At 58.1% G+C, this 453,503-nt stretch carries 374 protein-coding genes, 1 tRNA gene, 1 rRNA gene and 1 pseudogene (1 of these 377 cut by a window edge); 137 read left to right on the forward strand and 240 right to left on the reverse strand.

Translation table 11 applies throughout. The annotated features are described in order from the left end of the window. The 9 genes and pseudogenes from CDO73_RS04585 to tatA form a co-directional block, all read right to left on the reverse strand. Window positions 1-944, reverse strand: partial view of a F390 synthetase-related protein gene (locus CDO73_RS04585; RefSeq protein ID WP_088487327.1) — the 5' portion only. The gene continues 400 nt to the left of window position 1, outside the view; only the first 944 of its 1,344 coding nucleotides appear in the window; its start codon is at window positions 942-944; the stop codon falls past the left edge of the window. Window positions 945-1,110: 166 nt separating this feature from the next. Beyond that, the gene (locus CDO73_RS04590) at window positions 1,111-2,001 is read right to left on the reverse strand and encodes an MBL fold metallo-hydrolase (RefSeq protein ID WP_256972563.1); all 891 of its coding nucleotides are present in this window, start codon (window positions 1,999-2,001) and stop codon (window positions 1,111-1,113) included. A 254-nt stretch (window positions 2,002-2,255) separates the two neighbouring features. Beyond that, window positions 2,256-3,272, reverse strand: coding sequence for an NAD-dependent epimerase/dehydratase family protein (locus tag CDO73_RS04595; protein ID WP_179218571.1), 1,017 nt, complete (start codon window positions 3,270-3,272; stop codon window positions 2,256-2,258). A 1,010-nt stretch (window positions 3,273-4,282) separates the two neighbouring features. After that, the gene (locus CDO73_RS04605) at window positions 4,283-5,575 is read right to left on the reverse strand and encodes an ATP-grasp domain-containing protein (RefSeq protein ID WP_088487331.1); all 1,293 of its coding nucleotides are present in this window, start codon (window positions 5,573-5,575) and stop codon (window positions 4,283-4,285) included. Window positions 5,576-5,688: 113 nt separating this feature from the next. Continuing rightward, window positions 5,689-6,687 carry a beta-ketoacyl-ACP synthase III gene (locus CDO73_RS04610; RefSeq protein ID WP_088487332.1) on the reverse strand — a complete coding sequence of 333 codons (999 nt, stop codon included), beginning with the start codon at window positions 6,685-6,687 and terminating at the stop codon, window positions 5,689-5,691. A gap of 442 nt (window positions 6,688-7,129) precedes the next feature. Continuing rightward, entirely contained in the window at window positions 7,130-7,345 is a 216-nt protein-coding gene (locus tag CDO73_RS04615) for a cold-shock protein (RefSeq protein ID WP_087798224.1), read from the reverse strand. Window positions 7,346-7,517: 172 nt separating this feature from the next. Further along, entirely contained in the window at window positions 7,518-7,718 is a 201-nt protein-coding gene (locus CDO73_RS04620) for a cold-shock protein (RefSeq protein WP_088487333.1), read from the reverse strand. A gap of 256 nt (window positions 7,719-7,974) precedes the next feature. Continuing rightward, on the reverse strand, window positions 7,975-8,685 hold the full coding sequence (gene tatC, locus CDO73_RS04625) for a twin-arginine translocase subunit TatC (protein WP_088487334.1): 711 nt from the start codon (window positions 8,683-8,685) through the stop codon (window positions 7,975-7,977). A gap of 124 nt (window positions 8,686-8,809) precedes the next feature. Beyond that, window positions 8,810-8,953 (reverse strand): annotated as a pseudogene (gene tatA, locus CDO73_RS27335) (twin-arginine translocase TatA/TatE family subunit); the annotation flags it as partial. 362 nt (window positions 8,954-9,315) lie between these two features. Between tatA and CDO73_RS04635 the strand changes: the two are divergent. The 3 genes from CDO73_RS04635 to efeB all read left to right on the forward strand — a co-directional run bounded on the left by CDO73_RS04635 (window position 9,316) and on the right by efeB (window position 13,538). After that, on the forward strand, window positions 9,316-10,791 hold the full coding sequence (locus tag CDO73_RS04635; RefSeq protein WP_088487335.1) for an FTR1 family iron permease: 1,476 nt from the start codon (window positions 9,316-9,318) through the stop codon (window positions 10,789-10,791). A gap of 106 nt (window positions 10,792-10,897) precedes the next feature. Further along, window positions 10,898-12,193 carry an iron uptake system protein EfeO gene (efeO, locus tag CDO73_RS04640; RefSeq protein ID WP_256972564.1) on the forward strand — a complete coding sequence of 432 codons (1,296 nt, stop codon included), beginning with the start codon at window positions 10,898-10,900 and terminating at the stop codon, window positions 12,191-12,193. Window positions 12,194-12,224: 31 nt separating this feature from the next. Then, window positions 12,225-13,538 (forward strand): iron uptake transporter deferrochelatase/peroxidase subunit, encoded by a 1,314-nt coding sequence (efeB, locus tag CDO73_RS04645; RefSeq protein WP_088487336.1) that lies wholly within the window; start codon window positions 12,225-12,227, stop codon window positions 13,536-13,538. 1,073 nt (window positions 13,539-14,611) lie between these two features. Here efeB and CDO73_RS04650 read toward each other — a convergent pair. Next, window positions 14,612-15,163 (reverse strand): guanylate kinase, encoded by a 552-nt coding sequence (locus CDO73_RS04650; protein ID WP_088487337.1) that lies wholly within the window; start codon window positions 15,161-15,163, stop codon window positions 14,612-14,614. 373 nt (window positions 15,164-15,536) lie between these two features. Between CDO73_RS04650 and pepT the strand changes: the two genes are divergently transcribed. From pepT to CDO73_RS04685, 7 genes are all read left to right on the forward strand, one after another. Then, the gene (pepT, locus tag CDO73_RS04655; protein WP_088487338.1) at window positions 15,537-16,772 is read left to right on the forward strand and encodes a peptidase T; all 1,236 of its coding nucleotides are present in this window, start codon (window positions 15,537-15,539) and stop codon (window positions 16,770-16,772) included. A gap of 33 nt (window positions 16,773-16,805) precedes the next feature. After that, window positions 16,806-17,411: a pentapeptide repeat-containing protein gene (locus tag CDO73_RS04660; protein ID WP_088487339.1), complete on the forward strand. Its 606-nt coding sequence runs from the start codon at window positions 16,806-16,808 to the stop codon at window positions 17,409-17,411. A gap of 275 nt (window positions 17,412-17,686) precedes the next feature. Beyond that, window positions 17,687-18,634, forward strand: coding sequence for an aldo/keto reductase (locus CDO73_RS04665; protein ID WP_088487340.1), 948 nt, complete (start codon window positions 17,687-17,689; stop codon window positions 18,632-18,634). Between the two features lie 183 nt (window positions 18,635-18,817). After that, on the forward strand, window positions 18,818-19,591 hold the full coding sequence (locus tag CDO73_RS04670; RefSeq protein ID WP_088487341.1) for a hypothetical protein: 774 nt from the start codon (window positions 18,818-18,820) through the stop codon (window positions 19,589-19,591). A gap of 449 nt (window positions 19,592-20,040) precedes the next feature. Further along, window positions 20,041-21,162, forward strand: a complete 1,122-nt coding sequence (locus CDO73_RS04675) for a 5-methyltetrahydropteroyltriglutamate--homocysteine S-methyltransferase (RefSeq protein ID WP_088487342.1) — start codon at window positions 20,041-20,043, stop codon at window positions 21,160-21,162. A 230-nt stretch (window positions 21,163-21,392) separates the two neighbouring features. Then, complete coding sequence (locus CDO73_RS04680) at window positions 21,393-22,013, forward strand: acetate uptake transporter (protein ID WP_088487343.1); 621 nt, start codon at window positions 21,393-21,395, stop codon at window positions 22,011-22,013. Window positions 22,014-22,248: 235 nt separating this feature from the next. Next, window positions 22,249-22,971 carry a DsbA family oxidoreductase gene (locus tag CDO73_RS04685; RefSeq protein ID WP_088487344.1) on the forward strand — a complete coding sequence of 241 codons (723 nt, stop codon included), beginning with the start codon at window positions 22,249-22,251 and terminating at the stop codon, window positions 22,969-22,971. A gap of 123 nt (window positions 22,972-23,094) precedes the next feature. Here the strand turns inward: CDO73_RS04685 and CDO73_RS04690 are convergent, their stop codons facing one another. The 3 genes from CDO73_RS04690 to CDO73_RS04700 form a co-directional block, all read right to left on the reverse strand. Next, the gene (locus tag CDO73_RS04690; protein WP_088487345.1) at window positions 23,095-24,273 is read right to left on the reverse strand and encodes a response regulator; all 1,179 of its coding nucleotides are present in this window, start codon (window positions 24,271-24,273) and stop codon (window positions 23,095-23,097) included. A gap of 36 nt (window positions 24,274-24,309) precedes the next feature. After that, on the reverse strand, window positions 24,310-24,684 hold the full coding sequence (locus CDO73_RS04695) for a LytR/AlgR family response regulator transcription factor (protein ID WP_179218574.1): 375 nt from the start codon (window positions 24,682-24,684) through the stop codon (window positions 24,310-24,312). Between the two features lie 166 nt (window positions 24,685-24,850). Further along, the gene (locus CDO73_RS04700; RefSeq protein ID WP_088487347.1) at window positions 24,851-27,919 is read right to left on the reverse strand and encodes an ATP-binding protein; all 3,069 of its coding nucleotides are present in this window, start codon (window positions 27,917-27,919) and stop codon (window positions 24,851-24,853) included. 100 nt (window positions 27,920-28,019) lie between these two features. On the opposite strand from CDO73_RS04700, the gene CDO73_RS04705 reads away from it, so the two are divergent. After that, window positions 28,020-28,604, forward strand: coding sequence for a TetR/AcrR family transcriptional regulator (locus tag CDO73_RS04705; RefSeq protein ID WP_088487348.1), 585 nt, complete (start codon window positions 28,020-28,022; stop codon window positions 28,602-28,604). A 14-nt stretch (window positions 28,605-28,618) separates the two neighbouring features. Here CDO73_RS04705 and CDO73_RS26675 read toward each other — a convergent pair whose 3' ends face one another. The 5 genes from CDO73_RS26675 to dcuS all read right to left on the reverse strand — a co-directional run bounded on the left by CDO73_RS26675 (window position 28,619) and on the right by dcuS (window position 32,895). Continuing rightward, window positions 28,619-28,765 (reverse strand): GNAT family N-acetyltransferase, encoded by a 147-nt coding sequence (locus tag CDO73_RS26675; protein ID WP_179218576.1) that lies wholly within the window; start codon window positions 28,763-28,765, stop codon window positions 28,619-28,621. Between the two features lie 85 nt (window positions 28,766-28,850). Then, window positions 28,851-29,555 carry a hypothetical protein gene (locus CDO73_RS04710; protein ID WP_088487349.1) on the reverse strand — a complete coding sequence of 235 codons (705 nt, stop codon included), beginning with the start codon at window positions 29,553-29,555 and terminating at the stop codon, window positions 28,851-28,853. A gap of 211 nt (window positions 29,556-29,766) precedes the next feature. Further along, entirely contained in the window at window positions 29,767-30,381 is a 615-nt protein-coding gene (locus CDO73_RS04715; RefSeq protein WP_088487350.1) for a DinB family protein, read from the reverse strand. Between the two features lie 149 nt (window positions 30,382-30,530). Continuing rightward, window positions 30,531-31,247, reverse strand: coding sequence for a response regulator (locus CDO73_RS04720; protein WP_088487351.1), 717 nt, complete (start codon window positions 31,245-31,247; stop codon window positions 30,531-30,533). A gap of 4 nt (window positions 31,248-31,251) precedes the next feature. Continuing rightward, window positions 31,252-32,895 carry a DcuS/MalK family sensor histidine kinase gene (gene dcuS, locus CDO73_RS04725; RefSeq protein WP_088487352.1) on the reverse strand — a complete coding sequence of 548 codons (1,644 nt, stop codon included), beginning with the start codon at window positions 32,893-32,895 and terminating at the stop codon, window positions 31,252-31,254. Window positions 32,896-33,208: 313 nt separating this feature from the next. On the opposite strand from dcuS, the gene CDO73_RS04730 reads away from it, so the two are divergent. Both CDO73_RS04730 and CDO73_RS04735 read left to right on the forward strand, forming a co-directional pair. Beyond that, window positions 33,209-35,272 (forward strand): YheC/YheD family protein, encoded by a 2,064-nt coding sequence (locus CDO73_RS04730; protein WP_088487353.1) that lies wholly within the window; start codon window positions 33,209-33,211, stop codon window positions 35,270-35,272. Between the two features lie 12 nt (window positions 35,273-35,284). Then, window positions 35,285-36,823 carry an S-layer homology domain-containing protein gene (locus tag CDO73_RS04735; protein ID WP_088487354.1) on the forward strand — a complete coding sequence of 513 codons (1,539 nt, stop codon included), beginning with the start codon at window positions 35,285-35,287 and terminating at the stop codon, window positions 36,821-36,823. Between the two features lie 109 nt (window positions 36,824-36,932). Here CDO73_RS04735 and CDO73_RS04740 read toward each other — a convergent pair whose 3' ends face one another. The 9 genes from CDO73_RS04740 to CDO73_RS04780 form a co-directional block, all read right to left on the reverse strand. Then, a complete protein-coding gene (locus CDO73_RS04740; RefSeq protein ID WP_179218578.1) occupies window positions 36,933-40,826 on the reverse strand; it encodes an S-layer homology domain-containing protein in 3,894 nt (1,297 codons plus the stop codon). A gap of 311 nt (window positions 40,827-41,137) precedes the next feature. Beyond that, window positions 41,138-45,043, reverse strand: coding sequence for a DUF8202 domain-containing protein (locus tag CDO73_RS04745; RefSeq protein ID WP_088487356.1), 3,906 nt, complete (start codon window positions 45,041-45,043; stop codon window positions 41,138-41,140). Window positions 45,044-45,269: 226 nt separating this feature from the next. Next, entirely contained in the window at window positions 45,270-46,052 is a 783-nt protein-coding gene (locus CDO73_RS04750; RefSeq protein WP_256972565.1) for an MBL fold metallo-hydrolase, read from the reverse strand. Between the two features lie 85 nt (window positions 46,053-46,137). Further along, the gene (locus tag CDO73_RS04755) at window positions 46,138-47,142 is read right to left on the reverse strand and encodes a M23 family metallopeptidase (RefSeq protein WP_088487673.1); all 1,005 of its coding nucleotides are present in this window, start codon (window positions 47,140-47,142) and stop codon (window positions 46,138-46,140) included. Between the two features lie 124 nt (window positions 47,143-47,266). Next, window positions 47,267-48,412 (reverse strand): HAMP domain-containing sensor histidine kinase, encoded by a 1,146-nt coding sequence (locus tag CDO73_RS04760; protein ID WP_179218580.1) that lies wholly within the window; start codon window positions 48,410-48,412, stop codon window positions 47,267-47,269. Further along, complete coding sequence (locus tag CDO73_RS04765) at window positions 48,396-49,127, reverse strand: response regulator transcription factor (protein WP_088487359.1); 732 nt, start codon at window positions 49,125-49,127, stop codon at window positions 48,396-48,398. Before CDO73_RS04765 ends, CDO73_RS04760 begins: the two co-directional genes overlap by 17 nt. Before the next feature lie 386 nt (window positions 49,128-49,513). Next, window positions 49,514-50,359 carry an ABC transporter permease gene (locus tag CDO73_RS04770; RefSeq protein ID WP_088487360.1) on the reverse strand — a complete coding sequence of 282 codons (846 nt, stop codon included), beginning with the start codon at window positions 50,357-50,359 and terminating at the stop codon, window positions 49,514-49,516. Between the two features lie 6 nt (window positions 50,360-50,365). After that, complete coding sequence (locus CDO73_RS04775; RefSeq protein WP_256972567.1) at window positions 50,366-51,472, reverse strand: ABC transporter ATP-binding protein; 1,107 nt, start codon at window positions 51,470-51,472, stop codon at window positions 50,366-50,368. Beyond that, entirely contained in the window at window positions 51,456-52,466 is a 1,011-nt protein-coding gene (locus CDO73_RS04780) for an ABC transporter substrate-binding protein (RefSeq protein ID WP_088487362.1), read from the reverse strand. The genes CDO73_RS04775 and CDO73_RS04780 overlap by 17 nt, the downstream gene beginning before the upstream one ends. A 264-nt stretch (window positions 52,467-52,730) precedes the next feature. Between CDO73_RS04780 and desA the strand changes: the two genes are divergently transcribed. From desA to CDO73_RS04830, 10 genes are all read left to right on the forward strand, one after another. Continuing rightward, on the forward strand, window positions 52,731-53,819 hold the full coding sequence (desA, locus tag CDO73_RS04785; protein ID WP_088487363.1) for a Delta(5) desaturase DesA: 1,089 nt from the start codon (window positions 52,731-52,733) through the stop codon (window positions 53,817-53,819). Between the two features lie 310 nt (window positions 53,820-54,129). Continuing rightward, complete coding sequence (locus CDO73_RS04790) at window positions 54,130-55,305, forward strand: sensor histidine kinase (protein ID WP_088487674.1); 1,176 nt, start codon at window positions 54,130-54,132, stop codon at window positions 55,303-55,305. A gap of 3 nt (window positions 55,306-55,308) precedes the next feature. Next, on the forward strand, window positions 55,309-55,911 hold the full coding sequence (locus tag CDO73_RS04795; protein ID WP_088487364.1) for a response regulator transcription factor: 603 nt from the start codon (window positions 55,309-55,311) through the stop codon (window positions 55,909-55,911). Window positions 55,912-56,050: 139 nt separating this feature from the next. After that, window positions 56,051-56,764, forward strand: a complete 714-nt coding sequence (gene rluF, locus CDO73_RS04800) for a 23S rRNA pseudouridine(2604) synthase RluF (RefSeq protein ID WP_088487365.1) — start codon at window positions 56,051-56,053, stop codon at window positions 56,762-56,764. Between the two features lie 274 nt (window positions 56,765-57,038). Continuing rightward, window positions 57,039-57,737 (forward strand): DoxX family protein, encoded by a 699-nt coding sequence (locus CDO73_RS04805; RefSeq protein WP_088487366.1) that lies wholly within the window; start codon window positions 57,039-57,041, stop codon window positions 57,735-57,737. A 222-nt stretch (window positions 57,738-57,959) separates the two neighbouring features. Beyond that, complete coding sequence (nikA, locus tag CDO73_RS04810) at window positions 57,960-59,534, forward strand: nickel ABC transporter substrate-binding protein (RefSeq protein WP_088487367.1); 1,575 nt, start codon at window positions 57,960-57,962, stop codon at window positions 59,532-59,534. Continuing rightward, window positions 59,534-60,481 carry a nickel ABC transporter permease gene (nikB, locus tag CDO73_RS04815; RefSeq protein WP_088487368.1) on the forward strand — a complete coding sequence of 316 codons (948 nt, stop codon included), beginning with the start codon at window positions 59,534-59,536 and terminating at the stop codon, window positions 60,479-60,481. The genes nikA and nikB overlap by 1 nt, the downstream gene beginning before the upstream one ends. Further along, window positions 60,478-61,350 carry a nickel transporter permease gene (nikC, locus tag CDO73_RS04820; RefSeq protein ID WP_088487369.1) on the forward strand — a complete coding sequence of 291 codons (873 nt, stop codon included), beginning with the start codon at window positions 60,478-60,480 and terminating at the stop codon, window positions 61,348-61,350. The genes nikB and nikC overlap by 4 nt, the downstream gene beginning before the upstream one ends. Continuing rightward, window positions 61,347-62,147, forward strand: coding sequence for an ABC transporter ATP-binding protein (locus tag CDO73_RS04825; RefSeq protein WP_088487370.1), 801 nt, complete (start codon window positions 61,347-61,349; stop codon window positions 62,145-62,147). Before nikC ends, CDO73_RS04825 begins: the two co-directional genes overlap by 4 nt. Then, on the forward strand, window positions 62,144-62,989 hold the full coding sequence (locus tag CDO73_RS04830; protein ID WP_088487371.1) for an ABC transporter ATP-binding protein: 846 nt from the start codon (window positions 62,144-62,146) through the stop codon (window positions 62,987-62,989). Before CDO73_RS04825 ends, CDO73_RS04830 begins: the two co-directional genes overlap by 4 nt. A gap of 93 nt (window positions 62,990-63,082) precedes the next feature. Here CDO73_RS04830 and CDO73_RS04835 read toward each other — a convergent pair whose 3' ends face one another. The 12 genes from CDO73_RS04835 to CDO73_RS04890 all read right to left on the reverse strand — a co-directional run bounded on the left by CDO73_RS04835 (window position 63,083) and on the right by CDO73_RS04890 (window position 78,281). Further along, window positions 63,083-63,958: an SDR family oxidoreductase gene (locus tag CDO73_RS04835; RefSeq protein WP_088487372.1), complete on the reverse strand. Its 876-nt coding sequence runs from the start codon at window positions 63,956-63,958 to the stop codon at window positions 63,083-63,085. A 128-nt stretch (window positions 63,959-64,086) separates the two neighbouring features. After that, entirely contained in the window at window positions 64,087-65,166 is a 1,080-nt protein-coding gene (locus tag CDO73_RS04840) for an alpha/beta fold hydrolase (RefSeq protein ID WP_088487373.1), read from the reverse strand. 121 nt (window positions 65,167-65,287) lie between these two features. Then, window positions 65,288-66,430 (reverse strand): alpha/beta fold hydrolase, encoded by a 1,143-nt coding sequence (locus CDO73_RS04845; RefSeq protein ID WP_088487374.1) that lies wholly within the window; start codon window positions 66,428-66,430, stop codon window positions 65,288-65,290. A 214-nt stretch (window positions 66,431-66,644) separates the two neighbouring features. Further along, the gene (locus tag CDO73_RS04850; protein WP_088487375.1) at window positions 66,645-66,926 is read right to left on the reverse strand and encodes a hypothetical protein; all 282 of its coding nucleotides are present in this window, start codon (window positions 66,924-66,926) and stop codon (window positions 66,645-66,647) included. A gap of 206 nt (window positions 66,927-67,132) precedes the next feature. Beyond that, window positions 67,133-67,318, reverse strand: a complete 186-nt coding sequence (locus tag CDO73_RS04855) for a hypothetical protein (protein ID WP_088487376.1) — start codon at window positions 67,316-67,318, stop codon at window positions 67,133-67,135. 275 nt (window positions 67,319-67,593) lie between these two features. Beyond that, on the reverse strand, window positions 67,594-69,405 hold the full coding sequence (locus CDO73_RS04860; protein ID WP_088487377.1) for a glycoside hydrolase family 2 protein: 1,812 nt from the start codon (window positions 69,403-69,405) through the stop codon (window positions 67,594-67,596). Between the two features lie 32 nt (window positions 69,406-69,437). Beyond that, window positions 69,438-70,250 carry a carbohydrate ABC transporter permease gene (locus CDO73_RS04865; protein ID WP_088487378.1) on the reverse strand — a complete coding sequence of 271 codons (813 nt, stop codon included), beginning with the start codon at window positions 70,248-70,250 and terminating at the stop codon, window positions 69,438-69,440. 19 nt (window positions 70,251-70,269) lie between these two features. After that, window positions 70,270-71,214 (reverse strand): carbohydrate ABC transporter permease, encoded by a 945-nt coding sequence (locus CDO73_RS04870; RefSeq protein WP_088487379.1) that lies wholly within the window; start codon window positions 71,212-71,214, stop codon window positions 70,270-70,272. A gap of 93 nt (window positions 71,215-71,307) precedes the next feature. Further along, complete coding sequence (locus CDO73_RS04875) at window positions 71,308-72,639, reverse strand: ABC transporter substrate-binding protein (protein ID WP_088487380.1); 1,332 nt, start codon at window positions 72,637-72,639, stop codon at window positions 71,308-71,310. A gap of 877 nt (window positions 72,640-73,516) precedes the next feature. Continuing rightward, window positions 73,517-75,148 (reverse strand): response regulator transcription factor, encoded by a 1,632-nt coding sequence (locus tag CDO73_RS04880; RefSeq protein ID WP_088487381.1) that lies wholly within the window; start codon window positions 75,146-75,148, stop codon window positions 73,517-73,519. Then, window positions 75,141-76,955 (reverse strand): cache domain-containing sensor histidine kinase, encoded by a 1,815-nt coding sequence (locus CDO73_RS04885; protein WP_088487382.1) that lies wholly within the window; start codon window positions 76,953-76,955, stop codon window positions 75,141-75,143. The genes CDO73_RS04880 and CDO73_RS04885 overlap by 8 nt, the downstream gene beginning before the upstream one ends. Before the next feature lie 3 nt (window positions 76,956-76,958). Then, window positions 76,959-78,281, reverse strand: coding sequence for an extracellular solute-binding protein (locus tag CDO73_RS04890; RefSeq protein ID WP_088487383.1), 1,323 nt, complete (start codon window positions 78,279-78,281; stop codon window positions 76,959-76,961). Window positions 78,282-78,581: 300 nt separating this feature from the next. On the opposite strand from CDO73_RS04890, the gene CDO73_RS04895 reads away from it, so the two are divergent. The 4 genes from CDO73_RS04895 (at window position 78,582) to CDO73_RS04915 (ending at window position 85,191) form a co-directional block, all read left to right on the forward strand. Next, window positions 78,582-79,997 carry a family 43 glycosylhydrolase gene (locus CDO73_RS04895; RefSeq protein ID WP_088487384.1) on the forward strand — a complete coding sequence of 472 codons (1,416 nt, stop codon included), beginning with the start codon at window positions 78,582-78,584 and terminating at the stop codon, window positions 79,995-79,997. 134 nt (window positions 79,998-80,131) lie between these two features. Next, entirely contained in the window at window positions 80,132-80,683 is a 552-nt protein-coding gene (locus CDO73_RS04900; protein ID WP_143536070.1) for an immunoglobulin-like domain-containing protein, read from the forward strand. A 168-nt stretch (window positions 80,684-80,851) separates the two neighbouring features. Further along, window positions 80,852-82,483, forward strand: a complete 1,632-nt coding sequence (locus tag CDO73_RS04905) for a formate--tetrahydrofolate ligase (RefSeq protein WP_088487386.1) — start codon at window positions 80,852-80,854, stop codon at window positions 82,481-82,483. Between the two features lie 197 nt (window positions 82,484-82,680). Beyond that, window positions 82,681-85,191 carry a WD40/YVTN/BNR-like repeat-containing protein gene (locus CDO73_RS04915; protein WP_143536071.1) on the forward strand — a complete coding sequence of 837 codons (2,511 nt, stop codon included), beginning with the start codon at window positions 82,681-82,683 and terminating at the stop codon, window positions 85,189-85,191. Between the two features lie 104 nt (window positions 85,192-85,295). Here CDO73_RS04915 and CDO73_RS04920 read toward each other — a convergent pair whose 3' ends face one another. From CDO73_RS04920 to CDO73_RS04930, 3 genes are all read right to left on the reverse strand, one after another. Continuing rightward, on the reverse strand, window positions 85,296-85,997 hold the full coding sequence (locus CDO73_RS04920; RefSeq protein ID WP_088487389.1) for an NAD(P)H-dependent oxidoreductase: 702 nt from the start codon (window positions 85,995-85,997) through the stop codon (window positions 85,296-85,298). 105 nt (window positions 85,998-86,102) lie between these two features. Continuing rightward, window positions 86,103-87,578 (reverse strand): DUF3999 family protein, encoded by a 1,476-nt coding sequence (locus CDO73_RS04925; RefSeq protein ID WP_088487390.1) that lies wholly within the window; start codon window positions 87,576-87,578, stop codon window positions 86,103-86,105. Next, window positions 87,559-90,144 carry a DUF2339 domain-containing protein gene (locus CDO73_RS04930; protein WP_088487391.1) on the reverse strand — a complete coding sequence of 862 codons (2,586 nt, stop codon included), beginning with the start codon at window positions 90,142-90,144 and terminating at the stop codon, window positions 87,559-87,561. Before CDO73_RS04930 ends, CDO73_RS04925 begins: the two co-directional genes overlap by 20 nt. Window positions 90,145-90,384: 240 nt before the next feature. Here CDO73_RS04930 and CDO73_RS04935 point away from each other — a divergent pair, with 240 nt between their 5' ends. The 4 genes from CDO73_RS04935 (at window position 90,385) to CDO73_RS04950 (ending at window position 93,745) form a co-directional block, all read left to right on the forward strand. Continuing rightward, the gene (locus CDO73_RS04935) at window positions 90,385-91,617 is read left to right on the forward strand and encodes an MFS transporter (protein ID WP_088487392.1); all 1,233 of its coding nucleotides are present in this window, start codon (window positions 90,385-90,387) and stop codon (window positions 91,615-91,617) included. Further along, a complete protein-coding gene (locus CDO73_RS04940; RefSeq protein WP_088487393.1) occupies window positions 91,610-92,377 on the forward strand; it encodes a TetR/AcrR family transcriptional regulator in 768 nt (255 codons plus the stop codon). Before CDO73_RS04935 ends, CDO73_RS04940 begins: the two co-directional genes overlap by 8 nt. A gap of 228 nt (window positions 92,378-92,605) precedes the next feature. Continuing rightward, window positions 92,606-93,139 (forward strand): DoxX family protein, encoded by a 534-nt coding sequence (locus CDO73_RS04945; protein WP_088487394.1) that lies wholly within the window; start codon window positions 92,606-92,608, stop codon window positions 93,137-93,139. Between the two features lie 192 nt (window positions 93,140-93,331). After that, window positions 93,332-93,745 (forward strand): hypothetical protein, encoded by a 414-nt coding sequence (locus tag CDO73_RS04950; RefSeq protein ID WP_088487395.1) that lies wholly within the window; start codon window positions 93,332-93,334, stop codon window positions 93,743-93,745. 90 nt (window positions 93,746-93,835) lie between these two features. Here CDO73_RS04950 and CDO73_RS04955 read toward each other — a convergent pair whose 3' ends face one another. From CDO73_RS04955 to CDO73_RS04965, 3 genes are all read right to left on the reverse strand, one after another. Further along, complete coding sequence (locus tag CDO73_RS04955) at window positions 93,836-94,381, reverse strand: hypothetical protein (protein WP_088487396.1); 546 nt, start codon at window positions 94,379-94,381, stop codon at window positions 93,836-93,838. Window positions 94,382-94,492: 111 nt separating this feature from the next. After that, a complete protein-coding gene (locus CDO73_RS04960; protein ID WP_256972568.1) occupies window positions 94,493-95,569 on the reverse strand; it encodes a glycosyl hydrolase family 18 protein in 1,077 nt (358 codons plus the stop codon). Between the two features lie 158 nt (window positions 95,570-95,727). After that, window positions 95,728-96,099: an IDEAL domain-containing protein gene (locus CDO73_RS04965; RefSeq protein WP_179218583.1), complete on the reverse strand. Its 372-nt coding sequence runs from the start codon at window positions 96,097-96,099 to the stop codon at window positions 95,728-95,730. A 192-nt stretch (window positions 96,100-96,291) separates the two neighbouring features. On the opposite strand from CDO73_RS04965, the gene CDO73_RS04970 reads away from it, so the two are divergent. Next, complete coding sequence (locus tag CDO73_RS04970) at window positions 96,292-96,735, forward strand: Rrf2 family transcriptional regulator (protein WP_088487399.1); 444 nt, start codon at window positions 96,292-96,294, stop codon at window positions 96,733-96,735. A 63-nt stretch (window positions 96,736-96,798) separates the two neighbouring features. Here the strand turns inward: CDO73_RS04970 and CDO73_RS04975 are convergent, their stop codons facing one another. From CDO73_RS04975 to CDO73_RS04985, 3 genes are all read right to left on the reverse strand, one after another. Beyond that, entirely contained in the window at window positions 96,799-97,812 is a 1,014-nt protein-coding gene (locus tag CDO73_RS04975) for an ABC transporter substrate-binding protein (RefSeq protein ID WP_088487400.1), read from the reverse strand. A gap of 191 nt (window positions 97,813-98,003) precedes the next feature. After that, window positions 98,004-100,646, reverse strand: coding sequence for a cation-translocating P-type ATPase (locus CDO73_RS04980; RefSeq protein ID WP_088487401.1), 2,643 nt, complete (start codon window positions 100,644-100,646; stop codon window positions 98,004-98,006). 311 nt (window positions 100,647-100,957) lie between these two features. Beyond that, the gene (locus CDO73_RS04985) at window positions 100,958-102,448 is read right to left on the reverse strand and encodes a DUF4153 domain-containing protein (RefSeq protein ID WP_088487402.1); all 1,491 of its coding nucleotides are present in this window, start codon (window positions 102,446-102,448) and stop codon (window positions 100,958-100,960) included. Between the two features lie 115 nt (window positions 102,449-102,563). On the opposite strand from CDO73_RS04985, the gene CDO73_RS04990 reads away from it, so the two are divergent. Next, the gene (locus CDO73_RS04990; RefSeq protein WP_088487403.1) at window positions 102,564-104,570 is read left to right on the forward strand and encodes an ABC transporter substrate-binding protein; all 2,007 of its coding nucleotides are present in this window, start codon (window positions 102,564-102,566) and stop codon (window positions 104,568-104,570) included. A 573-nt stretch (window positions 104,571-105,143) separates the two neighbouring features. Here the strand turns inward: CDO73_RS04990 and CDO73_RS05000 are convergent. After that, window positions 105,144-105,572 (reverse strand): winged helix-turn-helix transcriptional regulator, encoded by a 429-nt coding sequence (locus CDO73_RS05000; protein ID WP_088487405.1) that lies wholly within the window; start codon window positions 105,570-105,572, stop codon window positions 105,144-105,146. Window positions 105,573-105,829: 257 nt separating this feature from the next. Here CDO73_RS05000 and CDO73_RS05005 point away from each other — a divergent pair, with 257 nt between their 5' ends. Both CDO73_RS05005 and CDO73_RS05010 read left to right on the forward strand, forming a co-directional pair. Further along, on the forward strand, window positions 105,830-106,237 hold the full coding sequence (locus CDO73_RS05005; RefSeq protein WP_088487406.1) for a RidA family protein: 408 nt from the start codon (window positions 105,830-105,832) through the stop codon (window positions 106,235-106,237). A gap of 257 nt (window positions 106,238-106,494) precedes the next feature. Further along, window positions 106,495-107,535 (forward strand): zinc-binding alcohol dehydrogenase family protein, encoded by a 1,041-nt coding sequence (locus tag CDO73_RS05010; RefSeq protein ID WP_088487407.1) that lies wholly within the window; start codon window positions 106,495-106,497, stop codon window positions 107,533-107,535. Window positions 107,536-107,639: 104 nt separating this feature from the next. Here the strand turns inward: CDO73_RS05010 and CDO73_RS05015 are convergent, their stop codons facing one another. Continuing rightward, complete coding sequence (locus CDO73_RS05015; RefSeq protein ID WP_088487675.1) at window positions 107,640-108,293, reverse strand: CatB-related O-acetyltransferase; 654 nt, start codon at window positions 108,291-108,293, stop codon at window positions 107,640-107,642. Window positions 108,294-108,654: 361 nt separating this feature from the next. Then, complete coding sequence (locus tag CDO73_RS05020) at window positions 108,655-109,683, reverse strand: potassium channel family protein (protein WP_088487408.1); 1,029 nt, start codon at window positions 109,681-109,683, stop codon at window positions 108,655-108,657. Window positions 109,684-109,940: 257 nt separating this feature from the next. On the opposite strand from CDO73_RS05020, the gene CDO73_RS05025 reads away from it, so the two are divergent. After that, complete coding sequence (locus CDO73_RS05025; protein ID WP_088487409.1) at window positions 109,941-110,453, forward strand: DUF4178 domain-containing protein; 513 nt, start codon at window positions 109,941-109,943, stop codon at window positions 110,451-110,453. A 139-nt stretch (window positions 110,454-110,592) separates the two neighbouring features. Here CDO73_RS05025 and CDO73_RS05030 read toward each other — a convergent pair whose 3' ends face one another. The 6 genes from CDO73_RS05030 to putP all read right to left on the reverse strand — a co-directional run bounded on the left by CDO73_RS05030 (window position 110,593) and on the right by putP (window position 115,730). Further along, complete coding sequence (locus tag CDO73_RS05030; RefSeq protein WP_373446966.1) at window positions 110,593-111,009, reverse strand: DUF350 domain-containing protein; 417 nt, start codon at window positions 111,007-111,009, stop codon at window positions 110,593-110,595. After that, window positions 111,006-111,653 carry a hypothetical protein gene (locus tag CDO73_RS05035; protein WP_088487410.1) on the reverse strand — a complete coding sequence of 216 codons (648 nt, stop codon included), beginning with the start codon at window positions 111,651-111,653 and terminating at the stop codon, window positions 111,006-111,008. The genes CDO73_RS05030 and CDO73_RS05035 overlap by 4 nt, the downstream gene beginning before the upstream one ends. A gap of 2 nt (window positions 111,654-111,655) precedes the next feature. Beyond that, on the reverse strand, window positions 111,656-112,867 hold the full coding sequence (locus tag CDO73_RS05040) for a glutathionylspermidine synthase family protein (RefSeq protein WP_088487411.1): 1,212 nt from the start codon (window positions 112,865-112,867) through the stop codon (window positions 111,656-111,658). Further along, the gene (locus tag CDO73_RS05045) at window positions 112,864-113,475 is read right to left on the reverse strand and encodes a hypothetical protein (protein WP_088487677.1); all 612 of its coding nucleotides are present in this window, start codon (window positions 113,473-113,475) and stop codon (window positions 112,864-112,866) included. Before CDO73_RS05045 ends, CDO73_RS05040 begins: the two co-directional genes overlap by 4 nt. A gap of 242 nt (window positions 113,476-113,717) precedes the next feature. After that, window positions 113,718-113,930, reverse strand: a complete 213-nt coding sequence (locus CDO73_RS05050) for a hypothetical protein (protein ID WP_088487412.1) — start codon at window positions 113,928-113,930, stop codon at window positions 113,718-113,720. A 348-nt stretch (window positions 113,931-114,278) separates the two neighbouring features. Further along, window positions 114,279-115,730, reverse strand: a complete 1,452-nt coding sequence (putP, locus tag CDO73_RS05055; protein ID WP_088487413.1) for a sodium/proline symporter PutP — start codon at window positions 115,728-115,730, stop codon at window positions 114,279-114,281. A gap of 266 nt (window positions 115,731-115,996) precedes the next feature. Here putP and CDO73_RS05060 point away from each other — a divergent pair, with 266 nt between their 5' ends. Further along, entirely contained in the window at window positions 115,997-117,508 is a 1,512-nt protein-coding gene (locus tag CDO73_RS05060; protein WP_088487414.1) for a peptide MFS transporter, read from the forward strand. Between the two features lie 79 nt (window positions 117,509-117,587). On the opposite strand, the gene rhaM is transcribed toward CDO73_RS05060, so the two are convergent. The 3 genes from rhaM to CDO73_RS05075 all read right to left on the reverse strand — a co-directional run bounded on the left by rhaM (window position 117,588) and on the right by CDO73_RS05075 (window position 120,899). Further along, complete coding sequence (gene rhaM / locus CDO73_RS05065; protein ID WP_088487415.1) at window positions 117,588-117,902, reverse strand: L-rhamnose mutarotase; 315 nt, start codon at window positions 117,900-117,902, stop codon at window positions 117,588-117,590. Between the two features lie 103 nt (window positions 117,903-118,005). Continuing rightward, the gene (rlmN, locus tag CDO73_RS05070) at window positions 118,006-119,076 is read right to left on the reverse strand and encodes a dual-specificity RNA methyltransferase RlmN (protein WP_088487416.1); all 1,071 of its coding nucleotides are present in this window, start codon (window positions 119,074-119,076) and stop codon (window positions 118,006-118,008) included. Window positions 119,077-119,381: 305 nt separating this feature from the next. Beyond that, window positions 119,382-120,899, reverse strand: a complete 1,518-nt coding sequence (locus CDO73_RS05075; RefSeq protein ID WP_088487417.1) for an HD domain-containing phosphohydrolase — start codon at window positions 120,897-120,899, stop codon at window positions 119,382-119,384. Window positions 120,900-121,101: 202 nt separating this feature from the next. Between CDO73_RS05075 and CDO73_RS05080 the strand changes: the two genes are divergently transcribed. Beyond that, entirely contained in the window at window positions 121,102-122,025 is a 924-nt protein-coding gene (locus tag CDO73_RS05080) for a TIGR01777 family oxidoreductase (RefSeq protein ID WP_088487418.1), read from the forward strand. Between the two features lie 116 nt (window positions 122,026-122,141). Here CDO73_RS05080 and CDO73_RS26680 read toward each other — a convergent pair whose 3' ends face one another. Then, the gene (locus CDO73_RS26680) at window positions 122,142-122,942 is read right to left on the reverse strand and encodes a MerR family transcriptional regulator (protein WP_179218585.1); all 801 of its coding nucleotides are present in this window, start codon (window positions 122,940-122,942) and stop codon (window positions 122,142-122,144) included. 107 nt (window positions 122,943-123,049) lie between these two features. After that, a complete protein-coding gene (locus tag CDO73_RS05090; protein WP_088487420.1) occupies window positions 123,050-123,976 on the reverse strand; it encodes a CPBP family intramembrane glutamic endopeptidase in 927 nt (308 codons plus the stop codon). 158 nt (window positions 123,977-124,134) lie between these two features. Between CDO73_RS05090 and CDO73_RS05095 the strand changes: the two genes are divergently transcribed. Next, window positions 124,135-125,490, forward strand: coding sequence for a hydroxysqualene dehydroxylase (locus CDO73_RS05095; RefSeq protein ID WP_088487421.1), 1,356 nt, complete (start codon window positions 124,135-124,137; stop codon window positions 125,488-125,490). Between the two features lie 92 nt (window positions 125,491-125,582). Next, the gene (locus CDO73_RS05100) at window positions 125,583-126,359 is read left to right on the forward strand and encodes a sporulation protein (protein ID WP_088487422.1); all 777 of its coding nucleotides are present in this window, start codon (window positions 125,583-125,585) and stop codon (window positions 126,357-126,359) included. A gap of 199 nt (window positions 126,360-126,558) precedes the next feature. Here the strand turns inward: CDO73_RS05100 and CDO73_RS05105 are convergent, their stop codons facing one another. The 5 genes from CDO73_RS05105 to CDO73_RS05125 form a co-directional block, all read right to left on the reverse strand. After that, entirely contained in the window at window positions 126,559-127,566 is a 1,008-nt protein-coding gene (locus tag CDO73_RS05105; protein WP_088487423.1) for an LLM class flavin-dependent oxidoreductase, read from the reverse strand. A 203-nt stretch (window positions 127,567-127,769) separates the two neighbouring features. Continuing rightward, the gene (locus CDO73_RS27340; RefSeq protein ID WP_088487424.1) at window positions 127,770-128,672 is read right to left on the reverse strand and encodes a methyl-accepting chemotaxis protein; all 903 of its coding nucleotides are present in this window, start codon (window positions 128,670-128,672) and stop codon (window positions 127,770-127,772) included. 170 nt (window positions 128,673-128,842) lie between these two features. After that, the gene (locus CDO73_RS05115) at window positions 128,843-129,766 is read right to left on the reverse strand and encodes a methyl-accepting chemotaxis protein (RefSeq protein ID WP_088487425.1); all 924 of its coding nucleotides are present in this window, start codon (window positions 129,764-129,766) and stop codon (window positions 128,843-128,845) included. A 234-nt stretch (window positions 129,767-130,000) separates the two neighbouring features. Further along, window positions 130,001-130,909, reverse strand: coding sequence for a methyl-accepting chemotaxis protein (locus CDO73_RS05120; RefSeq protein ID WP_088487426.1), 909 nt, complete (start codon window positions 130,907-130,909; stop codon window positions 130,001-130,003). Between the two features lie 163 nt (window positions 130,910-131,072). Next, a complete protein-coding gene (locus CDO73_RS05125) occupies window positions 131,073-132,467 on the reverse strand; it encodes a GGDEF domain-containing protein (protein ID WP_088487427.1) in 1,395 nt (464 codons plus the stop codon). Between the two features lie 320 nt (window positions 132,468-132,787). On the opposite strand from CDO73_RS05125, the gene udk reads away from it, so the two are divergent. Next, window positions 132,788-133,426, forward strand: coding sequence for a uridine kinase (gene udk, locus CDO73_RS05130; RefSeq protein ID WP_088487428.1), 639 nt, complete (start codon window positions 132,788-132,790; stop codon window positions 133,424-133,426). A 129-nt stretch (window positions 133,427-133,555) separates the two neighbouring features. Here the strand turns inward: udk and CDO73_RS05135 are convergent, their stop codons facing one another. Continuing rightward, window positions 133,556-133,912 (reverse strand): nucleotide excision repair endonuclease, encoded by a 357-nt coding sequence (locus CDO73_RS05135; protein WP_088487678.1) that lies wholly within the window; start codon window positions 133,910-133,912, stop codon window positions 133,556-133,558. A 202-nt stretch (window positions 133,913-134,114) separates the two neighbouring features. Here CDO73_RS05135 and CDO73_RS05140 point away from each other — a divergent pair, with 202 nt between their 5' ends. Continuing rightward, window positions 134,115-135,626, forward strand: a complete 1,512-nt coding sequence (locus CDO73_RS05140) for a DUF2252 domain-containing protein (RefSeq protein ID WP_088487429.1) — start codon at window positions 134,115-134,117, stop codon at window positions 135,624-135,626. A gap of 122 nt (window positions 135,627-135,748) precedes the next feature. Here the strand turns inward: CDO73_RS05140 and ypfJ are convergent, their stop codons facing one another. From ypfJ to CDO73_RS05155, 3 genes are all read right to left on the reverse strand, one after another. Beyond that, entirely contained in the window at window positions 135,749-136,615 is an 867-nt protein-coding gene (gene ypfJ, locus CDO73_RS05145) for a KPN_02809 family neutral zinc metallopeptidase (protein WP_088487430.1), read from the reverse strand. A 187-nt stretch (window positions 136,616-136,802) separates the two neighbouring features. Continuing rightward, window positions 136,803-137,621 (reverse strand): EcsC family protein, encoded by an 819-nt coding sequence (locus CDO73_RS05150; protein WP_088487679.1) that lies wholly within the window; start codon window positions 137,619-137,621, stop codon window positions 136,803-136,805. Window positions 137,622-137,919: 298 nt separating this feature from the next. Continuing rightward, window positions 137,920-139,461 (reverse strand): sigma-70 family RNA polymerase sigma factor, encoded by a 1,542-nt coding sequence (locus CDO73_RS05155; protein WP_088487431.1) that lies wholly within the window; start codon window positions 139,459-139,461, stop codon window positions 137,920-137,922. A 188-nt stretch (window positions 139,462-139,649) separates the two neighbouring features. On the opposite strand from CDO73_RS05155, the gene CDO73_RS05160 reads away from it, so the two are divergent. Beyond that, a complete protein-coding gene (locus CDO73_RS05160) occupies window positions 139,650-142,319 on the forward strand; it encodes a DUF4084 domain-containing protein (RefSeq protein WP_088487432.1) in 2,670 nt (889 codons plus the stop codon). A gap of 269 nt (window positions 142,320-142,588) precedes the next feature. On the opposite strand, the gene CDO73_RS05165 is transcribed toward CDO73_RS05160, so the two are convergent. Then, window positions 142,589-143,134 carry a GyrI-like domain-containing protein gene (locus CDO73_RS05165; RefSeq protein WP_088487433.1) on the reverse strand — a complete coding sequence of 182 codons (546 nt, stop codon included), beginning with the start codon at window positions 143,132-143,134 and terminating at the stop codon, window positions 142,589-142,591. A 92-nt stretch (window positions 143,135-143,226) separates the two neighbouring features. Further along, a complete protein-coding gene (locus CDO73_RS05170; RefSeq protein WP_088487434.1) occupies window positions 143,227-144,198 on the reverse strand; it encodes a helix-turn-helix transcriptional regulator in 972 nt (323 codons plus the stop codon). 415 nt (window positions 144,199-144,613) lie between these two features. Between CDO73_RS05170 and CDO73_RS05175 the strand changes: the two genes are divergently transcribed. The 3 genes from CDO73_RS05175 to CDO73_RS05185 all read left to right on the forward strand — a co-directional run bounded on the left by CDO73_RS05175 (window position 144,614) and on the right by CDO73_RS05185 (window position 146,877). After that, a complete protein-coding gene (locus tag CDO73_RS05175; RefSeq protein WP_088487435.1) occupies window positions 144,614-145,237 on the forward strand; it encodes a DedA family protein in 624 nt (207 codons plus the stop codon). Between the two features lie 99 nt (window positions 145,238-145,336). Continuing rightward, on the forward strand, window positions 145,337-145,630 hold the full coding sequence (locus tag CDO73_RS05180) for a putative quinol monooxygenase (protein ID WP_088487436.1): 294 nt from the start codon (window positions 145,337-145,339) through the stop codon (window positions 145,628-145,630). Window positions 145,631-145,884: 254 nt separating this feature from the next. Further along, entirely contained in the window at window positions 145,885-146,877 is a 993-nt protein-coding gene (locus CDO73_RS05185; protein WP_088487437.1) for a catalase, read from the forward strand. Window positions 146,878-147,048: 171 nt separating this feature from the next. Here the strand turns inward: CDO73_RS05185 and CDO73_RS05190 are convergent, their stop codons facing one another. Genes CDO73_RS05190 through CDO73_RS05200 form a run of 3 tightly spaced genes read right to left on the reverse strand, consistent with a single transcriptional unit; the run spans window position 147,049 to window position 149,433 of the window. Further along, window positions 147,049-147,969: a TIGR02452 family protein gene (locus tag CDO73_RS05190; RefSeq protein ID WP_088487438.1), complete on the reverse strand. Its 921-nt coding sequence runs from the start codon at window positions 147,967-147,969 to the stop codon at window positions 147,049-147,051. Between the two features lie 4 nt (window positions 147,970-147,973). Then, window positions 147,974-148,531 (reverse strand): riboflavin biosynthesis intermediates N-glycosidase, encoded by a 558-nt coding sequence (locus tag CDO73_RS05195; protein ID WP_088487439.1) that lies wholly within the window; start codon window positions 148,529-148,531, stop codon window positions 147,974-147,976. Further along, entirely contained in the window at window positions 148,528-149,433 is a 906-nt protein-coding gene (locus CDO73_RS05200) for an NUDIX hydrolase (protein WP_088487440.1), read from the reverse strand. Before CDO73_RS05200 ends, CDO73_RS05195 begins: the two co-directional genes overlap by 4 nt. A gap of 304 nt (window positions 149,434-149,737) precedes the next feature. On the opposite strand from CDO73_RS05200, the gene CDO73_RS05205 reads away from it, so the two are divergent. Next, on the forward strand, window positions 149,738-150,583 hold the full coding sequence (locus CDO73_RS05205; protein ID WP_256972571.1) for a YkgJ family cysteine cluster protein: 846 nt from the start codon (window positions 149,738-149,740) through the stop codon (window positions 150,581-150,583). Window positions 150,584-150,680: 97 nt separating this feature from the next. Here CDO73_RS05205 and CDO73_RS05210 read toward each other — a convergent pair whose 3' ends face one another. Together CDO73_RS05210 and CDO73_RS05215 are read right to left on the reverse strand one after the other, a co-directional pair. After that, the gene (locus tag CDO73_RS05210) at window positions 150,681-150,854 is read right to left on the reverse strand and encodes a DUF3934 family protein (RefSeq protein ID WP_088487441.1); all 174 of its coding nucleotides are present in this window, start codon (window positions 150,852-150,854) and stop codon (window positions 150,681-150,683) included. Between the two features lie 155 nt (window positions 150,855-151,009). Next, the gene (locus CDO73_RS05215) at window positions 151,010-151,978 is read right to left on the reverse strand and encodes a radical SAM protein (protein WP_088487442.1); all 969 of its coding nucleotides are present in this window, start codon (window positions 151,976-151,978) and stop codon (window positions 151,010-151,012) included. A gap of 330 nt (window positions 151,979-152,308) precedes the next feature. On the opposite strand from CDO73_RS05215, the gene CDO73_RS05220 reads away from it, so the two are divergent. From CDO73_RS05220 to CDO73_RS05240, 5 genes are all read left to right on the forward strand, one after another. Further along, on the forward strand, window positions 152,309-153,529 hold the full coding sequence (locus tag CDO73_RS05220) for a branched-chain amino acid ABC transporter substrate-binding protein (protein WP_088487443.1): 1,221 nt from the start codon (window positions 152,309-152,311) through the stop codon (window positions 153,527-153,529). Window positions 153,530-153,628: 99 nt separating this feature from the next. Continuing rightward, complete coding sequence (locus CDO73_RS05225) at window positions 153,629-154,615, forward strand: branched-chain amino acid ABC transporter permease (protein ID WP_088487444.1); 987 nt, start codon at window positions 153,629-153,631, stop codon at window positions 154,613-154,615. Between the two features lie 67 nt (window positions 154,616-154,682). Further along, the gene (locus CDO73_RS05230) at window positions 154,683-155,978 is read left to right on the forward strand and encodes a branched-chain amino acid ABC transporter permease (protein ID WP_088487445.1); all 1,296 of its coding nucleotides are present in this window, start codon (window positions 154,683-154,685) and stop codon (window positions 155,976-155,978) included. After that, window positions 155,920-156,711 (forward strand): ABC transporter ATP-binding protein, encoded by a 792-nt coding sequence (locus CDO73_RS05235; protein WP_088487446.1) that lies wholly within the window; start codon window positions 155,920-155,922, stop codon window positions 156,709-156,711. Before CDO73_RS05230 ends, CDO73_RS05235 begins: the two co-directional genes overlap by 59 nt. Further along, the gene (locus tag CDO73_RS05240; protein WP_088487447.1) at window positions 156,708-157,412 is read left to right on the forward strand and encodes an ABC transporter ATP-binding protein; all 705 of its coding nucleotides are present in this window, start codon (window positions 156,708-156,710) and stop codon (window positions 157,410-157,412) included. Before CDO73_RS05235 ends, CDO73_RS05240 begins: the two co-directional genes overlap by 4 nt. 177 nt (window positions 157,413-157,589) lie before the next feature. Here the strand turns inward: CDO73_RS05240 and CDO73_RS05245 are convergent, their stop codons facing one another. Both CDO73_RS05245 and CDO73_RS05250 read right to left on the reverse strand, forming a co-directional pair. Continuing rightward, the gene (locus CDO73_RS05245) at window positions 157,590-159,173 is read right to left on the reverse strand and encodes a histidine kinase N-terminal 7TM domain-containing diguanylate cyclase (RefSeq protein WP_088487448.1); all 1,584 of its coding nucleotides are present in this window, start codon (window positions 159,171-159,173) and stop codon (window positions 157,590-157,592) included. A gap of 223 nt (window positions 159,174-159,396) precedes the next feature. Then, window positions 159,397-160,413, reverse strand: a complete 1,017-nt coding sequence (locus tag CDO73_RS05250; protein WP_088487449.1) for an SDR family oxidoreductase — start codon at window positions 160,411-160,413, stop codon at window positions 159,397-159,399. Between the two features lie 237 nt (window positions 160,414-160,650). On the opposite strand from CDO73_RS05250, the gene CDO73_RS05255 reads away from it, so the two are divergent. Next, the gene (locus CDO73_RS05255; protein WP_088487450.1) at window positions 160,651-161,832 is read left to right on the forward strand and encodes a hypothetical protein; all 1,182 of its coding nucleotides are present in this window, start codon (window positions 160,651-160,653) and stop codon (window positions 161,830-161,832) included. A gap of 236 nt (window positions 161,833-162,068) precedes the next feature. On the opposite strand, the gene CDO73_RS05260 is transcribed toward CDO73_RS05255, so the two are convergent. Further along, window positions 162,069-162,656 carry an NAD(P)H-dependent oxidoreductase gene (locus CDO73_RS05260; RefSeq protein WP_088487451.1) on the reverse strand — a complete coding sequence of 196 codons (588 nt, stop codon included), beginning with the start codon at window positions 162,654-162,656 and terminating at the stop codon, window positions 162,069-162,071. 121 nt (window positions 162,657-162,777) lie between these two features. Between CDO73_RS05260 and CDO73_RS05265 the strand changes: the two genes are divergently transcribed. Then, window positions 162,778-163,206, forward strand: coding sequence for a MarR family winged helix-turn-helix transcriptional regulator (locus CDO73_RS05265; protein ID WP_088487452.1), 429 nt, complete (start codon window positions 162,778-162,780; stop codon window positions 163,204-163,206). Window positions 163,207-163,270: 64 nt separating this feature from the next. Here CDO73_RS05265 and CDO73_RS05270 read toward each other — a convergent pair whose 3' ends face one another. The 5 genes from CDO73_RS05270 to CDO73_RS05290 all read right to left on the reverse strand — a co-directional run bounded on the left by CDO73_RS05270 (window position 163,271) and on the right by CDO73_RS05290 (window position 166,556). Further along, the gene (locus CDO73_RS05270; RefSeq protein WP_088487453.1) at window positions 163,271-163,837 is read right to left on the reverse strand and encodes an NADPH-dependent FMN reductase; all 567 of its coding nucleotides are present in this window, start codon (window positions 163,835-163,837) and stop codon (window positions 163,271-163,273) included. A 162-nt stretch (window positions 163,838-163,999) separates the two neighbouring features. Continuing rightward, window positions 164,000-164,497 (reverse strand): SRPBCC domain-containing protein, encoded by a 498-nt coding sequence (locus CDO73_RS05275; RefSeq protein ID WP_088487454.1) that lies wholly within the window; start codon window positions 164,495-164,497, stop codon window positions 164,000-164,002. A gap of 39 nt (window positions 164,498-164,536) precedes the next feature. Continuing rightward, complete coding sequence (locus CDO73_RS05280) at window positions 164,537-164,857, reverse strand: ArsR/SmtB family transcription factor (protein ID WP_088487681.1); 321 nt, start codon at window positions 164,855-164,857, stop codon at window positions 164,537-164,539. Between the two features lie 244 nt (window positions 164,858-165,101). Beyond that, entirely contained in the window at window positions 165,102-166,166 is a 1,065-nt protein-coding gene (locus CDO73_RS05285) for an LLM class flavin-dependent oxidoreductase (RefSeq protein ID WP_088487455.1), read from the reverse strand. Window positions 166,167-166,316: 150 nt separating this feature from the next. After that, window positions 166,317-166,556, reverse strand: coding sequence for a hypothetical protein (locus tag CDO73_RS05290; protein WP_143536073.1), 240 nt, complete (start codon window positions 166,554-166,556; stop codon window positions 166,317-166,319). 132 nt (window positions 166,557-166,688) lie between these two features. Between CDO73_RS05290 and CDO73_RS05295 the strand changes: the two genes are divergently transcribed. Next, window positions 166,689-167,429, forward strand: coding sequence for a glucose 1-dehydrogenase (locus CDO73_RS05295; protein ID WP_088487457.1), 741 nt, complete (start codon window positions 166,689-166,691; stop codon window positions 167,427-167,429). Window positions 167,430-167,623: 194 nt separating this feature from the next. On the opposite strand, the gene CDO73_RS05300 is transcribed toward CDO73_RS05295, so the two are convergent. After that, window positions 167,624-167,905, reverse strand: a complete 282-nt coding sequence (locus tag CDO73_RS05300; RefSeq protein ID WP_088487458.1) for a WGxxGxxG family protein — start codon at window positions 167,903-167,905, stop codon at window positions 167,624-167,626. Between the two features lie 190 nt (window positions 167,906-168,095). On the opposite strand from CDO73_RS05300, the gene CDO73_RS05305 reads away from it, so the two are divergent. Further along, on the forward strand, window positions 168,096-169,034 hold the full coding sequence (locus CDO73_RS05305; protein ID WP_088487459.1) for a prenyltransferase: 939 nt from the start codon (window positions 168,096-168,098) through the stop codon (window positions 169,032-169,034). 156 nt (window positions 169,035-169,190) lie between these two features. Next, window positions 169,191-170,108 carry an aldo/keto reductase gene (locus tag CDO73_RS05310; protein ID WP_088487460.1) on the forward strand — a complete coding sequence of 306 codons (918 nt, stop codon included), beginning with the start codon at window positions 169,191-169,193 and terminating at the stop codon, window positions 170,106-170,108. 650 nt (window positions 170,109-170,758) lie between these two features. On the opposite strand, the gene CDO73_RS05315 is transcribed toward CDO73_RS05310, so the two are convergent. The 3 genes from CDO73_RS05315 to CDO73_RS05325 all read right to left on the reverse strand — a co-directional run bounded on the left by CDO73_RS05315 (window position 170,759) and on the right by CDO73_RS05325 (window position 173,724). Then, complete coding sequence (locus CDO73_RS05315; RefSeq protein ID WP_088487461.1) at window positions 170,759-171,802, reverse strand: LTA glycolipid anchor biosynthesis glycosyltransferase, IagA/BgsA family; 1,044 nt, start codon at window positions 171,800-171,802, stop codon at window positions 170,759-170,761. Between the two features lie 42 nt (window positions 171,803-171,844). Next, the gene (locus CDO73_RS05320; protein ID WP_088487462.1) at window positions 171,845-172,444 is read right to left on the reverse strand and encodes a TVP38/TMEM64 family protein; all 600 of its coding nucleotides are present in this window, start codon (window positions 172,442-172,444) and stop codon (window positions 171,845-171,847) included. An 89-nt stretch (window positions 172,445-172,533) separates the two neighbouring features. Beyond that, window positions 172,534-173,724 carry a glycosyltransferase family 4 protein gene (locus CDO73_RS05325; protein ID WP_088487463.1) on the reverse strand — a complete coding sequence of 397 codons (1,191 nt, stop codon included), beginning with the start codon at window positions 173,722-173,724 and terminating at the stop codon, window positions 172,534-172,536. Window positions 173,725-174,040: 316 nt separating this feature from the next. Here CDO73_RS05325 and CDO73_RS05330 point away from each other — a divergent pair, with 316 nt between their 5' ends. Beyond that, on the forward strand, window positions 174,041-175,069 hold the full coding sequence (locus CDO73_RS05330) for a CdaR family transcriptional regulator (protein ID WP_088487464.1): 1,029 nt from the start codon (window positions 174,041-174,043) through the stop codon (window positions 175,067-175,069). Between the two features lie 85 nt (window positions 175,070-175,154). On the opposite strand, the gene CDO73_RS05335 is transcribed toward CDO73_RS05330, so the two are convergent. From CDO73_RS05335 to CDO73_RS05370, 8 genes are all read right to left on the reverse strand, one after another. Next, window positions 175,155-176,324: a glycerate kinase family protein gene (locus tag CDO73_RS05335; RefSeq protein WP_088487465.1), complete on the reverse strand. Its 1,170-nt coding sequence runs from the start codon at window positions 176,322-176,324 to the stop codon at window positions 175,155-175,157. Between the two features lie 78 nt (window positions 176,325-176,402). Continuing rightward, the gene (locus tag CDO73_RS05340; protein ID WP_088487466.1) at window positions 176,403-177,698 is read right to left on the reverse strand and encodes a GntP family permease; all 1,296 of its coding nucleotides are present in this window, start codon (window positions 177,696-177,698) and stop codon (window positions 176,403-176,405) included. Window positions 177,699-178,533: 835 nt separating this feature from the next. Next, entirely contained in the window at window positions 178,534-179,505 is a 972-nt protein-coding gene (locus CDO73_RS05345) for an aldo/keto reductase (RefSeq protein ID WP_088487467.1), read from the reverse strand. A gap of 15 nt (window positions 179,506-179,520) precedes the next feature. After that, complete coding sequence (locus CDO73_RS05350) at window positions 179,521-180,024, reverse strand: GNAT family N-acetyltransferase (RefSeq protein WP_256972572.1); 504 nt, start codon at window positions 180,022-180,024, stop codon at window positions 179,521-179,523. Further along, entirely contained in the window at window positions 180,024-180,947 is a 924-nt protein-coding gene (locus CDO73_RS05355; RefSeq protein WP_088487468.1) for a pentapeptide repeat-containing protein, read from the reverse strand. Before CDO73_RS05355 ends, CDO73_RS05350 begins: the two co-directional genes overlap by 1 nt. Before the next feature lie 218 nt (window positions 180,948-181,165). Beyond that, window positions 181,166-185,737 (reverse strand): S-layer homology domain-containing protein, encoded by a 4,572-nt coding sequence (locus CDO73_RS05360; RefSeq protein WP_179218588.1) that lies wholly within the window; start codon window positions 185,735-185,737, stop codon window positions 181,166-181,168. Between the two features lie 245 nt (window positions 185,738-185,982). Further along, window positions 185,983-186,327, reverse strand: coding sequence for a zinc ribbon domain-containing protein YjdM (locus CDO73_RS05365; RefSeq protein ID WP_088487470.1), 345 nt, complete (start codon window positions 186,325-186,327; stop codon window positions 185,983-185,985). Between the two features lie 156 nt (window positions 186,328-186,483). Next, complete coding sequence (locus CDO73_RS05370; RefSeq protein WP_373446967.1) at window positions 186,484-187,728, reverse strand: Zn-dependent hydrolase; 1,245 nt, start codon at window positions 187,726-187,728, stop codon at window positions 186,484-186,486. A gap of 139 nt (window positions 187,729-187,867) precedes the next feature. Here CDO73_RS05370 and CDO73_RS05375 point away from each other — a divergent pair, with 139 nt between their 5' ends. Then, window positions 187,868-188,767 carry a diacylglycerol/lipid kinase family protein gene (locus tag CDO73_RS05375; RefSeq protein ID WP_088487471.1) on the forward strand — a complete coding sequence of 300 codons (900 nt, stop codon included), beginning with the start codon at window positions 187,868-187,870 and terminating at the stop codon, window positions 188,765-188,767. Between the two features lie 77 nt (window positions 188,768-188,844). Here the strand turns inward: CDO73_RS05375 and CDO73_RS05380 are convergent, their stop codons facing one another. The 8 genes from CDO73_RS05380 to CDO73_RS05415 all read right to left on the reverse strand — a co-directional run bounded on the left by CDO73_RS05380 (window position 188,845) and on the right by CDO73_RS05415 (window position 200,778). After that, entirely contained in the window at window positions 188,845-189,459 is a 615-nt protein-coding gene (locus CDO73_RS05380) for a GNAT family N-acetyltransferase (RefSeq protein ID WP_088487684.1), read from the reverse strand. Window positions 189,460-189,521: 62 nt separating this feature from the next. Beyond that, window positions 189,522-190,688 carry a leucine-rich repeat domain-containing protein gene (locus CDO73_RS05385; RefSeq protein WP_088487472.1) on the reverse strand — a complete coding sequence of 389 codons (1,167 nt, stop codon included), beginning with the start codon at window positions 190,686-190,688 and terminating at the stop codon, window positions 189,522-189,524. Between the two features lie 44 nt (window positions 190,689-190,732). Further along, window positions 190,733-192,004 carry a VWA domain-containing protein gene (locus tag CDO73_RS05390; RefSeq protein WP_088487473.1) on the reverse strand — a complete coding sequence of 424 codons (1,272 nt, stop codon included), beginning with the start codon at window positions 192,002-192,004 and terminating at the stop codon, window positions 190,733-190,735. A gap of 1 nt (window position 192,005) precedes the next feature. Next, the gene (locus CDO73_RS05395) at window positions 192,006-194,450 is read right to left on the reverse strand and encodes a DUF5682 family protein (protein ID WP_088487474.1); all 2,445 of its coding nucleotides are present in this window, start codon (window positions 194,448-194,450) and stop codon (window positions 192,006-192,008) included. Beyond that, the gene (locus tag CDO73_RS05400; protein WP_088487475.1) at window positions 194,447-195,550 is read right to left on the reverse strand and encodes an AAA family ATPase; all 1,104 of its coding nucleotides are present in this window, start codon (window positions 195,548-195,550) and stop codon (window positions 194,447-194,449) included. The genes CDO73_RS05395 and CDO73_RS05400 overlap by 4 nt, the downstream gene beginning before the upstream one ends. 49 nt (window positions 195,551-195,599) lie before the next feature. Continuing rightward, window positions 195,600-197,444, reverse strand: a complete 1,845-nt coding sequence (locus tag CDO73_RS05405) for a HEAT repeat domain-containing protein (RefSeq protein ID WP_088487476.1) — start codon at window positions 197,442-197,444, stop codon at window positions 195,600-195,602. A gap of 42 nt (window positions 197,445-197,486) precedes the next feature. Beyond that, window positions 197,487-199,325 (reverse strand): hypothetical protein, encoded by a 1,839-nt coding sequence (locus CDO73_RS05410; RefSeq protein WP_088487477.1) that lies wholly within the window; start codon window positions 199,323-199,325, stop codon window positions 197,487-197,489. Window positions 199,326-199,338: 13 nt separating this feature from the next. Beyond that, window positions 199,339-200,778 (reverse strand): SWIM zinc finger family protein, encoded by a 1,440-nt coding sequence (locus CDO73_RS05415; RefSeq protein WP_088487478.1) that lies wholly within the window; start codon window positions 200,776-200,778, stop codon window positions 199,339-199,341. Window positions 200,779-201,266: 488 nt separating this feature from the next. Here CDO73_RS05415 and CDO73_RS05425 point away from each other — a divergent pair, with 488 nt between their 5' ends. After that, window positions 201,267-202,640 carry a DNA-binding protein gene (locus CDO73_RS05425; RefSeq protein ID WP_088487480.1) on the forward strand — a complete coding sequence of 458 codons (1,374 nt, stop codon included), beginning with the start codon at window positions 201,267-201,269 and terminating at the stop codon, window positions 202,638-202,640. Between the two features lie 292 nt (window positions 202,641-202,932). After that, on the forward strand, window positions 202,933-204,270 hold the full coding sequence (locus CDO73_RS05430) for a DNA-binding protein (protein ID WP_088487481.1): 1,338 nt from the start codon (window positions 202,933-202,935) through the stop codon (window positions 204,268-204,270). Between the two features lie 63 nt (window positions 204,271-204,333). On the opposite strand, the gene CDO73_RS05435 is transcribed toward CDO73_RS05430, so the two are convergent. Then, entirely contained in the window at window positions 204,334-206,670 is a 2,337-nt protein-coding gene (locus CDO73_RS05435; RefSeq protein ID WP_088487482.1) for a carbohydrate-binding domain-containing protein, read from the reverse strand. Between the two features lie 360 nt (window positions 206,671-207,030). On the opposite strand from CDO73_RS05435, the gene CDO73_RS05440 reads away from it, so the two are divergent. Continuing rightward, window positions 207,031-212,139 (forward strand): S-layer homology domain-containing protein, encoded by a 5,109-nt coding sequence (locus CDO73_RS05440; protein ID WP_088487483.1) that lies wholly within the window; start codon window positions 207,031-207,033, stop codon window positions 212,137-212,139. Between the two features lie 165 nt (window positions 212,140-212,304). Here CDO73_RS05440 and CDO73_RS05445 read toward each other — a convergent pair whose 3' ends face one another. Continuing rightward, entirely contained in the window at window positions 212,305-212,682 is a 378-nt protein-coding gene (locus CDO73_RS05445; RefSeq protein WP_256972573.1) for a nuclear transport factor 2 family protein, read from the reverse strand. 152 nt (window positions 212,683-212,834) lie between these two features. Between CDO73_RS05445 and CDO73_RS05450 the strand changes: the two genes are divergently transcribed. The 7 genes from CDO73_RS05450 to CDO73_RS05475 all read left to right on the forward strand — a co-directional run bounded on the left by CDO73_RS05450 (window position 212,835) and on the right by CDO73_RS05475 (window position 219,214). Then, entirely contained in the window at window positions 212,835-213,140 is a 306-nt protein-coding gene (locus CDO73_RS05450) for an ArsR/SmtB family transcription factor (protein ID WP_088487484.1), read from the forward strand. Further along, the gene (locus CDO73_RS05455; protein WP_256972589.1) at window positions 213,091-214,014 is read left to right on the forward strand and encodes an AraC family transcriptional regulator; all 924 of its coding nucleotides are present in this window, start codon (window positions 213,091-213,093) and stop codon (window positions 214,012-214,014) included. Before CDO73_RS05450 ends, CDO73_RS05455 begins: the two co-directional genes overlap by 50 nt. Next, window positions 213,984-214,271 (forward strand): hypothetical protein, encoded by a 288-nt coding sequence (locus CDO73_RS26420; RefSeq protein WP_143536074.1) that lies wholly within the window; start codon window positions 213,984-213,986, stop codon window positions 214,269-214,271. The genes CDO73_RS05455 and CDO73_RS26420 overlap by 31 nt, the downstream gene beginning before the upstream one ends. An 82-nt stretch (window positions 214,272-214,353) precedes the next feature. Then, on the forward strand, window positions 214,354-215,310 hold the full coding sequence (locus CDO73_RS05460; RefSeq protein ID WP_088487486.1) for a glycoside hydrolase family 43 protein: 957 nt from the start codon (window positions 214,354-214,356) through the stop codon (window positions 215,308-215,310). 132 nt (window positions 215,311-215,442) lie between these two features. After that, entirely contained in the window at window positions 215,443-217,191 is a 1,749-nt protein-coding gene (locus CDO73_RS05465; RefSeq protein WP_179218590.1) for a type 2 periplasmic-binding domain-containing protein, read from the forward strand. A 133-nt stretch (window positions 217,192-217,324) separates the two neighbouring features. Continuing rightward, window positions 217,325-218,293 carry an ABC transporter permease gene (locus CDO73_RS05470; RefSeq protein WP_088487487.1) on the forward strand — a complete coding sequence of 323 codons (969 nt, stop codon included), beginning with the start codon at window positions 217,325-217,327 and terminating at the stop codon, window positions 218,291-218,293. 18 nt (window positions 218,294-218,311) lie between these two features. Next, entirely contained in the window at window positions 218,312-219,214 is a 903-nt protein-coding gene (locus CDO73_RS05475; RefSeq protein WP_088487488.1) for a carbohydrate ABC transporter permease, read from the forward strand. A gap of 121 nt (window positions 219,215-219,335) precedes the next feature. Here CDO73_RS05475 and CDO73_RS05480 read toward each other — a convergent pair whose 3' ends face one another. The 9 genes from CDO73_RS05480 to CDO73_RS05520 form a co-directional block, all read right to left on the reverse strand. Next, window positions 219,336-219,851 (reverse strand): DUF1453 family protein, encoded by a 516-nt coding sequence (locus CDO73_RS05480; protein WP_088487489.1) that lies wholly within the window; start codon window positions 219,849-219,851, stop codon window positions 219,336-219,338. Window positions 219,852-220,208: 357 nt separating this feature from the next. Next, window positions 220,209-220,982: a response regulator gene (locus CDO73_RS05485; protein WP_088487490.1), complete on the reverse strand. Its 774-nt coding sequence runs from the start codon at window positions 220,980-220,982 to the stop codon at window positions 220,209-220,211. After that, window positions 220,969-222,186: a sensor histidine kinase gene (locus CDO73_RS05490; RefSeq protein ID WP_088487491.1), complete on the reverse strand. Its 1,218-nt coding sequence runs from the start codon at window positions 222,184-222,186 to the stop codon at window positions 220,969-220,971. The genes CDO73_RS05485 and CDO73_RS05490 overlap by 14 nt, the downstream gene beginning before the upstream one ends. 5 nt (window positions 222,187-222,191) lie before the next feature. Next, window positions 222,192-222,773: a GNAT family N-acetyltransferase gene (locus tag CDO73_RS05495; protein ID WP_088487492.1), complete on the reverse strand. Its 582-nt coding sequence runs from the start codon at window positions 222,771-222,773 to the stop codon at window positions 222,192-222,194. Further along, complete coding sequence (locus CDO73_RS05500) at window positions 222,773-223,234, reverse strand: MarR family winged helix-turn-helix transcriptional regulator (RefSeq protein WP_088487493.1); 462 nt, start codon at window positions 223,232-223,234, stop codon at window positions 222,773-222,775. The genes CDO73_RS05495 and CDO73_RS05500 overlap by 1 nt, the downstream gene beginning before the upstream one ends. 625 nt (window positions 223,235-223,859) lie before the next feature. Continuing rightward, complete coding sequence (locus CDO73_RS05505) at window positions 223,860-226,340, reverse strand: carbohydrate-binding domain-containing protein (RefSeq protein ID WP_088487494.1); 2,481 nt, start codon at window positions 226,338-226,340, stop codon at window positions 223,860-223,862. A gap of 56 nt (window positions 226,341-226,396) precedes the next feature. Further along, window positions 226,397-227,086, reverse strand: a complete 690-nt coding sequence (locus tag CDO73_RS05510; RefSeq protein ID WP_088487495.1) for a DUF4956 domain-containing protein — start codon at window positions 227,084-227,086, stop codon at window positions 226,397-226,399. Then, complete coding sequence (locus tag CDO73_RS05515) at window positions 227,079-227,906, reverse strand: polyphosphate polymerase domain-containing protein (protein ID WP_256972574.1); 828 nt, start codon at window positions 227,904-227,906, stop codon at window positions 227,079-227,081. Before CDO73_RS05515 ends, CDO73_RS05510 begins: the two co-directional genes overlap by 8 nt. 303 nt (window positions 227,907-228,209) lie before the next feature. Next, on the reverse strand, window positions 228,210-228,926 hold the full coding sequence (locus CDO73_RS05520) for a hypothetical protein (protein ID WP_088487496.1): 717 nt from the start codon (window positions 228,924-228,926) through the stop codon (window positions 228,210-228,212). Between the two features lie 153 nt (window positions 228,927-229,079). Here CDO73_RS05520 and CDO73_RS05525 point away from each other — a divergent pair, with 153 nt between their 5' ends. Both CDO73_RS05525 and CDO73_RS05530 read left to right on the forward strand, forming a co-directional pair. Then, the gene (locus tag CDO73_RS05525; protein WP_088487497.1) at window positions 229,080-229,760 is read left to right on the forward strand and encodes a response regulator transcription factor; all 681 of its coding nucleotides are present in this window, start codon (window positions 229,080-229,082) and stop codon (window positions 229,758-229,760) included. After that, on the forward strand, window positions 229,760-231,292 hold the full coding sequence (locus CDO73_RS05530) for a sensor histidine kinase (RefSeq protein ID WP_088487498.1): 1,533 nt from the start codon (window positions 229,760-229,762) through the stop codon (window positions 231,290-231,292). Before CDO73_RS05525 ends, CDO73_RS05530 begins: the two co-directional genes overlap by 1 nt. Window positions 231,293-231,813: 521 nt before the next feature. On the opposite strand, the gene CDO73_RS27130 is transcribed toward CDO73_RS05530, so the two are convergent. Both CDO73_RS27130 and CDO73_RS05540 read right to left on the reverse strand, forming a co-directional pair. Then, a complete protein-coding gene (locus CDO73_RS27130) occupies window positions 231,814-232,422 on the reverse strand; it encodes an SEC-C metal-binding domain-containing protein (protein ID WP_088487499.1) in 609 nt (202 codons plus the stop codon). A gap of 63 nt (window positions 232,423-232,485) precedes the next feature. Continuing rightward, on the reverse strand, window positions 232,486-233,079 hold the full coding sequence (locus CDO73_RS05540; protein ID WP_088487500.1) for a hypothetical protein: 594 nt from the start codon (window positions 233,077-233,079) through the stop codon (window positions 232,486-232,488). Between the two features lie 209 nt (window positions 233,080-233,288). Here CDO73_RS05540 and CDO73_RS05545 point away from each other — a divergent pair, with 209 nt between their 5' ends. From CDO73_RS05545 to CDO73_RS05570, 6 genes are all read left to right on the forward strand, one after another. Next, a complete protein-coding gene (locus CDO73_RS05545) occupies window positions 233,289-234,206 on the forward strand; it encodes a phosphatidate cytidylyltransferase (RefSeq protein ID WP_088487501.1) in 918 nt (305 codons plus the stop codon). A 218-nt stretch (window positions 234,207-234,424) separates the two neighbouring features. Next, window positions 234,425-234,892, forward strand: coding sequence for a hypothetical protein (locus CDO73_RS05550; RefSeq protein WP_088487502.1), 468 nt, complete (start codon window positions 234,425-234,427; stop codon window positions 234,890-234,892). Between the two features lie 628 nt (window positions 234,893-235,520). Next, on the forward strand, window positions 235,521-237,122 hold the full coding sequence (locus CDO73_RS05555) for an acyl CoA:acetate/3-ketoacid CoA transferase (protein WP_088487503.1): 1,602 nt from the start codon (window positions 235,521-235,523) through the stop codon (window positions 237,120-237,122). A 27-nt stretch (window positions 237,123-237,149) separates the two neighbouring features. Further along, window positions 237,150-238,406 (forward strand): L-lactate MFS transporter, encoded by a 1,257-nt coding sequence (locus CDO73_RS05560; RefSeq protein WP_088487504.1) that lies wholly within the window; start codon window positions 237,150-237,152, stop codon window positions 238,404-238,406. 52 nt (window positions 238,407-238,458) lie between these two features. After that, window positions 238,459-239,418 (forward strand): DUF561 domain-containing protein, encoded by a 960-nt coding sequence (locus tag CDO73_RS05565; RefSeq protein WP_088487505.1) that lies wholly within the window; start codon window positions 238,459-238,461, stop codon window positions 239,416-239,418. Window positions 239,419-239,804: 386 nt separating this feature from the next. Beyond that, a complete protein-coding gene (locus tag CDO73_RS05570) occupies window positions 239,805-241,202 on the forward strand; it encodes a sigma-54 interaction domain-containing protein (protein WP_088487506.1) in 1,398 nt (465 codons plus the stop codon). A 158-nt stretch (window positions 241,203-241,360) separates the two neighbouring features. On the opposite strand, the gene CDO73_RS05575 is transcribed toward CDO73_RS05570, so the two are convergent. Continuing rightward, window positions 241,361-242,041: a hypothetical protein gene (locus CDO73_RS05575; RefSeq protein ID WP_088487507.1), complete on the reverse strand. Its 681-nt coding sequence runs from the start codon at window positions 242,039-242,041 to the stop codon at window positions 241,361-241,363. Further along, window positions 242,028-242,927 carry an AraC family transcriptional regulator gene (locus CDO73_RS05580; protein ID WP_088487508.1) on the reverse strand — a complete coding sequence of 300 codons (900 nt, stop codon included), beginning with the start codon at window positions 242,925-242,927 and terminating at the stop codon, window positions 242,028-242,030. The genes CDO73_RS05575 and CDO73_RS05580 overlap by 14 nt, the downstream gene beginning before the upstream one ends. 179 nt (window positions 242,928-243,106) lie before the next feature. Between CDO73_RS05580 and CDO73_RS05585 the strand changes: the two genes are divergently transcribed. Further along, window positions 243,107-244,126, forward strand: coding sequence for a DMT family transporter (locus CDO73_RS05585; protein ID WP_088487509.1), 1,020 nt, complete (start codon window positions 243,107-243,109; stop codon window positions 244,124-244,126). Window positions 244,127-244,273: 147 nt separating this feature from the next. On the opposite strand, the gene CDO73_RS05590 is transcribed toward CDO73_RS05585, so the two are convergent. Continuing rightward, entirely contained in the window at window positions 244,274-245,047 is a 774-nt protein-coding gene (locus CDO73_RS05590) for a class I SAM-dependent methyltransferase (protein WP_088487510.1), read from the reverse strand. A 169-nt stretch (window positions 245,048-245,216) separates the two neighbouring features. Next, window positions 245,217-245,807, reverse strand: coding sequence for a LysE family transporter (locus CDO73_RS05595; protein WP_088487511.1), 591 nt, complete (start codon window positions 245,805-245,807; stop codon window positions 245,217-245,219). A 137-nt stretch (window positions 245,808-245,944) separates the two neighbouring features. Here CDO73_RS05595 and CDO73_RS05600 point away from each other — a divergent pair, with 137 nt between their 5' ends. Together CDO73_RS05600 and CDO73_RS05605 are read left to right on the forward strand one after the other, a co-directional pair. After that, window positions 245,945-246,499 (forward strand): helix-turn-helix domain-containing protein, encoded by a 555-nt coding sequence (locus tag CDO73_RS05600; RefSeq protein ID WP_088487512.1) that lies wholly within the window; start codon window positions 245,945-245,947, stop codon window positions 246,497-246,499. Between the two features lie 146 nt (window positions 246,500-246,645). After that, window positions 246,646-247,107, forward strand: a complete 462-nt coding sequence (locus CDO73_RS05605) for a hypothetical protein (protein WP_088487513.1) — start codon at window positions 246,646-246,648, stop codon at window positions 247,105-247,107. 97 nt (window positions 247,108-247,204) lie between these two features. On the opposite strand, the gene CDO73_RS05610 is transcribed toward CDO73_RS05605, so the two are convergent. Beyond that, the gene (locus CDO73_RS05610; RefSeq protein WP_088487514.1) at window positions 247,205-248,212 is read right to left on the reverse strand and encodes a DMT family transporter; all 1,008 of its coding nucleotides are present in this window, start codon (window positions 248,210-248,212) and stop codon (window positions 247,205-247,207) included. Between the two features lie 150 nt (window positions 248,213-248,362). On the opposite strand from CDO73_RS05610, the gene CDO73_RS05615 reads away from it, so the two are divergent. Both CDO73_RS05615 and CDO73_RS05620 read left to right on the forward strand, forming a co-directional pair. After that, window positions 248,363-249,205 (forward strand): TrmB family transcriptional regulator, encoded by an 843-nt coding sequence (locus CDO73_RS05615; RefSeq protein ID WP_088487515.1) that lies wholly within the window; start codon window positions 248,363-248,365, stop codon window positions 249,203-249,205. Between the two features lie 58 nt (window positions 249,206-249,263). Beyond that, window positions 249,264-250,391 carry a low temperature requirement protein A gene (locus CDO73_RS05620; RefSeq protein WP_088487516.1) on the forward strand — a complete coding sequence of 376 codons (1,128 nt, stop codon included), beginning with the start codon at window positions 249,264-249,266 and terminating at the stop codon, window positions 250,389-250,391. Between the two features lie 985 nt (window positions 250,392-251,376). Here the strand turns inward: CDO73_RS05620 and CDO73_RS05630 are convergent. Beyond that, window positions 251,377-253,914, reverse strand: a complete 2,538-nt coding sequence (locus tag CDO73_RS05630) for a GH36-type glycosyl hydrolase domain-containing protein (RefSeq protein WP_088487687.1) — start codon at window positions 253,912-253,914, stop codon at window positions 251,377-251,379. Window positions 253,915-254,812: 898 nt separating this feature from the next. Beyond that, window positions 254,813-256,726: a protein adenylyltransferase SelO gene (locus tag CDO73_RS05635; protein WP_088487518.1), complete on the reverse strand. Its 1,914-nt coding sequence runs from the start codon at window positions 256,724-256,726 to the stop codon at window positions 254,813-254,815. Window positions 256,727-256,830: 104 nt separating this feature from the next. Here CDO73_RS05635 and CDO73_RS05640 point away from each other — a divergent pair, with 104 nt between their 5' ends. The 4 genes from CDO73_RS05640 (at window position 256,831) to CDO73_RS05655 (ending at window position 260,267) form a co-directional block, all read left to right on the forward strand. Next, on the forward strand, window positions 256,831-257,544 hold the full coding sequence (locus CDO73_RS05640; protein WP_088487519.1) for a response regulator transcription factor: 714 nt from the start codon (window positions 256,831-256,833) through the stop codon (window positions 257,542-257,544). Next, a complete protein-coding gene (locus tag CDO73_RS05645; protein ID WP_088487520.1) occupies window positions 257,545-258,519 on the forward strand; it encodes a sensor histidine kinase in 975 nt (324 codons plus the stop codon). A 136-nt stretch (window positions 258,520-258,655) separates the two neighbouring features. After that, window positions 258,656-259,600 (forward strand): ATP-binding cassette domain-containing protein, encoded by a 945-nt coding sequence (locus tag CDO73_RS05650; RefSeq protein ID WP_088487521.1) that lies wholly within the window; start codon window positions 258,656-258,658, stop codon window positions 259,598-259,600. Continuing rightward, window positions 259,572-260,267 carry an ABC transporter permease gene (locus tag CDO73_RS05655; RefSeq protein ID WP_088487522.1) on the forward strand — a complete coding sequence of 232 codons (696 nt, stop codon included), beginning with the start codon at window positions 259,572-259,574 and terminating at the stop codon, window positions 260,265-260,267. The genes CDO73_RS05650 and CDO73_RS05655 overlap by 29 nt, the downstream gene beginning before the upstream one ends. Window positions 260,268-260,400: 133 nt before the next feature. On the opposite strand, the gene CDO73_RS05660 is transcribed toward CDO73_RS05655, so the two are convergent. The 3 genes from CDO73_RS05660 to CDO73_RS05670 are packed head-to-tail and all read right to left on the reverse strand — an operon-like array spanning window position 260,401 to window position 262,106. After that, window positions 260,401-260,991, reverse strand: coding sequence for a TetR/AcrR family transcriptional regulator (locus CDO73_RS05660; RefSeq protein ID WP_088487523.1), 591 nt, complete (start codon window positions 260,989-260,991; stop codon window positions 260,401-260,403). Window positions 260,992-261,038: 47 nt separating this feature from the next. Then, window positions 261,039-261,515: a VOC family protein gene (locus tag CDO73_RS05665; protein ID WP_088487524.1), complete on the reverse strand. Its 477-nt coding sequence runs from the start codon at window positions 261,513-261,515 to the stop codon at window positions 261,039-261,041. A gap of 24 nt (window positions 261,516-261,539) precedes the next feature. Next, window positions 261,540-262,106, reverse strand: coding sequence for a GNAT family N-acetyltransferase (locus CDO73_RS05670; protein WP_088487525.1), 567 nt, complete (start codon window positions 262,104-262,106; stop codon window positions 261,540-261,542). A gap of 132 nt (window positions 262,107-262,238) precedes the next feature. On the opposite strand from CDO73_RS05670, the gene CDO73_RS05675 reads away from it, so the two are divergent. Beyond that, the gene (locus CDO73_RS05675; RefSeq protein WP_218821612.1) at window positions 262,239-262,703 is read left to right on the forward strand and encodes a hypothetical protein; all 465 of its coding nucleotides are present in this window, start codon (window positions 262,239-262,241) and stop codon (window positions 262,701-262,703) included. A gap of 215 nt (window positions 262,704-262,918) precedes the next feature. Here the strand turns inward: CDO73_RS05675 and CDO73_RS05680 are convergent, their stop codons facing one another. Further along, a complete protein-coding gene (locus CDO73_RS05680; protein WP_088487526.1) occupies window positions 262,919-265,828 on the reverse strand; it encodes a glycoside hydrolase family 3 protein in 2,910 nt (969 codons plus the stop codon). Window positions 265,829-265,999: 171 nt separating this feature from the next. Between CDO73_RS05680 and CDO73_RS05685 the strand changes: the two genes are divergently transcribed. Together CDO73_RS05685 and CDO73_RS05690 are read left to right on the forward strand one after the other, a co-directional pair. Beyond that, window positions 266,000-266,419 carry a hypothetical protein gene (locus CDO73_RS05685; protein ID WP_088487527.1) on the forward strand — a complete coding sequence of 140 codons (420 nt, stop codon included), beginning with the start codon at window positions 266,000-266,002 and terminating at the stop codon, window positions 266,417-266,419. A gap of 154 nt (window positions 266,420-266,573) precedes the next feature. After that, complete coding sequence (locus tag CDO73_RS05690; RefSeq protein WP_088487689.1) at window positions 266,574-267,185, forward strand: GNAT family N-acetyltransferase; 612 nt, start codon at window positions 266,574-266,576, stop codon at window positions 267,183-267,185. Window positions 267,186-267,282: 97 nt separating this feature from the next. Here the strand turns inward: CDO73_RS05690 and CDO73_RS05695 are convergent, their stop codons facing one another. From CDO73_RS05695 to CDO73_RS27515, 7 genes are all read right to left on the reverse strand, one after another. Next, window positions 267,283-268,620: an MFS transporter gene (locus CDO73_RS05695; RefSeq protein WP_088487528.1), complete on the reverse strand. Its 1,338-nt coding sequence runs from the start codon at window positions 268,618-268,620 to the stop codon at window positions 267,283-267,285. A 125-nt stretch (window positions 268,621-268,745) separates the two neighbouring features. Further along, window positions 268,746-269,321 (reverse strand): TetR/AcrR family transcriptional regulator, encoded by a 576-nt coding sequence (locus CDO73_RS05700; protein WP_088487529.1) that lies wholly within the window; start codon window positions 269,319-269,321, stop codon window positions 268,746-268,748. 179 nt (window positions 269,322-269,500) lie between these two features. Next, window positions 269,501-271,900, reverse strand: coding sequence for a phosphoketolase family protein (locus tag CDO73_RS05705; RefSeq protein ID WP_088487530.1), 2,400 nt, complete (start codon window positions 271,898-271,900; stop codon window positions 269,501-269,503). A gap of 254 nt (window positions 271,901-272,154) precedes the next feature. Continuing rightward, window positions 272,155-274,545: a phosphoketolase family protein gene (locus CDO73_RS05710; protein WP_179218593.1), complete on the reverse strand. Its 2,391-nt coding sequence runs from the start codon at window positions 274,543-274,545 to the stop codon at window positions 272,155-272,157. A gap of 252 nt (window positions 274,546-274,797) precedes the next feature. Beyond that, window positions 274,798-275,520: a GntR family transcriptional regulator gene (locus CDO73_RS05715; protein ID WP_088487531.1), complete on the reverse strand. Its 723-nt coding sequence runs from the start codon at window positions 275,518-275,520 to the stop codon at window positions 274,798-274,800. Between the two features lie 100 nt (window positions 275,521-275,620). Then, the gene (locus CDO73_RS05720; protein WP_088487532.1) at window positions 275,621-276,658 is read right to left on the reverse strand and encodes a threonine aldolase family protein; all 1,038 of its coding nucleotides are present in this window, start codon (window positions 276,656-276,658) and stop codon (window positions 275,621-275,623) included. A gap of 108 nt (window positions 276,659-276,766) precedes the next feature. After that, window positions 276,767-277,846, reverse strand: a complete 1,080-nt coding sequence (locus CDO73_RS27515; RefSeq protein ID WP_088487533.1) for a TDT family transporter — start codon at window positions 277,844-277,846, stop codon at window positions 276,767-276,769. A gap of 190 nt (window positions 277,847-278,036) precedes the next feature. Between CDO73_RS27515 and CDO73_RS05730 the strand changes: the two genes are divergently transcribed. Continuing rightward, the gene (locus CDO73_RS05730; protein WP_088487534.1) at window positions 278,037-278,765 is read left to right on the forward strand and encodes a DUF4386 domain-containing protein; all 729 of its coding nucleotides are present in this window, start codon (window positions 278,037-278,039) and stop codon (window positions 278,763-278,765) included. A 22-nt stretch (window positions 278,766-278,787) separates the two neighbouring features. On the opposite strand, the gene CDO73_RS05735 is transcribed toward CDO73_RS05730, so the two are convergent. The 4 genes from CDO73_RS05735 to CDO73_RS05750 all read right to left on the reverse strand — a co-directional run bounded on the left by CDO73_RS05735 (window position 278,788) and on the right by CDO73_RS05750 (window position 281,781). Further along, the gene (locus tag CDO73_RS05735) at window positions 278,788-279,366 is read right to left on the reverse strand and encodes a Crp/Fnr family transcriptional regulator (RefSeq protein WP_088487535.1); all 579 of its coding nucleotides are present in this window, start codon (window positions 279,364-279,366) and stop codon (window positions 278,788-278,790) included. A 33-nt stretch (window positions 279,367-279,399) separates the two neighbouring features. Continuing rightward, complete coding sequence (locus CDO73_RS05740) at window positions 279,400-280,077, reverse strand: GDSL-type esterase/lipase family protein (protein WP_088487536.1); 678 nt, start codon at window positions 280,075-280,077, stop codon at window positions 279,400-279,402. 113 nt (window positions 280,078-280,190) lie between these two features. Next, window positions 280,191-281,252, reverse strand: coding sequence for a hypothetical protein (locus CDO73_RS05745; protein ID WP_088487537.1), 1,062 nt, complete (start codon window positions 281,250-281,252; stop codon window positions 280,191-280,193). Then, on the reverse strand, window positions 281,233-281,781 hold the full coding sequence (locus tag CDO73_RS05750) for an RNA polymerase sigma factor (RefSeq protein WP_179218595.1): 549 nt from the start codon (window positions 281,779-281,781) through the stop codon (window positions 281,233-281,235). The genes CDO73_RS05745 and CDO73_RS05750 overlap by 20 nt, the downstream gene beginning before the upstream one ends. 265 nt (window positions 281,782-282,046) lie before the next feature. Here CDO73_RS05750 and CDO73_RS05755 point away from each other — a divergent pair, with 265 nt between their 5' ends. The 3 genes from CDO73_RS05755 (at window position 282,047) to CDO73_RS05765 (ending at window position 284,933) form a co-directional block, all read left to right on the forward strand. After that, window positions 282,047-282,760, forward strand: coding sequence for an S-layer homology domain-containing protein (locus CDO73_RS05755; protein ID WP_179218597.1), 714 nt, complete (start codon window positions 282,047-282,049; stop codon window positions 282,758-282,760). Window positions 282,761-282,993: 233 nt separating this feature from the next. Then, window positions 282,994-283,842 (forward strand): helix-turn-helix domain-containing protein, encoded by an 849-nt coding sequence (locus tag CDO73_RS05760; protein ID WP_088487540.1) that lies wholly within the window; start codon window positions 282,994-282,996, stop codon window positions 283,840-283,842. Window positions 283,843-284,060: 218 nt separating this feature from the next. Next, a complete protein-coding gene (locus CDO73_RS05765) occupies window positions 284,061-284,933 on the forward strand; it encodes an SDR family oxidoreductase (protein WP_088487541.1) in 873 nt (290 codons plus the stop codon). A 463-nt stretch (window positions 284,934-285,396) separates the two neighbouring features. Here the strand turns inward: CDO73_RS05765 and CDO73_RS05770 are convergent, their stop codons facing one another. Then, a complete protein-coding gene (locus tag CDO73_RS05770) occupies window positions 285,397-288,660 on the reverse strand; it encodes a glycosyl hydrolase 53 family protein (protein ID WP_088487542.1) in 3,264 nt (1,087 codons plus the stop codon). 396 nt (window positions 288,661-289,056) lie between these two features. On the opposite strand from CDO73_RS05770, the gene CDO73_RS05775 reads away from it, so the two are divergent. Next, window positions 289,057-290,361: a histidine--tRNA ligase gene (locus CDO73_RS05775; protein WP_088487543.1), complete on the forward strand. Its 1,305-nt coding sequence runs from the start codon at window positions 289,057-289,059 to the stop codon at window positions 290,359-290,361. A 447-nt stretch (window positions 290,362-290,808) separates the two neighbouring features. Here CDO73_RS05775 and CDO73_RS05780 read toward each other — a convergent pair whose 3' ends face one another. Next, window positions 290,809-292,308 carry a malate:quinone oxidoreductase gene (locus tag CDO73_RS05780; RefSeq protein WP_088487544.1) on the reverse strand — a complete coding sequence of 500 codons (1,500 nt, stop codon included), beginning with the start codon at window positions 292,306-292,308 and terminating at the stop codon, window positions 290,809-290,811. A 244-nt stretch (window positions 292,309-292,552) separates the two neighbouring features. Between CDO73_RS05780 and CDO73_RS05785 the strand changes: the two genes are divergently transcribed. Then, complete coding sequence (locus CDO73_RS05785; RefSeq protein ID WP_088487545.1) at window positions 292,553-292,753, forward strand: hypothetical protein; 201 nt, start codon at window positions 292,553-292,555, stop codon at window positions 292,751-292,753. 456 nt (window positions 292,754-293,209) lie between these two features. Here the strand turns inward: CDO73_RS05785 and CDO73_RS05790 are convergent, their stop codons facing one another. Continuing rightward, a complete protein-coding gene (locus tag CDO73_RS05790; protein WP_256972576.1) occupies window positions 293,210-294,199 on the reverse strand; it encodes a glycoside hydrolase family 43 protein in 990 nt (329 codons plus the stop codon). Window positions 294,200-294,386: 187 nt separating this feature from the next. Here CDO73_RS05790 and CDO73_RS05795 point away from each other — a divergent pair, with 187 nt between their 5' ends. Then, window positions 294,387-295,289 carry a hypothetical protein gene (locus CDO73_RS05795; protein WP_088487546.1) on the forward strand — a complete coding sequence of 301 codons (903 nt, stop codon included), beginning with the start codon at window positions 294,387-294,389 and terminating at the stop codon, window positions 295,287-295,289. Between the two features lie 197 nt (window positions 295,290-295,486). Here CDO73_RS05795 and CDO73_RS05800 read toward each other — a convergent pair whose 3' ends face one another. The 4 genes from CDO73_RS05800 to CDO73_RS05815 all read right to left on the reverse strand — a co-directional run bounded on the left by CDO73_RS05800 (window position 295,487) and on the right by CDO73_RS05815 (window position 303,914). Then, window positions 295,487-300,799 carry an S-layer homology domain-containing protein gene (locus CDO73_RS05800; protein ID WP_088487547.1) on the reverse strand — a complete coding sequence of 1,771 codons (5,313 nt, stop codon included), beginning with the start codon at window positions 300,797-300,799 and terminating at the stop codon, window positions 295,487-295,489. Between the two features lie 297 nt (window positions 300,800-301,096). Next, window positions 301,097-302,119 (reverse strand): Gfo/Idh/MocA family protein, encoded by a 1,023-nt coding sequence (locus CDO73_RS05805; protein ID WP_088487548.1) that lies wholly within the window; start codon window positions 302,117-302,119, stop codon window positions 301,097-301,099. A 73-nt stretch (window positions 302,120-302,192) separates the two neighbouring features. Then, window positions 302,193-302,723, reverse strand: a complete 531-nt coding sequence (locus CDO73_RS05810) for a transcription repressor NadR (protein ID WP_088487549.1) — start codon at window positions 302,721-302,723, stop codon at window positions 302,193-302,195. A gap of 48 nt (window positions 302,724-302,771) precedes the next feature. Further along, window positions 302,772-303,914 (reverse strand): IscS subfamily cysteine desulfurase, encoded by a 1,143-nt coding sequence (locus CDO73_RS05815; RefSeq protein WP_088487550.1) that lies wholly within the window; start codon window positions 303,912-303,914, stop codon window positions 302,772-302,774. Between the two features lie 147 nt (window positions 303,915-304,061). Here CDO73_RS05815 and nadB point away from each other — a divergent pair, with 147 nt between their 5' ends. The 3 genes from nadB to nadA are packed head-to-tail and all read left to right on the forward strand — an operon-like array spanning window position 304,062 to window position 307,638. Further along, the gene (gene nadB / locus CDO73_RS05820) at window positions 304,062-305,678 is read left to right on the forward strand and encodes an L-aspartate oxidase (RefSeq protein WP_088487551.1); all 1,617 of its coding nucleotides are present in this window, start codon (window positions 304,062-304,064) and stop codon (window positions 305,676-305,678) included. Next, on the forward strand, window positions 305,660-306,529 hold the full coding sequence (gene nadC / locus CDO73_RS05825) for a carboxylating nicotinate-nucleotide diphosphorylase (RefSeq protein WP_088487552.1): 870 nt from the start codon (window positions 305,660-305,662) through the stop codon (window positions 306,527-306,529). Before nadB ends, nadC begins: the two co-directional genes overlap by 19 nt. A 2-nt stretch (window positions 306,530-306,531) precedes the next feature. Continuing rightward, a complete protein-coding gene (gene nadA / locus CDO73_RS05830; RefSeq protein WP_088487553.1) occupies window positions 306,532-307,638 on the forward strand; it encodes a quinolinate synthase NadA in 1,107 nt (368 codons plus the stop codon). Between the two features lie 13 nt (window positions 307,639-307,651). On the opposite strand, the gene CDO73_RS05835 is transcribed toward nadA, so the two are convergent. The 8 genes from CDO73_RS05835 to CDO73_RS05870 form a co-directional block, all read right to left on the reverse strand. Further along, a complete protein-coding gene (locus tag CDO73_RS05835) occupies window positions 307,652-308,530 on the reverse strand; it encodes a M15 family metallopeptidase (RefSeq protein ID WP_088487554.1) in 879 nt (292 codons plus the stop codon). Window positions 308,531-308,643: 113 nt separating this feature from the next. Beyond that, window positions 308,644-309,732, reverse strand: coding sequence for a sensor histidine kinase (locus tag CDO73_RS05840; protein ID WP_088487555.1), 1,089 nt, complete (start codon window positions 309,730-309,732; stop codon window positions 308,644-308,646). Then, entirely contained in the window at window positions 309,725-310,423 is a 699-nt protein-coding gene (locus tag CDO73_RS05845; RefSeq protein ID WP_088487556.1) for a response regulator transcription factor, read from the reverse strand. The genes CDO73_RS05840 and CDO73_RS05845 overlap by 8 nt, the downstream gene beginning before the upstream one ends. 159 nt (window positions 310,424-310,582) lie before the next feature. Beyond that, window positions 310,583-311,587 (reverse strand): alpha/beta hydrolase, encoded by a 1,005-nt coding sequence (locus CDO73_RS05850; RefSeq protein WP_256972577.1) that lies wholly within the window; start codon window positions 311,585-311,587, stop codon window positions 310,583-310,585. Between the two features lie 148 nt (window positions 311,588-311,735). Further along, window positions 311,736-313,121 carry a sensor histidine kinase gene (locus tag CDO73_RS05855; protein WP_088487557.1) on the reverse strand — a complete coding sequence of 462 codons (1,386 nt, stop codon included), beginning with the start codon at window positions 313,119-313,121 and terminating at the stop codon, window positions 311,736-311,738. After that, complete coding sequence (locus CDO73_RS05860) at window positions 313,118-313,792, reverse strand: response regulator transcription factor (protein WP_088487558.1); 675 nt, start codon at window positions 313,790-313,792, stop codon at window positions 313,118-313,120. The genes CDO73_RS05855 and CDO73_RS05860 overlap by 4 nt, the downstream gene beginning before the upstream one ends. A 108-nt stretch (window positions 313,793-313,900) precedes the next feature. Beyond that, on the reverse strand, window positions 313,901-316,300 hold the full coding sequence (gene helD, locus CDO73_RS05865) for an RNA polymerase recycling motor HelD (RefSeq protein WP_088487559.1): 2,400 nt from the start codon (window positions 316,298-316,300) through the stop codon (window positions 313,901-313,903). A gap of 1,229 nt (window positions 316,301-317,529) precedes the next feature. Continuing rightward, entirely contained in the window at window positions 317,530-319,344 is a 1,815-nt protein-coding gene (locus CDO73_RS05870) for an acid phosphatase (protein ID WP_256972580.1), read from the reverse strand. 222 nt (window positions 319,345-319,566) lie between these two features. Here CDO73_RS05870 and CDO73_RS05875 point away from each other — a divergent pair, with 222 nt between their 5' ends. Next, window positions 319,567-321,954: an AraC family transcriptional regulator gene (locus CDO73_RS05875; RefSeq protein ID WP_088487560.1), complete on the forward strand. Its 2,388-nt coding sequence runs from the start codon at window positions 319,567-319,569 to the stop codon at window positions 321,952-321,954. An 83-nt stretch (window positions 321,955-322,037) separates the two neighbouring features. Further along, window positions 322,038-323,693, forward strand: coding sequence for an extracellular solute-binding protein (locus CDO73_RS05880; protein WP_088487561.1), 1,656 nt, complete (start codon window positions 322,038-322,040; stop codon window positions 323,691-323,693). Here CDO73_RS05880 and CDO73_RS05885 read toward each other — a convergent pair. The 11 genes from CDO73_RS05885 to CDO73_RS05935 all read right to left on the reverse strand — a co-directional run bounded on the left by CDO73_RS05885 (window position 323,665) and on the right by CDO73_RS05935 (window position 337,906). Next, window positions 323,665-324,012: a DUF4260 domain-containing protein gene (locus CDO73_RS05885; protein ID WP_088487562.1), complete on the reverse strand. Its 348-nt coding sequence runs from the start codon at window positions 324,010-324,012 to the stop codon at window positions 323,665-323,667. The genes CDO73_RS05880 and CDO73_RS05885 overlap by 29 nt on opposite strands. A gap of 4 nt (window positions 324,013-324,016) precedes the next feature. Beyond that, window positions 324,017-324,679 (reverse strand): TetR/AcrR family transcriptional regulator, encoded by a 663-nt coding sequence (locus CDO73_RS05890; RefSeq protein WP_088487563.1) that lies wholly within the window; start codon window positions 324,677-324,679, stop codon window positions 324,017-324,019. A 178-nt stretch (window positions 324,680-324,857) separates the two neighbouring features. Beyond that, the gene (locus CDO73_RS05895) at window positions 324,858-325,352 is read right to left on the reverse strand and encodes a VOC family protein (RefSeq protein ID WP_088487564.1); all 495 of its coding nucleotides are present in this window, start codon (window positions 325,350-325,352) and stop codon (window positions 324,858-324,860) included. Between the two features lie 34 nt (window positions 325,353-325,386). Beyond that, window positions 325,387-327,105: a putative glycoside hydrolase gene (locus CDO73_RS05900; protein ID WP_088487565.1), complete on the reverse strand. Its 1,719-nt coding sequence runs from the start codon at window positions 327,103-327,105 to the stop codon at window positions 325,387-325,389. A gap of 46 nt (window positions 327,106-327,151) precedes the next feature. Next, entirely contained in the window at window positions 327,152-327,571 is a 420-nt protein-coding gene (locus CDO73_RS05905) for a DUF3237 family protein (protein WP_088487566.1), read from the reverse strand. 44 nt (window positions 327,572-327,615) lie between these two features. Next, window positions 327,616-328,548, reverse strand: coding sequence for an alpha/beta hydrolase (locus CDO73_RS05910; RefSeq protein ID WP_088487567.1), 933 nt, complete (start codon window positions 328,546-328,548; stop codon window positions 327,616-327,618). Window positions 328,549-328,674: 126 nt separating this feature from the next. After that, entirely contained in the window at window positions 328,675-329,622 is a 948-nt protein-coding gene (locus CDO73_RS05915; protein ID WP_088487568.1) for a DNA-3-methyladenine glycosylase family protein, read from the reverse strand. A 199-nt stretch (window positions 329,623-329,821) separates the two neighbouring features. After that, on the reverse strand, window positions 329,822-330,610 hold the full coding sequence (locus CDO73_RS05920; protein WP_088487569.1) for a nitroreductase family protein: 789 nt from the start codon (window positions 330,608-330,610) through the stop codon (window positions 329,822-329,824). A gap of 108 nt (window positions 330,611-330,718) precedes the next feature. Then, complete coding sequence (locus CDO73_RS05925; RefSeq protein WP_088487570.1) at window positions 330,719-331,096, reverse strand: VOC family protein; 378 nt, start codon at window positions 331,094-331,096, stop codon at window positions 330,719-330,721. Window positions 331,097-331,305: 209 nt separating this feature from the next. Continuing rightward, on the reverse strand, window positions 331,306-337,086 hold the full coding sequence (locus CDO73_RS05930) for an InlB B-repeat-containing protein (RefSeq protein ID WP_088487571.1): 5,781 nt from the start codon (window positions 337,084-337,086) through the stop codon (window positions 331,306-331,308). Between the two features lie 253 nt (window positions 337,087-337,339). Beyond that, the gene (locus CDO73_RS05935; protein ID WP_218821613.1) at window positions 337,340-337,906 is read right to left on the reverse strand and encodes a TetR/AcrR family transcriptional regulator; all 567 of its coding nucleotides are present in this window, start codon (window positions 337,904-337,906) and stop codon (window positions 337,340-337,342) included. A gap of 121 nt (window positions 337,907-338,027) precedes the next feature. Here CDO73_RS05935 and CDO73_RS05940 point away from each other — a divergent pair, with 121 nt between their 5' ends. Beyond that, on the forward strand, window positions 338,028-339,299 hold the full coding sequence (locus CDO73_RS05940; RefSeq protein WP_088487573.1) for a glycosyltransferase: 1,272 nt from the start codon (window positions 338,028-338,030) through the stop codon (window positions 339,297-339,299). On the opposite strand, the gene cysC is transcribed toward CDO73_RS05940, so the two are convergent. Continuing rightward, window positions 339,283-339,840 carry an adenylyl-sulfate kinase gene (cysC, locus tag CDO73_RS05945; protein ID WP_088487574.1) on the reverse strand — a complete coding sequence of 186 codons (558 nt, stop codon included), beginning with the start codon at window positions 339,838-339,840 and terminating at the stop codon, window positions 339,283-339,285. The two genes, CDO73_RS05940 and cysC, sit on opposite strands and share 17 nt — an antisense overlap. A gap of 228 nt (window positions 339,841-340,068) precedes the next feature. Here cysC and licT point away from each other — a divergent pair, with 228 nt between their 5' ends. The 3 genes from licT to CDO73_RS05960 all read left to right on the forward strand — a co-directional run bounded on the left by licT (window position 340,069) and on the right by CDO73_RS05960 (window position 344,384). Continuing rightward, complete coding sequence (gene licT / locus CDO73_RS05950; protein WP_088487575.1) at window positions 340,069-340,908, forward strand: BglG family transcription antiterminator LicT; 840 nt, start codon at window positions 340,069-340,071, stop codon at window positions 340,906-340,908. Window positions 340,909-341,057: 149 nt separating this feature from the next. Further along, window positions 341,058-342,920 (forward strand): beta-glucoside-specific PTS transporter subunit IIABC, encoded by a 1,863-nt coding sequence (locus CDO73_RS05955; protein WP_088487576.1) that lies wholly within the window; start codon window positions 341,058-341,060, stop codon window positions 342,918-342,920. 6 nt (window positions 342,921-342,926) lie between these two features. Next, a complete protein-coding gene (locus tag CDO73_RS05960; protein WP_088487577.1) occupies window positions 342,927-344,384 on the forward strand; it encodes a glycoside hydrolase family 1 protein in 1,458 nt (485 codons plus the stop codon). Window positions 344,385-344,509: 125 nt separating this feature from the next. On the opposite strand, the gene araA is transcribed toward CDO73_RS05960, so the two are convergent. The 3 genes from araA to CDO73_RS05975 are packed head-to-tail and all read right to left on the reverse strand — an operon-like array spanning window position 344,510 to window position 348,284. Next, window positions 344,510-345,928 carry an L-arabinose isomerase gene (gene araA, locus CDO73_RS05965; protein WP_179218600.1) on the reverse strand — a complete coding sequence of 473 codons (1,419 nt, stop codon included), beginning with the start codon at window positions 345,926-345,928 and terminating at the stop codon, window positions 344,510-344,512. Window positions 345,929-345,969: 41 nt separating this feature from the next. Continuing rightward, window positions 345,970-346,665, reverse strand: coding sequence for an L-ribulose-5-phosphate 4-epimerase (locus CDO73_RS05970; RefSeq protein WP_088487578.1), 696 nt, complete (start codon window positions 346,663-346,665; stop codon window positions 345,970-345,972). A gap of 17 nt (window positions 346,666-346,682) precedes the next feature. Further along, window positions 346,683-348,284 carry a xylulokinase gene (locus tag CDO73_RS05975; protein ID WP_088487579.1) on the reverse strand — a complete coding sequence of 534 codons (1,602 nt, stop codon included), beginning with the start codon at window positions 348,282-348,284 and terminating at the stop codon, window positions 346,683-346,685. A gap of 274 nt (window positions 348,285-348,558) precedes the next feature. Between CDO73_RS05975 and CDO73_RS05980 the strand changes: the two genes are divergently transcribed. The 3 genes from CDO73_RS05980 (at window position 348,559) to CDO73_RS05990 (ending at window position 351,371) form a co-directional block, all read left to right on the forward strand. Beyond that, window positions 348,559-349,650 carry a GntR family transcriptional regulator gene (locus CDO73_RS05980; RefSeq protein ID WP_088487580.1) on the forward strand — a complete coding sequence of 364 codons (1,092 nt, stop codon included), beginning with the start codon at window positions 348,559-348,561 and terminating at the stop codon, window positions 349,648-349,650. Between the two features lie 134 nt (window positions 349,651-349,784). Continuing rightward, window positions 349,785-350,492 (forward strand): Crp/Fnr family transcriptional regulator, encoded by a 708-nt coding sequence (locus CDO73_RS05985; RefSeq protein ID WP_088487581.1) that lies wholly within the window; start codon window positions 349,785-349,787, stop codon window positions 350,490-350,492. Between the two features lie 132 nt (window positions 350,493-350,624). Continuing rightward, window positions 350,625-351,371, forward strand: coding sequence for an SDR family NAD(P)-dependent oxidoreductase (locus tag CDO73_RS05990; RefSeq protein ID WP_088487582.1), 747 nt, complete (start codon window positions 350,625-350,627; stop codon window positions 351,369-351,371). An 80-nt stretch (window positions 351,372-351,451) separates the two neighbouring features. Here the strand turns inward: CDO73_RS05990 and CDO73_RS05995 are convergent, their stop codons facing one another. Beyond that, window positions 351,452-352,147: a response regulator transcription factor gene (locus tag CDO73_RS05995; protein ID WP_088487583.1), complete on the reverse strand. Its 696-nt coding sequence runs from the start codon at window positions 352,145-352,147 to the stop codon at window positions 351,452-351,454. Between the two features lie 45 nt (window positions 352,148-352,192). Continuing rightward, a complete protein-coding gene (locus tag CDO73_RS06000) occupies window positions 352,193-353,509 on the reverse strand; it encodes a HAMP domain-containing sensor histidine kinase (protein ID WP_256972581.1) in 1,317 nt (438 codons plus the stop codon). A 110-nt stretch (window positions 353,510-353,619) separates the two neighbouring features. Here CDO73_RS06000 and CDO73_RS06005 point away from each other — a divergent pair, with 110 nt between their 5' ends. Continuing rightward, entirely contained in the window at window positions 353,620-354,834 is a 1,215-nt protein-coding gene (locus tag CDO73_RS06005; protein WP_088487585.1) for a DUF418 domain-containing protein, read from the forward strand. A gap of 28 nt (window positions 354,835-354,862) precedes the next feature. Beyond that, a complete protein-coding gene (locus tag CDO73_RS06010) occupies window positions 354,863-355,414 on the forward strand; it encodes a GNAT family N-acetyltransferase (protein WP_088487586.1) in 552 nt (183 codons plus the stop codon). Between the two features lie 152 nt (window positions 355,415-355,566). Here CDO73_RS06010 and CDO73_RS06015 read toward each other — a convergent pair whose 3' ends face one another. Both CDO73_RS06015 and CDO73_RS06020 read right to left on the reverse strand, forming a co-directional pair. Further along, window positions 355,567-356,484, reverse strand: coding sequence for an AraC family transcriptional regulator (locus CDO73_RS06015; protein WP_088487587.1), 918 nt, complete (start codon window positions 356,482-356,484; stop codon window positions 355,567-355,569). 145 nt (window positions 356,485-356,629) lie between these two features. Then, a complete protein-coding gene (locus tag CDO73_RS06020) occupies window positions 356,630-357,541 on the reverse strand; it encodes an NAD-dependent epimerase/dehydratase family protein (RefSeq protein ID WP_088487588.1) in 912 nt (303 codons plus the stop codon). 482 nt (window positions 357,542-358,023) lie between these two features. Between CDO73_RS06020 and rsgA the strand changes: the two genes are divergently transcribed. Beyond that, window positions 358,024-359,094: a ribosome small subunit-dependent GTPase A gene (rsgA, locus tag CDO73_RS06025; RefSeq protein WP_088487589.1), complete on the forward strand. Its 1,071-nt coding sequence runs from the start codon at window positions 358,024-358,026 to the stop codon at window positions 359,092-359,094. Beyond that, window positions 359,091-360,128, forward strand: a complete 1,038-nt coding sequence (locus tag CDO73_RS06030) for a phosphotransferase family protein (RefSeq protein WP_256972582.1) — start codon at window positions 359,091-359,093, stop codon at window positions 360,126-360,128. Before rsgA ends, CDO73_RS06030 begins: the two co-directional genes overlap by 4 nt. A gap of 93 nt (window positions 360,129-360,221) precedes the next feature. Here CDO73_RS06030 and CDO73_RS06035 read toward each other — a convergent pair whose 3' ends face one another. Both CDO73_RS06035 and CDO73_RS06040 read right to left on the reverse strand, forming a co-directional pair. Beyond that, window positions 360,222-363,239, reverse strand: a complete 3,018-nt coding sequence (locus tag CDO73_RS06035; RefSeq protein ID WP_088487590.1) for an Ig-like domain-containing protein — start codon at window positions 363,237-363,239, stop codon at window positions 360,222-360,224. 174 nt (window positions 363,240-363,413) lie between these two features. Beyond that, window positions 363,414-363,749, reverse strand: a complete 336-nt coding sequence (locus CDO73_RS06040; RefSeq protein WP_088487591.1) for a winged helix-turn-helix transcriptional regulator — start codon at window positions 363,747-363,749, stop codon at window positions 363,414-363,416. Window positions 363,750-363,854: 105 nt separating this feature from the next. Here CDO73_RS06040 and CDO73_RS06045 point away from each other — a divergent pair, with 105 nt between their 5' ends. Beyond that, complete coding sequence (locus CDO73_RS06045; protein WP_088487592.1) at window positions 363,855-364,238, forward strand: RidA family protein; 384 nt, start codon at window positions 363,855-363,857, stop codon at window positions 364,236-364,238. Window positions 364,239-364,373: 135 nt separating this feature from the next. Here CDO73_RS06045 and CDO73_RS06050 read toward each other — a convergent pair whose 3' ends face one another. Further along, window positions 364,374-365,051 carry a TetR/AcrR family transcriptional regulator gene (locus CDO73_RS06050; protein ID WP_088487593.1) on the reverse strand — a complete coding sequence of 226 codons (678 nt, stop codon included), beginning with the start codon at window positions 365,049-365,051 and terminating at the stop codon, window positions 364,374-364,376. 149 nt (window positions 365,052-365,200) lie between these two features. On the opposite strand from CDO73_RS06050, the gene CDO73_RS06055 reads away from it, so the two are divergent. Both CDO73_RS06055 and CDO73_RS06060 read left to right on the forward strand, forming a co-directional pair. Further along, window positions 365,201-365,953 (forward strand): SDR family NAD(P)-dependent oxidoreductase, encoded by a 753-nt coding sequence (locus CDO73_RS06055; protein ID WP_088487594.1) that lies wholly within the window; start codon window positions 365,201-365,203, stop codon window positions 365,951-365,953. 43 nt (window positions 365,954-365,996) lie between these two features. Next, window positions 365,997-366,827, forward strand: a complete 831-nt coding sequence (locus CDO73_RS06060; RefSeq protein WP_088487595.1) for an SDR family oxidoreductase — start codon at window positions 365,997-365,999, stop codon at window positions 366,825-366,827. Between the two features lie 162 nt (window positions 366,828-366,989). Here CDO73_RS06060 and CDO73_RS06065 read toward each other — a convergent pair whose 3' ends face one another. The 3 genes from CDO73_RS06065 to CDO73_RS06075 form a co-directional block, all read right to left on the reverse strand. Then, window positions 366,990-368,729, reverse strand: a complete 1,740-nt coding sequence (locus CDO73_RS06065) for an ABC-F family ATP-binding cassette domain-containing protein (RefSeq protein WP_088487596.1) — start codon at window positions 368,727-368,729, stop codon at window positions 366,990-366,992. 136 nt (window positions 368,730-368,865) lie between these two features. Continuing rightward, window positions 368,866-369,834 (reverse strand): VanZ family protein, encoded by a 969-nt coding sequence (locus CDO73_RS06070; RefSeq protein WP_179218601.1) that lies wholly within the window; start codon window positions 369,832-369,834, stop codon window positions 368,866-368,868. 88 nt (window positions 369,835-369,922) lie between these two features. Then, window positions 369,923-370,555 (reverse strand): FMN-dependent NADH-azoreductase, encoded by a 633-nt coding sequence (locus CDO73_RS06075; protein ID WP_088487598.1) that lies wholly within the window; start codon window positions 370,553-370,555, stop codon window positions 369,923-369,925. A gap of 133 nt (window positions 370,556-370,688) precedes the next feature. On the opposite strand from CDO73_RS06075, the gene CDO73_RS06080 reads away from it, so the two are divergent. Then, window positions 370,689-371,060, forward strand: coding sequence for a winged helix-turn-helix transcriptional regulator (locus CDO73_RS06080; protein ID WP_088487599.1), 372 nt, complete (start codon window positions 370,689-370,691; stop codon window positions 371,058-371,060). A gap of 106 nt (window positions 371,061-371,166) precedes the next feature. On the opposite strand, the gene CDO73_RS06085 is transcribed toward CDO73_RS06080, so the two are convergent. Continuing rightward, window positions 371,167-373,977 carry an S-layer homology domain-containing protein gene (locus CDO73_RS06085; protein WP_088487600.1) on the reverse strand — a complete coding sequence of 937 codons (2,811 nt, stop codon included), beginning with the start codon at window positions 373,975-373,977 and terminating at the stop codon, window positions 371,167-371,169. A gap of 220 nt (window positions 373,978-374,197) precedes the next feature. On the opposite strand from CDO73_RS06085, the gene CDO73_RS06090 reads away from it, so the two are divergent. From CDO73_RS06090 to CDO73_RS06100, 3 genes are all read left to right on the forward strand, one after another. After that, complete coding sequence (locus CDO73_RS06090) at window positions 374,198-374,620, forward strand: tetratricopeptide repeat protein (RefSeq protein ID WP_088487696.1); 423 nt, start codon at window positions 374,198-374,200, stop codon at window positions 374,618-374,620. Between the two features lie 108 nt (window positions 374,621-374,728). Next, a complete protein-coding gene (locus CDO73_RS06095) occupies window positions 374,729-375,397 on the forward strand; it encodes a YczE/YyaS/YitT family protein (protein WP_088487601.1) in 669 nt (222 codons plus the stop codon). Window positions 375,398-375,401: 4 nt separating this feature from the next. Further along, window positions 375,402-377,426, forward strand: coding sequence for a right-handed parallel beta-helix repeat-containing protein (locus tag CDO73_RS06100; protein WP_088487602.1), 2,025 nt, complete (start codon window positions 375,402-375,404; stop codon window positions 377,424-377,426). 388 nt (window positions 377,427-377,814) lie between these two features. Here CDO73_RS06100 and CDO73_RS06105 read toward each other — a convergent pair whose 3' ends face one another. Then, a complete protein-coding gene (locus CDO73_RS06105) occupies window positions 377,815-378,297 on the reverse strand; it encodes an MmyB family transcriptional regulator (protein ID WP_088487603.1) in 483 nt (160 codons plus the stop codon). Further along, window positions 378,294-378,686: a helix-turn-helix domain-containing protein gene (locus CDO73_RS26685; protein ID WP_179218602.1), complete on the reverse strand. Its 393-nt coding sequence runs from the start codon at window positions 378,684-378,686 to the stop codon at window positions 378,294-378,296. Before CDO73_RS26685 ends, CDO73_RS06105 begins: the two co-directional genes overlap by 4 nt. A gap of 223 nt (window positions 378,687-378,909) precedes the next feature. Between CDO73_RS26685 and CDO73_RS06115 the strand changes: the two genes are divergently transcribed. Next, window positions 378,910-379,218 carry a Dabb family protein gene (locus CDO73_RS06115; protein WP_088487604.1) on the forward strand — a complete coding sequence of 103 codons (309 nt, stop codon included), beginning with the start codon at window positions 378,910-378,912 and terminating at the stop codon, window positions 379,216-379,218. Here the strand turns inward: CDO73_RS06115 and CDO73_RS06120 are convergent. Beyond that, a complete protein-coding gene (locus tag CDO73_RS06120) occupies window positions 379,205-379,606 on the reverse strand; it encodes a VOC family protein (protein ID WP_088487605.1) in 402 nt (133 codons plus the stop codon). The genes CDO73_RS06115 and CDO73_RS06120 overlap by 14 nt on opposite strands. Window positions 379,607-379,790: 184 nt before the next feature. Here CDO73_RS06120 and CDO73_RS06125 point away from each other — a divergent pair, with 184 nt between their 5' ends. After that, window positions 379,791-380,690, forward strand: a complete 900-nt coding sequence (locus CDO73_RS06125) for a phosphotransferase (RefSeq protein ID WP_088487606.1) — start codon at window positions 379,791-379,793, stop codon at window positions 380,688-380,690. Window positions 380,691-380,804: 114 nt separating this feature from the next. Here CDO73_RS06125 and CDO73_RS06130 read toward each other — a convergent pair whose 3' ends face one another. The 4 genes from CDO73_RS06130 to CDO73_RS06145 form a co-directional block, all read right to left on the reverse strand. Beyond that, window positions 380,805-382,295, reverse strand: coding sequence for an aldehyde dehydrogenase family protein (locus CDO73_RS06130; RefSeq protein ID WP_088487607.1), 1,491 nt, complete (start codon window positions 382,293-382,295; stop codon window positions 380,805-380,807). A gap of 29 nt (window positions 382,296-382,324) precedes the next feature. Then, a complete protein-coding gene (locus CDO73_RS06135) occupies window positions 382,325-383,413 on the reverse strand; it encodes a 5-methyltetrahydropteroyltriglutamate--homocysteine S-methyltransferase (RefSeq protein WP_088487608.1) in 1,089 nt (362 codons plus the stop codon). A gap of 88 nt (window positions 383,414-383,501) precedes the next feature. Further along, complete coding sequence (locus tag CDO73_RS06140) at window positions 383,502-384,683, reverse strand: MFS transporter (RefSeq protein WP_088487609.1); 1,182 nt, start codon at window positions 384,681-384,683, stop codon at window positions 383,502-383,504. Between the two features lie 65 nt (window positions 384,684-384,748). After that, a complete protein-coding gene (locus CDO73_RS06145; RefSeq protein WP_088487610.1) occupies window positions 384,749-385,213 on the reverse strand; it encodes a VOC family protein in 465 nt (154 codons plus the stop codon). Between the two features lie 99 nt (window positions 385,214-385,312). On the opposite strand from CDO73_RS06145, the gene CDO73_RS06150 reads away from it, so the two are divergent. Continuing rightward, window positions 385,313-386,224, forward strand: a complete 912-nt coding sequence (locus CDO73_RS06150) for a helix-turn-helix transcriptional regulator (RefSeq protein ID WP_088487611.1) — start codon at window positions 385,313-385,315, stop codon at window positions 386,222-386,224. Between the two features lie 12 nt (window positions 386,225-386,236). On the opposite strand, the gene CDO73_RS06155 is transcribed toward CDO73_RS06150, so the two are convergent. The 7 genes from CDO73_RS06155 to CDO73_RS06185 all read right to left on the reverse strand — a co-directional run bounded on the left by CDO73_RS06155 (window position 386,237) and on the right by CDO73_RS06185 (window position 391,076). After that, on the reverse strand, window positions 386,237-387,058 hold the full coding sequence (locus CDO73_RS06155; protein ID WP_088487612.1) for an NAD(P)-dependent oxidoreductase: 822 nt from the start codon (window positions 387,056-387,058) through the stop codon (window positions 386,237-386,239). A gap of 59 nt (window positions 387,059-387,117) precedes the next feature. Continuing rightward, window positions 387,118-387,504, reverse strand: coding sequence for a MerR family transcriptional regulator (locus CDO73_RS06160; RefSeq protein ID WP_088487613.1), 387 nt, complete (start codon window positions 387,502-387,504; stop codon window positions 387,118-387,120). A 178-nt stretch (window positions 387,505-387,682) separates the two neighbouring features. Beyond that, window positions 387,683-388,273 (reverse strand): TetR/AcrR family transcriptional regulator, encoded by a 591-nt coding sequence (locus tag CDO73_RS06165; protein ID WP_088487614.1) that lies wholly within the window; start codon window positions 388,271-388,273, stop codon window positions 387,683-387,685. 65 nt (window positions 388,274-388,338) lie between these two features. Beyond that, on the reverse strand, window positions 388,339-389,091 hold the full coding sequence (locus CDO73_RS06170) for an SDR family NAD(P)-dependent oxidoreductase (protein WP_179218603.1): 753 nt from the start codon (window positions 389,089-389,091) through the stop codon (window positions 388,339-388,341). A 170-nt stretch (window positions 389,092-389,261) separates the two neighbouring features. After that, entirely contained in the window at window positions 389,262-389,885 is a 624-nt protein-coding gene (locus CDO73_RS06175) for a DUF2306 domain-containing protein (RefSeq protein WP_088487615.1), read from the reverse strand. Window positions 389,886-389,921: 36 nt separating this feature from the next. Continuing rightward, the gene (locus CDO73_RS06180) at window positions 389,922-390,170 is read right to left on the reverse strand and encodes a DUF3291 domain-containing protein (protein WP_256972585.1); all 249 of its coding nucleotides are present in this window, start codon (window positions 390,168-390,170) and stop codon (window positions 389,922-389,924) included. Window positions 390,171-390,533: 363 nt separating this feature from the next. Continuing rightward, window positions 390,534-391,076 (reverse strand): TetR/AcrR family transcriptional regulator, encoded by a 543-nt coding sequence (locus CDO73_RS06185; protein ID WP_179218604.1) that lies wholly within the window; start codon window positions 391,074-391,076, stop codon window positions 390,534-390,536. Window positions 391,077-391,200: 124 nt separating this feature from the next. Between CDO73_RS06185 and CDO73_RS06190 the strand changes: the two genes are divergently transcribed. After that, window positions 391,201-391,953, forward strand: coding sequence for an SDR family oxidoreductase (locus CDO73_RS06190; protein WP_088487618.1), 753 nt, complete (start codon window positions 391,201-391,203; stop codon window positions 391,951-391,953). A 306-nt stretch (window positions 391,954-392,259) separates the two neighbouring features. Here CDO73_RS06190 and CDO73_RS06195 read toward each other — a convergent pair whose 3' ends face one another. After that, window positions 392,260-393,219 (reverse strand): quinone oxidoreductase family protein, encoded by a 960-nt coding sequence (locus CDO73_RS06195; RefSeq protein ID WP_088487619.1) that lies wholly within the window; start codon window positions 393,217-393,219, stop codon window positions 392,260-392,262. A 238-nt stretch (window positions 393,220-393,457) separates the two neighbouring features. Here CDO73_RS06195 and CDO73_RS06200 point away from each other — a divergent pair, with 238 nt between their 5' ends. Then, window positions 393,458-393,919 (forward strand): MarR family winged helix-turn-helix transcriptional regulator, encoded by a 462-nt coding sequence (locus tag CDO73_RS06200; protein ID WP_088487620.1) that lies wholly within the window; start codon window positions 393,458-393,460, stop codon window positions 393,917-393,919. Between the two features lie 314 nt (window positions 393,920-394,233). Here CDO73_RS06200 and rlmH read toward each other — a convergent pair whose 3' ends face one another. Next, complete coding sequence (gene rlmH, locus CDO73_RS06205; protein WP_088487699.1) at window positions 394,234-394,713, reverse strand: 23S rRNA (pseudouridine(1915)-N(3))-methyltransferase RlmH; 480 nt, start codon at window positions 394,711-394,713, stop codon at window positions 394,234-394,236. Window positions 394,714-394,851: 138 nt separating this feature from the next. Here rlmH and CDO73_RS06210 point away from each other — a divergent pair, with 138 nt between their 5' ends. Together CDO73_RS06210 and CDO73_RS06215 are read left to right on the forward strand one after the other, a co-directional pair. Then, window positions 394,852-396,015, forward strand: a complete 1,164-nt coding sequence (locus tag CDO73_RS06210) for a hypothetical protein (protein WP_088487621.1) — start codon at window positions 394,852-394,854, stop codon at window positions 396,013-396,015. A gap of 71 nt (window positions 396,016-396,086) precedes the next feature. Next, window positions 396,087-397,517 (forward strand): alpha/beta hydrolase family protein, encoded by a 1,431-nt coding sequence (locus CDO73_RS06215; RefSeq protein WP_088487622.1) that lies wholly within the window; start codon window positions 396,087-396,089, stop codon window positions 397,515-397,517. Window positions 397,518-397,637: 120 nt separating this feature from the next. On the opposite strand, the gene greA is transcribed toward CDO73_RS06215, so the two are convergent. The 11 genes from greA to CDO73_RS06270 form a co-directional block, all read right to left on the reverse strand. Then, a complete protein-coding gene (gene greA / locus CDO73_RS06220) occupies window positions 397,638-398,117 on the reverse strand; it encodes a transcription elongation factor GreA (RefSeq protein ID WP_088487700.1) in 480 nt (159 codons plus the stop codon). A gap of 77 nt (window positions 398,118-398,194) precedes the next feature. Beyond that, window positions 398,195-399,262, reverse strand: coding sequence for a YdcF family protein (locus CDO73_RS06225; RefSeq protein ID WP_088487623.1), 1,068 nt, complete (start codon window positions 399,260-399,262; stop codon window positions 398,195-398,197). Between the two features lie 153 nt (window positions 399,263-399,415). Continuing rightward, window positions 399,416-399,583, reverse strand: coding sequence for a CxxH/CxxC protein (locus CDO73_RS06230; protein ID WP_087797986.1), 168 nt, complete (start codon window positions 399,581-399,583; stop codon window positions 399,416-399,418). A 32-nt stretch (window positions 399,584-399,615) separates the two neighbouring features. After that, complete coding sequence (locus tag CDO73_RS06235) at window positions 399,616-400,893, reverse strand: S1C family serine protease (RefSeq protein WP_088487624.1); 1,278 nt, start codon at window positions 400,891-400,893, stop codon at window positions 399,616-399,618. A gap of 125 nt (window positions 400,894-401,018) precedes the next feature. Continuing rightward, window positions 401,019-401,834, reverse strand: a complete 816-nt coding sequence (locus CDO73_RS06240; protein WP_088487701.1) for an MBL fold metallo-hydrolase — start codon at window positions 401,832-401,834, stop codon at window positions 401,019-401,021. Between the two features lie 33 nt (window positions 401,835-401,867). Further along, a complete protein-coding gene (yycI, locus tag CDO73_RS06245; protein ID WP_088487625.1) occupies window positions 401,868-402,608 on the reverse strand; it encodes a two-component system regulatory protein YycI in 741 nt (246 codons plus the stop codon). Between the two features lie 51 nt (window positions 402,609-402,659). Further along, on the reverse strand, window positions 402,660-403,961 hold the full coding sequence (locus CDO73_RS06250; RefSeq protein WP_088487626.1) for a YycH family regulatory protein: 1,302 nt from the start codon (window positions 403,959-403,961) through the stop codon (window positions 402,660-402,662). After that, window positions 403,958-405,823: a cell wall metabolism sensor histidine kinase WalK gene (gene walK / locus CDO73_RS06255; RefSeq protein ID WP_373446968.1), complete on the reverse strand. Its 1,866-nt coding sequence runs from the start codon at window positions 405,821-405,823 to the stop codon at window positions 403,958-403,960. The genes CDO73_RS06250 and walK overlap by 4 nt, the downstream gene beginning before the upstream one ends. Before the next feature lie 3 nt (window positions 405,824-405,826). Continuing rightward, the gene (yycF, locus tag CDO73_RS06260; RefSeq protein ID WP_088487627.1) at window positions 405,827-406,567 is read right to left on the reverse strand and encodes a response regulator YycF; all 741 of its coding nucleotides are present in this window, start codon (window positions 406,565-406,567) and stop codon (window positions 405,827-405,829) included. A gap of 468 nt (window positions 406,568-407,035) precedes the next feature. Further along, window positions 407,036-408,694, reverse strand: a complete 1,659-nt coding sequence (locus tag CDO73_RS06265; protein ID WP_088487628.1) for a peptidoglycan DD-metalloendopeptidase family protein — start codon at window positions 408,692-408,694, stop codon at window positions 407,036-407,038. A 233-nt stretch (window positions 408,695-408,927) separates the two neighbouring features. After that, on the reverse strand, window positions 408,928-410,214 hold the full coding sequence (locus CDO73_RS06270; protein WP_087797980.1) for an adenylosuccinate synthase: 1,287 nt from the start codon (window positions 410,212-410,214) through the stop codon (window positions 408,928-408,930). A 527-nt stretch (window positions 410,215-410,741) separates the two neighbouring features. Here CDO73_RS06270 and CDO73_RS06275 point away from each other — a divergent pair. Further along, window positions 410,742-411,119, forward strand: a complete 378-nt coding sequence (locus CDO73_RS06275) for a DUF2512 family protein (protein WP_088487629.1) — start codon at window positions 410,742-410,744, stop codon at window positions 411,117-411,119. 394 nt (window positions 411,120-411,513) lie between these two features. Here the strand turns inward: CDO73_RS06275 and dnaB are convergent, their stop codons facing one another. From dnaB to rpmH, 31 genes are all read right to left on the reverse strand, one after another. Then, entirely contained in the window at window positions 411,514-412,878 is a 1,365-nt protein-coding gene (gene dnaB / locus CDO73_RS06280; RefSeq protein ID WP_088487630.1) for a replicative DNA helicase, read from the reverse strand. Between the two features lies 1 nt (window position 412,879). Beyond that, window positions 412,880-413,323, reverse strand: coding sequence for a 50S ribosomal protein L9 (gene rplI, locus CDO73_RS06285; protein ID WP_088487631.1), 444 nt, complete (start codon window positions 413,321-413,323; stop codon window positions 412,880-412,882). After that, window positions 413,320-415,311, reverse strand: coding sequence for a DHH family phosphoesterase (locus CDO73_RS06290; protein ID WP_088487632.1), 1,992 nt, complete (start codon window positions 415,309-415,311; stop codon window positions 413,320-413,322). The genes rplI and CDO73_RS06290 overlap by 4 nt, the downstream gene beginning before the upstream one ends. A 12-nt stretch (window positions 415,312-415,323) precedes the next feature. Beyond that, window positions 415,324-416,262 carry a DUF2232 domain-containing protein gene (locus CDO73_RS06295; protein WP_143536076.1) on the reverse strand — a complete coding sequence of 313 codons (939 nt, stop codon included), beginning with the start codon at window positions 416,260-416,262 and terminating at the stop codon, window positions 415,324-415,326. Window positions 416,263-416,348: 86 nt separating this feature from the next. Beyond that, the gene (locus CDO73_RS06300) at window positions 416,349-416,780 is read right to left on the reverse strand and encodes a CBS domain-containing protein (protein ID WP_088487634.1); all 432 of its coding nucleotides are present in this window, start codon (window positions 416,778-416,780) and stop codon (window positions 416,349-416,351) included. A 198-nt stretch (window positions 416,781-416,978) separates the two neighbouring features. Beyond that, entirely contained in the window at window positions 416,979-417,938 is a 960-nt protein-coding gene (locus CDO73_RS06305) for a D-alanyl-D-alanine carboxypeptidase family protein (RefSeq protein ID WP_088487635.1), read from the reverse strand. Between the two features lie 255 nt (window positions 417,939-418,193). Then, window positions 418,194-419,204: an ABC transporter ATP-binding protein gene (locus CDO73_RS06310; RefSeq protein ID WP_088487636.1), complete on the reverse strand. Its 1,011-nt coding sequence runs from the start codon at window positions 419,202-419,204 to the stop codon at window positions 418,194-418,196. After that, a complete protein-coding gene (locus CDO73_RS06315; RefSeq protein ID WP_088487637.1) occupies window positions 419,201-420,187 on the reverse strand; it encodes an ABC transporter ATP-binding protein in 987 nt (328 codons plus the stop codon). Before CDO73_RS06315 ends, CDO73_RS06310 begins: the two co-directional genes overlap by 4 nt. A gap of 43 nt (window positions 420,188-420,230) precedes the next feature. Further along, window positions 420,231-421,160 (reverse strand): oligopeptide ABC transporter permease, encoded by a 930-nt coding sequence (gene opp4C, locus CDO73_RS06320; protein WP_088487638.1) that lies wholly within the window; start codon window positions 421,158-421,160, stop codon window positions 420,231-420,233. Window positions 421,161-421,173: 13 nt separating this feature from the next. Then, entirely contained in the window at window positions 421,174-422,136 is a 963-nt protein-coding gene (locus tag CDO73_RS06325; protein ID WP_088487639.1) for an ABC transporter permease, read from the reverse strand. Between the two features lie 90 nt (window positions 422,137-422,226). After that, complete coding sequence (locus CDO73_RS06330; RefSeq protein ID WP_088487640.1) at window positions 422,227-423,999, reverse strand: ABC transporter substrate-binding protein; 1,773 nt, start codon at window positions 423,997-423,999, stop codon at window positions 422,227-422,229. Window positions 424,000-424,697: 698 nt separating this feature from the next. Then, on the reverse strand, window positions 424,698-424,970 hold the full coding sequence (gene rpsR, locus CDO73_RS06335; RefSeq protein WP_088487641.1) for a 30S ribosomal protein S18: 273 nt from the start codon (window positions 424,968-424,970) through the stop codon (window positions 424,698-424,700). 21 nt (window positions 424,971-424,991) lie between these two features. Continuing rightward, window positions 424,992-425,540, reverse strand: a complete 549-nt coding sequence (gene ssb, locus CDO73_RS06340; RefSeq protein WP_088487642.1) for a single-stranded DNA-binding protein — start codon at window positions 425,538-425,540, stop codon at window positions 424,992-424,994. A 44-nt stretch (window positions 425,541-425,584) separates the two neighbouring features. Next, a complete protein-coding gene (rpsF, locus tag CDO73_RS06345) occupies window positions 425,585-425,875 on the reverse strand; it encodes a 30S ribosomal protein S6 (protein ID WP_087797965.1) in 291 nt (96 codons plus the stop codon). Between the two features lie 168 nt (window positions 425,876-426,043). Continuing rightward, window positions 426,044-426,134, reverse strand: a tRNA-Ser gene (locus CDO73_RS06350). A 210-nt stretch (window positions 426,135-426,344) separates the two neighbouring features. Then, entirely contained in the window at window positions 426,345-426,704 is a 360-nt protein-coding gene (locus CDO73_RS06355) for a hypothetical protein (protein WP_143536077.1), read from the reverse strand. A 149-nt stretch (window positions 426,705-426,853) separates the two neighbouring features. Further along, complete coding sequence (locus tag CDO73_RS06360) at window positions 426,854-427,060, reverse strand: DUF951 domain-containing protein (protein WP_088487644.1); 207 nt, start codon at window positions 427,058-427,060, stop codon at window positions 426,854-426,856. Window positions 427,061-427,077: 17 nt separating this feature from the next. Further along, the gene (locus CDO73_RS06365) at window positions 427,078-428,166 is read right to left on the reverse strand and encodes a mechanosensitive ion channel family protein (protein ID WP_088487645.1); all 1,089 of its coding nucleotides are present in this window, start codon (window positions 428,164-428,166) and stop codon (window positions 427,078-427,080) included. A gap of 33 nt (window positions 428,167-428,199) precedes the next feature. Further along, window positions 428,200-428,451, reverse strand: coding sequence for a putative Se/S carrier protein (locus tag CDO73_RS06370; RefSeq protein WP_256972586.1), 252 nt, complete (start codon window positions 428,449-428,451; stop codon window positions 428,200-428,202). Further along, window positions 428,448-428,954 (reverse strand): DUF4446 family protein, encoded by a 507-nt coding sequence (locus CDO73_RS06375; RefSeq protein ID WP_088487646.1) that lies wholly within the window; start codon window positions 428,952-428,954, stop codon window positions 428,448-428,450. The genes CDO73_RS06370 and CDO73_RS06375 overlap by 4 nt, the downstream gene beginning before the upstream one ends. Window positions 428,955-429,267: 313 nt before the next feature. Beyond that, window positions 429,268-430,443, reverse strand: a complete 1,176-nt coding sequence (locus tag CDO73_RS06380) for an aminotransferase class V-fold PLP-dependent enzyme (RefSeq protein WP_088487647.1) — start codon at window positions 430,441-430,443, stop codon at window positions 429,268-429,270. Between the two features lie 151 nt (window positions 430,444-430,594). Then, window positions 430,595-431,449, reverse strand: coding sequence for a ParB/RepB/Spo0J family partition protein (locus tag CDO73_RS06385; RefSeq protein WP_088487648.1), 855 nt, complete (start codon window positions 431,447-431,449; stop codon window positions 430,595-430,597). Further along, a complete protein-coding gene (locus CDO73_RS06390; RefSeq protein WP_088487649.1) occupies window positions 431,442-432,203 on the reverse strand; it encodes a ParA family protein in 762 nt (253 codons plus the stop codon). Before CDO73_RS06390 ends, CDO73_RS06385 begins: the two co-directional genes overlap by 8 nt. Before the next feature lie 34 nt (window positions 432,204-432,237). After that, window positions 432,238-433,056, reverse strand: a complete 819-nt coding sequence (noc, locus tag CDO73_RS06395) for a nucleoid occlusion protein (protein ID WP_088487704.1) — start codon at window positions 433,054-433,056, stop codon at window positions 432,238-432,240. A gap of 451 nt (window positions 433,057-433,507) precedes the next feature. Then, complete coding sequence (rsmG, locus tag CDO73_RS06400; protein WP_088487650.1) at window positions 433,508-434,230, reverse strand: 16S rRNA (guanine(527)-N(7))-methyltransferase RsmG; 723 nt, start codon at window positions 434,228-434,230, stop codon at window positions 433,508-433,510. Between the two features lie 2 nt (window positions 434,231-434,232). Further along, the gene (mnmG, locus tag CDO73_RS06405) at window positions 434,233-436,119 is read right to left on the reverse strand and encodes a tRNA uridine-5-carboxymethylaminomethyl(34) synthesis enzyme MnmG (protein WP_088487651.1); all 1,887 of its coding nucleotides are present in this window, start codon (window positions 436,117-436,119) and stop codon (window positions 434,233-434,235) included. Between the two features lie 286 nt (window positions 436,120-436,405). Further along, window positions 436,406-437,788, reverse strand: a complete 1,383-nt coding sequence (gene mnmE, locus CDO73_RS06410; protein ID WP_088487652.1) for a tRNA uridine-5-carboxymethylaminomethyl(34) synthesis GTPase MnmE — start codon at window positions 437,786-437,788, stop codon at window positions 436,406-436,408. A gap of 172 nt (window positions 437,789-437,960) precedes the next feature. Then, window positions 437,961-438,881 (reverse strand): RNA-binding cell elongation regulator Jag/EloR, encoded by a 921-nt coding sequence (jag, locus tag CDO73_RS06415; protein ID WP_088487653.1) that lies wholly within the window; start codon window positions 438,879-438,881, stop codon window positions 437,961-437,963. Window positions 438,882-438,965: 84 nt separating this feature from the next. Then, window positions 438,966-439,862: a YidC/Oxa1 family membrane protein insertase gene (locus tag CDO73_RS06420; protein ID WP_256972587.1), complete on the reverse strand. Its 897-nt coding sequence runs from the start codon at window positions 439,860-439,862 to the stop codon at window positions 438,966-438,968. A 155-nt stretch (window positions 439,863-440,017) separates the two neighbouring features. After that, window positions 440,018-440,368 (reverse strand): ribonuclease P protein component, encoded by a 351-nt coding sequence (rnpA, locus tag CDO73_RS06425; protein ID WP_088487654.1) that lies wholly within the window; start codon window positions 440,366-440,368, stop codon window positions 440,018-440,020. Window positions 440,369-440,439: 71 nt separating this feature from the next. Next, window positions 440,440-440,574: a 50S ribosomal protein L34 gene (gene rpmH, locus CDO73_RS06430; RefSeq protein WP_018976936.1), complete on the reverse strand. Its 135-nt coding sequence runs from the start codon at window positions 440,572-440,574 to the stop codon at window positions 440,440-440,442. A 229-nt stretch (window positions 440,575-440,803) separates the two neighbouring features. Between rpmH and CDO73_RS26440 the strand changes: the two genes are divergently transcribed. The 10 genes from CDO73_RS26440 to CDO73_RS06480 all read left to right on the forward strand — a co-directional run. Further along, on the forward strand, window positions 440,804-441,400 hold the full coding sequence (locus CDO73_RS26440) for a hypothetical protein (protein ID WP_143536078.1): 597 nt from the start codon (window positions 440,804-440,806) through the stop codon (window positions 441,398-441,400). 309 nt (window positions 441,401-441,709) lie between these two features. Further along, a complete protein-coding gene (gene dnaA / locus CDO73_RS06440) occupies window positions 441,710-443,065 on the forward strand; it encodes a chromosomal replication initiator protein DnaA (protein ID WP_088487656.1) in 1,356 nt (451 codons plus the stop codon). Window positions 443,066-443,222: 157 nt separating this feature from the next. After that, window positions 443,223-444,365: a DNA polymerase III subunit beta gene (gene dnaN, locus CDO73_RS06445; protein ID WP_088487657.1), complete on the forward strand. Its 1,143-nt coding sequence runs from the start codon at window positions 443,223-443,225 to the stop codon at window positions 444,363-444,365. Window positions 444,366-444,609: 244 nt separating this feature from the next. After that, a complete protein-coding gene (gene yaaA, locus CDO73_RS06450; RefSeq protein WP_088487658.1) occupies window positions 444,610-444,828 on the forward strand; it encodes a S4 domain-containing protein YaaA in 219 nt (72 codons plus the stop codon). A 151-nt stretch (window positions 444,829-444,979) separates the two neighbouring features. Next, window positions 444,980-446,089: a DNA replication/repair protein RecF gene (gene recF, locus CDO73_RS06455; RefSeq protein WP_088487659.1), complete on the forward strand. Its 1,110-nt coding sequence runs from the start codon at window positions 444,980-444,982 to the stop codon at window positions 446,087-446,089. Between the two features lie 27 nt (window positions 446,090-446,116). Beyond that, entirely contained in the window at window positions 446,117-446,368 is a 252-nt protein-coding gene (remB, locus tag CDO73_RS06460; protein ID WP_088487660.1) for an extracellular matrix regulator RemB, read from the forward strand. 160 nt (window positions 446,369-446,528) lie between these two features. Beyond that, window positions 446,529-448,445, forward strand: coding sequence for a DNA topoisomerase (ATP-hydrolyzing) subunit B (gene gyrB / locus CDO73_RS06465; protein ID WP_088487661.1), 1,917 nt, complete (start codon window positions 446,529-446,531; stop codon window positions 448,443-448,445). Window positions 448,446-448,785: 340 nt separating this feature from the next. Further along, window positions 448,786-451,338: a DNA gyrase subunit A gene (gene gyrA / locus CDO73_RS06470; RefSeq protein WP_088487662.1), complete on the forward strand. Its 2,553-nt coding sequence runs from the start codon at window positions 448,786-448,788 to the stop codon at window positions 451,336-451,338. A gap of 253 nt (window positions 451,339-451,591) precedes the next feature. Then, the gene (locus tag CDO73_RS06475; RefSeq protein WP_088487706.1) at window positions 451,592-452,689 is read left to right on the forward strand and encodes an HD-GYP domain-containing protein; all 1,098 of its coding nucleotides are present in this window, start codon (window positions 451,592-451,594) and stop codon (window positions 452,687-452,689) included. 497 nt (window positions 452,690-453,186) lie between these two features. Beyond that, window positions 453,187-453,503: ribosomal RNA gene (locus CDO73_RS06480) — 16S ribosomal RNA — on the forward strand; the annotation flags it as partial.

The raw sequence follows: 453,503 nt of genomic DNA on the forward strand, positions 1-453,503 counted from the left end.
CGGCTTTCGGTCAGCAGGTCGCCGAGCCGGTAGCGAACGATCGGCTGAGCGAAGCGGAAGAAATCGGTGACGATCGGAACGAAGACGCCCCGTTCGCGGTCGACGTAGTCTTTTTCGATATGGACGACGTCTTCGTTCAGATGCAGCGTGCCGTGCGAACAAGCCGCGCCCAGAAACCCTTCGGTACATTGGTACACCTGATGAATCCGGCGGCCGAACGTTTCTTCGATTACCCGCCGATCGAGCGGATCGAGCACCTCGGCCATCGCGACGAGATGCCCGGGATCGATCTTCAGCCGCCCCGCTCTAAGCTCGCCCGCCAGCATCCGCAGCATCGACGGCGGCGCGGCAAGCACGCTCGGACGCTGACCGTTCAATCGCGCGACGTGTTCGTTCAGCGGATTCAGCAGATCGTAGAATTCGAACGCGATCCGGCGGCTGCGCACCGAACCGTACAGATTGCTGTCTGCGCGCAGAAAAAAAGCGATCTGATGCCGGCCGAGCAGCGAACCCGGCAGCACGCGCTGAAGGATGGTCCCCGTCCAAGCGAGCCGTTCCCGGCGGCTGACGAGAAACAATCCCCGGCTGCCGGACGTTCCCGAAGACAAGCCGATCGTCAATCCGCCGATTTCCGGCGTGAAATCGCGCGTCTGCTCGGCTTCGAGCGCCAGCTTCATCGCGTCTTCCCGTTTGATGCCGGCCGTGTTCAGGGTATCGAAATGGTCCATCATGGCTTTCTTGTCGATCTGCGGAAAATGGCGCCAATCCTGCACGTCCCGGCCCTGCCACAATTCGCGGTAAAACGGCGACGCCGCGCGAACCTCTTCCAAATGCCGGATAATGCGCGGCTCCCGCCAACGTTCCAGACTTTCGCGGTCGCGAAACGCCGCTCGTCTTCGAGCCGCCGCGTACTGCATCGCGATGCGAAGCGGGTCGGTGTTCATTGCGGATCCCTCCTTTGAATAAAACGGCTAAGTGCAGCGTTTCGAACCGAAAGTCGAATTCGGCTTGCGGGTCGGCGATACTTTTCGGTCCGGCAGCTCCATTCCAATTGCCGATCCCGATTGCCGAAAAGTGCCTGAGCCGCAGTCCGCTCCCGCAAACGCGCGGCTACAGCGGCGCGCCTTCGGCCGCGTAAAGCCGTTCCGCTTCGGGGCAGTGCGAAGCGAGGATCGTCAGTTCCGGGAACGCTTCATGCAGTTCCCTAAGCGCGCGGAAGCTGTCCGCGTAGGCCCGGCGATCCGGCATGATGATGCCGGCCAGCGCGCTCGGCGGGCGATTCTCGCGGTAAGCCGCCGCCGACCAGGCGGCATCGGCGCAGAGCAGCGCCGGACCGCGCTCGGTGCGCAGCAGCAGCCCGATCTGCCCGTAAGCATGGCCGGGCAGATCGACGGCGAGCAGGCTGCCGTCGCCGAGCACGTCGGTCACTCGGCGGAACGGGAAGCGCGGCAGCAGCGCTTCCGGTACTTCGATGCGCGACTCCGGCGCGAACGGCCGGGCGCGGCGGTCGAAATCGCCGGGCAGCAGACCCGGCAGAAAGCCGCGCTTGACGGCGCGGATGCCGCGAAGACGGCGCATGGATTCGAGCGCCTCCCGCTCGTACAGGAATTCGGCCTGCGGGAAATCATGCAGGCCGGCCACGTGGTCGGCGTGAAAATGCGAGACGACGATCTGCCGGATGCTTTCCGGCGGAATGCCCGACGCGCGCAGCCGCTCGGCCGCGCTCTGACCCGCTTCGAACCGCACCGGCGTGACCATGCGGTAGAGCCGGTCCGGGAACGGGTCGGTCTCGCGGAAAAACCGATCCGAATAGCCCGTATCGAACAGGATCGGCCCGGCCTGCGGATGTTCGATGCAGGCGAACAACGCCGGGATGCGCACGCTGCGGAGACTGCCGCCGCGTATCGTCACCCATTCCGGATGCGTGCAGCTTCCGGCGGAGAAGACCCTCAGTTTCACGCGCGGGGCGGAGCGGCCGATCGCCTCCCATAAGCGATCCAATTCCGAGCGGTCCCGTTTCGTCGCCGTTTCCGTTTGCGGATCCTCTATCCGAACTATACGAGCATCTTCCCGTTTATTCGATCCTTTTTCGTTCACTTCCCGTTCGTTCGATTGTTGCACATTCGTTTCTCGTTCGACAGGGACGCGCCCGGCAGAAGCCGAATCCGACGACGCGGCACTCCCTGAAGCTCCGCGCACCGAAGAGGAAGCGGACGAAGCCGAAGCCGCGGTTTGCCGCTCTTTTTCGATCTTGCTCATTTCGGCATCCCGCCTCCTTCCTGCCGCTGTCGCCACTCTTCGACGAAGCGGCTCAATCCTTCTTCTACGCCGACCGAAGGTTCGTAGCCCAATTTACGCCGCGCTTCCCCGATATCCAGCGTCTGGCTGCTTCCGAGCATGCCGACCAACGCCCGCGTCAGCATCGGCTCGCCGCCGGAAGGCCGAAGCCGCGCGGCCCACTCCATCACCGAAGCCGCGGCGTAAGCGGCGGCGTAAGGCAGGCGTTTCGCGCGCAGCGGTCGGCCGAGCTTCGCGAACAGCAGCTCCGCCGCGTCCGCGAACCGGATCGGCGACCCGCCGCTGATATTATATGTACCGCCGAGCGCATCCGACGGAGCCGACGCCGCAAGCTTGAGCGCGCGCACGGCGTCATCCACGTAGGTCAGGTCGATCAGGGCGTCGCCTCCGCCGATCAACGGCACGCCCGTCTTTTCGTTCGCTTCGATCAACCGCGGCAGAATCGTTCGGTCGCCCGGCCCGTACAAAGCGCGGGGACGCAGCACGATCGTGCACAATCCCCGTTCGGCCGCGCGCCCGACTTCCTGCTCGGCCAGCAGTTTGGTTCGCGCGTAAGCGCCGGCCTGCGTACGGGGCAGCGGATCGCTCTCGCGCACGCCGGTTCGGCTGCGCGCGCCGAAATATACGCTCGGCGTCGAGACATGAACCAGGCGCGGAACTCCGTTTCGAAGGCAGGCTTCGGCCACGTTCGCCGTTCCTTCTACATTGGCGGCATGAAAGTCCTCGTCCCGCCCCCAAGAAGCGGAATAAGCGCCGCAGTGCACCGCGACTTCGAATTCGGCCGAATCGAAGATCCGCCTTACCGACTCGGCGTCGCTCAGCTCGGCCGAAGCAAATCGAACGCCGTCTTGAATCAGCATTCGTCCCGCCTGCGGACTGCGTCCCATCCCCGTCACTTCGTGCCCGTCTTCCCGCAAAGCGCGAGCCAGACGCCCGCCGAGAAAACCGGTCGCCCCGGTCACCAATATTTTCATCGATATACCTCCTGCTTCCGCGGCCTCGCGGCGCGAAACGTATTCGCTCTGCGCCGCAAAAAGGCCGCCTGCGCAAATCCGTCATAGCCTTCGCTTTTTTCTGGCCTCGACCCTCTTGCCGGGACCCGCATCCTTCGCGTATACTACGAATTCTCTGTCGATTTTGCGCATTCCTGCCCTTTATCGAAAGGCGAGAATTCGCTTAACGCCGCTGTGTATAACTTTACGTCCCCGTCGGAAACGCTCAAAGAGAGCAAGCTTATCCCTGTTATCCCCCGGATATCCCCGATTTCGGTGCCAAAAAGGCAAAAAAGAAGCCTGCGAACACTTTTCCACATGTGGATAACGTTTTTCTCCGTTTTATTCTCCTCCGCTTATCCACATCTTGCAAGAGTCTCTCTTTCTCCGTCTTCTTCTCTGCGAATCGCATGTTTCGCCGACCTTTTCTTTGCCAAAAAGCAAAAGCACCCGCTGCGGTTTCACACGTTCCGGTCCGTTCCGATCCGTCCCGATCGCGTCGAGTCGAATCCATCTCGGATTTCTAACGGAACGAGATGACGCTTAGCGGGCATTCGGAGCGGTTTTGAAAACCTAACGGATTCAGATGACGCTTAGAAGGACAAAAGACGGATTTTCGGCTTAAAAAGAGGCAAAACGGACGGCTAAGGAATCGACGATCCGTTAAAATTTCGAAAAGGATTATTTCGTGCTTCTAAGGGATCTGCGATCCGTTAACGCAGCTTTTGTAAGATTACGCGAACAAATTTCTTGCGAGGTCGGACCGCTAGCTCCGCCTCCGCGACTTTCAAGGGCAGCCAAAAGCTTTCGGAGAAACCCGCTTCGGAAGAACAAGCAAAAACTTCCGCAGAAAGCACTCGGGAAGCCTTTGCCGCCGTCTTTCGAAGAAAGCCGTTTCGAACGCATAGGCTCAAGCCTTTCGGCGAAAATCCCTTCGCAAGCGTACTCTCGGTCTCTCGCCGAAAACCGCTGCGCCGCTTCGAGATCCTACGCTAACGACTGTCTCTCGAAGCCGGCTCGCCGATCCCTCCGTTCTTCCGAGTACCGTCGATCGGCCCCGACCCGATCGGGTCCCCGTTCCAACCGATGTCGTGCACGGAAGCCTCGGACATCGATAGGCCTAACCGGGAAGCGCGGCGGCGAAGTTCCGCCATCATCCGTATCGCCTGCGGCAGCACGGCGGCGTCGCCGCTTCGAAGCAGCACGTCGCGCGAACCCCGATAATCGCGCAGCCAGCGCGCGAACTTTTTCGGCGAACGCAGTTGAGCGAGACCGCTGCCGAGCATCGGCAGCATCAGCATCGGCGTTCGGGCCGGGTCGGCGACGACCGTCGCCCGCACGCGTTCGGGATCCGCGAGCGCGTCTAGCAGATCCGGCGCGCGTTCCGCGCCGGAACCGGGCTTTGCTGCGCCCGTCTGCGGCGCGAGCAGCAGATGCACCCCGCTCGTGGCTCGCGGATTGCATTCGATCGGCAGCAGCGCCCCTTCATCCGTGCGGATGAAGTCGAATGAGAGCTGCCCGCTGAAGTTCGTCCGCTCCGCGAAGCGGGCTACCCACTCCCGAGCCGCCGGATCGGCGTCGGGCAAGAAGCAGACGGACGCTCCGCTTGCCGTCTGCGGCGCTAGGTACGCCGCGTGCGCGAGGAGCCGCCCTTCGTGCGCGACTCCGTACGTGCACAGCATCTCGCTGCCGGCGAAAGCCTGCGCCACCCAAGACCCGCCCGCGCGGCGCGCCTCCGCGCGCGCTTCGTCCAGCGTCTCGTGCCTCGACACGCCGGCCGAGAAGCGGGAAAACTCCGGCTTCAAGATGTAAGCCGCTTCTTCCGGCCGCCGCCGCCGCGGAATCTCGCCGGCGATCTTCGCTTCGCTCTCCCCGCCCAGCCGCACGGTCTCCGGCACGGCGAACCCCAACCGCGCGCACAACGCGATAAACGCCCATTTGCTGTGCAGTTCGCGCAGCGTGCCGAGCGGCGGCGCGAGCACGCGGCAGTCCGGGCCGAAGCTGCCCCGGTACTCGGAAATATAGAAGATTTCCTCGCAGGTCGGCAGCAGCAGGCCGATCCGTTCGCGGCGGACGATGTCCCGCAGCGCGGCCGCGTAGCCTGCCGGGTCCTGCGCCGGCGGCGGCACGCGGAAACTTCGCTTCACCGCGCGCGACGCCGCGCACAGCGGATGCTCCAGGCACTCGGCGGCATACACCTCCGCGCCCCTCGCCGCAAAGCCGCGCGCCAAGTCCAGCGCGCACGGAGCCCGTCCGCCCGTGATCAACACGCGCAGTCCGTTCATGGCGGACTCCCCCTTTCTCGGCTTGCTGCCGAAGCTCTGCCGGCAGCAGCGAATCCGATTCTTCAACGAACAAGACGCTCGTTTTCGGACTTGATCCGGCCCTTTTTCTTCCTTTAATAGACCAGCGCCGCGCCGCCGAGCGACAATCCCGCGGACGTCCCGACCAGAAGCACGCGGTCGCCGCGTTCCAATCGTCCTTCCCGCACCGCCATATCCAGCCCCAGCGGAATCGAAGCCGCGATCACGTTTCCGTAATGCGGCGCGATATACAGCATCTGTTCTTCCGAGATGCCGAGCTTGCGCTGAAGCAGCCTCATCGCCATCACGCTGCCTTGATGCGGCACGACCAGCTTGAATTCGCTCATCGCCAGCCCGGCTCCGCCGAGCAATCGGTCCATGAAGTCCGGCAGCAGCCGCGAAGCTTGACGGAAGATCCCTTCGCCGTCCATCGAGAACAGATAATCGGCCGCCCGATCTTCTTCGTACAGCGAAGCCGGAACCCCGCTTCCGCCGCCGCGGATCTCCGAATGGTGCGCGCCGCCGCTATGCGTCGTCATCTCGGCGTGCAGGATACGCGAAGCTTCGTTTTCCGGAGCACGTTCCACGACGGCCGCCGCCGCCCCGTCTCCGAACAAAGCCGCGCTTTCTTTGTTCGACCAATTCAAGCCTTTGGAAGCGATCTCCGTCGACACGATCAGTATCCGGCGATACCGACCGGCATCGATCAGATAGGACATGACGTCGAGCGCGGTCACGAAGCTGAGACAAGTCGAGTTCACGTCGAAGCACGGGACGCCCGACTCCTGCTCGCCGAGCGCTTCTTGAATCAGCGAAGCCGTGCACGGGATCGGCTGCTGCATGGTTCCGCTGGCGCAGACGAGGCAGTCGATATCCGCAAATTGCAGGCCGGCCGCTTGCAAAGCTTCTCGCGCGGCATTCGCGCCCATCTGCGAAGCCGTTTCTTCGCCTACGAAATGCCGATTGGCTACGCTGGTCTTGCGCAGCACCCATCCCGGTTCCGCCCCCAATCTGCGATCGATCTCTTCGGCGTCGATGCCGCTTCCCGGCAAATATTTTCCGGTTCCCGTAATTTTGACTCGGCGCATCTGCATTTCTACTCCTCCTAATGAGCTGATCGAATTCGATCAAGGGTTATGTCCGTCGGAAACACGCACGGTTCAAGCGGGTTTTCGAGGGGCATAACCTCTCCTCTTTATCGATCGGCGTACTCGTGAGCTGATCGAATCCGATCAGCGTACTCGCGAGCCGACCGGAAATAAGGTTTTACCTCACCTTATTTTCGATCAGCGTACTCGCTGGATTTTCGGCACGGTAACGCTTTCTTTTTCCGCTGCCGACCATCTTCTTGATCCGTTATCTTCTATTATACGCCGGTTCCTCCATCTCTGTTTCTTCTCTGCCGAAACCACGACAAAAAACGCTCCGGCCGCCGCTCGCTGAATGCGAAGCGCGCCGAAAGCGTTGCGTGAAACTTGCGATCCCGGTAGGATGCCGATCTCCTCGAGCGAGAAGACTTATTTAAGCGAAAGGATCTTATTTGCCCTGAGGCTTCGGATCTCCGGTCGGATTGGCCAACACCGGAAGCATTTTCGTATCTCGCTTCATCTTCGATGAACAGATCGGGCACGTAGGCTCGTCCTCGAACGAAAAGTTGTCCCTCATCCAGCCGTTGCAGTCGTCCTTGACGCAGCTCCATACCGCCGTGCTTTCTTTCACAAGTTCCTCGTCCTGCTTCTTACGAAAATACATGCTCGATGCCTCCCCATGTCGGATAGGGGCCGCAGCCGGTCCCGATTACGAATGTTGTTGGATTGATGCAGCTCGTACCTGGTCAACACCAAAGGTACCAGATATAGGTATTCGAATACGAAAAAAGACTACTCTTAACGCAACGTTAAGAGCAGTCCGTTCTTCTGTAGGCTTACAGTTTTACAACGTTCTCAGCTTGCGGTCCACGGTTGCCGTCAACAATGTTGAACTCAACGCGTTGGCCTTCGTCGAGGGTTTTGAAACCGTCGCCTTGGATTGCGGAGAAGTGTACGAAGACGTCGTTGCCGCCTTCAACTTCGATGAAGCCGTAGCCTTTTTCTGCGTTAAACCATTTAACTGTTCCTGTTTCCATTAGAGAAAACCTCCAAAAATTTATTTCCGAAATTCCGGCATGATTTCCAGCGTTTCGGCAACATGCATTTTTTATGGTCCGGGTTGGATATAAAAAAATCACACATTGGAAAAGGTTCCATAACCTACACATGACAACCCTTTCCAATATGCGAAATCAGGACGTTCACTCGTGATTAATTTTAATTTTACCATACCGCTTGTTCAAAAGCAAACGTTTCCTCATTCTTTATCCACCTTTTATTCCCAGCTGCCGTCTAACTTGCGCGCTTCTCTCTTCCCGAAACCGCGGCGCTGATCCAGATTCCGACTTCGTATAAGACGATCAGCGGCAGCGTCACGATCAGCAGCGACAGCGCGTCCGGCGGCGCGATGAATCCGGCCGACACGAGCAGCGCGAAGTACGCATACTTGCGCGTTCTGCGCAGCGACGAAGGAGAGACGATGCCCAAACGAGCGAGCAGCATCAAGAGCAGCGGCAGCTCGAACAAGACGCCGAACGGCACGATCAACCGAATCAAGAAATCGAAATACTCGCGGATGCCGATAACCGGCCGCAAACCGAGTTCCTCCGACAATCCGAACATAAAGCGCAGCACCGTCGGAAACACGACTTCGTAAGCAAAAGCCGCTCCGAGCAGAAACAATCCGAAGATCGCCGGAATGTACATCAGCGTCGCTCGGCGTTCGGCGGGATACAGCGCAGGCTTCACGAACTGCCAGAGTTGATACAGCGCCAGCGGAAACGTCAGCACCAGACCGAACCAGAACGCGGATTGCACGACGATGCTCAGCGCGTCGGCTACCCGGAAGACGTGCAGCGATACGCCCGACTCCGCCGCGGAATGCTCGATCCAGCCGACTGCGGGACGCGACGCCCAGAATCCGATCGCGAACAAAGCCAGAAAAGCCAGCGCGCAGACCATCACCCGGCGGCGAAGCTCGGCGACATGTCCCAACATGCCCATCCGCCGCTCGTCGTCTTCGTCAGGGAGAGTCGGGCTTGCCTCCCTCGCTTTCCGCCGCTGCTTTGACCAGACTCGGAGCGGCAGGAGCCGTCGCGGATTCCGAAGCCGGACGCGCGGACGCCGACTCTTCGCTGATTCCTCTTGTCGCGCTGCGGAACTCTTTCAGCGTCTCGCCGGCCGCCCGTCCCAATTCCGGCAGCTTCTTCGGTCCGAATACGAGCAGAGCGACGCCCACCACGACCGCGATGCTTCCCGGTCCAAAAGCCATATCGAATGCCTCCATCCAAGCACGGCCCCGTCCTTCGCTATGCGGATCGGCGGCTCGCGTCTATATTGATAATGATTATCATTGATTTGAAATAAAATCAGTATAGGCTTCGCGTCCGCCCTTGTCAACAGGAATTATTTACATATCAAGCACTCGTCTTTTGCAGAAAATGTTTTCGTTCAAACCGCTCTACAGAGCGGTTTGCGTTCTTCGGAGGCAAAATCGCCCCGGCGAAAAATTCCGGATTGACAACCGCCTGCCGCGCTCCTATAATCGAGTTACTTTTGACCAAATTGATAATCATTATCACCTATCGCGACTTCAATCGCTCGAACCTACTTGAATAGGAAAGGAAGAACGTCATGCGCTTCTATGCCAAACTCCGCATCCCTGCCGTCCTGCTGACGATGCTTCTGCTGCTGATCTCGATCGCCGGGACGGCCGCTGCCGCCGGGGCAGCCGATCCGACAGGCACGAAATCCGCGATCGCGGCCGTAGACGAAGCGCTGCTGCGAATCGGAAACGGCGACGCCGACGCTTCCAAGCAGTCGTTCGCGCCGGTCAAACAATGGTGGACGCGCAGCAAGCAATCGGCGAAAAACGATTCGGCTTCGCTGGCGGCCGATCTGGATCGCGGCGTCGCGGACGTCTCGTTAGCGTACATAAGCGGCAACCCGGACGAAATTGCCGAGAAGCTCGACGAGCTTCGCCTGTCGCTGGTCAGTTACGACGAAGGCTCGTATACGGATAACGAAGGCCGCAGCAAGATGACGCTCGGCCTCTATATCGGCAAGCTCAAGAGCGTGCAAGAAGCCGCGGAAGCGCAAGATTGGTCAGCCGCGCAAAGCGGAGCCCGCGAACTGCAAAACCAGTGGTTGTCCGTCGAAGGCGAAGTCGTCGGCCGCTCGGCCTCGGTCTATGCCGATACCGAACGCGATCTGGTGCTGCTTCCGGCTTATCTCGCCGATCCGGCGAAGCAGGCCCAAGCGGCTCCGCTGCTCGATCGACTGATCGCGGCCCTGACGCCGCTCGCCGACGCCGGGTACGGTTGGGTCGATGCCGCGCTGATTCCGATCCGCGAAGGACTGGAAGCCCTGCTGGTCGTCGGCTCGCTGCTGGCGTTCGTGCGCAAATCCGGCGCGCCGCGCGGGCAGCGCTGGATCGTCGGCGGTTCCGCCGCCGGACTGGTCTTCTCGGTCGCGGCGGGCGCCGCCGTCTCGCTGTGGCTCTCGACTTCGGTGTTCGGCGCGAGCAACTCGCTGCTCAACGGTTGGACCGGCGTCATCGCGGCCGGGATGCTGCTCTACGTCGGCTACTGGCTGCATCGCAGCTCCGATATGCGGCGCTGGAACGAGAAGCTCCGCAGCAGCAGCAAACAGGCTTTGTCGAGCGGACGGATGTTTTCGCTGGCGCTGCTGGCTTTTCTGGCGATCGTGCGCGAAGGGCTGGAGACGGTCATCTTCCTGATCGGCCTTGCCGGACGGATGCCGGGCCGCGAACTGCTGCTGGGCATCGCGACGGGCTTCGGCGCGCTGGCGCTGATCGCCGTCGTGATCGTCAAACTGGGCGACCGTCTGCCGCTTAAGCCCTTTTTCCTCGTGTCCAGCGTCGTCGTCTTCTATCTGGGCTTCAAATTCATGGGCTCGGGCATCCATAGTCTGCAAATGGCCGGCTTGATCCCGTCTTCGACCGAATCTTATCTGCCGTCCGCGGCGACGATCAGTCTGTATCCGTCTTGGTACAGCACGCTGCCGCAGCTTCTGCTGCTGCTCGCCGCCGCCGCTGCCTATCTCGGACCGCTGCTGCGGCGCCGAAGCGGGCAGGCCGCTCAAGCTTAAGTTTCGAACCGGATTCCGAACGCTTGATTTCCGTTTTGCCCGCACCGTCCCTGATCGCAGAAAGTCGAGCACGCCCAATTTAAACTCATCCACGGAGGTTGATCTTATGACTCGTTTTTCCGATATGCCGCAAACATCCGATAACCACACGCCGCCTCGCCGCAAACTGCCGTTCGCGATCCTGTCTTCTGCCGCGCTTGCCGCCATGCTCGCCTTGAGCGCCTGCGGAACCGCGGCGGACACGAAAACCACGGAAGCCGCCGGTGCGCAGACCGCGGTTGCGGAGACAGACACCACAGCTTCCGCCGACAACGCCGCTGCCGAAGAAACGCCGGCCGCAAGCGAGGCGTCTGCCGACGACGCGGCGGCAGCCGTGCGCGAAGGCGCGCAGAAGATGAAAGACGAGACGGCCAAGTTCCAAGAAGCGCTGACCGCCAAAGACGACGGCAAAGTCAAAGAACTCAGCCAATCGATCAACGACATCTGGCTGTCTTACGAGAACACCGTGCGCGATCAGTTCCCGCTGCTGTACACGGACGTCGAGAAATACGAAATGCCGATCTTCTCGGCTTCGGCTTACGACAAAATGGACTACGTTTCGCTGAACGAGAACGCCGCCAAGCTGCAAATTTCGCTGGACACCCTCATGAACGCCAAACCGACGACCGCCGCCGCTTCCGAGGTCCTTTCCCAAGCCGTCGAAGGTTACGAGAAATACGTGATCGAACAGACGGACAAATTCGTCGCGGCCACCCAAGTGTTCGCGGACGCGGTCAAAGCCGGAGACATCGAGAAAGCCAAAACGAACTATACCGTCGCCCGCGTCTACTACGAAAATATCGAACCGGTCGCGGAAAGCCTCGGCGACCTCGATCCGAAGATCGACGCGCGTCTGCCGGACGTGGAGAGCGAAGAGCAGTGGACCGGTTTCCACCGGATCGAACGCGCGCTGTGGGAAACCAAGTCGCTCGAAGGCCAAGACAAATACGCGGATCAGCTGATGACGGACGTCAAAGCGCTGCAAGAAAAGGTCAAGACGCTCAAGCTGGAACCGGAAGCGATGGTCGCGGGCGCGATGGAACTGCTGAACGAAGCGGCGACGTCGAAGATCACGGGCGAAGAAGAAACGTATTCGCATACCGACCTGGTCGATCTGGCGGCGAACGTGGAAGGCTCCAAAGCGGTCTATTTCGCGATCATTCCGGCGCTGAACGACGGACATAAAGACTTGGCCGACCAGCTCGACGCGCAGTTCCAGAAGATGGAGAACACGCTGTCGCAGTACAATAAAGACGGGCAGTACGCGCTGTACACCGATCTTACGACCGAACAAATCCGGGAACTGAGCGATCAGCTGTCCCAATTGTCGGAACTGATGTCGCAGACGGCGAAGATTCTGTAATCGGGAGAACGGCATGAAGAAGGGGCATGAGATGAAGAACGAAGAACAGGATCGGCAGCAGTCGGCGGAAAAAGGAGACGCGGCGACGGGTGGCGGCGGCAGCAAAGGGTACACCCGGCGCGAGATGCTGAAAATGTCCGCCGTCGCGGGCGGAGGCATCGCGCTCGGCGCAAGCGGTCTGGGCGCGATCATGAAGATGTTCCAATCTTCGACGCCTACAGAAGCGCAAGGCGGCGCGGCGGCGGCTTCCGAGTCTTCGATCTCGAACGAGCGGCTGGATTTCTATGGCGAGCATCAGGCGGGCATCATCACGCCGCAGCAGACTTATATGTATCTGGTCGGCTTCAAAGTGACGACCGAAGACCGGGCCGAGCTGATCGAACTGCTGCGGGATTGGACGCGTTTCTGCGATCTGAGCACGAGCGGCGCGTCGGCGGTGGAAGCGAGCGGCCGCCTGCTCCCGCCGAGCGACAGCGGCGAAAGCGTCGATCTGCCCGCCGCCAAGCTTAGCGTCACGTTCGGATTCGGTCCCTCCTTCTTCTCGCAGGGCGGTTCGGACCGCTTCGGCGCGGCCGCCCGCGCTCCGAAATACTTGAGCGATATTCCGCGAATGCCCAAAGACCGGCTCGAGGAATCGCTGCCTAGCGCCGATATCTGCGTGCAGATCTGCGCGGACGATCAGCAGGTCGCGTTCCATGCAGCGCGCAACCTGATCCGGATCGGCGCTTTTACGGCGTCGGTGCTGTGGATGGAAGAAGGATTTATCAGCTCGCCTCCGGGCAACACGCCGCGCAATCTGTTCGGCTTCAAAGACGGCACGGCGAACTCGCTGCACGACTCCGCATCCGGCTACGACGATATCGTCTGGGCGGGCCGAGAAGAACCGGGGTGGATGCAGGGCGGCAGCTATTTGGCTTACCGCAAGATCCGCATGCTGCTGGAAGTCTGGGATCGTTCCTCGCTGAAAGATCAAGAAGATACGTTCGGCCGATACAAAGCTTCTGGAGCGGCATACGGCAAAACGGGCGAATTCGATACGGTCGATCCCGCGCAGCTTCCGGCGGACTCGCATGTCGGCTTGGCGAAAAAAAGCGGGATGCAGATTCATCGCCGCGCGTATTCCTACACCGGCGGCATCGACGCCCGCACGGGCAACGTCGACGCCGGCCTGCTGTTCCTCAGCTACCAGCGCAATCCGCAGGAGCAGTTTATCCCCATGCTGCGCATAATGAGCCAGATGGACAAGCTCAACGAATACACGTCGCATATCGCCAGCGGCTTGTTCGCTTGTCCGGGCGGCTGGAAGCCGGGCGAGTATGTGGGGCAGCGGCTGCTGGAGGGGTAGGGCGGCGGGTTAAGGCGGCGGTTGCCGAGGGATAGCGTGGAACGTTAAGGCCGGTGCTGCCGAGAGGCAGCGCGGCGGGTGGAAAGCTTCGGTTTCCGAAAAAATAGGAAGGCGCACCGAGACTGCGGCTGCCGGCGGATCGGACAGGTGCCGATCACGATCTTCGAAGAAACGTCATGGCGATCTTCGGCGGCTGGCTTGCGCAAACCGCTGCAATCGATTAACGCCGAATATCCGCTTATTTCTGACGAAAACAGACCTTTTCGCGAATAAGTGCGAATATCCGCTTAAATAAACCCGATTCTTCCGAGAATCGGGTTTTTCGGCGGAATAAGCGGATAAATGGACTTATCGGCGAAATCGGTCGGAATCGGAGAAAAATAAGCGGAGGATTGCGCTTATTCAGACTGCCGAGAAAGTGACTTAGACGTAAGTCGGCTCGGCTCGGCTCGGCTCGGCTCGGCTAAAGGATCGTAGATTCGTTAGAAGCGCGAAACAAGCCTTTTTGAGATTCTAACGGATCGTAGATTCCTTAGCCGTCCGATTCGCCTCTTTTTCGGCCGAAAATCGGCCTTTTTTCATTCTAAGCGTCATCTGAATCCGTTAGAATTTTAAAACGGCTCAAAACGCGCGCTAAGCGTCATCTCGTTCCGTTAGAATCCGAACCTCCATCCGAATCGCCGCGGGCGGACTCGCTGCGGTGTTTGGATTGGCAGCGAATAGCGCAACCGGTTCGATTCGGTTTGCTTTTTGCCTATGCTTTTCCGGCTCGACGATCCTAAGCGCTGGATCGCGATTCTTGGCTCGGCCAGGCTGCAAGCGAAAGGCGGCCGCCGTAGATACGCGAACAGATGGGCAGTATGCGCAGCGAGTGGCATGCTCTGCGGGCGGCAGGTCCCGAGGGCAGCAGGCGCAGACGGCGGCATGCCCGGAGGGCGGCGCGAAGCCCTTCTCGCGCAGTCCGCCGCGGCCGGCTGCGCGTGGCGGCCCTTGCTCCGCGCCGCGCAAAGCAAAACCGAGAGGGCGGGCCGCGATGCATAAGCGGCCCGCCCTCTCGGCGGCAGTTCCCGGCGTCAGTCCAAGACGCCGAGCAGCGGGCGAAGCGCCCGCACGATCTGGCCGGCCCGTTCCAGGCCGCCCTCGCCGCTGCGCACGATCAGATCGCAGCGGTCCAGCGCGGCGATCTCTTCGTCGTAACCGGCGAGGCGCGCCGAGATCGTCGCGGCGTCGGAGCCGCGCGCCAGCAGGCGCGCTTCGCATTCGGCGCGCGAAGCCGACACGCCGAGCCGCAGGGCGCGCTCGCCGAGCAGTTCGGCGGCGACATCGGCGCCGCTCGGATCGAGGACGATCGAACGAAGACCGCCGCCGCGGGCGGTCTCTTCGATCGAAGCCAGCGAGGTCCCGTACAAGTGGCCGCGGTATTCGCTGGTCTCGAGCATTTGCCCTTCGCGCATCATCCGCTCCAGCGTCTCGCGCCGCGTAAAATGATAATCCACCCCGTCGATCTCGCCGTCGCGCGGCGCTCTCGACGTCCAAGTCACGATGCGGGGCAGCCCCAGCACCGCTTGCAGAGTCGTTTTGCCCGAAGCGCTCGGGCCTTGAAAGATCACTAACGAAATATTCATCCTGATCAACCTCCGATTGCCGGACATGGCGGCGAGCATGTAACGCTCGGCTTCCCCGGCCGTTTTTGACGTATTTCGTATTGTCGCACGTTTGCCGCCGATTCGCCATGCTTTTGCCGCACGCACCTGTTTATCCTTTCAACCGTCCGCTTTGTGTTTTCTCCTGTTCGCGCTTCCCGCCTCGCTTTTTTCGAAACCCTTTTTCATGCTAAAATGACGTCATGCGCCCGTCTTCGAGACGGCCCAAATCGAAACGCCGCCCGGTGCCGGAATCGGCGCGAGAATCGTGCGAAACGTCCTTCCCGAACGGACATCCGCCGATCCCGCCCTTTTCTCCCTCCGGAGCGGCTTCACGGAAAGAAGGAATCCATCCATGAAAAAAGAGCTGATCGAACGTCTCGACCGCTACGCCCGTTTCGATACGCAGTCTAATGAAGAAAGCGAGACCTGCCCGTCCACGCCCGGACAAATGAAGCTGGCCGAACAGCTCGTGCGCGAGCTGACGGAGATGGGCATGCAGGAAATCACGCTCGACGGCAACGGCTACGTCATGGCGACGCTGCCGGCGAACACCGACAAAACGGACGTTCCGGTGATCGGATTCCTCGCCCACCTCGACACGGCGACGGAACTCACCGGCGCGAACGTGAATCCGCAGATCGTGGACAGCTATGACGGCAGCGATCTGGTATTGAACAAAGAGCTGAACATCGTGCTATCCCCGCGCGAGTTTCCGGAACTGACCGGCTACGTCGGCCACACGCTGATTACCACCGACGGCACGACGCTGCTCGGCGCCGACGACAAAGCGGGCATGGCCGAGATCATGACCGCCATGAATTACCTGCTGGCGCATCCGGAGATCAAACACGGCAAGATCCGCGTCGCGTTTACCCCGGACGAAGAAATCGGGCGCGGCCCGCAGCGTTTCGACGTCGACGCGTTCGGCGCGAAATACGCCTACACGATGGACGGCGGCCCGCTCGGAGAGCTGGAATACGAGAGCTTTAACGCCGCGGCCGCCAAAGTCACGATCAAAGGCGTCAGCGTCCATCCGGGCACGGCCAAAGGCAAAATGATCAACGCCGCCAAGATCGCGATGGAGTTCCACCGCCGTCTGCCGGAGCAGGAGTCGCCGGAATTCACGGAAGGCTACGAAGGCTTTTTCCACCTGCTGGACATTAACGGAGGCACGGATCAGACGACGCTGTCGTACATTATCCGCGACTTCGACCGTCCGAGCTTCGAGAACCGCAAGAAACTGATGGAGACGATCGCGGCCGAATTCCGTCAGACGTACGGCGAAGAGAACGTGCTGCTCGAACTGCGCGATCAATACTACAATATGCGCGAGAAGATCGAGCCGGTGATCGAGATCGTGGATATCGCGCGCGAAGCGATGGAGAAGCTCGGCATCACCCCGGTCATCAAACCGATCCGCGGCGGTACCGACGGCTCGCAGCTCTCTTATATGGGCCTGCCGACGCCGAACATCTTCACCGGCGGCGAGAATTATCACGGCCGGTACGAATACGCGTCCGCCGACAATATGGTCAAAGCGACAGAGGTCATCCTCGAAGTCGTGCAGGCGTTCGAACGTCAAGCTTGATCGGAAAAGGGTACAAGGAAGGCGGAAGCAAGCATGTTTGAATACGAAAACCGGACCTACGAAGACGTCGATTTCGGCGGACAGGATCTGCGGGACGGCGAGCTGAATACCTGCGTTTTCGTCCGCTGCCGCTTCGCGAACGGTTCGCTGGAAGAGATCATGACGCGGGGCTGCCGGTTTACCGAATGCGATTTTCGCGGCGCTTCGATGAACGGTTCGATCCATATCCAATCGGCGTTCGAGAACTGTAAGTTCGGCGAGGCGGATCTGTTCGCGGCCAAATTCGAAGATTGCAAGATGACCGGTTCCGACTTCGCGGGTTCGCGGCTGGACGGATTTACCGTCGTGCGCGGCGATTGGTCGTACACCAATCTGCGTCATGCCCGTTTGGATCGCCAAGATCTGCGCGGAGCTCGATTCTATGAGGCCGACCTGTCCGAGACCAGCCTGCAGAAAGCCGACCTTCGCGGCGCGGACTTGACCCGCTGCCAGCTCGGCAAAGCGAAGCTGCAAGGGGCGGATCTGCGGGACGCGATACTCGACGGCGTGGATTTCAAATCGCTGGACGTCAAAAACGTGCGGATGGACCGCGAGCAGGCGGTGTTGTTCATGCGGGCCTACGGCGCGAAAGTGGACTGATCCGAAGGCCGAACGGGACCGTCGAACTTTTCGCTTCACGCAAGGATACGCTTAAGCAGTCCGACTGAACGTAACGCCGCAACGAACAGGAGAGGCCGACCGGGTCTTTCCTGTTTCGCGTACTCTTCTCGAATTTCGCTTTCCCGACTTTTTTTATCGGAAATCGAATCCAGAAGCGTTACAGCAACCGTTTTTCGGGGTACATTTTTAAGATATTGTCTCTTTTTATTCTCTATTCATTATCTATTTATCGATCCGAAAGCGAGGGTTTGACCATGACGAAAGCAGTACGCGAGAAAGTGACTTTGGGCAAAAGCGGCCTGAACATCGTTCCGGTCGGTCTCGGCACCAATGCCGTGGGCGGACATAATCTTTTCTCTAATCTGGATGAAGAAGCCGGCAAAGCCTCGGTGCGTACCGCGCTCGAGAGCGGCATCAACTTTCTGGATACGGCGTTTATCTACGGACCCGGACGTTCGGAAGAACTGATCGGGGAAGTACTGAAATCATACGGGCATCGCGACGAGATCGTGATCGCCACCAAAGGCGCACATAAGATCGTCGGCGACGGCGTCGAAATCGACAACTCCCCGGCGTTCCTGAGAGAATCGGTCGAGGCCAGCTTGAAGCGTCTCGGCACCGACTACATCGATTTGTATTACATCCATTTCCCGGACGAACATACGCCGAAAGACGAAGCCGTAGGCGAACTGGCGAAACTGAAACAGGAAGGCAAGATCCGCGCGATCGGAGTCTCCAACTTCTCGATGGAGCAGCTTCGCGAAGCGAACAAAGACGGCCATGTGGACGTGTTCCAAGGCGAATACAACTTGTTCAAACGCGGCGCGGAAGCCGAACTGCTCCCTTACGCGAAAGAGCACGGCATCTCGTTCGTGCCCTACTTCCCGCTGGCTTCCGGCCTGCTGACCGGCAAATACAAAACCGACGACAAGTTGGACGAGAGCAAGCTGAAGAACCCGATGTTCCAAGGCGAGACCTTCAAACGCAACGTGGAAAAGGTAAACCGGCTGCGCGAGATCGCGACGGCTCAAGGCGCGGACATCTCGAACGTCGTGCTCGCGTGGTACCTGACCCGAGACGCGATCGACGCGGTGATTCCGGGCGCGAAAAACGATCGTCAAGTCGCGGCCAACCTCAAGACGCTCGACGTGAATCTGACGCCGCAGCAGATCGAGCAGATCGATTTCTTGTTCCGCGATTAAACGCGGCGCCGGTATCGTTCGAATCGCGTCTACAGCGAGGACTTCGGCGATCGGCAAAATAAAATCGAGGCTTTTGTCCGCTTTCGGCGGGCAAAAGCCTTTTTGCGCGGCCTCTGTTCTTCCGATGTGTTAGAATAAACCTAAACGAAACTTCCATAAAATAACTCGGATAGGAGAATGCAGATGAAGAAGTCGATCATGCTGCTGGCTCTGCTGCTCCTTCTGCTTGCCGGATGCAGCCGCGAGGAACCTTCGAAAACGGTCAGAAACGACTTCATGGCTTGGATGGATACCTACGCCGCCGTGGAGAAAGGCGAATCGAACCGGATCGCCGTTACGCTGTTTTTCGACAAAGGCAAAGCCCCTTATGACGCGGACGATATCGTCAACGTGGCTTTTCAAGGACTGGCCGAAGAAGTCGTCGTCGATAAATTTGATGTCTCGCCAAACCAGGTATCGCCGGGCGAAAAATATGGCTCATACAGCATGATATTGGATTATACCGCTCATAAAATCGGTCAATTTCGCACGCCGGGAATTGTCGTACTGCTGGGTTCGGGCCAAAAAGTGACTTATCCGGTCGGCCAATGGACATTCGACGTGGATCAAGCGGACGCCGGCTGGGTCGATACTTGGAGTTCTCCGGCCGCTTCCTCCAACCCTGCGGAATTTCCGTACGAGTATGCGCTTAACGACCCCAAAGCCAAGATCCTGCAGATCAACTATGGACCGCACGATTACATCAAAAGCGATAAAGGCCTTCCGCTGCAAAGCAGCATCGACATGAGTTCGAAATACGACGCGCCGATCGTGTTCGTGAAATCGAAAATCCGCGGAACCATGGCCGGAAAGCCTTTCGTCGGCTACGGCAAAGGCATGTACTGCGGCGCGCTGAGCGATTCCGACGATTCCGAAGACGTCATCGAACAGTCGAAAAAGCATAACGTCGTTTACTGACAACCGCTTCTTTTCGTCTCCTTTCTATTCTCTATTCTCTATTCTCTCTCGCCTATATCTTCATCAAAGCTGCACGGCTTATGCCGTGCAGCCCGTTTGTCGAGAACGTCCTATTTGAAGCAAATCGTAAGAGCGAAGGGAGAGATTCAGTGGAGCTAAAGACTTTCGGAGAAAGTCACTTCGAAAGCATACGCTAACGAATCTCTTCCGCAGCTCTGGTTCAGATTTTGCGAATAGGATTTTCTCGACAGATTGAAGCTGCACCGCCTATGACGTGCAGCTCCCCTCCCCCACTCGATTGTCAAAACAAGATTTACAATCCCGACAAGCTCTGTTAGGATTCAAGATAACCTTGGCTTTATCGGTACACCGCGCGACAGCGTTCGGCGCGCGAAGCGGGCACGGCCGCCGTTCGGGCCGGAATTCATATCGGGATAGGAGAATGGAACATGACACAAGCTTCGAATACGGGACTTTGGCGCACGCTCGCGCCTTTTCGCGCGGATCAGGTCGGCAGTCTGCTGAGACCGGAGTCGATCAAGCAGGCGCGTCTGCAATTGGCGGCCGGGCAGATCGACGCCGCGCAGCTCAAAGCGGTCGAAGACGAAGAGATCAAACGCGCGGTCAAGCTTCAGCAGGAGACCGGCATGCAGGTCGTGACGGACGGCGAATTCCGCCGCGCTTGGTGGCATTTCGACTTCCTCGAAAATCTGGACGGCGTCGAAGGCTTCTCGCCGGAATCCGGCATCCAATTCCACGGCGTGACGACCAAAGCCCATGCGGTCAAAATCACCGGCAAGATCGACTTCACCGATCACCCGATGCTCGATCATTACCGCTATCTGCATTCCGTAGCCGGCGGCTCCGTAGCGAAGATGACCATTCCGAGCCCGAACATGCTGCAATTCCGCGGCAAGAACGAATTCCCGCTGTACGAAGATCACGAAGCGCTGCTGCATGATCTCAGCCTTGCTTACCGCAAAGCGATTCGGGCCTTCTACGATGCCGGCTGCCGCTACCTCCAGCTCGACGATACGTCGTGGGCGATCTTCTTCACGGGCAATATGCCCGAAGCGTTCCGCGCCAAAGGCTTCACGATGGAGCAGCTTCAAGAGTATTCCGTGCGTTCGATCAACGAAGCGATCAAAGACAAGCCGGAAGACATGGTCATCACGATGCATATCTGCCGCGGCAACTTCCAATCGACTTGGACGGCTTCGGGCGGTTACGACGCCGCTTCGGAAGCGATCTTCCAAGGATTGAATCTGGACGGCCTGTTCTTGGAATTCGACGACGAACGCTCCGGCTCGTTCGAACCGCTGCGCTACGTGAACCGCAGCGATCTTCAAATCGTGCTGGGTCTCGTCACTTCGAAGTTCGGCGATCTGGAGAGCAAAGACGAGATCAAACGCCGGATCGAAGAAGCGTCCCGCTACGCGAATCTCGATCAATTATGCCTCAGCCCGCAGTGCGGTTTCGCTTCGACCGAAGAAGGCAATCTGCTGACCGAACAGCAGCAGTGGGACAAACTTCGCCATGTAGTCGAAATCGCGAAAGACGTCTGGAACTAAGCAAAGATGGAGATCAAGGTGCCGACGGAAGCGCTCCGGCACCTTTTTCGCGCATATGTCTATCTTTTCAGAAACTTTTCTTCGCAAAACATGCATTTTCGTATTCATTTCGTTTTCTTTTTCGGGTACAATATGGCAGGCGAGTTCCGGATAACCGGAACGACATAGGAATATCCGGCCGGCGGATGTCCGCCATTTCACTTATACAGCTTGGAGGAATAACAAGAACCATGAACCATCCGTCCCCTACTCCCGTCAAAGTCGTGACCGCAGATCCTGGCGCGATCGGCTTGTTCGGTCTGGCCATCGTCACTCTCGTCGCTTCGTCGCAGAAGCTCGGGCTGACGGAAGGCCTCGGCTACGCCGCTTCCTGGGCCGTTTTCTTGGGCGCTTTCGCCCAACTCTTCGCCAGCATTCAGGACGCGAAACACAACAATACGTTCGGCATGACCGCTTTCGGCGCTTACGCGTTCTTCTGGTTCGCGATGGCGACCAACTGGCTGATCAAACTCGGCACGTTCGGACCCGAGCTGGCCGCGTCGATCGACGGCAAACAGCTCGGTTTCGCGTTTGCCGGATATCTCGTTTTCACGCTGTTCATGACGATCGGCGCGATGGAAACGAATAAAGTGCTGTTCTTCATCTTCTGCCTGATCGACGTGCTGTTCCTCGGTTTGTCGTTCGACGCCTTCGGCGCGCCGGAGTTCTTCCACGAACTGGCCGCTTACGCCGAGATGGGAATCGGCATCCTGTCGCTGTACGGCTGCGGCGCCAATGTGCTGAACGCGCATTTCGGCCGCGAGTTCCTGCCGATCGGCAAAGCGTTCGGCATCTTCAAGCCGCGCGCTTAAGGTAGAGCCCTTTCCCGTATGCGTCCGCCGCATCCGGTCTTCCGAATCCCGCCCGCGCCGGTCCGCGAGGCGGGATTTTCGTCGTTTCGAGACTTCGGATCGCGATACGGCAAATCATTCGGCGAAAAAGCTTGATTAACTTACTAAATGTAACTATAATAATTTTTAGTAAGTAAAATTTCAGAAGCCTATGCGTGCGAAAGTCGCGCGGCGGCGAATAAAGGAGCCTTTTCCCATGAAAATCGAAGTCTGGTCGGACTATGTCTGCCCGTTCTGTTATATCGGCAAACGCCGCTTGGAACACGCGCTCGAGCGTTTCCCGAACAAAGACCAAGTCGAAGTCGTCTACAAAAGCTTCGAGCTCGATCCCAATGCCCCGCTGCAAGCCAAAGGCGATATCCACGATCTGCTGGCCGGCAAATACGGCATGAGCCGCGAACAAGCGATGGAAGCGAACCGCAACGTGGGCGAAGCGGCCCGCGGGGTCGGCCTGAACTACGATTTCGACCGGATGCGTTACGCCAACACGTTCGACGCGCATCGTCTGGCGCATTTCGCGTCCGAAAAAGGCGTTCCGCAGGAACTGACCGAACGCTTGATGAAAGCCTACTTCACGGAAGGCGCCTTGTTGGGCGACCATGAAGAATTGGCGAAGCTGGCCGCCGAAGCGGGACTGGACCGAGAAGAAGTCCTGAACGTGCTGAAATCGGACGCTTATGCGGAGAACGTTCGCGCCGACGAAAACGAAGCGATGAATCTGGGCGTGCGCGGCGTACCGTTCTTCGTGCTGGACGGCAAATTCGCGGTATCGGGCGCGCAGCCGGATTCCGTGTTCGATCAGGCGCTGACCCGCGCTTGGGGCGAACGTTCGCCCCTTACCGTATTGGGCGACGACTCCGCGGAAGCGGACGGCTGCTCCGACGGTTCCTGCGCCGTGCCGCAGAAGCAAGCCGACTGAGCGACGTCGGTCAAATCAGAAAAAACCCCTGTTTCCGCAACGCGGGAATAGGGGTTTTTCTATACGCTTTTTCGTTTGCCGACTCTTCGGTTTCACGCAGCGCGGTTCGGGAAGCCTCGCCTTTCAGTTTTCCAACTGCTCGTATAACTCTTCCGTCTGACGCTCCGGCTCGACGCCCAAGTCTTCTTCGAGCCGTTGGCGCAGCATCTGGTAACATTCTCGCACTCCGCGCTTGTCGCCCAGTTCCGCATGGGTCCGCATCAGCAGACGGCAGATTTCTTCGTTGAACGGATCTGTCGTTTGCAGAGCCGACAAGTGCCGAATCGCTTCTTCGTGTTTGCCGTTGATTCGCTTGTCTTCGGCAAAATAGAGCGCGAGCTGCACGCACAGGCGTTTTAAGTCGGCGGCTCGCGATTTGGCCCACGCATAATCATGATGCGCCAGATAATCGCCTCTCCAGAGCGGCAGCAGTCGCTCCGCGCGGTCCGCGTCTTCGGCCGCGAGCGATGCCGCTTCGCGTTCCAGGCGCTCGGCGTCGGTCTCCGCTCCGCCTCGCAGCAGCCGGTAGCTCTCCTGCCGATACTCCAATTTCATCTGCGGCGCCCATTCGTTCAAGATCTTGCGCAGCCGGTACACGGACGTATGCAGATGCGTGGCCGCTTTCTCGGGAGAAACGTTGGGCCAGATCCATTCGATCAGCTCGTCTCGGCGTACCCATTGTTCGCGCCCGTGCAGCAGATAGGCGAACAGCTCCTGAATCTTGGCGGTCCGCCATTTGATCGGATAAGCTTGGCCGGAAGCCGAATCGGCCAGTTCCAAACGTCCGAACGTCAAGATGTCCGGACCCTTCTCGGCATCCCGAGGCGACGAATCCGCCGGCGCGGAAGGCGCATTCGTTTTTTCCGCGGCCGGCGGTTCTCGGTCTTCTTCCACGGTCTGCCCGGTTCCTTGCGGGACCAGCCGATCGATCGCCTTGCGCAAGCGCGGAGCTCCGATCGGCTTCAGCAGATAATCGATCGCTTGCAGCTCGAACGCTTCGACCGCGTATTCGGAATACGCGGTCACGAACACGATCGCAATGCGGGAATAGGCCTGCTGGATATGCTCGGCCGCTTCAAGACCGTTCATCTCCGGCATGCCGATATCCAGAAAAACGACGTCGATCGGCTCCCGCGCCAATCGTTCGAGCCCTTCGCGCGCCGACATGCAGAGCGCCGCAGGTTCGATTCTTCCGTCTGCCCGAAGCAGTCGTTCCAGATGCATCAAGGCCGGCTGTTCGTCATCGATGAGCATTGCCCGCATCCTGCTTTTCCTCCGATTCCGTATGATTTTCGTTATCTATTGCCGCAAGCTTCCGCCGAAACGCCGGAGCCGACTTACGGTCCGCTCCAGCCGTTCCCGCGACAGCGGTTTGATCAAATAATCGAACGCTTGCTGTTCAAAAGCTTCGATGGCGTATTCCCGGCTTCCCGTCACGTAAACGACACGCAGTCCGGGAAGCTCGAGACGCAGTTTATCGCAGAACGAAAGGCCCGACATCGCTCCGAATCTCGTTTCCACGAAAAGAGCATCCGGACCGAGACGCCTGATTTCCGAAAGGCCCAGAGACGGATCGGAGGAGCAGCCGACCAAGTCGAGATCCGCATAATCCGTCAACATTCCGGCCGTTACCGTACAAGCGTCTTCGTCGCCGTCCAAGATATAGATCCGCACATGTCTCATCCCTTTCCCGGGCAATACGGACGCTTCGTCCGATTCCTCCAGCATAGCGGATCAAGCTGAACAATTTCTGAACAAGCAAATCTTCGGCCTGATCGCACGACCGGTTACAGAAAAACGTCGGCCGGCGAAACGAACCGATCCCGCAGAGAAGACGACATCAGAGCGAAAGGCTCTTGGGCAGATCGAATCCGATCGTCGTGCCTTGTTCGCCGCCTTCTTCCAGCCGAAGCGCCGCGCCGTGCAGCGCCGATAGACGCCGATGAATATTGCGCAGCCCTACCCCGCCTTCGCGCCCGGCCATGATCTCGCGGAATCGCTCGGGACGAAGCCCGACCCCGTTGTCCCACACGCTCACCGACACCGAAGAACCGTTATCCCGAACCGACAGGCGCACGATGCCCCCGCTCGATCGCTGCATCACCCCGTGCCTTACGGCGTTCTCGACCAGCGGTTGGATGCACAGCGGAGGAACCCGCACGCCGACCAAGTCGTCCGCCTCGTATTCGAACGTCAACCGTTCGCCGAATCGGGCCTGTTCCAACGCGATATACGAACCGACCAGCTCCAATTCTTTGTGCAGCGGCACCAGGCGGTCCCGATTGCTGAAATCGAAGCTGCCGCGCAGATAATGGCTCAGCTCGATCAACAGTTCGGTGGCGCGATCCGGATCGACCGGACAGGTCGCGATAATGACGTTCAACGCGTTGTACAGAAAATGCGGCTTGATCTGCGCTTGCAAAAAGGCCATCTCCGCGCTGACCGCTTCTTCGGCGGCCCGGCGCATGCCGATGAGCGTGCGGACCCGCGCCCGCAGTTCGCCGGCATCCACCGGCTTGCCGAGAAAGTCGCTCGCCCCGGCATCGAACCCGGCCCGAATGTCTTCGGGCAGACTCCGGGCCGTCAAGAGCAGGATCGGCAGCTCGGCCAGCGAACGCCGTTCGCGCAGGCGTCTGCACAGTTCCAGCCCGGACATGCCCGGCATCATCCAGTCGGTGACGACCAATTCGATGCCCGGCGTCCGGTCGAGCAGGTTCAGCGCTTCTTCTCCGCCTTCCGCGGCCCAAGTCTCATAGCCTGCCGTCGCCAGCAGGTTATGCAGCACGCGGCGGTTGACCGGGTCGTCGTCGACGATCAGCACGCGGCCCGCTTCGCCGGCAGGCGGATCAAGCCCTTCCGTCGGCTCGGAACCGGCAGGTTCCGCGCGCCGGCCTTCGGGAACGCCTGCCTGCTCCATCAGACGAAGCAGACGAGCCTCGCTTTGCCCCGCTTGTTCGGAAGACACCGGCAGCGTGAAGAAGAAACTCGTGCCGGTGCCCGGCTCGGATTCCAACCAGATACGCCCGCCGCCCAATTCGACCAATTCCCGGGTGATGCTGAGTCCGAGACCGTTGCCCGCCATGCCTTCCGGCGTGTCCAACCGTTCGAAGCGCCGGAAAATGTCCGGCCAACGCTCGCGTTCGATGCCGATGCCGGTATCCGATATTTCGACCGTTACCCAATCGCCGGACGCCGTCCCCCGAACCCGAATCTCGCCTTTTTCCGTATACTTGACCGAATTGCCGAGCAGGTTGTAGAGAATTTGCCGCAGCCGGTCTTCGTCCATCGTGACGTTGGGCAGGTCTTCCGGCCATTCCCGGACGATCCGAATCGGTTTGCCGACCAGCGCATACTCGATGACCTCGACCACCGACTGCACGACCGACGAGAGCACCAGAGGGCGCACGGACAAACGAAGCCGTCCTTCTTTCAGCTTGGCGAAGTCCAAGATATCGTCGACAAGCAGCGATAAACGCTGGCCCGTCGTCATGATCATCGCCAGATTCTCCTGCTGCTTCGACGAAGCCGGTCCGGCCGCCCCTTCCAACATCGAACGGGCGATATTGATGATGCCGTGCAGCGGCGTGCGCAATTCGTGCGACGTGTTCGCCATAAACTCGTCTTTTAGCCCGTCCAGCGTCAGCAGGCGATCCGACAACCGTTCGACGTCCGCGAACGCGCGTACGAAGCGGCGAATGATCAGAACGGTCTGCGCCAGCACGAACAATACCAATTCGTAGATCACCAACCAGCGCGTATCGAATCCGACGGCCAGATCCGCCAGGCTGAGCAGAATGAACATCGTGATGCTCATCAAGCCGATGGTGACCAGATCCAAGTCTTCGGGCTTTTTGCGAATCCAACGAACCGTGACGGCCGTCGTATAGACGACGCTGATCAAACCGACGCCCAGAATGACGTATTCCATGCGGGAGAAGACTTCCATCGGCAGCGCAAGCGCCGCCAGCGCTCCGGCCGCCGCCAATACGGCGTACCCGCGCATCATATAGCGATGGATCGAACCTTTCATCAACTCGTTCATGTACGCGATCAGCATCAGATAGATCAGATTGGCCGAGACCGCTTGGAGCTTCATGACCGCATAATAAGGCAGATCCGGCAGGAAAAATCCGATCAATTTCTCGCCGTGGGTCAGAATGTACAGCGCGCCCAACATGCTGAACAGCCCGAGGTAGAGCTGCGGAAGTTCTCTTTTGTGCAGGACGTACAGCAGCAGGAACAGCAGACCCGGCAGGAAAAATCCGAAAAAGGCGGCAAAATCCCGAGCCCAATCGGTCTGCTTGTCGCGCAGGATCACGTTCTCCGGGCCGATCGAAATCGAATCGACGATTCCGCCGGACGCATAACTGTAATTCGCGACTTGAACGATCAGCTCGACCGCGGAACCGCTCAGATGCGAGATGCCGATATAAGGCAGGTTCGTTTGCGTGCCGGACTCCCGGTTCGGCGCAGGCACGCCGCTCGCGCCGATCTCTTCGCCGTTCAAATAAGCGCGGCTGGCCATGCGCGCATTGTTGATCTTCACGCCGTAATCTTCGTCCGCTTTGCGGCCCAAATCGACGATCAGCCGATACGTTCCCGCTCCGAGCGGGCCCTCGGGCATGGCGGAATTCCAAGCCCCCGGTACTTCGAGCGTTTCTCTGCCGGACGGCGCGGCCCGATCCGGCGCGAAATCTTCCGGCCCCAACAGCACGCCGGGATAGAATTCCCATTTGCCCGCCAGTTCCGCCGCTCCGCGTTCATCGTAGTCCCAACCGCTCAAGTCGATCCGCCCGTCCGCCGCCTTCGGCAGATCGCGCTGCGAGACGAGCATGTCGGCTGCGACCGCGGCGGGCACGCCCAGAATCAGGATCAGACCGAACGTCAAGATCAGCCATTTTTTTATCATGGTTCATTCCTTCTTTATCTATAAAAATTGCACAGCGGCGACCGACCTGCTACGCTGGATGCACGTTTACGGATGACGGACAGAATAAGGAGGGGCGTCATTGAAAGAAAATCCGAGAAAACAGCAAATCGTCGACGCCGCTTCGCGCGCGATCGCGCAAAAAGGGTACGCGGACGCCTCGATCAAAGACATCGCCGCCGAAGCCGGCCTGCCCGCTCCCGGTTTGATCCATTACTATTTCAAGACCAAAGAAGACATTCTGCGCGAAGTCGTGCGCCGCAGCCGTCGGCTGTACGAAGCGCATTTCGGCGCCATGTTCGCGGAAGGGACATCCGATCCGTCCGGCGAAACCGAAACGGTGGCGCCCGACCGGAGCGAACCCGAAAAGCACGAGCCCGAATGGTACAAACTGCGCTATGAGCTGTTCGCTCAAGGACTGCGGAATCCGGAACTGTCCGGCGACGTCGCCGAACTGCTCCGCATCGGGCGCGAAGGCATCTCGAACGTGCTCGGCGGCACGCTCGACGGCCTGGACGACGAAGAAAACGAAGCGCTCTCCGCCGTTCTGCTCGCCTGCTTCGACGGGTTGGCTCTTCAGAAGCTGCTTCAGCCCGAACTCGATCTCGAGAGGGCTTACGCGCTGCTGGAATCTCTGATTATCGGGCAGTTCCCGGCTTCGGAATAAGGGCAGCTTGTCCGTTACGAGAAACGCGCATCCAGAATCCGGCCCGTTTCGACGAAACCGACTTTGCGGTATACGCCGTTGGAGTCGGGGTTCTGTTTATCCGCGTACAGCATCGGCGTCAATCCTTCGCGCAGCAGCTTGGCGCAAAGCTCGGCGACCAATCACCTTTCAACTCTTGATCAGAGGTTTACGTTTTCCTGAAACGCACATGTTTCTAGTGCGTTTCAGGGGAGCGTAACCTTACCTTTAGTGTTGATAAGGTAAAAAAGCGCTGGCGTAGCCCCGCTTGCGGCACTCCGACGGCGTATACACTTCGTTCATTCGGCGATGCCGTTTCGAAGCGGAAGCGAGCTGCGCCATCGCGGACGGAACGCCGTCGACTTCCCAGAAGTAGACGTTGCCCGATACGGCCATCTCCGCCGCGCTCTCCGCGAAATGCTCGGCGGCGCGTTCTTCGCCGAACGCGTCGCGAACGAATCCCGACAGAAATTCCGCGATTCGGGGCGCGTCTTCCGAACCGGTCGGGCGCGCCCGTCCCGGTACGCCGGACGGCGCCCTAACGTTCTCGCACGCATACGCGACCAACTCCATATGTTCTCCCCACTCCGAGCCGCCGCGCTCGGCGTACGCAGCCGCGAAGACTCGCACGTCTTCCGGATCGCCGCTGATTCCTCTCAAACGGATCTGCCGCCGGTCCAACTCGTCCGACAAGGCGTCGATCCGTTCTCGGCGCTCTTCCGGTTCCAGCGCCGAATCGAACCACATCCAACCGTTCCGATCCGGCATCCAAGTCAAAGCCGCGCTTCCGTCCGCCGCTTTCAAGCGCAGCGCCTCCGGTATGTATCGATGCAGCTGCATCAGATTGCAGCGCACCTCGTCCTGCCTGAACGGACGACTGTCCAGCACTTCGTCGTCGCTGCCGAATTCCGTCCATTCGACGCGTTCTCCCATTCTCTTCTCCTCCTTGTGCCGATTCGTCATTCGTCGGGCCATAAACAAAAAGCTCCGTCCGGGTAAGGACGAAGCACCATATCGCGCCGGCCCCCGCCCTGCGGACGGATGGAAATTGCCGACATTGTATCATCAGGGGCAAAAGCCGTCAACGAAGCGGCGGAAATCGGCCGCTTCGCCGTACATAACGACCGACGGCGCGTTAAGCGGATTACCGAGCCGTCGCAGGTCCGGCTTCCAGCCAAGCGAGAAGCCGGGCTTCTTGCAGACGGTGATGCCGGTAATGCATCTCCGTCAAGCGCAGCCATTCTGCGGCGGTCAATCCGCCCAGGCGAGGATGCAAAGCCGTTCGCTGCGAAGCCGAACGCGCGGCTTCCGGTTCCAGTTCCCGCAGCGCTTCGAGCACTTCTTCGAGCGCGGCCCGGATCTGCGCTTTGCTGCCGGGTTGAAGCGGCGTGTACTGCGGCGAAGCCGGAACTTTGACCGGATCGGGCGGGAAGCTGCCGGCACGGAACGTCGCTTCGCCGGCTTCGGTCTTGCCTGTCGGCGAGTCTTCCTCCGACGGAGCGGGAGCCGGCTCGGACGCCGTATCCGCGTCCGCCAAGCTTCTGCGCGCGTTCTCGAACTGCATGCGCAGAGCGGCTTGAGCCAAGTGCAGCAGCATTTGCCCGAGCGACCATTCGTCGTCCGCAGGCTGACGCCGCAGCTGTTCCAAGCTTAGAGCCTCCATTTGCTCCAGATAATGAGCCGTCGATCGTTCGACGCTTTGCAGGATAGGGCCGCCTTGCGAATCGGAATCCAGGTGTTCGGGTCGGTTCGAAGTCATGGGGATCTCGTCTCCTTGTCGTATCGGATAATCCTATTCTAGACGAACGCTCCTGACAGCTTATTGTCAGGAGCGTTCGAAAGAAGCGTCTTTTATTTTTGTACGTCTACAGCAGCAGGCCGACGGCATCCGTCAGCGGATGCGGATCGTTACAGATACGCTTCGATCAGCGACCGTCCGTTCGGCAGAACGCGGTATCGCTGCACGGGACGGCCGATCGTGCCGTAAATCTGATCCATTTCCAGCACGTTCATGTCCGCGAGGCCGGCGAGGTATTTGCCGGCCGAGACGCGCGAGATGCCGGTCGCGGCGGAAATCTCCTCGCCGGAGAACGAATCGCCCGGAACCGATTCGATCGCCTGCCAGACGGCGCGCAGCGTATGCTTGGTGAATCCTTTGGGCAGCGGAGCGCCCGTCAGGCGAGCCGGCGCGTCCGACGCGCGGCCGGTCAGCGCGTCGAGTTCGGCCTGATCGAGGCTGGAACGATCGCGCAGCAGGCGATTGCGCTCGCGGTAAGCGCCGAGCGCGTCTTTGAACCGGCCGAATTCGAAAGGCTTGATCAGATAGTCCACGACGCCGTTTTGCAGCGCGCGCTGAATGCTGCTCTTGTCGCTGGCGGCCGAGATGACGATGACGTCGACCGGAAGATCGCGCCGGCGAATCTCGGCCAGCAGCTCCAATCCGTTGTCTTCTTTCATGTACAAATCCAGCAGGATCAAGCCGAACGGCTCTTGATCCAACCGTTCCAGCGCCTCCTGCGGCGAACGCGCCCAGCCTCCGCAGACAAAGCCTTCGACCTGTTCGAGATAGAAGCGGTTCATCTCCGCGACCATCGGATCGTCTTCGACGATCAACACCTTAATCATCCGCTCAATCCACTCCGTTCTTCGTAGGATAAGGCAGTTCTACCCGAAACCGCGTACCTTCGCCCGGCTCGCTGCGGAAAGTCACCGTGCCGCCGAGCCGATTCGCGCTGCGGCGCACCAGATACAGCCCGACTCCCCGGTTCGTCCCTTTGGTCGAACTTCCCTGATCGTACAGCGATTCCGCGACTTCCGAAGCGATGCCGATCCCGTTATCTTGCACTTCGATCTCCAACCAGCCTTCCGCGTAATCGAAACCGATCTCGATCGCTTTGGCTTGACCTTCCGCTCTCGGAGCTTCCATCGCGTTTTGCAGCAGATTGCCGACGATCGTCACCAATTCGCGCGAGACCGCCGGTTCCCGCGCTTCGGGCAGCATCCCGTCTTCGCGTACCCGCAGACTGATACGCGCTTCCCGCATCAGACTGAGTTTGCCCAGCAGGAAGCCCGCGATGACCGGGTCTTTGACCTGTGTCACGACCGCTCCCGCTTCGATCTGAAGACTCGGCACGGCTTCTTTCAGATATTCTTCCAATCGGTCGTAGCGCTTCATATGGGTCAAGCCCATGATGATATGCAGTTTGTTCATGAACTCGTGCGTCTGCGCGCGCAGCGCGTCCGCATACAAAGAAATGCCGGATAGGCGCTCCATCAACATCGCGATCTCCGTCTTGTCGCGGAAGGTGGCGAAGGCGCCTTCGACGCGCCCGTCGATAACGACGGGAACCGCATTGACCAGCAGGGCGGTTCCGCCGCGCTCCACTTCCAGATCATGCACCGGTTCGCCGCTCTCCAGTACGCGATCCATCCGCAGCAGCGACAGGAAATCTTCTTCCCGTTCGCCGGCATACGGCGCGTCCTTAGCGTCGAGATCGGACTCCGAAGAGGCGAGTTCGTCGCCGATGCCGATCAGACGGCGGGCTTCGGCGTTGATCAGCGTGACGCGCTGCTGTTTATCTACGGCCATAATCCCTTCTTTGGCCGATTGAAGCATCGCGCTCCGTTCTTCCAGCAGCCGGGCGATCTCTTCCGGTTCCATGCCGAACATCACGCGTTTGAGTTTGCGTCCCAGCAGCACCGCTCCGCAAATTCCGAGCAATCCGCCGAGCAGGATTCCCGCGTACAGCATCCACATGTTTTGTCCGACCGCCGCATGGACGCTGTCGAGCGACAAGCCGACCGCCACCGCGCCGATCTGCCGGCCGTCTTTTCCATAAATAGGCGCAAAAGCCCGTACGGAGCGTCCCAACGAACCGCTCGCTTCCGAGATCGTTTCTCGTCCGTGCAGCGCCGGTTCTTCGTCTCCGCCGGAGAAATGCTCGCCGATCCGCTCCGGATTGGGATGCGACAACCGAATGCCGTTCATATCGATCACGACCACGAACTGAATGCCGTTCGTGGTTCGTACCTGTTCCGCGTATTCTTGCACCGCTTCGCGCTTTCCGCCGGGAGACAAAGCTTCCTGCACGGTCGGCGCATGCGACACCGTGCGCGCGATTCCGACCGCCTGCTGCTCCAATCCTTCCCGCGTATGACGGGAAATCTCCAGACTGATCATCGCGTACAAAGCCGATAAAGCCAGCGCCACGACCGCCAGCACCATCAAGGTAGTCGTCGTTTGAAAGCGTACTCGATACCGACCGATTTTCATCCGTCCGCCTCCTTGCGTCCCTCCGAATCATGAGGCATTATAACCGATTCCCGAGCGGAGCGCGATGAACAAGCCCACAGTCGCGGGTCTGCCGGAACGTTCGAAGAGCCCTTCCCGATCCGCTAGAAAGAGATTCGCCTCTATATCCAAGATAGTTGCACGAATAATGTCGATAAAATGAACCTTTTTAAAATCGAAAGGTCAAAATCATTCAGATAAAACCTTCCTTCAACCGATATATACTTCAAATTTGATCGGATGCCGGTCAAAAGTCCCGCTTTTCTATTCAATCGAACAGGAGGAACGCCCGTCTATGTTACTCGGTGTGTATCATCGGACAAACCCGTTCGAAGCTATCGGCCCCGAGCGGATCGCCGCCATACAGGACGAAGCCGCGCGCCAAAACGTCTCGCTTTGCTTTTTCGGCGTCGAAGACATCAACCCCGAACGCCGAACGATCACAGCGCTCCATCCGCACGGCGATCAATTCCATTTGCGCGAAACGCCGTATCCGGACATCGTGCTGAACGAGTACCCGGAACTTGCGGCCAAACGTCCCGAAGCAGAAAAAGCGCTGCGCGCGGCGGTGCCGTTCGCGGTGCATTTGATCGGCGACAAAGCGAGCGTATACGACAGTCTGCGTTCGGAGTTCGCGGAGATTCTGCTGCCGACGGAGAGGCTGGACGAGCCTGAGCGCGTGCTGGACATGCTCGAATCGCACGACGATCTCGTGCTCAAACCGACGGACGGACGGCGAGGCGACGGGCTGATCCGTATCCGGCCCGCAACCGGCGGTTATCGGATCGAAGAAAGCAAAGGGATGACGCGGGTCATGAAGCGGCAAGAGATGCTGAAATACGTCAGAACGCGGATCGCCAAAAAAAATCATCTCGTTCAAGCGTATCGACCGACGCTGATCGGACAGGATCAACCGCTCGATTACCGCGTGCATGTGCAGCGCGACGAACACGGCGAATTCCGCGTCACCCGCCTTTATCCGCGCGTCGGACGTCCGGGATCGTTCGTCAGCAATCTGAGCGCGGAAAGCGACAGCCCCGACCTCGAAGCCACGCTGCGCGAAGTACACGGCGATCAAGCCCCCGCCATGCGCAAAAAGCTGGAACAAACCGCTCTCGCATTGGCCGAAGCGGTCAACCGGCCTTATCCGTTTCTTTGCAACGAACTGGGGATCGATCTGCTGCTCGACCGTCAAGGCCGACTGCATTTTCTGGAAGCGAACACGTCGCCGGAAACCCGCGACCACGAAATCCTTCGCGCCGTACGCTTGATCGACTTTTGCCGCCATATGCACGATGTGCGGACCGCGCGTATCCGCACGCGCCGCGCGATCGGAATGCTGGTCTCCGAACGGGACGAAGAATTCCGGCTGCACGACGCGATGGCTTTCGCCAGCGCCGCGCACGAGAGCGACTTTTTCTGTTTCCGCCCGGCCGATGCCGCGTTTCCTTCCCCGCTGCTCAAAGCCATGGTATTCAGCGCCGGCAAATGGGTCTCTCAATATCGCCGCCTGCCGGACGTCGTGTACGACCGATTGAAAGAAAGAGGGCTGCGCCGTTCGGAGAGCGCTTATCTTCGGCTCGAAGGCATTCCGACCACCCATACGCGTCCGGCAGGCAGTTTCAACAAAGTCAAAGCTTACGAAATGCTCGAAGGAGATCCCGAGGTCGCGCCGCATCTGATTCCCTACGCCGCGCTCGATTCCGCGCAAACCGCTCTGGAATTCGTCGATCGCCACGGACAAACCGTGATCAAGCCGAGCGGCGGAACCAAAGGTTCGGCGATCATCGTCGTACGCCGCGAAGGCGATCTGTACCGGGTGGACGATCCGCTGTACAACCATCTGCTGACGCTCGAACAGATGACCGCGCTGATGGACGGCCTGGCTTCGGCCAAAGACATGGTGCTCCAAAAGTTTATCGACAGCGTAAGTCCGGAAGGTCTGCCGTTTCATATCCGCGTCCATCTGATCCGCGACGATCAAGGCGAATTCCGGATCATCGGGTACATGCCGTACATCTCCACGCAGCAGCGCCACAAAGTCGTCAATCACCATACGAATCTGCGCGCGTTTACCCAATGGCATTGGTTCCTGCCTTACCAGTTCCCGGGTCAGGAAGACGAGATGCAGCGGCGAATCGACCATGTCGCCTATGCGACGGCGCACCGGATCGACGACTGTCTGGAAGATCGGCTGTGGGAGATCGGACTCGATCTGGGCATCGAACAAGACGGATCGATCTGGCTTTACGAGGCGAATATGAACAAAGTCGGCGTCGTCAGCCGGGAACTCGAAGCCGCCAAGCTGCTTGTCCCTTCATGCCTCACGTTAATGAATGCTTCGCAAACTAACCTCTAGGAGCGTGTTTCGATGAGCCCAAAAAACAAAACGCCGCGCAGTACCCGCAAAAAAAGCGTGATTTTGCGTTCCGCTATTTTAACCACCGGCATGACCGCCCAACTCTTCGGCGGAGCTCCTGCGGTAACGAACGCCGATCCGGCCGCTTACGAAGGCGATTCCTACTCGTATCTGAGTCAGTATCTGGGAATCTCTTCGGCTTACGCCGAACCGAATCCGAACAGTCAAAACGATAACAGCGAAACGCTCGGAGAAGGCGGAAGCGATCACGGCGGCACGACGCCTCCTCCCGTGAATCCGACGCCGATCCCCGATCCGACTCCGGTATACACTTATGTCCCTGCGCCGGTCGCGCCCGAAAATCCGGAAGATTCGATCCAAGTATTGGCCGTATCCGCCGGCAATCTGACTTCCCGCTCGGCCAGTCTGTCGCGATCGGTCAAACCGAGCGGCGCGGCGAGCGCGGAGCTGCGTCTCACCGCCGTCGGATTGACGCAAGCTTCGGATCAAGGCAAAAAAGGCGAAACTTTGGCTTATCGCCTGCCGCAGCTCCAAGGAACGGACCTGCAAACCGTATTGACCGGCAGCATGCTGTCTCCGTTAAGCGCTAACGCCAACAAACTTTCGATCAGCACTTCCGACTTCGGCATCACCTTCCCGACGGATCGTTTGCGTCTGGCCGAAGCCGCGCAAAAACTCGGCACGACCGCCGATCAGGTAGACATCATGATTCAAATCGAAAAAGCGCCGGTTATCGCTTCGGCAGACGCGTGGGCGAAAGTGCCGGGAGCCGCGCCTCTGGGCGACGCTTATACCTTCCGCATGCTCGCCAGCAGCGGAACCCGTACGACCGAAATCGCCGGCTACGACCAGCGTTACGGGCAGCAAACCATTCCGATTCCGCAAGGCAGCGATACGTCCAAATTGGGCGCGGTGATGCTGGTGAACGGCCAATACGTTCCGGTTCCGGTCACGTTCAAAGACGGACAAGCGGTTCTGCATACGACAGGCGGCAATCCGGTCATGCTCGTGCAGTACGACACGCCGAATCCGGCCGGCAAATGGTTCGACGGCGCTCTGACGGATTCCACGACCAAAGGCTTCCTCGGCGGTGCTTCCGCTTCGGCTCCGCTGGACCGCGAATCGTTCGCGCGCATGGCGGTGAGAGCGCTCGGTCTGGAAGACTACGGAACCGGCAAAGTCTCGGCGGTCGCGGCGCTTCGCAGCGCGGGTCTGTTGGACGGGCTGCCTGAAGGCGCTCAGACCGACGGGGCGATCTCGCGCGAAGAAATGATCGCGATTCTGGTGAACGCCAGCCGGCAGTTCGATTTGCCCCTGAACGCGATCAAGCCGGTTACCGGCACGGCGAACGATTCGTTCTCCGATTCGGCAGACGTATCGGATTGGGCGGGCGATTACGTGGAAGCCGCTTATGCGGCAGGCATTTTCCAAGGCGACCGCGGCAAGATCGAAGCGCAGCGCACCGCTACCGCCAGCGAAGCGGCCGCGATGCTGGTCAATCTGCTGCGCAGCACGGGCTTGTCGGACTGACGGAACAAAATCATGCATAACAAAAAGGCAGGGACCCGAGGCGGTCCCTGCCTTTTTATGATTTTCCGGTCAAGCCGGCCATTAGATCGAGCACCTTATGAGCTTTGGTTCAGCGGGCGGAGATCCATTCTTCCCCGCCGTCGCTGCGGTCGGCGTAGCCGTGAGTCGTCGCGGCTTCCAGAAGATCGCCGTACGCCCAATGGCCTGCGTTCAGATCCGGCCATGCCGGAACCGGCGCTCCGTGCAGCGGACCGCGCTCGAACAAGCGGTTCAAGATCGTTACGGCTTCCGCCCGCGTCAGCGGACGCGTCGGATAGAACTTGCCGTTGTCTCCGGTCATGATACCCTGCGCCTGCACCGCCGCGATGATCCCGCCGGACCAGCTTCCCGCCCGGACGTCCGGGAACAGCCCAGTCGCGTCGCCTTGGCTCAGATGCAGATAATTGAAGACGATCGACGCCATTTCTTCGCGGGTGATCTCGCCGTTCGGCTTGAACGTGCCGTCGACGTAGCCTTTCATCCATCCGGCTTCGGTGACCTGCCCGATCAGATCGCGCGCCCAGAAGCGCTGCGGCAGATCCGGGAAGTTCGCCGTACCTGAGCCGCTCCGCTGTCCCAGACGCGCCAGCATGGCGGCCATCTCGGAACGGATCACGGCGTTGTCCGGACGCAGCGTGCCGTCCGTGTAACCTTGAATATACGCTTCGTGCATGCCTTCGTTCGCGTTCAGCGACACGATCGTGAACGTGCTGAACTTGGCGATGCCGAACCGCAGGCCGAGCTTATTACCCGAGATCGCCGGGCTGTCGATCGTTTCGACCGCGCCGCGCACCACTTCTTTGGTACCGTCGCTGTGTTCGATATAAACGCCGAGGTTCTTGAGGAACGCCGCGCGCTCCTGTTCGTTCGTCGGCAGCTTCGTGCCGTCGAGCGGCAGCACCAGCGTGACCGGACGGCTCGACAGATTCGTTTCGATCGTCATCGGGCGGGACACGACTTGAGCCGTTTCGCTGCCGCTCAACTGGCGAACGACCTGCTCCGTCTGCGCGCGCTGTTCCACGCTTTGGCGTTCCTGCGGATTTTTCACCGGCACGAGGCGGAAGTAGAAGCTGCCTTCGCGGCCTTCCAGCGACGAAGCCGGAACGACCACGAGACCGTTCGGGTTATGGATCTCCAGATCGATCTTATTGCGTTTCAGCAGTTCGACCGTTTCGGACGGGATATCCACGTTGACCCGGCTGACCGCGTCGGTCGAATCCGGAATCAGGATGCGCGCCGTCGGATCGTTTTTGGCTAATGCTTTGTCGATCGCTTCCTGCGCTTTCGCCGGCGCGAACGTCACCTGATCGCTCAGCGTGCCGTCGGTCGCCGTCGTGCGTTCCAGTTCGACCTTGGTGATATCGCGCAGATCTTCCGCGCCCGACGCCACGTCGACCGTGATGATCTGCTTGGTTGGGCCGTTCGGCTGCGGCGCGCTTGTTACCGGAGGAATCGACGGAGACGGGCTGCCGCTTCCCGGATTGGACGGGATCGTCGTCAAGCCGGTACGCGCCGTGTTCAAGCGGTTCAGCGCGGCGTCGATCTGCGCCTGCGAAGCCGCCGGATCGTCCAGCACGCGGCGCGCTTCGGTCAAAGCGGTTTGCAGTTCGTTCCAAGTGGAAGACGTGTACGACGCGCCGTTCAGGTTTTCGGCCGTCACGGCTTGCTCGCGCGCTTTCAGCGCGGACTTGTCGACGACGGTGAACGTTCTTTTTTTGATCGAGACTTCTTCGCCTTTCTTGGCCGTCACCGAGAGCGTGTAAGTGCCCGGCGGCAGCGGCGACGGCGAAACGAACATCCATTCACCGGTCGTACGATCGATAGCCGGAACGCCTGCAGAACCCGGAATGATTTGGCCCTGATCGTCCAACAACTCAAGCGTGACCAAATCGACTGCCGGATCAACCTTGCCGCCGAATGCCGGTTTGTCGCCCGGCACGATTCCCGAAGTCGCGTCCGGTTTCGTGATTTGCAGCGAAGCGTCCAGCCCGCTTTGGGCGGTCTTATCGAAGCTCGAAACGGAACCGCCGTTCAGCCCTTTCAGATTGCCGACGGCCTGATCGTATTTAATGCCGACAACATCCGTTTCCGACAGATTCAGGTTTTCCGGAAGCTTGACGATCACCTTGGTCTTATCGTTAGGATCGACGGAAATATTCAACTGCTCTGCCGGCACGTCGAGATCGCCGACGCGTACGGAGAAACCTGCAGGAGTCTGGCCGTCGAACGTGACGCCGCGATCGAGCGTGACGACGATTCTTGAAGCGGACGCGCCTTTTTCGAGCGAAGCCTGATCGAACTTCACCGTTTTCGGAACCAAGGCTTGACGCGCGTTCGTAAGTTCGCTTAGCGCCCGATCGACTTCGGCTTGCGTCGCGTCCTCGTCGCCTAGAACCGTCTGCGCGTTCGACAATTTCGTCTGAAGCGTATTCCAGCTGTCCGTTTGGTAGTCGGAAGAGGAGAGGCTTTCGACGTCGATCGCGTCTTTTTTGTTTTGCAGAGCGGTCTTGTCGACGCCTTGTACCGTCAGGTCCATCGTGACGGGCGCAGCGGTTACGCCGTCTTTCTCCGCGGTAACGCGCAGCGTATAGTCGCCTTCCGCCAGACGCGTGACGGGCGTAAACGTCCATTTCCCGCTGCCGTCCACGATCGCTTCGCCTTGCACTTTGATCGTCGGATCGGTCTTGCTGACCATTTCGACCGTGACTTTGGCCCCCGGCGTAACCGTGCCGGAAGCTTTCGGCTTCGTTCCGACCGTGCTCCCGGAAGTCGGTTCGGTCACTTGAACATCGACCGGCGCGCGGTAATCGAGAATGACCTTGTTCGAACTCGCTTCGAAAGAAACGGCCGCGGTCGTGTTGATGTCGGAGAAGAAATGCTCGGCATCCTGTTCGGTCGCAACGTAACTGCCGTATCCTTTGGCGACGTCGACGACCTTATTATCCTTAGTATCCGGCATGATCCGGGCATAAACGCCGATCTTCGCGCCCGGTTCGAGTGCTCGGATCAATGTCAGATAAGCATTGTCTCGCGGAGCCGCATTTTTCAAAAACACGTTGCGCTGCTCTCCGGCCGTGTTCAGGTTATCGTACACATAAGCCGTCCCGCCGAAATCGAAACGCGCTTCGGCGGCGGTACCGCGCATATAGACGGCGACGTTACCTACCGTTTCTTCGCTTCCGTTGTCCGCCTTTTCTTTGCCCTTCAGCGTATTGGCGAAAATTCGGCCGCCCGTCATCTCGAAACGCGGACTCTGATACAGGCCTATTCCGACGATCACGCCGTTGCTGTCCGCGTTCACGGTATTGCGGGTAATCTCTCCTCCTTGTACGTTGAGAACTCCGCGGGTTCCAGCTCCGAGAACCGCAGGAGGATTGTCCTCTCTTCGGCCCGAAATGCTATTATTCGCGATAGAAGTCCCTTCTTGGATCGTGATTTTGCCGCTCGCAGCCAACAAAATACTTCCGGGGCCGCCGGAATTAAAATGGTGGCGGCTCACTTCGACATTCTGCAAACTGACGTCTCCGCCCGAATTGACTTCAAGCGCGGAACCTTTGGAAACCACTTCGGCACCGTCGATTTTCAAGTCCCGCAAAGCGACCGTTCCGCTAGCCACATTAATCAGAACGTTTGCATAAGACGCTTCCCGAATAATCGAAAACCGCTCGCCTTGCTTAGAACGGATCTCTACACTTTTGCTGCCGATGTTTATGCTCAGCAGCGAATTTAGCGTGATATCGCTCAGCAGCACGATCGTATCTCCGGTTTGTACCGAAGCGATCGCTTGGTCCAGCGTCTTGTAAGGCGCTGCCTCCGTAGTTCCCCCGTTCGTATCGTCGCCCTCAGCGGATACGTAATAGATCGTTCCGTCGGCCGCTTTGGCGACCGGAACTCCCGCGAACAAAGAAGGCAGCATCAACAGAAACGCCAATGCCAGAAGCCCGGTTTTTTTTGCTATTTTCAAAGATTTCCCCTCCATTTATCTGACTGCATTCAACTTTGCCCTGCCGTTCGTGTCCCGAACCCTCTCGTTTCCCGAACGCCCCAACGATTGCCTTGCTCCTCCTTTCTTCGAACACTGTCCAAACGCGGCATGCTAGCCCGCTGGTCATTCTGTCCAAAATTATCACGAGCAGCTATACAAAAACTCTACAAGCAGCCTGAACGGCGTTTGTTTCCCGATAATCCGCTTTCTCGCGTCGTCCGGAAACGTATGCCAAAAAAGCTCCGTCCCGGAAAATCGGGACGAAGCTTTGGATCATCATACTTCTTGAATTACCGGGCGGAGATCCATTCTTCCCCGCCGTCGCTGCGATCGGCATAGCCATGAGTCGTCGCGGCTTCGATCAGATCGCCGTACGCCCAATGGCTTGCGTTCAGATCCGGCCATGCCGGAGCCGGGGCTCCGTGCAGCGGACCGCGTTCGAACAAGCGGTTCAAGATCGTTACGGCTTCCGCGCGCGTCAATGGACGCGTCGGATAGAACTTGCCGTTGTCTCCGGTCATGATACCCTGTGCCTGCACCGCTGCGATGATCCCGCCGGACCAGCTTCCCGCCCGGACGTCCGGGAACAATCCCGTCGCGTCGCCTTGGCTCAGACGCAGGTAGTTGAACACGATGGATGCCATTTCTTCGCGGGTGATCTCGCCGTTCGGCTTGAACGTGCCGTCGACGTAGCCTTTCATCCAACCCGCTTCGGTGACCTGCCCGATCAAGTCGCGCGCCCAGAAGCGCTGCGGCAGATCCGGGAAGTTCGCCGTACCCGAACCGCTCAGTTGTCCCAGACGCGCCAGCATGGCGGCCATCTCGGAACGGATCACGGCGTTGTCCGGACGCAGCGTGCCGTCCGTGTAGCCTTGAATGTACGCTTCGTGCATGCCTTCGTTCGCGTTAAGCGACACGATCGTGAACGTGCTGAACTTGGCGATGCCGAAACGCAGGCCGAGTTTATTTCCGCTAATCGCCGGGCTGTCGATCGTTTCGACCGCGCCGCGCACCACTTCTTTGGTACCGTCGCTGTGTTCGATATAGACGCCGAGGTTCTTGAGGAACGCTGCGCGTTCCTGCTCGTTCGTCGGCAGCTTCGTGCCGTCGAGCGGCAGCACCAGCGTGACCGGACGGCTCGACAGATTCGTTTCGATCGTCATCGGACGGGAAACGACTTGAGCCGCTCCGCTGCCGCTCAATTGGCGAACGATCTGCTCCGTCTGCGCGCGCTGTTCCACGCTTTGGCGTTCCTGCGGATTTTTCACCGGCACGAGGCGGAAGTAGAAGCTGCCTTCGCGGCCTTCCAGCGACGAAGCCGGGACGACGACGAGGCCGTTCGGGTTATGGATCTCCAGATCGATCTTATTGCGTTTCAACAATTCGACCGTTTCCGCCGGGATATCCACGTTCACGCGGCTGACCGCGTCGGTCGAATCCGGGATCAGAATGCGGGCCGTCGGATCGTTTTTGGCCAGCGCTTTGTCGATCGCTTCCTTAGCTTTCGCCGGCGTGAACGTCACCTGATCGCTCAGCGTGCCGTCGGTCGCCGTCGTGCGTTCCAATTCGACTTTGGTGATATCGCGCAGGTCTTCCGCGCCCGACGCCACGTCGACCGTGATGATCTGTTTGGTCGGACCGTTCGGCTGCGGCGCGCTTGTCACTGGAGGAATCGACGGAGACGGGCTGCCGCTTCCCGGATTAGACGGGATCGCCGTCAAGCCGGTACGCGCCGTGTTCAAGCGGTTCAGCGCGGCGTCGATCTGCGCCTGCGAAGCCGCCGGATCATCCAGCACGCGGCGCGCTTCGGTCAAGGCGGTTTGCAGTTCATTCCAAGTGGAAGACGTGTACGACGCGCCGTTCAGGTTTTCGGCCGTCACGGCCTGCTCGCGCGCTTTCAGCGCGGACTTGTCGACGACGGTGAACGTTCTTTTTTTGATCGAGACTTCTTCGCCTTTCTTGGCCGTCACCGAAACGGTGTACGTGCCCGGCGGCAGTTTCGCTTCCGAAACGAACGACCATTCGCCGGTTGCCGGGTCGATGATCGCCGCCCCTCCGGCGTTCGGAATCGGTTGGCCTTGATCGTCCAACAGTTCGACCGTGACCGAATCGGCAGCCGGATCGATCTTGCCGCCGAACGCCGGTTTGTCGCCCGGCACGATTCCCGAAGTCGCGTCCGGTTTCGTGATTTGCAGCGAAGCGCTCAAGCCGCTTTGGGCGGTCTTATCGAAGCTCGAAACGGAACCGCCGTTCAGCCCTTTCAGATTGCCGACCGTTTGATCGTACTTAATGCCGACTTCATCGATATTCGAAAGATCCAAGTCGGGCATTCCCGGAAGTCCGATCAGGACCCGCTTCGTATCGGAAGGATCGACCGAAATAATAAGCTTGTCCGCCGGAACGTTATCGCTGCCTACTCGTACCGTAAATCCGTGCGGGATTTGGCCGTCGAACGTAACGCCGCGATCGAGCGTCACGACGATTCGCGAACCGGACTGGCCTTTCTCCAACACCGCGTCATCGAAGTTTACGGCTCGAGGCTTTAAGTCTTCACGAGCTTCGTTCAGGTTTTTCAGCGCCTGATCGACTTGCTCTTGGCTTGATCCCGGCGTTCCCAGCGCGTTTTGCGCTTCGGTCAATTTCGTTTGCAGCGCGCTCCAACTGTCCGGCGTATAATCTTGTTCTTTCAGCGCGCCTCCGCTCAACTCGCTCGCGACCGAAGAAACAGCAGCAGACAAAGAAGTCTTATCGACATGCGCGAAAGTAAAGAAACTGCCGTCGGAAAACTCGCCGCTGTTCAGCGTAATCGTACCGTCGGACTTGAGCGGCAGAAGCTTGGCATTTACGAACTCTTCGCTTGCGCCGATCGCCAGATAATACTGTTCCGATCCGGCCGAGGGTTGTTGCGACGTTTCCAGCTTAAGCGTGATTGTCGCATCGTCGACCCCGCCTGTCTTATCCACCTGATGAATCCGCTCCATACGTTTAAGCTTACTGTTTTGCGCGCCTTCGATTTCCTTCGTATAAGCGGTATTCCCGTCGTTATCGCCGAAAATGAAAAACGAGCGGTCTACGGCAAAAGCATTCGAATTGGCGGAGTTCGTGTTCTCGATCCGTTGTCCTAAAGCGGCGGTGAGAATCGCTCCCGGCTCCTGCGATTTCGCTTGTTTCTGATTCAGATCGCTGGAATCGTCACGACCGATTGCCGTAATTCGGTGCGTATAAGTCGCGTTCGCATCGGAATTCCAGATATTCGTTCCTTGCGAATCGAGGTAAGACGCTTGGTATCCGCTACCCGGAGTCATCGTATATCCGTATTTGATCGCTAGGTAGGTACTCACCCGCTGCCGTTCCGTATCCGTCAGGGCGCGATCGTATACGATGACATCCAGAATCGTTCCGTCCCAATAATTCGCGTTCAGCTCTTCGGGAATGACTTTGCCGATTATCGCTCCGTCCGCGCTCCCCGTATTCCATGCTTTCGAAATGCCGATCTGTCCGAATCCTCCGGGTTTATTGTCTTCGATCGGCTTCATCTTGCTGTACAATCGAGCCGTATTGCTGGTTTCGCCGTTTTCCCAACCGGTCCATGTAAGAAGTTGTTCGTAGGGAGACTTCGTGTCGACTACGCCTTCGGGCGAATACATGGTCTGCGTCTTTTCAGAGTTCATGGGCGTAAGCCCCGCCCGGCTTACGTTTCTGAGCAAGCCCGAAGCCGTATAAGCGCTCGGGTCCGATTTCCCCCATGCCAAGATGTAAGAAATCCCGTCCAACGTATCCGACTTGGCCACGCTAATGACAGTACGGGCTTTTTTGCCCAGCGGCAGCTTATTGACGTCGAGCTTCAAGTAATCCTCGTCGAAGTCCAGTACCGGATTAAAATTGACGTTATGTGTATTGTCGTTCCAATAAGTCGGTGCCGAAGAAAGCGTTCCTTGGAAAGCATCGTTCGAAAAAGCGCTTCTGTCCCCCCAGGTGCTTACCGGTTCGCCGCTGTTTTCCGAGATTCCTCGATCGGCTCTCAACCATAAATTCGGCGAACCGACGCCTCCCGGACTGCTTAAAGACGAATTCGTCGGCGAATCGGCGGAAACCTCCGATCTTCCGACACCGGCCCAACTTCCGGCGATCAACGCACCTGCAAGCGCCAACTTGAATGTTTTGCCTGCTGTTCTCCGTCTCTTACTTCTCAACATGCTTCAACCCCCCGTTGATTTTGCGGCTGTCGACCCGCATTTTTGCGCGAATCGCCGCCTTCTAAAAATCTATCAATAGGGCATTTACAAAAACTATACAGACAGCACCTTGCCGCCCGGAGACGAATTCCGGCTTCCAAGACACGCAAAAAAAGGCGCGGGAGGCCCGCACCTTGCTTTTTCATTGTACCGTATGATCGAATTCAGGCTTATCTTCGCTCTCTCTTCAGAACTGAACGCTGAATCCGTCGAACCGATGGAGGCCCGTGCCGAATTTCGCCAGTCCGTTCTGTCGCAGCCGGCCGGCGGCTTCGCCCGCGCGCAAACGGATCTCCGGTTCCAAGCCCAACTCGTTATGCGAACCGAATACGCGCGTCACGTCCGGGATCGCGGCGATTTTTTCCCACGAAGCGATCAGGTCTTCCGGGCTGGTGGACGGGTAGAACGCATAGACCGGCGTTCCGCCGTACAGCAGATCGCCGGTGAACAGATAGCCCGCGGCCGGATCGAAAAAGCACAGATGACCCGGCGAATGGCCCGGCGTATGATAAACGGTAAGCGTGCGGCCGCCGAGATCGAGCAGTTGGCCGTCTTCGAGCGTGCCGGTCGCCGGCCCGCGAAACGGCGTATAGGTCCGCGCGTCGAAGCCGGGCGGCAGCGGCAGCGTAATATCCCGGCCGACGTCCCGCCGAATCTGCTCGATCGTCAGTCCGGCGATGCCGTTCTCCAGCCAACCGCGATCGAGTTCGTGCACGTAGATCCGCTCGAAACGTCCGTGGCTTCCGATATGATCGGTATGCACGTGCGTCGTCACCACGTCGATCGGCAGGTCGGTCAGCCGATCCGTGATGCGCCGGATATTATCGATGCCGAGTCCGGTGTCGATCAGCGCCGCTGACGCCGAACCGAGCAGCAGAAACGAATGCACCCGCTCCCAATGGCCGTATTCGCTGATCGCGTACGTCCGATCGTCGATGCGCTGTACCGTAAACCAAGTGTCTTTCAGCACAAAAAAACCGCCCTTCCGCATTTAAACTACCGCTTCATTATACAATCTGCTTTTGTTCGTCTTAAGCGCTCTTAACCGAAAAGATTCAGGGAGCGGAAAACAAACCGGACTGGGGCGCAAGCTTCTCTCCGGTCGGAACGTCCCGGCCGCCCTGAACCTCTACTCCGCCGCTCGGCATGAAAGCACCGGACGTGCTTTTGAAGTACAGCGGCAGACCTTCCGACAGGAACAGGTTCGTCTCCGCCGGATTCTGCCTCTGATGGTGCAGATGCAGGTGCGGTTCGCTGGAGCTGCCCGAGTTGCCGACCCGTCCCAGCGGCTCGCCGACCTCCACATGCTGTCCCGCTTCGACGGCTGCCGATCCCCGCATCAGATGCGCGAACACGAGATAGGTGCCCGTTTCGTCGAGGCGGAGATAAATATGGTTTCCGGCCAGAGTTTCCGGTTCCGATTCGCCCGGCGCATGGTCCGCTTCCCCATCCTTCGCCTCTACGACCGTTCCCGCCGCGGGCGCGAACACTGACGCTCCGTAGATCCCGTAATCCTCGAGCCGAGCGCTTCCCATTCCGGCCGGAGCGGCCAGCAAATCGTAAGCCCAACGTTCGTTCGGAGCCGCGACGTGATAGTTCTCCCGCAGCCCGTCCCCTCCCCAGCCGACAATCGTTTCCTTCGCAAAAGGAGATACGACCGTAACGGAAGGAGACGTCTTCGCCGCATCGGCCGGATAAGCGATCTGTCCGACTCCGGCGAACCACAGCGCCGGCCAAGCTCCCGCTATCGCTCCGGCGATCAGCAGCGCGCGCAGCGGCGGTCGGAACTCCCGCTTCCTCTTCTCCCCTGCTCCGCCTTCTTCTATGCCGGCATTCCGGTCGGCTTCGCCGTTCTGTAGCGCCGGCCCGCCTCTGCCGCGCTTGCCGCTGCGCAGAATCCGCGGCAGCAACTTAACGGCTCCGATAACGAGCAAAGCCGCGGTGATCAAAACGGCGACCAGGCTGTAGGCCTGAATCAACCACCAAGCCAGTACGCTCGGAACGCCTCTCCATAGGTATACGATTGCCCATAGTACCACCGGCAGCAGCCATAACGCCATGCAGAAAGCGGCCGCGCCTTTTCTTTTATCCCTTTTCCGTGTCATCGTCGTCCTCCCGTCTTCTTCATGCTTGATTGTAGACGGGAAAGCTTACGAATTCGGCGTCGAAAAACTTACGACTTTATTAAGCTTCGGACAAATCTTCCGGCAGCAGAACGGTAAAGCAGGTTTCGCGCGCGCCGCTGCGGACTTCGGTCCGGCCGCCGTGCAGCAGGGCGATCTCCCGCACGATCGCGAGACCGAGCCCGCGGCTTCCCCCGGAAGTGCCGCGCGATCGTTCTCCGGTGTACAGGCGTTCGAAGACGCGGGGCAGATCTTCTTGCGCGATCGGTTCCCCTCGATTCGCGATTTCGATCGCGATCTCGTTCTTTTCGCGGCCGACGCGAACGGCAAGCAGTCCTCCGGCGCTTCCGTAGCGGATCGCGTTTTCGATCAGATTTCCCAGCATTCGGGCCAGCAGAGCCGGATTGCCGCGAACTTTCGCTCCGGCGGCTTCGGCAGGCGTATACCGTTCCAAACGCATGCCGGCGTTTTCCAATTCGGCCAGAAAGTCGGCCAGAACCTGACCGAGCAGCGTCTCCAGCTCGAATGCGGTAAAGTCGTGCTGTTCTTCGCCCTTTCCGAGCAGCGTATAATCCAACAGCTGCTCCGCATGCTTCTTCAGCTCGCCGGTTTTGCGCCGGGCCGATTCGATGCAGCGCAGCGCTTCGACGACCGAAGCGTCGGTTTGCACGAGAAAACCGATATCCGGGCTCTCGCCTCGGATCAGCGGCTTAAGCCGAAGTTCGGCCAGCTCCAGATATCCCGACAGCGAGGACAGCGGCGTGCGCATATCGTGCGAGAGCGCCGCGATCAGAGCGTCTTTCTCGGCTTCGGCCTGCCGTTCGCGATCGCCGGCAGCTTCCAAGCGGCTCGCCATCTCGTCGATATGCCGGGCCAGCCTGCCCAATTCGTCGCCGCTTCGCTCGCCGGTCCGGCGCGTCAGGTCGCCGCGGCCGATCGCTTCCGCCGTTTCGCCCATCTTCTCGATCCGCCGGATCAATTTGCGCGTGGACAAAGAGGCAAAAGACAGCGCCAACAACGAGAAAGCGAAAAAATAAACCCAAGCATATGTCTCTTCCCAACGGGTCACCTTTTCCCGGGAAGCGCCGGACAGCAACGGCAGCGCCGACTGCACGGCCGCGATCGACAATCCGGCCAATACCATGCCCATCGCGATCGCCGCGTAGAATTTGGCCCGAATGCCCGGAAGCTTACCTTTCTTTTTCAATCTTGTATCCCACTCCCCACACATTTTGGATCAAGCGGCTTTCCCGGTCTCCGTCGCCGATTTTCTCGCGCAGCCTCGCGATATGCACCATGATCGCAGACAAGCCTCCTTCGAGAGCTTCTTCCCCGCGTATGCGCTTATACATCTGCTCCGGCGTGAAGACTTGGCCCCGGTTCTCCGCCAGCAGCAACAGAAGATCGTATTCGGTCCGCGTTAATCGGATTTCCCGGCCTTCGGAAACGACGCCGCGCGCCGCCGTATCGATTGACAGCCGGCCGACCCGCAGCCCGCCGTTCTCGGCCGACCCGCGCTCCGATCCTCGTAAGGCACCTGCCGCGCCCAGAAGATGATACCGGCGCAGCAGCGCTTCGACCCGAGCCGACAACTCCGACAGGCTAAACGGTTTGACGACATAATCGTCCGCTCCGGTGCGCAGACCGATCACTTTATCCGCGTCGCCGGCTTTTGCGCTCAAAAACAGGATAGGCACATTGGAGCGTTCCCTGATCGTGCGGCATATGTCCAGACCGTCGCGTTCTGGCATCATGATATCCAATACTACCAGAGACACGGCGTGCTGGCCCCATATTTCCAGCGCCTGCTTTCCGTCTTCAGCCGTATGCACGGTATGGCCTTCCAGTTCCAGATACGTTCGGATTACGTCCAAAATATCGCGGTCGTCATCCACGACCAGCAGTTCTTCGTTTCGCTTCATGTTCGCTCCTTCCGTCCTGCCTGCTTCTGTCGACACCTTGCGCGGTTGGCGATAGGATCGACGCGAACGCGATTCGTCCGCGCATTGATCGGCATACTTCCCAAGCCATAAACTACTTTTCATTATACGCTTCGTTCCCGATAAAAACGCACCCCGAACCTCTTGCGCGGAACCCGGCAAAACCGTAACGCGATAGGTCGGGCAGGTCCCGGGATTTTCTGGACCGAGCAGCGCGACCAGAGCGCGCCGGATTATCGGAGCGAGATCTGGATTCCGGTATGCAAAAGAAAAACTTGAACAGGATCAACGAGCGATCGAACGTACGCGAAAAAGCCCGGGCAGCACGATCTTTCGATCCCGCCGTCCGGGCCTTTTTGCGTATATCCTCAAGCTCTCCATTTCATGAACCGGTACTCGAACAGATCGACCAGAACGAACAGCAGGAAGCCGACTCCGCCGAACAGCAGAATTCCCGCGTACATGCCCGGATAATCGATCCTCAGCCAAGCGTCCATGATGAAATAGCCCATGCCGTGTTCCGTGCCGTAGATTTCGGTGAAAAACAACACGGAGAACGCCGTGCCGAGCGAGATCCGGATCGTGCTGAGAATCGAAGACAGTGCGCCCGGCAGCGTGATCTGCGCGAATCTCGCCCCGCGTCCGGCTCCGAGACTGGTCAAGACGTCGTAGGTATCGGCCGGGATCGCTTTGACGCCGTCGCGGACCGAGATAATGACTTGAAAAATAAGGATCAACGCGATCATGACGATCTTCGACGCTTCGCCGAGGCCCAGAAACAGCATGGCGACCGGAAGCAGCGCGATCTTCGGAATCGGATAAGTCAGATAGACGACCGGATCGAGCAGCTTGTTCCAACGCGGCGAACGGCCCATGACCAACCCGAGCAGCAGCCCGACGGCCAGCGCCAGCAGAATGCCCGCGAATACGCGGAACAAACTCGTTCCGACATGAGTCAGCATCTCCGCTCCGTCCAAGCGAAACAGCGCGCGGTAGACCGCCGGCGGCGAAGGAAGAATGTCCCGTTTCAACACGGCGGCCAGCAGCGCCCAGAGCAGATGCAGCGCGGCGAATACGCCCAACAGGCGAACGACGGTCCGCGCGGCGCTTACTCTGCCGATGCGCGGCGATTCGCCCGAAGCATCGACCTGCGGGACCTTAAGGGAAGACGGCTTGCGACCGCCGCGTTCCGGGCTTTGAGAATTCGTCTTCATCCGCGCTCACCGTCCTTCCCGCAGCAAACGGCGAACGCGCCGCGTCTGCTCACGGAAGGCTTCGCTGTCGCGTTTGTCGGAATCGGCGAGCGAAAAAACGACGGCATTGTCGATCAGACGAATGCCCGAAGCCGAGGCGGGAAACTCGTCTTGGGACTCGCGCTCTCGAACGTCTTCATTCGGGAAAAACGGCGCGCCGCCGGAACGATCGGCGCGCTCCGCCTCGGCGGAGAAGCTGCCGCTCCCGCCCGTCAGCATCACGATCTGCCGGCCGAGCAGCACGGCTTCTTCGACGTCGTGCGTGACGAACAGCGTCGTCGACGGCTGCTGCCGCCAGTTGTCCAGCAGCAGGTTCTGAAGCCCTTCGCGCGTTACCGCGTCGAGCGCGGAGAACGGCTCGTCCAGCAGGAGCAGGTCCGGCCGCACCGCGAAGGCGCGGGCGATCGCCACGCGCTGCTGCTGCCCGCCGCTCAGCGCGCGCGGGTAGCGCCCTTCCAGCCCGGCGAGGCCCATGCGGGCGAGCCAGCGGCGCGCGGACTCGTCGCGCTCGGCGCGAGACTCTTCGGGACGCGCGATCTTGAGCGCGTTCTTCACGTTCGCGAGCGCCGTGTGCCACGGCAGCAGGCCGTAGTTCTGCGGCACGAAGCCGACCCGCACGCCCGCGCCCGCGGCGCCGCGGCCGCCGATCGGGCGGCCGCCGTAGGCGAGGCTGCCGCGGAAGCGCGGCGTCAGCCCCGCTGCGGTCCGCAGCAGCGTCGATTTGCCGCTGCCGGAAGGGCCGAGCACGGTGTAGATGCCGTGCTCTTGCAGATCGAGGTCGAGCGGCCCGAGCACGGGGCCGCCGCCGTAATCGACGACCAGGCCGCGGGCCGTCAGCCCTCGGCCGCTCTCGGCGGCGGATAGGCCGCCGGAACGGCCGCTTGCCGCCCTCGCCCGACATTCGGCAGCCCGATCCGGGCCGCGCGAAGCCGAATCCGCGGCATCGGCGCGCGGTTCCTCGCCCGCTCGCGCTTGCGGGGAAGCCGGATTCGAGCTTCGGAACGAGAACGCGGCATCCGCGTTCGTCTCCCGGCTTCCGCTTTCCGGCATCTTCGCCTTATTTGAATTGAACATCCGACATCACGTCCGATGCTTTGAGGTCTTTGGTCAACAGGCCTTTCTCCCGCGCCCAGTTCAGCGCGTTATCCACTTGAGCCGGGTCCGCCTGATTCGCCGGCACGTAATCCGGCACGTCGATCTGGTCTTTGAGCGTCTCCGGGTAACCGACTTCCTTGATGATCAGGTCGATATAATCCGCTTGATCGTGATTCTTCATATATTCGACGGCTTCGTCGTAAGCGGCGTACATCTTGCGGATGCCGCCCGCTTTGGCGTCGATCACGCTCTGCGGGAACGCCAGCACGAACGGATTGATCTCCGCCGTATGCGTCGAACCGAGTACCTTCAGCCCCGCTTCGCGGCCCATCGTCACGAACGGTTCCGGCAGCACGGCCGCGTCGGCTTTGTTGTTCTTGAGCAGTTCGAGACGGGTCGGGATCTGCGGCACTTCCGTGACCGTAATATCGTTCTCCGTCAATCCCGCCTGCTCGAGCATCATCGCCATCGTGTATTCGGTGGACGTATTTTTGGACAAGATCACCGTTTTGCCTTTGAGGTCCGCGACGCTTTTGACGTCCGGATTGCCGGTCAGCAGGTCGAATTCGCCGAACGTCGTACTGGTAATCTTGACGTCTTTGCCCGCTTCGTTGTAGATCGAGATCGCGACCAGATCGGCGCTTAAGCCTTCGACTTTGCCCGCTTGGAACGCCACGTCGCGGTCTTTCGCGCTTTTGAACGTCTGAATGTCCAGCTCGACGCCCTGCTCTTTGTCGAAGCCCTGTTCATGCGCGACGATAAAAGGAATGGCGTCGATCGACGGCAGCAGGCCCAGCGTGATCGTCTCGGTCTTCGCTTCGGAGGCTTCCGGACCGTTCGTGGCTCCCGACGCGCTCGGCTGCGACGCCCCGCCGCAGCCGGCCAGCGCCAGACCCAGCGCGGCGGTCGCCATCATCAAGATTGCGGGACGTTTCCCGCGCAGCGTTCCGTTCGGTTTGCGATTTTTTGTCATGTCTGTTTCCAACCCCTATTCTGGATTTCATTCGGTGCTTGCGCAAAAAAAAGATTGTTCATTCGTTCACAATCTTACTTAATCGTCCTTATTGTACTCCCATGTCCCCGTTTTGTATATTCGCAAATTAAAATAAAATCGTTCATCTTATGACATTTGTCACCTTCCGTCATTGACGTTTATGACTACGCGCCATGACCTCTTCTCTCTATACTGAAGACATAGAAACGCTTTCCCGGCGTTCGCGAGAGGAGCTAGACATCCATGAATCCGACCAGCCAGCACGCATCCGCGAATCCGATCGCGGAACTCAAGAAACATATGAAACCTTACGAGAAAACCGATTCCAAAGCCAGCGTCCGTCAACTGCTCAACACGCTGATTCCGTTGATCCTGCTGTGGGTCGGCGGTTATCTGCTGCTGTCGATTTCGTTCTGGCTCGCGCTTCCGCTGCTGATCGTCGCGGCCGGATTCGTGATCCGCACGTTCATCATTTTCCACGATTGCACGCACGGTTCTTTTTTCAACAATAAAAAAGCGAACGATATCGTCGGCACGATTACCGGCGTCATTACGCTGATGCCTTACCGCAAATGGAGATACAGCCATACCCGTCACCATGCGACCAGCAGCAATCTCGACAAACGCGGCGAAGGCGATATGTGGCTGCTGACGGTCGAAGAATACGCCGAAGCTTCGTTCTGGAAACGTCTCGCTTACCGTTTATACCGCAACCCGCTCGTCATGTTCGGTTTGGGTCCGATTCTGGTCTTCCTGATTCAGAGCCGCTTCAACCGCCGGGGCGCGAAAAAGCAGGAGCGTTACAATACGTACCTGACCAATCTGCTGATCGCGGCGCTCTACGCCGCTCTGATCTGGGCGATCGGGTGGCAGGCTTTCGTGCTCGTGCAGGGTCCGATCATGTTCGTATCCGGCCTGCTCGGCATCTGGCTGTTCTACGTGCAGCACCAGTTCGAAGACTCTTATTTCGAGCATGAAGAAGAATGGAGCTACGTGCAGGCGGCCGTCGAAGGCAGCTCGTATTACAAGCTTCCGAAGCCGCTGCAATGGGTGACCGGCAACATCGGATTCCATCACGTGCATCATTTGAGCCCGAAGATCCCGAACTACAATCTCGAGAAAGCCCACGACTCTTCGGTTCCGCTGCAAAAAGCGACCACGATCACGCTGGTTACCAGCTTGCAATCGTTGAAATTCCGGTTGTGGGACGAGCAAACGAAGACGTTCACCGGTTATCGCCGCCCGATTCCGGGCCAAGCCAGCCTGCCGCAGCGCGCCGTGTCGGCGGTCTCGAACGAACTGAACAAAAAGCCGCTGATGCCGCGCGATTAAGCCGGTCCGGCAGCGGTCATCAATTTCAAGCCGAACATCCGAACCCCGATAGCTTCGTATGCATCCCGAATCCGGCCCGTCGGCATTCCGACGCGGCAGCGGCAGCATACTTGGCGGCCTGCCTTCTGCCTTGCAGACGCAGGCTGCCGGCTTCGGGGTTTTCGCATGGCCCGATCGCGATCGGAAGCCGAACGGCAAAGCTTGGGCAAAAAGGAGGCATCGGGTTATAATGGTCACAACAAATGAGGCCGCGCGAAGCACGGGAACCCTCCCGCCGCTGCCGGCATCGGTTCGGGGAGGTCAATCTTTCGTGCAGAAATGGTATCAGATCTTCCAGCGCAGCACCGGACTTAATCCTTACGTCTGGGTCGTTTTCTATATCCTGCCGTTCTATTTCATCTTCCGTTCTTCGACCGTGTTCCATGCGGTAACCGGCATCTTCATGGTCATCGGATTTTTCGTCTGTTATCTGCTCGCGTTCGCGACCAAAGGCCGGGTATTCTATTTCTGGACGATGATGCAGCTTGTGTTCACCGTCGCGATGGCGCTGATGTTCGGCTATATTTATTTCGCGGTCTTTCTGGCGTATTTCGTCGGCAATATCCGCAGCCGCAGCGGCTTCTTCACGATGTATTCGGTTCAATTGGTCGCCGCGCTCGCTTCCGTCTATCTCGGCTACATGCGCCACGACCCGCTGATGATCGCCCAGTGGCCGTTCGTCGCGCTGACGATCATCGCCGTCATTCTGCTGCCGGTCACGACGTACAACCGCAACCGCAGCGAGAGCCTGCAAGGACAGCTCGAAGACGCCAACAAGCGAATTTCCGAGTTGGTGGTCATGGAAGAGCGGCAGCGGATCGCCCGCGATCTGCACGACACGCTCGGACAAAAATTGGCGCTGATCGGGCTCAAAAGCGATCTGGCGGCCAAACTGGTCTCCAAAGATCCGCAGCGCGCCGAAGACGAAATCCGCGACGTCCAGCAGACCGCGCGGGTCGTGCTGAAAGAACTGCGGGAATTGGTCACCCAGATGAGAGGCACGCATATCGAAGACGAAGTGCACCGGCTGCGCCAGATCCTGAAGGCGGCGGAGATCGACTTCACGCTGATCGGCGACCCTTCGGAGACGCGCGCTTCCCTGCTGAACGAGAACGTCGTCAGCATGTGCCTGAAGGAAGCCGTGAACAATATCGTCAAACACAGCGGAGCTACGGCATGCCGGATCGAGATCGAACCCGCCCCCGGCGAATTGATCGTGAGAGTGGCCGACAACGGGCACGGCCTGCCGAACGTCGCGGGAACTTCGCGCGGCAGCGGCCTGCGCGGGATGCGCGAGCGGCTCGAATTCATAAACGGGAGTCTGGAATTGTCGGACAGCGAACAGGCCGAATCGGGCGGCCGAGGCACGCGGCTGACGATGCGGATTCCGAACGTGAACGCGCACCGGCCCGAGCGCGGCGAAGAGGTTCCGAATAAGGAGGAATAGCGGATGATTCGTATCGTGATCGCGGAAGATCAGCGCATGCTGCTGGGCGCGCTGGCTTCGCTGCTGGATCTGGAAGACGACATGGAGGTCGTGGGAAGAGCGGCGGACGGCGAAGAAGCCGTGGCGCTCGTGCGGCTGCACAAGCCCGATCTCTGCGTCATGGATATCGAGATGCCGAAGAAGACGGGACTCGAAGCGGCCGAAGAACTCAAAGGCTCGGGATGCCGCGTGCTGATCCTCACCACTTTCGCGCGCTCCGGCTATTTCGAACGGGCGATCCGCGCGGGCGCGCACGGTTACCTGCTCAAAGACAGCCCGAGCGAAGAACTGGCCGACGCGATCCGCAGCATCATGTCCGGCCGGCGCGTCTACGCGCCGGAGCTGGTCGACGACGCCGCTTACGCGGAAGAGAATCCGCTGACCGACCGCGAACGCGAAGTGCTGCTGCTGATCTCCGAAGGCAAGAATACGAAGGAGATCGCCAGCGAACTGTCGCTGACCAACGGCACGGTTCGCAACTACGTCTCGGTCATCCTCGACAAACTGGGCGTCGGCAACCGGATCGAAGCCATTACGAGATTCAAAGAGAAAGGCTGGTTCAAGTGAACCGGCTTTTTATTTCGTGCTTTTCTTCTCGATTCGCGGCGTCGAAGCGCTCTTTCGCTGCGCGCAATCTGTACACCCCGCCCCTTTTGCGCTATGGTAAACAGAGAACTTTTTCCCAACCAGAAAGGTGTGCGTGCAATTGCGAATCAACAAATATATCGCCGAGTCCGGCTTCACGTCGAGACGCGGAGCGGATAAAGTCATCGCCGAAGGCAAGGTGACGATCAACGGCGTCAAAGCCGATCTGGGCAGCCAAGTCGAGCCGGGCGACGACGTGCGGGTCAGCGGCAAACGGATCAAAGAAAAAGCGGCGCAGGAGAACGTCTACATCGCGCTGAACAAGCCGGTCGGCATCACCAGCACGACGGAGAAAAACGTCAAAGGCAATATCGTCGACTTCGTCGGCCATTCGCAGCGGATCTTCCATGTGGGTCGGCTGGACAAAGACTCCGAAGGCCTGATCCTGCTCACCAACGACGGCGACATCGTCAACGAGATTCTGCGCGCGGAGAACCGCCACGAGAAAGAATACATCGTGACGGTCGATCGTCCGATCACGCCTGAATTTCTGCGCAAGATGGCGGCCGGCGTCGAGATCTTGGATACGAAGACGCTGCCGTGCGAAGTCGAGCAGCTCTCCAAATTCGTGTTCCAGATCACGCTGACGCAGGGCCTGAACCGCCAGATCCGCCGTATGTGCGAAGCGCTGGGCTACAATGTCCGCGCGCTCAAACGCATCCGGATCATGAATATTCATCTCAACAGCCTCCCGGTCGGCAAATGGCGCGATCTCACGGCCAAAGAATTGGACCGGCTGTTCAAAGACCTGGATTATACGCCGCGCAATTCGTAATCGGCGAGCAGCATGGATGAGCTGGGGAATGCAGAATATGCCAACCGCGACACAACCGTAAACGGTCCCTTCGGGGCCGTTTTTTTGCTGTGTTTCGCTGCCTCGCCGGAGAAAAGGCGAAAAGGCGCGGGACTTCGGCGCAAAACAAGTCGATGTACCCGACCCGTCTCCTACTGAAGAGATAAATTACAAAAAGTAATTGACACACTTTAAGATACCGTTTATATTATGAACAGTAAACAACTTACCTTTACATAGCGAGGGGCGGATAAAGATGACGATGAAATGGACGGCGACCGCGATGCGGCTCGTGCTGGCCGCGATCTTTCTGGGGCACGGCATCTCGAAAATAAACAGCGGCATGGATCTGATGGCGGATTGGTTCAGCAGCGTAGGATTGCCGGGATTTCTGGCTTACATGGTCGCGATGCTGGAATTGGTCTGCGGAACGTTGATGGGGCTGGGCGTGCTGACGCGAAGCGCCGCCATCGGTTTTATCGTCGTGATGATCGGCGCGATCGTCACGGTCAAACTTCCGGCCGGATTGCTCGGCAATGCCGGTTCGCCCGGCTACGAATTGGATCTGGCGCTTATGGCGTTGGCCGCTTACTTCGTCGCCTCCAAAGAAACCGGATTCGGCATCGACAGCCTGTTCGCGGAACGCGATCGGCGGGAGGAAGAACGTTTTAACGCCGCGGCTGCGGTCGAGGAACGCGCAAACGCCGACGCCGAGGCTTCCTCCCTTCTGCCTGTTGCCCCGACTACGATCGAAAGCAGCGGCTTCGAACCGAACGCAGCCGACGCAAAGCTCCCGACGAACCGGATGCTTCGCGCGTCTGCCCGTACCGCAGCGACTGCGGCGAATGACGACAGCGACCCGGCTCGGCTCGTATCGGCCGCCGCCGATAACCGGTCGGCCCGCTCGGCTCCTTCGCTTGCCGAACCGAGTAAGCGCAAACCGATTCCGGCCTGACGTCCCTCCGCTCCGCGCTTGTCTTGCTTGCTTTCGTTCTGTCCCTTTCGATCCGTCCGCTCTCCCGCGAGAGCGGATTTTTTGCGTTTTCTTCAAGCAGCGCTTCTTCTGCCGCAGTGCCTATGTCACTCCCTACACACCTCTTGTCAAAACGTAATCATTACGATAAGATAAGCCTCATTGTGTTAATCATAATGTTTACGAATAGAGAGGGGTTTGACCTTGTTTTCTAAAAAATCGTTGTCCGCATGGACCGTTATCGCCTTAACCGCCGGACTGCTCGCCGCTTGCGGCAATTCGGGAACCGATTCGGCTAAGCCCGCATCAGCAGGTTCCGCCGGTTCGTCCGCCGAAGCCGGCAAACACGTGAGTTTCTTGTATAACTTCTCCACCGATTCGCTCGATCCGCATGTCGATTCCAGCTACGTGCCGCTGCGCGCGGGCATCACGGAGACGCTCGTTCGGCTCGACGAAGACAACCTGACCGTCGCGCCGTGGCTCGCGGAGAGCTGGGACAGCGAAGACGGCCGGCATTGGACGATCGACCTGCGCGACGACGTGACGTTCCAGAACGGCAAACCGATGACCGGCGACGCCGTCAAAGCTTCGCTCGAACGCGCGCTCGAAGAAAGCCCGTCGATTCAGAACGCGCTCAAGATTCAGTCGATCGAAGCGGAAGGCGACAAGCTGGAGATCACGACGACGCAGCCGTTTCCGGAATTCGCTTCCGAACTGGTGCATCCCAACACGGCGATCATCGACGTGAGCGAATCGGATATCGTCAACAAGCCGGTGGGCACGGGGCCGTTCAAACTGAAAGCTTTTACCCCGGGCAGCAAGCTCGAACTCGACCGTTACGACGGATATTGGAACGGCGCTTCGCCGCTGGACTCCGTGACGTTCGCGTTTAACGAAGACGCCAACGCCCGCTCGCTCGCGCTCAAATCCGGACAGGTCGATATCGTCTACCGTCCGGAAGTGGAAAGCCTGGAGTCGCTCAAAGCGATCGACGGCATGACCGTCGAATCGACTTCGACGTTCCGCGTCCACCAATTGACGATGAACATGCAGCGCGCGCCGATCCAAGATCCGAACGTCCGCCGCGCGCTGGACGCGCTGATCGACAGGCAGGGCATCGTCGACACGATCCTGCTCGGTTACGGCGAACCGGCGATCGGACCGTTCCTGCCTTCGCTGCCTTTTGCGCCGAAATACGAACACGCCGCGGCCGACTCCGGTCCCGAAGCGGCGGTCAAACATCTGGAAGCGGCCGGCTATAAACCCGAGAACGGCGTAATGACCAAAGACGGCAGCCCGCTGAAGCTCACGCTGCTGACGTATTCGTCCCGCGCCGACCTTCCGCTGATCGCGCAGGTGTTCCAATCCGACGCCAAGAAGATCGGCATCGAAGTGGAAATCCGCCAGATCGACACGCCGGAAGAATATATGGCGTCCAACCGCGACTGGGATATCGCGACGTACAGCAACCTGACCGCTCCGCGCGGCGACGCCGGTTATTATCTGAACGCGACGTACCATCCGACGGGCTCGCTCAATTTCAGCGGTTCGGAAGATCCGAAACTGACGGCGATCATCGACGAACTGAATCGGACCGTCGCTCCCGAGAAGCGCGCGAAGCTTGCCGAGCAGGCCGCCAACTACGTGCACGACAACGTACTGAACGCTTTCGTGCTGCATCCGGCCACGATCGTCGCCTACAACGGCAAGAAGGTCAAGAATTGGGTGACGACGCGCAGCGAATACTACATGATCACCAATAAGCTGGACGTGATGTAATGTTTCGCATTCTGCTTCGCAAGTTCTCGGAAGTCTTTCTGTTCCTGCTGTTCATCATGTTCGTCAGCTTCCTGTTCATCCGGCTCGCGCCGGGCGATCCGGTGCTGACGATCCTGAACGTGGAAGAGCTGTCGGTCAGTCAGGAGCAGGTCGAAGCGATGCGCGAAGAGATGGGCTTCAACGATCCGCTCTTTGTGCAGTTCGGCAAATGGCTGCTCGATTTCGTGCGGCTGGATTTCGGCGTCTCTTATTCCACCGGCCAACCGGTGATGGCGACGCTGCTGCGCGCGCTTCCGGCGACGGCCGAACTGACGGCGGGGGCGCTGCTCGTCATGCTGCTCGTGTCCGTTCCGCTCGGCTCGTTATCGGCGCTCTATCGCGGTCGATGGATCGATTCGCTCAGCCGGATGCTGGCGATCGTCGGCGCGGCCGTGCCCAGTTTCTGGCTCGGCCTGATCCTGATCGATCTGCTCGGCGTGCGTTTCGCGCATCTGCCGACGATGGGACGGGACGGATTCCTGTCGCTGATTCTGCCGTCGCTGACGCTGGGGCTTGCCATCTCCAGCGTCTACGTGCGTCTGCTGCGTTCCAGCCTGCTGGATTCGCTGAGTCAGGAGTTCGTGCGTTCCGCGCGGGCGCGCGGCTTGTCCGAAGCCCGCATCTTCTGGCTGCACGCGCTGCGCCACAGCCTGCCACCGGTCATCACCGTATTCGGCGTCAGTCTGGGCAGTCTGATCGGCGGGGTGGTCGTGATCGAAGTACTGTTCGCGTATCCCGGCATCGGCAAGCTGGTCGTCGACGCGATCCGGCAGCGCGATTACCCGCTGATTCAAGGATATATCCTGATCATGGCGATTGTCGTATTCGTCGTGAACGCGCTCGTCGATCTGTCTTACCGGTATCTGAACCCCGAGATGCAGTTAAAAGAAAAGGAGGCCGCCCGATGAAAACGATGTTCCTGCGCACGCGTCGTATCCGCCCCGAGTCGAAGTCCGGAACGCGCAAATCGCGGCTGCAAGCGATCGTCGCGGCGTTGTTCGTGCTGCTCGTCGCCTCGGCCTCCGTTTACGCGTTTGGCGTGCTCAAGCATGATCCGACGCTTACGGACCTGCGCGCACGTCTGCTGGGCGCAAGCGCCTTGCATCCGTTCGGAACGGATCATCTGGGCCGCGACGTGCTGACCCGGCTGCTGCTCGGCGGCGGACAGACGCTCGGTTACAGCCTGCTGGCATTAGGGGCGGCGCTGATCATCGGGATTCCGTTCGGTTTGATCGCCGGGTACAAGCGCGGCCGGATCGATCGCCTGTTCATGCGCGTCGCCGACGGATTTCTGGCTTTTCCCGATACCATCGTCGCGATCGTGCTGAGCGGGCTGCTCGGCGCGGGCATCGGCAATCTGGTGCTGGCGATCGTGATCGTCAAATGGGTCAGCTATGCCCGGCTCGTCCGCAGCACCGTGCTGTCGGAGTCGCAGAAAGACTATGTCGCCGTCGCCCGAACGAACGGATTGTCCGACGCGCGCATCATGAGCCGCCATCTGCTGCCGCATATCGCCGGGAACGTGCTGGTGCTCGCCAGCCTCGATCTCGGCAAGATCATTCTGCTGATCTCTTCGCTGTCCTATATCGGTCTGGGCGCGCAGCCGCCGACGCCCGAGTGGGGCGCGATGCTGAACGATTCCCGCCCGTATTTCCAATCGCGGCCCGAACTGATGGTGTATCCGGGGCTGGCGATCGTCTCGACGGTGCTGCTGGCGAATATGCTGGGCGATGTTCTGAGGGACCGGTTCGACGTGAAAAAGGAGGCGCAGCCGTGATCTTGTCGATCGAGGAATTAAGTATTGGAAGCCGCGACCGCACCATCGTCGACGGTGTCTCGCTGGCCGTGCGCGAAGGCGAATTCATGGCGCTGGTCGGGCAGAGCGGCAGCGGCAAAAGCCTGCTGTCGCAGGCGATCGGGCAGCTGCTGCCGCCCAATCTTCGCGCTTCGGGGAAGGTCTTGTTCGAAGGAGCCGATCTGCTGGCCCGCAGCCCGCGCGAGATGCGCGCGCTCAGAGGCAAACGCATCTCGTACATCTTTCAGGATTATCAAGGGGCGTTCACGCCGTTTCGCAGCATCGGCGCGCATTTCGACGAATATCAGAAAGTCCACGGCGAGAAGTCGAGAACGGCGCGCCGGGACACAGCGGCCGAAGCGCTGGAATCGGTCGGCTTGGACGCGGCTCTGCTGCGCCGCTATCCGTTCCAGCTCAGCGGCGGGCAGCTTCAGCGCGCCGCGATCGCGACGGCGCTGCTGCTGTCGCCGCGCCTGCTGATCGCGGACGAAGCGACGACGGCGCTCGACAGCGTATCGGCTCATCGCGTGCTGGAACTGCTGGCGCGCAAGCAGCGCGAGACCGGCTGCGCGATCTTGTTCGTCACGCACGATTGGCGGCATGTGCGCCGCTACGCGAACCGGCTGTCCGTCATGCAAGAAGGCCGGATCGTCGAATCCGGCGGCAAACACCGGATTCTCGATCATCCGCAGCACGAATACACCCGCAAGCTGATCGAAGCGGCCCCGATCTTGGGCCGCTCGCTGCGCTCGGGACTCGGAGAGGAGGGACAAGCATGAGCAGGCAAATAGCGGAGCGCCGGGATGCGCGGAGCGCGGCGCAGCTTCCGGGCGCGCACGCAAGCATCGGCAATTCTTCGCCCGTCCTCATTGTGGACGGGCTGACCCGCACCTACGCCGGGGCTGCCCGCCCGGCGGTGCAGGATGTCGGCTTCGCCCTCGGACGCGGCGAATGCCTGGGCCTGGTCGGCGAGAGCGGCTGCGGCAAGAGCACGCTGGCGCGCTGCCTGCTGAAGATCGAAGAAGCCGACGCCGGCTCGATCGTGCTCGGCGGGCAGGACATCGCGCCGCTACGCGGCCGCAAGCTTCGGCCGCATCGCCGCAAGATCCAGATCGTGTTCCAGAACCCGGCGGCCGCGCTGAATCCCAAGCTGCGAATCCGCGATTCGCTGCTCGATCCTTATCTTCGGCTCGGCCGAGAGGCGAAGCTGTCCCGCTTCGCCTTCGCTTCCCGCGAAGCGTACGTGCGGCAGCTGCTGGAAGCCGTCGAACTGCCGGCCGAGATCGCCGGCCGTTACCCGCACGAACTCAGCGGCGGACAGCGCCAGCGCGTCACGATCGCGCGCGCGATCGGCATCGAACCGGACGTCGTCGTGCTCGACGAGCCGACGGCCAGCTTGGACGTGATCTCGCAAGGCGCCGTGCTCGATCTGCTGACGGAGCTGCGCGCGTCGCTGGGCTTGTCGTACCTGTTCATCTCGCACGATCTGGCAGCCGTGCACCGGATGAGCCAGCGCATCATGGTGATGCGAAGCGGACAGATCGTCGACCGGTTCGGTGCGGACGAATTGTTCGCGGACGAGCGGCATCCGTATACGCGGGAATTGATTTCGATCTTCTGAGAATCGGCTTTTGCATGGGCAACAAAAAAACGTCGTCGCGCATGAATCGCGTAACGACGTTTTTGTTTGTTTCCGAAGAGATAGGGATATTTCTTAATCTTTGATCACGGCTTCCAGAGCCGCTTTCAGCGGCGTATACGCGTCTCCGAGCAGATCGACCAGATCGTTCGACGGATTCGAGAACTCGCCTTTTTCGATCGCCGCATCGACGACGTGAACCAAGAAGCCCGCCGCGCCTTCCGGTACGCCTGCCGCCGCCATCGCGCTTACGGCTTCCGGAGCCGGCAGCGCTTTGTGCACGACCGGTTTGCCGGAGACTTCCGCCAGAGCGGCCGCATATTCGTCGTAAGAGAACGGCTCCGAAGCCGTCAATTCGTACGTACGGTTCTCGTGGCCTTCCTGCGTCAGGACGACCGCTGCCGCGCGGGCCAGATTGTCGCGGGTCACGTAATTCAATTTGCCTGTCGGCGCGGCCGAGATGACCGTACCGGCAGCGGCCACGGCCGACGTGCCTTCGTTCGCGAGCATGTCCAGATAGAAGCCGTTGCGCAGGAACGTATACGCGGCTCCCGTCGTGCGGATCATGTATTCCGTTGCCAGATGCACGTTCTCCAAGCCCAACGTCATTTTCTCCGGGAACGCGAAGCTCGTGTAAACGATATGCTTGATGCCCGCGTTGCGCGCCGCTTCGACCACGGTCGCGTGCTGGCGAATGCGAAGCGTGTTGTCCATCGAGGACGCCGAGACGAACAGCAGCTTCTCGCCGCCTTCGAATGCCGCCGGAAGCGAAGCCGCGTCGTCGTAATCTCCGGTGCGAAGCTCGACGCCGAGTTCGGCCAGAGCCACGCCTTTCGCCGTGTCGCGCACGATGCCTACGATGTCGCCCGCTTGTACGCCCAGATCCAACAGATGACGGATTGCCGCGGTGCCCAGATGGCCGGAAGCTCCGGTCACGATGATTTTGCCCATGTGTATTCGCTCCTCTATGATTGGCTTTCGATCGGGATAACCCGTTCATTTGTAACCATTATAGTTTCAGGATAAAACGAATGTCAACTCCCGTTTTTTCGTGCCGGTCTTTTGGACAAATCTGCCGTTCAATCGGCCGGCCGGATCAGCCCGAGCGCCGGTTCGGCGACGATCTCCGGCCGATACTGCTGAATCGAGTGGGCCGAATCTTTGACGACTTCCATCCGGGAGTCCGACGACCAAGACGAGCCGAGCTCCTGCTGGGTGTTCAGCCATTCCCGCGTCGGTTCGCCGAAATTGCCCGCGACCAGTTGAACCGTCGGGATATCCAGCCGCGTTTTGGCGTCGATCACTTTTTGCGCGTTGGCATGAACCCTGCGGATCTCGCCCGTCACGTTGTCGTTCAGCGTGACGAGCAGCGTCGCCAGCCGGTCGCGTTCTTTCATGTCCGCCGACATCAGCCGAAGGCCGTTGCGCTGTCCGTTCAGATACTGCTCGAATCCGTTGAGGTGATACAGCGCGCGCACGAGTCCCGATTTGATCGCCAAGCGCTGAAGCTGCATATTTCGCTCGGGGAAGGTCAGATAGAATTCCGGCGAGCCGGAATCGATCGTCACGATGCCGGCCACCTGCTCGGGATGCAGCTCCGCGAACCGGAACGCTTCGAGACTGCCCAACGAATGGGCGGCCAGCACGTACGGCGGCTCGACTCCGGCTCCTTGCAGCGCTTTTTCCAATTCTTCCGTGATCCGGTCGATATCCCGCTTGTCGTCGGTCGTCTCGCTGTATCCGTAACCGAAACGCTCCACGACCGCGAATTCCGCTTGTCCGCGCAGATGTTCGTACATCGGCGAGAAATCCGCGTAAGGACTCGCCGTTCCCCAACCGGAGATCAGCACGACCGCCGCTTCTCGGGGGGCGCGGTCCGTTTTTTCTTCGCGGTAGACGTGCATGCGGTGGCCGTTGACTTCGACCATCGTGCCCGGCGCTTGGAAAGCGGCCCGGTCGGCGCGCTCTCCGATCCCTTGATAGACGAAACCCGCCAGCAGCAGCGTGAGCAGCAGAATGATCAGGATGTTGAACACGCTCAAGATGCGCCGGGGCAGGCTGCGCTTTTTCTTGCGGCGCGGACGGCTTTCAAGATCGTTTGCCGGGGATGGATCGCGATCGGGAAGATCGGGATCAGGATGTGGTTTGGTGTGGTCCATGTCGGAACGCCTCCTTCGCCATAAAAAAAGACGCGCGGACGGCGAGATGTTATCGGATGCTCCGAAAATGCTCTCGTTGTCCTTGCGTCTCTTGTGTAAGATGTTTTTCATTATACGGATCTCAACGCACCTTCTCCACCAAACGGATCGCCGCGTCCGCGATTGCCTGCGGTTGGTACGCCTGCATGGAGTGACCGCTGTCTTGCACGACGATCTCTTCGGAGTCGTCCGACCACGATTCGCCGAACTGCCGCTGCGTATCCATGCGTTCTTCGCTGATCTCGCCCAGATGATCCGCGACGAGAATGACCATCGGGATCGGCAGCCGCGTCTTGTCCGCGACCACTTTGCGGGCGTTGGCATGCATCTCCCGCATCTCGTCCGTGACGTTATGATTGTTCGCCACCAGCAGCGTCGCCAGCCGATCCTGCTCTTTCATCTCCGGCGACAGCAGCTTCAAGCCGTTGCGTCCGGCGGCGATCCGTTCCGCGAAGCCGTCCACATGGTACAGCGCGCGCACGATGCCCGACTTGATCGCGATCCGCTGAAGCTGGGATTGCGGCGCTCTGGACGGGAACGTCTCGTAGAATTCCGGCGAACCGGTATCGATCATCAGCAGGCCTTTGACTTCTTCGGGATGAAGCTGCGAGAAACGGATCGCTTCCAGCACGCCGAGCGAGTGGGGCGCCAGCACGTAAGGCGGCTTGACTCCGGCCTGCTTCAGCCCTTCGCGCAGCTCGCGGGTCAGCGTGTCGATATCGCGGTCTTTGCGCGTCTCGTCGCTGTAACCGTAGCCGAACCGCTCGATCACGGCGAAGTTGACCTTGCCTCTCAACTTCTCGTAGACCGGCGAGAAGTTGGCGTACGGATTCGGCGTTCCCCAACCGGCGATCAGCACCACCGTCGGATCGTTGTCCGTTTTGCCCGGCAGTTCTTCGTGGTACACATGCATCCGATGCCCTTCCACGTCCACCAGATCGCCCGGCGCGACGAAAGCTTCCCGATCGCTTCGCTCCCCGACCCATTGATAGACGAACCCGGCCAGCAGCAGTACGAGCAGCACGATCAATATCCAGCCGATCCCGGACAACAAACGCCGGAATCCGCTTCTTTTTTTCTTCGGCGGTTTTTGTTTGTTTTTCTTGTTCTCTTTATTGTTATCCGACGCGGGCGTTTCCTCCGGCTGCGCGGGCAGACCGGCATCCGCTTCGGCGACGAGCTGCTCCATCGCGGCGCGCCGTTTCGCCCTTTCTTCCGATTCCATGACCTTCCCTCCTTGTCTGACCAAAAAGCGCGTTTTCGGCGCGGCGCTCTGCCGCTCCGTCCGCTGCACGCGTACTTTCGGCAAATTCTCCTGCGAAAACGCGCTTCTTCAAACGCTAGGTTCTCTTGCTCCGTTCCTCACTATCGACGCTGCGGTCCGTCATGCCCCTGCAAGGCGGATAGCGGCATCCGTACCGTGTCAATATGAAAGGGCATCAATCTTCGTATCCGGCCAGTCCTTTGTCGATCAGGTATGCCATCTCGGCATCGAGGACGTTCTCCACTTCCAGCTCGTTCAGCTTCACGTCTTTGCGGCTCATGACGTAGTCGACCAGTTCGTCGCTGTCCACTTCGATCGTGTCGCCCGGCTTTTTCGCTTCCGCGTCGATAAAGGCTTGTTCGTGTTTCAGCACGATCTTGATGCCTGCTTCGTCGGCTCCGGTTTTCTCTTGAATATAGGCGATCAGTTCGCTTTCGTTCACTTGTTGTTCGCTCATCTTCGTTCATCCTCCCGCATATGAATCGCGCTGCGCCAACCTGGACGTCAGCACGCGTTCTCATTGTAGCATACCGCTCCTCCGCTTCGCGCGTACAGCAAAAAGCCGCGTCTGTCGGAAATCCCGACGAACGCGGCCGCGTCGAACAATGTGCAAATTTTCACTCTCGATGCCGATCCGGCTTTATAAAAAAACGAGTTAAGGGTTTAGTGATATTTGACCATCTTCAACTGCGCCTCTTCTTGATAAGTGATCGGGCGCGGAACTTCCGGCGTGTGCAGGTGGCGTTCGACCGAAAACTCGATTTTCCGGTAATCCTCTTCCCCGGCATCCAAGCTCGGCACGAAGATTCCGTTTACCCAATTTTTCAGTTCTTTCAGTCCTGCCATCATGATACTCCATCCTCCTCGGACGATGAGAAATTTGTTTGTTAACTGGAATTGATTACGTTTTCATTATAACGCTTTATGTAAGGTTTAGATAGAGGAGTCCGCCTCCAAAACACATCATTTCCGGTGAACGTTATGTGTCAAAAGGTTTTTTGTTCGCTAAATGGAGAATAACGTCCTTCCTATGAAGACTTTTTGTTTTCCACTAAAATTTGATGCAAAAAAACGGCCTCGCCCCTTCGCCGTCAAACGCGCAAGGATCGAAGCCGTCTTTTGTTTTACCCTTCTCCTCTCACGATCTTGCGAATCTGCTCCGTCGGAATTTTCGGGATACGGTCGTACGTCACCAAGCCGTTGATCTCCTGCTCCACGTCGGTCAACTGCGTATAGCAGAAGCCCTGCACGACGCCGGAGTGCGTCAGCGGGCGAATGACCGCGCCGAGGCGGGCGAGAAAGTCTTCGTCGTTCTCCGCGCCGGAATAGCCCCAGCCTTCCCAGTCGCTTTTCTTGTAGGCGATGCCGCCGAACTCGGTGACGAGAATCGGCTGGCCCTGATGCGCGCGCCCGCCGACGAAGATGCGCCGGTTGGCCGGCATGGCGTTTACCGCTTTTTCCGCGGATGCATAACGGTCGGCCAGCACTTCTTCGCGCCATTCGTAATCGTGGATCGCCGCGATGTCGGTGTCCATCATCTCCCAACCGTCGTTGTAGACGACCGGGCGGGTATCGTCGAGCGATCGGGTCAGATGGTACAGCGTCAGCCCGTGCTCCTGTTGGCGGCGATCGATCTGCACGTTCGGGATGCCCCAGCTCTCGTTCATGGGCACCCAGACGACGATGCACGGATGGTTATAGTCGCGCTCCACCGCTTCCTGCCATTCGCGAGTGAATTTGCGGACGTATTCTTCGGAATACGCGTACGCGTTCGCCGCTTCGCCCCAAACGAGCAGCCCCAGTTTATCGCAGGCATACAGAAAACGCGGATCTTCCATCTTCTGGTGTTTGCGCACCCCGTCGAATCCCATCTCTTTGGTCAGCCGAATATCGCGCACCAGATCTTCGTCCGTCGGAGCCGTCAGCACGCCGTCCGGCCAGTAACCTTGATCCAGCACCAAGCGCATGAAATACGGGCGGTTGTTGAGGCAGATCCGGCCGTTCTCGATCGAGATCTTGCGCATGCCGAAATAGCTCTCGACCGTATCGACGATCCGTCCGCCGCGCGTCAGTTCGATCCGCACGTCGTACAGATTCGGCTGTTCCGGCGTCCACCAGCGGCCGAGGCCGTGATCGTTGAAGTCGCTTAGCCCGATCGCCCGAGCTTCTTCCGCGTGCAGTACCGGGAACGCGTCTTCGGCGATCAGATCTCCTTGGAATCGAATAACGATCTTCGCCGAACATGGTTCTCCCGCCGCCGTTTCCCAAGCTTCCCGCGAAAAGAACGTCCGCAGGCGCACTTCGTTCCGATCGATATCCGGCGCGAACTTGACCTTAATGACATGCGCTTCGTTCACCGGCTCCAACCAGACCGTCTGCCAGATCCCCGTCGTACGCGTGTAGAAGATGCTTTCCGAGCCTTCTTTCCAGAACTGTTTGCCTCGGGGCAGCGTCACGTCGCGGCTGAAATCTTCGGCGCGCACGACGATCGTATTGCCTCCTTGCGGGTTCAGCAGATCCGTAATGTCCGCTTGAAAAGGCGTATGTCCGCCTTCGTGCGAGACCGCCCAGCGTCCGTTGACCCATACGGTCGAGGCGTAATCGCAGGCTCCGATATGCAGCAGCACGCGGCGGTCGTTCCAATCCGCAGGGATCTCGAACGTGCGGCGGTACCAGACGAGATCGCGGAACGACGGATCGCCGATCCCGCTCAGCTTGCTCTGAAAAGCGAACGGAACCGTAATCCGCTCCCCGAACGTTCCGGCGTCCGGTTCGTACCAGCGCTCGCGGTCGCCGCGGCGGTCGTCGTCGAACGCGAAGTCCCATTCGCCGTTCAAGTTCGACCAGTCGGCGCGCTCGAACTGCGGACGCGGATATTCGGGGCGGGGGACGGGAGACGGATTATTTTTCGGCACAGATACAGATGGATTCGACATAAGTTCCTCCTAGAGAAAGTTGGGGCGTATTCTTACATTTCTTTGCCGCCGGTAAACGCGATGCCTTTGATAATCTGCTTCTGGAAAATCAGGAACACGATCAGCACCGGGATCGCGGCGAGCGCGTTCGCGGTCATCGGCAGCGCGTATTCTTGGTTATACGAGCTTTGGAACATCGGCAGGCCTAGCGTGATCGTCATATAGGCTTTGTCCGAAATGGAAATCAGCGGCCAGACGTAATCGTTCCACGAGCCGATGAAGGTGAAGATGCCGAGCGCGGCCAGCGCCGGACGCGACAGCGGCAGGAAGATGCGGTACCAGATCTTGAAGAAACCGGCTCCGTCGATGCGCGCCGCTTCTTCGAGGTCTTTGGGCAGGCCGTCGAAGAACTGCTTCAGGATGAAGATGCCCATAGGTCCCGCGAGCGCCGGCAGAATCAGCGAAGTACGCGTGCCGAGCAGGCCGGAATCGCGCATCAGCAGATAGAGCGGAATCAGCGTCGCTTCGCCGGGAATCATCATCGCCGACAAGAACAGGACGAACAGCACTTTGCTGCCCGGAAAACGGATGCGGGAAAACGAATACGCCGCCATCGACGCGAGCAGCAGCACCAGCGCCGTCGTCGCGATCGAGACCATCAAGCTGTTGCCCATCCAGCCGAAGATCGGCGCGCGGTTCAGCACGGTGACGTAGTTGTCGAACGAGACGTTGAAGCCGCCCGAGAACAGGCTGCCCCGTTCGGGCGTCAGCGACAGCGCCAGCATCCAGAAGATCGGAATCAGGAACATGAGCGCGAACAGGACGGCGGCGATACGGACGACATACGGATAAATGCGATCGAGCATGGAAGTTCCTCCTTATTCCTTATTCGCCGAGCTTGCGCAGCAGCATCGTCTGGAGCAGCGAGATCACCAGAATGACCAGCATCAGCACGAAGGCGATCGCCGAAGCGTAGCCCATCTGGAACGTCTGAAAGCCGTTTTCGTAGATCGAGAACACGACCGTCTTCGTCGCTCCCGCCGGCCCCCCGCCCGTGATCAGCTTGGATTGGCCGAAGATCTTGAACGACGCGATCGTTTGCAGCACGACGACCAGCACGGTCACGCGCGACAGCGAAGGGAACGTGATATAGCGGAACGTCTGCCAGCGGTTCGCGCCTTCGAGGTTGGCCGCTTCGTAGAACGATTCGGGAATGTCCTGCAGACCGGCGAGGAACAAAACGAACACGAACCCGATCGTCCACCAGACCGTCGCCATGATGATCGAGACCCAGGCCAGCGTGGAATCGGAGAGCCAGAAGATCTCGCTGTGGATCAGGCCGATCCCCCTCAGGATCCGGTTGAACAGTCCGGTATACGGCTGCAGGAAAATGACCCAGATGCTCGAGATGACGGATACGGACAGCACGTACGGCATGAAGAACGAGATGCGCAGAAACGCCTGTCCTTTGCGGATGCCGTTCACCAGCACCGCGAGCAGCAGCCCGAAACCCGCGATCAGCGGCACGCTGACGACCGTGAACAGTACGGTGTTCAGCAGGTTGGTCCGGAATTCTTCGTCCTGCAGCAGATTGGCGTAGTTCTCGAATCCGATGAACGTTTTGTCGCCGAGCAGCGACCAATCGTAGAAGCTGACGCCGAAGCCGTACAGGATCGGAATCAGCGAGAACAGCAGGAAGAAGATCGTATACGGCAGCACCATCATGACGCCGGTCACCCAGCCTTGACGGTGCAGCGCGCTTTTTCTCGGCGTGCGGGACGATGCGCTCGCGCTTCCGCTTCCGCCTTCGGTCAATGTTTTGGAAGCCATGGTTGCGGCCCCTCCTTTCGATGAAAAAGGAAGCGGACGGCGTCAGGACCGCCCTACCCGCTTCCTTCTTTTTTCCGACTTTCCAAGCCTTTGTTATTTGCCGGCCGTCTTATCGATCGCCGCGTCGGCTTTCTCGAGCGTCGTCTTGGCGTCCTGTTTGCCGGCCATCATCTTCTCGAATTCTTTGATGATATTGTCGTTGATCTGGCCTTGTTTCTCGTTGCGCGGCCAGTATTTGACGAAGTCGGCCGACTGCGCGTAATCGCTGCGGTACGGCATGTCTTTGAACGCCTGCGAATCCAGCACTTTGGTCACGCTCGGGATATGGCCCGCTTTGGCCCACATCTCGCCGTTGTCTGCCAGCCATTTGGCGAAGACGAGCGCCGCTTTCTGCTTGGCCGGATCTTCTTTGCCGTGTTTCGGCAGCGCCAGCGTATGCGAGTCGCCCCATGTCGCCGGTTGATCGTAGATCTGCGGCATCGGCACGACGCCGAAATCGAGTCCTTCGATATTCTCGAACGCTCCGGTGCTCCATACGCCGGTGATCAGCACGGCCGCGCGTTTATCTTGGAACAGCTTGACCGCGTCGTTGATCTTCGGCGGGATCAGGCCCGACTTGTACAGACTGTCGACGTATTCCAGCGCTTCGAGCGCCTGAGGGTTGTTCAACTCGCCTTTGCCTTCGGCGTCGTAGAATTTGCCTCCGTCCGTAAGCTGGTTGTAGAAGCCCCAGAACATCCAGTACGAGTCGATCCGGACGTCCGGTTGGGCCAGCGGAGCCACGTCGGCCGGAACGGCGCTTTTGATCTTGTTCAAGAACTCGGTGAAGCCTTCCGGCGACTTGTCGTAGACCGGGTTGCCGTCTTCGCCGAGCACTCCGGCTTTCTTCAAGTATTCTTTGTTGTAATACATGACGATCGCGTGGGTATCGAGCGGGATCGAATAGTGTTTGTCTTCGTAGACGGTCGAATCGAGAATCGTCGGATTGAATTCGCCCCAATCGATCTGCGCTTCCGCGGCCAGATCGTCGAGCGGCGTCACGAAGCCGGACGGAACGAACTGCGGCATCCGCGAGGAGTGCAGGACCATAAGATCCGGAGCCTGATCCGACGCGATCGCCGTTTGCAGCTTGGTATAATAATCGCTTGCGGGATTGGCGAGCTGTTCCACATGGATCTCTTGGTTCTCCGAGTTGAACTTCTCGATCATCTGAGTCATGAATTCGCCGTCGCCGCCGCTGAACGGCGTCCAGTAGGAGATGGTGGTCTTGCCTGCCGGCGCGTCGCCGCCGCTGTCGCCGCTTCCGGTCGCCCCTGTCGTACCGGTATCCGTCGACGTGCCCGGACCTCCCGCCGCGCAGGCGCTGAGCAGCAGCATGAGCGTCATGGCCATCGCGCCGAGCTTGAACGTGCGTCTTTTTCTCATCTTTTCGGCCTCCCTCGGATGTGTAAGAATCGGACGGGCCGCGGATTCAGAAACGGCGGGAATCGCATCCTGCCGATCTTTCCTTTGTCCGAAACCGCGTAGTTGGTATCGCTTACAACAACATCATACGCGGGGGAAGCCGTTTGTTGAATGACGCTTCTTTGGGCGGAATGGACATATCTTTGGAGGGTGGGGGATGCTTGAGCGAAAGCAAAAGCAGATGTCGAACTCCGCAAGGAAAAGCAATATCGGCGCGATAACGAACGGCACCAAAAAAGGCCGGATAGCCCGGCCTTCGTCTGAAGGGTTGAACGCAAACTGTGGAAGCTGCGGCCTGTACCGTCGAAACGGCCTGCCCCCGCTGCCCCGGCGAGCCTTAGATCTCCGCCGGCCCTACTCCGATCGCCGGACACCGCGACATGGCGGCGATCCGAGCGAACGCGAGCATAGCGGAGCGGAATAAGCGCAGACGCCTCCTCCGTTTTCTAACGAATCGTAGATTTCTTAGACGGCTATTTTCGCCCGTCTACAAACTCTAACGGATCGCAGCGACGCTTAGCCGCCAAGTTCCTGCCGATCGGAGCGGAAAATCGCACGATTCGACTGTCTAACGGATCTGCGATCCGTTAGACTTCGCAAAGTCGCAAAGACGCACCCCGGCACCGCGAACAAAGCTCGGAAGACGACAACGGCGCTGTTTCGGTCGAAATCAAACTGCGACGTCGCAAAGCTTCGCGGGATCGTCGAATCGCGAACATCCTTCCGCCTTCGACTGCATGCTCTCCGGCCTCGCTTGGCCTGCGCGCTTTTTTTCGTAATCACGCCGTCTCGCCTGACCCGCTCGCTTCCCGCCATACTCCCGCCCAACGACGCTTGCTCACGCATTCGTCCGGTCCGGCCGCAGGGTCTCGCGGAATTCTTTCGGGGTCCGGCCGGTCTCCGCTTTGAACACGCGGTTGAAATGCCGGATATTGGAGAAACCCGTCTCGTAAGCGATCGAAGCGATCTTGTCGTCGGTATGCAGCAGCCGCTTGGACGCTTCGCGCACGCGGACTTCGGTCAGAATCTCGACGAACGAGCGGCCCAGCCGGGCTTTGAACAAGCTGCTCAGATAAGAAGCGTTGAGATAGACCCGCTCGGCCATGCTGCCGAGCGTGATCGGCTCGGCGTAGTGCTCTTCGATATGGCGCACGACTTTGTCGACGGCATGCAGACTGCCTCCGTCGTCGCCGCTGCGGATCAGCCTTTGCAGCGACAGCAGCAGATCCGCGCAGTACGCGGCCAGTTCCGTACGCGAGCTGATCGCGAGCGCCCCTTGAAGCGCGCCGCCGATATCGCGGCCTTCCGGCCATTCTTCCTGCACGCCGCGATCCGCGGCCAATCCGTACGCTTCGAGCAGCATCCGGCAGACCTGCTCATGGATCATGCCGGGGCTGGCCCCCGAGCCGCATAACTGCTCGATATCTGCCCGCACCCGCTCGCCGAGGCCGTCGCCCTCGCCTTCGAGCAGCGCTTGTTCGAGATAGACGCGGTTCGTCAGCGGCGTCTTCGCCGAAGCCGTTTCCTGACGCGGCGGATCTTCGTAGAGCAGCACCCGATTGCCGCCGGAGGTCAGTCTGTAGAGCAGCGCGATCTTCGCTTCTCCGTAAGATTTCGACGCTTCTTCGAGGCCGTGCACGCCTCCGCCGATCCCGATCGTGATCGTCAGATCGGCTTCCCGGCGGATCTTCGCCGCCAGATGCCGCGCCAATCCGGCGATCTCTTCGCGCGACTCCGCCGAGACTTCGGCGTCCAGCAGCGCGACGACGCTGCCGCCGCGCCGGAACACGAAGCCCGGCCGGAGGCCCGACAGCGCCTCCTCCAGAAACTGGCGGATATAGAGCGAGAACAACTCCGCTTCTTGGCTCTCGTAACGGCTGCGTTCGATCGATTCCTTGTCCAATTCCGCGACGAGGCAGTAGAGGCCCCGTTCGAACTCGATGCCCGCCCGGCGCAGCTCCCCGCGCCGCGCATGCGGCAGTTCGCCCCGCACCAGACCGTCCAGCAGACGCTCCCGCTCCGCCGCCGAAGCCGACGGCGACGAAGCGGGACCGGCAAGCGCGTCGTCGGCCTGCCGCAGAAGTTCTTTCTGCCGCAGCTCGTCGTCCACCTGCCCGAGCACCCGGTACAGCTCCGCCTTGTCGATCGGCTTCAGCAGATAATCCCGCGCGCCGTAGCGCAGCGAACTCTGCGCGTAACGAAAATCGTTGTATCCGCTAAGTACGAAGCAGCGGATCTCTGGATAACGCTCGCGGATCTTCTCTTGAAGCCCGATGCCGTCCAGACGAGGCATGCGGATATCGGTAATGACGAGGTCGGGCATCGAGCGCTCGATCTCGTCCAGCGCTTCCAGACCGTCTTTCGCTTCTCCGCTGACCTCCCAATTCGTTCCGGATATGCCGATCAGATGCCGCAGCCCTCTGCGGAAGATCGCTTCGTCGTCGACGACCAATACTTTGCGTTTATCCAATGCCCTCTCCCCTTTCCCGCGCTTCTTCCGCGAGCGGATCCGGCAGGCGAATGACCGCTCTGACTCCGCCGGATTCCGCTTGTTCCAACCGGACGCCGAAGCCCGGACCGTATTTCAGCACCAATCTGCGGTGCACGTTCACCAAGCCGTGGCCTCCCGGCCCTTCCGGCAGCAGCCCTTCTTCCATCTTGGCGTTCTGAAGCCGTACGGCTTCTTCCGTCATGCCCGGCCCGTCGTCTTCGACGGAGACGATCACCCGCCCGCCGCTACGGCCGACGAAGATCGCGATCGCCACCTCGCCGCTTCCGTGTTCCAGCCCGTGAATGATCGCGTTCTCCACGACCGGCTGAAGAGTCAAACGGATGATCGGGCTGTCCATCAAGCCTGGCTCCGCTTCGATTCGGAAACGCAGCCGTTCTTCGTAGCGGATGCTCTGGATCGCCAGATAACCGCGGATATGCCGAATCTCCTCTTGAATCGTCACTTCGTCGCGTCCTCCGCCCATGCTGTAGCGCAGCAGGGCGCTCAGATGGTTGGTCATGCTGACCACCTCCCGATTGCCTTCGAGTTCGGCGTACATGCTGATCGAACCGAGCGTATTATAGAGAAAATGCGGGTTGATCTGGCTCTGAAGCGAAGCGATCTCGGCGTTTTTCTCCCGGATCTCCGTCTCGTACAGCCGATACGTCAAGCTTCCCAGCCGGGACACCATCAGATTGAACGTCCGGCTCAGGTGACCGATCTCGTCGTCGCTGCCGACCGGAATCGAGAGATCGAACTCGCCTTTCTCCACCCGTTTCATCGATCGCCGCAGCACGCTGAGCGGGCGCGTGATCCGCAGCGAATACAGTACGGAGACCAGAATCGAAGCGGCGAGACAGGCGAAGCCGACCAACAGCATCTGCCGGTTGACCGTCTCCGCGTCCCGCAGCAGCACGCTCATCGGCACCGCTTGAAGCACCGTCCAGCCGGTAATCGGCGACGTCACGTAAGTCATCAGGACCGACGAACGCCCGCTGCCCAGCGTGACCGTTCCCGAACCCCGATAAGCCGCCAGACTGCCGGTGGAATCCGGGAAAGCGCCGCTTTCGTAGATCGGAATGCCGCCGCCGTCCAATACGGCGACGGAACGTTCGCCGCCGCCCGACAGGCTCGCGATCCGTTCGCGCAGATCGGACGACGGCACGTCGATCTTCAAGACGGCCAGCCGCTGCCCGCTCTCCAAGCTGCGGATGACCCGCACCGCCGAGAAGACGTCGTAGGTCGAGCCGTTATCGGACTTTACCGGATGCGGACCTACGAATATGGCTTGGCCGGAAGCGGCCGCTTCGGCGAACGCTCCGAGGTCGGGGTCCGACTTCTCGGTAAACCGTCCGGGGCTGTCGGGAGGCTCCACGTACGAACGAACCTTTTCCGCCTGCAAAGTAATGCCGATCGTATCGACCCGCCCGTTTACCCGGATGCGCCGCATGAAATCTTCGAGCAGCATCCGCTTTTCGTAGGTCGACGTCTCCCGCTCTTTGCGGCGCTCCAGATAGTCGAGCAGATCCGGCGTCTGGTAAGGCAGCACCGAGAGCAGCGCCAGCTCGTTCATGTAGATATCGAGATTCGCGCTGAACTCGCGCACCGCGTCCGATTGATACGCGCCGACGTTGCGCTGCATCGATTTCGAATAGCCGATGCCGCTCAGCAGCGAAGACAGCAGCAGCGGAACGGCGATCAGCACCAGATTGATGCCGATCAGCTTGAACGCGAGGCTGCGGTTCTTCCACTCCCGGAATTTGAAAGATTTCGCGAATCGGCTCATGGCTCATTCCTCCAGAATCCGGTCGATCTTGGACCGGATGCCCCGCAGCATGCCTTCGACCGTCTGACCGCCCGACCACAGTTTCTCCAGTTCCGTGACCAGTTCGTCGCTGACCCGCCCCTGCTTCGGGTGGTCCGGGAAATACGCGACGTCGTCGGCCGCTTCGGCATAATCGCTGCGATAAGGCAGCGCCAGAAATTCCGGCGAACGCGCGGCTTCTTCGTAAGCCGGAATATGCCCGGCCTGCGCCCATACGTCTCCGCGGCGCGTCAGCCAATCGGCGAACCGGAGCGCCGCCCGGCGCTTCGCCGGATCGTTCTTCGCCTGCGCGGGCAGCGCCAGCGTATGCGCGTCGCCCCACGAAGCCGGACGGTCATAGATGCGCGGCAGCGGCATCACGCCGAAATCCAGGTCTTCCGCCTGCTCGAACAGCCCGATCGACCAGACGCCGAGAAACAGCGTGGCCGCTTCGCCCCGGGCGAACTGGCTGGTCGCGTCGTTGATGTCCGGCGGAATCAATTGTTCGCGGTACAGCGAATCCACGTAGGTCAGCGATTTGCGCGCGGCCGCCATGTTCAGTTCCGCATGCCGTCCGTCCGCGCTGTAGAGCCGCCCGCCTCCGTCGATCTGGCTGTACAGCGACCACCACAGCCACAGCGAATCGATACGGATATTCGGCACGGCCAGCGGCGCGACGCTGCCCGGCACCGATTCGCGGATTTTTTGCAGAAACTCCTTAAATCCTTGTTCCCCCGGTTCCAAAAGGACTTTGCCGTCCTTATATACGCCCGCTTGCTCCAGCCATTTCTTGTTGTAATACAGCACGCCGAAATGGGCATCCAGCGGTAACCCGTAATGCTGCCGGTTCAGGATCGTCCTGCCCAGAATGTTCGGATTGTAGCCTCTCCAATTCACGCCGGCCTGCTCCGCTTCGTCCGCCGAGATCGGCGTGACGAATTCGGCCGGCACGTACTGCGCGTATTTCGAAGCATGCACGATCGCCACGTCGGGCGCTTCGCCGGTCACGATGGCGGTCGACAGTTTCATGTAATAATCGTCCAGTTTGTTGTTGGTCATCCGTACCGTAACGCCGTCCGTGTTCTCTTGGTTGTACTGCGCCACCAGCCCGTTCATGAACGAGCTGTCCCCTCCGCTGAACGGCGTCCAGAATTCGATCGAGACGTTTTCTTCCGCCGCGGCCGGCGTTTCGTATCCGCTTTCAAAAGTATCCGTCAACCACAGTCCCAGCGCCAGCACTCCGCCCGCCAGCACGGGGATCAGCCAGAGCGGCGTTCGTTTTCCGTACCAAAAATCGGAGCGGCCCATCCCGCTTCTCCTCCTCGTTCCCGGTATCCGGGCACCGTTTTTCTCTATTGTAAATCCTGCCGAACGCCAAACGCGGTTTTCGTCCATTTTCCCAAAATAGCGTCCATACCTAAAAATATGTCCATAACTTCGCGACCGCAATCCTTTTCTCAAAAAATAAGACCGCTGCCTCCAAAGATCCGTCCTGTTCACTCCGCCGCGTATGCGTTACGTTGTTCGTGCACGTTCATACAAAAACCTCAATGCCGCGAGAAAAGATGTAAGCGTTATCTAAAAACACCTCGAGGGGAGACGGAAAAAATGAACAAAAGGAACTGGATCAAAGGAGGACTTGCGCTTATGCTGCTCGGCTCGACGCTGACCGGAGGAAGTTTCGATTCGGCGACGGCCGCTTCCTCGCAGAAGAAAAACGACTTCTATAACGTGATCATGCAGGACGGCGCGGACCCGTTCATGTATCGGCACGCCGACGGCTACTACTATTACACCAAAACGACCGGCGGCAACGTGACGCTGTGGAAATCGAAGTCGATGACGGGCGTCGACGCGGGCGAAACGCGGGTCATCGAGACGGGCGGGCAGAACGTCTGGGCGCCCGAGCTGCATCATATCGACGGCGCTTGGTACATCTATTACGCGAAAGACGACGGCGACAACGCCAACCATCGAATGTACGTGATGGAGAACCGTTCGCTCGATCCGATGAAAGGCACATGGACGGACAAAGGCCCGATCGCCGATTCGACCAACCGTTGGGCGATCGACGGCACGGTGCTCAAAGCGCGCGGCGAGCTGTACTTTATCTGGTCGGGCTGGGAAGGCGCGGAGAACGTGAGTCAGGTCCTCTATATCGCGCATATGAGCAACCCGTGGACGATCGATTCGCCGAGAGTCGAGATCGCGCGGCCGGAACATAGCTGGGAGACCAACCATACGCCTTACGTCAACGAAGGCCCTCAGGTGCTGACCAAAGGCAACGATATCAGCGTCGTGTATTCCGCCAGCGGCAGTTGGACCGACGATTATTCGCTCGGCCTGCTGACGTCGAAGAAGAGCGCGGATCTGCTCGATCCGGCTTCGTGGACCAAACGGCCCGATCAAGTGTTCAAAAGCGGAAACGGCGTCTACGGTCCGGGACATGCCAGCTTCACCCAATCGCCGGACGGACGCGAAGACTGGATCGTCTATCACGCGGCCAAACGTCAGGGTTCCGGCTGGGACCGCGAGATCCGGGCGCAGCGCTTCACGTGGAACGCGGACAAGACGCCGAACTTCGGCGAACCGGTCGATCCGAACAAACCGATCGAACTGCCGAGCGGCGAACCGGAACGGGACCGTTACGAAGCGGAAAACGGACGTCTGGCCGGAACCGCCAAAGTGTCGCAGCATCCGGATAGCTCGGGCGGCGCCAAAGTCGGCTATATCGACACTCCGGACAGCTACGTGGAGATCGACGTGGACGTGGACAAGAACGGCACTTACGTTCTGTACGCGCGCACCGGCAACGGCACCGCAGGCGGCGGCTGGTCGACCTTGAAGCTGTCCGTGGACGGCGGCGAGCCGAGCAACTTCTACGTGACCAACCAAGGCTGGGACAACTGGGGCACTTCCACGCAGAAAATGAGCCTGACCAAAGGCAAGCATACGATCCGTTTCTCCAAAGGCGACGGCTACGCGGAATTGGACGGGTTCGATCTATTCCGGATCGGGAAATAAGCGGGCGGTCGACCGAAGAGCGTATGCAAAATCAAGCTACGAAACAAAACTTCTCCGCTTGTCTATGCGTCTTATAGACAAACAGCAAGACCCGGCCCGCGCGGCCGGGTCTTGTTCAAGGAGGAGAGTTCATCATGTCAGACATTCGTCGTCCCTCGCCGCTTCGCGGGCCTCGCTCGCGGTTCAGACGGTTCCGCACGAGGAGCTTGTGCGCGGCCTGTATCGCTTTGGGAGTACTGCTTGCGGGCTGCGGCGGGCCTGAACTTCCGGGCGGCTTCGCCGGCCGTCACCAGCTCGAGACTTGGGATTCGGGACCGAACGAATCGGCTCCCGAAACCGATAAGCCCGATCCGGGAACGGAAGCGGCAAAGCTGGAAGCGGAGCCGAAGACGGCCGCTTCCGACGATACGGTCACTTTCGTCTTGACCAACGAAGGAACCCAAGAAATCCAATTTTCGCTCGCTTATCGGATCGACCTGAAGACGGATAAAGGCTGGGCGGAAGTTCCTCCGGAAGAAGACGTCGCGAAAGAAACCGAAGGTTTCGGCCTGCTGAACGGGGAGAGCTGGGAGCAGAAAATCGAACTTCGACGGTTCGAACCCGGCACCTATCGCTTCGCGAAAGAGATCGAGCTTCCCGGAGGCAAAGACAAGCGCGAAATCGAAACGGAGTTTACGGTCGAATGAGCGGGAAGAGACCGCGCAGGCTTGCCGTCGGCCGCGTACCGACGTCGTCTCCGTGCGGTTCGAACTTCCGGCAGGCATCCGTCCGTGACGAATCCCGTTGCATCCCCTGCCGCTTTCGACGATAATACCCCTGTTCGCATTATTCGATAGCAGGGGGAACGTTCCGGCATGAAACCGATTTACGAAGTCGCCGCGCAAGCGGGCATTCACGAAGAGCATCTCGAATTATACGGCAAGTACAAAGCGAAGCTGAATCCTTCGCTGATGGACGAACGACGGGAACGGCCGGACGGCAAATTGGTGCTGGTCACGGCCGTCAATCCGACGCCCGCGGGTGAAGGCAAGACGCTGACGACGATCGGGCTGACTCAAGCGCTGAACGCGCTGGGCGTCGGCGCCGTCGCCGCGCTGCGCGAACCTTCTCTCGGACCGTGCTTCGGCATGAAAGGCGGCGCGACCGGCGGAGGCCGCGCGCAGATCGTGCCCGCCGAAGATATCAATCTGCATTTTACCGGCGATCTGCACGCGATCTCTTCCGCGCATAATCTGCTCGCGGCCTTGATCGACAACCACGTCTATCACGGCAACTCGCTCGGTCTCGATCCCAAACGGATCGTCTGGAAACGGGCCGTCGACATGAACGACCGCGGGCTGCGCTCGATCGTGACCGGACTCGGCGCGGGCAACGGGCTGCCGCAGGAGAGCGGCTTCCTCATCACCTCCGCTTCGGAAGTGATGGCCGTGCTCTGCCTCAGCGAAAACGCCGCCGATCTTAAGGCGCGTCTGGGCCGGATCATCGTCGGCTATACGGCCGGCGGCGACGCCGTCACGGCACGCGACCTGAACGCGGTCGAAGCGATGGCCGTGCTGCTCAAAGACGCGATCAAACCGAATCTCGTCCAGACGCTGGACGGAACGCCGGTCGTCGTTCACGGCGGGCCGTTCGCCAATATCGCGCACGGATGCAGCAGCGTGATCGGCACGAAGACCGCGCTCAAGCTCGGCGACGTGGTGATCACGGAAGCGGGATTCGGCGCGGAACTCGGCGCGGAGAAGTTCTTCGATATCAAGTGCCGTCAGGCGGGACTTACGCCGGATGCGGCGGTGCTGGTCGTCACGGCCAAAGCGCTCAAGTACAACGGCGGCGTGCCGGCGAAGGAACTGGACGCGGAGAATCCCGCCGCGCTGCAAGAAGGCCTTGCCAATCTGCGCCGCCATCTGCGCAACTTGCGCGGCTTCGGCGTGCCGGTGGTGGTGGCGGTGAACCATTTTGCCGCCGACCATGAGAGCGAGCTGGCGTCGATCATGGACGCCTGCCGGGAACTCGGCGTGCCGGCCGAGCTGTCGGACGTCTGGGCCGAAGGCGCGCCGGGCGGAGCGGCGCTGGCGAAAACGCTGCTGCGCGAGATGGACGGGCAGGCGTCCGAATACGCGCCGCTGTACGAAGCGGCGCTTGACCTGAAGGGCAAGATCGGGAAGATCGTGACCGAACTGTACGGCGGAGCCGGCGTAAGTTATGCGCCGGCCGCTTCGAAAGCGCTGGCGGAGTTCGAGCGTCTGGGCTTCGGCGAACTGCCGGTGTGCATGGCGAAGACGCCGTATTCGTTCTCCGACCGCCCTTCTCTGCTCGGCGCGCCGGAAGGCTTCACGGTGAGCGTCTCGCGCGTCTCGCTGTCGGCGGGAGCCGGATTCGTGGTCGTCGAGACAGGCAATACGATGACGATGCCGGGCCTTCCGAAAGTACCGGCGGCCGATCGGATGCGAATCGACGAAGACGGACGGATCGAAGGGCTGCTGTAGCGGCCGAGGCTAGACTCGAGAAAGACGAGCGCGGACATTTCCGGCTCGTCTTTTTGTCTGTTCTGCCGGAAACCGTATAGTCGGGTTACAAAAATGGCATCTTCGGTGACAGCGCCGAGGTTGAACGCGAGACAGCTTAAGCAGAAAATGGAAAGGGAAAACAAGAATCCCGGACCTAAGGAGCTGACTTCGAGCCGATGAATAAATCCAAAACCAAACCGAGAACGACCAAGACCGTTTCCAGAACCGCCAAGACTCGGTCGAGAACATCCGGAAGCCGGGCGAAGACGGACAAGCCCCGTTCGCAAGCGGCCGAATCGCGAACGCGCGATACGGATTCGGTTGTTCGTTCTTCGCCGCCCAAAAAGCATAAGCTGCTGACGCCGCTGCTCACGGCCGGCGTGATCGCCGCGGGCGTCATAACCGGGCTTGCGCTGCCGCCGTCGGCCAAGACCGCCGATCCGGCAGGCTTGTCTTCCTCGACCGCGATGTTACGCGGCACACCGACCTCATCGGCGGACCGAGCGCTCTCCGCTTCAGGATCGACCTTCGACACCGGCGCCTCCCCGCTTGGGAACAGAGCCGTTTCGGCATCGGCATCGGCAGTCGGAGCTTCTTCGTCTCCGTCCGCGAGCGGCAGCCCCGCAAAAAGCGGAACGGCGCTCGCCGCTTCTGCGCCTTCGGCTTCTTCCGGCGCGACCTCTGCGTCCCCTTCGCCTGTCGCCCCGGCATCGTTCATCACTTCGGGCAGCGAAGCGAAGACCGACCCGGCGACGCTGTATTTGGAGATTCAGCAGATCCATTTTCTGAGCGCGACGACCGGCTGGATGATCCAGAATCAAGACGGCTCGCTGAAGACCCAACGCCCGCTTGAGCTGGTTTCCACGAGGGACGGCGGCCGAAGTTGGTCGAAGCAGGCGATGCCGGGGCAGCTTGCCACCGGTCTGGGATTTGCCGATGCCAAAAACGGCTGGGCCGTCGTCTATGACGGCAACAAAGCGAAAGATCTCGCGCAAAGCTCCGTTTACGCCCGCGCCGACATCGTACATACCGCAGACGGCGGCAGGACTTGGCAGACGCAGTGGAGCCAAGCGAGCACGTATGCCGCGTCTTTTCCGGCGGGCCGTTATCTGGTCGTCGCGGACAAAAGTCATGCCTACGCGATCGTCGAAAACAAGTTGATGATGCTGCGCGGCGATAAATGGAGTCCGGCGGCTTTCGGCCGAAAAGACTTCGTTCCGCAGCATCTTTCGTTCGCCGACGCCCGAAACGGTTGGGTCTCGGGCATCATGCCGGCCGCCAGCGGAGCGATCGATTCTTATGACGTCGTCGTCATGCATACGTCGGACGGCGGGCGCACATGGAGCAAACAGTTCGCGGCCGGAGGTACGGACGAGAACAGCGATCCCGAAATGCTGAGCAGCCGGGCGATCGATTTTGCCGACTCTCATAACGGTTATCTGCTGACGGACGATCCCAGCATGATGGCGGGCGATCTGTACCGGACAAGCGACGGCGGCGCGCACTGGACGAAAGTGCAGAGCAAGCTTCGCAGCCATCGGCCCACGCTGACGGATATGGACTTTGCCGACGGCAAAAACGGTTGGCTCTCCGCCGCGCCCGGAGCCGGACCGAACGAAGGCGGCTTGATGATCACGCGAGACGGCGGCAGGACGTTCGAATCGGCCGAAGGCGTCGGTTACGATCTGAGTTTCGTGCAGCTTGCGAAAAGCGGCAAAGGCTTTGCGGTCGGCGGCACGTCGATGAACCGGGATTATCTCGTGCGGACAGACGACGGCGGCAAAAGCTGGTCGGCCGTCTATCCGACTCCGCTTCCGACGAACGGGATGTCGTTCGTCGACGCGAAACGCGGTTACGGCATCGGGACGTTCTCCGGAGAGAACCGGCTGCTGACGACGGCAGACGGAGGCCGCACTTGGACGCCGGGTTACGAATTCGGCGGCAGCCGCCGAGCGTTCGCGGTCGATTTCCTGAACGCCGACGAAGGTTGGGTCGCCGCCTCTACGACCGACGAAACGAGCGGGCAGACCGGTCTCGATCTGCTGCATACGAAAGACGGCGGCCGCAGCTTCAAGCTGCTGAGTTGGAGGCCCGAAGAGGATCAGGATACGTTTGCTTTGGACAGCGCGGCTTTGCGTTTCTCCGACTCGCTGCACGGCACGCTCGTATACGGCGACGCGAACCAAGCGATCGTGCTGTCCACGGCAGACGGCGGCAGAAGTTGGGCGTACAACGTTCATTCGCCGAAGCCGGGCGTGTACCGCTACGCGCTGAACGGCCGCGGCGACCTGCTGAGTTTCGGCGGCAGCGTCCAAAACGAATCGGTAGAGTTCTTCCGCAAATCCGCGGATGCGCCCGCATGGAGCCCGGCCGGACGTTGGGCGCGAAGCCGGACATCGCCCATCGCTTTCTCTTTCCCCGACCGGGATCGCGGTTATCTGCTGACCGGAACGGCTGGAGAAGCTCCGGATTATAAGACGAAGCTCAGTTTGCTGGTTACGGAAGACGGAGGCGCTTCGTGGACGCTGCACCCGATTGCGGACGGCTTGGACGTCTACGATTACGGAGCGAAACTGGATTTTCTCGACGCCCGAAAAGGCTGGCTGCTCACCCCCGGACGTCTGCTGACTACCGAAGACGGCGGGTTGAGTTGGAAACTGGTCGACGGAGGCGATACGCGAAAATAAAAAAAGCCGCGCTTCCCTTACGGAAAGCGCGGCTTTTCATCGTTTGCCCGAGCCGGCTGCCCAAGCAGCGGCTCTTCAGATCGATGTCCCGAGCGGCGCCTGCTTCAGCGCCATTCCACCACTTCGTCTATCGCGCGGCGCGTCTTGACCGACGCTTCGCCCGCCCGATAACCGAACGCGGCCATGCACGCCAGTCCGAAGCGCTCGGCGTCCATCAGGCCTGCTTCGGTCAGCGCGCGCTCCAGCTCGTGCTTCACGAAGCCTTCCATCGGGCAGGAATCGATGCCGAGCATCGCGGCGGCGGTCATCATGTTGCCGAGCGCCAGATACGTCTGGCGGCAGGCCCATTCGAACATCGCGCGCTCGTTGTTTTGCAGCGCGAAACCGGTGCGCAGGAACGTGTCGTACGTCCTGCGTTTCATGTCCGCGATGTCGGACGGAAGACGCTGCACGTCGTGCAGCATGTACGAGATATAGTCGGAATCCGCGACCATTTCGCGAGGCAGGCGCGCCAACACGAGGATCACGTGGCTGGCCGAAGCCAGTTGGCGGCGCGCTCCGCCCGCATGGGGCGCGATCACGTCGCGCAGTTCCGGATTCTGCACCACCACGAACTTCCACGGTTCGAAACCGTAAGAACTGGGCGACAGCCGCCCCGCTTCCAGAATAAACTCGAAATCTTCCGCGGCCAATTTGCGCTCCGCATCGAAATCTTTGACCGCATGGCGGAATCGATACGCGTCCAGCAGCAGGCGCTTCGCTTCTTCGCGCGAACGGGCCGACGCCGCGTCGGAATAATCGTTCATTTTGTCTCCTCCTTCGTCTTGATCGATAAGACCATTCTATCGCAGATGACGCAGCAGGAAAAACCCGGCTCTCCCGAGCCGGGTTTTCTTGCTTTTCCCTTATCTTCACCCTTTGCGCAGCTTCCGCCCCACGAACGCGATCAGCAGCAGCGCCACGATCACCAGCACGATATTGAACGTGATCTGAAGCGAAGCGCTCGCGCCGACTCTCGGCTGTTCGTCCTTCGGCGCGCCGGAAGATTCGGCGCCCGGAGGGGTGAACGCTTCGGCAGTCTCCGGGCCGAGCGAAGCTTCGCCCGGCTTCGAAGTCTCGATCTGCGAACGGAACGCCGCAATATCGTATTCCGGCATCCGCGCGCCTTCCGATCCGTAGACCAGACGGTAAGGACCGGTTCCGGTGTCTTCGAACACCAGCCGATCGACCCGGTAGCCGACTTCGATCGAGCGGATATCCAGCGGCAGATTGCCGCCGTTGTCGATCACGATCTTCGGTTTGGTGCCGCGAATCGGCTGCGCGAGACGAATCTCCGTATCGTCGATCGTTTCTCCCCCAAGCTCCAGGCGGTTGAGCTGCGACGGCGACAGCACGTTCGCGGCTTGCCCTTTGACCGGCTCTACGTAGAACAAGCGGCTGAAGCCGCTCGAACCGTCCGAAGCGGTCGCGTTGACTTTGATCCGGTCGATCTTCAATTTATCCGCGTTGTAGAGCGTGACTTCGGACATTCTGGCGCTAGGCTCCACGTTAAACGGAAGCTCCTTATTGCGCACGAAAGCTTCGCCGCTTACGGACATCGCGACATCGGTCAACGTCCCTCCGGCAAAATCCAGATCGTCCGTATTGCTCGGCACCTTCAGCCGATAATAGCCGTATTTCGCCGGAGCGTCCAGCACGATCGAATTCTGAAACCGTCCTTCGCCCGCCGAATACAGCGTGCCTTCCGCGGCCGCTTCCCAGCGCTGCCCGTCGTAACTGCCTTCCAACTTCACCTTTTTGAGAAACAAGCCGCCCGGCAGATCGAACGTCAATACGCTTCCGCGCACGTCTTCGTTCTCCGCCGCGGGCACGACGGCGAAATCGAACGTGCTCGTACGCTCGGCGTCGGCCCGCGCGATCCGTTTCAGCTTGTACTCGCGATTCGCTCCGCGTTCGCCCTGCTCGGCCGAATCGAGATAATACGGCACGAACTGTCCCGACGCGTTCACGATCCGTACGTCGCCCAGATCGTCTTCGGCGCGCCCGTAGACGTCCGGATCGAGGAACAGCGATTGATACTGCGCGCCTTCGGCGATATCGATGTTTTTGGAAAACGGCCAGACGACGGAAGCTTCCGGTTGACCGTTCTGCTCGTCGGCCGGGCGCGCCTCTGCGGGAGTCCCCCACAGCGCGGCCGATAACGCAAGCAGAGGCAGCATCGCCAGACCTACGCCGAGAAGGCGCGCCGATGCGCGCCTTCTTCCTGTTCCGAACGCCGCCGCCTTTTCGTCCGACGATCGCGGTCCGTTTCCTGCCGGGCGAAGCGCCGTATTTCCGCTCGGCGCTCCGCTTCTTTTTTCCTCAAGATCAAATCTGGCCTTCGGCATCCTTATGCTCCTTCCCGGCCGCCTCTTCTTCCAGTCGGTTCGACACCCGCTGATACATGTAAGAGATGCCCAGCAGGATGAATCCGGCGGCAAAATAAGCGATGATCCGGCTGCCCGTGCTGTTCAGCCCCAGATCGAACACCAACAGTTTGGCCGTGCAAAACAGCGTCAACGCAAGTCCCATCCGCCGGATATAGACGTAGCGGCGGCGAAATCCGTACACGATGCAGGCCAGCGCGACCAACAGATACGCCAAGCTGTAAGCCATGCCCGCGTTATCCACGTGCAGCTGCACGCCCAGCAGCGCGCTCAGCATGACCAGACCGTAGACCGCCACGCCGACCGGGTACCATTCTCCGCCTTCCGGACGGACGCGCACGATCTGCTGGAGCCTGCGATTCCCGCTCCAGAAGATCAGGGCGTTGACGGCCAGCAGCACCAGCAGCGCGGCGTAATCGCCCGCTCCGTTCAAAGCGGCGTCGCGGTTCAATACCGGCGTATTCAGCATCAGGGCAATCCCGATGAAGCAGCCGATCAGATACAGAACCAACGCGTAACCGTCGGTCACTTTGTCGCGAATCAAGGAGAAGCGGGTCAAGCCGATCGACAGCAGCGCGGTGATCGCCGCGGCAAGCAGCGTTTTGTAGAAGACGTAATGGTAGCCCGAACCGCCGCGTACCCAATCGTAGAGCTGCATGCTTTCGTACAGGCCGTAGAACCAGACGTTCAGCAGCGCCGCGTACCGGAATACCAGCAGCATCCGGCGCTCGTCGAATCCGTAACGCCAGCCGTTTCGCGATTGCGGTTCGTTCCCGCGCCATTCGTAAGCATAGAACAAAGCCAAGCCCAACGTTCCGAGCGTGATGCAGGTATATTTGATCGTAAAATACTGCACGTCCAAGCCCGCCACCAGATTGACCATAACGTTTCTCGGCAGATCGACCAGCACGAAAGTGGCGACGCACAGCGCCATAACCGCCCAGCCGGCGCGTTCCAGCAGCTTCGACTTGACGCGGCTTCCGTAGACCGCCAGCAAGCAGGCTTCCGCCAACCAGCCCATGGAAGACCACTGCCAACCGAGCTGGAACGGCACGATCAGCACGGCGAAGATCAGAGCGGTGATGTCGAACAGCAGCCGCGTGCTTTTTTCTTCCGGCACGCGTTTCTCGGCCAGACGGCCCAAGCCTGCATAGAGCAAACCGAACAGCAGCGCCAGAAGTCCACGGAATTCGAACGCCCCGACCGATTGCAGCAGCCCGTACATGACGCCGCAGCCGACCCACGTATTGATGCCGAGCAGCACGACGTCCCATTCGCTTAGCTTCTGCTTGAAGCGCAGCGGATACGTCAGCGTGGAACCGAGGTACATCAGGAAAGTGACGAAAGCGTAAGCGGCCGCGATCCAGACATTGTCCGCCAGCGCCACCAAAAGCATCATCGACAGCGTGTTCAGCGCGAAGCTGACGTACGCCACCACCGTCCAGCGTTTATGCAGCGAGACGAGCAGGAGCAGCAGATTCAGCAGCAGCAGATAACCCATCGCCGCGTAGACGGCCGGACCTTCCAATCCTTCCGCGAGCCCGTACGACAGCAGCGGCAGATACCCGCCGACCAGTCCGAACGTGCAGACCGTTTTCGATTCGTAGCGCAGCGACAGCAGGACCGTCGTCAGCGTGACCAGCACCGACAGCAGCAGCGCTACGGTCATGCCGATGATGTCGAGCAGGAAATAACTATAGAAGATCGAGCCGTACAGCACCGCCGTGCCGCCTCCGAGCAGCCCGAGCGCGAACGTGCGGCGTTTGCGCCGATACAGCCATTCGCCGCCTCCGAGCAGCAGAGCGCCGAACAAGAAAAAGATGCTGCCGCGCATATAGTCGTTAAACCAGACGGCGTATGTATAACGGAACGCCGTTCCGACCGCGATCAGAATCAGCAGAATAGCCAAACGGTTGATCCAGTTCAAGCCGATCTTCATCTCGATCCGGTTCTGCCGGATCCGCCGCTGGATCGTCGCTTCGTCCACGCCTTCTTCTTCCAGACGGCCGTATTCGTCGCGCATCGGGTCGATCACCCGGCGTTTGTCTTCGGCGTTTCGCCGGCGCTGCATCTCCAAGCTGTGATCGAGCTGACGCGACAGTTCGTCCAGCCGATGCCGGAATTCCTGCTGCTCGTTGCCGGTCAGCTTGCGCGCGGCCAGCATCATCTTGCGAATCCGTTCGCGCGTCGCTTCTTCGAACAGACGCAGCCGATTCTGGCGCAGTCCTTCCTCCCCGGCAAAATACGTGTCTAGCTTCCGGTTCGACAGCCGAAGGATATTCAGCTTCTCGTCCAGAATCTGCTCGCTCAGCGCCGCGCGCAGTTCGGCGTTCTCTTTTCTTCGGCGCAGCGTCTCGGCTTGCAGTTCGTCCAGCCTTCGCCTGTCTTCTTCGGTAACGCGCCGAAGCTTTTCGTTCTCGCGAATCAAGTCGCTCGACTCGTATTCTTCCAGCAGCGCCCGCGTTTCCTTCAACAGTCCGCGCTGGTTCTCTTCGATCGCGAGCAGCCTTTCCCTGAATTCGTTCATCTCCGCTTCCTCCCGCTCTGTAATTGGTATCAGGCCCGATGCGAATTCCAGATTCTAGTGGCTTATACCTTTACTATATAAGCCTCCATCCGCCAATAGGTATACTTCCTGTTACCCTTTTTGTCATATTTCCGCCTGAAAAACGCGGTTTTGGTGACATTTACTTTGCCGGAAAAATGAGGTATGCTTATCGAACGAAAAGGTTACACCGTGTAAACCATATAAAAAGGAGCTTGATTCATGTCTTCCTCTTCTGCGGATTCTTCCCCGAATTCCTCCAAAATCGGCCTGCCGATGTTCGTTCTGATGCTGAATTTGTTTATCGCGCTGCTCGGACAGGGCATGGTCATCCCGATCCTGCCCGATTATCTGAAGCAGTTCGACGCCGCCGGCACGGCCGCGGGTTATATGGTCGCCGCGTTCGGCGCGGCGCAGTTCTTGTTCTCGCCGATCGGCGGACAGCTCTCCGACCGGTTCGGGCGCAAAAAGCTGATCATCGCCGGCCTGTTCTTTACGGTGATCTCGGACTATCTGTTCGCGATCGGCCATAATCTGCCGCTGCTCTACGCCGCGCGCTTCATCGGCGGCATCGGATTGGGCCTCATGGTTCCTTCCGTCATGGCTTACGTCGCCGACAGCACGACGCCCGCCACCCGCGCCAAAGGCATGGGCTATCTGGGCGCGGCCATGAACCTCGGCATGGTGCTCGGCCCCGGCTTGGGCGGCATGATCGCCGGGTTCGGCATCCGCGCGCCTTATTATTGGGCGGCGGGTCTGGGTCTGCTCGCGACGGTCATGTCGCTGCTGCTGCGAGAGACGCTGACGCCGGAGCGGCGCGCCGCGGCCGCCGAGCGACGCGGACAACGAACGTCCGTCGGCCGGCAGATCGCCGACTCGTTCCGCACGCCGTATTTTCATTATCTGCTGCTGGCGCTGGTCATGACGTTCGGACTGGTCAACTACGAGACGGTCTATTCGCTGTTCGTCGAACAGAAATACGGCTTCGACGCCGGGCAGATCTCGATCGTCATCACGCTGGGCGCGATCATCGGCGTGATCTGTCAGATCTGGCTGTTGGATCGGATGGTGCGCCGTTTCGGCGAAATGAAGCTGATCCGCCTCTCGCTGATCGTCACCGCGATCGCGCTGCTGCTGATGCTGATCAAGTTCAACCTGATCTATCTGCTCTTGGTGTCGGCGCTGTTCTTCGCGTTCAACTCGTTCCTTCGCCCGACCGTCGGCACCCTGATCGCCAACGCGGCCGGAGACCGGCAAGGATACGCCGCCGGGCTGAACACGACGTACACCAGCCTCGGCAGCATCATCGGACCGCTGCTGGCCGGTTGGCTGTTCGACGTTCAATTGAATCTGCCTTACCTGCTCGGCGCCGTCATTCTGGCGGCCGCGCTCGGTCTGACGATCGGACGCTTCGGGCGGGTCGTCCTGTTCGACAAGGAGGCCGCGCATGAGTGATCGCAAAAGAGAACCGGCCGAAGCGGCGGCGGAGAACGCTTCATTAGACGCGCACGAGAACGGCACTTGGCATCGGCAGCGCAAAGCGCAGAACCGCGAAGAATTGATCGAAGCGGCCCGCGCCTTGTTCACGGAACAAGATTTCCCCCGCGTCGCGATCAAAGACGTCTGCGAACGGGCCGGCATCAGCCGCGTCACGTTCTACAAACATTTCCAGTCGATCGACGAACTCGCTTTCGAAGTGCAGATGCGGGCGCTGGAGCAGATGGAGGAATGGATTTCTGCGGCGGATTCGCCGAACGAGGACGAAGGGACGCCGCGCGAAGGACGCTTGCCGGAGGAAGGAACCGTGCCGGAGCCGGTCTTGCGGAGCGGAGCCGCGCGCCTTCGCCGCATGCTGGAAGCTTGGAGCGTCTATGCCGCTTCGCACCAAGGCGATATGAGATTCATTCTGCTGTTCGATCTCCATTACGACGCTTACCCGCCGGAACCTGCGCTGACGGAACGTTACGACGCTCATATTCGGAGCAAAAAAGAACAGCATTTCCTGATCGGGGCGCTGCAAGCGGGAACGCGCGACGGTTCGCTTCAGCCGGATCTGAATCTTCGCGAGACCGGGGAGTTCGTCTTCACCGCCATGATGGGCCTGCTGCAAACGCTGAGTCTGCCCGGCGGCAAAAGACCGGAATCCTCAGAGGCGACCGAACGCATCGCCCGCCGCTTCATCGATATGATTCTTCGTTCGCTCAGGCCGGAATAAACGAACCGGAACCGCTGCGCGCCGTCCTTTCGCGGATCGCGCAGCGGTTTTTTCGCGTTCATCGCCGCTCGCAAAAAAACTTTAAATTTAATCTATAGTTTGTGATATTTATCACATTTTAAATTTTAGATTTAATTTAAGATAAGGACATGGAAGAGATGATCATCAACCAAACGAAACAGCCGCTTCAACAAGCGACTAAATAAAACCCATAGGAGAGTGGAAAGAATGAACAACTGGCTGAGAACGAACAAAGTGGCAATGTGGCTCCTGACCGTCCTGCGCGTCTATATCGGTTACAAATGGATCACCGGCGGTTGGGGCAAGTTGACCGGAGGATTCGACGCTTCGGGCTTCCTGCAAGGCGCGCTGGCTCAAGCCGGAGGCGATCACCCGGCGGTGCAACCGCTCTGGGCCAACTTCTTGGAACACTTCGCGATCCCTAACGTCGGACTCTTCAACGTTCTGGTTCCGATCGGCGAATTCGCCGTCGGCTTGGGCCTGATCCTCGGTACGTTCACCACCTTCGCCGCTCTCATGGGCATGGTCATGAACTTCGCCTTCCTCTTCTCGGGCACGGTCAGCACCAACCCTTACCTGATCCTCGCCGAGATCTTCATCGTGGTCGCCGCTCTGAACGCCGGCAAAATCGGTCTGGACCGTTGGGTGATTCCTTACCTCAGAGCTCATGTCTGGGGCCGCAAGAACCGCGAAGAAGGAACGGACGGCACGCCGAACAACCGCGCCAAAGCCGCCGCTTAACGCTTCGACAAAACCTGCGCTTCATCCTAAATAGAGAAACCGTACCGGATCGGCCTTTCGTCTTCGCAGACGGAGGGTCGATCTTTTTCGCATGAAAAAGTCGTACGCGGATCCGAATGCAGTCACTTATCATCATGAGGGGACGCAGAAGGTCAAAGCGGCGTTGCGATTACGGAATAAGGGGGAATACAGTTGGAAAAAACAAGAATCGGGATCTCGGTCAGTCTATTGGCAGCAGGCATTTATTTTCTGGCGATGATCAATACGACCGCGCTAGTGCTCGCAGCCGGTTACGTGCTTCTGTTCGAATCGAACGAGTGGTTAAAAAAAAGCGCGCTGAAAGCGGTGATCGTCACGATCGCGTTCGCGTTGATCGCGATGATCGTGCCGCTGGGCAGCAGCATTCTGGGCGTGTTCGGAGGAATCGGAGCTTTGTTCGGCGGCAGCGGATACCTGTCTTGGCCGATGGGGCTGAGCGCGATTCTGACCGGAGTTATCAGCGTGGCGCAGGTTGTCGTCTTGGGCCTGCTCGGACTGCGCGCGCTTCGTCAGAACGAACTGAAGCTGTCGAAGATCGACGCGCTGATCGACCGTCACGCCGCTTGATTTTCGATTCGCCGAATAAAAAGCAGCCTCCCTTCGCCCGCGCGGCGAACAAGGGAGGCTGCTTCTTTATGTACCGGGGAGCGCGATGCTTCAGACCCCGGAAGACCGTAGCGCCGGCCGACGCGGCCGCGAAGGGCGCTCCGGCACTTCCAGGCCGTGGCTGCGGGCCAAGTCGATCAAAGCCGACGCGCCGAAACGCACGGCCATCAGCACTTCCGCGCGTTCCGCTTCGCTCGCGTAAGCGGCCGGCTCCTCGCGATCTTTCTCGCTCGGCGTCTCGTGGCCGTAATACGGGTTCCACTCCGCCGCGAAGCCGCTGTCCGTGACCACGATCGCCTGCGGCTGCCGGGGACGCTCCGCCCCGCTCTCGGGCCGCTCTTCGCTTGCGGCTTCGCTCAGCAGCAGCGCGGGCGGGAGCGCCGCCGTCGCGTCGGCGCCTTCTTCCGCGCACAGCACGAGCAGTTCGAGCAGCTCCGCCGCGCGTTCCGGATCGCGCAGCCGAACCGGCGCGCCGTCCTCCGACACTTCTTCTCCGACCAGCTCGCTGAGCATCAGCCCCGCCCATTCCGCGACTTCCGTCGCTTCTTCCGGCAGCACGCGAATCCGGATCAAATCTTCGCTTGATTGGTTTTGCACGATGTTTCCTCCCTTTGGTTTTATCTGCTTGGATTTATCTTCGTTACTTTCCATTTTAGAAGATAAAATAAGAAGATAAAGAGAAGATATCGGGAAGGAAAATTTCGTATTTTATCGAGCGCGATCGGAAGGGCCGTAAGCAGGTCCGCTCAAGCCCGAGCGCAGCGCTTTCCAGAACGAATCGTCTTCCATGCCCATCGCGTATACGGAGATGCCGGCCAGTTTATAAGTGCCGACCAACCGGGTTTTCGTCTTGATGCCGTAGGCGTCTTCGTACCAAACTTCGTGTTTGTCGCCTCCCGGCGCGGTATAGCGCAGAACCATCGACAACGACTTCGGATCGCGCACGCCCGGCGTCTTGAACTTCTTCGCAAGCGCACGCGCGTCGGTCCACTTCAGCATTCCGCCGCTTCGATCGTCGGGATCGGACAGGTTCCAGTCATTGCCGTAAGCCGGAAGACCGGCCAGCAGTTTCGACGACGGCACCTGCGAGACCGCGAATTTCAGCGAAGCGTCCATCCAAGCGAGTCCGGCCGAAGATCCCGGTTCGCCCCAGATTCCGTGCTCGTCGTACGTCATGACTTGCAGCAGGTCGGCATGACGGCCCAGCTCCGCGTAATCGAAAGCGCCCGACCATCCGTTCTCCGGGTCGTCTTCGGTCTTGGCGGGAACGGAGACCATCGTTTTTTTGCCGAATCGGCGCATCTCCGCGGCGGCATCGCGCACGAAACGGTTCAGCGCTTCGCGATCTTGCGGCCGCACTTCTTCGAAATCGATATTGATGCCGTCATAACCGCTCGTTCGTACCGTTTCTCTCATCTGACGGATCAGATTGATCTTCGCGCGGGCATTCGTCAACACCCGATGCGCGATCTCGCCGTCCCATCCGTTCTCCCCGTAATTGGATACGAGCGCGTAAGTTTCCATGCCGAATTTGTCGGCTTCCCGCACTGTTTTCTCCGGCACGAAGCCGATCAGGTCTCCGTTTTCGTCCGCGTTGAGCGTATCGGTCGACAGCATCGTCATGTAGGGACGATATCGCTCCAACGATCCTTGCGAGTCGCCCGTGTAATAACCGAGCACGACGGGCTTGGACCGGGCGTATACGTCTTCGACGGACGAGCCTCCGCCTCCCAGCAGCAGGACCGCCGCCAACAAACCGGTCGTTATGCGTCGGATCTTCGTCATCTTCCGTTCCTCCGTTCTCCAAGGCGCTTCTTCGTTTTCAGGTTCGCCGAACGCAACAAAAAAGCGGGTTCGCCTCATACGACTCCCGCTTCATGTATGCCGAGCTGCTCTATAGTGTTCAAGCCGAATCCTTGTCGTTAACGTGCCGCCCTGCCGCCTCACCGAATATCCGAGGAGCCGAGGCGGTTCACCGGTCTGAATCCGGGTCCGTCTTCTTTGCGGCGGCCGCGTTTGGGACCGCTGCGCAGTTCGTTCGTCAATTCCGCGAACCATTCCTCGTCGCGAATCTGCAAGGACAGATCGATCAGGCTGCGAAGCTCCTGCTCGCTCTTGCGCGGATTCTCCGACAACTTCTTCATCGCTCGATCCGACACCGCAATCTCCTTGCCCATTAACTCCTTGTTGTCGCTATGGGTCACCTGCAGCAGAGCCGTCTGAATCGGCGCGCTTGCCGCGATCAGATAACCGTGTACCAGAGCGCCGTCGTCGGTATACGCTTGAACCCAGTCTCCCGTCGTCCATTTACTCATCTCGATACACCTCTCTCTTCCCCGTTCAGAAGTTTGTTGTTTGCCGGATTCGACTAAAAGAATTATACTTGATGTACAACTGTAATTATAAAACATACAGTTCAAAAGGTCAAGAAAGGTGAGGAATGACGTTCCTATGCCGAGCCTTCAGAACTTATAGTTATATTAAGTCAAGTTCGGGAGGAATAAACCATGAACAGCGAATTTCCTACGGCCGTGCATCTGCTGGTTTACTTGGCTCATAAGCCGGGACAAACAGCCAACAGCGAAGAGCTGGCGCAGAACGTAGACACCAACCCCGCGCGCGTCCGCAAAACGATGGGCTGCCTGCGGACGCAAGGCTGGATCGGCACGCGCGAAGGAAACGGCGGCGGTTATTTCTTGGAAGCCGAACCGGGCAGCATCCGTCTGTCCGACGTCTATCTGGCCTCCTGCTGCGGCGGCCTGCGTCCGAAGAAAAGCACGGGCCGTTCCGAGAGCGAATGCGAGATCTCTTCGGGAATCTCCGGCGCGATGGATCACTATTTCTCCGAAGCGGAACGCCGCTACCTCGATTACTTCGACGGCGTGACGGTGCAGGACGTCTTGGACCGGATCGTCGGCGGAAAAATCGCAGCCGAACCGCCTTCCGCGTGATCCGCGCGATCGGACGGATCGGTTAACCTTCGGCCGCCCGAAGTTTCGCCGAAACCGCCGAGATCACGGAGTCTTCGCGACGCTCTCGAGCACGTCGTCGATCATCATGCCGTTTGCCACGGCGCCGGTATACAGCCAGCTTCTGTCGTCGCCGAACTCGTAGACATGGCCTTCTTTGACGGCCGGAATGTTTTTCCATACCGGATCGGCCAAGATCTGTTCTTTCGTTTTGCCGCTGGCGTTCACGAGGAACAGGTAATCGGCATCCAGATCGGCCAGCAGTTCCAGCGACAAGCTGCTCCAGTTCGCTTCGCTCGCTTCCGAAGCCTGTTTCACGATGTCCGGAACGGCCATGCCCAGATCGTTATAGATCACGTCGCCGCTGGACAGATTCTGATTGACGACATAGACGTTGTCTTTCAGCAGCCACAGCGCGGCGGCTTTTTTGGCTCCGCCGGTCGCTTCCGCGACCTGCGCTTTGGCGGCTTCGGCTTTGGCTTCGTAGTCGTCCAATACTTTTTGGGCTTCCTCTTTCTTGCCCAGCACTTCCCCGACCGTCAGCAGTTCCTGCCGCCAATCGTTATTCTGCGCGCTGCCGACCACGTAAGTCGGAGCGATCGCCGAATACTGCTGATATTTGTCGCCCGCCGCCAGCTCCGCGCTGTCCATCAGGATCAGGTCGGGCGAATAGCTGGCTACGACTTCGAGCGGCAGTTCGGACGGGATGCCGGGGATGCCTTCGAGCGAATCCTGCAAATAGTTCTGCATCGAACCTTTGCCGGTCATCCACTGCGCGGCCGGCTTCACGCCGAGCGCCACCAGATTGTCTTCGAGATAAGAAGCGATGATCGCTTTCGGCTGTGCCGGAATTTTCACTTCGTGTCCCATCGCGTCTTTCAGCACGCGATCTCCCGCCGGAGCCGTCTCCGCTTGGGCGTCTGTTCCTTCGGCATTCTGCGTTTCGAACTGATCGGTCTTCGACGTATCCGTCGCGGCCTCGTTCGAACAAGCGCCGACGATCAAAGCCAGCCCTCCGATCGTCGCGATCGTCAAATTTTTCAAACTTCTCTTTTTCATCTCTTTCCATCCCCTCCGCTAATACCTTGTCAACATTAAAGGCAAGGTTGCTGATTCTCGTTGATAATGATTCTCACAACACTCAATATAACGGCTCCTCGTCCGCGAAGCAACTTTTCTTCCGAGCGAAGCGCGCGCCGAAAAGGAAGATCCCGTGGGAGATCTTCCTTGCCGTTTCTCTCGCTGCCGGATCATTTTCGCGACAAACGCACCCGAATCACTTTGACGATCTCCATCAGCACGACCGCTACCAGAGCGAGTCCGGCCGCGATCAGCCATTGATCGACGCCGAATTCCTGCGGGATCGAGAAGATGCCGCGCACGCCCGGAATCAGCGTTACCGCATAGAGCGCGAAGCAGAACAGAACCGCGCCGAGCACGTATTTGTTATCGAAAAATCCGGCGCCGAACGCCGTCTGCACCTGCGAGCGGGCCGCGAACGTCTGCAAAGTACGGGCCAAGATCAGCGTCGTGAACGCCATCGCCACGCTCATCTCCGGCGATTCCTGCAATCCGATATACTGCGAGACGATGACCGCCGCGCCGATCAGCACGCCGCGCAGAATAACCGTCTGAAGCGTTCCTCCGGCGAAGATGCCTTCGTCGATATTGCGCGGTTTGCGTTTCATGACGTCCGGTTCGGCTTTTTCCATCCCGAGCGCGATCGCCGGAAGCGAATCGTTCAGCAGGTTGATGAACAGCAGTTGGAGCGCCGTAAACGGATTGATCCAGTCGAACACCAGCGCGAACAAGATCGCGATGATCGCGCCGAGATTGCCCGAGAACAGATACGCGATCGACTTCTTGATATTGTCGAACACCGTGCGGCCGACTTCGACGGCGCTGACGATCGAGACGAAGTTGTCGTCCGTCAGCACCATCGCGGCGGAGTTCTTCGCCACGTCCGTGCCGCTGCCCATCGCCACGCCGATATCCGCCTGCTTGAGCGCGGGCGCGTCGTTGACGCCGTCGCCGGTCATGGCCGTGATCCGGCCTTTCTTCTGCCAAGCGCGCACGATGCGGATCTTGTTCTCCGGCGACACGCGCGCGTACACCGCGATATGCTCCAGACGGTTGTCGAGTTCCGCGTCGGAGAGCGCGTCCAGTTCGCGGCCGGTCAGCGCTTCGTCGCCTTCGGCCATCAAGCCGATATCGCGGCCGATCGCCTGCGCCGTCGTCTTATGGTCGCCCGTAATCATGACCGGACGGATGCCCGCGCTGATCGCTTCTTCGATCGCGCCGTAGACCGCGTCGCGCGGCGGATCGATCATCGCCGTCAGTCCGACGAAGACCAATTCGTTCTCGTCGTCTTCGTCCACCGATACGCCGGACGGGATTTCTTTGTAGCCGAACGCAAGCACGCGCAGCGCGCGGTCCGAGAATTCTTCGTTCCGCTTCTGAATCTTGCGCAGCCATTCGTCGGTAAATTTCTCTTCGCGATCGTCGACCCGAATCCCCGTGCAGCGGTCGAGCAGCACGTCCGGTCCGCCTTTGACGAGCAGCAGGCGGCGTCCGTCGATCGTATGCACGGTCGACATCAGTTTGCGGTCGGAATCGAACGGAATCTCGGCTTCGCGTTCGTAAGCGCCGCGTACTTCTTCATGATTGCGGTTCTTCTTCGAACTGTAAGCGAGCAGCGCCGTTTCCGTCGGATCGCCGATTTCCTGTCCGTCTTCGTTGATGCGCGAATCGTTGCAGAGCACGGCGATCCGCATCAGCCACTGTTCGGATTCCGTCCATTGATCGGGATCGTCCGGAATCTGCCCGTCGCGTCCTTCCGGCACGTAATCGTCGACGACGGTCATCTTGTTTTGCGTCAGCGTGCCCGTCTTATCGGTGCAGATGACGCTGGTCGAACCTAACGTCTCGACGGCCGGCAGACGACGGATGATGGCATGGCGTTTCGCCATCTTGTTCGTGCCGACCGCCAGCACGATCGTCACGATCGAAGACAGCGCCTCCGGAATCGCGGCTACCGCCACGGCGACCGCGAACATGAACGAGTTCAAGATCGCGCCCGTCATGTCGTCCGTATCTCCGGAGAACCATTCGCGCCCCGCTTCGACGGCGAAGATGACGATGCAGAGGATCAGGATGAAGACGCCCAGCTTCTTGCTGAAGCTCTCCAGCTTGCGCTGAAGCGGCGTCTGCTTCGCTTCGGCGCTCTCGAGCAGCCCGGCGATCTTGCCGATCTCCGAATCCGCTCCCGTTCCGGTCACGACCATCGTCGCGCGGCCGTACACGACCAACGCGCCGCTGAACGCCATGTTGCGCCGGTCGCCGATGCCGACTTCTTCGCCGATCGTGTCCGCATGTTTCTCCGCGGGTTCGGACTCGCCCGTCAGCATGCCTTCGTCCGTCTTCAGCGAGCTGCTCTCGATCAAGCGCCCGTCGGCCGGCACGTAATCGCCGGCTTCGAGCAGCACGATATCGCCGGGCACGACTTCTCTCGCCGGGATCGTCTGCACCTGCCTGCCGCGTTTGACTTTGGCCGACGGCGCGGACATCTGTTTGAGCGCGTCCAGCGAGTTCTCGGCTTTCTTGGTCTGGACGACGCCGATCACCGAGTTCATGACCAGCACCGCGAAGATGATGATCGATTCGACGATCTCTCCCAGCGCGAGCTGCACGACGGCCGCCGCCAGCAGCACGATGACCATCGGATCTTTGAACGATTCGAGGATCAGCTTCCATACCGGCTCTTTGCCTTTTTCTTTGAGTTCGTTATACCCGTGTTCTTCCAACCGCCTGCCGGCCTCGTCCGTCTCCAATCCTTCGGGCGTCGACTTTAACTCTTTGAGCGCCTCTTCCCGATCTGCACGATAAAACTCCACGTAACCCCTCCTTATCGCCTTAGGGCATGTCTTCAAACCTGCCAATGTGCATCTTTTACCGCCTTTTCGCGCTGCTCCGCGTCACTTTCCTTCGACGTGCCCCGGCACGCCTTCAGAAAAGTTCCTTGTTCAACACGAAAATTCGGCAAAATCTGCTCCCATCGAGGTTTGAAGTCACGCCCTAGCCTAATCCGGCCGTTCTTTCTTTTTTACCCACATGTGGCGAAAAGAGTTCCGGAGATTTCGCGGTTTTTCGGCAAATTCGGATCGATCGGAAAAGAAGTTCGCAAAACGTTCGAAGGTCTGCCTCTCTATTCGACGTATCTTTTCAGCAGACGGTCCGCGCGCCAATCCGAGAAATTCCACGACTGCCAAGCAGAGGAGCCTTCGTCTTGTTCCGCTTTTTCCCGCAGCATCCGGTCGAGCTGCCCGCCTTCGCTTTGCGCGTATTCGATCAGCACGGGAGCCGCGTCCGACGACAGACTGAGCAGGTAGTCCAGATCCGCGGACACCGCAGCCGTTTCGTCGCGTTCCAGATTCAGAACGGCGATGACGCGGTCCATGCAGGCGTAATTGAGAGCCAGATAAGCGCAGACGCCGAGCACGACCATCCAGCGCCCGAGCGGCAGACGGCGGAACCGGATGCAGAGCGCGAACAGAACCGACAGCAGGAACAGGAAGATCATGAACGCATGGACCAGAAAACGCATCCGCGTATATCCGTAAGCCTCTTCGTAGAGCAGCAGCCGGGAAAATGCCGAACCGAGCATGGCCGCCGAACAGAATACCAGCAGATACAGCAGCGCGTCGAGCGTTCGCCGCACCGCATGTTCGCCGCGTTCCGTCGAATACAGCCCGATCAGCAGCAGCGCGAAGTTGATCAGCGTCACGCCGATCAGTTCGCCGAATCCGCTGTGCGTATATTCCGCGTACGTCGCCGATTCCGGCAGAATCCCCTGCCAAGCGCCGAACAAATACGAGAATTGCAGCGCGACGAACAGCACGTACACCAGATCGAGCGCGATCATGAGCGTAATCGTGACCAGCGGCGGAATCTTGGACAGCGGGTCGAACGTCGCGGCCGTCGCCGGTCCTTGCACGGGCGGCGTACGGCGCGGATCGAGGAAGCCGAGCAGGTACGTGAGGCAAAACAACCCGACGACGACAGCCCATACCAGACGAGACGGCGCGCTTCCGAGCGACCATTCGCCGAACCAATCGGGAATCCGTCCCGCCATCTCGCGCAGTACGCCGTCCGCCGAAAACAGCAGCATCAAGACGACCGTCAATACCGGCACCGCGATCAGAAGGCCGTATAACACCTGTTTGGCCGCGGAGCTGCCGCTTGAAGATTCGGGGGATTTCCCGCTCCGGCGAAAAGGCGCCCAGATCGCCGGCACATGCCGCACGGTCTGGCTCAGCACGTGACCGATCGCGTCGGGAATCAGCATGGGATCATGCCAGCTTCGCTTGCGGTCGCTCCAGAGATACGCGAATTGCAAAGCGACGAGCGCGGGCAAAGCCAGCAGATTCAACGTGAAAAAGACCGGGTTGTCGAACACCGCGTACGTCAGCGCCAACAGCAGCGCCGCTCCCGTCAGCATCAGTCCCGCCGGATCGGCCGGTCGCATCGATTCGCGGCCGAACGTGTAGAAATAGGCGTATAAGAGCAGCAGAAACAACGGTACCGATATACCCGGAACCGCCCCGTAAAACAGCAGTTGATGAAGTCCGCCCAGAGCCAACGCCGCCGCAAGCGGCAGCCAGCGGCTCCTGTCTTTTTCTTTCGCCGATACGTTCATGTTTGAATCCTCCCGAAGTCCGTATTGTATTCTTTTTCCATTGTAGATGATAAAATAAGAAGATAAATAGAAAGGTTGGTTTCGGTTTTTTCGTATTTTATAAGGAGGATCGATAATGAGACTGCATAAGCAATTCCTGCGGCTGCACGAGCGTTACGGCGCGGAGGGCGAGACGCAGGTCACGCTCGCCGAAGTCGCGGATACGCTGGACTGCACGCATCGCAGCGCTTTGACGGTCATCGGGAAGATGGCGGAAGCGGAATGGATTCGCTGGGATTCCCGTCGGGGAAGAGGCAAGCGTTCGGGACTTTCTTTCCGGGTCACGCCGGAAGAGATCGCGGCGGAATCGGTCGCGGACGCGATCGGTCGCGGCGATATTCGGGGCATAGCCGGGGAGCTGGAAGGCGGCGCGCCGCCGCCGGAGATGCGGGAGCGGCTGCGGGAATCGCTGCGCGCTTATTTCGGGCACCATTCGGAGACGTCGACCGGCAGGCAGATCGACACGCTCAGGCTGCCGATCCGCCAGCAGCTTCATTCGCTGGACCCGCTGCGCACGAATCTGCTCGCCGAGTCGTTCGTCGTCGGGCATGTGTTCGACGGACTGGTCCGGCAGGAAGACGGCTCGGACGATATCCTGCCCGCGCTCGCTCATCATTGGGAATCGGTAGGCGAAGGCCGGCTGTGGACGTTCTATCTGCGCAAAGACGTCTCGTTCCACGACGGGCGCGTCTTGACGTCCGAAGACGTCGTCTACGCGTTCGAACGGATGCGCAAACTGCCCGAACGCGTCCTCTACGGATTCATGGCGCGGAATATCGAGGAGGCGACGGCGGACGGGCCTTTGGCCGTCAAGATCCGGCTGAGACGCGCGCATGCCTTGTTCCTGCCGTTCCTGTGCACGAGCCGGGCGAGCATCGTGCCGAAGGAAACGCTGCGGCGCGGCGAGCCGGAATTCGGGCTGCATCCGGTCGGCACCGGACCGTTCCGCGTCGCCGAATTCGGACGCGACCTATGCGTGCTGGAAGCGTTCAGCCCGTATTATCTGGGCCGCGCCCATATGGACCGCGTGGAGATCGTCAATATCCCGTGGCGGATGCAGGGCGGCGAATGGAGCGGCGGCGACAGCGATTCGCCGTTCCACGTATGGCCCGGCGGCGGGCCGGACCGGCGCGCGGCGGACGACGGAAGCGGCGATTCGCCGCCGGGAAGCGCGGAGCCGCTCGCGGGAGAAAGCGGCGGGCGGTTGTTGAATGGAGCGCTAGCGGAGGTTGAAGCGGAAGCGCCGACGGAAGGAGACAGACGCGAGGCAGAAGCGCTGTCGGGTGGCGCGGGACTCGCGGCGGGAGTTCCGACGGAAGACGCGGGGCGCTCGGCGGAGACGCGGGCGGAAGGCGCGAAGCCTAAGGGAGAGGCGCGGACGGGAAGCGCGGGGCGCTCGGCGGAAGCGCGGACGGAAGGCGCCGGACTCGCGGGAGAAGCGGGCGGCGAAATCTGGAGCCGCGCGCATGCGGAAGTGTTCTCCCGCAAATTCGTGACCTGCAACACGAAGAGCGGTCCGATGCGCGACCCGGCGCTGCGCGCGGCCGTGATGGCCGCTCTGGCGGGGCGGAGCGCGGCGGGCGGCGAAGCAGAAATGCCGCCGCTCAGCCTGCTCACGATTCCGCAGTACCGCAAAGACGCCGCTCTGATCAAAGAGCGGCTGGAGCGGCGCGGCTATTCGTGCCGGGTTCGCATCGTCACGGTGGGCGATTTCAAAGGTCGGACGCGGCTGGCGAACGATCTGATGCTCTTCTCGCTGATCCGCGATCGCGACGAGCAGTTGAGGCTGTTCGACCTTTATCTGACGATGTCGGAGCATTCCGACTCGAAGACGAGGTTGTTCGTCCGGCGCGCGCTGCGCCGGGCCGCGGACGAAGAGACGCCTCGCGGCCGCGCGCGCGAACTCGACGGTCTCGAAGCCCGGCTGATCGCGGAGCATCAGCTTCACGTCCTGTACGAGACGCCGCTGCAAACCACTTATCTGCCGCGCGTGCGCGGCCTTCGCTTCGGCGCGCAGGGTTGGATCGACCTGCGGACGGTCTGGTTTCCGCCGGACGAAGACCGTCCGCCGAAAACGGAATAAACGCCGAAAAGCCGCTTGATGCAAGCGGCTTTTCGGCGTTCGCGGCTCTTTCGATTTTTGCGGCGCGGCGTCAAATTCCCGAGCCGTTGTCGATTTGGTTTACCGGCTTCCTTACGCCGACTTTCATTCTCTCGTTCTTATTCTTCGGCTTTGATTAATCGATTCTCGCGCGACCGACCCCTATCGCCGATCGAAATGTTGCAAAAATCCAGCATTATTCAAGATTTCGCGGATTGAGCACCGAATTGTTGCGAATATCCATCATTTTCCCGATTTTCTCCCGCGAATCCAATCCTGGTCCGCAAAATGATGGATTTCTGCAACAAAGTAACCTTCGATGCCCCTTTTTCGACCGAAATGATGGATTTTCGCAGCATATTTCGCTTCGCCCTCGATTTCCGCGTCGACAACGGCCGGAAACCGAACAGCCCGCCCGAAAGCTTCGATTCCCCGGCCGCTGCCTGCTCGACTCTTCGGCAATCCGCCCTCTCGGCTTCCGACTTCCCGTAAACGGACACTGGCCGGACGCGAATTCGCGATCCGCCAGCTTTCCGGCCTACCGGATTCCCCGATTTATTTTGCCGCTTCGGCCGCTTCTGCCTCCACCGCTTGGCCCTTTTCCATGGTTCCGTTCGATCCGGCAGCTTCGCACGTGCCCGCTTGGCGGCCGCCGTACTTCTCGCCCCAAGCTCTCATGCTCTGGACGATCGGCTCCAGCGTGCGGCCGAACTCGGTCAGCGAATATTCGACTTTGGGCGGCACCTGCTGATAGACCTCGCGGTGCACGATGCCGTCTTTCTCCAATTCGCGCAGCTGAAGCGTCAGCATCCGCTGCGTGATCGTCGGACAGATGCGGCGGAATTCGTTGAACCGTTTCGGCCCTTCGATCATATGGTAGAGCAGCATGCCTTTCCATTTGCCTCCGATCACGTCCAACGTAAACTCGACCGGGCAGCCTTCGCCTTCCGGGCATTCTCCGTATCCGCTTTTGCGGTCTCTCATCGTTATTCCTCCTCGGTTCTTTTTTGATTTCGTTCGTTTATATCCGGTATACTGGAAGCAGCACACCGATCATTCTCGGGAAAGGAGATCCGCCTCATGAAGAAAAGAATGCTCGATTTTCTTGCGTCCGGATACGGATACTCCACGGCCGTTTTCTTCTAAAACGGCCGTGAATCGGCGAAGTCTGCCTTCACGGCCTTTTGGCGGCATTCAGCAGAAAATCCCGGCCTTTGCGCCGCAGAATGAGAGGAATCCACATGACCGAAAAAATCACGCGCCGCAACCCTGCTTCCGCGCCCGCTCCCGTAGGGCGTTACACGCACATCACCCGCATCCCGAAAGACGCCGACTTGTTCGTCACTTCGGGTCAGATCGGCACGGACGCCGGCGGCAATCTGCCCTCCGCGTTCAACGAGCAGGTCTCCAACGCGTTCGCCAATATCCGAAGCGTGCTGCAAGCCGAAAGCTTGAGCGGCTCCGATATCGTCAAAGTCAATATCTGGGCGACGCAGCCGATCGATTGGGACTTCTTGTACGCCGAATGGGACAAACTCGTCGGCGGCGAATATCCGGCGATGACGGTCGGCTATCTCAACGAATTGGGCCTGCCGGACATCAAGATCGAGATCGAAGTCTGGGCGGCGTCTCTTCCGCAAACGACCTGATCTCTACGCGATTTAAGCTTTCCGCAACCCGAGACCGCTTGAACTTCAAGCGTACGTCTCGGGTTTTTGTATGCCGCGCACGCCGATTTGCATACCGTATGCACCGATTTATATATCATACATGCCAAAACGTATCTATATCACATTCATGTGACTATCTATCACTAGTGTTTCTATAACACACGAATGTGCGTACTTACAAAAAGAACACTATTCTTCTACAATCCGAGTATACCTTGAAACGGGAGGAATGCAACATGACTCATCCGCAAACCATGAAAGCCGTAGCTCTTACCGAATACCTGCCGATCGAACGCGAAGACAGCTTGATCGACGTCGAACTGCCGACGCCTTCGCCGCAGGGACGCGACCTGCTGGTCCGCGTCAAAGCCGTCTCCGTCAACCCCGTCGACGTGAAGATCCGCGCGCCCAAAGCGCGCACGGAAGCTCAGCCGCGCGTCATCGGCTGGGATGCCGCCGGCGTCGTCGAAGCCGTCGGCGACGGCGTCACGCTGTTCGAGCCGGGCGACGAAGTCTATTACGCCGGCAGCATCAAGCGTTCCGGCAGCAATGCCGAATTCCAGCTCGTCGACGAACGCATCGTCGGCCGCAAGCCGAAGAAGCTCGATTGGGCGGAAGCCGCCGCCCTGCCGCTGACCGCGATCACCGCTTGGGAGGCGCTGCATGATCGCCTCCGAATCGCGACGGAGCCGGCAGAGAACGCCGGCAAGACCATCCTGATCATCGGCGCCGCCGGCGGCGTCGGCTCGATCGCGACCCAACTCGCCGATCTGGCCGGCCTGACCGTCATCGGCACCGCTTCGCGCCGGGAATCCGCCGACTGGGCGTTGGCGCGCGGCGCGCATCATATCGTCGATCATTACGACGATTTCGCTTCGCAGATCGAAAATCTCGGCCTGAACGCGCCGGATTATATCCTGTGCTTGAACAGCACGGACAAACACTGGGACAATATGGCGAACGCGCTCGCTCCGCAGGGTGCGATCTGTTCGATCGTCGAGACGGAAGAACCCGTCGAACTGACGAAGCTCAAAGACAAAAGCGGCACGTTCGTCTGGGAGTTCATGTTCACCCGCGCCATGTTCGAGACGCCGGACATGATCGCCCAACACGAGCTGCTGAACGCGATCGCCGATCTTGTCGAAAGCGGCAAAGTGTCGACGACGCTGGCCGAGCGGCTCTCCCCGTTCAACGCGGCGAACATGCGCGAAGCGCATCGCAAGCTCGAGAGCGGCCGCATGATCGGCAAGCTGGTCGTCGAAGGTTTCGGCGAATAAGGACGAACACGCCTGCCGCGCCTGCATCTGCCTATCGAAACGCAAAGCCCGGTCTTTCGCATTACGCGGAAGACCGGGCTTTGCTCGTTAGTCGGCAGACAAAATCATCCCCGCAGCCGCGATACTGCCTCCGCCAACTCCCGCACCCTGCCGCTCGACAGCAGAGGAATCAGCGTCTTGACGTCTTCGATCTCCAGCTCCCACCAGCGCGTTTCGAGCAGCAGCGCGATCTCTTCGTCGGCGAACCGCCGGCGGATCGGCTTGGCCGGATTGCCGCCGACGATCGCGTACGGCTCGACGTTTCTCGTCACGACGGCGCGCGACGCGATGACCGCGCCGTGACCGATCGATACGCCGGGCATGATCATCGCTTCGCTGCCGATCCAGACGTCGCTGCCTACGACCGTATCGCCTTTGGGCAGGAATCCGTCCGCCGCGCCTTCGCTCAGATCCGGCGTATAGAAGAACGGATACGTCGTCACCCAATCGCTTCGATGACCTTGATTGCCGCACATGATGAACGACGCGCCCGAACCGATCGAGCAGAATCGCCCGATGATCAGCTTGTCTCTCGCGTCGTCTTCCGGCGACAGATAGCGAACGCAGAAGTCTTCGAAATGCCGGGCGTGATAATAACCGGAATAATACGTGTATGCTCCGACTTGAATATTGGGATTGCGCACCTGATCTTGCAGCCTATATCCTCTGGACCAATGCTCGAATACGTTGGCCGGTTCCGGCCGCGAACGGTCCGGCATGATCGAGTCTTGCGTTTGCTTGGGCTGCTCGTTATTTTCTCTCATCGTTCATCTCTCCCAGACGGGCGCTCGGCCCTTATGATTCGAGGCACGGCCCGCCGGGCTTTTCCGATATTCCTGAAGCGCAAAACAAAAAGAGGACGATACGACTCGCCCTCTGCCGAATGAAAACGGAAAAGGCGCCGGCTGCGACTGTGCCTCGCTCGATACGCTTAAAAAAGGACAGACTTCTCCCGTTGTAAGCTTATCGGCTTGCGCGAACAGTCGACATTTCCAACGTCCTTTTCCCCTTTCCGTATGGATTCGTACCCAGTATAGCCGCAAAACGGCCGCTTGTTCAAGCTTCGGCCGGCGCGGCCCGTTATTTCGCGGTTCGGCCCGCAGCGATCCGCCGCTGCGTCTCCGCATCCGCGACCACGTACAGCCGGGCTTCTGCCGGAATCGGCATGTCCAGCTTGCGGTTGATGCCGAGATCTTCCCGATCGGCGATCAACGTCGCTCCTTGCGTCAGCAGCGCTTGGAACGCTTCGCCGTAAGTCTTCCACGAACGGTCGACGGCCACTTCGTAGACGTCGCTCCCGTTCGTCCGGTTGAGCAGTTGGCTGATCACGTCCGAACTGCCTTCGTGCAGCGCCGCCCGAACCGCGAGGCGCGAGATCGCGTCGTGCGACAAGATGAATTCGTTCACCTGCGCGTGACGGAAATTCTGGACGTGGTTCTCCATCGTGATCTCGACGGTCGTATGAACCTGCGGCGCGAGGCGCTCGATGCTGGAGACGACGAGCAGCGATTTGCCGTCGACGAGCGCCGATTCTTGAATCCGTTCGTCCGCGAAGACGATCGCGGCGCGACAGGTCGAGATGCTCGCTTTTCGGAGAATCGAATCCGATGCCGGATCGCCGCTGACAAAATGAACCTGTTCCAGATGTTCCAGCGGATGCCGGTTCGTCTCGTCGATCAGCACGATCGGCGTCTTCGGCGCATTTTCCAGAATCTCTTCGATCGCCGTGCGCGCTTTCTGCCCCCAATTCACGATCACGACATGGCCTTCTCCTTCAAACGTCAACATTCCCGCTCCTCTCCTGCGCTGCACTTCGGCGATCGAATCGATCACTTTGCCGATCACCAAGCTGAGCAGCCCGATTCCGAATATGTACAGAAAAATCGTAAACGCTTTGCCCGCGGGCGACGTCGCGAAATAATCGCCGTAACCGACCGTCGCCATCGTGGTCAGTACCCAATAAAAAGCATTGAACCAGTTCGCGAAAGTCGAAGGCTCGATCAGGTACGCGGTCGTCGCGCTGAGCAGCACGAAAGCCAAAATGATCAGGCCTATCGTCGTTTTTCGCAGGTGCATCAATCTGGTCGACAAGCGGATAAAAAAGTGCAAAGCTTCGCTCCCTCCGTTTCTCGCTTGGATTTGGCCGAATAATCGTCTACGATAGATCCGTGAGAACGACTGCAAGCCGAGACCGACCTTTCCCGACCAACGCGCCCGGACCGATCCGTGCGGACGATTTCGCAACGCGGCGGACCGCGATCGCGTACATCTTACTACTGCGTCATCGCGCGAAACGATGCGCAACCCGCCGATACGGCAAGAACCGAGCCGCTTCGGAATCATTCCCATTTGGAGGTCAGATCCTTATGTCCATGTTCAAACGCATCCGCAACATCTTCGCCAAGCCGGAAGCTCCGCTGCAAGAACGCGGCATTCTCGACATCGGCCCGGGCGACATCTGCGAAGTCTCGCTCGTCACCTACGAGGTAACCGGCCGCACCAAGAACGCCCGCCGTTCTACCGTCGTCTTGACGCTGCGCGACGGCGCGAACCTCTCGTATCTGGTCATCGAAGAACGCGAAGAAAACAAGTACTCGCTCTACCGCCCGATCGACGGCCGGCTCGATTCGCTTCAAGAAGTGCCGACCGTCATGGAGCTCGACGACACGGTCTACCATCTCGAAGAGCAGTACAACGGCCATATCGTAACCGTAGGCAAAACGCCGTTCATGCAGGGCGGCGACCAATCGGTCTGGCAGTACCAGTCCGACGACATGAAGCTGCTTCGTATCGAGTGGATGGACGGACGCTTTATGCTCTACGAAGGCGAAGACATCCCGCCGGCCGACGTACGGGTAATTCGCGGCGGCGGCGTCTAAAAGCTTTTGCGGCACCGTTCGCGCCCGGCAGCCTCAGCCGCGCAAGATCCGCGGCTCCGTCCCTGTTCCGTGCGATTCTCCCGAAAAGAAGGCAAGAGCCGCGTTCGCTGGTTACGGCGAACGCGGCTTTTTCACGCTTTTAGATGATCAGGCTGCTGATGGAGATCGCCGTGCCGATAAAGACCGCGCACAGCAGCAGGCCCACGGCCACATTGCCTTTTTCCAACTGCTCCGCGATCTTGAACTTCGGCGTCACGAGCTCGAATACCAGATACACGATGACCAGGCAGACCTGCCCGATCAAGAACCAGATCGCCATGAACCAGATCGACGTGTTCGTGTAAGCGGAGATGCCCAGAATGATGCCGGTCGCGATAAATTTGCCGCCGAGCGCGAGGCCGACGGCCACGTTGCCTTTTCTCAACTCTTCCATGTCGTTGAACGGCGTCTTGATGAAGAATATCAGCATGCCCACGATTTGCAGCACGATGATCGCGACCAAGCTTATCACGATGTTGAATAACGTTGTCCAATCGAATCCCAATTCCGCCATCATTTGGCCCACCCCCGAAATTTCGCATATGCCAGATCGTAATCCTCGAAATCATGCACTTCTTCCAGTACTACGGAGGTCGTCTTGGCGTCTTTCAGTTTGCCGTAACGCGCGTCGTCCACCGGCTGTTTGATCCGGTTGCCCGAAGGCAGTTCGACGACCGCGAAGTTACGCGTTTTCCCTTGATATTCCGTCTTGTAGACGCCGACCACGTCGACATCCGTCGTCACGGAGACTTTGAGATTCTCCAGATCGGTCTTCGCGGCGTTCTCGTCCGGATAAGACTTGAGCGTCGTCCAACTCGAGAGCTGCACGTCGTTGCGCCCGTTATCGTCGGTCGTCAGCGTGGCGCTCATATTTTGCAGCGTCCAGATCTTCTGGCCCGTGGCATAATTCCCGTCGTTCGGCAGCAGTTCGTTATCCGGCAGAACCGTCATGTCGCTGCCGACCAGATCGCCGACCGTTCCTTCCTGAATCCGATAATCCCACGGCACCGTATTCGTTCCCGGTCCGTCGTCCGCGTTCGTACTGAGCACGGAACTTTTCGAGCAGGCACCGAGCACGAGCGCCAACACGAGCAGGGGAAGCATCGCCAGCAGGCGGGCGCTTCCGGCTGTTCGCCGGCGCTGTTCCTTCGTTCGCCGCATGTTCATTCCACTCCCAACGCGATAAAATGGCTGGCATTGCCGGTGATCAGTCCGCCGGCGCGGCCCAGCATGCCGCACGGAACGCCGTCGATGACGAACATGCCGACAAGCAGATGCAGCTCGCCTTCGGCGGTCGTCACGCGCGTCAGATCCGCCCTTTTCTGATACACGACCGGAAACAGTCCGCTCGTGTCGTAGCCTTCTTCGTCTTCCAGCTCCAACTCTCCGCCCTGCCCGTACATGCGCACGGAACCGCCTTCGCGGCCGAACATCGACTTGGAGACGTAGTCGCCGGAGAAGATCGGTTTGTTGTATGTAGGCAGCATGTACCGGGCGATCGCGTCCCGTTCTTCTTCGTCGTACAGCATGCCCAGTTCGTGCAGTCCCCAGACGACGGCCATCATGCCTTTGGATTGCAGCAGAATGGCGTGGGGATGATTGAACAGCTTAAGCTGTCCGCTCTCGACCGCGTAGGCCAGCGCTTCGCCCCCGTCGTCGACCGACATCCATTCTTTGGGATACAAAGCGAACATGCGCCCGATCGGTTCGCCTTGTCCGTCTTTGACCAACCCGTCTTCGATCGTGAGTTCCAGGCAATCGACCAGACGCATCTCGCGTCCGCTGTGCCGAACCAACGCTTCGATGGTGCCGGAGTCCTCTTCATGCTCGCCGTACGCGATGCAGGCGGCCGTATCCGGCTTCTCCGCTTCCCAAGCCGCGCGCACCTGTCCGGGCATGGAATCGTTCATGCTTCGGATGCCGAGCCGCTTGCACATCCACGGCGTGGCGATCGAAGATTCGACGTAGCCGGTCGGCGTGTCCGCGTTCAATTCCAGCAGTTTGACGCTCGCTTCGCCGGGACGCTCGGGGTCTTCCGAGACGGCAAAGTCGAAGCGCGCATAGCGGCTGATCTTCGGTTCGTCGGCTACGGGCGCTTGATCGAGCATATTCCACAACACGGACGGGATGCCGATCAGCTCGTAGAGGTCGCGGCGGCGATGCACGTAACGCACGGCTTTGTCGAACACGTTCCACAACCGGCGCGAAGCTTCTTCCACCTCTGCGTACGCGTTCTCGTTCATGACGGCCGCCTGATCGATCCAATACTGTTCGTCTTCGTAATCCGCCCAAGCGAATCCCATTTCCCGAAGTTCTTCCGTCAGCGCTTCGCGATCCGGCGACGGCGTTCCGGCGATTCTGAACAGGCCGCTCATCCGCCGAAGAATCCGCCGGATTTCGATTTCGAGCCCGACTTGGAACCGGAAGAACCGAGTCCGCTCGATTTGCCTCCGACGCCGCCGGAACCGCTCGACGTGGAACGCCGGGTGATCTTGCCGGTCGAATTGGACGTCTTCGGACGCACCGTGGAACCGGAGACTTCGCGGTTCTGGAAGCTGCCCGAGCTGTACGTGCGCGGCGTGTACGGACGGCTGGAACCCGCATAATAGCCGCGGCGGTCGTCGTACCAACCGCGCGACGAATATACGCCGGCATTATTGAACAAGAAGTGGTAGAGCAGCATGTCGTCCCAGCCGAAGCTCGAACCGTAACCGCCGTAATAATTGTTGACGACCGTCGTTCCGCCGGATCCGTCCGTCGGCGCCGTCGTCTGTTCCTGTTCCTGAAGCTTCTGCTCGTCGATCGGCAGGCTCCAGTCGACCGAAGGGTCGTAATACTGTTTCACTTCGTCGCTCGACCATTCCACCAGCTTCGGCTCGGCGCTGCCGCTCGAAGCCGACGCCGAACCGACCGGCGCGATCGCCGCATGCGCGATCAGCGCAAGGCCCAACGAGGTGGACAACACTTTGACCGGACGGCTGATCCCTGTCTCGTTCGACGAACCGCCCGCTCCGCGGAGCGTTTCGTCGTAAGTCTTCTTGCCCCCATCGGCACGGACCGCGCCTTCGTCGGACGAACTCCCGGCCGCTTCTGCCGATGTCTCGGAAGCCAAGCTGTAACGCTCCGGCTCTTCGGGAATCGGCTTGTTATTTTCCTTGCCTGTATGATCCAACGTTCTGTCCCTCCCTTATCCAAACGAAACGTCTATCGGTCGTTCGCCGAACGTCAGCCGTGCATCGGCACGAGCAGCAGTTCCAATTTGCCGGTGTCGACGTTCAAACGTCCTTCGACCGCTTCGAACTCGCGTCCCTGCACGACCAGATAGTTGGCGTGCTCCAGCGCGGCGACCATATTCATGCTCCATGAGCGTTCTTCGAGCTGTCTCAGCTCTCCGCCGACCATTTTTTCGAACAATACGACTCCGATGCCTTGTTCCATTCGTCATTCCCCTCCCTGATTGATCGAAAAGCTTCGATTAGGTTCGACTTACGCCTTTTCTATACGCGCTTATGGGCGAATCGTTGCGCGGACCTTCTTGCTCTTCCCGATATTCCCATTCAGCATACGATTTCTCAATAATGAAGGCAATATTCCGGCAACCGTTTTCGACAAATATCCATCGATTCGGCGGATCGTTCAGATCCTATAAGCGGCTTCTTCAAGCAAAAAAGGCAGCAAAGAGGCCTCGATCGCCGACATGCGGACGATCGAGGGTTCTTTGCTGCCGAGCAGCGCGGCTCCGGACGACTGCGATCCGGAATCCGCCGCGGGCGGGTACCCCGCCTGTTATTTCTCCGTAAGGTTCGCTCCGTTCGCCCGAGGACCGCCCGTCAGCGTGCTGACGAGGAAGATCGCGATCAGGTTCGCCGCGAAGCCCGGCACGATCTCGTAGAGCGTATCCTTCAGCGCCGGAACGTTCGCCCATACGATAACCGTAACGGCGCCGACGGCCATGCCGGCAAGCGCGCCCCAACGGTTCATCTTTTTCCAATACAAGCTGAGCAGGATGACCGGTCCGAACGAAGCGCCGAACCCGGCCCAAGCGTAGGCGACCAGCGTCAGGATCGTATCGTTTTTCGTGTACGACAACGCCAACGCGGCGACCGACACGACCAATACCGCCAAACGGCTGACGAAGCTCAATTCGCGATCGGATGCGCCGCGGCGCAGCAGGATGCGGTACAAGTCTTCCGTCAAAGAACTGGCCGTGACGAGCAGCTGCGACGAGATCGTGCTCATGACGGCAGCGAGCAGCGCGGCCAGCAGGAAGCCGGTGATCAGCGGATGGAACAGGATATGCGACAGTTGAATGAAGACCGTCTCCGGATCGTCCAGCTTCAGGCCGTGGCGCGAGAAGTAAGCCGCTCCGATCAATCCGGTCAGCATGGCGCCGCAGACGGAGAAGATCATCCAACCCATGCCGATCCGGCGGGCGCTTTTGATTTCTTTGACCGAAGAGATCGCCATGAAACGCACGATGATATGCGGCTGGCCGAAATAACCGAGGCCCCACGCGAGCAGCGAGACGATGCCGAGCGTGCTGACGCCTTTGAGCGGATCGAGCATCGCCGGATCGATCGAGCGGATCTCGCTGAACGCGCCGCCGAACCCGCCGCTGTGGCTCAACGTCACGATCGGAACCATCACGAGCGCCAGAAACATGATCAAGCCCTGCACGAAGTCCGTCCAGCTTACGGCCAAGAACCCGCCGAACAGCGTATAAGCGATCGTGACGCCCGCGACGATCCAAAGGCCCGTATGATAATCCAACCCGAAGCTCGATTGGAACAGAACGCCGCCCGAGACCATGCCGGACGAGATATAGAACGTGAAAAAGACGATGATGACCAATGCCGAGACGAGACGCACGATCCGCGTCCCGTCGCCGAAACGGTTCTCCAGATAAGACGGAATCGTCATCGAGTCTCCGGCTTCCTCGGTGTACGTCCGCAGGCGCGGCGCGACATAGAGCCAGTTCGCGTAAGCGCCGATGGTCAGGCCGACGGCGATCCAGCCCGCGCTGAGCCCCTGCACGTACATCGCGCCGGGCAGGCCCATCAGCAGCCAGCCGCTCATGTCGGCCGCTCCCGCGCTGAGCGCGGTGACCGCCGGACCCAAGCTGCGTCCTCCCAATACGTAATCCGATAAGCCGGACGTCCGTTTGTAAGCGAACCAGCCGATCAGAAGCATGCCTGCCAGATAGATCGCAAGCGAAATCCAAATTTGAGTATTGCCCATATCGTTCCCCCGGTTTCTTTCGTGTTGTCTGTGTAAGGCGCGCCGCGAACGGCAGCCATTCTAAGATCGTAAACGATTTACCGCGGCAGAGCAACAGATTTGTGCTTCGAACAAACAACTGTCGAAAACGAAAACGCATTCGGCCGAATCGTTCGCAAAATGTCAAAAGGCCGAAAATTTTCCGCCGCTTTCCCGAAATCTTGGTTGGATCGTCGACGGCGGTTTATTTAAGGAATAAAGCAGGCTGAAAACGCGGAGGGATGCGAATGAAAGGCAATTCGGGAAATCACGCGGAAATCAATAAGCAAGACATTGTGGACAGCGTGCCGCAGACAGGCTTTTTCGGTCATCCGAAAGGGCTGCTGACCCTGTTCTTCACGGAATTTTGGGAACGCTTTTCTTATTACGGGATGCGGGCGCTGCTGCTGTATTATATCTACGACCAGACGGTGAACGGAGGTCTCGGCTTCTCCGAAGCGACCGCCGTCGCCATCATGTCGGTATACGGCTCGCTGGTCTACATGTCGACCATTATCGGCGGCTGGCTGGCGGACCGCGTACTGGGCAAAAGCAAATCGTTATTCTACGGCGGCGTCCTGATCATGCTCGGGCATGTCGCGTTGGCTTTTCCGGGCGGCGCGACGACCTTGTTCCTCTCGATGGGACTGATCATCATCGGGACCGGCATGCTGAAACCGAACGTCTCCAGCGTGGTCGGCGAGATGTACGCGGAAAACGATAACCGGCGCGACGCCGGCTTCAGCATCTTCTATATGGGCATCAACTCGGGCGCGTTCATCGCTCCGCTGATCGTCGGCAGCGTCGGGCAAAAAGTCGATTATCACCTCGGCTTCTCGCTGGCGGCGGTCGGAATGTTAGCCGGACTGCTGGTCTTCTTGTTCACCCGCAAAACGTATCTGGGTCTGGCCGGAGCCGCCGTGCCGAATCCGCTCACGCGCGAAGAACGCGGACGCGTGCTGACCCGGCTCGGCATCGGCGCGCTGGTTCTGGCGGCGATCGTCGTCGGTTCTTCCCTGCTCGGGTGGCTGACGATCCGCTCGTTCACGATCGCGATCGGCGTGCTCGGCGTGCTGATTCCGATCGCTTACTTCACCGTCATGTACAGAAGCGGCAAAACGACGGAGATCGAACGTTCCCGGCTGTTGGCTTATATTCCGCTGTTCGTCGCGGCGGTGATGTTCTGGTCGATTCAAGAACAAGGCGCGACCATTCTGGGCGTCTATGCCGACAAGCGCACGCAGCTCGACTTTATGGGCATTCGTATCGAACCTTCTTGGTTCCAATCCGCGAATCCGCTGTTCATCATCGTGCTTGCGCCGATCTTCGCTTGGATCTGGACGCGTCTCGGCGACCGCCAGCCCAGCGTTCCGGTCAAATTCTCGCTCGGGCTGCTGTTCGCCGGCTTGTCGTTCCTCGTCATCTTGATTCCGGGGCAGTTCGGCGGCGGCGGGCTGGTCAGTCCGCTGTGGCTGGTGCTCAGTTATTTCGTCGTCGTGCTCGGCGAACTGTGCCTCTCGCCTGTCGGACTTTCGACGACAACCAAGCTGGCTCCGGCGGCTTTTTCCGCGCAGGCCATGAGTCTCTGGTTTCTCGCTCCCGCGGCCGCTCAGGCGATCAACGCTTTGATCAGCCCGCTTTATTCGGAAGCGAACGAAACGCTGTACTTCGGCATCATCGGCGGAGCTTCTCTGGTTCTGGCCGTCGTGCTGTTCTTGCTGGCTCCGATCATCCGCCGGGCGATGCGAGGCATTCATTAAAGCCGGATGGCGACGAAAAGCTTCGACAAACAAAAAGGCCTCTGCCCGTAAGGGCAAGAGGCCTTTATCCGTTTGTTTCTCATCCCAACCGAAACACTTCCGTCAATTCATGCGCGACCGGGCTGTCGTCCGCGTTCGTCTCCATGATGTCTTTCATATACGCCCACCATCTGCGGCAGACTTCCGTATCCGCCGAACGCGCCCATAATTCTTCGTCCGTGACGACCAGATAAGCGAATAGATTGTCCGTGGCCGGGTCGAGAAAAATCGAGTATTCGATCATGCCGTGCTCGCGCAGCATCTGTTCCATCTCGGGCCAGAGTTCGTCGTGGCGTCTGCGGTATTCTTCGTGATGTTCTTTGTAGACCTTCATTACCGAAGCTTTGCGGATCATGCGTGCTGCTCCTTTCGCTTCCGAACTGAATGCACAAAAGAATTATTCGCAAGTTGCGAGTAATGCGACGTCCGATATTCACGGACTCGCCGAATCGATCGCCTTAAGCCGTGCGGTCTTTCTTCATCTGCTTGCTGCGAAGCTGGCCGCAGGCCGCGTCGATGTCGGTGCCGTGTTCCATGCGGACGGTCGCGTTGATGCCGCGTTTTTTCAGCACGTCGTAGAAACCGTTGATCGCTTCCGGCGTGCTGCGTTGGTATTGGCTGTGCTCGTCGACCGGATTGTAAGGAATCAGATTGATGCTCGCCAAATCTTTGAACTCGTCGAGCAGATCCGCCAACTCCGCCGCGGTCTCGAGGCCGTCGTTCACTTCGCTGAGGAGGATATACTCGAACATGATCCGGCGTCCGGTCGTTTCGAGGTAATACCGCACGGCGTCCATCAATTTCTCCAGCGGGAACGCCCGGTTGATCATCATGATGCGCGTGCGCAGATCGTTGTTCGGCGCATGCAGCGAGATTGCCAGATGCGTCTGCGTCCCGAGATCGGCGAAAGCGCGGATCTTGTCCGGAATGCCGCTCGTCGAAACGGTGATTCGCTTGGCGGCGATCGCCAGGCCTTTGCGGTCTTTGACCACTTCGAGGAAGTTGATCAGGTGCTCGAAATTGTCGAACGGTTCGCCGATGCCCATCACGACGATATTGGTCACTTTCTCGCCTTGTCCCGCCGCGTCGAGATAATGCTGCACGGTCATGATCTGTTCGACGATCTCGCCGGCGGTCAGATCTCGGCTTTTCTTGATCAGGCCGCTCGCGCAGAAGCTGCATCCGATATTGCAGCCGACCTGCGTGGTGACGCAGACGGACAAGCCGTACTTTTTGCGCATCAGCACCGTTTCGATCAGGCTTCCGTCATGCAGCTGCAGCAGAAATTTGACCGTGCCGTCGGAAGCTTCCTGCTTCACGAACTCGGTCATCGTCTTGAGCGAGAAACGTTCTTGGAGCAAGCTCAGACAAGCCGCGTTGACGGCCGCCATCTGCGAAAAGTCGCTGACTCTCGCTTTGTACAAAGCTTCCCAGATATGAGCGGCCCGGGATTTCTTCTCGCCGTTCTCCGTGAGCCAATCGGACAGCGCGTCTAAGGTCAGTCCGTAAATGGACGGTTTGCTATTCATGTTGCGTTACCCTCTTTTCAACCCGGAATCGCGGCGACCTTCGCCTTTTTCCGGTACGTAAAATTCGGCTCTACGGCCATAAGCCGCACAGCCGAGCATTCGTCCTTCATTGTCCCAAATTTTAGGCATGAATACAAGAGGCGGCGCCTCCCGACTCGCGAAAACGCGGATCGACGGTAAGGTAAGGTTTACGTTCATCAAAAACCAGCTTGAACCGTGCGTGTTTCCGATAAACGTAAACCTTTGATTAAAGTCGATCCGCTTTCGGGTACGCGGATCGACGATACTGCCGTCGATCCACTTAACTAAAACACTTTCTCGTCCGCGTAGTGCGAACGGATCTCCAGAAACTCGTGCAGATGTTTGAGGAACAGATCGGTGAGCACGGGATCGAAATGCCGTCCCCGTTCCCGGCGGAACAGTTCGACGATATCGCTGAGCGGCCAAGCCTTTTTGTAGACCCGATCGCTCGCCAGCGCGTCGAACACGTCCGCGATCGCCGTAATCCGACCGTACAGATGAATATCGTTGCCTTTGAGGCCGTTCGGATAACCGCCGCCGTCGTATTTCTCGTGATGCTGCAGCGCGATGATCGCCGCCGTCTTGAGAATCGGACGGCTCGAATGCTTGAGCATCTCGTACCCCGACAGCGCATGACCCTGCATGGTCGCATATTCTTCTTCCGTGAGCTTGCCGGGCTTATTCAGGATCGAATCGCTGATGCCGACCTTGCCGATATCGTGCATCGGGCTCGCCAGAGCCAGCAGATTCGCTTCTTCTTCCGGCAGCCCGTACTTGAGCGCGAGCAGTTTCGTATATTCCGCCACCCGTTTGACGTGGAAGCCCGTTTCTTGCGAACGGGTCTCCGCGATCTCGCCGAGCGTGTAGATGATTTCTTTTTGCGTGCTCTCGATCTCGTGACGCAATTCGAGGTTCTCGAACACGGCATCCGTATTCGCGCAGTACGATTCGGCCAGATAATATTCCCAATCGCTGGGCGTTCGGCTGCCGTCGATAAAGATCAGGCGTTCCGTTCCGACCGCGCTCGGCGAATGAAAATGAAAACCTTCGAACGTCAAAGACTGCCGATTGAACGTGCGCAGCAGCGACAGCAGGTTGTCGACGTCTCCCGGGAGCGCATACGTATCGAGTTCGGCGAATTTGCCCGTCGCCGCCAACTTGCGCCATCTGCGTTGGTTCTTCTGAAGAATCAATCCTCCGAAAGAATGTTTCGTATTCAGGATGGAGGCCAGATGCCGCAGCACGTCGTGCGCCAGACCTTCCAACGAACCGGAGTTCAACACCAACGAAGAAGACAAAGCGACATATTCCAGACTCTTCTTCTCGTCTTCGGTCTTCTTGAATTCCCGATAAGCGCGCAGCGCTCCAACGAAGGCCGCTTTCAAGCGACCGACTCCGGCGTCCAATTCGCCTTTGAGCCGAAACGCGTTGATGTCGTAGCGGAACATGATCTCTTCTTCGGCGTCCGCCCATACGGGATCGGCCACGACGACGATCCGAACGGAGGCGTTCAGCAGCGTCGACCGGATATATCGGATCAGTTCGAGCGGCGCGCGATCTTGCGAGGCATCCAACTCGATCATCACGGACGCGATGTCTTGTTCTTCTTCCAACAGCAAATATGCTTCTTGGGAGTCGGCGGCGTGGATCAAGTGTACGGGCCTCTCTTCGAAAACGAACCCCGCGAGCAGACGGGACAGCAGCGCGAATTCTTCGCCGCTTCCTCCGACCAATAAAATGTTCCATTCGTTGCCGATATCCGTCGCGAGGGTACCCCCTCCGTTCAGAGGATGTTCATTCATTCCGATTCTCCTTCAGCTTGTTTTCGATCCGTTTTTGCAATATCCGCTCCAAAGTGCAGCTTTCGCCCTTTTCGATTTATCGTCAACTCGGCAGGCGAATTGAAGGGAACATGGGTACAAATTTGTATGGCAGACAAGAAAAAGGCAATACGCCGGTTTATTATGCCGAAAGCTTGACGCGTATTTCCGAGGGAGGGAAATGATGGGAAATACAACCAGCCTTGCGAGCACCGCAAAAGGAAAAAGAAAAATCGTGCTGGCCGGCGCGACCGGATTTATCGGCAGCGCCCTGCAAGAACGATATACAGCCGAAGGCTGTGACGTGCGCATGATCTCGAGACGGCCCGGCCACATATCTTGGGACGACCCTACAGCCATCGTCGAAGCGCTGAACGGCGCCGAGATGCTCGTCAATCTGGCGGGCCGGTCCGTGAACTGCCGCTACAACGAACGAAACCGCCGAGAGATTCTCGCGTCGCGCACGGAGACCACCCGAATTCTCGGCGAAGCGGTCGCCGCCTGTGCGAATCCGCCCGAATTATGGATCAATTCGAGCACGGCCACCATTTACCGCGATGCCCGCGACCGTCCGATGACCGAAGCCGGCGGCGAGATCGGAAGCGGCTTCTCCGTGGAGGTGGCCCGGGCTTGGGAAGAAGCTTTTTTCGCGGCCGATACGCCGCGAACGCGAAAAGCCGCGCTGCGGATCGCGATCGCGTTGGGACGCGGAGGAGGCGTGATGGTTCCTTACGCCAACTTGGTGCGGTTCGGTCTGGGCGGGCCGCAGGGACCCGGAAGCCAGCGTTTCAGTTGGATCCATCTGGAGGATCTGCTTCGCATCGTGGACTTTCTCGCGGAGCGCCGCGATCTGTCGGGCGCGTTCAATGTTTCGGCCCCCGAGCAGGTCACGAACAAGGAACAGATGGAGATCATGCGACAGGCTTACGGACGCCGCTTCGGGCTGCCCGCTCCCGCGTGGATGCTGGAGCTCGGAGCCGTCGCGATCCGCACCGAAACGGAGCTGATTCTCAAGAGCCGCTGGGTACAGCCCGAACGCCTGCTGCAGGAAGGCTTCGAGTTCCGTTATCCGACGCTGCGAGCGGCGATGGCGGAAATCGCGAGATAAGAAACAAGAACATCGCAAGACAAAGATCGGCCCCCGGCCTGCGGAGAATCCGCCGCAGGCCGGGGGCCGAAGCTCATGCTGCGGATGTCCGCGGCTGCCTGCGAAGCGGCGATGCTTTACCTTTCCGGCGGAGGCATCTTCTCGGCCGAACGCCGCAAATATTCGTCGGTGATCGCTTCGATATAAGCGGTCGTCTCCGCATCCAACCCGTAGACTTTCGCCGATTCGCTTTCGTCTGGACGAACGAACGACCAATAGCGTTCGACCAGCTTCGCGTCGCCGCCGAAACGACCCAGCGCGTAATCCAGCAGGTCTTCCGCCAGCTTCAGCGAATCCGGAGCGTCCGCCGCGGAACCGACGCCCGCGTGCGCGCGGCGCAGCAGGGACGCCCAGACTTCCGCTTCTTCGCCCGTTTCCGCGAATTCCGGCAGCCGCTTCCGTTCTTCTTCGGAGAAAAATCGCCGTCTCGCCTCTCCGCGCTGCTCCGCGCCGTATGCGCCGACCTGCCGGATAAAATCGGTCAGCTCTTCCAGCACGATCTCGCCGCGGACTTCGATCGAAAACAAACCGGATTCGATCAGTTTCTTCATCTTATCGAGTTCGCGCCTTCGGGCGTCGATCAGCTGCGCTTGTCTTCGCAGCGCGTCTTTCCAGATCTGCGCGCGGGACCGTTCTCCTGCGTCTTCGCCGTTCGGCGGCTTCATTCGCGCGATATCCGAGAGTTTGAAGCCCATCTCTTTCAATACGGCGATCTCCTGAAGCCGAAACAGTTCTTCCGCCCCGTACAGCCGATAACCGGATTCGGGATCGCGTTCGGGCGCGATCAATCCCATTTCCTCGTAATGGTGGAGAGCCGCCGCGCTAAGGCCGGTGCGCTTGGACAGTTCGCCGATCCGATACCGTTCCCCGTTCGCCACGCTTTCCCCTCCCCGCTCTCGATGCTCCTTTTCCGCGGCCGGCCCGGAGTTTCCCGTCCGTCGGTTCCAGCTTAATCGATCCGCTTCGCGCACGCAAACGGTCTTCTTCAGGTTTCCGGAACGGCCGATTTTTTGCGGCGGATCGCCGAAACGGCGGCGAATGCCGCCGCTCCTCCCGCCACCACCGTCAGAAACAGCACCGCCACGCTGCCGGTCTCCGGCTCGATATCGGTATAAGCGACCAACCCTTCGCCCGGCGCGGCCAATACGACGAAGCGGGCCAACATCAGATAAGCCAGATGGAATCCGATGCCGGCTCCGATCCGTCCGAACGCGGAACGAGCGCTTTGCAGCGCCACCGCGAATACCGTCAGCAGCACGAGATAATCCGCGGTGATCGGTTCCGCTCCCAAGCCGGTCGCCGCCTGCAATCCGCGCACCGTTACCGGCGCAAGCACGAACGGCAGCGGCGACAAGAGGAATGCCCATGCCGCCCGCATGCGTCCTCTGAGCGCGTCGGGAATCAACGCGCGGAACACCAATTCTTCGGGCAGCGCTTCGTACAGAAGCGCCGTAAGCAGATTGATGCCCAAGCCCGCCAGCAGCGCGGGAGTCGCGTTCAATCCTTCGACGCGCAGCCAGCCCAGCGCGTGCGCGTGCGCAAAACCGGCCGCGGCGAGAAGCAGCGCGGTACCGCCCGCGCCGATCGCGGCGGCCGCTTCCTTTTTGAGCGCTCGCCCGCTTATGCCGATCGGCAGCCGCCCGAATCTGCGGCGGTATAACGCGCAGACGCCCGGCACGACCGCCGCCGCCACGATCAGCGCCTGAACCGGCAGCCGGACCGCCCGTTCGATTCCGGCCGCTTCCATGAGCGAAGCGGCCGCGCCCGCCGCGTACAACGCCGCTGCGAAAAGCAGCCAACCCCCTATCGCTTCGCGCAGCGATCCCCGTTCGCGATTCCCGTTGCTCTCCGCGCCGCTGCCGCCTTGTTCGCCCTCGCCTTTTCCGATCCTTCTCCGCGTTATCATCTTCATACCCGTTCGCCTCCTTGATCGCAACGGACGCTGCGCGCGTCCGCTCCGGAATGTCTTCACGTTAAACCCTCAGGTATACCCGAGAGTCAAGCGTCGAACGGGCCGAGCCGGGTAATGGGAAAGAAGACATTCACGATACAGAAAGCGAGGAAACCCCATTGCCGCAAATTCCTGATGCTTCGAACGAACGACCGACGATCGTGATCGGCGCCGGACTGGCCGGCCTGACGTGCGCCTTCGAATTGGCCGACCAAGGCAAGCCGGTGCTGGTGCTCGAAGCCGCTCCTTACGTCGGAGGGCGCACCGCCAACTGGAACGAGCACGGCATGGAGGTCGAATCCGGCTTCCATAAGTTCATCGGTTATTACACGCTGCTGCCCGAACTGTTGGAACGTGCCGGGATCGACCTGAACGAGATGCTGTTCTGGGAAAAGTCGATGGAGACGCGCCATCCCGAAGCCGATGAACCCGGCGTATTCGGTCTGGACGTCGTCCGCGCCCCGCTCAAAACGGCGCTCGGCGCGCTCGGCAACAACAAATACCTGACGCCGGCCGACAAAGCGTCGCTGATCCCTTTTTTCACCGCGGGGTTCAAAGACTATCTGGCGAATCCGGAAGAACTCGACGAGATTCCGCTTAAAACCTATGCCGAACGCCACCATGTGACGGAGCAGGCGCTGGAACGCATTCTGGAGCCGCTGTCCTCGGGCATCTTCTTCCTGCCGCCGGAGCAGTATTCGTCCTACGCGTTCTTCGGACTGTTCGCTCCGGGCATTCCGCGCCTGCACAAGATGCGGATCGGCGCGTTCAGCGGCGGCATGACCGACGTGATGTGCCGTCCGCTGGCGGACGCGATCGAGCGGCTGGGCGGAACGGTTCGCACCTCTGCTCCGGTTCGCGGCCTGATCGTCGAAGACGGGGCGGTCACGGGCGTCGAGCTGGAAAGCGGCGAGCGTCTCCTCGGCGCGAACGTCGTGGTCGCCGCGAATATCCGCCGGTCGCAGAAGCTGCTGGCCGAACATTTCCGGGACGTCTCTTGGTTCGCGCCGTTCTTCGAACTGGATGCCATGCCGCACGTGACCGCGCAGTTCGAACTGCCGGAGCCGCTGCTGCCGCAGGACCGGACGACGTTCGGACCGGGCACGCAGCTCGGCTCGTTCGGCGAGCAGTCGCGGACGACGTTCCGAGGCAAATCCGGCCGGACTTCGATCATCCTCGTCGATCCCGACGCCCTGATCGATCTTCCGGAAGAAGAAGTCTGGCGGCGGACCGTCGAAGGGTTAAAAGCGATCGGGCTGGACGGCGTCGATCGGGTCACCGATTACCGCATCGTTCGCGGCGACGAAAACTTCTACCGATTGGCCGTCGGCAGCGAAAAAAAACGGCCAAAACAGGTCACGCCGATTCCCGGCTTGTTCCTCGCGGGCGACTATACGAAGCAGCCTTTTCTCGCCACGATGGAAGGCGCGGTCATCTCCGGCCAGCGGGCGGCGCGCGGCATTTTGAAAGCCTGATTTTTCGCCCGCGAAATTTCTTCGGACAAAACGAAACCGCCCTCCGCGAGCCTGCGTATATCTGGCATCAATCAAACGGAGGGTGAAAATTTATGTCTTTTTTCAAAAAAATGCTCGCCAGCGTCGGAATCGGTAATGCCAAAGTGGACACGGTGCTCGACACGGCCGAAGTGCCGGTCGGCGGCGATATCTCGGGCGTCGTGTACATAGAGGGCGGCCAAGTCGAACAGCAGGTCGACCGGATCTATCTGTTCCTCAAGTCGGAATATCTCCGCGAACACGACGACCGCAAAGTCCGCGAAACGGCGACGATCACCAAGTTCCTGCTGACGGACCGCTTCACGCTGCGCGCCGGCGAACGCAAAGAAATCCCGTTCCGCTTCACGCTGCCGGAGTACACGCCGATCACGCTTCGCGGCGCGGCCGTATGGATCGAAACGGGCCTCGATATCCCGAGCGCGGTGGACGCGACCGATCGCGACGGACTGAACGTCACGCCGAGCGACGAGATTCAGATCGCGCTGGACGCGATCGAACTGCTGGGCTTCCGCCTGCGCGAAGTGACTAACGATTACGCGCCGCGCCTCGGCGGACCGCTGCCGTTCGTGCAGGAATTCGAATACGTGCCGACGACCAAGTTCCGCGGCCATCTCGACGAACTGGAAGTCTTGTTCCGCCAGCAGGGCGGCGATCTGGAACTGCTGCTCGAAGTCGACCGCCGCGCCCGCGGTCTGCGCGGCTTCTTCTCCGAAGCCGTCGGCACCGACGAGAGCTTGGTCCGTCTGCGTCTGACTCAAAGCGAACTGCGCCAAGGCCCGCATCGCGTGGCGGACATTCTGGAAGACACGATCTCGCGCTACGCGCATTGATCGGCGGAGCGGTCGGCTCGGTCAGTCGGACCCGTTGAAGCAACTTTCGAAGACAGCTCGAAGGACCGCTTTTCGCGGTCCTTTTTGCCGTGCTCGCCTATCGGCTTCGCGCTCGCTTACCCGGCTGCGCGCTCCCGTCAGCTTCGACAGCGATCGCGGCTCGGCGCGGAGCCGCAAAGTCTCGGCGCTCGGCGCGCATTCAACGGAGCTTCATCGCTTCGGCCAGCAGCTCGTACATCCGAAGCTTCGCTTCGAAATCCGGCGAGACCGTCGCCAGCATCAGTTCGTCCGCGCCGTAGAGGTCGGCGAGCGCGACCAACTGCCGACGGACGCCGGCCGGATCGCCGACGACCATCCGGGCGCGTCCTGCCCGGATTTTTTGCTGCTGTTCCTCGCCGTAGGAGCGCGCCTGTACCTCTTCGACCGTCGGCACGCGGTTCAGCCGGCCGCCTTCGCCGATATCGAGCAGGTAATCGTCGAAGACCGACGCCAGACGCTCCGCTTCGTCTTCGTCGCGGCCGCAGACCGCGAACAGCGAGACCAGCACGCGGGGCTCCGCGCCGGGAACCGCAGGCACGAAGCGGTCGCGGTACGCTTGCACCGCTTCGCGGCCGCCGCGGCCGCGAACGAAATGCCCGAACGCCAAGCCCATGCCGCTTCTTGCGGCGATATCGGCTCCGTTCTCGCCGGAGCCGAGCAGCCACAGCTCGGGGCTCGACGCCGGGCGCGGCGTCACTTCGGCTCGGCCGCCGAAGCCGATGCCTTCGGTTTGTTCGCCGCGAATATGCGCGGCCAGCCGCGATACCTGATCGGGGTAGCGGCTGAACGAGCCGCTGCGCCCGTCCAGCAGCGCGGCCGAGGTCTCGGCGCGCCCGCCGGTCGAGCGGCCGACACCCAGATCGATCCGCCCCGGATACAGGGCGGCCAATACGGAGAAGCTCTCCGCGACCTTGAACGGGCTGTGCATCGGCAGCATGACGCCGCCGGAGCCGATCCTGATCCGTCCTTGGGTCGCGCTGCCCAGCGCGGAGACGAGAATCTCCGGCGCGGAGCCGGCGAGCACCCGGTTGCCGTGATGCTCCGAGACCCAGAAGCGGCGATAGCCCCATCGTTCGGCCGCCTGCGCCAGCTTGATCGTCTCGGCGAGAGCCGTCTCGGGAGAGGCTCCTTCGCGAATTTCCGAATAATCCAATATCGACAGCTTCATAGGGAATGCCTCCTCTCGACGAATCCTGAATTCCGTCGACTTCCATTATAGGCGATTTGCCCGCATCTTTTCCCCTTCGCCGCTCCATGCCAAAAAGCCGCAGTCTGCGGACTCCGGCTTCGCGAATTCGAATCGCCTGCTTATTCGATTCGCCTGTTTGTCGAATCCGTTTCCTTGCGGCCGCCGAGAAACGCGGACAACGATCAGATGATGCTGTTGAAATCGCGCGCCCGCGCGTCAAGCTGTTCCGAAGCGGCCGAGATATCTTCGAACTCTTCCATCGCGGTACGGATCTGCGAATGGCTGCGGTTGATATTCTCCTGCGCCGCGTTGGTACCTTCCGTGATGTTCGTGACTTCTTTGGTGATCCCTTCGATATTGCGGCGGACTTCGACGATCGATTCGCTGACGCGGCCCGCGAGTTTGCGAACTTCTTTGGCGACGATATCGAACCCTTTGCCGTGCTCGCCGGCATGGGCCGCTTCGATCGCGGCATTCAGCGCCAACAGGCTGGTCTGCGAAGCGATCTCCTGAATCGTCTGCACGATGCCTCGGATCGACTCCGCTTGGTTTTGCAGGCTGCCCAGCGTCGAGATGTTCTTCTCCGAGACCGCCGAGATCTGCTCGATGCTGCTCATCAATTCGTGGCTGCGCACGATTCCCGATTCCGCGCGCACGTTCAATCCTTCGGACATCTGCTGAAGTTCGGCAACCACTTCTTCGATATTTTTCTGACGGCGGGTGATATTGGTCGCCACCTTGACGATCTCGATGACTTTACCGTTGTCGTTCAAGACCGGCATATACGTCGCTTCCAACCAGATTCGCTCGCCGCGGGAATCCATCCGCTCGATCTTGTCTTGGAAGCTTCGGCCGGACATCAGATCGCGCCAGAATTTCTCGTAATCCGAACTGTTGGCAAAAGCAGGGAAACAAAACTGGCGATGATGCATGCCGATCATGGCTTCTTCCTTGTAGCCTACTGCTTCGGCAAAGTTACGGTTGACGAATACGACGCGACGATCCAAATCGAAACGGATAATCGCCAAGTTTTTTTCCAAAGCCGACACCAACAGATCGTTATTCGCCATCGCTGCATGATTCATGCATCATCACCTGTTCCCGCATATTATTTTTGAAAAAAATCCCATTTTTCTCCTAATTACTTAACTTATATATCGACTTTTAAAGACGTTATTTTATATTTTTCGACAATTTTCTCGTGCTATATGCCTAAATATATTTGCCGAAGATGCCGAAATTCCTTCTTATTCTTTTACAACAGTTTGGAAAACTCTTTGGCCTGCGCGTCGAGTTCGCCGGAAGCCGCCGAGATTTCCGCGAATTCGTCGATCGCGAGCCGAATCTGTTCTTGGCTCTCGACCACCGTATTCTGAGCCAGATTCGTGCCGCTGGCGATGTTATCGACTTCTTTGGTGATGCCTTCGATATTCCGGCGGACTTCCACGATCGAATCGCCGGCCCGGTTCGCCAGCTTCCGGACTTCTTTGGCGACGATATCGAAGCCTTTGCCGTGTTCGCCCGCATGCGCCGCTTCGATCGCCGCGTTCAGCGCCAACAAGCTCGTCTGAGAAGCGATTTCCTGAATCGTCTGCACGATACCGCGAATGGAATCGGCTTGGCGCTGCAGACTGGCAAGCGTATTCATATTGTTTTGCGAGACCTCGGCGATATGCTCGATGCTCTGAAGCAGGGCGTGACTGCGCTGAATGCCGCCTTCGGCTCGAATGTTCAGTCCGTCGGACATCTGTTGAAGCTCTTCCATGACGGTAGAGATGGTCTCGATCCGCTCCGTGATGTTCGTCGCCACTTTGGAAACGCCGAGCACTTTGCGATTGCTGCCGAGTACCGGCATGTAAGTCGCCTGCAGCCAGATCCGGCGGCCGGAAGCCGTTACGCGCTGAATCTTGTCTTCATAGCTGCGGCCGCTCAGCAGATCGCGCCAGAACTTCTCGTAAGCGGGGCTGCCGGCGAATTCGGGCACGCAGAATTTGCGATGGTCCATCCCCTGCATTTCTTCTTTGGTATAGCCCATTACACCGGCGAAATTGTCGTTGACGTAGACGACCCGGCGGTTCAGATCGAATCGAATAATCGCCAGATTCTCTTCAAGCGCCTTCACGACCAGGGCATCGCTGACTTGCTCTTCCATAAGGTGCTGTTCATTCGATCTGTTCATAAACCCACCGTTCCTCTCGTCATTTCCATTTATAAAGATTTCGCACAACTGTATTTCCCGAAAGTTTCATGAGAAATATATCGGACGCGATACGTCGATTGCTTAGATCGATTTTTCGTTTTTCTTCCGGACGGCAAAAAAAAGCATCCGCCGACTTCCGATCGGACCCGCTATTCGGGTCGCGATCGTCGTAAGGCAGATGCTTGTTAAGCCGAAACGCTGCGCCGGCGCTTCTCAGATCAAGTCCGAGAACCGCTTCGCTTGCATATCCAATTTGCCGGACGCATCGGAGATCTCGGCAAATTCCTCGATGGCATGCCGCAGTTCCCGTTGACTCTTAAAGACCGTATTCTGGGCCCGGTTCGTGCCGCGTGTAATATTGCTCACTTCCCGAACGATGCCTTCGATGGTGCGCCGAACCTCCACGATCGATTCGCCGACCTGGTTCGACAGTTTGCCGACTTCCTTCGCCACGATATTGAACCCTTTGCCGTGCTGCCCCGCATGGGCCGCTTCGATCGCCGCGTTCATCGCCAGCAGCCCCGTCTGGGAAGCGATCTGCTGGATCGTCTGCACGATGCCGCGGATCGACTCCGCCTGCTCCTGCAAGATGTCGAGCGTGGACATGTTCTCTCCCGAGACTTCGGCGACTTCCTCGATGCTCTCGAGCAGCGTCTGACTGCGCTGGATGCCGCCTTCCGCCCTCGCGCTCAGCGCGTCCGACATCCGTTCCATCTCCCGCATCGCCGTCGAGATCGTCTCGATCCGCTCGGTAATGTCGGAAGCGACTTTGCATACGCCGAGCACCTGCCCGTTGCTGCCGAACACCGGCATATAAGTGACCTGCAGCCATAACCGCCGCCCGGTCGCCGAGAGCCGTTCGACTTTGTCTTCGAACGTGGCTCCGCTGAGCAGTTCCCGCCAGAAGCGGTCATAGTCCGAACTCATCGCGAACTCCGGCAAACAGAACCGTCGATGGTCCATGCCCAGCATCTGTTCTTTCGGGTAACCCATCACCTGAGCGAATCGATCGTTGACATAAACGACCCGACGATTGATATCGAAACGAATAATCGCCAGATTTTCTTCCAATGCTCTTACGACAAAGCTGTCACTGACTTGTTCTTCATTCGGCCCGTTCATGTAAGTGATCCTCCTAATAGGCAAGGTTCCGGATTCGTCGTCGGCGCATCAGTCGCTAGACCGCAAAACGTACTCCTTATTAGGCATTATTCGCCGCACGATTCCCAATTCCTTCACATTTTTTTCATAAAATAGAGGAAAACCCTTCCGTCGACAACTCTCCTTAACCCGGAAGCCGCATGGACGAATCGCCGAACAAAGTCACTCGGTTCTTGCCGTTTCGCTTGGACTCGTACAAGGCGACATCCGCTTGTTGATACAGCTCTTCGAACGTCTGGTAGCGGGTATCCGTATACGCGATGCCGATGCTCGCCGTCACGCTGATCGAACGCGTATCCGGCAGATCGAACGCGGACGCTTCGATAACGGCGCGGAGTTTCTCCGCGCATTGCCGGACTTCCGCTTCCGTCACGCCGGTTACGAAGATCGCGAATTCTTCGCCGCCGAAGCGGCCTACCAGAGCCTGCTCCCTTGTCGATTCCTTCAGTACGGAGGCGATGCCTTCCAGAATCACGTCCCCGCCGACATGACCGTAAGTATCGTTGACCCGCTTGAAATCGTCGATATCCATCAACAGGAGCATGACGCTCGCTTCTTGCAGTCTCGGGCCGATCATCTCCAGAAAATGACGCCGATTGATCAATCCCGTCAAGCCGTCTATGGTCGCATGGCGCATCAGCACTTCCTGCTGGGCTTCCAATTCTTCGTTCTGTTCTTGCAGACGCTTCATGTACATCTTCGTATTGTCGATGATCCGGTCCGCTTCCTCCGCGATGCCTTCGATCTCGAGATAGGAACGGTCCATGCGGACGCCTTTCTCGAACAATTCGTCCACGTCTCCGTCGGCCAGACGGCGAAACACGCCGCGCAGTTGATGCATCGAATGAAGCAGCGGACGGACCAGCCACCTGCCGAGCCAGTAATTGACGAGAAAACAGAGCAGCCCGAGCAGCAGCATCAATGCGGCGGTCACGCCGACGATCTCGACCAGCAGAGGCGGGTAGATCCGCGCCGTAATCAATCCGAGCTGTTTGCCGTCGTCGTCCAAGATAGGCGCGTAATACGGTTTGTTAAAATAATCGTACAATCCGTTCCGTTCCGCGAGCGCTTCTTCGGCCGTGCCGTCCTGCGACAGATACGCGCTGCGATACAGCTCGCGGCCGTCCAACTCCACGATGATATCGACCGTATGCAGCGCGCGCGGCATCTCGCGGCCTTCGTCGTAGACGAGCGGCTTGTCGCCGTCGATCATCGGAATCCGGTAATTGACGACTTCCTGCCGTTCCACCGTTTTCCACCAAGCCTCGAATCCGGGCGAGGCGGGCGACAGATCGGTCAGCTTCCGGATGCCGTGGTTTTCCGGAAAAGCGGGCGACGTCATCTCGCGCATCGTCGAGTGCGCGACAAGCTGCGCGCCGAGTTGAGCCAGCGGACGGATTACGACGGATAACAGGATCGTCACGATCACCGCAAAGACCAGAATCGTGAACAGAGTGGACAAATTCATTAAACGACGAATCAGCCGGCTTAAGCTTCGGCTGTCGGATTTCTTGATCAAGGGCAAAGCCTCCCATTCTTCTGCTGCCTCTGCGGCCTGCCGCTTCCGTCCGCTTGCGCGGATGTTGTCTTCTTAGTTGTTTTATCGGTTGTTCGATCATTTGTTTTACCGGTTATCCCATCAATTGTAGCGGCCGGTTGCATCGTGCGCAATCCATTTTGCGCGGCAGCAGGCAGGCAATCGCGGAAATTTCAAAAAAGCGTCGTACAAGCCTCGATAATCGGACAAAATCGGGTGAAAAAAAGGCGATGCTATGCTACAATATCGAAATTGCAAACAATCGCAATGTGCCAGCATCTTAGGGAGGTTTATCGATCGCCATGCTTACAATTGGTATCGCCGGAGGCACGGGTTCCGGCAAGACGACGGTCGCAAGGTCTGTCATCGACCGGCTCGGCGCCGGGAAAGTCACTTTCATATCACAGGACAACTACTATAAAGATCATCCTGAGTTGAGCTTCGAAGAGCGCGGCGCGATCAATTACGATCATCCTTTCGCGTTCGACAACGATCTGCTCGCGTCGCACCTGAACGATCTGAAGGAAGGACGCGTCGCCCATGCGCCGGTCTACGACTTCACGGTACACGCGCGTTCCGCGGACAAGACGGTCGAACTGAAACCGAACAATATCGTGATCATCGAAGGCCTGCACGTATTGTCGGACGAAAATCTGCGCAAACAGCTCGATATCAAGGTATTCGTGGATACCGATCCGGACGTGCGCATTCTGCGCCGCGTGCTGCGCGACATCGAAGAACGCGGCCGCAGCATCCGTTCGGTCCATGACCAGTATCTCGGAACGGTCAAGCCGATGCACGAAGCGTTCATCGAACCTTCCAAGAAATACGCCGATCTGATCATTCCGGAAGGCGGACATAACGAAGTCGGCATCCAACTGCTGTCGATCCTGACGGAGAAATACCTGTCGGGCGACCATCAATGGAACCGCCGCTCGTAATCGAAGCGCGGGGAACTTTTCCCTATGACAAAAAGCTTATCTTCGCGAGGACGCTTGACGTTCCTCGGACGAAGATAAGCTTCTTTTTTTGCGTAGGCCGAACGGATTCGGCTGAACGGACGAAGTCGCCTACTTGTAGAACACCTTGTCCACGTTGTATTTGGCGCGTCCTTCGTTGATGATGTACGTCTCGTAGATCTCGCGCTCCGTCGGATCGGTCACCAAGCAGACGTCGATGCGGCGCACTTCGTCCCGGTGATTCTTCATCGGCGATACGCTGTCTTCGAAATGCTTTTTGATGCGCGGTCTCAGTTTGCGGGCTTTGCCCACGAACAGCAGCTCGTCCTGCTCTCCGTAGAACATGAAGATGCCGCCTTCTTCGCGCGTGATCAGATGGAAATCGGTAAACCCGTAAATATGGCTGAGCTGCGGATTCTCCTGCTTCTCGATCGAGACGTCCGGCTTCGGTACGGTAATTTGAATCATGCTTGTCACTTCCTCGTTTGTCGGTTGGCCGATTCGGCCCGCCGCCCGCGCTCTCGCGCTTCCGGCGCTGACCATCCTATCACAGAATCTTCTCCGGCGCCATGAAAATCGAGCGGTACCGCAACCTGCGCCCGCGTCCGCGCGTATGCTTGTGCATACCGCAATTCGTTCCTTATCCGATCCATAGAAGGAGTGCAGGTTCATGTCCACAATCAACGCGAGCATTACGGAAGGCGTTCTTCGCACGCGCAAAAAGCTGCGCCAAGATACGCTCGTCTCGATCTTCGAAGAGTTCGACGGCGAACGGATGGCGCTTAGCGACGCCAAACGTTCGGAGAAATACCGCAAGATGGCGCTCAGCCCGTTTTCTTTCTACCGGGGCAGCGCGTATTTGTTCTATTTCGACGTGACCCGGCAGTATTTCCCTTACCACACGCCGAAAGAACGGCCGACGTGGGTGCAGGGCGATCTGCATTTCGAGAATTTCGGCGCGTTCCAGAGCGAATCGGGGCGAATCGTCTATGACGTGAACGACTTCGACGAAGGGTATGTCGGTTCGTATCTGTACGACGTCGTGCGCATGGCCGTCAGCATCATGCTGGTCGCGCGCCAGCTGGATTATTCGCCGGAAGAACAGGTCGAAGCGGCCGCGCATTATCTGCGTTCGTATTACAAACAGATCGACAAGTTCGCTTGCGGCAAAGACGATCCGGCCGACTTCGTCGTCGATTCGGACTGCGCCAAAGGCCAGATCCGCAAGCTGCTTCGCAAACTGGAGAAACGTCAGCAGGGTCATTTTCTGGAGAAAGTGACGGCTCGGATGCAGGGCGGACGGGCATTCTTGGAGAACGACGAACTGGTTCAGCCGACGGCCGAGGAGCAGGCGGGATTGGAACAGGCTTGGCCGTTCTACATGGATACGCTGCTCTGCCGCAAACCGGGCGACGAACATTACCGGATCAAAGACATCGCGGTCAAACACGGTTCCGGCACCGCCTCGATCGGTCTCGACCGCTTCTACGTGCTGATCGAAGGCGGTTCGGCCAAATCGACGGGCGATCTGGATTCCGACGATACCGTGCTCGAAGTCAAAGAAGTCCGGGTACCCGTTCCCGCCTACTTCATGCCGTATTCCGAATCGTTCTGGGAAGTCTTCTCCCATCAAGGCAAACGGGTCACCGCCACGCAGCAGGCGATGCACCACGAAGCCGATCCTTATCTGGGCTTCCTGACGATCGACGGGCGTCATTTCTACGCGCGCGAACGTTCGCCGTACAAGAAACGCCTCAAGCTCGAAGACCTCAAAACGACCGAAGATCTGGAAAAAGCGCTGACGCTGATGGCCCGCCTGACGGCCAAGATGCATGCGCGCGCCGATTTCGACGTCAGTCTAGGCATTCTGCCTTATCACAGCGAAAAAGAGATTCGGAAGGCGATGGGCGACGACCCGGAATCTTTCGCCAAACATATCGCGCAGTTCGCTTATGCCTATGCCGACGTGGTGGAACGCGATTACGCGCTGTTCACGGAATGGATCGACCGGCGTTTCCCGAATGCCCGGGCGGCGGACGCTTCGGCAGCGCAGGGATCGACCGAAACGGCGGCGGAACCGGCCATGGAAGACGGCGTGACGGTAGAACCGGCGGCGCGGGAAGAAACGGCAGCGGATCGGGCAGCTCTCGAAGAAACGTCCGCTTGCGAAAGCGAACGATAAAAGACGAGCAGCATCTGCGGGGAACCGCTTCGAAACGAAAAAGACCTTGCTCTCCGCCATGACGCGGAAAGCAAGGTCTTTTTTGCGCTGCGCTTTTGTTCGCGCGCCCTAAAGCTTCGGCTCTACCTCAAGCTGCCGCCGAACGTGTCGCCGCCTTCGATCGTGCCGCTCTCATAGCCTTTGTAGAACCAAGATTTGCGCTGTTCCGACGTCCCGTGCGTAAAGCTGTCCGGCACCACGTAACCTTGCGATTGCAGCTGGATGCTGTCGTCGCCGACCGCGCTCGCCGCCGTCAGCGCTTCGTCGAGGTCGCCCTGATCCAGCAGCTTCTTGCCCTGCTCGTAATGCGCCCAGACGCCCGCGTAGTAGTCGGCTTGAAGCTCCAGTTTCACCGAATATTTGTTGTATTCGGTCTCGCTGAGCTTGCGGCGCAGCGCGTCGACTTTGCCGCTCGTGCCCAGCAGGTTCTGCACGTGGTGGCCGACTTCGTGCGCCACCACGTAGGCCATCGCGAAATCGCCCGGCGCTTTGAAACGCTGCTTCAGCTCGTCGTAGAAATCGAGGTCGATATACAGCTTCTCGTCGCCCGGGCAGTAGAACGGACCGACGGCCGAGCTGGCCGTGCCGCAGGCCGACTGCACGCTGTCCGTGAACAGCACGAGCTTCGGATTGCGGTACGTCATGCCGTTCTCTTTAAACACCTGTCCCCAAACGTCTTCGGTATCGGCCAATACGACCGAGACGAAGTCGGCCAGCTCTTCTTCCTGCGCCGTTCCTTGATAATTGCCCGCCGACTGGGTCTGGGCCGTCTGGGTCGAAGATCCTCCGTTCAGCAGATCGGACGGATTGCCGCCGAGCAGCATCACGATGATCACGATGACGATCCCGCCTACGCCGAGACCGCCGCCGACCATCAAGCCGCCCCCTCCTCCGCGCTGTCCCCGCCGGTCCTCCACGTTGCGGCTCTGCCTTCTGCCTTTCCAATCCATGCCCGTCCCTCCTTGATGTGCGCGGTATGCCGCTCTCTTCCACAGAATTAACCCGGATCGCGCCCGTCAACGCGGAAGACGTTTTCCGCAGCCGCTCGGGCGCGTCAAAAAGAACCGCCCGGAAAAAGCTCCGAACGGTTCCCGCGCGATTCGCGCCTTGTTTTCGCGATAAGCGAGCCTTTTGCGCCTACTTCTCCTCGCGCCGCAAAGCATCGAGGCGTTCGAGCGCCCGACGTTTGCGGTACAGCATATGCGCCGCTTCGGACACGCCGTCCAACGTCTGGCGATTGGCGAAAGCGCCGAACACGATGCCGGCGACCGGCACGGCCTGAAGCAGCTTTTTCCAACCCCAACTGTCGCGGTACGTCGTCACGACTTCGCGCCAACCTTGAATCTTCGACATGGCCGTGACCGACGGAGGAAGCTTGCCGTCTTCGCCCGCTTTCAGATTCAACTCGCTGAGCACCGCCTGCTTGCCTACGATATCGGACGAAGAGAATTGGAGCACTTTGACGGCGAAGACCCGTTCCGCTTTGTCCCCCGCGTCGTAGCCGTAACATAAGCCGATCTCTTGGATGACTTTCAGCGACAAACCCAGCACGGCCGGAATATCGGCGGCCAGCGTAAATACGCCGCCCACGCCGGTGGTCGCGCCCTGCGCCGTCGCCAGATTGCGGCTCTCGGCGGCCAGACGGGCGGCGGTGCCGTCCATGACCGCGAGCGGATACGGGCCGGATTCCGGCAGTCCCCGTCTGCGGGCTTCGGCTTCCAGCATGCCGACGACCCGGCGGCGGGCGATCAGGTATTTGCCGCCGTTCTGGACATAGTTGCCCAGCTCGTCGAGCAGCGTGCCGATCTTCTGGTGGATGAATTTGGGCGTGACTTTGTCGAGCAGCTTGAACGGCAGGCTTGCGATCCGGTCCCAGATCGGCAGGTTGCGCTGCCCTTTCATCCATTTCTCCGTTTCTTTGAGCGCGGCTTGCAGCTCCGCTTCGCTGTCCGGCACCCGCGTTTCTTCGGTCTCTAAGGCATCCGGCCGAAGAGCGTGTTCTTCTTCGCTTCGGCCTGCTTCGTCTTTTTGTCGCGTCACCTTGTTCCCTCCCCAGTGTCGTCTGTACGCGGCGCATCTTCGCGATGCGGCCGGTTCATTATGAATTACCCTTAATACGCGGGAAAGGAATATCGGTTACGGATAAATTTGCCGAGCGAAACGGCGGCCGCCCGGATCCGCGGGCGATCCGCTCAAGACCGGCCGGGCGATCTCCGGCCCGGTTCGTCGACATTCGAGCGGCGGAACAGGCCGCTTAAGGGCGAAGCGGGCGGCCGGCTTCGAGCCGCAGGCCGCCGACCCGTTCGGGCGCGGCCCCCGCGTCCGCAGGCGCGGCTGCCTCTCCCGCCAGGATGCGCCGTCCCAGCTCGGACGGCGCGAACCGCCGGTTCCCGAAGTTCGGCTCGGACTTGCCGAACTTCGGGAACGCTCCCTCTCCGCTGACCGTCAGCAGCGGAGAAGGGCTTTCCGCCATCCATTCCAGATGGCGGAAGAATTCGAGGTCGCCCAGACCGAGGGCGACCAACTCGTCCGTCGCGAGCCGGAACAGCTCGGCGGGACCGGCCGCGCCGGAAGCGGCGGCTTCGAGCGCCGCCCGCTGGATGCTGCCCAGGCCGTCTTCGGCCGACGGCAATCGGGACAGATGCGCCTCGAACGCGGCGCGGGCGAACGGCAGGGCCGAACTGTCCGCTTCCAGAAAGCGGACATGCTCTTCGAGGTCCGGCGAGCTGTACGCCGACCAGAAGCGGGAAGCGGCCGCGAACTGCTCTTCGCCGACCGGCTGCCAAGTGCCGGAGAGCGTCTTGAGCTGTTCGGGCCGAAGCTGCCCGAACCCGCGGAATAATTCGATCCCCGGGAATTCGCCGATCGAAAGCAGGCTGAGGCGCGTTCTTCCGCGCCGCATCCGCTCGATACGGCCGAGCAGCACCGCCAGCATGGTCTGGTCGAACAGATCGTGTTCGAACCAGAGCACGACTTCCTCGTACTGCTCCAGCTCGCGAAGTTTCCGTTCCTGCTCCGCGCAGCCTTCCAGATAGAACGCGCGGGGAATGCCCAGCTCCCGCTCCAGATATTCGGCGCGGGCGAAGCGCGCCGAAGCTTCTTCCATGTCCGGAAAGACCGGACCGAAAGGATACAGTTCCCTCCAGACGAGAATCTCGCCTTCGATTCCCGCTTCCTGCATCAGCTTGGCCGTATGATCCCCGTTTACGATATGCAGCATATGTCTGCCTCCTTCATACAAGTCGCGGAACGCGGCGTAGAAGTCCGAGACATGCAGCGCCGGCCGCAGCCGGCTGCGCGCGTCGAACAGCCTTTTTTTCAGGGCCGATTCCGAGACGCCGAGGAACTCGGCGCTCTCGCGGACCGAATACCCTTCGAAGTAGAACAACCGGACCGGCAGGCGCAGCTTCTCCGGCAGCGCGTCGATCGAAGCGTGGATCTGCTTCTTCAGCTCGCGCCGCTCGGCAGCCGAAGCCGCATCGGTGGGTTCTTCCGCTTCCTGCGGAAAAGGCGAATGATCCGCCACCGGCAGTTCGGAAGAAGAAGCCCGGCGCCATCTGCGCCCCGCCCGGCGGCGTACGATCGTCTTGAGCCATCCCGCGAACGCCGCTTCCTGCTCCAACCGATGGAGTCCCGCGTAAGCTTCGACAAAGGCTTCCTGTACCGCGTCTTCCGCCAACTGTACGTCGCGCAGCCGCTCATAAGCGACGGCGAAGGCCATCCCTTCGTACTGGCGAACCAACGGCGTCCAAGCTTCCCGATCGCCCGCTTTGGCTTTCTTCACCCATTCCTCCATGCCCATCTCTCCTTCTATGCCCGTTCCTGAAACTATAGTGCCGCCGTCCGTCGGTTCGGTTACCTCTTTTGACCATTTTCCAAAAATAACCTTCTAATGCCGCGTTTTTTCCATACCGATAAAAGAAAAGATCGACTATGATGAAAATAGAACTAAAGAACTATGTGGAGAAAACGAGGGAACCATTTATGCGGAGTTCTGCCAAGGCAGCCGTTGCCTTTTTCTTTGTGATCGGTTTTGTCCTTTTTTATTATTTATGGATTATCTTATGGCGCAACGATCCTCTTTCTACCTTGGGCGGAGATATTCTGTCGTTTCTGGGCAGTCTGATTGCAGCCTTATGGTTGCTCCGAGCCGCCCGACGAACATCCGGCGAGCAGAAAATATTCTGGGCGCTGCTGTCTGCCGGATGCTTCAACTATTGGATTGCGGAAGTCATTTGGCTGTCTCAAGCACAGATCCGAGGATTCGATCCTCCTACTCCGGGTTGGACGGATCTTTTCTACATGCTGCAGGCGCTCTTTTATATGGTCGCGTTCATTTACCCTTTTATCCGGCTCAAAAAAAATCCAAGTACCTTTAAGTTGATTTTCGACATTTGGATTGTCATGGTCGTCGCGGCTACGTTCAGTTTGCATTATCTGATCGGTCCCATTTTGCACAGCGGACAAACCTCTTTGCTGTCCTTGATCGTTGCCCTGTCCTATCCCGTTACGGATCTTGCGCTGTTATTCGGCGCATTGAGTTTGTACGGGGGGAGCGGGGAAATGCTGACCAGATCGTCCAAACGCTTGATCTTCCTTAGTCTGGTCATACAGGCAGGAGTGGATTCGTCTTATGTCTATCTGGTCTCCAAAGGCACTTACGTGTCCGGCAGCCTCGTCGATCCGCTCTTTATGTTGAGCCTGCTGCTTATGGGTTATGCCGGCCTTCGTCAGAAGCCGGAAGCCCGCAAGCCTGTGGCGGAGACTCCCGTGGCGGAGAGCGCAGCTTCTCCGGAAGCTCCCCGCCTTGATATTCCTAGATTATTGGTTCCCTACTCGACCGTCATCATTCTCTTCTCGTTCATGATCTTCAGTTCGGACGGGATAAACGCGTTCACCGTCGGGACGGGAGTGTCCATCCTGCTGGTCATCGTTCGCCAACTGCTCATGATCTGGGAGAACCATCAGCTGATCCTTGATATTCACGGCAAGTCCAAAGCGTTGGAAATCAGCGAACAGCGATACAAGTCGCTGTTCGACTACCATCCGGATGCCGTATATTCTCTGGATCTGGACGGCCATTTCGAGAGCGCCAACGCTGCGTGTTCCGAACTGCTGGAATACGAGCATGAAGAGTTGATCGGTCAATCGCTCAAGACGTTTGTCGAAGACAACCGCCATGCCGAAAATGCGCCGATTCTTTTCCGCACGGGACGCTCGCAGCGTTACGAGACGCTTGTACGAAGCCGAAACGGTCGCAGAAGCATCGTCAGCGTCACTCACGTCCCGATCCGGGTCGGCGGGGAAATCGTGGGCACCTTCGGCATCGGCCGGGACATTACGGAAAACAAACGCAACGAAGAACGGATCCGTTATCTGGCGTATCACGATGCGCTGACCGGACTGCTCAACCGTGCCGCTTTCGACGAACAGTTGAAGCAGACGATTGCCGAAGCGGAATCTTCCGGCGAGAGCTTTGCCGTCGTATTTATCGATCTCGACCGCTTCAAGAACGTCAACGACACGCTGGGACATGACGTGGGCGATCGACTGCTCGTATCCGTTGCCGCCCGATTGAGAACAGCCGTGGAAGCAGACGATCTGGTCGCTCGTCAGGGCGGCGACGAATTCACGCTCATCTTGCGCGGCTTCGAAGACCGGGAGCAGCTTCGCGGGAAGATGCAGCACATCCTCGAAACGTTGAGTCCCACGTATTCGGTAGACGACTATGACATCCTGGCCATGCCCAGCATGGGGCTGGCGGTGTATCCCGTCGACGACGTAACGGCCGGCGGTCTGACCAAAAAGGCGGACATCGCGCTTTACAAGGTCAAGGATAGCGGTAAAGGACATTTTCGTATGTATTGCGAGACCAGTTCCGCCTTTTCCCGAAAGTTTGCTCTGGAAAGAGATCTGGATCAGGCACTTGCGCATAATCAGCTGTTCCTGCATTATCAGCCGCAAATCGACTCGGACACGCAGCGCATTAACGGAGTCGAAGCGCTGCTGCGCTGGAATCACCCGACATTCGGCCCGGTTACTCCTGCGGAATTTATTCCGATCGCGGAAGAGAGCGGACAGATTTTGGAGATTGGACGGTGGGTCCTCGAAGAAGCCTGCGTACAGGCCAAGTTCTGGCAGGACGTCGACATGCCCCTTAAGGTAGGCGTTAATTTGTCGCCCATACAGCTGCATCACCCGGACATCGTCGAACAAGTACGCGACGTTTTGCGGAAAACGGGGTTATCTCCCCAACTGCTTGATCTGGAGATCACCGAAACGGCGGCTCTGCATAAGCCCGAACAAGTGCGGGAGCGGCTGCATCAACTGAAACAATTGGGGCTCACGCTCTCGATCGACGACTTCGGCACCGGCTACTCTTCCTTATCGCAGTTGGAAAGCTTCCCGATCGATAAGCTCAAGATCGCCCGACAGTTTACCCACAAGCTGGAAGATCGTCAGGTGAATCGGAGAATCGTCTCTCATATCGTGGATCTGGCCAAGACGCTGGAGATGAGCGTGATCGCGGAAGGCGTCGAGAGCGAAGCGCAGGCCGCGATCCTGCGCGACATCGAATGCGTGGAGATGCAGGGATTCCTGTTCGGGCGGCCGGTTTCTGCGGCAGAGATCGGACAACGGCTTCGCCGAACGTAATCTCGGGCCGGATCTTTCATGAAGTCCGATAGCGGAGTCCGACGCAGCAGCAGAGTGCGCCGCGCGAGAGAGATCGCGGCCGAGTCGCGATAACGCAAAACGCAAAAAACAGCCCCGCCGATTCCGGCGGGGCTGTTTCGGTTTTCCTTCGAAAGCCGCGTAAACCGTGGGAAATAGCCGACTTCGTAAGCGGTCCGTTTCTGCGTTTCCGTAGGCTTACGAAGCGAAACGGCTGCGCCGACGAGGCGAAATCGCGGCGGCGAATCGTTCTAACGCACCGCGATATAAATCGAGACTTCGGCCGCTTCGGGATCGAAATCCCTCGTGTCGTACAATTCGAAGTCGCCGGTGTAAGCGCGCCGCTCGGACGACTGTTCGTAATAAGCCCAGATCTGTCCCCAAGCTTCCGCGACCACTTCGCCGACCGGTCCTCTGCGCGTCTTGAAGATGCGGTAACGGCTGGCCGGGACGAGCGCGCGCAAGCGTTCCTGCTCCGCCGAAACGAAAGCGCGCGGTTCTTCGGCCGCGTCTTCCGCCGACGCGGCCGCCGATTCGTGGCCGATCACGAGCGTATAAGCGCCGGACGCGTCGCTCTCGTAATCCGTATAGAGCGCATAGATCAGATGCGGATTGGCGACGGAAGAGTCGAGCGGAAGCCCGCTCTGATAATACGTTCTCCAGAGACCCGGGATCAGGCCGTCGGGGCCTTGCTCGGCTCGGTTGGTCGTCCGCGCGGCGAAACCGGTCAAAGAAAAAGACGGCCGGGCTTCTTGCGCTTTCGGCAGGTTATCGGGCAAAGAATGGGCGATGTTCATGTAATCTTCCTTTCTGCACTTGGATCTGCATGTCTTTTGCCCAAGTATACGTTCCGAACCCGGACACCTCTCTGTCCATGTTCGGGAGAAGATTATTCGAATCCTGCAGCGCCTGCCGAGGCTTGCGCGCGCTCGGCGTACGCTTCGACGATCTGCCGCGCTCGGCGCAACAATTCTTCGGCCACCTCCCGAGGAGACTCGACGCGCACTTGATCGCCGTAACTGAGCAGCATCCCGTAGAACCATTCGTCCGCGACGAACAAGCCGCCGACTCTGACGCTGCCGTCCGCCGATTCCGTCAAGCGCGAAGGCTCGAACTGATCGATGACCCTCAGGCGTACGGCCGGCCGAAAATGCAGCGACACGTCGAGCGGAGTTCTCCGATCCCAGTCGTCTTTCCAATCGTAGCTTTCGATCGGAGGCGCGGGTTTCGGCAGGAACGGCTCGCCCGTCTCCCGCAGTTCCAACATGCGAGTCAGACGAAAAATGCGGAATTCGCCGCGCAGCAGGCAGTAAGCCTGCAAATACCAAGTGCCGCCTTTGAGCAGCAGCATGGCGGGTTCGAGCGTCCGGCGGCTCTCGCCTCCGTTCATGTTCAGATAACGGACTTCCACGCGCAGCGATTCCTTCGCGGCCGAACGCAGAAGCTCGATCCGATGCCGCATCGAAGGCCCGCAGTTCCACGGATTAAAGTCGAATACGACGCCCGGTCCGGCAGCCTCGCCGCCCGTGCCGTTCCCGCCCAGCAGCGCTTGGACCTTCTCCGTCAGCTCGTCGAAAGTGCGATCGCCCATAGCCGTCGCCGCCCCTTTGACCGCCGTGCGCAGCGCTTCGATCTCGCCGGGACTCAACATCTGCCGGCCGATCGTGTACCGCTCCATCAGTTCGAATCCCCCGTTCATCCCTTGATGCGAGACGATCGGAATTCCCGCCCGGCACAACGTCTCGATATCCCGATACACGGTCTTCGTCGAGACTTCGAACCGCTCCGCCAGCTCCGCGGCGCTGATGCGCCTGCGATTCAGCAGCAGTATGGTCATCGCCAGCAGTCGATCGATCTTCATAGGTTCCCCTCCTTCGCTTTTGGCTTCTCGCCTTATCCTTCCTCCATTCTATAGCAAACACGCGTTCGAAGGCAGCCCGATCGAAGCTTTTTTCGCTTCTCGGGTCATCCGGCATCCGGAGGGGTAATTTTTGAAAAAGCCTTGTCTTTCGGGCAAACTTGCACCGCGCTTCGCCGATCCTTTAGAATCGGGGAGAGGACATCGCGGCGGGTACCGGGCCCCCTGCCCTCAAGCGGAATCTCGTATGCGAAATTGAAAATTCTTTTCCTTTTCTGAAAATATATCGATATTTACATATCACCTTACGAGACCGAGAACGACGCCGACGCCACTGCCTGCATGACTGCTCAACGCTGCTACAGCCTGCAAGCCCGGGAGCCGGAATCCCGTCAAATCTGATCTGAGGTGAAGAATCATGGAAAACTGGATCACCGACTTTATGAACGAATGGGGTTACATCGGCATCTTCCTGCTGATCGCGCTCGAAAATATTTTCCCGCCGATCCCGTCCGAGGTCATTCTGACCTTCGGCGGCTTCATGACGACGCAAACGGATATGCATATCGCGGGAGTCATCATCGCTTCGACGCTCGGTTCCGTCGCCGGAGCCGTCGCCTTGTACGCGATCGGCGCCGTCATGAAGCAGGAACGGATGGAACGGTTGATCGTCAAATACGGCAAATGGCTGCGGCTCAAAAAGGAAGACGTCGGCAAAGCTTACGGCTGGTTCGACCGCTTCGGCAAATGGGCCGTGTTCCTCTGCCGCCTCGTTCCGCTCGTACGCAGCCTAATCTCGATTCCTGCCGGCAGCGTCCGCATGAATCTGGTCTCGTTCCTGACGCTGACCACATTGGGATCGCTGCTGTGGAACACGGTATTGACCTTTATCGGCAGCGCCGTAGGCGAATCGTGGGAGAGCGTCGTCGGACAGATGGACGTCTTCTCGAACGTCGTCTACGTGATCCTCGGTCTGCTGCTCGCGGCAGGCGCGGTCATCTTCTTCCGCAAAAGAAGCCGCGGCGTCAAAAGCGGTTCGTAAGCCTCGCCGGCGTCAAAATCCGCTTTCGGCGGTATGTAGGTAAGGAACGAACCCGCCGATTGCCGCGGCGGCGCCATTTTTCCGACTGGAGGAGATTCGATGGAAGCCATTACCGTTACCGCTATCGTCAAAGCCAAACCGGGACGCGAACACGAGCTGCGCGGAGAGCTGATCAAGATGATCGGCCCCACCCGGACCGAGTCCGGCTGTCTGGAATACGTGCTGAACGAGTCGATCGAAGACGCCTTGACGTTCGTATTCTACGAACGCTGGGAAAACGCGGACGCCGTTCAAGCCCACCTGGACAGCGAGCATTACCGCGAATACCGGCAGGCCGTCGAAGAATTGGCCGAAAGCCGCACCGCTTACCGGCTGCATCCGATAACGCCCTGACGATACCGGTCGTCCGATCGACATCGGAACGGACTTCGCTCCTCGGTGCGAAGACGGACGGACCGAACATGCCTCAAGCCCCGAAGCCCTTCAAGGCGCTTCGGGGCTTTTCGGTTTCGGCGAGCACGGTTCCTTTCGATTTTCTGGGGTCTCCTGCTTCTGTTTGCGTCTGCCTAGGGTAAAAAAGGTTAATTCCTGTCATTGCGAACAAAAACGACAATCCTGATCGAGAAAGCGAGAGGTGAACGACCGCTATGTCCAGCAATTCCGACCTTCATGCAGCAGCCGGCCTGTCCGGCGGCGCGTCCGAACCTTCCGACGGACGGGAAGCGTTATACCTGACGCCCGCGGAAGAAGCCGTCGACGAACTCGAACGCGTATCCGGCCTCCATCCGGGCTACCGGCGCGCGCACGCCCGGGGATTCTGCTGCCGCGCTTCTTTCCTGCCGAGCGGCAAAGCGGCGGCTTTCACGACGGCCCCTCATCTTCAGGAACGCGAAGTCAAAACGATCGTCCGATTCTCGGGCAGCTCCACCGATCCCGCGATGGCGGATCTGCTGTCGCCGGCCAAAGGCATGGGCGTCCAGTTCCTGCTTCCGGACGGAACCCGCTCCAGCATGGTGGGCGTCACCGTTCCGGTCTTTTTCGCCCGGACGCCGGAGTCGTTCATGGAGATGCTGACCACGCTCAACCGCACGAAAGCGGGACGCATGCCGAAGACCGAAGCGCTGCGGCGTTTCGCGCGCCACTTCGGCGAGAGCCGGCAGAGCCTGCTCGCGCTCAAGCGGCTGAAGCCGCCCGCCAGCTACGCGACCAACCTGTATTACTGCATTCACGCCTACTTCCTCGTCGACGAAGAAGGACGCCGGCGGCCGGTCAAGTTCGAATGGATTCCCGATTCGGGCGTGCAGACGCTGTCGATCCACGACGCGGCGGCGATGCCCGACGACTATCTGGAAAAAGAACTGGAGCTGAGACTGCTGTCGCAGCCGCCTTCGTTCAAGCTGAACATCGTGTTCGGCGAAGAAGGCGACCCGACGGACGATCCTACCAAACGCTGGCCGAGCGATCGCCGCCGCATCGACGCCGGACGCCTCGTGCTGCTGGAACAGATTCCCGAGCCACCGGGGCTGATCATGGACCCGACGGCCGTCCCGGACGGCATCTCGCTGTCCGACGATCCGATCCTGAATTTCCGCCGCGACACGTACGCCGAGTCGCTTAAGCGGCGCAGCGGCGGGCATTGACCTTTTCGCATTCCGCCCGGACGTTCGGCCGGAACGCGAAAAACGGCTCCGAAGAGCCGCTTATTCTGTTCGTATACCCGGCCTCGCGGCCGGGTTTTTCGCCGTGCCGGAACCGTCGCTCGGACCGGGACCGCCACATACGGATTCCGCGTTTCCGTTTGGACGGTCCGCTTACAAAGCCCGGCCCCAGATCCGCTCGAACGCGCGTATCGTTCCGCCGCCTTTCGAACGGTCGAGCACCGCGAACACGACGCGATCGAAATGCGCGGCCCAACCTTCGCCGTCCAACAGACGCCGCCACCAATCGGCTACGTCGGCGGGATCGTTACCGAACACGCCGCAGCCGTAAGCTCCGAGCACCAGATTGCGGTCGCCGCGCTCCGCGAAGATCGCCAGCGCGAGGCGCATTCGTTCCAGCATGACCGCTTTGGCGCGCACCGGATCTTCGCCTTGGCGCAGCACCTCGCCGTAATTGACGGCGGGCAGCGTCAGCACGGACGCCAGAAACGGCGGCGCGACCAGTTCGAAGTTCTCGTTGCGGAAAAAGACCACGTCCGGCGAGTAGATCGCATGATGCGTGTACATCATCGTGCCGCTTTTGCGATTCGATTGATAATAGCGAGGATGTCGGAGCTGCGAAGGATATAATCCGCTCGAGGCCGCCAGCGCTTCTTCCTGCGCCATCGCTCCGTTCAGGAATCCGCCGCCGGCGTTCTTCGCGCTGGCGAAGTTCAGGACTCCGATCCGATCGAAGCCGCCTGCCGTCAAATCCCGGATCGCTTTTACCGCCGACTGGTTGACGACGCGGTAATCCGTCCGTCCCTGCGGACGAAGATCCGCTTCGCCGTCTGCCGAATCGCGGCTTCCGTCGTTCGCTCGGGAAGCGCGCAGAAGTTCCGCGGCCTGTTCGGGCGTGATCAACACGCTGTCTTCTTCGCTATGCCGCTGCGCTTCCCGAATTTCGATCTCTTCGCCGCGGCCGTAATAAACGCCGGTCTCGGCGATCTTGACCGTCTCGGCCGCGATCCGTCTCATCCGGTCGCGCGCTTCTTTGCGGCTGTCTTGTCTCTGTCCGTTCGTTCTCGTATCCATAACCTTATCGTCCCTCCTTGATCAGTCCGTCCCGCGCCTCGCTCAAAGCGAATCCGAGCAGGTTGCTTCCCCGCCATTTGGCCGGATTCTCGACCTGCGGATCGTCTTTCGCCATGCCGATGCCCCAAATCCGGTCCACCGGACTGGCTTCGACCAGAATGCGCTGCTGCGTGCCGCGCAGAAAAGCCCATAGTTCGTCGTTCTGACGGAATTTTTCCCGGCTCGCGCGCAGCACGATGCCGTAAGATTCTTTTTCCCAGACCTTACCGTCGAAGTTCCGCACTTCGCGGCCGAACGCTTTCATCTGCTTCGGATGTTTGGCCTGCAAAATCTTCGACCGCGCTTCTTCGTCCCCGAACAGCCGCGCCTTCTCCGCCATCATGTACTGCTCGGCGCAGCTGTAGCCCACTTCGTCGATCTCGAAGCGGCTCGGCCACCATTGGCTCAAGCAGCTCGCGTCGACGATTCCCGCGTGCTTGGGGGTATGCCCCCAGAAAAACAAATATTTGAGCCGCTGCCCCGCGCGATGCGCCCGACGCAGCTGGTCCAAGTTATAAATCATCGGTAATCGCCCCATTCTTCGCGGCTCCGCCGATACAATCTCGACGGCCTATGCCCCGCGTTTTCCGTATATTGATCGCTTTTTTCGACCAACGGCTCCGCTTTCCGCCGAAAAGCCGCTTTGAGCAGTTCGCGGTCCAGAATCGCTTCGTAGACCTGCTGCAGCTCCGTCAAGGTAAACAGTTCCGGCATCAGATGCAGCGCCAGATCGCTCTCCTCGACGCGTCCTCGCAGCCGTTCGATCGCCATCGCGATAATCTTCGCATGATCGAACGCCAATCCGCGGTTCTCCGCGATCCGGTATTCTTCGGCCGACGCGCGGTTCGTGCGCGTGCGCCGATGTTCGACGACCGCTTGCAGTTCGGTCTCTTCGCCTTCTTCCGTTTCCAGCGTCAGCTTCAGATCGAAACGCCGGATATGCAGCACGCCGCCTTCTTCGAGCCGTTCGCGGCTGTCTCCGCGCAGGCGGTACGTCAGCTTGAACCATGCCGCATGCTCCGCGTCGTCGCCCGCTTGAATCTTCAAGCCTCGGCTGTCCACGAGCGCCATGTACGCGCAGCTCATGACCCATGTCCGCGGATCGCGTCCTACGTCGCTGAACGTGTGCAGCTGCTCCAGATAGACGCGGTCCACGCCGGTCTCTTCGCGCAGTTCGCGCTCGGCGGCCTGCTCGATCGTCTCGGTCGGACGCACGAATCCGCCGGGCAGCGCCCAGCAGCCGAGATACGGATGGCCGCCCCGCCGGATCAACAGCACCCGAAGCGAACGCTCCGGCAGCTTGCGATAATTTTCCGTTTTTTCGTCCGACACGGTAAAAATCACCATGTCCGCCGCCATCGACGGCCGCGCGTAATCGCCCGCGTCGTAGCCGGCCAGAAACTCTTCTTCCGTCAATCCGTTCATGTCTGTCAGCGTCGGTCTGTCCGGTCTTCCGTTTGTCCGATCCGTGATCCTCGCCCCCGTTCTCGCCCGCTTCGACCTGCGGAATACGCGGGAAGCGAAGCGTCTTTGTTCGTTCTTTTCTGATATTATCTAAATGTTACTAACAAAGATAAGACTTTTCGCGCCTGCTGTCAAGCTGCCCGGAATACCGAGGCGACGAGCGGCAAAAATTTCCTTCCGGAAGGCGCGGGCGTATAATGGGAACAGACTCCGGAACTCGGCTTGCGTTCGAGAACCGGAACTCCAACTCGAGGAAGTGAAGGTTATGCCGAATATGCCCGACGGCGAAGCGGCCCCGATGCCATCGGAAGGAAACGAGCCCTGCTTCTGCGGAAGCGGACGCAAGATGCGGCTCTGTCATAAAAGCGCTTCTCCGGACAGCCGGGCGGCGCGAATCGTCCGGCTCTACCGGGAAGTCGAGCAGGAGATCGCCGACTACCGGGCAAGCAGCCCCAAGCAGCCGCCGTGCCGGGAAGGATGCAGCTCCTGCTGTTCGGATTATTTCCCCGTCTCCCAAGTCGAATTCGAGCTGCTGCTCGTCTATATGGAGCGCCATTGGAGCAAAGCCGAGATCGAAGAAGCGTTCGATCGGGCCGAAGAGAACCTGCTGGCGCTTAAGCAGGAGAATCCTCCGATGTACGATTCTTTGACCCGCCCCGTCGATCGCAAAGGCGAGCTGGAAGCGGTGCGGCATCATGCCGGCCGCAACAGTTTCCCCTGCCCGCTGCTCGACCGGGAGAACGGGCGCTGCCGGGTCTATCCGGCCCGGCCGTTCCTCTGCCGCACGCACGGCAGCTCGCATACGTTCTACGGCGGTTGGCGCGAACGGCTTCAACCGGAACGCATCTGCGAGCATATCGACGGCGGCCGCGCGCATCGCAAGATCACGCCCAATATCGCGGACTATTGGCCGCGTTACGAAGAACTGGCCGACGTGCGGGTCGGTCCGCAGCGCCGGCTGCTGCGCCAATACCCGATCTTCTACTGGCTGGTGCTGTACGGCCGCCACGGCGGAGGCAAGACGACCGCATTCGGCGGCCGCGACAATTTCGATCTGCCGATCGGCGAGCACAACGCCCGCATGGCGGCTCACGGTTCGGCGACGAACTGAAGCGCGGCGAGCCGCCGGAACGACGAAAAGACCGTTTCTTCTCCTCTTCGCGAGGAAAGGAAACGGTCTTTTGCTTGTCTTTTTTCGATCGGAACCCTTATTGACTCCGCGGACCGGCCGCGTCGGATTTGTTCTCGTCGCTCTTGCTTTCCGCTTTGCCTTTGGACTTGTACGGCTTCGGCGCGTTTTTTTTCTTGTTGTCGGCCTTCTGCCAGCGGTTCCAGCCTTTTTTGCCCGTTCCGCGGCCCGTGCCGCCTTTCTTGCTTGCCATCGGTTTGCTCGCCTCGCTTTCGCGCCCCGCGCCTTCCTTCTCGGCATTGCCGGCCGGATGCGCATGAACGTCTATCGTCTTATCCTACGTCAGGGAAAGCTCCCGCACAAGGGCGAAGAACGCAATCGGCGGCAGAAAATGTTCGAGCGCCCGCTTTACGCGCCCGCCGGGAACAGCGCGTCATAAGCCGGACAAGGCAGCCGCTCCAAGAAATCCGCCAGCGCTTTCGGCCGGTTCGCGTAGATCGTTTTGAGATCCGTCCCTTCGTAGACATTGCCGATCACTTCCGGGCGGCACAGCTCGCAGATCAGGATATCGCCGTTGCCGTGCAGATGAAGCTGCTTTTTGCCGTCCACGCAGTTGGAGAAGTAGACGCCCGGTTCTTCTTGAAATCCCAACTGGTCCATGAAACGGTCCATGCAGGTCAGATACAGCTCCGTATCGGGGCGGCGGTTCGCGATCAGGTCGCGGACCGAACGCACCAACGCTTCGCGCGAAGCCACGGCGTTCCAACCCGGACGCTCCGCATGATCCATCACGATGCTGTTCTGGATCTCGTGGATACGCACGCCCAGCTCGTGCACCTTCGCGCTAATCGCCGGCATATTGTCCTGCGTCGGGCCGAACAGCAGCGTCTCCAGTACCGTCTCCAATCCGTACTTCACGCACAGCTTGATATTCTCGATCACTTTGTCGTAGACGCGCGGGTCCATGCCGTAATAGGCGCCGAACGATTTGGCATCGGTAAAGTTGAACGACAGGTGGATATTCGACAGGCCCGCTTCCTTGAGACGGCGGACGCGTTCTTCGCTCAGCAGGCTTCCGTTGGTATTCAGTTGGGTCGCCAGGCCCCGCTTCGCGCAGTAATCCACGATCTTCACGCAGTCTTCGAAACGCAGCGTCACCTCGCCTCCGGACAGCCGAACGCGCTTGAGCGTCGGAACGTCTTCGATCAGCCGGATCACTTCTTCCGCCCCGATCTTCGATCCGTCGTCCCGGCGGTACGCGCAGCAGTAGTCGCATTTGAAGTTGCAGTTCGACGTCACCCCGACCTCCAATCCTTCCAGCTCGTAGACCCCCGGCGTTTCCAATTCGAGCGCCTTGTATTTATTTTCAGCAGGCAACGCTTTCGACCTCTTCCGCGCAGATTTGCCCCGCTGCCGAACGAGGCGCGGGGGGGATGCTTCGCCATTATATCCAAGAGGGCGCCTGATCCGGTGTGACAAAGCTAACGCTTCAGGCGTTTCGGCCTTTTTATGCCGTCTGTGATCTTTGTTATTTACAAGTTATATATGAGTAATATATATGTTACATTTATTTTCATAGAAACGTTTAAAAGGTATTCATTTCTTGTCTTTTGCAAAATTTTGCTTTACAACCTTTCTTGCGCTTTGTATATTCGGGTCACGAATCGCCTTTGAAAGTTACATAAAGTTACATTAGGAGGAAGAGAGATGAAGAGAAAAACATTGGGGTTTGTATCGATGGCTTTGTTGATGAGTCTGGTAACGGCGTGCGGAAACAGCGGCGGGAACCCGACGGCAAACGGCAGCGAAGCCGCTTCTTCTTCGGGCGGAGCGGCGGGAACGGTCATTAAGATCGCCACGCAGTCTCCGCTGTCCGGTTCCAGCTCGATTCAAGGCGAAGCGATCCGGCTCGGCGCGCAGATGGCGCTGGAAGATCGGGCGAAAGAGTTCAAAGATCTCGGTTTCTCGCTCGAACTGGTGCCTTACGACGATCAAGGCGATGCCAAAAAAGGGGTCGCCAACTCCGAAATGATCGGCGCGGATCAAGCCGTGCTCGGCGTCATCGGCCATCTCAACTCCGGCGTCTCGATCCCTTCCTCCGTCGTATACGAGAAATACAACATCCCGATGATCTCTCCCGCCAGCACCGCGACCGAATTCACCGATCGCAAGTTGAAGGTCGCGAACCGCGTGGTCGCGCGCGACGATTTTCAAGGACCGGCGGGCGCGCAATACGCCGTCAACGAACTGGGCGCGAAGAACATCTTCGTCATTCAGGACAAGACCGCTTACGGACAAGGGCTGGCCGAAGCGTTCCGCGACGAAGCGCAGAAGCTCGGAGCGACGATCGCCGGTTACGAAGCGATCACGGTCGGCGAGAAAGACTTCAACGGCGTGCTGAATATCGCGCTGAGCAAGAAGCCGGACTTCATCTTCTTCGGCGGCCTGTATGCCGAAGGCGGACTGCTGGTGAAGCAGGCGCGCGAAAAAGGCATCACGGCCCCGTTCATGGGCGGCGACGCGCTCGATTCTTCCGGCATGGTCGAGATCGCGGGCGACAGCGTGAAAGACTCTCTGTACAGCTCCGTCGCGACGGATATCACCAAGTCGGCGGAAGGCAAAAAATGGGCCGATCGCTATAAAGAAAAATTCAGCAAAAACGCCGAAGGCTATTCCGTCTACGCTTACGATTCCATGTCCGTCATGCTGAACGCGGTCAAAAGCGCCATCGACGCGAACGGCGGCAAACTTCCGGCGCGCGAAGCCGTCAGAGACGCCGTGCGGGCGACCAAAGACTTCAAAGGCGTCGCGACCGAAGTCTCGTTCGACGATATCGGCGATAACGTCTATGCCAAAGTCTTTATCTACAAATTCGAAACCGCCGCGTATCCGGGCTCTCTGGTCTCCGAAGTCAGCAAACAGAAGTAGGACGTTCTTCGCGAACGAAGCAGCGGACCGGTACCCGCCGAACAAGCGGCCGACCGGTCCTGCTCTTTTGACGGAATCGTACAGAAAGGACGTGCATCCATGCTCGCAAGCATTCTCGGTTCCCTGCCTCAGGTGCTGATCGACGGATTGGCGCTCGGCGCGATCTATGCGGTCGTCGCTCTCGGCTATACGATGGTATACGGCATTCTGGAATTGATCAATTTCGCGCACGGCGAAGTGTTTATGACCGGCGCGTTCGTCGGCACCGCGACGCTGTTCATTTTCGACGATGCGGGTTTCTTGTCTTCCGCGCCCGGTTGGATCGTCTATTTTATCGTGATTCTGATCTCCATGATCGTTACGGGGCTGCTCGGCGTGCTGATCGAACGGATCGCTTATCGGCCGCTGCGCCGCGCGCCCAAGTTGATCTCGCTGATCTCCGCGATCGGCGTCTCCTTCGTCCTGCAGGATCTGATCCGGTTTATCGCGGAGCTGATCACCGGCAACTATATCGTTAGCGGCATCTCGCTGTTCAACGGCAGCTTCCAACTCGGTACCTCGTCGCTGACCTCGAGCTTCAGCGACGCTTTCGTCAAGAACAACACGTTCATCATTCTCGGCGTCGCCATCCTGCTGATGCTCGGCCTCGACCTGTTCGTCAACCGGACGAAATGGGGCGTCGCGATGCGGGCCGTCGCGCAGGACCGGGAAACGGCTTCGCTGATGTCGATCAACGTCAACAAAGTCATCGTGCTGACCTTCTTTATCGGCTCCGCCCTCGGCGGCGCGACGGGCGTCCTGTTCGCCCAGCAGTACGGCACGATCGACCCGTATATCGGCTACATATTGGGTCTCAAAGCGTTCACCGCCGCCGTGCTCGGCGGCATCGGCAATATCCGCGGCGCCATGTTCGGCGGACTCGCGATCGGACTGCTGGAGATGTTCGCCTCGGCCAATCTCGGCTTGATCACGAACGGCAGCTTCGGCTCCGAATACAAAGACGTCTTCGCCTTCGCCATTCTGATCCTCGTCCTGATCTTCAAGCCGGAAGGCTTGTTCGGCCGGGCGGTCAAAGAGAAAGTCTAATCCGACAACGTCCGGCGCGGCGGCCGCTTCGCGAAGCCGAACGCCTCGCCGGGAAAGGAGGAAACCCATGTCCGCGTTCAAGACCGCGCTTCAACGAAACAAATGGCTTCAACTCGGCCTGTTGGCCGCCTTCGTCTTGGTGTCCGCGGCCAGCGTCTATCTGACCGACCGCTCCGTCATCGCGTTCATCCTGCTGCTCGGCTCGCTGCTGCTGCTCTACTACACGACGCTGACGAACGGCGTCAAATGGGCGATCGCCGGGCTGCTGCTGGTCCTGATCATCCCGTTCGCCACGGGCGGCGGCCCTTCGCACGAATCGTACATGGAGGTCGCGACGCAGTGCGGCATCTACGTGGCGATGGCGCTCGGATTGAACATCGTCGTCGGATTCGCGGGCCTGCTCGATCTCGGATTCGTCGCGTTCTTCGCGATCGGCGCTTACACGTACGGCATCTTCGCCACCGGCCAAGCCAACAATTTCATCCCCGGCGACCTGTTTCCGCTCTCGGGCAATTATTTCTGGCTGTTCATCGTGCTCGGAGGCTTGATGGCGGCTCTGTTCGGCGTGCTGCTCGGCCTGCCGGTGCTGCGGGTCAAAGGCGATTATCTGGCGATCGTGACGCTCGGCTTCGGCGAGATCGTCCGGATCATCTTCAACAATCTGGAGAAGCCCGTCAATATCACTAACGGCGCGATGGGCCTCTCGTCGATCAGCCCGCCGAACCTGTTCGGGCTTCAATTCACGTTCCCGCACCAGTTCTATTTCATCGTGCTCGGCATCTTGTTCGTGGTGATCTTCGGCGTGAGACGCTTCGAACATTCCCGCATCGGACGTTCTTGGAAAGCGGTCCGGGAAAACGAAATCGCCGCGCAGTCGATGGGCATCCCGCTGATCCGAACCAAATTGACCGCGTTCGCGATCGGCGCTTCGTTCTCGGGGCTGATGGGCGTGGTGTTCGCGGCCAAACAAACCTTCATCGACCCGTCGAGCTTCACGCTGCTGGAATCGACGACGATTCTCGTCATGGTGGTGCTCGGCGGCATGGGCAGCGTGCCGGGCGTCATTCTCGGCGCCGTGTTGGTGACGCTGCTGAATTTGCAGGTGCTCACCGAATTCACCGGCTGGCTGAACCAATTGTCCATGCAGGGCATCATCAGTCTGCCGAACGCCCTGTCGCCGGTCAAGATGCAGCGCTTCATCTTCGGCGCCATCCTGATCTTGATCGCGATCTTCAGGCCGCACGGCCTGATCTCCGCCAAGAACCGCAAGATTCCGTTATCTCAAGTCAAGGAGGGCGAAGCGAATGAGCATCCTGAAGGTACAAGGATTGGTCAAAAAGTTCGGCGGGTTAACGGCGGTTAACGGCGTCGATTACGCATTCGAACAAGGACGGATCTCCGCGGTGATCGGACCGAACGGAGCGGGCAAAACGACCTTTTTCAACATGATTACCGGCATCTACGTTCCCGACCGGGGCAGCATCGAACTGGACGGGCAGTCGATCGTGAAAGTCAAACCGGACAAGATTACGGATCGCGGAATCGCGCGCACGTTCCAGAACATCCGATTGTTCGGCAGCATGACGGTGCTGGAGAACGTGATGGTCGGCATGCATATCCATCTCAAAGCGGGCATTCTGAGCACGCTGCTGAATCTGCCCGTCGTACGCCGCGAAGAGAAAGAGACGATGCACGAAGCGTACAACCTGTTGGATTACGTCGGCCTCGCGCCTTTTTACAACGAAGAAGCCGCCAGTCTGCCTTACGGCGCGCAGCGTCGGCTGGAGATCGCCAGAGCGCTGGCCGCGAAGCCGAAAGTGCTGCTGCTCGACGAACCGGCCGCCGGGATGAACCCGCGCGAGACGAGCGAACTCACCGATCTGATCCGCCGCATTCAGAAAGAGCGCGGCGTCTCGATCATTCTGATCGAACACGATATGAAGCTGGTCATGGGATTGTCGGATCATATTCTGGTGCTGGACCACGGAGAGAAGATCGCCGAAGGACGGCCGGAAGATATCCGGTCCGATCCCAAAGTGATCGAAGCTTACTTAGGCAAAAGCGCTTTGCGAGACGAGGAGGTCGCGCCGGTATGAGCCTATTGGAGATGAAGCAGGTACAAGCGTATTACGGCGGGATTCACGCGCTGAAAGGCATCACGCTCTCCGTCGAACAAGGCGAGATCGTTTCGCTGATCGGGTCCAACGGAGCCGGCAAATCGACGACGCTCAAAGCGGTCTGCGGTCAGGTCAAGACCAAAGGCGCCATCACCTTCGACGGCAAAGAGATTCAGGCGCAGCCTCCGCACGTCACCGCGCAAAGCGGCATCGCGCACGTGCCGGAAGGCCGGCGCATTTTCCCCAAGCTTACGGTGAAAGAAAATCTGGAGATGGGCGCTTTCTCGGTCCGGGACAAAAAAGTGATTCAAGAGCGGATCGAGCGGGCGTTCGCCCATTTCCCGAGACTGAAAGAACGGTACCGGCAGCAGGGCGGGACGATGAGCGGAGGGGAACAGCAGATGCTCGCGATCGCCCGAGCCATGATGATGAAGCCGCGCATCCTGCTGCTCGACGAGCCGTCGATGGGCCTTGCGCCGGTCATGGTCGATCAGATCTTCGAGATCATCGAAGAATTGAACCGCGAAGGCACGACCATTCTGCTCGTGGAACAAAATGCTTATCAGGCGCTTCAGATCGCCGGGCGCGGCTACGTCATTCAGACCGGCGAGATTCTGATGCAGGGCGACGCGAAGATGCTGCTGCACAGCGAGCTGGTCAAAGAAGCTTATCTGGCTTGAACGCGGCGGCGCGGCGGCACGTTCCGACTTCGAACGCCCGGCCAAGGCCGACGAAAAAGCCGAGTCTCGAAACGGCCCCCGCGCGATGCGCGAAGGTCGAATCCCGACTCGGCTTTTTTACGTTTATTCATTCGGCGGCGATCCGCGCTCGGATCGGCTCGGTCGCCCCGGCGCGCCTCAGTTCGCTTCCAGCGCTTCTTCGCCTTCCGCGTCGCCGTACAAGACGACGCGATTGCGGCCCAACTTCTTGGCCCGGTAGAGCGCCTGATCCGCCTGACGCATCAGCGTCTGCATATCCGGCGCTTCCGGCAGGCCGGAAGCCGGAAGCACATGCGAGACGCCGAAGCTCGACGTGGCGTCGACCTCGCGTCCCTGCGTGACGATCTTCATGCGCTCCACGCCCGAGCGGATCGATTCCGCGACTCCGCGCGCCCGCTCCGGCGAGGTCTCCGGCAGGCACAAGACGAATTCGTCTCCTCCGTACCGGCCGGCGATTCCCGCCTCGCCCAGCACGCCGCGAATCACGTCCGCGACTCCGGCCAATACGAGGTCTCCGGCTTCGTGGCCGAACGTATCGTTGACCTTCTTGAAATGATCCACGTCGAACATGATCACTGCCGCTCCGGAACCGTCGACCGCCAGTTCCCGCAGCGCCCGTTCGGAACGTTCGATCAGCGCTTTTTTGTTGAACAAATCGGTCAGCCCGTCGGTATTCGCCAGCTTCTGAAGCTTCCATTCCAGCATGACCCGCTCCGTAATATCGACGAACGTCACGATGCTGCCCGAGAGGCGGCCGTCGCGATCCCGGATCGGCGAGAAACGCACATGCACGTAAAGCGACTCGCGGCCGTCCAGCCGAAGATCGCATTCGATTCCTTTTTCCAAGCAGTCCGCGATCGAAGAATAACCCGCCAACACGATCGAGGCATGCTGTCCGACGCTTTCTTTGCTCAGATCCGGTACCAGCCTCGACATCGCCCGGTTGTAATCCACCACGATTCGCTGCTCGTTCAGCACAAGCACGCCGTTGCCCATATTGTCGAATATGATCTCCCGGGCGATCGGCACCACGTTGAACATGCGAAACCGGAATACCGCCATGCTGTGAAAAATAAACGAAACGCTGATAAACACCGGTCCGAGATCGATGCCGTACGGACTTTTGCCTGCCAGATAATACAGATTGCCGGCTACCGGCACCAGCATGCCCGCGGTCATCGCCAGCATCTGCAGACGGAACCGCGAACGCGCCCTCTGCATTCGCATGAGCAGAACGCCGACGCCTAACGCGAGGCAGCCGTACAGATAAACCGTGTGCACCAAGTACCAAGGACCTTTGCCCAATTCCACGATCGGAAACGGCACATCGGCGCGAAGGCCGACGGACGTATAATACAAATGATGAAAATCGTTGGTATGCTGAAGCACGAAAGTCATCAAAGGAATCAGAAACAAACCTCTTCTTTTCCACGGTCCTAACTCGATCCCCGCATACTCGAGACACATCAACAGCGTGAACGCCGGCAGGAACGGCAGAGCGAAATATTCGATTCCGATCCAGAATTTGATCTGGGCCAGATCGGCGCTCGTGAGTTCGAACGCGTAACCGAAAGCCAAGATCGCCGCCGACAGCGCGGACAGAATATAATAACGGCCTCCCGGCGCGTTGCGGAAACGGAGCATCGCGTACACCGCGAGAAAAAGGCTCAATGCTCCCCCCATTAGAATGACCGATACGTATACGAGCAATTGCTGCGCCATGTTCACCTACTCCATCCGAGGTCTTCGAAGCTTCTACCCAAACCGTCCGAAAACAACCGACCCGTACGGGTCTTCGACGACGCTCTATGCTCGCCGTCTATGTATTATAAAGCAGTTTAGCTTGCATTAACCATGTCGTATAAGGGGAATCGGCGTCTTTTGTTCTTAACGGCATGACAAAGCCGCTTCGTCGCTCGGACGAAGCGGCCTTGACGAACCGAACTCAGCCTCTGACTTCGGCGATCGCGCGTTCCAGCGCCGCCGCCACGCGGTCGCACCACGCGTCGAATTCCGGATCTTCCTGCTGCGCCTCCGGATGATCCAGCATGTACCGGGCCGCTTCTCTCAATCCCTGATCCGCCCGCGTCGTCGCGACGAAATCGGGCACGAGCCGCTTCAGCTTCGAGTTGTCGAACACGACCGTATTGGCCTTGTCTCCGAGCAGGCTGCCCCGATAATCTTCGTCGCTGCACGCGTCCAGAAACGCCGAAGGCACATGCAGGAAGTTCGGCTTGACGCCGAGTTCCGCCGCGACGATCTCGTGAATCTGATTCCAGGTCACGGACTCGTCCGACGTGATATGCACCGATTCGCCGATCGCGTGAAGATTGCCCATCAAGCCGACGAAGCCTTTGGCAAAATCGCGGCTGTGCGTGACCGTCCACAGCGAGGTGCCGTCTCCGTGCACGATGATCGGCTTGCCTTCCTGCATTCTTCGCAGCACCTGCCACGGGCCTTTGCCGCCGTGCACGCCGACCGGAACGGAGCGTTCGCTGTACGTATGGCTCGGGCGGACGATCGTGATCGGGAAGCCCTGCTCGCGGTACTGCTTCATCAGGTAATCTTCGCAGGCGATCTTGTTGCGGGAATATTCCCAATACGGATTCGCCAGCGGCGTTCCTTCCGTAATCCGATAATCCGACAGCGGCGTCTGATAAGCCGAAGCCGAGCTGATGAACATGTACTGCCTCGTCTTATCCTTGAACAACCGGTAATCCCGCTCGACCTGTTCCGGAACGAACGCGATAAACTGCGCCACCACGTCGAAATCCAGATCCCCGATCAGTTCCGCGACCTTAGCTTCGTCATTGATATCGGCCTGCAGAATCTTCGCGCCGGCCGGCAGTCCTTCGTTGCGGTTCCCCCGATTAAGCAAATAAAGTTCGTGCCCCTGCTCCAGCAGCAGCTTGCTGATCTCCGTGCTGATCGTGCCCGTGCCTCCGATAAATAGCGCTTTCATACGTTCGCCTCCGTTTGCCGAATAAGATGAGCGTGCTGGTTCTTCCGCGCTTTACGGCATCTACGATAGCATGACGACCGTCCGAATACAAATCGCATCATGCTTTTTCCATACACATACAGATGGAATGCCGCCTTACGCTCTCTGACTAACAAAAATTTCCACAAAGTGGTTCAAGGCGTGTTTTTATCTTTAAAGTTAAGCGACAGTCATTCCACGGAAAAAGGAGACTCCTCCATGAAAAAGCCGCTTCGCCCTCTCTTTTTGCTGATGCTCTGCTTGGTTCTGACCGCTCTGCCTGCAACCGCTTTCGGCGCTTCGGCGCCCACGACCAAGACGCCCGCAGCCGATCTGCGCACCACGATGGCCAAGATTCACGGCGAACATGCTTACTACACAGTAATCGCCATGCAGAAAAGATTCGATAAAGCTCCCGACGCGTCCGAAGCGATGAACCTCGTGACCGCCAATTCCGACACGGCGACGATGATGGTCTCGGAGCTGTACGGTCAGAGCGCGGCCCAGACTTTCCGGGGCGGATGGGACAAACACGTCTCGCTGCTGATGGATTACGTCGACGCGACGATCGCCAAGAACGACGCCGCCCGCAAGCAGGCTACGGCCGCGCTCAAAGCGAACGCCGCTTCCATGTCCGCCGTCCTGAACAATCTCAATCCGTATCTGGATCGCAAGACCGTCGAGAAAAGCCTGCTGGTGCACGAGCAGGATCTGCTGCAAGCGTTCGACGGTTACGCCTCGGGCAAATACGCCGCGGCTTATACCGCCGCGCATAACGCGTACGTCCATACCGCAACGCTCGGCGCCATGATGGCGACCGCGATCACGAAGCAGTTCCCGGCCAAGTTCGACCGCACGACCACGCAGACGAGCGCGGCTTATCTGCGTCAGCAGATGGGGCAAGGACTGGGCGAGCACGCGATCTTGTCGATCCTCGTGCTTCAGAAAGCCCATGACAAAGCGCCGGATTACAACGGCGCCAAAGCGGCTCTGGACAAAAACACCGCCGCGCTGACGGCCACGCACCGCAAACTGTTCGGAGCCGGCGCGGCGACCACGTTCAATCAGCAGTGGAACCGCCATATCGCCGATTATCAAGCTTACCTCAAAGCGACGCTGGCCGGTAACGAAGCGGGCCGCAAAGCCGCGAAAGCCGATCTGGGCGATTTCGTCGCCAAGCTCACCGCGTTCCAAGTGAACCGCCTGCCGCTCGACAAAACGATGACGTATCAGGCCAACGCGATGCACGGCGCGCACGTGATCACGGCGATCGATTCGTATCATAACGCCAACTATGCCAAAACGTATCAGGCGCTTCGCATCGGCTACAACCATATGTGGATGACCGGCAACGATCTGTCGGAAGCGGTGGTGAAGAAGATGCCGGGGATGTTCAAATAAGGCTAGGGGAGCTTCGGGAAGCTTCTGTTCCGATCGCTGTTGAAACCGGGAAGCTGGATGAGGTTGAATGTGGAGGCTTCCCGGTTTCAAAGGCGAACGTTAACACTTCTCCACAGAACTTCCCTACGCTCTTCGAGCCTTATAATTAGATAATAGAGTAAAAACGAAAGAGGAACGGCTAAGGCTGTTCCTCTTTTTCGTGCAGGCTGACCGTATCCGCTGACACCAGTTCGGGATCAGGCAGTGATCGTGCGGAAATACCGGTACACTTTGTCCAACTTCTGCTCGTGTTTGCCTTTCGGGGTCTCCATATAACCGAATTCGAAGAACTTCACTTTCTTGATGCCGACGAAATTGAACAGCGCTTTGCGCAGCAGGATCTGATGAGCGTTGCCCAGCCACCAGCGAAGATAACCGGTCGGTCCTTTCATGACGGAGATGCAGACAACCGATTTGCCTTTGAGAAGACCTTCCGCAATCCATCCTTTCGTGTCCCGGTACGCGAAGTTCGAAGCGAACATCTGGTCGATAAAGCCCATCATCATGGCCGGAGGACGTCCCCACCAGATCGGATAGACGAACACGATCTTGTCGGCCCACAGGATCAGTTCGCGGTGGCGCGCAAGCTTCGGATCGATATGCATATCGCGTCTTCTTTTCTCTTCGTTAAAGACCAGCAGCGGATCGAATCCTTCTTCGTATAGATCGAGCACGCGCGTTTCTTTCACCTCGCGATTCTCTTCCCCTCCGCGCAGCACCTGCTGCATGAAAGCATAGCTCAAACTCTTATGGTTCGGGTGAACGTAGATCAGCAGCATGTTCATGTTTTTCGCTCCCTTTACTTATCTTTTGATAACTAAAAGGTAGCACGTCGATCATATAGTTGTCAAATGATAATTGTTTATAGATAAGTTTTTTGCTATGTTGAACGCAAGAGGTGAGAAGATGACTCATGATGTTTTATTCCAGAAATTCGTCGCGTTCACGGCAGCCGTTCACGAAGTTACCCACGAGCTGACCCGAGGCGTGAAGAACGAAGACGTGACGCCCGTTCAATATAAAATTCTCGAATATATGATGGTCAGCCAACCGGTGACGCCGAGCGAGATCGCGGATTGCGCCGATCTGTCGCTGCCGAACACGAGCCGCGAACTGCGCAAGCTGATCGAGAAAGGCCTCTGCGAAAAAGCGACCGACGACGCCGACCGACGGCGGCAGTTATTCCGGTTGTCCGCGGACGGTCAAGCGATGATGGGCCGGATCTTCGGGCAGGCGCAGCAGGGCTTCGAAGAACGGGTCGCGGGACTGACGGAGACGGAACTGCAAGAGTTGGAACAAGCGCTCGAACTGCTTCAGAAGAAAGTTTTCCGTTAAAAAAAGCGCAGATTCGTTTTCGAAGTCTCCTCTTCGAAACGAATCTGCGCTTTTGCGGTTCGTCTTACTTCGCTTCGCGTGATCGGACGTCTCGTACCAGCGAATCCGCGAGTTTTTGCAGATCGGACACGAGAGCTTCGTCTTTGAGCCGGCCGTCCGCCGCGAATTTGAGCGTGATTCCGGGAATCGGCAAAGTTCGTTCGTCGGGAATGTTCGCGCTCATCATTCGCAAGGTTCCCGTCAATGATTCCAGTGTGACCGCTCCGCCTTCCGGGTAAGGAGACGCGCTGATCGCCGCCGTCGGCTTGTCGACGAATTCGCCGGAAGACACGATCCAATCCAGCGCGTTTTTCAGCGAACCCGGCAGGCCGCGCGCGTATTCCGGCGTGCAGATCACGACCGCATCGACCGAACCGAGCAGCTTCCGCCAGCTCTGCACCGCTTCGCTTCGCCATTGTTCGTCGCCGTCCAGATCCGGATTGAAATGCGGCAGTTCCGCCAATCCGTCATAAGTTTCGTAAGTCGCCTCGACAGGCAGCAGCTCCGCAACAGCCGTCAGCAATCGCGAGTTGGCGGATTTCTCCCGCAGGCTTCCCGAGATGCCCAGAATTCGAATCGCCGCATGTTCCATTTCTTTTCCCGCCTTTTCGCATAAAATTTAAAGTTCGCTGCTCCGTATCCTGTCCATCATAACGCATCAAGTCCGCTATCCCGAAATGCGGATACGAAAAAGCCGCAGGCGCGATACGATCGCCGGCGGCTTGTTTTTTGTGGTATTCCGCGGTTCGGATACTCAGCCCAGATATTCGTCCAGCCGATCCCAAGTCTCGCGAATGCCCTGCTCCATGCCCATCTCGATCACGGTCTTCAGCGACTCTTCCGAATCGTACAGCGTACGCGAGATCACTTTCGTTCCGCCTTCGATTTCTTCGAAGATCAAGGTCGTGTCGGACGGCGGCAGTTCCTCGTTGAGGCTGCCTTCCGCGTCGGAGAAATAATCGGTGTAGACGAACGAATTCGGCGCGTCGATCGACCGATACACCGCTTTGCCCCACGATTCCATGCCCAAGTATTCGCCCTGATTCTCGTCTTTGCAGGTCATGCAGTAATGCCACGAACCTTCCGGGCGGAAATCGAGGCTGCACGCCGTCAGTTCCCAACCTCTCGGTCCCCACCAATGCTTCAGATGCTCGCAGGAGGTGAACGCGGCGAATACTTTTTCCTTAGGCGCTCTGAAGATCCGTTCCATCGCAAATTCCAGTCCTTCGGCCTTGATGTTCATCTCGGTCATGCGGAGTTCCTCCTCGGAATATCGAAATGGGGCCAGCCGTCAATCTTCCATCGTTTGCAAATAGTCGTCCAACCGGTCGAAACGTTCGTTCCACAATTCCCGATAACCCGCCAGCCAGCGCTCCAACTGTCGAAAAGGTTCCGGCCGAAGCCGATACGTTCGCCGGTTCGCTTCCGCCTGCACGTCCACCACGCCCGCCTGCTGCAGCACCTTCAGATGCTTCGACGCCTGCGGCTGCCGGATCTTCAAGCGTTCCGCGATCTCGCCCACGCCGAGCGGCCCGCCGCGCAGCAGCTTGACGATCCGCATGCGGCTCGGTTCCGCCAGCGCCGCGAATAAAGCCGTGTTTTCTTCGTCCATACCGTTTCTGCGCGGTTTTTCGTATCGGCGGATCGTCGAGCGTTCCCGATCGCTTTCCACCGACCCGCGCAAGATCACCTCGTCTTTCCGCTTCGGTTCGTCTTGTTACGTTCACTATAACCGAATTGAATATTCCTGTAAAGGAATATTCGAAAATCATACGCAAAAAACCCGCGCCAAGATAGCGCGGGTCTTCAGCGATACGATCATCCGGGCAGAAGCGCCGGGAGTCCCGGCCGCCCCGTTATTCCGCAGGCTGTCCGGCCGCTTCCCAAGCCGCGATTTCTTCGCGGACGATCGGGGCGACCTTCGTGCCGAGCAGTTCGATCGAACGCATGACGTCTTCATGGTTTTTCATCGTACCGACCGGCGTATGCAGCATGAAGCGGGTGATCCCGACTTTCTTGCGCAGGTCGATGATCTTCTTCGCCACGGTCTCCGGGCTGCCGACGTACAGCGCGCCTTCCGGGCCGCGCAGCGCGTCGAAGCCTTGACGGGTGTAAGGACCCCAGCCGCGTTCGCGGCCGAGCACCGTCATGGCGTACTGCATGGACGGGAAGAACTTGTCCGCCGCTTCGTCGTCGGTCTCCCCGACGAAGCCGTGCGAGTGCGACGCGACAGGAAGCAGCGAAGCGTCATGGCCGCCGTGCTCGGCGGCGCGCTTGTACAGATCGACGAGCGGCGCGAACTGCGCCGGACGTCCGCCGATGATCGCGAGGACAAGCGGCAGGTTCAGGAGTCCGGCGCGCACGACAGACTCTTGGTTGCCTCCGCTGCCGATCCAGATCGGCAGCTTCTCCTGCACCGGGCGCGGGTAGACGCCGCGGCTCTTGATCGCCGGACGGTGTCCGCCTTTCCAATCGACGATCTCCGATGCCTGAATCTTGAGCAGCAGTTCGAGTTTCTCGTCGAACAGCTCGTCGTAATCGTTCAGGTCGTAGCCGAACAGCGGGAACGATTCGATGAACGAACCGCGCCCAGCCATGATCTCCGCGCGTCCGTTCGAGATCGCGTCCACGGTCGAGAAATCTTGGAAGACCCGGACCGGGTCCGCCGAAGACAGCACGGTCACGGCGCTGGTCAGACGGATCTTCTCCGTGCGCGCGGCCGCCGCGGCCAGAATGACCGCAGGCGCCGAAGCCGCATAATCGACCCGGTGATGTTCGCCGACGCCGAAGACGTCGAGGCCGACTTGATCCGCAAGCGCGATCTCGTCGACGACTTGGCGGATGCGCTGCGCGTGACTGATCGTCGGTCCGTTTCCGTCCGCCGGGGTGGTTTCCACAAAGGTACTGATGCCGATTTCCATGATTGAATCTCCTTTTCGATAAGCCGATCTGCTGAGTATCGGTCGTATATATTTAATAAAGTAAGTAACTATAATTATTTTATATACTTATTATCGGGCTTTTCGCCGGAGATTTCAAGTGGTTTTTGCAAATGCTTCATACGGCATGCTTCAGAACAACCCGGAAGGAACCGTTACGGAAGCGACGATCAAGATGATTCCGGCGATCAGCAGCGCGACGCCCGCCGCGAAGTTGGCCGTTTTCTGACGGGAAGCCGAATGTTCCGGCCCTTCGCCTTCTTTTTGCCTATAAGGTCGGGGAGTCGGAAGAAGTCCTTTTCTCAAATACAAGATGCCTAACAAAATCAGCGCCGCTCCCGGTACCATCAGAAGAAACATTTCAGTTGTCATCCTCTTCATCCTTTCCTTTTTCATACTTATATGTAAACCAAAACACAGGTCTTTGTGTCAGGTTCCGGAAAGCGCTCTTTTTGGGTAAAAAGAAAGGAACGCATACTTCGAAAGCCGAAAGGATGAACGACATTGAACAGACTTCAAGGCAAAACGGCATTGATCACGGGCGGCGCTTCCGGCATCGGCCTGGCTTCGGGCATTCGCTTCGCGCAAGAAGGCGCAAACGTCGTGCTGACGGACATCTCCGACGCCCATAAGAACGAGGCGCTCTCGCAGATCGAAGCCGCCGGCGGCAAAGCGATCTTTCTCCGGCACGACGTCACCCTCGAAGAAGACTGGCAGCGCGTATTCCGGGAAGCGGAAGAAGCGTTCGGACAGGTCGACGTCGTGCTGAACAACGCGGGCATCGGACTGCGCGGCAACGTGGAAGAAACGAGCTACGACGATTGGAAAAAGGTGATCGACGTCAACTTGAACGGCGTCTTCCTCGGCACGAAATACGGCGTGATCCATCTGAAAAAAAGCGGCGGCTCGATCATCAACGTGTCGTCCATCGAAGGGCTGATCGGCGATCCCGGCATCGCCGCCTACAACGCCAGCAAAGGCGGCGTGAGAATCCTGACCAAATCGGCCGCGCTGCACGCCGCGCAATACAAGATTCGGGTCAACAGCATCCACCCGGGCTATATCAAGACGCCGATGATCGGCAGCGATCCCGAAGCGATGAAATACCTCACTTCGCTGCATCCGATCGGTCACCTCGGCGAACCGGAAGACGTCGCCAACATGGCGCTGTTCCTCGCTTCGGAAGAGTCGAAATTCTCGACCGGTTCGGAGTTCGTCGTGGACGGCGGATATACGGCGCAGTGACGAACACGGCCGGAGGCATGCAGACGGATCGGGCCGCTGCCGGATGCACGCGGTGTCCGGCAGCCGGCCCGCATATTCAGCCGACTCGGATACCGGTACCGTGAATACAGCAAAAAGCGTCTCCGCGGCAGACTCGCTGCGGAGACGCTTTTTCCCGATGCCGAAAATTCCCGTCCCTTTTCCATTACGCGCTTTTACCGATTGACGCGGGTCGTTCTGTCGTCATGAACTTCCACATGCTTTTGGCGGCGCAGGCCCAACAGGCCGAGCAGACCCAGCAGGCCGAGCAGGCCCCAAAGTCCGTTGTCGCCGTCGTCATCGTCGTCGTCCACTACGTTGTTGTTCGTGTCGGCGGCAGCCGTCGTGTACGTCGCGCCGGCCGAAGCCGTCTGCGTGCTTTCCGCGAAAGCGGAGGCCGTACCGAAAGCGGATACGAGCATCAAGGCGAGAAACATCGTTCTGATTTTGTTCATCATGCTGTCTTGTCTCCCTTCTCAAAGCGCGAATGGCATTTCCTTCAATATATACACTTCTCCGCCGAGATGAACCTTCATGCCTTCCTTTTTTTCGTATATCTTTCAAAAAATTTCGAAAACGACTCTTTCTGTTTCTCAGCTCTTGCGCAGGTGGTATATAAGAGAAGCTTATCCCGGAAAGGAGCCTTCCATGCGTTCTTCCGCCTCTTCCGCCGCTGCCGTGCTCAGAAACGGCCTGATCCTGATGCGCCCTGCCGCGGTCGGCGCTTCGAGCTTCGTCATCATCTTCTCGGGCATGTACCCGCTGTTTCTCGATCCCGCCGTTCCGGCCGGCCGGGCTTGGACGGCGGCCGTGCTGCTTCTGGCCGGCTGCCTGTTGATCCACGGGCTGCTGACGCATGCGCTGAACGATTATACGGATTACCGTTCCGGCACGGACGAACGCAGTCCCGCTCTGCTGTCCGGCGGCAGCCGGATCATTCAGAACGGACGGATGACGCCCGAAGCGCTCGGACGGTTCGGATACGGCCTGACCGCCGCCCTGCTGGCCTGCGCCGTGTTGCTGATTCTGCTCGGCCAGACCCGGCTCGCCGCTCTGCTGCTGATCGGCATCTGGGGCGCCGTCTCTTATTCCGCGCCTCCGCTTCGATTGGCGTATATCCCGTTGGCGGGCGAATGGCTCAGCACCTTTCCTTCGACGTTCGCGCTCGGACTCGGCGGCGTCTGGCTGCTGACGGGCAGCCTGCCGGAATGGGCGGTTCAGAACGCTTGGATCAACGCCATGTACTGCATCGCTTGGGTGATGGTGCATCATATCCCCGATCTGGAAGCGGACCGTCAGGCGTCTCCGGTCAAACGAACCAGCGTGGTATGGGCGGCGGACCGGTTCGGGATCGCCTTCGCCCGCCTGCCGGCCGCCGCGTATTTCGCGGTCATCGGACTGTCTTCGATCTGGTTCGCCGGGTCGGACCGCTGGATCGCGGCAGGCGGCATCGTCGCGGCGGCGGCTTTATCGATCTTCTGGCTGGCCAAGGCCGATATGCGCGACGCGGCGGGCGTGACGGCCTGCGAGAAGAAGATGCTGCTGACGGCGATTCTGCTGGCGGTCTGGCTCGGAATTTTCTATTGAACCGAAGCGCCGCGCAAAAAGATGAATCCGAATGCGCCCGCTCCTTGAAACCGTTTTATTTTTGTGTCAGAATTGTTATGCCTTTCTATCGTTTCGACATCAACAATCCGCCGAGCGCGGAATCCGAGATACATACGAGGAGGAATCAACCGAATCATGAGAACGATCAAGCTGGGAACAAGCAATCTCGAAGTCCCTGTAGTCGCTGTGGGCTGCATGCGCATCAACGGGTTGGAGACGAAAGAAGCCGAAACGTTCGTACGCACGGCGATGGACGCGGGAGCGAACTTCTTCGATCACGCGGACATCTACGGCGGCGGCAAATGCGAAGAGATCTTCGCCGAAGCGGTGCAGATGAGTCCTTCCGTACGCGAAAAGATGATTCTCCAGTCGAAGTGCGGCATCCGTCAGGGGCAGTTCGACTTTTCCAAAGAGCATATTCTCTCGTCCGTCGACGGGATCCTAAAGCGGCTGAACACGGAATATCTCGACGTTCTGCTGCTGCACCGTCCGGACGCGCTGGTCGAGCCGGAAGAAGTCGCGGAAGCGTTCGACCAACTGGAATCGTCCGGCAAAGTGCGCCACTTCGGCGTATCCAATCAGAAGCCGATGCAGATCGAGCTGCTCAAAAAATACGTGAAGCAGCCGATCGTGGCGAATCAGCTCCAGCTCAGCATCACGAACGCCAACATGATCTCCAACGGCGTCAACGTGAACATGCTGATCGACGAGTCCGTGGATCGCGACGGCAGCATCCTCGATTACTGCCGCCTGCACGATATCACGATCCAGCCGTGGTCGCCTTTCCAATACGGATTCTTCGAAGGCGTGTTCCTCGATAACGACAAGTTCCCGGAACTGAACGCGGAGATCGACAAAGTAGCCGAAGCGCACGGCGTCAGCAACACGACGATCGCGATCGCGTGGCTGCTGCGCCACCCGGCGAACATGCAGCCGGTGACAGGCACGACCAACGTCGAGCGCATCCAAGACTGCATCAAAGCGAGCGAAGTGAAGCTGTCCCGCGAAGAGTGGTACGGCATCTACCGCGCGGCCGGCAACAAGCTGCCTTAAGCGGCTTCAAGCGGCGCGGCGCTGGAAAGCGCGAAGCCGAATCGAAAGAAGTTCAGCAGAACGATAAACAAAGAACCCTTCTCCCGCTCGGGAAAAGGGTTCTTTGTTTATTGCGGGATTGCGGAATAGTGAGTGTTTGCAAACCTCGTGAGTTGACCGCATTCAATTTAAGGTTTGAGCCTTTCGGAAACACGCACGGTTCAAGCGGGGTTCCCGTCGGAGACTTCGTACACGGGTTAGGTACGAAATCTCGAGAGGCGAAACCTAACATTTTAAGCGGTCAGCGTACTAGTACTCGTTTCAGTCCCCTTTTCAAATCCAGCCCAGTCTAAGCCCCCGAAAGTTTGTGTCGGCTAGCAGAATCGTATGCTGACCGCAAATGAGGTTAGGCACTTTAGACTTGGTTCGGTCAACTCACTCGCAGGAAATGTTGACGTTTGGTCAGCAAATTCTCCTCTTTTTCGTTGATCTGAACCAAAATGTTGACGTTTCGTCAGCAATTTATGCAATATAGGCCGGAATGATGGATAAAACGCTAAAAATGCTGACGTTTCGTCAACATTTGCGCGCATATCGCTTTTTTAGCCTCGAAATGTTGACGTTTGGTCACGATTTGATGGATACATCGGCTTCCTTCGAAGTCTGCCGTCTCACGTTCCCGGCCGCAGGATCTGCGCGTTCAACAGGTCCGCTCTGCTATGTAACGTCGTCTCGTACAGTTCCGCCAATCTTCGGCCGACCGCGTCCAGATCCAGCCCCGCAGCAAGCGCCCGGCCGTTCTCGGTCAGGCTCGGCAGCGCGTGTTCCGTAATGCCGCGGATGCCCCGTTCGAACGTCTCCAAGCTGCGCCCTTTGTACACGGTGCCGCCGTCTTCCAGCCAATCCGCATAGATCGGCAGATCGCGCACCAGCACCGGAATGCCGGCCGCCAACGCTTCCAGCAGCACGATGCCTTCCGTTTCTTCGTGCGTCGGGAACAAGAACAGATTCGCTCCGCAGTAAGCGTCGCGCAGTTCGTCCCGGTTCACGTAGCCGGGAAAATGCAGATTCGGCAGCTTCGTCTCGACGGCTTCGCGAATCTTGCCCGGGATCATATAGAGCGGCGTAAAACCGAACCAATAAAATTCGTGATCCGGCATCCGGCGCGCCAGCTCGACGAAATCGAGAATGCCTTTTCGTTCGATATAATGGCCGACCGACAGCACGACCTTCGCGTCATCCGACAGCTTATGTTTGTCGCGGAAACGTCGTCCGGCTTCGGGATCGGGCGCGAAAAAAGCGCTGTCCACGCCGTTCGACAACGCGACGATCGGATTGGTCACGCCGTAAGCCTGAATCAAGCCTTTGGCGTATTCCGTCGGCGTGATCAGCAGATCGGCGGTGCCGTAACAGCGCATGATCCATTTCTTGAACAGCGGAGCCATCAGATTGGAACCGATGAACGAGTTGCGGAAGTCTTCCATCGTGGAGTGCGCATGGTAGACCACCTTCTTGCCCCGACGCTTCGCCTTCCGCGCCATGCGAAACGAATCGGGGAAAATAGTGTTCAGATGAACCAGATCGTAATCGTCGCGTTCGTCCATCGTATATTCGATGCCGAGCCTTTCCAACGCTTCGCGCTGGTGACGGACGGCTTCGCCGACGCCGCTGCGGCTCACCGTTTTCAGCGAACCGGCGTACAGCAGTATTTTCATAAAGGTCTTCCTTCCCTTCCGAATCGTTCCCTAAAGAAACGCTTAAGCGATGCCGAACAGCTTCGCCAAGTAAGTGATCGCCGCGCTCAAGCCGAAGCTGTAAGCGGCGATCGCCAGCGGCTTGCCCAGCAGAATGATCGTGGCGAACCGCCGAACCGTCATCTTGGTCGTTCCCGCCAGATAGCACAGGAAGTCGTCCGGAGCGACCGGCATGAAGATGGCGACGGCAAACAGATTGTTGAACCGGCGTCCTTCCGTCCAATGCAGATATTTGGCGCGCAGCTTCGGGCTGAACATGCTCTCGATGATCGGTCTGCCGTAGCGGCGCGCCAGCAGGAACGCGGCCAGCGAACCGAGGCAGATGCCGACGTAATTATAGAGGAATCCGGCGATCGGACCGAAGACCAGCACGCCCGCCACGCAGCCGATGCCGCCCGGAAGGATCGGGATGACGACCTGAACGGCTTGGAAGATCACGAAGATCAGCGGCGCCCACAGGCCGAAGCCTGCCAAGAACTGCTCCAATGCCGCTTGGGAACTGAAGATGCCGGTATAGAAGCCGTAGAACACCAGCGCCGCGCAGGCGGCAAGACCGGCGACCGTCGAGGCGTTCATCATATAACGAAGCGAAAAGGGCTTCATGCGAGGTTCCTCCGATCATGGGTTGGGGTGGCGATGCAGGAAGGAGAGGCGGACAGCATGCGGGCCGGTCGGCCGCCTCGGACAAATGATTATTTGTTGACGGCGGGGAGCATGAACACGCGGCTGCCGGCAGGTCGGTAAGCGGCGATCGCGCGCGCGTACACCTGCTCGACGCCGGCGCCGAAAGCGGACGACGAGTAGCGCGAGAGCGCCGAGGCGCGGGCGTTGTCTCCCATGCGCTTCAAGCGGTCTCCTCCGTCGAAAGCCAGATCCAGCGACTTCTCGAACTGATCGAACGCGTCGTACTGCCAGCCGTTGTATCCGCCGTCCACGACGCCTTTCAAGCAGTCGTCCCGGCGGCAGAGCACCGGCAGGCCCGAAGCCATCGCTTCGATATAGGTCAAGCCCTGCGTCTCGCTGCTCGAAGCGCTGACGAACAGATCGCCCAATCGGTAATAGTCGGCGATCTCTCCCGGCTGAACCATGCCCGCGAACACGACCCGGTCCCGAATGCCCAATTCTTCGGCGCATCGTTCCAGCGTCTGCCGGTGCGGGCCGTCGCCGACGATCAGCAGTTTGGCCGCTTGATGCCGGCTGTTCGAGACGAAACGCAAAATTTCTTCGAGATTTTTCTCTTTCGCCAGTCTGCCGACGGATACCATGACTTGATCTTCTTCGGACAATCCGTGCTTTTTCCTAAGAAGCAGGCGACGTTCGACCGGCAGCTCGCGGCGGAATTGTCCGAGATCGACGCCTGTCGGCACCACTTGAATATCATCCGGGACGCCGTAACCGGCCAGCAGGCCGCGAACTTTCTCGGTCGGCGCGATCACGCACTGGACATGGCTGAGCGTGTTTCGGGTAAACCAGGCGACCGCGGCGCGTCCCCAAGTCCGGCTCGGCGAGAAATAATGGGTGTAATCTTCATATACGGTATGATACGTGTGAACGATAGGCACTTTCAACTTCGCCGCTATGTATTTGGCCATTCGGAACGTGCTGAATTCGCACTGCGAATGGATCAGATCGGGCTTCCAGTCGAGCAGCGGACGAAGTTCTCTGCGATGTACGCGCAGCGCGGTTCGAACGCCGGGGTACAGCGCGGGAACGGAACCGATATACGTAATGCCGTTCTCCGTAAACGAATGACCGTCCGGCGACAAGGTCAGAATCCGGACTTCGTGCCCGTTCTTCTCCAGTTCGCTCTGTAAATTGACCACCGAGGTGACGACTCCGTTGATGATTGGCCGGTAACATTCGGTCGTAATCAAAATTTTCATACCTGTCCCTCGATTTCGATTGAATTTTGGCCGGTGGGGATCTCATTTATTGTACTTCATGTTCTTAAAATACATTCGAACGGCGGATTAAACAATACTAAACAATTGTTAACATTTATTCTCCGTTTTGTTTCTTCTTCATCTATAGACGTTTCAAGCGCCTTCCTCCCTGCGAACACTTGCGGTTTTTCTTTTTCGATGTCCGAAAAATCATGGGAAACCTCGATGAGAACGGTTATAATCTTTGTTCGAACGCACAACGCGCAGCCGCATCGCTCTCCAAGCGGCTTCGCGATCCGATAAGAGGTGAAGACGAATGTTTCGACTCTCGACCAAGCAGGCGCAGGAGATCGTCGACAAGATGATGCTCGACATTCCTTACAATATAAACATCATGAACGACCTTGGCGTTATCGTCGGCAGCGGAAACAAATCGCGAATCGGTACCGTTCACGAAGGAGCGGTCCGCGCGTTGGCTACCGGACGCATGGTGGAAGTCTTCGAGGACGGCCGTTTCGAGAAAAAAGGCACCAACGAACCGATCGTGATCGGCGATAAACGGGTCGGAGTGATCGGGATCAGCGGCGAACCGGAAGAAGTAAGGCCGTTCTGCAATATCGTCCGCACGACCGTGTCGCTGTTGATCGAACAGAAAACGATGCTCGAAAATCTCGCCCACGAAGAAAACCGGCGTTCCGCGTTTATCCGCATGCTGCTGGAGCATCGGGGCGCTTATACCCAGAAGATCAAAAAAGAAGCCGCCGCTTACGGTCTCGATCTGAACTTGAAAACGTGCGTGCTGTATGCGGCCGGTCTCGAATTCGCGGAAGAAGCCCCGATACTGCCGGCGAGATTTCCCGTTTTCCGTCCGGAAGACGGCGTGCATCTGATTCTGATCCAAGACGAGACCCGCCCGAAGACGCTGCTCGAACCGCTGCTTCGCGGGCAGCGGCAGGCTTCGGCCGCGGCCGGACGGCCGGAAGAAGCGGTCGCCGACAGCTTCGTTCAGGCAAGATCCGCTCTCGGCGTGCTGAACGCGCTGCGTCCCGAGACGCGAATCGTCGAATACGACGAAGTGGCCTTTCTCGCCGGGCTGGCCGGAACCGAGATCGAGCCGCGCATCCGCATTTCCGCCCGGCTCGACGAACATCCCGAGCTGATCGATACGCTGCGCGCTTTCGTCGAACAAGACGGCAGCATGTCGGCGACCGCCTCTCTGCTGAATATCCACCGCAACACGCTGCAATACCGGTTGAAACGCATCGCCGAGCTGACCGGCCGCGATCCCCGGAAGCTGCTCGACTTGTTCCAATTGGTGTACGACCTGCTGGCGGAACACCGCTAGGAACAACAAAAAAAGCCGAAGCGGCGCCGCTTCGGCTTCTTGCACATCGTGGGTCTTTTTCGCGTCAGCGCCCTTCGGAATCCGTTTAGCCGTTCGAAGCCGCACCCGGCTCACGATCCGCGAACTTCAACACTCGCGCGATATTCTCGCAGGTCCGCGCCACGTTCTCCGGGCCGGCCGCCAGCAGTTCGGGCAGTTCCGCCGCGCCCGGGACGATCCCGAAGATCGCGTCGATGCCTTCGTCATGCAGCGTCTCGACGCCTTCGCCCACGTAACCGGCGACGGCGATCACTTTTTTGCCCGCGCGCTTGGCCGCTTTCGCGACGCCGTACGGCGTCTTGCCGAATTTCGTCTGGAAATCGATCCCGCCTTCGCCGGTGAACACGATATCGGCTTCCGCCGCTTTGCGTTCGAGTTCGGTGTAATCCAGCACGATCTCCACGCCTTTTCTCAGCTCGGAACGCGTGAAGACCAGCAGTCCCGCTCCTAAGCCTCCGGCAGCGCCCGCGCCCGGCACGTCGCGCACGTCGCGGCCGAGCTGATCGGCGATCACGTCCGCATAATGCGACAGGTTGCGGTCCAGAATCGGCACCGTTTCGGGCGTCGCGCCTTTTTGCGGACCGAATACCGCCGAAGCTCCGTGCTCGCCACATAACGGGTTGGTCACGTCGCAGGCGACCACGATCTCCACGTTCGCCAATCGCGGATCGACGCCGGACATATCGATCCTGCGCAGCCGGTCCAACCCGCCGCCGCCGCGAGGAATCTCCAGACCGTCTTCGCCCAGAAAACGAACGCCCAGCGCTTCCGCCATCCCCGCTCCGCCGTCGTTGGTGGCGCTGCCGCCGATCCCGATCAGAATCTTTTTGACGCCTCGGTCCAGACATTCGCGAATCAATTCGCCCGTGCCGTAAGTGGTCGTCACGAGCGGATTCTTGGTCTCTTTGTTCACGAAGTGGATGCCGCTTGCGGAAGCCATCTCGATCGCCGCCGTCTCGCCGTCGCCGAGCAGGCCGAAGCTTGCCGTAACCGGCGCGCCAAGCGGTCCCGTCACTTCTTTATGATGCAGGCTGCCGCCCGACGCGTCGACGAGCGACTGCACCGTGCCTTCGCCGCCGTCGGCCATCGGAACGTGGATGAAGCGCGCGTCCGGATAGACCCGGCGCAATCCGGTTTCCATCGCCGTGCATACCTCTTTGGCCGTCATGCTTTCTTTGAAAGAATCCGGCGCCAACAGAAAAGTCTTGCCGCTCATACGATCACTCCGTTTCGAATCAGATAATGAGAAGACGGCAGGCGGCGGCCGAAGAACGCGACGCGCCTGCCTCGACGTTCACAAGATGAATCCGTACAAGATCGTCGCCACGATCATCATCGTGCCGCCGACGATCGCTTCGTAAGGAATAACGCCCATCCGCTGACGGATCGACATCTTCATCGCGTCCGCCGTAACGTGGAAATAGTTGCCCTGCGGCAGCGAGTCGATCACGGTCGCGCCGGTATGGACCATGACGGCGGCCGCGAGCGGAGCCGTGCCCATATTCAGGATCGCTTCGCCGAACGAGCCGGTCGCCAGAATGACGCCCGTCGACGTCGAAGCGGTCGCCGCCGCCATCAAGATCCCCGAGATCGGGGCGAGGAACGTGCCGGAGATGCCCGACGCGTCGATCAGCGCCACGACCTGCGTCGACAAGTCGGAAGCCGCGATCAGTCCCGCGATGCCGCCCGCGCCGATCAGGATCAGCACGGTCGCCGTCATCTTGTTGAGGCCGGAAGCCGTGTAAGACAAAATCTTGCCGCCCTGCCGCATCGCCAACATCCCGATGATGCCGGCCAGCGGCAGAATGTACATCGCGTCCACTTTGAAATTCGCGAGCGCTTCGATGCCGGAGATCGATCCGATCGGATTGATCATGAGCAGCACGACCGCGACCAGAGGAGCGACGATCGCCCGGCCCAGCGGCGGGTATTTCGACATGTCGACTTCGCCGCCCGGCACTTCTTCGTCCGCGACTTTGACGCCTTTGTTCTTGAGCAGCGAAGCGACCAGCACCGTGACGATCAGACCGCAGACCGCCGGAACGAATCCGGCCAGCATGACGCGGCTCAGATCCAGATCGAAGCCGCGCGCCGCCGCGATCGTATTCGGGTTCGGCGAGATGATATTGCCCGCTTTGCCGCCGCCCGACAACGCCAGAATCAGCGCCAACTTGGAGATGCCCATCTTATTGCCGACCGACAGCGCGATCGGAGCCACGATCAACACGGCGACCGGAATGAACACGCCGACCGCGGTAATGATCATCGTGGCGAGCGCCAGCGCCAGAATCGCCCGGCTGCCGCCGAATTTGCGCACGATCGCTTGAGCGATCGTCTCGGCCGCGCCGGATTCCATCATCACGCCCGCCAATACGCCGGCCGCCAATACCCGCAGCACGGTGCCCATCACGCTCTGCGTGCCGCTCACCAATACGCCGACCGTTTGTTCCAGATTCGCTCCTCCGATAAGAGCGCCTACGATAGCGCCCAGAAACAGCGCATACACCGGATTAAGCTTGCGCAAGATCAGAACGATCGCCAGAGCAAGCCCGACCAGCGCCCCGATCCAACTGATTGTGAGTCCATCCATCCTGTACATCCTCCCGCATCCGTAAACGTTTTGTGCCCGAGCGCGCGATCTTTCGTCGAACGCGTCCGCGTTACCGGCCGATTCCTTCGCTCGCGAGACCGACAAAGCGGAACCGGCAAGCGGCGAATCGGGTCGAGAACGCGAGCTTTTCGAGTCCTTGTATCCTTGAACACGCTTACAGTATAAACGCTTACATGCGGGCAAAGATATTGATAGAAAGACGAAAATTATTGGGCAAACGAACAATAAAGTTACGATAATCGGTAGAGCTGCAATATGGCCGGAAGAAGCAGGCACGGCAAAAACGGGCGCGGGATTGGCTGTAGATTTCGGCGCTAACGGAACGAGGGGATGCTTAGACTGTACAATCGGCCTTCTCAAGGTTCTAACGGAACGAGGCGACGCTTAGGCGAGAAAAACGGCCTTTTCGAGCCGTTTTCGTCGCCTTTTTTACGGCTAACGAATCGTCGTTCCGTTAGCCGTAAAAAAGAGGGCGAAACGGGGTTGTAACGGATCTGTGTTCCGTTAGAGCGGGCGATGGTGCGGAAGCTGCCGCTCGAAGCGCTCGAAGCGTTTGATCCGCTCGATCGATAAACGAGACGCGCAGGCTGCGGCCGATCTGCGAAGCGAGAGTCGGCGAGGCGCGGAGCGAAGGATGTTCCGAGATACTGCGATACGCTGCGTTATGTTTGTTCGTTATATGAGCGCTGTTTCCGGAAAGCCGCACGCACAAAAAAGCTTCGAACGAACCGACTCGTTCGAAGCTTCTTCTCCGCAAAGCGCAGAGCGACCAACGGCCGAGCCGAAGAAAATGCGCGCCCGACCGACCATTCATTTACTTCAACCGATACACCGCAAACGGATCGCCGGAGCGGAACGGCTCGCTGATCTCGTCCAGCTTGCGCAGCAGCGCTTCGTCCGGACGGAAATCGACGCTTTCCAGATTGGCCGCGACCTGCTGCGCGCTTGTCGCGCCCGCGATGACGGTCGACACGCTCGGCCGACCGAGCAGCCAAGCGATCGACAGCACGCTCGGCGTCGTGCCGGCTTCCGCGGCCAAGCGGCTCACCTGCCGGCCCAATTCCAGATAACGCTCGTTCAAGAAGCGCCGGAAGTTCGGATCGGTCTCGGCTCTCGATCCGGTCGGAGACGAATCTGCGCCGCCGTATTTGCCGCTCAGGATACCGCCCGCGAGCGGGAAATAAGGAATCAAGCCCAGCCCTTGATCCAGCAGCATCGGGATCAGCTCGTTCTCCGGGGTGCGATCGGCCAGCGAATAGCAGGTCTGGCTGGACGTATAGCGAACGAAGCCCGCGCGCTCGCTGATGCCGAGCGCCTTCATCAGTTCCCAAGCCGCGTAATTCGACGCGCCGATATAACGAACTTTGCCCGACGTCACGAAGTCGTCCAGCGTGCGCAGCGTTTCTTCGAGCGGCGTGTACGGATCGAACGTGTGGATCTGATACAGATCGACATGATCCGTCTTCAGGCGCTTAAGGCTGCTCTCCAGCTCCAATTGAAGCTGGCGGCGCGAAGAACCTTGTCCGCGCGTGCCTTCGTAAGGCAGGCCGGCTTTGGTCGCCAGCACGACTTCGCTGCGGCGTCCTTCCAGCGCTCGGCCGATGATGCGTTCGGACTCCGTTCCGGCGTAGATGTTGGCGGTATCCACGAAGTTGATCCCGCCGTCGAGCGCCGCATGAATCAGACGGATCGAATCCGCTTCGCCGGTCCTTTTGCCGAAAGCGTTCGTGCCGAGCCCCAGTTCGGACACTTGCAGCCCGCTGCTGCCCAGTCGATTGAATTTCATGGTCGGATAACCTCCTTAAGCTTGTAGAGTATGCAGCCGAGACGGGCGAAGCACCATATAGACGTCTACCTCGTCTTCGCTGTACGTCTCGAAACCGAAACGTTCGTAAAGGCTTCGCGCCGGGCTGCCTTGAAGCACGTTCAGCCGTACGGGAGCCGGGTTCTCCGCGGCGATTTCCAACAAACGCCGCAGCACTTCCGCCCCGATGCCTCGCCCTCGCATATCGCCCGTCAGATAGAAATGTTCCAGCAGCCAGCCTTGTTCTTCTTGTCCGCCTTCCCCTTGAGGCTCTCGAGACGGCTTCAGCGCCGCGCAGCCCGCGAACGCGCCGTCCGCTTCGATGATCTTCGTGTACTGCGGCTCGAACGAGCTGTAGAAGCGTTCCCGCACTCTTCGTTCGTCGTAACGCCCCAGACGGTTCAAGCTGTCGAACAACGCTTCCGCGCGCAGCTCGGCCAGCCGCTCCGCGTCTTCGAGCCGGGCGGGCAGCAAAACGATCTCTCGCATCGCTTCTCCCATCAGATCGCCCCCGTCCAATGCCCCGGGCGCTCGAAGCCCGTCGGAAGCACGGTCGCGGCGTCGCCCTGCGCGGCGTTCAACTGCACTTGGGTCAAGAACAAAGCGCCGGTCAAGTCGGCGCCCGCCAGATCGGCATCCCGCAGATCGGCGCCGATCAGATCCGCTTCGCGCAGATCCGCGCCGCGCAGGTTCGCGGCGATCAGGTACGCGCCGCGAAGATTGGCGCCGCGCAGGTCCTCGCCCCGCAGGTCCGCGCCCATAAGGTCGGCGCCGCGGCCCACGGCCGGCTTGCGGCCGCGCCGGCCGTTCTTGCGCGGGGACGGCGTCCCGCGCGAAGGCTCTCCGCCGCCCGATTTGCGGCGGCGCAGCGCCTCGGCGCGAACGAGCTCGCTGCCTTCGAGCAGCAGCTCGTTCACCCGCGCGCGCTGCGCGGAGACGCTCAGCGATTGCAGAGCGTCGGGGTCCTGCCGCGTGAGGCGCTCGACTTCGGCGAGCTGCTCGCGCAGGCGCGGATGGAGCTTCGAGGCCGCCGGGCGGCCCAGAAGCTCCTCCATGTACAGCAGCAGCTCATGAAGCTGCCAGACGATCGGCAGCACCGCGAACATGGCGCGCGCCGTCTCCGGCCGCTCGCGCCAGCTTATGCCGCCGAACGTCTCCTGCGAGACTTTTTGGCCCGCTCCGTAGCAGTCGTAGACCGTGCAGCCGCGGAAACCGCTGGTTCGCAGATTCCGATGGATGCCGCAGCGGTAATCTTCCCGCAGGTTGCGGCAGGGCTCGCCCGCCGCTTTGTCGATCGCGAAATCGACCGAGACGCTGAACGGCAGCGCCGCGCAGCAGAGTCCGAAGCAGTTCTCGCAATCGCCGCGATATTTTTGCCGGTATCCCAGAGATTCCGGATTCACGCTTTTCGAATCTTCGTTCATATCGACTCTGTCCTCCATACCTTTTATCCGTGTTCCGACTTGATTCGTTTTCTATCTTAACGCCGATCGCATGCCGACACCAACCTTTTCCGCGGAAGACCTGCCGAGCCGGACGATCCGCGCCGCCCGAACCGAACGACAAAAAACCGGTCCCCTGTAAAGGAAACCGGTTTTCGGCCGAAAAAGTCCGCTGTTTCTTTTTCCGGGCCGGCTGCTGCTTACTTGCCCGAGAATTCCGTGAAGAATTCGTCTTTGTTCGTGCCCGATATCGTCAGGCCGCTGTACGCCTTCGACAATTGCAGCTCGAAGCCCTGCCCGGAACGCACCGCCGCCGCTCCGGCGACGCCGTTGGCGGAAAGTCTGCCGTTGATATACGTGATCAGAGCGTCCAGCGAATCTTTGGGGCCCGTCCCGTCGGGATCGACGAAGTTCCGGCTCAAGGTAATGGTCGCCGAAGCGGTGCCGTTGCTGACGACGAAACTGCGCTGCCGCACTTCGGCGTCGGTTCCGCGCGCTTCGCTTTGTTCGAACCACGGCTGCCAGTTGCCCGTCAAACGAATGTAACTCGAAGACCCTGTTTTGGTGCTGTTGAGTCTTACCGTATCGCTGTTATCGATGTTCTGCATCGATTCGAGCGACTTGGACCCCAGATTCGAACCGTACGCCATCTGGATATTCGTATCGATGATGACGCCGCCGAAGATATCTTCAGGCTCGAATTCCCAACTCTGGAGGTTTCGGCTCTCTTGAATCGGAATCACGTAATTCTCGTAGTAGATCGTGAAATCGACCGGATTGGAAGAAAAGTCTTTCGACAAGATCGGTTTGCTTCGCAGCAGCGGCGCGGTCGCTTGCACGTCTACATAGTTGAAGTTCATGATGTCTTTGCTTTTCAGCACGTACGGCCCTTTCAAAGACGTGATCTTCGCGACCGAATCCGCCAATTTGGTCCGATTACCCGCGGACACGTAAGCTTGCTGCGCGGACGTGAGCGCGGCATACGCGTTCTGAGCCGCCTGAACCGCCGATTCGTCCGACAAGGTCAGCGAAGCGGTCGCCGGCAGCGCTTCGATCAGAGCCGTCACGCTCGCGGCCGCGTTTACGTCTGCTGCGATCGCCGCGATCCGCGCGACCGCGTCGTTCAACTTGGTGCGGTTCGCGGACGAGACCAGACCCTGCTGCGCGGAAGTCAGAGCCGCGAATTCCGCTTGCGCTTGATCGACCGCCGCTTTGTCGCCGAACGTCAGCGAAGCCGCTGCGGGCAGCGCCGCGATCAGCGCGGCCGCGTCGTCGGCCGCCTGCTGGTCGATCGCCAACTGCGCTTTGAGCGCGGCGATTTTGTCCGTCGCGTCGCCGAGCTTGGTCAGGTTCGCCGACGAGACCAGCGCTTTGCGGGCCGACGTCAAAGCGTCATAAGCCTGCTTGGCCGCCGTCACCGCCGCTTCGTTCGCGAGCGTCAGCGAAGCGGTCGCCGGCAGCGCCGCGATCTGGCTCTCCACGGCCGCGGCGGCTGCCGCGTCCGCTTGCAGTTCTTGAATTTTGGACACCGCATTATTCAAGCGGGTAACGTCGGACGCGGAAACGCGCGTTTTACGGGCCGGCGTCAGCGCTTCGTAAGCCTGCTGCGCGTTTTGCACGGCCGTTTGATCGGCTAAGCGAATCAAAGCCGTTTCCGGAAGTGCCGCGATCTGCTGCGTGACCGCTTCGGCCGCCGCGATATCCGCCGCAAGTTCGTCTTTCAGCGCTTGAATCTTTGCCGCCGCCGCATTCAGCTTGGTCAAACTATCCGCCGATACATGGCTTTTCTCGGCCGCGTTCAGACCGGCATACGCCGCCTGCGCCGCTTGAACGACCGTTTCGTCGGTCAAAGCGAGCTGCGTCGTCGCCGGCAGCGCCGCGATCCGCTCCATCACAGCTTGAGCGGCCGCGATGTCCGCCGCAAGCTGCGCTTGGAGTTCCGCGATCTTCGCTTCTGCCGCGTTCAGCGTCGTCAGACTTTCCGCCGATACATGGCTTTTCTCCGCTGCGGTCAGGCCGGCATAGGCCGCTCTGGCCGCGGCTACTGCCGGATCGTCCGTCAACGCCAGCTTCGCCGTCTTCGGCAGCTGCCCGATCTGCTCCATCACCGCTTCGGCGGCCGCGATATCCGCGGCAAGCTGCGCTTTCAGTTCGGCGGTCTTCGCTTCCGCCGCGCCGAGCGTCGCCAAGCTGTCCGCCGATACGTGGCTTTTCTCCGCTGCGGTCAGACCGGCATAGGCCGCTCTAGCCGCGGCTACCGCCGGATCGTCGGTCAACGTCAGCAGCGCCGTTTTCGGCAGATCCGCGATCTGCTCCATTACCGCTTCGGCGGCCGCGATATCGGCGGCAAGCTGCGCTTGCAGCGCCGCGATCTTCGTTTCCGCCGCGCCTAGCGTCGTCAGGCTGTCCGCCGATACATGGCTTTTCTCCGCTGCGGTCAAGCCGGCATAGGCCGCTCTGGCCGCGGCTACCGCCGCATCGTCGGTCAAGGCCAGAAGCGCCGTTTCCGGAAGCTGCGCGATCTGCTTCATCACCGCTTCGGCGGCCGCGATATCGGCGGCAAGCTGCGCTTGGAGCGCCGCGATCCTCGCTTCCGCCGCGCCCAGCTTCGTCAGGCTGTCCGTCGATACATGGCTTTTCTCCGCCGCGCCCAAGCCGTCATAGGCCGTGCGCGCCTCGGCCACCGCCGCTGCGTCGGTTAACGCCAGCAGCGCCGTTTCCGGAAGCGCCGCGATCTGCTGCGTTATCGCTTTCGCCGCCGCGATATCCGCCGCAAGCTGCGCTTGGAGCGCCGCGATCTTCGCGATCGAAGCTCTCAGCTTGGTCAAGTCTTCGGCCGCGACGAAGCTTTTGGCCGCCGCGTTCAACTGTTCGTAAGCCGCGTTCGCCGCCGTTACCTCCGCTTCGTCGGTCAGCGCGATTACGGATTCTTCGGGCAGCGCCGCGATCAGCGCCGCCGCGGCCCGAGCTGCCGCCGTATCCGCCGTCAGCTGGGCGGCCAGAGCATCGAGCTTCGACTTGGCGGCCGTCAGCGCCTTCACCGCGTCGATGTCGACCAACTGTTTGCGCGCCGGAGACAAAGCATCGAAAGCGGCCAGTGCCGCTTCGACCGCGGCAAGGTCCTTCAGTGTCAATCCTTCGAGCGCAGGCAGCGCCGCGATCTCGGTCTCGAGCGCTTCGGCAGCCGCCAGATCGGCAGCATGCTCGGTTTTGAGCACGGCAATCCGATCTATTGCTTCTTGGAGCTTTCGGCGATCGGCTTCGCTAACCAGCGCTTTTTGCGCGGCCGTCAAGCTGTCGTACGCGGCAAGCGCCTGCTGCACGGCAGCTTCGTCCGACATTTTTAAAACGGACAGGTTCGGCAGCGCGACGATCCGCGTGGCGACCGCCGCCGCGCGTTCTTCGTTGGTCGGCCCCGAAATCGAGCCCGAACCGCCCGTATTCGTCGTCGGAGCTGCCGGTCCTCCCGAAAGAGGCGCTTTCTCGAATCGGCTGCCTGCGCGCGCGGATTCGCTCATACGCACATTGGCGATCGTGCCTTGACCGGTCACGTTCACCGGCGCATTCAGCTCCAGCGATCGAACCGTCACGCCTTCGGCCAAGTTCAGCGTCAGACCGGTCGCCGATTCGCTGACCACGATGCTGTCGACGCCGCCCGAGCCGATGCCGAGGTTCGTTCCTTGGCTGTTGACCGCCAGTTCGTCGAACTGTCCGCTCATCGAGACGCTTGCGCCGGAAGGTATCCGCGACGCCAGTTCCACGTCATGGAAACCGTTCTCCCCGTCGCCCGCTTCTTCGAGCACGGCCGCACCGTTTACAGTCGCGGAGCCGATGTCGGTATCGCCTTCCGCTACTGTGCGGACCGTACCGCCTTGTTTGTCGACCAGCAGCCGAGGAACGCTCGAATCGACAAGATGGATACTGTGCGCGCCGCCGCCCCGAACTTCGGTTTGTCCCAGCACCGTGACGTTCTTGAGGGTCGCGTCGCCTTCGCCGATCCCCGCTCCGAACTTCAGGCTTCCGCTTACGATCGTATTTTGCAGAGTCACGCCGGGAACGTTGATCGCCGCGCCTCCCGATGCCGCCGCCAGACCGGTCGCAGGACCGTAAGTTCCGGCTTTATCGTAAGCGATGCGCCCTTTGTCGATCGCATTTTGCAGCATGGCGATCGCTTCCGCGCGCGTAGCCGTCTTCGCCGGACGATACGTACGGTCGGAATAACCGCCGATGATGCCGCTGTCGGCCGCCGCTCCGATCGCTCCTTTGCTCCACTCCGGCATCGAAGCAGCGTCGGCAAATACGTTTGCCGCCTGCGCGTCCGGCGCGAGCTTCAGCAAACGCACGATCATCAAAGCCGCTTCCTGACGGGTGATCGGCTGATCCGGACGGAACAGACCGTCCGACGTCCCGCCCGCGTAACCGGCCGCCGCCGCGGTCGAGACTTCTTTCGCCGCCCAGCTTGAAGCCTGCACGTCCTTGAACGCGGCTGGTTCCCCTGCTTTCAGGCCGAAAGCCCGATTGGCCAATGCGACGAATTCGGCACGCGTGATCGCATCGTCCGGGTGGAATTTGCCGTCCGCGTATCCTCGAATCCAGCCTAACTCTGTCCACTGAACGATTCGGCTTTCCGCCCAATGTCCTTTGACGTCTCCCGACGAAACGGAAGCGTATTGCGCGTTTGCGCTGCCCAAGCCCGATAATGCGCCGGAAGCGAGCAGCGCCGCCGCCAGCCCGGTGCTGGCGATGCGCAGCCCGATTTTTTTGTTTTTCATGGTTGTCCCCATTCCTCTTGAAAGCCGATTCGTTTGATAATCAAGAAGATCATACAATTTAAATATTCAAAAATATATATAAAATTTTAGTAGTTTAACGTTTCACTGCACTGAAATAAATGACAAAAAAGCTTGAAAGAAGACAACGCTTCCTTCAAGCTTCTCGATTCCCTGCATCAACCTGTAAATAAGGCCCAACGCAGGGCTTATAGACCTGTATGCTCATAGAAAATCCGTTCGATTCTTTAAGCTTTGCGCACGAACTCCGATTTCAGCTTCATCGCTCCGAATCCGTCGATCTTGCAGTCGATATCGTGATCGCCGTCGACCAACCGGATATTTTTGACTTTCGTGCCGATCTTCAGCACCGACGAGCTTCCTTTGACTTTCAAGTCTTTGATGACCGTTACGGAGTCGCCGTCGCGCAGTTCGTTGCCGTTCGCGTCGCGAACGACTTTCGCGCTTTCTTCGCCTTCGCTTGCGTCCGCTCCCGGCGTCCATTCGTGCGCGCATTCCGGACAAACGAGCAGATTGCCGTCCTCGTACGTATAGGCGGAGCCGCAAGCCGGGCAGTTTGGCAGTTCATTCATGGGATTCATTCCTACTTTCTGCAAAGTTCATTCTTCTCATGGTGCCACAGAGAGTACGGACGTTCAACCCGAAAAAGCGAATATTTTGCGAAATCGGGCCGAATCCGGCGAAAAAAGGTCCCAAATCGCCTTTTATGGACTTCAATGATCATTTGCCTACGCTTCTGTCAGCTTTTTAGCCGTTTCGTAGAAGATCTCGATCGCTCCGGCGATATCCGCCGCGTCCGACCATTCTTCCGGGCAGTGGCTGAGACCGCCGCGGCTCGGCACGAACAGCATCCCCACTTCCGTAAAATCCGAGAAGATCATCGCGTCGTGTCCGGCTCCGCTGTTCAGCGGCCGGGAAACGAAGCCGAGCGTCTCGCTCGCCGATTCGAGCAGACCGCGCACGCGATCGCTCATCCGTTTGGGACGGATATACAGTTGGCGTTCGACGTCCACCTCGATACCCGCTCCCGCGGCGGAAGCGGCCAACGCTTCCGTCTTCTCCAGAATGCCGAGCACGTCTTCTTCGCGGGCCGCGCGCAGATCGACGGTAAACGTTACGCGGTCGGGAATCACGTTCGCCCCGTTCGGCAGCACGTTCAATCGTCCCACGGTCGCGACCGTTCCGCCGCCCTGCCGCGCCGCCAGTTCCGGCAGCGCCGCGACGATCTTCGAAGCCGCCACCAGCGCGTCCGCCCGGCGCTCCATCGGCGTCGTGCCCGCATGGCCCGCGCTGCCGCGCACGGTCACCTGAACCTGAGTCAGGCCTACGATCGCTTCCACGATGCCGATCGGGATGCCTTCTTCTTCCAAGATCGGCCCCTGCTCGATATGCAGTTCCAGAAACGCTTTGATGCTGCCTGCTTCGCGCTTGCCCGGCAGCGTCGGATCGAGTCCGATCGCCCGCATGGCTTCGACGGTCGAGATGCCGTCCTTATCGGTCGTCGCCGCGAACTCTTCCGCGCTTACGACGCCCAGCATCGAACGCGAACCGAGCAGCCCGCCGACGAAACGTCCGCCTTCTTCTTCGATCATGGCGACCGCTTCGAGCGGATATTTCGGCTTCAACCCATTCTCGCGGAACAGTCTCGCCACCTCCAGTCCCGCGATCACGCCGGCCGGACCGTCGTAAGCGCCGCCTCTGGGCACCGAATCGAAATGCGAGCCGACCAGCACCGAAGGCGCGCCTTCGATCGTGCCTTCCATTTTGCCGAAAATATTGCCGAAGCCGTCTTCGCGCACGTCCAGACCGCAATCGTTCATGACTTGTTTGATATACGCTCTCGCCTGCCGGTCCTGCTCGCTGAACGTCAGCCGCGTCGTGCCGTTTCCCGGCGTGGACGTGAATTCGGCAATCGCTTCGATATGCCGTTCGATACGCTGCTTCAGGTCGTTGGTTCGTTCTCTCATGTTCATCCGTTTCTCCCCCGCTTCCGCTTCTTTCGTCCATTGTACCCGATTCCTCGATATTGTTCCGCTTTCCCGCGCCGAACGCCTATTTTCTGGGTAAAGGGGAGTAGCAAGCACAATTCCTATCGAACGGGGGAACTTTTACGTGAAGCAGGCGATGATTATCATGAACCCTTCCTCAGGCAAAGAAAAAGCGCTTGAATACGTACGCAAAGTCGAAGACACGCTTCGCGACGAAGCGGGTTACGACGTGGTGGTCAACGAAACGACGCAGGAGCTGGACGCGACCAAATTCTGCGTATCCGCCTGCGAAGACGAATTCGATCTGGTCGTCTCCGTCGGCGGAGACGGCACGCTGCACGAGACGATCAACGGTCTGCTCGATCAGAAGCACCGGCCCAAACTCGGCGTGATCCCGCTCGGCACGGTCAACGATTTCGCCCGAGCGCTGCATATTCCGCTCGATCCCGATCAAGCGATCGCCACTTTGACTTCTTCGCGGCTGCGAAGCGTCGATATGGCCCGCGTCAACGACCAACTGTTCGCCAACGTGGTCGCCGCCGGTTCGTTGGCCGATACGCTGTCTTCCGTTACCTCGGAAGACAAGTCGAAGCTCGGCGCGCTGGCTTATTTCAAAGAAGGCGTCAAAGAACTGCTCGGCAATTCCGCGGCTCCTCTTCGAATCGAACATGACGGCGGCGTCTGGGAAGGCCCCGCGCCGATCTTCATCGCCGCGCTGACCAACTCGGTCGGCGGCTTCGAGAATCTGGCTCCCGACGCTTCCGTCGACGACGGACTGCTGCACGGATTTATCGTCCATGACCTGAATTTCTTCAATACGATTACCGCCGGCTTCTCGCTGCTGCTCGGCAATCTCAAAGGCCATAAAGACGTCGAATACTTCACTTCCCGCCGGATTCGCGTAACTTCGACCGAAGCGGTCAAAACCAATGTCGACGGCGAGCCGGGACCGGTGCTGCCGATCGAGCTGCATATCCTGCCTTCGCACGTGCAGGTGATCGTGCCGGAAGATGCGGACAACTGAAAAAAGTTCGATCAAAAAGGACACCGAGGCTTAAATCAAGCTCGGTGTCCTTCGCGTGCTTCGTCATTGTCTTTCGCCTATTTCGCATCCTCTACGCGGCAGTACCAGATCGCATGAGGCATGCCCGGTCCCCAGTAGTTCTCCGCCCAGGCGTAAGGCTCGCCGAACTTGCGGCGCCAGCGCTTCTGCGCCCGTCCGTAGCCGCTGTCGAGGCAGAAGCTCTCGATGCCACGAGCGCGAAGCTCCTGCATCATGCCCGCGATCAGCTTCGAACCGATGCCGAGACCTTGCAGATCGGGCCGGATATACAGGCTGCCCAGCTCGCCGACGCCGTTCAGTCGACCTTCCGACAGTTCGCGAATCAAATCGCCGCACGGACCGAAAGAAATCGTTCCGACCGTTTCTCCTTCAAGATCCGCGATCAGGAAAAAAGGCTGCGCAGGCATGCCCGGAGAAAAACGTTCGCCCTCTTGGACTCCCGCCTCCGCCGCGTCGAGCGCGGCGCGCAGCTTATCCGATTTGTGCGAAATTTCGTAGGCGATATCGTCTTCGCTGTCCGCTAAGCCTTCTTGCGCGAAAGCGTCCCTGATCGCCTGCTCGAATACCTGACAAGCGGAAAGTTCGTCCGTTCGGGAAAGACGGCGTATAACGACGGTTTCCGTACGCGAGCTGTTGTTATAAGGCTCGTTCATGATCCAGGCTTCTCCTTCTTTCTTGTCGCCTGCTAGTTTCTTGCTTGCTTCCGAGCTGCCGATCACGCGTGTACCAGTTCCCCGCCGCGTTTTTGCAGCTTTTGCTCCAGAACTAACCAGTCCGCCGTGCCGCGCTCCACAAGACTGCCCGACAATCGGACCCATCGGAGCGACGGCAGATCGAGCAGCAGTTTGACGTCCGAGAACGAAGATTTGCTTAGATCCAACCGTTCCAGACCGATCAACGTAGGCAGAAAATCCCAAGATTTCGGTTTGAGCAGCGTGACGTCGAGGTGGCGCAATCGGACCATTCCCGTTAACGGGCGAAGATCTTTGACCTTGGTTCCCCAGATCCACAAACATCCCAGAGCCGGAAACTGCTCCCGAATGCCTTCGATCGAAGCCAAAGCGGACTTTTCCAAATACAAAATTTTCAGCTTGGGGCACACGCCCATCTGTTCAAGGGTACGCGCGCCGCCGCCGCGCAAACGAAGTTCTTCGAGCGCAGGATGGCCGCGCAGACCGCCGAGATTCGCGGCCGGACAGAAATTGGCGTCCAATATCCGCAGTTTGGGCAGCTCGGCGGCATGCGTAAGATCGTGCAGCTTTTTAGGCGACAGCAATCGGATCTCTTCCGCGTTCGGAAAAACCCTGAGCGAACCCAGATCTTTCAGACCGCAGGTCTGCGCGCCGAGCGACAATTTGCGCACTGACGGAGCCTGCGCGTACGGCGGGACGCGATCCAGTTCGTTGAAGTTCAGCGAAAGTTCGTGCAGCGAAGGCGGCAGCGCGGACGGGCTGTCGAAGTTGAAGCGGGACAAGCCTAATTTGCGAACGCGCGGCAGCGAAGACAGCAGATCGGGCGGAAGCTCTTGCACCAGATAACCCAGATACAATTCTTCCAACCGCTTCAAGCCGGCAATCGCTTCGATGCCCCGTTTCACGGTCGTTTTGGCGACGAAACTCAACTGTTTAAGCGTCGCTGCCGCTTCGAGACCCGTCAGATCCGGAATGGTCATCTTGGAATCGGTCGTGCCGAATTCCAACCGTTTCAACCGGGTGAATTCGCGCAGCGGTTCATACGTCGAGATCGCGCGCGGCGACATGATCTTGAGCGACTCCGATTGCTCGGGCGAATCCGGCATTCGAAAAAACGCGTATTTCCGCTGCTTGTCCGCATACGCGGACGCTTCGTTCACTAAAGCTTGTTTGGACTTCGCGTAATCCATGCGCCCCTGCTCCTCTCAACCGCAATCTTCGATTCGACGTCCGATCAGCTTTTGTCCGTCGTCAGCTTCTTCGCCAATGCGCTCATATCCTGTCCTTGCAGCGCGCCGGCTACGAGTTCCGGCAGCATGCCCGGCGTGCAGGCGAAGCAAGGCGTGCCGTCTCTCGCCAGTTGGCGCGCCAGACGTTCGTCGTAGAACGGCTTGCCGCCGTCCGACAGCGCGAGCAGGCACAGCGTCCGCACCCCGGATTCGCGCATCTCGCGCATCCGGCGCACCAGAGCCGACTGATTGCCGCCTTCGTACAGGTCGGTGATCATGATGAACAGCGTTTTCTTCGGATCTTCGATAAAATTCTCGCAGTACGCGACCGACTTGTTGATATCGGTCCCGCCTCCCAGCTGAATCCCGAACAGCATATCGACCGGATCGTTCGCGCATTTCTCGGTCAAGTCGACCACTTCCGTGTCGAATACGACGACCCGCGTATCGAGCGCGGGCATGCTCGCGAAGATCGAACCCGTTACGGATGCCCAGATTACCGAATCCGCCATCGAGCCGCTCTGGTCGATGTCCAGAATGACCGTCCATTCTTTGCTGCGACGAGCGCGGTCGAAATAGTAGAACCGCTCGGGAATCAGAATCTTCCGCTCGGTATCGTAATGCTTGAGATTGCGCTGAATGGTCCGTTTCCAATCGAGACCGCTAAGCGAAGGCAGCGGCGTATGCTGACGCCTGTTCAGCGCGCCCGTCACGGCCCGCTGCATGTCTTCTTTCATGCGCGCCATCAGTTCGTCGACCACGGCTTTGACCAACAGACGAGCGGTATCTTTGGTTTTCTCCGGAATCTTGCCTTTGAGCGCCATAAGCGTACCGACCATCTGAATATCCGGCTTCACCGAAGACAGCAGTTCCGGTTCGAACAGCAGCTGCTTCCAGCCTCGCCGTTCGATCGCGTCGTTCTGAATGATCGAGACGACGTCTTCGGCGAACAGATTGCGCACGTCGCCGAGCCAGCGGGACAGATTGACCGAACCTCGTCCGCCGCCCGCGCCCCGTCCGCCGCCGCTGCTGCCGGAACTCCGTCCCGAACCGCCGGCGGAGGCGGTTTGACCGCCGTCCGTATCGTCGTAGATCGCCGCCAGCGCCGCATCCATGATCGCTTCCTCGTCGGTCAAGCGCAGACCGTTCGGCCCGTTCATGCTTTCGAGCTGCTTTTCGGCGGCTTCGCCCAAGATCAAGCGCCAGCGGGACACGGAATGGGGCTGCCGTTTGCTGTCCGACGTCTCGTTGCTGCTATTATCGAATGTATGGTCCATATCAAAAGTCTCCAAAGTCGAAATCGTTCAATTCGTCCAGCATCTTGTCTTCTTCCTCCTTCAGATCCCCGGTCAGGATCTCCGCGGCTTGCTCCGCGTTCACGCCCCACAGTTCGCCCATCGTCTCGGCGATCATCGTTTTCTCGTGCGCGGAGAACGAGCTGAACGCGCGGCGCAGGAACACCAGCGCGCGTTTGAATTCGTCGTCGTCCAGCGAATTGATGTATTCGTTAAGCTGCGACCACAAGCTCATCCGAGACAGCAGCGCATAACGGTTGCGCATGGACAGTCCTTCGAACCAACCCGCTCCGAGATCCGACGGGATGCCGGGAGACAACCGCCGCGACACTTCGGCGGCGCATTGTTCGGCGCTCATTTCGCCGCGCTCCAGAAGCAGGGCGCAGGCGAAGCCCGACAGCTTCGGATTGCGGTCGTCGCGTTCGGACAGCTCGCTCAGTTCGCGCGACCAGAGCGCCGTGTCCACGGCATCGTCGTGTTCTTGGGCGATCTTGTTGAGATCGCTCATCGCGGCGATCATGCCGTAAGCCGCTTCGTCGTTGCAGTTCGCGGCATCGGACAGATACAGGCTGCCGCGGAAGAACAGCTGCTCGAGCAGCGGCACGAGCGGCGACGTATCGGCGCGGCGGATATCGCCGTAAGCGACGATGCCCGAGAGCTTCTCCGCGGCTCTGGCGATCTGCGCCACGTCGCGGCTGTCCGCCGCCAGACCTTGCAGGACGCGGCGGCCGTCTTCCATCTGCGTGATCAGGCCGCAGCGGACCGCGATGCCGATCAGCTCGGACGCTGCCGCGATCGACGTGCAGGCTTCGAGTTTCTCGCGCAGCTTGTACGCGCAGGCCACTTCGATCGTCTCGCCGAGCAGCGTCGATTCCACCACGCGGATCTCGGCTTCCGGGGTCCATTGAATGATCCAATCTTCCGCCCAGATCGCCCGGTCCGCGCCGGCCGGCTTGGAGCGGACGAACGGAATCTCGAGCAGTTCCAACCGATGGAACAAGAACGAGCGGTTCAGATCCAAGTAAGCGGCTTCCGGCGACGAGACGCGCCGGTTCTCCCGCAGATCGAGCGACAGATCGGCCGCGACGGCCGTTTTGTATTTCGTCAGCTTGAGCCGCTTCAACTCGCGGTTCAAGTCGTCCTGCAGCGGCGTCTGGCTCACGCCTTCGGCCAAGCTGCCGATCTCGGTTCCCACGTCCACCCTCGCCAGCGCTTCGGCCACGACCGACAGTTCGCCGCGACCGAGCAGCGTCTGCGCCGCGTCACGCAGTTCCAGCAGCGTAGGCGCGCTGCCGCCGTGCAGCGACGCCAATCCGTCGGCCAGACGCACCGCTTCGATGACTTCGGCGGTCGAACGATGCGTACCGGCGGCGCGCAGCGTCCGCGCCGCCGTCGAGAGGTACAGCCGGGGCAGATCTTCCGGACGCCCCTGCTCCATCAGCTCCCACATCATCTGGTAATAATGCGGAGCGTTATTGCCCGCGCCGTATCCCGACAAGCTGGACAGCCGGTAATAGGAATACGGCATCAGCGTCAGCTTCGAACCGCGGGAAGGCATCGCCGCATACTCCGCGTCGGTCATCGCGCCTTCCGCCGGATGTTCCAGCGCCGCCGCGTGGTAAGCGCCGCAGACGACCACGATCTTCGCCGGATCGTGCCCCGCTTCGATCGCTTTCAGAATCTGCCGCCGCATATAGGCTTCGCGCACATGGTTGTACGCGTGTTCTTCCGGCTGCTGCTCGCGTTCGCGCGCCTCGCCCAATTCACGCATCTCGGCCGAGAATGCCAGAATCGAGTCCCGGTACGCGTCCGGGTTGGCGTTATGTTCGTAATGACGTTCCCAATACGTCTCGTAATCGTGTTCGTCCGCCAATTCGGCGATCCGATCGTAGATCGAGCGGCTTGGACCGCCGCCTTCCAGCTCCTCGGCTCCTTCCGGTTCGGCCGCCGAAGGTTCCTCCGAAGGCGGCAGTCCGCCCGGCAGCGAATCCGCCGCTTCGCCGGCGAGGCCGGTATCGGCCTCCGGCGTTTCCGAGTCCGGCATCTCGCGCCGGACGCCGCGTTCTTCCAAGCCGCGCCGCCGCAGATCTTGCAGCGCCAGCGCCGCGCCCGACGGCAGGTCGATCAATTCGCAGAGCGCACCGTTCTTTTTTGCCCAGCGCATCGCCTGAAGTTCCGGCGAATAGACCGCGAACGGCCAGAGCGCCGTCCGCACCGGCATCTCGTCGGTAAAAGCCAGCACCGCGACCGGCGGCACGGTCGACGGATCGACCAGATCGCCGATGCGCGGCGTCGCGTCGGAAGGTCCTTCGATCAACACAGCCGTCGGCCGCACGCGGTTCAGATAGTCGATCAGGTGGCGGGCACCGCCGGGGGAGAGGTGCCGGACGCCGAAGACGGAGACTTTGACGTCCGCCGCCGTCTTCACTCGTTCATCTCCCTGCACGCCTGATACAGTCCGCGCCACTCCGATCCCCGTTTCTTCATGACGTTATCCAGATATTCTTTCCAGACGAGCTTGTCTTTGTCGTCGTCTTTGACGATCGCGCCTTGAAGCCCGGCGGCCAGGTCCGCATCCGTCATCTCGCCGCTGCCGAAGCTCGCGGCCAACGCCATGCTGTTGGTCAGAAGCGAGATCGCTTCGGCCGTCGAGATCACGCCGGCCGGCGATTTGAGCTTCTCTTTGCGATCCAGCGTCATGCCGCTGCGCAGCTCGCGGAAGATCGTGACCACTTTGAGCAGCGCCTCGTCCGCGGGCGGCGAAGCTTGAAGCTGATAAGACGCGGCGATCTCGCCGACCCGCTTCTTGACGATCGACAGCTCCGTCTCGAGGTCCGACGGCGCGGGCAGCACGATGATGTTGAAGCGCCGCTTGAGGGCGGCCGACATCTCGTTGACGCCGCGGTCGCGCGTGTTCGCCGTCGCGATGATCGAGAAGCCTTTGCGCGCGCTCGTCTCGCTGCCCAGTTCCGGCACGGACACCGTCTTCTCCGACAGAATGGAGATCAGCGCATCCTGGACTTCGGACGCGCAGCGCGAGATTTCTTCGAAACGGGCGACGCTGCCGCTTTCCATCGCCCGCATGATCGGGCTGCGCACCAGCGCTTCCGGCGTCGGGCCGTTCGCGAGCAGCATCGCGTAGTTCCACGAATAACGAACCTGTTCTTCGCTGGTTCCCGCCGTGCCCTGCACGACCAGCCCCGAATTGCCGCTGACCGCGGCGGACAAGTTCTCCGACAGCCAAGATTTGGCCGTGCCCGGCTCGCCGATCAGCAGCAGCGCGCGGTCGGTGACCAACGTAGCGATCGCCATCTCGACCAGACGACGGTTGCCGATGTATTTGGGCGTGATGTCCAGTTTGCCGGCTTTGCCGCCCGTGATATAGGTCAGCACCGCGCGCGGCGACATCTGCCAGCCCGGCGGAACCGCTCCTTTGTCTTCTTTCTTCAACGCTTCGATCTCCTGTTGGTACAAGTGCTCGGCGGGCAGGCGCATCGTGTCCTGCGCCGCGTTTTTCGCTGCGGCCATCGATCATTCTCCTCTCGGTTGCTATAAGATTTTCAAGTCCTGCAACGGCTTAAGACGGCATCGAAGCCGCTCGGCGGCGAAGCGTCCCGACCACTTCGTTCATCGTTTCTTTGATGCCCTCGTATTGCGCATTGGCGGCCAGCGGTTCCAGCCGGTCGGCAGCCTCGGAGGCAAAGCGGTCCGGAATCTGAAGCATGCGCTCCACTTCGTTCGGATAGAGGTTATAGATCTTATTCCATTCTTTTTGCTCCATCCAGCGCATGAGCAGTTCGTATTTGGTTTTGTCGTCGTAGCCGCCCGCGTCGAGCGCCATGAAAATATAATGTTCGTAGTATTTGTTGCTCGATTTCTCGACCCAATCCTGCAAAAATTTCAACAGTCTCGTATTGCCCGGCGCGGCCAACGCGGCGACCAACTGAATATCCCGGCGGTCGATCAGCCAATCGAGCCAACGAGGGTCCCAATCGCGTTCGATGACGTCCTGCGGCAGACGCTGACGCACATACCCTTCGTAGACGAACACTTCCTCGCGCAGCGATTCGATCAATTTATCCTGCTTCGCCTTTGTTTTTTTGGAGATCGCGTTAAGCAGGCGTCCCCGGCCGGAGCCGGCGTAACGCTCGTACAGCTCGGCAGGCGAGAGGCGAAGCTTCGCGGCATGGAACGCGTAATGCAGGAAGTTCGGATCCTGTTCTTCCAGCAGATAGAGCGCTTCGAGCGCTTCGTCCGTATCGATATTCTGCAGGTAACGGGCGGCTTGGCCCATTATGCGAGTCCGCTCCGCATAATCCAATCGGCCGAGCGACGGATAATCCGCTTCTTTGACGACGAGATCAAGGAACAAACGGCCCAATTCGGGATGCTCCGCATGACGGAAAGCGATCGTGAACGGTTCCAACTCTTTCCACAGCTTGTCCTTGCTCTTGCGGTCTTCTTCGCCGGTAAACTCGTGACGCAGCCGCTCTTCGTAGAGCGGAATCAACCGTTCCAGCATCTCGGCCGAAGGCGCGGCTCCGACCGCTTCCGCCGCCGGAACGGAATCTTTGCCGACGAACGCTTCGTATACCCGATCGCGTGCCGCTTCGGTATTGCGTACCGCAAGCGCCGCAAGCGCGCCTTCGCGCACCGGCTTCTTCTTGTCGAGCGACCATTCGATCAGCTTGTCTTCGAATTCCGGATGATTGCCGAGGCAGGCGATCGCCGCCGCGCGCACTTTGTCCGCGCCTTCTTCGGCCGCTCGGACCAACAGTTCGAGCGAACGTTCGTCATCGGCTTCGACGCCGAGCCGCCGCACGACTTCGAGCCGGCGTTCTTCTTCGCGTCCGCCTTGAATGTTCAGGCCTTCCAGCAGATAAGGCACGATGGCCGATCCGTAAGAAGGCAGGATCTCGCGCGCCGCATAATCGGCGAGTTCCGAATAAGTATCTCCCAGCGCTTTTACGGCAAAAGGGAACAATCGCAGATCTTTGAACAAACCTTCTTGATGCGCCGACGTGACGATCTCGTAACGTCCGCCGCCCGACGTCGACAGCGCGTTCTGTACCTCGGCCAGTTGACGGTAAGAACGGTAGGTCGTCAAGCCGCTCGGTCCGCCGACCGCCGCCTGCTCTTCCGACGCTTCGCTCCGCGCCGCCGTCGCGCCTTGCGTGGACAGCACCGAATTCAGCAGCAGGGACACGTCCTGAAGACGCGAGGCTCGCGCTTCGGCATCCGAAGGACCGCTTAGAGCCGCGATCCCTTCAGACAATCTCTTGAAAACGGGCGCGCGCTCGCCGAGCTGTTCCAGCTTCGGCTCCAATTTTTTCAATCGGAAATCGTCCGCCGCCAGATCGCTGCCCGCGATGTACAGCCGGCGCAGTTCGCCCTGCAATTCTTGCAGCAACATCGTACTCATCTTCGCCACTCCTCTCGTTCGTTCGCTTCTCGCCTGTTTGATCTATTCGTTCGTCCGATCGCCCTCGTCGGCCGATCGACGGGCGCGAAGCGCGTCGACGACCTCTTGAAGCGTTTTTTTCTTATAAGAAATCGAGATGCCTTCGATCAGCGCTTCCAAGCGCCGAATCGTCTCGTCCATCCGTTCTGCCGGAACTCGTTTGAGAAGATCCAACTCTCTATAGACCATGGCGGGATCGCCGTTCCAGTTCCTCGCTTCGACCAACCGCATGAACAGCTCGTAGCGGGTATCTTCGTCGAACAGACCGGCTTCGAGCATGTCCAGAAAATAACGAATCTCGTCCCGAGATCCTGCCCGTCCGATTCGGCGAACCGCCTGCTCCAGATAAGGAACCAGCCTGTCGTTGCCCGGTCTGGCAAGACCGATCACGAGCTGCGCATGATCCTGATCGATCGCCCAATCCAGCCAGCGCGGGTCCCATCCCACCTCGATCTCGGCCTGAGGAAGCCTGCGTGGAGTCACCGTTCCCGGATACAGTTCGTTGCGCAGAACAAGGATCACCACGCTCTGAAGCGCGCTGCTCAATCTGGAACTGTCGCCGTTCGTGCCCATGTAACGCTCGTACACTTCGCTCGGCGTCAGCAGCCCTCGGGCCATCGGGATCGCCTGTTGAAGCAGCAGAGGATGCGTGAAAGCCAATCGTTCGACCAACTCGAGCGCTTCGAACGTGCCGAGCTGCCTTAGATAATAAGCGGCGTTTCGCAAAAAACTGCCGCGTTCGCGTTCGTTCAACGCTTGTATCGAAGGATAGGCAGCCGGATTGAGCGCCAAATCCGTATACAAACGCTCCAGAGCCGGATGCCTGACTTTCTCCAGCGCGATCAGCAGCGGCTGCAGATCCTCGGCCGACAACGATCCGTTCTCCGTACCGTTTCGAAGCCTTTCTTCGAATAACCAAGCCAGCGTCTCCGCCATGCCCGGCGACAACAATCCGGCCAGCGCTTCGGCGGCCAGCGGCGCGTCGGGACCGGATATCGCTTCGTACAGACGCTCGCGCGAAGCTTCCGAATCGAGCACCGTCAATGCCGCATAAGCGCTTTTGCGCACCGGTTTCTTTTTGTCGCGCGACCACTCGAGCAGCTTCTCTTCCTGCGACGGATCGGCTCCCAGGCACACGATCGCCGCGACGCGGATCTTGTCCGAGCCTTTTTCCGCCGCCCGAATGATTTTTTCCAGAGAAATCCGATCTTCCGGCCCGATGCCGACGCGCTGCACGACCTGAAGCTTGCGCTCTTCTTCGCGGCCGCCTTGAATATCCAATCCGTCCAGCAGCAGCGCCGAGATGCCCGGGCCGTAATCCGGCAGAATCCGCTCCGCGGCCAGATCGGAGATCTCGCTGTACGGATCGCCCAATGCGCGAAGCGCCAGAGGCAGCGATCGCAGATCGCGGAACAATCCGTTTTTGTAAGCGGATCGTACCGTTTCGTAGCGCCCGCTTCCCGAAGCGTATAACGCTTGGCGCAGTTCTGCCAGTTCTCTCGAAGAACGGTCGGTCGCAAGTCCCGGCAGGCGGCTCTCCGCTCTCGCCGAGACCGGCGTTTCGCCGACGTTCCCGACTTCCGTATTGCCCTGCGTCGACAGCACCGAGTTCAGCAGCAGCGACACGTCTTGAAGCGCGGCCGCCCGCTCTTCCGGCCGAGCCGGTCCGGCCAACGCCGCGACGCCTTCGGCCAGACGCTTGAACACCGGCGCGCGTTCGCCGCGTTCGCGCAACTCCGGTTCCAGCCTTTCCAACCGGTAATCGTCGGCGGCCAGATCGCTGCCCGCGATATAGAGCCGTCGCAGCTCGCTCTGCAATTGTTCCAAGATCGGTAGGCTCATCGGCTTTACCCCGTCAATACAGCAGACGCGTGATTTCGTTTCCGCGAATCAGCGTCAGCGGTTGGGCGACCAGACGTCCCGTATCCATCCGATGTTCGAACATCGCCAGCACGCAGCAGTCTTCGAGCAGTTCGGGAGCGACCAGCGGCAGCAGCGGAGTGGTCCGCTGCGGCAGACGGTAGACGTCGCCCAGTTCCAGCGTAGCGCCGGAAGGATCGATCAACGCGTACGTGCCGTCTTCCGTCCGAGCGATGCGCGAAGCTTTCAGCAGGGCGACCGGCGCACGATCGGCGAGCGGGTCTTTGAGCTGGTTCTTGACCGCTTTGACCGCATCCGCGATCGAAGCCGAGGCCGCGCCGATCGCCGCTTCGCGATCCGCGTCCGTCACTTCCCGCGGCAGCATGCCTTCGAAACGCACGCGCGCGTTCAACCCGCCGGGATAACGGTACAGTTCGCCGATCTGCGCCACGCTGAAGAAACTATCTTCTTCTTTCATGTATTTGACCGCTTTGAACGGACGGTACTGCACCGTGCGGTGAACGCGGTCGCTGCCCAGTTCCAACCAGAACCCGGTATCGACGAACTCTTTGCGCGCCTCGTCCTGATAGCAGTAGAACGCGAGCTGCAGCAATTGCACGTTTTCGCTGACGCGGCCCGCTTCTTTCAGTTCGGCGAGCTGCCAGGCATGACCCAACCATTCTTCGATCGTGGACTCGGTATCCGGTTTGAGTTCCGGATCTTCTTCCTTGCTCCGCAAGTAAGAACGTCCTTTCTTGATAAAAGCGTTGAGCAGCGTAAGCTGTTCGGACGCGTATGTATAACCGGTCTCTCGATCTTCCTGCCCGAGCAGCAGCGCCAGCCTGCGCAGTTCGTTCTCCGCGCCCGTCAGATAGCTGCTGCCCAGACGCTTGGCATGTTCGTTCAGCGTCTTGACGGTTCGCGCGTCCACGGTTCCGAGTCCCCCGCGCACCAGCGACAGCACCAGTTTCTCCAGTTCGTCCAGCGCTTCGAGCTGCTGCGCGATCTTCTTTTTGAGCGCGGCTTTGTTGACTTTCTTCGGCTTCGCCGGCGGCAGTTCCCCGCTCTCGCGTTTGGATTTGTTTTCTTCGCGTTTCTCGGCTTTTTCCCGCTTCGAGGCGATGTCTTCCGGAACGGTCGCCTGCTCGAAGGTCAATCCGTCGGCGTAAGCGTACATCAGGCCCAGAGCGTGCTTGCACGGGAACTGCCGGCTCGGACAGCTGCAGCGGGCTACCGGATTCTCGGGCGTAACGAAATCGACGGAACAGACATAATTGGATTTACCGCTGCCCAGACATTCGCCGAACAGCAGGTTGCCTTCCTCGGATACGTTGAGCTTCACGAATTTGTTCTTCTTGACCAGATCGCGACCGTTCTTGGCCGCAGCCGCGTTAGGAGCGAGCGAATCGATATGGGATGCAGTCAATTGCAGCAAATCAAGCGCCTCCTCGTTATAAGTTGTTAATATTATACTGGAAGTACGGACGAATCTCACGCGAGCGGAACTTCCCTCGTCTGGAAAGCCATGGATACGAACAAATAGGAACTTATGTTCTGTTTTTCTTGTAAAAAAATATACCATGCTTTCGCGGACGTTTCAAATTCGCATGGTCCTCTTTTTTCATTAGGCTTTAGACCTACGCCTTTTCCGGTATCCATCGGTTGATTTCCATACCAAAGAATCTTATATTTGAATATTACTAACTCTTCCGATCGTTTATGCATAATCGGCTTGATTCGAAGGGATCGCCGACCGCTCGGAAAGCCGATTTCCATTTGGAAATTCCTTTACCTACGCGGTTTTCACTATCTGTATATACATCCAATCAGACTGTAAAAAATACAATTGACCATCGTTCTGTAAAGAGTTATATTGTAAATTAATTGTAACAACAGGATTAAATTATAGGACGAGGTGTGCATATGGAAACTGGGAATGCGCTGCGTTCGGAAATCGAAAAAGGCATTGCCAATTTGGGCCTTAACTTCTCCGGATTCAGCGAACTGTCCGGCATCAATCGTGGAATTTTCAGCGCCATCCTGAACAGCAATCCCCCCAAGCCGATCTCTTTGCACCAGCTTGAACTGATCGGCAAAGCGCTCGGGCAGCCGGAAGGCTGGATGTTCGAGTCGTATATCGACGAATGCTTCTTCGACGGCAAGCCGAACCGCCGCCGCGTCGAACCGTTCCTGATCCGCTGCGCGGAACTGGGCAAAAAGGACTGCATCGACCAAGTGCTGTCTCGCCTGCTCGACGACCTGAAACACGTCGCGACCATTTTCGAGATCGGCGAATCGTTGTATCTGTCGGGCAAAGTCCAAGAATCCCTGCCGTTCTACGAATGCGTCATCCAGAACGACCGTTACAATCATTCGGAGAAATTGGCGATCAGCCATTACCGCGTCTTCCGCGCTTCGATCTGCGAAGATCACGAGATCAACCTGCGCGCGGCGATCCGATTCGAGAGCTACTGCGAGAAGCTGCCGGACTATCATCGGTTGGACGGGTTGATGAATTTGATCGATGTGTATTTCTCGCTGGATAAGTGGGAAGAGGCGGAGCGATACGCGCGGGAGTTAAGAATGTTCTCGGAAGTGGTTTATCAGATGGAACAAGCCCGAATGAAGCAAGTCGGTTATGAGCCTATTCCCACGGAAAAACCTCTGGTTGTTTATTATGGGTACAGTTTTTTATCGATGGAAAACGTGATGTTTCATTATGAACAATACGATGAGGCCCGAAATTACTTATCGGGTTACGAAGATTTAAGCCATTTTAAAATTCTGGACGAGCAAGGTCTTAAACAAGTAAAGCGATTTTCTAAGTTCGCCAAGCAAAATCGCATGTATATCGACCTTCACATTGGCAATCGAGAACAAGCATTGGATCAATGTAAAGAGTTTCTTAAAGAACATCCCGAAGTATCATTTATGACCATCCTAAATTTGATCAGTGCAGCTAATAGCTATAATTTGGATATAGCAACACTTATAGAAACATACTCCGAACAAGTAGAGAACTATATAAAAGAAGAAACTCATGATCGAAAAAAAATGATAAAATCAAAATTTTATATTGATATGCATTATGAAAAAGCAATCTATTACTTAAAAAGAGGTCAACACAATAATTCCATAATTTCTGTATTGAAGGCCTTGAATATTGCAGTTAAAATAAAAAGTGCTGATCGGTTTATGCACCTAGTTCCTTTGTTTGAAATCTTACGATCGTATGCTTCAGAGAACCAAGTAAACCAATACACTGATTTGATGAAGGGAGAACTAAAGTTCTTATGAAAAAAGTCTTTGCTAAATTAATTGTTCCAATGTGTGTTGCAGTGGTAGTACTATTATCTGTGAATAGTGTCACAGTAAATACCTCCACGCCGAACGAGCCTACCGATGCTAGCCTTGCAGTTGCTGTACCTGAGATCATATTTTACATCAATGGTGGGCCGGACGGGATTGGACAATTCTAAATGTACGATTATAAAAGAGCGAAGCGGTCTTTTGATTTCAAAATCCGTTTCGCTTTTTTATTTTGATATCAGGAAATCCGCTCCTGTCAAAAGGTAAAGGAGGAGATAGCTTGGTCAGTACAAACGTACTACGTCTCAAAATTAAAGAAGAAATATTAAGATCAAACAACAATTTCGCCGAATTCAGCCGACGATCCGGTGTTAATCGGGGAGTATTCAGCTTGATCCTCAACCCTTCATCGCCTAAGCCCATCTCGTTAAATCAATTGGAGACGATCGGAAAAGCATTGAATAAAGAGAGCGGTTGGCTTTTTGAACTTTATGTCGAAGAATGTTTTTTTAACGGCAAACCTAACCGCCGACGCGTTGAGCCTTTTTTGATCCGTTGTGCGGAATTGGGAAAGCCTGATTGTATCAATCAGGTCCTTATCCGTTTAAAAGAAGATTCCAAATATGTAGATATGGTTTTTGATGTTGCTGAAAAGCTCTATTTAGACGGTAAGATTATGCAGTCTGTTTGCTTTTATGAATTCGTTGTACATAATGTTGAAAATATTCGTTCAGAAACGTTATCGATAAGTCATTATAGGCTTTTTACAGCATCAATTAGCCAAGAGCAAGAAAAGAACCTAAGTGCGATGATTCGTTTTGAACCGCATTGTGATACTTTGCCTATTCACTACCAACTGGCTGCTCTGATGAAATTAATCGATCTTTATTTCTCTTTTAACGAATATACACAGACTGAACGTTGCGCGAAAAAGCTGTTCCTGCTCTCTGATGAAGTTTATTACCATATTCTGCAGCAACGACGTCAAGGCAAAAAAGCCAATCTTCCTCCATTGGAAAAACCTTTGGTCGTCTACTATGGTTATAGCCTATTAGCTATGAGCAATTTGATGTTGACTTACCGTAAGTTTGCGGAAGGCTATGGCTACTTGGCTATCTATGAGGACTTAAGTTGGTTTGAAGAAATGGATGAGGAAGCAAAAATTCAAGTAGACCGATTTTCTAGCTTTGCTCAAATGAATCGGAACAACTTTGAGTTAATTCAAGGGAATGAAATGGCTGTCGAAGAATGCATCAACATCATAGAAGAACATCCCGGAGAAACTCTAGTAATTTTGATGAACCTTCTCGAAGCTTCTAAATTACATGGATTTGTGGTAGCGCCTTATGCAGATGCTTTTTTTAAAAGACTTGAGGATCGGAGCTTAGATGCTGTTATTTCTCATAACGAATGGATTAGAAATAGATTTTATTTAGACTTTTTTTACGAGCAATCTCTTTATTACATTCGGAATAATAACTACAACAAAGCTATAGAAGCAGTAAAAAGAGCTGTTCAAATAGCTGATGAAGTCAACAGTCTTGATAATCGGAAAGTATACCAACTGTTATACGACCTAATGGATCGACAATTAACGCTCACTTCCCCAGACAAATAAAAGACCAAACAACCGCCTTACGCGCCGTTGTTTGGTCTTTTTCTCAATAATTCAACTCCCCGCTTACCGTCTCCCGCCCATCCCGCTGTTCGCCGTCGTAATCCCCGACTCGTTTACCCAAGTCGTGATACTGCCGGAGATCGTGAAGGTCACGATGTCGCTGCCGCCGGCAGAGACGGTGTACGTGCCGCCGTCGGTTAGATCGGCCGAGCTGACGACGACCGTACGGAATTCTTTGGCAGGGGTCACGGTGGCGATCGTCTTGCCGCTGCTGTCTTTCACGTCGACCTGCGTACCGGCCGCCTGCGTATCGGTGAAGGTCATCGCGATCGAGCGCTGGGACGACGTATCGCTCGGCGCTTGAGCCATGCCCGCGCTGCCGGCCACGATCAGGCTGCCGCCGCTGATTACGAACGTTCCGTCGTAATCCAGCGAGCCGTTGCCGTCGTTCGTCGGTCCGTACACGGTCACCGTGCCGCCGGTCATCGTGATCGAACCGTTGGCATCGAGACCGTCGCCGTCGGCGTTGACTACCAGCGTTCCGCCATTGATCGTCAACTGCGCGCTGCCTGCCGTCATTCCGCCTCCGCCGAAGCCTCCTCCGCCCATACCGCGCGCGGTATCGGTCGACGTATCGCCGTTCACCGAGGTCGTAGCGCTTGCGGTCGTTACGCTTGCGCTGCTATCCGCCGAAGCGGAAGCGGTCACGACCTTCGCCGAGGAAACGGAAGCCGAAGCCGCCGTCGTATCCGAGTTTCCTTCAGCCGCTGCCGATTCCGTGCTCGTCGTACTCGCCGTCGCGGTCGAAGCTTCGGACGCGTTGACGCCGTCATCGCTGGATACGACATTGATGTCGCCGCCGTCGATCGTAATATTCTGAGCTTCCAGGCCTTCGTAGCTGGCTTGGATGTCGATCTTGCCGTCCGTGATCGTCAGCGCCGTCTCGCCGTGCAGCGCGTCGTCGCCGGTCGAGATTTGCAGATCGCCGCCCGTCACTTCGGTCGAACCGTTGCTGTGCAGCGCGTCATCCGCCGAGTCGATCGCGAAAGTGCCTCCGTTGATCGTCAGGATCGTGCCGGCTTTGATGCCTTTCATGCTGTCCGTTTCGCCGGTCGAGCTATCCGCTGCCGAGCCGGCATTCGTCGCCGAAGCGGAAGTGTTGTTCGGCATAGCCGGAGGCGTTCCTCCGTCCGTCGGCTGCTCGCCGTCAGGCAGTGCGGGAGGTCCGTCGGTCGTTCCGTCCGCATTCGTCGTGCTGGAAGCGGCTCCGCTCGAATCCACGGATGGCCCTTGTCCGGTTCCGGGATCGCCGTTTCCGCCCGGACCGCGCATTCCGCCGCTCGGACGTTGACCGCCGAAGCTGCCTCCGCCGCCGAAGCCTCCGCCGCCGAAGCCTCCGCCCATTTCCTCCGTATGTTCCGGCCCGTTCGTGTGTCCGCCGCCCGTCACGATGTTAAACGTCCCGCCGTCCGCGACCACGTTCGTTTCGCCTTGAATCCCGTCATTTCCCGCGGTGATCTCGAACGTTCCGTCTTTGATCGCTACGAATCCTTTGTCCGCATCCGTATCGTTGGTCGACTTGATCCCGTCGCCCGCCGCGTCGATCGTGATCTTGCCGTCTTCGATATACACGCGGTCTTTGCCGACGATGCCGTCGTCCGCCGCTTTGATATCGATCGTGCCGCTGACGATGTCGAGAGCGTCTTTGCTCGCGATGCCGTCTTTGTAGTTGGCCGTCACGGTCAGGCTGCCGGTTCCGTTGATGACCAGATCAGCTTTGCTGAAAATAGCCGCGCTCGGCTCTTCGTCTTCGTTCAGCGTGTAAGAAGATCCGTCGGTGACGGTGTTAGCCGTCCCTTCGGCGAGCGTCAGGATCACTTTCTCGGCGGACTTGACGTAGATCGGAGCGCTGTCGTTGTCTTTCAGATCGACTCCGTTCAAGACGAGATGCACCGAATCCGCGTCCGCCGTGTCCACGATGATCTGCCCGTCGGTCAACGATCCGCTGAGCACGTAAGTTCCGGCCGCCGTGATCGTCACCGATCCGCCGGAAGCGGTCGCGCCGGCGCCTTCTACGGAAGCGCTCGTTCCGGCTAACGTAATCGCGGTAGCGTCCTGCTCGTTCCACGCCGCATTGCGATCCTCTTCGTCCAATGTGACCAGACTTGCTGCGGTAACGCCGCTCAAGCTTGCCGAAGCGGTCTGTACCGAAGAGGAAGCGCTCGTCTGCACTCCGGCTGCTGCCGCTGTCGTCGCAGTCGCGGCTGCCGCGCTGTCGCTCTCCGTGGCGGCCGAGGAGCAGGCGGACATCGTCAGTACCGCGCCGAGGAAAAGGATCAACCCCGCACGCTTTTTCGCTTGGAACTTTTTGGCTTTTTCGATCTTCGTCGCGTTCTTCATCTATAATCGTTCCTCTCTAATCTGAAATATGATTGAATTCGGAGCATGTCCGTCTTGTCGTCTGAAGCGCTGCGTTGTTCTTGTCCTTATCTTAAAGGCGCAAGCTTTAGCGAATCTTAAAGTTTCGGACATGCAGAAAAAACCGGAGCAGACCAAGCTTCCGGCCGATTTTGATCCCTTTTCGCGCAAAGGAATCTTGATTCTCGTCCGTTCGAGAATTTAGAAACGTTTCGAGTCGAAAAACTCTTGAAATGAGGCGATTTGAAGGATTGTTCCTGCTATTTTGCGATGCTATAATGAACCAAATTTCAGAATTTAAAATTTTTTACAGTTTTATAAATAGAGATCGGGAGGGATTGGATGATTAAGAAGTTGGCAAGTCTGGTATTGGTATTCGCTTTATTGGCGGGATTGATGCCGATGCTTACGGTACCTGCTCGTGCGGCCGGACCTGATTTTACGCAAACGGGCCAATTTACGCTTCGGCCGGCCTCGACGTCGGGTGACGGATTTTACGGTGCGCAGACCCTGCCTAACGGCCATATTGCGGCAATCGTCGGACAACCCGGCACGTATACGCTCAAGATTTTCGATGCCTCGGGAACTATCCTTCAAACCATCCCCTTAAACAATCTGATGCAAACCCGCTATGACCAAACCCAGATTAAGATCACGGCGCTCGACAGCGGAAACATTCTGATTCAGTACAACAAAGCCAGTACCGGCGCGGTTTCCACAGGCCCTGCAGCGGAAGGTACGCCTAATGCCTACTTTTTGATCGTGGACGAATCCGGACAGACGATCTTGCCGCAAACTCAAATCAATTCTTTTAGCGCAAGTTCGCCCCAACTCACGCGGAACGTCTCGACGGTAGAACTGTCTAACGGAAATCTTGCGTTTTCGTGGCAGCGCAATGACAATGTCACCTTGGTTACTCGTATATTCCAAACAGACGGATCGCCGATCACCAATGAAACGGTACTGGTGTCGGATGCGGCGAGCAACTCGCTTGCTGCGGCAGGAAACGGAATTTATATGGTGTTGTACGATTCCGGAGCTGCTACCAACTCTCTTTATTTCAAAGTCTTCAATAACTACGGAACCTTCGTTACGCAGAAAAGTCTAGGAAACGGAAGAGATACGCGGTTATCGCTGATGGCTCTGACAGACGGCAACTTCCTCCTCGGAACCGCTCCTCTCTCCACCCAAAAAAGCAGCATGGCGATCTACGACGGAAGCGGAGATTTGCAGAAAACTTTTACCGTTAACGGATATTTGGGCAATGGCGGAGCGGCCGTCTACAAAAACGCCGACAATCCCGGGTTCGTCACGTTAAGTCTGGATGCGGATGCCGAAAAAGCGATCAATGACGCTTACAATGCAGGAGCGGAATTCACAGGCCCGCGAAAAGTTTATCTCGATTATTACGATAACTACGGCACCTTAGTCTCCACTTCGGCCCAGTCGGTCGATTCCGGATCGGTCATATTGAAAGACTACGATAAGGATTTGCAAGAATATAACACGATATACTCCCCCGTATTTTCTTTTTTTGAAGGTTACCAAGGCAGTATCGGGCTGATCAAGATCGACTATCAGGAAAGCGGCGCCTATTCGATCACGGGCAAAACGTTCGACAGCGCAAGTTCGACGGCTGTCACGCTGCAATCGGCTGCGGCTGACGGCGCGGCCGGAACGACGACTTCGACGAAGATCGACTTGACGTTCGACGTTTCGGTTACGGGCTTGACCGCTTCGGATATCACGTTGACGGACGGCACGGGCGCAGCGGTCAAAGGCGCATTAACCGGCTCCGGCACTTCGTGGTCGATCGCGCTCAGTTCGGTTACGGCGGAGGGGGATATTTCCGTAGCAGTGAATGCGCCGAACGGCTATACGATCAGCGGATCGCCGAAAACGGTAGCCGTATACAAAGCGCCTTCGGCTTCCCCGGAGACCACTCCGACCGCGACGATCGACTACGCGGCGGAGAAGCTGACGGGACTCATCCCGGGCGCTTCCTATACCGTTAACAGTGCCAACGCGACGGCCGATGCTTCCGGCAATTTAAGCATCGACCCGGCTTGGCTCGGCACGACGCTCTCGATCGTCAAAGTCGGCAACGGCTCGACTACGACCGATAGCAGCGCTCAATCGCTGGCGATTCCGTCCCGTCCGGCCGCTCCGACCGGCGTCGGCAAGACGGATGAAACGTCGCCGAACGGCAATAACGGCTCGATCACCGGCGTGACTTCTTCGATGGAATACAAGCTCGGCAGCGATAATTCGTGGACGGCGATCTCCGGAACCACGGTGACCGGATTGGCTCCCGGTTCATACGACGTTCGGACCCAAGCCACGAATGCCGCTTTCGCTTCCGTCGCCACCTCGGTCACGATCGGCGCGTTCGCGGCTTCGCCGGAGAGCACTCCGACCGCGACGATCGACTACGCGGCCGAGAAGCTGACGGGACTTGTCCCGGGCGCTTCCTATACCGTTAACAATGCCAACGCGACGGCCGATGCTTCCGGCAACCTGAGCATCGATTCGGCTTGGCTCGGCACGACGCTCTCGATCGTCAAAGTCGGCAACGGCTCGACCACGACCGACAGCAGCGCCCAATCGCTGGCGATTCCGTCCCGTCCGGTCGCTCCGACCGGCGTCGGCAAGACGGACGAAACGTCGCCAAACGGCAATAACGGCTCGATCACCGGCGTAACGTCTTCGATGGAATACAAGCTCGGCAGCGATAATTCGTGGACCGCGATCTCCGGAACCACGGTGACCGGATTGGCTCCCGGTTCGTACGACGTTCGGACCCAAGCCACGAATGCCGCTTTCGCTTCCGCCGCGACCTCGGTCACGATCGGCGCGTTCTCGGCTTCGCCGGAGACGACTCCGACCGCGACGATCGACTACGCGGTCGAGAAGCTGACGGGACTTGTCCCGGGCGCTTCCTATACCGTTAACAATGCCAACGCGACGGCCGATGCTTCCGGCAACCTGAGCATCGATTCGGCTTGGCTCGGCACGACGCTCTCGATCGTCAAAGTCGGCAACGGCTCGACCACGACCGATAGCAGCGCCCAATCGCTGGTCATTCCTTCCCGTCCGGCCGCTCCGAGCACGATCGGCAAGACCGACGAGACCGCAGCGGGCGCGAACGACGGCACGCTGACCGGCGTCGATTCTTCGATGGAATACAAACAAGGTGCCGACGGCGCTTGGACGGACGGAACCGGCGTCACGATCGGGAACCTTCAACCGGGCACGTATTATGTTCGCGTCAAAGCGACCGCTTCTTCGTTCGCTTCGCCGGAAACGTCGGCGACGATCGGCGCGTTCTCGGCTTCCCCGGAACTCACGCCGACGGCGGCGATCGATTACGCGGCCGAGAAGCTGACCGGGTTGACGCCGGCCGCGGCCTATAAGATCAACAACCAGAGCGTAACGGCGGACGCAAGCGGCAATATCGCCATCGAAGAAGCTTGGCTCGGCACCACGCTCTCGATCGTCAAAGTCGGCAACGGCTCGGCGACGACGGACAGCAATCCGCAATCGCTGATTCTGCCGGCTCGCCCTGCGGCGCCGACCGGCGTCGGCAAGACCGACGAGACGTCGGCAGGCGCGAACGACGGAACATTGACCGGCGTGACGGCGGCTATGGAATACCGCCAAGGACCGAGCGGATCTTGGCTCGCCGGCGACGGCGCGACGATCTCCGGATTGGCTCCGGGCACGTACAATGTCCGCGTCAGAGCGCTGCCGAATGCGTTCGCTTCCGCTCCGGCGACGCTGACCATTCAGGCGGCGAACCCCGGCACGCCGGCCGGCGGACTGACCGTCACGGCGACCGACCCTAGCGGAAGCGCCAACGACGGCAAGACGCGGCTCGCGGTAACGCCGACGCCGAGCGCGGGCCATACGCTAGTGTATATCGTGTTCGCGAACGGACAAATCTCGACGCCGAACGTCGGCGATACGCCGATCGGCTATACGGCGCTTCCGAGCGACGGTCTGGCGACGGCGCCCGACGGCAGCGTCGTCGGCGTGGTCGAACTCGACGCGCAGGGCAAAATCGTGCATTTCGGAACCGCGACCGCGATCGCGAAGAACGAACCGCCTGCATCCGGCAATAATCCGGGAACAGGCAGCAATACTCCGACGACGGGCGGAACGACTGCTCCGACAACCGGAACCCCGAGTCCTTCGACATCCGGTTCGGTCATCGTGTTGGTTAACGGCAAAGAAGAGAACGCCGGCACTTCCGTCACGACGACCAGCGGAGGCGTGACGACGACGGCGATCACGGTCGATCCGGCCAAGATTCAGGAGCGCCTGAACGCCGAAGGCCGCGGAGCGATCGTGACCATACCGGTCGCGCTCGACTCGAACGTGATCGTAGGCAAGCTGAACGGGCAGATCGTCAAGAACATGGAGAATCAAGACGCTACGCTGGTTCTTCGCACCAACAAAGCGTCCTATACGCTTCCTGCCGCGCAGATCGACGTCGATTCGTTAGCGCAGACGCTGGGCAGCGGCGCGAATCTGCAAGGCATCGAACTGCAAGTCTCGATCGGCGATCCGAGCGCGGCGATGGCGCGGACGGTCAACGATTCGGCCGCCGCGCGGAATCTGACGCCGTTGACCGCTCCGCTGGACTTTACCGTAACGGCCACGTATAACGGCAAGACCGCCGAAGTCAGCAATTTCGACGCGTATGTCAAACGTTCCGTGGCGCTGCCTGCCGGGATCGATCCTTCGCGGATCACGACGGGCATCGTCGTCGATCCGGACGGCACGGTTCGCCACGTTCCGACCCAGATTACCCTAATCGACGGCGTCTACTACGCCGAGATCCACAGCTTGACCAACAGCGCCTACTCGGTGGTCTGGCATCCGTTGACCTTCGCGGACGTCGCGAACCATTGGGCCGAAGACGCAGTCAACGACATGGGTTCGCGTCTGGTGATTAACGGAATCAGCGATACCCGGTTCGATCCGAACGCGGACATCACGCGGGCGGAATTCGCGGCGATTATCGTTCGCGGCTTGGGCCTCAAGCTGGGCAGCGGCGATACCGGATTCTCGGATATCGGCTCGGAGGCTTGGTATGCCGGCGCGGTGAAGACCGCTTCCGCTTACGGGCTCATTACCGGATTCGAAGACGGCACGTTCCGTCCGGATGCCGAGATCACCCGCGAACAGGCGACGAATATCGTCGCCAAAGCGATGAAATTGACCGGGCTGCAAGCTCGAATCGGAGCCGCCGATGCCGGCGTGCTGAACCGCTTCGCCGATGCCGATCAAGCGGGCGCTTGGGCGAAAGAAAACATGGCGCTCGCCGTCAAAGCCGGCCTGGTCACGGGCCGCGACGGCGGCAAGCTCGAAGCCAAAGCCCAAGTCACGCGCGCCGAAGTGGCCGTGCTGATTCGACGCCTGCTTCAGAATTCCGATCTGATCGACTGAAAAACTCAGCAGCTTGCGCGGCAAAAGGCAAGACCATCCTGAGCATGTATCGTTTCCTGCACGCAAAAACCGCTCGTTTCCTAAGGGAAACGAGCGGTTTTTCTGATTTTCCGTATCTTCGAAACCGGCCGATCCGCTTGAACGTTTGCCGATCCGATTCGCTTCTTATTTGTAAGCGGCGAACGCCGTTTTGTCCGTCGGCACGTTCTCCAGATACACGATCCTGCCTGCTTCGTTCAATCGCGCGATATCCACGCCGGTCTGGGCGTAGACATGCCCGGCCGAACTCTGGCCGCATACCGCCCAATTGGCTCGATAACCGCCGTCCGATTGAAGCTCCCAACGGTCCCACATATGTTTGACGTCGCGATTGTTCGCGTAGAACGCGCGCACGAAATCTTCGAATCCGGTTCGGCGGCTTCCGTTCAAAACGATCTCCGCATCCTCTGCGAACAGCGACAACAAGTCGTTCATCGCCCGCTCGTCGGTTCTCGCCTCGTCGAACAAACGGAAATACGTATTTAATGCAGTCAAATTCTCCATGTCGGTTCCTCCCGAAGCACATCGGCTTACTTATCATTTCGATTTTTTTCGAACTGTAGAGGACTATATCACGGATTTGCGGCCAGACGCAATCTTCAGTTCGATTTTTTTCGAAGTTTGATAAAAAAGCGCCGCTATGCTACCCTACAACCATGAAAAATCTAACGATTCCCGCCGCTTCGGAAATGACGTTGACTGCCGTATGCGCCGCGCTCGGCGATCCGGTCCGCATGAAGATCGCCCGATGTCTCGCTCGCTCGGGAGAAAAAAACTGCTCGGGTTTCGAAGTCGGCCATCTCTCGAAATCCACGCTGTCCCACCATATCAAGATTTTGCGCGAGTCGGGCTTGATTCAGCCTCGTATTCAAGGCAAAGAACATTTCTATTCGCTGCGCAAAGAAGAACTCGATCGGCGTTTCCCCGGACTGGTCGCGATGCTGCTGGCCGAAGAAACGTAATAAGGGAGTCTCGGAGAAGAGGTCTCGGAAGATGGAGAACAAAGAAACGCAAGTGATCGACAGCATCGAGCGCTTCAAGCCCCACACGTTCAGCTTCGAGCGGGGCGAAGGACTGTTCATGTCCCATTCGCACGATTGCGACGAGCTGACGCTGATACTCGAAGGGCAGGGTTATTACAGCTCGCCGGAACAAAATATCAAGGTCAGCGCGGGCGACGTAGTGTTGATTCCGCCGAGGCTGCATCACGGCTTCGTGTGCACGGTGCCTTGGCAGGGCATTTCGGTGCATTTTCGTCATGATCGCCTGCCGGTGCACAGCCGCTATCCGTTCGGCGCTGCCGAACGGGAACCGAACCGTATCCTGCACGCGCGGCTGGAAGGCGAGGAACTGCGCTGGGCCGAGAGCAGCCTGTCGCAGTTGGAACGCGAATGGAGAGCCGACGACGGAGGCAGCGACGGCCGGCAGCTGATGCGGCTTGCGCTGGAAACGACGCTGCTGCTGTTTCGGCGCGGCCGATCTTGCGGCGCGCCGTCCGCCGCAGGAGACCGGAGTGTCGTGCAGGAAGTGCTCAAAGAGATCCATGCCCGCTACTACGCCGGCATCACGATCGGAGAACTGGCCGCCCGGCATTTCCTGTCGGAGAGCCATCTGCGCAAAAAGTTTACGGAAGCCATGGGGCTCTCGCCCAAGCAGTACATCATCAATCTACGATTGATGGAGGCCAAACGCCTGCTTCAGCAGACCGATCAAGCGATCGAAAGCATCTCGTCGGAAGTCGGCTTCACCTCTTCGAGCCGATTCTACGAACTGTTCGTCAAATCGGCCGGCATGACGCCGCTCGAATGGCGGAACGCGCATCGGCACGGCGGCTGAAGCCCGCCTCCGACAAGCGGCCGCGCATCGGCGCTTTTCTTGCTGCGCCTGTCCGTTTCCGAGAGACCGCCTTTGCAGGCGGTCTTTTCGGCGTGCGCTTTTTATCCGGTTTTGCCGATGCCCGCTCTTTTCCTTCCCGCCGAAAACGATCGTTTGCCGAGTCTTTTCCGACCGTCGAAAACGCTCAAAGCCTCTTCTTTTTCGATCCGGAAATGAAGCGTTTCCATAATTGTTTACTCCTTTTTTCTCCCAGATAATAGAAGGACCACCCGATCGGCACGCGCAGGAACGGCCGTGTGCGAAGATGGGGCGGAAGACCGACACATAAGGAGCAAGCCCATGACGAATCGCGTAACGTTTAGCAATCCGGTGGCCGCCAAAGCCGCCGACCCGTGGGTATACCGACATACCGACGGCTTCTACTATTTCATGTGCACGCGCGGCGATCGACTGGAGCTGCTGCGTTCGCGCAGGCTGACGGACATCGCGAGCGGCGAGCGGCGCACGGTCTGGAGACCCGAACCCGGCGGACGCTACAGCCATCACCTGTGGGCGCCCGAGATTCATCATTTGGACGGCAAATGGTACATCTACTACACCGCCAACGACGGCGGAGGCGACGATACCCGGCAGGTCTGCGTGCTGGAGAACGACGGCGCCGATCCGACGGAAGGCGAATGGCGCTGGCGCGGCGCGCTGCCGACTCCTTCGCCCGGATTGGACGGCTCGGTGCTGAAGCTTGGAGAATCGCTGTATTTCTTGTACGCGGGTTACGGACATTTTCCCGATTACGGCTCGGCGATCTACATCATGAAAATGGACAACCCGTATACCTTGAGCGGCGGCGAACAGGTGCTGCTGACCGCGCCTACGCTCGACTGGGAGAAACAAGGCGGCATGGCGATCAACGAAGGACCGGTGGTGCTGCATCGGGGCGGCCGGGTCTTCCTGATCTATTCCGCCAGCACGACTTGGTCGGAAGATTATTGTTTGGGCATGCTGACGATGGACGAGCAGGCCGATCCGATGGACGCCGAGTCTTGGATCAAATCGCCGCAGCCCGTTTTCCGCAAAAATCCCGAACAAGGCGTCTACGCCACCGGCCATAACAGCTTCACCGTTTCGCCGGACGGCAGCGAAGATTGGATCGTGTTCCATGCGCTGTCCGCGCCCGGGGAAGACACCGGCAATCGGGCCACGCGCATCCAGAAATTCGGTTGGCGCGCGGACGGAACGCCCGACTTCGGCATACCGCTCGGCGACGGCGCGGCGCTCGAACCGCCTTCCGGAGAATAAGGTTTCCGCCAAGCGGTCGAACGCCAAGATCCAAAAATACGTCCTGAATACCAAAAATCCGTCTCTTGTCCCCTTCATTTGGAAGCGTTACCATTTACACGAATATCAAATAAAAAAAGCAGGGGGATCGCCATGAATCTCAAAACATTCGGCAAACGCATGGGCCTTTTGGCCGCCGTATCCGCTCTCGCCGTATCGACGGCATGCAGCGGGGGCGGCGATTCTAAAGAAGCGGACGCTAAGAAAACCGACAGCACGGACACGGAAGCCGCCGGCAAAGCGCAGCAGGTCGCGTTCAAAGACATCGGCGGAGACATCCGCGGCAACGAGAAGCCGACTCCGGAGCAGATCGAGGAAGTCAACGGCACGCTCAACGATACATATCTCGGCGATATTTTCGACCAAAAGATTCCGAACGATTATTCCGCGTATCCCGTGAAGGGCGACGTGACGCTGGATGTCTGGATGCCGGCCAACGCCGACGTACCGGACATGAACAAGCAGGCCGTGCAGGATCAGGTCGAGAAGCTGACGGGCATCAAAGTCAATTTCATCACGCCGCCGGTCGGACAGGAAGCGGACGCGTTTACCTTGATGATCTCCTCGGGCGAGCTGCCAGACATCATCATCGATCCGGGCCGTTATCCGGGCGGGCTCGAAGCGGGCGTGAACGACGGCGCTTACCTCGACCTGACCGACTTGATCGAGAAAGACGCGCCGAACTACAACGCATGGCGCAATTCCGACGAGATGCGCCGCAAGACGACCGTCACCGACGACGGCCGCCTGCTCGGCTTCTACGGCATCGCGCCTTACTCCGAATGGATGTGGTTCGGCATGCTGATCAAGCAGGAAGCGCTCGACAAGACGGGGCTGGAAGTGCCGACGACGATCGACGAATGGCATACATTCCTGACCAAAGCCAAAGAAGTCGGCTACTCCGAACCGCTCAACTACGGTTCCAGCTACGGCCAACTGTTCACCGGCATCATCAACGGCGCTTACGGCGTCTGGGACTGGACCTTTATCGACAAAGACGGCAAAGTCCAATGGGGCCCGGCGCAGCCGAAAGCCAAAGAGTATCTGACCACGATGCAGCAGTGGAACAAAGAAGGCCTGCTGAACCGCGATTGGGCGACGGCGGACTTCAATCAACGCATGGCGACCGCGATCTCGGACAAAACGGCCGTCATGATGGATTCCCCGGATACGATGTGGAGCTATTGGAAACAGCAGAACGATTTCGACTTCGTCGGCGCGCCGAACCCGGTGTTGAACGAAGGCGATCAGCCGCAGGTCAGCTACAAGAACTTCATGCGGGCCGGCACGAACGCCGCGATCACCACGCAGGCCGAGAACGTCGAAGCGGCGATGGCGTTCCTCGATTTCGGTTACAGCAAAAAAGGCTGGGAGCTGCTGAACTACGGCGAATACGGCAAAGTCCATCTGATCGACAAAGACGGCAAACCGTATTTCCCGGCGGACAGCTACATTTACAAAGACCCGGAAGGCCAGCCGGTCGCCACGACGCTGCATAAATACCGGATGCACAACTGGCCGGATATCCGCGACGAGCACAATTCCAACCCGCTGATCGTGGCGGAAGGCAGCTACTCGGGCGATATCCGCAAAACGTGGACCGAAGAAATGGACGCGAGCGTCACTATGCCGCCGATCACCTTCACGCAGGAAGAAGCGTCGAGAGAAGCCGAACTCGGCAACCAGCTCTCTACGCTGCGGAACGAATATTTCGCCAAGATCATCATGGGCGAACTGCCGGTCGACGCTTACGACAAATTTTTGCAGGAAGCCAAAGCGATGGGGCTCGACGAGTTCCTGAGCCTGCATCAGGCGGCGCTGGACCGGTACAACCAGCGGTAAGCTCCGGCGTCTTTTCGCAAGATGCCGCATCAAGCGCGCGCACGCGGAGCGGCCGGTCTTCCCTTTCCCCGGGGCAGACAGGCCGTTCCGCCCGGCGGGCGCAACCGAATCCATACAAGGAGGTGACTGGCCGGTGCTTACGCTGCGCAAGAACAAGAAGGTCGGCGGAATCGCCGCCTCCGAACGCCCGAACGCGTCGCTGCTGATCAAGAAGGACGTTCGCAAAAACTGGTTCCCTTACCTGCTCGCGGTCCCCGTCATCGTCTGGTTCGTCGTATTCTGCTACGGCCCGATGTGGGGCATCCTGATCGCGTTCAAAGATTACAAGCCGCTGCTCGGCTTCTCGGAAAGCCCGTGGGTAGGCCTGAAGCATTTCGTCGATTTCTTTCAGGGTCCCTACTTCTGGCGGGTCGTCAAAAATACGCTGCTGCTCAATCTCTGGGGCATCGCCTTCGGCTTCACCGCCCCGATCGTGCTGGCGCTGCTGCTGAACGAGATCCGCAGCAAACTGTTCAAGCGCACCGTGCAGACGATCACCTACATGCCGCACTTCATCTCGCTCGTCGTCGTAGCGGGCATGATCCATATTTTTACCGCGGACGAAGGCATCATCACGCAGGCGCTCCAGTGGATTACGGGCAAAGAATACTCTTCTCTGCTCGGCTACTCGTCGATGTTCCGGCCGCTGTACGTCTTCTCGGGCATCTGGCAGAGCATCGGTTGGGAGAGCATCATCTATCTCGCCGCCATGGGTTCCATCGACTCGTCGCTGTACGAAGCCGCGGACATGGACGGCGCCAACCGTTTGCAGAAAATGTGGCATGTGACGCTTCCGCAGATCACGCCGACGATCGTCATCTTGTTCATCTTCGCGGTGGGCGGTCTGATGGCTTCCGGTTACGAGAAGATCATCCTGCTGTACAACCCGCTCACGTACGACACGGCCGACGTCATCGCGTCTTACGTCTACCGCCGAGGGCTGCGCGAAGCGAGCCTCAGCTATTCGACGGCCGTCGGATTGTTCAGCGCGGTCATCAACTTCGGCCTGCTGTGGGTGACGAACAGCATCGCCAGACGCAAATCCGAAGTCAGCCTGTGGTAGAAAGGAGCGCTTAACCTTATGGTCCATTACAAATCTTGGGGCAACCGGCTGTTCGACGGCGCGATCTATCTGCTGCTGACCGCGCTGACCCTGATGTGTCTGTACCCGATCGTGCATATCTTGTTCGCTTCGATGAGCGATCCGGGCCGGCTCGTCGCCCACAAAGGGCTGCTGCTCGCCCCGCTCGGCTTCACGCTCGACGGTTATAAGCTGATCTTCCGCGACAACGCCCTGCTCGTGGGCTACGCCAATACGCTGATCTATGTCAGCCTCGGCACCGCGATCAACATGGTCATGACGATCATGGGCGCGTACGTGCTGTCCCGGCGGGAGCTGTATTTCAAAAAGTACATCATGATCATGATCACCGTCACGATGTTCTTCGGCGGCGGACTGATTCCGTGGTTCCTGCTCATGAAAGACATCGGCCTCTACAACAATATCTGGGCGATGGTGCTGCCGGGCGCGATCAATACGTGGAACATGATCATCCTGCGTACGGGCTTCCAAGCGCTGCCGCAGGAACTCGAAGAAGCCGCGACGATCGACGGCGCGAGTCAGGCGCGAATTCTGGTTAGCATTCTGATTCCGCTGTCCAAAGCGACGCTCGCCGTTATTTTCCTCTACTATCTCGTCGGCAACTGGAACTCTTGGTTCAACGCGATGGTCCTGCTTCAAGACCGGGCATTGTTCCCGCTGCAACTGCTGCTCAAAGAAATCCTCGTCGCCAACGATACCAGCGCGGCCACGATGGGCAGCGCCGGCGGCGTCGTGATCGACAGCGCGGGCAGCGCCACCGCTTACCGCGAACTGGTCAAATACTGCACCATCGTCGTCTCGACGCTCCCGATCCTGCTGGTGTATCCGTTCTTGCAGAAGTATTTCGTGAAAGGCGTATACGTGGGATCGATCAAAGGATAAGCGAAACGCAAAGCGCGCCCGATCAGTCAGCGCAGGCGTCGCCGAAGCCAAACGAAAGGCCGGCTAACGGGAGTTTTCCCGTCGACCGGCCTTTGTTTTTTCGCGGCTCCGTCCATGTTCATTAAGCGTTCGCTCCCGACAGCGCTTCTTCGCGGGTCTGTCTGACCCGAATCAGCAGGCCGACGATCCGGACCAGCAGCATGGAACCGGCCATGAAGATGAACGCGGGGCCGATGATATACAGATTGAAATGATGGATCTGCGAGTATTCGTAAGCCGTTTTGCCGTGGCTCGTCACCCATTCGACCAGACCGATACGAAGAATGAAGATGATCGACAGTACGCCTACGCTGGCGATGCCGTTCGTGATGTACGTCTTGCCGGATTTGCCGTCGTGTTCGATGCGGGACAGGGTCAGCAGCAGCGCGCCGATCAGAGCGCCGAAAGCGGCGGAAGCGACGAGCAGCCAGCCGTTGTTGCCGCCGCTCGGGATGTCCTTCAGATAAGTGGCGCCGAAGTAGCTCATGACGGCGATCGGCAGAAGCAGCCGGATCGGGTTGAAGGCTTTGCGGCCGAACGTGCTCCACGTCAGCAGGGCGAAAATGGCGAGCGTCGAAATCCAAGTTGCGGTTGTCATGGTTTGTTGCCTCCTCGTTTGTGTTCGTCTTGGGATGTCTATATCTTATCCCGGACCGGGAGGCGCGGCGTCCACCGACAGATCGGTTATGCCGGATACGCAGGATCAACCCATAGGTGGATGCGCGGCGGACGAAGATCGGTTATCCACAGTCGAAAAGAGATGTTTCTCACCCTTCTTAGCGGGTTCCGTACGTTATCCACACTGTGAATATCTTTCTGCCGCACGTCATCCACAGGTACGGAGCGGATCGCATACCTGCTTGCACGCACGCAAAAAGGACCGGCCCTCGGCCGATCCTCGCTCCGTACTTCGGCTGTTCTTCCCTGCTCGACGTACCTCGTCTTCGCTTATCGCTTACTCGACCATCCCGCTGCGAATCGCGTACACGACGGCCTGCGTCCGGTCCTGCACGTCAAACTTCTGCAGAATGCGATGCACATGCGTCTTCACCGTACTCTCGCTGACGAACAGCTTCGCGGCGATCTCTTCGTTGCGCAGGCCGTACGCCATCTGCTGAAGCACTTCGATTTCCCGCGCGGTAAAAGGCTGAAGCAGCGCCGGGGCTTCGTTTGTCGCGCCGCCCGTCCGTTCGCGGCCGTCGGGACCGGACCGCTCCGCTTCCGCCGAAGCCGCCGGATTGTCTGCCGCGGCCCGCGCCGCTTCTTCCGCTTGACGCTGAAGCGCCTGCCCGATCAGCTTCGCGGCCAGCGCGGTGCGGAAGATCACTTCGCCGCGCAGCGCGGCGCGAACGGCGGCCAACAGCTCTTCCGGCTCGGTGTCCTTAAGCAGATACCCGATCGCCCCCGCGCGGATGCCTTCGAAGACGTATTCTTCCGTATCGAACGTCGTCAGGATCACGATCTTGCAATCCGGCAGCTTCGCCAGAATCCGCCGCGCCGCTTCGATGCCGTTGAACTGCGGCATCTGCACGTCCATCAAGATCAGGTCCGGCCGCTTGTCCAGCGCCGCTTCCACCGCTTCCGGGCCGCTGCCCGCTTCTCCGGCCACCACCAGATCCGGCTGCGCCCCGACGATGTATTTCATGCCCTGCCGCACGAGCGGCTGGTCGTCCACGAGCAGAATTTTCGCCCGGCCGTCCGGATTTGCGTCTCTCTCATCCTTGCTCATATTCGGCCTCCTTTTTCGAATCCGTCAGCGGCAGCGTGATATCGATCGCGATGCCGTGCGGCTTCCTCGCCGCGATCTCGCAGCTTCCGCCCGCGCCCTGGCATCGCTTGCGGATGCCGCCCAGCCCGAAGCCTTCCCGAATCGGTTCGCCGGGCGTCAGCACGCCGTCGTCGCGATAGTTCAGCAGAACTTCGGAAGCGTTCTGTTTGACCCGAATCTCGACCTTCCGTGCATTCGCATGGCGAATCGTGTTGGTGAGCGCCTCCTGCAGGCAGCGATAGAGCGCGGCCGCGACGCCCGGCGGCCATTCTTCGTGGCCCGCCCTTTCTTCCATGTCGAGTTCAATCTGCGGAACGCCTGGCGTCGAAGCCGTCTGCTGCACGAGACTGCGCAGCGAGATGAGCCCCGCGCCGCTGCCGTCGGCTTCCATGTTGTGCACGACGACGCGCACTTCCTGCAAGCAGGAGCGCGCCACGTCCAACACCGTGCGCACGATCTGTTCCGATTCCGCCGGGTCGCTCTTGAGCACGTAAGGCAGCGCTTGAAGCTGCACGATCACCGAAGTTAGCCGATGCCCGATACTGTCGTGAATATCTCTGGCGATCCGGCCGCGTTCTTCCAATACCGCGTAGCGAAGCGACTGCATCGTCGCGCGTTCCAGTTCTTCGTGCGCCCGTTGAAGACTGGCATGCGTCTCGGCCAATTCCGCATGCACGATCCGAAGTTCTTCGGTATGCCGCTGCTCTTCCAGACGTTTGGTCCGATTGATGCGGAACGTCCGCAGCAGCGCGTACATGCCCGCGTACATAAACAAATCTTGACGCAGCAGGCTTTCCCATGAAGCTTCTTCATGCCCGATCCGCAGCACGAAAGTGGTCAGGAAGATGCCGATCGCCAGCAAAGCGGATGCCGGCTCGACCATCAGCAGAGCGGTATAACTGATCAAGAAGCCCTGCAGGATCATGAGCAGCGTCGTATCTTGACCGAACAGCAGCCAATACCCGGCCGAGCACGCATAGAGTCCGCCCAGCAGCAGACCCAGACGCAGATTTCCCCGAATCAGAGGCGCGGCCGCCAGACCGCCGATCACCAGCACGCCCAACAGGCCCGCGGCCCAGCGTTCCGAGGTCGTGTCGGGCATCAGGCGCACGAACAAATAGAGCAGCACGATGGCGGAGAAAATCTGACCGCGACGAAGCCGCATTACATTCACCGAAAGTCCTCCTCTTTGGCCGATCCGTCTTGTTTGCTATAGCTTTCTTCGATTCTACCACAGCGCAAACGGCGAACCATGATCCAATCGGTCTGTTCTTCGTCGCCCATGAAGAAGGAATGCTCGCCTTCGCGCAAAAAGCCCAACCGCTCGTAGAAAGCCGCCGCGTCCGCGTTTTTCTCCCAGACGCCCAGCCAAAGCTTGCTTTTGCCCTGCTCTTCGGCCGCTGCCTGCGCCAGATCGATCAGCTTCCGGCCGAATCCACGGCGTTTGAACGCGCGGCGAATATAGATCCGTTCGATCTCCAGCGCCTCGTCGCCCATCGGTTCGGACTGCGCTTCCCCGACGTTCAGCTTCAGAAAACCGGCCGGTTCGCCGCCTTCTTCAAGCAGGTAAAAAGTCGAACCAAGACGATTCAGCTCGTTCGCCAACCGCTGTTCGTCGAATGCTTTTTCCAGATAAACCTGCATATTTTCCGGCTTGTTCTGAGCGGCGAACGTGTCGCCAAACGTCTCGATGCCGATCTCCCGCAGCGTCTGCAAGTCTTCGATCGTCGCGATTCGAATCGTAGTCGTCATTATTGTCCTCCGTATTCGCGTTTGCCGCCTTTTTTGACGAACTCCCAATCGACTTCGACGTTCGCGCGAATCTTCCGCAGCAGTTCGAGCGCCGTCTTCGCTTCGCGATCCGACAGCCCCGCCAATGCCACGTTTTCGGAATGGTCGTTCTCCCGTTTGATCAGCGGATACGTTTCTTCGCCTTTGGCGGTCGGGAACAGCTTCTTGATCTTGCGGTTGAGCTCGTCGTCTTTTTTCTCGATAAAACCGTTCTGTTCGAGCTTCTGGATCGCCCTTGCCGCCGTCGTCCGGTCCACCTTGATCATCTCGGCCAGCTTCTCTTGAATGATGCCGGGATGCTCGCAGATCCGCACCAGATACAGATACTGCCCTTTCGTCAGCTCATGCGCTTTGAACTCGATATTGCTGATCGAATCGAGCGCTCTCGCGATCATGCCGATCTCCCGCAGAATTTCCGTCATGCTTCGTTCACCTCGTTTGTTCGGGACGCGTCTGCCGCGCGGTCCGTGATCTTCTTCGAAATATAATAGATTTTTGTTGTATTTGCAACATTAAAAATTCGATGCCGAACAAACTGTCGAGAGCGGTAGGCGTTCTTCGGCAGGTCGAGTTGATGGCTCGGGCCTCGCTTCACGACCGGGGTCTGTTAGTAGCGGTACGGCCGATCGACAATCCGGTCGCACGGAAGAAGAAGCCATCTTGCACTTTTTACAACCTGATGCTTATAAAACGCGTGTTGGTGCGTCGATCTTGCAGTTTCTGCAACATGTTGAGGCGAACGGTACGTTTCCGAGCGGATTGTAGGCCGGAATGTTGTAAAAAGTGCAGCTTCACTCGGTAAAAAGGGCTATTCGTGTGCTTTATGTTGTATATGGTGCAACTTCGGAGCGGCAGCTTGTAAAAAGAGACCCTTTCCCGATAAGGGAAAGGGCCTCGAAATGAAGTGTCGAGAAGGCTAGACGCGGCTAGCAGCGAGACGACGGAGAAAGCCATTTCGGAAAGAAACCTACACCAACGAATTTGTCTCATAGTCGGCGTTCCTCTTCCTCCTGTGGCCAAGCCGCTCTCGGAGCGCAGCCTCCGAAATCACTCCGCGCTTGTCGTCGTACCGGACGTGCTCGTCGACTGCGTCCCCCGCGGGCCGCGGGTCGTGCCGTCGCCGCCCATCCCGCCGCCGAATCCGCCCATGCCGCTCGGGGCGGTCGTCACGCCCGAGGCGTCGACCCACGTCGTCGCTTCGTCGGCCGAGAACGCGAAGGTCGTATAGGCCGTACCGCCGCTGTACGCGCCGCCGGTATACAGGCCGTCGAATACGCTGCCCGTCGACGCGCCGCCGGTCGAGACGGTATACGTCTCTCCCGCTTTCAGCGCGGAAGAGCTGACGACGACCGAACTGAACGACTTCGCCGGAGCGAAGGTCAGCACGTCGTTGCCCTCCGCGTCTTCGACGTGTACCAGCGTGCCCGCCGCCAACGTCTGGGCGAACGTGATGCCGAGCGAGCGCTGGCTCGACGCCGCCGAAGGCGCTTGCGCCATGCCGGAGCTGCCGGCGGCGATCAGAGAGCCGCCGCTGATCGCGAACGTGCCGTCGTAATCCAGCGGCCCGTTGCCGTTGTCGGTCGGTCCGTTCACGATGACCGTTCCGCCGGTCATCGTGACGGAACCGTTGGAATCCAGACCGTCGCCGCCCGCGTTGACGGTCAGCGTGCCGCCGCTGATGTTCAGCATGGCATTGCTGGCAGCCATCATGCCGCCGCCCATGCCGCCCGGCATCATGGTGCTGCCGGGAGCTTGGGACGCGGACGAAGTCGCGTCCGTCTGCGCCGTTGTCGTGCCGCCGGCCGACGAACTGCCTGCCGCGCTTGTCGACGCAGCGGATTGCGTCGACGCGTTCGCTGCGGCGGCGGACGAAGTCGCCGCGCTGCCGCTTGTGGAAGGCGACGGGCTTGCCGTCGTCGAAGACCCTGCGGCAGCCGAGGCGTTCGCGGCAGCATCGGCCGCGCCGTTAGTCGCAGTCACGGCGGACGGATCGTCGCCGGACGCGTTCACGCCGTCGTCGGAAGCGGTGACGTCGATGTCGCCGCCCTTGACGTTGATCACGAAGCCTTCCAGCGCTTCGTAGCTGTCGGAGACCGCGATCTTGCCGCCGGACAGTTCCAGTACGGCGTCGGCATGGAAAGCGTCGTCGCCGGTCTTCACGGCGAACGTGCCGCCCGCGATGTTGACGTTGCCGTTGCTGTGCACGGCATCGTCGGCCGAATCGATCGTGAACGTGCCTTTGTTCACGACGAGTTCGGTACCGGCCTTGAGCGCCTTCATGCTGTCGGTTGTCGTTTCTTCGGTCGTGGCGGAGTCACTTGCCGTCGTCGAAGCGGTGCTGCCGCCCGTCGCGGTTGCCGCCGAACCCGTCGGCGGCGTCATCGCCGTGCCGTCCGCGTTCGTCGGAGACGTCATCGGCGTGCCGTCCGCGTTGTTCGGCATCTCGCCCGGCGTCCAACCTTCCGGCATCTGGCCGCCGAAGCCGCCTCCGCCCATACCGCCGAATTCGTCGGTATGTTCCGGCCCGTTTTCGTAACCGCCGCCGGTCGTGATCGTGAACGTTCCGCCGTCCACGACCAGCGCCGTCTCCGCCTGGATGCCGTCGTTGGCCGCCGTGATATCGAAGCTGCCGCCGGAGATCGCGACGAAGCCTTTTGCCGTATTGCTATCGTTGTTCGACTTAATCCCATCGCCGCCTGCTGTCACCTTAAACGTGCCGCCTTCGATCACCACGCGGTCTTTACCGACGATCGCGTCGTCTGCCGCCTTAACCGTGATCTTGCCGCCGACGATATTCAGATTGTCTTTGCTGTGGATGCCGTCTTGGTAGCGGCCTGTCACGTTCAGCGCTCCGGTCCCGTTGATCGTCAGATTCGCTTTGCTGTAGATCGCCGCATCCGTCGCAGGTTCGGTGTCGCCGTCCGCTACCGCATAATCCGCAGCATCGGCAAACGTATTGGTCGTGCCCGCCGACAGCGTCACGATCACTTTATCCGCCGATTTCACATAGAAAGGCGAAGTCGAATCGTTCGATACCGTCGCGCCGCGCAGTACGATATGCACGTCGTCGGTATCGGCTGCATCCACCACGATCTGGCCGTCCGTCAGTTTGCCGCTGATCACGTACGTACCGGCTTTGGAGATCGTGACCGTGCTGCCGGAAGCTTTGGCCCCCGAACCGCTGACCGACGCCGACGCGCCGCTCAGTTTGATCGTCGTGTACGTGCCGGTGCTCCAAGCGGTGGCGTAATCTTTGGTTTTGAGCGTGACCAGATCGGAGACTTTCAGATCCGAAGCTGTCAGATTTGAAGCGGTAGAAGCGGTTCCTGTCGCAGCAGTCGAAGTCGTCGTCGAGTCGGAGGAAGCCGCGTTGATCAAATACCCGTTCGAAGCTTTCCATGTCAAGCCTTCCGCCGCGGCGGGCAGCACGGCTGCCGAAGTCAGCAGCACCGCGCCCAGCAGCCCGGCGGTCGCCATTTTGTTGTACATTTTGAATTTCGTTTTGTTTGTCGTTTTATTTTTTCTCATTAAGATCTCTTCCCTTCCGGAGTTCGAATGATCGTCGTGCAGGACCTTGTCAACGCTTAGTATTCCGCCGTTACGGGAGGAGCCATCGTCAGCGACAAATCAAGATTGCCGTTGCGGGTACGGATCGAATCGAGAAACGCTTTCTGGTTGACGTTCGGGTCCAGCGTGACGGAGTAGACGAGTTCGTACAGACTGCCGAGTTCCGTCGTGCGGATCTTTTTCAATTCATGCTGCACGCCGAACTTGGCGAATACTTCTTCGAACGCTTCTTCGTAGCCGAGATTTTCGGGAATGGTGACTTTGAGCGTCTTCTGCTGCGACTTGCGAATACCGAATTTGAAGCGGCTCAGGGCGAACATCAGGGCGCAGAGGATCACGGTGAACAATACCGCGTAGCCGAGCGAACCGACGCCGCAGGCCAGACCGGCCGCCATCGTGAACAGGACGTACGTGATGTCTTTGGGATCGCCCGCCGCGCTGCGGAAACGGATGATCGAGAACGCCCCGGCCAAGCTGAACGCGCGGGCCACGTTGCTGCCGATCATGAGGATGATGACGGCGACGACGATCGGGAGAATGACCAGCGTCAAGGTGAAACCCTGCGTGTAGGTGGTCTTGTTCGTTTTCATGTAGGTCAAGCTGATGATCGCGCCCAGAATGATCGCCAGGCCGATGGTCACCAGCGAGTTGGTCAGGGTCAGGTCGGTCGTACTCGTCGTCGCGCTGTTGAGGATAGAATCAAGCATATTGCACAATCTCCTTTTCGTTGGCTTGTTCGAAGTTCGGCAGGTCGCGAAGCGCGCCGACTTGAGGATTCGGATGAAGAGTCAGGTTCGGTTGCAGCTCGGTCAGCGCTCGGCGGCTCTTGACCAGCTTCTTGTATTCGTTGCCGTATTTGGAGAAACCGGTACGGTACAGACCGTGTTCGGACAGCATCTTGGACAGCCAAGCCGGCACGGTCTTCTCGGCTTTGACTTCCATCAGCCATTGTCCCGGTTCCATGAGCTGCTCGCCGTAATCGCCGCGTTCCAACTGCACGTCGTAACGGCGGCAGCGGATATTCGTATCGAAGGTGATCCGCAGATCGCGGCTGGTCTTGTCGAACAGCGCTTTGCGATCGTAAGACAGATACACTTTCGGCTCCAGATCGTAGAGACGGAGGAAATATTCGATCTCGTCCACGACCTGAGCGTTCATGTAAGGCTGAAGCTCCGGCGGCCGTCCGGTACGGACGAATTCGTACGCTTCGTTCAGTTTGAGCGCCGTACGGCGTTTGTTGACCAGACCGAACACTTTCTTTTTGATCTCCAGATACACTTTCGCGTCTTCGTGCGGTACGCCGTAAGCGCGAAGCCGAAGTTTCTCCTTGTATTTCGGTTTCGCGAGGCTCTGACGGATCAACGAATCGTGCGGAGTATCGAAATACAGATTGCTGATGGAATAGAATTCGTTCTTGTTGTATTCGTCTTTCTCCATATACTCCAGCAGCGCCGCGTAGATTCGTTCGTAAGCCGCATGATCCATCACATACTTGCTCTCGTACCGGTTGAAGACTTCGATCGCCATGATTCATCTTTCCTTTCGCTGTATGGTAGTACCCTTTCAACTCTTAATCAGAGGTTTACGTTTCACTGAAACGCACACGCTTCAAGTGCGATTCAGGGGAGCGTATCCCTACCTTTAGTGTTGACAAGGTACTAGTCGGTGTTCCCTTGCCATGTCTGTATCTTAGGCGGGCAACCTTTAGCGAATCTTAAAGATCGAGGGTTTTGTAAAAAGAGGGCCTTCGAATTTTACTTATCGTTTACAAATGACGGAATCCGCCCATCAAAAAAGAGAACCGGCACGCCGATCCTCTTCGCGATGCAGTTATGAAGTTGGCTCATCAAAATCGAAGTCGATGTGCGTACCGATATCTTCCAAGCCCAACTGCTTCATGACTTGTTTGAGCGTGATCGACGGATTTTTCGCTCTTTCGGCGATCAGCGTCTCCGACATCAGCATCATCTCTTCGTGCGTCGCCGCTCTTCCTTTCGCACCTTCGGACAGCACTTGTTGGATTTCTTCGTCCGTCATGAACGGGTTCCGATTCCATTCCTCGTTCTTATATCGCTCGAACTCGTCCCGTTCTACGGTGACGTTCTGTTCGTCTTTCTCTTTGAGGAAACGCTGCACGCGCATGACCCGAAGAGGGATTTCTGAGCCTCCCGCTCCCGAACGGTCGATCGCCCACGTTTCATTTTTTAACAGCAGAAGCGTAAATTCGATAAATTCGTCCCAATCTCTTCGAATACACTTTTCCAAAATGGCGATGCTGGAATGCAAAGCTTTCAATTCGTCCACACGAATATCCGGATTCCGCGCGTACTCCAGCAGCTTCGATTCGAACAAAACGCGATAGTCCGCAAACTTGCCGCCTTGCCGTAACAAGTTCACGCTGCTTCTGATAAAATCCGCGACCTCGGCAGAAACCACCGTTCGCAGCCGAGACCCGATCTCGTTGTAATCCACCCTCGTTCTGCGCAGCAAATACAGAAAGTAGCTCAGTTCGATGACGATTTCGCTTAATACGGGTTCTTTTTTCATCCTGCGCCTCCCGAATCCCTTTATTTGGAAACTTAACACATGAACCTTGATTCCGTATAGCCCGAATCCTTAAGGTTGATTAAAGGGTTTCCCGATATAATGAGGACAAAGGCAAAACGACGACGATTTCCAACAAAAACAGAGGGTGACGATATGAGAATATTGATCGTGGAAGACGAACAGCATCTGGCGGAAGCTTTGTCTCAAATTTTGAGAAAAAACAACTATTCGGTCGACGTCGTGCATGACGGCGAAGACGGCTTGGATTATGCGCTCAGCGACATCTATGATCTGCTGCTGCTCGATATCATGCTGCCGGGGCGCGACGGGATCAGCATTCTCAAGACGATCCGCGGCAAAGGCATGTCCGTGCCGGTTATCCTGCTCACCGCCAAAGGCGAGACGCCGGACAAGATCGCCGGACTCGATTACGGGGCCGACGATTACGTGGCGAAGCCTTTCTCTTCCGACGAACTGATGGCGCGAATCCGGGCGGCGCTGCGGCGTAAAGGCGAAGTGATGCCGGAAGACGCGCTCAAATACGGCGATCTGGAATTGAATGCTTCGAACCCGAAGCTGACGGTAGGCGGCAAAGAGATCAAGCTGAATCCGAAAGAGTGCGAACTGCTGGAACTGCTGATCCTGCGCAAACAGTCGGTCACGTCGAAAGAGCAGATTATCGAGAAGCTGTGGGGATTCGATTCGGAAGCGGAGCATAACAACGTGGAAGTGTACATCTCGTTTCTGCGCAAAAAGCTGAACTTCCTCGGTTCGCGGACGCGCATCACCACGATTCGGGGGATCGGCTACGTGCTGGAAGAGGACAAGTCCTGATGGGCGGCGACAGAGCGGCAAGCACGTCGGCGAATCCTTTGTTCAAAAAGCTGCGCGACCGTTTTCTGATCGTCAATCTGACGACCATCGTGGTGATCATGTCGGTGGCGTTCGCCAGCATCTACATCATTACGTACCGGCAGGTTCAGGGCGAGATCGGGATGGACCTCGATCGAACGGCCGGAACGTATCGAAGCGGCGGGAATCCGCCTTTTCATCAGGGCGGCGGAAGCGGAAATGCGGGGAATGCCGGAAGCTCGAACGCGGCGGGAACGAACGCGAACGGCGAGGGCTCGACGGACAGCTCTTCGTCCGGCAGCGGTTCGGGCAGCGCGGCGAATCCGAACGGCGGATCGGAAGCTGCGAACGAGAGCGGCTCCGGAGAGACTTCCGGATCGGCAGGATCGTCCGGTTCGGCCAGTGCCGGCGATGCGCGAGCGAACGGATCGTTCGACGGCAGCGACAAACCGCCGACCGGCGCGTTCGGCGAGAACGGCCCGCCGGACCGGTCGGTCTCGTTCATGATGCGCACCGACGCTTCGGGCGCGCTGACGGAGACCCAATCGCGCTTCAGCAGCTTGACCGAAGACTTCTACGCTTCCGCGCTCGCGCTGGCGCAAAAATCGGATCGGAACCGGGGCGACTTCACGCTGGACGGCAGCCGCTGGACGTTCATGCGGATGCCGTCCGATAACGACACCACCATGTACGTGTTTATCGACACGACTTCGCGCCAAGAGATTCTGAAGACGCTGATTTATACGTTCGCGGCCGTAGGCGTGGCGATGCTGATCGTGCTGTTCTTCTTCAGCCGTTTCTTCGCCAACCGGTCGATCCGCCCGGTGAGGGAAGCGTTCGATAAGCAGAAGCAGTTTATCGCGGACGCTTCGCACGAACTCAAGACGCCGCTCGCGGTCATCAACACCAACGCCGACGTGCTGCTGGCGAACGGCGACGAGAGCATTCGCAGCCAGGAGAAATGGCTGCGCTACATCAAGTCGGAGACCGAACGTATGGCGAAGCTGACCGGCGATCTGCTCTATCTGACCGAGATGGACGACTCGCGGCCGGGCATGGTACAGGCTCGTTTCGATCTCAGCGACGCGGTCGAGAACGTGATGCTGACGATGGAAGCCGTCGTCTTCGAGAAAGACCTGTCGCTCGATTACGAGATCGAGCCGGGGCTGTCGCTCGTCGGCAGCCGCGAGCAGATCGTGCAGGTTACGATGATCCTGCTCGACAACGCGATCAAATACGCGAATCCGCGCGGCCGCATCGACGTCTCGCTGAAGCGCGAGCACGGCGAGATTCGCCTCGCCGTCAGCAATACCGGCGAAGGCATTGCCGCCGAACATCTGCCGCGCGTGTTCGACCGGTTCTACCGGACGGACAAGTCCCGCACCCGCTCGCAGGGCGGTCACGGCTTGGGTCTGGCGATCGCGAAGTCGATCGTGGAGCAGCACAAAGGCCGCATCTCGGTCAAAAGCACGGTCGGCGAGCAGACGACGTTCAGCGTGCATTTTCCGGCTTGAAGACCGGCAGCCTGCACCGGAACACGGAATGTCGGCACGGGAACGCGAAATGCCGTTCCCGCTACCGTTGCCGTTGCCGCCGCCGTGCGGCTGTTCCTAACTTCTAACGGCGAAACCGGGAAATGCTGCATAAATCCATCATTTTCGTCGAGGACAAGCGCGTAAACCAAAAAATGTTGCATAAATCCATCATTTCGGCCGATTTTCGTTCTTTCGAACGCTAAAAAGCCGATTTTAATGGATTCTTGCAACATTTTTGCGTGTTAAGCGACTTTTCGCTTAATAATGATGGATTTTCGCAACATTCGGGACAGTGGCGCAGAGCCTTGCGTCTGCGCAAACGCGGCGCGGAGGCACGGAACGCTAGATCGGCCGCGGCCACGCAGCCCACGAGCCATTCGGGAGCGGCCCCGCTTCGAGGACCTCGCGCCTTTTTAACGCTCGCATTCCCTCTGGCTCTGAGCTATCCTCGGCTTTCACCGCCCGCGCCTCCGCCTCGCTCCAAGCTCCCCCGCAGCCTTTTACGCCCCGCTCGCCCCGGCTTCGACCAAGAACTCGAACCCGGCCTCTTCGCCGTCGCTTGCTCCGCTTTCCGAATCAGCCGCGTTCTCCGCCGCCGGCGTCAGCTTCCAATCTTTCAATCCGCCGGTTTCGTCCGTCGTCAGCACGGCTCCGGCGATCTTCGTTTCTTCGCCGATGCCTTCGGCCAGCGCGGCCGAAGCGAAAGCCAGCAGCGGACGCAGCGCGTCCTGCTCCTCGAATCCGCCGAGCACCAGTCCGCTCCAGATCCGGTTCGCCAGCGCTTCGAGCAGGCGGCGTTCCGTCGGACGGAAGCCTTCGCCGTAGCGGGTAAACGCGTGCAGCCGTCCGCTTTCCAAGTCTTCCAGCAGGTCGCCGGACAGATCCATCAGATCGGCATCCAGCGTTTCCGAACGTCCTTCCGCTTGCAGTCGGCCGTTCAGTTCCGCGAGGCGGCCCGTATAATAACGGCGAGGCGAGAAGTCCGCGTCGACCTGCTTGAATCCGGCGAACTTCGCGGAATCGACGAATTGCAGATCTTTATCGATGCAGCATTTTTTGTACTTTTTGCCCGAACCGCAGTAGCACGGGTCGTTTCTTCCGATTTTCAACGTACTCGCTCCTTTTTTGTGTAAACTTCCGAATCGCTCGGGGCCTTCATGCGGGCGTTGGCGTTACTCCGTCTCGACGCTTTCCGCCGCCGGCTCCTGCCGGTCCGCGGCCGCCGAATGTTCGTACGCCCGCAGCACGCCTTCGTACACCAGCGTCATCCGCTCGCTCTGCCGGAAATCGTCGGGCGTCACCAGCGCGGGCAGCTTGTTCCAGATCTTGATCCCCGAACGGGACAGAATCTCCGCCACGAACTGCGAACAGAAATACGAATTGCTGAACTCCACCGGTTCTTTGAACGCCACGCCGACGATGCCGAGCATATTGTAGAGATACTTTTCCCGGCTGCGGATAAACACGTTCAGCACCCGCCGCATCTTCTCCACTTCGCGCGGACTGACTTTCAGCTCGTAGATCACGCAGGTGGTGTTCGGATAACGGCTGAACGTGCCCGTGCGGATATCTTCCCGAACGAAACCGCCGTCGAGCGGATTGTACGGATTTTTCCGACCGAAGCTGTACAGCTCCGTCAATTCCCGGTCGAACGCGATCGACGCATGGTTGTACGGCGCGCGCGTATAGACCCGGATCATTCTGGTGAACAGCGTTCCCGTATTGGTAAGCAAAATATATACGGAGCGCATCTCCGCATCCGTCATCTGCAATTCTCCTCTCGGCGCGGCGCACAGGCGAATGGTTCCGGCTCGGCTGGGTTCGCACCGGCCCATGCGGGATTCGATGACGTTTCCCTTCGAAAAGGAGTGCGGGCAGCGGGCCGAGATTCGTATTGCGCCTATCGGAATGATTCCTATATGATAGCATACGTAAGCTCCCACGGATGCTATTTCAACCCTAAGTTGGTGATGATTTGTTCAGCTCATTCGTCGTTCTGCTGCTCGTGCTCACCGTGCTGATCGCCGCGAATCTGGTCTACGTCTTCGTCAGCCGCAACCAGCCGGGCAAAGATTATTCCACGATCGGTACCCGCATGAAGTCGTGGTGGGGCATGTTCTTCATCTTCGCGCTCGCCACTTTGTTCAGCAAGAACGTGTCGCTCGTCTCCCTGATGATCCTGTGTTTCTTCGCGCTTCAAGAGTATTTCTCGATGATTCGCGGCACGCGCAAAGCCGACCGGCGGCTGTTCCTCTGGGCTTACCTCGCCATTCCGGTGCAATTCTACTGGATCTACATCGGCTGGTACGGCATGTTCATCGTGTTCATTCCGCTGTACGTGTTCCTCGTGCTGCCGATTCCGAGACTGCTGGGCAAAGGCACGTTCGGCTTCCTACGCAGCGTCAGCTCGACCCAATGGGGATTGATGCTCATGGTGTTCGGTCTCAGCCATCTGGCCTACTTCCAGTTCGCGACGCCGGAATACGGAGGCGGGCTGGTGCTGTACCTCGTCGTGCTCACGCAGGTGAACGACGTGATCCATACCGTGATCTCGCTCTACGTCGGCCGCAAAAAAGTCGTGCCTACCGCCAACGCCTATCTGACGTGGGAAGGGTTCGTCGGCGCTCTCTTGGTCACGACCGGCGCTTCGCTCGCGCTCGCTCCGTACCTGACCCCGTTCGGCACGACCTCGGCGATCTGGTTCGGCGTGCTGCTGTCGTTCGCCGGATTCTTCGGCAGCCTGACCGTCTCCGTGCTGAAGCGCGATCTGTTGATCGGAGACGAAGACAAAGCCGCCACGTTGAAAAAAAGTTATTTAAGCCAGATCGACAGTCTCACCTACACGGCGCCCGTGTTTTTCCATGCGGTGCGATACTTCTTCGAGTTTATGTAAAAACAAAGCGTCAAAGCGATGGTTTTATACGCCGCTTTGACGCTTTTTGCGTTTAATCCGTAACTTCTTCGCTTTGACACACGTTTATTCAATATACGAATCGAAAAGGTTTTTTAATCTATTAATGTTTAAAATATGAATATATGTTTAAATTTATATAGTCGATTAAGACAAAACGATCTTACCTATCGAAATCGAAAAGAAAGAAGGCCAGAGTTATGAAAAAAACAATTGCCAGCATTCTCGCTACAGCTACTCTTTTGGGAACGGTTAGCGTTGCGGCGGCTGAAGAAGTCAAAGCTCCCGCGCTTCCGAATGGTCCCGTCTCCAGCTCGACTGCAGGAGGCTCCATTTCTGTTCAATCCGATCGGCAGGGTCCATTTATCGTCGGCATTACGGAAAATTCGTCAAATCGGCAGGCGACTACGCCTCAAGTCAACGGAAGAAATCGGAGCGGAAGTTATTCGATCACGATGGAATCTGGAAGCACGGGCATTTCCGCCGTCTTGCTGCAATCCAACGGAGGAGCCTGGACAGAGGTTCCCAATAGCTTTATCGAAGTCAACGTGACCAGCCCAAGCCTGAGCAAAACCAAAAGCGTCACCATGAAAAGCGGCTACTCGTACAAAGTGAAGCTGTCTGTAGGAACAGGACATTCGGGATCTGCTTCAATTAAAAATTTCTAACCCTTTAGACCGAAAGTTATATTCTAACACTGACGGACGCATACGCTCGCAATCGGGCGTATGCGTCTTTTTGCACTTTTTCGCTTGTTATCAAGCTCATATTCTGTCGTAAAAATGCCTTGCCGATACTGTTCATCGATTCGCCATATTTACGCAAACCTGCTTTTCCTGTATATGCGGCCATGTTTTGCGAATCGGACAGAAGGCAATTTTCGGCGACTGTGCGCCTGTCAGTCAATGCGGACAACTTCCGCTTGCACCTACCCGAACGTCCTTGCGCAAATCTGTTGCTTTTTTGCGACTGGAATAGACGTACTTTTCGGCCCTAAAACACTTGAAAAAGATCGTCATCCGACGTTATCGCAGGCAAAAATAAACCAGATACGCTATATGTTAGGTTTTAAGGAACGGTCAAAAACCTTACCTAGGCGTACTTCGTTGTAGAAAATCGCATTTTTGCTACACTTTTCTTCAAGTTTCCGATACATCTCCGCCCCCGTTGACGCTGCTTTTTTTCGGCGGTATTCTCCAAGTGAAAGGTTTCACATAACATATTGCAGAGTAAAGTGAACGAATTCACAAATCATGGATTCGCCAGCTTTTCATTTCGATAGAGGAGTGAGTGAATATGTCCAAAGTCATTACGGCCGCCGAAGCGGCAGCGCTCATCAAAGACGGGGATACGGTAGCGGCGAGCGGTTTCGGCCTCTCCTGCTGGGCGGAAGAGATGGGGATCGCGATCGAAGAACGTTTCTTGGAGAGCGGCGCGCCGCGCGATCTGACGGTCATCCACGCCAGCGCCGTCGGCAACCGTCGCGAGAAAGGCATGAGCCGTCTCGGTCACGAAGGATTGATCAAACGTTGGATCGGCGGGATCGCGATTGCTTCGCCGGGCATGGCGAAGCTGATCGAAGAAGATAAATGCGAAGCGTACAACCTTCCGCAGGGCGTCATCACGCAGCTGTTCCGCGAGATCGCGGCCAAACGTCCCGGCGTCATCACCAAAGTCGGTCTGGAGACGTTCGTCGATCCGCGGCTCGAAGGCGGGCGGATGTCGCCGTCTTCGAAAGAAGATCTGGTCAAGGTCATCGAGCTGGAAGGCGAAGAATGGCTCTTCTATAAGACCTTCCCGATTCAAGTCGCCTTGATCCGCGGCACGGTGGCCGACGAGAACGGCAATCTGACGTTGGAAAAAGAAGGCCTGCATATGGAAGTGCTGCCGATCGCCCAAGCGGTCCGCAACTCGGGCGGCATCGTGATCGCGCAGGTCGAGTCGGTCGCCAAGAACGGCACGCTGAGTCCGAAAGACGTCAAAGTTCCGGGCATCCTGATCGACCATCTGGTCATCGCGAAGCCGGAGAACCATTTCCAGACCGAGAACACGCAGTACAACCCGGCGTTCTCCGGTCAGATCAAAGTACCGCTCGAAGGCATCGAGACCATTCCGCTCGACGAACGCAAAGTCATCTCCCGCCGCTCCGCGGCCGAGCTTCAGCCGAACACGATCTTGAACCTCGGCGTCGGCATCCCCGTCAACGTCTCGACCGTGGCCGCCGAAGAAGGCGTGAGCGACCAGCTCATCCTGACGACGGAGGCCGGCTCGATCGGCGGCGTGCCGGCCGGACTCAAAGACTTCGGCCATGCTTACAACTCGGAAGCGATCGTCGATCACGATTCGCAGTTCGACTTCTACGACGGTGGCGGCATCGATCTCTCCGTATTGGGCCTGGCGCAGACCGACCGCTTCGGCAACGTCAACGTCAGCAAGTTCGGCACTCGCGTAGCGGGCTGCGGCGGCTTCATCAACATCTCGCAGGCGGCCAAGAAACTGGTCTTCGCCGGAACGTTCACCGCGGGCGGATTGGAGATCCGAGTCGAAGACGGCAAGCTGCATATCGTCAAAGAAGGCAAAGCCAAAAAATTCCTCAAAGACGTGCAGCAGGTGACGTTCAGCGGTTCTTACGCCGCGAAGGTCGGACAACCGGTCATCTACGTGACGGAACGCGCCGTATTCGAACTGCGCGGAGGCGTGATGACGCTGACCGAGATCGCGCCGGGCGTCGATCTTCAACGCGACATCTTGGAGCAAATGGAATTCGAGCCGGCGATCGCGCCGGATCTGAAATCGATGGACCCGGACATGTTCCGCGAATCGTGGGGCCGCTTGAAATCCATCATCGAAGGCCGCGAAGCGGCGCAAGTTCAACCCGAGCCGGTCACCGTCGGCTAACTTCCCATAACGAGGAGAGAACAAGCCATGAATCCAACCCTTCAACAACCGTCGCTTAACCGCTGGACGATCCTGATCGCCTGCGTGTTCATCAATATCTGCGTCGGCGCCATCTACGCGTTCAGCGTGTTCGCCATGCCGCTCAGCAAAGTCTTCGACGCCACCATGCCGCAGATCATGATGGCCTTCACTATCAATGGAGCCATCTCGCCGATCCCGATGATTCTCGGCGGCAAGCTCGTCGACCGGGGAGGCGCGCGAACCGCGATCTTTCTCGGCGGCGCGATGTTCGGCATCGGCTTTATCTTGTCGGGCCTTGCCACCGCGCCGTGGATGCTCTATCTGACGTACGGCGTCATCACCGGCATCGGTCAAGGGATCGTCTACTCGGCGACGATCGGCAACACCGTTAAGCTGTTCCCGGACAAAAGAGGTCTCGCCGCCGGCATCATCACGGCAGGCTACGGCGGCGGCACGATCGTCGTCGCTCCGATCGCCAATGCGCTGATCGGCGGTTCGGGCGTGCAGTCCGCCATGATGATCCTCGGCGTCGCTTTCCTGATCGTCATCATCGGCTGCGGATTGTTCGTCAAAGTCGCTCCGGTCGGATATGCGCCGCAAGGCTGGACGCCGCCGGTCACGAACGGACGTCCGGGCGGCGTCAACTATAACTGGACCGAAATGATCCGCAAACCGATCTTCTACGTCATCGCCTGCCTGTTCCTGATCGGCGCGCTCTCCGGCATGATGGTCACGGCCAACGCTTCGGTCATCGGTCAGAAAATGTTCGGTCTGACTGCGGCATCCGCCGCTCTGTTCGTCAGCTTGTACTCGCTCAGCAACTGTCTCGGACGCGTCGTCTGGGGCGCGGTATCCGACCGCATCGGACGTACCAAATGCTTGATGGCGATCTACATCGTCATCGCGGCGATGATGCTGACCATCGCGCTGTCTTCCTCGGTAGCCGGATTCGCGGTCGCGATCATCGGCATCGGCCTCTGCTTCGGCGGTACGATGGGCATCTTCCCTTCGATCGTCGGCGAGAAATTCGGCATGAAATATTACGGCGTCAACTACGGCGTCACGTTCATCGGCTACTCGGGCGCCGCGTTCTTCGGCCCCCGGATCGCCGGTTCGGTAGCCGCGGCCAACGGCGGCGCGTTCACCAACGCGTTCTATATCGCGCTCGTCATCGCGCTGGTCGGTTTCGCTTTGACTTTCGTCTACCAAGCGCTGGAGAAAAAGCCGGCGGCGGCTCCGATCGAACCGACGCGCGCCGCTTGATTCGAAACGAAGTCTTCTCACTACTTTATTTTAAAAATCGGAGGAATCAATCATGAACATTACCGAACTGCTGGGCATCCAATATCCGATCTTCCAAGGCGCTATGGCGCAAATCGCGCGCGAACCGCTCGTCAGCGCCGTCTCGAACGCCGGAGGCCTCGGCATCGTCGGCTCCGGCGGCATGAGCGCGGACGTGCTGCGCGAAGAGATCCGCAAAGTCAAAGCCGCGACGAACAAACCTTTTGCCGTCAACTTGATGCTGATGATGCCGAACATTCCCGAACTGATCCAAGTCATCATCGAAGAAGAAGTCAAGATCGTGACGACGGGCGCAGGCACGCCGGCTCCGTACATGGCGACGCTCAAAGAACGCGGTATCAAGGTCATCGCCGTCATCCCGTCCGTGAAGATCGCCAAGAAGATGGAAGCGCTCGGCGTGGACGCGATCGTCGCCGAAGGCACGGAAGCGGGCGGACACGTCGGCGAGACGACCACGATGGCGCTCGTGCCGCAGGTCGTCAGCGCCGTCTCCATTCCGGTCGTGGCCGCGGGCGGCATCGCCGACGGACGCGGCATCGCGGCGGCTTTCGCGCTCGGCGCGCAGGGCGTCCAAGTCGGTACGCGCTTCCTGACCACGTTCGAATGCCCGACGCACGAGAACTTCAAGCAGGCGGTGATCGACGCCGACGATACGAGCACGACCGTCACCGGCCGCAGCATCGGCGGTCCGGTACGCAGCATCAAGAACAGCATGATCGCCGAATTCCTTAAGCTGGAGAACGAACACGCTTCGCGCGAAGAACTGGAGAAGATCAGTCTGGGTTCGCTGCGCCGCGCCGTATTCGAAGGCGACACGGACCGCGGTTCGGTCATGGCCGGACAGATCGCGGGTCTGTGCAACGAGATGACCAGCGTCGAAGAAATGATCGTGAGCATGTTCGGCGAAGCGCAGCTTCTGCTTCAGCGTCTGGGCGGAATGACGATCGCGGCGAAGACGCCGGTAGAAGCTTAATCGGCCGCGGCTTCGATCGTTCGCATCGGCGGCCTCAAACGCGGACGCTCGATCCGTACGGGCCGAACCGACTTCCTAGGGCGTGTATTCAAATTCAGATGGAAGCAGATTTTGCAGAATTTTCGTTCCATGCAAGGAACTTTTTCGAAGGCGTGCCGGGGCACGTCGAGGAACAGTGAAGCAGCGTCGCTGAATCGGTCACGCTTTAGGAGCGATTCAGTAGGGGGCGAAAAGGCGGCAAAAGATGCACTTCTGTATTTTGAAGACACGCCCTACGCGAAGACGGTTCGGCCTTTTTTCCTTTACCGATCCGTGCTCTTTATGGTAAGTATGGTTCAAGCAAGCGGCCGCGGCCGCTCTTTATTCCGAACCCGAGGTGATCATTCATGAACCGCCGCCACGACGGCCGCTTCGACGAATACGCAGGCTTGATCGACGGACAGTCGCCCGGTACGCTGTTTGTCACGGATGCTTGGGGCAATATCCTCATCTCCAACGAATTCACGGCGCTCACGATCGGCATCCCGCTCGAAGAGCTGCTCAAATATAACGTGCAGGATCTGGTCAAAGCCGGGTATTACAGCGATTCGGTGACCATGAAAGCGATCGGCGCGAAAAAGAAAGTCTCGATGGTGATCCGCACCGTGCAGGGCTTCAACGTCATGTCCAGCGCCACGCCGATTCTGAATCAGGAAGGCGAAGTGCAGCTTGTCGTCACCAGCTCGACCAGCTATCCCGGCGAACCCGTGCGCGAACAGACTTCGCCGATGCCGCCTTCGCCTTCCGCGCGCACGCGCAAAACGCCGCGTCCGGAAGCGGAAGCGGCGGCAGGGATCGTCGCGGAAAGTCTCGCCATGAAACAGATCATGCAGGTCTGCAACCAGATCGCGTCTTACGACAGCAAGGTGCTGATTCTCGGCGAATCCGGTACCGGCAAAGAAGTCGTCGCCAAGTACATCCACCGCAAAAGCGCCAGATGGAACGGCCCGTTCATCCCGGTCAACTGCGCGGCGATTCCGGCGGAATCGTTCGAATACGAGCTGTTCGGACGCGAAGCGAGATCGGTCGAAGCCGCGGACGGCAAAAAAGGGCTGGTCGAGCTGGCCGCGGGCGGCGTGCTGTTTCTCGACGAGATCGCGGAGATGCCGCTCGATATGCAGGCGAAACTGCTGCACGTGCTCGAGAGCAGCGAACTGCGCCGGATCGGCGGCACGGAACCGATTCCCGTCTGCTGCCGCGTGATCTGCGCGACCAACCGCGATCTGTGGAGCATGGTGCAGCAGGGTCAGTTTCGCGAAGATCTCTACTATCGGATCAACGTCATCCCGATCCATATCCCGCCGCTTCGCAGCCGCAAGCCCGATCTGGTCGGCTTGGCGTCGAACTTTATCGCGCATTTCAATGCCGCTTACGGCAAACGTTACGTGCTGGGCGCGGACGAGTTCAAACGCATCCTCGATCAGCCGTGGCACGGCAACGCGCGCGAGCTGCGCAACTATATCGAACGACTGGTGCTGACGGGCAGCGGCCCGGCGCCGGAACGTTCGGACGAAGACGGGATCGCGGACGCTTTCGCGCTGGATCATTTCATCGCCCGCAATCGCGAACGGGCGGCGACGCTCAAAGACTTCTCGGCGATCGCCGAAGGACGGTTCATCCAGCGGATGCTGGCCGAGTGCGGCGGGAATGCCGCCGAAGCCGCCAAACGTCTGGGCGTCGACCGATCGGCGATCTACCGCAAACTGCGCAAGATGGAAGACGCGCTGCGCGAGGACGGCGAGTAGCGCCCGACAGCGACGCGTCGAGAAGCAAGAAACCGAGCCGTGCGGCCCAAAGCAAACGCGCGGTTCCGCGGTGAGCCGCTTCGTCTGCCGGATCGCCGACAAGCCGCTTCTCCGCAACGAAGCCAGGCAGCCATCCCTCGGATGGTCGTCCGGCTTTTTTATTGCTCCAATGTTTTCAACAGCCGAACGACTTTGCCCGAAGTCAGCGCGTTCCAGCCTCTTCCCGCTTTGTCCGCGCCCGGCACGACCGCTTCCAACAGATAGCCCCGATGACCGTTCAGCGGATACCGATCCAGCCGAACCGAACGCTCGAACGAATCGTTGACCAGACTCGGGATTTCTTCCAAAAAGTCGTCGAGCATTCTCCGCTGCGCGGCCGACAGCTTGAACCCCGGATCGACGGCGGACTCGACGATCAACTGGAAGCAGACCGTTTCCCGGCGCATCATTTCCCGAAAAGGCTCGCGATCGCGAATCGAAGACGTATCGTCTTTCATGACCCAGAACGGACCCGCGATCTTGGGCAGCGAGATATCGTCGAGACGCCGCATGGCTTCTTCGAACTCGGCCGTTTTGTGCGGATCGGGCGGTTGGTATTCGTAATAATCCGGCCGCAGTTCGTCCAACTTGCGAAGTCTCTCCGCGTGCGTCAGATCCGATTCGCCGAAAGACAGAACGAACTTCGCTTCGGGGAATTTTTCGCGCAGCCGCGACAGCGTCTCCCCGTTCACCGTTCCCGGCCGATCGTCTTCGCCGTAACGGCAGCCGACCCAGACTCCTTCCGGAAGCAGCTTCAGCAGATCTTCCCGCGCCGCTCCGTCCACCTTAACGATCCTCATCTTCCCGTGCCTCCTTTTTCTTATAGGCCAGCGGCGTCATGCCGGTCTGCAATCTGAATTTCTCGATAAAATGGCTGGCGCTCGCGAATCCTGCCCGGTAAGCGGCCTCCGTGACGTTGACGTCGCCGCGCAGCAGCTCCATCGCTTGACGGATACGATGTTCGTTCACGTAACCGAGCGGCGTGCCGCCGAGGAACCGGTTGAAGTAGCGGCAGCATTCCGAACGGCTCAAGCTGCCCGCCCGCGCGATATCGGCCAGACGGACAGGTTCGGCATAATGCTCGTGAATCCATTGAAGCATTCGTTTCATCCGTTCGCTGCGCACGTCCCGTTCCCGGTCCGGCTGCGGCTCGGGTCCGCCCGCGATCGCGCCGTGCCATAATCCGGTCAGTCGGGCGGCGACGGCAACTTCGTAGAACGGCGGCTTGGCCTCCAACAGCCGATGCGTCTCGCCGATCTTGTCCAGCAGCTCCCGACCGGGATCGGTCGTCTCGTCCAATCGCAGATACGGCAGGCCCGCCGCTCCCAGATACGGGATCAGGTAAGCATCGTGCAGCTCCGGCGGCAGCAGAAAAGCGGGCGCGGCGTTCAGCGACAGATAGACGCAGCCCGAGCGCAGCCGATCTTCCGCCCCGTGCAGGCAGCCTCCGTTAATGAACAGTCCTTCGCCCGCATGCAGCGTCAGTTCTTCGTCGTTGACCCGAAACACGCCTTGCCCGGCTTCGACGCGGACCCATTGGACTTCGTCATGCCAATGCAGCGGAATGCGGCCTTGAATATGGCGGTCGATGCGCGTCTCGTAACAAGCAGCCGGCAGCCCCGACGTGCGATGCGAAGTCAGCTCGCGCAGACTGCCGCTTTCGATCGGAAAATCGCGAATCTGCATAAGCCCACCTCAATATCCCGATAGTTTTGCCGGATATCGATGTATTTTCGCGTGTTTATTCCGGCTAGAATCATCCTATCACGATAAAAAAGGACCGGGCAACGAAACGAAACGCGAGGCGCAAAGGCCGCGTTTCGACGTACGGTCAGAGCAGCGTTGCAGAAAGGATGAATATCGAGATGGAAAAACGGATCGGAGACGCAAACGAAGACCCGTCGAATCAAAGATCGGCGGCGCGGGCCGGCAGCTCGGATACCGCCAATTCGCCGGAATATTCGGAAACCGGCCGCAAACGGCAAACGGGAAGCCGCACAACCGGATTGTTCTTCGTGATCGCGGGCGCGGTGCTGTGGGGCGTCGGCGGCACCGTCTCCCAGAAACTCATGCATCATTACCACGCCGATTCCGCTTGGCTGGTGAATATCCGCCTGTTGGTCGCCGGGCCGCTGCTGCTTCTGCTGCAAGCGGTCTTGAAAGACCGGCGGCAGATTCTCGGCATCTGGAAAGACCGTTCGACCGCGCCGATGCTGATCGTCTACGGTCTGGCCGGGATGCTGGCCGTGCAGTACACGTTCATGACTTCGATCCGCTACGGCAACGCGGCCGTCGCCACGCTGCTGCAATATCTGGCGCCGATCGTGACGCTGCTGTACTTCCTGCTGCGCAAGCGTCAAGCGCCGACCGGGCGCGAGCTGTTCGCCGCCGGCCTCGCGCTGGCGGGCTGCTTCATGCTGCTGACGAACGGTTCGCTATCTTCGCTGTCCGTGCCGGCGGCAGCCGTGGTCTGGGGGCTGCTGTCGGCGGTCGCGGCCGCTTTCTATGCGCTGGCGGCCGTGCCGCTGCTGCGCCGTTACGACTCGCTGGTCGTGGTCGGCTGGGCCATGACGATCGGCGGGATCGCGCTGAGCGCGATCCGTCCGCCGTGGCAGTCGACTTGGCCGCCGCTCGATGCGGCCGGCTGCGGCTATCTGGCATTCGTGCTGATCTTCGGCACGACGCTGGCGTTCTGGTTCTATATCGAGAGCCTGCGCGGTCTTCCGCCGCAGGAGACGATCCTGCTCGGCAGTCTGGAGCCGCTCGCCGCCGTGCTGACGACCGTCGTCTGGCTGCACGAACCGTTCGGCTTGTGGCAGTGGGCGGGCACAGCGTGCATCATCGCGGTGGTGCTGACGATGAGTCTGGGCGGGAAACGACGTTGAGAAGGGATTCAGGCGAAAATGGACAGGCAAAACGGAGGCAGATCAAAGGTCAGCCCAGCCGGTAAGCCCGAGGCAGCGGCGGCCTTTAGCGAGTCTTCATCAGGCAGGCCGCCTATGTTCGACTGCCGAATAAGCGCAATAATCCCCTTATTTCTCGGCCAGTCTTCCCCAATACACTTCCGTCTCGTAATCGAAAAAGACGTGTCCGCCCTGCTGCGTCTCGTCGAAGATCCGGCGCAGTTCGGCCATCATCGGCTCGTAATCGGGATGACCCGGCGCGGGCGCGTACGAAGCCGAATTCAAGCGTCCGCTCAACCCTTCGAAATCGAATACCTGACGGTTGGGGAACTTCGCCAGCGTCAGATTGCCTTTTCCGAAAAAGCGTTCCAGCTCTTCGCTCTCCACGTTAGACGTATTGCGGTGGTTCACCTGACGGTAATCCGTTCCGAAATTCAGCAGCAAATTTTCGTAAGCTTCGAGAAAAGGAGTGCCTTCCGTTAAGCGATTGTTCCAGATCAGCGCGACCGGGCCGCCGGGTTTCAGAATACGTTTGAATTCTCGTTTTGCGGCTTCCCGGTCGAACCAGTGAAACGCCTGCGCGCATACGATCGCTCCCACGCTTCCGTCCGCCAGTCCGGTCCGCTCGGCGGCCGCCGCGACCGAACGGTAGCCGGGACGCGCGCCCAATTCTTTTTCCGCCGCGCCTCGCATATCGTCGTTCGGTTCGACCGCGATCACCCGACTGCCCCGATCCAGCAGCAGCTTCGAGAAGATCCCGGTTCCCGCCCCGATATCCGCAACCTCTTCCGCCTGCGACAGACCGACTTCCCCATACAAGTAATCGAGCGCTTCGACCGGATATCCCGGCCGATATTTCACGTAAGCTTCTACCCGTTCGGAAAAACGCTGTTTGCTGTCCATTTCGCGATTCCTCCTATCGTCATGTTTCACTAGATGAAATTAAGTTCCGTTCTACGATCATTATACGCCAATATCGGATCGACTTCTAATTCGCAGCGGCTTATACGTGTATAAATCGGATTTTTTCTCCAAAGTCTGCGCCAGTCTTTTCCCGAACCGAGCGCTCCGATCACAGCCACACGGCCGCCGCGCTGTAGACCAGCAGAAGCGCCATGACGAGATTGAACCTTTTTTCATGTCGGACGAGCCACGGTTGGAACAAGGCGCCGAACAAAGCCCAAGAACCGGACGAAGCCAGCGCGACCGCCCCCAGCAGCAGCGAGACGCCGAACATCCGAAGCAGGGATAACGAATACGGCATCACGAAAGTCGATACGGCCGTGACGGCATACATCAGCAGTTTGGGATTGATGAATTGGAGCAAGAAACCGGCGCGCAGCGAATAGACGCGGCGGATCGGAATCTCGTCGCTTTCGCTCGGCGCTCCGGCGCTTCGGACGATTTTCCACGCCAGCCACAGCATGTATGCCGTACCGAGCAGACCCATCGCGAGCTTGATTCCGGGAATCCAGCGATACAGCGCCAGATTGAGCAGGCAGGCGAGGAGCACGATCCCGAAGCAGCCGGCCGCGACGCCGCACACGAACGGCCGCATACGGCGGAAGCCCGCTCTTCTCGCGCCGTCCAGCGCCATCAGATTATTCGGTCCGGGGGTGAAGCTGGCGGCTACGGCGTAAGATAACAAAGGCAGAAAAGGCATGGACTCACACTCCTCGTATGCTATAATTGAACAAAATGTACGTTTTATCGCACTTTCATTTCGCATTATAGCTTCGTGCGTTATGAAGGTCAATAAGATCTTTATAACGCACATCATATTTAGGAGGAATAACGCCTGTGGAACCGATCAATCTCATTCTTAGCCAGAATCTCAAACGGCTGCGTGCCGAACGCAAACTCAGTTTGGACAAGCTGGCCGATCTGACCGGAATCAGCAAAACGATGCTCGGGCAGATCGAGCGCGGAGAATCCAGCCCTTCGCTGACGACCGTATGGAAGATCGCGAACGGTCTCAAAGTTTCTTTTACCTCGCTAATCGTCGAACCGCCGGCGGATGCCGTGGTCGTACGCAAACAGGATGTTCGGACGATGGAAGAATCGGAGCGGAAGTACCGGTTGTTTCCCGTATTCCCTTACGATGCGGAGCGCGGATTCGAAATGTATACCGTGGAGATCGATCCCGGAGGCAGCCTCGGCTCGGAGCCTCACCGCGAAGGAACGGAGGAATTGATCACTTTGTTCTCGGGTACGCTGGAACTGGAGATCGACAGCGAGACGTACCGGTTGGAAAGCGGCGATTCGATTTCTTTCAAAGCGGACCGCCGGCACGAATACCGCAGCGTAGGCGCGGAGACGTTACGGCTGAGCATGACGATCCGGTATCGGGATTAAGCGTTAGAAGATTTACGATTCGTCTTAAAACGGATCGTGATAAAAAGATCGATTTCGCCGTTTATATTTTTGTCGTGAATATAGAAAGGAGGAATGATCGAAGGAGAAGCAAGCTATTCAGAATTGTAGGAACTGCTGCGTTATCCATGTCTCTGACCTTCGGTTTCTCCAGTATGGTTTCGGCTCACGAATTCTTGCATCCGGATAGCCTTACAGCCTTTATGCAGAACGATCAATATCTTTCGATCGGCATTGCTGCTTATGCGGTAGGAAAAGGAGGCGTCGAATGGGAATTTCTAAAAAATACCGAAGCGGATCCTACAAATAAAAGCTTCTCTGTGCCGGGCGGATATCCGAATATCAAAATGTCCGTTAAAAATACAGGAAGCCAACCTTTCAGAGTAGTCGTACAGCATGCTGCACGGCCTTCAGTGATTCTTTTCGATGTCACTGTCCCTGCTAACGGGTTAGAAACACCTTTCATCGACAACGACTATAACCCTAAAGTTCCTATCGGTAATTACCTCATTACCCTATATGGAGGTACTGCTGCGCCCAAAGGTACATTAGACATCAACAACTCTTGCATCCTTTGGCCATCCGACTAGGGAATAGGAACCTATGCGCCATAAAAAGAAGAACGGAAGCCTAGGGCATCCGCTCTTCTTTTTGCTTTATGAATGTCTTAAAAACAGTCTCGTCAGATCAACTCTCGCTGCGCGGTTTCGGCCGCTCCCGCACGCTCAAGATCACGCCCAGAATCACGATGATCCCGCCGATCCAATCGCTCGGGCGCAAGCTCTCGCCCAGCAGGAAGATCGACAGCGCCACGCCGAAGATCGGTACGAGGTTCATCAGCGCCATCGCCGTGCCCGCCGTCAGTCCGCGCAGCCCGTAATTGTACAGCATGAACGCCGCGACCGAGCAGAAGACGCCGAGATACAGCAGTATCCACAGCGATTCCGTCGTCGGTATCCTCCACTGATCGCGTTCGATCAGCGCCAGCGGAATAAACGCGATCGTGCCGGCCACCGTCTGATAGAACGACACGGTGACCATCGAATAACGTCCGACGACTTTGCGCGTGGCGAAGTTGTAGATCGCGAACACGAAGCCCGCCGCGATCAGCAGCAGATTGCCGATCAGTTCGTGTCCTCCGCCTTCTCCGGCCCCGCCGCCCGAGATCCGGTACACCCCGAAGATCGCCATCGCGATCCCGATTGCCCGCATCCACGAGATTCTCGTCCGGAAAAAGAAAAATTCCAGCAGCGCCGTCACCGCCGGATACGAAGCGACGATCAGCGCGGCGCTCGACGCCGTCGTGAGCTGTACCCCGATATTCTCCAGCGCGAAATAAAACGTCGTCCCGAGCAGCCCGCTCAGCGCCATCATGCCGAGATCGCGAGGAGCGGGAAGCGTAAATTCGCGGCGCGCCGTCAAAATGACGCCCAGAATGACCGTCGCGATCGCGAACCGCGCGGCGCCCAGCGTCAGCGGCGGGAAAGACGCATACGCGATCTTGGTGCCGACGAACGAGGTGCTCCAGAGTATAATCGCAATTAACGCGGCAGCCAGATAAAGCGTTCGGGTAGGCGAATTTGTTGTCCGCCCGCTTTCGGCCTCGGGTCGCCGCGTTTCCGGCCGTCGTTCATCGAGCGAGGCTTTTTCTTTTCTTCCGTTCGGCCGACCGCGCTCCTTGATCGTCAAACCCATTTTGCACCTCCGGTGTTCGTTTTTTTGCTGCGTTTCACATAGTCGCTACTCTTGTAGTCACTAGTATACAGGTATAACATCGGTACTGTACGGTGTCAAGCCGCTTGTGGGATAATGGAGCCGTGTCATAGATCGCTGGGAGGTCGAAACATGAAACCCGAGATTATCAAACTGCTTCAAGATTTGAACTTTACCGAATACGAAGCCAAGGCTTACCTTGCGCTGTTGGATAAATCGCCGCTGTCCGGTTACGCCGTCTCGCTCGGTTCGGGCGTGCCGCGTTCCAAGATCTACGAAGTGCTCGGCGGACTCGTCGAACGCGGCGAAGTATTGATCAGCCACGAAGACCCTTCGCTGTATACGCCGCTGCCTCCGCAGGAGCTGATCCGGCTGAAGAAACGGCGGACCGAAGCTTCGTTCGAAGCCGCCGAGACGGCGCTCGAGCATTATTCGTTCGTCTCGTCCAACCGGGAAAATATCTGGAACATCACGGGCGCGGACGCGATTCTCGAACGGGCCGCGGACGCGATCCGGCGGGCGGAAACGCGGGTGCTGCTGGAGATCTGGCCGGAGGAAGCCAAGCTGCTGGAGCCGGTGCTGCGGGACGCGTCCGAACGCGGGCTGGACGTGCTGCTGGTGCTGTACGGAGAGCTGGACTTTGATTTTGCGCGAGTCTACCCGCACGATTCGAGCGACGAGATCACGCGGGAATACGGAGGACGCTGGATCGTGGTGAGCGCGGACGACCGCGAAGTGGTGGCGGGCATCGTGTCGCTCGGCGCGGACAGCCGCGCGGCGTGGACGCTGCACCCCGGGCTCGTCATGCCGATCACCGAGGTCATCGTGCACGACCTGTACATCTACGAACTGATGCAGGCGCACCGCGAGACGCTCGAAGCGACGTTCGGACCCGACCTGATCGAACTCCGCAAACGCTACAACGCCGGACCGACCGGCTACAGCATGGCGGCGAGATTGGGGCTGGGCGGGTAAACGGGCGACTGCTATAATGGCTTCGAACTCGGAAATCCCCATTTGAAGGAAAGGATGCGTGACGCCCATTTCGCATATCGCCCACAAAAAGGTCACTTGGCTCGAACTGTTCTACGACCTCATCTACGTCGCGGCCATCTCGATCACCGCGCACGTGTTGGCCCATTCGCATCACGGCGCCATTCCGGCGGACATCATCGTCAAATACATATTGATCTTCGTTCCGCTCTGGTGGGCGTGGACGGGCTTCACCGTCTACGTCAACCGGTTCGGCCGAGACGATACTGCGCAGCGGATCGCGTACTTCGTGCAGATGGCGTTCGTGATCGTGATGGCGGCCAGCATCAACGTCGATTTCGACGCTTATTATCTGGCCTTCATGCTCGGTTACGTCGGGATTCGGCTGTCTACCGTCTTCATGTACATCCGGACTTGGCTGGAAAAAGAAGGCGAGCCGCGCCGAATCGCGCGTTATCTGGCGCTCAATTTCCTCGTCGGCGCGCTGATCAGCTTCAGTTCGGTCTTCGTGCCGGGCGACGGCAAATTCTTCGTGCTGTACTTAGGCATCTTCGTCGATATCCTGCTGCCGCTGCTGGCCCGCAAACGCGTGCTCAGCCATCTGCCGGTGCATCATCCGCATCTGCTGGAACGCTACGGACTCGCGACGATCATCCTGCTCGGCGAGCTGATCCTCGTCATCGTGAACGGACTGCGCGAAGGACATCCAGGCGGGGAAATGATTCTGGCGTCCGTGCTCGGCTTCGGTCTCGCCGTCTCGATCTGGTGGCATTATTTCGAAGCGTCGGAGCATATCGCGGGCGAAGACCGCAAAAGCTCCGGCCAGTCCGTCATCTACGGACACCTGCTGACGTTCATGTCGCTGGGCCTCGTCGCCAACGTCGTGCATTACGGCTTCCATCACGAGCTGAGCGCGCGCAATTTCGGTTGGCTGTCCGCAGCGAGCTTCGCGCTGTACGCCGCTTCCGCGGCGATCGTGTTCCTGCCGGGCAAAGGACCGTGGCAGATCCGGCACGGCCTGATCCGTACGGCCGTGTTCGTCGCGGCGGCCGCGATCCTGCTGCCGCTGCTGCCTTCGCAGACGGCGGTGTACGCCGCGCTGGTCGCGTTGTTCGCCGGCTTCGCGCTGGCGGAAGGCTGGGTGCGGCGGCGAGGGCGGACGGCTTGAAGCGTCTGCCTCGTAAAGGCGGACGGCCGGTGAGGGGCGGCTTAGGCCGGCTGCCTCGTGAAAGCGGGCGGCGGGTCGGTTTCGCAGAAGCGTAACCGAATCGACAGCGTATTTCCGGACCCGGAAGTCCAGCAGAGTCGGCTCCGGATTTCGGTGACGGTTTCGGATTTCAGCTACGGTTTCGGGTTTCAGTTCTGGCTCGGCTCCGACTCTAACGGAACGAGACGACGCTTAGAACGCCTTTTCGGCTTTCTTGAAATTCTAACGGAACCAGACGACGCTTAGACGAGAAAAAGGGCGAAAATGCGCGATAAACTTCCGCTTTTTCAAGGCTAACGAATCGTCGTTCCGTTAGAAACAAAATCAGGCGCAAAAAGGGGCTCTAACGGATCTACGTTCCGTTACGTCCACCGCCTACGCCCATGTCCACGCTCGCTCCAACTCTAACCGGGTACGAGGCCGCGCCCGATCGCAGCCCTTCCCGCGTAACCAAAAAAATGTTGCACGCATCCGCCCTCTGCGACGGACTTCGCTGCTTTTCGGCAGGAGGTCCGTCGCAGGGATCATGGAATGCTGCAACATTTTTTGCGTTGATTCGATCGACTCGTTTGTCTCTATTGTCTAGGCCGTGTACGCAAATTTAACGACGTGCATCTTTAGCCGCCTTTTCGCCCTCCACCGATTCGCTCCTAAAGCGTGACCGATTCGGCAACGCGGCGTCAGTGCCCCGGCACGCCTTCGGAACCCTTCCTTGTTGAGAACGAAAATTCGCCTAAATCTGCTTCCTTCGAAGTTTGCGTACACGCTCTAGCTTCTCCACAGCTGCGTTCTCAATACGGCGAGTCGATCGAATTCAATCCAAAGTTTGCGTTTACCGGAAACACGCGCGGTTTTAAAAAGGTTTCCGGAGGACGTAGCCTCGCATGATTGTCGGTCAACGTACCAGACCCTGATATCGATCGTCGCCCCGCAAGCCAAGTTTAGCTTACAGCGGTAATCTGACCTCGACTTCGTACGTCTCGCCCGCACGGACGTCGCGGATCACGCCGCCGTCGATCCGCTCGCCGCCGACATACACTTCGGTCTCGCTCGCGCCTTCCGCGCGCCGGATCGCGATACGGAATTCCGCGCCCCGGAACGTGCGCGCGACGCTCGCTTCGCTCCAATCCGCCGGAAGCTGCGGCGATACGGCCAAGCCTTCCGGCGTGCCTTTGACGCCGAACAGCCCTTCGATCAGGCAGCGATAGACCCACGGCACCGTGCCCGTGTTGAACAGTTGGCTGGACCGTCCCGCCGTGCGCGGGAACTGACGGTAAGCTCCCCGATAATAGTTCGGGATAAACACCGGAAGCTGCCCGCGCTGAATAATATCCGCTTGGTCCGGTCCCGGCAGCATTTTGCGCAGCAGCCGGTACGCGTTGTCCGACTCGCCGACCGCGTACAGCGCGTAGATGTAGAACGCCGCCGCATGGTTGTACACCGCGCCGTTTTCCGCCGAACCCGGATGCTTCTGCGTCACCCGGCCCACGTCTTCGCGCATCGCCGTGTACGAAGGCGCCAATTTCTCCACGCCGTAAGGACTCTCGAGCTGCTCGGCCACCGCGCGGATCAGCTTGGTTTTCTTGTCTTCGTCCGCCGCGCCGCTGAGCAGCGACCAGCCCTGCGGGTTGATGAAGATGCGGCCTTCTTCGTCCGCGCTGATGCCGAACGGCACGCCGTCGTCCGTAATGCCGCGCGCGTACCAATCGCCGTCCCACAGATGGCGGTTGACCGCGCCGTTGATCTCTTCGGCCTGCAGGCGGTAATCCGCCGCTTCCGGCGTACGCCCGCCGTGCTCGCAGATGTCCGCCCACACGAGACACGAGTAAGCGGTCGCGATCGTCAGCCAGCCGGAGACGCCGCGGCCTTTGTAGCCGACCATGTTCATCGGATCGCACCAGTCGCCTTGATTGATGTAATTCAACCCGCGTTCGTCGCGATCGCCGATCAGCCATTTGACGGCCAGATCGATATGCTCGAATACCGTGCCCGACTTTTCCCCGCCCGCGTACGGAACGACTTCGTCCAGCAGTCCGTAATCGTTCGTCTCGTCGAGATAAGCGATCAGGCAGACCGGCAGCCAGACGCAGTGGTCGGTATGCGGCACCTGGTTGATGTATTTCAGTTCGGCCCCTTCGTACAGCACGACGCCGTCCGGCATGGAGCCGTCGGGACGCTGCTGCGCAAGCGCGGTCAAGAACGCATGGCGCGTGCTGCGCGGGTCGATATAGCTCATCCCCATATGATCCTGCAAATAATTGCGCGTCTGCGGGTCGGTCGACAGACGGTTCGTTACGCCGTGGTAATAGACTTGGCGCGGCAGCCAATGGTTGACGAAATTGTCCAGATCCCGGTCCGGCGTCTCGATCGACAGCACGCCCCGGCCTTCGGCGACATACGCCGCATAATCGCGGGCCGCCTGCGCGAACCCGTCTTCCGGCGCGGGCGCGGAAACCGAGCCGGTCGACGCAAGATCGAGGTTCGCCGTTTCCGAATCCGCAGACGCGTTTTGGCCGCCCCCTTGGTTCCCGTCAGCCGAGCCGATCGTGTCCGTCGATCCATCCGCGTTCGCCGCCTTTTCGCCGCCGGCTTCCGCTCCTTTTCCCCCGTTCGAACCGAAATAACGCGCGCGAATCTCCGCGATCTCCGCTTCGTCTTTCGCCGGGCCGAACACGAACCGATAAACCGCCTCCTCGCCCGCTTCCGGCGTGATCCGGTACTGCATGACCGCCGCCGGCATCTCGTAACGCGCGTCGCCGCAGGATAGCAGACCGTTTTCGAGCGCCGACGGACGCATGATGCCGCCTTCGCCTTCGAACGCTTCCTGACTCGTTTCCCACGCTTCCGGCCGCTTTTCCGCGAGCAGATACGTTTTGTCTTTGAGGCGTTTGATCGCCGGGTAATCCTGCACTTTCTGATACGGGGTAATCGACGAGCAGACGATCGCGCCCAGCGAATCTTCGTACTGCGCCGATTGGTTCATCCACGACATGTAGCCGACGCTGAAATACGGATACAGGCTGATTTTCCGTTTGCGGCTGCCCGTATTCTTGACCTTGATCGTCCACAGCTCGGCCGCGTGGTCTCTCGGCAGCGTCAGCGTCATCTCGATGCGCAGATCCCAATGTTCGAGCGTCCAGACGATATCGTGTTTGCCCGCGGCGAATACGAACTTGTTCGGTACCTGACGGGCGGGTTCGTACGGCGCCGAGAAGATGTAAACGCTCTCCTCATCTTTGATAAAAAGAAAGCGGCCCGGGTGATGCGCGTAATACGGCTGCTCCGGCTGCATGAACGTTTTGGCTTCCAGGTTCGGCGCGTGCGAATATTTGGCCGGCTCGGGCTGCATGAACTGCGAGACCGCGTAACCGCGGCAGTTCATATGGATCATCATCTGATTGTTCCACAAGAATCCGGATGCCTTCGGCAGCGCGGTCGGACTGGTCAGTTCGTAATACTGCTGGTCTTCGGTCGGTCTGATCATGATCGGGTAACCCCTTTTCGAGAAAGATTCGTCGCGGCGCGAAGATTTCGCAAACGTTTTCGAAAAATCGCGCGCCGCTCCGTCCATTGCCTCCATTATAGTGCAGTTGAAGCAGCGATAGAGCAAAACCCGATAAAAAAAGCGGCAAAAAAACAAAACACTTCTTTCTATTTGTCGGACGAAAAGGAACTTGGGCGAGACCGAGACGCACGAATACGGCCTGCCGCGATCGGAGAGTAAAGACTTCGATTCGAGGCAGGCCGATCGCTTTAGCGTGTTCTGCCGGGTCAAGCGTGCGAGTTCGGCGAACAATCGCGGCTCCCGTGCGGGGTTCCGCTATGTCCGCTCGGCTGCACGCGGGAGCCGATTCGCGGCTTTCTTATGCAGGTTCGTCACGCGTCGGATTCGCCGGATCGAGGCTTCGGGGTCTATCCGACAGGAGGTCCGACCGACGGACAGCGTCCTTCCCATAGTCTGTTCAGAAGATCGCTTTCGCCCGAATAGGATCGGCTGTCGGGTTCGGCTCTCGTCTCTAACTCCCGCCCCGGCTGCTTCCGCGCTTGATCGGAAATACTGCATATATCCATCATTTTTCCGCCATGCGCGTAAATCGGCTGAATATGTTGCAGAAATCCATCATTTTCAGCAATTCCGGCCTTAAAACCGAGCCTATGAGCCGAAATGATGGATTTTCGCAATATTTACGCGCCTATTCCGGATTCGCGAACGAAAATGACGGATTCTCGCAACATTTCCGCACGCAAATCCTAACGATTTGGCGATTCGGCTGCGCCGAACGCGCAATGCCTGCCGCTGCCGGCATGCTTCGAGCCGCGTCGGCGGCCGGACGTGATTCTCTATGCCGACCGCTTTAAACGCTCGCTCGCCGCCGCAGCTCTCACGTTCCGCAGAACGTGCGGTAGCTGCCGTCCGCTTCCGGCGGAAGCTGCGCGTATTCCGCCTGCTCCGCGGAATGGGCGTACGGCTGCGCCAGCGCCGCCAGCAGCCGGCGAAGCGGACCGTAATCGCCGCTCTGCGTCGCGGCGGCCAGCGCTTCTTCCACGCGATGATTGCGCGGAATCACGGCCGGATTGTGCGCGCGCATGCGCTCGCGCACCTCTTCCGACGAATCCGTCTGGCGCTCCAGACGTTCCCGCCACCGCTCGCGCCAGACGCGGTACTCGCCGCTGGCGAGCAGCGCGTCCGCGCCCGGGAAAGACGTCGGGCGGTAGGCGGATTCTCCCGCCTCTTCGGCCGCAAGCCTGCCACCTGCTTCCCCGGCCCATTCGGCCGAAGACCCGTCGCTCGCTTCGTCGGCCCGTCCCGCCGAAGATCCGCCGCCGTCCGCTTCGCTCCCTCCGGCGATGCCGGCGAAGTCCAGCTCGGCGTTCCCAGCCTCGCCTTCCGCCGCTTCCGCCTGCCGCTCCGAAGCCCGCGCGACTTCGTCCGCGCCCGGCACCCCGAACGTCAGCCCGACGAACGTGTTGGTGTAGTCGGCCCGGAACGCTTTCATCAGATCGAGCAGATCGGCGATCAACTGCTCGTCGGCCTCCTCGCGGTTCGAGAGGCCGAGCTTCGCCCGCATGCCGTCGAACCAGTTGTCCAGATACAGGCGTTCGAAGCCGCCGAGAATCTCTTCGGCGATCGCCATGCCGCGATCGGCGTCTTCGTCGAGCAGCGGAATCATCGCTTCGGCCAGACGCGACAGATTCCACAGCGTGATATAAGGCTGGTTGCCGTAAGCGTAACGCCCTCCGGTGTCGATCGAGCTGAACACGGTCGCCGGATCGTAAGCGTCCATGAAGGCGCACGGGCCGTAGTCGATCGTCTCGCCGCTGATCGTGACGTTGTCCGTATTCATGACGCCGTGAATGAATCCGACCAGCATCCACCGGGAGACGAGCGAAGCTTGGCTCTCCATGACGCTGCGTAGCAGCAGGGCATAAGCCTCGCCGCCCGCGGCTTGTTCTGCCGCTTGAGACGCTGCGCCCTCGGCTCCATCCGCGGCTCGAAGCTGTTCGGCGCCCGCTTCGCCTGCGCCCTTCGCCCGGTCGTCGCCGTCGATCCCGCCCGGATTCGGCTCGTCGGCATGGGCCGGCGGCATTTCGGCCAGCGTCTGCCGGGCGGCTTCGGCCGATACCTGGCGGATCTCCGGATAATGCCGGGCGATCGCGTAATCCGCCAGCTCGCGCAGCGCTTCCACGCCGCCCCAGCGCAGCGCGTATTGGAACGTGCCGACGCGCAGATGGCTGGCCGCGACGCGGGTCAGCACCGCGCCGGGCAGCGGCGTCTCGCGCCGAATGTCTTCGCCGGTGGCGACGACGGCGAGGCTTCGCGTCGTCGGGATGTTCAGCGCGTGCATCGCCTCGCTGACGATATACTCGCGCAGCATCGGGCCGAGCGCGGCCCGGCCGTCGCCTCCGCGGGAGAAAGGCGTCCGTCCGGAGCCTTTGAGCTGAATGTCCGAGCGGCGGCCCGACGGCGTGAGCTGTTCGCCGAGCAGCACGGCGCGTCCGTCGCCCAGCCGCGTGAAATTGCCGAACTGGTGCCCCGCGTAAGCTTGCGCCAGCGGCTGCGCGCCTTTCGGCAGCAGATTGCCGCCGAACACGGCGGCGGCTTCTTCGCCGTGCAGCCATTCGGGATTCAAGCCGAGTTCTTCGGCCAAAGCGTCGTTCAGCAGAACCGCCTGCGGATTCGCGACGGGAACCGGCTCGATCGAGCTGTAGAACGTTTGCGACAGTGCGGCGTAACTATGATCCAGATTCCACCCGGCGGATGCGTCGGAGGAACGGTTGACGGAATTGTCGGTCATGGGACAAGCCTCCTTGTTCAAATTGGGCCTCTCCCTTAGAGTAGAGGAGAAAGCCGCATATTTCCAGTTCGGGCCGATCTCGGCTCTGCTTAGGAGGAAGAAACGTGGAAGGAAATCTGTTGATTATCGAAGACGACGCCGGCATCAGCGGCATGGTCGCCGATTATATGAAGAAAGAAGGCTACCGCTCCACGGTCGTGCACGAAGGCGACCGCGCATTGGAACAGTTTCAAGCGGAACGCTACGATCTGGTGCTGCTCGACCTCATGCTGCCGGGACGCAGCGGGATGGACGTGCTGCAGGAGATCCGAAGCGTGAGCCGGGTGCCGATCCTGATCGTGTCGGCCAAAGACAACGAAGTCGAGAAAGCGCTCGGACTGCGTTTCGGAGCCGACGATTATATCGCCAAGCCTTTTTCCCTGATCGAATTGTCGGCCCGCATCCAAGCGTCGATCCGCCGGGCGACGCAGTATTCGACGCCGGATATGCAGGCCGCGCCGCAGCCGGCCGAACCGAAACGGTTGACCGCCGGCGACTTGATCGTGGATCCCGAGAATTTCAGCGTGCGCAAGCGCGGCGAAGAAATTCGTTTGACCGCCAAAGAATTCCAGATTCTCAAGCTGATGATCCAGCACCCTTCCCGCGTTTATACGAAAGCCATGCTGTACGAACAGGTCTGGAACGAGGAATATTACAACGACGATAACGCGATCAACGTCCATATGCGCAGGCTCCGCGAGAAGATCGAAGACGATCCGTCGAACCCGCGTTATATCGTGACGCTGTGGGGCATCGGGTACCGACTGGGGGAACTGTGAATGGAAGACTTGTGGTGGGTCTTGCTGCTGCCGATCCTCGTTCTGCTCGGCTTGTATATCGGAGAGAAGCTGCGCGTCCGCAAGCTGCGGAGGGACCTCTCTTACATAAACGGCAAACTGGCGGAACTCGCCGCTCCCGATCGCGTCATCGGCCGCGAACGGCTGCTGGTCGTGACCGGGGAATCGGAGCTGCGCGAACTGCTGATAGGCCTGAATCTGCTGCTGGAACGGGCCGCGCAGTCCGCTTCGGATTACGTGCGGACCGAACAAGCGATGCGCCGCATGCTCGCGAACGTCTCCCACGATCTCAAGACGCCGCTGACCGTCGTCATGGGTTATGCCGAAGTGCTGGATCGCAGCCCGCACTTTACCGACGAAGAACGCCGCGTCATGTTGAATCAGATCTACCGCAAGACGGTCGAAGTGCACGAGCGCATCAACGCCTTTTTCGATCTGTCGAAGCTCGAATCGGGCGATTACGATCTGTCCTTGTCGCCCGTCGATGCCGCCGAGCTGTGCCGCCAACGCATCTTGGGCTACTTTGATCTGCTCGCCGACCGGGGCTTCGAAGTCGATATCCGGCTGCCCGAGCAGCCGGTATGGATCTACGCGAACGCCGAAGCGCTGGACCGTATTCTGGACAATCTGCTCTCCAACGCGATTCGCTACGGCGCGGACGGCGGCTATCTCGGCCTGCATTTGAATCGCTCGGAGACCGTCGTGACGATCGACGTGATCGACCGCGGCCGCGGCATCCCTTCTTCCGAGCAGCTTCGGGTGTTCGAGCGCATGTACACGCTGGAAGACTCCCGCAACCGCGGTTTTCAAGGCAGCGGCTTGGGCCTTGCGATCGTCAAGCGCTTGACCGAGCGGCTCGGCGGCACCGTCTCGTTGACGAGCGAACCGGGCGCGCGGACCGCGTTCAGTCTGGCTTTCCCCGCTTCGACTTATTCGCCGCCCGCAAACGCGCGTTGAAGCGCGATACGTCCTTCCTCCGGACGCCGCCGAGTCTTTCGTAAGAAATAAGTAAGAAACGCGACAGGGAAAAGACAGCCCCGCCCGATAAGATGAATACATCAGGAAAAACAAACGAGAAGGAGCGAACGAAACCATGACGGATACGATACGGACTCTTATGCTCAGCAAAAACTATCGGGCGGCCGACGTCGTCGCGAACGTGAACATGACGGTCAAACGAGGCGAAATCTACGGATTTCTGGGACCGAACGGCGCCGGCAAGTCGACGGTCATGAAAATGCTGCTGGGACTGGTACGGCCGACCGGCGGCGAGATCGAATTGTTCGGCGAAAAGCTGATCCCCGGCTCCATCGACCATCTGAAGCGGATCGGCCATTTGATCGAAACGCCGGCTTTTTACGACAAGATGACCGCTCGCGAAAATCTGGAACTGCACGCCGAATACATGGGCTACCACAACAAAGAATCGATCGACGACGCGCTGCGCATGGTGCAGTTGGTCGGCGTCGACAAAAAGCCGGTCAAGCAGTTCTCCCTAGGCATGAAGCAGCGACTGGCGATCGCCCGCGCGATCTCGACCCGTCCGGAGCTGCTGCTGCTCGACGAACCGATCAACGGGCTGGACCCGGAAGGCATTCAGTTGATGCGCGGGCTGTTCCGACGGCTGCGCGACGAATGGGGCACCTCTATTCTGATCTCCAGCCACCTGCTGTCGGAGATCGAGCAGATCGCCGATACGATCGGCGTGATCGACGGAGGCCGGCTGGTTCGCGAGGTAGCGCTGGACGAAGTTCGGTCTTCGACCACCGATTATATCGAGATCTCGACCGCGAACGCGGCGCTGGCCGCTTACGTGCTGACCGAGAAGCTCGGCATCGAACGGTTCAAACAGGTCGGCGAACGCACGCTGCGCGTCTACGACTCGCATGTGCCGCAGGAGACGCTGTCCAAGACGCTGATCTTGAACGACGTGCCGATCGAGTCGATCAACCGCCGCCATCACACGCTGGAAGAATACTTTTTCGATATGGTCAAAGGAGGAGACAACCATGCTGCATCTCGTCAAGCTGGAGCTTAAAAAGGTAAGCCTGCGCGGCTACGTCTACGGAGCGCTGATCGCCTACGCGGCTATCGCGGCCTTCCTGCTGCTGCTGTACTTCTTCGAAGGCAGCGACTCTTCGGCTCCCGCTTTCACAAGTCAGTTCGAAATGCTGACGGTCGTCAACACGATGGTCTGCGCCACGTTCATCGTCTACTCGTCCGCGCTGCTGTCGGGACTCGTCATCGGCGAATTCAAAGACAAAACGATGTCGCTGCTGTTCGCCTATCCCGTGAGCCGCAAACAGCTGATCTTCGCCAAGCTGTCCGTCGTTTTCGCGTGGTGCTTCGTCAACATCGTGCTCGGCAATCTGCTGATCGGTACGGTGATGCTGACCGTGAACGGCTATGTCGGTCAAGTAGGCGGCGAGCTTGCGGCAGTCGAGCTGCTGCGCCATGTCGGATTCATTCTGCTTCAGGGCGTCGGCGCCGCGGGCATGAGCCTGCTGCCTCTTATCGTGGGACTTCCGCGCCGCTCGGTGCCGGCTACGATCGTGTCCTCGATCTTCATCGTCTCGATCGTCAATTCCAACAACAACGGCTTCTCGCTCAGCTCGATCGTCGCGATTCCTTTGATTCTGGCCGCGATCGGAATCTTCGGCGCTTACCTGAGTTTCCGCAATATCGACAAAGCGGACGTGGCTTGAAGCCCCTTGCCTCAAGACCTTTACGGCGAAACACGAAAAAGCCGGAGAACTCCCGATGCGGGAAGTCTCCGGTTTTTTGTCGATGCTGCCTTATTCGGCGCCGCGGTGCGCGGAAGGAAATATCGCGAATCCGTCATCTTCGACGAACTCCCCCCAGAAAGATCTCGACGCCTTGGCGGAACAAAGCGCTTAACGGTTCCGGCTCCATCGAGAAAATCAGCGGGCACAGCGAACCGATCCATGTCCCGAACAAGAACGTCGCGCTCGGCAGATCCGGAATATCGAACTCGCCTTCCGCGATGCCCTGCGTCAAAATGGCTCCGTAGATGCCCATCGGCGTCTCGGCAAGTCCGTGAAGCTGCCGGATCGTATCCGGGTCGGTGTTCGGATTGCCCGCCAATTCCTGCCCCACGTGCAGCAGCGGCGTCTTGTAATTGTTCATCGCGAATTGGGCCACGGCATGCAGCTTCTCTGTCGCGGTCGGATAATTCGGTTCGATCGCCGACCATTTCTCGCCCCAAGACCGCATCGTGTCTTTCGCGAGCGCGACGAACAGCTTTTCTTTGTTATCGAAATGGTAATAGATATGCCCTTTGCTGAATCCGGATTCCCGCGAGATATCCGATACGGAAGTCGCCGAGAAGCCTTTCTGGGCAAAAAGCTGCGCCGCTTTCTCCGCGATGATCCGCCGGGTTTCTTCGCTGTCGTAATGTCTTTTGCTCATAACGATCTCCTTTAGAACGATTGGACGAATGCCGCGAGCCTTTTGCGCTATCCGTTTCTCGCCGACGATGCTCTTCCGCATACCTTTTCCCAATCCGGCCAAGACATGATTGGCAGTTCGGGTCTCGGCTCGTCCGCCAACATCGCGAGCAGCTCCACGGAATGCCCGTCGGGATCGTCGAAGTAGAGGGAAACCGCCGGCATGAACGGGAAAACGCTCAACGGTTCGCCGCTTTCTCCGAAAAAGTTGGTCGTCTGCACGCCGCGCTCCCGCAGCGTCCGGCCTGCCGCTTCCAGATCTTCCAACGCGACGCGAAACGCGAAATGCTGGCGCTGCACGAGCGGAGACGGATAATTCTCCCGGATGCCGAACATCGCTTCGCCGGGCCGGCCGATCCAATAGAACTTCGACTTGCGGGCCGGGTCTTCGTGCAGCGGAATCAATCCGAGCACCCGCTCGTAAAATTCGGCCGAAGCCCGATAATCGCCGACATTGATATGAGTCTCGAACAAGCCTTGAATCATCGTATGCCCCTTTCGCCTATCGCTTTATTCGCCGTTTTCGGCCGCAAAGATTTTGTAGAAATACAGCGTCGCCTCGATTTCCGGATTAATGGCCTGCTTCAGCGTATCGACGCCGCCGAGCTTCATCCCCTGCTTCAGATAGAACCGGCAGGCGGCGAGATTGTCGTCCTGCGCTTCGAGCGACAAACCGATCAACTCCTGCTCTTTCGCCCAAGCTTCCGCCTGTTCCATCAACCGCCCCGCGACGCCGCGTCCCCGATGCGAGCCGCGTACGGCGATATTCTCGATATAGGCATAATGCGTCCAATCCCGCACGAGCCGAATCTGACCGATGCATTCCGCGCCGTAGAACGCCAGAAAGATCGCTTTGTCCGAACTGCCGATATAACTCTCCCAATCCAAACGATCTTCGGGAAACTGAATAAACCGCGTCTCGGCGAACAACTCTTCTTCATGGCTCCATTCGCCGCCTTGCAAGCTCGGCACGAGGCGGCCGAAGATCGGAAAGGTCTCGTTGGCGTCGTTGACGTAAGGAATATGCTCGATTCCGAAACGCTCGATCCGTATTCCGATAACTTCTTCGCTTTTCATCTGTTTCCTCCTTATAACCTGCATGCTGCAAAATAAAATCTTAAATTTGATATAAAAGAATCGTGTATCTTCCGTATCCTGTTGTAAGATGAAGAAAGTTAGCACACAAACCGCAGAGGTGGATGAACGATCATGAAAAAAATCGCAAAAACGCTGGCCGTTTCGGCCTTCGCGTTCGCAGCCGTCGTATCCGCAACGGCTCCCGTTTCGGCAAGTTCGGCTGTATCGTTCAACACCGGCGCTCTCCCGGCGTTCGACCTGTCGAGCATGGACGTCGAAACGGCCCTGATGATGGTTCAGCAGCAGCGCGCGCAGTTGTTGGATCAGCAGTTGGCCGATCAGGCCAATGCCGTGCAGGAAAGAAACGCGCAGCTCGCCATCTTGAGCTCGCAGTTGAAACAAGCCGAAGCAAACGGCGACGCGGCGACCGCCGCTCAGCGCCAGAGCGAAATCGATGCCCTCTCCAACTCGCAGCAGATCGATATGCTCCGTTTGCAATCCCTGAGCAACAAACGCAACGAAGCGTTCGACGTGATGACGAACTTCGTCAAGAAAATGCAAGATTCCAGATCGTCGATCATCGGGAACATGCGTTAAGATTTTTTGACAGTATAGCATAAGAACAGCCGCTCTCCGAATCGGGAGCGGCTGTTTTTCGTCGCGTCGGCGGGCTTCGCTCGAGAACCGCATGCGGACAAAAAAAAGGACTCTCTCCGAAAAGAGAATCCTCGTAACAGCAGCGCATCGGATCAGGATCGTTCAAACGCAAAACCGAGCTCCTGACGGACTACGACCGACGCTTTCCCGTCCGTTTACGCGAATCGCAGTCCGCTAACGGCGATCTTGCCGTTCAGCGTAATTACGATATCCTGCCGGCCTTGAACGCCGTTCACGTCGATCTTCGCGTCCGTCCACTGCTGCGCGCCGCCGGCTTCGACGGAAGCGGTGCCGACGAGCTGGCCTTCGGCGCTGCCCAGACGGACGTCGATCGTGCCGCCGGCCGCGCTGGCGGCTCGGATGACGACGGATTTCGCGCCGCTGCCGAACTCCGCGTCCCGGAACGCGATCCAGCCGGACTCGTCGACGACTTCGACCGCGTTGCCGCCTTCACGGCATTCGCCGAGGATCACGCCTTCGTAAGCATCGTAATTGATCGCTCGGGTCGGCTGCGTCAGATCGCGCGGCGGGATGGTCTCGCCGGATACTTCTAGCGCAGCGCTGAGCGGCAGTTCCTCCGAAGACGAACCGGCCGACAGCGTATACTTCGCGTTTTCGATCACGAAACGCTCCTGCGTCACGTCCCAGACGGCCAGTTCGGCCAGCGGTATGCTGAACGAGACTTCTTTCGTTTCGCCTGCGGCCAGCTTCACGCGGCGGAACGCCAAGAGCTGCTTGAGCGGGCGCTTCACGCGGGATTCTTCGACGCGGCCGTAGAGCTGCACCACTTCTTCGCCGCCTCGGTCGCCCGTGTTGGTTACGGTGACGATCAGGTCGATCTTCGCGCCTTCCGCAGCCGAGATGCTCGGAGCGTCCAGTGTCAAAGCGTCGTAACGGAACGTCGTATACGAGAGACCATAGCCGAACGGATACAGCGGCTCGCCGTCGAAATAGCGGTACGTGCGGTTGCCCTGAATAATATCGTAATCCATGAAAGCCGGAAGCTGCTCGACCGACTTGTACCAAGTCATGCTGAGGCGTCCCGCCGGGTTCTCTTCGCCGAACAGAACGTCCGCGATCGCGCGGCCGACTTCTTGTCCGGCGTGCGTGGAGTACAAGACGGCCGGCACGTTGTCGTTGACCCAGTTCAGGGCGTACGGGTAGCTGCCGATCACGACCACGATCGTGTTCGGGTTGACGGACAGCACTTCTTTGATGAGCTGCTCCTGCGACTGCGGCAGCGTGATATCCGGACGGTCGACGGTTTCTTTGCCGTTGATCAGCGGATGGTTGCCGACGAACACGACGGCGACTTCCGCGTCCTGCGCCGCTTGGCGTGCCGCTTCGTATTTGTCCGTCACTTTTTCGATTTCGAAAGCGTCCGCTTGCAGCGCTTCGGCCGCCGAATTGTCGAGTGCCGACGTGCCGCCCGCGTCGATCTCGTTGGACGTTTCTTCGCCGCGTCCGTCTCCGGACAGCAGCTCGCCGCTTTCACCTACCGTTACCGGCGTGTCTTTCCAGGTCGAGAACGTCAGGGAATCTTCGTTTCCGTTCTCGCGGCGCGCCAGGAAGACTTCTTTCGTGAACCATTCCCAGATGCGGTCCGCCGAAGCTTTGACGATCCGGTCGTCGGTCGTCACGTAGAGGCCGTTGTCTTCGGCGATCATCGTCGCGTTGTCCCAGCCCCAATCGGTCAGTTCGAACACGGACGCCTGCTCCGCCGAATCGGCCGATGCCGCCAGCGGCGATTCTTCGCCGGCTTGGACCGCCACGTATTTGCCGTTCTTGCGGGATTTGAGCTTGATGCGATCCGTGCCGCCGGCGACGACGGCTTGTCCGCCCGTGCCCGCGCCGTCCAGCTTCTCTTGGATGCCGGCGCGCGGCGTGATCGCGTACGGAAGTTCGCCGCTGTACCAGTCGCGGTAGACGATGTCGCCCAGCGGTCCGATCACGGCGACTTTGCTTAGCTTGTCCGCTTGAAGCGGCAGCGTTCGGTTATCGTTTTTGAGCAGCACGATCGATTTGCGCGCCGCGGTGCGGGCCAGCTCGGCGTGTTCTTTTTTCATAATGACCGATTCGTCGATCGCCGCGTACGGGTTGCCTTCTTCCGGATCGAATTCGCCCAGACGGAAACGCACGCGGAACGTATTGCGGAGCGCGACGTCGAGATCGGCTTCCGTAATCTGTCCGTCCTTGAGCGCTTCGCGCAGCGAAGACTTCATGAGTTCGCCGTCGTCGGTGAGGCTGTCGATGCCGCCTTCTTTGACGGAGCGGGCTACGGCTTCCGTATGCGACTCCAAATAGCCGTGATCGCGCACGGTGCCGGAGACGTCGAACGCGTCGCTGACGACGAAGCCGTCCATGCCCCACTCGCCTTTGACGATTCCGTTGACGTCCGGGTTCAGGTTCGCCGGCACGCCGTTGACCGCGTTGTACGAGGTCATCATCGACTGCGCGCCGCCTTCTTTGAACGGAATCTCGAACGCTTTGAGGTAATATTCGCGCATATTGCGCGGATCGATGCTGACCGAAGCGTCGCCGCGGCCGACTTCGTTATTGTTGGCGATAAAATGCTTCAGGGTCGCAACCGCTTTCAGATACTTCGGATGATCGCCTTGAATTCCGCGCACGAGCGCCGCCGACAGTTTGCCCGCCAGAATCGGGTCTTCGCCGTACGCTTCTTCCGTCCGTCCCCAACGCGGATCGCGCTCCATATCGACGGTCGGCGCCCACAGCGTCAGCCCGTTGATCGCCGGGTTGCGTTTATAGAAACCGCGCGCCTCGTCGCCGATCGCACTGCCGATTTCCTTGAGCAGTTCTTCGTCCCAGATGCTCGAGAGGCCGATCGGCTGCGGATACCCGGTCGCTTCGCCCAGCCAAGCCATGCCGTGCGCCGCTTCGGTGCCGTGTTTATAAGGTTTGACGCCGAGCCGCTCGACTTCGGCCTGGTATTGGATCATCAGATCGACCTTTTCTTCCAGCGTGAAACGGGAAACGAGATCGTTTACGCGCTCCTCCAGCGGAAGCGATGTATTTTGAAACGGATATTGAGTCTCGGTAGACATGGAGATCCTCCTTCGAATGCGCTTTCTTATCTCCATTTTAAAATACATCGAAGGAAGCAAACTACCCGGATAATTGGAGGCGTTTTCATGCGAGATTCGGGGAAACGGAGCCGTAACCTTCCGAGGCGGAATAACGTCGAAAAGGTATATCGAACGAAAGGAGAAACGCCGATGAATCTTAATTTGCCCAAGCGGAAAGTCGCCCGGTTATCGTCTGCCGTGCTGATCGTCCTGCTGCTCGCCGGGTGCTCTTCGAAGGATCAAGTCGCGACTTCCTCCTCTTGGGCTTTCCCCTTCGTCGTCTATCAAGGGACTGCGTACGGGCTGAACGGAGGCGGCGAAGCCGCGCCCGGCGATAAGCTCGGCGAAGTAACTTTCGTCTTCTCGGACGAACAGCTCGAACCGGACGTGGAAAAATTCTTGAATTCGGCCGAACCCGAAGATCGGGAGAGGCTGCGCAGCGGAATCTATGGGCAAAGCGTTCCGGTCGGCACGGCGATCTATGCGATCGACGGCATCAGTCCCGAAGAAGCGATTGCGGTCGAGACGGAAAAAGGCGTGTATCGGCGCGCGGAAAAAGCGGGGCCTTGATGCGGGTCTTTCGGCGGCCGAAAGATGACCGACATCCATCGAATCATGCATACAATAAGCGGCGAAGTTCATTCTATGCTCCTTGATGATTTTCTATAATAAAGTGCAAACGGATAACCAGAAAATCATCCATGAAAAGAAAGCAGGGAAGCATATGAACATAGAACCGCAAACCGCTTTGACCGGCTCGATCGTCTCGCTCGTTCCGCTTGAAGAAAGCCATCGGGAAGAGCTGTGCCGAGTCTTATACGATCCGCGAATCTGGGAATATACTTGGCTGAACTTCGCTTCGATCAAGGAGTTGGAGCAGGACTTCGATCAAGCTTTGGCCGATCGGGCCGATAAGAAACGGCTTCCGTACGCGATCGTTCACCTACAGACGGGCAAGGTGATCGGTACGACTTCGATCGGTGATATCGACGTCCCCAACCGAGGAATCGAGATCGGATGGACGTCGTTATCGCCGGACTATTGGCGTACCGGAGTCAACACGGAGTGCAAATATTTGCTGCTGGGATACGGCTTCGAACAGTTAGAAATGCTGCGTGTGCAGTTCTCGGTCAGCGGTTATAATCTTCGTTCGCAGCGGGCGGTCGAACGCCTCGGCGCGGTGAAAGAAGGCGTCTTCCGCAAACATCGCGCCGAGACCGGCGGGCCGATGCACGACAATATATTTTACAGCATTCTGGATACGGAATGGCCGGCGGCGAAAGAACGGCTGGAAGAGAAGATGAGCCGGGTGTACGAGCCTTCGGTGAGCGAATGAAAAGAGCCGTCTGCCCCGATCGCGAGGCAGACGGCTTTTCGGGGCGAGCAGCGGTCCGTTAACGGTCATAGGTTTCCGTTAGCGGGCCGGTTGTTGTTCAGCGCTTCGCGCCCGAGCGCATCTCGCTCACGCGCTCCAGCCGGCGCTCCGCCCGGCCTTCCGTCGCGTAGTATACGAGCGCCAGCAGCGGCAGCGCCGCGCCGATGATCATCGCCAGCCGCCAACCGCCGGCGGCGTAAGCCCAGCCGCCGATCGCCGAACCGGCGGCTCCGCCGAAGAAGAAGATCGCCATGAACAGCCCGTTCAGGCGGCTGCGCGCTTCGGCGCCGAGCGAGAAGATGGCTCGCTGGCTGAGCACCAGGTTCGCCGAGACGCCGAGATCGAGGAAGATCGCGGCGGCCGTCATTAGAGCGACGGCGAGAACCGAGCCGGCGTGCACGAACATCGGCAGCAGCGCCGATGCCGCCACCAGCGCCAGCGCAAGGCCCGTGGCGCCGTAGCTCCGTCCGCGGTCGGCCAAGCGGCCGGCGATCGGAGCGGCCGCTGCGCCGGCCACCCCGACGAGGGCGAAGACGGCGATGCCCGTCTGGGTGAAGTCGAAGGCCGGGCTGCCCAGCAGCAGCGGGGCCGTGGTCCAGAACAGGCTGAACGAAGCGAACAGCAGCGCGTGGTATACCGCGCGGCGGCGCAGGATCGGAGTCGAGACCAGCAGACGGCGCATCGAGCCGAGCAGCTGCGGATAAGTCATGCCGGACTCCGGATGCCGTTTAGGCAGAGCGCGCAGCAGCACGAGCGCCAAGAGGAGGATCAGCACGGCCGAGACGACGAAGATCGAACGCCAGCCGAGCCAACCGGCGAGCAGGCTGGCGATCGGGCGGGCCAGCATGATGCCGAGCAGCAGACCGCTCATGACGTTGCCGACGACCTGCCCCCGCGATTCGTCCGAAGCCAGATGCGAAGCGTAAGGAACAAGAATCTGCGCGGCGACCGAACCGAGTCCGATCAGCAGCGCGGCCAGCAGGAACAGCGGCGCGCTGCCCGCCACGGCGGACAATGCCAGCGCCAATACCGTAAACAGCAGCAGCACGCCGACCAGCTTGCGGTTTTCCAAAATGTCGCCGAGCGGCACGAGCAGCAGCAGGCCGGCGGCGTAGCCGATCTGCGTCAGCGTGACGATCAGGCCGGCCGAACCGGCGGATAATCCGATCGCTTGGCGGATCGGTTCGACCAGAGGCTGCGCATAATACAGATTGGCGACGATGATGCCGCAGGCCGCCGCGAGGAAGAGCAGCAGCCCGCCGGGAATTTCGCCCTGCGGCTGCGCGTTCGAAGCGCCGTTCGCCGTCGCTCCCCTGCTTGCGCCGCCTGCGCGTTCCGGTGAGATTCCGCCTCCGTGGATTCTTGCTTGCGTTTTGCCGTTTACGTTGCTTTTCATCTTCGTTCACTCTCCTTGAACATTGATTTTTCCGATTTCGCTCTATTTCGTTCAATAAACCCGCCCGTTTCGGAACGATCGTTCCGAAATGTCCAAAAAAATGCGGCTCCGGCATCCTGTCCTTTTTACAGCATGCCGATCACCGTACGAATCATCGATTCCGCTCGCTCGCGCCCGTTGTTCAGTTTCGCCGCGACGTTGATGCCGTGATTGATCGTCAGCAGCATATATGCCAGATCGTCGATATTCCGATCCGCCGCGATTTCGCCCGATTCTTGTCCGCGCTTGAGCAGCTCGCGAAACGCTATGCCGAGTTCTTCGAAATGGGTTCGCATCAATACGTTGATCTCGTCTTCCGGCGAATCGACGTTTACGATCGTATTCGTGACCAGACAGCCCATCGGGGTATCTTCGCGGAACGATCCGTCGATATGGCGTTCGAAATACTGCCGGATGCCTTCTCTGGCCGACTCCGCTTCCAGCAGGAAGCGCCGCTTCTCTTGGCTGTTGCGCCGGTACAGCTGCGCCGCTTCGAGATAGAGCGCGTGCTTGTCGGTAAACGTCTCGTACATGCTCGACCGGCTGATGCCCATCGCTTCCAGCAGATCCGCCATGCTTGTGCCGTCGTAGCCTTTTTCCCAGAAGACCAGCATCGCTTTGTGCAGCACTTGTGCGCGATCGAACTCTTTGGTCCGTGCCATGTCCGGTTTCTCCTTTCTTCGTTCGTCGTTGAAGCAAGTATACTCTTTTCGGAACGATTATTCCAGTATTTTCGCAAAAAAGTTTTCATGCTCGACTCTCGTTTTTACCTGAGCAAACCGAAAAAAGACCGCCTTTTTACAGACGATCTTGATTTCGGCGATTTTGCCCGATCCGTTTCCTACTTCAACCCTTCCCAGCGCCATTCGGTCACTTCCGGCAGGTCGCGGCCTTCTTCCCGGATATAGCGCGTATGCTTGTCCAGCATCTCGTCCATTTCGCGCGCGATGTCGGCGTGGCGTTCCGCATGCGGCAGGCTCATGACCGCTTCTTTCGCGATGCTGAACCGGTCCATCTGATTCAGCACGCGCATGTCGAACGGAGTGGTGATATCGCCGTTCTCCCGGTAGCCGTGCACGTGCAGATCGCGGTTGGCGCGGTCGAAGAACAGATCTTTGAGCAGACCTTCGTAGCCGTGGAACGCGAAGACGATCGGCTTATTGACGGTGAAAAAGGCATCGAACTCTTCGTCCGTCAGCCCGCGCGGATCACGTTTGGCATGACGCAGACGCAGCAGATCGACCACGTTGACGCAGCGGATCTTCAATTCCGGCAGCCGTTTATGGAGAATCTGGATCGCCGCCAGCGCTTCTACCGTCGGTTCCGTACCCGAAGCCGCGATCACGATATCCGGTTCCTCTCCGCTTTTCGCCGTGCTGGCCCAATCGACGATCTTAAGCCCTTTTTCCACCAGCTCCTCTGCTTCCTCCATGCCGAACCACTGCGGACGCGGATGCTTGGACGAGATGACGACGTTGATCCGCTGGCGGTCGTTCATGATCTTCCCGAACACGGCCAGCAGCGTATTGGCGTCGGCGGGCAGATACTCGCGGATAAACTCGGCTTTCTTGTCCGCCAGATGGGTCAGAATGCCGGGGTCTTGATGCGTGTAGCCGTTATGATCCTGCTGGAACACGGTCGACGAGCTGATCAGGTTCAGCGACGGAATATCCGCGCGCCACGGCTGGTCGGACGCTTTGCGCATCCATTTGAAATGCTGGGTGATCATCGAATCGACCACGCGCAGGAACGCTTCGTAGCTGGCGAAGAAACCGTGGCGGCCGCTCAGCACGTACCCTTCCAGCATGCCTTCCGCCTGATGCTCGGACAGCTGCGAGTCGATGACCCGGCCTGCATGCGCCATGTATTCGTCGTTGACCTCGTCGATCTTCGCCACCCACTGCCGCTTCGTGACCTCGAACACCGGCGACAATCGATTGGACATCGTCTCGTCGGGACCGAAGATGCGGAAATTGCGGCTTTCTTCGTTCAGCTTCATCACGTCGCGGACGTATTCGCCGAGCACGTGCATGTCCTGATCGTCCCGCGCGCCGGGCTTGTCGATCTTGACCGCGTAATCCGACGAATTCGGCAGTTTGAGGTCGCGGACCAGCTTGCCTCCGTTCGTCACGGGGTTCATCGCCATCCGGCGCTGTGCTTGAGGCAGAATCTCCGCGATTTCTTTTCGCAGCGCGCCTTGTTCGTCAAAAAGCTCCTGAGGCCGATAGCTGTTCATCCATTCGGTCAGCGCGGGCGTGTACTGCATATGCTCGCGGTCCGCCGGAATCGGCACTTGGTGGGCGCGGAACGAACCTTCGATCGTTTGGCCGTCCCATTCCTGCGGTCCCGTCCAGCCTTTGGGCGTACGCAGCAAAACGACCGGCCAGATCGGGCGCGACGGATCTTGTTCTTCGCGGGCATACTGCTGAATATTCCGAATCCGCTCGACCGCCGTATCCAGCACGCCCGCCATCTTCGGATGCATGAGCGCCGGGTCGTCGCCTTCGACGAACAGCGGCTCCCAACCCAGTCCGCGGAAGTACTGCTCCAGCTCCTCGTCGGTCTGTCTGCCGAAGACCGTCGGGTTGCTGATCTTGAATCCGTTGATATGCACGATCGGCAGTACCGCTCCGTCGTGGATCGGATTGATAAAACGGTTGGAGAACCACGAAGCCGCCAGCGGCCCGGTCTCCGCTTCGCCGTCCCCGATCACGACCGCGGCGATCAAGTCCGGGTTGTCGAGAATCGTTCCGACGCCGTGCGACAACGAGTAGCCGAGTTCCCCGCCTTCGTGGATCGACCCGGGCGTCTCCGGCGCGGCGTGCGAAGCGACCCCTCCCGGAAACGAAAACTGTTTGAACAGCTTACGCATCCCGGCTTCGTCCTGCGTGATCTCCGGATAGATCTCGGTATAGCTGCCGTCCAGATACGCATTGGAGACCATCACCTGTCCGCCGTGACCGGGGCCTTCGATGTAGAACATGTTCAGATCGTATTTGCCGATGACGCGGTTCAGGTGCGCGTAAATGAAGTTCTGCCCCGGCACGGTTCCCCAATGGCCGATCGGATGGTATTTCACGTCTTCTTCCTCCAGCGGCCTTCTCAGCAGCGGATTGTTCTTAAGATAGATCTGTCCGACCGACAAATAGTTGGCGGCGCGCCAATACGCGTCCAGCTTGTTCAGGTAAGCGGGCGACGAATAATCATGCGTTTGTTCGGATCTTGCGGTTTGCGGTTTCACGGTTCTCTCACTCTCCTCTTTGACGAATAGGATCGATCAAGGTGACGGATCGTCGAATCGTCTTCTTTGTCTGGGGATTTGCCTTACAGGGGGTTTTTACCCAACCGTCCCGCCACTTAGCGAGTTCTCGATCGGGCACTTCGAGCCGACAGCCGCGCCGTACGACACGCAAAAAAGCCCGGAACCGGCGTATACCGATTCCGAGCTTGGTCTTTTATTCTCTGATGCGACGCGAAAACGCGATGCTTATCTCCTTATTTCTTCAATCCCGTCCATTTCCAGCTTTCCACTTCCGGCAGGTCGATGCCTTCTTCGCGGATAAAGCGGTGGTGCTTCGCGATCACGGCGTCCATCTCGGCGGCGAATGCCGCATGTTCGCCGGCGTTCGGCAGGCTCAGGGCCGCCGATTTCGCCAGATCGAAACGGTCCATCCGGTTCAGCACGCGCATATCGAACGGAGTGGTGATATCGCCGTTCTCGCGGTAGCCGTGCACGCGCAGATTATGGTTATGGCGATCGAAGAACAAGTCTTTGATCAATCCTTCGTAGCCGTGGAACGCGAAGACCACCGGTTTGTCTCGGGTGAAGAACGCGTCGAACTCGTCGTCGGACAGACCGCGCGGATCGAGCTTTTGGCTGCGCAGTTTCAGCAGATCCACGACGTTGATATAGCGGATTTTCAGTTCCGGCATGCGTTCGTTCAAGATCGAGATGGCGGCCAGCGCTTCCATCGTCGGTTCCGTACCGGACGAAGCGACGACCAGATCCGGTTCTTCGCCCGCTTGAGCCGTGCTCGCCCAATCGATGATCTTCAGGCCTTTATCGACCAGCTCGTACGCTTCGTCGGCGCTGAACCACTGCGGACGCGGGTGTTTGGACGAGACGATCAGGTTGATCTTCTGACGGTCGTTCAAGACGGTATCGAATACCGCCAGCAGCGTATTCGCGTCGGCCGGCAGATATTCGCGGATGAATTCCGGTTTCTTGTCGGCCAAGTGCCCGAGCAGCCCCGGATCTTGGTGCGTGTAGCCGTTATGGTCCTGTTGGAACACGGTCGAAGTCGCCACCACGTTCAAGGAAGGAATATCGGCTCTCCAGCCTTGATCCGTCGCTTTGCGCAGCCATTTGAAATGCTGGGTCAGCATGGAATCGACCACGCGCAGGAATGCTTCGTAGCTGGCGAAGAAGCCGTGGCGACCGGTCAGGACGTAGCCTTCCAGCATGCCTTCCGCTTGGTGCTCGGACAGCTGCGAGTCGATGACCCGGCCGTACGAAGCCAAGAATTCGTCCTGCGGCTCATGAATCGCGTCCAGCCATTGACGTTTGGTCACTTCGAATACCGGCGCCAAGCGGTTGGACATCGTTTCGTCCGGTCCGAACACGCGGAAGTTGCGATTATTTTCGTTCAGCAGCACGACGTCGCGGACGTATTTGCCGAGGACCGACATATCCTGCGCGATCACTTCGCCCGGCTTGGAATTGTCCAGCGCATATTTGCGGAAGTCCGGCAGCTTCAGGTCTTTGATCAGGTGTCCGGCGTTGGTCACCGGATTCATGCCCATGCGGCGGTCGCCTTTCGGCAGGATCTCGGCCAGTTCGGCCTTCAGGCTGCCGTCTTCTTCGAAGCATTCTTCCGGACGGTAGCTGTTCAGCCAGTTCAGAAGCGCCGGAGCATGCTGCATATGGTGTCGGTCGACCGGAATCGGCACTTGGTGAGCGCGGAACGAGCCTTCGTTCGGCACGCCGTCCCACTGAGCCGGACCTGTCCAACCTTTCGGCGTACGGAAGATCAGCATCGGCCACATCGGACGGTACGCTTCGTTATTTTCGCGGGCGCTGCGTTGGATCGACGAGATGCGTTCGATGATCGCGTCGAGTTTCTCGGCCATCAGCGGGTGCATCTTCTCCGGATCTTCGCCTTCGACGAAGAACGGTTCCCAGCCCATGCCGCGGAAATACGAAGTCAGTTCTTCGTTGCTCTGACGGGACAAGATCGTCGGATTGCTGATCTTGAAGCCGTTCAGGTGGAGGATCGGCAGGACCGCTCCGTCCGTGATCGGGTTCAGGAAACGGTTCGCGAACCACGAAGCGGCCAGCGGGCCGGTCTCGGCTTCGCCGTCGCCGACGACGACCGCGGCGATCAGGTTCGGATGGTCGAGCACGGCGCCCGCGCCATGGGAAAGGGAGTAGCCCAGTTCGCCGCCTTCATGGATCGATCCCGGCGTTTCCGGCGCGGCATGGGAAGCGACGCCGCCCGGGAAGGAGAACTGTTTGAACAGCTTTTTCATGCCGTCTTCGTCTTGCGTGATCTGCGGATAAATCTCGGTATAGCTGCCGTCTAAGTAAGAGTTCGAGACCATGACTTGGCCGCCGTGTCCCGGGCCTTCGACATAGAACATGTCCAGATCGTATTTCACGATGACGCGGTTCAGGTGGGCATAGATAAAGTTCTGACCCGGAATCGTGCCCCAGTGGCCGATCGGTTTGATCTTGACGTCATCGGCTTGCAGCGGTCTTTTGAGCAGCGGATTGTCTTTCAGGTACAACTGCCCTACCGAGATATAATTGGTCGCGCGCCAATAGGCATCGAGTTTGTTCAGATACGTTTTCGACGAATAATCCACTTCCAGCGTAGGTACTCCCATTCTCTCCACTTCCATTCTTTGTTTTTGAGCGGCTTGCGCTTCGACTACGTTCCTTTTTTCACAATTGATATTACTCTTTTGTCGAATTAATTCAACCTATTTTAGAATTGAACCGGTCCAATTTTATAAAAAGATGAACAAGCCTTGAACGGATTAAGTTTTAAATAAACGGGAACGCAAAAAAACAGGCCGGATAAGACCCTTTCAACTTGCGTTGACAAGGTACTGGACCGACCTGCTTGATCGTGGAGCTTATTGAACGGACACGAACGTGTTGAATTTGAGGTATTTGTAATGCAGCCGCATATGCGAAAATTCGAACGGCGTTCCGTTATCGAGGAAGAAAATGCCCTCCATGATCCCGACCGGCTCGTGTTCCGCGAGACGCAGAAGTTCCCGGTCTTCCGGGTTCGACGGTTCGGCGAAGATCGACAAGAACGACTTGGTCACGGCCATATTGTGCGCGTCCTGAAGATAGTTGAAGATCGATCCTTCGATAATGCTCTCGTTCAAGTTCTGCACGATCTTGATCGGAATATAGCCCGTCTCGATCATGAACGGCTCTTCGTCGAACAGCCGCAGACGCACGATTTTGTAGACGAAGTCGTGCCGCTCCAAAAACAAATCGCGCTGGAGTTCTTCCGTCGGCGGGACCACTTCGAAACTGAGCACTTTGATCCCCGGCTTTTTGCCGTGCATATGGAAGTTGTCGGTGACGCCGAGATTGGAGCCCGCGTAGTTGAAGACCGATTCGTTTTTGAGATACAGCGGGTTGATGAAGGTACCGGAACCGCGCTTCTTGAAAATGATGCCTTCGCTCTCCATCTTCGTCAGCGCGCGCTTCACCGAGCTGCGGCTGACCTCGTACGACTCGCTGAGACTGCGTTCGTCCGGAAGCCGCATATCCGCGTAACGACCGTCCAGAATCTTGCGTTTCAGGTCGTCCACGATCTGCTTGTAGACTAGTTCTGTCATGCCGTTCTCCTTCGATCACAAAAGGTATGGGATGTCAGCTCTACTATACCACAGCCCTTTATTTTACGCGGTAAATCATGTTCGCTTCCCTCGGTCTGCCTTACTTGGCGGCGGCGAGATCCGCGATCAACCCGTCGATCTCCGCCTCCGTCGTTCCCCAGCTCGTGCAGAAACGGACCGCCGTGCGTTCTTCGTCGATCTTGGCCCAAGTCGAAAACGTATGCTTCTCGCTTATGCGCTTGAGCAGATCGTTCGGCAGAATCGGGAACTGCTGGTTGGTCGGCGATTCGTGCAGGAAGCCGAAGCCCATGCCCGACAGCGCGTCGCGCAGCTTGATCGCAAGCGATACCGCGCTCCGCGACACTTCCATATACAGTCCGTCTTCGAACAGCGTCTCGAATTGGATGCCGAGCAGACGCCCTTTGGCCAGCATGCCGCCGCGCTGCTTGATCAGATAACGGAAATCGCGTTTGAGCGCTTCGTTCAAGATCACGACCGCTTCGCCCATCAGCGCGCCGACTTTCGTTCCGCCGATGTAGAACACGTCGGTCAAACGGGCGAGATCCGCCAGCGTCACGTCGCTGCCTTCGGCCGCCAGCGCATACCCGAGCCGCGCGCCGTCGACGAACAGCGGCAGCGACAACTCTCGGCAGACCGCGCTCAGCGCTTCCAGTTCGGCGAGGCTGTAGACCGTGCCGTTCTCGGTCGACTGCGAGATATAGACCATGCCCGGCTGCGCGATATGTTCGTGCGTCGCGTCGTTCCAATGGTCGTCGTACGCGCGGCGCACCTGCTCCGCCGTGATCTTGCCGTCGCCGCTCGGCAGCGTCAGCACTTTATGGCCGGTCGCTTCGATCGCGCCGGTCTCGTGGCCGGCGATATGTCCCGTCTCCGCGGACAGTACGCCTTGATGCGGGCGCAGCAGCGCCGCGATCACGGTCGTATTGGTCTGCGTGCCGCCGACCAGAAAATGCACGGCCGCTTCCGGCGCTTCGCAAGCGCTGCGGATCAGATCGCGGGCGCGTTCGCAGTATTCGTCCGTGCCGTAGCCGGACGTCTGTTCCATATTGGTCTCCATCAGGCGCTGCATGATGCGCGGGTGCGCGCCTTGGGTGTAATCACATTCGAATCGGGTCATAGGGTCATCTCTCCGTTTTCTTCTCTGGTAGGATAAAAAGCCGATGGCTTCATCATACTCTTTTTGCGGTTGAAAATGTATGTTTATGCACATTTTCATCCATAGATTTCAAGAAGAATGTGCGCGATCCGAGGACCCTTTTTTCAGAACGCGTATCATCCACAACACGACCTCCGCCGCGAGCAGCACCGCAATTACCCAAGCCCCGCCGTTCAAGATCCACTGACGCAGTTCTCGCAGAGCCGAACCGGCTTCGCCGGGGAAGATCCGCTCGCCCTGCTGAGTGAAGAAATAGAACATGCCGAGCGTGAACAGTCTCGACCATTGAGCCGGCGCGTAGACGCCGATGCCTCGGCCCCATCCGTATTTACGGATACGCTGCACGCCCCGCACGATCTCCATGCTCTCGACCAGCAGCAGAAGCAGCAGCGCGAAGATCCACATGCCGAGCAACACGCCGTCCGGAAACACGGACGACTTCAACGCGGCCGCGCCGGTGATCGCGACCGCGCCGTAGAGGATGCAGTTCGTTTCCGGCCAGTCGTCCGTCAGCGACCAATCGCGGCGGCGGTAGCGGAGAACGAGCAGCGCGAATCCGGCGACGTAGAACAGGATGCCCAGCAGAATCAATACGCGGTAGATCATGTACTCTTTGGCGCCGAACAGCTCGTGCAGCAGCAGCGCTACCGATTGCAGAGCGACCGTCGTGAGCAGAATAACGCCGTGCAGTTTGCCTTGAAGCTTCCTGCCCGCGATCTCGCCCGCCGACAATGATGCCGCGAACAGATAGAAGATCAGCAGGCCGACGTTCAAGATGCCGAGCACGACCAACGCGGGATGAAGCTGCGGAAAATTCAAATGAGCCGCCGTCAGCGCGGACGCAGTGCCGGCCACCCAAGTTCCGATCGCCAGTCTTCCGACAGGATCGTCCCAGTGGCGCTTCTTGAAGCTGCCGTCCCGTACCGAACCCAGATAAGCGGCCAGCAGAAACAGCCAGAGCAGCAGCGCAAACGCCGAGAACGCCGACGCCGCCGTCGAACCTTTGCCCGCGAAATGGACGACGACGCCCTGCGTCGCGATCGCGAACGCCATCACGCTTGCGCCCGAAGCCGTCTTGACCGCAGGCATCCGAACCGTCAGAGACAGCAAAGCGGCGAGCAGCAGAGCGGCGGAAAAAGCGATCAACATCGGAAGATTCTCCTTTCATGGTGCCGATCCCGACACGTATGTATGTAAAAGAACCTTCTGCGCGAAAATGAAACAAACGAAAAGAAAAGCTGCCCGGCATGTGCATATTCTCTTGACTTAAGTCAAGGCGAGGATCCTCCCGCCCTTCTACAATAGAACTATATTCATTCGTATAGGGAGGGAGTCACTCATGAAGATAGACATGATAACAAGCCAAACCCGCCGAGGCTCGGCGATCGCTTCGGGAGTTTCGCTGCTGGTCATGGCCGCGGCTGCGGCTTACGGTTACGGATTTGTGCACGGTCGGCTGATCGTTCCGAACGATCCTGCCGTTACGGCGGCGAATCTCGGCGCGCACGCGGCCTTGTTTCGCACGGAAATTCTAAGCTGGCTGCTGATTCTGGCATGCGACGTCATCGCCGCCTGGGGGTTGTACCGCTTCTTCGAGCCTGTGAACAACGGCTTGTCGCTGCTCGGCGCCTGGCTGCGTCTGGCCTACGCCGCGCTGCTCGGAACGGCATTGTCGTTCTTGGCTTCGGCCTTGTTCGCCGCGGAGAACGCGGCGGCAGGCGGCGGAGCGGATTCGGTCATGCTGCCGCTGCGCACGTTCGAATTCGTCTGGTCTGCGGGACTTGTGCTCTTCGGAATTCATCTGCTCGTCATCGGCTTCTTGATGGTTCGAATGGCTCGAACAGCCCGGGCGGCCCGCTGGATCGGCGTTCTGCTTCAACTCGCGGGCGTCTCCTACTTGATGATCCATCTGTGCAAAATGATCCTGCCGGGCAGCAGTTCGTTCGTGGATCTGCCGGAAACGATATTGAGCCTTCCGATGGCGGCCGGCGAGCTTGCCCTAGCCGTCTGGCTGATTGCCCGAGGCGGACGCCGACAGGGGGATCTCGCGACCAGTCAGGCGGCCTGACCGCCCAACCTAAGTCCACGATTCAAGTCAGAATCGTTCTCTTCTTGATCCGACTGAGCGATTCCGGCGTCATGCCTAGATAGCTGGCCAACTGGTGCTGCGGCACGCGTTCCGCCAAGCCGGGGCGTTCCCGGAGCAGCGTTCGATATCGCTGCTCCGGCGTCGCGCAAGCAAAAGCGGCGAATTCCCGCTGCACGCGGCCCAGATATTCTTCCACCATTCTGCGCACCATGGACTCTAACTGCGAATGCTTGTCGAACATTTCGCGTTCCGCCGCCAGATCGCCTACGACCAACGTACAATCTTCTACGCAAACCAGAGACCAAGGCGAGCCTTCATCCACGCCGTAACGTTTGAATCCGGCAGCCGCCTGATCTTCGGTATAGAATCCCGAAGTATGTTCGTGTCCTTCCTCGTCGACCGCATATTGCCGCAAGCACCCTGCCAGCACAAAATAACAGGCCGAAGTCCGCTCACCCTGCCTTACCAGCAAAGTTCCTTTTTCATATGGCCTAACGGTTAACTCTTTTAAGATTGCCGCGCGCCGATCGTCCTCCAACGTGGTAAACCGACGCAAATAAAAATCCAGCTTTTCCTTCATGGCCATTCCTCCGCCTGATCCGGCTTGTCTTCCTTACAAATGTCGCTGCAAATTGTCCCACACGACCTTATAGCCGTTCGCGAATAGATGAATGCCGTCCCAGCAGTAGTCGGCGTTCAGATTGCCGTTTTCGTCGGTCAATCCGTCGTTGACGTCGATGTACGCCACGCCGAGTCTTGTCGCCATCTCTTCGACCGCCGCGTTCGCGCGCGGAATCGTCGTATTGTTGCGTCTGGAGAAAAACTCTTTCGCTCCCGCCGGATCGACGCCGGGAAACTCCGCTTCGGCATTGACCGGATAATAGGCCATCGTAAAGATCCGGCAGTCCGGCAGACGTTCCTTGATCCGGTTCAAGATAAGCTCGTACCGCCCGATCAGCGCTTCCGGCGTATACTCCGGTTCGTTCATGTCGTTGCTGCCGATATTGATGAACAAACGCGCGGGTTCCAGCTCCAGTACGCATTCTTCGAGCGAAGCGGCCAGCTCTCGCGTAACGAACCCGGCGACGCCGCGATTGTACGCGATAAACGATCGGCCGGAAGCCTGCTGCAATTCGAGAATCGGGAAAAATTCCATCAGCGACGATCCCGCGAACACGGTCTGCCCTTTGACGGCGTAGCGGTTGAGGATGCGGTAAGCGTCGACTTTGAGCTGTTTGTCGGGCGGCAGTTCTACGGGATCGAACAGGCCGTCCGGTTGATGCGAAGTCATGAAAGATTCCTCCTTACGGATATGGAAAATCGGAATGCGGGAGCTTTTCTCTTATCTTAGAGGAAGGCGCGGCGAAAGGCCACTTCCTGCGCGGAAGCGGCCTTAAAGGATGTTTATTCGGATGGAGAAGAAAGATCGGCTGCCGGAATCGGCACGGTCATGTCGATCGTTCGGAGCCGCTTCGATTCCTTCGTGACATTGAAGCGTAAAGTGACTTCCTGATCGCCTTCTTGGGTAGGTTCGAACGCATAGGACGTCAGAAATTGTTTATTTCCCGGCAGAGGATCTCTGTACCCGCCGATTACGAAGGTTTCCACCCCGCGCTCGTCGATCACGCTGCGAAGCTCGCAACCCGACCATTCCAGAGTGAAAGGAGAATGATAAACGACTTGCGTCGTGATCGGCGTCAAGATTATTTTGTCCACGGTGATACCGCAATCCTTCAACTCAGCCGGCATTTCCGGCTTCTCGATCACGATATTTGACGTGTTTAGCTCAACCGGGAGTCCCACTTCATAAGGGATTTCGCTATTCGTAGTATAGATGTGTAACGTAAGTTCGAATTGCTCGGGCGGATCGATTTCGTCGATTCGGTCAAAGGTTACCACATTCGTATCGTCATTGACCGGCGAATAAAAGCCAGAAAGCTCTTCGCCTTTATAAGATAACGACAATCTTCTGAGGTTTCCGACATCCGAAACGCGATTGCCAGATTCCGACTTTTTGCGGTATAGATCGAAAACAACTCTCGTTCCGTCGTAAATGATACCGCGAACGCCAAACGGTACTTCGTTCGATTCGAGATCAGACGGGTACGACTGGATCAATCCTTTTCGTTCCGCAGCTTCCATTCCTTTGTCGCTATACATCGTGCCGAGTGCCGAGAACCGCTGCAGCGTCTGTGCGAAAGTCGGAGACAGAAGACTGAGTCCGGCAAGCGCGAGACCGATCAACAGAAGTACAGCGGTCCCGAATGCCGTAAATCGCACCGTCCGTTTCGGCCGCCCGGAACGAGCCGGTCCGCCGACGAGCGCAGCCGGAAGATCGCCTTTTTCCCGAGCTGCCGCTTCCAGCCGAATCTGCCGAAACGTCTCGTTCAATCGTTCTTCCACGATCTCCGGTACGGCATCCGAATTTCGAGGCTTCAGTCTTTCCTTAATATTCGGCTCGTTCATAACCCGATTCCCCTTTCCTAGGCGGTTCCAGCCATTCGCATAGCTGCGCGCGGCCTCGCTTGAGTCTCATCTTCAACGCGCCTTCGCTCACGCCCAGCACCCGCGCCGCTTCGGCAATCTTCATGTCTTCCATATCCACCAGCGCGACGGCGAGCCGGAGCGGTTCTTTGAGCCGGCCCAACGCTTCTTTCAGCTCGACCATGCGATAATCCTCGTCTTCTTTCGCCGGTTCGGGCATGACGCCCGGCAGCGAGATTCGCGCCTGTTTGCGCCGGATCGTATTGCATTCGTTAATCAGAATCCGGTAGAGCCACGTTTTGAAAAAAGCCGGATTTTTGAGCTTCCCGACCGCTCCGTACGCTTTGAGGATCGTCTCCTGCAAAGCGTCGGCGCAGTCCGCGTCGCTGCCTAATATCGTGCGGGCCGTGCGGTACATCGAACCTTTCCAAGCTTCCGCGAGCGACAAAAAAGCTTCGGCGTCTCCGTTCTTCGCCAGAGCGGCCAGCCGCTGGATCTCGATCCCGTCCATCTTCATACGGCTCGGCAGACTGCCGCCCGTACCCGGTCATGATGCGCTGCGATCATCGTCGCCTCCTTCCTGTCCCGGTAATTCGTATTCCCGGCTTGCATGCTCCGTGTTTCATCAGTTCGACATGGATTAGATGACGCGCGATAGCGAAAAGTAACGGCTTGTTGCAACCTTTTTCGAAAAGGCTTCGTCTGTGGGGGCAGAAGAGAAACAAAGCGAAATGCGAATCCCGAATCTATCCCATCCCCCTCAGGAGGTTTTATCCATGAAAAAGAAATTCGCCGCTTCCTTGATGTCCGCTTCGATCCTTGCCGCTTCGCTCGGCGGTTCGATGTTCGCCGCTGCGCCGACCGCGTTCAAAGATCTCAAAGACGTCGCCGGTCAAGAAAAGATTCAATCGCTTCAGGAAAAAGGCATCGTCAAAGGCGTGAGCGCCAATGCTTTCGCGCCGAACGCTTCGGTCACGCAGGCGCAGGCGGTACAGTTCATCTCCAACGGACTGGGCTTGTCGACGACGGAACTCGGCGACCCGAACCCGAACCGCACGGCGCATGACCTGTTCCCGGCCGTCAAGAACGACGCTTGGTACGCGCAGGCGTTCCTCGACACCGCGAACAGCGGCGCGAGCATCCCGTCGAACGTCGATCCGGCGGCCAAGATCACGCGCGAAGACTACGTCGATTATCTGATCGACGCGCTCAAAACGGCGGGCAACCTGCCGATGATCAACATCATCGCGCCGGAAATCGCCGACCAAGATTCGTTCGATATCGAGAAACTCGGTTCGACCCAGCTCGCGATCGCGCTGGAGATCGCTCCGCTCGGCGCGGACAAGAAGTTCCATCCGCAGGAAGAGATCACGCGCGCCGAAGCCGCGGTCATGCTGTATAACGCGATCGATTACATGAGCAAGCTGAAGCATCCGATCGATACCCAACCGTCCGACGGCGAAATGCACATTCTTCCGATCAAGGAGTAACGACATCGGTTGCGGATCACGGGAACTTCTCGGTCGTCGGTCGAAGCAGGTTGACGTTCTCCCCCACCCCTGAACCCCAGGCCTGCTTCTTCCGCGTCGCGAACGCATATCCCGCGCCCGCACCGATCTCCGCAAAGCCGTCTGCGCCTCCCCCGCGCAGGCGGCTTTTTGTACGGACGAGCGTTATCGCCTACAATGAGAGCAATCCTATTCCATTCGAAAGGCGGAACTTCATGAAGACCTATCGCTCTTCTTCGGCTTTGGGCGAATTCATTCGTTCGCGCCGTCAGCGTCTGCGTCCGGAAGACAGCGGCATCGAACCGCTGCCCGGCCGAAGACGCACGCCCGGGCTGCGCCGGGAAGAAGTCGCTTATCTGGCCAATATGAGCGTCACGTATTATACGTGGCTGGAACAAGGCAAAGAACTGAACCCTTCGCAGGACATTCTGAGCAGTATCGGGCGCGCGCTTCGGCTCAGCGATTCGGAACAGAACTATCTGTTCTCGCTGGCGGAGCCTCGCCCGGTCGCCGCGCCGGTCTCCGAAACGCGAAGCGACCTGCCGCTCCTGAGGGCGCTCGCCGGACAAATGCGCTACCCGTGCTTCATGACGGACGACAGCACGGACATTCTGGCTTGGAACCGCTCGGCGGAGCTGGTGCTGGCCGATTTCGGGCGCATGCCGGAGAACGAGCGGCATGTCATGCATCTCATTTTCCAAAATGAAAATTGTCGCAAACGGATCGCGAATTGGGAAGCGTTCGCCCGTTACACCGCGGCTTGGCTGCGCACCATTTTCGAGAGCAATAAGTCGAACCCCCGCTACCTGAAACGGTTCGAACATTTGAGCCGGGTCAGCGAAGATTTCCGCCGCTGCTGGGAGCTGTACGAGGTCAAAGATCACCGGGTCTTCCCGATCGGAATGAACCTTCCGGACGGACGCGAACTGCGCTTCGAGATCCATTCGGCCGGCCATGTCGACCACGATCCGAATCTGGTATGGACGATCTTCGTGCCGCAGGTCGGAACGGATACGGAGCAGATTCTGAACGAGCTGCTTAGAGCGGACGAGGAATCTTCTTAAGTGCAGACCGCGGAAAGACCGTGTATCGTTCGCCAAGAGACCAAAGACCGATTGCAGACCGTTCGCCGACAGTTAGCAGAACGCTCCGTGCCGTAGGGGCGGATTCTTGTTCGAAGTTCAGCCTGTTAATCCCGTTACCCCTATCAGCCTGCCGTGGCTGAACTTCCGGACCGCGCGTTAAGCTGAAACGGAAGTTCATTCTCGGAAGGAGATCAACGATGCAAACTTGGTTCATTACCGGAGCGACCGGCGGACTCGCTACGCCGCTGGCGCATAAGCTGTTGGAACGAGGCGACCGGGTCGCCGCTACCGTGCGCCGTCCCGGCGCGCTCGACGAATGGAAAACGCGGTACGGCGACCGCCTATGGATCGCGCAGCTGGATCTGACGGACGTGCCGCAGATCGAACAGGTCGTGCAGCAAGCTTTCGCCGAGCTGGGTACGATCGACGTCGTCGTCAATAACGCCGCTTACGGCTTGTACGGCGCGATCGAAGAAGCGAGCGACGAGCAGATACGGCATCAATTCGACACGAACGTGCTCGGTTCGTTCAAAGTGATGCGGACCGCGATGCCTTTCCTTCGCGCTCAAGGACGCGGACATCTGATCCAGCTCTCCAGCATGGCCGGCCATTATTCGATCCCGGGCATGGGATTCTACTGTTCGAGCAAATGGGCGATCGAAGGCGCGTTCGAAGCGCTGGCCAAAGAAGCCGCTCCGTTCGGTATCCGGTCCACGATGGTGGAGCCGGGCGGCATCCGTACGCCGTTCATCACCGGCAGCGCCAAATACGGCGAGCCGATGGACGCTTACCGCGAGCAGGAAGCCGGTTTGTTCACCCGCATGATGCGCGGCGAAGTGCCCGGAATGGACGATGCGGAAGCGTTCAACCGGATGGTGGTCGGCGATCCCGAGAAGATGGCGCAGGCGATCCTCGAACGCTCCGACGCGGGCGAAGGCCCGCTGCGCATGGCGCTCGGCAGCGACGCCTACCGCGAGATCCGCCAAGCGCTGACGGACCGTCTCGCCGCACTGGACGCGCAGCAGGAATTGGCGTATTCGACCGATGCGGACGACGTGAAGACGCGATAAAGACGGGGTCAGGGTCCGGGATCAGAGTCCGGAGTCGGCGTTCGAGTTCGTGCTTGCCGAGCGAATGCGGAAGAAGGCCTGAACATGGGAAAATCTGCGCTCCGATAAGTTTATGCGCGTTGGATAAAAGAACTCAGGGAAGCAGCAGCCAAGATTCGCGCGTTCTTTCCGCAAAAATGCTGCGAAAATCCATGGTTTCGGGCCGACACCGGCATCTGATCGGTAAAATGCTGCGAAAATCCATCATTTTTAGGCTTTCGAGCGATTATAGAGATGATCGGGCCGAAAATGATGGATTCCTGCAACAATTATGCCCTTTGCGTTCCGATAATCGCCAAAATGATGGATATAGGCAGCATTTTGGCATGAAAAAGCCGCTCCCGGCTGAGGGAGCGGCTTCTTTGGGACGGATAAGAGACCGACGGGAAATATCCGTCGGTCTCTTCCCGCAAGCTGCGGCGGCTTATTCGGCCGCCGCCGCGATATCCGCGAGCGCCCAGTGCCCGGCCGGCACGTCCGGCCAGCGCGAAGCGTCCGGCGCAGCCGGCAGGGTCCGGCCCAGGACCCGGTTGAAGACCGCCGCGGCTTCGGCGCGGCTCAGGGCGCGGTCCGGCTCGAAGCGGCCGTCCGGCAGGCCGAGCAGATAGCCGGCCTGACGCGCGCGGGCAATATCGCCCGCGGCCCAATGCCCGGCGGTATCGGTGAATCCCGCCGATCCGAGCGCAGCGTCGCTTCGGGTGCCGAGCGCTTTCCAACGCGCCAGCACCGCCGCCAGTTCGGCCCGGGTCACGGGCCGGTTCGCGCCGAAGGTCTCGGCGCTCGTGCCGCGCATCCAGCCCGCTTCGCTCGCGGTGCGAACGGCTTCGGCGGCCCAGCTATCGGCCGCCACGTCGGCGAAGCCGCTGCCTGCGGCGGTATCCGCGCCCGCTGCCGCGCTGCGAACATCGGCGGCGGCGCTGCCCGCCGAATCGGCGCTGCTCAGGCGCAGCAGCATCGACGCCAGCTCCGCGCGCGTCACGGCTCGGCCCGGCCGGAACGTGCCGTCCGGGTAGCCCTGCATATACGGCTGCGAAAGCGCACCGTTCTCGCCGCTGCCGCTGTTCGGAGCCGTCGTTTGCCCCGGCTCCGGCTTAACCGGCTCGGTCGGTACAGGCGATGTCGCCGGCCCCGCAGGCGCAGGAGCCGCTTCCGCCGGAACCGACGGCGCTTCGCTGCCGGAAGATCCGCCGTTCTGTCCGCCGCCCGCAGCAGGCGGCGTCACGACCGGTTCCAGCTCTTTTTCGTAAGTCAGGTAGAAATCGTCCAGCGTGCCCCAAGCTCCGGCGTTGGCCCGGATCGAAGCCGCGGCCGTCAGTGTCCCGTCTTCCACGCGGATCTCGGAGATCGAAGGCTCGTTCCACTGAACCCAGCCTTTGACGCCGGTTACGGCTTCCCGCGTTTTGCCTCCGCTCGTCGCCAGCAGCTTCATATCGCTATTCGCCGCGTCGCCGCCTTGAATCGCCATGGACAACCGGTAATAACCCGGTTTGAGTCCGGTTACCGTCTGCTCGACGCGGAAATCGACGCCTTGCGCGGAATAGAAATGCAGCGAATATTGGCCCGTTTTGGCATCTCCCGCTTTGTTCTGGTAATCGGTATGCGCATCGACGCCTTCCGGATACGCGATCTTCCACATGCCGCGGTCCGCGTCTTCGAAGCTTCCGTTGCGCAGCAGATTCGCCGGACGGATCGTAAGCGTCGCCTGCGCGGCATACCCGCCTTCGACGGATCCGGGAATCGCATGACGGCCGCTTCCGCTTGCGATCGCCTGTTGAAGTGCCGTCTGATCCCACGTGACGTTCAGAGCCGCGGTGCTTCCGTCATTGTAGACGGCCTCCACGGTCGTCGGCAGCGATACGGGATCGCCCGCATTGACGGAGAGGCTCACCGGACGGATCGTATCGACTTTGAGCGGTGCGATCGCTCCGGTATCCACGTATTTGAATACGTTCAGCGAAGGCAGCGGACGCCCGTCGAACGTGAACAGCGCCTGATTGTCCACCGCGCTGCCGCCGTACCATTTGCCCGCGTCGTCCGGATCGTATTCGTTCGCGTAGCTGGCCGCCCAGCCCGAACCGTCGCGTTCCCACAGCTTTTTGTTTTCTTCAAGGTTCGAAGCCGGCCCTACAGGGAGCCAAGCCGGTTCCCAGTAGAATACGCCGATGCCCGCGCTGCCGACTTTGGCGACCGCGTCGATCACGTTGCGCACCGAAGTCGCCTGCCCCTGCACGCTGATCGGATAATCGAGCGTCTGACCGGATTCTTTGGGCGCGGTATTGCCGTGTCCGTCGCCGTCTTCCACCGTATACGCGTAGGACGTCTCGGCCACCATCACCTTTTTGCCGGAAAAATCCGCGACCTGCTTCAATACGCTCGTCAGATTGTTCAGCGTGCCGTGCCAGAACGGATAATACGAACTGGCGAACACGTCGTAATCGACGTTACGCTGCTTCAACTGCTGCGCGTAATCGGCGTAACGGCCGGGCGTCTCGGGATTGGTAAAATGCAGCGCGACGAGGATCGAAGGATCGACGGCCCGAACCGCGGCGCTGCCCCGATTGAACAGTTTCGCGATCGAATCCCAATCTTTTTCGCCTACGAAAGCACCGTTGGTCTCGTTGCCCACCTGCACCATGCCGATATCGATCTGCTGCGCTTTCATCGCTTCGAGACTGCTTTTCGTGAAATCGTAAAGCGCGTCGCCTTTCTGATCGACCGTGTAGCCCTGCCACGCTTTCGGCGTATGCTGCTTGGCCGGATCGGCCCAGAAATCGGAATAGTGGAAATCGACCAGCAGCTTCATGCCTTGAGCCGTCGCCCGCTTCCCGATCTGAACCGCGGCAGCAAGATCGTTGTCGCCTCCGCCGTAGCCTTTGCCGTCCGCCGTAAACGGATCGTTCCAGATGCGCACCCGTACATAGTTGACGCCCGCTTCTTTCAGCGAGGTGAACAGATCTTTCGGCGCTCCCTGTTCGTCGAGGAACACCACGCCGCTTTTCTCGAGCGCGATCACGCTGGACACGTCTGCTCCTTTGATGAAGTCGCCGCTTAACCCGTCCACTTTTTGCACGAAAATATCGGCTTGAACGGGCTGAGTGGTGTCTCCGCCGATTCGCGTCAGTTTGACGTCGTCCAGATAACCCCAAGCTTTCGCCGCTCCCGATACCGTCGCTCCGATCTCCAACGAGTCGGTCGCCTCATTCAACGTAAAAGGCAACGTCAGCTTGGTCCAGTTGTTGAATCCCGTCGTTGCCGTGTTTTCCGATTTCGCCGTACCGGCATATAGCGCGACCTCCCCGGCTTCCGCCGCCGCGCCGCCCATCGATTCAGCAGTCAACTCGTACTGTCCCGCAGGAAACGTGCTCAACTTCTGAGACAGCTTGATCTGCTGCGATTCTTGCGCCGATTCTTTGATCCAATACTTGAACGCATGGTCGCCTTCCTTTTTCTGCACCCATTCATCCTGACTATAGGCAAACCACTGCGGATCGGCCTCCTCGGAGGTTTTCGTGACGTTCCATGAACTGTCGTTGCTCCAGAGATCCGTCTCAAACCCTCCGTTTATTACCTGCGGAACACTCGGCGAATCAACCGGATCGGCCTGCGCCTGAACCGGGTGGAAAGGCAGCGTTCCGAGCAGCGTCACGACGGACAACAACAGCGGCCATACTCGTTTTCGGGTCTTCATGTTTTCGATCTCCCCTCTTCATATAAAGCGTTTACATTTCGGCTGTGATCAATATAACAATCCCGGCCTGCGGGAGATACGAGATTATTGCAACATTTCGTGTGTTTCGGAAAGGGATTGCGCAATCGCGGGCGGAAGGCTATAATCGTCATCAACCGAAGCAGAAATTCGCCCGAAGGAGAGCGCGCCCATGTTCCGTTACCGTCTTGCGGCCTTTCAACTTCATCATCACAAACAGCGTTAGCACTCCTTTTTAAAACATAGAGGAGGGCTAACGCTTTTCGCGTTGGCCCTCCTGCGGCATAGCAAACGCGCAGGACCACAGGGTCCTGCGCGTTTTTTGTTTTCTGCCGGAATTTCGAAATCGCGATACCGCAATCAGAGAGGATGAACCCCATGCAAAACGTAAAAGGCACTTATGATTTTTTCGGAAACGAGCAGGCGATTCGGCGCAAAGTCGAAAACACGCTGCGGACTCTGTTCGAGCTGTACGACTTCGACGAGATGAGTTCGACGATCCTGAACGAACTCGATCTGCTGACCTCCAAGTACGCGGGCGGCGACGAGATCGTCAAAGAAATGTACCGTCTGACGGATCAAGGCGAGCGCCGGCTGGGACTGCGTTACGATCTGACGATTCCTTTTGCCAAAGTGATCGCCTTGAATCCCGGCATCGAACTGCCTTACAAACGTTACGAGATCGGCAAAGTATTCCGCGACGGTCCGGTCAAAAAAGGACGCCTGCGCGAATTCCTGCAATGCGACGCGGACGTGGTCGGCGTTGCCGGGCCCGAAGCCGAGGCGGAATTGATGCAGCTCGCCGCCGAAGCGTTCCGCCGACTGGAACTTCCGGTCGTGATCCGCTGGAACAATCGGCGTTTTCTCGGCGAACTGCTGGCCGCGATCGGCGTACCGGAAGAACGGCGAAACGCCGTGATCTTGACGCTCGACAAGATCGCGAAGATCGGACGCGAAGAGGTTCGCCGCGAGCTGTCCGATCAAGGCTTGGAAACCGAGATCGTCGGCGGCGTGCTGCGGCTGCTGGATCTCGGCGAAGCGGACCGCGGCGTCGAAGCGCTGGCCGAACGCTATGATTTGCCGGGCGGCGGCGGAGCCGGCGAAGTGCGCGCGCTCGGCAGGCTGCTGGAAGCGCTCGGGCTAAACGGGATCTGCCGCTTCGATCCTTTTCTGGCGCGGGGATTGTCGTTCTACACCGGAACCGTCTACGAGATCTTCGACGCTTCGGGAGAATTCGCTTCCAGTCTCGGCGGCGGCGGACGGTACGATTCGATCATCGGGCAGTTGGTCGGACGCGAAGACCTGCCGTATCCGACGGTCGGCTTGTCGTTCGGCATGGAGTCGATCATGGCGATGCTGGCGAAACGCGAGATCGATCTGCCGCAGCCCCAAGCGCTCGTGATTCCGATCTTCGGCGCGACCGCTCCGGCTCTGGCTGCGGCCGGCCTGCTGCGCGCCGGAGGCGTCCGCACGAGCGTGGAACTGAGCGGACGCAAACTCAAAAAGTCGCTCGCCGGAGCCGCTGCCCGAGGCATCCGTTACGTGATTCTGGTCGGCGAAGACGAAGCGGCGGCGGGACAGGTGCGTCTGAAAGACATGGACCGGCAGACGGAAGAAGCGCTGACGGCCGAAGAAGCGTTGACGCGGATCGGCGGGCGGATAGAGCAGACCGCATGCGAATGATCGAGCCGAACGCGATCGAACCGACTACGGAATAAAATATTGCGAATTCCCATCATTTTCGCCGAATCGACAAGCTCAAACCAAAAAATGCTGCGAGCATCCATCATTTTATGCGCTTTTCTGCTTTTTCCGGCAGATGATCGCGAAAATGATGGATTGCTGCAACATTTGTAGGAGATTCGGTTCAGATCGCGGAAAAATGATGGATTCATGCAGCATTTTTCCGCTTTCGGCTGGATTGGATAGATTTCGACGTTCCGCTTGTCGGCGAGCCGATGAGCGACGCGAAGGCTGCGGATACAACCTGTCGATGCTCGGCCTTTCGATATTGTCCGATCGACGCGCCCGCTGCCGCCGCATCTCTAGTCGACTCATCGCCAGTTGACGCGTCTGCCCGGACGTCTGCGCGGTTAAGCCTGTCGCTTCGTCAAAAAGTCTGAGCCGACCTCAGCTCCGCACGGCCGCGATCTTCTCCAGACCGAGCGCGTCGGCCGTCGCGTCGAAGATCTGCTGGAACAGCTCCGGATGCTCGGACAGCTTCTTGCCGTAAGACGGGATCATCTCGCGGATCTTCGGCTCCCACTGCGGCATCTGCTGCGGGAAGCAGCGCTGCATCACTTCGAGCATGACGTGGACCGCCGTCGAAGCGCCCGGCGATGCGCCGAGCAGCGCGGCGACCGAACCGTCGGCGGCGCTGACCACTTCCGTGCCGAACTGCAGCGTGCCTTTGCCCTGCGGCGTATCTTTGATGACCTGCACGCGCTGACCGGCCGTCACGACTTCCCAATCTTCGTCGCGCACTTCCGGGATAAACTCGCGCAGCTCGGCGATCCGTTGAGCGTTCGAGAGCATAAGCTGTTGGACCAAATATTTGGTCAAGCCCATCTCTTTGGCTCCGGCGGCCAGCATCGTCAGCAGATTGCTCGGCTTGACCGAACCGATCAGGTCCATGTTCGAGCCGGTCTTCAGGAACTTCGGCGTGAAGCCCGCGAACGGGCCGAACAGCAGCGCTTTTTTGCCGTCGATGTAGCGGGTGTCCAAGTGCGGCACGGACATCGGCGGCGCGCCGAGTTTGGCTTTGCCGTAGACTTTCGCATGATGTTTCTCGGCGATTTCCGGATTTTTGCAGACCATGAACAATCCGCTGACCGGGAATCCGCCGATATGCTTGGACTCCGGAATGCCCGTCTTCTGAAGCAGAGGCAGACTGCCGCCGCCCGCGCCGATAAAGACGAATTTGGCTTCGTGCGTCTCGACCCGGTTGCTGTCCAGATTTTGGACTCTGACCCGCCAGCCGCCGCCCGGAGCGCGCTTGATATCCCGGATCGCATGGCGGTAATGCACTTCGACGCCTTTCGTTTTCAGATGATCGAACATCAGCCGCGTCAGCGCTCCGAAATTCACGTCCGTACCGGAATCGATCTTGGTCGCCGCTACATGCTCGCCGCCTTCGCGGCCGTTCATCATGAGCGGAATCCATTCGCGCAGCTGCCCGTGATCTTCCGTATAATCCATGCCTTGGAACAGTGGATTCTGTGATAGCGCTTTAAATCGCTTGCTTAGAAATTCGACGTCTTTGTCGCCCGTAACCCAGCTCATATGCGGGATCGGCCGGATAAACGCCTGCGGGTCTTTCAGCAATCCATGCTGCACCAGATGCGCCCAGAACTGCCGCGACAATTGGAACTGCTCGTTGATATTGACGGCTTTGCTGATATCGATCGAGCCGTCCGGTTTCTCGGTCGTATAATTCAATTCGCACAGCGCCGCATGGCCCGTGCCCGCGTTGTTCCATTCGTTCGAACTTTCTTCGCCGGCGCTCGCCAGCTTCTCGAACGTTTTGATCTCCCAGTCCGGAGCCAGCTCTTTCAGCAAGGTTCCGAGCGTCGCGCTCATGACTCCGGCCCCGATTAAGATGACGTCTGTTTTGTTTTGTACGCTGCTCATTAGAAACCCTTCCTTGTCTCGTATATTTGCCAAAAAAAGAGCAGGTTTTCTGCCCGGGTGCTGCAAGAATCTGGCTCCACTCCGAATAATCTATGTCTATATCGTGTCTATGTCTACTATAAACCAAAACGGCATCAAATCCCATCGCTTCGAGCGGATTACGTTATTTTACCTGAAACGATTGTCCGCGAAGCTGCGTAGGAGTGGGAACATCTTAATTTTTATCGTCAAAGGAGACCGATTCATGAAATATAAACGTTCCCTGATTCGTTTCGCGCTGGCCGCCGTGATGCTCGTCACCGGCATTCTGATGTTGGATAATCTCGCCGCCGGCATCTTCGTCCTGTTCGTGGCGGCGTATTCGCTGATCAGCGGCATCCTGTGGCTGCGGGTGGACAGAAGGCAGAACGGAGAGCAGAAGCAAAGCGGAGGCATCCGAAAGTAGTTTGGTCTGAAAAGATTCGTCGACCGTCGGATTCTTTCTCGCAGTTCGGAATAAGTCCGTAAATCCCCTTAATCGGACGCCGATCCGGCTTAATGCGTCGATAAGTCCATATATCCCCTTATTTCGAACATAATCTGCCTAAGTGATGCAAAAACGAAATATTAAAAGGAATATTGGACTTATTTCTTCGAAAAAGCCGAATCTCACGAAAATAAGCGGATATTCGGACTTATCGAGCGTCGAAGATCGATTACGGAGTCGATACGAAGAACGTTAACTCTATCGGGTTCGCACCGCCGGAACGGATCGCGGAAGAAGCCGCGTCCAGAAGAATCGGACGAAGATTCGCGGGGCCGATATCGGGACAAAGAAAAACCGGACGCAAGGCGGGGCTCCCCGCTTTGCGTCCGGTTTTTCTTCATATTCGCTGCTCCTTTTTCCGAACCGAATCTCGACTCAATCCGCCAATTCGAACCGATCTCCGGCGTCCCGGATCTCGTACAGATAAGCGCGCGAATCGGGCATCTTGAACGGACGGTGCAGCACCAACATCCAGCGGCGGTCGAACGTTCGGAACAGCATGCCGTGACCGCTGTCTTCTCGGACCAACGGTTCGAGCTGCGTCCACGGCCCTTCGAGTCTTCCGCTCTCCGAACGGGCGCTCGTCTGCACGTAGCTGCCGTCTTCGTAGCTGGACCAGAGCATGATCAGGCTTCCGTCCGATGTCCGGTATAGTTGGCAGCCGTCGGTCACGTAAGTCGGCACTTCGCCCGCGGAACCCGCTTCGGACGCCGGCTTCAACCACGGCGCTTCCGAACCGCGCAGCAGCACGATCGCATCTCCGATCGTCGACGACAGATCGTCGGTCAGCCGGATCGCTTCGATCGTGCCGTCCAGCGTCTGCACCCATTCGTGGCAGTAGATCAGCCACGGCGCTTCGCCTTCGTCGAGATACAGCGTGCCGTCGAGCGTCATCTGCTCGGACGAAACGATCGGCCCGTCGGCGTTCAGCAGTTTGAACGGTCCTTCCGGCGAATCGCTGACCGCGACCGCCGTTCCCCGCCAATGCCGGGCGTAGCCTTGCACGGGATCGCCTTCGAGCGTCCGGTCTTCGTTATGCAGCGTCACGAACAAGGCGTATTGTCCTCGGTATTCGTGAACTTCCGGCGCCCAAGCGCCGTGCTGCGGATCGGCCCAGACGCCGTCGGGAATCGCGAACGCGACATACGGGCCTTCCCATTCCTCCAAATCCGCGCTTTTGTAGAACAGCACGCCGTGGCGATCGACGCCGTTCAGGCGCGGGGACGCTCCGCTGTACAGGTAATACATATCGCTTTTCCGGTCGGCAAAAATAAACGGATCATGGACGGGCATATCGGCAAGACGATGGACCTGCTGCGGATTGCGGACGTCGGAAGCGGCGTTATAAGCAGGCGGGACGGACACGGGATCAGCTCCTTCGTCAAATTGAATACGGTTTCATTTATCGTTAAATGTACGCCCTTTACGGCGCTTTTTCAACTCCGGTCGCAAAGGAATCCGCCTGCCCGTGCATGCTTCCTATGCCCCGACACGGACGTTATTTTTTCGTTATACTCAACTTATGGAGATTGCCGCAAAAGGAGGAATACCGGTGCAAAAAAGCTTATTTCAACATTTATCCGATCCGTACACCCGCGTCGCGAACGAAAATGACGTCTGCATCGGCAGCGCAGCCGATTGTCAGGTTTTCGAACAATACGGAGCCGTCGGCCGCCGCTGGAGCAAGCAGCCCGCTTTCGCTCCGGATACGCTCGCTGTCCGCTTGATGCCTACGTTCAAGCAGATGCAGGCGGCACGCTTCCGTCTGCCTCCCGCTTTGAAAGAGTGTTCGCGTCTCGACTTTCTGATGCTGCCGCTGGCAATGCTGACCGCGCTCGAGCCCGGCGATCTGCCGCGCAGCCTGCGCAAGCTGATGATCGTGAACAGCGACGAGCAGCCGCAGGGCGGAACGATCGATTGGAACGTCGTCGGCGAGACCGCGCTCGACAGCCTGACGATCCATAACGACTTCGGCTCGTCGGACTGCGCGCGCATGCTCGAAGGCATCGAAGAGGTGCTGCCCCGGCTTCGCTATCTGTGTTTCGACCGCCGCTGGAACGGCGATCTGGCCGGCCGCGCCGCGAATCTGGACGTGTTGGTCGTCGAAGACGCCGGAAGCGGAGAATGGCTGAGCGGCGTTCGGCCGGGACTGAAAGCATTGGGCTTGATCGGAGCCGACCGGACTTTCGACCTTGCCGCTCTCGGACATCTGGACAACCTCGAAGCGCTGCTGCTGAACGCCATCAAAGCCCCGATCGACGCCTTGGCTCTGACTGCTCTGCCTAGGCTTCGCGAGCTTGAAGTGTTGAATTCGAAAAAGTGGCTCCACGTCGAGAAAGTTCCCGAGCTTCCGTTGAACAGGCTGACGGTGGTAGACAGCGGCCGTCCTTTCCGAGCCTGCAAAGATCGGTTCGACGAAAGCCGCTACGAGCTTCTGGATATTCGCTTTTCTTGATCAATGTTTCTAAGCGTGCTTCTTGCTCGCCGGAAGCCGTCGCGCACGAAAAAACCGCCGTGCGCGAGGCACGGCGGTTCTTCGGACTTGCCTTTTTCATTTTGCCGACCGTTTTGCCGGCCGGCTTGCCGTCAATCGAGACCGATCGCTCGATTCGCCCCCCGACGAACCTCGCTTACGTTCACGATCAACAACGATTAACGCATCTCGCCTTGCAGCGTGCGGACCCAAACTTCGCCGTCCGCCGTGCGGGTCGATTCGTGCGACTGCGTCGCTTCCTGCACGTCCCCGAAGGCCCAATAGTTCGCCGGCACGTCCGGGAACTGCACGTCCAGACCCGTAAGAGGTCCGCGGAACAGCATGCGGTTGATCATCGTTACCGCTTCGGCGCGCGTGATCCGGTTGTTCGGACGGAACGTCGAATCGACGTAACCGTTCAGGAAATGACCGTCGTAGAGCTGCTCGATCGCCGCTGCGGCCCAATGGCCTTGAATATCCGAGAAATGTCCGTCCGCGCCGAGCGCGGAAGACAGATCGAGGAACTTCGCCATGACGGCTGCCAGTTCGGCGCGGGTTACCGGAGCTTCCGGACGGAACGTGCCGTCGCTGTATCCGCTGAAGTATCCTTGCGCCGTGGCGATCGCGATATAATCGGCCGCCCAATGCGTTTTCGGCACGTCTTTGTACGAGACGCCGCCGTTCGCGGAGACGTTCTCCGTCAGACGTGCGGTGATCGCCGCAAGTTCCGCGCGCGTCAGGTTATGGGTCGGCTTGAATTGAAGATCCGGATAACCCAGAATGTAACGCTTGTGTTCCAAGCTGCCGAAGCGGCCGGAGTACACTTGGATCTTGGCGTTGGAGCTTGCCGTCGCCGCTTGCAAGGAACCCGAAGCGAACGAAGCGGTCAGTTCCATGCCCTGCTCGGCTTGAGCGAGCTGCGGCCATTTGACTTGAAGCTTGCGGCTGCCGGATTGTCCGGAAGCCAGAGCTTCCACGGTCCAAGTCACCGTACCGTTCTCGACTTTGCCGCCGTTCGCGTCGGTTACTTCGACGCCTGCCGGCAGTTTGACCGTCAGCGTGCCGCCGGTCAGCGTCGACGAGCCGTTCTGCTTGTAATCGACGACGATCGTCGAAGTCGAACCTTCTTCGACCAGATTGCGATCCGGTTTGATGGAAACGGAAGGTTTCAGATCGACCGCAGGTGCCGGTGCCGGAGTTCCGGTCGTAACCGGCGTCGGTGCCGGGCTTGCCGATACGCGCTGCAAGCTGACGTTATGGCGCACGATATCGGTCTCGACCGGAATGGTCGGGCTGGTATACGTCTGGTACCCGTTCTTGCTCACGACCAGATAATAGTCGGTATGCGGGTAAACCATGTACGCGTAGAAGCCGGCCGCGTCGCTCATCTGTACCGGGCTCGCGTTGTCGTTCGGCGCGAATCCCGGAATAGCCGGCAGGGTCACGGTCGTGCCGCCTTTGCTGCCGTTGCGCGCGGTGTTGGCGTAATACAGCGTGACTTGCGCGCCTTCGACGGCCGCTCCGTTCGTGCCGTCCGTAATGTCGCCGTACGGATCGACGAGCGTCTCGGAGATGTTCATCTCTCCGTCGGCGGCCACGTTGACTTCGTTGCGCTGGATGACCAGTTCTTCGTTAGCGCGCACTTCGTATACGACTTCCATCGTGTACGAGCCCAGCGACAATCCTTCGGCGGAAAAGACGCCGTCGTTTTGAGCCGGGAACGCTTTGCGATGTCCGCCTTCTTGCACGTATTCGCCGGTCGCGGCGTTCTTGAGGTAAACTTTCGTTTTCGCGGCCATGTCCGCGGACAACACGCCCGTTCCGCCGTCCGGCTGTTTCTGCAGCACGATGCCGGTCGCGGTCTTGGTCGAGTTATAGTTTTCCGGGTTGGTGCCGTTCGTCTGGCCGACTTCGGCCGTCTGTTTGTACGAGATCTGTTTCGGCGTACCGCCGATCAGAATCGTCTGCATCACTTCGATCGTGTACGTTCTGCCGCCTTCCGGCACGGCGATCGAATATGCGCCGTTCTCGTCGGTGACGACCGTCTCGTCGAAATCGACGCCCGGCGTAATCACGTGATCGCCGTCGAGATCAAGGGTGATGCGTACGCTGGCACCGGCGACTTTGCGGTTATCCGCGCCTTGCGTCACGACGCCGCTGATCGTTGCCGGTTGGAACGTGACCGTGATTTTTTCTTTGGCATGAATGCCTTTGGCGACGTCGAGCGTCTCCGCCCATACGTCGACCTGCTGCTCCTGATTGGACGTGATCTTGGCGGAACGGTACGTCTTTTTCGCGACGCCGCTGCTGTCCGTACGAACGCGATCCGATCCGACGAACGTACCTTCGCCCGAAGGAACCGAGAAGATCACTTCGGAATCGACGACCGGTTGACCTTGCTCGTCGGTCAATACCGCTTTGAGCTCGGTCGTGGAGATGCCGTCGCCGATGATCTTAGCGGGATTCGCCGTCAAAGCCATCTTGTACACGGCAATCTTGAAGACGTTGTCCGTCAAGTTCTTCTCGCCCGGCAGCGGGCTGTCTTCCGCGCCTTTCGAATCAAACGAAACGGTGTGCTCGCCCTTACCGGCATCGACAGGCAGCATGTAGTTGGTCTTCTCCCACAGCTTATAACCGTCCGCCGCGTACGTATCGACGTTGGCCAGCGTCAACTGTACGACGTCTCCGTCCACTGTCGCCGTCGCGGATTGCGCGAGCAGCGAAGTCTTCGCGTTCAGCTTCAGCGCTTGACCCGGAACGGCATATACAGTCGAAGTCGAACCTTCGGTCTCGCCGACCCATCCGTTCAGCGTCTTGTTGAAACGGATCGTGAACTTGGCGGATTGGCTGACCTGTCCCGCTTCATCCGTTACGATGAAGTCGAAGCTGTCCGTACCCAAGAAGTTTCCGTTCGGCACGTACGTGTAGAGACTGCCGCTTGCATCGCCGTCCTGCGGTTGAAGCGTTCCGCGGGTCGGTTGGTTTACGATCTGATAAGTCAACAGACCTTCCGCAGTCTCTTTGTCCGTGCCTTTCAATACGATCGGCACCGATGTCGCGTCCTCTTCGACGTCGACCAACTTCGAAGCGGCCGACGGGATGCCGTTGAACGCGATCTCGACCTTGCCGTCCGTTTCCGAATTCTGCTTGCCGTCGTTGGCCGTCCACGGGAACGTTACGGTGCTTCCGTTCTGAAGCTCCGGATTCGGCGCGAAGACCAGTTCGTTCAAAGCCGAAGCCGGAACGTTGTTAAGGGTACCCGGAGTCAGCACGGTTTCCGATCCCGCAGGCCCGTAGCTCAGTTGACCTTGCGAAGCGAAGTCTGCCGGCAGGTTGACGATAATATGATGCAGCGCATCGCCTTCGGCGTCCGTATAGAACGCGTTGAAGTCGCCCAGACCGAACGGTACCTTGGCGCCGCTCAGCGCGTCGCGATGCACCGTTCCCGCCTCGGGCGGCAGGTTGACGGTCATCTTGACCGTACTGGCGACTTTGGCGTATTCATAGCCGTCCGTAGCGTTCCAAGTAAAAGACGCTTCCGTCACGCCGGGCTGCCAGACATAAGTGAGTCGGGCCAGATCGTTGCCGTCGATCGTATCTCCGACTTCGACTTCACGGCTGCCGTGCATCAGTTTTCCTGTCTCCGGCAGCGATTCGATCCGAACCGCCGACATGGATGCCATAGGGCCGTCGGCATCGGAATACGCATCGTCCTCGAATTCGCTATTCTTGAACGTAACGTCGACGTTCTTCGGCGTCTCCTTCACGATCGGCGACAGTACCGGCGCATGGTTGGCGTTCAACGTCACGTTCGACGCGGAAGCCGCGTATTTCGTGCCGTCTTTGCCGTTCCACGCGAACTGCGCGGAGCCGGAGAAACCTTCTGCCGCCGGAACGAATCGCAGCTTGCCGATATCAGCCAGCTTGATCTCTTGGCCGGCGGTTACGGCGATATCGTTCAGCGTCAGACTTCCGGCGGAAGCGTCAGGCAGGCTGTCGATCCGGATCGCGCTCAGGTTATCCCCGTTCGGCGATCCGTTCAGTTTGCCGAAGCTGCTTTGGAAATCGTAAGCCGAGAATTGAAGAGGCGCATACTGCGGCGCTGTCTCCACGACCGGTTCGGCTTTCGGATCCAGCGGCGACGTATACGTCACCGATTGTCCAGGCGTCCATTCGGAATTCAAGTACGGCGTGATGCCCGCAGCCAGCACGCTTACGGTATAGCTTCCACTATTTCCGTTCAACGTACTCACATCGAACGAAGTCGATGTTCCGTTGTTGTTCGGACCGAAGACCGTCTTACCGTCCTGATCTTTGACCTGCACGCTGTAATGATCGGCGTTCGGTACGGCCGCCCAACTTACGGTCGTACCGTTCACCGACGGCATAGGCGTATTCAGGTGCTTCAAGAGCGTCGATTGATCTTTGTACGGAACCGAAGGGTTGCCCAATTGGTTCACGACGCTCGCCGACACGCTCAACGTTCCGGCCGGGAACGAAGTGACATCGATTTCGGTCGCGTATTTCTTATCGCTCTGAACGAGCGCGGTGTAAGTATGCGTAGCTCCCGAAGAATCGGTGACGACGAGGTTGACCGTTTGGCCCGGTTCGGCGCCGGTCGTGCCGCTGATCGCGACTTTGCTCAGATCGATCGTCGCGTCTTCCGGAGACAGCTTTCCTTCATTGTCTGCGATCGATGCGCTGATCGTCGGAGATTGCGGGTTCGGCTGTACGACCGGCGTGGTGAACGTGCCTCCCGGAGCGCCGAAGTTCACGGAGAACAAACGCTGGCTCAGTGTACCTTTGATTCCCAGCGTGACCGCGATGCTGCTGACGGGAGCTTCGTAAGAAGCGATGACCGAAGCCGTATTATCGAAGCTTACGTCGTTCAGGTTAGTCGTGATCCCTTTGAACTCGGTTCTTCCCGTATCGGGAGAAGAACTGATCGTCAGACCGCTGGTCTGATCTTTCGTATATCTCGTGTAGCCGCCAAGTTGAGCAAATTCCCTTTGCGTGGAACTGCTTCCGTCGATATCGATGATCGTCGTGTAGAAGTTGTACAACGCGACCGGATCGTTCGTGCCGGATACGACGAAATCGACCTTATAATCCGCCGATCCGTCTCCGTTGGAAGTGGTAAGTTTCGGGTTGAAACGTTTGTTCAATTGAGCACTGTTCGCGTCGGGCACGTCCAGTTCATTGATCGAAAGATTATTCAGATTCGTGATGGAGACCAAAGCGTCCACGTTCACGTTGCTGGACTGAAGCACGTTCGAATACCGATAAACCGCCCCCTGCGCCTTATCGGTTCCGGATACTTTTGCAAGCGTGCTGAAGTCCATCTGGTTGTTATTCACGTTGACCAGAATAGGTGCGGCCGCATTAGCCGAAGCTTTCGAAACCGGGAGAGTACCTGCCCACAAGGAACAGGTCAGCACCGAACATAAGACAACGTTCAATGCTTTGGTCAAGTATTTCTTCTGTCTGTTCATACTTCCCTCTTTTCCGTTAATTTACTTTGATGACCGGCGAGTCTTTCGCCCTCCTTCAAAAGACCCACAAGCCCTTTATTTATCGGATAAAAAAATTAAATTTTTAATAACTTTCGGCAATTTTTTTAAAGTTTCGACGGATTTTTCGAGCACAAAATTTCAGAACGCAGATTTTTTATCCTTATTTGTTACAAAAGGAAGAAAAGTATAACTTTTCGCCAAAAAGCGACTTTGTCCCTACGCATATACGAAAAGCCGAGCATTCCTCGAAAAAGGAAAGCTCGGCTCGATTCAATCTTATTTTCGGTTCAACTGCACGAGTCCGCCTTCCGCCGCCGGATCGCGCAGCGCTTCCAAAACAATCTGCGCTTCGTAACCGTCGCGGAAGTCGTAAGCGGTGCCGGACCGGCCTTCCAACAGATTCAACACCTGACCGAAGATCGGCAGACCGCCGAGACCGTTCTCTTCGTCCTGCTCCGCGACCGCGACAGGCTGCGGTTCTTCGCCCGGGCCGCCAGCGAACAGATGGCCCCAGTTCTCCAGCGCCAACGTGCCGCCCGAACCTTGCACCACCAGCGAGACCCGCTCGTCTTCGCTTTCGCGCCGATCGGTTCCGGAGATCTGAATCTCCTGTCCGCTCTCAAGAACCATGACTGCCTGTACCGTGCTCTCGCACAGCCCGCCGTCCGCCGGGAATACGATCTCGCTGCTGACGGCGGCGATCCGGCCGAAAGTCTGCTGGATCATCTGGATCCAGTGGATGCCGACTTCCAGCAGATACCCGCCTTCGCGCCGGGTCGAGATCCAATCGTTCTGCTGCCAAGCGCGCGGCCAACGCGGGAATTCCAGATACAGGTTGATGCGCGAGATCTCTCCGACGTCGCCCTGCCGAATCCGCCGCCGGAACTCCAGCACCGGCGCTTCCAGCGGAAACGAGAAATGCACGATATTCAGACGGTCCGCCCGCTCCGCAAGCTTGACCATCTCTTCCGCTTCTTCGAGGCTGTTCGCCAGCGGTTTTTCGCAGAATACGTGGATGCCGCGTTCGAACGCCAATCGCGCCGCCTCATAGTGCATGGACGGCGGAACAGCGATATAGACGAGATCCGCGTCCGTTTCCTCCAGCAGCCTGCGGTAATCCGTATACAGCGAGAGCGAATCCGGACGGCCGAGCGATTCGCTTTCGCTTCGCAGCACGTCTTCGCGGCTGTCGCAGATCGCGACCAACTCCGTCCGGTCCGCGTACTGCGGCACCAGATGATGCACCATTCGCCGTCCCATATTGCCGAGGCCGATCACGGCCAATTTGATTTTTCCCATAAGTCCCTCCGTATGCTTGGATTGCGTATTCTTCCGACGGCCCGGCCGACCGCGCGCAGCAAAAAGCCGGCTTTTAGTCTTCGACTAAAAAACCGGCTTTTTTCAAGGCTGCGCAGGCTTTGTCGATTCGCTCGGCATCCGGTGCGGAGATCGTATGCAGATGGATGCCGCCCGTCAGCTCCGACAGGTAAGAAGCGCCCGTCGACTGAATTTTCTCGATGAATTCGAAAGCTTCGCTGCGGGTGCTGACGCGAACGAGCGCCGTCAACTGCCCGTATACCGGATGTTCGATGATCACGTCGTCGACGCTGACTCCGTGATCGACCAGCAGCAGCAGTTCTTCTTCCGTGCGCGCCCGATCGTGCTTGCAGGCGATGACCTTTTCCGCTTTCGGCTCTTCGCTGCCCGTCAGATAGATGTACCCTTGGCTGGTCGCCAGAATCGGATGGTTGCGGGCTTTGAGCAGCGTCATGTCCTGCACGATGACCTGTCTGGACACCGACGCCCTTCTCGCCAGCTCGCTTCCGGTAAGCGGACAAGATTCTTTGAGCCAGGCCAGCAATTTCTCCCGCCGCTGTTCTCCCGTCAATTTGTTCTCTTCCATAGGGACGATTCACGTACTCCCTTCTGTATGCGTCCGCGTTCTCCCGTCTTACTTGGTCTCTTCCAGTTCGCAGAGCGCTTGAACGAGCCTTTCCACATGCCGCTCCTTCGTCTCGGGACCGAACGAAACGCGGAAGAACGAATGTCCTTCCCTTTCTGGCAGTCCCAGTGCGGTCAACGTTTCCGGAACCGCATGATGCCCGGAAGAACAAGCGCTTCCCGTAGAGATGCAGAGGCCTTTTCGATTACATTCCAGCATAACATATTGCCCTTCGTAGCCCAAGCCGGCGCAGCCCGCGATATGCGGCAGCACGTTCGGCGCATCGCCGGGCAGACGGTCGACGACCAAATAAGCGGACAATCCCCGCGAGCGGAACGCTTCCCGAAGCTGCTCTCTCAAACGGATATAATGCGCCGTGCGCTGTTCGATCCGATCGCAGGTATGAACGGCCGCGGCGGCAAAAGCGGCGATCGACGGCACGTTGACCGTCCCCGGCCGGAAGCCGCTCTCGTGCAGCGCGCCGGGATAAGCCGGAACGAACGGGGCCCCCGGTCGGATATAGACGGCGCCGACGCCTTTGGGTCCTTGCACTTTGTGGCCGGAGATCGACAAGGCATCGACGCCGAGTTCTCGGGCGGAGAAACGCAGTTTCCCGAACGATTGCACCGCGTCGGTATGCAGCAGAATGCCGCGCGAATGCAGCAGAGCCGCGATCGCCGCCAGATCCTGCACGAGTCCGGTCTCCGAATTGGCGTGCTGAATCGAGACCAGACCGGTGTCCAGCCGCAGCAGCGGTTCGATCTGCTCCGGTCCGATTCGGCCCGAAGCGTCCGGGCGGACGTAATCGACTTCGCAGCCGAGCTCGATCAGACCGGCGACGGCGAGCTTGACCGAATGATGTTCGAGCACCGAAGTCAAGACATGCCGACGCTGCGGCGGCAGCGCACGCGCCAGCGAGGCGATCGCCAGCAAATTCGATTCCGTTCCCCCGCTCGTGAAAAACAGCCCCTCCGTCTGTCCGCCGAGCGCTCCGGCGATAAATTCGCGGCTGCGTTCCAGCACATGCGCGGCGCGCCCTCCTCCGTCATGCAGGCTGCTGGCATTGGCATACACGTCCCGGCTCATCGTCGTCAACGTTTCCAACGCTTCTTCGCACAGCGGAGAAGACGCGGCATAATCCAAATAAATCATATTCGACCTCTTTTCCCGCCCCGAACCGATACCTTGACTCCTATTCGAGGAATAGACTTGAGTTTAGTGTATGTTTGTGTAAATATAAGTGTCAAGACACCTGTAAACAAACTCGTAAACATTCTGAACAAAGAGGGTGGGATTCATTTGTCACAGCCATCCGTACTGATCATCGGAGCGGGAGCGGCAGCCCTCTCGTTGATCGACCATCTGCCTGCCGGCTGCTCCGTACGGCTCTTGACCAAAGAAACCGTCCGCGGCGGCAACTCCGTGCTCGCGCAGGGCGGGATTGCCGCCGTGCGTCTGGCCGAAGACTCCGTCGATTCGCATGTTCAAGATACGCTGATCGCCGGAGACGGCCATAACGACGCCGATCTTGTTCGGGAGATCGCGGCCGAAGGCAGCGCGTTGGTTAACCGTCTGGCCGAAGAAGGCTTTCCGTTCGACCGGGACGCGGCAGACCGCATCGCGCTCGGTCTCGAAGGCGCCCATTCGTTCCGCCGCATTTTTCATGCGGGCGGAGACGCTACGGGCCGGGCGCTGATCGAATATCTGCTGACCCGTACCCAAGGCCGCGCTTCCGTCGTCGAACAGGCGACCGTGCTGAAGCTGATCATGGAAAAAGGCCGCTGCGTCGGCGCGTGGGCTCTGCACGAAGGGGAGCTGCGAGCGTTCCGGGCGGACGCGGTGATCATCGCCAGCGGAGGCTGCGGAAGCTTATACGCGCCCCATACCGGAAACGAAGGCTTGACCGGAGACGGCCTGATGCTCGCTTACGAAGCGGGCGCGGAATTATGCGATCTGGAGTTTATGCAGTTTCATCCGACCTTGTTGGTGAAAAACGGCACAACCTACGGCCTGATCTCCGAAGCCGTCCGCGGCGAAGGCGGCGTGCTGCGAGACGAACAAGGACGCGCGATCATGGAAGGCCGGCATCCGCTCCGCGATCTGGCTCCGCGCGACATCGTGGCCCGGGCCATTCACGAAGAGATGCGGCAGGGACGCGAGATTCATCTGGATATCGGCGGCTGCGACCGTTTCCGCGAACGGTTCCCGACGATCACCGGCATCTTGGCGCAGGCGGGCATCGAAGTCGAAAGCGGACGGATTCCCGTAGAACCCGGCATGCATTTCATGATGGGCGGCATCAAAGCCGACGCTTCGGGCAGCACCGGGATTCCCGGCTTGTACGCGATCGGCGAAGCGGCCTGCACCGGTCTGCACGGGGCGAACCGACTCGCCAGCAATTCGCTGCTCGAAGCGCTGGTGACGGGCGCGAAAGCCGCGCAGCACAGCTTCGCTTACGCGATTCGGCAGAAGTCGATTCCGGCGGAATTCGAAGCCGCTGCCCCGACCAACGACGAATCGGCCGAGGCCGCAGCCGTAGAAGCGCCGGATCGGCTGAACGTTCCGCAAGTCACGCTAACGGAACTTCGGCGGCAGATGAGCCGTTATGCTTCGATCGTGCGCGACGCGGAAGGCTTGCGCCGATTGGAACACTGGCTGCTGCATCTGCCGACCGTGCCCACACCGCTCCCGGAACTCAACCGGGAAGCGGCCGAACTGGCGCGTCTGCGTCAGCTTGCGCTGCTGGTCGTCCGCTCCGCCCTTCTGCGAACGGAAAGCCGGGGCGCGCATTACCGAACGGACTGCCCGGATCGGCTCGATGCGGAATGGTCGGGCGTCGTTATCGCCCATCGGCAGTCATCGGACCCTATTTTACGCAAGGAAAGGACGACCGACGCATGCAGCGTATCGCTCTGAGACGAATGTTGGAACAATTCTATATGGAGGATATCGGCAGCGGAGACTTAAGCGCGCGGTTGATATCGGATGCCGGAGATCGGCAGGCGGTCATTCATGCCAAGCAGGGCGGCATCGTCGCCGGGGTCGAAGTGATCCGCGAAGCGTTCGCGCTGCTCGATCCGGAGATTCGCGTCTCTCTGCGCAAGAAAGACGGAGATCCCGTCGCCGCGGGCGAGACGATCGCCGAACTGACGGGCCGAGCCTCCACCCTGCTGACCGGCGAACGGGTGGTGCTGAACCTGCTTCAGCGGATGTCGGGCATCGCTACGGCGACCCGGAAGGCGATCGAGACGCTGAACGATCCGTCGATCCGGGTGTGCGATACGCGCAAGACGACGCCCGGCCTGCGAATGTTGGAGAAATACGCCGTCACGGCCGGAGGCGGATTCAATCACCGCTTCGGCCTGTACGACGGTATCATGATCAAAGATAACCATATCGCGGCGGAAGGGTCCATCACGGCCGCCGTCGCCAAAGCGCGCGCGCAGGTCGGGCATATGGTCAAGATCGAAGTCGAGATCGAAGACGAAGACCAGCTTCGCGAAGCGATCGCCGCGGACGCGGACATCATTATGTTCGACAACTGCGGACCGGATACCGTTAGGCGGTTCGCCGCGATCGCGCCGCCGCACATCATCACGGAAGCTTCCGGCGGCATCGATATGCGGACGCTGCCCGCTTACGCGGGAACCGGCGTGCATTATGTCTCGCTCGGCTTTTTGACGCATTCGGTGACCAGTCTGGACATCAGCATGGATATCAAGCCCGCTCGAACGAACGAGGCGGCCACGGAAAGGCAGGAGATTTAATCATGTCCATCTTCAACGAATTGGCGCCTCAGCATCGGCTGATGCCCGAAGCATACCGGGAACTTTCGACCGAAGAAATGGAGCGGCGGGTCCGCGCCATCAAGGAGAAGCACGGCGACGAACTGCTGATTCCCGGCCATCATTATCAGCGCGACGAAGTGATCCAATTCGCCGACGTCACCGGCGATTCGCTGGAACTGGCGCGTCTGGCCGCGCAGAATACGCGGGCGCGCCATATCGTGTTCTGCGGCGTGCACTTCATGGCCGAGACGTGCGATATTCTGACGCAGGAAGAGCAGACCGTCGTGCTGCCCGACATGCGCGCGGGCTGCTCGATGGCCGACATGGCGAACATGGCCCAGACCGAAATCGCGTGGCGGCTGCTGACCGAGCAGGTCGGCGATACGATCCTGCCGCTCACTTACGTCAACTCGACCGCCGAGATCAAAGCGTTCGTCGGACGCCACGGCGGAGCGACCGTCACGTCGTCCAACGCCCGGCAGGTCATCGCGTGGGCGCTCAAACAGAAGAAACGGATTCTATTCCTGCCCGATCAGCATCTGGGTCGCAACACCGCCTATCAGCTCGGCATTCCGCTGGAGCAGATGGCGGTATGGGACCCTTACGCGAAGCGGCTGGAGACGGACCGCGATCCCGAAGATCTGCGCATTCTGCTGTGGAAAGGCCACTGTTCGGTGCACGAGAAATTCACCGTCGCGCAGATCGAAGAGTTCCGCCGAAGCGATCCCGAAGTCCGCGTGATCGTGCATCCGGAATGCACCTACGACGTCGTCATGGCCGCGGACGACGCGGGTTCCACCAAATACATCATCGACCGGATCAACGAAGCGCCCACCGGCAGCAAATGGGCCGTCGGCACCGAGATGAATCTCGTCCGCCGTCTGGCCGCTCGGCATCCCGAGCAGCAGATCGTATCGCTCAATCCGGATCTCTGCCCGTGCCTGACCATGAACCGGATCGATCTGCCGCATCTGCTCTGGTCGCTGGAGTCGATCGACCGCGGCGAGACGACCGGCATCATCCGCGTGTCGCAAGATATCGCCGAAGACGCCAAAGCCGCGCTTGCCCGGATGTTCGAACATGTGTAAACGCAAATGATCCTTACGGATAGACCGTAAGGATCAGACCGCCGCGATTATCGCCCGACAAGGCATAGTCGCGGTTTTTCGGCAGGCGAATCTGCGAAATTTCTTCCGGCCCGTAGTAACGGACGTCGTATTCGCGGCCTTCCACGGTGGTCGAGATCGACCGTTTCTCTTGCAGCAGGTCCAGATATTCTTCCAGCACCAGATTGTTGCGCTGCATGATCATGCTGTGCGGCAGTCCCACGTAACGAAAATGCCACGGTTCGAACGAAATGCCTGTCACGTCCGTCTTATCCGCCGGATAACGCAGCACGAACCCGTAGCGGGCCGCGTTTTTCTCCAGCCATTTGCCTTCGTCGGCGTTGGCCATCATGCCTTGGGTCGAACCGACGTCCAGTGCCAGCCCCAGATGATGTTCGCTGTAGCCGGGCGGCAGCGCGTAATCCCCGCCTTTTTCCGCGTAGAGCTTGCTCTGCTCCGCTTCGCTGCGATAGCCGCTGCTGATCATGAAATGCGTGACGCCGTCTTGCGCCGCCGCGTCGATCATCGCCGCGAACTTCAGCGCGACCCGCCGCGACAATTCGATCTTGTGATCCAGCATCGCCGCGCGTCCGAGCAGTTCCGGCTTGCCCGCAAGTTCCGTAATATCCGGCTGCGTGCCCTGCGGACGAATCTTATAGTCTCCGTTGACCAGCAGCAGATCGCCTTTGTACAGTTGATCTTCTTCGACCTCCGGCTTGTCTCCGCTATCGCGAAGCGCGATCTCTTGAATCATGCCGTCCACCGATTTCGCTTCCGCGCCGAGACCGATCCAGCCCCGCTGCTCGGCCAATCGGAAGAGCGCCGCCGCCAGCAGCACCGCGAGCAGCGTCGTGATGATCCCCCATCTTTTCATGCCTGTTCATCCTCCCGTTCCTCTTCTGCTTTAAGCATAGAAGACGCGGTTTAAGAAAAAGCGGCGTCAAACCTAAAGTTTTCCTTAAATCCTTCATGAAAAGGAACAGGCGATCAGAGCGGGAGCCGAACTTCGAACGTCGTATGCACCGCGTCGCTTTCCGCCGAGATCCGGCCTTTGTGGCGCTCCACGATGTTTTTGGCGATAAACAAGCCCAGTCCCGTGCTTCCGCTCTGTTGGGAACGCGCGCGGTCGCCCGTGTAGAACATCTCGAACAGATGCGGCAGCTCCTCGGGCGAGATCGAATCGCCGTAGTTGGTCACGCGCACGACGGCTTCTTCCTGTTCGACGCGGCACAAAATGTCCACGTACTGTCCTTCCGCCCCGTAACGCGCCGCGTTGGTCAGCAGATTCTCGAACACGCGCGCGAGCAGCTCCCCGTCGCCCGTGATGCGGACGTCCGGCTGAATCTCCATGCGGGCGGTCAGTCGGCTTTTCTCGAATACCGGGTACAGCTCTTCCTGCATCTGGGTCAGCAGTTCGCTCAGATCGAGCGGCTGCGTGTCGAGCGTCAGCATGCCGTAATTCATCCGGGTGATCTCGAACAGCTCGTCGATCAGACGCTCCAGACGTTTGGACTTGGTGAACGCGATCGTCGTATAATGCTTGACCTGCTCCGGCGACAATTCTTCGTTCCGCAAAATGAAATCCAGATACCCGAGCACCGAAGTCAGCGGAGTGCGCAGATCGTGAGCGAGATTCAGCACCAGTTGGTCTTTGCTCGTTTCGGCGAAATCGCCGCGCTCCACCGCTTTTTTCAACTTTTCGCCCGCCGCGTTCATGTCCGCCGCGATGCTGCCGAACTCGTCGTTCGAGCGGATCTCGACCCTTCCTTCGAAATCGCCGTTCGCCAGCCGATGAATGCCGGTCGAGAGCTCGCGGAAGTAACGGGAGTACGGTTTGGTGAGCCAGAAAAAGAACAGGATCGCCAGCGGCACGAAGAAGATCAGGAAGAAATTCAAATCGCCGAAATCCCGTACCACGTCCCGAAACTGGGCCAGCGGATCGCCGAACTTGGCATTTTTGACGTAATAGAATTGCAGCACCTTATAGATCGCGTACGTCACGCCTCCGGACAGCAGCATGCTCAGACCGAGCAGCAGGATCATGCGGAAACGGAAACTGCTCGTCATTCTACGCATTGAACGCGTACCCGACGCCCCAGACCGTCTTGATCCATTTGTTCTTCTCGGCGTCTTCGCCCAGCTTGCGGCGCAGCGTGCGAATATGCACCATCACGGTATTGCCGCTCTCGAAATAATCGTCGTCCCAGACGTGACGGAAGATGTTCTCCGCGCTGAATACTTTCTTGGGATGTCCGGCGAGCAGATAGAGGATATCGAATTCTTTGGGGGTCAGCTCGACGACGCGGCCGTAGACTTTCACTTCGCGCTGCTCGGGGTCGATGCTGAGGCCTCCCGCTTCCAATACGTTCGGGCGCTTATCCTCCGGTGCTTGGTTGAGCTGCGTGGACCGGCGAATCTGCGCGTTGACCCGGGCGACCAGTTCCATCGGATTGAACGGCTTGGTCATGTAATCGTCCGCCCCGATCACGAGTCCCGTGATCTTGTCGAGATCGGACGTCTTCGCGCTGAGAAAAATGATCGGCATCCGGTGCTGTTCCCGAATCTGCCGCGTGACTTCGTAACCGTCCATGCCGGGCATCATGATATCCAGAATGACGAGATCGACCGGCTGGGAGTGGATCAGGCGCAGCGCTTCGGGGCCGCTTTGCGCCGTCAGCGTGCGGTAGCCTTCTTTCTCCAGATGCAGCGCGACGAGATCGGCAATTTCTTTCTCGTCGTCGGCGATCAGGATCGTTGAATCTTTCATGGATTGTTCGCTCCCTCGAAGGTTCGTTTGTTCTCAGGATAGCGAACGGGGGCGGGAATGGCAATTCGCGGCGTCGGCTTTCGGGCTGCTGCACGTTTAGGCTTAGGCGCGCATGAGAAAAAGCTTCTTCTCGCCCAAGGGCGAAAAGAAGCTTTTCCGTTACTCGCCGATCTCCGACATGAACGCTTTGAACGCCGCCGCGATCTCCGGCGAATTCTGATGGTGCAGGTAATGGCCGCCGTGCATCAGCAGCATCTGGCTTTTCTCGGCGTGAGCGGCTTGCTCCTTATGCAGCTCGATCCAATTCGGCTGCGCGTCGTCGTCCTCGTTGACGAACAAGATCAGCGGCAGATCGGCCGGGAATTGGGCATTCGCTTCCCGCGCATCGCGGAAGTTGCCGGCGATATGCGTCATCTCGTTGCGCAGCGTCGAGTTGTTGCTGACGCGATACGTGATCAAACGAATCTGCTCGCTCATGTGTTTGTCGTAACCCAGCGCTTCGTACGGATCGCCGTTCAGCTTCAAGGTCAGACGAAGCAGACCCGATTCTTTCAAGAAGCCGAAGAAGCCCGCGGGCAGTTCCGCGTCCATGCCGCCTTGCGTCGGCACGCTGGTGTCGATCCCGGCAAAAGCGATCACTTCGTCGCGGTACTTCTGCACGTAGTCGACCCCGTACAATCCGGCGATCGAATGGCCCATCAGCACGTAACGATCCGCGCCGACTTGATGAACCGCTTCGTGGATTTCTTCGACGATATTCGCCGTCGTACGTTCTTTGTCCGTCTCGTCGCTCAGTCCGTAGCCGAACGGCTCGACAGCGATGACCCGGTAGTCTTTCTCGAGTTCTTGCAGCAGAAACTCGAAATCGCGCGCCGGAACCGCCGTTCCGTAGCCGGGCAGCAGCACGACCGTTTCCGGTCCTTTCCCGCGAATCAGCAGATTCATGTTCTTTCCGTCTACCGAGACCTTTTGACCGTAAGGTTCGATCTTGGAAGCTTCCACGCGGGTCGCGATCCGGTCCGTCGCGAATACGATCAAGAAGAACAGCGCGACCACGCCGACCAGTATCGCGATCGTGCGCAGCAGAATACGCCGCCATCTTCTTTTTTTCTTATCGGGCTTTGCCGCTTTAGGGTTCGTGTGCATCGGGTTCGTCTGCGTCATCTTCGTCTCTCCTGTCTTCCGGCCGCTCGAAGCCGCCTTCGATCCTCAGATTAACAAAGCGTTATGGACGCCTCGTGACGGCAATATGAACGCAGGATGAACAAGCAAGAAAAAGGTTCCGAATCCGCGAAAAAGCCAAACGGAGTTCCTACTTGCTCGATTTACTCGGCAGTTCGGGCGGAATCCGCGGCAGCGTCACCGTAAAGACCGTCCCGCCGTCCGGCCCGCTGCCGGCCGTCACCCGGCCGCCGTGCAGCGACACGATCTGACGAACGATCGAGAGGCCGAGACCGCTGCCTTCGTATTTGCGGCTGCGCGAACGGTCGGCTTTGAAGAAACGTTCGAAGACCCGCTCCCGATCTTCCGGCGCGATGCCGATTCCTTGATCGGCGATCGTTACCCGTACGCCGCGTTCGTCCGGCGTCAACGCGATCGCGATCTCCCCGCCGTCCGGCGAGAACTTGATCGCGTTGCCGACGATGTTCGTCCAGACTTGGCCGAGCTGATCGGGATCGCCCGTCAGCCGCGCTTCCGGCAGATCCAATTCGACCCGGATCTGCTTCGCCGACCACTGCGGTTCGAGCGCGATCACGACCCGGCGGATCTGCTCGTCCAGCCCGAACTCCGAGCGCTTCCGGAGCTGCGGCTGCGATTCCAATTGGCTGAGCTTCAGCAGGCTGTCGCTCATTCGCGAGATCCGTTTGGCTTCGTCGGCGATGATGTCGAGGTAACGATCGCGCTGCTCCTCCGTCAGATTGCGCTGCTTGAGCGCCAGCGCGTAGCCGGAGATCGATGTCAGCGGCGACTGGACTTCGTGCGAGACGTTCGATACGAAATCGCGGCGCATCTCTTCGAGCCGGCGCAGATCCTGCGACATCTCCACGAAACTTCGCGCCAACGCGCCCAGCTCGCCTTTTTGCCGAGTATCCAGCCGCACGTCGAAGTCGCCGCCCGCGATATCTTTGGTAGCCTGCGTCATCTGCTTGATCGGACGGATCAGGAAGAAGGACGCGATCACGATCACCAGACTGCCGGACAGCAGCGCGTAGAGCGCGAAATTCAGCAACCATTTCGCCACGAACCAAACGGAAGACGAACCGACCGGCTCGATAAACATCGCCCGATCTTCTCCTCCCTGCTTAAAAGGAATCCCGATCAACTCGATCGTCACGCCTCGCGAATTGACCCGTACGGTCTCGCCCGCCAGCACCCGACGGACCTGCTCTTCCGTCGCTTCCACGACCGGACGACCGTCCGGCGTTCCGTAATTCTCGTAGCGCTCCGGCGTCTCGTAGATCCGAATCCGGTACGAATTCAATTGGTGCATGCCTCGCACGTATCGTTCCGCTTCTTCCGGCGGCAGCGTCTCGTAGACGCGCGCCACGTCTTCGCCGAACTGGATCAGCGGAATCTGAAGATTGTCGTTCAACTGCTCGCGGAACGCCCACGTCACCATGAAAAAGGAGAGCAGCGTACCGACCACGACGGATACGAGAAAAATCACCACGATCCGCGTATACAGCGAGCGGATCATTCCGCGGCCTCCAATCGGTAGCCTAGTCCCCGCACGGTCTCGATCCGGAAATCCGGCACTTCGGCGAACCGTTCGCGCAGCCGTTTGATATGCACGTCCACCGTTCGGTTATCGCCCGCGTAATCCAGCCCCCAGATCCGTTCGATCAACTGTTCGCGCGTATAGACCTGCCCCGGCGTCTCGGCCAGCGTATACAGCAGTTCGAATTCTTTGAGCGGAAGGGTCAACGTCTCGGTCCGGGTCGTGACTTTGTACGTGCTGCGGTCCAACTCGACCTCCCCGAGCCGGACGGCGCGGGCCGCTCCGATGCGGTAGCGCTTGAGCAGCGCCCGCACCCGGACGGTCAGCTCCAGTGGATCGAACGGCTTGGTGAGATAATCGTCGGCTCCCAGCTCGAAGCCTTTGACTTTCTCCCACGTCTCTCCGCGAGCCGTCAGCATGAGCAGCGGCAGATCGGGATTGAGCCGCCGAAGCTCCCGGCACAGCGCCCAGCCGTCCATCGCGGGCATCATGATATCGAGCACGGCCAGATCGATCGGCGAAGCCGCGTAAGCTTTCAGCGCTTCCCTGCCGTCGGCGGCTTCGACCGTCGCGTAACCTTCCCCTCGCAGAAATAAACAGACCAGTTCGCGAATGTTCGCGTCGTCGTCGGCAACCAATACGGTCGGCATGTCGCTCCTCCTTTTCGCACGGCTCCAATCGCCTGCTCTTTCTTCTATTGTAGCGCACGCGAAGGGTTCTCCGTAACCGCCGAAGGTTCGAAGCTTATACGTACGGGATCAGTCTCTCGACTCGTACAACGCTTCGCCGACCTCGCGCACGAACGGACTCCATGCTCCGTCCGCGAACAGCATCAGCCGGTGCATGGCCCGGGTGCAGGCGGTGTAGAACAGTTTGCGTTCGCTCTCCCGGCCGTAAACGCGCGCGGAGGCGTCGGCGATCAGCACCGCTTCGAACTCGACGCCTTTGGCCAGATAGACGGGCAGCGCCAGCGCGCCCCGCTCGAACTCCGGCGTACGTTTGGTGACTTCTTTCACCCCTTCGCAGCCCAGAGCCGACAGCCTTTCGTGCAGGTTATGCGCTTCGGCGGCCGTCTTAGTCACGAGTCCGATCGATTCGAAACCCTGCTCCCGCAGTTCGGCCAGAGCGTCGGCGATTCGCCGCGCCTGTTCTTCCGCGCCGGAAACGGCGATCAGCACCGGCTTGCCGCCGCTGCGCTCGAACGGCTCGATCTCGGCCGCTTCCGGCAGCAGCGCTTTGGCGAACTCCACGATCTCGCGGGTGGAGCGATAGCTGCGCGTCAAGCGGATCAGACGCGTGTCGTTTTCGCCGTACAGACGCAGCAGCGGGGAAGAAGCGCTCGACAGCTCCGTGGATTGCGCGAAGATCGCTTGGCCGAAATCGCCGAGCACGGTCATGCGGGCGCGCGGGAACATTTTTCTCAAAAAAGCATATTGGAACGCCGAATAATCCTGTCCTTCGTCGACGAATACGTAGCGGATATCCCCGTCGGCGCGCCCGCCTTCGATCGATTCCCGCAGATGCAGATACGGGGTCTGATCTTCGCAAAACAGCTCGCCTCGCGCGATCTTCGCCCGCGTCTGCCCGCAAATCTCGTCCCAATGCGCCGAAGCTCCCACAGGCCGATTCTCCGGCGAGAACAGCTGCATGTACAGACCGGCGGCGTCGAGGAACTCCATCCGTTTGACGAAACGCTTGAGCGGTTCGAACGCTTCGGCGACGATGCCGCGGCGCAGCAGCTCTTCTTCTTTTTCCGCAAAATCGAAATCGCCTTCGTCCGGACGCCGACGCCCGTTGATCCGATCGCGCGCCGCCGCGTACATCTCGGCGAAGTCGAACAGGTTGCGGTCTTGATGCAGCTCGCGGAAAGCTTCTTCGGACTGCTCGCCGTCGACGTAGTTCAGCTCTTCGGCCACCCAATCCGCTCCGACCTCTTCGCGTTCGAGACGCTTCAGTTCGCCGAGCAGCCATTCCTGAAGTTTCGCCGTCCGGTTCGGGATGCGCATCGACTCGTCGTACCCGTAGAACAGCTCGGCTATTCGCTCAGCGCTCACCAATTCCCGTCCGCGGAACGTCACGCCGTTAAATTTCATGCCCTCCCGTTCCAGACCGGATACGTACTGCCGCATATGCTCGAGCAGCTCTTCGGACGCTTTGTACCGGATGCCGCTCAGACGCGCATCGTAACCGGGATCTTCCGTTTGCGACAGCACGTATTCCATCTGATCGAACGGATCTTCCAGCTTGAACGTCCGGCCGAGGCGGCTGTCGAGATATTGCTGAAACGTCGTCTGCGTCATATTTTCTTCGCCCAGCTCCGGCAGGACGGTCGAGACGTAACTGTTGAACATCGGGTTCGGCGAAAACAGCACGATCTGATTCGCTCTGACCCGGTCGCGCTGGCTGTACAGCAGATACGCGACCCGCTGGAGCGCCGCCGACGTCTTGCCGCTGCCGGCCGCTCCCTGCACGATCAGCATCCGGCTGCGCTCGTCGCGGATGATCGCGTTCTGCTCGTGCTGGATCGTCGCGACGATGGTCTTCATCCGGTTATCGGCCGCTCCCCCGAGCACCTGCTGAAGCAGTTCGTCGCCGATCGTCTCGCTCGTATCGAACACGTTCAGCATCTCGCCGCCTTGAATCCGGTACTGCCGCTTCAATGCCATCGTTCCGGTAACCGTACCGCCCGGCGTCTCGTAGTCGGCGCGGCCCGGCGAATGATCGTAGTACAAGCTCGCGATCGGCGTGCGCCAATCGTAGATGAGGAATTCGAGACCGTCCGCGTCGACGAACGAAGATACTCCGATATACACGGACTCCGTGAAGGTTGTGCCGTCTTCGCGATAGTCGACCCGGCCGAAGTAAGGCGATTCCAGCAGGCGCTGAAGCTTGTGATAATACCGCACTTTGTTCCGATGGCTGCGTTCGCGTTCCGATAGCAGCGCTTCCTGCTGCTCGATGCTGTAGACGCTCTCCTCGAAGTCTTCGTTCGTGCTGGTGCTGACGCTGACTTCTTCCCAGAACCGTCTTCGGATATCCGCCGCCTGCTCGCCCAGATCGAGCACTTCCGGTTCGATTTTCGCGATGGCCGCGCGCAGCTTGCCGCTGACGTCGTCCAACCGTGCCTGCTCTTGCTTCCAATCTTTCGCTTCGATCATCTCTCCGACCACTCCCCGTTTCGATTTTGGAGAAAAACCGTTTGACAGCCCGCCCTGCCGCATGCTATGATTATAGTGTAAATAAGATGTGATACTTATGTCTTAATTCAATCGGACAATAGCGGTTCTCCCATCGTATCACACCGGGTGGGCTGCCGCAATAGGATTCTGCATGATTTGACCCCGGCGGAGACGTCGGGGTTTTTCGGTGTTTATTCGGCGGAAAAGAACGAAAAGAAGCGGCCTGTCGGACGGCCGCTTTCGGACGGTTGAGCAAGCCGATTAGGTGGGGGAGCAGAAGGATCGAGCATTTGCCGAGGTAAGAAACATATGCGAAGGAACGAAATCGGCTTCGCCAAGCGCTGCCGAGATGCGGCCTCCAACGGCCCTCGTCGATCCCCGCCTTTTCGCGCCAAATATGTAGGCAAATAGGGAATCGAATCGAACGCCGGATTCTAACGGATCCAGATGACGCTTAGCCGGCTTTTCGAGCCGTTGTAAAATTCTAACGGATTCAGATGACGCTTAGAATGAAAAAAGGCGGATTTTCGGCTCGAAAAGAAGCGAATCGGACGGCTAAGGAATCTACGATCCGTTAGAATCTCAAAAGGGCTTATTTTGGCGTTCTAACGAATCTGTGATCCGTTAGAGTCTGAAGAAGGAGCGCGGGAGTCTAACGGGCATACGATTCGTTGGCTGGAGCCGGCTGAGGTCTACTGAGGAAACGGCTTCTCGATCCTCGGCCTCAAATTTTTGTCAGGAAGACACTTCGTAAATCTAAGCTAGCGCTTTTCTCTTCGAGCAGGCTCGTTTCCTCCGCCTACGCGGCGTTCTCGGCAGCATAAATAAGCGCGATAATCCGCTTATTTCTGGCTGATCCCCGCGAATCTCGGGAATAAGTCCATTTATCCGCTTATTTCCGCGAAAAACCCGATTCTCGAAAGAATCGGGCTGATTTAAGCGGATATTCGGACTTATTTTGCGAAAAAGCCTACAACGGCGGAAATAAGCACAGATTTGGACTTATCGGATTCCGACGGTTCCCGACTATCCGCCGTCCCGCATAGGCATAAGAATACTCGCAGCGGCGAATCGGCGAGACGTTTTTTCGCAAAACCAAAGCGGCCCTTACGGGGCCGCTTTTTCGATCTTGCGGAAATCGATCGGCTGGTTGTATGCGAGACGGCTGCTTTCGTTAAAAAGGAGCTGCCCGTTCGCCGATCCGCTGCTTATTTCTTGGCGAGCGACAAGATCACTTGTCCGCCTTCGTACTTCAGCTTGGCCGCGTATCCGGCCGGCAGACCGGTCGTCTCCAACTTCGCGAACTTGCCGGTTACGCCGCCGCCCGCCGTAATCAAGGTCAAGTCTCCGGCCTTCGCTTGGTAGCCTTCGACGAAATTCACGGTCAGCTTGCCGCCGGCTTGCAGCTTGCCCTGCACCTCGATGCCGTCGTCCGATCCGGTTACGCCGATCTGCAGCGCCCCGTTTGCCGATTGGCTGAAATCGCCGCCGATCGTCAGCAGGCGCGGGCCTTCGACGTTCTCGATCACCGTTCCGGCGTTCGTCACGCTGCCGCGACCGAAGGCTGCTGCCGATAGAGCTTCGAGCGTGCCGCCCGCGATCTCGGTGCCTCCGGTGTACGTGCTTGCTCCGGACAGCTTCAGTTTGCCGCTGCCGCTCTTCGTGAACTTGCCGCTGCCGGAGATATCGTTGCGCCACAGATCTTCCGCGTTGAACCCGCCGAGCGCCGCGTCCATATTCACGGTAACCGCATGATCGAACGCGCCGTAACCGTTAGCCGCTTCGAACAGATTCAGGCGGCCCCAACCTTCCGGATCGTCCAGCAGCGGGTAGCCCGAAGGCAGGCCGGTCGTCGCCAGCACTTCGCGGCGCTGTTCGGCGCTCAGATAAGGTTGGCGCGTCTCGAGCAGCACTTCCGCGCTTTTCGGCACGACCATCGCTTTGTCCGTGGCGCCGATCGGCTGGAAGCCGTAGGTCAGACGCTTGATATAATCCGCTTTGTTCTGTTCGTAGTCGTCGAAACGGTCTTCCGAAGTGCCCTGCTCCTTGAGCAGTACGTCATGCGCTTGCTCGTAAGCCTGCTTCTTCAGCTCGGCGTTGTCCGGATCGGACAGCGCGGCCGCGGCCAAAGCCGTCGCCAGCACGCGGCCGCCGATCACGTCCAGCGGCGAGTGCATGCCCGCCACGATCCGGCTGTCGCCCATCTCGGAAGCGCGGGTCAGCAGCTCTTGATAACGCTCCGGTACGGCGTAAGCGAGCGACAGCGAAGCGAGATAAGAAGCGTTGGTGTGGCCGCTCGGGAATCCGCCGTCTTTCTCCGGCGTCTTGCTGATCGCCGGAACGAGCGTCGGGACCACGATCCGGTTGTCGTTCGTGCCTTCCTGAACGTTGACCCAACGATACGGGCGCATGTATTGGAAAAACGTCTTCGACGGGTTGCCCGACGCGGAAGCGCCGCGTACCGCTCCGATCAGATCGACCATCTTGCCGAGCGGGGAATCGGAATTGCCGCCTTTGTTATCGGAGAACTCGTCGTCGTATTTGACCTTCGTCGCGTCTTGAGGAATATCCGCGATCGAAGTCTTCGTCTCGCTGATCTTGCGATACGCGTCCGCGAACGGACCCAGTCCTTCGGTCGCGCCGTAGGTCTGGTTGCGGCGGTCCGTATAGTAAGCGGCGTCTTCGTCCGCTTGGGTACGGACAGCGGCCAGATCGGCCACGTATTGGATGTTATAGTCCAACACGGCCGGCTGAAGCTTCGTTCCGTTGTTCCACGAGCTGCCCGGTTTCCACAGCTTCAAGTATTCCGACAAGATGCCGATCGCGGCGTTGCTCTCGACGGATTGATTGTCGTTTTTGTTCGTTTTATAGTTGTCGACGAAATATCCCCAAGCCGGCGCGGCCGGCAGCTCGATCGTATACGCGTTTTCCGCGGCGATGGCGGGATGGATCGGCATGGAACCCGAAAGAATGGCGAATCCCAGCGCAACGGCGAGCATTTGTTTCATCGGTCTTTTTTTCACGGTTAATTGGCTCCTCTTCGTATGGTATTCGTCGATTCGAATCGAAGCCAATGTAGCATCGGAAGCGGAAAAACGGCAATGGAACGATTTCGCCTTTGTATCAATTTGGGAAACTTTTGGACAAATTTCGCTTTTTCCGGCGAATTTAACACACACTTAACAAAACTCTCGAATAAAGTTACAATCTTTCTTGTATAATCCCCCGCGGGAGGAGAGTAACCGATGAAAAAATGGAATTCCGTGTTGGCCCGTCTGGCCGTGTCTTACCTATCCGTCGTGCTCGTCCTGGTTCTCTCGCTCTGTTCCGTGTTCTATCTCTATTCTTCGAACCGTTATATGGAGGAATCGCAGAATCGCAATCAGATCACGCTGGCCAATGCCGCGCGGACGATCGACTCCGAAGTGCTGCAGCGGACGCAGCAGCTCGCTCTGCGGCTCGCGCTCGACAAGAACAACGATCTGCGGTCTTTCCGCGCCGACTCTTGGCGCACGCAGCCGAGCCGGCTGCTCGCATTGCAGTCGTTATTGAAATCGGAAGCGGACGCCGAGCCGGATCTGATTGAAGCGATCCATCTGTACGATCCGCAGAGCGGGGCGCTGCTGTCTTCGCAGTACGGATTCGTCGACCGCAGCGATCTGGAACGCGCTCCCGCTTCGCCGATCGGCTGGGCCGCGCGGATGCAGACGAGTTCGCGGCGCGATTTATGGATGCCGTCCCGAATCGCGGCCGAAGATCCGTTCTCCGCCCTGCCCGGCGGAAGCGGCCAGAAGCTGCTGACTTACGCGCACGGCTACCCGTTTCAATCTTCGGGCGCCGACAGCGACCTGATTCTGGCGATCGACGTGAAAGAAGACGCGATTCGGAGAATTCTACATAATATGATGCCTTTTCAAGATCAAGAAACGTGGATCTTAAGCGCGGACGGAGAAACGGCGCTCGCGGCGGAAAAGGCCGTCGCCGATCCGGCCGTAGGATCGGCAGCATCGGCAAGCGTTGGGTCCGGCGAAAGCGGCGGACGCACGGACGGCGAATCGTATACGATCTTTCGCGAGCCGCTTGCTTCGACAGGCTGGATGCTCTACAGCGCTACGCCGCACAGTGTCTTCCAAGAGCAGTCGCTGACGCTGCAGCGGTTGGTGTTGGTCGTGAGCGGGCTCGCCCTGCTGGTCGGCCTATTGTTATCGGGCGTCATGACGAAGCTCATCTACAGTCCGCTCAAAAGGCTGGTCGGAAAGATTCGGCATCTGGCAGATCCTTCCGCGGACGCAGGTCACGGAACCGGCAACGAATACGGACTGATCGATACGGCGCTGAACCGCTTGAGCGACCGGGTCTCGACGCTTCAAGAAACGATCGAAGCGACCGGCCCGATCGTCAAGCGCAGCGCCGTGCTGAAGCTGCTGCAAGGCGATTCGGCGGACGCGTCGCCGAAAGAGCGCCTGCTGCTGGCGGGTCTGTTCGGCGAAGCCGAAAGCTTCCGCTGCCTGCTGCTTCAGCTCGGCGGCAGGGTGCACGGCCCGGACGAGTCGGGCGGAATCGGCGGATCGGGGGAATCGGCCCCGACGCCGGCCGAGATCGTCCGCCTGCTGGAGCGGACGGACTTTCCCGGCGGATTCTTCGTCGCCGCGGAGCTGCCGGAACGGCGGATCGCCGCGATTCTGGCGCGGCGGCCGGGCGGCGAAGCCGCCGATGTCGGCGTAAGGCCGGGCGAATTCGGCCCGGAAGACGCGGACGCCTTTGCACGATCGGTGGCCGCGATCGTGCTGGATGCCTGCCGGACGAAGCTCGGCGCGGACGTGCAGCTCTCTTGGGGCCGGGAAGTCGACCGGCCGGAAGCGCTGCATCTGAGCTGCGGCGACGCGCAGATCGGCATGAAATACGCGTATTTCATGCCGGAGCGCGCGATGCTGAACGATCCGTGCTTGCACGAGCGCGAGAACAGCGAGGAACAGATTCCGCAGCCGCTCTTGGCCCGGTTCAAAGAAAAGCTGGCCGCGCGGCAGCCGGACGAAGTCGCGGAAGCGATCGAAGCGCTGATCGAAGCGGTACGCGTCGGGCCTTATCCGGCGGATTACGGCCATTTTATCTTGTCGAATATCGTCTTCGCGTATTCGGATCATCTCAAGAGCGTGCGCTACAGACCGGCCGGCAGCCATCCCGATCTGCACCGGCAGTACGTCGGCTTGGCGCATATCGAAGAGTTCCGGATCTGGCTGTTGGATTCCGCGCGGGCATTTTTGGCCGAGACGGAAAAGCGCAACGGCGAACGGGCGATCGATACGCTCGAAGCGGCCAAACGGCATATCGACGAACATCTGTCGGGCGATCTGTCGCTGGAATCGGTCTCTTCGGCCGTCTTTATCAGCGCGAAATATCTCAGCCGATTGTTCAAAGAAGAAACGGGCGTCACCTATACCGAATATGTGACCGCTCGCCGAATGGAAGCGGCCCGAACCCTGATCCGAAGCGGCAGTCTTAACGTCGAACAGGTCGCCGGATCGGTCGGATACGTCACGCCGGCTTATTTTATCAAAAAATTCAAAGAAGCTTACGGCTGCACGCCGGGGCAGTATATGAGAGAAAACCAGCAGCAGGCGCGGTCGTCTTGAAGCAGCGAGGAAGAACGGCGGCGCCAAGTCGGCGCAGCGCAAACCGCACCCGATCCGGTCTGAGCGGAGAAAGGAAGATCCCGATGAAGCATGCGAAGAAACGAAAATCAACATGGACGGCGTTATGGATCGCTCTGCTTCTGCCGGGCGTGGCGGGCTGCGAAGCCGGAGCAGGTTCGGCGGACGCCGTACGGGGAATGCCGAGCGGCAGCGAAACGGCCGGATCGGTTCCCGAATACGCGATCTCGTGGACGATGCATCAGAACCTGCCCGTGCCCGAAAACGCGGAGATCGTGCGGCGGATCGAACAGAAATACGACGTCGATCTCGACATCTGGAATCTGGAAAATAACCGCTACGAGTCGCTGCTGGATCTCAAGCTGGCGCAGCAAGGCGCGCCGGATCTGCTGCGGATCCGTCAGCCGCAGGATCTGCTCAAGTATCAACAGCAGGGGCTGCTGGCCGAGATTCCTGCCGGAACGCTGGAACGCTATGCGCCGAATCTCATGGCCGCGATCCGGGAATACGCGCCGGATTACGCCGATTACGGCCGGGTCGACGGACGAATCTACGGCATCCCGGTCGTGAATCCGACCAACGCTTACCGAATCCCCGTCGTGTACCGGCAGGATTGGCTCGACAAATTAGGACTTAAAGTTCCGGATACGCTGGACGAATTCGAGAAAGTGATCTACGCGTTCGCCAACGAAGATCCGGACGGCGACGGGATCAAAAATACATACGGCTTATCGCTCGAAGGCATGAATGTGGTGTTCGGCGCATTCGGCCAGATCGTGTTCGCGGATCAGCTTTATTTCGGCGAAAAAGACGGGAAACTGACGATCGGGGCATTGGAGCCGGAGATGAAAGAAGCGCTGCGTTATTTGCGAAAGTGGTACGCGGACGGCGTGATCGATCCCGAGTTTATTACGGGCGAAAACAAAGGCGGTTATAAACATCTCTCGCATGCTTGGATCAACGGGCGGATCGGCATGACTTCGATGGGCAACTATTACCATTGGATCGACGACGGCGATTATCAGGCATGGACGGCGAACGCCGCGGGCGAGATCTCGGAAACGCCGGTCGAAGCGACCTACAACGTCAAAGAGTTGAAAGCCAAAAATCCGTCGGCGCGCGTATCGTTCGGCCGACCGTTCCGCGGCCCCGAAGGCAAACGCGGCTCCAAAGCGTACGATATGCTGATGAGCTTCGCGGCGATCGGAGCGGACGCGGCCAAAGAACCGGGCAAACTGGAGAAAATCTTGCAGATTCTCGACGATGTCAGCGCCAACCCGGACTTGGACGAGCGTACGACTCTGAAAAACGGCATCCGCGGCAAACACTGGCAGTGGGCGGATTCTTCCCGTCAGGAAGCCGTCGTGCTGCCGCCTTACGAAGAATCGGCCAATTACCTGAATACGATCGGGGCCAATATCGGCATGAACGTGCCGGTTCCGCCGACCGGTCGCCGCGAACGATGGGCCGCCACGCTCGGCTTGGATCGCGACGGCATCTATAACGCGCTGGAAGTCTCGACGCCGTCGCTCGTTCGCGACAGCGCCGAATTGATCCGTTTGCGTAATCAGGCGTACATCTCGTTCATTACGGGCGAGCGGCCGCTGGAAGAGTTCGACGCCTTCGTGCAGGCGTTCATGGATGCGGGCGGCACGCAGGTGTTGGCGGAAGCGAACGCTTCTCGCGCCGGAATCACAACCGCTGCAAATGCGTATCCTTGAAGCCCGATTCGTATTTGAGGCCGTAGCCCATCATCCGGTCGAATCCGATATGCGCCGTCCAGATCAAACCGATCATCAGCAGCGTTTGCGCGGAGAACAACCAACCGGCCGACAAGAGCAGCAGCGGCACGGCGTAGGTATGGGCGGCGTTATAGACGCGGGCGCCGAGCTTGTTTCCCCGCATATAGCCGATCATGAATACGTCCGGAGCGAACAGCAGCAGCGCGAACAGCAATCCGCTGTAACCGTTGACGAAATACAGGGCAGTCGCGATCGCCAGCACGGCCAATCCTTCTAAACGAAGCAGTACGGTATTCATACGATCAGTCTCCTTTGTTAGAGGCATTATTCGGGCGCGTTTGCGAAGAGGCGTTCGAACCCTCGGCCGTCGAACGGATTCCGCCGAGCATCCAGCCGATGCCCTGCGCGACCTGCTCGTAAGAAAGCGGCTGCTCCGTCAGCGACAGCGGCGATTGCAGCGTCAGTCCGTCGAACACGGCTTGGATCAGCGCGGCGAGGTTCTGTTTCTCGTCTTGCGCCAGCGGAAGTTCGAGCCTGTCGATCACCAGCAGGATGCCGGCTCTCATTTCCTTGTAGATGTCCAGCAGTTCGGCGGCCAGCTTCTCGTTGTTGACGCTCTCCGACCATAAGCTGATCAGAAGCGTGAACCATTCGGGATTGGCTTTCCGGAATTCGGAGACATGGCGCAATCCCTGCTGAAGTATGTCCTGCGGCGAAGCTTGAAGATCCAATCCGGCGAACGCTTCTCTCATCCCCCGGTTGATCATCCATTCGCGCACGACTTCGACCAGCAGCGTTTCTTTGCTGCCGAAATGGTAGCCGATCAATCCTTGCGCGACCCCGGCCCGAGCCGCGATGTCTTTCATGGAGGCTCTCGCATACCCGACCTGTCCGAATAAAGTAAAAGCGGCCTGCAGGATGGCGTTCTTGCGTTCGTCCTGCGGTTTGTTTGATTCGGTTGCCATTTTTCTTATTGCCCCTCTCATACTGTTTGATCGAACAGTCAGTTTATATGCTTATCATAAAACTGTTTGATCGAACAGTCAACTAGTATTCAAAATTTATCTTTTCCGCTCGGAAAGACGGATTGCGCAAAAAAGCCGCTGCGAATGCAGCGGCCTCTTTTCGTTTCTAAGCGAAAATTTATCCTTCGTATGCTTGCTCCAACGTCGGAATGTCGATCTTTTTCATCTGAAGCAGAGCTTTCATGACGCGGCCCGAGCGTTCCGGATCGCCGCCGGACAGCAGTTCGTTCAACCGCTTCGGCACGATCTGCCAAGAGACGCCGAATTGGTCTTTCAGCCATCCGCACTGCTGCGCTTCGACGTCTCCGCCTGCGGAAAGTCCGTCCCAGAGGCGGTCGACTTCGGCTTGATCGTCGCAGTGAACGACGAAAGAGATCGCTTCGGTAAACCGAAACTGCGGGCCGCCGTTCAAGCCGATGAAACGCTGCCCTTCCAATTCGAAATCCACCGTCATCGCTTTGCCTTCGAACGACTTGTCGTAGCTTTCTTTGCCGTAACGGGTCACCTTGCGAATAGCGGAATTCCGAAAAAGCGATACGTAGAACTCGGCCGCTTCTTCCGCTTGAAAATCGAACCAGAGATTGGGCGTGATCTTCTGAATCGTACTCGACATGCCGACGCCTCCTTATTTTGCGTTTCCCGCTCGCTTAAGGCTTGACCTTCACGTTCCCGAATACGGCTTTCGCGGCCGAATCTTCGCCCGGATTGCTGAGCGCGAGGCCGATATACGCGCGGCCGTTCATCGGGATGCGGATCGTGCCGATCCGCGTCCAATTCTTGCCGTCGGCCGAGATCGAGCCGACGAACGCGTCGCCCGTGCGGCTGAGCTTCAGCCAGCTCGGAGCGGCGGCATCGGCCGTGCGGTCGGCCGTTTCTTCGCCCGCCGTTTCGCGGTATTGGAAAGCCGCCCCGTTCTCGGGCGTGAGCACCATATCCACATGCCGCGCGTCGGCGGCCAATGATTCGCGGATCGAGATCCCGGCTTTGGCCCATTCGTCCAAGCGGCTCAGCGACTTCGCTTGAACGATCATCTCCGCGTCGCCCGAGATCGGGCGGTACACGTAGTTCAGCGCGTCCGATTCGCCCCAGACGTCCGTGGAACTGCCGCCGAGCGTAAACTGCTTCTTGGCCGTCTGATACGACGCCGTTCCCGGCATCGATCCGATATTGCGGCCCTGCCAGCCTGCCGGCAGCTTGGCGGCGTAATCTTGTTCGTCCGAATCCGGCCAACCGGTCCGCTCGTCGATCGCGGCCAGATCGTCTCCCGTCCAAGCATCGTAAGCGAAGAACGACAACCGCTCGACCTCAGGGTAATTCCGCCGGATACCGCCGTAGATCTCCCGGTACGTCTCGTCCGTCCAGTCCTGATCCAGCGTCGGCACGATCTTGGCTTTCGTTCCGGCCAGCCGATCGCGAACGTCTTTCAAGATGCCGGACTTGTCTCCGTACACCCACTCGCTATCGTGACCCCAATCGTCGAAATAGGCCATCGGCGCGATAAAATCGACGGACGATTTGAACTTGGCGATATTCTGTCCGACTTCGGCAAATTCCGGCGGCAGCACGTATACGCCGAGCTGCACGTTCGGGCGGGTAGACGATCGGAGATCGCGGCGGACGTCGCTTACGTACTGTCCGAGCCGTTCGGTACGCCATTCGTTCCACTGTTTGCGCTTCGCGGAATCTTTGCCGAAATCGATATCGAGCGGCGAGTACCCGAACCGTGCGCGATATTCGGCGATCGTGCCGTCGCCGACGTCCATGTTGTAGTCGTCGAAACGAATCCAGTCTAGGACCACGCCGTCGACCGAATAATTTTCGGCGACTTCGCGAATGATCGAACGCTCGTACCGCTGAACGTCAAGGTTCAACGGATTCACGAAATATTCGCTGCCGTTCGAACCGGTAAACGGCACCCGTTTGCCGTTTACGAGCGCCTGCATCTGCCAGTTTTTATTTTTGAGAAAAGCTTCCTGATCGTGGAACTGCGGAATCCAAGCGTTGACCTTGATCCCGGCGGTGTGAGCCTGCGCCACGACTTCCCGCAGCGCGTCGAAGTCCTCGTACCCTTCCGCGATCGGAGCGATCTTGCTGGCGTAGAACACTTGGCCCGAAGGCACTTCGTCGTCTTCGTCCTGCTTCACGTTCATGCTGATGACGTCGACGCCGTGCCGCTCCGCCAGATCGACGAAGTTCCGTACGTCGTCTTTGTCTTTGAACTGGTTGACCGTCCGCACGATCACTTCCGTCTCGAACGGCGGATAATCGCCCGTCTCGGCCGCGGCCGGTACGGAACCGCCGATCAGCGAGACGATCAGCGCAAGAGTCAGCATCGCGGCCGGCTTCTTTTTCCGAATACGTGTCATAGCTCGCCTCCGTCTGTAGGTATCTTGTTGAAATGCGCGATTCTGCTTAGAGTGTTCGGTAAATGCGAATCTCGACGCCCGACTCGGCCGGCAGTCCTTCTCCGATCAGCGGCTCGCCGTTCAGGAAAGACAGCGCCTTGCTGTTGGTGACGATCCGAGGCGCCGTGCGGAACATGACGTCCGTAAGCGCGGGATCGAAGGTTCCGTTATTCTCGATATAGATCTCGCAGGCCTGCCCGTCGCGATCGTTCCCTCTCAGCATGTACCGAGCCGACAACGTGTGACCGCCGCCGTATCGGCCGATGATCTGGGTATCCACGCCGCCTTCCAGTACCGTTCCTTCGAAGTATGGGCCCGTCGCATGTCCGCCGAACGGAATCATGACGACGGTATCGCCTTCTTCGTTCTCCAGTACGCTCGCTTCCCGCGTCGTGACGTGTATGCGAAGCACTTCTTCCCGTTCCATGCGCGCCTCCTTTTATTGAAAAATCCGTGAATAAGCGCTCTGCGTTAGCCGATCTCGTGCTGGAACGGAGGCGGTTCCATGAACGGCCGATTCAGATGCGCGGACAAAAAGCGGGCCGTAACGTCGAGCACCTGCGGATTCCATACGCCCGTGCCGTGATCCGCGCCCGCGACTTTGTACAGCAGCACGTTCTGTCCCGCCGATCTGAGCGCTTTGTACATCTCGATGCTCTGGTTGACGTGAACGATCGAGTCGCTGTCCCCGTGCACGATCAGGAACGGAGGCAGCTCGCGGTCTAGATTCCGATGGATCGGACTCGCTTCTTTCGCCAATTCCGCGCGCTCTTCCACAGGTCCGTCGACCAGCAGGCCTTCCGGCGAATCGGCTGTCCCGTGTTCGAGGACGTCGTTGTACAAACCGAGCGTAAACAGATCCGAGATGCCGTAATAATCGACGACGGCCAGCACTTCGTCCGATTGTTCGCCGTGGAGCCCGTTATTGTATTCGCCGATCGTCAGTCCCGTCATCAGCGACAGGTGACCGCCCGACGAATCGCCCCATACGGCGGCCCGATGCGGGTCGATTCCGTATTCTTCGGCATGCGCCCGCATGAAACGGAGCGCGCATTTGACGTCTTCGAGCGCGGCCGGGAACGGCGCGATATCGGTGTCCCGAATCTGGACGCTGGCGATCACGTAGCCTCGGGACGCCATCTGCGACAAGTTCGGAATCGCGGCGTAGATGTCCTGCGGACGCCAAGCCGACCCTTGAACGAAAATGATCAGCGGGAACTTGTAATTTTCGCGGCTCGGCTTGATGATCTGAAGCTTGCGTTCGACGTCTCCGTAAGTCGCGTATACGACGTCGGGAAGATAGCTGCACGAATAATACGCGCCGCCTTCGGCAAAATCCCCGTACAAAATCTGCGTGCCTTCGGGCGTCTCGCTCGCTGCCCGGCGCGCGGCCTGCTGGTCCATGGAATCCGCTCCTTGTTCTTCGTAATATGCGGCGTCGCCTTCGATTCCGGAATCGAAATCCGCCTGCCGCCTTTCTTTTTCATTTTAGCCGCTGCGCCCGACAGATTCTATGGCATTCTGCGTCGTTCAATACAGAATCCGCCACAAATAGAACGTCGCGTAAGCTTCCCATTTCGTCCATCCGGCGGACAGTTCCAGAAGGCGCGGCTTGTCCGGTTTGGCGTCCAGTCCCAGCACGTGCCGGATCGAATGATGCAGCCCTACGTCGTCGATCGGAAAAGCATCCGGCAGCCGCAGGCAGCGCATCAGCACGTAATGGGCCGTCCACGGGCCGATCCCGCGAATCTTGACCAGCATCTTCTCCGCCTGCCGGACGTCGCCCGTCGCCAGCAGCATCTCTTTGGTCAATTCCCCGTTCGCGATCAGCTTCGCCGTATCGACCAGATATTCGCATTTCTTGACGGTCGTCATCCCGGCGGCGGACAAATCTTCGGGCGTCAGCTCGGCGATGCGCTCGGCGGTCGGAAACAGCCAATACCGCTCCCCGCCGCGTTCGATCGACCGGCCGTAAGCTTCGACGAACCGTCTTTTGAGCGTATACGCGAACGCCAGATTGATCTGCTGTCCGAGAATGCCCCAACAGATCGCTTCGTACAGATCGGGAATGCCCATATTGCGCAGTCCGTAGAACGAATCGACCGCCTGCTTGAGCAGCAGATCCTGCCTCGCCATTTCGTAAAAAGGAGCAAGGTCGGTGCCGAGATCGAACCAATCGTGCACGTACCGCGCGACGCCTTCTTGAAGTTCGGGGTCGGCGGCAGCCGATTCTTCGACGAAGCGGATACGCAAAGACTCTCCGCCTTCGCCGCGATGCGGGCCGATCTCGACGACGGTATCGCGCGCGCCGACGGCGATCGCTTTATAGATGCTGCCGCCGCGCAGCGTGTACAGCGCTTCGTCGGTGGCGGTCGAGAGATGGTCGTAATTTTGCTTGAAATCGAATTCCTCGGGAACCGGAAGCAGGATGTCGGTACCGTCGTTTTGCCAGAAACAAGCACGGGAAAAATCGGTCATGAGAAGGACGGCCTCCGTTTCTTGGGATGATCGAGCAGCTTATCTCTGTTTCATTAACCGGAATCCGATCGTTTGTTCCGCAAAAAAAGACCTCGAAGTCCGCCCGAAGTCTGCATCGGCGAAAACGAGGTCTTTTTATAAGCTTACGCGATGAAAAACCGCCGGGGCGCACCCAAGATCGGCACGCCTGCTTCCGGCTTTACTTCGCTTCGCCGTTCTGCATGAAATTTTGTTTCTCCAGATAGTTCAGCACCGTCTGCGAGAAATCGAGATGCGATTCTTTGGTGTATTTGGCGATCGTGTAGATCTGCGCCAGATTCTTGAGGCCGAGCTGCTCGGTCATTTCTTTGAGATGCGGCACGTCCATGTACCGCTTCCAGCCTTTTTCGTTGCGGTCCTTGTAGATCTCTTGAATCCGTTCGTCGGAATAGTCTTGATATTGTTCGTAATGGACCAAGCCCTGCTGCGGCAGGCGGTCGCGCAGCGCCGGTGATTCGGCAGGATAACCGAGCGAATAGCCGACGACCGGCACCACGTTCGGCGGCAGGTTCAGCAGTTCGCCGATTTGATCGCAGTTCGCCAGCGTCGAACCCATATAGCAGATCCCCAGCCCTTCGTTCTCCGCGGCCAGCGCGCAGTTCTGCGAAGCCAGCGTCGCGTCGATCGCCCCGATCATGAAACTCATGAAGTTGTCGAAATGCACCGGCGCGTCGTTCAGTTCCAGCCATTTGCGCATCCGGTTGAAGTCCGCGCAGAAAGTCAGCAGAACCGGCGCGTCGAGCACCATCGACTGATCCATATGCGGCGTATAGAGCTTCTCCCGCAGCGCTTTGTCCCGCGTCACGACGATGGAATAGGACTGCATGTTTCCGCTGGACGAAGCCCGAATCCCCGCGTCCAGAACCCGTTCCAACACTTCTTGACTCACTTCCCGATCCTCGTAAGCGCGAATGGATCGGTGTCCGTGCACCACGTCGTTAAATTCCAAGATCCTATCCCCTTCCGGCGAGTGCGACTCGCTTGGTTGCTGTTGATCTTCTTATGATATCTTAGTCTACCGGCTCGGTATAGCACCGAAAACTTTTTCGAAGCCCGTTTACGACCGATGCCGCCGATGCTGCGCGAGCTGCACGTCGAAGCCGTCCGGATCGAGGATATAGAAAAAACGCAGGTCGGGATTCGATTCGATCGGTCCGCGCGCGATCGGAATGCCTTGTCGCCGAAGTTCCTCGATCGCCCGGTCGAGATCCTCGACTTCGAAGCCGACGGAGATTCCGCTTTCCGGCTCTACCGAGATCTCGCTCCCTTCGATCAATTCGATCTTCGGCTGCCCGGCCGCTCCGAGCATGGCGATCTGCCTGCCCCGGCTCTCGAATCGGCGTTCGATCGGCAGGCCGAGAATCCCGTGGTAAAAAGCGAGCGAAGCGTCCAGATCGCGGATGCGAAGGGTGATCCAATTTAAAGTCAGGTTCATCGTATTCTTCCTTTCTGCGATTGCGTTCCAGCCGGCGCGAAGACCCGAGACGGATCGACAACAATACGCGCCTCAACGAAGTCATCGTACACAGAGCGGCACCGTCGTGTCCAGAGCCGTTCTTTTTCGACGACTGCCGAGTCCTCGCCAAAAGAAAAACCCCTTTCCGCAACGTTTCGGCGGAAAGGGGTCGATCTTTTCAGGAATGCTTATTGGGCTGTAGGTTCCGTCCAACTTTCTCCGTTCGAACCTTTGACGTAATCGTGCCGGGTGACGGCTTCCATGATGTCGTAGTACGCCCAGTACGCTTTCTTCAAGTCTTTGTACGATTCGAGCAGGCCGGCGTTTCCGTCGATGTAGCTTCTGTCCGGATTTCGCTCGGTCATCCGGTTCACCAGCGTAACGGCTTCGGCGCGGGTCACGTAATCTTCCGGTCTGAACGTGCCGTCCGGATACCCTTTGATCCACCCTTTGGCGACGCCGGAAGCGATATAATCGCCGGCCCAGTAAGAAGCTCGGACATCCTTGAAAGCGGAGGCGTCTCCCGCATCCAGCTTGTCGAAGCGGGAAGCGATCGCCGCGAATTCGGCCCGGGTAATCGGTTCTTCCGGTCCGAACGTGCCGTCGGCGTAACCCGTTACGACGCCGGACTGCTGCATGTACCCGACGGCTTTCGCGTACCAGTTCGAACCGCGAACGTCGCGGAACGTCGAAGCGTAAGTCTGATCCATGTTCATCTTCTCGGTCAACAGACGCGAGAACATGGCGATGACTTCGGCCCGCGTCATGTTGCGGTCGGCGCGGAACGTCCGGTCCGGGTAACCCTGCATATAAGCAAAGTGGTTGACTTTGTCCAAGGCCGGCGGTTGAACTTGCGATGCCGCTTTCCAGGTCGCGCTCAGCGTAAAGGCCGCATAGACGCGATCGCTGTCGAAGTTCCATACGCTTCCGTCCGCTTTATGCCAACCGGCAAAAGCGTATCCGGCGCGAACCGGCTGCTTCGGTTCGGTCAACAGGGAGCCGGAAACCGCGCTTTGCTTAACGGAAGCCGGCGTGCCTCCCGCTCCGTCGAACGTGACGTCGTAAACGGCAGCGTTCGGGGCGGCCGGGACAGGAGTCGGCGCAGGGCTGCTCGGCGTTTTCGACGGAGCTTGAGCCTGCCGATCGTAATACAGCTTGACCGTCAGCGAACCGTCGCCTTTGACGACGGCGGTCGTCGAGGTCGCGCCTGCGACCGTGCCGTAGCCGTACGCGATTCCGTTTCCGATCAATGAAGCATCTTGCAGATCGGCGACGGTCAGCACGCTGTCCGCCAGACCGGAACCGCCGGTTGTCCGCGTCGGCGAGACCGGATAACTTCCGTCGGCGTTCATGACGTAATGCTCCACGGAATAAGCGACCGGATTCAGATACGCCAGCGCGTAAACGGAGAACTTTTTGACGTACAACGTGATCGTCTGCGCTTCAGGATCTACCTTGAGATATTCTCCGGCAGCATTCGGCGTTTCTTGGATCGTATGCGTCGGCTCGTTCTCGTGATCGCGATAGACCCGATACAAATTGCTCGTCTTGCCTTGCAGGTCGGCCGGAATCGGAACGACGATTTCGATCAGGCCTTTGGTTTCTTTCAATTTGCCGGTAGAAGCTCCCCAGCTCTCCTGCTCCGTGTTGCGTTTGTATTTGTCGAGCGTGATGTCGAGATACATCCCGACATACGCGCCTTTGCTCAGAGCCTGCGTTTTGATCTTCTCGATCCCGTTCTTGACGTCGGCATCGGACGCGTTCTCGTCGGTTCTGGCTACGGACATCTCGACTTTGACGAAGCCTTGATTATTCTCGTCGGCCAAATACTGTTCCGCTTCCGGGTGCAGATTGTTGATCACGACCGGCGGCGTCTCCGGCGTCTTCAATTTCAAGACGCTGCTGGCGCTGCTGAGCGGGAAGATGATCTTGCCGAGTTCGGTGACCGGCTCGTTCGCTTTGACCGTGATCGCGATGATCTCGGTCTTCTCCCCGATCGTCATGATCAGATTGTAGGTGCCCGCAGGGACGTTATAGATCGTGAACTTGCCGTTCGCGTCCGTAACCGCGGTATCGCCGTACTGGGTATTGCCTTTGACGATACGGATCGAGGCCGTTTTGACCGGATTCGCTTCTTTATCGTCGTCGATGACCGTACCGGTCACGGCGCGTTCCGAAGACCAACGGGCATACAGCGTGACTTTCGAATCCGTCTGATCCCAAAGGCGGGCGCTGCTCATGTCGGCGGCATAATACGCCGTTCCGCCGTTGGCTTGATCGTAATAACCTTCGAACGCGTAGCGGTCGCGGACCGGAAGCTTCGCCTGCGGCATCGGCTTGCCGTAGACCGCCGTCACGCTGCCGCTTCCGCCCGTCCCTCCGTTGTCGTTCAGCGTGACCAGAGAAGTGAGGGCTTCGAAGACGGCCGTGTACGTTCCGCTGACGTAACCGCCTTCGGCTTTATGCGGAATCAAGCTCTTTTCCGTGCTTATCTGAACGCCTTGAGCATCCTGCCATTCGACGAAGCGGTAACCCGGCTTCGCCTCGGCCGTCGAACCGAGCGCTTCGCCCGTCGACGGATTCAGCGATTCTTCGGCGCGGCTGACCGTACCGTAGCTGTCGTCGTTGACGGCGTAGCGGATCTTGGTTTGTTCAAGCTCGGTCCAGCGCGCGTACAGCGTCGTTTGCGGTTCCGTCTTGTCCCAGCGGCGGGCGCTGTTCATGCCGCTGTCGTAGTACAAACTTCCCGCTTCCTGCTGATCGTAATATCCGACGAACGCGTAACCGGACCGGCTCGGGGCGGAAGCTTGAGGCATCGATTGATCGTAAGTCGCGGTCACGCTTGCCGTGCCGCCCGAGCCGCCGTTGGCGTCGAGCGTAACGGAAGCTTTGAGAGCTTCGAACACGGCCGTATAAGCGCCGTCGACGTAGCTTCCGTCGTTCTTCTGCGGGAACAACGTCGGCTCGATGCTTACCGTAAAGCCGCCCGCATCTTTCCATTCGACGAAACGGTATCCCGGCTGCGCGACTGCCGTCGAGCCTGCCGCTTCGCCCGTATCCGGGTTCAGCGATTCGCTGCCCAAACTTACCGTGCCGTAATTGGCGTTGTCCGTCGCGTAAGTGATCGTGACATTGCCGAGTTCCGACCATACCGCATAGACGGTATGGTCGACGGCGGACGTTACGGCCGTATTGCTCGTGACCGTCGAACCTTTGCCGTCAGGCTGCGTGTTCCAAGAAGCGAACGTGAAGCCTTCGCGGACCGGATTTTCGAGCGGCAGCATATATTTGGAGTCGTACGTTTGCTTGAGCGGGATTTCATTGACGTCGCCCGAATATTTCCCGCCGTTGGCATTGAAGACGGCGTTCAGTTGGACCGCTGTCCAGTGCGCATAGAGAGTCGCGGCGCTTTCTGTCCGATCCCAGTCGCGGGCGCTGCTCATCGACGGATCATAATAAGGCGTCCCGCCGTCCGGTTGATCGAAGTACCCTTCGAACGTATAGCCTTCGCGGACCGGAAGAGAAGCTGCCGGCATCGCCTGCCCGAACGTCGCATTGACGCTGCCGCTTCCGCCGCTGCCTCCGTTATCGTTCAACGTTACCGAACCGGCAGCCGCCGTCCACTTGGCGTACAGCGTCTGATCCGAAGTCACCGTGTAAGGGAAAGCGACCTTATCGGCTTCGTTCAGTGCCGAATCGCGGTACCAGCCTTCCAGCGCGTACCCGGTTTTCGAAGTCGAAGGAACGTTTTCGATCAAGTTCGTTTGCAGCGCGGATACCGAAGTGCCTCCGTTGGTTACGAACGTCACGTTGTACGTCGCGGAAGCCGTCGGAATCCATTTGGCGTAGACTCGCGCATCCGGCTGCGCGACTTCCGTCGACAGCGTGAAGGCGTCGCCGTTTCCGTCCGCTTTGGTATTCCATCCGCCGAACGTATAGTTCGCGCGTTCCGGAGCATCCGGCAGATACAGCACGCTGCCGTAAGCGGTCAGAATATCGGTCGTTGCGGCACCGCCGCCCAATTGCCCGCCGTTAGCGTCGAAAGTCACCGTATAGACCGGACTCCAGATCGCGTACAGCGTCGAATAACTGCCGACGTCTCTGAGATCGACGATCGAAGTCGCGTTCGCCGACGTTCCCCAACCTTGGAAGCTGTAATCGTCGCGCGACGGCGGCTGAGGCAGAACGTTCAGTTTCCCGTCCACGGAGCCGATGGTTTGCGTTCCGCCCGTACCTCCGTTCGGATCGAACGCGACCGTCTTGGAGGCTTTCCAGATCGCATACACGCTCGTGTTCGCCGTGATCGAAGTCGACGGATAGATCGCTTCGCCGCTTCCGTTAGCCGTCCGGTTCCATTCGATAAACTGATAACCGGTTCTCGTCGGCTCCGACGGCATCGCGCCGAAGGTTCCGTCCGTCACGTTTCTCGACGTCGGCATCCCGTTTACGGTATCGCTGCCGGCATTGGCGACAAACGTGATCGCATAGCTGGCAGGCGTCCATTTCGCGTAATAGCTGCCTTGCTGCGTGATATCCGTAACGGCCGTGCCCGAACCGGTCTTATCGTTCAGATACCAGCCCTGAAGCGTATAACCCGGCCGCGTGACCGCAGGCAGGCTGCCGTTGAAGTTGTTGCTGTTGCCGTTCGAATATACCGTCGTGATCAAGGTTCCGCCGTCGGGCGTGAAGTTGTTATAGAACAGGGCGGACTTGTTGGCCTGCGACGCCCACTGGGCATACACGGTCGTGTTCTGCGAGACCGGCGTGAACGCGTTGAACCAAGTTCCGTTTCCGTTGGACGTCGTGTTCCAACCCATGAAATACTTATTCGTTTGCGTCGGCGAAGCCGGCATCAGATCTCCGACGATTCCGTTTTTGGTCGGCGTGACGAGCGCGGTCGTCGAGCCGCCGAAGTTCCCGCCGTTCGGATTGAACGCGACCGTATAGGTTTGTTTGTCGCTCCAAGTCGCATAGACGGTCAGATCGCTGCCGACTGCCGTATTGGCGTTCACGGAAGTGCCGCTTCCGTCGGCTTTGGTGTTCCAGCCTTGGAAGTACATCCCGCGCTTGGTAGGAGCCGTCGGAAGCGTTCCTACCGGTTTGCCTCCGCTTTCCACCACTTTGAAATCGGGCGAAGCCGCCGTATCTCCGGTGTTGCTGTCGAATTTGACGGTGTAGTACGCGGCGCTGCCGTTTGCCGAAGTCACGCCCGAGAACGTACCCAGCTCGTTCCAAGTCTTGGTCGACGACCAGCCGGATTTGTCCATGCCGTTCAAGTCTTGGTTGAACGCGTTATCCTGCGCCGCCGTGCCCGTCATGAAGCGGAACGGCGTGGACGCGTTAAAATTGTTGATTCCTTTTTGCGCCAGCGCCCCCGTAATGTCCGACAACGCGAACTTGAACGACACGAAATAATCGGCGTCGCCGTTGAACGAACTGCCGTCTCCGGTCGGCGTGATCGAATAGTTGCTGCCGCTTACCGGTTTGAAGCCCAGCAGCGGTTTGCCGGAAATGCCTGTCGTGCTCGGTCCCGTGTTCGCGTAACCGCTGCTCGACGCGTAGATGCCGAGACGGCCGTTATTGCCGGTCGGATTGTAGACGCCGAGGAACAGATCGACGCTGCCGTTCAGGTCGGCATCCAGCCCGACGAACGCGAAGTTCTTGAACTCGTACGGATTCGTACCGTTCGTATTGCTGACGCGGATTCGAAAAGCCGCTTCCGCGTCCGTCAGGTGCATATACGTGGACGGATAAGAAGCATCCCCGACGATATCCTGCGAGACCGAGCCGCTGCCCGTCTGCTGATCCTGCAAATAATCGTTCTGATTATTGGCGGGATAGACCGCTTTCCAGCTCGAATCGTTGCTTCCGATCGACCAACCCGCGGCCGATACCGGAACGGACATCGCCAAAAATGCCGGAAGTACCATACTGATGCTTAACAAGATGCTTAACGCTTTTTTCCTCATGCGACCGGCTCCTTTTCTGGGTGACTGGCTTCTCTCGAATATGTCCGAGCCAGCAACAAGGGTTGTGTATAAGCTGGACCTCTACTTCTGCTCGATTATTATCGCGATTTTAATGAATGCGTTTAATAGGAAAATCAGTACAAAAACCATTCATGTCCTTCCTATAAAAAAAGCAAAAAGGACACTTCGTTGGAAGTGTCCGAGGTTGACGGCTTTGCAGAACGCGAAGCGCTTCGCCGAAAGGTTATGCCGTCTATTCTGTTCTCAACCGCTGAATGACGCCTTTCTCCGTCAGCTCGCTCAACAAGGCCATGAGGTCTTCCGAATCCATCGGCTGCTCGCGATTGAGCCAGAAACTCATCATGCCGATCATCGCCGACAGCACATATTCCAGCATGTATTCGAACTTCTCGCCTTCCGCTTTCGCCGCATCGCCGAAAGTTTGGCGAAGGATCGGCTTGACGGACGCTTTGAGCTTGCCGACGAAAGCCGGATCTCCGTTCTCGCCGAGCAGCACGGCATAATACTTGCGGTTCCGTTCGTACAGTTCCAGAAAAGCTTCCATCGGCATTCCGATCTGCCGCTCTTCGAAGCGAATCGGCGGCATCTCTTCCAGCGTCGGAATCAGAGCCTGCTCGATCTGTTCCAGCATGTCGTACACGTCGATAAAATATTCGTAGAAGGTGCTCCGGTTGTACCCGGCTTTCTGCGTGATCTCTTTGACGGTAATCTTCTCGATCCGTTTGTTCACATACAGCGACCAGAATGCGTCGATCAAGTTCTGCCGGGTCTGCACCTTGGTTTCGGACTGTTTGTTCACTCGCAGCACCTCCGGAAATCCGACATTCGCTGCCGCATTGTCGGTTGATGGCCTCGAAACGGCCGGATATGCTAGGACTATACAACGCGTCGTCGGATAAGAAAAGAGGAGCGTGATGTCCATGATTACGATTCTATGCGCAGGTTCGCGCGGCGATTTCCAACCTTATGTCGCTCTGGCTCTGGAACTGCAAAAACAAGGAAAAACCGTGCGAATCGCCGGAAGTCGGGAGTTCGAGCTTTTCGTACGGAGCTTCGACGTGGATTATTATCCGCTGCAAGCCGACATCGAGTCGCTTCAAGTCGATCCCGAACTGCTCAAGCAGGCCGGTTCGGCAGACAATCCGCTTAAGATGCTGCTTGCTTTCAATAAGATGAAGAAATACGGCATCTACATGACCCGGGAATTCTACGACGCCTGCGTCGGCAGCGAACTGATCGTCTATCATCCGGGGGTGACGCTGGGCTACTTCGCGGCGAAGCAGCTCGGCATTCCGGCCGTTCTCGCCTCCCCTTTTCCTCTGCACAAGACTCGGGCCTATCCGTCGGTCGTTCGCTACGGACGTTCCAAATCTTCGCCGCGCCGCAATCGTTCGAGCCACTCCATGCTGCAAAGCATGCTCTGGATGGCTTCGGGCAGTTCCGTCAAAAGCTTCTGGAAGCAGCAGTTCGGCGGTACTCCGGCAGGCTTCGGCAAACCTTACGAACGCCATGACCGTCCCGAACAGCCGGCCTTCGTCGCATGCAGCAGCCATGTGTTCGAGCGGCCGAACGATTGGAACCCGAACGTCCACCAACAAGGGTATTGGTTCTTGGAAGAACCGCAGGACTACGTGCCTCCGCAGGAATTGGCGGATTTCCTCGCTTCCGGCGACAAGCCGGTATACGTCGGATTCGGCAGCGTATCGCCGAAAGACCGCAAGAACGAGATCGCCGAGCTGATCGTCGACGCGCTGGAACAGAGCGGCAAGCGGGGCATCATCAGCGGCTTGGGGGCGCTCGAAGATCTGCCCGACACGGTGATCGCCGTCGACAATATCCCTCATTCTTGGCTGTTCCGCCGGACGGCGGCCGTCTGTCATCACGGCGGCGCGGGAACGACGGCGGAAGGATTCCGCGCGGGCGTTCCGAGCTTGATCGTGCCTTTCGCCAACGATCAATTCGCTTGGGCGCATCGGGCTTACGATCTGGGCGTAGGCGCTCCCGCGCTTCCGTTCAAGCAGCTGACGGCCGATCGTCTGGCCGAAGCGATCCGCTATGCGACGCAGCCCGGAGTAGAAGCGAAGGCCCGGGAATTGGGCAGCCGGATCGCTTCGGAGAACGGAGCGCGGGCCTGCGCGGCAGTGATCGCTCGGCTTGGCGGCCGCAAGGACTCTGTTACTGCGGCCCGATGATGTAATCCACGAGAAGTCCGATGCTCTCCTTTTCGGAAAACGATTCGGTGTCGATCGTAAGTTCCGCTTCCGCAGGCGGTTCGTAGACCGAGTCGATCCCGGTGAACTGCGGGATCAAGCCGGCTCTCGCTTTGCGGTACAGCCCTTTGGGGTCGCGCCGTTCGCATACGTCCACCGGGCATTTGACGTAGACTTCGGCATATTCTTCCGGCGCGAAGCGCCGTCTGACCAAGCTGCGGGCCTGCGCCGAAGGCGAGATCATCGCGACCAACACCACGAATCCGACGTTCAGAAAAAGAGCGGCGATCTCGGACGCGCGGCGAAGATTCTCCTGCCGGTCTTCGTCCGTGAACCCGAGACCGCGATTGATGCCCGAGCGGAGCTGATCCCCGTCCAGCACCACGCAGCGGATCCCGCGATCGAACAGCTCTTTTTCCGCGGTCGCGGCCAGCGTCGACTTGCCCGCGCCGGATAGACCGGTAAACCATAACACTTTTCCCCGATGCCCGTTTCGTTTTTCCCATTCTGTTCTTTCGATCATTCCGAACCTCCTCTCGTCCTTCCCTATTCTAGCATTGACAGAAAGCAACCCGTAAACTAAGATAAACGTAACTAATCGAATAATGGATACAATCAGGATTGTTACTGATCAGCAGGCAAGACCGATGATTATGCGCGCACGCATTTTTTCAGATGCGATGGGGGTGTAATTAGGGGTCTTTTTTTATTCCCATATTTCGTTAACGCTTCGTTTTTAAAGGAGATTTCTATGAAAATCACGCGAATCATCAACAATAATGTCATCTGCGCCACTAACGAAAGACGTCAAGAAATGATGCTTCTGGGCAGCGGCATTGGTTTTCAGAAGAAAAAAGGGGATGACGTCGATAAAAGCAAAGTCGAAAAAGAGTTTTTCCTGAAATCCAAAAACGTAACGGGGAAATTGTACGCTCTGCTGGCGCAAATTCCGATGGAATACATGCGCGTGTCCGACAGCATCATTCAATACGCCAAAGAAAACTTGAACAAAGAATTGAACGAAAACATCTATCTGACGCTGACCGACCATATCAACTTCGCCGTAGCGCGGTATAAACAGGGCATGGATTTCAACAACGCGCTGCTGTGGGAGATCAAGACCTTCTACGCCCCCGAGTTCCGGATCGCTTTGAAAGCGCTCGACATGATCAATCGGGAGTTCGATATTTCGCTGCCCGAAGACGAAGCCGGTTTCATCGCGCTGCATATCGTGAACGCCGAATTGGGCTCGGAAATGGAAAACACCATGAAGATCACCGAGCTGATGTACAAGGTGCTGAGCATCATCCGCTATGAATTCAAAACGGATTTCAACGAAAGTTCGCTGCATTATACGCGGTTGGTTACCCATTTGAAATTTTTCGCTTACCGATTGTTCAACAACGCCGCGCTGCAAAGCAACGACAGCAATTTCGTGAATATGATCAAAGAAAACTATCCGTCGGAATACGCGTGCAGTCTCCGAATCGCGCAGTTGATCCGGGTCGATTACGGCAAAGAACTGACGGACGAAGAACTCGTGTACCTGACCGTGCATATCCGAAGAGTGATCAGCGAGAAAAACGACTGATCCCGCGTTTCCCATAACCCATAATGAATAGACTAGGATTGTTACTGGTTAAGCAGGCAAGACCTAGAGCCCCGTCGCGCATGGAGCGTTATCCGCGCGCGACGGGACTCTAGGTCTTTTTTTGTTCAAAGCGCATAGGAGGGGAATTTATGAATTACGACAAAACAGCGGCCGACATTCTGGAACGCATAGGCGGCGCGAAGAACGTCGACGGCTTGACGCACTGCGCCACCCGGCTTCGCTTCAATCTCAAAGACGAAGGCAAAGCCGACAAAGAAGCGCTCAAAAATGTCGACGGCGTGCTCGGCGTAGCCAGCGGCGGCGGGCAGTTTCAAGTCATTATCGGCAACGAGGTCGGCAGAGTGCATAAGGCATTGACGCAGCTCGGCAGCTTCGCTTCCGCCTCGGACGGCGAATCTTCCGAGAAAAAAGGAAAAGTAGCGACGGTATTGGACACGATCTCGGGCATCTTCACGCCGATCCTTCCGGCCATGATCGGCTGCGCCATGATCAAAGCGGTTCTGCTGATCCTGAAATCGCTGCATCTGGTCGAAGCCGGCAGCCAATTCGATACGATCATGACGTTTATCGGCGACTCGGCTTATTATTTCCTGCCGATGCTGCTCGCTTGGAGCGCGGCGATCAAATTCAAGACCAACGTCGGCTTGTCGCTGGCGGTAGCGGGCGTTCTGCTGCATCCGAACTTCGCCGCGCTGATGGCCAAAGGCGAACCGATCTCCTTCTTGGCGCTGCCGGTCACTCCGGCCACCTACTCGTCTTCGGTGATCCCGATCATTCTGGCCGTCTGGATCATGTCTTACGTCGAACGATTCGCGGAGAAATACTCGCCGTCCGTCGTCAAATCGATCCTGAAGCCGCTGATCATCTTGATCGTGATGGCGCCTCTGACCTTGATCGTCCTCGGACCGCTCGGCGCGATCGTCGGCAACTATCTGGCTTCGGCCGTTACCTTCGTCAATACGCACGCGGGTTGGCTGCTGTCCGGCATTATCGGCGGAGCGTTCCCGTTCCTGATTCTGACCGGCATGCATTACAGCTTGGCTCCGGTCGTCTTGACCGCTTACGCGACCACCAAGACGGACAGCATCATCGGCCCCGGCATGATCGTGCACAATATTGCTCAAGGCGCGGCCGCGCTGGCGATCGCGGTCAAGACGCGCAACAAATCGTTCAGACAGATCGCTTCGTCCACGGGCGTGACCGCCCTGCTCGGCATCACCGAGCCGGCTCTGTTCGGCGTCAATCTGCGGTTGAAAAAGCCGCTGATCGCGGTCGTGATCGGCGGCGTGGTCGGCGGGGTCTATATGGGACTGTTCGGCGTCGTCCGTTCGGCTCTCGGCATCGCGGGGCTGGCTACGCTGCCCGCGTTCATCACCGAAAATCCGTTTAACCTGATGCATGCGGCGATCGCCTGCGTCATCAGCTTCGTCGTCACGTTCGTGCTGACGCTGATTCTCGGTTTCGAAGACGTACCGACGGAGAACCCTTCGAAACCCGTCAAGCAAGAGGTCCCTACGACGGTCGAAAGCGAGACGCTTCCCGGCGGTCTGATCCGCTCCCCGCTGCAAGGAAGCGTTCAGGCGCTGTCGAGCATCAAAGACGAAGCGTTCGCGAGCGGAGCGATGGGCAAAGGGATCGCGGTCCGTCCTTCTTCGGGCACGCTCGCTTCGCCCGTCAACGGCATCGTGACCGCCGTCTTCCCGACCCGGCACGCGATCGGCATCCATTCGAGCGACGGCGCCGAGCTGCTGATCCATATCGGCATGAACACCGTCAAGCTCAAAGGCGAACATTTCGACGTGCATGTACAGGAAGGCGATCCGGTTCGGGCCGGCGATCTGCTGATCGAATTCGATGCGGAAGCGATCGCGGAAAAAGGATACGATCTGACTACCCCGATCATCGTGACGAACTCCGATCGCTTCGTCGACGTGCTGAATACCGACAAACCGGAAGTCGCGATCGGCGACAGCCTGATCAAAATCATCTAAGGAGGCATGGATATGAACTCGACAAAAGGATTCCCGAGCACTTTCATGTGGGGAGGAGCCACGGCCGCCAACCAATACGAAGGCGCATGGAATGCGGACGGCAAAAAAGCCAGCACCGCGGACATGATGACCGGAGGCACCCATACGATTCCGAGACGCATCAGCCGTTATATCGAAGAAGGCGTTCATTATCCTTCGCACGAAGCCGTGGATTTCTACCATCGCTACCGGGAAGACATCGAATTGTTCGCGGAAATGGGCTTTACCTGCTTCAGAATGTCGATCGCGTGGTCGAGAATCTTCCCGAACGGCGACGATGCCGAGCCGAACGAAGCCGGTCTTCGATTCTACGACAACGTGTTTGCCGAATTGAACAAGCACGGCATCGAACCGATCGTGACGATCTCGCACTACGAAGCTCCGTTCGCGCTGACCGAGAAGTTCAACGGCTGGGCGTCCCGCGAGACGATCGACTGCTACGTTCGTTACTGCAAGACTTTGTTCGAACGCTACAAAGGAACGGTCAAATACTGGATCACGTTCAACGAGATCAACAGCTTGGTGGTTCCGGCAGGCGCATTCCTGGCCGGCGCGCTCTTGGTCGACGACAGCGGCTTGTTCAACAATACGGCCGTCGACAGCACGCAGTTGAGATTCCAAGCGCTGCATCATCAATTGGTCGCAAGCGCCCGGGCCGTCAAGCTTGCTCACGAGATCGATCCGGAATTCCGTGTCGGCTGCATGATCAACTACAGCTGCGGCTACGGCAGCACCTGCCGGCCGGAAGACATGCTGACCGCTCTTCAGAAAGACCAAATGAACAATATGCTGTGCGGAGACGTGCATGTCCGGGGCGAATATCCCGAGTTCGCCGAGAATTATTTCGAACGGAACGGAATTCGCATCCATATGGAAGACGGAGACAAAGAAACGTTAAAACAAGGCCGCGTCGACTTCTACAGCTTCAGTTACTACAAATCCCACGTGGTCGGCACGCGCCCGGAAGGCGACGAGACGCCGGGCAACGTATTCGGCGGATTCAAGAACCCTTATCTGAAAGCCAACGATTGGGGATGGCAGATCGACCCTGTCGGTCTGCGCTACGTATTGAACCATGTCTACGACCGCTACCGGATTCCGGTCATGGTCGTCGAGAACGGCCTCGGCGCCGTAGACACCGTCGAAGCGGACGGCTCGATTCAAGATACGTACCGGATCGACTTTTTGCGGGACCATATCGAACAGATGAGAGAAGCGGTACGCGACGGCGTCAACCTGATCGCGTATACGGCTTGGGGCTGCATCGATATCGTCAGCGCTTCGACCGGCGAGATGGCGAAGCGTTACGGGTTCGTCTACGTGGACAAAGACAACGACGGCAAAGGCACGCTGAAAAGAAGCAAAAAGAAAAGCTTCGACTGGTACAAAAAAGTGATCGCTTCGAACGGAGCCGACTTGGATTAGGATCGCTTCGCATTTCCACGAACCGTACTGCATTTTTCGCAAAAAAACCGTTTCCCGAGCCGGCATCCGCCGGTCATCGGAGAAACGGTTTTTTGAATTCGGCGCTGAGGGTAAGAGGTCGCTTCTTATTTGATCACGACGTAATCGAGGTTCACCAATTTGGCGTAAGTCACGATCTGATCGGTCGTCAGGTTCAGCGATACGACCGTGTGGTGGCCGCCGCCGTTCTCGATCCAAGCTTTCACCCCGTCTTGGAAGTTCGGCTTCACGGTCCAGAGGACGCGCGCGACCGGAAGGTTCGGAGCGGCTTCCGTCGGTTCGAACGCCGTCACTTCGTTGATCAGCAGCTTGTAGTGCGTGCCCATATCGGCCATCGAGACGACGACGCCGTCGCCCGCTTTGCCGTCGAACACCAGACGGGCCGGATCTTCTTTGCCGCCGATGCCGAGCGGAGCGACGAGAATCTTCGGCTTGCTGCTCGCCAGCGAAGGATCGACTTCCAGCATATGCGATTGCAGGATCGCTTCGCGGCCGGTCGCCATCTCGTACGTGTAGTCTTCCATGAAGCCCGTGTTCTGATGACGGCTCATCACTTTGAGCAGACGGTCGAGCGCGGCCGTTTTCCAGTCGCCTTCGCCCGCGAAGCCGTAGCCTTGCGCCATCAGGCGCTGCACGGCCAGACCCGGAAGCTGCTTCATGCCGTGCAGGTCTTCGAAGTTGGACGTGAACGCGTTGTAGCCTTTTTCGTCCATGAAACGCTTGAGCGCGATCTCGTAGCCCGCTTGAACGCGAACGCTCGCTTCCCAAGCTTCTTTGTCGTACAAACCGTAATCGAAATCGTATTGATCGGCGTATTCCGCCATCAGCGCGTCGATCTCCTGCTCGGTCACGGCGTTCACGTATTCCACCAGATCGCCGATGCCGTAGTAGTCCACGGTCCAGCCGAATTGGATCTGCGCTTCGACTTTGTCGCCTTCGGTAACGCCGACGTTGCGCATGTTGTCGCCGAAACGGGCAACCTTGATATTGAAGCTTTCGTTGAACGCGACGGCCACGTCCATCCAGTCCGCGATCTGCTGCTGCACTTCCGGGCGTTCCCAGTAGCCGACGACGATTTTGTTTTGCTTTTTGAGGCGGGCGTTGATGAAGCCGTATTCGCGGTCGCCGTGCGCGGCTTGGTTCAAGTTCATGAAGTCCATGTCGATCGTCGCCCACGGAATGCTCTCGTTATACTGCGTCGCCAAATGCAGCAGCGGCTTCTGGAGCAGCTTCGTGCCGCGAATCCACATCTTCGCCGGCGAGAACGTGTGCATCCAAGTGACGATGCCGGCGACTTCGTCGCGGTAGTTGACTTCTTTCATGATGCTGGTAATCTTGTCCGCCGTGACGGCCAGATCCTGCAGCACGAGCGGGTAAGGCAGCACGCCGCTGTTGTTCAAGCTGTCGACCATCTGCTGCGCGTGCGCTTTGACTTCGCCGAGCGCTTCTTCGCCGTAGAGATGCTGGGAGCCGACGACGAACCAAAATTGTTTTTCTGCTGTCATGGGAATCATCCTCTTTTCGCGATCGTGATTTGTTGAATCCGTTATTTCTGTCCGTAGTAAGCGTCTTTGCCGTGTTTGCGCAGATAATGTTTATCGAGAATGCCCTGCGGCAGTTCTTTGGCAAAATGGTTCAGTTGGCGCGCGTACAGGTTCATCTTGCAGACTTCTTCCAAGACGACGCTGTTCACGACCGCCGACTTGACGTCTTTGCCCCAAGTGAACGGCGCGTGGCCTTGCAGCAGCACGGCGGGAATCGCCATGATATCCACGCCGAGTTTCTCGAACGTCTCGATGATGACATGTCCCGTCTCCGCTTCGTAGCCGCGGTCGATCTCGTCTTGAGTCAGGAAACGCGCGCAAGGAACCGCTCCGTAGAACGTGTCCGCGTGCGTCGTGCCCATCACCGGAACGTCCAGACCCGCCTGCGCCCAGATGGTCGCCCACGTCGAGTGGGTATGCACGATGCCGCCGATCTGCGGATAATGCTTGTACAGCACGGCGTGCGTCGGCGTGTCGGAAGAAGGACGCATCTCGCCTTCCACCACGTTGCCGTCGAAGTCGACGACGACCATGTCGCTCGGCTTCATTTTCTCGTAGTCCACGCCGCTCGGTTTGATGACGAACAATCCGCTCTCCCGATCGACCGCGCTGGCGTTGCCCCAAGTAAACTTGACCAATCCGTGTTTCGGCAGTTCCAGATTCGCTTCATACACTTCCTGCTTAAGCTGTTCTAACAATGCGGTTCACTCCTGTTCTATTTCAGATGGTCGACGGCGGCCTGCTCGATCGCAAGTCCCGCCTTGTAGCGCTCGACGAAGACGCGGAAACCTTCGACATCCGCAGCGTCCGGCGCGATCTCCGTACCTTCGACATCTTTGAATACCTGTTCGCCGAGGAACCGGTCCAGACTCTCGCCTTCCGATTTATTGCTCATGTAAGAAGCCAGCAGAGCCATGCCCCATGCTCCGCCTTCGCCGGCGGTGGACATGACCGAGACCGGCACGTTCAGCGCGGCGGCCAACGCTTTCTGTCCGACGACCGGCGTCTTGAACAGACCGCCGTGGCCGAGCAGGCTGTCGATCGCGACCTGTTCGTTCTCGGTCAAGATATCCATGCCGATCTTGAGCGCGCCGAACGCGCTGAACAGATGCGTGCGCATGAAGTTCGCGAGGTTGAAACGGCTCTCCGGCGAACGCACGAACAGCGGCCGTCCTTCTTCGAGTCCGGTGATATTCTCGCCCGACAGATAGCCGTAGCTCATCAGGCCGCCGGCGTCCGGGTCGGCTTCGAGCGCTTTGCTCAGCAGCACGCCGAACAGTTTGCCGGAATCGGCTTCGTAGCCCATCGCCTGCGCGAATTCGCGGAACAAGCCCATCCACGCGTTCAGATCGCTGGAGCAGTTGTTGGCGTGCACCATCGCGACCGGGCTGCCGTCCGGCGTCGTCACCATGTCGATCTCCGGATACAGCTTGGACAATTCGTGTTCGAGCACGATCATCGCGAACACGGACGTGCCGACCGATACGTTGCCGGTGCGTTTCTTGACGCTGTTCGTCGCGACCATGCCCGTCCCGGCATCGCCTTCCGGCGGGCAGAGCGGAATGCCGGCGGCCAGATCGCCATCCGGGTCGAGCAGCTTCGCGCCTTCGGCGGTCAGCGTTCCGGCTTGTTCGCCGGCGACGTACACTTTAGGCAGCAGGCTTTCCAGCGTCCACGCATACCCTTTATCTGCGATCAATTCGTCGAACTGCTTCACCATCGCCGGATGATACGTACGGCTCGATTCTTCGATCGGAAAAACGCCGGACGCGTCGCCGACGCCGATTGCTTTCTCCCCGGTCAACAGCCAGTGGATATACCCGGCCAGCGTCGTCACGTGATCGAGGTTCGGCACATGCTCCTCTCCGCCGAGGATCGCCTGATAGAGATGGGCGATCGTCCAGCGTTCGGGAATATTGAATTGGAACAGATCCGTCAGCGCCTTCGCGGCTTGGCCGGTCGTCGAGTTGCGCCAAGTGCGGAACGGCACCAACAGTTCGCCCTGTTTGTCGAACGCCATATAACCGTGCATCATCGCCGAGAAACCGATCGAACCGACCGTTTGCAGCTTCACGCCGTACTGGCGGTCGACTTCCTGCTTCAACTCGCGGTAAGCGGCTTGAAGACCGTTGATGATCTCCTCGCGATCGTACGTCCAATATCCGTCTTTTAACTGGTTCTCCCATTCGTAACTGCCCGAAGCGATCGTCTCGAAGCAGCTGTCGATCAGCACTGCCTTGATGCGCGTCGATCCGAATTCGATACCGAGCGCGGCTTTGCCTTCGGTAATCGCGGCTCTGAAATCTTCATGACTCATGATCCCATCTATCCCCTTCCCAAGCTGCTTGCTATACGAACGGCTTCCGCTTCAGTCGGTCGATTGACGAGACAACTCGGAGATTCGGCACGAAAGAATGCGGTTTCAACAACTGACAGCTCCAGTATATTTTTTGTACGTACATTTGTCAACGATACAACTTAGTTATACTGTCATCGCGTATCAAAAGGTTGATTTCGTTTGCTTTACGGTATTTCCGTGCTAAGATGTGTACGTACAACTTTCTCCAGTGACAAGGAAAGAAGTGAATGCCGTGAAACCCAAATATCAGCTCATCATTGAAGATATAAGAAGCCATATTCTCTCGGGAACTTACAAACCCGGCGAGAAGATCCCGTCGGAATTGGTGCTGCAAGAAACCTACGACGTCAGCCGCCAGACGGTGCGCAAAGCGCTGTTGGAACTGTCGAACGAAGGTTTTCTGCGCAGCGAACGCGGTTCCGGCACGTACGTCAGCAGCCAATATCGTTCGAAATCCGGTTCCAAATCCGGCAATAAGACGATCGGCGTCATTACCACGTACATCTCGGACTATATTTTCCCGTCCATCATTCGGGGCATCGAAGGCCGGCTGAACGAAGACAACTATTCGCTGCTGCTCGCCAGTACGAATAACGACATCGCCCAAGAACGCAAAGCGCTGGAGATGATGCTCTCCTACGGCGTGGACGGCCTGATCGTCGAGCCGACCCGCAGCAACGTCTACAATCCGAATATCGCATATTACTTGTCGTTTAAGGAACAAGAAGTGCCTTTCACGATGATCAACGCCTACTACGAGGAACTGGAAGTGCCGTTCTTCTGTCTGGACGACGTGCAGTCGAGCTATCTCGCCACCCGCGAGCTGATCGGCAAAGGCCATACCCAGATCGGCATCATCGCCAAAATGGACGATCTGCAAGGGAAGTTCCGCATGAAAGGCTTCATCAAAGCGCTCGGCGAAAACAAACTGCGCTTCCAACATGAACATGTTCTGGCGTTCGATACGGACAGCAAACCGGACTTATCCGCGAATCTGGAAACCTATCTGACGGAAAACCGGGACGAACTGACGGCGCTGGTCTGCTACAACGACGAGGTCGGGCTGGAAGTCGTCAACGTCTGCCGCAAGCTCGGAATCGCGATCCCGGACGATCTGTCGATCGTCTGCCAAGACAACTCGTATATCGCGAAGAACGCGAATATCCAGCTCACCACGCTCACGCACCCGCAGGAACAGATGGGCCGCGACGCGGCGGACTGGGTGATCAAACGGCTGCAAGGGAAAAAGGACCTGCCTGACAAAACGTATTATCAGCCGGCGTTGGTGGAAGGCGAGACGGTGAAAGTGATCGAAGTGGAGTAAGCGGGCTGCATAAAAGAACCCTTCGCGAGAGCGAAGCGGTTTTTTTGCGTTTTCGCAGGCGGAGAACAAATGCGGAAGATGCTATATAATCGGGAATAAAGAAAAACATCGCGAACGCGCAGAAGGAGGATCTCATGGCTCATCACGTAACGCCGGAAACGATTGACGAATGGCTGCCGAAAATCAAACTGTTCGAATCCTTGCCTGCGGAAGCTCTCGACGACATTCGGCAAGCGATTGCCCCTGCCTATACGTATCAGGTCGGCGCCCATTCGATTTTCCAGACGCCCGACGACGCCAGAAAAGGCTTGTTTCTGCTGCTTGCCGGCCGGCTTCGCTTCTACAAAATCAATGCGGACGGCAAACAGCATACGGTCTGCATTCAGAACGAAGGCAGCGTGTTCGGCGAAGTCGACACGTTCGCTCTGGGGGAGGTCGGAAGTTACGCGGAAACGATGCAAGCCTCGACGATCGCGTTTATACCGGCGGAACGGTTCGAACCTTTTTTGCGCAAATATCCCGAGCTGTCGTTGGTTTTCTTATCGGAAATCAGCCGAAACCTGCGCGTGCAGGGCGAGTGGGTGGAACATCTGGTGTTCGGCGATCTGCGCGGCAAATTGCTGTACTTCTTGAACCGATTGATCGGCAAATTCGCCGCAGACGGAAACGAACACGACGAAGTCACGCTTCCTCTCACCCATCAGGAGTTGGCCGATATCGTCGGAGCCACGAGAGAAGCGGTATCGCTCGCGCTGAAAGAACTGGCCAACGAAGGCATTCTGACCACCGGTCGCAAAACGATCACGATCGATTTATCCGAAATGAGGCAAGCACTCGTTTGATCGCCCGATCGCTCGCCTCCCGACGTCTTTTCGACGCTTCGTAATCTACATTACGGTCGAACGGCTCCCCCGGAATTAAGATGAATATCGAAAGAAACATTCCACTATTCATTACGCGGGAGGCTTATCGATATGGGAAAATTCGAAGGAAAAGTAGTCGTGATCACCGGAGGAACGAGCGGAATCGGACTGACGACGGCGCAGCGTTTCGTATCGGAAGGCGCTCACGTCTTTATTACCGGACGCAGACAAAGCGAGCTGGACAAAGCCGTTGAACTCATCGGCGAACGGGTGACCGGCGTTCAAGGCGACGTCTCCAACTTGGAAGATCTGGACAGATTGTTCGACACGGTAAAACGGGAAAAAGGACATCTGGACGTCTTGTTCGCGAATGCCGGACTCGGCAGCCTGCTTCCTCTGGGGCAGATTACGGAAGAGCAGTACCGGAAGACGTTCGACGTCAATGTCAAAGGCACGCTGTTCACCGTTCAAAAAGCGCTGCCGCTGTTCCCGGATCAAAAAGGCGCGATCGTGTTGACCGGCTCGACGGCAGGCGCGATGGGCGATCCGGCTTTCAGCGTGTACGGAGCGAGCAAAGCGGCGGTTCGCCAGATGGCGCGGAACTGGATCGTCGATCTCAAAGGGACCGGCATCCGCATCAACGTCGTCAGTCCGGGCACCGTCTATACGCCGGCTTACGACGAGCTGTTTGGCGAAGCGCTTGGCGAGGTGCTGGAATCGGCGAAGACGACCGTGCCGCTGAGCCGTCTGGGTCAGACGACGGAGATTGCCGAAGCGGTGCTGTTCCTCGCTTCGGACGACAGCAGCTACGTGAACGGCGCCGAACTCTTCGTGGACGGCGGTCTGGCGCAGGTCTGAGCTTCGTAGTCGCTCAGTGCGAGAATATCGAAAAGCTGCGTCCCGAATGGGGCGCAGCTTTTTCGACGTTCGAACGAAAATCATGCTCTGCCGAACCGATATCCTCTGCCCCATTCCGTCAAAATGTACGTCGGGTTTGCCGGATCGTCTTCGATTTTTTTGCGTAATTTACGGATATGCACCATGACCGTATTATTCGAGTCGTAAAAATAAGGCTGCTCCCAGACGCTTTCGTAAATGTTTTGCGCCGGGAAAATCTTAGTGCGTCTGCCCATCAACAGTTTCAGAATCCCGTATTCCAGTTCGGACAGCTCGATTTTTCGGCCGCCTTTCCAGACTTCGTTAAAAGATTCGCTTACTTTCAGGTTGCCCGCCGTCAGAAAGGTTTCGCCGTCCGTCTTTTTGTCCGGATAGATCGTGTACCTGCGTAATAAAGCCACGATCCTGGCATGGAGTTCCCGTTCAGCAAAAGGCTTGGTAAGATAATCGTCGCCGCCGGCCAATAAGCCTTCCGCTTTGTCGAGCGTGCCGGATTTGGCGGTCAAAAACAAGATCGGCATATGAAATCGTTCCCTGATCCGTATACAGGTTCCGATTCCCGAAAGACCCGGCATCGCGATATCGAGCACGATTAAATCGATCGAATCGTCCACGACCTCAAGCGCTTGTTCTCCGTTTGCCGCCGTAATGACCTCGTATCCTTGACCGGCAAGAGACCATTTCAGCAAATCCCGAATTTCCCGATCGTCTTCCACAAGCAAAATCCGATTGTTCATCGTATCCTCCTTCGCTTCTTCATCCTTCTTTTCCACGTGGACGACTTATCTTCGGATGTTACCGAATCTTAGCAGCGTCAAGTATTCGTTATGTTCACGGGTACTTTCGAACTGCGCCTGCATCCGATTCATCATGCGCGCAATGCTTCGTTCGCCGAGCCGGCTGCTTTCGATCGTCGCGTTTGGTTCTTTGATCGCGTTTCGAATCCGGATCTCGAAGATCTCCGGACTAGAGGCGAACGCGACTCGGATCTCTTGCGCCGGATCGGCGTATTTCAGCAGATTGGACATCAGGTTGTCGAACACGCGTCCCAGCTCTTCCATATTCGCTTGAATATACGTTTCCGGCAGTGCGCCCGATATTTGAACCCGAAAATGCTCCCGACGCAAAACGGCGATCTGGTCCGACATCAGATCGTAAATCACTTCTTTTACCGCCACCGACTCCAACTCGGCTTCCACCTCTTTGTCCAGCAAAAAATACGCGAACAAATTGTCCGACATCGTTTTTAATTGCAAAGCTTTGCGGTAAGCATGCTCCACGTATCCCGCTTGCTCGCCGACGGGCGATTCGCTCCGCTGCTTTTTGGCGAACTCCAAATACATGATCAGCGAAGTCAGCGGCGTACGCATATCGTGCGAGATTTCGGTCACCAGGTCGCGACTTTCCTGCTGCAAGGTTTCGATCGCTTTCAGTTTATCCAAAAATGCTTTTCTCAGCCCTTCGATGCTCTGCCCGATCCTCGCCAGCTCGTCGTCGCCTTTTATCGTCATTTCGTAATCCAATTCGCCGCCTTCGAGAATATGAATCTCTTGATGGATTCTTTTCAAATAACTCAAGCTCCGTCGTATGCCCGCCAAAACGATAAGCAAAAAAACCGCAGTCGCGCCGAGCAGCTCGAACGCGAACGCCAGACCGAAATAGCGGGAAGAATAGAACCCGTCGATCCTCACCTGTGCTTGGCCGTCGCTGAATCGAATCGGAAGCGCATGGGTCTGATGGAATCGGGATACCTTTTCTTTGCCATAAGCCGCCTCGTCCGCCGGAGAATACGCGGAATCGAATTGAAGAATTCCGTTCCGGGATATCGTCAGCAGAATATCGTTTTCTTTTTTCGCCCACTGCTCGAACGCTCGGCGATCCGATACCGACAAGTCGTTCGAAGACACGTAGCGACGAAATTTCTCGATATACTGGGTCGATTCTTTTTCGTAATATTCGTCCGAATTCAGATACTCTTCGATCAGGCCGTTCGTGATTTTTTGCAGCGCCGCGAACAAGATGCCGCTTGCCAGCAGGGCGATCGCGATCAGCAGGATTAATTTGCGGGTGAGTCCGGATTGATTATCGTGCCGCTTCACACTCTTTCCCTCTTCTCGTCGAAATTTTCTTGCAGTCTTCATAAACGGTTAAGATTTGCTCTTTATATTATCCAGCGTAAGGATCAATGATCATTCTGAGGAGGCTTGAGATGAATAGGCAAAAAGAAAGCCTAGCGCAGCCGATGAGCCTGCAAGAACGGATACACTTTCTGGATATCGTGCGCGGATTCGCGATGCTGGGCATCATTGTCGTTAATTATTTTCTGATGGTGGATTCGGCCAAAGGGGTCGATATGGAATCGGGAGGTACCGTTCGCAATCTGGTGTCCCAATTCGCCGAAGGCAAGTTCGTAACGTTGTTTTCTTTCTTGTTCGGCGTCGGCTTTATGATTTTCATGAATCGCGCATTGACCCGGGTCCGACATCCAAACCGACTTTTTGCCCGTAGACTGACGGTGCTTTTGGGATTCGGCGTCCTGCATGTCACGTTGGTGTGGGTCGGCGATATTTTGGCTTTTTACGCGTTGACCGGATTTTTATTGCTCGCTTTTTATAAATGCCGGCCGCAAACGATTCTTCGCTGGATCATCGCGCTGATTGCTTTTCAATTGCTGCTTCCCGTGATCAACTTGTTCTATCAGTCGATCAGCGCGCAATCTTCCGGTATGACAGATTTTGCGGACTTCGTGCTGTCCAGCCACAACAGCAGCCTCACGTACTTCAGCTCGATCGGGGCGAGATGGTTGGATATGAAGGCCATGTTCGCCAGTTCTTTTTCCACCGTCTATTCGATGTTTCTCATGTATTTGCTGGGCGTATATTTTGTTAAAGTGGATTTCTTCAAAGACATGTTCGCGAAAAAACGACTCTGGACAAGGATCTGGATCATCAGCACGATCGCTTTTGCCTTCACAGAGGGCGTTTCACTGCTTACGGCGGGGATTTCGTACGATAACCGCATCGCGATGGAACTGTCGGGCGTCGTGACGCAAATGGGCGGCTTGACCGGCAGCATGTTCTATATGAGCACGCTGGCTATGCTGCTGTACGTTTCCGGAGCGCAAAAAGGATTGATGATCTTCACCAAGGTCGGGCGGATGTCGCTGACCTGTTACCTATTGCACTCGATCATCGGCACATGGGTGCTGCTGGGATACGGATTGAACCTGTCCGAGCGAATTGAGCCGATCGGAACGTTGGCGATTTCCTTTGCCGTGTACGCGGCGCTCACTCTATTCAGTACGTTCTGGTTGAAAAAGTTCAAATACGGACCGATGGAATTCGTATGGCGCAAGCTCACCTATGGCAAAGTCAAACCGAATCCCCAAACGATATCGCCATCGATCGGAGAATCGGTTCGGTAAAAATCCGGAAAAGAAGGAGTCTTTAATCATGAATACGCCAAAAGAATCGCCAATCACTCTGGTTCCGCTGGAAACGTCCGACGTGTCGGCGTTTAAAAAGAACTTGCAGGAAGCATTTGCCGTGGCCATAGTCGAGACGTTCGGCAAGGTCGACAATGAACCCATTCCGCCCGACCGGGATATTGACGAATCGTTGAACGCTTCGGGTTCGGCCGTTTATCGGATTCTTCAAAACGGCGATAACGTAGGAGGCGTCGTCGTGCGGATCGACAGCGAGACGCATCGTAACTCTCTCGAACTGTTTTATGTATCGCCGGCGCATCACGGTTCGGGGATCGGCGCTGCCGCGTGGCAGGCGATCGAAGCCCGGTATCCGGATACCAAGGTCTGGGAGACCGTCACTCCTTATTTCGAAAAACGAAATATTCATTTCTACGTGAATAAATGCGGGTTCCATATCGTCGAGTTCTACAACAAATATCATGCCGATCCGCATGAGCACGAGCGCGGCGATGACGATCAAAGTCTTTTTCCCGGCGACGAAGACTTTTTCAGATTCGAGAAGGTCATGAGTAAATAGACGCGGCGTTCAAGTTGAAAATAGACTTTCGGGAACGCATAGCAAAACCCCCTTCAAGCCCACGCTTTTCCTTCGGATCCTCTTAGGAAAAGCGTGTTTGCTTGCAGGGGATGATAACAGCCAATTGCGGCTTTTTTATGTTCATGCGAAAATCAAGACTTGGCGATGACCGGGACGTAAATATCCATCAGTGTATCGGCGCGGAAGTGACACCGTTCGTCGTAGAACTCGAAGTCGAGCTTCGATTCGTCGTACTCGTAACCACTCTCCGCGAACCATTCGCGGAAAATATACGTCCACGTCCGCCGAATCGCTTGAGGGAAATCTTCCTGATTCTCCCGCCCGTTCCGGCCTCCGGCGGTCACGTCGACGGGCGGCGTCGTGAATACGGCGTATGTGGCGGCCGGCACTTCCAGCGTCATCATGTCGAGCGTCACCCGAGTCTTGTTTTCCACGATCACTCCGAACAAGTAGATCAGGCTGTCTTGATCGCGGGAATCCGGCACGCAAATACCGACTTCTCCGTGTTTGGGCGGGTTGAGTTGGTTATACAGCTTCTCTTCCCATCCGTTCGTGTCGTAACGATTCCAAAAAGCGGCAATATCTCGGGTAAAACGGCCGTCCGAAATATGGGTCGGGATGCCGTAACCGACTGCGGTAAAAGCAGGTCGGGATACGATTTGAGGAATCATGGATAAACCTCCCGTATCGATGAAATCGGAATTGCTGGCGATATAATCGCGGACCGCGATCATTCGCTCGGCATACTGCGTCGAGCTGTACCCGAACTCTTTGCGGAACGACTTGGCAAATCCGCTCTGCGTCTCGAAGCCGTAATCCGTCGCGATGTCGATCAAGCGGCGGCCGGAAGAAAGCTTCGTCGAAGCGAGCGACAGCCTCCTTTTGCGCACATATTCCATCACCGTCAGACCCATGCAAGCCTGAAACACGCGGCAAAAATGATACAACGAATAGCCGGCATGCCGGGCGATCCGTTCGGTGGTGAGCTCTTCTCCGATATGGACTTCGACATATTCGATGCTGCGATGCATGTCTGCGCTGTAATTCAAGGGTCGGCCACGCCCTTTCCCCGTACGGTTGACTTTATTATAACGACGCCCGGGATCGATGTTTGTTCCCGGTTTGCTATTCGAGTGTATGGGCAAAAGAAAAACCTTTCGTGGGATGCGAAAGGTTTTTCTTCGTACTGCAAAATCAAGTGTTCTCAGATTGTTCAGAGGTCCGCAGGCGAGCTTGTTCTTCGAGCGCGGCCATCGTTTCTTCGAACGTGCGAACCGGGCGATAACCCAACTCGTCGACGATCTTGCTATGGCTGTAAGCCGTCAAGATCGGATCGCCGCCGGGAATGATCGGCTGTTTATTCAGCGCCCGCAGAATACGCAGGCCGAATTGACTTTCCGGATAATTGCCGTCGATAGCATTGTACGCTTGACCGACTGACGCCGGACGAGTCGCGGCCAACACGCACATCTCGGCTGCGTTCTCCGCATGCACCCACGGAGCCAGATCGTCGGGGTGGAGCCAGTCGACTTTTTCCGCTTCGGCGAGCTTGGCGACCAGTTTGTCGCCCCAATGAGAATTTTCTTCGGCGGAGATCAGGCCCGGGCGCAGGATGACGATCGGCAGCCCTTCGGCTTCCGCCTGCCGCAGAATGCGTTCGGATTCGCTTTTGGTGGAGACATAGACATCGGAATGGCCGAACGCCAACTCTCGGGATTCGTCCAGCTCGACGGCTCCGTCGAAATGGCCGTAGACCGATACGGTCGAGATCTGCACGAAACGTTCGACATCAGCGGCACGGGCCGCGTTCGCCAGCGTCTGCACGCCGCGGATATTCGTTTCTTCGGCGATCGCTTGGTCCCCGCCCAGATAAGCGGCGGCGTGGATAACGAAGTCTACATCCTGCAGCGCTTGTTCGAGCGTCTCGCGATCGTTCAGATCGCCGATGACCGGCTCGATGCCGAGCCGCGTACAGATCGAAGTCTGCTGCTCGCCGCGGATCAGTCCTTTGACCCGGGCGCCTTCCGTGACGCAAGCTTCGGCAATCTTGTCGCCCAACGTGCCGGAGACGCCGGTGACAAGCACGGTTTTATTGCGAAGTCTCATATGTATCCTCCTTCTTGTTTGTTACAGCTTACCAAGCAAACGTTATAACAGACGGCATGCCCTGTAAAGGTTGAAGAGCTCCGGGCACTTGATCAAAGATTCGATTCGATGAAAGCGTTTCGGCAAAGACGTATTGACCTGTCCCGGAAAACCGACTATGTTAGAAAAAGCTGGGTTCTAGATTAGGCCCTAGCGAGTTCCTTACACACGAAGGGAGAGGATTGTAATGGCAGCTGCTTATCAGGTGGTTCCGTCCTAAAACCGAATAATCGGCATCAGCGAAAAAGTCGCGGACCGCGTCCGTCATCTTTGCTGTGCCTTCTCCGGTAACCTTTCGTGAATATGGCTGTTTACGAAGATGCGATAACAGATCGCGTCTTTTCGGCGTTCTTATGCCGCGTGACAGCAGCTTCTTCGGAGGCTGCTTGTCCGCGGCATTTTTGCGTCCAAAAACAACTCAAAAGGAGCTAATTCCCACTCATATGACGAACTTGAAGACTTACGGATATCTCGAAACCGAACCCGTACCCGAAGGCCTGATTCCCGGCCGGGTCACCGAATCGCGCCGCGACTCGTTTACCGTCATGACCGAACGGGGCGAAACGACGGCGGTACTCAAAGGTTCTTTCTACCATCAAACCGAAACGCGCGCGGACTTCCCTTGCGTCGGCGATTTCGTACATTTGCGTCCTAACGAATACGGCTCTTCGCAGATCGTCGAAGTACGGCCTCGGCGTTCCAAATTCTCGCGCGCCGACTATTCCGGACATGCCGCGGGCTACGCCAAAACGCTGCTGGAACAAGTCGTCGCAACCAATTTCGATTACGTGTTCATTCTTTCTTCGCTGAATCTGGATTTCAACGTCGACCGCATTCTGCGCTACGTGACGCAGGCCAAGCAGAGCGGCGGACAGCCCGTGATCATTCTGACCAAAGCGGATCTGGCTGCCGATCGCGAACGCCCGCTGGCGGAAGTCGCCGACAGTATTCCCGACGTGCCCGCCCATGCGATCTCCAGCCATTCGGGACTGGGCTTAAGCGAGCTCGAACGCTATCTGCAACCGGGACGTACGGTCGTCTTTCTAGGCATGTCCGGCGTCGGCAAATCCTCTCTGCTGAATGCGCTGATGCAACAGGACGTGATGAAAGTGCAGGGTATCCGGGAAACCGACAGCCGCGGCCGGCATACGACCACGCACCGCCAACTGTTCAAGCTTCCTTCCGGCGCGATGGTCATAGACACGCCGGGGATGCGCGAACTCGGACTTTTCGACGCCGAAGAAGGGATCCGCGCCAGCTTCGCCGACGTGGAAGGCTTGTTCGCGCAGTGCCGTTTCTCGGACTGCCGCCACGAGACCGAGCCGGGCTGCGCCGTTCGCGCCGCGCTGGCCGACGGTTCGCTGACCGAAGAACGCTGGCAGCGTTACCGAGTGCAGCAGCAGGAGAGCCGATACGTGCAGAACCGAACGAGCTATCTGATCGAAAAAAACGCCTATCACAAAAAGGCCATCCTGCGCAGCAAAATAGCGAAAAAGAACGGAGTGCGAAAATGAGCGCGAAACCCGAAATCTTGAACGTAAATGCCAAAATGCTGCACGGGGCTTTGAGCCGGCAGCTTCAGACCGAGGTTGTAGATGCCGATTATCAGGAGACGACTCTGCAAGGCGGAACGATCGCGAGCGTATATCTGTTAACCGGAATCGCCGACGCGGCGGACGGACGGAAGCTGCCTTATCGCATCGTGCTCAAAATCCAGAAGAAATGGGAACGTTACGGCGACCCGAATTCTTGGCGGCGCGAGTACGATCTCTATGCTTCGGATCTGGCCGAGACGTTCTCGGGCGGCGTGCGCTGGCCGGTGTGTTACCTCGCCGAGATGAACGACGACACGGACGAATTCCGTCTATGGCTGGAATATGCCGACGGCGTATCCGGAACGAATCTGACACCGGAGACGTACGAGCAGGTCGCGCTGGAATGGGGACGTTATCAAGGCAAGCTGTATCGGGAACGGCCGACCGTACTGGATCGTCTGACCAATCTCAGCACCTCCGATTTGATGAAAAAAACGTACCTGCATTATCGCTCTTGGCCGGTCGTTCACGATTATATCCGTTCGGAAGAATGCGAGCTGCCGCGGCATCTGAGCGGAATGATGATCGAGATCGACGCGCATTCGGACGAGATTTTCGCGCGTATCGAAAGTCTGCCGCTCGTACTCTGCCATCGCGATTTCTGGTCGACCAATCTGATCTATGCGGACGGAAAAATCCGGCTGATCGATTGGGATACGGCGGGCTGGGGCTACCCCGGCGAAGACCTCGCCAGTCTGATCGCGGACGAGACCGATCCCGCTCAAATGGTCGACTATTACCGGCGCTGCGTGCCTGCTTATCATCGAGCGTTCGCCGAGCAAGCGCAGATTCCTTATATCGAAGACGACTGCGTCTACGAGATGATCTTGATCGTGTTCGGATATCGGCTGATCGAGAGTTATCTGCATAGCGAAGACGAGCGAGACAAACAGCTCGCCGTTCGCACGCTGGAGAGCATTTATGCGATGAAAAACGATTTTGCGCCGAACTGACGGATTGCGAACATTCAAAAAAAGAGACCGCCTCGGGATGCCGAGGCGGTCTTTTTTCGATGCGAGACGCGAGATTCGCGCGTCCGCGTTATTTTATTTCTGTCCGCGCAGCAGGTTGACCAGCACCGTCACGGCTTCGGCCCGCGTCGTTGCGGCAGCGGGATTGAACGTATTGGCGCCTGTTCCGCGAATTGCTCCCGCGTTCTTCAGCGCGGCAGCGGCGTCTCTGGACCAAGCCGGAATCTCGGCATCGTCCGAGAACGAAGTCCTCGCGCCGCTTCCGGCGGGAAGCTTCAGCGCGCGTGCGGCCATGACCGCCATCTCGGCGCGGGTGATGCCGGCATTGGGCCGGACCGAACCGTCGGCGTAGCCTTTCAAGACGCCGAGCTGCACGGCCTGCGACACGGGGGCTTGCGCCCAAGCGCCGATGTCCGAAGCATCCGTGAAGTTCAGAGCCGCGCCGGTTGTCTCTTCGTTCAGCGCGTTGATCAGCATCGCCGCGAATTCGGAACGCGTCACGATCGTATTCGGACGGAACGTGCCGTCCGGATAGCCGGAGACCAAGCCTTGTCCGATCGCCTGTCTAACCGCTTCTTCCGCCCAGTGTCCGGCGATGTCGCGAAGCGCGATATTCGGCGGATTGCCGCCGCCCGGCGTATCCGTCGACGGCTTCTTCGTCTCTACCGCAAGCACCGCGTATTTGGCGAGACGATCCGTCTCTACGGTAATCCGGTTTCCTTGCAGCGTGCCGCCTTCGACTTCGATCCATGCTTTTCGCGTCTCGTCATAATAGAACACGGCGGCTCGGCGATCGCTCGGCACAGCCGCAGGATCGAAAGATAACGACAGCTTAACCGGCTTGCTGAAGTTCTCCGGGAAACTTTTGAGCAGTTCGAACACCGGACTTGCGAGCGCTTCGCCGTTCTTCAGCAGAGTTCCCGTATCCGTCACCTTGCCGATCGTCAGCTTCAGTTCTTTCGCCGAAGCGCCTGCCGGAATCTCGATACGGACGGCGTCTCCCAGACTGACCGTTCCCGCGCGTCCTGCCGGAAGCGTCAGCGCACCGTCGGTCGAGACGACCGGAGCCGAAGGTTCGACCGGAACCGTATAGACCGGAGGATCAATAGGCGCGGACGGCGAGGCAGATCCGCCGCCGCCCGGCGTTACGGTCGTCACGGCATAAGCATTCGACAACGTAGTCCCGACGCCCGCATTGCCCGCCAAGCTGACGAAGCCGTCATTGCGAAGCTCGATATGATTGACCGCCGCGTTCGTATTAGCGGAAGGCGTCAGCACCGCTGTCCACGTGATTCCGCCGTCGATCGAAGCCAAACCGCTTAACGTACCGTGATCGACCGTAAAATCGTCGACCGCCAATCCGGTAACCGCCTCGGAAAACACGATCTTCACCGGAGAAGTCTCGCCCGCCGTCAATGCCGAATCCGCGACGGTCATGACCGCTGTCGGCACGACCGTCTGGACTTCGTAATTGTCGGAATTCGTCGTGCCTGCTCCCAGATTCCCCGCAAGATCGATAATGGCGGAATTTTCGAGGACGACCGCGTTGTTCCTGCTGGAGACGTTCGCTTTCGGCGTCAGCGTCGCGGTCCAAGTCCTGCCGCCGTCCGCGCTCGTGACTAGACTCAACGTGGCGTTCGGCGCGGTCAGATCTTCTTTGGTAAAAGCCGTGACGGCTTCCGAGAACGCGATCGTCACTTCGGCGGTCGCGCCGACGTTCAGCGTCTTCCGGCTGAGCGAGATCGTCGCGGTCGGCCTAAGCGTATCGACGTCATAAGCATTGGAGTCCTTCGTTCCGACGCCCGGATTTCCCGATGTATTGAAGATCCCCGTATGATCCAGCGTAATGACGCTACCTGCGGCTTGGGTATTCGCGTTCGGCGTCAGCGTTGCCTTCCATGTGATTCCGCCGTCGTTCGAACTCGGACTGTCGACCGTCCCGTTGGAAACGTTCAGATCCGCCGTCGTAAATCCGCTTACCGCTTCCGTGAATACGAACGTCACGTCCGTCGTTTCCCCGATCGTCAGCGTCGTATCGGAAACGGTGATCGATTGCGCGGCCGGATTCTTCGTATTGACCGCGTAGTTCATCGAATAGACCGTGCCCGCGCCTGAATTCCCCGCCAGATCGGTAATGCCCCCATAATCAAGCGTAAGGACATTGGTCGCATCCGAGACATCGGAATCCGGAGTCAATTTCGCCGTCCAAGTGAAGCCGCCGTCTCTTGAAGACAAGTCGCTAAGCGTGCCGTTCGGAACGTCTATGTCATCAACCGTAAAGCCGCTCACCGGTTCCGTAAACGTGAATGTTACGTTCGCGGAGCTTCCGGTGTTCAGCGTCGTATTCGAGATCTCGATATCGCTGGCCAAGACCGGTCTGATGGTATCGATCGCGTAATTCGGGGAATCGACGGCGCCTACGCCTGAATTTCCGGCCTGATCGGATACGCCCGAATAATCGAGCGTCAGAACATTGGTCATGTCCGAAACGCCGGAACTCGGAGTCAGCGTCGCCGTCCAGACGAGACCGCCGTCGCTTGAAGCCAAGCCGCTAAGCGTGCCGTTCGGAACCGTCAGATCCGCTGCCGTAAAGCCGGTTACGGCTTCTGTGAAGACGAACGTGACGGTAGCGGAATCGCCGATCTTCAGCGCCGTATCGGAGATCGCGATACTGCTGGCTAACGTCGGCCGAATCGTATCGACCGCAAAAACATCGGATACGGTCGTTCCCGTATTTGACTCGTTTGCCGAATTCATTACGCCCGTATTATCGAGCGTCACGGTTTGATCCCAGGCTTCTACGCCCGAGTACGGAGTCAGCGTCGCCGTCCACGTTTTTCCTCCGTCCGTCGAAGACGGCTCTCCGATCGCGACGTTCGCGGACGTCAGATCCGCGGCCGAAAATCCAGAGACCGCTTCCGAGAAGGTAATCGTAAGCGTAGACGTATCTCCGATCTTCAGCGCTTTGTCCGAGACGACCAACGTGGCCGTCGGAGGCGCCGCATACACTTTGTTTAACGCTGCCGAATCGGCCAATCCGAACAGAACGCCCCCGACTAACAGTACCTTGCCGATTTTCTGAATCCCGTGCATAGATGCCCCCTCATGATGATTTATCGCGATCCCGTTTCATGCTCGGTCCGAGATTCGTTCGCTTCCTGCCGTCCTTTAACGTTTTACTTATCTAAAATTCAAGACATCGGGTAGAATCCCTGCATCGCTTGAAAAAGAAAATCTTTCTTGCTCCGCTCCTCCAAACCTTCGGTCTTACCGATTCTGCACGCCCCACTCGCAAAGCTGCTCCAGTACCGGCAGCAGCGTCTGTCCTTTCGGCGTCAGCGAATACTCCACTTTGGGCGGAATCTGCGGGTACTCCGCGCGGTTCACCAGTCCGTCCGCTTCCAGTTCCTTGAGCTGCGCGCTCAGCACTTTATAAGTGACCGGTCCCAGTTGGCGCTGCATCTCGTTGAACCGAACCGGCTGCTTGGCGGCCAGTACATACAGAATCGCCATCTTCCATTTCCCTCCGATGACCGACATCGTATAGCCGAACGGCGTCTCCCCGATCACCGTCTCTTGGCCTTTCAAGTCCGAAATGCCCATATTCACGCTATCCTTTCGGATAGTACCCTTCTTATTTGTGCGTACTATCCCTTTATTTTCGCCCAGTTTATACTAGCTTTACTTTCAAGTAAAGGAGCCGATACGATGACCACGATTCAAACGTATAACCACGATCTCTGGGACCACGGCATCTCGCAGGGCTACCGGGTCGACGATACGCTGTATATCTCGGGACAGTTCTCGCATAACGCGGAAGGCGGGTTCGTCGGAGCAGGCGATATCCGGGCGCAGACGGCGCAGACATTGGAGAATCTGGACAAGGTATTGCACGAATTCGGCATCACGAAAAATAATCTGGCTTACGTGGAAATCTATCTGACGAACGCGCAGGAGCACGGAGAAATCGCGATCGAGATGTTCAAAGAATACGTCGGGCAGCACCGGCCGGCGGGGAGCCTGATCGGCGTGACGTATCTGGCTTTTCCCGAGCAGTGGGTAGAAGTTCGGGCCGTCGCGCATATCGGGTAAAAAACGGGACTCCGTATCGGGGCGAGAGTCGGCCTTCGCGGCACGACTGTCAGCGGCTTCGACGCGGAGTCCTGATTTATTAGGATTTGTAGAATTCTTCGCCCCTTTTGCCTTGGCAGAAGCTCTCGCGAATCTTCAGCTTTCCGCGATCGGCGAATCTGCCTTCGGATTTTTAAGCGCCGGCAAGACCAGCCCGTCGAGCAGATCCGCGTAGAATGTTTTCTCGAACGGCTTGCGCTCGACAAGACCGCGGAAAGCGGACGTCGAAGTGATCACCCAGCAGGCCAACTCCAGATTCGCATGCTCGGCAATCTCGCCGCGGGCGGCGGCCCGCTTCATGAGCTGCAAATTCGCGTCGGCCCAAGAATCGAAGATTCCGGCCATGCCGGTATCGGCGAATTCCGGATGCTGCAAAAAGGAGCCCAAACCCGCCAGCACGCGCAATTTCCGTTCTTCTTCCGCGATCGACTGCGGCCGGATCAACAGCAGCAGATCTTCGCGCAAGCTCCCGGAATCGGGCAAATGCTCGAGATCGAGATGGCTTCGGTTCATCCAAGCCAGCGCGTCTCGTACCAGCTGCTCTTTGGAAGACCAACGGCGGTACATGGTCGCTTTGCCGGCTTTGGCCCGGGTCGCCACCTTATCCATCGTCATGCCGTCGAAGCTCGATTCGGCCAGAATATCGATCGCCGCCTCCAATATTTTTTCGTCGCGCGTGTGATCTCTTTTGCGGCCTACTTTTTGCGGCTTTTTCTCTGCGGAATCCCCGGATTCCTGGGCTTTAACCGGTTCGTTCCCCGACATTTCGCTCATCGTGTTCGCTCCTTTTGCGTAGTTAAATACGGTGATATATAGTTTCGGAACTTTACAGTTCCGTAATTATGTGATTTACTGTCATTATCCCACATCGAACGGGAAATAGACAGACGGTATCTCAGGGTGCCGCAAAGGAGATTACGATCATGTCGAACCAACCGGTAGCGCTGGTCACGGGAGCCAACAAAGGAATCGGCACGCAAATCGCAAAAGATCTGGCGGGACACGGATTCACGGTGCTCGTCGGATCGCGCAACATCGAAAACGGAAAAACGGCTGCCGACAGCATCGGGCCGAACGCCCATGCCGTTCAGCTCGATGTCACCGACCCGGATTCGATCGCCGCAGCGGCCGAGCGTATTCGCCGCGAATTCGGACGGCTCGACGTACTCGTCAGTAACGCCGGGATCTCGCATGCGGGCAAAGCGGACAAAGCGTTTCCGAGCGAAGGCGCGGCAAGCGGTCTGCTGACGGTGGCTCCGATGGAAGAGATTCGCGCCGTTTACGAAACCAACGTGTTCGGCGTGATCGCCGTCACTCAGGCCATGCTGCCGCTTCTGCGCGAAGCGCCGGCCGCGCGCATCGTCAACCTCGGCAGCACGGGCGGTTCGCTGACTTGGAACGCCGAACCGGGTAATCCGCATCGGGCGATGTACGGCGCTTATTCGGCTTCGAAATCGGCCGTTCATGCGGTAACTTTCGCTTTTGCGGCGGCTCTGGAATCGACGCCGATCAAAGTCAACGCGGCATGCCCGGGCTTCACCTCGACGGCGCTGAACAACTTTGCCGGAACGCGATCGGTCGAACAAGGCGCGCGCGAAGCGGTCAGATTGGCCATGCTCGGCGAAGACGGACCGACCGGAACGTTCTCCGACGAAGACGGGCCGGTCGCTTGGTAATGCGGAACGTTACATCTTTGACGACAGCAAGGAGGAATCCGTCATGCGCGTATTCGTAACGGGAGCTTCGGGATATATCGGTTCCGCGGTCGTCCGCGAACTTCTGGATGCGGGGCATCAGGTCTTGGGCTTGGCCCGTTCCGATAAGAGCGCGGCCCGGCTTGAAGCGGCGGGCGCGGAAGCCTATCGCGGCGACCTGCAGGACGCGGACAGTCTAAGGCGCGCAGCGCTCGCTGCGGACGGCGTGATTCATTTGGCTTTTCATCACGACTTCTCCGACTTCGCCGGCGCGCTCGCTGCCGATCTCGAAGCCGTGACCGCGATCGGAGCGGCACTCGAAGGCTCCGGCAAGCCGTTCGTCATGACGACTCACGCCGGCGGCACGGAAGCGGAGAACGTCATGCGCTCGCTGGCCGAACGCGGCGTGCGGGCCGTGATCGTCGAACTGTGTCCTTCGGTGCACGGCGAAGGCGATACGGGCTTTATCCCGAGATTGATCGAGATTGCCCGAAGCAAGGGCTATTCGGCTTATATAGAAGACGGCGGCAACCGCTGGCCGGCGGTGCATCGGCTGGATGCCGCCGCGCTGTACCGTCTGGCGTTGGAACAAGCGCCGGCCGGTTCCAGACTGGAAGGCGCCCATGACGAAGGCGTACCGTTCCGCGATATCGCGAGCGCGATCGGCCGGCGCTTGAATCTTCCGGTCGTCGGCATTCCGCGCGCGGAAGCCGACGCGCATTTCGGCTTCCTCGGCACGCTGGCCGCGCTCGATATTCCGAGATCGAGCGCAGCCGCCCGCGAACTTGTCGGCTGGCAGCCCGTGCAGCGCTCGCTGCTGGAAGATCTGGAGCAGCCCTATTATTACGAAGGTTGAGGTTTCTTCCTTACGATGCACCGCGACAAGCACTTGAACGACAAAAATCCGGACGGAAAACGTAAGTTTTCCGTCCGGATTTTGCTGTTTTGCATTTACTTCGTTGATTTTATCTTATCGCGTTCGGCCTTATTCGCAGACGTCAACCTGTCAGCTTACCGCCTACAGCCGCTTGATCACGGCTTCCAACTCGTCGACCAACCCTTTGGCCGTCTCGAAGTCCGTCGCTTTCAATGCCGTTTCGATCTTCATCTCGACGGCTTTTTTCTGCTGCTCCGTCTCTAGGTAATCCCGGTCGAAATGGCTCGCGTAGATCATTTGTCTGAACTTGCGCATGCTCATCTTGCGGATCGTCTTGTTGTCGATGATCAGCACGTAATCCATGCCGTTCACGACGGAATAGAAATCGTGCGAGACCATCAGGATCGCGCCTTTGTAGTCGATCAGAGCCTGTTCCAGCGCGACCTGCGAATAGAGATCCAGATGGCTGGTCGGTTCGTCGAGCAGCAGCAGATTGGCCTCCGCCGCTCCGACTTTCGCCAACTGCAGCATATTTTTCTCGCCGCCGGACAACGATTCGATCTTTTGCTCCAGAATCTCGCCTTCGAATCCGTAATTCGCCAGATATGCCCGGATTTCGTCGTACGTCTCGAACCCGGCGTCGATGAACTCGTGCAGAATCGTGTTCGAATCTTTCAGCGTCTCGCCTTGAAGCTGGGACAGATACGCGATTTTCGTGCCTTCATGGATCCGGATCGAAGGATGTTCGCCGCGGAAAATATCTCTCAGCAGCGTCGTTTTGCCCGTGCCGTTCGGTCCGATGATCGCGACTTTATCCGCCGGTCCGATCTCGAAGTTCACGTTCGCAAGCAGCAGCTCGTCGAAGCCGGCGCTGTAATCCTGCACGGTAACCCGGACGCTTTCTTGCGCCTGCGGATCGGGAGCGAACCGGATCTCCGGCTGCTTGATCGCGACGAAAGGCGCTTTGATGCGGCGGGCTTCGAGTCTTTCTTGGAACTTCACGCGGGCTTTGAGCGCGCGGCCGCGGGACGGGTTATCGACGTTCGTCGCGATCTCCCGAAGATTATCGATCAGCTGATCGTAGCGCTGAATCTCTTCGGCTTCGGCGACCGCGATCTCCTGCAGCTCGATCTTGGTCTGAAGCAGCGAGAAATTGTATTCGATGTAACGGCCTTCGAATTCTTGAATCTCCGCGTCTTCGAGGTGGAGGATCTTATCGAAGCAGTGGTTCAGCAGGTAGCGGTTGTGCGTGACGACGAGCAGCATGCCTTTGTGGGAGTTGATCAGTTTCTTCAGCGCGTTCAGATTCTCGAAGTCCAAGAAGACGTCCGGTTCGTCCATGATCAAGAGATCGGGGCTGCTCAGCATTTCTTTGATGACCTGAATCAGCTTGAACTCCCCGCCGCTCAAGGAAGAGACGCCGACGTCTCTCAATTTCATGAGATCGGCCAGATTGAGCTGCTTGTTGATGCGGCTCTCGAAATCGTCTCCGCCCATCGCTTCCAGAGCGTCCAGCGCGAGCTGGTACTTCTCCATCAGGGCGTCCATATCGGACGTGGTCGCCATCTCGGCGTAAATCTCGTTCAGTTCGTCTTGAGCCTTGTTATACGCTTCGCCGACATAGTCGAACACGGTCATCTCCGTATCCGGGTCGACCTGCGAGAACTGGCTGACGTAGCCGATCCGGCAGTTGGGGTCGATCTCGAGCTTCCCTTCGAACAAATGCTTGTCGGGGTCCGTCAGAATCTCGATCAACGTGCTTTTGCCGCTGCCGCTTGTTCCGATAAACGCGCAGTGCTGGCCTTCTTCGAGCGTGAACGAGACGTTTTTATAAAGTTCTTTTTGCGGAAAAGAAAAAGAAAGATTATGTGCAGTGATCATCGTGTTACCTTTCTGAAACGCCGTAACGGCGGGTATTGTGAACGGGGCGAAACCGCGAAATATCGGGGGTTGCCGGTTCTCAGATTAACACTGTTTGCCGCTCAGCACAATTGATTTCGCTTAGTCCGCGCAAGCCCTAATGTTTCCGCTCGACCAGCCCGGCGTTCCACAGCAGCACTTTGCCTTCCGAGCCGTCGCCCGGACGCATCAATTCAAGGGTTAACCGTTTTGCGCCCTGCACGTCGAATTCGACTTTTTCCGTATCGAAGATATCGCCGTTGTCGCCCGCGTAAGCAAATTCGTACATCGGTTCCCCGTCCAGAATGAAGCGAATGCCTCCGCCTGTTCCGCCTTGCACGGTTCCGTACGCATGAAAACGGATATAGCCGCCGTCCAGTTCATACGTCAGCGTCTGCGTTCCTGCGCCCGACCACGCATACAGCTTGGACGTCTGCGCCTCGTCGGTCGTCGACGAATCGGGAAGATCCGCGGCCGGGACTTCCGTCCACCGGATCGAGGCTCCGCTCGGCTGCAAACGCTCCAATCCGATCGTCATCCCTTCCGTATATCCTTGAACCAGCCGCTCTGCCGCCGAAGGAGCCGACAGCACGACGCCGGCGAGCAGCAGACCGGAGACCGCCGTGTACGCCGCCCTTTTCAAACCGAAAGCGGGCCCGCCGAACTTGCGGCCGACGGCCCAAGCGAGATACCCCGTCAGATAACCGAGCGTGTTCAATACGACGTCGTTTACGTCGAAGCTGCCCAGACCGGTCAACATCTGCGCCGTCTCGACCAGCAGCATGCCTGCGACGAAAGCTCCGGTCAGCCGGAAGAATCCCCATCCGACGAGCATCGGAAGCAGCAGACCGCAAGGAATAAAGGCGAGAACATTGCCGAGCTGAAACAGCATGAACGGATTGTGCAGCAGACCGTCGAAGCGAAAAGGCGCGATCGGCTCCAGCGATAAATTGTAGAAATACCCGCTTCTCGCCGCTTTTCCCGAACGATCGAAGCCGACGAACAAGAAGAACAGCAGCACAGCGAAATAGAGGATCGAGATCAGATTGAAAAGGCGATGCCGGAAGGTTGAAGTCGTTGAAGTCATCGAGCAAGTCTCCTTTGGTCTGCGGCTAGAAGTGTGGAGCAGAGCTCGCAGCTTTAGGAAGACGTGTCGAACGCGGAAAATGTAGCGGTCAGAACTTTTCGGCGTACTCTCTGGCCTGCGCGAGCGCTTTTTCCCGGATGGCCGGGACGCGGTCCGCATAAGCCATGCCTTCGATCAGAATGGATTCGGTCGTTTCGATTCCGTAAAACCGCAGCAGGTTCGACAGAAAACGGTGGCCCATCTCGATCGGAGCCAACGGACCTTCCGAATACACGGAGCCGCTGGATTGAATATGCAGCGCTTTTTTGCCTTCTAGCAGACCTACGGAACCGCCCGAGACGTATTTGAACGTTTTGCCCGGAATCGAAGTGGCATCGGTGTACGCTTTTAAAATAGAAGGTACCGAGAAATTCCACATCGGCGATACGTACACATATTTGTCGGCGGCCACGTATTGATCGACGATCGCTTCGAGTCGGGCGGCTTTGGATCGTTCCGCTTCGGTCAATCGGTCTGCGGACGCGCCTGCGCGAAGTTTCTCCCAAGCTCGCAAAACGTCGGCATCCAACTGCGGGATATCTTCTTTGTACAGATCCAAACGAATCACTTCATGCGCAGGATTGGCTTCTTGGTAGGCTTTGATAAATGCTTCGCCCGTGGCGAGGCTGATCGAAGTTTCGACTTCCAGAGGGTGGGCGGTAATGTACAGCAGCTTGGTCATGATTTAAACTTCCTTTCCGCAATCGTATAAAGTATGTGGCCTGCGTTCATCATAATGGCTTACATACGAATACATAAGTACGCACAATAATGTGGTATAGTATCGAAAAAGGTACCGTAAAGGAGGTTCAAGGATGGAAAACAAATCCGCGTCCTGCCAATTCGTCGCGGCGCTCGATTCGATCGTTGGCAAATGGAAGCCGATCATTCTCTACCATCTGCTGCAAGGCGAGCCGCTGCGCTTCAATGAACTGAAAAGATTGCTTCCCAACGTGACCCAACGAATGCTCACTCTTCACCTGCGGGAGTTGGAAGAAGAAGAAATCATCACCCGAACGGTATATCCGCAGGTGCCTCCGAAAGTCGAATACTCGATTACGGAATACGGCAAAAGCTTGGCTCCCGTTCTGGAAACGCTGCATCGATGGGGAAAGCTTCACGTCGAGCGCAAGCAGCTTAAAGACGCGCAAAACGACTCGATCGAAACGGACCGGCCCGAAGCGTAAGCATACCGGTTTCGCTGAGGCTTCTTTTCTTTCTCCGCGCGAACCTTTTTACGACAAAAAGAGGACTCCCGAATAGGGAGCCCTCCGTAAAAACGATCAGCTTGTCTCAATTCAGCAAATCCAATGCGGTCTTTAACCGCGGATCGAATTCCAGCGCATTCAATATGACCTGCAAGGCTTCCGCGCGCGTGGCGCTGCTTTTCGGATAGAAATTTCCGCTTCCGTTTCCTCTGACCATCCCGGCCTGCGCTCCCGCCTTGATCTCGGCCGCCGCATAAGCATGATCCAGGTCGTTGAAACGGCCTTTTTCTTCGTCTTTCGCCAAGCGGTCAAGATTGACGATGCGCGACAGCATGACCACCATTTCTTCGCGCGTAATCGTCTGGTTCGGTTTGAAACTGTCATCCGCGTAACCCTTGATCACTCCTGTCGATACAAGGTTCCGGATATCTTCTTTCGCCCAATGGCTTTCGATATCCGTCAGCGCCGTGCTTGCGTTCCCGGCCCGGACATCGAACGAGCGATTCAGAAGCGCCGCGAATTCGGCACGGGTGATGAAGTCGTTCGGCTTGAACGTTCCGTCCGCATAGCCGTTAACGAGCTGCAATCGGATAAACGCACGGATCGGTTTCTCGGCCCAATGTCCTTGCGCGTCGACAGGGTCAAGGACAGCGTCGGTGCCTTTTGCTTCAGCTATCAGAGATTCGATTTTCTTGACTAACTCGTCCGTATTCACGATATCGGCGCGGAACAGATCCGATACGGATTGCGGCCGTTCCGGCGCTGCGGCCGTTCCTGTCGGCGGTACGATGATCGGCGGCGCGACTGCCGGCGGCGTCGGCGCCGCGATAACCGGCGTCTCTGACGGCGCGGAATAGACCGGCTGCTGCACCGGAGCGGTTTCGAGTTTGGGCGCGGGAAGCGTCACCGGCCGACTCGTCGCCCGAGTTAGCCCCGCGGCATCGAAAGCGAGCTGCACGTCCGTAACTTCCGCTTTGTTCGTTGCTCCCAGATCGGCAAAGGTTACGACGCCCGCGTTCGCGGTTGCCGTTCGGGTTCCGGTTAGCGTCCACGGGCCCGTATCGTTCTTCGATACGGTTACCGCCGTGCTGTTGTCGTTCGTGCTGGTATTGCCGTAAACGTCGCGCAGCGTAATGACGGGCTGCGTCGCGAACGCGCTGCCGCTGCTCGTCGGCGCCGCGATATCCGTCGTCAATTCCATGATCGCCGCGCTTCCCGCCGAGGGCGTGATCTTCAGCGTATTGGCTGCCGGCGTGGCTACGCCTTCCACGCTCAGCGCGATCGTTTGCTCTGCCGCTTTGTTCAGCGTCAGATTCGCCTCGGCTACGCCGTTTACGAACGTGGCGCTGACCGCGGTCGATCCCGCCGTCAGCTCGACTCCGTTGAAACGGCCGTACGATCCGTCCGGCGCGGCCGCATAACCGGAGATCGTCACAAGATACGCCCCGTTGAACGCCGTATCCGTGACGTCCGCCGAATTTTTTACCGTCAGCGTGATCTTGTTATCCGCTCCGACTCCCGCGATCGGCGAGGCGGCCGAAGCGCTCGCGGTATACTTAGGTTCCGGATCCCGATACAGATTCATCACGGTCGCTTTTTGCGAATTCGGCATATCCCGGTAAACGACGTAAGGCGTGCCTTTTCGATCCAGCGCGATCGAAGTATCGTAAGCTTCCCCTGCCGAAAAACCGGATCTGCCTACGACTTGCCAACCGTTTTCGCCATACTTCATCACGGTCGCTTTGTCGTATTTGGCGGAATCGCTGTAAACGACGTAAGGCGTGCCGCTTCCGTCCAGCGCGATCGACGCATAATCGACCGCACCTGCCGAAAAGCTGCTGCCGCCTACGATTTCCCAACTGCCGCCGCTGTATCTCGTTACGACAGCTTGACCGGAGTTCGCGTCGCGATAAACCACGTAAGGGGTGCCGTCCGCAGCCAGCGCAATCGCTTTTTTCGAAGTTCCGGCTGCCGCAAATGCCGCTCCGCCTACCACTTCCCAACCGCTCGCTCCGTATTTCATGACGGTCGCTTGATCAGCCATGTCCGAATCGCGCAAAAGAACGTAAGGCGTGCCGCCCGCGTCCAGCGCGATCGACAGATCATGAACGGCCCCTATCGAAAAACCGGCTTCGCCCACGACTTCCCAACCGGACGGGCCGTATTTCATGACCGTGGCTTTGCCGGCAGCCGACTGATCGCTATACGCGACGTAAGGCGTGCCGTCGCCGCTTAATGCAATCTCGATCCGATCGACGGCATCCGCCGAAAATCCCGCATGGCCCACGACGGCCCAGCCGCTGCCGTCGAATCGCATGACGGTAGCTTTAGAAGCGTTCGCGACATCTTTGTAGGCGACATACGGAGTATCGCTGCCGTCGAGCGCGATCGAAGTGTCGTCCGCTTCGCCTGCCGAAAAACCTTCGATGCCCAAGGGATTCCAGCTCCCTCCGCTATACTTCATGACGGTCGCTTTGTCGGCGTTCGCCTCGTCTCGGTACACTACGTAAGAGCTGCCGCTGCGGTCTACAGCCATCGACAGATCCGCTGCCGCGCCTGCGGAGAAGCCGACGCCGCCTACGCTTTGCCATCTCGGGCCGCTGTACAACACGAGATGGATGGTCGATTCTTTTTGAATATTGTAATCGGATAACGTACGACCGTCTTCCAACTCTTTGCCGGCAAATATCAACCGCATTTGTTCCGGAGGTATGCCTTCTTTGTCTTGTATTTTTGCTTTTACGTTTTCGATCGAATCGCTGGGCTCCACGTCCAACGCAATCGTTTTGCCGTCAAGCGTCTTCACGAAGAGCTGCATGGCAAACGCATACTGCGGGAGCGCAAACAGCAAAGCAATAACGAGCAAAAGGCTGGTATAAGATCTCTTTTTTCTCATCTGGTTTGTCCTTTCGCCGTAAGTTAATAGGGAATGCTTTCTTTATCCTTTATCGTCCGGCAGAGTGACCTTTATAAACGAAAAAGAGTTTTTCAATCCCGTATGCGCGGAGATCTCAGCGAAAAATTCAGCATGCAGCTCCTGTTCAATCTATGCACCTGCAGCAAAGTCGGTTAGACTTTGCATAAACCGAATCGTACAGAAGAACAGGAGGATGAACTTGCAGCTCCCTGCATCGACTTATTCCGAGATCCGGAATCTATGCCGTCAAGGCGACGAGCTGGCCGCGGCCGGCGATCTCGAAGCCGCCAAACCGCAGTATCTGGCCGCGCTGCGTTTATTGCCCGAACCCGCGTACGAATGGGAAGCCGCCACTTGGATCTATGTCGCGCTCGGCGACGTGCATTACCGGATGAACCGCTACGATAAAGCTTTTAAATGCTTTTTCAATGCCGTTCAATGTCCGAAAGGGTTAGGCAATCCGTATATCCATCTTCGATTGGGACAGTCGTATTACGAGCAGGAACAGTGGGAGAAAGCCGCCGATGAATTGACCCGTGCTTATATGGGAGGCGGGATAGATATTTTTATGGAAGACGATCCGAAATATCTGGCTTTTCTGGAGACGAGAATCGAGATCTGAACATCCGCGCTGTGCAAAAGACGGTACATTTTCCGTGCGCAAACTGTGATATAATGACGGCGTCGTTTGCGCGAAGCAGCCCGATAATTTGACTATAGGACGGTTCATATGAAGGGATTCCTCAGTACGCTGGCAGAGCCGAGACGATTGATCATCATGATGATCGGCAATATTTTTATAGGTATGGGCATCAGCATTTTCAAACTATCCGGCTTGGGGAACGACCCGTTCAGCGGCATGGTGATGGCTCTTGCGGATACCACCGGCATCCAATATGCCCGGTTTCTGATCCTGTTCAATCTGTCTTTGTTCGTGATCCAGCTGATCGCGGGACGACGGTTTATCGGGATCGGGACTATTGTAAACGCTGTATTGCTCGGTTATTTCGCTACGTTTTTCTACAACATCTGGATCGATCTGCCGGGCGAACCGCAGCTGCTGTGGCAGCGCATCGTGACGGTCGCGATCGGCGTCGTGGTTTGCAGTTTCGGGGTATCGCTGTATCAGACGTCCAACGTGGGCATCGCCCCTTACGACTGCTTGTCGCTGATTATGACGGACCGCTTCCCGCGGATCAGCTATTTCTGGCATCGCATGTTCACGGACGCTCTTTCCGCGCTGGTCTGTTTCGTTTTCGGAGGCATTATCGGGATCGGGACGCTGGTGTCCATGTTCGGGCTGGGACCGATCGTTCATTTCTTCAATGTGCATTTCGCGGAAAAGTTGTTGGGCGACACACGCAAAGACGGCAAGCCAGTGAAAATACGGACGGAGTGAGGATATGGAATATCATGTATCGATGGAGGGCAACGATCGAAATCACGGAACGGCGGAGCAGCCGCTTCGCACGATCTCTCGCGCGGCTTCTCGGGCGGTCGCCGGCGATACCGTTATCGTTCATGCGGGCGTCTACAGAGAATGGGTGAATCCGGCTAACGGAGGCACGGCGGAACATCGCATCGTGTATCGTTCCGCGGGAGACGGAGAGGTCGTGATTACGGGAGCGGAACGGATCGCGGACTGGCAGTCCGAAGGCGGCCAAGTCTGGAGCACGGAAGTGCCGAACTCCTTATTCGCGGTGCGCAATCCTTACGAAACCGCGCTGAGCGGAGACTGGCTCTTCGACGGGCCGCTGAACGTGCATCTCGGGGATGTGTATCTCGACGGCAAATCGCTGTACGAAGTCAACAGTGTTGAAAACGTTCACAGTCCCGAAGTCTGGTCCGAAGCCAAATATCCCGAAGATTCGCTGCTGACGTGGCATGCCGAGGTAAACGCCGCGACGACGAAGATTTGGGCCAATTTCGGCGGCAAAGATCCGCGTCAGGAAAACGTGGAGATCAACGTGCGACCTTACTGCTTCTGGCCGGAGAAACCGGGACTGAATTACATAACAGTGAGCGGATTCACGCTTCGCCAAGCTTCTCCCCAGTGGGCACCGCCGACGGATTACCAAGAAGGTCTGATCGGGCCGCATTGGAGCAAAGGCTGGATCATCGAAAATAACCTCATCTGCGAATCCAAATCCGTAGGCGTCAGCCTCGGAACCGAGATCGGTACCGGTCACGGCAGCGCTGAAGAGAAGCGGAGCAAAGGCGGTACGCAGCGCGAGCAGGAAGTCATTTTGCGGGCGCTGCGCTCCGGTTGGCATGAAGATCGGATCGGCGGCCATCTCGTGCGCGGCAACGTGATCCACGACTGCGAGCAGGCCGGCATCGTCGGACATATGGGCGGAGCGTTCAGCCGGATCGAGCGGAACCGGATCTACAATATCCATCACAAACGCCTCCGGCACGGAGCCGAAGTCGCGGGCATCAAGCTGCACGCGGCGCTGGATACGCAGATCAGCGAGAACGTGATCTACAATTGCTACCGCGGGCTGTGGCTCGATTGGCAGGCGCAAGGGACGCGGATCGATCGCAATGTCTTTTTCGCTAATCTGTCCGAAGATCTGTTCGTCGAAGTCTGCCACGGGCCGTATCTGGTCGATCATAACCTGTTCTTGTCGCCGATGAATTTCCGAAACATGGCGCAGGGCGGCGCGTTTGCTCATAACTTGTTCGCCGGTCGATTCGTCGTGCGTTCCGAGATCACCCGAACCACGCCTTATCATTTCCCGCACGAGACGGCGATGGCCGGATATTCCAATATCACGGGCGGCGACGATCGATATTACAACAATCTCTTCCTCGGCGACCATGACGAACGGCAGGAACCTGTTCCGATCACGTTCTTCGAACATCTGCCGCTCAAGCCGAGAGATGCAGTCAGCGAAGACGGGAAAACGGTCATGGACGGCGTGCCGGAAGATTCCGTGTGCTATCTGCATGCGGTCGGACTCGGCGGCTACGACAAGCATCCGAATTTCAAAGATAAAAGATGGTGGGAATACACCCGAGAAGAGCTTCAGGAACTGGGCGACGCCGCCAAAGACTTCTTTATCGGCAACGCCGTTCTCCCGGTCGCGATGGGCGGCAACGTCTTCCTGCGCCATGCGGTTCCGAGCCGGCACGAATCCGAAGCGAAGGTCTACGCGCAGCAGGGAATGACTTTCGAGGTCGATCCTTCGCAGGGTACGGTGCGCGTTCGGATCGAAGAGCCGGAACGGCTTCGGGAGACTTCGGCGATGACGGTGACCACGGATCTACTGGGCAAGACGTATCACGCGGATATGTCTTACGAGCAGCCGGACCGCGCGCCTTATCGACTCGATACCGACTTTTTCGGGAACCGGAGAGCAGACGGGCAAGTGACGGCGGGCCCGTTCGAGTTGGACGAGAAGGGTACGGCGGAGTTTGAGATTTGAGGATGGGCTATGGCGCATAAAGCGCAAAATCGAAGGGCACCCGGTCGGGTGCCCTTTTAACGTGTCAGAAAAATCAAAAAGCAACTCAAAGCGAGCCGACTTCGAAAGAACTTCGTGCGCTCGCGTAAGCTTACGAAAGCGAGCAGCCGATCTAAAGGATCGTAGATTCGTTAGAACCGCCAAATGCCCCTTTTCGAAATGCTAACGGAACGTAGATTCCTTAGACGTCCGATTTCCCTCTTTTCACGCTAAAAACCGGCCTTTTTTCATTCTAAGCGTCATCTGGTTCCGTTAGAAATCAAAGGCGGATCACATTCGCTACGGATGGAATCGAAACGGCGGCTTGAGCAGCAAAGTTGGCGTTGAACAGAAGATTTAGAGCCGGTGCCTACGTGATTTTCTCGAAAACTTCCCAAATCCGCCCCTGATCTTCGCTCAACATCCGCTGCATCTTCTCTCCTGTCCCGTCCGCATGAGGCACATGGATCGACACCGTCAGATTCGGATCGCTCAAGTACTGAAAAGAAATCAGATCGAAATTCAGCTCTCCGAGATTGGGGCAATGCAGCGTCTTGGGCGCGTCGATCGTATCGAGCACTTCATGCGACGCCCAGAATCCCCGAAACTCTTCGCTCGCCTTCGACAACGCTTCGAACTGCTCCGACCACCACGGATCGTCGGCGTAACGCGCATATCCCGCGCGGAAAGCAGCCGCGATCCGCCGCGCGTGTTCCTCCCATTGATCGCCTTTTATATAACGGAAACGGGCGGAAGTAAACGTCATCCAGACGAAATTCCGTTCCTGCTCCGACATCGCCGACAAGTTTCCGTTCAAAGCGCGGTACGCCTCGTTCCAGCCGATGATATTCATTCGCGCATCCATGACGCTCGCGGAGACAAATGCTGGCTGTCCAGAAAACGCTGAAGCTCCGGCGTCATCGCGGACGAAGGCTTGAAGTCGACGAGCGGATACTGCTTGCGGGCCAGATGGTACAGATGTTTGCGTTCCGTTTCGTTCAGCCGCAGAACCTCCGCGATCCGTTCCAGTACTTCGGCGGATACGTTGATCGGGCGTCCTTGTTCCAGATACGTGTACCAATCCAGTCCGACGTCGGCCAGCATAGCTACCTCGCCGCGGCGAAGCCCAGGCGTACGTCTGCGTCCGGATTCCGGCAGTCCCGCTTCTTGCGGCGTGATACGCTCGCGGCGCGAACGCAGAAAATGCGACAGTTCCGTATGACGATCCAATCCGTTTGCCATCTTCGGTGTGCCTCCTTGCTGCGAATGTAGGTCGCCGCTACTACATTCGCAAATTTCTCGATCTTGCGAATGTAGTAGCGCGACTCCTACGATAACCGGATCTCTGCCTAACCGGCGCTCATCTCTATACACTAGTCTATGTCCTCCTAGGGAGGATTCGCAACAACGGCGATTCGATAATCGGATCTCGTTAACCAGAACTTCGTGAATTGGAGGAAACATCATGTTTGAGCATATCGTATTGTTGAAGTTTAAATCGGATACGCCGATTGACGTACAGGAGAAAGCGGTCGCCCTTGCGCATGACTTCAAAGGAAAAATCCCGGGCATCTTGGATCTCAGCGCCGGGATTAACGTGACCGAGGAGACCGAACATGCGCAAGGATTTGCGCTGGGTATCCGGGTGACTTTCGAAGATCAGCAGGCCTGCCGCGATTATGTCGGGCATCCGCTGCATCAGAACTTGCTGCAAACGGTCGGGCCGTTCGTCGACGGCATCGTCGTGGTGGATTATCCGTCTATCGGTCTCTGAACCGTTCGATCGCGGCTTCGCTCGCCGGTTCGAACAAGTTGATCAGATTGCCGTCCGGATCGCGCAGCAGCATCGAACGGTTTCCCCACGGCATGGTGGTCGGCTCCTGCACCCAGGAATCGACCCACACTTTCAAACGCTCGTATTCCGCTTCGATATGGTCTACGCGAAGCTCGATGATCACCGTGCGATTGGAAGCCGCGACTACGGAATCGGCTCCGAACAGCTGCGCGGTCTGCGAATGGCCGATCGCCAGCGTGCCCGAAGGCAGGACGATTTCGGCAAACACGGGCGCGGGCCGCTTCGCCTCGGCTCCCGTCACCTTTTCGTAAAACTCGGCCAGACGATCCACATCGTCCGTGATGATGCGTACCGATGCGAAATTCATAAAGGATCATCCCTTCTCTGATTTGCGGATAAGCGATTTGCTCTCATGTTCCATCCTAATCCAACGCTGCTGACAGCATTATGTCAGCAGCGTTTTTCTTTTTTCGAGGAGATCTGTCTCTTTTGCGCGACCTATGTAAGAATGGATAAATACATAACGTGAGATCCGCGAGAGGAGCGCTAAAATGATTCCTGCATGCTTTTCGGAATATCGCTCGAAAATCCTTGTACTGAATGAAGCGGCGGAATGGTCGTTATTGAGGAAATGGACGCTTTCGGAAGTCTACCGGATCAAGCTCGCCGGCGGCGAATCGCGCATCATAAAATGGGGCAGTAGCGAGATGGCCGAAGAAGCCGGCATTTATCGGGACCTCGTTCAGCCTTTGCAGATCAAAGCCCCTCGAATCTCGGAATTCGTTCAACTGGAGAACAGCGGAGTCATGGTTATGGAAGATGTCGGCGAGCACAACGTGGAGCAGCAGCCGCATCCTGCTTATTTCCTTGAAGCGGCGAAAGAACTGGCAAGGTTAAGAACGCGAGCGGCGAGTCTTTTGGAACGAACGCTTTCTCCGGAAACCGTCGAAGCTTACTCCGTGTCCGCAGAAGATTTTCTGAAGCTGCTGAACGACTTATTGAACTCCGAACAGTTGGCAGGAAACGAAGGGCTATCCCGACTCGCGAAGACGCTGCCTAATGCTTTAGAAAAACTTTACCGCACGGTGCCGAATTCGATCGTCCATCATGATTATCACGCCAAGAATCTCGTGATCCAAGAAAACGGCATCACGCCGATCGATTGGGCTAACGCATATCTGAGTCCTCATCTCGGCGACCTCTACTGCTTGATGAAGGAAGCGCACGCTCGAAGTCAGGCGACAAGATCAGAACTACTGTCGGCCTATCTGGAAGCCTCCGATCTTCACGCGAGCGATCTGCGCTGGCAGCTGCCGATCGGCGGAATCTGTTGGCTGGTTAAGACCTTGCATTGGCTCGTCTATGGAGGCACGGACATCATTCCGGGGTCGGAGGCTTGGATACCGGATTTGGTGCAGGATGTGGAGTACCTCTATGCCGAGATCATCTGATTTTTGGTTAGAAAAACGCCCTGTCCGCCGATTCTCGAGAATCGGTAAACAGGGCGTTCTTTTAGAATCCATACCCGCGTCAACGGCAGGCTCTCCGAAACGCTTCTCTACCTTCTACTCCGGGATATAAGGCAGATCCAGCATCTTCGGCACATTGATCACATGCTGCTCGGTGTACGTGCGGATGCCTTCGGTGCCGTATTCGCGGCCGATGCCGGACTGTTTGAACCCGCCGAACGGGAAACGAACGTCCAACCCTTGCACGGCAGCGGTGTTGATCATGGTCGTTCCGGCTTCGAGCTGACGCGCGACGGCGATCGCTTCGTCTTCCGCTCCCCATACCGAACTCGTCAGTCCGTAGATGCTTTCGTTATGAAGCTCGATCGCCTGCTCCACATCGTCGAAAGGCAGAATCGGAACCGTCGGGCCGAATTGTTCTTCCACGACGATCGGATCATGCGCGTCGCAGCCGAGAACCAGCGTAGGCTGGAGATAATAGCCTTGGTCGAACTGCTGCTGATCCAGAATCCGCCCCAAAGGAACGACTTGAGCGCCTCGCTGCTTCGCGTCTTTGACCAGACCGGTCACGTAATCTTTCTGCTTCACGTTATTGACCGGGCCTACCGTCGTCTCGGGGTTGAACGGATCGCCGACGCGAATCCAGCGGTTGGCCGCTTCGATATACTTTTCTACAAACTGATCATAGATCGAACGGTGAACGTACACCCGCTTGGCGATCATGCAGATCTGACCGGTCGTGAGGAAGTTGGACACGACGATCCGGCGCATCGCGCGCTCGTCGTTCACGTCGAAGCTCTCCAAGAAAATTGCCGCGTCGTTGCCGCCCAGTTCCAACGTCATGTCTTTGATCGTGTCCGAAGCCGCTTTGATGATATGCTTGGCCGTCTCGGTGCCGCCGGTAAAAGCGATCTTCGCGACGCGAGGATTCGTCGTCAGTTCTACCCCTACGTCCGCTCCGCCGTGCACCACGTTGATCACGCCGGCCGGGAACTCGCTTGCGATGATCTCCGCTACTTTGGCTGCGGCGAGCGGCGCGTACGGACTCGGTTTCAGCACGATCGCATTGCCCGCCAACAGAGCCGGAGCGATCTTGATCGTGGACAGCGCGATCGGATAGTTCCACGGGCTGATCGCCGCAACCACCCCGATCGGATCGTACGACAGAATCGTTTTGCCGTGATCATGCTCTTGGACGTCGGCTTGAAGAGCCGCTGCCGCTTCGTTGCAGGCGAATTCCATCCACATCAACGAGACGTAGATCTCGCCGTGCGCGTCATACAGCGGTTTGCCATGCTCTCTCGACAGCAGGTTCACGATCTCGCTTTCGGCCGCGCGGATCTTCTCGATCGCTTTGCGCATTCTCGTTACGCGTTCTTCGATATCGGTTTTTTTCCACGTTTTAAAAGCTTCCGCCGCCGCTTCGATCGCTTCGACGGCTTGCTCCTTCGTCGTTACCGGGAAGTAGCCGACGATCTCGCTCGGGTTGGCCGGATTTTCTTTGGCTGTCTGGGAAAGGGACTTCGCGTTCTGGCCGTTAATCAACGCTTCGACCGTAACGGCTTCCGGGTTGGCTTGAATAGTCATCTTAATATCCCCTTCGTGATTGAGATGGTTTATGCCCACACTTCGTCGGCGATTTCTTTCACGTAACGCAGCTTGCGCCACTGCTCGTCTTCCGTCAAAATATTGCCTTCTTCCGTGGACGAGAAGCCGCACTGCGGGCTGAGGCAGAGCTGGTCCAGAGGAACGTAAGTCGCCGCTTCCGCGATCCGGGCTTTGATCTGTTCTTTGTCTTCCAACTCGCCGGTCTTGGACGTGAGCAGGCCGAGCACGATCTTCAGGTCTTTGCGATTGACGTGCTTCAACGATTCGAAGCTGCCCGAACGCTCGTCGTCGAACTCCAAGAACAATCCGTCCACGTCAAGCCCGCCGAAGATCACTTCCGAAGCGTAATCGTAGCCGCCGGTCGAGAAATAGTTCGATTTATAATTGCCGCGGCAGATATGCATCGTGACCACGAGGTCCGCCGGTTTGTTCGCCAACGATTCGTTGATCATCCGCTGCATCGTGTGCAGTTCTTCCGCCGGCTCCATGCCTTTGGCGCGCAGCTTGTCGTGGCCCGCTTCCGAGAAGAGGTCCGCCCAAGCGGTGTCGTCCAATTGCAGATAACGGCAGCCCGCGTCGTAGAACGCTTGAATCGCTTTTTGGTACGCCGCGATCGTGTCCTGAAGGAACTGCTCATGGTCCGTATAGTAGGTGTTCGCGCCTTTTTCCAGACGGTACAGCAGCATGTTCGGACTCGGAATCGTCTGTTTGGCTACAACGTCGCCTGCATGCTGCTTCACGAATTTGAAATCTTCCACGAAAGGATGCGTCGAGAAATCGACTTTGCCGATGACGCGAATGCCGCCTTTGCGCGTCTGCATATTGTGGAACTGCGGCCCGTCGATCTGCTCGTACAGCTCCACGCCGTCCAGACCGCCCAAGAAATCGAAATGCCACCAGCTCCGGCGCAGTTCGCCGTCCGTCACCGCGAGCACGCCGTTTTCTTTCTGTTTTTCGATAATGCGGATGATCTCTTGATCTTCCACCGCTCTTAATTGTTCCTGCGTAATGCTGCCTGCTTTATATTGTTCGCGCGCCTGCGTTAAGTTTGCCGGGCGTAGAAAACTGCCTACATGGTCGTGTCGGAATGGGGTCATCTCGCTTGCTCCTTCTCTCTGCCTTTTGGTTCTTCTGAGTATAGCATGGGCCAAGAGGAGTACCGTCATACGAAAAAAGCATGTCTAGTCATATGTTTGGTCGATAGCCGGGAGATTCCTTGGATTTAAAAAAGAAAAGCTTGAGCAGGATGAGCAGGAACGCCAGCGCGCAAAACAGGATACCGCTCCACATCAGCTGCTGCACGCCCAATCGAGTCATAAACGCTCCTCCGATCCCCGTCCCTACCGTAATGCCGATATTGGAAAAAGAAACGAATAAGCTATTACCGAATTCCGGCGCTTCCCGCGTATCGGTCATCAGCAAAGATTGGCTTACGATCAGTCCTCCGGCATGCACGGCGCCCCACACGAATACGATGACTGCCATCGGCCAAAAATAAGCCCCTCCGTAATAAGCGAATAAGTAAATGACCGCGTACGCGAGAGGAAACAGAATCACCGTTCGAGTCAGACTTTTGTTCAGCCAGTAACCGAACAAGAAGTTCCCTGCGATCATCGTGATCCCGAAGACCATTAACATGAGGCTGATCCACGTCCCGTTCATGTGCGTGACTTCTCTCAGATATTCGGCAAAGTAGCTATAGACCGAACTCATCGCCGTGAAGATCAGAACCACGATCAAGATCGTGATCCACAGTCGAGGATGGCGCAGTACGCCGAGCTGCCTGCCGAAAGACATTCTTTCCTTGACCGGCATCGAAGGAAACCGGATCAGTATGCCTACAAAAGCAATGAGACTTACGACAGCTCCGAACAGGAACGCCGCTTCCAGCGAAAGGTTCGTGGAGAGAAAAGACGTGATCGGAACGCCGAAAGCAAATCCGACGGTAACTCCGGCCATCACCTGAGTGATCGCTCTGCCTACCTTCTCGGGAGGCACCAGACTAGCCGCGGTCGCCAGCGCAATCGAGAAAAAGATCGGATGAAACAACGCCGGAATAATCCGAAACGCCAGCATCGCTTGGAAGCTCGACGTATACGCGTACACGATATTCGACACGGCGAACATCAGGATCGAAGCAAGCAGGAGCGTTTTGCGATTCATGCCGGAAGCGAGCAGCGTGAGGAACGGGCCCGATACCGCGACGATTAGCGCAAACGCGCTTACCAGATAGCCGGCCTGCGAAGGCGAGACGTGAAACTTCTGCGCGATTTGCGGAAGAACGCCGATCATGCCCATTTCCGTCGTGATAATGCCGAATATCCCTAAAGCCATAAAAAAGATCAACGAAGCATAGCTGTTTTTCATCCTGTTTGCCTCCTTCGGCGTATAAAAAAATGGCCTTCGGCGAGAAGACCATTTTGCGGAATCGATTACGCTTGGCTTGAGATGACGTTGTCTAAGAATTGATCCGCGTCGCTGTTGAACTTCCAATTTACGCCGAACTGATCGATCAGCGTTCCGAAGCACGAAGACCACGGATAAGCGGATAACGGCATGGTGACATGACCGCCGACGGACAAACTTTTGAAATATTGCTCCAGTTTCGACTTATCGTCCATCACGAGGCTGATCAGAATGTTGTTCCCTTTAATCACTTCGCCCGTTACGGCTTTCATCGAAGGCAAAATGTCCGACATCATGATCTTCCCGCCCGCGAACTCGATCGAAGACTCCATGATCATCTTCAATTCGTTTTCGGGCATCGGGTAGTTCGGGTCCTGCGGGATATCCCCGAATCTTACCTTCTTCGTCTCGGTAGCTTGGAAAGCCTCCGAATAAAACTCAATCGCTTGTTCTGCGTTTCCGTCAAAGTTCAAATACGCGATAGCCGCCATATGATGTAGCCTCCTTTTCGTTATAGATGTATTATAGTTGGCGAACGGTGACGACTGTCTGTCATCGTTCGATCCTTTTCGGAAAAAGAGGGAGCGTGCATGGATAAAGTAGAACGATTAATCTCAATCATTATGATCCTGCTGAAAAAAGACATCGTCTCGGCAACCGAATTCGCGCAGTTGTTCAACGTGTCCAAAAGAACGATTCTGCGCGATATGGAAACGCTGAGCGTATCGAATATCCCGATCTATTCGGTCATCGGCGTGAATGGCGGCTACGGGATCATGGAAGCATACAAAGTGGATAAACGTCTTCTGAGCAGCGCCGACTTGGAGAATATCTTGACGGCGCTCGGCGGGTTGGAACAGATTCTGGTCAGCGAAGAAGTCGAAGTGACGCTCAAAAAAATCGAAGCCATGGTGAGCCCGTCGGCTCCCAAAGCTTCGATTCATCTGTCTTTTTACGATTGGGAAGGTCGATCCGAGATTCGCCAAACGCTGCGAACCTGCCAAGAAGCCATAGGCAAGAGCCGCTTGGTAACCTTCGATTACATCGATAAAAACGACGCTGCCACTCAAAGAACCGTCGAGCCTTACCGGCTTCATTTCAGCGAAACGAGTTGGTATCTGCAAGGCTACTGTTTGGACCGTAAGGGATATCGCACGTTCAAACTGTCTCGGATGGACGATCTGGCGATGAACGATCAGACGTTTAGCCCGAGAGCGGATTTCTTGGAGCAGGAGCGGGAATCCGATTATCGAGCGGAACTGGTCGAAGTGAAAGCTTTGATCTCGCCCAGCGTAAAAGATCAGTTTATCGAAAGGTACGGGCGGAAGAGTATCGAAAACTACAGTTCGGATTATCTGATGGCTACCCTTCAGGTTCCTCAAAACAGCGCGGGGTTTCAGTTTCTGGCGAGTTTTGGGACGAATCTGGAGATTGTAGAGCCCCGCAGCTATATCGAGAGTTTTCGGGAGTTTTTGGCGAAGATGCTGGGGAAGTATGGTTGAGCGATTCTAGCTTTACGTTCGGTTCCGCTCTCCGTTCTCCAGCAGATCCAGCAGCAGCCCTGACAGCGGAGCCGGAACTTGCGTCTGCTGCGCCGCCGTCAGCAGGAGGCCGACATCTTTTTGCGGGATTTTGCTGTCGGATATGGAGGACTTCTCGGCGATCATTTTGCCGTAGCTTTGATAGATCGGGGCGGTAAACAGCGTGCTGGTCAGCATACTAACGGCGGCCGTAGGATCAACGCCGCCGCGTTCGGCTATGGCTAATGCTTCTTCCAGCGAACGTGCGGCAGAGACGATCAGGAAGTTGCCGATCAGTTTGACGAGTACGGCCGAACCGGCTTCTTCGCCGAAATCGAAGACTCCTTTCGCTCCCATCGCTTCCAGCAGCGGCCGTACCCGCTCTTTCGCTTCTTGCGGACCGGCTATCGGAATCCACAGCTGCTTGGCGGCGGCGGCTTCCGGCCGTCCGAAGATCGGCGCTTCCACATAGACAGAGCCATGCCGCGCATGCAGCTCCGCCAGCTTCCTGCCCGTATCCGGCGACACCGTACTCATCGACACATGGATACCGCCCGGCCCTAGTCGATCCAGAAAATCTTCGCTGTTCACGACGTCTTCCAGCGCCTGATCGTCCCATACCAACGTGGCGACGATGCCGCCGGTCGTCACGGCGTCGGCCGGACGAACCGCCTGCCGCGCTCCTTGGGCAACGAGCGGTTCGGCTTTTTCCGGAGTACGGTTGTATACGGTTAACGCATATCCGGCTTGCAGCAGATTGACGGCAATTGGCATACCCAGAGATCCGAGTCCGATAAATCCGATGTTTTCGCTCATGAATTTAACCTCCATCGATTAGTGAACATGACGTTAACGTCATGTTTGGAGTAAAAAATTTAATCTCTCTCATTCGCTTCGAGCCACTGCTCGAAACGTTCGATATTCGACTGCAAATCGCTGCGGAACTGCCCGAGCGCTTCGATCTTACGGTCCGTTTCGGTCAGATGCCGGCGCAAGATGTCGAGCACTTTGCGTTTCGGCGCCACCCCGCTCGTATCCGTGAAATACAGATCGATGACGTCCCGAATTTCTTCCAAACTTAAACCGATCTTCTTCAACTGATCGATCTTCTGCAGACGAGCAATCGTTTCTTCCGTGTAGTAATGGTGACCCTTGCCTTCGCGTTCGCCGGACGACAGCAATCCGATGCTCTCGTAATAGCGAACCGTTCGCTGGGTTACCCCTGCGCGTTCCGTCAAATCGCCGATACGCATACGATCCATGATGATTCACTCCTCGCCTATACAAACATGACGTTAACGTCATGTTTGTATAGTAGCACCGGGATTTTGAAATGTAAAGGCGGCTCTATTCAGGCTCACTTCGCAAAAAAGAGAACCGATCCTTCTAGGATCGATTCTCTCATGCTTTTATACCCGCACCGTTCTGTAATCACGGCTTCTATAGAGACAAAGCGCTCATCGCGATCGCTACGACCGATTCCAGATCTTCGCGGCTGGCACCGTTGACGGCTTGAATCGACATCCCTGACGACAGGGTAGCGAGATACCGGGCCAATGCGACGGGATCCGTATGCTCGGGCAAATCTCCGTTTTTCTTGGCTGTTTCTAAACGCACCCTCAGCTCTTTTTCGATCTGAATACGCCACTCGGTCAACGACAGCTTGACGGGAGAAGATTCATCGCTGCATGTGATCGCTCCGATGACGGTCATACAGCCGGGAGGATAGGAAGGACGAGTCGCCGCCTCCGCGGAGGCCTGAAGAAACTTGCGGACGACCTCTTTTGCCGTCGATTCCTGAAGCGCGACTACGAGAGCATGAGGCGGTCCTTCTTCCAAATAAAGTTCGAGCACCTTCTGGAACAATTTCTCTTTGCTGCCGAAGGTCGAGTAGAAGCTGGAGCGATTGATGTTCATGACTTCGGTGAGATCGCTCAACGAAGCGCCTTCGTATCCTTTTTGCCAAAAGACTTCCATAGCCGCTTCAAGAGCCTGCTTAATCTCGAAAGCACGAGGACGTCCGGGACCCATAATCTTCCCTCCTTTCATAAAATCAATACTCCACATTATACTACAAGCGCTCGAATGACCCAAAATTAAATGTCCGTACCGCCGTCGACGTTCAGGCTCGCTCCGGTAATATAACTCGATTCGGGCGAAGCGATATAAGCGACCAGACTCGCGACTTCGGATGCCGTGCCGTAACGTCCCAGCGGAACCGAGTCTTGGATCAATGCGGCCAAAGGACCGTCTCCCGGATTCATGTCGGTATCGATCATGCCCGGTTGAATATTATTGATCGTCACCCCTTGCGGTGCCAGATCGCGAGCCAGAGCCCGTGTCAAGCCGGCTACCGCAGCTTTCGTCGCGGTATAGAGGCTGTTGCCCGGAAACGGATTGCTGACAGCGGCGATACTCCCGATATTGATAATGCGACCGCCCTCTTTCATTCGCGGGCCGGCCGCTTGAATACCGGCAAAAACAGCCTTGAAGTTTACCGCGACCATGCGATCGAATTCTTCCGACGTAAACTCGGCATACGGCTTCATCATGGAAATTCCGGCGTTATTGACCAGAATATCGATCCCGCCGAAAGCTTCGACCGTCTGATCCACCGCGCCTTTTACAGCTTCGACGTCCGCGCTGTCCGCGCGAATCGCCAGAGCTCGGCCGCCTTCCGCCTCGATTTCCGCTACGAGATCATCCGCCGTATTCTGCGAACGCACATAGGTGAACGCGACCGATGCGCCTTCGCTTGCCAGTCTCTTCACGATTTCCGCACCGATGCTGCGAGCGCCTCCGGTGACGAGCGCCTTTTTGCCTTCCAAACGTTTAGTTACGATCTGCATGATAAAACTCCTCTCATTTTTGGACTGAAAGGTTCAAAAATAGTCGTAAAAAAACTCCCTAAAGAGTTTTTATCTCGCTTTTATTTTTGAACCAATCGTTTCATAATTATGAACCTCACTATATCCTACTTCCTTAACGAATGTCAATTCTGATTTCAAATCGCGAATTATTACCCTTGCCGCAGCCTCATTCTGGCAATCACGGCTTCGATGACGAGCAGATTCGGAATCCAGCACAGCCAAGCGACCACCCGAAACGCCGCTTCGAAATCGCCGAGCAGAATAGCCAGCGGCGCCAAAAAGATCCGAAGCGTCACCGCCGAAAAAGTCAGCGCGTAACTGCGAAGCATCCATTCTTTATGGGCTTGAACGTCTTTGCCTATAATTTTTCTAACGGCTATAAGCGTAGTTCCCACCCACAACACGTCAAGCGAGATGAACCCGAGCCCGGAGATCCAACCGCCCGTCGCAAAAAGAGATAAATACACGTTCACGATCCCGCTCACCGTAATCGAAAGAACATATCCGTACCCCAATCGGCGATGCCAACGTCTTCTGCCTTCTTTCGGCTTGATGAACAGTTGAAAAGGTCCTGCAGCCAAAGCGAACGTCGCGGTGACAATGTGAGCGTACAGCACATAGACCCAAGGTTTGAGCTCGAAATCCGGCTTTTGCAATTTGAAAGAAACAAGTCCAGCATGACCGGCTCCAATAACGCCGTACTGAACGATCACGTATCCGGCAATCGCAAAGGCGAAAATAAACACGAGTGCCCGAATTCGTTTATTGGCCATAAGAATGCTCCTCCTTCGCTGCTGTCGGGAAACCTTTCACCGCTTGCGCGTGTCCGATTTCCGGCCGTATTTTTGATGCAAACGGGTCTTCGCTTCGGTCCAGCTCGGAATCGTATCGGCCTCCCAATGGACAGCTTCGAATTCGTCTCCGATCCGGCGCGCGATCCGCATGGCCTTGGCGTGATCGCCGCGGTTGCGGTACTCCAGCATGCGGTCCTTGTTCTCCCATGCCGACATCGTCCAACCTACGATCCAACTGTCGCGCGTAAGATCGGAATGCAGCATCCCGGCCGCTCCGTTCAACTGCTGGTTTGATCGGACGATATGATAAATAAAAAACGGAAGCGCCCATCTGCCTTTCAATCGCACCCGTGTCACTGAAATCAACAACGAAATCGCCCCTTCCGCAGAATATTCATTTTCGGTTGTTCTAAGTATAGGGGATGGGATGCTGCGGTCATTGCCCTTTTCGGCGGCGTTTTTGCCTGATTCGACGGATTCGGGGGGTTGAATAAAAAAATCCGCTAGGCTGTAGGCCTGCGGAAGTTGAGGATGGGTTGAGGTGTGCGGTTCGATTCGGCAGGAGTCGCGATCCGAACGGGATGGCCTCATACTCGATTGACTATGGACCTTTTCGATAACCGGTATCTAAATTCCGCTTTCGATCAGCTGCCAAACCGCTTCAAACTGTGCTTTGAAATCCATACTCAGCCAGTTTTCTGCATAAGCGGGTGCGGAAAAATAAGAAAAAGCCATTAAAACGGCATACAATCGTCCAACGTCCTCGATGCCGCTTGCTGCTTTTAAACTGTCCAGCAAATCGCCGATGTGCCGAGCGACTACCACGGGATTTCGATCAATATAAGCGGTATACAGCTTGAACATTTCAGGCTCGCGTACATAAGCGTCATATTTCGATTTGCTTAATACCCATAACCATGCATGCACGATATCTTTTTTCGTCGAGTACTTTTCTGTATCAAACGGAAAAAGGCCAGCCAGTTCATGGTCCAGCCACGACAATGCAAGCTCGGTCCACAACTCTTCCTTGCTCGAAAAATATCTATAAATCGCGGCGTGAGTCGTACCCAATGCCGTACTGACTTTGGACAGATTAACTTTCTCCATTCCCTGTTCGACAACCATTCGATGAGAGGTTTCCAAAATAAGTTCTTTGCTTAAAGTTTTCATGGTTTTTATTATACGGATTGACTCTACAGGTTACAACTATTGACTTTTGTAACTAAGCATTATATCCTTAGGTCGTTCCTAGTTACAAAAACAAAAAAACGTAACTTAAAAAGGAGACTCCTTCATGAAGCTCTCAAATCGTACAATCGTCGTTACGGGCGGTACTTCGGGTATCGGACTTGTATTTGCCTTACATTTTTTGAATCGCGGCAATAAAGTCATCGTCATCGGACGAAATCAAACGACCCTCGATCAAGTGACGCATCAACATCCGGGGCTTATCGGGCTGCAAGGCGACGTCTCCGAGGCAAATTCCGTTCGCGGAATGGCTGCATTCCTTCGCGACCGCTACCCTGAAGTCTCCATCCTGTTCAACTCGGCAGGTATTATGCGCGCCTTCGAAGTGATGGACGGTACCTTCGATTTGGAGCAGACTACCGCAGAGATCGACACGAACTTAAACGGGACTATCTGGATGACGGAAGCGCTGCTCCCGCAATTGTCCAAACAAAGCGAAGCGATGATCGTAACCGTAAGCTCCGGTCTTTCCTACGTCTCGTCCCCTATCCATCCCGTTTATTCGGCTACCAAGGCGGGAGTGCATATGTTTACCGACGCACTGCGAATCCAACTCAAGAAATCGGCAAAAAACATACATGTTATGGAGCTTGTTCCGCCGCTCGTGGCGGGAACCAATCTGGAATCCGGCGCGCAGAGCGGCGGCATTCCCAGCATGAGCTTGGACACGCTCTTAAAGCACGGAATCCAAGGCATGGAGCATAACAAAAGGCAGGTCGTTCCGGGCTTCTCGAAACTTTTGCGCTTTGCAGGAAAATACTTTCCGGATACCCTTTCGAATGCGATGACACGGGGCTGAGAATTTATTTAGATCTCGCTTTCCTGTTTCCAGAGTTCCACACTATGATTGCTGCCTCCCTCATGGAAACGCAAAGAAATCTGCTTCAAACACTCGAGAAGCAGACTCGTGTCAAGAAAGGTCGAAAGCACCGAGTTGGAATCCGATGAAAATGCCAATGCGTATTTTTTAGGCTGAGCCGCTTTGAATAACCATGGTTCCTTTCATAAGCTGTTTAAAAAAGCTCTTACGGAACTCAATGTTCGTATAAGAACTTTTTGCTTCGCATTTCTATAGGCACTTACCTACTAGGCCGTCCAGCCATCTTCAAGGCACAAACACAACCCGCCGCGAAGCATCCGCAGGCTCCTGCCAGACAGCTTCGACCTCGGAGAGCGGTACTGTCCGAGTGTTCAAGGGTAACTTGCCGCTCGCGATCGCTTCGATCAGCGCCGGGAATTCGGCAAGATAGCCGGCGGTAGTGACGGAGCCCTGGCCGCTGCCGATCAGGTAAAAGTTGGCCGAACGCAGCGCGGCGGAAGGGATCGATGCCGAAGAGCCGGCCATTGAGCCGATCTCGATCCAGTGCAGCGATCGGCTGCGGTCGGAGCGCCGCTTCAGCAGCGGCAGCATGGCAAGCTCCGCGACGTGTCCCCACAGGTAGTCGATAACGATATCGACTTCGGACGCCGCTTCGGCTAGGCGGTCGGACACTTCCGCCGGGTCGCCGGACAGCGACACGACTTCGTCCGCTCCTATGCCGAGCAGCTCCTGCAAGCGCTGCGGATCGCGGCCCGCGCCGATTACCCGGCTTGCGCCCAGCAGCTTGGCGATGCGCACCGCCATCTGCCCCGAACTGCCGGTTGCGCCGAGCACCAGCACCTGCCCGCCGGGCGGAAAGTAGACGCGGCGGTGCAGCGCCACCCAAGCGGACATCGCCGGGTTCATCGCCGCGGCGATCAGAACCGGATCGGCGTCTTCCGGCAGCGGCACGCAGCGGCGCAGATCGACGACCGTCTGCTCGGCCATCGCGCCGTACGCCGTATCGGACGAAACAAAATACGCCGTTCTTCCGTCCGGCAAACGGCAGACCCCGTCGACGCCCGGGATCAGCGGCAGTTCGCCGGTGCTGGTATAGTGCGAACCGTCCGCCTGCCCGCGGACACGCAGATGCAGAGCCGATGCCAGAACGTCGACGCGCACTTCGTGGTCGCCCGAAGGCTGCGGTACCTCAAAGCTTTCATACTTCGGAACCGAATCAAAAAACCTTACTACGGCTGCATTCATCAATTATTCCTCCTTGAACGGTTAACGTCTATCCGGCGCTGCCGGTGAATCTTCATACTTTGCCGCCGGTTGAACTTCGCCGCGTTTTGCGGTTCGAGGCTAAGACTTGCCGGCAGCTCGAAACTTTTTAGTTTGTCTCACAAACAATATAGTTTGCCCCACGTACTAAGTCAACTCTTTTATGTTATACTTAAGCAAGAATCCGCTAGATCCATTACAAAATCCGGAGTGAACGCTTATGAATAACGAGACTTCCAATCCTGCTTCCCAACCGTCCGCTATTGCAGACACTTCTTCGATCGTAGACGGCCTCGCTCAGCTGTCGTACGTAATCCAATCGGTGCTGGGGCGCTCGGGCGCCGTGTACGATCTCTCGCCGATCCAGCTTCGTCTGCTCGGCATCCTGCGCGATCGCGAGCCGAGCATGAAGCAGCTGGCCGAACGCCTGGAGCTCGACAAGTCCAGCATCACCGGCCTGATCGATCGCGCCGAGCGCCGGCATCTGGTCGAACGCATTCCTTCGCCGGAAGACCGGCGCGGCTTCCACGTCAGGCTGACGCCGGACGGACGGCGAATCGCCCGCGAGATCGGCGGCGAGATCGAGCGCCGGATCGGCGAACTGGTCGGAGTGCTTACGGAAGCCGAGCGCGGGCAGCTTGCGTTACTGGCTCTCAAAGTCGCCGAAGTCCGGAAGGTATGACCTCCCCGTCTTTTTTCATGCAAAAAAGACGACCTCCCCGCACAAACACGCGGTCGGGCCGTCTTCTTTTTCCGATGCAATTCTTTAACCTGATTCCTACAGTTCCTTAATCTCCAGCAGTTCGTACGAGACCGTGACCATAGGCGAGTCCACGTTGATCTTGTCTCCGCAGCTGATCGCCAGCTTGATGCACTCGGCCAGCTCTTTGATTTCGCGTATTTGAGGTCATCGGGCTCCGCCTGAAGCTTGTCGAACCCTTCCTGCGTCAATAATACTTCTTCATTCCAAATATCGTTTCGTTTCAAAATTTCGCCCTACTTATGGTAAGGTTCACCCCGATTAATCTTCACCGCCCGATACACCTGCTCCACTAACACCAACCTCATCAACTGATGCGGCAGCGTCATCTTCCCGAAGCATAGCTTCTGCTGCGCACGCCGAATCACGTCATCCCCGATCCCGTGACTCCCGCCGATCACGAAGACGACATGGCTGCTGCCGTACGTACCCAGCCGATCCAGCTCGGATGCCAGATCCTCGGAGCTCCACATCTTTCCGTCCAGCGTCAGCGCGATCACATGGGCGTCCGGCTTGATATGACTTAGAATCCGCTCGCCTTCCTTGTCTTTCACGATCCTCACTTCCGCGTCGCTCAGCGTATCCGGGGCTTTCTCGTCCGGGACTTCCACGATCTGAAGCTTCACGTAAGGGGTCAGCCGCTTGCTGTACTCCGCGATGCCCTGAACCAGATATTTTTCTTTCAACTTGCCGACTCCGATGATTTGAATAAACATAATGCCTCCCATATTCCGTTCGTGATGTGATGCCTCCATTATACGATAGACTCCCCGCAGCCGCGCAAAAAAAGGCCGTATTTCCGGTTCCGCCGACCCGAGCGTTATACTGGAACCAAAAAGAAAGGAGCCTCGCTCATGAATCTCCGCCCTCTATACGCCGACCGGATTCGTCTCAAGTTCGAGCTCGAACCGCCGCTGCGCGATGCCGATGATTTCGAATATGCCGAGTGCGAAGACGGTAGCATCGAACTTTTTTACAAGAAAGAGGACAGCGCTACCTTCGCCGATTGGAATTCCGAGCTATGGCCGCCCGATCCGCGTTACGGAGATCCCGGACAGCGGCTGCCTCTGCTGCACGAATTTTTTCCGATGTTAAACGTCTATGACGAGCAGGTCCTGAACTTTCTGCTGTACGCGCTGAACGCGACGCTGTCTCTTCCGCCGCTCGCGCCTGCTCACGCCATGAACGAACGCATGAAGCAGCACTGCTTTTTTGTATTGGGAAGGTTGTCTTCGGTCACTTCTCTAAACGAAAAGCAAAAAAATGAGCTGCGAGAATTCGGTTTCTGGTTTTTCTTGTACGCGCATCCGGTGAACGGCGACACGTTGGAAGCTTTTTCGCTGATTGCGCAGCCTTCCTCGGATCCCGAGCATAACCCAACGAAGACGCGGTTGATCCATACCGAAAGCGGCGTTGTCGTGCGCGATTATTTCCGGGCTTACCACGACTATTATGCGCAGCATCATTCAGCTTATGCCGATCGCCTGCTCTTGTCGCCGCAGCAGATCCAAACCAACCTCGGACTGACGCTCGAACTGCTGGACGTCGTCGAAGGCAATATCGCTGCGGAACACGCGCCAATGCTGCCTGCTTGGCCGACGGAGACGCATCCAGAAACATCCGTCCTCCTGCGTCAAGCGCTGCGTTGGATTCATCACCCGGACGAACTGCTCAAGAGTTACACCGCCGCTCCCGGAGAGGTCTTCGAGCTGATGCGAGACTTAACGCGGTCTGCGCGTCAAAGCGCCCAAATGGACGCCTACCTCGCCTCGATCGCCGAGATGCTGCTGGACCATTACGTGCTGTACGTGCTGTTTTTCGATCCCGGCGAACTGTCGCGGCTGATCGCCCATTTCGCATCCGAACCGGAAACGTGCATGCTCCTCGTCAACCGGCTGCTGACCGATACGATCTTCATGCAGCGGATTCTGCGGATGCGCGGCATAAACCTGCTTGAACGTTGTCCGGAAGCCGAAGTTTTTCTGAACGGACAGGCGCGAAAATTAACTTGTTTTTAAACCGATCCGTACCGTATTTTTAAGCTCGCTCTCTATGCTGGAGATATTCCGATCCGGAGAGGAGCTTTCGAATGAAGAAAACGAAGATCGCCGCGCTGTCCGCTTTGGCGGCGGTGCTGCTGGCAGGAGAGCCGATGCAAACTTGGGCGGCAGACGCAGCGGACTCGGCAGGGCAGACGCGTCTTGCAAAGCCGGCACCGTTTCCCGCTTCGACCGCCGACGATGCCGCGCAGGCCAAACGATTCGTCGCGCTGATGACTCAGGGCGACGCGAAAAGCGCGCGCGGCTTGTTGAGCCATAATCTGCGCAAAGCGGTGAACGAGCAGGCGCTCGAGACGTGGATGAAGGATGTTACGGCCGCTTACGGCAAGCCGAAGCAGCTGAAGAAAATCGCTTTCGAAGACACCGCCGTTCACCGCAATGCCGAACTGACCTATACGACGGCGTCGGGCGGATCTTTCGCCGTGACCGTACGCTTCGACCGCAGCGGGCGAATCGACGATTTGCTGATCCCCGCGCTGTACCCGAACGCTTACGAGCCGCCGTCTTACGACGTGCCGGGCGCTTACCGGGAGTGGGAAATCACGGTCGGTTCGGGCACGTTCGCGCTGCCCGGAACGCTGACGGTTCCCGCGGGCAAAGGACCTTTTCCCGTCGTGGTGCTGGTGCACGGTTCCGGTCCGAACGACCGCGACGACTCGATCGGCGGCGCCAAAACGTTCCGCGATCTGGCTGTCGGGCTGGCGGGCCAAGGCGTCGCCTCGCTCCGCTACGAGAAACGGACCCGGGAGCATGCCCTCAAAACGGAACATGCGCCTTTTACCGTGCGGGAAGAAACGGTAGACGATGCGGTCAGCGCGATCGCCAAGCTGCGGCAGACGCCGGACATCGACCGCGACCGGATCTTCGTGCTCGGCCACAGCCAAGGCGGCATGCTGATTCCCCGAATCGTGAAGCAGGCGCAGACCAAACTCGGAGCGTCATCGCTTCGCGGCGCGATGGTGATGGCAGGACCTTCTGTGCCGATCGAGGATATGATGCTGCGGCAGTACGAAGACATGCTGAAGACGGCCCGTCAGAACGGCGCCTCCTCGCAGCAGATCAAGAACGTGGAGCAGCAGCTTGCCTTTTTCCGCTCGCAGTACGATCTGCTGAAATTTCCGCTCTTTTCCGAAAAAAACGGCTTGAACGGATTCGTCCTGCCGCATCCCGAATGGTGGTTCGATTTCCGGAATTACAAAAGCGGCGAGCTGGCGGCCAAGCAGACCCTGCCGATGCTGATCCTGCAGGGCGACAACGATATGCAGGTCAGCCCGGACAATCTGGACGGCTGGCAAAAAGCGCTGTTCGCGCGCGACAATATCGTCTACAAGCTGTACCCGAAGCTGAACCATCTGTTCGTGCGCTCGGAAACGCAGTCGACGGGAGCCGAATACATGCTGCCGGGCAATGTGCCGATCGAGGTCGTCGAGGATCTGGCCGAGTGGATCGCGGAGCAGTGATCGTCGTTGTCTCGCTGCCGAAAACCGGATTCGGGTTCTGATTTTGCGCGCAAAAAAACGGCTTTTCGCTCTTATGCGAAAAAGCCGTCTTTTTTATGAAATGCAGCGGACGATCCGGCTTTACAGCCCTTTGATCTCCAGCAGTTCGTATTGAATCATGCCCATCGGCGCTTCGACGTTGATCTTGTCGCCGAGCGCTTTGCCCATCAGGGCTTTGCCGAGCGGGCTCTCGTAAGAGATCTTGCCGTTCGCCACGTCCGCTTCGGCCGGGCCGACCACCTGATATTCCAGCGTGTCGCCGAACTCGATATCTTTGAGCACCACGTTCGAACCGACGTGAATCGTGCTCGAATCGGTATGCGCCGCGTCCGCGATGCGGGCGCTGTTCAGCATTTTCTCCAAGATGATGATGCGCGTCTCCATAAAGGCCTGATCGTCTTTGGCCGAATGGTATTCGCTGTTTTCTTTCAAGTCGCCGTAGCTGATCGCCAGCTTGATGCGCTCCGCCAGCTCTTTGCGTTTCACGTATTTGAGGTCGTCGAGCTCCGCCTGGAGCTTGTCGAACCCTTCCTGCGTCAATACTACTTCTTCGTCTGCCATGCTTTTGCTCACCCCACTCTAAAGTCTTCTCTATTCAGTGTACTCCTTTTTCCTTCAACAATCGACCTCTTCGGCAATCATGAGGACACGGCGCGCTCGGCCCACCAGAACGCAAGCGCGATTCCGGCGAACATCACCACGATGCATCCGACGAAAAACAGATGCCAGCGGCGGTACATCGACAAGATGGCGATATACTCGCGGATGAAGGCGTTCGGCAGATAATAAAACGCGGTCTTCGACCCGATCCCGTCGGCTTTCAGCCCGGCTTTGCGCGCATACACGCCGGCTCGGAACAGATGGAAGTTATTCGTCGCGAACACGCAGCTGTACCGGTCTTCGCCGCTTTGCTCGTCCATGATCTTTTTGGAAAAAGCCATGTTCTGGAGCGTGTTCACCGACTGGTCTTCCATCAGGATCCATTCGTCCGGAATGCCTTGTTCCAGCAGATAATTCCGCATGGCGGCGGCTTCGGAGATCAATTCGTCGGAACCTTTGCCGCCGGACACGACGAACTTGGGCGGGACGTACGGCATCGTCTCCTGCTTTTTGTAAAAGGCGATGCCGCGTTTCAGTCGTCCGGCGAGCAGCGGCGTCACGACGTTGCCTTTGAGTCCCGCGCCGAGCACGACGATATAATCGCGCGGAGGACGCGGGCGGACCAGATTGTACAGCACGCACGAGACCAAATAGCACAAGAACACGAATCCGAAGTATCCGGCGACGGCCATCATCAGCGCGACGGGCAGCGCGATCGCTTGATAAGTCGTCCACAGCGGCGAGAAGATCATGAGTCCCAAGAACAGGAAGATCAGCAGGCCGACGCCGAGCGTCAGCAGGTTTTTCGGTTTGAAGCCTTCTTTTCTCCATAAAATGCGCGCGTTGTAGATCAAACCGGCTCCCGTGCCGATCACCAGCAGCGGAAGCAGCACGACCAGCGTCATAAAACCGAACGCCGCCGCATAGAACACCGCGCGGTTGTCGTCCGCGACCTGCACGATGCTGATCATCAGCGAGAACGCGAGCAGCAGCAGCCCGAACGTCAGCAGCATGCCGACCCGGATGCGACGCTTATCTCGCAGATAGCTGATCAGAAAGGCCAGCATAAAAAGGGCGGTCAGCCCGTAACTCACAAACAGGATCATCGCTCGAAGCTTCCTTTCGTCCCGCCGCCCGAAAAAGACCGCCTCCGCTTCGGGTCATCCCGAAGCGAGAAGACGGTCCGCCCGTCGGTCGCATGGTAATCGAACCGTGTGTTCGGACCGGAGTCCGCTAAAATCTTGTCAACACTAAAGGTACTAGACCACCAGCACTTCCGCCGGCGCTTCGCAGTGCGCGCATTTGAGCGGCGGATCCCAGTCGGAGAACTCGGTTTCTTTGAGGTTCACGAGATCCGGCGCGTCTTCGTATTCGTCCAGAAATTGATCCAATGCCGTCTCGATATGTTGTTTGCATACACAGTACATGAATGACACTCCCGATGGTTTGATAGGAAAACTTATTGTTGATCGGCTTCCGGCCGTTCGCCGAGCGTGACGCTGGCCGTCTGCTTCTTGCCTTCGCGGTAATACGTGACTTTCATCTTGTCGCCGATCTGCTTGCGTTCGTACAGGTATTTCCGCAGCATCAGCGTCGAATCGATCGACTGGTTGTCGAAACCGACGATCACGTCGTTCAATCGGATACCCGCGTCTTTGGCCGGGCCGAGCGATTCCAGCACGACGACGCCTTTCTTGATCTCGCTCGGCAGTTTCAGATTGCTGACCTGTTCTTCGCCGAGCGGCGCGTACGGATTGTTCAGGTCCAGCGAATAGACGCCCAAGTAAGGCCGACTGATCTTGCCGTTCTTGAGCAGTTCGTCCGTCGTCGCCATGACTTGATTGATCGGAATGGCGAAGCCGATGCCTTCGACGCCGGTGCTGGAGATCTTCATCGTGTTGATGCCGATCAGTTTCCCGTTCAGGTCGACCAGCGCGCCGCCGCTGTTGCCTTCGTTGATCGCGGCGTCGGTCTGGATGACCTGCTGCTCCCAATCGTAGACGCCGTCTTCGTTCAGCGAGACGGGCATCACCCGTTTCGGATAGCTGACGATCCCCGAAGTGAGCGTATCGCCGAGTCCGAGCGGATTGCCGAGCGCGATGACCGTCTCGCCGAGATCCAGACGATCGGAATCGCCGATCTGCGCGACCGCTTTGACCTTCGAACCGTCGATCTTCAGCACGGCTACATCCGTGATGACGTCCGAACCGACCAACTGCGCTTTGAGGCTCGTGCCGTCGACCAGCACCGCTTCCAATTCTTGTCCGCCGGCGACCACATGATGATTCGTGATCACGTAAGCGTCTTTGCCGTCTTTCTGGAATACGACGCCCGAACCGAGCGCCGCACCTTCCAGCGCCTCTTCGTCTTCGCTATCCGCCTTCGCCGCGCGGTGATTGACGACGCTGACGACCGCGGGCCGCACGGCCGCCGCCGCCTGCACGATCCGGTCGTACGGATCGTAGGCGGATGCGGAAGCGGAAGTCGGATTCAGCGCCGCTCCGCTTAGTTTCGGCAGCAAGAACGTCGTGAACAAGCCGAACAGAAGCAGAGCGGTCAACAAAGAAGCCAATATCGCGCTGAGCGCGGCGGTGCGGATACCCGATCGGCCGCGACCTTCGCGGTAACCTGCGGAACGGGCGAATCTGCGGCGGTCGCGCCCGGATGCTCCGCGGCCTTCGCCGAAGCCTTTTCGGCGGCCGCTGCCTCCGTAATATTTATCGTCAAACAGGCCCATTCGCACCCTTCCTTCCATCCGGATGTCTTGCTTGCCTGTCCGAAACGGCTTGTCGTTCCGGCGGCACAGCCGTTCTGTTTTTCATTAAACGGTTTACCCGGCGGACGACGCCGAGTCGGAGAACCTTATCCGCCGGTCCGGCTTCCCACTTCGTCCCACGGCGTCGGCGTATTCCAACTCGTATCGCAGAGCTTGAACTCGCTGTCTTTGAAAAAGACGCCGCAGTCTTCCATCGAACATTTGACCGTCATCTTCGCGATCTCCATCATATTGTGGTCGAGGCTGAGATGCGCGAGGTACGTCCGTTTGAGCCGGCCGTTCAGCAGATCGCTTAACGCTTCGCCGGCCGCCACGTTGGACAGGTGACCGAGATCGCTCAGGATACGCCGCTTGATGTTCCACGGGTAGCGGCCCATCCGCAGCATCTCGATATCGTGATTGGCTTCCAGCACCAGCACGTCGGAATCCGAGATCGCTTCTTTGACTTTGTCGCTCATGTAGCCGAGATCGGTCGCGAGGCTCAGCTTGTGCGTGCCGTCGTCGAACGTATAGCCGACCGGTTCGGCCGCATCGTGGGAGATGCCGAACGAGACGGCGCGCAGCGAACCGAAATCCGCCGCCGCTCCGGTCTCCATGATCTTGCGCTGTTCCGGTTCGATCTTCCCGACATGCTTCTCCATCGCGTTCCACGTCTGTTCGTTCGCGTAGATCGGCAGCTTATACTTGCGCGCCATCGCGCCCAGACCTTTGATATGATCCGAGTGTTCGTGCGTAATCAGAATTCCGCTTAAATGCTCCGGCGAGACTTCCCGCTCGCGGAACAGTTCTTCCAGTCTTTTTGCGCTCAGCCCGGCATCGACCAGAATCGACGTGCCGCCGAGTTCGACCACCGTGGCGTTGCCCGTCGATCCGCTCGACAATACGGTAAAACGCATTCCCATACCCATGTTTCGATCTCCTTCTCTCTTGCTGCTTCAGGGACTGATGACGTCTCCGCTTATGCCCTGCACGTAATAGACGCTGTACGCGGACCCTTCTTCGGCGTTCTCGACGGTGAAGCGCCAGACCGGCGCCGCCACCTGCGTCTCGGAATCGAAAGTCTGGCCGTAGAAGCCCAGTTCGATCTCTTTGACCACCGTGCCTTCGGGCAGATAATTCTCGATCAGGGTGCCGAGCGCTTTCTGCGCCGGCAGCACTTCCGCCGCGCCTCCGGCATCTTGAATCTCGACCGGAGCGCCGCGATAAGCCGTGATCTTCTGATCGTTGTAGAACAGCTCCAAGCTCGCGTTAAAAAGCGGCCATTTGCGTTCGAACAGCGGATGCAGGGTGAACGAACCGTCTTCGCCGGCGCCCGCGAACGCGTCGTAGCTGTAGCTGCCGATCTCCGGGATCTCCGAACGCAGCGCGGAAGCCAGATCGTTCGGCGCGAAGATCAGCTTGCTGTCTACCGGAACCGACAATCGAACCGGCTTGCTCGTCCGCTCTTTCGTATACCGATACGAGATCTTCGGCAGACTCGGCGCTTCGGAAGGCACGGAGGTCAGCACTTGAATATTTTTCTTCTCCATCGCCCGCTGCGTACTGACGCTCAGCGAGTCGAAGCCGAGATTGGCGCCCTGCTGCTCGCGCACGTCGTTCCAGAGCTGATAGCCCAGCACCAGATTCAGCAGCAGAAACGCGTAGATCAAGACGTTTTTGGCCCTTCCCCAATCCAAGTTCCGGTCCCTCCTCTCGCCTGCCGAAGCTTCGCGGCGACGCGGCTTCGATCAGTTCGTGAATGTCGCGTTCGTGCCGTCGGACAGCTTCGCTACCCAACCCGGCACGAGGCGCAGCGTATCGCCGTTCATGCGCGGCGTGTAAGCCGGGTACAGGTCTTGGACTTTCAATCCGTGAACTTCTTCGACTTTGGCGATCCGGTCGATCAGTTCCTGTCCGCCGACCAGCTTATACTGCGGTCCCTGCTTGCCGTCGACCGGCGTCTCCAGCAGCGAACGTTCGTAGAACGAGACGGTGCCCTGCTGAAGAATCAGGTTCATGTAGCCGTAGCGGACCGTGCCGCTGCCGAGAATCGGCAGCGAACCGTAATACTGCTGGAATCGCACGCTAAGGTCCGAATCGGCCGACGAAGCGCTGCTCTCCGACAATTCCGCGCGGTACTGCCCGTTCCATCCGCCGTGCTGATTGATGAAATCGACGGCCGACAGCACGCTTTCCGTCGCGTCGGCGAGCGTCGCGGGCACGGCTGCCGGATCGGTATACGTCATCCAGCTTCCGTCGTCTTCGATCTGAAGGCTTCGTTTGCTGTCCGTATAGATCTCCGAACCGTCCTGCTCGTGGATATTGCGCGTCACCGCCGGATCGGCGAATAAATTGCGCTGCATCTGGTCGCTGGTAAACGCGTTCGTTTCCAACACCGCCTCCGACAGCACGATGGGTTTGGACGGAATGTAGAGCGTATGCTTCTTAAGCGGCGTGTACGGCGTCCATTCTTCGCCGAACGCCACATGCTGAAGCACGTCCTGCACGGTAAGATCGAGCTGTTTGGCTTCGTAGACGTCTTGACCGTTCGCGCTGAAGAAGAACGCTCTCGGTTTTTCTTCGCCTTTTCCCGTATAGATCCAGATTCGTTTGATGTCCGCCGTCTGAAAAGTCGGATCGACCGTCAGCTTCATCGTTTTTTGCAGCAGCGATACCGGCAGGCCGGCTCCGAACGACAGCTCGATGCCCGGGTTGTTCGCCGCGACCTTCTCCCAATCTTGAGCCGCGATCGGCTGCGGTTGAAACGCCGCGAAATCGCGCGCTTGAATCCGGGCATAGATCAGCTTGTAGAACGCGGAATTCGGATAAAAAATCGTATGTTTGTCTTCGCCCATATGGATGATCATGCGATCGGGATACAACGTGTCCTCGACGCTGCGCTGCTCGCCCATCTCGTCGGTCCGCACGTAGCCCGCCGAAGAGACGACGACCGAACCCGTGCCGGGCAGCCGGTAGATCAGCAGATAACTCTGCACGAGGCTGACGGCGACGAGCAGCGTAAGCGCCGCCGTCTTGAGCCGCTCTTTCACTTATCGCCGCCTCCTTCCGAATAAGCCGGCAGCGTGAAGGTCACCCGCGTGCCCTGCCCGTAATCCGATTCGATCGCGATCTCGCCGCCGTGCGCTTCCACGATCTCGCGCGCGATCGCAAGACCCAGTCCCGTGCCGCCCATGCCGCGCGAACGGGCTTTGTCGACGCGGTAGAACCGCTCGAAGATGCGGCCCAGTTCTTCTTTGGGAATGCCGATGCCGGTATCGGCGACCGCGACCGCGTAACGCCGCCCGTCTTCGAGACGGTACGCGTCCAGCGTCACCGTGCCGCCTTCGGCCGTGTATTTCATCGCGTTGGAGATGACGTTGTCGAGCACCTGATCGATCTGGTCCCGATCGACGCTGACCGCGCCGAGATTCGGCGAAGCTTTGAGCGAGACGGAGATGCCTTTGTCCCGCAGCGGGAACGTGAACCGTTCGGCCGCTTCGTCGATCATCCCGTACAGATCGGTCTTTTTGCGCCGCAGCTTGGTCTCTTTGGAATCCATGCGCGACAGTTGAAGCAGATCCGTGACGAGGCGGATCATCCGTTCCGTCTCGTTCTGAATGACGCCGACGAACCGTCCGGCGACGGCCCGGTCGTCGAGCGCGCCGTCTTCCAGCGCTTCGGTATAGCTCTTGATCGTGGTGAGCGGCGTCCGCAGCTCGTGCGAGACGTTGGCCACGAATTCGCGCCTCAGCGTATCGAGGCGTTCCTGTTCGGTAATGTCCTGCAGCACGGCGATGGTGCCGCTGACGCCGACCTCGGTTCCGCCTTCCCGGCGGTGGATCGGGCTGAGCGTCGCCTTGATCGTCAGGTCGCCGGCCGCGCCCAGTCCTCCGGGCGAATCCGGCGTGCCGCCGCTGCCGCCGAGAATGATGCTGCGCAGTCCGGCGGCGCCCAATTCCTCGTCCTCTTCCGGCAGGTCGAGCAGAGCGGTGATGCTTCGGCCGATCATGTCCGACTCCCGCATCCCGATCATGGCGCTGGCCACGCGGTTGACCAGAATGACCGAACCGGATTCGTCGGCGGCGATCACGCCGTCGCTCATGTTCGTGAGGATCGAAGCGAGTTTCTCTTTCTCTTCTTCGTTGAGCGACAGTACCCCTTGCAGGCGGCTCGTCATATGGTTGAACGCTTCGCCGAGCTGGCCGATCTCGTCGCTGCCGAACACCGGCATGCGCACGTGGAAACGCCCTTCGGCGACCGCGGTCGCCCGTTTGGTCATCTCTTTGATCGGCTGCGTGACCGTATGCGCCAGAATGACGCCCAGTACGGCCGTGAGTCCGAGCGCGATCAGCACGCCGGAGATAAAGATGCCGTTGATGCGCTGCATGGTGTCGTACAGCCCCTGCATCGAAGCGACGATATAGATCGCGCCGACGATCTTGCCTCCGCTGAACACGGGCTTGGCGACGACTTTCTTGCGCAGATTGTCTTCGTCGATAATATATTCTTCGTTATCGTCGATGCCCTGCAGCGCGCGGCTGACCACGGTCTGCGTGTTCTTGCTGTTCACGAGATCCGCATGGGTGGACAGCGAAGTGATCAAGACCCGTCCGCTGACGTCGAGCACTTGAATCTCGCCGCTGCTCATGCTGGAGAAGTTGTCGACCAGCGTGCGCAGGCTTGCCGCCTTGTCTTCGGCCGCTTCGCCGCTGCCGGACCAGTTCTGCCCGGCCAGCACGGACAGCAGCTCGGCCTGTTCCTTCAGGTCGTTCGTGAAGTTGTTGGTCAGCGACGTCTTCATCGCGCTGACGAAATACACGCCGATCAGCTGCATGGCGATCAGGATCAGCAGCATGTAGACGATGATCAGTTTCGCTTGAACCGATCGGAAGAACGACGCTTTGCGCAGCATTCGTCAGAATCCCCCCGGCTTGTTCGAACGCATCATGTAACCGAGTCCGCGCCGGGTCAAAATGTATTCGGGCTTGCTCGGATCGTCTTCGATCTTCTCGCGCAGACGCCGGATCGTCACGTCGACGGTCCGCACGTCGCCGAAATATTCGAAGCCCCATACGGCTTGAAGCAGATGCTCGCGGGTCATGACTTTGCCGGCGTTCTTCGCCATATAATAGACCAGCTCGTATTCGCGGTGCGTGAGATCGAGCGGTTCTCCGTGCTTGTACACCGTATACATATCGGTATCGATAAAAAGGGCGTCCACGGTCAGTCCCTGCCGCTGCGGCGCTTCGGCTCCGCCGAGCGCTCCCGCGCCCGCGTACAGCGACGCTCCCGGCTGATGGCGGCGCATCTGCGCTTTGACCCGGGCCAGCAGCTCGCGCGTGCTGAACGGCTTGGTGACGTAATCGTCGGCGCCGAGTTCGAGGCCGAGCACTTTGTCGATCTCGCCGTCTTTGGCGGTCAGCATGATGATCGGCACGGACAGTCTCGTCCGCACTTCGCGGCAGACGTCCATGCCGTCTTTGCCCGGCAGCATCAGATCGAGCAGGATCAGATCCGGCTGCTCGCTGAACGCCAGTTCCACGGCTTTGATACCGTCGAACGCGCAGGTGACTTCGTATCCTTCTTTTTCGAGATTGAACTTCAATATATCCGCAATCGGCTGCTCATCGTCCACAACCAGGATTTTACCCTGCATTCCTTTCAGCCCCCCTGCTTCGATTCCCCGTTCTTCTGTGATTTCGTCTCGGGTATATCTCCATTATTTTACCATAGGCGCGGGGAAAAAGCGCCGATGGGGTGAGTCGGGCGACTGATATTGTCGCGAATGGTTTATTAAGTTCGGAAGGCTGGGCGGCTCCGGGAGGAATTCGCAGCTTAGGCTTCCGATGTGCCTTTCTTCGAAAGGCTTGAGGTCGCGTGTTGTAATCGAGAAAAGATATTAAATTTTAGCGGAATTTTCTCGATTTCAAAGGCGAACACTACCGTTCCTTCACTGAATTCCTCCCTCTGCCTAATAGCCTTCAGCAATAAACCTTTCACGACAAAAAGACGCCGCCGGAAAATTCCGGCGGCGTCTTTTTTGAAAGAGTAGAAAGGCTTACCTCGGCGTTTTACTTCGCCTCGGTTTTATTAAAATCAGGCCGAAACCTCTAAACCGCTCGGCCTAAGGCAGATAAGACAAAGGATTTTTCGGATCGCCGTTTTTACGGATCTCGAAATGAAGATGAGTGCCGGTCGAACGACCGGTATTCCCCATCACGCCGATCGATTCGCCGCGGGACACGGATTCGCCTACGCTCACTTTGATGCTGCTCAAGTGGCCGTAACGGGTCTCGTAACCGTCGCCGTGGCTGATGATGATAATATTGCCGTAGCCGTTCATCTGTCCGGCGTAAGTGACGGTTCCCGGCGCGGAGGCTTTGATATTCGACGGTCCGGTCAGATCGACGCCCGCATGGAGTTTGCCCCAACGGGTACCGAACGTGCTGGAGATCGAAGCGCCGCCGACCGGCCAGCTGAAGCCGCTGCCGCCGGACGTCACTTCTTCCTGATTGTCGGAAGAAGACGAGGATTCGGAAGACTCCGAAGACGTATCGCGCTCGGAATCGGACGATTCTTCGACGGTCGAGACTTTTTTCGGCGCGATTTTTTTCGGCTCGGCTTTTTTCGGTTCGACCATGACTTTGGTGCCTTTGACGATAATGATCGGAGCGGAGCGGCGAACGACTTCCTGACCGATCCATTGTTCGTTCACGATCTCGCCGTTCTGTTTGGTCAGGCGGTAATCGACGCGTTTCGCGCCGCTTTTGCCCGGAGAAGCGACGATCCGCTTGCCTGCGGCGAGCTTCGAATTATGCCGGATGATCGTCTGCGGCGCGGTCGGGATCACTTCCGAGACTTTCTCTACGCTCACGACGTCGATCGCCGGTTCCGGAAGCGTGATCCGGATCGTCTGCCCGATCTGCAGCGTGAACTCTTCGATATCCGAGTTGTTCGCGTAGACTTCGTCTTGGGTAATGCCGAACTTGGCCGCGATCGAGCTGACGGTATCGCCTTCGACGACTTTATAGGTGACCGGTTCTTTTTCCCCGATCGTCAACAGCTTATACGCTTCTTCGTCGCTCAGGATCTTCGTCGGCGAAGTCTCGGTCGCGTTGTAGGCGATCTTGCTGCTGATCTTGATCGATTCCAGCTTGGACGTCGACTTGTCGGCCGAAGCCGCCTTGTTTGCTCCTCCGGTCGAAGCGAGTTTCGTAGTCGCCGCGGCGGTTCGGGTCCCTTTTTCGATATAGGAGTTCTTGGCTTTGTCGATCAGTTTCTTGGCCGTCGCTTCGTCTTTGACGATTCCGACGACTTTGCCGTTCACGACCAATTCGGTTCCGGTCGCATACGCTTTGATCGCGCCGTCCAGCTTGGCCAACGTCGCTTCGGTATCCGGAACGACTTTGTAGCCTTCGGCTTCTTCGGTGCGAATGTCCGAAGCGTAGAGCTTCATGTCCGCATTGGGATATTGTTCGGAAAAAGCTTTCTGTTTTTTCGCGATCAATTCGTCGACCTGCTGCTTGTCCGCGATGGTGCCGAGCACCGTATCGCCGGAATAAACGGTATAGTACGTATACGTATGCGCTTCTTTATACTTGAATCCGCCGAACGTCAATCCTCCGGCCAATAGCACGACGCTCGCGGCGCCTGCTGCCCAGCGACGGATTCGGCGCGGTTTCCATGTTCTCTGTACCCCGGCCTCGAACGAACCTTCCTGCCGCATTTCGCTCTGCTCGGAAGACGCCGTTTTGCCCCGGTCTTTGTTGTCCAAACTTTCCATGATCTTCTCCTTTGCCTTGCAAACTTGCCAGATACGTCTTGCACAAAACGGCTTAAATAGTGTCAAAATTTTAACCTTTATAAAACCTTCGTCTACTTTACCACAGCCTCCGAGAACAATTCAACTTTGCAACAAAGCAAAAAACCCGCGCCGGGCGCGGGTTTGCACGTTTCTGACTCACTTTTTTCGCGAACGATCGGTGACGATAGCCCGTTCGGTTGCGGCCTATAGTCTTAGTTGTAAATCGAGATGACCGGGTTCGTCTGCTCGCGGTTGCGGCCGACGGAGAAGATCGCGATCGGAATTCCGGTCAATTCGCTGACGCGGTTCACGTAGTTGCGCGTCGTTTCCGGAAGGTCGTCCAGCGTTTTCGCGCCTGTGATGTCTTCGCTCCAACCCGGCATTTCTTCGTAGACCGCTTCGCACAGCGCAAGCTGCTTCAAGCTGGCCGGGTAGTGCGAGATCACTTCGCCGTTCAACTTATAACCCGTGCAGATCTTGACCGTCTCGAGGCCCGTCAGGACGTCCAGCGAGTTCAAGGACAGACCCGTGATGCCGCTGACGCGTCTTGCGTGACGGACCACGACGCTGTCGAACCAGCCCACGCGGCGCGGACGGCCCGTTACGGTGCCGTACTCATGGCCGGTCTCGCGGATCGTGTCGCCGATCTCGTCGTGCAGCTCGGTCGGGAAAGGACCGTCGCCGACGCGGGTCGTGTACGCTTTGGCGACGCCGATCACCTGGTTGATGCGCGCCGGGCCGACGCCCGAACCGATGCAGACGCCGCCCGCGGACGGGTTGGAAGACGTCACGAACGGATACGTGCCTTGGTCGATATCCAGCATGACGCCCTGCGCGCCTTCGAACAGCACTTTTTTGTCTTCGTCGATATATTCGTTCAATACGACCGACGTGTCGCAGACGTAAGGACGCAGAATTTCGGCATAACCGAGATAGTTTTCCAGAATTTCTTCCACGTCTACCGTTCCGCCGCCGTATACCTGCTCGATGATATGGTTCTTTTCTTTGACCAGATGGCGCAGCTTGAGTTCGAATTCTTCGGCGTCCATCAGGTCCGCCATGCGGATACCGATCCGGGCCGCTTTGTCCATGTAGCAAGGGCCGATGCCTTTGCCGGTCGTGCCGATCTTGTTCGGGCCTTTGCGTTCTTCTTCCAGCGCGTCGAGCACCATGTGGTAAGGCATGATGATATGCGCGCGGTCGCTGATCGACAGGTTTTTCGTAGTGAAGCCGTTATCGTGAATATAATTGATTTCCTCGATCAGCGCTTTCGGGTTGATGACCATCCCGTTGCCGATCACGCAGGCTTTGTCCGTATAGAAAATGCCCGAAGGAATCATCGTCAATTTATACTTTTTGTCTTCGATCAAGATGGTGTGGCCCGCGTTGTTGCCGCCTTGATAACGAGCGACCACGTCGGCGCCTTCCGCCAAATAATCCGTAATCTTGCCTTTGCCTTCGTCTCCCCACTGCGTTCCCACTACGACTACCGTTGACATTGTACATTCCTCCGTGGGTGCCTTTGCACCTTTGTATTGGTCGTCCGTCCTCTATCCCGGCAGGAATTCGTCAATGGAAAAGCCCGGCTGAGAAGCGTGCTAACGGACGAGCGGAGACGGCTCTCTCTCGCTTTTCTTCCCGGTTAACGGGCGTGAAAAAGGCGGGACAGCGCTCCTTATGCTGCTTTAACGCAGCACTAACAGTGTACCAGCATGATTTTTTAAAGTCAAATAAATGACGAACGAAAGATGTTCCGTGTAAATTTAATGTTCGGAAAAACGCTAAGAATCTAGGTTTGCGTAAAAATAATTCTCATTTGCCGAGTCTCTTGGATTTCGTCCGGTACCTTGACCGCTTAAGAGGTTCGTTTGCGTCCCTCGAAAACTTTACATTCAATGCGTTCAAGGTGCTCGTTCAAGAAATTCCATAAAAAGGGTTTGACCATGAAGGTTCGGGGTTAAGTTAGGGCATCAAGCCTTTCCAATCTCTACAGCACGCATAACATCCTAAGAAGAGGTGAATAAGAATGGCTAAACTCGCAGTCAAGCTGCTGGCCAATGCCGTCGTCGTGATCGGATTAAGCATGTGGTTCGGAGATGCCGATTTCTTGAGCGCTTTGCTCGTCGCCGTCGTCCTCGGCGCGATCGCTTACGTACTCGGCGATATGCTGATCCTGCCATCCGCCGGCAATACCGCCGCTACGATCGGCGATGCCGCCCTGACCTATCTGGTAATCTGGGGCGCTTCCGCCATGCTGGACTGGAATATCTCGTATTTCGATATTTTCGTGATCGCTTTCGTCGTCGGCGTCTTCGAATTCTTCTTCCATATCTGGCTTCTTCAAGACGGAATCCCGGGCCGTAAAGACAATAACGGCCATGCCAAATTCCCGGCTCAACGTTAAGAGCCCGGCGACATCCCGAAAGCCGGACTTCTAGTGGAGAAGTTATTGGAATGTAGAAGTTATTAGATCGTAAAAAAAAGCGCAGCCAAGAAAGCACCGGACAATACCTGTCCGGTGCTTCCTTGGCTTGCCCTCTCCTCCCCGCCTTGAGGCCGCCGCGCAGCCCCGGCGGCCTCAAGCGGGCACCCGCTCCCGGGGAAAGGGAGCGGAGGTGGAGGGGGTCAGCGAAGGAGTTTACGTCCGCCTTTGGAATTGGGAAACCTCCCCCTTAATCTAATCCCAGTTTCCCAATTCCAACACGCGGCCGTAGCGACCTCCTCCCCCGGAGCGCCCTTTCCCCGCTTCGGTGCCGCGCACGAAAAGGCCGCCGGATCTCCCCCGGCGGCCTCCCCCTCTACCCTGCAAACGAATCATGCGCCCGTTCGTAATTGACGAACTTGTTGAAGTTCTTCAAGAACACCAGCTCCACGGTCCCTACCGGGCCGTTCCGCTGTTTGGCGATAATGATCTCGATGATATTCTTTTTCTCGGTGTCCGCGTTATAGTAATCGTCGCGGTAGAGAAACGCGACGATGTCCGCATCCTGCTCGATCGAGCCGGATTCCCGAAGGTCGGACATCATCGGGCGTTTATCCTGCCGCTGCTCGACGCCCCGGCTGAGCTGGGACAGCGCGATAACCGGAACTTCCAGCTCCCGCGCGATCTGCTTGAGCGTACGCGAGATGTCGGAGACTTCCTGCTGGCGGTTCTCGCCGGCTTTGCCGCGGCCTTGAATCAGCTGGAGATAGTCGATGACGATCATGCCCAAGCCTTTTTCCTTCTTCAGCCGGCGGCATTTGGAACGAATATCCGCTACCGTAATGCCAGGCGTATCGTCGATATAGATTTCGGCTTCGGACAGCGAAGCGATGCCCATCGTCAGCTTGGTCCAATCTTCGTCATTCTTGAATTCGCCCGTCCGCATGACGCTCGCGTCCAGATTCGCTTCGGCGCAGATCATCCGCTGAACGAGCTGCGCCGCCGACATTTCCAGACTGAAGATCGCGACGGTCTCGCCTGCGCGGACCGAGACGTTCTGCGCCACGTTCAAGGCGAACGCCGTTTTGCCGACGGAAGGACGAGCCGCCAAAATGATCAAGTCGTTGCGCTGGAAGCCGGCCGTCATGCCGTCCAGATCGACGAACCCGGACGGAATTCCGGTGGTCCCGCCCGCGCCCCGATTCTGATGCAGCGTCTCGACGCGCTCGAAGACTTCCATCAGCACGTCGCGGATCGCGATAAAGCCGCCGCTGGAACGGCGGTTGGAGATCTCGAGGATCTTGCGCTCCGCATCGCTCAGCATCAGTCCGACGTCTTCGCCGCCGGTGTAGCCTTCGCTGACGATCTGCGTCGCGGTACGAATCAGCCTGCGCAGCATCGCTTTTTCCTCGATCATCTGCGCGTAATATTCGACGTTCGCGGCGGTCGGCACGGCATGCGCCAGCTTGGACAAGTAGCTGACTCCGCCGATATCCTCAAGCTGACCTTTATCTTTGAGCAGCGAGGTCAGCGTCACGAGATCGATCGGCTGACTCTCTTCCCCGAGCTGGACCATAGCCTCGAATATCATCTGGTGCGACTTGTCGTAGAAATCGTCGGCCGTAATTTTTTCCATGACTGTAATGAGTGCCTCGGCCTGGAGCAGCACCGCACCCAGCACGGCCTGCTCCGCTTCCAGATTTTGCGGCGGAATCCGGTCGAAAAAGAGATCCTCGCTCATCTTATTCCTCCGAAACCTGAACCTTGAGCGTCGACTTGACGTCCTTATGCAGTTTGATCGTAACTTGCGTCACGCCCAGCGTACGAATCGGTTCTTCCAGTTCGATCTTGCGCTTGTCGATCTTCACGTCCTGCTTGGACAAAGCTTCCGCAATCTGCTTGCTGGTGATGGCTCCGAACAAACGGCCGCCTTCGCCGGCTTTGGTTTTGATCTGCACGGTGAGCTCTTCGAGCTTTTTGCCCAGCGCGACCGCTTCCTGCTTTTCTTCTTCTTTGCGTTTTTCTTCCGCCGCGTGCTGGTTCTCCAGCGTTTTCACGTTGCCTTGCGTCGCGGGTTTCGCCACGCCGTTCTTGAACAGGAAGTTTTGCGCGTAGCCTTCCGATACTTCTTTGATGTCGCCTTTTTTGCCTTGCCCTTTTACGTCTTTCAGAAAAATAACTTTCATTCGAATAACCCCTCTTCCTTTTCGATGTCTTCGAGTACGGCCAGCAGCTTTTTCTCCGCTTCGCGCGGGGAAATATCGAGCTGCACGGCCGCATTGGTCAGATGCCCGCCGCCGCCCAGACGTTCCATGACCACTTGGACGTTGATCTTGCCGAACGAACGGGCGCTGATGGCAGTGAGCCCGTCAGGACGACTGCCGATGACGAACGACGCGTACACGTCCGTCATGTTGAGCAGCGTATCCGCGGCCTGCGCGATCAGCAGTTGAGGAAATTGGCGGCCTTCTTCGGTTACGGCGATCGCGATGCCGCCCATGACGACGCGGGCATGCTTGATGATCTCCGCTTTCGAGATATACTCGCCCAAGTCCTCTTTGAGCACGCGTTGAACCAGCACCGTATCGGCGCCGCTCCGACGCAGGAACCCGGCCGCTTCGAACGTGCGCGAACCGGTATGCAGCGTAAAGTGTTTCGTATCCATCGTGATGCCCGCCAGCAGCGTCGTCGCTTCGAGCGGAGTCAGCGTCATGTTGTCGTGGATGTATTGAAGCAGTTCCGTTACCAGTTCGCTGGCCGAAGACGCATACGGCTCCAGATAAACGATCACGGCATCGTTGATGAACTCTTCGCTGCGGCGATGGTGGTCGATGACCACGACCTGCTTCGCCCGCTGCACTAGCTTCGGCTCGATGGTCAGCGACTGCTTATGCGTGTCGACCACCACCAGCAGCGTGCGTTCGGTCATCAGCGCCAGCGCTTCTTCCGGAGGCACGAAGCGATCGGCCAACGTGACGTCCGCGCGAATGCGTTCCATCATCTTGACGATGGACGGATTGTCGCCGTCGAGCACGATGCCGGCTTCGACGTCGAGCTTGTCGGCCGCTTTGAGCATGCCGATCGCCGCGCCGATCACGTCCAGGTCCGGATTCTGATGGCCCATGATCAATACCCGGTCGCTGCGCTTCATCAAGTCGCGCAGCGCATGGGCGATCACGCGCGCCCGCACCCGGGTCCGCTTCTCGACGGCATTGGAACGGCCGCCGTAGAACGACAGACGCTGGCCGACTTTGACCGCGGCTTGATCGCCGCCGCGGCCCAGAGCCATATCGAGGCTCGACTGCGCCAGCGCGCCGAGTTCGCTGATCTTGTCGCTGCCGCAGGCCAGCCCGATGCTGAGCGTCATCGGAACTTTGAGATCGCTCGTCGCTTCGCGCACCTCGTCGAGAATGACGAAGCGGCTGTTCTCCAGCTTATCGAGCGAAGCTTGATTCAGCAGCATCATATATCGCTCGCTGGACAAGCGGCGCAGGTAGACGTCGTACTGCCGCGCCCAGCTGTTGATCAAGCTGGTCGCGCGGGCGATCGTCAGCGTGCGCTGCTGATCGTCCATGCCTTGAAAGGCTTCGTCCAGATTGTCGAGCAGCAGAATGCCGATCGCGAGACTTTCTTTTTCGTAACGCTCGCGCAGCTCGGCCATTTCGGTCATTTTTTGCAAATAGACCAATCTTTCTTCCGGATAAACGCGAATATCGTACGTCTCCGATTCGACCTCGATCTCGGCGCGAACCAGGCTCAGCGGCTCTTTCGATCCGTCTTTCCGATCGCGGGTCAGCGGCGGAAGCCCCGGCAGCAGCTCGGCGAGCGGAAGACCGACGGCCGTCTCCAATCCGAATAATTGGCTGACCTGACGGTTATGCCATTCGATGTTCCGATCCGAATCGTAGAGAAGCAGACCGAAAGGCAGTCGGTTGGTCACTTCCCCTTCGATGCTCCCGACGCGATAAGAGAGCGTGGAGGTATATTCGGCAAGTTCGCGCCTGAATTTCAGCTCCGCCTGCAGCATGAAGAGCACCACGGCGAAGACCAGACACAACGAGAGCAGGCCGATCGGCCAGTTGTATGCCGTGACGAACGCCGTCAACACGAGCAGCAGGAGAAACGCCCAGACGGTTCGATAACCGTACCAGCGTTTCAGCAAAAAGTTTGGCATGGTTTCCTCACCCTATCGTCTAGGTCTTGTAATGAACTCGCGCAGCGGGAACGCCAGATCGATGATCCCGATAATCCGCATCGGCGGGAAGATGACCGTGACGATCGCCATCAGAATGCCGATCGCGCGATGCCACCTTTTGACATGCCCGAGAAAGAACCAGAAACCGATCGCTTGAACCACGAAACAGAATTGCAGCAGCGGGAGCAGGTTGACGGCCGCCGCTTTCCAGAATCCGTCCGTCTGGTTGTAGGTCACCATGTCCAGAATCAAGGCGATGAAATAATAGAAGATAAGCGCGCGCGGAAATCTCCATTCGCGTGCCGGACGAAGCTTAGGAGCGGCCACGCCCATCGAAGCCAATATCGGGCGCACGATCGCGTGGGTGACGATAGCCAGAACGAGCGAGCTTACGATCATGCCGAGCGGAATCATCATGACGGTCTGATTGGAGATCTCGAAGATCAGATCCGGACTCCATTGTTCTTTGAGGATCGGATTCATCTCGGCGACCGCCAAGATCGGATCGAACGTGTCATGAACGAAATCGCTCACGTAAGTGGACAGATTAAAGCCCCATACCAGTTTGGCGCCGGCCAACAACAGCAGCAGCATACCGAGCAGCGTACCCGCTCCGTACAGGATGGTCTGCAGCGCAGGCTTGCGTTTCTTGTACATATGGCCCATGACGATACCGGGCACAAGGAAATAAACAGCCAACAACAACGAGGGAAGAACTAAAGAAGGAGCTAAAGCGCCGGATATGATGCCCAAAATCGCCAGAACGGGCACGACATGCAGCCAGAAGACGTTTACGCGCAAAGAGGCGTAAAGCACGGCTGCCGGAACGATCATAACCAACAAAGTGATCGCGGACAGCGGCGTCAGCAGCGACAGCAGGACCAGCAGATACAAGATGGCCCACATTGCCGAGGATAAACGCAATTTCAAGTAGATTCACCTCTTATGCGGATACGAAAGTTTAACCCTTATTATAGCATACCCCGACCGGCCCTCGATACCAAGAAGCCGAAGCGTTACGTATTCTGCGCGGCGCCGCTCTGCCGGGACACGAACCCTGCGCAGTATTCGATGATCTGGCTGCGGCGGACGATGCCGATGAATCTTCCCCGATCGTCGACGACGGGCACGAAGTTCTGCGATTTGGACAAATTGATCAGATCCGCCATATCCGATTCGATCGAAACCGGCTTGTTGTTCATGCGAAGAGGAAGTTCTTTGAGCGTAAAACGTGAAGCGTTCTCAAAAGTGATCTTGCCTTCCGAACGTTTCATATGCCAGAGGATATCGCCTTCGGTGACGGTCCCCGCATACTGGCCTTCTTTGTCGATGATCGGAATAGCGGTGTATTGATGATGTTCCATGCGCTCGATCACTTGTCGAAGCGTGGCATCGAGCGTCACGAACGCCACTTCGTGTTTGGGCAGCAGGAAAAAAGCAATATTCATAACGGATTTCTCCTTCTCTATACGGTTGTTGAGATCACGGCAGTGCGGATTTTAGGATTGGCTGCACGAGAATCGGCCTACCTTTTTATTATAGCGTAAAGTCGGGGTCGAAAGTAAAAATCGACGCCCGGATATCCGGGCGCCGATTTAAAATTTCCGTGCGATCGCGTTCGTATGTACTTGTTTCGCTCCGAAGGCTCAGACCAATCTCAGCCACGAAGAAGCCCGTTCGGCAAAAGAACCGGAGCGCGCATAGCCGTAGTCCAACAACCGTCCGGCTGCTTGAAAACTTTTCTCCCGGCTTTCCGCGCCCATGATCACGACGATCAGACGCTGTCCGTCCCGCTGCGCGGTTCCGGCTACCGAATACCCTTCGTCGTCCGAACCGTAAGCTTTAAGACCGTCCATTCCCCGATAAGAGTAAGGTCCGGAGAACTCCGGCAGCATCGCGTTCTTGTTCATCAGATAAATGCCTCGCGAGCTGATCTCCGTCTGCGTCACCGAAGACATCCGCAGCACTTCGGGATGAGCGTCGATCAGTTCCCGGCACATGATCGCGGCGTCTTTGGCGGTCATCCGGCTGCCCGGTTTGACTTTATCGGAATCCGCTTTCGGCGCTTCCGGCACTTCTTCGGACAACTGCGGCATGAATTGGGTCGAAGCCGACAAGCCGATCCGACGCGCTTTCTCGTTCATCATCCACGCGAACGAAGCTTCCGATCCGCCGGCGTAACGAGCCAGCGCCTGCTCCGCCTGCACGGAAGAAGAGACCGTCACGCCCATAAACAGTTCGTTCAGCGGGATCTGATCATCGGCACGGAAAGGAATCCCTTCCCGTTCGCTTCGATCGCGATGTCGAGCCGCCTGAACCGCTTTCGGCTTCTCGTCTCCGCCGATGCGGACCGAATCTTCCCAATCGACCCGCCCTCCGCGTACGGCATCGAGCACCAGCCATTCCGTCATGAGCTGCGTCATGCCCGAAGCGGGCAGCACCCGGTCGCCTTCTGCCTGCCACAATACTTCTCCCGTCCGCGCATCGATCAGAACGGCGGCCGCCGCTTCGACTTTTGGACGCCCGGCCAGCAGCTGCTGAGGAATCAGCAGCAGCATGACCGCCAACGCGATCAATATTCCTTTTTTCCATAAGCCCCCGTTCATGATTCGATCCGCTCCCTTCGTTATAGATATAGACGTACGATAACGTCTTTTAGTATGCAAAAAAGTGAAATTTTTTTAACCTTTTTTTGCGAATTCCGTTTCATGCACCGAAGGGCTTACCGAAATGTAACCTTTTAAGCCGCCATGTGCACCATAAGAAGAACGATATCGTTTCGCGGCGCGCAAAAAAGCCGAGATTCGAACGCAGGGTTCGAATCTCGGCCGATGGTCTCGAAAGACAGCCGCAAAACAAAATTAAGCGAAGTGGCAGGCTACGAAATGCTCGTTGCCCATATCGCGGTATTCCGGCACCTGCTGCTTGCAAATATCCGAAGCCATCGGGCAGCGGGTATGGAACTTGCAGCCGGACGGCGGATTCGCCGGGCTCGGAATATCGCCCTGAAGCACGATGCGTTCGCGCTTGAGCGTCGGGTCCGGAACCGGAATCGCCGACATCAACGCTTTGGTATAAGGATGCAGCGGATTGCTGAACAGTTCGTCCGTCGGAGCCATCTCCATCATCGTGCCCAGATACATGACGCCTACCCGGTTGCACAAATGCTCGACTACGCTGAGGTCGTGAGAGATGAACAGATACGTGAGCTGTTTCTCGCGCTGCAAATCGCTCATGAGATTGATGATCTGCGCTTGGATCGAAACGTCGAGCGCGGATACCGGTTCGTCGGCGACGATGAACTCCGGCTGCATGATCAGCGCGCGGGCGATCCCGATCCGCTGACGCTGGCCGCCGGAAAATTCGTGCGGGAACCGATCGTAATGGTAATCGGCCAAGCCGCAAATTTTCATCGTTTCGATGACGCGGTCTTTGAGCTCTTTGCGGCTGACGAGACCGTGGTCGAGCAGCGCTTCGCCGATCGCTTCGCCGACCTTGATCCGCGGATTCAGCGAGCTGAACGGATCTTGGAACACGATCTGCATCTTGGTGCGCATCTTGCGCAGTTCGTTTTTGGACAGTTCGTGCAGGTCTTTTCCGTCAAAATGAACCGTTCCGTCCGTTTTGTCGTTCAGACGAAGCAGGGTGCGGCCGATCGTGCTTTTGCCGCAGCCCGATTCGCCGACCAGACCGAACGATTCGCCTCGGTTGATGGTGAACGAGACGCCGTCTACCGCTCGAACGTCGCCGACGCGACGTTGGAACACGCCGCCGGTAATCGGAAAATATTTTTTCAGATTTTCGACTTGAACGAGGGGTTCGCCTTTTCCGCTTCCGCGTGTTTTGTCCAATTGGACTGCCGATTCGCTCATTGCGCTTTCCCCTCCTCTTCATACAACCAGCAAGCCGTTTTGTGCCCGTTCTCGTGCGTGCGCAGAGGCGGCGTTTTGGCTTTGCAGATCTCCATGCAGAATTCGCAGCGATCGTGGAAATGACAGTTGTCGCCTAAGTTTACCGGGTTCGGCACCTGCCCCGGGATCGAATACAGACGTTCTTGACGCTGATTGATAACCGGTTTTGCTTTGAGCAGGCCTTGCGTATACGGATGCTTCGGATTGCGGAACAGTTCCAGCACCGGAGCTTCTTCGATCACTTTGCCCGCGTACATGACGACGACGAAGTCGGCCATCTCGGCCACGACGCCCAGATCGTGCGTGATCATCATGATCGCGGTATTGAGCTTGCCTTTGATATCGCGCATCAAGTCGAGAATCTGAGCTTGAATCGTCACGTCGAGCGCCGTCGTCGGTTCGTCGGCGATCAGAAGTTTGGGGTTGCAGCTCAGCGCGATCGCGATCATGATCCGCTGACGCATGCCGCCGCTCAGTTCGTGCGGATACGAATCGAAGATTTTCTCCGGACGGGGAATGCCGACCATCGTAATCAATTCGATCGCGCGCGCTTTGGCTTCCTTCTGCGACATGCCCAGATGATACAGCAGCGGTTCGGTGATCTGCTTGCCGATCGTGAACACGGGGTTCAAGGAAGACATCGGTTCTTGGAAGATCATCGCGATCTCGTTCCCGCGCAGGCGGCTCATTTCTTTTTTATTGAGTTTCAGCAGGTCTTTGCCTTCGAAAAAGATCTCCCCGCCCACGATTTTGCCCGGAGGAGATTCGATCAACTGCATCAACGACATGGCCGTTACGCTTTTGCCGCAGCCCGATTCGCCGACGACGCACAGCGTTTCGCCTTCGCGGATGGAAAAGCTGACATCGTTCACGGCTTTAACGGTACCCGCAGACGTTTTAAAATGGGTCTCGAGGTTTCGGAATTCGACTAATTCTTTTGCCATTTCGTCTCTCCTACTTCTTCAGTATTGGCTTCGCTTTGCCGTCTTATCGGTTCTTCATCTTCGGATCGAGCGCATCGCGCAATCCGTCGCCGATCAGGTTGATCGCCGTTACGGTAATGAGGATACACATGCCCGGCGGAATCCAGATCCACGGACGTTTACGGAAATCGATCAAGTTGTTGGCCGCGTTGATCATGTTGCCCCAAGACGGAGTCGGAGGTACGACGCCCAGTCCGAGGAAGCTGAGCGCCGACTCGGTCAGGATAGCCCCGGCTACGCCAAGAGTCGCGGATACGATAATGATCGGAATGGTATTCGGCATCAAGTGACGGAAAATTTTGCGGTTATCGCGCAGGCCGAGCGCTTCGGTCGCCTGCATGAATTCCTGCTCGCGCAGCGTCAGGATCTGGCTTCGCACGAGACGCGCCAATCCGACCCAACCCAAGATCCCGATAATGAGCATCAGGAAGTAAATCCGTTTGTCCGGCGTGACTTTCAAGTCGGACAAGATCGCGCCCAGCGTGATCAAGATCGGCAGGGTAGGCAGCGCCAGAAAGATATCGGCGATCCGCATGATGATCGTGTCGGCATAACGGCGATAGAAACCGGCTACCGCGCCGAGCGTCGCGCCGATCACGACGGAGATCGCGGTCGCGACCAGACCGACGGTCAGCGAGATTCGGCCAGCCAACATCACGCGCAGCATGATATCGCGTCCGAGTTTATCGGTTCCGAGCCAATGAAGCGAGCCCGGAGGAACGTTTTTATTTTTGACGTCCGTTTCGTTAAGCGTGTACGGCGAGAAATAAGGTCCTATAAAACAAATAAGAAACATGATGACCAAAATGATCAAGCCGATCAAAGCCAAACGGTTTTTGGTGAAGCGGCGAACCGCGATTTTCCACGGCGATTCGGTTTTGACGATCTTGAGCTGCTCCTGAAGCTGCTCGGTTCGGTTTTCCGACTGTTCCACGTTCAATCTCCTCCTACTTTAGGCGAATTCTCGGGTCTGCAACCCCGTACAAGATATCGGACAACAGATTGCCGAGAAGCGTCAGAACCGCCAGGAACATCGTAAATCCGAGCATCAGCGGATAATCGCGCATGTTCAGGGACGCCAGATAGATTTGACCGATACCCGGCCAAGCGAAGACGCGTTCGAGAATCATGGCGCCGCCGAACAAACCGGGAAGTTCGAAACCGAGCAGCGTGATCGCCGGAAGAAGCGCGTTACGGAAAGCGTGTTTGAAGATAACCGTACGTTCTTTGAGGCCTTTGGCGCGCGCGGTACGAATGTAATCTTGACGGATGACTTCCAGCATGCCTGTCCGGAAATAACGAGTCAGACCGCCGATCGTCAGAACCGTCATTACGCTTACGGGCAGGATCATATGGCTCGCGACGTCCTTGATATAAGCGAAGCCGCTTGCGTTTAACCCGGCCGAGGTCATCCCTCCGGTCGGGAACAATTTCAAATCGAGTGCGAAATATTTGATGGCGAGCAGCCCGATGAAGAACGAAGGCAGCGACATCAACAGGAAGACCAGCAAGGTCACGACTTTATCGAAGAACGAATACTGGAATTGCGCAGAGAATACGCCTACGAAAGCGGCGATCGTCCAGCTCAGAATCAAAGTAACGATTGCGATGGCAAACGAGTTCCAAACGTAAGTACTGATGACTTCGGTAACCGGCATCTTATGCTGGAACGAGTCGCCCAGGTTACCGGTTAACATATTTTTGGCCCAAATGAAATACTGTTGAACGGGCGGCTTGTCGAGACCGTAAATCGCTCGAAGTTGATCCGCGCGCTCTGCCGTCATGTTCGGATTCTGGGATGCGGTGATATAATCTCCCGGAACCATTTGTGAAATGGCAAAAACAATGATCGAAATACCGATCAAAGTCGGGATCATCTGCAGCAGCCGCCGGATGATATACTGACTCATTTGCACGTCTCCTCCTGACAATATAAATCGATATGCCCAGCTCTCGCGAGCTGAGCATATCGGATGACCAATTCTTATTTCCGAAAGCTGTTATTGTGCGATTTCGACTTGGTGCAGGCTGTTGTAGTACTCTTTGTACGGGGTAATATCCCAGCCGTCGAGTCTGCCGTTGATCGCCAGCATGTTCGTTCTTTGGTACATCAGAATTTCAGGAGCGTCGGCATTGATTTGTTGGTAAGCTTTCGCGTAAATTTCTTTACGTTTGTTCAGATCCAACTCTTTTTTGCCTTCCGCGTACAGTTTGTCGACATCCGGATTCGAGTAGCCCGAGTTGTTTTGCGCGCCGTCCGTGATGTACACGGTCGTATCCGGGTCAGGAGTCAGGCCCCATGCGGCGAAGAACATTTCGTAGTCGCCTTTGTCCTTTTTCTCCATGATGGCGTTGAAGTCGAGCGTTTCGGTTACGAGCTTGATGCCCAGTTCTTGATAGTTTTCGGTCATGATCGGGATCAGAGCGTCGACAACCGGGTTCTCTGCCGTAGCGGAGAAGTTGATTTCGAATTTCTTGCCGTCTTTTTCGCGAATGCCGTCGGAGCCGACTTTCCAGCCTGCTTCGTCAAGCAGCTGTTTCGCTTTTTCCGGATCGTAGTCGTACGTGTTGATCTTGTCGGCCGTGTAAGCCCACGATACGTCGGATTGCGGGATGTTGATGACTTCGGCGTAAGGACCGTAAGCCGCATCCACGACTTCGGCGCGGTTCAGGCCGTAAGTCAACGCTTGGCGAACCTTCACGTCGGTGAACAGCGGGTTCTTGTTGTTCATCGCGACATAACCGTAACCGTTGTTTTTCAGAACGTCGACGTCCAGGAAGCCCATGCTCTTCAGCTCTTCGACGTTGTCTTCGTTAACGGTGATGTTGTCGAGATCCGTTTCGCCGGATTGCAGCATCGCCATGTTCGTCGTATCGGTCGTCGTTTTGAAGATCAGGTTTTTCACTTTGGCAGCGCCGTCGTAGTAGTTTTCGTTAGCCGTGAGATCGACTTCTTGGCCGGCCGAGTATTTGGTCATCGTGTAAGGACCCGCGCCCATCGGTTTCGTGTTCAGCTCTTTTACGCTGGTCAGGTCGCCTTGCTTGTAACCTTTGCCGTAGTAAGCTTCGGAAAGCGGAGCAATGCCGCCCAGATTGACTTGAGTCATCGCGTCATAGTCGCTAACGGTTACCGATACCGTTTTGTCGTCGACGACTTTGATGCCGGAAATGTCTTTAGCCGTGCCTTTATTGTATTCGCTCGCGCCTACGACGTTCCAGCTAAGCGGGTCGGATTGACCGTCGTAGCTCGAATCCATGTAGAGTTTCATCGTGAACAGGTAATCGCTGGCTTTGACCGGCGTACCGTCGCTGAATTTCGCGTCGTCGCGGATATGGAAGGTGTAAGTTTTGTTGTCTTCCGATACGTCGATTTTGTCCGCCATATCGTTTTCGTAAGTACCGTCGCCTTTGACTTTGATCAAGGACGGGAAGATGACGCCGTCGATTGCCACGTCATACGACGTTTGGTGGAACAGCGGGTTGAATACGCCCTGCGGCGCAGTCGTACCGATGATCGCGGAGTCGGTGCGTGCCGTAGCCGCCGCCGGGTTGGCGCTCATGTCCGTTGCTTCGGTCAGGCCGATTGCATCGCCTTCCGCAGCCGGTTCTTCTTCTGTAGCTGCAGGTTCTTCGGTAGTCGTGTTATCCGTCGTAGCTGTTTCCGTAGGTGTTGTGGTATCGGTCTTTGCGGTATCGTCTCCGCCGCCGCAAGCAGCCAGGATCGAACCGAAAGCCATCAACGTCACCAACATCAAAGATAATCTCTTTTTCATTTAGATCCCCCTATCGAGTATTTAAAACTGAAAAAGCTATAAAAATAATCGGAAATCACCGAAGCGACCCTGACTATTTTAAAACAACCCTTGCCGACGGACGACAAACTTCCGACAAATGCGGCTCCGCAAAGCCTGAATGAAGATGTATAAACGCATTTGCCGACCAAGCATTTAACCTTTGGTCGATTCAAAGCCGCGCAGTGTCTTACATTAAAGCGTCGGCTTAATGAACCAGCGGTAAATTTAATGTCAATAATACGTGTAAATTATATTCACGTCAATACCTTTTTTTGAGAAAAAAACGCTTTTTATGATTCATCCGCTTAATAAACGTGTATTTTATATCTTTTTTTTGCATAAAAACACGATAATACGTTCAACGGAATACCTTTTCGAAAAAACAAAGATATGTAGATCTCATCCCATGTTAGCATAGATGACAAAAAGCTGCTATAGTTTGAGTTTTTGAAGCTTGTGCTTCCCGAAAGGGAGTTTTTTTATTCTAGCACATCATTTTCAAAAGAATAGTCTTTTTTGTCACTTCTCGCCGATCGGAGACCGGGGTTTTTGTTTTCCTTCTATTATAAGAACGTTTTCATATTTGTACAGTCTTTTTTGTTTTTGGGAGTCTTTACTGAAGTATGCAAAAAGAGACGAAGCAACCCGAAGGTCGATCGTCTCTTGAAATATCGCTCTTATTCCGTAGTGTAAGGCAGCAGGGCTACCTGACGGGAACGTTTGATGGCAACAGTCAGCATGCGTTGGTATTTCGCGCTTGTGCCTGTTACGCGACGTGGCAAGATTTTGCCGCGCTCGCTGATAAATTTACGGAGCAGGTCCGTATCTTTATAGTCGATGTAAGTGATCTTATTTACAGTGAAAAAGCACACTTTACGACGCTTGTTGCGTCCACGACGTCCGCCTTGACGTCTTTCGCCGTCTCCGCCTTCACGTTGTCTAAAGCTCATATCATTCAGTCCTTTCTGTTGTTAGAATGGCAGGTCGTCATCCGAAATATCGATCGGTCTTCCGTCATCGGAAAAAGGATCCTGATTGTTGCTGCCGCCTCCGCGAGGAGATTGGCCGCCTCCGCGATTACCGCCTCCGCCGCCACCGTAAGATGGTTCGGGACGATTTCCGCCGTTGCTGCCTCCGCCGTTGCCGCTTCCGTAAGAAGAAGACGACTCGTCGCGGCCCGATCCGCCGCCGCCATCGCGGTTCGGCGATTCCAGGAAACGGACGTTATCGGCAATAACTTCGGTCACGTATACACGCTTGCCTTCGTTATTGTCGTAGTTCCGTACTTGAATACGACCTTCTACCGCCGTCAAGCGTCCCTTACGCAAATAGTTTGCGCAGGTCTCCGCCAACTGGCGCCAGGTAACGACCGGAATGAAGTCCGCTTCGCGTTCTCCACCCTGACTCGTAAACGGACGGTCGACTGCAATCGTAAACTGGGTTACGGCAACTCCCGCAGGAGTGTACCGCAGCTCAGGGTCACGTGTCAGCCGGCCGATCAGAATGACTCGGTTCAACATCTCGATCCCCTCCTTTGCCGATTAAATCTTCCGACTTTATTCGATTACTTCGTAGGTACTGCGGTAATCAGGTAACGAATGACATCGTCAGAAATCTTCATGACGCGTTCGAGTTCGAAAACGACAGCCGGCTCAGCCGTGAAGTTTGTCAGAACGTAGAATCCGTCACGATGTTTCTTGATCTCATACGCCAGGCGACGTTTACCCATAGCATCGTGCTTGGTAATTTCGCCGTTACCGTCAGTGATGATGCCCGAGAATCTATTGATCGCGGCGTCTACCGTTTCTTGTTCAACGTCTGGACGAATGATGTACATCACTTCATAGTTACGCATATGTTTCACCTCCTCTTGGACTAAGGCCCCTACTCGAAGATAGGAGCAAGGAACGGGCTGTAAGCCCGGACCGTATTATTATATCAGACTTTGCTTATGCCAGCAACAAGAATTTCCAGCCGCCGAAAACAAAAAAACGACCTGCGGTCGTTAGTCTGAGTAACAATATGGCGGAGAGGGTGGGATTCGAACCCACGCACGCTTTGACACGCCTAACTGATTTCGAGTCAGCCCCCTTGGGCCTCTTGGGTACCTCTCCACAAACAAGTTTCACAACAAGATTTATTGTATAGCAGGCGAGCCGAAAAATCAAGCGCTTTATCCGATTTCGCAAAAAAAATTTCGATCTTTCAAAAAGGACGGTTTATCGGCGGTACGGCAAGAAAAAAGCGGACCGAAATCAAGTTCGATTCCGGTCCGCTATCGTTGTTGGTTTTGCTGCCCGACTTTTCTTCGGGTCGATCCGTTTTCAGTTCTGTTCTTCGCGGCACCCCAACGGCAAAACGGCGAGAACGCGAGGATTGCGGAAAAAATCGAGCTTCAGATAATGCAGGAGTTCTTCAAGCTGCATTTTCGCTTTCGACGGAGTCGAACTCTCGATTTCGCGAATGTCCAGTTCAAAATAAGGTTCTTCTTCGGACTCGTCAGACGCATTGGAATAAATGCCGACGCTGAACGTTTCGACGTAATTCGGCTCGTAGAGTCTGCCGCTTACTACTTCGTCGGGAAAAGTCATGCGCAGCCAGTTCGCGAACTTCCGATATGCTTCGTCGAAAATCCGGATCGCGCTCGATATGCTGGTAAAAAAAACATCGCTGTCAAAAGACATCGCATAAGATCGATCCGCAAAAAAGCTCGGCTCTCCGTAATTTTTTTGCAGGAAGTCAAACCGGATCAACTCGTTTTCATAAAGCCTTTGACTATGGATCGTGATCATGGCACATACCTTCTTCTATACGACTTGATCGGAACTTCTGTTCACTGCTGATCCGCTGCCGCGGATTTCAGTACTTTTTTCATGTTTTTCTCGAACTTGGCCCGCGGAATCAATACGCTATGCTGGCAGCCCACGCATTTGATCCGAATGTCCATGCCCATACGAATGATCTCCATCTCGTTGCTCCCGCACGGATGCGGCTTTTTCATTTGTACGATGTCCCCCAGGCCGAACACTTTGCGCTCCAACCGGGCCACCTCCTTTACTACTGGGCCGAATGCGGCTTATCTTCCGTATTCGGCGTTTTCTCCGCGTCGGTCTTCTCGGACTCGGGTTTGCCGGGTCCTTCCGCATCGGCTTTTGCCGACTCGGCTTGCGCCCGCGCGGCTTCCTGCTGCCGAAGCGAAACTTCTTCCGCCTCTTTGGCTTTGCGCTCCGCTTCTTCGGCCAGCGCCTGCTTCAAAGCGTCGTCCCGCTCCATCGCCCGCTTGATCTCGCCGCGAATCAGGCTTTCCACTTCGGCCTGCGCGTTCGGGGAACACTTGACCGCGATCCGCAGCGTATATTCTCCGGTCGTCATCGCTTGAACGCCGAGAATGCGGGGAGCGCTCAATACTTTCGCGTTTTCTTCATGCACTTTCTCCAACGAACGGGCCACCAGATGGTTCGCCTCGTCCAGAGGCCGCGTCGCCGCCATCGGAATATCGATGACCGCTTGGGCGTCGGCAAGCGAGAAATTGGTCACGTTCGTGATGGTTCCGTTCGGAATCGCGTACACTTCGCCGTTCCAATTGCGCAGGCGAGTGGTTCGCAGGCCGATGACCTCCACCGTTCCTTTGAACGTGGCGATCTGCACGACGTCCCCTACCGCGAACTGGTCTTCGAACACGATGAAGAATCCGGTGATCACGTCTTTGACCAGACTCTGCGCGCCGAAACCGATCGCCAGACCGATGACCCCCGCGCCGGCGATCAGCGGAGCCAAGTCGTAACCGAGTTCGGAGATGATCAGCATCAGCATGATAAAGTTCAACACGATATTCGTGACGTTCTTGAGCAGCTTGCCGACCGTCACGAAACGTCTCGGTTTCACGCGAAACTTGTTTTCGCCGCTCTCCTTATGCTGCCGAAGCAGCGCCCGATCGATCACTTTGTAGGTGACGCGGATCGCGACCTGCGCCAGCACGATAATCAGCACGATTCGCAGCGCCGTATCGGCCAGACCGATCCATGTGGTCGGATTCGTCAGTTTGTCCCAGACGCTCGCCGTAAAACTCAGCGCCTGATCGACGGCCTCGCTCGCATCCGGCGTCTTCGTATCGTCCGTTGTCGCGCTCAATAATCCGTAGAACATTCCAACACTCCTTTCCGTTTCCGCGATCGGCTTTTAGATCATCTTTTCATAAGCCGAATCGATTTGCCGGAAGATCCCTCGCATCTCCACGTTCTCCGTACGCAAAATATCCAATACCCTATCCGACTCGGCTTCGGCGAAAGCAAGCGAGATCGCGCAGCCTGCCGTGATTCCGGAAGGCGTCGGCACGAGCTCGAAAGAAACCGCGTGCTCGTCCAGCAGCATTTCGGCGCGAAGCGCCTGCTGCGACGAATCGAACGCCATGATCCGCTGCTGCCCGCTCAACTTTTGCCGTCCCGACGCGCCAAGTCGATCGCTTCTTTTTCTTCCGGCGACAATGCGTATTTGGATGCGCCTTGATCGAGCGGCTTCGCGTAGACATAAGAGCTTTCCCGGTTATGCAGGCCGCTGATCACGATCCCGTTATCGAGATCGTCCAGCAGCGCAAGCGAGAAGCTGAGATCGCTGCCCTGATCGGAAAACGCGTTGTAGCGTTTGATGCCGACTTTGTTTTTCGCCATGCGTTGACGCTGCTCGATCATGAGCATGGTGCGGCGCTGTTTCTCCTGCTCGTCTTCGACCGAATCGGTCTGCGTCTTCAGGTTGAGCAGCAGCGATTCGAGGTCTTCGATTCCGGCCCCCGCCATCATGCGTTCGTATCGTTTGCGCAGTCGGCCCAGCCTGATCGATTGCGCCAATACGAGAATCAGAAGGAGAAGCACCAATACCGTAAGAACGGCTACAATAACGAACAATTGTTCGCTGATCAAGTTATTTAATTCTGTCATGCTTCGACTCTGTCCCTTCTGCTGCTTGTCTATTAAGTTGACCGCATTAAATCTAAGGTGCCTAACATGATTCGCGGTCAGCGTACGAGTCGGAAGTTTGTAAAATCGGCGCTTGCTTTCGCATAGACCCTTGACCGCTTAAGATGAACGCAAACGTTACGTTCGATGCGGTCAAGATATTGGACGGGGGCATCTTCGGTATTTACCCGGTTTGCGTTCCTCCTACACGAATTTGCGGAACCCCGAGAAGAATCGGATCCGGCGAAAGGTCTTTCCGGTTCCCGAGAGCCGCCTTTACAAACTTCCAGATGGTTCATCGCGACGCGAAGCGAGCGATCTCGCGCACCGCGGTTATCAGCGATTCCGCTTCCGTCTCCGTCGTATCATGGCCGACGCTGCAACGCAGCGCGCCTTTTGCTGTCGTATCGGCCGCTCGGTGAGCGAGCGGCGTGCAATGAAATCCGGCTCTGACCGCGATTCCGTAATCGCGATCCAGCCGAAAAGCGATCTCCGACGGCTCCGCGGCCGCGAGCGTAAAAGAAACGATCCCCGTTCTCGGTTGTCCGAGTCCGGGACCGAGAATCCGGAGTCCGTCTATGGCGGACAACCGTTCCATGATCTTCTGCGTCAGCTGCCATTCCCGGCTGCCGATTGCCGAAGCTCCTTCGCGGAGCACATGCCGCACACCCGCGCCGAGCCCGGCGATGCCGACCGTGTTCGGCGTTCCCGCTTCGTAACGGTCGGGCCGAACGGAAGGTTGATCCGCTTCTTCCGATTGACTCCCCGTACCGCCGTGAATCAGCGGCACCAAGTCGATGTCCGGGCTGATATACAGCCCGCCCGTTCCCTGCGGGCCGAGCAGCCCTTTGTGTCCCGGGAACGCCAGCAGGTCGATGCCCAGCTTGCCGACGTCGAGTTCCAGAACGCCGGCGCTCTGCGCCGCATCGACCAGCAGCTTCGCGCCGCAGCCCCGCGCGATCTCCGCGATGTCCGCCAGAGGCAGAATGCTGCCCAGCAGATTCGAGCTGTGGTTGCAGACGATCAATCGGGTATCGGGCCGGCATAACCCGGCAAGTTCGTCCAGATCGATTCCGCCGGACTCGTCGACCGGTACATAATCGACTCGAACGCCGTGCTCCCGACGCATATATTCCAGCGGCCGCCGTACCGAATTGTGTTCGATCATGGTGGCGATCGCATGATCGCCCGGCTTGAGAAATCCTTTGATCGCCTGATTCAGCGCGGCGGTCGTATTGGACATATAGGCGATATCGCTCGGATTCGCGATGCCGAACAAACGGCCCAATTCCGTTCGCGTACGCATCAACACACGGCCGGCGTTCATCGCCATCCGGTGGCTGCCGCGGCCCGGATTGGCGGCCTCTTCCAGCATCGAGCGCTGCATGGCGTCCAGCACTTCTCGAGGCTTCGGCCAAGAGGTCGCCGCGTGATCCAGATAGATCACCGGTTTGTTCTCCGATCGGTTCATCAGCAGCTCCCTTTCCGTTCGCGTCCGCCGGACGCGGAACCGGCGAAAAGCTATATGCTCGACGCTTATACGCTTATTCTTATAATGAAGGAATGAATGACGACAACCTGCGCGTCCGGCGTTTCGAACGGCTCTTTGCGCTCCCGCGGATCTATTGAAGCAGATCCAACAGACGCTGCAGATCCTGCTGATTGAAATAACTCAGCTCGATTTTGCCTCTTTCTTTGCTTCCCGGCTTGATCTTGACGGTCGTCTTGAAATGTTCGCGCAGCGAATCTTCTACGTTCTCGATAAAAGGGTCCCGCTTTTTGAGTTTGTTTTTCGGCTTGCTGCTCACTTTGGCGCTCGCCTGCTGAACGGCTTCTTCCAACTCGCGGACGCTCCATTCCTCGCGGATGCTTTTTTCCGCCAGCGCGATCTGAACTTCCGGATTTTTGAGACCCACGATCGCTTTGGCATGCCCCATCGACAGCGTTCCACGTGAAACATGTTCTTTGACTTCTTCCGGCAGCGTCAGCAGACGAAGGAAATTGGCGATATGGGAGCGCGACTTGCCGACTTTCGCCGACAATTCTTCCTGCGTCATCTTGAACTCGTCCATCAGGGATTGATAAGCGACCGCGATCTCCATCGCGTTCAGGTTCTCACGCTGCACGTTCTCGATCAGCGCGATCTCCATCACCTGCTGATCGCTGAACTCGCGGACGACGGCCGGAATATCGGATAACCCCGCCAAAGCGGAAGCCCGGCTGCGGCGTTCTCCGGCGATGATCTCGTAACCTTTGAGCACGCTTCGGACGATAATCGGCTGAATCACGCCGTGCTGGCGAATCGATTCGGCCAACTCCCGCAAGCCTTCTTCGTCGAACGAATGTCTCGGCTGATACGGATTCGCGCGCAGCTGATCGAGAGGAACGTCGACGACCTTATCGTTTTCGCCTACCGTCAACGAAGGAATGAGCGCGTCCAAGCCTTTTCCCAAGCCTTTGCCCGATTTCTTATTCATCGATGATCACTTCCTTTGCCAGCTCCATATAGACCTCCGCTCCTTTGGATCTCGGATCGTACGTCATAATCGTCTGACCGTGCGAAGGCGCTTCGCTTAAGCGAATATTGCGCGGAATGATCGTGCTGTAGACTTTGTCTTGAAAATACTTTTTCACTTCTTCGATGACTTGAATGCCGAGATTCGTCCGCGCGTCGAGCATGGTCAGCAGCACGCCTTCGATCTGAAGCTCGGTGTTCAGATGCTTCTGCACGAGTCGAACGGTGTTGAGCAGTTGGCTCAGCCCTTCAAGCGCGTAATATTCGCATTGGATCGGGATAATGACCGAATCGGCGGCCGTTAACGAATTGATCGTCAGAATGCCGAGGGAAGGCGGACAATCGATCAAGATATAATCATAGTCGTTTTTCACGAGATGAATATTTTTCTTGAGCCGCATCTCTCTCGATACGACCGGAACCAATTCGATCTCCGCTCCGGCCAGTTGGATCGTGGCGGGAATGACGTCAAGCCCTTCGATATGCGTAGGCACGATGACTTCTTTGGGATGGACTTCGTTGATCAGGACATCGTAGATGCACTGCTCCACGTCGGCTTTGTTGATGCCTACGCCGCTAGTCGTGTTTCCCTGCGGGTCGATATCGATCAGCAGCACGCGTTTGCCCAGCTTGGCCAGACCCGCACTCAGGTTGACGGAAGTCGTCGTTTTGCCGACTCCGCCTTTCTGGTTGGCGATTGCAATGATTTTGGACAATCGAATTCACCTCGGTTGACGTCGGTTAAGCCCGTCAGGATTTTTTGGGAATCCGAATCACGATCTCGTAGTGATCCCCCTGGTCGGCTTCCGTCTTCTGAATCTCCATGCCCGATCCCGCGATCATATCGATCGAATGGCGGATCGTGTTAAGCGCGAGCCGAACATCCTTCGAATACGAGACGCGTTTGGACTTTTTGACCAGAACGGCTTCTTTGTAAAAAGCGACCCGGGCTTCCGTCTGCTTCACGTTCAGTTCTTTGTCGACGATCTCTTTGAGCACCTTAAGCCGAAGTTCTTCGCTGCCCAGCGACAGCAGGGCGCGCGCATGCCGTTCGGTGATCCGACGCTCCGTCAGCGCCTGCTTGACCGCTTCCGGCAGTTGGAGCAGCCGAAGTTTGTTCGCGATCGTCGATTGGCTTTTGCCCAATCGCTGCGCCAGACTCTCCTGCGTAAGCTGATGAATCTCCAGCAGCTTCTCGTAGGCGACCGCTTCTTCGATCGCCGTCAATCCTTCGCGCTGCAAATTCTCGATCAGCGCGATCGAAGCCGCCTGCGAATCGTTAAATTCCCGCACCACGGCCGGAACCGTCGTCAGGCCTAATTTGCGCACCGCCCGCCAACGCCGTTCTCCGGCGATGATCTCGTAGCGTCCGCCGCGCATACGCACGACGATCGGTTGAATGACGCCGTGCGTCTTGATCGTCTGGCACAGCTCTTCGATCTTCTCTTCATCGAAGATCGTGCGCGGTTGATAAGGGCTGCTTACCACTTCGTCAACCGGAACCTGCTTGATCTCGTCTCCGGACGAACGTTCCGTCAGCCCGAATAATTTGGAAAATTGCTCTTTCATTCCGAACATGACCACCTATTCCGGGAAGGCGGCGCAGCAGCTCCGACCTTCTCAAGAAATTTCAACTCCCGGCTCGAACCGTTTTCCGCTCCGACGGATCTCCGCCGCAATTTGCGTTCCCCCCGCAATCCTTGCGCGTTTTGCCGATCCGCAGACAGAATGCTTGCCGAGCCTTTTCTTGCAGCCGTTTGCAGCGTGTCTTCTTCATTCCATATTGCTCCAAAAAGTCTGCGGGCAGACAATTTCAGTTTATCACTTTTCACGGGTGAATCCTATCCTGAAATCGGCTGCTTCCCCCGAGCCGTACGGCTCCGCGCGCAGCAAAAAACGCCGCCCGAAGGCGGCGTTCATATCGATTCCGACGATGATTTCGATGCGTGTTCCACGTGAAACAGCGATCCGAACCGTTGCGGTCCGAAGCCGAAATATCTATGGATTTCGCGTCTGCTTTCTAGACCAGCGGTTTTTTCAACGGCAGGCCCGGCGTGCGCGGATATTTGTAAGGCGTGATGCCGCGTTTCTCCACGCGGATAATATGACGTTCCGAATCGTCGAAAGGCAAACGGAAAGCTTCCACGCCGACGATCTCGCCGCGCAGTTCGCGCAAGCTTTTCTTCGACTCTTCGATCTCTTCCGCCGGGTCGGTCCCTTTCATCGCCGCGAACATTCCTTCCGGCTTGACGAACGGCAGGCAGAATTCGTTCAGCACCGCCAGCCGCGCCACGGCGCGAGCAGTCACCAGATCGAATTCGTCGCGATATCCGCGCTTATGTCCCCACTCTTCGGCCCGGCCGTGCAGGAACTCGGCATTCTTCAATCCCAACCCTTCGGATACCGCTTTGAGGAAGGTGATCCGCTTGTTCAACGAATCGATGATGCACAGCTTCAGATGCGGAAAAGCGATCTTCAGCGGCACGCCGGGGAAACCGGCTCCCGAACCGATATCGGCCAAGCTGGTTACCTTTTTCATATCCGCGTAGAAAGCCAGCGTCAGCGAATCGTAAAAATGCTTCTCGTAAACCTGTTCGCGCTCCGTGATGCCGGTGAGGTTCATCTTTTCGTTCCATTCGATCAGTAACTCGTAATAAGTCTCGAACTGCTCAAGCTGCCGCTCGTTAAGTTCGATGCCGTTGCTTTTCAGCCGTTCCGCGAAACGCTCTTGAATAACGTCCATGCTTACCCCCGTGCAGCCGCCACCCGGTTGTACTGTTCCAGGTAAACGAGCAGAATCGAAATATCGGCGGGCGTTACGCCCGAAATGCGCGAAGCTTGTCCGATCGACAGCGGCCGGATCGAAGCCAGCTTCTGTTTGGCTTCCATCGCGAGGCCGCGCACTTCATCGTACGCGAGATCTTCCGGAAGCTTCTTCTGTTCCATCTTCTTGAGTCGTTCCACGTGCGCCAGCTGCTTTTCGATATAACCGGCATATTTCACTTGGATCTCGACTTGTTCCTTCATCTCTTCGTCGAGTTCGAGGTCGGTCGGAATGATATCTTCGATATCCGCATAAGACACTTCCGGACGGCGCAGCACGGTCAGCAGATCGGAACCGTTGTGGATCGTCGCGGATTCCACGCGTTCCAGCATCGGGTTCACTTGATCCGGATGGACTTTCGCTTTGCGCAGACGTTCGATCTCCGCTTCCACTTTGGCCTTCTTGTCGAGGAAAGCGGCATAGCGTTCTTCGGAGATCAGCCCGATCTCGTGGCCGATCGGCGTCAGCCGAAGATCCGCGTTATCGTGGCGAAGCAGCAAACGGTATTCGGCGCGCGAAGTCAGCAGGCGATACGGCTCGTTGGTGCCTTTGGTAACCAGATCGTCGATCAGCACGCCGATGTAGCCTTGCGAGCGGTCGAGCACGATGCCGTCCAATCCTTGCGCTTTGCGGGCGGCGTTGATGCCGGCCATGATGCCTTGACCCGCGGCTTCTTCGTAGCCCGAGGTTCCGTTGATCTGTCCTGCGGTAAACAGGCCCGGCATCTGCTTGGTCTCCAGCGTCGGCCAGAGCTGCGTCGGCACCATCGCGTCGTATTCGATCGCGTAGCCGTTGCGCATGATTTCGACTTTCTCCATGCCCGCGATCGTGCGCAGCATGCGCAGCTGCACGTCTTCCGGGAGGCTGGTGGACAGGCCTTGCACATAATATTCGGACGTGTTTTTGCCTTCCGGTTCGAGGAAGATCTGGTGCTTCGATTTGTCGCTGAAGCGCACTACTTTGTCCTCGATAGACGGACAGTAACGCGGACCGGTGCCTTCGATCAGACCCGAGAACATCGGCGCGCGATGCAGGTTGTCGTTGATGATCTGATGCGTTTCCGGCGACGTATACGTCAGCCAGCAAGGGAGCTGTTCGTTATTCGATCCTTTGGTTTCGTAAGAGAAGAACTTCGGCTTGTCGTCGCCCGGTTGAATCTCCGTTTTGGAAAAGTCGATCGTGTCTTTGTGTACCCGCGGCGGCGTGCCGGTCTTGAAACGAACCAGATTGAAGCCCAGCTCGCGCAGATGATGCGACAAGCGCACGGAAGGCTGTTGATTGTTCGGTCCGCTCTCGTACGTCAGCTCGCCCATGATGATCTTGCCGCGCAGATAAGTGCCGGTCGTCAATACGACGGATTTGGCCAGATAGCGCGTGCCGGTCTGCGTGACGACGCCGACGCATTTGCCGTTTTCGACGATCAGTTCTTCGACCAGTCCTTGACGCATGGTCAAGTTCGGCTCTTTCTCCATCGTTTCTTTCATCGTGTGCTGATACGAGAACTTGTCGGCCTGCGCGCGCAGCGCGTGAACCGCCGGTCCTTTGCCGGTATTCAGCATCCGCATCTGGATAAACGTCTTATCGATATTGCGTCCCATCTCGCCGCCGAGCGCGTCGATCTCGCGAACGACATGGCCTTTGGCCGGGCCGCCGATCGACGGATTGCACGGCATGAACGCAACCATATCGAGATTGATCGTCACCATCAGCGTCTTGCAGCCCATACGGGCCGCGGCAAGCGCCGATTCGACGCCGGCATGGCCGGCGCCGACGACGATGACGTCGAATTCTCCGCCTGTGTATGTCATGGATGTACCTCCCTGGGGGATATGCTCGCTTGGGTGAACTCGATGCCGCGGAATGTCCTTACGATCGCTTCCTGCATTCGGAATGCCGGATCGGAAGCGGGTCGCGGAAGCATTCCGAATACAGAGGCGAACGCTTCGCTTCTTCAGGACATTCCACTTGCTCGTTCACTTGCTTCGCATTAAATTTTTAGAAAAAAAGCTGCTCCGTTCAGGTTTAACGTCGCGGGATAGAACGTCGAAAAAATTGCTTCATCTATATAGGGCCTTATAAGAGTAAAGAAGCGGCTTATTTGCCGAGGCAGAACTGAGAGAAGATCTGATCGATCAGCGAGTCCTGAGCGGTATCGCCGACGATCTCGCCGAGCTGTTCCCAAGCCAAGCGGACATCGATCTGGATCATATCGATCGGGACCAGCATTTCCGCGGCTTCGATGGCGTCGATCAGCGAACGTTTCGTCTGATGCAGCAGCGCGATATGGCGCACGTTAGAGACGTAAGTCAGATCGGCGCTTTCGAGTTTGCCTTCGAAGAACAGGGAAGAGATCGCCGCTTCGAGGCGATCCACGCCTTCGCCTTCTTTAACGGTCATCGGCACAATCAGCTCTTCTTTGTAGAACCGGCGTACTTTTTCTTGCTCCAGCTTGGGCGGCAAGTCCATTTTATTCATAATGACGATCGATTGTCTACCTTGGATCTGCTCCATCAAGCGCAGTTCTTCGTCGTTCAATTCGTCGCCGTTGTTCAGCACGAGCAGGATCAGATCCGCTTCGTTCAGCGCGGTACGGGAACGCTCGACGCCGATTCGTTCGACCACGTCGAGCGTCTCGCGAATGCCGGCCGTATCGAGCAGCTTCAGCGGGATATTGTTGATCGTGATAAACTCTTCGATCACGTCGCGGGTCGTCCCCGGAATATCGGTCACGATCGCCCTGTTCTGTCCGGACAGTGCGTTCAGCAGCGAAGACTTGCCGACGTTCGGACGGCCGACGATCGCCGTCGTGATGCCTTCGCGCAGAATCTTGCCTTGATTCGACGTCTTGAGCAGACGTTCGACTTCTTGCAGCACGGCGCCGCATTTCTCCTGAATGAACAGGGAGGTCAGCGATTCCACGTCGTGTTCCGGATAATCGATGTTCACCTCGATATGCGCCAGCGTCTCGATCAGCGTCTGCCGAAGCTCCGCGATCCGCCGGGAGAGATCCCCTTCCACCTGCTTGAAGGCGACCGAGAAAGCCTTGTCCGACTTGGAGCGGATCAAGTCGATGACTCCTTCCGCTTGGGACAAGTCGATGCGTCCGTTCAGGAAAGCCCGCTTCGTGAATTCGCCCGGCTCGGCCAGCCGGATCCGCTGCTTGAGCAGCAGCTCCATGATGCGCCGCACGGAGACCACGCCGCCGTGCGCGCTGATCTCGACGACGTCTTCGGTCGTAAACGATCTCGGCGCGCGCATCAGCGTGACCAGCACCTCTTCGAGCTTCTCTTTCGTCTCGGGATCGACGATAAATCCGTAATGCACGGTATGGCTCTCCGCCTCGCTGAGCGGAGTCGCGCTCCGGAACAGGCGGTTCACTTCGCTTACCGCTTCCGGACCGCTGACGCGGATCACGGCGATTCCGCCTTCGCCTACGGCCGTCGAGATGGCCGCAATCGTATCGCTAACGCTAATCATGAAGTCTTTTCCTCGCTTTCTCCGGACCTTCTTGGCAGGTCCCTTATATACAAGAAGAAACGGGCAGCGCCCGTTTCTTGCGAATTCGAATGTCGTCTAACGGACTCGCAAACGGCAGAGGCCCTCTTCGCCGTAAGGGCAAAGAGGGCGCTCGCCTGCCGGAAGCTTCCGATTATTTGAGCGTGATCACGACGCGTCGATTCGGCTCTTCGCCGCGGCTTGCCGTCTCGACGTCGGGGTGGTTTTGCAGCCGGGCATGGATCACTTTGCGCTCCTGCGGAGGCATAGGTTCCAGCACGACTTCCTTGCGCGTACGAATCACCCGGTCCGCCAAACGGTCGGCCAGATCTTCCAACGTCTTGGCGCGGCGCCGCCGGAAATTCTCCGCATCCAGCGTCAGCCGGAGGAACTTGTCCGAATCGCGGTTCGCCACGACGCCGGCCAGCAGCTGAAGCGCGTCCAGCGTCTGCCCCCGCCGCCCGATCAGCATGCCGAGTTCCGGTCCCGAGATATCCAGCACGCCGCCGTCGCGATTCTTGCGCACGTCGACTTTGACGTCCAATCCCATCGCTTCGGCGACGTCATGGATAAAATCGGCGGCTTCGCGGTAACGTTCTTCCGGGCGAATCCGTTCGGATTCGTCCGTTTCCGGCTCGCTTCGCGAAGCCCCGGATTCCATCGGCGCGGGCACTGCGGAGTTCGGACGGCTGCGTCTCGGCGCATATTCCTCGTCTTCTCCGACTTGGCCGGAAACCGAAGCCGGCTCCGGCGCGGCCGGATTCGGGCGTTCCCGTCTCGGCGTCTCTTCGTCGAGATCGAGCGAAGCGGCCGGAGCCGCCTTGCTCGCCTTGACCTCAGGAACGGGCGCCTCCGTTTTCGGAACCGAATCGGGAGCCGGATCCGCAGATCGAACCGGCCGGACCAGCGTGAGTTCGACTTTGGCCTTGCGGCCGCCGAATAGGCCCAGAAACCCTTTGGCAGGATGCTCCAGCACGTCGACCTCGACACGATCTCTTGTCACGCCAAGCTGCGCCAGTCCTTGCGAGATGGCTTCGTCTACCGTTTTTCCCACAGCCGTCACTTTGCTCGTCATCGAATCCGCGCCCCCTTATGTTCACGCTTCGTCTTTTGCATATGCGTATTGCTTCAGCTATTACGATGATTGCGATTCGAAAAATTAACGTTTTTTCTTTTTCTTCTTGCGGCTCGATACCGGGCCTGCGCCTTTGGACAAGCTGACTCCGCCGCCCGAAGGAGCGTTTTTGCCTGCCGGTTTCGGCGATCCGCCCTGCTGCGCGATAACGGCAGCCGCGGCTTTCGGATCTTTTTTGCGATACAAGAAGAAGTTCTGCACGATGGTATACACGTTACTCATTGCCCAGTAGAGCGGGAGGGCGGACGGGAATTGATAACCCATGAAGAAGATCAGCACCGGATACACGAACAACATGAACTGCATCGGACCTTGCTGCTGCGCCGGATTTTGACGCATCATCAGCCAAGTTTGCAGGAATGTCGTCGCCGCCGCGAACAACGTCAGCGGGATGTCCGGCTTCCCGAGCTGCATCCACAAGAAGGAATGCTGGGCCAGGTCGCTGTTATAGATGATGGCATTGTACAGCGCGATAAAGATCGGCATCTGAATGATCAACGGCAGACAGCCTGCGGCCGGATTGACCTTGTTCTCTTGGAACAGACGCATCTGCTCCTGCTGCATGCGCTGCGGATCGTCTTTGAACTGCTCTTTGAGCTTCTGCATTTCCGGTTGGATCGCTTGCATCGCTTTCGAGCTCTTGACCGACTTGATGGTCAGCGGCAGAATCAGCGTACGCACGATCAGCACGAGCAGAAGGACCGCGAACCCGTATTGGCCGCCGAACCACTTCGCGAACGTATCAAGCGCGAGCGAGAACCAATAGACCACATTGCTGCGCCAGAAGCTTCCGCTGTTTTTCAGGTCTTCCGTCGTATGCAGGGCCGTATTCGTCGGCGTACATCCCGCAAGGACGGCGATCAGCAGGACCGCGGCGATGATAAGCAGCCACTTCCCCCTGCGTTTGAACAAATGAGACACTAGATAACCCCTCTCTTGACCTTCATGTTCCTGCACTCCCGTAAGGCTCGGTGCCGCCAGAGGCACAGCGCTTGCAGTTGTGAAAATCATACCATAATTAGCCCATCATTTGAAACGCAAAAAAGCGCTTCACTTGCTCGATCCCCGGCTGCCGCCTAACGGCTTTTGCGTTTGAGCAGCGAGGATTTGCGAAGCACGTGCAGCACGCTTTTCTCCAGCTCTTTGTAATCCAGGTCGAGCGCCCCTTTGCGGACGATGAAGACCAGATCGACATGATCGACGATTTCGTCGGCATGGTGCCGGACGATTTCTTTCATTAAACGGCGCATCCGGTTCCGAACGACCGCATTGCCCACTTTTTTGCTGACCGACACGCCCATGCGGAACCGATCGACATCCCGTTTATGAAACCAATAGAGGACCAGCTGCCGGTTCGCAAATGACTTGCCATGGCGGTATACGCGGGTAAACTCGGCTCGGTTCCGTAATCGTAGCTTTTTTTGCACCTTTTCTCGCGTCCCCTTTGTCTAAGAAAAAAAAGACCACCTTGAGGTGGTCTTCGCTCATGTGCCTAGGCTTACGCGCTCAGCACTTTTCTGCCTTTGAGACGACGAGCAGCCAGCACCTTACGGCCGTTTTTCGTGCTCATTCTTTTACGGAATCCGTGCACCTTTTTACGCTTGCGGGTGTTTGGTTTGAAAGTAGGACCCATTACAATAGCACCTCCTTTTGCGGGTAGTACAGGTTTTGCAAAATGCGAAACCGATATAATAACACACATTCGTTCTTCTTCTCGCAGAACATGCCTTTTATCATTTAATCACGCGTTTCCAGCAAAGTCAAGACATCTTCAAGCGTTTCCTCCCTCTTTTTTTGCGAAAAAAGGCAGGCGGAAAACCTTCTATATAAGGAAAGGCAAATTCAGGCCGTAGATCGCAGCTTTGTACGGCAAACATCCGGCAGGCTGGAAAACGCTCGGCTCCGCTTCTTTCGGCAGCCCGGATCGTCCGGATTTTGCGGCTCCTGCTCTTCTTTATCGGAAAAAGCGCTCCGTTTTTGCAGCCGAATCCATTTTGTCTCTTCTCCCTCTTTTTGTCGGCCGCGCTTCTTCGTCCTCTCCCTCTTTCGGCGTCCGCTCGGTTGCTCCGGTTCGAATTTCTGTATTAACGCCGTTTCGCTCTGTACCAGACAACCGAGCCGGCTGCAAACGCTCCTGCTCCCTCTTTCGGTTCGGTTTTATCGGCTCGCTGTTCGGCCCCTTCCCTTTTTCGCGTTTTTCTTGTTCGCCGCTTCCGCTCCCTCTTTTCCGATCTTCCGGATCCGCGCCTTCGATTTTCGCTCTGCGGCTTTCCCGGTTCGTTTTCGTTCGATCCGAGTTATCCACAATTTCGGCTTTCCGCGCCCTGCCCGGCTTCCAGTTCGAAACCACGTTTTTGCGTAATCCGGTTTTCCACGATATTGCCTTTTGGCCTGTGCATAGTTTCGAGACGCCGATTTATTCACAACTCGATTTTAAACACGTTATGAACAATATCTAGTGGTGTGGATATGTCTTATGCACAAGTTCTTGGATTTGTGGATAAAATAGCGCCAACCGTTGAAATGACCGGCTTCTTTTGCTATGATTAGATTACTTTTCGATGTGAATATCCGGTTTTAGCCTCCATATTATCAACAATCTGTGGATAACGTTGTGAACAATTTCAGTTTATCCTTCTTTTTTTGTTCCCATAATTCTTAGCATTGGGGATAACCCGCGCTCGGCTTACCTATACTATTTCCAGATAAATTCTCGGCGGACGCTACGGCTCAAGCCACATCGTATGATTTCAAAGGAGTGACAGTTTGTGGACAGCCATACCGCTCAATTGTGGCAGCAGATTTTATCCATCATCCAAACAAAGCTGAGCAAACCCAGCTTCGACACCTGGTTCAAAGCGACCCAGGCGATCCAGCTTACGCAAGGCTCGTTGACCGTGTCCGCACCCACGACCTTTGCCGTAGAATGGCTGGAAAGCCGGTATACCAAACTTGTGGCGCAGGTGGCTTTTGACGTGCTCGGACGCAGCGTCACGGTCAAATTCGTCATCGAAGAACCCGGACGCGAGGAAGAACTTCAGCAGAAACCGGCCGCGCCGGCGCCGACGCCGGTAACCAGCAGCGTCGAACCGAACGCCAACATGCTGAATCCCAAGTACACGTTCGACACGTTCGTCATCGGCTCGGGCAACCGTTTTGCCCATGCGGCGTCGCTCGCCGTCGCCGAGGCGCCGGCGAAAGCCTACAATCCCCTGTTCCTGTACGGAGGCGTGGGACTGGGAAAAACGCATTTGATGCACGCGATCGGACATTATATTTTGCAGCACAATCCGAGCAGCCGCGTCGTGTACATCTCTTCGGAGAAATTCACGAACGAATTCATCAACTCGATCCGCGACAACCGCGGCGAGAGTTTCCGGAACAAGTATCGGAACATCGATATTCTGCTGATCGACGATATTCAGTTCATCGCGGGCAAAGAGTCGACGCAGGAGGAATTCTTCCATACGTTCAACGCGCTGCACGAGGAGAGCAAACAGATCATCATCTCCAGCGACCGGCCGCCGAAAGAGATTCCGACCTTGGAAGAACGGCTGCGTTCGAGGTTCGAATGGGGATTGATCACGGATATCCAGCCTCCGGATCTGGAGACGCGGATCGCGATCCTGCGGAAAAAAGCGCGGGCGGAAAATTTGGACGTGCCGAACGAAGCGATGATGTACATCGCCAATCAGATCGACACCAACATTCGGGAGCTTGAAGGGGCGCTGATTCGCGTCGTCGCGTATTCTTCGCTGACGAATCAGGACGTGACCGCGCATCTGGCGGCCGAAGCGTTGAAAGACATCATTCCGTCCAGCCGGCCGCGGATCATCACCATTCAGGATATCCAGCAGCGGGTCGGCGAATACTACAATCTCCGAATGGAAGACTTCAAGGCGAGAAAACGGACCAAAGCGATCGCGTTTCCGCGCCAAGTCGCCATGTATCTGTCCCGCGAGCTGACGGACTACTCGCTTCCGAAGATCGGCGAAGCGTTCGGCGGACGCGACCATACGACCGTCATTCACGCGCACGAGAAGATCTCCCATTCGATCAAAAACGATCAAGAGCTGTCCAAAGTTGTCCACAGCCTAACGGAGAAAATCAAAAACCCTTCCTGAATAAACAAAAAGCCTATGCACAACTTATCAACATGTGGATAGGCTTAGTTTGTTATGTTTGTCGGGCATTTTGTAGAGTTATCCACATATGCAGGGCCCCTACTACTTTTACTATAAAGATCTTAAAGAATATATTATCTATTACAGGAGTGACGAGATGAAGATCAGCATTTCCAAATCGCACCTCAGCGACGCCATTCAACACGTATCCAAAGCCATTTCCAGCCGGACGACTATTCCGATCCTCGGAGGGATCAAATTCGACGTGGCTTACCACGGCGTCACTTTGACCGCCAGCGACACGGATATTTCGATCCAAGCTTTTATTCCGGCCGAAGAAGACAACAAAACCGTCGTGACGGTGGATAAAGTGGGCAGCGTCGTGCTCCCTGCTAAATTTTTCGTGGAAATTATCAAAAAACTGCCGACTTCGGAGATCGAAATGGAAGTGGGCAGCGGGTTCCAGACCTTTATCCGCGCGGGCGCGACGGACATTCAACTGGTCGGACTGGACCCGGAAGAGTTCCCGGTGCTGCCGAGCATCGAAGAGAACCGCGTTCTCTCCGTTCCCGGCGACCTGCTGCGGCATATGATCCGCCAGACCGGTTTCTCGATCTCCACGCAGGAGACGACGCCGATCTTGACGGGGGTCATGTGGAGCCTCAAAGAAGGCCAACTCAAATTCGTCGCGACGGACCGCCACCGTCTGGCGACGCGCACGGTTCGGCTCGAAGGCGCGGAAGACGTCGAGTTCAACAACATCGTCATCTCCGGCAAAACGCTGAACGAGTTGAGCAAGATCATTCCGGATCAGAATACCCTTGTGGATATCGTCGTGGCCGATAACCAAGTCTTGTTCAAAGTCGATCGCGTGCTGTTCTACTCGCGGATCCTCGACGGCTTGTACCCGGATACGTCGAAGATCATCCCTTCCAGCCACAAGACCCGCCTGCTGCTGGACACGAAGAAGCTGAGCGAAGCGATCGACCGCGCTTATCTGCTGTCGCGCGAAGAGAAGACGAACATCGTCCGCATGCAGACGATGGAACAAGGCGGACTCGAGATCTCGTCCAGCTCCACCGAGCTCGGTCGCGTCAAAGAAGAAATCGAACTTTCCGAGTTCGAAGGCGAACAACTTCGTTTGTCGTTCAACTCGAAATATATGCTCGACGTGCTGAAAGTCATCGAAAGCGATCAACTGACCATCCGCTTTACCGGCGTGATGAGTCCGATCATCATCGAACCGACCGACGACAGCCGCAGTTTGTATATCATCCTGCCTTACCGGACGACGAATTAATTCATGTAATAAATAATATAAAACAAGAAAAGACAAGAAGGCGCAGAGGGAAGTTCCAGTGTAGGAGCTGAAGCATTTCGGAGAAATGCACTTCGGAAGTATACGCTTCGTTCGCCTTTGAAATCGGGAAGATACCGCGAAAATTCAATCAAACTTCCCGATTTCAACAAGCGATCGTAACGGAACTTCCCTGGGAGCCGCCATGTCTTTTCCTTTGACACCGCACCGAAAGGAAGGCAAAATGATGAATGAAGTATCCATCCGCACGGAATATATCAAGCTCGACACGTTTCTGAAGCTGGCCAACTGCATTTCCACCGGCGGCAGCGCCAAGATGCTGATCGCCGAAGGCTTGGTCAAAGTCAACGGAGAAAGCGAAGAACGCCGCGGACGCAAACTGTATCCCGGCGATACGGTCGAAGTCGAAGGCGAAGGATCGTTCAAAGTGGCGCGGGAAGACTGATTTCCCTCCCGTTCGCCGCGGCGTCGATCGCGAAGACACGTACGACATCCGCAAACGGCGGGTGATCCACACAGACGGGGCGGCTTTGCGTAGCAGCAGGCGGGCCTCGTCTTCATTTTTGCGGCGGACGCACAGGAGGAATCGAAATCACGTGCAAGTTAGAGACATCGCACTCAAGAATTACCGCAATTACGGCGAACTGAAACTGGAAAACTTCGGCAGCGTGAACCTGATGATCGGCCGCAACGCTCAAGGGAAGACCAATATGCTGGAATCGTTGTTCGTGCTGGCGCTGACCAAATCGCATCGGACGTCCAAAGACCGCGAGCTGATCGCTTTCGGCGAAGACAGCGCTTATGCCGGCTGCAACGTGGAGAAAAAGTACGGAAACGTGCATCTCGAACTGACGTTGTCTCCCAAAGGAAAAAAAGCGAAGATCAACGGGCTGGAGCAGCGCAAACTGAGCGACTTTATCGGTACGCTGAACGCCGTCATGTTCGCGCCCGAAGATCTGGAGATCGTCAAAGGCACCCCGGGCATCCGCCGTCGTTTTCTCGATATGGAGATCGGACAGGTGCAGCCGAGCTATCTGTTCCATCTTCAGCAGTACCAGAAGGTGCTTCTTCAGCGCAACAACATGCTCAAGCAGTCGTACGGCAAAACGCCCGACCCGGTCATGATGGAGATTTGGAACGAACAGCTTGCCGAACACGGAGCGAACATCGTCCGGCGCCGCAAACGGTTTATCCGCAAGCTCCAGATCTGGGCGCAAGATATCCACAAGGGGATAACCGGCGGGAGCGAGAGTCTGATGCTGCGTTACGTGCCTTCGTTCGGCGAGCCCGAAGAGGAAGATGAAGCTGTCTTATTGGAACAATTTATGATAAAATTATCACAAGTGCGCGACCAGGAAATCCGTAGAGGAACGACGCTTGCCGGACCTCATCGGGACGACCTGAGCTTTTTCATCAACGACAAAGAAGTCCACAATTTCGGTTCTCAAGGCCAGCAGCGCACCACCGCGCTCTCGCTTAAGCTGGCGGAGATCGAACTTATTCACGAAGAAATCGGGGAATACCCGATTCTGCTGCTCGACGACGTGCTGTCGGAGCTTGACCCTTACCGGCAGACGCAGCTGATCGAAACGTTCCAGAGCCGAGTGCAAACGTTTATCACCGCGACCGGGATCGAGACGATCCATGCGGAGAAACTGCAGGGCGCGCATATTTATCAGGTCAGCGAAGGACATGTCGAATCCTAGAGCTACGGTCAGGGAGGTTGCGGGTTCATGTATATTCATCTCGGCGGCGAAAAAATCATTCGTTCTTCGGAATTGATCGCCATCTTCGACGTTTCGATCGAAAAGTCTTCCCGAATCTCCAAACAGTTCGTTACCGCCGCCAAAGAAAGCAAAAAGGTGGAAACGATCGGCGAAGAGGAAGCCAAATCCATCGTCGTCACCAAATCGGTCGTGTATTATTCGCCGATTTCGTCAGCAACGCTCAAAAAGCGTTCCAAGACATTCAGCGCGGGCATTTGACCGTCGGTTTCGTTTAGCGACGGCATTCGCCGCGCGCCGATCATGAACTTTTTCCTATACGCCGCCCTTCCCGATGCCGTCTCGTCCTAAGGCTTCGGGAGCGGGCGTTTCGTATTCTTTTCTCACAATTTCACAAAATACAGGAGTGGGTGAACGAAGCATGTCAATGGATCAACAAGCATATGATGCCAGTCAGATACAGGTCCTCGAAGGATTGGAAGCTGTACGCAAACGGCCGGGGATGTACATCGGTTCGACGAGCGAAAGAGGCCTCCACCATCTCGTATGGGAAGTCGTGGACAACAGTATCGACGAAGCGCTCGCCGGCTACTGTGACCATATTCAGGTGATCGTGCACGAGAACAACAGCGTAACCGTGATCGACAACGGCCGGGGCATCCCGGTCGGCGAACATCCCAAGCTGAAACGTCCGGCGCTCGAAGTCGTCATGACCGTCCTGCACGCGGGCGGCAAATTCGGCGGCGGCGGATACAAAGTCTCGGGCGGCCTGCACGGCGTCGGCGTCTCGGTCGTGAACGCGTTGTCCGAGAAGGTCGTGGTCAAAGTCAGACGCGACGGCAAGATCTACGAGCAGGAGTACCGCTACGGCGCGCCGCAGTACGACCTGCGCGTGATCGGCGAGACGGACGAAGAAGATACGGGAACGACGACTACTTTCCAACCGGACCCGCAGATCTTCACGGAAACGACCGTATTCGTCTACTCGACGCTGCTTACGCGGATTCGCGAGCTGGCATTCTTGAACAAAGGCATCAAGATTTCGCTGAAGGACGAACGTTCCGGCGAGAGCGCCTCGTTCCACTACGAAGGCGGGATCAGCGAATACGTCGAATTCCTGAACCAGAACAAAGAAGTCATTCAAGAGCAGCCGATCTACGTCGAAGGACAACGCGACATGATCGCGGTCGAGATCGCTTTGCAGTACAACGAAGGCTATACGGAAAATATCTATTCGTTCGCGAACAATATCCACACGCACGAAGGCGGCACGCACGAATCGGGCTTCAAGAGCGCGCTCACGCGGATCATCAACGATTACGCGCGCCGCTCCGGCCTGGTCAAAGACGCGAGCAACAACCTGACCGGCGACGACGTGCGCGAAGGTCTGACGGCGATCATTTCCGTCAAGATTCCGGAACCGCAGTTCGAAGGACAGACCAAGACCAAGCTGGGCAACAGCGAAGTCCGCGGGATCGTGGAATCGCTGTTCTCCGAGAAGCTGACCGATTTCCTGAACGAGAATCCGGCTTCGGCCAAACGCATTCTCGAAAAAGGTCTGCAAGCGGCCAGAGCCCGCGATGCCGCCAAACGCGCGCGCGAATTGACGCGCCGCAAGAGCGTGCTCGAAGTCAGCGCCCTGCCGGGCAAACTGGCGGACTGCTCGTCGAAAGACGCTTCGATCTGCGAAATGTATATCGTCGAAGGGGACTCCGCGGGCGGTTCGGCGAAACAAGGTCGCGATCGTCATTTCCAAGCGATTCTGCCGATCCGAGGCAAGATCCTGAACGTCGAGAAAGCGCGTCTGGACCGCATTCTGTCGAACGCGGAAGTACGGGCGATCATCACGGCGATCGGAACGGGCATCGGCGAAGACTTCGATATCTCCAAAGCCCGGTACCACAAAGTCGTCATCATGACCGATGCCGACGTCGACGGCGCGCATATTCGTACGCTGCTGCTGACGTTCTTCTACCGCTACATGCGTCAGATCATCGAAGCGGGCTACGTGTACATCGCGCAGCCGCCGCTGTACAAGATCGAGCGCAACAAGACCGTGCTGTACGCCGGCAGCGAAGCGGAACGCGACGAGATTATCGCGAGCTTCGGCGAAGGCGCCAAAGTCAACGTTCAGCGTTATAAAGGTCTGGGCGAGATGAACCCGGGACAGCTGTGGGAAACCACGATGGACCCGGAAGCGCGCACGATGATGCAAGTGTCGATCGGCGACGCGATGATTGCCGATTCCATCTTCGACACGCTGATGGGCGACAACGTCGAGCCGCGTCGGGACTTTATTAACGAGCATGCGCGTTACGTAAAGAACCTGGATATTTAACGCAGCCCTTGTCCGCGAAGCGGAACGGTTTTCAGAAAAGGCGGCCCGTTTCGGGTTCGCCTTTTCTTTTTGCCGCAAACGTTTCGGGTCGAAGAAAAAACCTTTTTTCAAGCGGTTTTTCCGGTACAAAATACGGACATTTGTTTGGATTGATGGTATAATAATAAGGATGTGGAAACCTCGTATTCCGAGCGTTTGCAGGACCTTTTCAAGGCTTTACTTTCAACATACACAATCAATCCACCGTATGCTTATGCAGGACTCAAGATGCGTTTCCAGTCGTTTCTCGCGGGTCGAAGCGGGAAACGCGAACAGCATCCAATGATAGAAGGAGGCAGTCATGGCGGAAGAACAAAGAACGCAGGTTATAGATCGGGATATCAGCACGGAAATGCGCGAATCCTTTATGGACTATGCAATGAGCATTATCGTCAGCCGCGCGCTGCCGGATGTGCGGGACGGCCTGAAGCCGGTTCACAGACGCGTGCTCTACGCGATGTCCGAACTCGGCATGTCGCCGGACAAACCTCACAAGAAGTCGGCGAGAATCGTCGGCGAAGTTATCGGTAAATACCACCCGCACGGCGATTCGGCCGTGTACGAAACGATGGTCCGCATGGCGCAGGATTTCTCCATGCGTTACATGCTGGTCAACGGCCACGGCAACTTCGGTTCCGTCGACGGCGACGGCGCCGCGGCGATGCGTTATACCGAAGCGCGTCTGTCCAAGCTCGCGATGGAGCTGCTGCGCGACATCAACAAAGAAACGATCGACTTCCAACCGAACTACGACGGCGAAGAACAAGAACCGGTCGTGCTGCCGGCACGTTATCCGAACCTGCTCGTCAACGGCGTATCGGGCATCGCGGTCGGCATGGCCACCAACATCCCGCCGCATAACTTGGGCGAAGTCATCGACGGCGTTCAGGCGTTGATCGAAAATCCGGATCTGACGCCGCTTGAGCTGATGGATTATATTCAAGGGCCGGACTTCCCGACCGCAGGTTACATCTTGGGCCGTTCGGGCATCCGTCAGGCTTACCAGACGGGACGCGGATCGATCACGATGCGCGCGAAAGCCGAGATCGAAGAGACCGGCAACAAGGCTCGCATTGTCGTAACGGAGATTCCTTATCAGGTCAACAAAGCGCGTCTGGTCGAGAAGATCGCCGAGCTGGTACGCGAGAAGCGTCTGGACGGCATTACCGATCTGCGCGACGAGTCCGACCGCACGGGGATGCGTATCGTTATCGAGCTGCGCCGCGACGTGAATCCTAGCGTCGTGCTGAATAATTTGTATCGCCATACCGCCATGCAGTCGACGTTCGGCGTCAATATGCTGGCGATCGTCAATAACGAACCGAAGATCCTCAATCTGCGGGACGTGCTGTATCACTATCTGGAGCACCAGAAAGTGGTCGTGCGCCGCCGGACGGAATTCGATCTCAAGAAAGCCGAAGCGCGCGCCCACATCTTGGACGGTCTGCGCAAAGCGCTCGATCATCTGGACGAAGTCATCTCGATCATCCGCGGTTCGCAGACGGCCGACGCCGCTCGCGAACAGTTGACGGAACGTTTCGAATTGAGCCAGGAGCAGACGCAGGCTATTCTCGATATGCGTTTGCAGCGTCTTACCGGTCTGGAACGCGAGAAGATCGAGAACGAGTATAACGAGCTGCTCGCCAAGATCAGCGAATACAAAGCCATTCTCGCCGACGAGAAGCTGCTGCTCGATATCATCAGCGAAGAATTGAACGATATCAAAGAACGTTATGCCGACGAGCGTCGCAGCGAGATTACGGTCGGCGAAGACAGCATTCTGGACGAAGACCTTATCCCGCAGGAAGAAGTGGTCATCACCATTTCCCATACGGGTTATATCAAGCGTCTTCCGGCAACCACGTATCGCAGCCAGAAACGCGGCGGACGCGGCGTCGTAGGAATGGGCACGAAAGACGAAGACTTTGTCGAACATCTTTTCGCGACCAATTCCCATAACCATCTGCTGTTCTTCACGGACCGCGGCAAAGTTTACCGGATCAAAGCTTACGAGATTCCGGAGCTGAGCCGGACGGCGCGCGGGACTCCGGTCATCAACCTGATCCAGATCGAACAGGGCGAATCGGTCAACGCGGTCATTTCGGTGAACGAATTCAAAGAAGATCGTTACTTGTTCTTCGCGACCTGCCAAGGCATCGTGAAGAAGACGCCGCTAACCGATTACTCGAACATTCGCAAAGGCGGACTGATCGCGATCAATCTGCGCGAAGACGACTCGCTGATCGGCGCGAAACTGACGGACGGCGAACAGGAGATCATCATGGGGACTTCCTCGGGTCTGTCGATTCGGTTCAAGGAAGGCGACGTACGTTCGATGGGCCGCGGCGCGACGGGCGTCAAAGGCATCTCGCTGGAAGAAGGCGACACGGTGATCGGCATGGACGTCGTGAAGCAGGGCCGCGAAGTCTTGATCGTCACGAGCAAAGGTTACGGCAAGAAAACGCCGGAATCCGAATACCGCATCCAAAGCCGGGGCGGCAAAGGCATCAAGACGATCAACGTGACGGATCGTAACGGTTCGGTCGCGAGCTTGAAGGTCGTCAAGGCCGAAGAGGACTTGATGATCATCACGACGAGCGGTACCCTGATCCGTACGAGCATGGACGGCATCTCCACGATGGGCCGCAATACGCAAGGCGTGAGATTGATCCAGACGCGCGAAGACGACGCGGTAGCGACGGTCTGCCGAATCGACAAGAGCGAAGAACCGATCGAAGACGAGTTGGAAGAAGGCGAATTTGCCGAAGGACAAGCGGGAACGGTTCTGCCGACATCCGACGCGGAGGCTCCGCAAGAAGAAGAATCCGACGCAGAAACAGAAACAGAAGAGTAACGGATTTTCGGCAAGTCGAATAGAAGGATCCAAAAGGGAAGTCCGACGGGACTTCCCTTTTTTCATCGAACGGCATTCGATAACGGCATTCGATAACGGCATCCGGCCGCTTATATAGAAATCCGCCGATTTTGCCGAAAGATGATTTGGTACATTTTTGGTATTGTTGCGCTTGGCATCACGACATATAATCGAAATGATCAGGAAAAATAAATATCGTGAACGTTTTATCGCAATAAAGGAGGGGTGTGCCATAGTAAGCATAGCCGTAAGCGAGCTTGAAGCAGGCAAGAAAATTGTAGCGAACGTGTTTACGAGTAGAGGGAATCTGCTTTTTCAAAAAGGCAGAGTGCTGTTTCCGAGAGATCTGGAGATCCTTCGCGCATTTATGATCGAAGAGGTCGAGATTCAAGATACCGCTGAAGAAAAAGAAAAAGCGGCTTCCAAGCCGAGCGGAAAAGAAGACGCCGCCCAATCCCAAAGCACGGAACCGGGAAGAACGCAGCCTAACCGTAAAGAGCGCAGCTTTATCGAAGAATACGAACAAACCGTAGCATTGATCAAGACCGGTTTTCCTTCCGTATTGGGCATGGAGATTCCGATCTTTCAATGGCGCGCGCAGTTGGAAAAATTGATCGAACAAATTCAGGGGTACCGGATTCTCGGATTTACGCCTCGTATGCCGGATAAACACGATTACGTCTACCATCAGGCGGTTCTTTGCGCGCTGACTTCATATATGCTGGCACGTTGGATGGACATCCCGCAGAAAAACTGGATTCAAGTCGCGCTTGCCGGACTGCTGCACGATATCGGCAAGGTCAAAGTACCGCCTGCCATTCTGCACAAACCGGAACCTCTGACTGCGGACGAGAAGATGGAGATGAACAACCATACGACTTACGGCTATCAGATCCTCAAAAACGCGACTGCCTTACAGGAAGGCGTTCTGTTGGCGGCCTTGCAGCATCACGAGCGTATCGACGGCAGCGGTTATCCGTTTAAACTGACGGGCGAAAAACTCCACGTATATTCGAAGATCGTTGCCGTGGCCGATATTTTTCATGCCATGACGCTGGATCGTCGTTATCGCGGAGCGACTTCTCCTTATTTGGTGTTGGAGCAGCTTCAACAAGATTCGTTCGGCAGGCTGGACCCTGCGATCGTCCGTCTGTTGATTCAGCATACGACGCAGTTATCGCTCGGTACGCGAGTCAAACTGAGCAATCGAAGAATGGGAGAGATCGTCTACGCCGATGCGCATCAACCTACGCGGCCGATCGTCTCGAGTAACGGCGAGATCATCAATCTGATTCAGAATCGAAATCTGTTTATCATGGAAGTGCTATAACTCTATAGTAAAGAAGCGGTTCCGATCAGAGAGACAGAGCCGACCATACAATCAAAATGCTAACTAAAAGGCTTCCCTGCTGTATAGGGCGGCCTTTTTTGAAGTTTAATCGATAAAGTCGGAAAAAATGCTTGCTTTCTTGATGCCCACATGATATATTCTAGGAACGGCCTTGAGAGAGCGCCGGTGCGGTTCGAAAAAGCGAGCGAGTCGAAAAAGGAAATCGGATGAACGGTTCGAAAGAGCCTGAAAAAAATATTTCAAAAAAGGCTTGCAAAACGAAAACGAACGTGCTAATATATAAGAGTTGCTGCTGCGAGAAACACTGAGCGGCGGAAACGAGAAATACCGAGTTTGTTCTTTGAAAACTGGATAACGAGTGAACAACGATGGCTTCGGTCATCGTGAGAATAAAAGGTTCTTGAGCAATCGAGAATCGCCACGTTTTAAACGAGCACATGGTGCTTTCTTGATAAGCCGACCTTCGGGTCGCAACTTTAATGGAGAGTTTGATCCTGGCTCAGGACGAACGCTGGCGGCATGCCTAATACATGCAAGTCGAGCGGACTTGATGAAGAAGCTTGCTTCTTCTGATAGTTAGCGGCGGACGGGTGAGTAACACGTAGGCAACCTGCCTTTCAGACTGGGATAACTTCCGGAAACGGATGCTAATACCGGATACATCGTTTCTTCGCATGAAGAGACGAGGAAAGACGGCGCAAGCTGTCACTGAGAGATGGGCCTGCGGCGCATTAGCTAGTTGGTGGGGTAATGGCTCACCAAGGCGACGATGCGTAGCCGACCTGAGAGGGTG

Source organism: Saccharibacillus sp. O23 (assembly GCF_002205895.1).
Lineage (GTDB): Bacteria > Bacillota > Bacilli > Paenibacillales > Paenibacillaceae > Saccharibacillus.

What these genes read in the sequence shown, in the direction of transcription:
- CDO73_RS04890 (WP_088487383.1), bottom strand. Translation starts at nt 78,281, where the DNA reads ATGGGCCGCTCCGATTTTTGGTACGGAAAACGAACGCCGCTCTGGCTG.
- dcuS (WP_088487352.1), bottom strand. Translation starts at nt 32,895, where the DNA reads ATGAAAATCGGTCGGTATCGAGTACGCTTTCAAACGACGACTACCTTG.
- CDO73_RS06030 (WP_256972582.1), top strand. Translation starts at nt 359,091, where the DNA reads ATGAGCGCGAAACCCGAAATCTTGAACGTAAATGCCAAAATGCTGCAC.
- CDO73_RS05670 (WP_088487525.1), bottom strand. Translation starts at nt 262,106, where the DNA reads ATGAAAAGCGAAGAAGTTATCGGAATACGGATCGAGCGTTTCGGAATC.
- CDO73_RS04765 (WP_088487359.1), bottom strand. Translation starts at nt 49,127, where the DNA reads ATGAAGCGAAACGAAGAACTGCTGGTCGTGGATGACGACCGCGATATT.
- CDO73_RS06045 (WP_088487592.1), top strand. Translation starts at nt 363,855, where the DNA reads ATGACCACGATTCAAACGTATAACCACGATCTCTGGGACCACGGCATC.
- CDO73_RS05645 (WP_088487520.1), top strand. Translation starts at nt 257,545, where the DNA reads ATGGAAGACTTGTGGTGGGTCTTGCTGCTGCCGATCCTCGTTCTGCTC.
- CDO73_RS05610 (WP_088487514.1), bottom strand. Translation starts at nt 248,212, where the DNA reads ATGGGTTTGACGATCAAGGAGCGCGGTCGGCCGAACGGAAGAAAAGAA.
- CDO73_RS05115 (WP_088487425.1), bottom strand. Translation starts at nt 129,766, where the DNA reads ATGAACAGATCGAATGAACAGCACCTTATGGAAGAGCAAGTCAGCGAT.
- tatC (WP_088487334.1), bottom strand. Translation starts at nt 8,685, where the DNA reads ATGGGCATGTTGGGACATGTCGCCGAGCTTCGCCGCCGGGTGATGGTC.
- CDO73_RS06380 (WP_088487647.1), bottom strand. Translation starts at nt 430,443, where the DNA reads ATGAACCGATCGGAGAACAAACCGGTGATCTATCTGGATCACGCGGCG.
- CDO73_RS05325 (WP_088487463.1), bottom strand. Translation starts at nt 173,724, where the DNA reads ATGAAAATTTTGATTACGACCGAATGTTACCGGCCAATCATCAACGGA.
- CDO73_RS05875 (WP_088487560.1), top strand. Translation starts at nt 319,567, where the DNA reads ATGAAAAAATGGAATTCCGTGTTGGCCCGTCTGGCCGTGTCTTACCTA.
- CDO73_RS04835 (WP_088487372.1), bottom strand. Translation starts at nt 63,958, where the DNA reads ATGGGCAAAATCATCGTGACCGGAGCTTCCGGCCATCTGGGCACCGCG.
- CDO73_RS06120 (WP_088487605.1), bottom strand. Translation starts at nt 379,606, where the DNA reads ATGAATTTCGCATCGGTACGCATCATCACGGACGATGTGGATCGTCTG.
- CDO73_RS06170 (WP_179218603.1), bottom strand. Translation starts at nt 389,091, where the DNA reads ATGCAGATCGTAACTAAACGTTTGGAAGGCAAAAAGGCGCTCGTCACC.
- desA (WP_088487363.1), top strand. Translation starts at nt 52,731, where the DNA reads ATGAATCCGACCAGCCAGCACGCATCCGCGAATCCGATCGCGGAACTC.
- CDO73_RS04605 (WP_088487331.1), bottom strand. Translation starts at nt 5,575, where the DNA reads ATGAACGGACTGCGCGTGTTGATCACGGGCGGACGGGCTCCGTGCGCG.
- remB (WP_088487660.1), top strand. Translation starts at nt 446,117, where the DNA reads ATGTATATTCATCTCGGCGGCGAAAAAATCATTCGTTCTTCGGAATTG.
- CDO73_RS05760 (WP_088487540.1), top strand. Translation starts at nt 282,994, where the DNA reads ATGAAGACCTATCGCTCTTCTTCGGCTTTGGGCGAATTCATTCGTTCG.
- CDO73_RS05665 (WP_088487524.1), bottom strand. Translation starts at nt 261,515, where the DNA reads ATGATTCAAGGCTTGTTCGAGACTCATATCAATGTCGGCGATTATCGG.
- CDO73_RS05940 (WP_088487573.1), top strand. Translation starts at nt 338,028, where the DNA reads ATGATTACGATTCTATGCGCAGGTTCGCGCGGCGATTTCCAACCTTAT.
- CDO73_RS06165 (WP_088487614.1), bottom strand. Translation starts at nt 388,273, where the DNA reads ATGGGTCCCGGACGTCCTCGTGCTTTCGAGATTAAGCAGGCTCTTGAA.
- nadC (WP_088487552.1), top strand. Translation starts at nt 305,660, where the DNA reads ATGCAGCGTATCGCTCTGAGACGAATGTTGGAACAATTCTATATGGAG.
- CDO73_RS04730 (WP_088487353.1), top strand. Translation starts at nt 33,209, where the DNA reads ATGTTACTCGGTGTGTATCATCGGACAAACCCGTTCGAAGCTATCGGC.
- CDO73_RS05350 (WP_256972572.1), bottom strand. Translation starts at nt 180,024, where the DNA reads ATGGGAGAAGCGATGCGAGAGATCGTTTTGCTGCCCGCCCGGCTCGAA.
- CDO73_RS05690 (WP_088487689.1), top strand. Translation starts at nt 266,574, where the DNA reads ATGAACATAGAACCGCAAACCGCTTTGACCGGCTCGATCGTCTCGCTC.
- putP (WP_088487413.1), bottom strand. Translation starts at nt 115,730, where the DNA reads ATGGGCAATACTCAAATTTGGATTTCGCTTGCGATCTATCTGGCAGGC.
- CDO73_RS06275 (WP_088487629.1), top strand. Translation starts at nt 410,742, where the DNA reads ATGGCTAAACTCGCAGTCAAGCTGCTGGCCAATGCCGTCGTCGTGATC.
- CDO73_RS04675 (WP_088487342.1), top strand. Translation starts at nt 20,041, where the DNA reads ATGACACAAGCTTCGAATACGGGACTTTGGCGCACGCTCGCGCCTTTT.
- CDO73_RS04970 (WP_088487399.1), top strand. Translation starts at nt 96,292, where the DNA reads ATGAACAGCGAATTTCCTACGGCCGTGCATCTGCTGGTTTACTTGGCT.
- CDO73_RS05030 (WP_373446966.1), bottom strand. Translation starts at nt 111,009, where the DNA reads ATGATGGCGGAATTGGGATTCGATTGGACAACGTTATTCAACATCGTG.
- CDO73_RS05015 (WP_088487675.1), bottom strand. Translation starts at nt 108,293, where the DNA reads ATGCCGGACCGTTCGCGGCCGGAACCGGCCAACGTATTCGAGCATTGG.
- CDO73_RS05490 (WP_088487491.1), bottom strand. Translation starts at nt 222,186, where the DNA reads ATGCGGCTTCGTCGCGGTCAGATTTTCTCCGCCATCGTGCTGCTCTAT.
- CDO73_RS05505 (WP_088487494.1), bottom strand. Translation starts at nt 226,340, where the DNA reads ATGAGAAAAAATAAAACGACAAACAAAACGAAATTCAAAATGTACAAC.
- CDO73_RS04620 (WP_088487333.1), bottom strand. Translation starts at nt 7,718, where the DNA reads ATGGAAACAGGAACAGTTAAATGGTTTAACGCAGAAAAAGGCTACGGC.
- jag (WP_088487653.1), bottom strand. Translation starts at nt 438,881, where the DNA reads ATGACGAGCAAAGTGACGGCTGTGGGAAAAACGGTAGACGAAGCCATC.
- CDO73_RS05185 (WP_088487437.1), top strand. Translation starts at nt 145,885, where the DNA reads ATGTCCAGCAATTCCGACCTTCATGCAGCAGCCGGCCTGTCCGGCGGC.
- CDO73_RS05170 (WP_088487434.1), bottom strand. Translation starts at nt 144,198, where the DNA reads ATGAAGATCGATCGACTGCTGGCGATGACCATACTGCTGCTGAATCGC.
- CDO73_RS05100 (WP_088487422.1), top strand. Translation starts at nt 125,583, where the DNA reads ATGTCTTTTTTCAAAAAAATGCTCGCCAGCGTCGGAATCGGTAATGCC.
- rpmH (WP_018976936.1), bottom strand. Translation starts at nt 440,574, where the DNA reads ATGGGTCCTACTTTCAAACCAAACACCCGCAAGCGTAAAAAGGTGCAC.
- CDO73_RS05750 (WP_179218595.1), bottom strand. Translation starts at nt 281,781, where the DNA reads ATGGACGGGATCGAGATCCAGCGGCTGGCCGCTCTGGCGAAGAACGGA.
- CDO73_RS05565 (WP_088487505.1), top strand. Translation starts at nt 238,459, where the DNA reads ATGAACATTACCGAACTGCTGGGCATCCAATATCCGATCTTCCAAGGC.
- gyrA (WP_088487662.1), top strand. Translation starts at nt 448,786, where the DNA reads ATGGCGGAAGAACAAAGAACGCAGGTTATAGATCGGGATATCAGCACG.
- CDO73_RS05290 (WP_143536073.1), bottom strand. Translation starts at nt 166,556, where the DNA reads ATGACAACTGAAATGTTTCTTCTGATGGTACCGGGAGCGGCGCTGATT.
- CDO73_RS05275 (WP_088487454.1), bottom strand. Translation starts at nt 164,497, where the DNA reads ATGACCGAGATGAACATCAAGGCCGAAGGACTGGAATTTGCGATGGAA.
- CDO73_RS05655 (WP_088487522.1), top strand. Translation starts at nt 259,572, where the DNA reads ATGCTGCATCTCGTCAAGCTGGAGCTTAAAAAGGTAAGCCTGCGCGGC.
- CDO73_RS05605 (WP_088487513.1), top strand. Translation starts at nt 246,646, where the DNA reads ATGTCTCTGACCTTCGGTTTCTCCAGTATGGTTTCGGCTCACGAATTC.
- CDO73_RS04965 (WP_179218583.1), bottom strand. Translation starts at nt 96,099, where the DNA reads ATGAGTAAATGGACGACGGGAGACTGGGTTCAAGCGTATACCGACGAC.
- CDO73_RS04925 (WP_088487390.1), bottom strand. Translation starts at nt 87,578, where the DNA reads ATGCCGAAGGCCAGATTTGATCTTGAGGAAAAAAGAAGCGGAGCGCCG.
- CDO73_RS05675 (WP_218821612.1), top strand. Translation starts at nt 262,239, where the DNA reads ATGAAAAAAATCGCAAAAACGCTGGCCGTTTCGGCCTTCGCGTTCGCA.
- CDO73_RS04860 (WP_088487377.1), bottom strand. Translation starts at nt 69,405, where the DNA reads ATGTCGAATCCATCTGTATCTGTGCCGAAAAATAATCCGTCTCCCGTC.
- CDO73_RS05265 (WP_088487452.1), top strand. Translation starts at nt 162,778, where the DNA reads ATGACTCATGATGTTTTATTCCAGAAATTCGTCGCGTTCACGGCAGCC.
- CDO73_RS05895 (WP_088487564.1), bottom strand. Translation starts at nt 325,352, where the DNA reads ATGTCGAGTACGATTCAGAAGATCACGCCCAATCTCTGGTTCGATTTT.
- CDO73_RS04715 (WP_088487350.1), bottom strand. Translation starts at nt 30,381, where the DNA reads ATGACTTCGAACCGACCCGAACACCTGGATTCCGATTCGCAAGGCGGC.
- CDO73_RS05435 (WP_088487482.1), bottom strand. Translation starts at nt 206,670, where the DNA reads ATGAAGAACGCGACGAAGATCGAAAAAGCCAAAAAGTTCCAAGCGAAA.
- CDO73_RS05960 (WP_088487577.1), top strand. Translation starts at nt 342,927, where the DNA reads ATGGATATGAACTCGACAAAAGGATTCCCGAGCACTTTCATGTGGGGA.
- CDO73_RS05580 (WP_088487508.1), bottom strand. Translation starts at nt 242,927, where the DNA reads ATGCAGATTCGCGATTTTCCGATCGAAAGCGGCAGTCTGCGCGAGCTG.
- CDO73_RS05485 (WP_088487490.1), bottom strand. Translation starts at nt 220,982, where the DNA reads ATGAGCAAGGATGAGAGAGACGCAAATCCGGACGGCCGGGCGAAAATT.
- CDO73_RS05955 (WP_088487576.1), top strand. Translation starts at nt 341,058, where the DNA reads ATGAATTACGACAAAACAGCGGCCGACATTCTGGAACGCATAGGCGGC.
- nikC (WP_088487369.1), top strand. Translation starts at nt 60,478, where the DNA reads ATGAAAACGATGTTCCTGCGCACGCGTCGTATCCGCCCCGAGTCGAAG.
- walK (WP_373446968.1), bottom strand. Translation starts at nt 405,823, where the DNA reads ATGCTGCGCAAAGCGTCGTTCTTCCGATCGGTTCAAGCGAAACTGATC.
- licT (WP_088487575.1), top strand. Translation starts at nt 340,069, where the DNA reads ATGAAAATCACGCGAATCATCAACAATAATGTCATCTGCGCCACTAAC.
- CDO73_RS04650 (WP_088487337.1), bottom strand. Translation starts at nt 15,163, where the DNA reads ATGAATATTTCGTTAGTGATCTTTCAAGGCCCGAGCGCTTCGGGCAAA.
- CDO73_RS05365 (WP_088487470.1), bottom strand. Translation starts at nt 186,327, where the DNA reads ATGAATGAACTGCCAAACTGCCCGGCTTGCGGCTCCGCCTATACGTAC.
- CDO73_RS05885 (WP_088487562.1), bottom strand. Translation starts at nt 324,012, where the DNA reads ATGAATACCGTACTGCTTCGTTTAGAAGGATTGGCCGTGCTGGCGATC.
- CDO73_RS04660 (WP_088487339.1), top strand. Translation starts at nt 16,806, where the DNA reads ATGTTTGAATACGAAAACCGGACCTACGAAGACGTCGATTTCGGCGGA.
- CDO73_RS06130 (WP_088487607.1), bottom strand. Translation starts at nt 382,295, where the DNA reads ATGACTATTCAAGCCAACCCGGAAGCCGTTACGGTCGAAGCGTTGATT.
- CDO73_RS05785 (WP_088487545.1), top strand. Translation starts at nt 292,553, where the DNA reads ATGAAATATAAACGTTCCCTGATTCGTTTCGCGCTGGCCGCCGTGATG.
- CDO73_RS04685 (WP_088487344.1), top strand. Translation starts at nt 22,249, where the DNA reads ATGAAAATCGAAGTCTGGTCGGACTATGTCTGCCCGTTCTGTTATATC.
- CDO73_RS06190 (WP_088487618.1), top strand. Translation starts at nt 391,201, where the DNA reads ATGAAGCTCTCAAATCGTACAATCGTCGTTACGGGCGGTACTTCGGGT.
- CDO73_RS05330 (WP_088487464.1), top strand. Translation starts at nt 174,041, where the DNA reads ATGTTTCGACTCTCGACCAAGCAGGCGCAGGAGATCGTCGACAAGATG.
- CDO73_RS04945 (WP_088487394.1), top strand. Translation starts at nt 92,606, where the DNA reads ATGAACAACTGGCTGAGAACGAACAAAGTGGCAATGTGGCTCCTGACC.
- CDO73_RS06230 (WP_087797986.1), bottom strand. Translation starts at nt 399,583, where the DNA reads ATGTACTGTGTATGCAAACAACATATCGAGACGGCATTGGATCAATTT.
- CDO73_RS05775 (WP_088487543.1), top strand. Translation starts at nt 289,057, where the DNA reads ATGCAAAACGTAAAAGGCACTTATGATTTTTTCGGAAACGAGCAGGCG.
- CDO73_RS05650 (WP_088487521.1), top strand. Translation starts at nt 258,656, where the DNA reads ATGACGGATACGATACGGACTCTTATGCTCAGCAAAAACTATCGGGCG.
- CDO73_RS05105 (WP_088487423.1), bottom strand. Translation starts at nt 127,566, where the DNA reads ATGAAGCTGTCGATATTGGATTATTCGGAAATTCGCGAAGGAGCCTCT.
- nikB (WP_088487368.1), top strand. Translation starts at nt 59,534, where the DNA reads ATGTTTCGCATTCTGCTTCGCAAGTTCTCGGAAGTCTTTCTGTTCCTG.
- CDO73_RS04840 (WP_088487373.1), bottom strand. Translation starts at nt 65,166, where the DNA reads ATGGACCACACCAAACCACATCCTGATCCCGATCTTCCCGATCGCGAT.
- CDO73_RS04735 (WP_088487354.1), top strand. Translation starts at nt 35,285, where the DNA reads ATGAGCCCAAAAAACAAAACGCCGCGCAGTACCCGCAAAAAAAGCGTG.
- CDO73_RS06140 (WP_088487609.1), bottom strand. Translation starts at nt 384,683, where the DNA reads ATGAAAAACAGCTATGCTTCGTTGATCTTTTTTATGGCTTTAGGGATA.
- yaaA (WP_088487658.1), top strand. Translation starts at nt 444,610, where the DNA reads ATGAATGAAGTATCCATCCGCACGGAATATATCAAGCTCGACACGTTT.
- CDO73_RS05710 (WP_179218593.1), bottom strand. Translation starts at nt 274,545, where the DNA reads ATGGGAGTACCTACGCTGGAAGTGGATTATTCGTCGAAAACGTATCTG.
- CDO73_RS05180 (WP_088487436.1), top strand. Translation starts at nt 145,337, where the DNA reads ATGGAAGCCATTACCGTTACCGCTATCGTCAAAGCCAAACCGGGACGC.
- CDO73_RS05660 (WP_088487523.1), bottom strand. Translation starts at nt 260,991, where the DNA reads ATGAGCAAAAGACATTACGACAGCGAAGAAACCCGGCGGATCATCGCG.
- dnaB (WP_088487630.1), bottom strand. Translation starts at nt 412,878, where the DNA reads ATGAGCGAGGATCTCTTTTTCGACCGGATTCCGCCGCAAAATCTGGAA.
- pepT (WP_088487338.1), top strand. Translation starts at nt 15,537, where the DNA reads ATGAAAAAAGAGCTGATCGAACGTCTCGACCGCTACGCCCGTTTCGAT.
- CDO73_RS06100 (WP_088487602.1), top strand. Translation starts at nt 375,402, where the DNA reads ATGGAATATCATGTATCGATGGAGGGCAACGATCGAAATCACGGAACG.
- CDO73_RS05930 (WP_088487571.1), bottom strand. Translation starts at nt 337,086, where the DNA reads ATGAGGAAAAAAGCGTTAAGCATCTTGTTAAGCATCAGTATGGTACTT.
- yycF (WP_088487627.1), bottom strand. Translation starts at nt 406,567, where the DNA reads ATGCAGGGTAAAATCCTGGTTGTGGACGATGAGCAGCCGATTGCGGAT.
- CDO73_RS06290 (WP_088487632.1), bottom strand. Translation starts at nt 415,311, where the DNA reads ATGCCAAACTTTTTGCTGAAACGCTGGTACGGTTATCGAACCGTCTGG.
- CDO73_RS04665 (WP_088487340.1), top strand. Translation starts at nt 17,687, where the DNA reads ATGACGAAAGCAGTACGCGAGAAAGTGACTTTGGGCAAAAGCGGCCTG.
- CDO73_RS06060 (WP_088487595.1), top strand. Translation starts at nt 365,997, where the DNA reads ATGCGCGTATTCGTAACGGGAGCTTCGGGATATATCGGTTCCGCGGTC.
- CDO73_RS05765 (WP_088487541.1), top strand. Translation starts at nt 284,061, where the DNA reads ATGCAAACTTGGTTCATTACCGGAGCGACCGGCGGACTCGCTACGCCG.
- CDO73_RS04930 (WP_088487391.1), bottom strand. Translation starts at nt 90,144, where the DNA reads ATGAACGAATTCAGGGAAAGGCTGCTCGCGATCGAAGAGAACCAGCGC.
- CDO73_RS06115 (WP_088487604.1), top strand. Translation starts at nt 378,910, where the DNA reads ATGTTTGAGCATATCGTATTGTTGAAGTTTAAATCGGATACGCCGATT.
- CDO73_RS05730 (WP_088487534.1), top strand. Translation starts at nt 278,037, where the DNA reads ATGAAGATAGACATGATAACAAGCCAAACCCGCCGAGGCTCGGCGATC.
- CDO73_RS26420 (WP_143536074.1), top strand. Translation starts at nt 213,984, where the DNA reads ATGGCGGAACGCGCATCGGCACGGCGGCTGAAGCCCGCCTCCGACAAG.
- helD (WP_088487559.1), bottom strand. Translation starts at nt 316,300, where the DNA reads ATGATCGAAGCGAAAGATTGGAAGCAAGAGCAGGCACGGTTGGACGAC.
- mnmE (WP_088487652.1), bottom strand. Translation starts at nt 437,788, where the DNA reads ATGATTAGCGTTAGCGATACGATTGCGGCCATCTCGACGGCCGTAGGC.
- CDO73_RS05245 (WP_088487448.1), bottom strand. Translation starts at nt 159,173, where the DNA reads ATGGCGCAGCAATTGCTCGTATACGTATCGGTCATTCTAATGGGGGGA.
- CDO73_RS05595 (WP_088487511.1), bottom strand. Translation starts at nt 245,807, where the DNA reads ATGCCTTTTCTGCCTTTGTTATCTTACGCCGTAGCCGCCAGCTTCACC.
- rplI (WP_088487631.1), bottom strand. Translation starts at nt 413,323, where the DNA reads ATGAAAGTTATTTTTCTGAAAGACGTAAAAGGGCAAGGCAAAAAAGGC.
- CDO73_RS05050 (WP_088487412.1), bottom strand. Translation starts at nt 113,930, where the DNA reads ATGGAACAAGGCATCGGAGTCGTATTGTTCGAAAAAATGGTCGGCGGA.
- CDO73_RS27340 (WP_088487424.1), bottom strand. Translation starts at nt 128,672, where the DNA reads ATGAATCATGCAGCGATGGCGAATAACGATCTGTTGGTGTCGGCTTTG.
- CDO73_RS05080 (WP_088487418.1), top strand. Translation starts at nt 121,102, where the DNA reads ATGGGAAATACAACCAGCCTTGCGAGCACCGCAAAAGGAAAAAGAAAA.
- CDO73_RS05090 (WP_088487420.1), bottom strand. Translation starts at nt 123,976, where the DNA reads ATGAAGATGATAACGCGGAGAAGGATCGGAAAAGGCGAGGGCGAACAA.
- CDO73_RS05040 (WP_088487411.1), bottom strand. Translation starts at nt 112,867, where the DNA reads ATGAGCGGCCTGTTCAGAATCGCCGGAACGCCGTCGCCGGATCGCGAA.
- CDO73_RS06070 (WP_179218601.1), bottom strand. Translation starts at nt 369,834, where the DNA reads ATGACTTCAACGACTTCAACCTTCCGGCATCGCCTTTTCAATCTGATC.
- CDO73_RS06185 (WP_179218604.1), bottom strand. Translation starts at nt 391,076, where the DNA reads ATGAAAACTTTAAGCAAAGAACTTATTTTGGAAACCTCTCATCGAATG.
- CDO73_RS06215 (WP_088487622.1), top strand. Translation starts at nt 396,087, where the DNA reads ATGAAGAAAACGAAGATCGCCGCGCTGTCCGCTTTGGCGGCGGTGCTG.
- CDO73_RS06355 (WP_143536077.1), bottom strand. Translation starts at nt 426,704, where the DNA reads ATGTCTTTTGACAGCGATGTTTTTTTTACCAGCATATCGAGCGCGATC.
- CDO73_RS04710 (WP_088487349.1), bottom strand. Translation starts at nt 29,555, where the DNA reads ATGGGAGAACGCGTCGAATGGACGGAATTCGGCAGCGACGACGAAGTG.
- CDO73_RS05280 (WP_088487681.1), bottom strand. Translation starts at nt 164,857, where the DNA reads ATGGACGAAGAAAACACGGCTTTATTCGCGGCGCTGGCGGAACCGAGC.
- CDO73_RS04905 (WP_088487386.1), top strand. Translation starts at nt 80,852, where the DNA reads ATGAAACCGATTTACGAAGTCGCCGCGCAAGCGGGCATTCACGAAGAG.
- CDO73_RS05000 (WP_088487405.1), bottom strand. Translation starts at nt 105,572, where the DNA reads ATGAGAGACCGCAAAAGCGGATACGGAGAATGCCCGGAAGGCGAAGGC.
- CDO73_RS04680 (WP_088487343.1), top strand. Translation starts at nt 21,393, where the DNA reads ATGAACCATCCGTCCCCTACTCCCGTCAAAGTCGTGACCGCAGATCCT.
- CDO73_RS04865 (WP_088487378.1), bottom strand. Translation starts at nt 70,250, where the DNA reads ATGCTCGATCGCATTTATCCGTATGTCGTCCGTATCGCCGCCGTCCTG.
- CDO73_RS04770 (WP_088487360.1), bottom strand. Translation starts at nt 50,359, where the DNA reads ATGAAGACGAATTCTCAAAGCCCGGAACGCGGCGGTCGCAAGCCGTCT.
- CDO73_RS06210 (WP_088487621.1), top strand. Translation starts at nt 394,852, where the DNA reads ATGAATCTCCGCCCTCTATACGCCGACCGGATTCGTCTCAAGTTCGAG.
- CDO73_RS05860 (WP_088487558.1), bottom strand. Translation starts at nt 313,792, where the DNA reads ATGCCGACCGTATTGGTTGCCGACGACGACGCGAACATTCGCGAACTG.
- CDO73_RS05270 (WP_088487453.1), bottom strand. Translation starts at nt 163,837, where the DNA reads ATGGAACATGCGGCGATTCGAATTCTGGGCATCTCGGGAAGCCTGCGG.
- CDO73_RS05540 (WP_088487500.1), bottom strand. Translation starts at nt 233,079, where the DNA reads ATGACGGATGCGGAGATGCGCTCCGTATATATTTTGCTTACCAATACG.
- CDO73_RS05205 (WP_256972571.1), top strand. Translation starts at nt 149,738, where the DNA reads ATGCCGAATATGCCCGACGGCGAAGCGGCCCCGATGCCATCGGAAGGA.
- CDO73_RS05450 (WP_088487484.1), top strand. Translation starts at nt 212,835, where the DNA reads ATGAAAAATCTAACGATTCCCGCCGCTTCGGAAATGACGTTGACTGCC.
- CDO73_RS06055 (WP_088487594.1), top strand. Translation starts at nt 365,201, where the DNA reads ATGTCGAACCAACCGGTAGCGCTGGTCACGGGAGCCAACAAAGGAATC.
- CDO73_RS04975 (WP_088487400.1), bottom strand. Translation starts at nt 97,812, where the DNA reads ATGAAAAAGAGAAGTTTGAAAAATTTGACGATCGCGACGATCGGAGGG.
- CDO73_RS05530 (WP_088487498.1), top strand. Translation starts at nt 229,760, where the DNA reads ATGGGCGGCGACAGAGCGGCAAGCACGTCGGCGAATCCTTTGTTCAAA.
- CDO73_RS05220 (WP_088487443.1), top strand. Translation starts at nt 152,309, where the DNA reads ATGAAGAGAAAAACATTGGGGTTTGTATCGATGGCTTTGTTGATGAGT.
- CDO73_RS05745 (WP_088487537.1), bottom strand. Translation starts at nt 281,252, where the DNA reads ATGAACGAGCCGAATATTAAGGAAAGACTGAAGCCTCGAAATTCGGAT.
- rsmG (WP_088487650.1), bottom strand. Translation starts at nt 434,230, where the DNA reads ATGGACGTTATTCAAGAGCGTTTCGCGGAACGGCTGAAAAGCAACGGC.
- CDO73_RS04670 (WP_088487341.1), top strand. Translation starts at nt 18,818, where the DNA reads ATGAAGAAGTCGATCATGCTGCTGGCTCTGCTGCTCCTTCTGCTTGCC.
- CDO73_RS05035 (WP_088487410.1), bottom strand. Translation starts at nt 111,653, where the DNA reads ATGCGGCGAACGAAGGAACAGCGCCGGCGAACAGCCGGAAGCGCCCGC.
- CDO73_RS05230 (WP_088487445.1), top strand. Translation starts at nt 154,683, where the DNA reads ATGTCCGCGTTCAAGACCGCGCTTCAACGAAACAAATGGCTTCAACTC.
- CDO73_RS05165 (WP_088487433.1), bottom strand. Translation starts at nt 143,134, where the DNA reads ATGAACATCGCCCATTCTTTGCCCGATAACCTGCCGAAAGCGCAAGAA.
- CDO73_RS04595 (WP_179218571.1), bottom strand. Translation starts at nt 3,272, where the DNA reads ATGAAAATATTGGTGACCGGGGCGACCGGTTTTCTCGGCGGGCGTCTG.
- CDO73_RS05400 (WP_088487475.1), bottom strand. Translation starts at nt 195,550, where the DNA reads ATGGCCGCAGCGAAAAACGCGGCGCAGGACACGATGCGCCTGCCCGCC.
- ssb (WP_088487642.1), bottom strand. Translation starts at nt 425,540, where the DNA reads ATGTTGAACCGAGTCATTCTGATCGGCCGGCTGACACGTGACCCTGAG.
- CDO73_RS05585 (WP_088487509.1), top strand. Translation starts at nt 243,107, where the DNA reads ATGGAAAAACGGATCGGAGACGCAAACGAAGACCCGTCGAATCAAAGA.
- rpsF (WP_087797965.1), bottom strand. Translation starts at nt 425,875, where the DNA reads ATGCGTAACTATGAAGTGATGTACATCATTCGTCCAGACGTTGAACAA.
- CDO73_RS05475 (WP_088487488.1), top strand. Translation starts at nt 218,312, where the DNA reads ATGGTCCATTACAAATCTTGGGGCAACCGGCTGTTCGACGGCGCGATC.
- CDO73_RS05360 (WP_179218588.1), bottom strand. Translation starts at nt 185,737, where the DNA reads ATGAAAAACAAAAAAATCGGGCTGCGCATCGCCAGCACCGGGCTGGCG.
- CDO73_RS05900 (WP_088487565.1), bottom strand. Translation starts at nt 327,105, where the DNA reads ATGACACGTATTCGGAAAAAGAAGCCGGCCGCGATGCTGACTCTTGCG.
- CDO73_RS04775 (WP_256972567.1), bottom strand. Translation starts at nt 51,472, where the DNA reads ATGTTCAATTCAAATAAGGCGAAGATGCCGGAAAGCGGAAGCCGGGAG.
- CDO73_RS05465 (WP_179218590.1), top strand. Translation starts at nt 215,443, where the DNA reads ATGAATCTCAAAACATTCGGCAAACGCATGGGCCTTTTGGCCGCCGTA.
- CDO73_RS05590 (WP_088487510.1), bottom strand. Translation starts at nt 245,047, where the DNA reads ATGGACAGCAAACAGCGTTTTTCCGAACGGGTAGAAGCTTACGTGAAA.
- CDO73_RS06065 (WP_088487596.1), bottom strand. Translation starts at nt 368,729, where the DNA reads ATGATCACTGCACATAATCTTTCTTTTTCTTTTCCGCAAAAAGAACTT.
- CDO73_RS06145 (WP_088487610.1), bottom strand. Translation starts at nt 385,213, where the DNA reads ATGGCGGCTATCGCGTATTTGAACTTTGACGGAAACGCAGAACAAGCG.
- CDO73_RS05210 (WP_088487441.1), bottom strand. Translation starts at nt 150,854, where the DNA reads ATGGCAAGCAAGAAAGGCGGCACGGGCCGCGGAACGGGCAAAAAAGGC.
- CDO73_RS04845 (WP_088487374.1), bottom strand. Translation starts at nt 66,430, where the DNA reads ATGGAATCGGAAGAAAGGGCGAAACGGCGCGCCGCGATGGAGCAGCTC.
- CDO73_RS05995 (WP_088487583.1), bottom strand. Translation starts at nt 352,147, where the DNA reads ATGAACAATCGGATTTTGCTTGTGGAAGACGATCGGGAAATTCGGGAT.
- rlmN (WP_088487416.1), bottom strand. Translation starts at nt 119,076, where the DNA reads ATGAATAGCAAACCGTCCATTTACGGACTGACCTTAGACGCGCTGTCC.
- CDO73_RS06385 (WP_088487648.1), bottom strand. Translation starts at nt 431,449, where the DNA reads ATGAATAAGAAATCGGGCAAAGGCTTGGGAAAAGGCTTGGACGCGCTC.
- CDO73_RS05370 (WP_373446967.1), bottom strand. Translation starts at nt 187,728, where the DNA reads ATGAACATGAGAGAACGAACCAACGACCTGAAGCAGCGTATCGAACGG.
- CDO73_RS05990 (WP_088487582.1), top strand. Translation starts at nt 350,625, where the DNA reads ATGGGAAAATTCGAAGGAAAAGTAGTCGTGATCACCGGAGGAACGAGC.
- CDO73_RS05225 (WP_088487444.1), top strand. Translation starts at nt 153,629, where the DNA reads ATGCTCGCAAGCATTCTCGGTTCCCTGCCTCAGGTGCTGATCGACGGA.
- CDO73_RS06365 (WP_088487645.1), bottom strand. Translation starts at nt 428,166, where the DNA reads ATGTTCTACGGATTATTGAGCGCGACAACGGACGATACGAAGACGCCG.
- ypfJ (WP_088487430.1), bottom strand. Translation starts at nt 136,615, where the DNA reads ATGGATTGGAAAGGCAGAAGGCAGAGCCGCAACGTGGAGGACCGGCGG.
- CDO73_RS05555 (WP_088487503.1), top strand. Translation starts at nt 235,521, where the DNA reads ATGTCCAAAGTCATTACGGCCGCCGAAGCGGCAGCGCTCATCAAAGAC.
- CDO73_RS05810 (WP_088487549.1), bottom strand. Translation starts at nt 302,723, where the DNA reads ATGGAAGAGAACAAATTGACGGGAGAACAGCGGCGGGAGAAATTGCTG.
- CDO73_RS06300 (WP_088487634.1), bottom strand. Translation starts at nt 416,780, where the DNA reads ATGAATATTGCTTTTTTCCTGCTGCCCAAACACGAAGTGGCGTTCGTG.
- CDO73_RS04895 (WP_088487384.1), top strand. Translation starts at nt 78,582, where the DNA reads ATGAACAAAAGGAACTGGATCAAAGGAGGACTTGCGCTTATGCTGCTC.
- CDO73_RS05805 (WP_088487548.1), bottom strand. Translation starts at nt 302,119, where the DNA reads ATGGGAAAAATCAAATTGGCCGTGATCGGCCTCGGCAATATGGGACGG.
- CDO73_RS05755 (WP_179218597.1), top strand. Translation starts at nt 282,047, where the DNA reads ATGAAAAAGAAATTCGCCGCTTCCTTGATGTCCGCTTCGATCCTTGCC.
- CDO73_RS04755 (WP_088487673.1), bottom strand. Translation starts at nt 47,142, where the DNA reads ATGGCGTTATGGCTGCTGCCGGTGGTACTATGGGCAATCGTATACCTA.
- CDO73_RS04935 (WP_088487392.1), top strand. Translation starts at nt 90,385, where the DNA reads ATGTCTTCCTCTTCTGCGGATTCTTCCCCGAATTCCTCCAAAATCGGC.
- CDO73_RS05310 (WP_088487460.1), top strand. Translation starts at nt 169,191, where the DNA reads ATGAGAACGATCAAGCTGGGAACAAGCAATCTCGAAGTCCCTGTAGTC.
- CDO73_RS05380 (WP_088487684.1), bottom strand. Translation starts at nt 189,459, where the DNA reads ATGAACGAGCCTTATAACAACAGCTCGCGTACGGAAACCGTCGTTATA.
- CDO73_RS05910 (WP_088487567.1), bottom strand. Translation starts at nt 328,548, where the DNA reads ATGGACCAGCAGGCCGCGCGCCGGGCAGCGAGCGAGACGCCCGAAGGC.
- CDO73_RS04805 (WP_088487366.1), top strand. Translation starts at nt 57,039, where the DNA reads ATGACGATGAAATGGACGGCGACCGCGATGCGGCTCGTGCTGGCCGCG.
- CDO73_RS05510 (WP_088487495.1), bottom strand. Translation starts at nt 227,086, where the DNA reads ATGCTTGATTCTATCCTCAACAGCGCGACGACGAGTACGACCGACCTG.
- mnmG (WP_088487651.1), bottom strand. Translation starts at nt 436,119, where the DNA reads ATGACATACACAGGCGGAGAATTCGACGTCATCGTCGTCGGCGCCGGC.
- CDO73_RS05315 (WP_088487461.1), bottom strand. Translation starts at nt 171,802, where the DNA reads ATGAAAATACTGCTGTACGCCGGTTCGCTGAAAACGGTGAGCCGCAGC.
- CDO73_RS05520 (WP_088487496.1), bottom strand. Translation starts at nt 228,926, where the DNA reads ATGAAAAAAGAACCCGTATTAAGCGAAATCGTCATCGAACTGAGCTAC.
- gyrB (WP_088487661.1), top strand. Translation starts at nt 446,529, where the DNA reads ATGTCAATGGATCAACAAGCATATGATGCCAGTCAGATACAGGTCCTC.
- CDO73_RS04960 (WP_256972568.1), bottom strand. Translation starts at nt 95,569, where the DNA reads ATGACGAAGATCCGACGCATAACGACCGGTTTGTTGGCGGCGGTCCTG.
- araA (WP_179218600.1), bottom strand. Translation starts at nt 345,928, where the DNA reads ATGACAGCAGAAAAACAATTTTGGTTCGTCGTCGGCTCCCAGCATCTC.
- CDO73_RS06235 (WP_088487624.1), bottom strand. Translation starts at nt 400,893, where the DNA reads ATGGGCCTGTTTGACGATAAATATTACGGAGGCAGCGGCCGCCGAAAA.
- CDO73_RS05840 (WP_088487555.1), bottom strand. Translation starts at nt 309,732, where the DNA reads ATGCGTAGAATGACGAGCAGTTTCCGTTTCCGCATGATCCTGCTGCTC.
- CDO73_RS06105 (WP_088487603.1), bottom strand. Translation starts at nt 378,297, where the DNA reads ATGAATATCATCGGCTGGAACGAGGCGTACCGCGCTTTGAACGGAAAC.
- CDO73_RS05155 (WP_088487431.1), bottom strand. Translation starts at nt 139,461, where the DNA reads ATGGAGGAATGGGTGAAGAAAGCCAAAGCGGGCGATCGGGAAGCTTGG.
- CDO73_RS04920 (WP_088487389.1), bottom strand. Translation starts at nt 85,997, where the DNA reads ATGAACGATTATTCCGACGCGGCGTCGGCCCGTTCGCGCGAAGAAGCG.
- CDO73_RS05700 (WP_088487529.1), bottom strand. Translation starts at nt 269,321, where the DNA reads ATGGCACGGACCAAAGAGTTCGATCGCGCACAAGTGCTGCACAAAGCG.
- CDO73_RS06010 (WP_088487586.1), top strand. Translation starts at nt 354,863, where the DNA reads ATGAATACGCCAAAAGAATCGCCAATCACTCTGGTTCCGCTGGAAACG.
- CDO73_RS05915 (WP_088487568.1), bottom strand. Translation starts at nt 329,622, where the DNA reads ATGACCGATTTTTCCCGTGCTTGTTTCTGGCAAAACGACGGTACCGAC.
- CDO73_RS05570 (WP_088487506.1), top strand. Translation starts at nt 239,805, where the DNA reads ATGAACCGCCGCCACGACGGCCGCTTCGACGAATACGCAGGCTTGATC.
- CDO73_RS05255 (WP_088487450.1), top strand. Translation starts at nt 160,651, where the DNA reads ATGAAAAAGCCGCTTCGCCCTCTCTTTTTGCTGATGCTCTGCTTGGTT.
- CDO73_RS05770 (WP_088487542.1), bottom strand. Translation starts at nt 288,660, where the DNA reads ATGAAGACCCGAAAACGAGTATGGCCGCTGTTGTTGTCCGTCGTGACG.
- CDO73_RS05075 (WP_088487417.1), bottom strand. Translation starts at nt 120,899, where the DNA reads ATGAATGAACATCCTCTGAACGGAGGGGGTACCCTCGCGACGGATATC.
- CDO73_RS06180 (WP_256972585.1), bottom strand. Translation starts at nt 390,170, where the DNA reads ATGCTGCATTCCGATCTTACGCGCGACAGTTGGATCGTAGGTTGGACG.
- CDO73_RS04875 (WP_088487380.1), bottom strand. Translation starts at nt 72,639, where the DNA reads ATGAGAAAAAGACGCACGTTCAAGCTCGGCGCGATGGCCATGACGCTC.
- CDO73_RS04870 (WP_088487379.1), bottom strand. Translation starts at nt 71,214, where the DNA reads ATGGCTTCCAAAACATTGACCGAAGGCGGAAGCGGAAGCGCGAGCGCA.
- CDO73_RS06160 (WP_088487613.1), bottom strand. Translation starts at nt 387,504, where the DNA reads ATGGATCGTATGCGTATCGGCGATTTGACGGAACGCGCAGGGGTAACC.
- CDO73_RS06375 (WP_088487646.1), bottom strand. Translation starts at nt 428,954, where the DNA reads ATGACAGAATTAAATAACTTGATCAGCGAACAATTGTTCGTTATTGTA.
- efeB (WP_088487336.1), top strand. Translation starts at nt 12,225, where the DNA reads ATGAAGAACGAAGAACAGGATCGGCAGCAGTCGGCGGAAAAAGGAGAC.
- CDO73_RS05195 (WP_088487439.1), bottom strand. Translation starts at nt 148,531, where the DNA reads ATGATTTATAACTTGGACCAGCTGCGTCGGGCGCATCGCGCGGGGCAG.
- CDO73_RS05135 (WP_088487678.1), bottom strand. Translation starts at nt 133,912, where the DNA reads ATGATTCAAATTACCGTACCGAAGCCGGACGTCTCGATCGAGAAGCAG.
- CDO73_RS05695 (WP_088487528.1), bottom strand. Translation starts at nt 268,620, where the DNA reads ATGAAAAGCAACGTAAACGGCAAAACGCAAGCAAGAATCCACGGAGGC.
- CDO73_RS04700 (WP_088487347.1), bottom strand. Translation starts at nt 27,919, where the DNA reads ATGATAAAAAAATGGCTGATCTTGACGTTCGGTCTGATCCTGATTCTG.
- CDO73_RS06200 (WP_088487620.1), top strand. Translation starts at nt 393,458, where the DNA reads ATGAATAACGAGACTTCCAATCCTGCTTCCCAACCGTCCGCTATTGCA.
- CDO73_RS05410 (WP_088487477.1), bottom strand. Translation starts at nt 199,325, where the DNA reads ATGAGCCTACCGATCTTGGAACAATTGCAGAGCGAGCTGCGACGGCTC.
- CDO73_RS04720 (WP_088487351.1), bottom strand. Translation starts at nt 31,247, where the DNA reads ATGATTAAGGTGTTGATCGTCGAAGACGATCCGATGGTCGCGGAGATG.
- CDO73_RS05925 (WP_088487570.1), bottom strand. Translation starts at nt 331,096, where the DNA reads ATGAACCTGACTTTAAATTGGATCACCCTTCGCATCCGCGATCTGGAC.
- CDO73_RS05680 (WP_088487526.1), bottom strand. Translation starts at nt 265,828, where the DNA reads ATGTCTACCGAGACTCAATATCCGTTTCAAAATACATCGCTTCCGCTG.
- nadA (WP_088487553.1), top strand. Translation starts at nt 306,532, where the DNA reads ATGTCCATCTTCAACGAATTGGCGCCTCAGCATCGGCTGATGCCCGAA.
- CDO73_RS05425 (WP_088487480.1), top strand. Translation starts at nt 201,267, where the DNA reads ATGGAAACTGGGAATGCGCTGCGTTCGGAAATCGAAAAAGGCATTGCC.
- CDO73_RS05320 (WP_088487462.1), bottom strand. Translation starts at nt 172,444, where the DNA reads ATGAAGCCCTTTTCGCTTCGTTATATGATGAACGCCTCGACGGTCGCC.
- CDO73_RS06135 (WP_088487608.1), bottom strand. Translation starts at nt 383,413, where the DNA reads ATGACCCCATTCCGACACGACCATGTAGGCAGTTTTCTACGCCCGGCA.
- CDO73_RS06155 (WP_088487612.1), bottom strand. Translation starts at nt 387,058, where the DNA reads ATGAGCGAAAACATCGGATTTATCGGACTCGGATCTCTGGGTATGCCA.
- CDO73_RS05480 (WP_088487489.1), bottom strand. Translation starts at nt 219,851, where the DNA reads ATGACAACCGCAACTTGGATTTCGACGCTCGCCATTTTCGCCCTGCTG.
- CDO73_RS05140 (WP_088487429.1), top strand. Translation starts at nt 134,115, where the DNA reads ATGTCCACAATCAACGCGAGCATTACGGAAGGCGTTCTTCGCACGCGC.
- CDO73_RS06050 (WP_088487593.1), bottom strand. Translation starts at nt 365,051, where the DNA reads ATGAGCGAAATGTCGGGGAACGAACCGGTTAAAGCCCAGGAATCCGGG.
- CDO73_RS05515 (WP_256972574.1), bottom strand. Translation starts at nt 227,906, where the DNA reads ATGGCGATCGAAGTCTTCAACCGGTACGAGAGCAAGTATGTGATGGAT.
- CDO73_RS06005 (WP_088487585.1), top strand. Translation starts at nt 353,620, where the DNA reads ATGAATAGGCAAAAAGAAAGCCTAGCGCAGCCGATGAGCCTGCAAGAA.
- CDO73_RS05880 (WP_088487561.1), top strand. Translation starts at nt 322,038, where the DNA reads ATGAAGCATGCGAAGAAACGAAAATCAACATGGACGGCGTTATGGATC.
- CDO73_RS04900 (WP_143536070.1), top strand. Translation starts at nt 80,132, where the DNA reads ATGTCAGACATTCGTCGTCCCTCGCCGCTTCGCGGGCCTCGCTCGCGG.
- CDO73_RS26685 (WP_179218602.1), bottom strand. Translation starts at nt 378,686, where the DNA reads ATGGCAAACGGATTGGATCGTCATACGGAACTGTCGCATTTTCTGCGT.
- CDO73_RS06315 (WP_088487637.1), bottom strand. Translation starts at nt 420,187, where the DNA reads ATGGCAAAAGAATTAGTCGAATTCCGAAACCTCGAGACCCATTTTAAA.
- CDO73_RS04850 (WP_088487375.1), bottom strand. Translation starts at nt 66,926, where the DNA reads ATGAGCGAACAACAAGTGAACGAAAGCGAACTGATCGCCTATATTCAA.
- dnaN (WP_088487657.1), top strand. Translation starts at nt 443,223, where the DNA reads ATGAAGATCAGCATTTCCAAATCGCACCTCAGCGACGCCATTCAACAC.
- CDO73_RS05560 (WP_088487504.1), top strand. Translation starts at nt 237,150, where the DNA reads ATGAATCCAACCCTTCAACAACCGTCGCTTAACCGCTGGACGATCCTG.
- CDO73_RS05835 (WP_088487554.1), bottom strand. Translation starts at nt 308,530, where the DNA reads ATGAAAAGATGGGGGATCATCACGACGCTGCTCGCGGTGCTGCTGGCG.
- CDO73_RS05735 (WP_088487535.1), bottom strand. Translation starts at nt 279,366, where the DNA reads ATGAAGGAAAAGCTGGATTTTTATTTGCGTCGGTTTACCACGTTGGAG.
- CDO73_RS05905 (WP_088487566.1), bottom strand. Translation starts at nt 327,571, where the DNA reads ATGGAACGGGAAGAAGTGCTTCGCATACACGTCACGACGCGGGAAGCG.
- CDO73_RS06125 (WP_088487606.1), top strand. Translation starts at nt 379,791, where the DNA reads ATGATTCCTGCATGCTTTTCGGAATATCGCTCGAAAATCCTTGTACTG.
- CDO73_RS05715 (WP_088487531.1), bottom strand. Translation starts at nt 275,520, where the DNA reads ATGACAGAACTAGTCTACAAGCAGATCGTGGACGACCTGAAACGCAAG.
- CDO73_RS04915 (WP_143536071.1), top strand. Translation starts at nt 82,681, where the DNA reads ATGAATAAATCCAAAACCAAACCGAGAACGACCAAGACCGTTTCCAGA.
- CDO73_RS05010 (WP_088487407.1), top strand. Translation starts at nt 106,495, where the DNA reads ATGACTCATCCGCAAACCATGAAAGCCGTAGCTCTTACCGAATACCTG.
- CDO73_RS05335 (WP_088487465.1), bottom strand. Translation starts at nt 176,324, where the DNA reads ATGAGCGGCAAGACTTTTCTGTTGGCGCCGGATTCTTTCAAAGAAAGC.
- CDO73_RS05855 (WP_088487557.1), bottom strand. Translation starts at nt 313,121, where the DNA reads ATGATCCGCTCGCTGTATACGCGGATCGTGGTGATTTTTCTCGTATCC.
- CDO73_RS05445 (WP_256972573.1), bottom strand. Translation starts at nt 212,682, where the DNA reads ATGGAGAATTTGACTGCATTAAATACGTATTTCCGTTTGTTCGACGAG.
- CDO73_RS06085 (WP_088487600.1), bottom strand. Translation starts at nt 373,977, where the DNA reads ATGAGAAAAAAGAGATCTTATACCAGCCTTTTGCTCGTTATTGCTTTG.
- CDO73_RS06020 (WP_088487588.1), bottom strand. Translation starts at nt 357,541, where the DNA reads ATGAGACTTCGCAATAAAACCGTGCTTGTCACCGGCGTCTCCGGCACG.
- CDO73_RS05685 (WP_088487527.1), top strand. Translation starts at nt 266,000, where the DNA reads ATGAATCTTAATTTGCCCAAGCGGAAAGTCGCCCGGTTATCGTCTGCC.
- CDO73_RS06270 (WP_087797980.1), bottom strand. Translation starts at nt 410,214, where the DNA reads ATGTCAACGGTAGTCGTAGTGGGAACGCAGTGGGGAGACGAAGGCAAA.
- CDO73_RS05525 (WP_088487497.1), top strand. Translation starts at nt 229,080, where the DNA reads ATGAGAATATTGATCGTGGAAGACGAACAGCATCTGGCGGAAGCTTTG.
- greA (WP_088487700.1), bottom strand. Translation starts at nt 398,117, where the DNA reads ATGGCAGACGAAGAAGTAGTATTGACGCAGGAAGGGTTCGACAAGCTC.
- CDO73_RS05815 (WP_088487550.1), bottom strand. Translation starts at nt 303,914, where the DNA reads ATGATTTATTTGGATTATGCCGCGTCTTCTCCGCTGTGCGAAGAAGCG.
- CDO73_RS06325 (WP_088487639.1), bottom strand. Translation starts at nt 422,136, where the DNA reads ATGAGTCAGTATATCATCCGGCGGCTGCTGCAGATGATCCCGACTTTG.
- CDO73_RS05800 (WP_088487547.1), bottom strand. Translation starts at nt 300,799, where the DNA reads ATGAACAGACAGAAGAAATACTTGACCAAAGCATTGAACGTTGTCTTA.
- CDO73_RS05630 (WP_088487687.1), bottom strand. Translation starts at nt 253,914, where the DNA reads ATGATCAGACCGACCGAAGACCAGCAGTATTACGAACTGACCAGTCCG.
- CDO73_RS05190 (WP_088487438.1), bottom strand. Translation starts at nt 147,969, where the DNA reads ATGGATACGAGAACGAACGGACAGAGACAAGACAGCCGCAAAGAAGCG.
- rhaM (WP_088487415.1), bottom strand. Translation starts at nt 117,902, where the DNA reads ATGATCCGCAAAGCTTCGGTAATGAAGGTCTACAAAGAACATCACGAA.
- CDO73_RS05060 (WP_088487414.1), top strand. Translation starts at nt 115,997, where the DNA reads ATGAAAGGCAATTCGGGAAATCACGCGGAAATCAATAAGCAAGACATT.
- CDO73_RS05345 (WP_088487467.1), bottom strand. Translation starts at nt 179,505, where the DNA reads ATGAAATTCAATCGACTGGGCAGCAGCGGGCTGCAAGTGTCCGAACTG.
- CDO73_RS05550 (WP_088487502.1), top strand. Translation starts at nt 234,425, where the DNA reads ATGAAAAAAACAATTGCCAGCATTCTCGCTACAGCTACTCTTTTGGGA.
- CDO73_RS06330 (WP_088487640.1), bottom strand. Translation starts at nt 423,999, where the DNA reads ATGAAAAAGAGATTATCTTTGATGTTGGTGACGTTGATGGCTTTCGGT.
- CDO73_RS06175 (WP_088487615.1), bottom strand. Translation starts at nt 389,885, where the DNA reads ATGGCCAATAAACGAATTCGGGCACTCGTGTTTATTTTCGCCTTTGCG.
- CDO73_RS06095 (WP_088487601.1), top strand. Translation starts at nt 374,729, where the DNA reads ATGAAGGGATTCCTCAGTACGCTGGCAGAGCCGAGACGATTGATCATC.
- CDO73_RS05635 (WP_088487518.1), bottom strand. Translation starts at nt 256,726, where the DNA reads ATGACCGACAATTCCGTCAACCGTTCCTCCGACGCATCCGCCGGGTGG.
- CDO73_RS05615 (WP_088487515.1), top strand. Translation starts at nt 248,363, where the DNA reads ATGAAACCCGAGATTATCAAACTGCTTCAAGATTTGAACTTTACCGAA.
- CDO73_RS05175 (WP_088487435.1), top strand. Translation starts at nt 144,614, where the DNA reads ATGGAAAACTGGATCACCGACTTTATGAACGAATGGGGTTACATCGGC.
- cysC (WP_088487574.1), bottom strand. Translation starts at nt 339,840, where the DNA reads ATGATCGAAAGAACAGAATGGGAAAAACGAAACGGGCATCGGGGAAAA.
- rsgA (WP_088487589.1), top strand. Translation starts at nt 358,024, where the DNA reads ATGACGAACTTGAAGACTTACGGATATCTCGAAACCGAACCCGTACCC.
- CDO73_RS05385 (WP_088487472.1), bottom strand. Translation starts at nt 190,688, where the DNA reads ATGGATTACGCGAAGTCCAAACAAGCTTTAGTGAACGAAGCGTCCGCG.
- CDO73_RS05235 (WP_088487446.1), top strand. Translation starts at nt 155,920, where the DNA reads ATGAGCATCCTGAAGGTACAAGGATTGGTCAAAAAGTTCGGCGGGTTA.
- CDO73_RS06265 (WP_088487628.1), bottom strand. Translation starts at nt 408,694, where the DNA reads ATGGAAAGTTTGGACAACAAAGACCGGGGCAAAACGGCGTCTTCCGAG.
- CDO73_RS06080 (WP_088487599.1), top strand. Translation starts at nt 370,689, where the DNA reads ATGGAAAACAAATCCGCGTCCTGCCAATTCGTCGCGGCGCTCGATTCG.
- CDO73_RS06040 (WP_088487591.1), bottom strand. Translation starts at nt 363,749, where the DNA reads ATGGGCATTTCGGACTTGAAAGGCCAAGAGACGGTGATCGGGGAGACG.
- CDO73_RS05305 (WP_088487459.1), top strand. Translation starts at nt 168,096, where the DNA reads ATGCGTTCTTCCGCCTCTTCCGCCGCTGCCGTGCTCAGAAACGGCCTG.
- CDO73_RS05250 (WP_088487449.1), bottom strand. Translation starts at nt 160,413, where the DNA reads ATGAAAGCGCTATTTATCGGAGGCACGGGCACGATCAGCACGGAGATC.
- CDO73_RS04635 (WP_088487335.1), top strand. Translation starts at nt 9,316, where the DNA reads ATGCGCTTCTATGCCAAACTCCGCATCCCTGCCGTCCTGCTGACGATG.
- efeO (WP_256972564.1), top strand. Translation starts at nt 10,898, where the DNA reads ATGACTCGTTTTTCCGATATGCCGCAAACATCCGATAACCACACGCCG.
- CDO73_RS06225 (WP_088487623.1), bottom strand. Translation starts at nt 399,262, where the DNA reads ATGATCCTGTTTGTGAGTTACGGGCTGACCGCCCTTTTTATGCTGGCC.
- CDO73_RS05975 (WP_088487579.1), bottom strand. Translation starts at nt 348,284, where the DNA reads ATGAGTCATGAAGATTTCAGAGCCGCGATTACCGAAGGCAAAGCCGCG.
- CDO73_RS05200 (WP_088487440.1), bottom strand. Translation starts at nt 149,433, where the DNA reads ATGAACGGATTGACGGAAGAAGAGTTTCTGGCCGGCTACGACGCGGGC.
- CDO73_RS05845 (WP_088487556.1), bottom strand. Translation starts at nt 310,423, where the DNA reads ATGAAAGATTCAACGATCCTGATCGCCGACGACGAGAAAGAAATTGCC.
- CDO73_RS04885 (WP_088487382.1), bottom strand. Translation starts at nt 76,955, where the DNA reads ATGAGCCGATTCGCGAAATCTTTCAAATTCCGGGAGTGGAAGAACCGC.
- CDO73_RS05440 (WP_088487483.1), top strand. Translation starts at nt 207,031, where the DNA reads ATGATTAAGAAGTTGGCAAGTCTGGTATTGGTATTCGCTTTATTGGCG.
- CDO73_RS05160 (WP_088487432.1), top strand. Translation starts at nt 139,650, where the DNA reads ATGCGGAGTTCTGCCAAGGCAGCCGTTGCCTTTTTCTTTGTGATCGGT.
- CDO73_RS05340 (WP_088487466.1), bottom strand. Translation starts at nt 177,698, where the DNA reads ATGGATGGACTCACAATCAGTTGGATCGGGGCGCTGGTCGGGCTTGCT.
- CDO73_RS05355 (WP_088487468.1), bottom strand. Translation starts at nt 180,947, where the DNA reads ATGAACGAAGATTCGAAAAGCGTGAATCCGGAATCTCTGGGATACCGG.
- CDO73_RS05025 (WP_088487409.1), top strand. Translation starts at nt 109,941, where the DNA reads ATGTCCATGTTCAAACGCATCCGCAACATCTTCGCCAAGCCGGAAGCT.
- CDO73_RS04940 (WP_088487393.1), top strand. Translation starts at nt 91,610, where the DNA reads ATGAGTGATCGCAAAAGAGAACCGGCCGAAGCGGCGGCGGAGAACGCT.
- CDO73_RS27515 (WP_088487533.1), bottom strand. Translation starts at nt 277,846, where the DNA reads ATGTTGATCGCTTTTTCCGCCGCTCTGCTGCTCGCCGCTTTGCTGTCT.
- CDO73_RS06150 (WP_088487611.1), top strand. Translation starts at nt 385,313, where the DNA reads ATGGATAAAGTAGAACGATTAATCTCAATCATTATGATCCTGCTGAAA.
- CDO73_RS04780 (WP_088487362.1), bottom strand. Translation starts at nt 52,466, where the DNA reads ATGACAAAAAATCGCAAACCGAACGGAACGCTGCGCGGGAAACGTCCC.
- CDO73_RS05260 (WP_088487451.1), bottom strand. Translation starts at nt 162,656, where the DNA reads ATGAACATGCTGCTGATCTACGTTCACCCGAACCATAAGAGTTTGAGC.
- CDO73_RS05720 (WP_088487532.1), bottom strand. Translation starts at nt 276,658, where the DNA reads ATGACCCGATTCGAATGTGATTACACCCAAGGCGCGCACCCGCGCATC.
- CDO73_RS05890 (WP_088487563.1), bottom strand. Translation starts at nt 324,679, where the DNA reads ATGGCAACCGAATCAAACAAACCGCAGGACGAACGCAAGAACGCCATC.
- CDO73_RS05500 (WP_088487493.1), bottom strand. Translation starts at nt 223,234, where the DNA reads ATGACGGAAATTCTGCGGGAGATCGGCATGATCGCGAGAGCGCTCGAT.
- CDO73_RS06075 (WP_088487598.1), bottom strand. Translation starts at nt 370,555, where the DNA reads ATGACCAAGCTGCTGTACATTACCGCCCACCCTCTGGAAGTCGAAACT.
- CDO73_RS05985 (WP_088487581.1), top strand. Translation starts at nt 349,785, where the DNA reads ATGGCTCATCACGTAACGCCGGAAACGATTGACGAATGGCTGCCGAAA.
- CDO73_RS05390 (WP_088487473.1), bottom strand. Translation starts at nt 192,004, where the DNA reads ATGGACCATACATTCGATAATAGCAGCAACGAGACGTCGGACAGCAAA.
- CDO73_RS05495 (WP_088487492.1), bottom strand. Translation starts at nt 222,773, where the DNA reads ATGACGACTACGATTCGAATCGCGACGATCGAAGACTTGCAGACGCTG.
- CDO73_RS06035 (WP_088487590.1), bottom strand. Translation starts at nt 363,239, where the DNA reads ATGCACGGGATTCAGAAAATCGGCAAGGTACTGTTAGTCGGGGGCGTT.
- noc (WP_088487704.1), bottom strand. Translation starts at nt 433,056, where the DNA reads ATGAAAGAGCAATTTTCCAAATTATTCGGGCTGACGGAACGTTCGTCC.
- CDO73_RS06310 (WP_088487636.1), bottom strand. Translation starts at nt 419,204, where the DNA reads ATGAGCGAATCGGCAGTCCAATTGGACAAAACACGCGGAAGCGGAAAA.
- CDO73_RS04990 (WP_088487403.1), top strand. Translation starts at nt 102,564, where the DNA reads ATGAGACTGCATAAGCAATTCCTGCGGCTGCACGAGCGTTACGGCGCG.
- CDO73_RS04615 (WP_087798224.1), bottom strand. Translation starts at nt 7,345, where the DNA reads ATGTATTTTCGTAAGAAGCAGGACGAGGAACTTGTGAAAGAAAGCACG.
- CDO73_RS05460 (WP_088487486.1), top strand. Translation starts at nt 214,354, where the DNA reads ATGACGAATCGCGTAACGTTTAGCAATCCGGTGGCCGCCAAAGCCGCC.
- CDO73_RS04745 (WP_088487356.1), bottom strand. Translation starts at nt 45,043, where the DNA reads ATGTTGAGAAGTAAGAGACGGAGAACAGCAGGCAAAACATTCAAGTTG.
- CDO73_RS05240 (WP_088487447.1), top strand. Translation starts at nt 156,708, where the DNA reads ATGAGCCTATTGGAGATGAAGCAGGTACAAGCGTATTACGGCGGGATT.
- CDO73_RS06195 (WP_088487619.1), bottom strand. Translation starts at nt 393,219, where the DNA reads ATGAATGCAGCCGTAGTAAGGTTTTTTGATTCGGTTCCGAAGTATGAA.
- CDO73_RS05850 (WP_256972577.1), bottom strand. Translation starts at nt 311,587, where the DNA reads ATGACGCAGACGAACCCGATGCACACGAACCCTAAAGCGGCAAAGCCC.
- CDO73_RS04610 (WP_088487332.1), bottom strand. Translation starts at nt 6,687, where the DNA reads ATGCAGATGCGCCGAGTCAAAATTACGGGAACCGGAAAATATTTGCCG.
- udk (WP_088487428.1), top strand. Translation starts at nt 132,788, where the DNA reads ATGCTTACAATTGGTATCGCCGGAGGCACGGGTTCCGGCAAGACGACG.
- rlmH (WP_088487699.1), bottom strand. Translation starts at nt 394,713, where the DNA reads ATGTTTATTCAAATCATCGGAGTCGGCAAGTTGAAAGAAAAATATCTG.
- rpsR (WP_088487641.1), bottom strand. Translation starts at nt 424,970, where the DNA reads ATGAGCTTTAGACAACGTGAAGGCGGAGACGGCGAAAGACGTCAAGGC.
- CDO73_RS04830 (WP_088487371.1), top strand. Translation starts at nt 62,144, where the DNA reads ATGAGCAGGCAAATAGCGGAGCGCCGGGATGCGCGGAGCGCGGCGCAG.
- CDO73_RS05285 (WP_088487455.1), bottom strand. Translation starts at nt 166,166, where the DNA reads ATGGAAATCGGCATCAGTACCTTTGTGGAAACCACCCCGGCGGACGGA.
- CDO73_RS05780 (WP_088487544.1), bottom strand. Translation starts at nt 292,308, where the DNA reads ATGAGCAGCGTACAAAACAAAACAGACGTCATCTTAATCGGGGCCGGA.
- CDO73_RS04855 (WP_088487376.1), bottom strand. Translation starts at nt 67,318, where the DNA reads ATGATGGCAGGACTGAAAGAACTGAAAAATTGGGTAAACGGAATCTTC.
- CDO73_RS06305 (WP_088487635.1), bottom strand. Translation starts at nt 417,938, where the DNA reads ATGAACGGGGGCTTATGGAAAAAAGGAATATTGATCGCGTTGGCGGTC.
- CDO73_RS05740 (WP_088487536.1), bottom strand. Translation starts at nt 280,077, where the DNA reads ATGACTTCGCATCAACCGGACGGCCTGTTCGATCCCGTAGAACTGCCG.
- CDO73_RS05120 (WP_088487426.1), bottom strand. Translation starts at nt 130,909, where the DNA reads ATGAACGGGCCGAATGAAGAACAAGTCAGTGACAGCTTTGTCGTAAGA.
- CDO73_RS04985 (WP_088487402.1), bottom strand. Translation starts at nt 102,448, where the DNA reads ATGAACGTATCGGCGAAAGAAAAAGACAGGAGCCGCTGGCTGCCGCTT.
- CDO73_RS04795 (WP_088487364.1), top strand. Translation starts at nt 55,309, where the DNA reads ATGATTCGTATCGTGATCGCGGAAGATCAGCGCATGCTGCTGGGCGCG.
- CDO73_RS05405 (WP_088487476.1), bottom strand. Translation starts at nt 197,444, where the DNA reads ATGAGTACGATGTTGCTGCAAGAATTGCAGGGCGAACTGCGCCGGCTG.
- CDO73_RS05300 (WP_088487458.1), bottom strand. Translation starts at nt 167,905, where the DNA reads ATGATGAACAAAATCAGAACGATGTTTCTCGCCTTGATGCTCGTATCC.
- CDO73_RS06240 (WP_088487701.1), bottom strand. Translation starts at nt 401,834, where the DNA reads ATGGGAATGCGTTTTACCGTATTGTCGAGCGGATCGACGGGCAACGCC.
- CDO73_RS05575 (WP_088487507.1), bottom strand. Translation starts at nt 242,041, where the DNA reads ATGAGGATCGTTAAGGTGGACGGAGCGGCGCGGGAAGATCTGCTGAAG.
- CDO73_RS04690 (WP_088487345.1), bottom strand. Translation starts at nt 24,273, where the DNA reads ATGCGGGCAATGCTCATCGATGACGAACAGCCGGCCTTGATGCATCTG.
- CDO73_RS05005 (WP_088487406.1), top strand. Translation starts at nt 105,830, where the DNA reads ATGACCGAAAAAATCACGCGCCGCAACCCTGCTTCCGCGCCCGCTCCC.